The organism is Pseudomonas sp. LP_7_YM (genome assembly GCF_004364435.1).
GTDB lineage: Bacteria > Pseudomonadota > Gammaproteobacteria > Pseudomonadales > Pseudomonadaceae > Aquipseudomonas.
Genome location: NZ_SOCT01000001.1, coordinates 57672 through 515417 on the forward strand (window position 1 = coordinate 57672; position 457746 = coordinate 515417).

413 protein-coding genes, 7 tRNA genes and 13 pseudogenes (2 of these 433 running past the window's edge) are annotated in these 457746 nt (G+C 59.3%); 252 read left to right on the top strand and 181 right to left on the bottom strand.

The window, feature by feature from the left end:
- The 4 genes and pseudogenes from EC915_RS00285 to EC915_RS25505 all read left to right on the top strand — a co-directional run.
- Window positions 1–380, top strand: partial view of an SDR family oxidoreductase gene (locus tag EC915_RS00285; protein ID WP_133748535.1) — the end only. The gene continues 382 nt to the left of window position 1, outside the view; 380 of the gene's 762 nt are visible here — the last part of the coding sequence; its start codon lies off the left edge, out of view; it ends in the stop codon at window positions 378–380.
- Window positions 381–505: 125 nt separating this feature from the next.
- Entirely contained in the window at window positions 506–1435 is a 930-nt protein-coding gene (locus tag EC915_RS00290) for an LD-carboxypeptidase (protein ID WP_133748536.1), read from the top strand.
- 1240 nt (window positions 1436–2675) lie between these two features.
- Window positions 2676–2849: pseudogene (locus EC915_RS25500) on the top strand (HAMP domain-containing protein); the annotation flags it as partial.
- Window positions 2847–3710 (top strand): methyl-accepting chemotaxis protein, encoded by an 864-nt coding sequence (locus EC915_RS25505; protein WP_372237844.1) that lies wholly within the window; start codon window positions 2847–2849, stop codon window positions 3708–3710. The pseudogene EC915_RS25500 and the gene EC915_RS25505, both read left to right, overlap by 3 nt.
- 65 nt (window positions 3711–3775) lie before the next feature.
- On the opposite strand, the gene EC915_RS00300 is transcribed toward EC915_RS25505, so the two are convergent.
- Entirely contained in the window at window positions 3776–4966 is a 1191-nt protein-coding gene (locus tag EC915_RS00300; protein WP_133748538.1) for a benzoate/H(+) symporter BenE family transporter, read from the bottom strand.
- A 218-nt stretch (window positions 4967–5184) separates the two neighbouring features.
- Complete coding sequence (locus tag EC915_RS00305) at window positions 5185–5628, bottom strand: MarR family transcriptional regulator (RefSeq protein WP_133748539.1); 444 nt, start codon at window positions 5626–5628, stop codon at window positions 5185–5187.
- A gap of 81 nt (window positions 5629–5709) precedes the next feature.
- Here EC915_RS00305 and EC915_RS00310 point away from each other — a divergent pair, with 81 nt between their 5' ends.
- The 3 genes from EC915_RS00310 to EC915_RS00320 all read left to right on the top strand — a co-directional run bounded on the left by EC915_RS00310 (window position 5710) and on the right by EC915_RS00320 (window position 8057).
- Window positions 5710–6876 carry a PLP-dependent aminotransferase family protein gene (locus EC915_RS00310; RefSeq protein ID WP_133748540.1) on the top strand — a complete coding sequence of 389 codons (1167 nt, stop codon included), beginning with the start codon at window positions 5710–5712 and terminating at the stop codon, window positions 6874–6876.
- Between the two features lie 44 nt (window positions 6877–6920).
- Window positions 6921–7523 (top strand): glutathione S-transferase family protein, encoded by a 603-nt coding sequence (locus tag EC915_RS00315; protein ID WP_133748541.1) that lies wholly within the window; start codon window positions 6921–6923, stop codon window positions 7521–7523.
- A 147-nt stretch (window positions 7524–7670) separates the two neighbouring features.
- A complete protein-coding gene (locus EC915_RS00320; RefSeq protein ID WP_133748542.1) occupies window positions 7671–8057 on the top strand; it encodes a lysozyme inhibitor LprI family protein in 387 nt (128 codons plus the stop codon).
- A 178-nt stretch (window positions 8058–8235) separates the two neighbouring features.
- Here the strand turns inward: EC915_RS00320 and EC915_RS00325 are convergent, their stop codons facing one another.
- Window positions 8236–8607 (bottom strand): glutathione S-transferase N-terminal domain-containing protein, encoded by a 372-nt coding sequence (locus EC915_RS00325; protein ID WP_166650888.1) that lies wholly within the window; start codon window positions 8605–8607, stop codon window positions 8236–8238.
- Between the two features lie 52 nt (window positions 8608–8659).
- The gene (folE, locus tag EC915_RS00330) at window positions 8660–9205 is read right to left on the bottom strand and encodes a GTP cyclohydrolase I FolE (RefSeq protein WP_166594933.1); all 546 of its coding nucleotides are present in this window, start codon (window positions 9203–9205) and stop codon (window positions 8660–8662) included.
- A 398-nt stretch (window positions 9206–9603) separates the two neighbouring features.
- Between folE and EC915_RS00335 the strand changes: the two genes are divergently transcribed.
- Both EC915_RS00335 and EC915_RS24730 read left to right on the top strand, forming a co-directional pair.
- A complete protein-coding gene (locus EC915_RS00335) occupies window positions 9604–9822 on the top strand; it encodes a hypothetical protein (protein ID WP_133748543.1) in 219 nt (72 codons plus the stop codon).
- 199 nt (window positions 9823–10021) lie between these two features.
- Complete coding sequence (locus tag EC915_RS24730) at window positions 10022–10195, top strand: hypothetical protein (protein ID WP_166650889.1); 174 nt, start codon at window positions 10022–10024, stop codon at window positions 10193–10195.
- An 89-nt stretch (window positions 10196–10284) separates the two neighbouring features.
- Here the strand turns inward: EC915_RS24730 and EC915_RS00345 are convergent, their stop codons facing one another.
- The 3 genes from EC915_RS00345 to EC915_RS00355 form a co-directional block, all read right to left on the bottom strand.
- Window positions 10285–10845, bottom strand: a complete 561-nt coding sequence (locus EC915_RS00345) for a Smr/MutS family protein (protein ID WP_133748544.1) — start codon at window positions 10843–10845, stop codon at window positions 10285–10287.
- A gap of 92 nt (window positions 10846–10937) precedes the next feature.
- Window positions 10938–11258 (bottom strand): hypothetical protein, encoded by a 321-nt coding sequence (locus EC915_RS00350; RefSeq protein WP_133748545.1) that lies wholly within the window; start codon window positions 11256–11258, stop codon window positions 10938–10940.
- A 236-nt stretch (window positions 11259–11494) separates the two neighbouring features.
- Window positions 11495–12121, bottom strand: a complete 627-nt coding sequence (locus tag EC915_RS00355; RefSeq protein ID WP_133748546.1) for a cysteine hydrolase family protein — start codon at window positions 12119–12121, stop codon at window positions 11495–11497.
- A 252-nt stretch (window positions 12122–12373) separates the two neighbouring features.
- Between EC915_RS00355 and prmB the strand changes: the two genes are divergently transcribed.
- Window positions 12374–13282, top strand: a complete 909-nt coding sequence (prmB, locus tag EC915_RS00360; RefSeq protein WP_133748547.1) for a 50S ribosomal protein L3 N(5)-glutamine methyltransferase — start codon at window positions 12374–12376, stop codon at window positions 13280–13282.
- A 140-nt stretch (window positions 13283–13422) separates the two neighbouring features.
- On the opposite strand, the gene EC915_RS00365 is transcribed toward prmB, so the two are convergent.
- Window positions 13423–14223, bottom strand: coding sequence for a hypothetical protein (locus EC915_RS00365; RefSeq protein ID WP_133748548.1), 801 nt, complete (start codon window positions 14221–14223; stop codon window positions 13423–13425).
- Window positions 14224–14421: 198 nt separating this feature from the next.
- A complete protein-coding gene (locus EC915_RS00370) occupies window positions 14422–15417 on the bottom strand; it encodes an alpha/beta hydrolase (RefSeq protein WP_133748549.1) in 996 nt (331 codons plus the stop codon).
- Window positions 15418–15548: 131 nt separating this feature from the next.
- On the opposite strand from EC915_RS00370, the gene aroC reads away from it, so the two are divergent.
- The 4 genes from aroC (at window position 15549) to EC915_RS00390 (ending at window position 19526) form a co-directional block, all read left to right on the top strand.
- Window positions 15549–16640, top strand: coding sequence for a chorismate synthase (gene aroC / locus EC915_RS00375; protein WP_133748550.1), 1092 nt, complete (start codon window positions 15549–15551; stop codon window positions 16638–16640).
- Between the two features lie 37 nt (window positions 16641–16677).
- Window positions 16678–17826 (top strand): MFS transporter, encoded by a 1149-nt coding sequence (locus EC915_RS00380; protein WP_133748551.1) that lies wholly within the window; start codon window positions 16678–16680, stop codon window positions 17824–17826.
- A 109-nt stretch (window positions 17827–17935) separates the two neighbouring features.
- Window positions 17936–18481, top strand: a complete 546-nt coding sequence (locus EC915_RS00385; protein ID WP_133748552.1) for an acireductone dioxygenase — start codon at window positions 17936–17938, stop codon at window positions 18479–18481.
- 328 nt (window positions 18482–18809) lie between these two features.
- Window positions 18810–19526, top strand: a complete 717-nt coding sequence (locus tag EC915_RS00390) for a LuxR family transcriptional regulator (RefSeq protein WP_133748553.1) — start codon at window positions 18810–18812, stop codon at window positions 19524–19526.
- 132 nt (window positions 19527–19658) lie between these two features.
- On the opposite strand, the gene EC915_RS00395 is transcribed toward EC915_RS00390, so the two are convergent.
- On the bottom strand, window positions 19659–19937 hold the full coding sequence (locus EC915_RS00395; RefSeq protein ID WP_133748554.1) for a DUF3509 domain-containing protein: 279 nt from the start codon (window positions 19935–19937) through the stop codon (window positions 19659–19661).
- 448 nt (window positions 19938–20385) lie between these two features.
- On the opposite strand from EC915_RS00395, the gene EC915_RS00400 reads away from it, so the two are divergent.
- The 6 genes from EC915_RS00400 (at window position 20386) to EC915_RS00430 (ending at window position 24419) form a co-directional block, all read left to right on the top strand.
- Window positions 20386–20922: an ankyrin repeat domain-containing protein gene (locus EC915_RS00400; RefSeq protein WP_133748555.1), complete on the top strand. Its 537-nt coding sequence runs from the start codon at window positions 20386–20388 to the stop codon at window positions 20920–20922.
- Window positions 20923–21024: 102 nt separating this feature from the next.
- Entirely contained in the window at window positions 21025–21549 is a 525-nt protein-coding gene (locus tag EC915_RS00405; protein WP_133748556.1) for a hypothetical protein, read from the top strand.
- A 135-nt stretch (window positions 21550–21684) separates the two neighbouring features.
- On the top strand, window positions 21685–21876 hold the full coding sequence (locus tag EC915_RS00410; RefSeq protein ID WP_133748557.1) for a PLDc N-terminal domain-containing protein: 192 nt from the start codon (window positions 21685–21687) through the stop codon (window positions 21874–21876).
- A 224-nt stretch (window positions 21877–22100) separates the two neighbouring features.
- Window positions 22101–22421 (top strand): transposase, encoded by a 321-nt coding sequence (locus EC915_RS00420; protein ID WP_133748558.1) that lies wholly within the window; start codon window positions 22101–22103, stop codon window positions 22419–22421.
- Window positions 22418–22753: an IS66 family insertion sequence element accessory protein TnpB gene (gene tnpB, locus EC915_RS25065; protein WP_133748559.1), complete on the top strand. Its 336-nt coding sequence runs from the start codon at window positions 22418–22420 to the stop codon at window positions 22751–22753. The genes EC915_RS00420 and tnpB overlap by 4 nt, the downstream gene beginning before the upstream one ends.
- A gap of 61 nt (window positions 22754–22814) precedes the next feature.
- Window positions 22815–24419 carry an IS66 family transposase gene (locus tag EC915_RS00430; protein ID WP_133748560.1) on the top strand — a complete coding sequence of 535 codons (1605 nt, stop codon included), beginning with the start codon at window positions 22815–22817 and terminating at the stop codon, window positions 24417–24419.
- Here the strand turns inward: EC915_RS00430 and EC915_RS00435 are convergent.
- Entirely contained in the window at window positions 24403–24834 is a 432-nt protein-coding gene (locus tag EC915_RS00435; RefSeq protein ID WP_133748561.1) for a hypothetical protein, read from the bottom strand. The genes EC915_RS00430 and EC915_RS00435 overlap by 17 nt on opposite strands.
- 368 nt (window positions 24835–25202) lie before the next feature.
- On the opposite strand from EC915_RS00435, the gene EC915_RS00440 reads away from it, so the two are divergent.
- The 6 genes from EC915_RS00440 (at window position 25203) to EC915_RS00465 (ending at window position 32249) form a co-directional block, all read left to right on the top strand.
- Window positions 25203–27272 carry an LTA synthase family protein gene (locus EC915_RS00440; protein ID WP_133748562.1) on the top strand — a complete coding sequence of 690 codons (2070 nt, stop codon included), beginning with the start codon at window positions 25203–25205 and terminating at the stop codon, window positions 27270–27272.
- Between the two features lie 382 nt (window positions 27273–27654).
- Window positions 27655–27891: a hypothetical protein gene (locus EC915_RS00445; RefSeq protein WP_133748563.1), complete on the top strand. Its 237-nt coding sequence runs from the start codon at window positions 27655–27657 to the stop codon at window positions 27889–27891.
- A 251-nt stretch (window positions 27892–28142) separates the two neighbouring features.
- A complete protein-coding gene (locus tag EC915_RS00450; RefSeq protein WP_133748564.1) occupies window positions 28143–28481 on the top strand; it encodes a ribonuclease E inhibitor RraB in 339 nt (112 codons plus the stop codon).
- Between the two features lie 562 nt (window positions 28482–29043).
- Window positions 29044–30453 carry a circularly permuted type 2 ATP-grasp protein gene (locus EC915_RS00455; RefSeq protein WP_133748565.1) on the top strand — a complete coding sequence of 470 codons (1410 nt, stop codon included), beginning with the start codon at window positions 29044–29046 and terminating at the stop codon, window positions 30451–30453.
- 12 nt (window positions 30454–30465) lie between these two features.
- Window positions 30466–31425: an alpha-E domain-containing protein gene (locus EC915_RS00460; RefSeq protein ID WP_133748566.1), complete on the top strand. Its 960-nt coding sequence runs from the start codon at window positions 30466–30468 to the stop codon at window positions 31423–31425.
- Window positions 31422–32249 (top strand): transglutaminase family protein, encoded by an 828-nt coding sequence (locus EC915_RS00465; RefSeq protein WP_133748567.1) that lies wholly within the window; start codon window positions 31422–31424, stop codon window positions 32247–32249. Before EC915_RS00460 ends, EC915_RS00465 begins: the two co-directional genes overlap by 4 nt.
- 165 nt (window positions 32250–32414) lie before the next feature.
- Here the strand turns inward: EC915_RS00465 and EC915_RS00470 are convergent, their stop codons facing one another.
- Window positions 32415–32786, bottom strand: coding sequence for a rhodanese-like domain-containing protein (locus tag EC915_RS00470; protein ID WP_133748568.1), 372 nt, complete (start codon window positions 32784–32786; stop codon window positions 32415–32417).
- A 706-nt stretch (window positions 32787–33492) separates the two neighbouring features.
- On the opposite strand from EC915_RS00470, the gene EC915_RS00475 reads away from it, so the two are divergent.
- Window positions 33493–34215: an amidotransferase gene (locus EC915_RS00475; protein ID WP_133748569.1), complete on the top strand. Its 723-nt coding sequence runs from the start codon at window positions 33493–33495 to the stop codon at window positions 34213–34215.
- 50 nt (window positions 34216–34265) lie between these two features.
- On the opposite strand, the gene EC915_RS00480 is transcribed toward EC915_RS00475, so the two are convergent.
- The 9 genes from EC915_RS00480 to pseH form a co-directional block, all read right to left on the bottom strand.
- Window positions 34266–35237: a magnesium and cobalt transport protein CorA gene (locus tag EC915_RS00480; RefSeq protein WP_133748570.1), complete on the bottom strand. Its 972-nt coding sequence runs from the start codon at window positions 35235–35237 to the stop codon at window positions 34266–34268.
- Window positions 35238–35310: 73 nt separating this feature from the next.
- Window positions 35311–36087 carry a 1-acyl-sn-glycerol-3-phosphate acyltransferase gene (locus EC915_RS00485; RefSeq protein WP_133748571.1) on the bottom strand — a complete coding sequence of 259 codons (777 nt, stop codon included), beginning with the start codon at window positions 36085–36087 and terminating at the stop codon, window positions 35311–35313.
- 266 nt (window positions 36088–36353) lie between these two features.
- Window positions 36354–37043: a crotonase/enoyl-CoA hydratase family protein gene (locus EC915_RS00490; RefSeq protein ID WP_133748572.1), complete on the bottom strand. Its 690-nt coding sequence runs from the start codon at window positions 37041–37043 to the stop codon at window positions 36354–36356.
- A gap of 146 nt (window positions 37044–37189) precedes the next feature.
- Window positions 37190–37483 carry a DUF6388 family protein gene (locus tag EC915_RS00495; protein WP_133748573.1) on the bottom strand — a complete coding sequence of 98 codons (294 nt, stop codon included), beginning with the start codon at window positions 37481–37483 and terminating at the stop codon, window positions 37190–37192.
- Window positions 37484–37668: 185 nt separating this feature from the next.
- Window positions 37669–39171 carry a cytosine permease gene (locus tag EC915_RS00500; protein ID WP_133748574.1) on the bottom strand — a complete coding sequence of 501 codons (1503 nt, stop codon included), beginning with the start codon at window positions 39169–39171 and terminating at the stop codon, window positions 37669–37671.
- A gap of 198 nt (window positions 39172–39369) precedes the next feature.
- Window positions 39370–39768: a nuclear transport factor 2 family protein gene (locus EC915_RS00505; protein ID WP_133748575.1), complete on the bottom strand. Its 399-nt coding sequence runs from the start codon at window positions 39766–39768 to the stop codon at window positions 39370–39372.
- Between the two features lie 270 nt (window positions 39769–40038).
- Entirely contained in the window at window positions 40039–40464 is a 426-nt protein-coding gene (locus EC915_RS24735) for a DUF4124 domain-containing protein (RefSeq protein WP_166650890.1), read from the bottom strand.
- Window positions 40465–40529: 65 nt separating this feature from the next.
- Window positions 40530–41009, bottom strand: coding sequence for a helix-turn-helix domain-containing protein (locus tag EC915_RS00510; RefSeq protein WP_133748576.1), 480 nt, complete (start codon window positions 41007–41009; stop codon window positions 40530–40532).
- A gap of 305 nt (window positions 41010–41314) precedes the next feature.
- Window positions 41315–41908: a UDP-4-amino-4,6-dideoxy-N-acetyl-beta-L-altrosamine N-acetyltransferase gene (gene pseH, locus EC915_RS00515; protein ID WP_133748577.1), complete on the bottom strand. Its 594-nt coding sequence runs from the start codon at window positions 41906–41908 to the stop codon at window positions 41315–41317.
- A gap of 258 nt (window positions 41909–42166) precedes the next feature.
- Between pseH and EC915_RS25510 the strand changes: the two genes are divergently transcribed.
- A complete protein-coding gene (locus tag EC915_RS25510) occupies window positions 42167–42529 on the top strand; it encodes a DUF6538 domain-containing protein (protein ID WP_372237826.1) in 363 nt (120 codons plus the stop codon).
- On the opposite strand, the gene EC915_RS00520 is transcribed toward EC915_RS25510, so the two are convergent.
- Window positions 42471–42962, bottom strand: a complete 492-nt coding sequence (locus tag EC915_RS00520; RefSeq protein ID WP_133748578.1) for a hypothetical protein — start codon at window positions 42960–42962, stop codon at window positions 42471–42473. The genes EC915_RS25510 and EC915_RS00520 overlap by 59 nt on opposite strands.
- 510 nt (window positions 42963–43472) lie before the next feature.
- Between EC915_RS00520 and EC915_RS00525 the strand changes: the two genes are divergently transcribed.
- The 4 genes and pseudogenes from EC915_RS00525 to EC915_RS00540 all read left to right on the top strand — a co-directional run bounded on the left by EC915_RS00525 (window position 43473) and on the right by EC915_RS00540 (window position 45542).
- Window positions 43473–44042 (top strand): hypothetical protein, encoded by a 570-nt coding sequence (locus EC915_RS00525; RefSeq protein WP_133748579.1) that lies wholly within the window; start codon window positions 43473–43475, stop codon window positions 44040–44042.
- A gap of 144 nt (window positions 44043–44186) precedes the next feature.
- Window positions 44187–44720 (top strand): annotated as a pseudogene (locus EC915_RS00530) (Hcp family type VI secretion system effector).
- Complete coding sequence (locus EC915_RS00535; RefSeq protein WP_133748580.1) at window positions 44717–45112, top strand: polymorphic toxin type 44 domain-containing protein; 396 nt, start codon at window positions 44717–44719, stop codon at window positions 45110–45112. The pseudogene EC915_RS00530 and the gene EC915_RS00535 overlap by 4 nt, the downstream one beginning before the upstream one ends.
- Entirely contained in the window at window positions 45090–45542 is a 453-nt protein-coding gene (locus EC915_RS00540) for a hypothetical protein (protein WP_133748581.1), read from the top strand. The genes EC915_RS00535 and EC915_RS00540 overlap by 23 nt, the downstream gene beginning before the upstream one ends.
- Window positions 45543–45659: 117 nt before the next feature.
- Here EC915_RS00540 and EC915_RS00545 read toward each other — a convergent pair whose 3' ends face one another.
- Together EC915_RS00545 and EC915_RS00550 are read right to left on the bottom strand one after the other, a co-directional pair.
- The gene (locus EC915_RS00545; RefSeq protein ID WP_133749383.1) at window positions 45660–46064 is read right to left on the bottom strand and encodes a hypothetical protein; all 405 of its coding nucleotides are present in this window, start codon (window positions 46062–46064) and stop codon (window positions 45660–45662) included.
- Window positions 46065–46307: 243 nt separating this feature from the next.
- Window positions 46308–46397, bottom strand: a tRNA-Ser gene (locus tag EC915_RS00550).
- Between the two features lie 266 nt (window positions 46398–46663).
- Here EC915_RS00550 and EC915_RS00555 point away from each other — a divergent pair.
- Window positions 46664–47224 carry a cysteine hydrolase family protein gene (locus EC915_RS00555; RefSeq protein WP_133748582.1) on the top strand — a complete coding sequence of 187 codons (561 nt, stop codon included), beginning with the start codon at window positions 46664–46666 and terminating at the stop codon, window positions 47222–47224.
- Window positions 47225–47399: 175 nt separating this feature from the next.
- Here the strand turns inward: EC915_RS00555 and EC915_RS25515 are convergent, their stop codons facing one another.
- The 3 genes and pseudogenes from EC915_RS25515 to EC915_RS00565 all read right to left on the bottom strand — a co-directional run bounded on the left by EC915_RS25515 (window position 47400) and on the right by EC915_RS00565 (window position 50926).
- Window positions 47400–48137, bottom strand: coding sequence for a methyl-accepting chemotaxis protein (locus tag EC915_RS25515; RefSeq protein WP_372237845.1), 738 nt, complete (start codon window positions 48135–48137; stop codon window positions 47400–47402).
- Window positions 48138–48257: 120 nt separating this feature from the next.
- Window positions 48258–49337, bottom strand: a pseudogene (locus EC915_RS25520) (cache and HAMP domain-containing protein); the annotation flags it as partial.
- A 143-nt stretch (window positions 49338–49480) separates the two neighbouring features.
- The gene (locus tag EC915_RS00565; RefSeq protein ID WP_133748584.1) at window positions 49481–50926 is read right to left on the bottom strand and encodes a SulP family inorganic anion transporter; all 1446 of its coding nucleotides are present in this window, start codon (window positions 50924–50926) and stop codon (window positions 49481–49483) included.
- A gap of 357 nt (window positions 50927–51283) precedes the next feature.
- On the opposite strand from EC915_RS00565, the gene EC915_RS00570 reads away from it, so the two are divergent.
- Both EC915_RS00570 and zapE read left to right on the top strand, forming a co-directional pair.
- Window positions 51284–52486, top strand: a complete 1203-nt coding sequence (locus tag EC915_RS00570; protein ID WP_133748585.1) for an MFS transporter — start codon at window positions 51284–51286, stop codon at window positions 52484–52486.
- Window positions 52483–53604, top strand: a complete 1122-nt coding sequence (gene zapE, locus EC915_RS00575) for a cell division protein ZapE (RefSeq protein ID WP_133748586.1) — start codon at window positions 52483–52485, stop codon at window positions 53602–53604. Before EC915_RS00570 ends, zapE begins: the two co-directional genes overlap by 4 nt.
- A 181-nt stretch (window positions 53605–53785) precedes the next feature.
- Here zapE and rarD read toward each other — a convergent pair whose 3' ends face one another.
- Window positions 53786–54670, bottom strand: coding sequence for an EamA family transporter RarD (gene rarD / locus EC915_RS00580; RefSeq protein WP_133748587.1), 885 nt, complete (start codon window positions 54668–54670; stop codon window positions 53786–53788).
- A 330-nt stretch (window positions 54671–55000) separates the two neighbouring features.
- On the opposite strand from rarD, the gene EC915_RS00585 reads away from it, so the two are divergent.
- The gene (locus tag EC915_RS00585) at window positions 55001–56152 is read left to right on the top strand and encodes an MFS transporter (protein WP_133748588.1); all 1152 of its coding nucleotides are present in this window, start codon (window positions 55001–55003) and stop codon (window positions 56150–56152) included.
- A 3-nt stretch (window positions 56153–56155) separates the two neighbouring features.
- Here the strand turns inward: EC915_RS00585 and EC915_RS00590 are convergent, their stop codons facing one another.
- Both EC915_RS00590 and EC915_RS00595 read right to left on the bottom strand, forming a co-directional pair.
- Complete coding sequence (locus tag EC915_RS00590; protein WP_133748589.1) at window positions 56156–56989, bottom strand: PhzF family phenazine biosynthesis protein; 834 nt, start codon at window positions 56987–56989, stop codon at window positions 56156–56158.
- A 155-nt stretch (window positions 56990–57144) separates the two neighbouring features.
- Entirely contained in the window at window positions 57145–57579 is a 435-nt protein-coding gene (locus EC915_RS00595) for a carboxymuconolactone decarboxylase family protein (RefSeq protein ID WP_133748590.1), read from the bottom strand.
- Window positions 57580–57840: 261 nt separating this feature from the next.
- Between EC915_RS00595 and EC915_RS00600 the strand changes: the two genes are divergently transcribed.
- Window positions 57841–58716, top strand: a complete 876-nt coding sequence (locus tag EC915_RS00600) for an alpha/beta fold hydrolase (protein ID WP_133748591.1) — start codon at window positions 57841–57843, stop codon at window positions 58714–58716.
- An 89-nt stretch (window positions 58717–58805) separates the two neighbouring features.
- On the opposite strand, the gene EC915_RS00605 is transcribed toward EC915_RS00600, so the two are convergent.
- Window positions 58806–59051, bottom strand: a complete 246-nt coding sequence (locus EC915_RS00605; RefSeq protein ID WP_166650891.1) for a hypothetical protein — start codon at window positions 59049–59051, stop codon at window positions 58806–58808.
- Window positions 59052–59388: 337 nt separating this feature from the next.
- On the opposite strand from EC915_RS00605, the gene rbsK reads away from it, so the two are divergent.
- The 3 genes from rbsK to EC915_RS00620 all read left to right on the top strand — a co-directional run bounded on the left by rbsK (window position 59389) and on the right by EC915_RS00620 (window position 62800).
- A complete protein-coding gene (gene rbsK / locus EC915_RS00610; RefSeq protein WP_133748592.1) occupies window positions 59389–60309 on the top strand; it encodes a ribokinase in 921 nt (306 codons plus the stop codon).
- 77 nt (window positions 60310–60386) lie between these two features.
- Window positions 60387–61718 (top strand): L-fucose:H+ symporter permease, encoded by a 1332-nt coding sequence (fucP, locus tag EC915_RS00615; RefSeq protein ID WP_133748593.1) that lies wholly within the window; start codon window positions 60387–60389, stop codon window positions 61716–61718.
- Entirely contained in the window at window positions 61715–62800 is a 1086-nt protein-coding gene (locus EC915_RS00620; protein ID WP_133748594.1) for an aldose 1-epimerase family protein, read from the top strand. Before fucP ends, EC915_RS00620 begins: the two co-directional genes overlap by 4 nt.
- Window positions 62801–62918: 118 nt before the next feature.
- Here EC915_RS00620 and deoR read toward each other — a convergent pair whose 3' ends face one another.
- Window positions 62919–63725, bottom strand: coding sequence for a DNA-binding transcriptional repressor DeoR (gene deoR, locus EC915_RS00625; RefSeq protein ID WP_166650892.1), 807 nt, complete (start codon window positions 63723–63725; stop codon window positions 62919–62921).
- A 104-nt stretch (window positions 63726–63829) separates the two neighbouring features.
- Between deoR and deoC the strand changes: the two genes are divergently transcribed.
- From deoC to EC915_RS00645, 4 genes and pseudogenes are all read left to right on the top strand, one after another.
- Complete coding sequence (gene deoC / locus EC915_RS00630) at window positions 63830–64513, top strand: deoxyribose-phosphate aldolase (RefSeq protein ID WP_133749384.1); 684 nt, start codon at window positions 63830–63832, stop codon at window positions 64511–64513.
- A gap of 195 nt (window positions 64514–64708) precedes the next feature.
- On the top strand, window positions 64709–65662 hold the full coding sequence (locus EC915_RS00635; RefSeq protein ID WP_133748596.1) for an alpha/beta hydrolase: 954 nt from the start codon (window positions 64709–64711) through the stop codon (window positions 65660–65662).
- A 38-nt stretch (window positions 65663–65700) separates the two neighbouring features.
- A pseudogene (locus EC915_RS00640) lies at window positions 65701–65928 on the top strand (AraC family ligand binding domain-containing protein); the annotation flags it as partial.
- A 276-nt stretch (window positions 65929–66204) separates the two neighbouring features.
- Window positions 66205–66585, top strand: coding sequence for a cupin domain-containing protein (locus tag EC915_RS00645; protein ID WP_133748598.1), 381 nt, complete (start codon window positions 66205–66207; stop codon window positions 66583–66585).
- 6 nt (window positions 66586–66591) lie between these two features.
- Here the strand turns inward: EC915_RS00645 and EC915_RS00650 are convergent, their stop codons facing one another.
- The gene (locus tag EC915_RS00650; RefSeq protein WP_133748599.1) at window positions 66592–67497 is read right to left on the bottom strand and encodes a LysR substrate-binding domain-containing protein; all 906 of its coding nucleotides are present in this window, start codon (window positions 67495–67497) and stop codon (window positions 66592–66594) included.
- Window positions 67498–67625: 128 nt separating this feature from the next.
- On the opposite strand from EC915_RS00650, the gene EC915_RS00655 reads away from it, so the two are divergent.
- The 8 genes from EC915_RS00655 to dctM all read left to right on the top strand — a co-directional run bounded on the left by EC915_RS00655 (window position 67626) and on the right by dctM (window position 76636).
- Complete coding sequence (locus EC915_RS00655; protein WP_133748600.1) at window positions 67626–68465, top strand: MaoC family dehydratase N-terminal domain-containing protein; 840 nt, start codon at window positions 67626–67628, stop codon at window positions 68463–68465.
- A gap of 82 nt (window positions 68466–68547) precedes the next feature.
- The gene (locus EC915_RS00660) at window positions 68548–69711 is read left to right on the top strand and encodes an acyl-CoA dehydrogenase family protein (RefSeq protein ID WP_133748601.1); all 1164 of its coding nucleotides are present in this window, start codon (window positions 68548–68550) and stop codon (window positions 69709–69711) included.
- Window positions 69712–69721: 10 nt separating this feature from the next.
- Window positions 69722–71071 (top strand): MmgE/PrpD family protein, encoded by a 1350-nt coding sequence (locus EC915_RS00665; RefSeq protein ID WP_133748602.1) that lies wholly within the window; start codon window positions 69722–69724, stop codon window positions 71069–71071.
- Window positions 71072–71141: 70 nt separating this feature from the next.
- Window positions 71142–72341: a CaiB/BaiF CoA-transferase family protein gene (locus EC915_RS00670; RefSeq protein WP_133748603.1), complete on the top strand. Its 1200-nt coding sequence runs from the start codon at window positions 71142–71144 to the stop codon at window positions 72339–72341.
- Between the two features lie 156 nt (window positions 72342–72497).
- Entirely contained in the window at window positions 72498–73322 is an 825-nt protein-coding gene (locus EC915_RS00675) for a CoA ester lyase (RefSeq protein ID WP_133748604.1), read from the top strand.
- Between the two features lie 297 nt (window positions 73323–73619).
- Complete coding sequence (locus tag EC915_RS00680; RefSeq protein ID WP_133748605.1) at window positions 73620–74615, top strand: TRAP transporter substrate-binding protein; 996 nt, start codon at window positions 73620–73622, stop codon at window positions 74613–74615.
- 105 nt (window positions 74616–74720) lie between these two features.
- Window positions 74721–75353, top strand: a complete 633-nt coding sequence (locus EC915_RS00685) for a TRAP transporter small permease (RefSeq protein ID WP_133748606.1) — start codon at window positions 74721–74723, stop codon at window positions 75351–75353.
- On the top strand, window positions 75353–76636 hold the full coding sequence (gene dctM / locus EC915_RS00690; protein WP_133748607.1) for a C4-dicarboxylate TRAP transporter large permease protein DctM: 1284 nt from the start codon (window positions 75353–75355) through the stop codon (window positions 76634–76636). Before EC915_RS00685 ends, dctM begins: the two co-directional genes overlap by 1 nt.
- A 271-nt stretch (window positions 76637–76907) precedes the next feature.
- Here dctM and efeO (EC915_RS00695) read toward each other — a convergent pair whose 3' ends face one another.
- The 5 genes from efeO (EC915_RS00695) to EC915_RS00715 form a co-directional block, all read right to left on the bottom strand.
- Entirely contained in the window at window positions 76908–77729 is an 822-nt protein-coding gene (gene efeO, locus EC915_RS00695; RefSeq protein ID WP_133748608.1) for an iron uptake system protein EfeO, read from the bottom strand.
- 27 nt (window positions 77730–77756) lie between these two features.
- Entirely contained in the window at window positions 77757–79079 is a 1323-nt protein-coding gene (gene efeB / locus EC915_RS00700) for an iron uptake transporter deferrochelatase/peroxidase subunit (protein ID WP_133748609.1), read from the bottom strand.
- Between the two features lie 63 nt (window positions 79080–79142).
- Entirely contained in the window at window positions 79143–80354 is a 1212-nt protein-coding gene (efeO, locus tag EC915_RS00705) for an iron uptake system protein EfeO (protein ID WP_133748610.1), read from the bottom strand.
- 8 nt (window positions 80355–80362) lie between these two features.
- Entirely contained in the window at window positions 80363–81232 is an 870-nt protein-coding gene (efeU, locus tag EC915_RS00710) for an iron uptake transporter permease EfeU (protein WP_133748611.1), read from the bottom strand.
- Between the two features lie 212 nt (window positions 81233–81444).
- Window positions 81445–82326, bottom strand: coding sequence for a LysR family transcriptional regulator (locus tag EC915_RS00715; RefSeq protein WP_133748612.1), 882 nt, complete (start codon window positions 82324–82326; stop codon window positions 81445–81447).
- Between the two features lie 146 nt (window positions 82327–82472).
- Between EC915_RS00715 and EC915_RS00720 the strand changes: the two genes are divergently transcribed.
- The 7 genes from EC915_RS00720 to EC915_RS00750 all read left to right on the top strand — a co-directional run bounded on the left by EC915_RS00720 (window position 82473) and on the right by EC915_RS00750 (window position 92309).
- Window positions 82473–83777 carry a CitMHS family transporter gene (locus tag EC915_RS00720; protein ID WP_133748613.1) on the top strand — a complete coding sequence of 435 codons (1305 nt, stop codon included), beginning with the start codon at window positions 82473–82475 and terminating at the stop codon, window positions 83775–83777.
- Window positions 83778–85136 (top strand): acyclic terpene utilization AtuA family protein, encoded by a 1359-nt coding sequence (locus tag EC915_RS00725; protein WP_133748614.1) that lies wholly within the window; start codon window positions 83778–83780, stop codon window positions 85134–85136.
- On the top strand, window positions 85133–85456 hold the full coding sequence (locus EC915_RS00730; RefSeq protein WP_133748615.1) for a hypothetical protein: 324 nt from the start codon (window positions 85133–85135) through the stop codon (window positions 85454–85456). The genes EC915_RS00725 and EC915_RS00730 overlap by 4 nt, the downstream gene beginning before the upstream one ends.
- Window positions 85457–85883: 427 nt before the next feature.
- Complete coding sequence (locus EC915_RS00735) at window positions 85884–88010, top strand: TonB-dependent siderophore receptor (protein WP_133749385.1); 2127 nt, start codon at window positions 85884–85886, stop codon at window positions 88008–88010.
- Window positions 88011–88120: 110 nt separating this feature from the next.
- The gene (locus EC915_RS00740; RefSeq protein WP_133748616.1) at window positions 88121–89170 is read left to right on the top strand and encodes a PstS family phosphate ABC transporter substrate-binding protein; all 1050 of its coding nucleotides are present in this window, start codon (window positions 88121–88123) and stop codon (window positions 89168–89170) included.
- Window positions 89167–90177, top strand: a complete 1011-nt coding sequence (locus EC915_RS00745) for a PstS family phosphate ABC transporter substrate-binding protein (RefSeq protein ID WP_133748617.1) — start codon at window positions 89167–89169, stop codon at window positions 90175–90177. Before EC915_RS00740 ends, EC915_RS00745 begins: the two co-directional genes overlap by 4 nt.
- 176 nt (window positions 90178–90353) lie before the next feature.
- Entirely contained in the window at window positions 90354–92309 is a 1956-nt protein-coding gene (locus EC915_RS00750) for a hypothetical protein (RefSeq protein ID WP_133748618.1), read from the top strand.
- Window positions 92310–92424: 115 nt separating this feature from the next.
- On the opposite strand, the gene EC915_RS00755 is transcribed toward EC915_RS00750, so the two are convergent.
- A complete protein-coding gene (locus EC915_RS00755) occupies window positions 92425–93495 on the bottom strand; it encodes an AraC family transcriptional regulator (RefSeq protein WP_133748619.1) in 1071 nt (356 codons plus the stop codon).
- Between the two features lie 491 nt (window positions 93496–93986).
- On the opposite strand from EC915_RS00755, the gene eat reads away from it, so the two are divergent.
- The 3 genes from eat to eutC are packed head-to-tail and all read left to right on the top strand — an operon-like array spanning window position 93987 to window position 97592.
- Complete coding sequence (gene eat, locus EC915_RS00760; RefSeq protein WP_133748620.1) at window positions 93987–95339, top strand: ethanolamine permease; 1353 nt, start codon at window positions 93987–93989, stop codon at window positions 95337–95339.
- Between the two features lie 30 nt (window positions 95340–95369).
- On the top strand, window positions 95370–96761 hold the full coding sequence (locus EC915_RS00765; RefSeq protein ID WP_133748621.1) for an ethanolamine ammonia-lyase subunit EutB: 1392 nt from the start codon (window positions 95370–95372) through the stop codon (window positions 96759–96761).
- Window positions 96762–96770: 9 nt separating this feature from the next.
- On the top strand, window positions 96771–97592 hold the full coding sequence (gene eutC / locus EC915_RS00770) for an ethanolamine ammonia-lyase subunit EutC (RefSeq protein WP_133748622.1): 822 nt from the start codon (window positions 96771–96773) through the stop codon (window positions 97590–97592).
- 45 nt (window positions 97593–97637) lie between these two features.
- Here eutC and EC915_RS00775 read toward each other — a convergent pair whose 3' ends face one another.
- Entirely contained in the window at window positions 97638–98888 is a 1251-nt protein-coding gene (locus EC915_RS00775) for an MFS transporter (protein WP_133748623.1), read from the bottom strand.
- Window positions 98889–98961: 73 nt separating this feature from the next.
- Here EC915_RS00775 and EC915_RS00780 point away from each other — a divergent pair, with 73 nt between their 5' ends.
- The 10 genes from EC915_RS00780 (at window position 98962) to EC915_RS00825 (ending at window position 109144) form a co-directional block, all read left to right on the top strand.
- A complete protein-coding gene (locus EC915_RS00780) occupies window positions 98962–99672 on the top strand; it encodes a helix-turn-helix transcriptional regulator (RefSeq protein WP_133748624.1) in 711 nt (236 codons plus the stop codon).
- A 169-nt stretch (window positions 99673–99841) separates the two neighbouring features.
- Window positions 99842–100792, top strand: a complete 951-nt coding sequence (locus tag EC915_RS00785; protein WP_133748625.1) for a LysR family transcriptional regulator — start codon at window positions 99842–99844, stop codon at window positions 100790–100792.
- Window positions 100793–100998: 206 nt separating this feature from the next.
- Entirely contained in the window at window positions 100999–102459 is a 1461-nt protein-coding gene (locus EC915_RS00790; RefSeq protein ID WP_133748626.1) for an NAD(P)-binding domain-containing protein, read from the top strand.
- On the top strand, window positions 102456–103430 hold the full coding sequence (locus tag EC915_RS00795; protein ID WP_133748627.1) for an ABC transporter permease: 975 nt from the start codon (window positions 102456–102458) through the stop codon (window positions 103428–103430). The genes EC915_RS00790 and EC915_RS00795 overlap by 4 nt, the downstream gene beginning before the upstream one ends.
- On the top strand, window positions 103427–104347 hold the full coding sequence (locus EC915_RS00800; protein WP_133748628.1) for an ABC transporter permease: 921 nt from the start codon (window positions 103427–103429) through the stop codon (window positions 104345–104347). The genes EC915_RS00795 and EC915_RS00800 overlap by 4 nt, the downstream gene beginning before the upstream one ends.
- The gene (locus EC915_RS00805) at window positions 104344–105345 is read left to right on the top strand and encodes an ABC transporter ATP-binding protein (RefSeq protein ID WP_133748629.1); all 1002 of its coding nucleotides are present in this window, start codon (window positions 104344–104346) and stop codon (window positions 105343–105345) included. The genes EC915_RS00800 and EC915_RS00805 overlap by 4 nt, the downstream gene beginning before the upstream one ends.
- Window positions 105335–106348 (top strand): ABC transporter ATP-binding protein, encoded by a 1014-nt coding sequence (locus EC915_RS00810; protein WP_133748630.1) that lies wholly within the window; start codon window positions 105335–105337, stop codon window positions 106346–106348. The genes EC915_RS00805 and EC915_RS00810 overlap by 11 nt, the downstream gene beginning before the upstream one ends.
- Before the next feature lie 54 nt (window positions 106349–106402).
- The gene (locus EC915_RS00815) at window positions 106403–107968 is read left to right on the top strand and encodes an ABC transporter substrate-binding protein (protein WP_133748631.1); all 1566 of its coding nucleotides are present in this window, start codon (window positions 106403–106405) and stop codon (window positions 107966–107968) included.
- 61 nt (window positions 107969–108029) lie between these two features.
- Window positions 108030–108560, top strand: a complete 531-nt coding sequence (locus tag EC915_RS00820) for a CMD domain-containing protein (RefSeq protein WP_133748632.1) — start codon at window positions 108030–108032, stop codon at window positions 108558–108560.
- Window positions 108557–109144, top strand: a complete 588-nt coding sequence (locus EC915_RS00825) for a peroxidase-related enzyme (protein ID WP_133748633.1) — start codon at window positions 108557–108559, stop codon at window positions 109142–109144. Before EC915_RS00820 ends, EC915_RS00825 begins: the two co-directional genes overlap by 4 nt.
- Before the next feature lie 48 nt (window positions 109145–109192).
- Here the strand turns inward: EC915_RS00825 and EC915_RS00830 are convergent, their stop codons facing one another.
- Entirely contained in the window at window positions 109193–110164 is a 972-nt protein-coding gene (locus tag EC915_RS00830; protein WP_133748634.1) for a DMT family transporter, read from the bottom strand.
- Between the two features lie 220 nt (window positions 110165–110384).
- On the opposite strand from EC915_RS00830, the gene EC915_RS00835 reads away from it, so the two are divergent.
- Window positions 110385–111284 (top strand): LysR family transcriptional regulator, encoded by a 900-nt coding sequence (locus EC915_RS00835; RefSeq protein WP_133748635.1) that lies wholly within the window; start codon window positions 110385–110387, stop codon window positions 111282–111284.
- A 63-nt stretch (window positions 111285–111347) separates the two neighbouring features.
- Here the strand turns inward: EC915_RS00835 and EC915_RS00840 are convergent, their stop codons facing one another.
- Entirely contained in the window at window positions 111348–112202 is an 855-nt protein-coding gene (locus EC915_RS00840) for a LysR family transcriptional regulator (protein WP_133748636.1), read from the bottom strand.
- 74 nt (window positions 112203–112276) lie between these two features.
- On the opposite strand from EC915_RS00840, the gene EC915_RS00845 reads away from it, so the two are divergent.
- From EC915_RS00845 to EC915_RS00875, 7 genes are all read left to right on the top strand, one after another.
- On the top strand, window positions 112277–113260 hold the full coding sequence (locus tag EC915_RS00845; protein WP_133748637.1) for a DMT family transporter: 984 nt from the start codon (window positions 112277–112279) through the stop codon (window positions 113258–113260).
- 513 nt (window positions 113261–113773) lie between these two features.
- Window positions 113774–115063, top strand: a complete 1290-nt coding sequence (locus EC915_RS00850; RefSeq protein WP_372237846.1) for a CoA transferase — start codon at window positions 113774–113776, stop codon at window positions 115061–115063.
- A gap of 858 nt (window positions 115064–115921) precedes the next feature.
- Window positions 115922–117154, top strand: a complete 1233-nt coding sequence (gene wecB, locus EC915_RS00855) for a non-hydrolyzing UDP-N-acetylglucosamine 2-epimerase (RefSeq protein ID WP_133748639.1) — start codon at window positions 115922–115924, stop codon at window positions 117152–117154.
- A 172-nt stretch (window positions 117155–117326) separates the two neighbouring features.
- Window positions 117327–119543 carry a cellulose biosynthesis cyclic di-GMP-binding regulatory protein BcsB gene (locus EC915_RS00860; RefSeq protein WP_133748640.1) on the top strand — a complete coding sequence of 739 codons (2217 nt, stop codon included), beginning with the start codon at window positions 117327–117329 and terminating at the stop codon, window positions 119541–119543.
- An 11-nt stretch (window positions 119544–119554) separates the two neighbouring features.
- Complete coding sequence (locus EC915_RS00865) at window positions 119555–121675, top strand: glycosyl transferase family protein (RefSeq protein WP_133748641.1); 2121 nt, start codon at window positions 119555–119557, stop codon at window positions 121673–121675.
- A complete protein-coding gene (locus EC915_RS00870) occupies window positions 121672–123687 on the top strand; it encodes a tetratricopeptide repeat protein (protein ID WP_133748642.1) in 2016 nt (671 codons plus the stop codon). The genes EC915_RS00865 and EC915_RS00870 overlap by 4 nt, the downstream gene beginning before the upstream one ends.
- A 113-nt stretch (window positions 123688–123800) precedes the next feature.
- Entirely contained in the window at window positions 123801–124556 is a 756-nt protein-coding gene (locus tag EC915_RS00875) for a hypothetical protein (protein ID WP_256658620.1), read from the top strand.
- Between the two features lie 87 nt (window positions 124557–124643).
- Here EC915_RS00875 and EC915_RS00880 read toward each other — a convergent pair whose 3' ends face one another.
- Window positions 124644–125771: an alkene reductase gene (locus tag EC915_RS00880; RefSeq protein ID WP_133748643.1), complete on the bottom strand. Its 1128-nt coding sequence runs from the start codon at window positions 125769–125771 to the stop codon at window positions 124644–124646.
- A 161-nt stretch (window positions 125772–125932) separates the two neighbouring features.
- Between EC915_RS00880 and EC915_RS00885 the strand changes: the two genes are divergently transcribed.
- Window positions 125933–126862, top strand: coding sequence for a LysR family transcriptional regulator (locus EC915_RS00885; RefSeq protein WP_133748644.1), 930 nt, complete (start codon window positions 125933–125935; stop codon window positions 126860–126862).
- A 230-nt stretch (window positions 126863–127092) separates the two neighbouring features.
- Here EC915_RS00885 and EC915_RS00890 read toward each other — a convergent pair whose 3' ends face one another.
- Window positions 127093–128106 carry an NAD(P)-dependent oxidoreductase gene (locus tag EC915_RS00890; protein ID WP_133748645.1) on the bottom strand — a complete coding sequence of 338 codons (1014 nt, stop codon included), beginning with the start codon at window positions 128104–128106 and terminating at the stop codon, window positions 127093–127095.
- Window positions 128107–128276: 170 nt separating this feature from the next.
- On the opposite strand from EC915_RS00890, the gene EC915_RS00895 reads away from it, so the two are divergent.
- The 9 genes from EC915_RS00895 to EC915_RS00935 all read left to right on the top strand — a co-directional run bounded on the left by EC915_RS00895 (window position 128277) and on the right by EC915_RS00935 (window position 133703).
- The gene (locus EC915_RS00895) at window positions 128277–129110 is read left to right on the top strand and encodes an EamA family transporter (RefSeq protein ID WP_133748646.1); all 834 of its coding nucleotides are present in this window, start codon (window positions 128277–128279) and stop codon (window positions 129108–129110) included.
- 145 nt (window positions 129111–129255) lie between these two features.
- A complete protein-coding gene (gltX, locus tag EC915_RS00900) occupies window positions 129256–130737 on the top strand; it encodes a glutamate--tRNA ligase (RefSeq protein ID WP_133748647.1) in 1482 nt (493 codons plus the stop codon).
- Window positions 130738–130980: 243 nt separating this feature from the next.
- Window positions 130981–131056: transfer RNA gene (locus tag EC915_RS00905), tRNA-Ala, on the top strand.
- Window positions 131057–131140: 84 nt separating this feature from the next.
- Window positions 131141–131216: transfer RNA gene (locus EC915_RS00910), tRNA-Glu, on the top strand.
- Between the two features lie 51 nt (window positions 131217–131267).
- Window positions 131268–131343: transfer RNA gene (locus EC915_RS00915), tRNA-Ala, on the top strand.
- Between the two features lie 52 nt (window positions 131344–131395).
- Window positions 131396–131471: transfer RNA gene (locus tag EC915_RS00920), tRNA-Glu, on the top strand.
- A gap of 209 nt (window positions 131472–131680) precedes the next feature.
- Window positions 131681–132121 (top strand): thioesterase family protein, encoded by a 441-nt coding sequence (locus tag EC915_RS00925; protein ID WP_133748648.1) that lies wholly within the window; start codon window positions 131681–131683, stop codon window positions 132119–132121.
- 65 nt (window positions 132122–132186) lie between these two features.
- On the top strand, window positions 132187–133146 hold the full coding sequence (locus EC915_RS00930) for a tRNA-dihydrouridine synthase (protein ID WP_133748649.1): 960 nt from the start codon (window positions 132187–132189) through the stop codon (window positions 133144–133146).
- A 113-nt stretch (window positions 133147–133259) separates the two neighbouring features.
- On the top strand, window positions 133260–133703 hold the full coding sequence (locus EC915_RS00935) for an Hsp20 family protein (RefSeq protein ID WP_133748650.1): 444 nt from the start codon (window positions 133260–133262) through the stop codon (window positions 133701–133703).
- 76 nt (window positions 133704–133779) lie between these two features.
- On the opposite strand, the gene EC915_RS00940 is transcribed toward EC915_RS00935, so the two are convergent.
- Window positions 133780–134664, bottom strand: a complete 885-nt coding sequence (locus tag EC915_RS00940) for a LysR family transcriptional regulator (RefSeq protein ID WP_133748651.1) — start codon at window positions 134662–134664, stop codon at window positions 133780–133782.
- Window positions 134665–134984: 320 nt separating this feature from the next.
- Here EC915_RS00940 and leuC point away from each other — a divergent pair, with 320 nt between their 5' ends.
- From leuC to EC915_RS00985, 9 genes are all read left to right on the top strand, one after another.
- Window positions 134985–136409: a 3-isopropylmalate dehydratase large subunit gene (leuC, locus tag EC915_RS00945; RefSeq protein ID WP_133748652.1), complete on the top strand. Its 1425-nt coding sequence runs from the start codon at window positions 134985–134987 to the stop codon at window positions 136407–136409.
- A 10-nt stretch (window positions 136410–136419) separates the two neighbouring features.
- On the top strand, window positions 136420–137070 hold the full coding sequence (gene leuD, locus EC915_RS00950; protein ID WP_133748653.1) for a 3-isopropylmalate dehydratase small subunit: 651 nt from the start codon (window positions 136420–136422) through the stop codon (window positions 137068–137070).
- A 119-nt stretch (window positions 137071–137189) separates the two neighbouring features.
- The gene (leuB, locus tag EC915_RS00955) at window positions 137190–138272 is read left to right on the top strand and encodes a 3-isopropylmalate dehydrogenase (RefSeq protein ID WP_133748654.1); all 1083 of its coding nucleotides are present in this window, start codon (window positions 137190–137192) and stop codon (window positions 138270–138272) included.
- Window positions 138273–138353: 81 nt separating this feature from the next.
- On the top strand, window positions 138354–139466 hold the full coding sequence (gene asd / locus EC915_RS00960; protein WP_133748655.1) for an aspartate-semialdehyde dehydrogenase: 1113 nt from the start codon (window positions 138354–138356) through the stop codon (window positions 139464–139466).
- A gap of 569 nt (window positions 139467–140035) precedes the next feature.
- A complete protein-coding gene (locus EC915_RS00965) occupies window positions 140036–141052 on the top strand; it encodes a 2-dehydro-3-deoxygalactonokinase (protein WP_133748656.1) in 1017 nt (338 codons plus the stop codon).
- A gap of 1 nt (window position 141053) precedes the next feature.
- A complete protein-coding gene (locus EC915_RS00970) occupies window positions 141054–141686 on the top strand; it encodes a 2-dehydro-3-deoxy-6-phosphogalactonate aldolase (protein ID WP_133748657.1) in 633 nt (210 codons plus the stop codon).
- Window positions 141687–141774: 88 nt separating this feature from the next.
- The gene (gene dgoD, locus EC915_RS00975; RefSeq protein ID WP_133748658.1) at window positions 141775–142923 is read left to right on the top strand and encodes a galactonate dehydratase; all 1149 of its coding nucleotides are present in this window, start codon (window positions 141775–141777) and stop codon (window positions 142921–142923) included.
- A gap of 189 nt (window positions 142924–143112) precedes the next feature.
- A complete protein-coding gene (locus tag EC915_RS00980) occupies window positions 143113–144426 on the top strand; it encodes an MFS transporter (RefSeq protein WP_133748659.1) in 1314 nt (437 codons plus the stop codon).
- A 64-nt stretch (window positions 144427–144490) separates the two neighbouring features.
- Window positions 144491–145297: an IclR family transcriptional regulator gene (locus EC915_RS00985; RefSeq protein ID WP_133748660.1), complete on the top strand. Its 807-nt coding sequence runs from the start codon at window positions 144491–144493 to the stop codon at window positions 145295–145297.
- 104 nt (window positions 145298–145401) lie between these two features.
- On the opposite strand, the gene EC915_RS00990 is transcribed toward EC915_RS00985, so the two are convergent.
- Window positions 145402–146454: an NAD(P)-dependent alcohol dehydrogenase gene (locus EC915_RS00990; protein ID WP_133748661.1), complete on the bottom strand. Its 1053-nt coding sequence runs from the start codon at window positions 146452–146454 to the stop codon at window positions 145402–145404.
- A gap of 177 nt (window positions 146455–146631) precedes the next feature.
- On the opposite strand from EC915_RS00990, the gene EC915_RS00995 reads away from it, so the two are divergent.
- Window positions 146632–147537: an AraC family transcriptional regulator gene (locus EC915_RS00995; RefSeq protein WP_133748662.1), complete on the top strand. Its 906-nt coding sequence runs from the start codon at window positions 146632–146634 to the stop codon at window positions 147535–147537.
- Between the two features lie 220 nt (window positions 147538–147757).
- Here EC915_RS00995 and EC915_RS01000 read toward each other — a convergent pair whose 3' ends face one another.
- Window positions 147758–149422: an electron transfer flavoprotein-ubiquinone oxidoreductase gene (locus tag EC915_RS01000; RefSeq protein WP_133748663.1), complete on the bottom strand. Its 1665-nt coding sequence runs from the start codon at window positions 149420–149422 to the stop codon at window positions 147758–147760.
- A gap of 527 nt (window positions 149423–149949) precedes the next feature.
- On the opposite strand from EC915_RS01000, the gene EC915_RS01005 reads away from it, so the two are divergent.
- From EC915_RS01005 to EC915_RS01045, 9 genes are all read left to right on the top strand, one after another.
- Complete coding sequence (locus EC915_RS01005) at window positions 149950–150699, top strand: electron transfer flavoprotein subunit beta/FixA family protein (protein ID WP_133748664.1); 750 nt, start codon at window positions 149950–149952, stop codon at window positions 150697–150699.
- Window positions 150699–151628 carry an electron transfer flavoprotein subunit alpha/FixB family protein gene (locus EC915_RS01010; RefSeq protein ID WP_133748665.1) on the top strand — a complete coding sequence of 310 codons (930 nt, stop codon included), beginning with the start codon at window positions 150699–150701 and terminating at the stop codon, window positions 151626–151628. The genes EC915_RS01005 and EC915_RS01010 overlap by 1 nt, the downstream gene beginning before the upstream one ends.
- 130 nt (window positions 151629–151758) lie before the next feature.
- Window positions 151759–152586, top strand: coding sequence for an ABC transporter substrate-binding protein (locus EC915_RS01015; RefSeq protein ID WP_133748666.1), 828 nt, complete (start codon window positions 151759–151761; stop codon window positions 152584–152586).
- Between the two features lie 22 nt (window positions 152587–152608).
- Complete coding sequence (locus EC915_RS01020) at window positions 152609–152962, top strand: DUF4398 domain-containing protein (protein ID WP_372237847.1); 354 nt, start codon at window positions 152609–152611, stop codon at window positions 152960–152962.
- Window positions 152959–153774 (top strand): OmpA family protein, encoded by an 816-nt coding sequence (locus tag EC915_RS01025; RefSeq protein WP_133748668.1) that lies wholly within the window; start codon window positions 152959–152961, stop codon window positions 153772–153774. The genes EC915_RS01020 and EC915_RS01025 overlap by 4 nt, the downstream gene beginning before the upstream one ends.
- A 225-nt stretch (window positions 153775–153999) precedes the next feature.
- Window positions 154000–155439 (top strand): PLP-dependent aminotransferase family protein, encoded by a 1440-nt coding sequence (locus EC915_RS01030; RefSeq protein ID WP_133748669.1) that lies wholly within the window; start codon window positions 154000–154002, stop codon window positions 155437–155439.
- 148 nt (window positions 155440–155587) lie between these two features.
- Window positions 155588–156220, top strand: a complete 633-nt coding sequence (locus EC915_RS01035) for a translation initiation factor 2 (RefSeq protein ID WP_305955373.1) — start codon at window positions 155588–155590, stop codon at window positions 156218–156220.
- 96 nt (window positions 156221–156316) lie between these two features.
- Window positions 156317–156577, top strand: a complete 261-nt coding sequence (locus tag EC915_RS01040) for a YkgJ family cysteine cluster protein (protein WP_133748671.1) — start codon at window positions 156317–156319, stop codon at window positions 156575–156577.
- A gap of 74 nt (window positions 156578–156651) precedes the next feature.
- The gene (locus tag EC915_RS01045) at window positions 156652–157257 is read left to right on the top strand and encodes an START domain-containing protein (protein ID WP_133748672.1); all 606 of its coding nucleotides are present in this window, start codon (window positions 156652–156654) and stop codon (window positions 157255–157257) included.
- 87 nt (window positions 157258–157344) lie between these two features.
- Here the strand turns inward: EC915_RS01045 and gltA are convergent, their stop codons facing one another.
- Window positions 157345–158634: a citrate synthase gene (gltA, locus tag EC915_RS01050; RefSeq protein WP_133748673.1), complete on the bottom strand. Its 1290-nt coding sequence runs from the start codon at window positions 158632–158634 to the stop codon at window positions 157345–157347.
- A 362-nt stretch (window positions 158635–158996) separates the two neighbouring features.
- Between gltA and sdhC the strand changes: the two genes are divergently transcribed.
- From sdhC to brnQ, 10 genes are all read left to right on the top strand, one after another.
- On the top strand, window positions 158997–159371 hold the full coding sequence (gene sdhC / locus EC915_RS01055; RefSeq protein WP_133748674.1) for a succinate dehydrogenase, cytochrome b556 subunit: 375 nt from the start codon (window positions 158997–158999) through the stop codon (window positions 159369–159371).
- Window positions 159365–159733 (top strand): succinate dehydrogenase, hydrophobic membrane anchor protein, encoded by a 369-nt coding sequence (sdhD, locus tag EC915_RS01060; protein ID WP_133748675.1) that lies wholly within the window; start codon window positions 159365–159367, stop codon window positions 159731–159733. Before sdhC ends, sdhD begins: the two co-directional genes overlap by 7 nt.
- A 3-nt stretch (window positions 159734–159736) precedes the next feature.
- On the top strand, window positions 159737–161509 hold the full coding sequence (gene sdhA, locus EC915_RS01065) for a succinate dehydrogenase flavoprotein subunit (RefSeq protein ID WP_133748676.1): 1773 nt from the start codon (window positions 159737–159739) through the stop codon (window positions 161507–161509).
- An 11-nt stretch (window positions 161510–161520) separates the two neighbouring features.
- Window positions 161521–162225 carry a succinate dehydrogenase iron-sulfur subunit gene (locus EC915_RS01070; RefSeq protein ID WP_133748677.1) on the top strand — a complete coding sequence of 235 codons (705 nt, stop codon included), beginning with the start codon at window positions 161521–161523 and terminating at the stop codon, window positions 162223–162225.
- 296 nt (window positions 162226–162521) lie between these two features.
- Window positions 162522–165353, top strand: a complete 2832-nt coding sequence (locus EC915_RS01075; RefSeq protein WP_133748678.1) for a 2-oxoglutarate dehydrogenase E1 component — start codon at window positions 162522–162524, stop codon at window positions 165351–165353.
- Between the two features lie 41 nt (window positions 165354–165394).
- Window positions 165395–166627 (top strand): 2-oxoglutarate dehydrogenase complex dihydrolipoyllysine-residue succinyltransferase, encoded by a 1233-nt coding sequence (gene odhB / locus EC915_RS01080; RefSeq protein WP_133748679.1) that lies wholly within the window; start codon window positions 165395–165397, stop codon window positions 166625–166627.
- Window positions 166628–166800: 173 nt separating this feature from the next.
- On the top strand, window positions 166801–168237 hold the full coding sequence (lpdA, locus tag EC915_RS01085) for a dihydrolipoyl dehydrogenase (RefSeq protein WP_133748680.1): 1437 nt from the start codon (window positions 166801–166803) through the stop codon (window positions 168235–168237).
- 204 nt (window positions 168238–168441) lie between these two features.
- Window positions 168442–169608 carry an ADP-forming succinate--CoA ligase subunit beta gene (gene sucC, locus EC915_RS01090; protein WP_133748681.1) on the top strand — a complete coding sequence of 389 codons (1167 nt, stop codon included), beginning with the start codon at window positions 168442–168444 and terminating at the stop codon, window positions 169606–169608.
- Entirely contained in the window at window positions 169608–170495 is an 888-nt protein-coding gene (sucD, locus tag EC915_RS01095) for a succinate--CoA ligase subunit alpha (RefSeq protein WP_133748682.1), read from the top strand. Before sucC ends, sucD begins: the two co-directional genes overlap by 1 nt.
- Before the next feature lie 450 nt (window positions 170496–170945).
- Entirely contained in the window at window positions 170946–172259 is a 1314-nt protein-coding gene (brnQ, locus tag EC915_RS01100) for a branched-chain amino acid transport system II carrier protein (protein WP_133748683.1), read from the top strand.
- Window positions 172260–172364: 105 nt separating this feature from the next.
- On the opposite strand, the gene EC915_RS01105 is transcribed toward brnQ, so the two are convergent.
- The gene (locus tag EC915_RS01105) at window positions 172365–172619 is read right to left on the bottom strand and encodes a hypothetical protein (protein ID WP_133748684.1); all 255 of its coding nucleotides are present in this window, start codon (window positions 172617–172619) and stop codon (window positions 172365–172367) included.
- Between the two features lie 333 nt (window positions 172620–172952).
- On the opposite strand from EC915_RS01105, the gene htpG reads away from it, so the two are divergent.
- Together htpG and EC915_RS01115 are read left to right on the top strand one after the other, a co-directional pair.
- On the top strand, window positions 172953–174857 hold the full coding sequence (htpG, locus tag EC915_RS01110; protein WP_133748685.1) for a molecular chaperone HtpG: 1905 nt from the start codon (window positions 172953–172955) through the stop codon (window positions 174855–174857).
- Between the two features lie 78 nt (window positions 174858–174935).
- Window positions 174936–175661, top strand: a complete 726-nt coding sequence (locus tag EC915_RS01115) for a dienelactone hydrolase family protein (protein ID WP_133748686.1) — start codon at window positions 174936–174938, stop codon at window positions 175659–175661.
- Window positions 175662–175748: 87 nt separating this feature from the next.
- On the opposite strand, the gene fabB is transcribed toward EC915_RS01115, so the two are convergent.
- From fabB to EC915_RS01130, 3 genes are all read right to left on the bottom strand, one after another.
- Window positions 175749–176969, bottom strand: a complete 1221-nt coding sequence (fabB, locus tag EC915_RS01120) for a beta-ketoacyl-ACP synthase I (RefSeq protein WP_133748687.1) — start codon at window positions 176967–176969, stop codon at window positions 175749–175751.
- 10 nt (window positions 176970–176979) lie between these two features.
- Window positions 176980–177495 carry a 3-hydroxyacyl-[acyl-carrier-protein] dehydratase FabA gene (gene fabA / locus EC915_RS01125; RefSeq protein ID WP_133748688.1) on the bottom strand — a complete coding sequence of 172 codons (516 nt, stop codon included), beginning with the start codon at window positions 177493–177495 and terminating at the stop codon, window positions 176980–176982.
- A 210-nt stretch (window positions 177496–177705) separates the two neighbouring features.
- Window positions 177706–179628: a response regulator gene (locus EC915_RS01130; RefSeq protein ID WP_133748689.1), complete on the bottom strand. Its 1923-nt coding sequence runs from the start codon at window positions 179626–179628 to the stop codon at window positions 177706–177708.
- 297 nt (window positions 179629–179925) lie between these two features.
- Between EC915_RS01130 and EC915_RS01135 the strand changes: the two genes are divergently transcribed.
- The 10 genes from EC915_RS01135 (at window position 179926) to EC915_RS01175 (ending at window position 186803) form a co-directional block, all read left to right on the top strand.
- Window positions 179926–180951, top strand: coding sequence for an NAD(P)H-dependent glycerol-3-phosphate dehydrogenase (locus EC915_RS01135; RefSeq protein ID WP_133748690.1), 1026 nt, complete (start codon window positions 179926–179928; stop codon window positions 180949–180951).
- 48 nt (window positions 180952–180999) lie between these two features.
- Window positions 181000–181344: a DUF4389 domain-containing protein gene (locus EC915_RS01140; RefSeq protein WP_133748691.1), complete on the top strand. Its 345-nt coding sequence runs from the start codon at window positions 181000–181002 to the stop codon at window positions 181342–181344.
- Window positions 181341–181799, top strand: coding sequence for a phosphohistidine phosphatase SixA (gene sixA / locus EC915_RS01145; protein ID WP_133748692.1), 459 nt, complete (start codon window positions 181341–181343; stop codon window positions 181797–181799). Before EC915_RS01140 ends, sixA begins: the two co-directional genes overlap by 4 nt.
- Window positions 181800–181885: 86 nt before the next feature.
- Window positions 181886–182329: a hotdog fold thioesterase gene (locus tag EC915_RS01150; protein ID WP_133748693.1), complete on the top strand. Its 444-nt coding sequence runs from the start codon at window positions 181886–181888 to the stop codon at window positions 182327–182329.
- Between the two features lie 120 nt (window positions 182330–182449).
- Window positions 182450–182737, top strand: coding sequence for a hypothetical protein (locus EC915_RS24950; RefSeq protein ID WP_177413338.1), 288 nt, complete (start codon window positions 182450–182452; stop codon window positions 182735–182737).
- On the top strand, window positions 182737–182868 hold the full coding sequence (locus EC915_RS25070) for a hypothetical protein (protein WP_256658621.1): 132 nt from the start codon (window positions 182737–182739) through the stop codon (window positions 182866–182868). The genes EC915_RS24950 and EC915_RS25070 overlap by 1 nt, the downstream gene beginning before the upstream one ends.
- A gap of 120 nt (window positions 182869–182988) precedes the next feature.
- Window positions 182989–183822 (top strand): alpha/beta fold hydrolase, encoded by an 834-nt coding sequence (locus EC915_RS01160; RefSeq protein WP_133748694.1) that lies wholly within the window; start codon window positions 182989–182991, stop codon window positions 183820–183822.
- The gene (locus tag EC915_RS01165; protein ID WP_133748695.1) at window positions 183819–184673 is read left to right on the top strand and encodes an alpha/beta hydrolase; all 855 of its coding nucleotides are present in this window, start codon (window positions 183819–183821) and stop codon (window positions 184671–184673) included. The genes EC915_RS01160 and EC915_RS01165 overlap by 4 nt, the downstream gene beginning before the upstream one ends.
- Before the next feature lie 138 nt (window positions 184674–184811).
- Entirely contained in the window at window positions 184812–185651 is an 840-nt protein-coding gene (locus EC915_RS01170) for a DUF4892 domain-containing protein (RefSeq protein ID WP_133748696.1), read from the top strand.
- A 99-nt stretch (window positions 185652–185750) separates the two neighbouring features.
- Window positions 185751–186803, top strand: coding sequence for an AI-2E family transporter (locus EC915_RS01175; RefSeq protein ID WP_133748697.1), 1053 nt, complete (start codon window positions 185751–185753; stop codon window positions 186801–186803).
- Window positions 186804–186863: 60 nt separating this feature from the next.
- On the opposite strand, the gene xopAW is transcribed toward EC915_RS01175, so the two are convergent.
- The 5 genes from xopAW to mobA form a co-directional block, all read right to left on the bottom strand.
- Window positions 186864–187760 carry a XopAW family type III secretion system calcium-binding effector gene (gene xopAW / locus EC915_RS01180; RefSeq protein ID WP_133748698.1) on the bottom strand — a complete coding sequence of 299 codons (897 nt, stop codon included), beginning with the start codon at window positions 187758–187760 and terminating at the stop codon, window positions 186864–186866.
- A gap of 295 nt (window positions 187761–188055) precedes the next feature.
- Complete coding sequence (locus EC915_RS01185; RefSeq protein WP_133748699.1) at window positions 188056–189129, bottom strand: HAMP domain-containing sensor histidine kinase; 1074 nt, start codon at window positions 189127–189129, stop codon at window positions 188056–188058.
- Entirely contained in the window at window positions 189126–189878 is a 753-nt protein-coding gene (locus tag EC915_RS01190) for a response regulator (RefSeq protein WP_133748700.1), read from the bottom strand. The genes EC915_RS01185 and EC915_RS01190 overlap by 4 nt, the downstream gene beginning before the upstream one ends.
- Window positions 189879–190115: 237 nt before the next feature.
- On the bottom strand, window positions 190116–190340 hold the full coding sequence (locus EC915_RS01195) for a YgdI/YgdR family lipoprotein (RefSeq protein WP_133748701.1): 225 nt from the start codon (window positions 190338–190340) through the stop codon (window positions 190116–190118).
- 118 nt (window positions 190341–190458) lie between these two features.
- Window positions 190459–191052 (bottom strand): molybdenum cofactor guanylyltransferase MobA, encoded by a 594-nt coding sequence (gene mobA / locus EC915_RS01200; RefSeq protein WP_133748702.1) that lies wholly within the window; start codon window positions 191050–191052, stop codon window positions 190459–190461.
- Between the two features lie 78 nt (window positions 191053–191130).
- Here mobA and moaB point away from each other — a divergent pair, with 78 nt between their 5' ends.
- The 3 genes from moaB (at window position 191131) to EC915_RS01215 (ending at window position 193927) form a co-directional block, all read left to right on the top strand.
- Window positions 191131–191670, top strand: a complete 540-nt coding sequence (gene moaB / locus EC915_RS01205; protein WP_133748703.1) for a molybdenum cofactor biosynthesis protein B — start codon at window positions 191131–191133, stop codon at window positions 191668–191670.
- Window positions 191671–191676: 6 nt separating this feature from the next.
- Complete coding sequence (gene glp, locus EC915_RS01210; RefSeq protein WP_133748704.1) at window positions 191677–192891, top strand: gephyrin-like molybdotransferase Glp; 1215 nt, start codon at window positions 191677–191679, stop codon at window positions 192889–192891.
- An 88-nt stretch (window positions 192892–192979) separates the two neighbouring features.
- Window positions 192980–193927: a glycosyltransferase family 2 protein gene (locus tag EC915_RS01215; RefSeq protein WP_133748705.1), complete on the top strand. Its 948-nt coding sequence runs from the start codon at window positions 192980–192982 to the stop codon at window positions 193925–193927.
- Between the two features lie 258 nt (window positions 193928–194185).
- Here the strand turns inward: EC915_RS01215 and EC915_RS01220 are convergent, their stop codons facing one another.
- From EC915_RS01220 to EC915_RS01275, 12 genes are all read right to left on the bottom strand, one after another.
- Entirely contained in the window at window positions 194186–194491 is a 306-nt protein-coding gene (locus EC915_RS01220) for a hypothetical protein (protein ID WP_305955370.1), read from the bottom strand.
- 67 nt (window positions 194492–194558) lie between these two features.
- Complete coding sequence (locus tag EC915_RS01225; protein ID WP_133748707.1) at window positions 194559–195968, bottom strand: lipid II flippase MurJ; 1410 nt, start codon at window positions 195966–195968, stop codon at window positions 194559–194561.
- A 9-nt stretch (window positions 195969–195977) separates the two neighbouring features.
- Entirely contained in the window at window positions 195978–196799 is an 822-nt protein-coding gene (locus EC915_RS01230; RefSeq protein WP_133748708.1) for an acyltransferase, read from the bottom strand.
- Entirely contained in the window at window positions 196796–198193 is a 1398-nt protein-coding gene (locus EC915_RS01235) for an O-antigen ligase (RefSeq protein ID WP_133748709.1), read from the bottom strand. Before EC915_RS01235 ends, EC915_RS01230 begins: the two co-directional genes overlap by 4 nt.
- Window positions 198193–199290: a glycosyltransferase family 1 protein gene (locus EC915_RS01240; RefSeq protein ID WP_133748710.1), complete on the bottom strand. Its 1098-nt coding sequence runs from the start codon at window positions 199288–199290 to the stop codon at window positions 198193–198195. Before EC915_RS01240 ends, EC915_RS01235 begins: the two co-directional genes overlap by 1 nt.
- Window positions 199281–200495, bottom strand: a complete 1215-nt coding sequence (locus EC915_RS01245) for a glycosyltransferase family 4 protein (RefSeq protein ID WP_133748711.1) — start codon at window positions 200493–200495, stop codon at window positions 199281–199283. Before EC915_RS01245 ends, EC915_RS01240 begins: the two co-directional genes overlap by 10 nt.
- A 2-nt stretch (window positions 200496–200497) precedes the next feature.
- Window positions 200498–201811, bottom strand: coding sequence for a cellulase family glycosylhydrolase (locus EC915_RS01250; RefSeq protein WP_133748712.1), 1314 nt, complete (start codon window positions 201809–201811; stop codon window positions 200498–200500).
- The gene (locus EC915_RS01255) at window positions 201812–202990 is read right to left on the bottom strand and encodes a glycosyltransferase (protein ID WP_133748713.1); all 1179 of its coding nucleotides are present in this window, start codon (window positions 202988–202990) and stop codon (window positions 201812–201814) included.
- Window position 202991: 1 nt separating this feature from the next.
- On the bottom strand, window positions 202992–204986 hold the full coding sequence (locus EC915_RS01260; RefSeq protein ID WP_133748714.1) for an exopolysaccharide transport family protein: 1995 nt from the start codon (window positions 204984–204986) through the stop codon (window positions 202992–202994).
- An 18-nt stretch (window positions 204987–205004) separates the two neighbouring features.
- Window positions 205005–205778 carry a polysaccharide biosynthesis/export family protein gene (locus EC915_RS01265; RefSeq protein ID WP_133748715.1) on the bottom strand — a complete coding sequence of 258 codons (774 nt, stop codon included), beginning with the start codon at window positions 205776–205778 and terminating at the stop codon, window positions 205005–205007.
- Window positions 205779–205952: 174 nt separating this feature from the next.
- Window positions 205953–207407 carry a mannose-1-phosphate guanylyltransferase/mannose-6-phosphate isomerase gene (locus tag EC915_RS01270; protein ID WP_133748716.1) on the bottom strand — a complete coding sequence of 485 codons (1455 nt, stop codon included), beginning with the start codon at window positions 207405–207407 and terminating at the stop codon, window positions 205953–205955.
- Window positions 207407–208843 (bottom strand): undecaprenyl-phosphate glucose phosphotransferase, encoded by a 1437-nt coding sequence (locus tag EC915_RS01275; protein ID WP_133748717.1) that lies wholly within the window; start codon window positions 208841–208843, stop codon window positions 207407–207409. The genes EC915_RS01270 and EC915_RS01275 overlap by 1 nt, the downstream gene beginning before the upstream one ends.
- 205 nt (window positions 208844–209048) lie before the next feature.
- Between EC915_RS01275 and EC915_RS01280 the strand changes: the two genes are divergently transcribed.
- Together EC915_RS01280 and yegS are read left to right on the top strand one after the other, a co-directional pair.
- On the top strand, window positions 209049–209267 hold the full coding sequence (locus EC915_RS01280) for a hypothetical protein (protein ID WP_133748718.1): 219 nt from the start codon (window positions 209049–209051) through the stop codon (window positions 209265–209267).
- A gap of 44 nt (window positions 209268–209311) precedes the next feature.
- A complete protein-coding gene (gene yegS, locus EC915_RS01285) occupies window positions 209312–210220 on the top strand; it encodes a lipid kinase YegS (RefSeq protein WP_133748719.1) in 909 nt (302 codons plus the stop codon).
- A gap of 48 nt (window positions 210221–210268) precedes the next feature.
- Here the strand turns inward: yegS and EC915_RS01290 are convergent, their stop codons facing one another.
- From EC915_RS01290 to EC915_RS01300, 3 genes are all read right to left on the bottom strand, one after another.
- Window positions 210269–210928: a response regulator transcription factor gene (locus EC915_RS01290; RefSeq protein WP_133748720.1), complete on the bottom strand. Its 660-nt coding sequence runs from the start codon at window positions 210926–210928 to the stop codon at window positions 210269–210271.
- A complete protein-coding gene (locus EC915_RS01295; protein ID WP_372237827.1) occupies window positions 210925–211782 on the bottom strand; it encodes a sensor histidine kinase in 858 nt (285 codons plus the stop codon). Before EC915_RS01295 ends, EC915_RS01290 begins: the two co-directional genes overlap by 4 nt.
- A gap of 425 nt (window positions 211783–212207) precedes the next feature.
- Window positions 212208–212696, bottom strand: coding sequence for a hypothetical protein (locus EC915_RS01300; protein WP_256658622.1), 489 nt, complete (start codon window positions 212694–212696; stop codon window positions 212208–212210).
- Window positions 212697–213214: 518 nt separating this feature from the next.
- On the opposite strand from EC915_RS01300, the gene EC915_RS01305 reads away from it, so the two are divergent.
- Entirely contained in the window at window positions 213215–214141 is a 927-nt protein-coding gene (locus EC915_RS01305; protein ID WP_133748722.1) for a chemotaxis protein CheV, read from the top strand.
- 123 nt (window positions 214142–214264) lie between these two features.
- Entirely contained in the window at window positions 214265–215074 is an 810-nt protein-coding gene (locus EC915_RS01310) for an MOSC domain-containing protein (protein WP_133748723.1), read from the top strand.
- Between the two features lie 93 nt (window positions 215075–215167).
- On the opposite strand, the gene EC915_RS01315 is transcribed toward EC915_RS01310, so the two are convergent.
- A complete protein-coding gene (locus tag EC915_RS01315) occupies window positions 215168–217096 on the bottom strand; it encodes a transglycosylase SLT domain-containing protein (RefSeq protein WP_133748724.1) in 1929 nt (642 codons plus the stop codon).
- 274 nt (window positions 217097–217370) lie between these two features.
- On the opposite strand from EC915_RS01315, the gene EC915_RS01320 reads away from it, so the two are divergent.
- Window positions 217371–219290 (top strand): ATP-binding cassette domain-containing protein, encoded by a 1920-nt coding sequence (locus tag EC915_RS01320; RefSeq protein ID WP_133748725.1) that lies wholly within the window; start codon window positions 217371–217373, stop codon window positions 219288–219290.
- 69 nt (window positions 219291–219359) lie between these two features.
- On the opposite strand, the gene EC915_RS01325 is transcribed toward EC915_RS01320, so the two are convergent.
- Complete coding sequence (locus EC915_RS01325; RefSeq protein ID WP_133748726.1) at window positions 219360–219803, bottom strand: universal stress protein; 444 nt, start codon at window positions 219801–219803, stop codon at window positions 219360–219362.
- 110 nt (window positions 219804–219913) lie between these two features.
- Here EC915_RS01325 and EC915_RS01330 point away from each other — a divergent pair, with 110 nt between their 5' ends.
- The 7 genes from EC915_RS01330 (at window position 219914) to EC915_RS01360 (ending at window position 228295) form a co-directional block, all read left to right on the top strand.
- The gene (locus EC915_RS01330) at window positions 219914–220351 is read left to right on the top strand and encodes a hypothetical protein (RefSeq protein ID WP_133748727.1); all 438 of its coding nucleotides are present in this window, start codon (window positions 219914–219916) and stop codon (window positions 220349–220351) included.
- A gap of 576 nt (window positions 220352–220927) precedes the next feature.
- Window positions 220928–223075, top strand: a complete 2148-nt coding sequence (fadB, locus tag EC915_RS01335; protein WP_133748728.1) for a fatty acid oxidation complex subunit alpha FadB — start codon at window positions 220928–220930, stop codon at window positions 223073–223075.
- Window positions 223076–223098: 23 nt separating this feature from the next.
- Entirely contained in the window at window positions 223099–224274 is a 1176-nt protein-coding gene (gene fadA / locus EC915_RS01340) for an acetyl-CoA C-acyltransferase FadA (RefSeq protein ID WP_133748729.1), read from the top strand.
- Between the two features lie 97 nt (window positions 224275–224371).
- Window positions 224372–224608: a DUF1653 domain-containing protein gene (locus tag EC915_RS01345; RefSeq protein WP_133748730.1), complete on the top strand. Its 237-nt coding sequence runs from the start codon at window positions 224372–224374 to the stop codon at window positions 224606–224608.
- Between the two features lie 110 nt (window positions 224609–224718).
- Complete coding sequence (gene topA / locus EC915_RS01350) at window positions 224719–227322, top strand: type I DNA topoisomerase (RefSeq protein ID WP_133748731.1); 2604 nt, start codon at window positions 224719–224721, stop codon at window positions 227320–227322.
- Between the two features lie 139 nt (window positions 227323–227461).
- Window positions 227462–227983 carry a DUF6586 family protein gene (locus EC915_RS01355; protein ID WP_133748732.1) on the top strand — a complete coding sequence of 174 codons (522 nt, stop codon included), beginning with the start codon at window positions 227462–227464 and terminating at the stop codon, window positions 227981–227983.
- 75 nt (window positions 227984–228058) lie between these two features.
- On the top strand, window positions 228059–228295 hold the full coding sequence (locus EC915_RS01360; protein ID WP_133748733.1) for a hypothetical protein: 237 nt from the start codon (window positions 228059–228061) through the stop codon (window positions 228293–228295).
- A gap of 132 nt (window positions 228296–228427) precedes the next feature.
- Here EC915_RS01360 and sulA read toward each other — a convergent pair whose 3' ends face one another.
- Window positions 228428–228931 carry an SOS-induced cell division inhibitor SulA gene (gene sulA / locus EC915_RS01365; protein ID WP_133748734.1) on the bottom strand — a complete coding sequence of 168 codons (504 nt, stop codon included), beginning with the start codon at window positions 228929–228931 and terminating at the stop codon, window positions 228428–228430.
- A gap of 10 nt (window positions 228932–228941) precedes the next feature.
- Complete coding sequence (gene lexA / locus EC915_RS01370; RefSeq protein ID WP_133748735.1) at window positions 228942–229550, bottom strand: transcriptional repressor LexA; 609 nt, start codon at window positions 229548–229550, stop codon at window positions 228942–228944.
- A gap of 248 nt (window positions 229551–229798) precedes the next feature.
- On the opposite strand from lexA, the gene EC915_RS01375 reads away from it, so the two are divergent.
- The 5 genes from EC915_RS01375 (at window position 229799) to EC915_RS01395 (ending at window position 234615) form a co-directional block, all read left to right on the top strand.
- Window positions 229799–230509, top strand: coding sequence for a TetR/AcrR family transcriptional regulator (locus EC915_RS01375; protein WP_133748736.1), 711 nt, complete (start codon window positions 229799–229801; stop codon window positions 230507–230509).
- 103 nt (window positions 230510–230612) lie between these two features.
- Window positions 230613–231611, top strand: a complete 999-nt coding sequence (nagZ, locus tag EC915_RS01380) for a beta-N-acetylhexosaminidase (RefSeq protein WP_177413352.1) — start codon at window positions 230613–230615, stop codon at window positions 231609–231611.
- Window positions 231612–231620: 9 nt separating this feature from the next.
- Window positions 231621–232361 carry an S-methyl-5'-thioinosine phosphorylase gene (locus EC915_RS01385; protein ID WP_133748738.1) on the top strand — a complete coding sequence of 247 codons (741 nt, stop codon included), beginning with the start codon at window positions 231621–231623 and terminating at the stop codon, window positions 232359–232361.
- Between the two features lie 465 nt (window positions 232362–232826).
- Window positions 232827–233546, top strand: coding sequence for a tellurite resistance TerB family protein (locus EC915_RS01390; RefSeq protein WP_133748739.1), 720 nt, complete (start codon window positions 232827–232829; stop codon window positions 233544–233546).
- 256 nt (window positions 233547–233802) lie between these two features.
- Entirely contained in the window at window positions 233803–234615 is an 813-nt protein-coding gene (locus EC915_RS01395; RefSeq protein WP_133748740.1) for a sugar phosphate isomerase/epimerase, read from the top strand.
- Between the two features lie 551 nt (window positions 234616–235166).
- Here the strand turns inward: EC915_RS01395 and EC915_RS01400 are convergent.
- Together EC915_RS01400 and EC915_RS01405 are read right to left on the bottom strand one after the other, a co-directional pair.
- Window positions 235167–235391 (bottom strand): DUF6555 family protein, encoded by a 225-nt coding sequence (locus EC915_RS01400; protein ID WP_133748741.1) that lies wholly within the window; start codon window positions 235389–235391, stop codon window positions 235167–235169.
- 247 nt (window positions 235392–235638) lie between these two features.
- Complete coding sequence (locus EC915_RS01405; protein WP_133748742.1) at window positions 235639–236784, bottom strand: aldose epimerase family protein; 1146 nt, start codon at window positions 236782–236784, stop codon at window positions 235639–235641.
- Between the two features lie 317 nt (window positions 236785–237101).
- Here EC915_RS01405 and EC915_RS01410 point away from each other — a divergent pair, with 317 nt between their 5' ends.
- The 5 genes from EC915_RS01410 to araH all read left to right on the top strand — a co-directional run bounded on the left by EC915_RS01410 (window position 237102) and on the right by araH (window position 242562).
- Window positions 237102–237797, top strand: a complete 696-nt coding sequence (locus EC915_RS01410) for a FadR/GntR family transcriptional regulator (protein ID WP_133748743.1) — start codon at window positions 237102–237104, stop codon at window positions 237795–237797.
- Window positions 237798–237884: 87 nt separating this feature from the next.
- Window positions 237885–238763, top strand: a complete 879-nt coding sequence (locus EC915_RS01415; protein ID WP_133748744.1) for an SMP-30/gluconolactonase/LRE family protein — start codon at window positions 237885–237887, stop codon at window positions 238761–238763.
- 171 nt (window positions 238764–238934) lie between these two features.
- Window positions 238935–239939, top strand: a complete 1005-nt coding sequence (locus EC915_RS01420) for a substrate-binding domain-containing protein (protein ID WP_133748745.1) — start codon at window positions 238935–238937, stop codon at window positions 239937–239939.
- 92 nt (window positions 239940–240031) lie between these two features.
- On the top strand, window positions 240032–241558 hold the full coding sequence (araG, locus tag EC915_RS01425; protein ID WP_133748746.1) for an L-arabinose ABC transporter ATP-binding protein AraG: 1527 nt from the start codon (window positions 240032–240034) through the stop codon (window positions 241556–241558).
- A gap of 38 nt (window positions 241559–241596) precedes the next feature.
- Window positions 241597–242562, top strand: coding sequence for an L-arabinose ABC transporter permease AraH (gene araH, locus EC915_RS01430; protein ID WP_166650893.1), 966 nt, complete (start codon window positions 241597–241599; stop codon window positions 242560–242562).
- A 126-nt stretch (window positions 242563–242688) separates the two neighbouring features.
- Here araH and EC915_RS01435 read toward each other — a convergent pair whose 3' ends face one another.
- The 5 genes from EC915_RS01435 to EC915_RS01455 all read right to left on the bottom strand — a co-directional run bounded on the left by EC915_RS01435 (window position 242689) and on the right by EC915_RS01455 (window position 246999).
- On the bottom strand, window positions 242689–243153 hold the full coding sequence (locus EC915_RS01435) for a helix-turn-helix domain-containing protein (protein WP_133749387.1): 465 nt from the start codon (window positions 243151–243153) through the stop codon (window positions 242689–242691).
- A 334-nt stretch (window positions 243154–243487) separates the two neighbouring features.
- Entirely contained in the window at window positions 243488–244105 is a 618-nt protein-coding gene (locus EC915_RS01440) for a membrane integrity-associated transporter subunit PqiC (protein WP_133748748.1), read from the bottom strand.
- Window positions 244102–245784: an intermembrane transport protein PqiB gene (locus EC915_RS01445; RefSeq protein WP_133748749.1), complete on the bottom strand. Its 1683-nt coding sequence runs from the start codon at window positions 245782–245784 to the stop codon at window positions 244102–244104. Before EC915_RS01445 ends, EC915_RS01440 begins: the two co-directional genes overlap by 4 nt.
- Window positions 245777–246391, bottom strand: a complete 615-nt coding sequence (locus EC915_RS01450) for a paraquat-inducible protein A (protein WP_133748750.1) — start codon at window positions 246389–246391, stop codon at window positions 245777–245779. The genes EC915_RS01445 and EC915_RS01450 overlap by 8 nt, the downstream gene beginning before the upstream one ends.
- The gene (locus EC915_RS01455; protein ID WP_166650914.1) at window positions 246388–246999 is read right to left on the bottom strand and encodes a paraquat-inducible protein A; all 612 of its coding nucleotides are present in this window, start codon (window positions 246997–246999) and stop codon (window positions 246388–246390) included. Before EC915_RS01455 ends, EC915_RS01450 begins: the two co-directional genes overlap by 4 nt.
- Before the next feature lie 430 nt (window positions 247000–247429).
- Here EC915_RS01455 and EC915_RS01460 point away from each other — a divergent pair, with 430 nt between their 5' ends.
- A complete protein-coding gene (locus EC915_RS01460) occupies window positions 247430–247783 on the top strand; it encodes a hypothetical protein (RefSeq protein WP_133748752.1) in 354 nt (117 codons plus the stop codon).
- 98 nt (window positions 247784–247881) lie between these two features.
- Window positions 247882–248376 (top strand): hypothetical protein, encoded by a 495-nt coding sequence (locus tag EC915_RS01465; protein WP_133748753.1) that lies wholly within the window; start codon window positions 247882–247884, stop codon window positions 248374–248376.
- 167 nt (window positions 248377–248543) lie between these two features.
- Here EC915_RS01465 and EC915_RS01470 read toward each other — a convergent pair whose 3' ends face one another.
- Window positions 248544–248861, bottom strand: coding sequence for a YqjD family protein (locus EC915_RS01470; protein ID WP_133748754.1), 318 nt, complete (start codon window positions 248859–248861; stop codon window positions 248544–248546).
- Between the two features lie 202 nt (window positions 248862–249063).
- On the opposite strand from EC915_RS01470, the gene EC915_RS01475 reads away from it, so the two are divergent.
- Window positions 249064–249321 carry a hypothetical protein gene (locus EC915_RS01475; protein ID WP_133748755.1) on the top strand — a complete coding sequence of 86 codons (258 nt, stop codon included), beginning with the start codon at window positions 249064–249066 and terminating at the stop codon, window positions 249319–249321.
- Between the two features lie 131 nt (window positions 249322–249452).
- Here EC915_RS01475 and EC915_RS01480 read toward each other — a convergent pair whose 3' ends face one another.
- From EC915_RS01480 to EC915_RS01490, 3 genes are all read right to left on the bottom strand, one after another.
- Window positions 249453–252077: a response regulator gene (locus EC915_RS01480; RefSeq protein ID WP_133748756.1), complete on the bottom strand. Its 2625-nt coding sequence runs from the start codon at window positions 252075–252077 to the stop codon at window positions 249453–249455.
- A 254-nt stretch (window positions 252078–252331) separates the two neighbouring features.
- Complete coding sequence (locus EC915_RS01485; protein ID WP_133748757.1) at window positions 252332–252811, bottom strand: LEA type 2 family protein; 480 nt, start codon at window positions 252809–252811, stop codon at window positions 252332–252334.
- 107 nt (window positions 252812–252918) lie between these two features.
- A complete protein-coding gene (locus EC915_RS01490) occupies window positions 252919–254349 on the bottom strand; it encodes a nucleobase:cation symporter-2 family protein (protein ID WP_133748758.1) in 1431 nt (476 codons plus the stop codon).
- A 430-nt stretch (window positions 254350–254779) separates the two neighbouring features.
- On the opposite strand from EC915_RS01490, the gene EC915_RS01495 reads away from it, so the two are divergent.
- From EC915_RS01495 to EC915_RS01510, 4 genes are all read left to right on the top strand, one after another.
- Complete coding sequence (locus EC915_RS01495; RefSeq protein WP_133748759.1) at window positions 254780–256213, top strand: NAD-dependent succinate-semialdehyde dehydrogenase; 1434 nt, start codon at window positions 254780–254782, stop codon at window positions 256211–256213.
- 265 nt (window positions 256214–256478) lie between these two features.
- On the top strand, window positions 256479–257279 hold the full coding sequence (locus EC915_RS01500; protein ID WP_133748760.1) for a glucose 1-dehydrogenase: 801 nt from the start codon (window positions 256479–256481) through the stop codon (window positions 257277–257279).
- On the top strand, window positions 257272–259137 hold the full coding sequence (locus EC915_RS01505; RefSeq protein WP_372237834.1) for a glycoside hydrolase family 15 protein: 1866 nt from the start codon (window positions 257272–257274) through the stop codon (window positions 259135–259137). The genes EC915_RS01500 and EC915_RS01505 overlap by 8 nt, the downstream gene beginning before the upstream one ends.
- Window positions 259138–259151: 14 nt before the next feature.
- Window positions 259152–259361, top strand: coding sequence for a DUF2945 domain-containing protein (locus EC915_RS01510; RefSeq protein WP_133748761.1), 210 nt, complete (start codon window positions 259152–259154; stop codon window positions 259359–259361).
- 26 nt (window positions 259362–259387) lie between these two features.
- Here EC915_RS01510 and EC915_RS01515 read toward each other — a convergent pair whose 3' ends face one another.
- Window positions 259388–260275 (bottom strand): LysR family transcriptional regulator, encoded by an 888-nt coding sequence (locus EC915_RS01515; protein ID WP_133748762.1) that lies wholly within the window; start codon window positions 260273–260275, stop codon window positions 259388–259390.
- Between the two features lie 155 nt (window positions 260276–260430).
- Between EC915_RS01515 and EC915_RS01520 the strand changes: the two genes are divergently transcribed.
- The 4 genes from EC915_RS01520 to EC915_RS01535 all read left to right on the top strand — a co-directional run bounded on the left by EC915_RS01520 (window position 260431) and on the right by EC915_RS01535 (window position 265439).
- Window positions 260431–261615, top strand: coding sequence for an enolase C-terminal domain-like protein (locus tag EC915_RS01520; RefSeq protein ID WP_218568067.1), 1185 nt, complete (start codon window positions 260431–260433; stop codon window positions 261613–261615).
- Between the two features lie 38 nt (window positions 261616–261653).
- On the top strand, window positions 261654–262553 hold the full coding sequence (locus EC915_RS01525) for a dihydrodipicolinate synthase family protein (protein WP_133748764.1): 900 nt from the start codon (window positions 261654–261656) through the stop codon (window positions 262551–262553).
- A 46-nt stretch (window positions 262554–262599) separates the two neighbouring features.
- Entirely contained in the window at window positions 262600–263937 is a 1338-nt protein-coding gene (locus tag EC915_RS01530; RefSeq protein ID WP_133748765.1) for an MFS transporter, read from the top strand.
- A gap of 92 nt (window positions 263938–264029) precedes the next feature.
- Window positions 264030–265439: an aldehyde dehydrogenase (NADP(+)) gene (locus EC915_RS01535; RefSeq protein ID WP_133748766.1), complete on the top strand. Its 1410-nt coding sequence runs from the start codon at window positions 264030–264032 to the stop codon at window positions 265437–265439.
- 188 nt (window positions 265440–265627) lie between these two features.
- On the opposite strand, the gene EC915_RS01540 is transcribed toward EC915_RS01535, so the two are convergent.
- From EC915_RS01540 to EC915_RS01560, 5 genes are all read right to left on the bottom strand, one after another.
- The gene (locus EC915_RS01540; protein ID WP_133748767.1) at window positions 265628–267055 is read right to left on the bottom strand and encodes a DUF2723 domain-containing protein; all 1428 of its coding nucleotides are present in this window, start codon (window positions 267053–267055) and stop codon (window positions 265628–265630) included.
- A gap of 75 nt (window positions 267056–267130) precedes the next feature.
- On the bottom strand, window positions 267131–268117 hold the full coding sequence (locus tag EC915_RS01545) for a lysylphosphatidylglycerol synthase transmembrane domain-containing protein (protein WP_133748768.1): 987 nt from the start codon (window positions 268115–268117) through the stop codon (window positions 267131–267133).
- The gene (locus tag EC915_RS01550) at window positions 268114–268854 is read right to left on the bottom strand and encodes an SDR family oxidoreductase (RefSeq protein ID WP_133749389.1); all 741 of its coding nucleotides are present in this window, start codon (window positions 268852–268854) and stop codon (window positions 268114–268116) included. The genes EC915_RS01545 and EC915_RS01550 overlap by 4 nt, the downstream gene beginning before the upstream one ends.
- An 11-nt stretch (window positions 268855–268865) precedes the next feature.
- Window positions 268866–270182, bottom strand: coding sequence for an FAD-binding oxidoreductase (locus EC915_RS01555; RefSeq protein ID WP_133748769.1), 1317 nt, complete (start codon window positions 270180–270182; stop codon window positions 268866–268868).
- Window positions 270179–271645, bottom strand: a complete 1467-nt coding sequence (locus EC915_RS01560; RefSeq protein ID WP_133748770.1) for a UbiA family prenyltransferase — start codon at window positions 271643–271645, stop codon at window positions 270179–270181. Before EC915_RS01560 ends, EC915_RS01555 begins: the two co-directional genes overlap by 4 nt.
- 307 nt (window positions 271646–271952) lie before the next feature.
- Between EC915_RS01560 and norR the strand changes: the two genes are divergently transcribed.
- Entirely contained in the window at window positions 271953–273512 is a 1560-nt protein-coding gene (gene norR, locus EC915_RS01565; RefSeq protein ID WP_133748771.1) for a nitric oxide reductase transcriptional regulator NorR, read from the top strand.
- Between the two features lie 130 nt (window positions 273513–273642).
- On the opposite strand, the gene EC915_RS01570 is transcribed toward norR, so the two are convergent.
- A complete protein-coding gene (locus tag EC915_RS01570) occupies window positions 273643–275094 on the bottom strand; it encodes an MFS transporter (protein WP_133748772.1) in 1452 nt (483 codons plus the stop codon).
- 115 nt (window positions 275095–275209) lie between these two features.
- Between EC915_RS01570 and EC915_RS01575 the strand changes: the two genes are divergently transcribed.
- Entirely contained in the window at window positions 275210–276529 is a 1320-nt protein-coding gene (locus EC915_RS01575) for an Nramp family divalent metal transporter (protein WP_133748773.1), read from the top strand.
- A 33-nt stretch (window positions 276530–276562) separates the two neighbouring features.
- On the opposite strand, the gene EC915_RS01580 is transcribed toward EC915_RS01575, so the two are convergent.
- On the bottom strand, window positions 276563–277021 hold the full coding sequence (locus EC915_RS01580) for a DUF2214 family protein (protein ID WP_133748774.1): 459 nt from the start codon (window positions 277019–277021) through the stop codon (window positions 276563–276565).
- A gap of 182 nt (window positions 277022–277203) precedes the next feature.
- On the bottom strand, window positions 277204–278145 hold the full coding sequence (gene pbpG, locus EC915_RS01585; protein WP_133748775.1) for a D-alanyl-D-alanine endopeptidase: 942 nt from the start codon (window positions 278143–278145) through the stop codon (window positions 277204–277206).
- 277 nt (window positions 278146–278422) lie between these two features.
- Between pbpG and EC915_RS01590 the strand changes: the two genes are divergently transcribed.
- Entirely contained in the window at window positions 278423–278983 is a 561-nt protein-coding gene (locus tag EC915_RS01590; protein ID WP_133748776.1) for a hypothetical protein, read from the top strand.
- 17 nt (window positions 278984–279000) lie between these two features.
- On the opposite strand, the gene EC915_RS01595 is transcribed toward EC915_RS01590, so the two are convergent.
- Window positions 279001–279183, bottom strand: coding sequence for a hypothetical protein (locus EC915_RS01595; protein WP_133748777.1), 183 nt, complete (start codon window positions 279181–279183; stop codon window positions 279001–279003).
- Between the two features lie 384 nt (window positions 279184–279567).
- Window positions 279568–279918 carry a hypothetical protein gene (locus EC915_RS01600; protein WP_133748778.1) on the bottom strand — a complete coding sequence of 117 codons (351 nt, stop codon included), beginning with the start codon at window positions 279916–279918 and terminating at the stop codon, window positions 279568–279570.
- Window positions 279919–280144: 226 nt separating this feature from the next.
- On the opposite strand from EC915_RS01600, the gene EC915_RS01605 reads away from it, so the two are divergent.
- Complete coding sequence (locus tag EC915_RS01605; RefSeq protein WP_133748779.1) at window positions 280145–280957, top strand: shikimate 5-dehydrogenase; 813 nt, start codon at window positions 280145–280147, stop codon at window positions 280955–280957.
- An 87-nt stretch (window positions 280958–281044) separates the two neighbouring features.
- Here EC915_RS01605 and EC915_RS01610 read toward each other — a convergent pair whose 3' ends face one another.
- On the bottom strand, window positions 281045–281731 hold the full coding sequence (locus EC915_RS01610) for a YceH family protein (RefSeq protein ID WP_133748780.1): 687 nt from the start codon (window positions 281729–281731) through the stop codon (window positions 281045–281047).
- Between the two features lie 118 nt (window positions 281732–281849).
- Here EC915_RS01610 and EC915_RS01615 point away from each other — a divergent pair, with 118 nt between their 5' ends.
- Window positions 281850–282359, top strand: a complete 510-nt coding sequence (locus tag EC915_RS01615; RefSeq protein WP_133748781.1) for a DUF1993 family protein — start codon at window positions 281850–281852, stop codon at window positions 282357–282359.
- 183 nt (window positions 282360–282542) lie between these two features.
- On the top strand, window positions 282543–283700 hold the full coding sequence (locus EC915_RS01620; RefSeq protein ID WP_133748782.1) for an MFS transporter: 1158 nt from the start codon (window positions 282543–282545) through the stop codon (window positions 283698–283700).
- On the opposite strand, the gene nhaR is transcribed toward EC915_RS01620, so the two are convergent.
- Window positions 283697–284593 carry a transcriptional activator NhaR gene (nhaR, locus tag EC915_RS01625; RefSeq protein ID WP_133748783.1) on the bottom strand — a complete coding sequence of 299 codons (897 nt, stop codon included), beginning with the start codon at window positions 284591–284593 and terminating at the stop codon, window positions 283697–283699. The genes EC915_RS01620 and nhaR overlap by 4 nt on opposite strands.
- Before the next feature lie 129 nt (window positions 284594–284722).
- Between nhaR and EC915_RS01630 the strand changes: the two genes are divergently transcribed.
- The gene (locus EC915_RS01630) at window positions 284723–285487 is read left to right on the top strand and encodes a TerC family protein (protein ID WP_133748784.1); all 765 of its coding nucleotides are present in this window, start codon (window positions 284723–284725) and stop codon (window positions 285485–285487) included.
- Window positions 285488–285578: 91 nt separating this feature from the next.
- On the opposite strand, the gene EC915_RS24740 is transcribed toward EC915_RS01630, so the two are convergent.
- Window positions 285579–285755: a hypothetical protein gene (locus EC915_RS24740; RefSeq protein ID WP_166650895.1), complete on the bottom strand. Its 177-nt coding sequence runs from the start codon at window positions 285753–285755 to the stop codon at window positions 285579–285581.
- Between the two features lie 219 nt (window positions 285756–285974).
- Between EC915_RS24740 and EC915_RS01635 the strand changes: the two genes are divergently transcribed.
- The gene (locus EC915_RS01635) at window positions 285975–286670 is read left to right on the top strand and encodes a cysteine peptidase family C39 domain-containing protein (RefSeq protein WP_133748785.1); all 696 of its coding nucleotides are present in this window, start codon (window positions 285975–285977) and stop codon (window positions 286668–286670) included.
- A gap of 59 nt (window positions 286671–286729) precedes the next feature.
- On the opposite strand, the gene EC915_RS01640 is transcribed toward EC915_RS01635, so the two are convergent.
- A complete protein-coding gene (locus tag EC915_RS01640) occupies window positions 286730–288013 on the bottom strand; it encodes an FAD-binding oxidoreductase (RefSeq protein ID WP_133748786.1) in 1284 nt (427 codons plus the stop codon).
- A 203-nt stretch (window positions 288014–288216) separates the two neighbouring features.
- Between EC915_RS01640 and EC915_RS01645 the strand changes: the two genes are divergently transcribed.
- Window positions 288217–288293: transfer RNA gene (locus EC915_RS01645), tRNA-Val, on the top strand.
- Window positions 288294–288389: 96 nt separating this feature from the next.
- On the opposite strand, the gene EC915_RS01650 is transcribed toward EC915_RS01645, so the two are convergent.
- Both EC915_RS01650 and EC915_RS01655 read right to left on the bottom strand, forming a co-directional pair.
- Window positions 288390–288617, bottom strand: a complete 228-nt coding sequence (locus EC915_RS01650; RefSeq protein WP_133748787.1) for a hypothetical protein — start codon at window positions 288615–288617, stop codon at window positions 288390–288392.
- 159 nt (window positions 288618–288776) lie between these two features.
- Window positions 288777–288962 (bottom strand): hypothetical protein, encoded by a 186-nt coding sequence (locus tag EC915_RS01655; protein ID WP_133748788.1) that lies wholly within the window; start codon window positions 288960–288962, stop codon window positions 288777–288779.
- 365 nt (window positions 288963–289327) lie between these two features.
- On the opposite strand from EC915_RS01655, the gene EC915_RS01660 reads away from it, so the two are divergent.
- From EC915_RS01660 to EC915_RS01670, 3 genes are all read left to right on the top strand, one after another.
- Window positions 289328–289404 (top strand) — tRNA-Val (locus EC915_RS01660).
- A gap of 240 nt (window positions 289405–289644) precedes the next feature.
- Window positions 289645–290208 (top strand): DUF4174 domain-containing protein, encoded by a 564-nt coding sequence (locus EC915_RS01665; RefSeq protein WP_133748789.1) that lies wholly within the window; start codon window positions 289645–289647, stop codon window positions 290206–290208.
- 113 nt (window positions 290209–290321) lie between these two features.
- Window positions 290322–290666: a 2-oxoacid ferredoxin oxidoreductase gene (locus EC915_RS01670; protein ID WP_133748790.1), complete on the top strand. Its 345-nt coding sequence runs from the start codon at window positions 290322–290324 to the stop codon at window positions 290664–290666.
- A gap of 96 nt (window positions 290667–290762) precedes the next feature.
- On the opposite strand, the gene EC915_RS01675 is transcribed toward EC915_RS01670, so the two are convergent.
- The 10 genes from EC915_RS01675 to EC915_RS01720 all read right to left on the bottom strand — a co-directional run bounded on the left by EC915_RS01675 (window position 290763) and on the right by EC915_RS01720 (window position 301989).
- Window positions 290763–291395 carry a DUF5666 domain-containing protein gene (locus EC915_RS01675; RefSeq protein ID WP_372237835.1) on the bottom strand — a complete coding sequence of 211 codons (633 nt, stop codon included), beginning with the start codon at window positions 291393–291395 and terminating at the stop codon, window positions 290763–290765.
- A 149-nt stretch (window positions 291396–291544) separates the two neighbouring features.
- Window positions 291545–293014 carry a D-alanyl-D-alanine carboxypeptidase/D-alanyl-D-alanine-endopeptidase gene (dacB, locus tag EC915_RS01680; protein WP_133748791.1) on the bottom strand — a complete coding sequence of 490 codons (1470 nt, stop codon included), beginning with the start codon at window positions 293012–293014 and terminating at the stop codon, window positions 291545–291547.
- Window positions 293015–293441: 427 nt separating this feature from the next.
- Window positions 293442–293786 (bottom strand): YggL family protein, encoded by a 345-nt coding sequence (locus EC915_RS01685; protein WP_133748792.1) that lies wholly within the window; start codon window positions 293784–293786, stop codon window positions 293442–293444.
- 190 nt (window positions 293787–293976) lie between these two features.
- Window positions 293977–297600, bottom strand: coding sequence for a transporter substrate-binding domain-containing protein (locus tag EC915_RS01690; protein WP_133748793.1), 3624 nt, complete (start codon window positions 297598–297600; stop codon window positions 293977–293979).
- Window positions 297601–297608: 8 nt separating this feature from the next.
- Window positions 297609–298232 carry a response regulator transcription factor gene (locus tag EC915_RS01695; protein ID WP_133748794.1) on the bottom strand — a complete coding sequence of 208 codons (624 nt, stop codon included), beginning with the start codon at window positions 298230–298232 and terminating at the stop codon, window positions 297609–297611.
- 381 nt (window positions 298233–298613) lie between these two features.
- On the bottom strand, window positions 298614–299012 hold the full coding sequence (locus EC915_RS01700) for a response regulator (protein WP_133748795.1): 399 nt from the start codon (window positions 299010–299012) through the stop codon (window positions 298614–298616).
- Window positions 299013–299290: 278 nt separating this feature from the next.
- A complete protein-coding gene (locus tag EC915_RS01705) occupies window positions 299291–300625 on the bottom strand; it encodes a deoxyguanosinetriphosphate triphosphohydrolase (protein WP_133748796.1) in 1335 nt (444 codons plus the stop codon).
- 319 nt (window positions 300626–300944) lie between these two features.
- Window positions 300945–301286: a hypothetical protein gene (locus EC915_RS01710; protein ID WP_133748797.1), complete on the bottom strand. Its 342-nt coding sequence runs from the start codon at window positions 301284–301286 to the stop codon at window positions 300945–300947.
- Complete coding sequence (locus EC915_RS01715) at window positions 301283–301669, bottom strand: phage holin family protein (RefSeq protein WP_133748798.1); 387 nt, start codon at window positions 301667–301669, stop codon at window positions 301283–301285. Before EC915_RS01715 ends, EC915_RS01710 begins: the two co-directional genes overlap by 4 nt.
- 5 nt (window positions 301670–301674) lie before the next feature.
- Window positions 301675–301989, bottom strand: coding sequence for a YqjD family protein (locus tag EC915_RS01720; RefSeq protein ID WP_133748799.1), 315 nt, complete (start codon window positions 301987–301989; stop codon window positions 301675–301677).
- Between the two features lie 357 nt (window positions 301990–302346).
- On the opposite strand from EC915_RS01720, the gene EC915_RS01725 reads away from it, so the two are divergent.
- The 3 genes from EC915_RS01725 to EC915_RS01735 all read left to right on the top strand — a co-directional run bounded on the left by EC915_RS01725 (window position 302347) and on the right by EC915_RS01735 (window position 305056).
- On the top strand, window positions 302347–303555 hold the full coding sequence (locus EC915_RS01725; protein WP_133748800.1) for an ammonium transporter: 1209 nt from the start codon (window positions 302347–302349) through the stop codon (window positions 303553–303555).
- 120 nt (window positions 303556–303675) lie between these two features.
- Window positions 303676–304761 (top strand): acyltransferase, encoded by a 1086-nt coding sequence (locus EC915_RS01730; RefSeq protein WP_133748801.1) that lies wholly within the window; start codon window positions 303676–303678, stop codon window positions 304759–304761.
- Between the two features lie 49 nt (window positions 304762–304810).
- Entirely contained in the window at window positions 304811–305056 is a 246-nt protein-coding gene (locus EC915_RS01735; protein ID WP_133748802.1) for a glutaredoxin family protein, read from the top strand.
- 58 nt (window positions 305057–305114) lie between these two features.
- Here EC915_RS01735 and EC915_RS01740 read toward each other — a convergent pair whose 3' ends face one another.
- The gene (locus EC915_RS01740) at window positions 305115–305381 is read right to left on the bottom strand and encodes a hypothetical protein (RefSeq protein WP_133748803.1); all 267 of its coding nucleotides are present in this window, start codon (window positions 305379–305381) and stop codon (window positions 305115–305117) included.
- A gap of 434 nt (window positions 305382–305815) precedes the next feature.
- On the opposite strand from EC915_RS01740, the gene EC915_RS01745 reads away from it, so the two are divergent.
- From EC915_RS01745 to EC915_RS01760, 4 genes are all read left to right on the top strand, one after another.
- Complete coding sequence (locus tag EC915_RS01745) at window positions 305816–306706, top strand: pseudouridine synthase (protein WP_133748804.1); 891 nt, start codon at window positions 305816–305818, stop codon at window positions 306704–306706.
- A gap of 109 nt (window positions 306707–306815) precedes the next feature.
- A complete protein-coding gene (locus tag EC915_RS01750) occupies window positions 306816–308006 on the top strand; it encodes a GAF domain-containing sensor histidine kinase (protein WP_256658624.1) in 1191 nt (396 codons plus the stop codon).
- A 261-nt stretch (window positions 308007–308267) separates the two neighbouring features.
- Window positions 308268–308834: a manganese efflux pump MntP gene (gene mntP, locus EC915_RS01755; protein ID WP_133748805.1), complete on the top strand. Its 567-nt coding sequence runs from the start codon at window positions 308268–308270 to the stop codon at window positions 308832–308834.
- Window positions 308835–308837: 3 nt separating this feature from the next.
- Window positions 308838–309731, top strand: coding sequence for a hypothetical protein (locus EC915_RS01760; protein WP_256658625.1), 894 nt, complete (start codon window positions 308838–308840; stop codon window positions 309729–309731).
- 100 nt (window positions 309732–309831) lie between these two features.
- On the opposite strand, the pseudogene EC915_RS01765 reads toward EC915_RS01760, so the two are convergent.
- Window positions 309832–310764: pseudogene (locus EC915_RS01765) on the bottom strand (DMT family transporter); the annotation flags it as partial.
- 74 nt (window positions 310765–310838) lie between these two features.
- Between EC915_RS01765 and EC915_RS01770 the strand changes: the two are divergent.
- Window positions 310839–311693, top strand: a complete 855-nt coding sequence (locus EC915_RS01770; protein ID WP_133748807.1) for a LysR family transcriptional regulator — start codon at window positions 310839–310841, stop codon at window positions 311691–311693.
- A gap of 47 nt (window positions 311694–311740) precedes the next feature.
- Here EC915_RS01770 and EC915_RS01775 read toward each other — a convergent pair whose 3' ends face one another.
- From EC915_RS01775 to EC915_RS01790, 4 genes are all read right to left on the bottom strand, one after another.
- Window positions 311741–312052 carry a cupin domain-containing protein gene (locus EC915_RS01775; RefSeq protein ID WP_133748808.1) on the bottom strand — a complete coding sequence of 104 codons (312 nt, stop codon included), beginning with the start codon at window positions 312050–312052 and terminating at the stop codon, window positions 311741–311743.
- Window positions 312053–312068: 16 nt separating this feature from the next.
- Entirely contained in the window at window positions 312069–312839 is a 771-nt protein-coding gene (locus EC915_RS01780; protein WP_133748809.1) for a class I SAM-dependent methyltransferase, read from the bottom strand.
- A gap of 142 nt (window positions 312840–312981) precedes the next feature.
- A complete protein-coding gene (locus tag EC915_RS01785; protein ID WP_133748810.1) occupies window positions 312982–313653 on the bottom strand; it encodes an MFS transporter in 672 nt (223 codons plus the stop codon).
- 2 nt (window positions 313654–313655) lie between these two features.
- Complete coding sequence (locus EC915_RS01790) at window positions 313656–314552, bottom strand: LysR family transcriptional regulator (protein ID WP_133748811.1); 897 nt, start codon at window positions 314550–314552, stop codon at window positions 313656–313658.
- A 113-nt stretch (window positions 314553–314665) separates the two neighbouring features.
- Between EC915_RS01790 and EC915_RS01795 the strand changes: the two genes are divergently transcribed.
- Window positions 314666–315529, top strand: a complete 864-nt coding sequence (locus EC915_RS01795; protein ID WP_133748812.1) for an aldo/keto reductase family oxidoreductase — start codon at window positions 314666–314668, stop codon at window positions 315527–315529.
- On the opposite strand, the gene EC915_RS01800 is transcribed toward EC915_RS01795, so the two are convergent.
- The 3 genes from EC915_RS01800 to EC915_RS01810 all read right to left on the bottom strand — a co-directional run bounded on the left by EC915_RS01800 (window position 315526) and on the right by EC915_RS01810 (window position 318922).
- On the bottom strand, window positions 315526–316290 hold the full coding sequence (locus EC915_RS01800) for a creatininase family protein (RefSeq protein WP_133748813.1): 765 nt from the start codon (window positions 316288–316290) through the stop codon (window positions 315526–315528). The two genes, EC915_RS01795 and EC915_RS01800, sit on opposite strands and share 4 nt — an antisense overlap.
- A gap of 13 nt (window positions 316291–316303) precedes the next feature.
- Entirely contained in the window at window positions 316304–318025 is a 1722-nt protein-coding gene (locus tag EC915_RS01805) for an amidase (RefSeq protein ID WP_133748814.1), read from the bottom strand.
- Window positions 318026–318325: 300 nt separating this feature from the next.
- Complete coding sequence (locus EC915_RS01810) at window positions 318326–318922, bottom strand: cupin (RefSeq protein ID WP_133748815.1); 597 nt, start codon at window positions 318920–318922, stop codon at window positions 318326–318328.
- Between the two features lie 332 nt (window positions 318923–319254).
- On the opposite strand from EC915_RS01810, the gene EC915_RS01815 reads away from it, so the two are divergent.
- Window positions 319255–320592, top strand: a complete 1338-nt coding sequence (locus EC915_RS01815) for a sorbosone dehydrogenase family protein (protein ID WP_133748816.1) — start codon at window positions 319255–319257, stop codon at window positions 320590–320592.
- Between the two features lie 193 nt (window positions 320593–320785).
- On the opposite strand, the pseudogene EC915_RS01820 reads toward EC915_RS01815, so the two are convergent.
- Window positions 320786–321407: pseudogene (locus EC915_RS01820) on the bottom strand (DMT family transporter).
- Between EC915_RS01820 and EC915_RS01825 the strand changes: the two are divergent.
- The 4 genes and pseudogenes from EC915_RS01825 to yghU form a co-directional block, all read left to right on the top strand.
- Window positions 321397–321963, top strand: a pseudogene (locus EC915_RS01825) (aminotransferase class I/II-fold pyridoxal phosphate-dependent enzyme); the annotation flags it as partial. The pseudogenes EC915_RS01820 and EC915_RS01825 sit on opposite strands and share 11 nt — an antisense overlap.
- Window positions 321964–322137: 174 nt before the next feature.
- Entirely contained in the window at window positions 322138–322833 is a 696-nt protein-coding gene (locus EC915_RS01830; RefSeq protein WP_133748818.1) for an ATPase, read from the top strand.
- 113 nt (window positions 322834–322946) lie between these two features.
- Window positions 322947–323357, top strand: a complete 411-nt coding sequence (locus EC915_RS01835) for an ester cyclase (protein ID WP_133748819.1) — start codon at window positions 322947–322949, stop codon at window positions 323355–323357.
- A gap of 250 nt (window positions 323358–323607) precedes the next feature.
- Complete coding sequence (yghU, locus tag EC915_RS01840; protein WP_133748820.1) at window positions 323608–324447, top strand: glutathione-dependent disulfide-bond oxidoreductase; 840 nt, start codon at window positions 323608–323610, stop codon at window positions 324445–324447.
- 250 nt (window positions 324448–324697) lie between these two features.
- Here yghU and EC915_RS01845 read toward each other — a convergent pair whose 3' ends face one another.
- Window positions 324698–326746, bottom strand: coding sequence for a TonB-dependent siderophore receptor (locus EC915_RS01845; protein WP_133749393.1), 2049 nt, complete (start codon window positions 326744–326746; stop codon window positions 324698–324700).
- Window positions 326747–327114: 368 nt separating this feature from the next.
- Here EC915_RS01845 and EC915_RS01850 point away from each other — a divergent pair, with 368 nt between their 5' ends.
- From EC915_RS01850 to EC915_RS01860, 4 genes are all read left to right on the top strand, one after another.
- Window positions 327115–327378 (top strand): hypothetical protein, encoded by a 264-nt coding sequence (locus EC915_RS01850; protein ID WP_133748821.1) that lies wholly within the window; start codon window positions 327115–327117, stop codon window positions 327376–327378.
- 50 nt (window positions 327379–327428) lie between these two features.
- Window positions 327429–327668, top strand: a complete 240-nt coding sequence (locus EC915_RS01855) for a hypothetical protein (protein ID WP_133748822.1) — start codon at window positions 327429–327431, stop codon at window positions 327666–327668.
- Window positions 327669–327690: 22 nt separating this feature from the next.
- On the top strand, window positions 327691–327831 hold the full coding sequence (locus EC915_RS24745; RefSeq protein ID WP_166650896.1) for a hypothetical protein: 141 nt from the start codon (window positions 327691–327693) through the stop codon (window positions 327829–327831).
- A 160-nt stretch (window positions 327832–327991) separates the two neighbouring features.
- Window positions 327992–330214 (top strand): OsmC domain/YcaO domain-containing protein, encoded by a 2223-nt coding sequence (locus tag EC915_RS01860; protein ID WP_133748823.1) that lies wholly within the window; start codon window positions 327992–327994, stop codon window positions 330212–330214.
- Window positions 330215–330318: 104 nt separating this feature from the next.
- Here EC915_RS01860 and EC915_RS01865 read toward each other — a convergent pair whose 3' ends face one another.
- The 4 genes from EC915_RS01865 to EC915_RS01880 all read right to left on the bottom strand — a co-directional run bounded on the left by EC915_RS01865 (window position 330319) and on the right by EC915_RS01880 (window position 332471).
- Window positions 330319–330840, bottom strand: a complete 522-nt coding sequence (locus EC915_RS01865) for a GNAT family N-acetyltransferase (protein WP_256658626.1) — start codon at window positions 330838–330840, stop codon at window positions 330319–330321.
- Window positions 330841–331001: 161 nt separating this feature from the next.
- Window positions 331002–331361: a hypothetical protein gene (locus EC915_RS01870; RefSeq protein ID WP_133748825.1), complete on the bottom strand. Its 360-nt coding sequence runs from the start codon at window positions 331359–331361 to the stop codon at window positions 331002–331004.
- A 119-nt stretch (window positions 331362–331480) separates the two neighbouring features.
- Window positions 331481–331996: a thioredoxin family protein gene (locus EC915_RS01875; protein ID WP_133748826.1), complete on the bottom strand. Its 516-nt coding sequence runs from the start codon at window positions 331994–331996 to the stop codon at window positions 331481–331483.
- 226 nt (window positions 331997–332222) lie between these two features.
- A complete protein-coding gene (locus tag EC915_RS01880) occupies window positions 332223–332471 on the bottom strand; it encodes a LysR substrate-binding domain-containing protein (RefSeq protein WP_305955371.1) in 249 nt (82 codons plus the stop codon).
- 34 nt (window positions 332472–332505) lie between these two features.
- On the opposite strand from EC915_RS01880, the pseudogene EC915_RS01885 reads away from it, so the two are divergent.
- Both EC915_RS01885 and yfcF read left to right on the top strand, forming a co-directional pair.
- Window positions 332506–332742: pseudogene (locus tag EC915_RS01885) on the top strand (catalase-peroxidase); the annotation flags it as partial.
- Window positions 332743–332903: 161 nt separating this feature from the next.
- Window positions 332904–333536: a glutathione transferase gene (gene yfcF / locus EC915_RS01890; protein WP_133748827.1), complete on the top strand. Its 633-nt coding sequence runs from the start codon at window positions 332904–332906 to the stop codon at window positions 333534–333536.
- Window positions 333537–333618: 82 nt separating this feature from the next.
- Here yfcF and EC915_RS01895 read toward each other — a convergent pair whose 3' ends face one another.
- The 3 genes from EC915_RS01895 to EC915_RS01905 form a co-directional block, all read right to left on the bottom strand.
- Window positions 333619–334680, bottom strand: coding sequence for an SDR family oxidoreductase (locus EC915_RS01895; protein ID WP_133748828.1), 1062 nt, complete (start codon window positions 334678–334680; stop codon window positions 333619–333621).
- Window positions 334681–334782: 102 nt separating this feature from the next.
- On the bottom strand, window positions 334783–335265 hold the full coding sequence (locus EC915_RS01900; protein WP_133748829.1) for a DUF2938 domain-containing protein: 483 nt from the start codon (window positions 335263–335265) through the stop codon (window positions 334783–334785).
- Window positions 335266–335332: 67 nt separating this feature from the next.
- A complete protein-coding gene (locus tag EC915_RS01905) occupies window positions 335333–335557 on the bottom strand; it encodes a DUF6555 family protein (RefSeq protein ID WP_133748830.1) in 225 nt (74 codons plus the stop codon).
- A gap of 208 nt (window positions 335558–335765) precedes the next feature.
- Here EC915_RS01905 and EC915_RS01910 point away from each other — a divergent pair, with 208 nt between their 5' ends.
- The 3 genes from EC915_RS01910 (at window position 335766) to EC915_RS01920 (ending at window position 338521) form a co-directional block, all read left to right on the top strand.
- Entirely contained in the window at window positions 335766–336950 is a 1185-nt protein-coding gene (locus EC915_RS01910; protein WP_133748831.1) for a DUF2252 domain-containing protein, read from the top strand.
- A 383-nt stretch (window positions 336951–337333) separates the two neighbouring features.
- Entirely contained in the window at window positions 337334–338236 is a 903-nt protein-coding gene (locus EC915_RS01915) for a manganese catalase family protein (RefSeq protein ID WP_133748832.1), read from the top strand.
- Window positions 338237–338305: 69 nt separating this feature from the next.
- The gene (locus EC915_RS01920) at window positions 338306–338521 is read left to right on the top strand and encodes a hypothetical protein (protein ID WP_133748833.1); all 216 of its coding nucleotides are present in this window, start codon (window positions 338306–338308) and stop codon (window positions 338519–338521) included.
- A 182-nt stretch (window positions 338522–338703) separates the two neighbouring features.
- On the opposite strand, the gene EC915_RS01925 is transcribed toward EC915_RS01920, so the two are convergent.
- On the bottom strand, window positions 338704–339687 hold the full coding sequence (locus tag EC915_RS01925; RefSeq protein WP_133748834.1) for a class I SAM-dependent methyltransferase: 984 nt from the start codon (window positions 339685–339687) through the stop codon (window positions 338704–338706).
- Window positions 339684–341051, bottom strand: coding sequence for an iron-containing redox enzyme family protein (locus tag EC915_RS01930; protein WP_133748835.1), 1368 nt, complete (start codon window positions 341049–341051; stop codon window positions 339684–339686). Before EC915_RS01930 ends, EC915_RS01925 begins: the two co-directional genes overlap by 4 nt.
- A gap of 316 nt (window positions 341052–341367) precedes the next feature.
- On the opposite strand from EC915_RS01930, the gene EC915_RS01935 reads away from it, so the two are divergent.
- The gene (locus EC915_RS01935) at window positions 341368–342483 is read left to right on the top strand and encodes a catalase family protein (RefSeq protein ID WP_133748836.1); all 1116 of its coding nucleotides are present in this window, start codon (window positions 341368–341370) and stop codon (window positions 342481–342483) included.
- Between the two features lie 26 nt (window positions 342484–342509).
- The gene (locus tag EC915_RS01940; protein ID WP_133748837.1) at window positions 342510–344852 is read left to right on the top strand and encodes an FdhF/YdeP family oxidoreductase; all 2343 of its coding nucleotides are present in this window, start codon (window positions 342510–342512) and stop codon (window positions 344850–344852) included.
- A 265-nt stretch (window positions 344853–345117) separates the two neighbouring features.
- Here EC915_RS01940 and EC915_RS01945 read toward each other — a convergent pair whose 3' ends face one another.
- Window positions 345118–346002: a LysR substrate-binding domain-containing protein gene (locus EC915_RS01945; RefSeq protein WP_133748838.1), complete on the bottom strand. Its 885-nt coding sequence runs from the start codon at window positions 346000–346002 to the stop codon at window positions 345118–345120.
- 159 nt (window positions 346003–346161) lie between these two features.
- On the opposite strand from EC915_RS01945, the gene EC915_RS01950 reads away from it, so the two are divergent.
- Window positions 346162–349188, top strand: coding sequence for an FAD-binding and (Fe-S)-binding domain-containing protein (locus EC915_RS01950; RefSeq protein WP_133748839.1), 3027 nt, complete (start codon window positions 346162–346164; stop codon window positions 349186–349188).
- Between the two features lie 168 nt (window positions 349189–349356).
- Here EC915_RS01950 and EC915_RS25525 read toward each other — a convergent pair.
- Together EC915_RS25525 and EC915_RS01955 are read right to left on the bottom strand one after the other, a co-directional pair.
- Window positions 349357–349533: pseudogene (locus tag EC915_RS25525) on the bottom strand (transposase); the annotation flags it as partial.
- A 45-nt stretch (window positions 349534–349578) separates the two neighbouring features.
- Entirely contained in the window at window positions 349579–350442 is an 864-nt protein-coding gene (locus EC915_RS01955) for a LysR family transcriptional regulator (RefSeq protein WP_133748840.1), read from the bottom strand.
- A 137-nt stretch (window positions 350443–350579) separates the two neighbouring features.
- Here EC915_RS01955 and EC915_RS01960 point away from each other — a divergent pair, with 137 nt between their 5' ends.
- Together EC915_RS01960 and EC915_RS25080 are read left to right on the top strand one after the other, a co-directional pair.
- On the top strand, window positions 350580–351581 hold the full coding sequence (locus EC915_RS01960; protein ID WP_133748841.1) for a quinone oxidoreductase: 1002 nt from the start codon (window positions 350580–350582) through the stop codon (window positions 351579–351581).
- Between the two features lie 54 nt (window positions 351582–351635).
- Window positions 351636–351836: a hypothetical protein gene (locus EC915_RS25080; protein ID WP_133748842.1), complete on the top strand. Its 201-nt coding sequence runs from the start codon at window positions 351636–351638 to the stop codon at window positions 351834–351836.
- A 181-nt stretch (window positions 351837–352017) separates the two neighbouring features.
- Here the strand turns inward: EC915_RS25080 and EC915_RS01970 are convergent, their stop codons facing one another.
- The gene (locus EC915_RS01970) at window positions 352018–352998 is read right to left on the bottom strand and encodes an aldo/keto reductase (RefSeq protein WP_133748843.1); all 981 of its coding nucleotides are present in this window, start codon (window positions 352996–352998) and stop codon (window positions 352018–352020) included.
- A 252-nt stretch (window positions 352999–353250) separates the two neighbouring features.
- Between EC915_RS01970 and EC915_RS01975 the strand changes: the two genes are divergently transcribed.
- Together EC915_RS01975 and EC915_RS01980 are read left to right on the top strand one after the other, a co-directional pair.
- A complete protein-coding gene (locus EC915_RS01975) occupies window positions 353251–354108 on the top strand; it encodes an SDR family oxidoreductase (protein ID WP_133748844.1) in 858 nt (285 codons plus the stop codon).
- Between the two features lie 115 nt (window positions 354109–354223).
- Window positions 354224–354721: a DUF1543 domain-containing protein gene (locus EC915_RS01980; RefSeq protein WP_133748845.1), complete on the top strand. Its 498-nt coding sequence runs from the start codon at window positions 354224–354226 to the stop codon at window positions 354719–354721.
- Window positions 354722–354797: 76 nt separating this feature from the next.
- Here the strand turns inward: EC915_RS01980 and EC915_RS01985 are convergent, their stop codons facing one another.
- Window positions 354798–355316, bottom strand: a complete 519-nt coding sequence (locus tag EC915_RS01985) for a DUF4142 domain-containing protein (RefSeq protein WP_133748846.1) — start codon at window positions 355314–355316, stop codon at window positions 354798–354800.
- Window positions 355317–356002: 686 nt separating this feature from the next.
- On the opposite strand from EC915_RS01985, the gene EC915_RS01995 reads away from it, so the two are divergent.
- The 5 genes from EC915_RS01995 (at window position 356003) to EC915_RS02015 (ending at window position 360014) form a co-directional block, all read left to right on the top strand.
- Window positions 356003–357142: a glutathione-independent formaldehyde dehydrogenase gene (locus EC915_RS01995; RefSeq protein WP_133748848.1), complete on the top strand. Its 1140-nt coding sequence runs from the start codon at window positions 356003–356005 to the stop codon at window positions 357140–357142.
- A 193-nt stretch (window positions 357143–357335) separates the two neighbouring features.
- Entirely contained in the window at window positions 357336–358376 is a 1041-nt protein-coding gene (locus EC915_RS02000) for an alpha/beta hydrolase (protein ID WP_133748849.1), read from the top strand.
- A gap of 92 nt (window positions 358377–358468) precedes the next feature.
- Window positions 358469–358900, top strand: coding sequence for a DNA methylase (locus EC915_RS02005; protein ID WP_133748850.1), 432 nt, complete (start codon window positions 358469–358471; stop codon window positions 358898–358900).
- Window positions 358897–359643 (top strand): DUF72 domain-containing protein, encoded by a 747-nt coding sequence (locus EC915_RS02010; RefSeq protein ID WP_133748851.1) that lies wholly within the window; start codon window positions 358897–358899, stop codon window positions 359641–359643. The genes EC915_RS02005 and EC915_RS02010 overlap by 4 nt, the downstream gene beginning before the upstream one ends.
- Window positions 359644–359756: 113 nt before the next feature.
- A complete protein-coding gene (locus EC915_RS02015; RefSeq protein ID WP_133748852.1) occupies window positions 359757–360014 on the top strand; it encodes a DUF1652 domain-containing protein in 258 nt (85 codons plus the stop codon).
- Between the two features lie 43 nt (window positions 360015–360057).
- Here EC915_RS02015 and EC915_RS02020 read toward each other — a convergent pair whose 3' ends face one another.
- Together EC915_RS02020 and EC915_RS02025 are read right to left on the bottom strand one after the other, a co-directional pair.
- A complete protein-coding gene (locus EC915_RS02020) occupies window positions 360058–361851 on the bottom strand; it encodes a glycoside hydrolase family 15 protein (RefSeq protein WP_166650897.1) in 1794 nt (597 codons plus the stop codon).
- Entirely contained in the window at window positions 361848–362747 is a 900-nt protein-coding gene (locus tag EC915_RS02025) for an SDR family oxidoreductase (RefSeq protein ID WP_133748853.1), read from the bottom strand. Before EC915_RS02025 ends, EC915_RS02020 begins: the two co-directional genes overlap by 4 nt.
- Window positions 362748–363272: 525 nt before the next feature.
- Between EC915_RS02025 and EC915_RS02030 the strand changes: the two genes are divergently transcribed.
- The 4 genes from EC915_RS02030 to arsH are packed head-to-tail and all read left to right on the top strand — an operon-like array spanning window position 363273 to window position 366172.
- The gene (locus tag EC915_RS02030) at window positions 363273–363617 is read left to right on the top strand and encodes a metalloregulator ArsR/SmtB family transcription factor (protein WP_177413340.1); all 345 of its coding nucleotides are present in this window, start codon (window positions 363273–363275) and stop codon (window positions 363615–363617) included.
- 25 nt (window positions 363618–363642) lie between these two features.
- Complete coding sequence (locus EC915_RS02035; RefSeq protein ID WP_133748855.1) at window positions 363643–364926, top strand: arsenic transporter; 1284 nt, start codon at window positions 363643–363645, stop codon at window positions 364924–364926.
- A gap of 16 nt (window positions 364927–364942) precedes the next feature.
- Complete coding sequence (locus EC915_RS02040) at window positions 364943–365413, top strand: arsenate reductase ArsC (RefSeq protein WP_133748856.1); 471 nt, start codon at window positions 364943–364945, stop codon at window positions 365411–365413.
- Between the two features lie 45 nt (window positions 365414–365458).
- The gene (gene arsH / locus EC915_RS02045; RefSeq protein WP_133748857.1) at window positions 365459–366172 is read left to right on the top strand and encodes an arsenical resistance protein ArsH; all 714 of its coding nucleotides are present in this window, start codon (window positions 365459–365461) and stop codon (window positions 366170–366172) included.
- 12 nt (window positions 366173–366184) lie between these two features.
- Here the strand turns inward: arsH and EC915_RS02050 are convergent, their stop codons facing one another.
- Window positions 366185–367072 carry an alpha/beta fold hydrolase gene (locus tag EC915_RS02050; RefSeq protein ID WP_133748858.1) on the bottom strand — a complete coding sequence of 296 codons (888 nt, stop codon included), beginning with the start codon at window positions 367070–367072 and terminating at the stop codon, window positions 366185–366187.
- A 276-nt stretch (window positions 367073–367348) separates the two neighbouring features.
- Window positions 367349–367622: pseudogene (locus EC915_RS02055) on the bottom strand (isochorismatase family protein); the annotation flags it as partial.
- A 4-nt stretch (window positions 367623–367626) separates the two neighbouring features.
- Between EC915_RS02055 and EC915_RS02060 the strand changes: the two are divergent.
- Window positions 367627–368022 (top strand): annotated as a pseudogene (locus EC915_RS02060) (kinase); the annotation flags it as partial.
- Between the two features lie 196 nt (window positions 368023–368218).
- On the opposite strand, the gene EC915_RS02065 reads toward EC915_RS02060, so the two are convergent.
- Together EC915_RS02065 and EC915_RS25085 are read right to left on the bottom strand one after the other, a co-directional pair.
- Window positions 368219–368674, bottom strand: a complete 456-nt coding sequence (locus EC915_RS02065) for a GNAT family N-acetyltransferase (RefSeq protein ID WP_133748859.1) — start codon at window positions 368672–368674, stop codon at window positions 368219–368221.
- Window positions 368675–368710: 36 nt separating this feature from the next.
- Window positions 368711–368836, bottom strand: a complete 126-nt coding sequence (locus EC915_RS25085; RefSeq protein WP_256658627.1) for a hypothetical protein — start codon at window positions 368834–368836, stop codon at window positions 368711–368713.
- Between the two features lie 348 nt (window positions 368837–369184).
- Here EC915_RS25085 and EC915_RS02070 point away from each other — a divergent pair, with 348 nt between their 5' ends.
- Complete coding sequence (locus tag EC915_RS02070) at window positions 369185–369622, top strand: PACE efflux transporter (protein ID WP_133748860.1); 438 nt, start codon at window positions 369185–369187, stop codon at window positions 369620–369622.
- Window positions 369623–369730: 108 nt separating this feature from the next.
- Window positions 369731–372130 (top strand): DUF3772 domain-containing protein, encoded by a 2400-nt coding sequence (locus EC915_RS02075; protein ID WP_133748861.1) that lies wholly within the window; start codon window positions 369731–369733, stop codon window positions 372128–372130.
- A gap of 303 nt (window positions 372131–372433) precedes the next feature.
- Here the strand turns inward: EC915_RS02075 and EC915_RS02080 are convergent, their stop codons facing one another.
- Entirely contained in the window at window positions 372434–373183 is a 750-nt protein-coding gene (locus tag EC915_RS02080) for an SDR family NAD(P)-dependent oxidoreductase (RefSeq protein WP_133748862.1), read from the bottom strand.
- Between the two features lie 185 nt (window positions 373184–373368).
- Here EC915_RS02080 and EC915_RS02085 point away from each other — a divergent pair, with 185 nt between their 5' ends.
- The gene (locus EC915_RS02085; protein ID WP_256658628.1) at window positions 373369–374298 is read left to right on the top strand and encodes an AraC family transcriptional regulator; all 930 of its coding nucleotides are present in this window, start codon (window positions 373369–373371) and stop codon (window positions 374296–374298) included.
- 242 nt (window positions 374299–374540) lie between these two features.
- On the top strand, window positions 374541–375422 hold the full coding sequence (locus EC915_RS02090) for an alpha/beta fold hydrolase (protein ID WP_133748863.1): 882 nt from the start codon (window positions 374541–374543) through the stop codon (window positions 375420–375422).
- A gap of 79 nt (window positions 375423–375501) precedes the next feature.
- On the opposite strand, the gene EC915_RS02095 is transcribed toward EC915_RS02090, so the two are convergent.
- From EC915_RS02095 to EC915_RS02125, 7 genes are all read right to left on the bottom strand, one after another.
- The gene (locus EC915_RS02095; RefSeq protein ID WP_133748864.1) at window positions 375502–375894 is read right to left on the bottom strand and encodes a Rid family hydrolase; all 393 of its coding nucleotides are present in this window, start codon (window positions 375892–375894) and stop codon (window positions 375502–375504) included.
- 8 nt (window positions 375895–375902) lie between these two features.
- Window positions 375903–377252, bottom strand: coding sequence for an MFS transporter (locus tag EC915_RS02100; RefSeq protein WP_133748865.1), 1350 nt, complete (start codon window positions 377250–377252; stop codon window positions 375903–375905).
- Window positions 377253–377341: 89 nt separating this feature from the next.
- The gene (locus tag EC915_RS02105) at window positions 377342–378055 is read right to left on the bottom strand and encodes an SDR family NAD(P)-dependent oxidoreductase (protein WP_133748866.1); all 714 of its coding nucleotides are present in this window, start codon (window positions 378053–378055) and stop codon (window positions 377342–377344) included.
- Window positions 378056–378068: 13 nt separating this feature from the next.
- Window positions 378069–379358: an NAD(P)/FAD-dependent oxidoreductase gene (locus tag EC915_RS02110; RefSeq protein ID WP_133748867.1), complete on the bottom strand. Its 1290-nt coding sequence runs from the start codon at window positions 379356–379358 to the stop codon at window positions 378069–378071.
- Between the two features lie 121 nt (window positions 379359–379479).
- Window positions 379480–380406 (bottom strand): LysR family transcriptional regulator, encoded by a 927-nt coding sequence (locus EC915_RS02115; RefSeq protein WP_133748868.1) that lies wholly within the window; start codon window positions 380404–380406, stop codon window positions 379480–379482.
- Between the two features lie 204 nt (window positions 380407–380610).
- On the bottom strand, window positions 380611–381462 hold the full coding sequence (locus tag EC915_RS02120; protein ID WP_133748869.1) for an oxidoreductase: 852 nt from the start codon (window positions 381460–381462) through the stop codon (window positions 380611–380613).
- A 251-nt stretch (window positions 381463–381713) separates the two neighbouring features.
- On the bottom strand, window positions 381714–381890 hold the full coding sequence (locus tag EC915_RS02125) for a DUF2986 domain-containing protein (protein WP_133748870.1): 177 nt from the start codon (window positions 381888–381890) through the stop codon (window positions 381714–381716).
- 177 nt (window positions 381891–382067) lie between these two features.
- Between EC915_RS02125 and EC915_RS02130 the strand changes: the two genes are divergently transcribed.
- Window positions 382068–383177, top strand: coding sequence for a saccharopine dehydrogenase family protein (locus tag EC915_RS02130; protein ID WP_133748871.1), 1110 nt, complete (start codon window positions 382068–382070; stop codon window positions 383175–383177).
- A gap of 118 nt (window positions 383178–383295) precedes the next feature.
- On the opposite strand, the gene EC915_RS02135 is transcribed toward EC915_RS02130, so the two are convergent.
- From EC915_RS02135 to proP, 11 genes and pseudogenes are all read right to left on the bottom strand, one after another.
- Window positions 383296–385014: an ATP-binding protein gene (locus EC915_RS02135; protein ID WP_166650898.1), complete on the bottom strand. Its 1719-nt coding sequence runs from the start codon at window positions 385012–385014 to the stop codon at window positions 383296–383298.
- 211 nt (window positions 385015–385225) lie between these two features.
- Window positions 385226–387646, bottom strand: coding sequence for a TonB-dependent receptor (locus EC915_RS02140; RefSeq protein ID WP_133748873.1), 2421 nt, complete (start codon window positions 387644–387646; stop codon window positions 385226–385228).
- A 146-nt stretch (window positions 387647–387792) separates the two neighbouring features.
- Window positions 387793–388758 (bottom strand): FecR domain-containing protein, encoded by a 966-nt coding sequence (locus EC915_RS02145; RefSeq protein ID WP_133748874.1) that lies wholly within the window; start codon window positions 388756–388758, stop codon window positions 387793–387795.
- Window positions 388759–388858: 100 nt separating this feature from the next.
- Complete coding sequence (locus EC915_RS02150) at window positions 388859–389356, bottom strand: RNA polymerase sigma factor (RefSeq protein ID WP_133748875.1); 498 nt, start codon at window positions 389354–389356, stop codon at window positions 388859–388861.
- A 206-nt stretch (window positions 389357–389562) separates the two neighbouring features.
- Window positions 389563–389904, bottom strand: a complete 342-nt coding sequence (locus EC915_RS02155) for a hypothetical protein (RefSeq protein WP_133748876.1) — start codon at window positions 389902–389904, stop codon at window positions 389563–389565.
- Window positions 389905–390003: 99 nt separating this feature from the next.
- Window positions 390004–390468 (bottom strand): GNAT family N-acetyltransferase, encoded by a 465-nt coding sequence (locus tag EC915_RS02160; protein ID WP_133748877.1) that lies wholly within the window; start codon window positions 390466–390468, stop codon window positions 390004–390006.
- Window positions 390469–390516: 48 nt separating this feature from the next.
- A pseudogene (locus EC915_RS02165) lies at window positions 390517–392583 on the bottom strand (ATP-binding protein); the annotation flags it as partial.
- A 235-nt stretch (window positions 392584–392818) separates the two neighbouring features.
- On the bottom strand, window positions 392819–393544 hold the full coding sequence (locus EC915_RS02170) for a Crp/Fnr family transcriptional regulator (protein WP_133748878.1): 726 nt from the start codon (window positions 393542–393544) through the stop codon (window positions 392819–392821).
- Window positions 393545–393617: 73 nt separating this feature from the next.
- The gene (locus EC915_RS02175; RefSeq protein WP_133748879.1) at window positions 393618–402278 is read right to left on the bottom strand and encodes a GH36-type glycosyl hydrolase domain-containing protein; all 8661 of its coding nucleotides are present in this window, start codon (window positions 402276–402278) and stop codon (window positions 393618–393620) included.
- A gap of 446 nt (window positions 402279–402724) precedes the next feature.
- Entirely contained in the window at window positions 402725–404464 is a 1740-nt protein-coding gene (locus EC915_RS02180) for a dipeptidase (RefSeq protein WP_133748880.1), read from the bottom strand.
- A gap of 210 nt (window positions 404465–404674) precedes the next feature.
- The gene (proP, locus tag EC915_RS02185; RefSeq protein WP_133748881.1) at window positions 404675–406180 is read right to left on the bottom strand and encodes a glycine betaine/L-proline transporter ProP; all 1506 of its coding nucleotides are present in this window, start codon (window positions 406178–406180) and stop codon (window positions 404675–404677) included.
- Window positions 406181–406530: 350 nt separating this feature from the next.
- Between proP and greB the strand changes: the two genes are divergently transcribed.
- Window positions 406531–407022, top strand: a complete 492-nt coding sequence (greB, locus tag EC915_RS02190; RefSeq protein WP_133748882.1) for a transcription elongation factor GreB — start codon at window positions 406531–406533, stop codon at window positions 407020–407022.
- Window positions 407023–407066: 44 nt separating this feature from the next.
- On the opposite strand, the gene EC915_RS02195 is transcribed toward greB, so the two are convergent.
- On the bottom strand, window positions 407067–409577 hold the full coding sequence (locus EC915_RS02195; RefSeq protein WP_133748883.1) for an ABC transporter permease: 2511 nt from the start codon (window positions 409575–409577) through the stop codon (window positions 407067–407069).
- On the bottom strand, window positions 409577–410260 hold the full coding sequence (locus EC915_RS02200) for an ABC transporter ATP-binding protein (protein ID WP_133748884.1): 684 nt from the start codon (window positions 410258–410260) through the stop codon (window positions 409577–409579). The genes EC915_RS02195 and EC915_RS02200 overlap by 1 nt, the downstream gene beginning before the upstream one ends.
- A 10-nt stretch (window positions 410261–410270) precedes the next feature.
- On the opposite strand from EC915_RS02200, the gene EC915_RS02205 reads away from it, so the two are divergent.
- The 3 genes from EC915_RS02205 to EC915_RS02215 all read left to right on the top strand — a co-directional run bounded on the left by EC915_RS02205 (window position 410271) and on the right by EC915_RS02215 (window position 412533).
- Window positions 410271–410876, top strand: coding sequence for an arylesterase (locus tag EC915_RS02205; RefSeq protein ID WP_133748885.1), 606 nt, complete (start codon window positions 410271–410273; stop codon window positions 410874–410876).
- 292 nt (window positions 410877–411168) lie between these two features.
- On the top strand, window positions 411169–411462 hold the full coding sequence (locus tag EC915_RS02210; RefSeq protein WP_133748886.1) for a hypothetical protein: 294 nt from the start codon (window positions 411169–411171) through the stop codon (window positions 411460–411462).
- A 102-nt stretch (window positions 411463–411564) separates the two neighbouring features.
- The gene (locus EC915_RS02215) at window positions 411565–412533 is read left to right on the top strand and encodes a L,D-transpeptidase family protein (protein WP_133748887.1); all 969 of its coding nucleotides are present in this window, start codon (window positions 411565–411567) and stop codon (window positions 412531–412533) included.
- A 172-nt stretch (window positions 412534–412705) separates the two neighbouring features.
- Here the strand turns inward: EC915_RS02215 and oprI are convergent, their stop codons facing one another.
- Window positions 412706–412957 carry an outer membrane lipoprotei OprI gene (gene oprI / locus EC915_RS02220; protein ID WP_003199355.1) on the bottom strand — a complete coding sequence of 84 codons (252 nt, stop codon included), beginning with the start codon at window positions 412955–412957 and terminating at the stop codon, window positions 412706–412708.
- Window positions 412958–413526: 569 nt separating this feature from the next.
- On the opposite strand from oprI, the gene EC915_RS02225 reads away from it, so the two are divergent.
- Complete coding sequence (locus EC915_RS02225; protein WP_133748888.1) at window positions 413527–413808, top strand: GNAT family N-acetyltransferase; 282 nt, start codon at window positions 413527–413529, stop codon at window positions 413806–413808.
- 86 nt (window positions 413809–413894) lie between these two features.
- Here the strand turns inward: EC915_RS02225 and EC915_RS02230 are convergent, their stop codons facing one another.
- Entirely contained in the window at window positions 413895–414971 is a 1077-nt protein-coding gene (locus EC915_RS02230) for a 3-deoxy-7-phosphoheptulonate synthase (RefSeq protein WP_166650899.1), read from the bottom strand.
- Between the two features lie 308 nt (window positions 414972–415279).
- Between EC915_RS02230 and EC915_RS02235 the strand changes: the two genes are divergently transcribed.
- From EC915_RS02235 to cysB, 4 genes are all read left to right on the top strand, one after another.
- The gene (locus EC915_RS02235) at window positions 415280–415615 is read left to right on the top strand and encodes a co-chaperone YbbN (protein WP_133748890.1); all 336 of its coding nucleotides are present in this window, start codon (window positions 415280–415282) and stop codon (window positions 415613–415615) included.
- A gap of 237 nt (window positions 415616–415852) precedes the next feature.
- Window positions 415853–416755, top strand: a complete 903-nt coding sequence (locus EC915_RS02240) for a 5'-nucleotidase (RefSeq protein ID WP_133749397.1) — start codon at window positions 415853–415855, stop codon at window positions 416753–416755.
- Window positions 416756–416851: 96 nt separating this feature from the next.
- Window positions 416852–417358, top strand: a complete 507-nt coding sequence (locus EC915_RS02245; RefSeq protein ID WP_133748891.1) for a universal stress protein — start codon at window positions 416852–416854, stop codon at window positions 417356–417358.
- 138 nt (window positions 417359–417496) lie between these two features.
- Window positions 417497–418471 carry an HTH-type transcriptional regulator CysB gene (cysB, locus tag EC915_RS02250; protein ID WP_133748892.1) on the top strand — a complete coding sequence of 325 codons (975 nt, stop codon included), beginning with the start codon at window positions 417497–417499 and terminating at the stop codon, window positions 418469–418471.
- Between the two features lie 97 nt (window positions 418472–418568).
- Here the strand turns inward: cysB and EC915_RS02255 are convergent, their stop codons facing one another.
- Window positions 418569–419303 carry a phosphoadenylyl-sulfate reductase gene (locus EC915_RS02255; protein ID WP_133748893.1) on the bottom strand — a complete coding sequence of 245 codons (735 nt, stop codon included), beginning with the start codon at window positions 419301–419303 and terminating at the stop codon, window positions 418569–418571.
- Between the two features lie 162 nt (window positions 419304–419465).
- Between EC915_RS02255 and thrH the strand changes: the two genes are divergently transcribed.
- Entirely contained in the window at window positions 419466–420083 is a 618-nt protein-coding gene (gene thrH / locus EC915_RS02260; RefSeq protein ID WP_133748894.1) for a bifunctional phosphoserine phosphatase/homoserine phosphotransferase ThrH, read from the top strand.
- Window positions 420084–420142: 59 nt separating this feature from the next.
- On the opposite strand, the gene pabB is transcribed toward thrH, so the two are convergent.
- The 4 genes from pabB to EC915_RS02280 form a co-directional block, all read right to left on the bottom strand.
- Window positions 420143–421486, bottom strand: a complete 1344-nt coding sequence (pabB, locus tag EC915_RS02265) for an aminodeoxychorismate synthase component I (RefSeq protein ID WP_133748895.1) — start codon at window positions 421484–421486, stop codon at window positions 420143–420145.
- A 148-nt stretch (window positions 421487–421634) separates the two neighbouring features.
- Window positions 421635–422603, bottom strand: a complete 969-nt coding sequence (locus EC915_RS02270; RefSeq protein ID WP_166650917.1) for an alpha-L-glutamate ligase-like protein — start codon at window positions 422601–422603, stop codon at window positions 421635–421637.
- Complete coding sequence (locus tag EC915_RS02275) at window positions 422603–424153, bottom strand: inactive transglutaminase family protein (RefSeq protein ID WP_133748897.1); 1551 nt, start codon at window positions 424151–424153, stop codon at window positions 422603–422605. Before EC915_RS02275 ends, EC915_RS02270 begins: the two co-directional genes overlap by 1 nt.
- A gap of 4 nt (window positions 424154–424157) precedes the next feature.
- Window positions 424158–424706: an ATP-dependent zinc protease gene (locus EC915_RS02280; RefSeq protein WP_133748898.1), complete on the bottom strand. Its 549-nt coding sequence runs from the start codon at window positions 424704–424706 to the stop codon at window positions 424158–424160.
- Between the two features lie 285 nt (window positions 424707–424991).
- On the opposite strand from EC915_RS02280, the gene EC915_RS02285 reads away from it, so the two are divergent.
- The 5 genes from EC915_RS02285 to prpF all read left to right on the top strand — a co-directional run bounded on the left by EC915_RS02285 (window position 424992) and on the right by prpF (window position 431852).
- Window positions 424992–425699 carry a GntR family transcriptional regulator gene (locus tag EC915_RS02285; RefSeq protein ID WP_133748899.1) on the top strand — a complete coding sequence of 236 codons (708 nt, stop codon included), beginning with the start codon at window positions 424992–424994 and terminating at the stop codon, window positions 425697–425699.
- A complete protein-coding gene (gene prpB, locus EC915_RS02290) occupies window positions 425696–426586 on the top strand; it encodes a methylisocitrate lyase (protein ID WP_133748900.1) in 891 nt (296 codons plus the stop codon). Before EC915_RS02285 ends, prpB begins: the two co-directional genes overlap by 4 nt.
- A gap of 205 nt (window positions 426587–426791) precedes the next feature.
- The gene (prpC, locus tag EC915_RS02295) at window positions 426792–427919 is read left to right on the top strand and encodes a 2-methylcitrate synthase (protein WP_133748901.1); all 1128 of its coding nucleotides are present in this window, start codon (window positions 426792–426794) and stop codon (window positions 427917–427919) included.
- Window positions 427920–428000: 81 nt separating this feature from the next.
- Window positions 428001–430595: a Fe/S-dependent 2-methylisocitrate dehydratase AcnD gene (gene acnD, locus EC915_RS02300; RefSeq protein WP_133748902.1), complete on the top strand. Its 2595-nt coding sequence runs from the start codon at window positions 428001–428003 to the stop codon at window positions 430593–430595.
- 66 nt (window positions 430596–430661) lie between these two features.
- Window positions 430662–431852 carry a 2-methylaconitate cis-trans isomerase PrpF gene (gene prpF, locus EC915_RS02305; RefSeq protein WP_133748903.1) on the top strand — a complete coding sequence of 397 codons (1191 nt, stop codon included), beginning with the start codon at window positions 430662–430664 and terminating at the stop codon, window positions 431850–431852.
- 64 nt (window positions 431853–431916) lie between these two features.
- Here prpF and EC915_RS02310 read toward each other — a convergent pair whose 3' ends face one another.
- Window positions 431917–432735: a pyruvate, water dikinase regulatory protein gene (locus EC915_RS02310; RefSeq protein WP_133748904.1), complete on the bottom strand. Its 819-nt coding sequence runs from the start codon at window positions 432733–432735 to the stop codon at window positions 431917–431919.
- Between the two features lie 185 nt (window positions 432736–432920).
- On the opposite strand from EC915_RS02310, the gene ppsA reads away from it, so the two are divergent.
- The 9 genes from ppsA (at window position 432921) to EC915_RS02355 (ending at window position 442473) form a co-directional block, all read left to right on the top strand.
- On the top strand, window positions 432921–435296 hold the full coding sequence (gene ppsA, locus EC915_RS02315; RefSeq protein ID WP_133748905.1) for a phosphoenolpyruvate synthase: 2376 nt from the start codon (window positions 432921–432923) through the stop codon (window positions 435294–435296).
- 162 nt (window positions 435297–435458) lie between these two features.
- Window positions 435459–436451, top strand: a complete 993-nt coding sequence (locus EC915_RS02320; RefSeq protein WP_133748906.1) for an alpha/beta fold hydrolase — start codon at window positions 435459–435461, stop codon at window positions 436449–436451.
- Between the two features lie 227 nt (window positions 436452–436678).
- Window positions 436679–437167 (top strand): ribonuclease E activity regulator RraA, encoded by a 489-nt coding sequence (gene rraA / locus EC915_RS02325; protein ID WP_133748907.1) that lies wholly within the window; start codon window positions 436679–436681, stop codon window positions 437165–437167.
- Between the two features lie 48 nt (window positions 437168–437215).
- The gene (locus EC915_RS02330) at window positions 437216–438211 is read left to right on the top strand and encodes a zinc transporter ZntB (RefSeq protein ID WP_133748908.1); all 996 of its coding nucleotides are present in this window, start codon (window positions 437216–437218) and stop codon (window positions 438209–438211) included.
- Window positions 438212–438297: 86 nt separating this feature from the next.
- On the top strand, window positions 438298–438561 hold the full coding sequence (locus tag EC915_RS02335; RefSeq protein ID WP_133749398.1) for a CrfX protein: 264 nt from the start codon (window positions 438298–438300) through the stop codon (window positions 438559–438561).
- A gap of 2 nt (window positions 438562–438563) precedes the next feature.
- Window positions 438564–439388, top strand: coding sequence for a mechanosensitive ion channel domain-containing protein (locus tag EC915_RS02340; protein WP_133749399.1), 825 nt, complete (start codon window positions 438564–438566; stop codon window positions 439386–439388).
- Between the two features lie 89 nt (window positions 439389–439477).
- The gene (gene sigX / locus EC915_RS02345; protein ID WP_133748909.1) at window positions 439478–440068 is read left to right on the top strand and encodes an RNA polymerase sigma factor SigX; all 591 of its coding nucleotides are present in this window, start codon (window positions 439478–439480) and stop codon (window positions 440066–440068) included.
- A 106-nt stretch (window positions 440069–440174) separates the two neighbouring features.
- The gene (locus EC915_RS02350; protein ID WP_133748910.1) at window positions 440175–441212 is read left to right on the top strand and encodes an OmpA family protein; all 1038 of its coding nucleotides are present in this window, start codon (window positions 440175–440177) and stop codon (window positions 441210–441212) included.
- Window positions 441213–441450: 238 nt separating this feature from the next.
- Entirely contained in the window at window positions 441451–442473 is a 1023-nt protein-coding gene (locus EC915_RS02355) for a quinone-dependent dihydroorotate dehydrogenase (protein ID WP_133748911.1), read from the top strand.
- Between the two features lie 171 nt (window positions 442474–442644).
- Here the strand turns inward: EC915_RS02355 and rmf are convergent, their stop codons facing one another.
- The gene (gene rmf, locus EC915_RS02360) at window positions 442645–442860 is read right to left on the bottom strand and encodes a ribosome modulation factor (protein ID WP_133748912.1); all 216 of its coding nucleotides are present in this window, start codon (window positions 442858–442860) and stop codon (window positions 442645–442647) included.
- A 579-nt stretch (window positions 442861–443439) separates the two neighbouring features.
- On the opposite strand from rmf, the gene rlmKL reads away from it, so the two are divergent.
- Complete coding sequence (gene rlmKL / locus EC915_RS02365; protein ID WP_133748913.1) at window positions 443440–445710, top strand: bifunctional 23S rRNA (guanine(2069)-N(7))-methyltransferase RlmK/23S rRNA (guanine(2445)-N(2))-methyltransferase RlmL; 2271 nt, start codon at window positions 443440–443442, stop codon at window positions 445708–445710.
- Between the two features lie 79 nt (window positions 445711–445789).
- Here the strand turns inward: rlmKL and EC915_RS02370 are convergent, their stop codons facing one another.
- From EC915_RS02370 to EC915_RS02385, 4 genes are all read right to left on the bottom strand, one after another.
- Window positions 445790–448024 (bottom strand): xanthine dehydrogenase family protein molybdopterin-binding subunit, encoded by a 2235-nt coding sequence (locus EC915_RS02370; protein WP_133748914.1) that lies wholly within the window; start codon window positions 448022–448024, stop codon window positions 445790–445792.
- Window positions 448025–448039: 15 nt separating this feature from the next.
- Window positions 448040–449023 carry a xanthine dehydrogenase family protein subunit M gene (locus tag EC915_RS02375; RefSeq protein WP_133748915.1) on the bottom strand — a complete coding sequence of 328 codons (984 nt, stop codon included), beginning with the start codon at window positions 449021–449023 and terminating at the stop codon, window positions 448040–448042.
- Complete coding sequence (locus tag EC915_RS02380) at window positions 449023–449685, bottom strand: (2Fe-2S)-binding protein (RefSeq protein WP_133748916.1); 663 nt, start codon at window positions 449683–449685, stop codon at window positions 449023–449025. Before EC915_RS02380 ends, EC915_RS02375 begins: the two co-directional genes overlap by 1 nt.
- 383 nt (window positions 449686–450068) lie before the next feature.
- Window positions 450069–451133, bottom strand: a complete 1065-nt coding sequence (locus EC915_RS02385; RefSeq protein ID WP_133748917.1) for an NAD(P)-dependent alcohol dehydrogenase — start codon at window positions 451131–451133, stop codon at window positions 450069–450071.
- Between the two features lie 292 nt (window positions 451134–451425).
- Between EC915_RS02385 and EC915_RS02390 the strand changes: the two genes are divergently transcribed.
- From EC915_RS02390 to EC915_RS02400, 3 genes and pseudogenes are all read left to right on the top strand, one after another.
- A complete protein-coding gene (locus EC915_RS02390) occupies window positions 451426–454311 on the top strand; it encodes an EAL domain-containing protein (protein WP_133748918.1) in 2886 nt (961 codons plus the stop codon).
- A gap of 230 nt (window positions 454312–454541) precedes the next feature.
- Window positions 454542–455153 (top strand): hypothetical protein, encoded by a 612-nt coding sequence (locus EC915_RS02395; protein WP_133748919.1) that lies wholly within the window; start codon window positions 454542–454544, stop codon window positions 455151–455153.
- 133 nt (window positions 455154–455286) lie between these two features.
- Window positions 455287–455485, top strand: a pseudogene (locus EC915_RS02400) (IS630 family transposase); the annotation flags it as partial.
- A 30-nt stretch (window positions 455486–455515) separates the two neighbouring features.
- Here EC915_RS02400 and EC915_RS02405 read toward each other — a convergent pair.
- Window positions 455516–456451 carry a carbohydrate kinase gene (locus EC915_RS02405; protein ID WP_133748920.1) on the bottom strand — a complete coding sequence of 312 codons (936 nt, stop codon included), beginning with the start codon at window positions 456449–456451 and terminating at the stop codon, window positions 455516–455518.
- 32 nt (window positions 456452–456483) lie between these two features.
- Window positions 456484–457746, bottom strand: the 3' portion of a protein-coding gene (xylB, locus tag EC915_RS02410; RefSeq protein WP_133748921.1) for a xylulokinase. It continues 219 nt past the right edge of the window; the window shows 1263 of its 1482 coding nt (coding positions 220–1482); its start codon lies beyond the right edge, outside the window; its stop codon occupies window positions 456484–456486.

A 457746-nucleotide genomic window follows, 5' to 3' on the forward strand; every position in this document is an offset into this window, starting at 1 on the left:
TGCCGGTGATGCTGGCGCAGGGCGGCGGCGCGATCGTCAACACTGCGTCGGTGGCGGGACTGGGTGCCGCGCCGAAGATGAGCATTTACGCAGCCTCCAAGCATGCGGTGATCGGCCTGACCAAATCCGCCGCCATCGAATACGCCAAGAAACACATCCGGGTCAACGCGGTGTGCCCTGCGGTGATCGACACCGATATGTTCCGCCGCGCCCATGAAGCCGACCCGCGTAAAGCCGAGTTTGCCACGACCATGCACCCGGTGGGTCGCATCGGCAAGGTTGAGGAAGTCGCCAGTGCCGTTTTGTACCTGTGCAGCGATGGCGCCGCGTTCACCACGGGCCATTCGCTGGCCGTCGATGGTGGCGTGACGGCGTTCTGACTGGATGAGACTGCCTGCACAGGCTCAGCAAGGGCCGCCCGATATGCATCGCGGCCCGACGCTGGATTCAGGGCTGCGAGTGCTCTACATTGGACATTCATTTGAAAACCAGCCGAGTCGTAGAAATGTCTGTGTCCCGTCCGATCCTCAACCCCTGTGCCCTGCGTGCCGGCGATGCCGTTGCTCTGGTATCGCCTGCCGGCCCCGTGGCCGCAGCGAGAGTTGAAGCGGCGGTGCGCGAGCTATCTTCCTGGGGAGTGCGCCCCAAGGTCTATCCCCACGCCCTTGATGTCGAACACTTTCTGGCCGGCAGCGACGCCAACCGCGCTGCGGATTTGAACGATGCGCTGGCCGATTCCGACATTCGCGCAGTGCTGTGTACCCGCGGCGGGTACGGCGTGCAGAGAATCCTCGAACATCTCGACTACGCTGCCGTGCGCCGTGACCCGAAGCTGGTAGTAGGGTTTTCTGACATCACTGCCTTGCACGCTGCGTTGTGGGTCAATGCCGGGCTGGTCACGGTGCATGGCCCGGTCGCCGCACAACTGGAGCGCGGCGGCCTGTTCGCCAGCACCCTCAGGCATGCGCTGATGAGCACTGAAACGCTGGTGCTGGAGGCTGATCCTGACGAACCTACCTTCAGCGTACGCACGGGCGGCGTCGCTCACGGCACCTTGCTCGGCGGCAATCTCAGCATCCTCAGCACCTGTGTTGGCACGCCATTCATGCCCGACCTCAATGGCGCGATTCTACTGATCGAAGATGTGGGCGAAATGGCCTATCGCGTCGACCGTTTGCTGACCCATCTGGGCAACTGCGGTTTGCTCCGCTGCCTGGCGGGCGTTGCCATCGGGCAATTCAGCGAGCCCGGGCATGGCAATAACCCTATCAAACCCCCTGCGGTGTTGACCGAACGTCTTGGTCATCTGGGCATACCGGTATTGGGTGGGCTATCGATCGGGCATGGCGATCGCAATCTGGCGGTGGCACTGGGTAGCCGCGCGACTCTCGATGCCAATACCGGCACGCTCACGGTAAGCGCTGCAGCCCGTTGATGGCCTCAAGCTACGAGCGTTACCGGCGCACTGGCTGCCTGGTTTCGCTCCGTCATGGCGCGTTACTTTCCGTCCCATCGCCCCTTTGATCAGCGCTTGGCTTGCGTCTGTTTGCAGAATGAATGTTCCAGTTTTGCTGGCGAGTGTTCTGAAAACGACGCTGGCGTAGCTATTTGCCATCACTGCCGCGTCAAACGCTTGTTTTGTCCCTGATCCCTCGTAAATCTGCACGAAAATTGAATGGCCATTCTGAACATGGCCTCTTTATGTGTGCCTTCGAGTTGTGCATTGGGGACTGAACATCATGATTTCGGCCGTACAAGCGCGTTTTGCCAATCTCGGGATGGCAAAGAAACTGGGTATCGGGTTCGTCCTCGTTCTGCTGCTCACGGCGCTGGTTGCTGTGATCGGCGTCTGGTCGCTGCGTTTGATCAGCGCGCATTTCGACAGCCTGAAAGAAATGACCGCTCTCAATACCGGCCTCAATCGCGTACGTCTGCTGGAGCAGGATTATGCATTGCACGGCGATCCCAAGATCGTCGACCCATTGCATGCCGGTCTCGACCGGTTGAGCGCTCAGGCTGAACAACTCAAGGCCAGTTCCGCCGTCAACCTGAACCTCATGAGCCAGGTCCAGCACGCGCTGGCTGCCTACCGCAAATCTTTCGATGAGTTCGTCAGCATCAGCCAGAGTAAGGATCTGGCCCTGGAAATGGCCAGTTGGTCGGTGTCCAGCGTGGCCAACAACCTCGATGTGTTGCAAGCCGGGCTCGCCGACGACGGTGCCTACACCCTCAAGGACTCCCAAGGTCAGCAAGGATCGGAATTCATTGAGCAATCGGGCCAGGTCAGTCAGGTCTCCAGGTTGATGATGCAGGCCATGGACGAGGCGCGTGAGCGTCTGGACAAAAGCCGCAAGCCGGGCTCGGGTGAGGAGCCGAAGACCGGCAAGATCGAGCAGGCCGTGCAGGCGCAGGAGCTGGCCGAGCAGATCAAGGGCGTGATCAAGGATCCCGGCTATCTCACCGTGCTGACCGAGGTCATCGGGCACATCACCCATTTCGGCGACAAGCTCAATGAATACACCGGGCTGCTGGCGGATGAGGCCAGGGTCTCCCAACAGTTGGCGAACAACGCGAAAACGGTGGTGGAGCAGGTCAACCAGGCTTACGACGCCGAAGATCAGTCGATGCTCGATGAGCTGAACGCCAACTCGCTGAAGATCATCGGCTCTTCGGTTATGGCCCTGCTCGTTGGCTTGATCGCTTCGTTCCTGATCACGCGGATCATCGTGGCGCCCTTGCGCAGTGTGATCGCCGTCGCCCAGCGCATTGCTTCGGGCGACTTGAGCAGCCATGTGCATGTCACGCGCAAGGATGAGATCGGTCAACTGATGCAGGCCATGCAGCAGATGGGGGCCGGACTGAGCGGTATCGTCAGCGGCTTGCAAGCGGGTATAGAACAATTGGCGACGTCTGCGCATTCGTTGTCGTCTGTTACCGAACAGACCAACCTGGAAGTCAGCAGCCAGCGCGAAGAAACCGAGCAGGTGGCCACGGCGATGAACCAGATGACCGCCACCGTGCACGATGTTGCGCGCAATGCCGAGGAAGCGGCACTGGCCGCACAGACCGCCGACACCAAGGTCGATTCCGGGCAAGCTGTGGTGCGTCAGAGCATGCAGCGTATCGAGCAGCTGGCCACGTCTGCCAACTCGGCCAGCCACAGCATCGAAAACCTCAGCGCCGAAATCCACAACATTGGCAAGGTGCTGGGTGTGATCAAGAGCGTTGCCGAACAGACCAATCTGCTGGCGCTCAATGCGGCCATTGAAGCGGCGCGTGCGGGCGAGCAGGGCAGGGGCTTTGCGGTGGTGGCCGACGAGGTACGGGCGCTGGCCAAGCGCACGCAGCAGTCGACCGAAGAGATCGAGCGTCTGGTCTCGCGTCTGCAAAGTGGCGCGCAGGCATCCGTGGCGCAGATTCAAAGCAGCGGCGAGCTGGTCAGACTGGCCGTCAGCGACGCGCTGCTGACCGAGAGCGCGTTGGGCAGCATTGCTGCGGCAGTCTCGGTGATCCAGCAGATGAATCAACAGATTGCCGCAGCGGCCGAAGAGCAGAGTTCGGTGGCCGAGGAGATCAACCGCAGTGTCACCAGCATCCGCGCCAGTGCCGATCAATCAGCGCTGGCGATGCAGGGGAATGCGGCTTCGAGCATCGAGCTGGCATCGCTGGGGATGGAGCTGAAAGGCATGGTGGGGCATTTCAGGCTTTAGGCCGTCAATTCGGCAGCCACCCGGCGCCTGCAACTCACGGCGCCCTTGCGAATGTGCAAGCGCTGTCAGCCTTTACGGCAGTTGAGGATCACCAGGGTCAACACACCCGCCACGATCCCCCAGAATGCCGAGCCAATGGAAAACAGCGTCAGCCCAGACGCCGTGACCATAAAGGTAATCAACGCCGCTTCGCGCTCCCTGGGTTGACTCATGGCAACCGTCAGGCCGTTCATGATCGAACCGAACAGCGCCAGGGCTGCGATCGACAGCACCAACTCCTTCGGAAAAGCTGCGAACAGTGCCGCCAGGGTCGCACCGAACACGCCCGCAATGGCATAGAAAATCCCGCACCATATCGCCGCCGTGTAACGCTTGGCGGGATTTTCATGGGCGTGGGGGCCGGTGCAGATCGCCGCACTGATGGCCGCCATCGTGATGCCGTGAGCGCCGAACGGGGCGGTGATCAGCGAGATCAGCCCGGTGGCGGTGATCAGTGGCGAAGCGGGCGTCTGATAACCATCGGCGCGTAGGACTGCGATACCGGGCATGTTCTGTGAGGTCATGGCGACGACGAACAGGGGAATACCGATGCTTATGGTGGCGCCCAGCGAAAACGAAGGCCTGGTCCAGACCGGAACCGCCACTTCCAGATTGAAACCGCTGAAGTTGAGCATGCCGAGCATCGCCGACAGCGCTACTCCCAGCAACAGTGTGACCAGCACTGCGTAGCGCGGCGAATAGCGTTTGACGATCAGGTAAGTGAAAAACATGCCCAGCACCAGCCCGGTGCGTTGCTGCGCCGCGATGAAAATTTCGCTGCCGATCTTGAACAGAATGCCAGCCAGCAGGGCTGCCGCCAGCGAGGTAGGCAGGCGCTTGACCCATTTTTCGAAACTACCGGTCACGCCGCAGATGAACACCAGAATCGCGCTGGTGATGTAGGCCCCGATCGCCTCGGGATAGGCCACTTGCCCCAGGCTGGTGATCAGCAGCGCAGCCCCCGGGGTCGACCAGGCCACCGTGATCGGTGTGCGATAGCGCAACGACAGGCCGATGCTGCACACCGCCATGCCCATGAACAGCGCCCAGATCCACGAGGACATCTGCCCCGAGGTCAGCCCGGCTGCTTGCCCGGCTTGAAAGATCAGCACCAGCGAACTGGTCACGCCGGTCATCATCGCAATAAACCCGGCCACAATGGCCGAGGGCGAGGAATCGGCCAGTGGGCGCAGGCGGGTGTAGGTCGCGTCAGTCATGCGGTCGTTCCCTGAAACGGCGATGTGAAGAACTGCAAGCCTATACGCACTAGCGACAGTGCGTTGCGATACAGCCAGCGACGCAATAATCGGCACAGTTGCGCACCGAGCTTTGCATATTCTGCAGCCCGATTTGCGGGCGGTGGTGCGTGAGGTCGCTCACCAGGCAGGGCGTTACACGGCCACTGGATGTTGCCTTCCTTTCGATCATGCTGCCTTCAACCGCGATTGAGCGTATTGCCCAGCGCCTGATTCACTGCCAGCCAGCCATCCACGGCCTCACGCCCGGCCTCGGCAAACACCCGTTGCAGCAATTTCACCTGCTCGCGCCGCAATGACTCCTCGAACTTCGCACCCTCGACCGTCAGCTGCAGCAGACGTTTGCGTTTGTCATCCTCGGGCGCAAGGCTCAGGACCAGTTCCATCTCAATCAACTGGCGCAGCGGAGTGTTCAACGCTTGTTTGCTAACACCGAGCACGCCGAGCAATTGCTTCACACTCAGGCCGGGGTAGCGGGCAATGAAAAACACAATGCGCTGATGCACGCGGCTCAGCCCACGTCGGTCGAGCATCTCGTCAGCCTTGGCCGTGAAGGCCTGATAGCCGAAGAAAAACGCTTCCATGGCAATTTGCTGAGTCATCGATTTTTTAAGGTCAATCATGTTGACGTATCCGGGTGTGACATCGTAATTTCGGTCAAGCAGTTTGACGTAATTCAATTCATGTCCGCCAGTGGTGATCTCATGGCTTTTTCTGAGCGCGTTACCCGTTTGAAGAGTTCTCTGATTCGCGAAATCCTCGCCGCTGCCCAGCGTCCCGAGATGATGTCCTTCGCCGGCGGCCTTCCTGCCGAGGCGATGTTGCCGCACAGTCAATGGTCCGGCATGCCGCGCAGCATCGGCCAGTACGGCATGAGCGAGGGCGAGCCGCAACTGCGTGAGGCTCTCGCTGCCCAGGCGCGGGCGCTGGGAATTGCATGCGACGCCAGCCAGGTGATGATCGTCAGTGGCTCGCAACAGACGCTGGACCTGGCGGCCAAGCTGTACATCGACAAAGGCACTGAAATCCTGCTGGAAGGCCCGACGTATCTGGCCGCATTGCAGATTTTCCAGTTGTTCGGCGCCGATTGCCTGACCGTGCCGTTACTCGCCGAAGGTCCGGATCTGGAAGTGTTGCGTCAGCGTCTGGAACAGCATCGGCCCTCTTTCGCCTATCTGATTCCGACGTTTCAGAACCCGTCGGCTGTGCGTTACAGCGAAACGGCGCGCGATGCTGTGGCGGCGTTGCTGGATGAGTTCGGTGTGACGCTGATCGAAGACGAGCCCTACCGTGAATTGACCTTTGACGGGGGCAGTGCCCGACCTATCGCCGCGCGGCTGAAGAAAGCCAGCTGGATCTACACCGCAACCGTGTCCAAGACACTGATGCCAGGCTTGCGTGTGGGTTACCTGATCGCGACGCCCGACCTGTTCCCGCATCTGCTGAAACTCAAGCAGGCGGCGGATCTGCACACCAACCGCGTTGGCCAGTGGCAGGCGTTGCAATGGATCGGCAGCGAACAGTATCAGCAGCATTTACTGGCGCTGCGTGAGTTTTACCGCACGCGGCGCGATCAGTTCGAAGCCGGGTTGCAGCGCCATTTCAGCGATCTGGCCGAGTGGAACAGCCCTCAGGGCGGACTGTTCTTCTGGCTCACGTTAAAAGACAAACTTGACACCCGTTTACTGCTCGATACTGCGCTGACGCAAAACGTGGCGTTCATGCCGGGCGAGCCGTTTTTTACCGACCCGGATGCCAATCCTGGTTATTTGCGTCTGAACTTCAGCCATATCGATCCGCAGCGCCTCGATGAAGGCCTCAAACGATTGGCAGCGGTTATCAGAGACGCACAGCAGGCCCTTGCGGCCTGATACATTAGCCGCACGCATCATCGCTGGAACGGGGAGAGCAACAGATGTACAAGGTTTACGGCGATTACAACTCAGGCAACTGCTACAAGATCAAACTGATGCTCCATTTGCTCGGCGCGCAGTACGAATGGGTGCCGGTGAACATTCTCAATGGCGAGACCGAAACCGAAGCGTTTCTGGCGAAGAACCCCAACGGCAAGATTCCTGTGCTGGAACTCGAGGACGGGACGTACCTGTGGGAGTCCAACGCGATCCTTAACTTCCTGGCCGAAGGTACGCCGTATCTATTGGCCGAACCGCGTTTGCGCACGCAGATGCTGCAGTGGCAGTTCTTCGAGCAATACAGCCATGAGCCGAGCCTCGCGGTGGCGCGCTTCATCCAGTTTTATCTGGGGCTGCCGCAAGAGCGTCTGGAAGAATACCGCTCGCTGCACAAGCGTGGTTACAAGGCATTGAAAGTCATGGAGCAGCAATTGCAGCGAACACCTTTTCTGGTGGGCGAGCAGTTTTCCATTGCCGACATCGCACTCTACGCCTACACCCATGTTGCGCCTCAGGGCGGTTTCGACCTGACGCTGTTCCCCGCCATTGAGGCGTGGCTGGAGCGGGTCAAACAGCAACCAGGCTATGTCGGCATGCTGGATTGATCCGATGGAAAATAAAAACCGGTGTTGGCAACAGTGACCGGTTTTTTTCATGTCTGGACGCTGTACCGGCGTATTCGTACCTGCGGCGTTGAGCTGCACGCGGTCTGGATCGCCCGGGCAACCATAGGAACAAACAAGGAGAATTCAATGCGCTACATGATGATCGGGCTGGGTATGTTAATGGCCTTGGGCATTGGCTGTTCAGCTCAGGCCGAGGACTGCGATGCCAATCAGGCTGCGATGAACAAGTGCGCGAGTAAGGAGTACGCGGCGGTGGATGCCGAATTGAACAAGGCGTACAAGGCGCAGCTGTCGTACCTGACCACGGCCGAGCGCAAGAAAGCGCTGCAGGATGCGCAGAAGAAGTGGATCGCCTTTCGTGATGCCGATTGCCAGTACCAGGTCGGTAAACGCCAGGACGGCGGCAGTATGTGGCCGCTGTCCCAAGCGCAGTGTCTGGCGGAGCAGACCAGGGTGCGGGTTAAGCAATTGAAGGCGTACACAGCGTGCCGAGAAGAGGGCTGCCCGAGGTAATGAGCGGCACCGCTGACATCGACAGCGTCGGCTTCAATGCAACACCTGCGCAAGTGAATTCATTCGCGAAAAGGCTTGTACAGTCGATGGACTTTCATCGTCTGCAACCGAATCCCTAATGAATTCGCTCCCCAGGCGGTTGCTGTCGATCTTCAAGTCGGCGAGGTTCAGCCGCCTCTCAAATCGTCGAAAAGCGCTGATTCAGGTAATCGATGATTACCTTGGAGTCGTACATCCACACCGTTTCGCCAGCTTCTTCGATGCGCAGGCACGGCACTTTGATCTTGCCGCCCTCAGCCAGAAGGGTCTGACGGTCCAGCTCATTGTGCCTGGCGTCGCGTAGCGCCACCGGAACGTTCAAACGACGCAACGTTCGGCGGGTCTTGACGCAGAATGGGCAGGCGTTGAACTGGTACAGGGTAAGGTCTTTTGCTGAAGCTTCGACCGCTGCCTGGTCTTGCGGCGTGCGTTTCTTCTTGCCGGGGCGCGTCAGGAAATCGACCAGAATGACCACCTGGCCCAGGCCGACCCTCAATGCCTTCATCAACATGTTTGAACCTCGCGGCCGCAACCCGGGTTGCGGCGCATTCTGAATGCCCCGATCACTTGATCAGGCTGAGAAACTCGGTGCGAGTGGCGGCGTTTTCGCGGAACTCGCCCAGCATCACCGAGGTGATCATCGACGAGTTCTGTTTCTCGACACCGCGCATCATCATGCACATGTGCTTGGCTTCGATCACGACCGCCACGCCCAGGGCCCCGGTCACCTGCTGAACGGCTTCGGCAATCTGTCGGCTGAGGTTTTCCTGAATCTGCAGACGACGAGCAAACATGTCGACGATGCGCGCCACCTTAGACAGGCCCAGGACCTTGCCACTCGGGATATAGGCGACGTGCGCCTTGCCAATGAAGGGCAGCAGGTGATGTTCGCACAGCGAATACAGCTCGATGTCCTTGACCAGCACCATCTCGCTGTTGTCCGAGCTGAACAGCGCGCCGTTGGTGACTTCTTCCAGCGTTTGCTGATAGCCGCGGCAAAGGTACTGCATGGCTTTGGCCGCACGTTTCGGGGTGTCGAGCAGGCCTTCGCGGGAGACGTCCTCGCCGAGTTGACCAAGAATCGCCGTGTAGTTCTGTTCCAATGTCACAGGGGCTTGTTCCGTGTGGGTTGCAGAGGGGTACTGTTGGAAGCTGTACCGAATGAGTATCAATCAGGCTGGTTTCCAGTTTCTCAAGTTCATCACTGCCGGTGCTTGTGTTGATGTCACTGGCGCTTATGGGGCAGTAGTGCTTGCCGCTGGACGCTGGCTGATTGGCGAAAGAGGTGCATGGTAGCGTACGTGTGACGTCAGTTGTACTGCCGTCTCGCCTCACCCCGATTCTTCGATGATTTCCCGGAGTAAGCGAGTCAAACACACGAGTCCATAGCACATCTCGCCATTTTTCCCAGGCGTGGGTAGGGGGTGTCAACTAGCCATCGGTCGGAGGTTTGGCACATTTCGCTCTTTTTGCAGTCCCACTTGCACTTAACAAGAGCCGGAGTCCTATGCGTCCTTACAAGAAAGATATGGTGAATGCGCCCGATTTGTTGTGTGAGTTGAATCACGCAACGGCATGGATGATGGCCCTACCTATCGAATTGCTGGGCAGCGAGGAATGGAACGAAGCTGTCGTGCGTCAACAGAAAGCTTTTCTGAAATGGCGAAAATATATTTATGGCCAAGCGTATGGAAGCCGGTCAAAACAACTGCCGCGGTTTGCATAAAGGCTGCATGGGGCAGTCACGGGTTTTTGTAAAAAACCGGATAAGGGATTCATCGTCTTAACTGCTCGTGCCTGGAGGTACGTATCAGCCCTGATACATGGCGGGTACGAAGTCACGACGCGGTTTGCGTCTCTGCCGATGTCAGATGTTGCAGGTGGTTAACGCCTGTCGTGAACCCGTTTTGAAGAGAGTAATCAGCATGTTGAATCGTATATCGAAAGTCGCGGTACTGATCGCAGTGATGTCCGCCATGTCGGGCTGCTGGCCTTTCTGGGGGCCAGGTGGTGGGGGACATGGAGGTGGCGGCGGTGGCGGCGGGGGTCACTATGAAGGTGGCGGTCCTGGCGGCGGTGGCGGTGGCGGTCCGCGTTAACTGCAAGCCTGTTTAATACGCGTTGGGAGCGAGTTGCTCGCTTCCAACGCGGCAGCTCATAGCGTTGCCTGAAATAGCTCGATCACTGTTTACTCGTCCCGGCCTTCCATCATGGTGCGTTTGAGCATTACGTACACTGCACCCGCACCGCCATGTTTGGCCAGGCACGAGGTGAAACCCAGTACCTGCTGATGCTGACGCAGCCAGGTATTGACGTGGCTTTTGATCATGGGCCGCTTGCCGTCAAGGCGCACAGCCTTGCCATGAGTGATGCGTACGCAGCGAACTTCCAGCCTGGTTGCCTCAGTCAGAAATGCCCACATGGTCTCCCGCGCCAACTCCACGCTCATGCCGTGTAGATCAAGGCTGCCTTCGAAACTGATCTGCCCAAGCTTAAGCTTGCGCATCTGACCTTCCTGAACGCCATCGCGCGCCCAGGACAGCGTGTCCTCCGGCCCTACGTCGATCACGAATTGATCGGACAGGCCATCCACAGTGATCGTCGCGTCTGAGCGCACACTGGCAGCCTGCCGTAGCTCGGCCAAGTTCTTACGGTCGGGTTTGGGTTTGCCTACATCGGCGTGCTCAGTCTTTATCGGCTTTACGCCGCGAATCTCACTTCTGAACAGGGAAAAATCGTCGTCTTGCATGCTGGTCTCCGCGAAGGGCGCCAGTTTAACCACGTCACGCCGTGATCGGCGCGACTAATCATCAAATGGCTGCGCAAGACGCCAGGGAGGGGTCAATCGTGCTTCTTCATCAGATGCGGAGACATGTTCAGCTCGCTGGCACGACGGCGGCGCCGACGGCTGCGGCGCCAGAGCCAGACGCCGATGTAGAGCAGGAACAAGCCAGCGACAATGATCACTACCGCTCCTGCGAGGCTGGTGTTGAGTTCGCCCAATGCTGCCGGGTGACCGATCAGACTGGCCGCGCCGGCCATGGCCAGCAGGACACCGGCGGTTGCGAGAATTGCGGACAGTGCAGCGCCGAAGCGCATCCGCCAGTTGCTCTGGCCTTTGGGGCGCAGGCGACGGGCATCGAAACCATCGGATATCTTCATCCCGATTTCCTCTATGGGTATCGGCGCTCTGACCCGCTTACGCCTGGGTGGTTCCCGTACGGCCAGCGCTCGAAGGCAAACACGAGTGTTTAACGGATAGGTGGTTATGTACGACGGTTCATACAAACAAATGACTGTATTTGTACGCGTTTTCTTCAGGAACTGCCGGGATTGGAGTGCCAAGCGCGGTCAAGGCTTAGCGGTTCATGGGGGCAGTTCCTTGCTGAGTCGGTCGGTTAGATCAGGTCTTTGGTCAGGGCGAGTTTAGCGAAGTTGTCGTTCATGATCGCCATCTCTGCCTGCTGCACGAGTTCGGCCTTGATCACGCCGTGAGGGGCCGGCAGGTCCCGAGTGGCGCAGGCGTCTTCGACCAGGGTGCAACGGAAGCCGTAGTCCTTGGCCGCGCGCACGGTGGTGCTGACACTGGAGTGACTCATGAAACCGCAGACCACCAGATCCAGGCGTCCCAGGTCTTCGAGCAGCAGTTTGTGCAGGGGCTTGCGATCGTCCGTGGCGAGAGTGCCGTTCAACGCATTGGGCAGGCGCTTTTCGATGATGATCTCATCGCCCTGGGGCTCCAGCTCCGGCACGAATTTGCCGCGCTCGCCCTGCGGGTCGAACATGCCGCCGACGGTGCCCAGATGACGGACGTGAATGATCGGCGATTTGGCGAGGCGAGCGGCGTCGACCAGTTTTACGATGTTGTCGATCGCTTCCTGAACCCCGGTCAGGGCCAGCGGGCCACTGAGGTATTCCTTCTGAGCGTCGATGATGATCAGTGTGGCATTACTCAACGTGGCCGCTGCGTATTCACGGCCACTGAGTTGAAACATGGTCTTCGGACCGTTGTTTGGAACAGACATCTGGGGCTCCTTCGAGTGGGGCTTTTGCCACATTGTCCACGGGATGAGCGATTCTGTGAATCTCAATGCTCACAGGCGTCGCTTTTTATCGGGCGTCAAGCCGTCGAGCAGGTCGCGGGTGCCGCCATATTGCCTGCAAAACGGATCAAAGGTTGTGGAAAGTTTCTACGGCCCGGCCACTGTCAGGTCCAGGCATCGTTTGTTGGGTGAATGGCTGCTAGAATCGCCCGTCGTTTTTTCCAGGAGTCTGCCGTGATCACTTCTCGCCTGCGCACGCTGCGCGATCATATCCGTTGGGCTGTCAGCCGCTTTCACGGAGAAGACTTGTTCTACGGGCACGGTACCGATAACGCCTGGGACGAAGCCCGCCAGTTGGTGTTGGGCGCTCTGCACCTGCCTTGGGAAATCTCCGACAACTACCTGGATTGCAACCTTGAAGATGACGAACTGGTCAAGGTGCAGCGCCTGATCAAACGCCGCATCGAGGAGCGCATCCCGACGGCTTATTTGCTCGGCGAGACCTGGTTTTGCGGCATGTCATTTATCGTCGACGACCGTGTGCTGATCCCGCGATCCCCTATCGGAGAGCTGATCGAGCAGCGTTTCGAGCCCTGGCTGGCAAACGAACCAGCGCGAATTCTTGATTTGTGTACCGGCTCAGGCTGCATCGGCATTGCCTGCGCCGACGTGTTTGCGGATGCCGAAGTGGCGCTGGCGGACCTGTCGTTCGAGGCGCTGGAAGTGGCCAATCAGAATATCGAACGGCATGGTCTGGACGAACGCGTCTACACCGTTCAGGGCGACGGCTTCGACGGACTGCCGGGGCAGCGTTTCGACTTGATCATTTCCAACCCGCCCTATGTCGATGCCGAAGATTTCGCCGACATGCCCGACGAGTACCAGCACGAGCCCGAACTGGCGCTGGCATGTGGCGATGATGGTTTGAATCTGGTGCGCAGGATGCTGGCCGAGGCGGCCGATCATCTGAGCGAGAAAGGCTTGCTGATCGTTGAAGTGGGCAACAGCCAAGTGCATGTCCAAGCGCTGTATCCGGAAGTGGACTTTGCCTGGCTCGAGTTCCAGCGTGGTGGGCACGGGGTGTTCATGTTGACGGCCGAGCAGTGCCGCACTCATCAGGCGGTGTTTGCCGCCCGGGTTTAATTCTTGCCCCATCCCTTGCGGCGATCCCTCGCGTGCGCGTCGCAAAACCATGGGTGACGGCGTTCGCTACCGCGTACAGCTTCAGAAGCTCCCCCCAGGTCTTGCGGTATGCCTGGGGTTCGCGTGTATGCGCCAATAGGCTAGCGGTGCGTCGCAATCCAGATCAACAACCCTGCCTGAAACACTGCGAAGGTCACCAGGCAGGCTATGGTAAAGCGTAGTCCGCTGTCGTCGCGGCGGTACTTGTTGACCTTGTCTTCGGTCTTCTTGATCGTGATTTCCTGTTCTTGAATCTTTTGTTCTGCGTGCTGCAACATCTGCGCGGCTTCGATAATTTCGACGATTTGCACCTTGTCGGTGTTCCAGGTGTTGTTCAGATTACCGACTTTGGCCCCTTTGACAGTGCCTTTGAGGTGTTGGGCGTCGGCGTAGACCACTTCCAGACCTTGAGTCTTGAGGAAGTGATCGCGGCGCATGCGGGTGTCTTCGTTGAGCGCGTCCTTGTTGGCAAGGGCGATGCCCTCGATACGGTACTCGGACCAGCGTTTCTGCGCCCAATGAATACCCTGAGCCAGCATGAAGCGGCCCAGGCCCCGGTTCCATGGTTCGATCTGCAAGCCGGCTTCGGGCCCGATGCGGACCGCGCGATTGGCATGGTCGACCCAGACATCCAGATTATTCTGCTCTTTGCGGGTTTTTTGCCCCGGCAGGTGGTAGCTCATGCGCAGAAGGCTGAACTCCTTATTGTTGCGCTCCGCCCGACCAAACTCGACAAAACGCAGGGGTCGTCCACCCGTAGCGCGGTCCGTCGGCAGAGGCGAAAGACGCAGCATCGAAAAATGCTCGGCCTGGACCTCTTCCCACAATACCGGCGCTGCGACCTCACCCTCTTTGGCGTCGGCCGTGGCGACCGCTTCGGTTTGCATACTGGCTTCTGTCATCACGGCGATCCTGTTATCCACATTGCTCGGCAAACACAATGCCGGCAACCCGTTATCGACCGTTAACGACGAATCTGAAGGGAGGAAGCGTGGGTGCAAAGACAACTTGAAGGGAGTGGGTTTTTCCAGATACGCAGGCGGCAGACTGCCCTGTGTCCTCTGCGAGAGTGAGTGGCCCACTCCCGCAAAGGGATGGGTTCAGGCCGCAGGCACCGAACCGATGAACTTGAGGATCCGGTCGGACAGCTCACTGGCCAGCGGCAGTTGCGGATCCTTATAGGAGGCCAACTGGCGCTTGATGTCCATCGGCACGATACGCAGCACGTGATTCATGCCATCAATGATCGCCAATTGCGAATCCGGTTTTGCCTGATGCAGCAACTCGGCATCACCCACCCCGACCTGCATGTCATTGCGCCCCTGCAGGATCAGGGTCGGAATTTTCAACTTGCCAAACGCAGCCGCCGGATTCTGTCGGAACAGCGAGATCAGGTAGGGCTGCACACTGGGGCGAAAGACCACCTGCAACGGCTCGGGCACGTTGTCATCGGTTTTACCGGCCTTGATCTCTTCGATCAATTGCTCGCTGCGGGCCAGAAGAGCCGGCGGGAGGCGGTCTTGCAATTGTCCGCGCACGACCTGATCCACCGGACGCCCGGTGCCGGCGACGGAGATCAGCGCTACAGCCCCTGCGCGTTCGGCGGCCAGGGAAGCCACCAATGCACCCTCGCTGTGGCCCATGAGAATCAACTGGCCCAGCCGCGGGTCAGCCTTGAGCTGTTCGCTCCAGGCCACGGCATCATCCACGTACTTTTCGATGCTCAGGTTGCGTTCATCCGGCGTTGCCGGCCGGCTGGCCGCTACGCCGCGCTTGTCGTAGCGCACGCTGGCGATGTTGTGCCTGGCCAGAATCAGCGCCAGACGCTTCATGCTGTCATTACGCCCGCCATCCGGGTTATTGCCGTCACGATCAGTGGGGCCGGAGCCGGCAATGATCAGCACCACAGGCACCGGATTCTTCGATTTGGGCAGCAGCAAAGTGCCGAACAACTCCCCTGTCCCGGTATCCAGGGAGATAGGGCGCTGAAGCACGACCGGTGTACCCGCATTCGCGAGTGAGGAGAGCAGAGTGAGGGTCAAAGCGATTACTCGCAGCGGCATCAAGCCGCAAATCAGGGACATACCACGTAGCATCGCAAGGCCATCATCAATAAAGTGTGAAATTGGACGCAGCCAATCGAATAAGGTTCGCGCGTGATATAGGCGTTCACCCTGCGTATACTGGCGCCCTCGTGTTTTTTGGTCGATTTCTCGGAGCCTCCCGCATGTCCGGCAATACCTTAGGCAAGCTGTTCTCTGTCACCACCGCCGGCGAAAGCCATGGGCCAGCGCTGGTCGCCATTGTCGATGGCTGCCCGCCGGGTGTCGAGCTGTCTGTGGCAGACCTGCAGCGTGACCTGGACCGCCGCAAGCCCGGTACCAGCCGTCACACTACCCAGCGGCAGGAGGCCGATGAAGTCGAAATCCTCTCCGGCGTATTTGAAGGCAAGACCACGGGTGCTTCCATTGGCCTGCTGATCCGCAACACCGACCAGAAATCCAAGGACTACTCGCAGATCAAGGATCTGTTTCGTCCGGCCCACGCCGACTACACCTATCACCATAAATACGGTATCCGCGACTACCGTGGTGGTGGTCGCAGTTCGGCGCGTGAAACCGCCATGCGGGTCGCGGCGGGCGCCATCGCCAAGAAATACTTGCTCAGCCAGGGCATTACCGTGCGCGGCTACATGAGCCAGCTTGGGCCGATACAGATCCCGTTCAAGACCTGGGAGTCGGTGGAGCAGAACGCTTTTTTCAGCCCCGACCCCGACAAGGTGCCCGAGCTGGAAGGCTACATGGATCAGTTGCGTCGTGATCAGGACTCGGTGGGTGCGAAGATTACTGTCGTCGCTGACGGCGTAATGCCCGGCCTGGGTGAGCCGATCTTCGATCGTCTGGATGCCGAGCTGGCCCATGCGCTGATGAGCATCAACGCAGTCAAGGGCATCGAGATCGGCGCCGGCTTCGCCAGCGTCGCTCAGCGCGGTACCGAGCATCGCGACGAAATGACCCCCGAAGGTTTTGTCTCGAATAACGCTGGCGGCATTCTCGGCGGGATTTCGTCGGGCCAGCCTATCGTCGCGCATCTGGCGTTGAAAGCCACTTCGAGCATCACCACGCCGGGCCGCTCCATCGACATCAATGGCAATCCGGCCGAGGTGATCACCAAGGGACGTCACGACCCGTGCGTAGGCATTCGCGCCACTCCGATCGCAGAAGCCATGATGGCTATCGTGCTGCTCGACCACTTGCTGCGTCATCGCGGACAAAACCTGGACGTGCGGGTCACTACGCCGGTTCTGGGCCAGCTGTAATGCTGCAATCGGGCAACGCTGCCACGGACATTTGAGCGTGGCGGCGCTACCGTACTGGCGATTGTCCAGCTTCTACGTTTTCTATTTCGCCCTGCTCGGCTCGACGGCGCCTTTTCTGGCGCTTTACTTCAATCACCTGGGGTTCGCCAGTGCCCGGATCGGGGAGTTAGTGGCCATCCCCATGCTGATGCGTTGCGTGGCCCCGAACATCTGGGGCTGGCTGGGTGACTACACCGGCCGCCGTCTTACCATTGTTCGCGTTGGTGCCGTCTGCACCCTGGCGTGCTTCGCGCTGATTCTCGTCGATAAGTCCTACGCCTGGCTGGCCATGGTCATGGCGCTGCACGCCTTTTTCTGGCACGCGGTGTTGCCACAGTTCGAGATCATCACCCTCGCGCATTTGCAAGGACAGACCGCGCGTTACAGTCAGATTCGCCTGTGGGGCTCCATCGGTTTCATCCTGACGGTGGTGGGATTGGGCCGTCTGTTCGAGTGGTTCAGCCTCGATCTGTACCCGCAGGCATTGCTGGTGATCATGGCCGGCATCGTTGCCAGTAGCTGGTGGGTGCCTAATGCGCAGCCTTTGTCGACGACGAGGCATGTGGCAGGCGAGGGCTTTTTGAAGCAATTGTCCAGCCCCGGGGTATTGGTTTTTTACCTCTGTGTGGCGTTGATGCAGCTAAGTCACGGTCCTTATTACACCTTCCTCACCTTGCACCTTGAGCACCTTGGCTACAGCCGCGCGATCATTGGTCTGCTCTGGGCAGTGGGCGTGTCCGCCGAAGTACTGATGTTCATGGCCATGAGCCGCATCCTGCAGCGATTCAGCGTGCGTCACGTGCTCATCGCCAGCTTCGTCCTGGCGTCGCTGCGCTGGTTGCTGCTGGGTTGCTTCGCCGATCATCTGCCAGTGCTGATCTTCGCCCAACTGCTACATGCAGCGACATTCGGCAGTTTCCATGCGGCCGCCATCCATTTTCTGCAACGTAGCTTCGGCCCGCGCCAGCAAGGCCAGGGGCAGGCCTTGTATGCCGCTTTGTCCGGGACAGGCGGCGCGGTTGGTGCCCTGTATTCCGGTTACAGCTGGAACGGACTGGGATCGGGATGGACCTTCGCTATCGCCAGCGTCGCTGCATTGACGGCTGCGATTCTGGCGACCCTGTGCCTGAAAGAGGAGCGCCCGTAATCCCACACGCTGGCGGTAAACCGTCGAAAATTCACCTTGTCGATGCCCGAATGAACCCGCTCTCGGCCCAGCGCCGCGTTATTGAGCGATTGAACCGAGGAACCCCGCAATGAGCATTCTTTACGTCTATCCTGTGGCCTCGCCGGAATTGCCGAGCAAGGTATTGACCCATTTCGAAGACATCGCTTCGACGCTTGCCGAGCAAGGCATCGGCTTCGAACGCCTTCCAGCAGCCAGTCCGATCGTGGCCGGTGCGGGGCAGGATGATGTCATCGGTGCCTATCGCCAGCAAATCGATAAATTGATGACCCGGCACGGTCATGTGGCAGCCGACGTCATCAGCGTCGACGGCCATAACCCGGAGCAAAACTCGCTGGTCGCGGGCTTTCTCGATGAGCACCGCCACGATGCGCACGAGTCACGTTTTTTCGTCGCCGGGCGTGGACTTTACTCCTTGCGCATCGGCGATTTCGTATATGCCGTGTTGTGTGAAAAAAACGATCTGATCTTCGTGCCTGCACAAACGCGTCGGTGGTTCGACGTGGGTGAAAATCCGCGCGTGGTTGCGATTCGCTTGTTCAGTCACTCGAGCGGCCAAGTGGCGAAAGCGACCGGGGAGCAAATCGCCAGTCGGTTTGCGCGCATGGATGACTGATTCGGCAAGGGGGCTCGCCAACGTTCTGCCCACGGCGGCAGTCACTGACAGCGGCCGTTTTGTTTCCAAATCATCAAAAATGTAAGCAGGTTTTGGTTCTTTTGTGGGAAGAGGCCTGTTTACAGGTCAGGCATGCCTGTTTGTTTTCACCGTTATGTTTAACCCCTCTGGACTGTGTAACCCTTAGCCCGTCGGAGCCTGACGGCGATCGGCCGCGCGTTGCCCTTCAATTTTAATGCAGGACTTTGCGCGCCCGGTGGCCGTAATCAACATAAAACTCTAAAGAGCACCAGGGACGACGCAGGACGTTTTTTGAACGGAGGGGAAGATGAAAAACGTACAAACAGGGACGCTGAGCCCGTTGATTGAGCAAATGATCAGCAGCATTACCGAGCAAGACGCAAGTGCGGCGATCATCAATGCACTCGACTGGCTCAGAGCGGAGTGTGGCTGCGCCCGCGCCATGCTTTATCAATACCGCGAAGGCATGTTGCTCAGTTGCATCACGTCCAATGTCGACAGTTATTGGAAGGACCTCTATGGGCAGGGGCGCCTGATGATCGAGGACCCGGTGATTCGCTGTTTCCGCCACAACCTGGGTTTTCTCGATTGGGAGGAGGCATTTAATACCTACCCTCCCTCTGCCGCCTATATGGCCGCTGTTGCAGACTGCCAGTTGCTGCCCGCTCTTTCATATGGCTATACCAGCGAGACCCGCGCCAACCGTGGCGTTGTCACCGTCTGTTCTCTCAATGAAATGCAACGGCCGCTCAGCCATAACGATCGTTACCTGCTGACCAGCCTGGTGCCGATGCTGCATGTCGCCGGAAAGGGCAGGCAGTTTCAGACCCGCGCCTTGACCGGCAAGGAGCTGGAAATTCTCAAATGGGCCAGAGAGGGCAAGACCGCCTGGGAGATTGCTGTGATCAAGGATGTTTCGGAAGCCACGGTCAAACACCATTTCAAAAGCATTTACGCCAAGCTTGGCGTGACCAACCGCGCCCAGGCAGTAGGAGAGGCGCTCTGCCGGGGCATCATTCAATAATCAGACCGTGATCGCCGGTCGCCGACGACGCGGCCCCCATGCGTGGGCAACTGTGTACAAAGAAACGCGACGGTGCAAGGCACTGTCGCGGTCTCAAATCAGGGGATGCTTGGGTGGTGCACAGAACTGAAATTACCGAGTGTGGTAGGTCGGCAAGTCGAATCGGTGCTGACTTTGCAACATCGAGATCGCGGGCAGCTCACTGGCTTGTGCTGCCAAGTCACGGCGGATCGCGCTGATGACCCACTCAAGTTGTACAGGTGTGTGCAACTGAGCGTAGGAAATTGAACGACGCATCTGTTTGCCTTCACCGTTACGCAACGACAGCAGCACGCCACCATCTGGACGAGGCTGGGTGTTGACTTCGAAATCGGAAAATACGGACGCGAATTTTTCTTGGATGAAAGTCATGTCTAGCGGCTCCATTGCTCAGTGATTACAAGCTTGGTAGGACTAGTGCAGTGACTGTGCCAGTAATGAATTTCTAAAAAAATGCTTAAAAATCAAAGAGTTATATTTTTGAAGCGATTTTTGTTTCGTGCAATTTGCAAGAATGCCCCGCAGGTGTCCTGCATTTTGCCGGAGTAGGAAGAGGAAGGAGGTTTAGCCAGGGGGAGGGTGCTGAAATCTCAGACAGCGACAGGCTGGATAATCTCCTGCAGTGGCGGTGATTTTTTCGGGGTCTAGCAAGCGGCTGCTGCTGTGAGGGTTCTCAAAAATCGTTTCTGACAAGACGAAACTGCTGATTGCCATTGTTTGCGGGATCAGGGGAACTTGCCCCTCTGTGCGAGCCTCTGAGATTTTCCGCAGCAAATGATTGTTCACGTGTGCCTATGTGCGGCGCTACAGGAGAGATTGAATGTCCGATATACCGAAAACCCCTGGGACTGCGACCCGCATGTCGGACGAGGAAGCGCTGGAGTTTGCCGAGCAAGTATTTGACCGCGCCAGGGCAGGCGACGCCTCGATGCTGGATCGTCTGCTGGAAAACGGCTTGACCCCCAACCTGCGCAATCACAAGGGCGACACCTTGCTGATGCTGGCCAGTTATCACGGTCATCAGGAGGCAGTTAACGTCTTGCTCAAGCACAAGGCGGACCCCGAGATTCGTAACGATAACGGCCAGAGCCCGATCGCCGGTGCCGCTTTCAAAGGGGATCTGGAAGTGGTGAAACTTCTGGTAGACGCCGGGGCAGAGGTCGAAGGCGCATCAGCCGACGGACGCACAGCGCTGATGATGGCGGCAATGTTCAACCGTACTGCAATCGTCGACTACCTCATTTCAAAAGGTGCTAACCCGCATATTCAGGATGCCAAGGGTGTGACGCCGCTGATGGCTGCACAGACCATGGGCGCTATTGAAACCGCCGAGCAACTCACCCGTCTGGGCGTTTGAATCCGGATAGCGAGAGTGGTTGCACTGTAAGGTGAATCCGTGGAGGCGCGCAGGATTTCCGGCTATCCTTCGCGCTTGTTTTTTTCGCCGGATTACAACGCCATGAAAGCCTCACTCATCGAATTCATCAGCAAGATCAGCTCCGGTTGCATGAGCGACGGTGAAATCGAAAGGATTGCCGACGAAGCAGCACAGGCTTATGCCGACCCGGATGCTTTTCTGACTGCCAATCCCGACGTCAATTACGACGACACCTTCCCGATCCCGCTGGGCGAGTGGGTGGTGGTGGGTAGCCTTCCGGAAACAGTATTGTTCCAGGCCGATACCTATATGGACCTGCTTAGCGCAATTACTGCGTCGTTCGGGCCGGGCGTGGCTTTCAATATCAAGCCCAAGCAACTGGCCAAGGTCGAAGCCTTGACTGCGTTGAACCGGATCCAGATTCAGCTCGCAAGCATGAACAAGGAAATGGGCGGCTACATGTTGATGGGTTTGAGCGAGCCTCTGGATGACGAGTTGCAGGCAGTGCTGGTGTACGGCAATGCCCAACAGAGGGTGATGGAACTGGGCATTGAATTGGGCATTTTCATCATGCCCGCGCTGGAGGCGCTGAAGGCGCAGTCCTGAATTTTGTCCCGCCAGTGGCGATTACAGAGAGTGCGATGGCCGATTCAGCCCCTGCAAATATCCCATCCGACCCACGGAACCCTCGCCAAGCGTCACCACTCCTAACTGGGCAAGCCTTCAATAAGGAGCGACACCATGGGTTCCACCTTCAATGGTCTGGTTGGACTGATCATTCTGGCCCTCGACATCTGGGCCATCATTAACGTCTTGAAGAGCAGTGCCGAAACCGGGATGAAGATCCTTTGGGTATTGCTCATCGTACTGCTGCCGGTGCTCGGCCTGATCATCTGGGCCATCGCAGGTCCACGAGGCAACGTTCGAATCTAGACCGTCGCTTGGGCTTCAGAACATCAGCGCCTGATCGGCTTGCCAGCGATCAGGCGTTTTTTTGTCCGCCACAGTGCATTAAGGGTTTTGTAAGAAAATATTAGAGGCGGGTTCAAACAACGTATGCGTCCGGCCAAGTCATCTACCCAATCCCGACAAGTCAGGACATGGTGTGCACTTAAATTTAGGTGGGCACCAGTTCTAGCCTTTTAAGCGGGTATTTCATGAAGCCGACACGCCGTTCGTATTCCAAATCCTTCAAAGCCCAGGTCATTCAAGAGTGCGCCCAGCCCGGAGCCTCGATTGCCAGCGTCGCCCTCAGTCATAGCCTCAACGCAAACCTGGTCCACAAGTGGATCCGGATGAAAACGCAGAACAGCATGGCGCTTCAACCTGCATTTGTCCCGGTGCCTATGCAATCGGTGGCGCAAGGATCTGCGAATATCAGCGTTGAAATTCTGCACCCGCACGGCACCGTCAAAGTGAACTGGCCGACTGAAAGTGCTACTGCCTGCGCCGCATTCCTTAAAGAGCTGTTGCGATGATCCGCATCGATGCCATCTGGCTCGCCACCGAACCCATGGATATGCGCGCTGGCACTGAAGCCGCGCTGGCCAGGGTGGTCGCGGTGTTCGGTGCGGCGAAGCCGCACTGCGCCTATCTATTCGCCAATCGCCGCGCCACTCGGATGAAAGTGCTGGTACACGATGGGATTGGCGTCTGGTTGGCGGCACGTCGATTGAACCAGGGAAAGTTCCACTGGGCAGGCGTTCGACAAGGCAGCGAAGTGCAGTTGGATACCGAGCAGCTCCAGGCCTTGGTACTCGGCCTGCCTTGGCAGCGTGTTGGCGTTAGCGCTGCAATTACGTTGCTTTAAAAACCGTAATTAATGGCTCGGTTTGCTGTAGAGGATGGCGTGCTTTGGTAAAATCCGCGCCATGACTCCCTCGCCCGATCTCGCTCAAATGACCCCCGACCAACTGCGTGCATTCGCTGCGCAATTGCTGTCCCAAGTCGAGACCATGGGTCATACGGTTGAGACCATGAGCAAGACGGTTGAAACGATGGGCAAGAAGATCAATCGGGATCAAACACTGATCGAAAAGCTGACCCACGAGATCGCACAGCTCAAGCGTTTGAAGTTTGCCAAGCGCAGCGAGCAAATGAACCCTGAGCAGGCGAGCCTGCTGGATGACCTGATCGATACCGATATCGCAGCGATTGAGGCCGAGCTTCACGCCTTACAAATAGCGCCCGTTGCGACCGAGAAAAAGCAAAAACCCAAGCGCACGGCCTTACCGACGGAGTTTCCACGCACGTTTATCCATCACGAACCGGACAACACCCACTGCCCATGCGGCTGCGCCCTCAAGCGCATCGGTGAAGATGTCAGCGAGAAACTGGACTACACGCCGGGCTTGTTTACCGTCGAGCGCCATATTCGTGGCAAGTGGGTGTGCGATGACTGCGAAACACTGATCCAGGCGCCGGTACCTGCGCAAGTTATCGACAAGGGCATCCCGACTGCCGGGTTGCTTGCCCACGTTATGGTCGCGAAGTTTGCTGATCATCTGCCGCTTTACCGTCAGGAATCGATTTTCGGTCGAGCAGGCTTGGCGATTCCCCGTTCGACACTGGCTCAGTGGGTTGGCATGACAGGCGTACAGTTGCAGCCCCTGGTCGATGCCCTGCGTGACGTGGTGATCGGACAACAGGTCGTGCACGCGGACGAAACACCGGTACAAATGCTCGCTCCGGGCTCGAAGAAAACCCACCGTTCTTATGTTTGGGCGTACGCCACCAGCCAGTTCTGCGAAACAGCTGCTGTTGTCTACGACTTCAGCCCGAGCCGCGCTGGTGAGCATGCTCGTAACTTCCTGCACGGCTGGAAAGGCAAGCTGGTCTGCGACGATTTTGGCGGTTACAAGGCGAGTTTCGAACTCGGCGTGACCGAAATCGGCTGCATGGCCCATGCCAGGCGCAAATTCTTCGAATTGCACGCCACCAACAAGAGCATGCTCGCCGAGCAAGCCCTACGCTACATCCAGTTGCTTTACGAAATCGAAAGTGAAGTGCGCGACCTGGAGCCGGATTTACGGTGCCGAATACGGCAAGAAAAAGCCGTGCCGGTGATGACTAGGTTGCATGGGTGGATGATCGCCCAGCGTGCTGCTGTGCCCGAAGGTTCGGCTATCAGTAGGGCACTCGATTACAGCTTGAAACGCTGGGCAGCGCTGTCGCGCTACCTTGATGACGGCGCCGTTCCCATTGACAACAACTGGGCCGAGAACCAGATTCGACCGTGGGCTCTTGGGCGTAAGAACTGGCTCTTCGCCGGATCGCTGCGCAGCGGAAAACGGGCTGCGGCGATCATGAGTTTGATCGAGTCAGCGCGGCTGAATGGTCATGATCCGTACGCCTATCTAAAAGATGTGCTCACGCGCCTGCCGACGCAGCGGTTAAGTGAAATCGAGCAACTGCTACCGCACAAGTGGGTATCCGCCTACCCACGCGAAAGTATGTTAGTCACAGAGAGGCCCTGAGCAAATGAACCGCCGAAAGCTGTTTTTCTGCTTCGCCAGCGGTAAGAGGTCTTTCACAGTATTCTCGACTTAGAAAAACAATTGCGTCATTACCGTCAGGATTGTCGGAATAACCGGGATGTTTTGATATCTCTGCGAGCAGGTCTTCGGAGACTGGAGCGACATGAAAATGTGCGCTGAAACCAGGAGAAAATCCCAATTTGTAGAACATTACTTTGTAGGGGGAATACACCTTTGCCAGCAGACGCTCCGAGGTTTTCATCACCAAACCGAGAGATGACATTGCTTCGTCGCTCAAATCGCTGAGACCTGAAGCAGTCTCTTCAGATGAAATTATCAAATACCCGTCGTAACGTGAGTCTCGCCGATGAGTCACTATCCAGTGAGTGTTGCTGAAAACTCTTAGCTCGTCCATGTAGCTCCTGCTAAACGACGTGTTTGTGTGAATGTTAGGCCGACTGGTACAACCTACATTTCTTGCCCGAAGATATGCAACCCTTTATCGCAGCGCCCCAAAGTCATCTGGTCAAGACGGGTTTGCCATACGCTTACCAAACAACGGAATTTTCACTGCTTTTTCGGGAAAATCCGCATCGTTTCAGGCTTGCCTTCAGGGCAGGCTTCGCATCATCAGTCCGGGTGCTCATGAAGAATGAGCCGCCTTGGTGGTAAACACCCGGCGATCACGTAATATTTGCCACCCGCGCCCGCACTGTCGTTTCGACGTGAGCGGTCGCACACGCTTTTCGAACTTAACCCTGAATCCAACGGACTCCACAACACATGGCCAAACCGGACGCCCCGGCGCGCGCGCCGCAACCCACCGTCAAATCGCATCTGGCGTATACGCTGCTGAGCGGACTGGCACTGATGGTTCTGTACACCCTGCTGCGCGTGGCGCTGCTGGTTTACAACCGTGAAGGGATCGGCGCGACGCCGGCCTCAACGTTCATCGAGGCATTGGGCAACGGTCTGCGTTTTGACTTGCGCCTGGTGGTGTACATCCTGATTCCGTTGCTGCTGGCATTGTTTAGCGCCCGGTTGATGGCCGCTCGCGGCGTATTTCGGGTCTGGTTGACGTTGGTCGCCAGCCTGACCACGTTCTTCGGTCTGATGGAAATGGATTTCTACCGGGAATTTCACCAGCGCCTGAACGGCCTGGTCTTCCAGTACGTCAAGGAAGATCCGAAAACCGTATTGAGCATGATCTGGTACGGCTACCCTGTAGTGCGTTACCTGCTGGCGTGGGCACTGCTTACCTGGGTGCTGAGTCTGGTCTTCAAGGGTATCGATCGTTTGACCCGTCCCCGTGGCGGTTTCAACGTCGGCAGTGCCAGCAATCGTGCCATCGCGCCCTGGTACACCCGTATCGCTGTGTTCGTGCTGTGTCTGGCGGTGGCAGTCATTGCTGCGCGTGGCACCTTGCGTCAGGGCCCGCCGCTGCGTTGGGGTGATGCGTACACCACTGAATCAAACTTTGCCAATACCCTGGGCCTCAATGGCACGTTGACGCTCATCGCTGCTGCCAAGAGCCGGCTGTCCGAAGACCGTGACAACATCTGGAAGGCCACCCTGCCGCAGCCCGAAGCGCAGCAGACCGTGCGTGACATGCTGTTGACTGCCAACGAAAAGCTGGTTGATCCGACTACCGCAGCCGTGCGCCGCGAGTTCACGCCGCCTGAGAGCAACACCCTGCCGATCAAAAACGTCGTCGTGATCCTGATGGAGAGCTTCGCCGGTCACTCGGTCGGCGCGCTGGGCGATGAGTCAAACATCACCCCGTACTTCGACAAGCTGTCGGAAGAGGGCCTGTTGTTCGACCACTTCTTCTCCAACGGCACGCACACCCATCAGGGTATGTTCGCCACCATGGCCTGCTTCCCGAACCTGCCCGGTTTCGAATACCTGATGCAGACCCCAGAGGGCAGCCATAAGCTGTCCGGCCTGCCGCAGTTGTTGAGTGCGCGCAAGTACGACGACGTGTATGTCTATAACGGCGACTTCGCCTGGGACAACCAGTCCGGTTTCTTCAGCAACCAGGGCATGACCAATTTCATCGGCCGTAACGACTTCGTTAACCCGGTATTCTCCGACCCGACCTGGGGTGTCTCCGACCAGGACATGTTCGACCGCGGCGCCCAAGAACTCAAAGCCCGGGAAGGCAAGGGCAAGCCGTTCTATGCCTTGCTCCAGACCTTGTCCAACCACACGCCGTACGCGCTGCCGGCCAATCTTCCGGTAGAACGCGTAACCGGCCACGGCACGCTGGACGAGCACCTGACGGCGATGCGCTATTCCGACTGGGCATTGGGCCAGTTCTTCGAAAAGGCCAAGAAGGAGCCGTATTACAAGGACACACTGTTCGTGGTGGTCGGTGACCACGGCTTCGGTAACAACGAGCAAATCACGGAAATGGACCTGGGCCGTTTCAACGTGCCGATGCTGATGATTGCGCCTGGCCTGCAGGATAAGTTCGGCAAACGCAGCAGTATCGTCGGCACGCAGATCGACATCGTGCCGACCATCATGGGGCGTCTGGGCGGTGACACCGTGCATCAGTGCTGGGGTCGCGACTTGCTGAACCTGCCCGCGGGAGACTTGGGCTTTGGCGTGATCAAGCCTTCGGGCAGCGAACAGACCGTTGCACTGGTCACCGGCAATCGCATCCTGATCGAGCCAAAGGAGATGGAGCCTAAGGTCTACAGCTACGAGCTGGGCACCAAACCCCACGCTGAAGTTATGCCGAACGCTGCGGACACAGCCCAATTGCGCAAGAAGCTCGACAGCTTCCTGCAAACCGCAACCAAGAGCCTTTTGGACAATACTGCGGGAGTCAAGGACGCCAAGCCGTAAGGCGTCCGGTAAATGATAAGAGGCCCTTCGGGGTAATGCCGATCAGTTAAGCCTACCGCTTGACCTTGGCAGCAAGAAATCAAAATCCGATGCTTTTACTGGCATCGGATTTTTTTATGCGTCTGGCTCTGGCCCTGGAACTGACCCACAACCACATCGGCGTAAGGAGCGCATTTATCCTCGGGCCACCGGGGTCAAATCACCCAAATATCCGATCAGACATAAAAATGCCAGTCAGCTCAACTGACTGGCATCAGGCCTTCGGGGCCTCTTTTTTTGCTCGCAAACAACCTTTGCCTCACGACAAAAACGTTGAACGAATGACGAAAAAGCACAGTCCGATTTCGGTAGGCCCGCGTGTGGCCTGACTGAGGAGACATTGATGAAAGTCTGGACTATTTCGTTTCAGGATAAAGATGGTGTGCAGCAGACCCACAATCTTGAATCCGATCATCGTCCCAGCGATGAGGAGGCCGCACAGCGCCTGCGTCACGTCTTGTTTCCTGTCACCGAAGACCTTGATCTCAATGATCTGGAAGGCCGGACACAGGAGCCTACGGTCAAGACACTCAAGGAACAGAATGCAGTGCAGATTATTTCCATTGTTCAGGCTCCCTGAAAATCACCTGCGATCACCGCTATTTGCTAATTGGCAACGTGCCATTAATGGAGGTAATCTCCAAGCCAAGGCGGTGACGCATCCATCCGAATCCTATTCGCGTAGATGCCTGATTTGTAATAGCAGCACCGACCTTGTCAGCGACATGCTTGAGTCCCGGGCGGCAGATGACCTGTCGTTTCACTCCTCTGGGCGAGAGGCTGTTTCGGGATAGTTGAAACTCTATCTATCGTTGCATAGGAGGACGTTTCATGAGCACGGCCTATCAAGAAGACATCAGCACTTACGTACTGCGCCGCATGAAAGAAGGCGGTTTTGACTTCGCACGTATCCATCCCATCGAATTCTACGCAGTCTTCCCGGACGAGGAACGGGCGCGCCAGGCCGCGGGGAAATTTCGCGGTGAATCTCTCAATACCCAAATCAATGCCCGCGAGGACGGCGCATGGCACCTGCAACTGAGCAAACTGATGTACGCCACCTACGACGGCATTGGTGACTTCGAACACGATTTCCAATCCGCGATTCTGGGGTTCGATGGCGAGGTCGAAGGTTGGGGAGTGAAGCAGGAGATCAAGCGGCTTCATTAATCCTCATGCAACCCGGCGCGGCAGCATCGGATACAGATGTCCTCTCTGGTATTGCGCGGCTGAGCTTGCGAGGGCGACTTGCTCACCCATGCCCCTTTACGATGATTAAAGCCGAGCATACGAGCATGTATGAGACTTCCCTGAGCGGACCCACTTGCACATTGACCTGCTTCGTTCATCAAATTCGCGAATGCTTGAACGCCTGAAATAAAAGACAGGGCAAAAAAAGGCCGCTTCATTTGAGCGGCCCAAAGGGAATTTCGAGAAGAAGTCCGGTGACACATCAAGTTCGCTCCGAAAGTTTGCAGCGAGATTTCTGTGTCGATGGATCGATTATGTGTGAGTGAGGGTCAGTCGGGAAATCAACGCTGACTATGCCGTTGATAGATTTAACGATACTCAGCGCTTCTGTATGAAGCGTAGACGAATTGACTGGGTGCTTCCTGCACTGCACTGGTGCGAAGCTTCCGGGGTATCTGATTAACCCGTTGATTCTCAAGAGGTATGCCGATGGCACGGGCCTTGCGAAGGTCCTTGCGTCCAGGGTGACAAGGAGTACGGCATGATCCGCACCTTTTATGATGAGATGTACGAGGCGGGAGGGGCTGTGCGCCCGCACTACAGGGGATTCGCCCGCTGGTTGGGCGACGCGCCACCTGAGTTGCTGGCTCAGCGTCGGCGTGAGGCCGATCTGCTGTTTCATCGTGCCGGGATCACCTTCACGCTGTACGGTGACGAGCAGGGGACTGAGCGTCTGATCCCTTTCGATACGATTCCGCGCAGCATCCCGGCCAGTGAGTGGCGCGTGGTCGAGCGTGGCTGCATCCAGCGCGTCAAGGCGCTGAACATGTTTCTAGCCGACCTTTATCACGACCAGCGCATCATCAAGGCCGGGATCATCCCTGCCGAGCAGGTGCTGGCCAACGAACAATACCAGTTGGCCATGCAGGGCCTGACGCTTCATCGGGATCTGTACTCGCACATTTCCGGGGTCGATCTGGTGCGCGACGGCGATGGAACCTATTACGTCCTTGAGGACAATCTTCGCACCCCTAGCGGCGTCAGCTACATGCTTGAAGACCGCAAGATGATGATGCGCCTGTTCCCGGAACTGTTCGCTGCGCAACGGATTGCGCCGGTCGACCATTACCCGAATCTGTTGCTCGATACCCTGAAATGCTCCAGCCCGCTGGACAACCCCAGCGTCGTGGTACTCACGCCCGGTCGCTTCAACAGTGCATTCTTCGAACACGCGTTTCTGGCCAGGGAAATGGGGGTCGAGCTGGTTGAAGGCGCTGATCTGTTCGTGCGCGACGATCGGGTGTTCATGCGCACCACCGATGGCCCCAAAGCGGTGGATGTGATTTATCGTCGTCTCGATGACGCTTTCCTTGATCCCCTGGCGTTCAACCCCGAATCGATGCTGGGCGTGCCGGGACTTCTCGCAGCCTATCGCTTGGGTAACGTGGTGCTGGCCAATGCCATTGGTACGGGTGTCGCCGACGACAAATCCGTATATCCGTTTGTGACCGACATGATCCGCTTCTACCTCGACGAGGAGCCGATCCTGAAGAACGTACCGACCTGGCAATGCCGCAAGCCAGAGGAGCTGTCTCACGTTCTGGCTAACCTCAGCGATCTGGTGGTCAAGGAAACCCAAGGCTGCGGCGGCTACGGCATGCTGGTCGGCCCGGCCGCGACTGCGGCTGAAATCGAGACTTTTCGTGCTCGCTTGAAAGCCAAGCCACATGCGTACATCGCTCAGCCCACCTTGTCCCTGTCGACCTGTCCGACCTTCGTCGAGAACGGCATTGCCCCACGGCACATCGACCTGCGCCCGTTCGTTTTGTCTGGGCGCGAAACCCGCGTGGTTCCCGGCGGCCTGACCCGCGTCGCACTGCGCGAAGGATCGCTGGTGGTCAACTCGTCTCAGGGCGGCGGAACCAAGGACACCTGGGTGGTCGAGGATTAAGGATGCCTGCCAATGCTAAGTAGAACTGCCTCGGATTTATATTGGATGTCGCGGTACCTGGAGCGGGCGGAAAACCTCGCGCGGATGCTGGACGTCAGTTACTCGCTGTCACTGATGCCGCAGGACGGACGCGGGGATGGCCTCAATGAAATCGCCATGCCCCTGCTGATTACCGGAACCCTGGACGATTATGTGGAACGCCATGGTGAGCTGCACGCTGAGCGTTTGCTGCATTTCTTCGCTCTGGACGATGCCAATCCGACCAGCATTTTCAGCTGTCTGGCCGCTGCCCGGGCCAGTGCCCATGCGGTGCGTGGGCGCATCACGGCGGACATGTGGGAGAACATCAACGCCACGTATCTGGAAATTCGCGGCATCGCCGAACAGGGCCTCGGCCGCTACGGCATGAGCCGCTTCTGCGAGTGGGTCAAGGAGCGCTCACACCTGTTCCGTGGCGCGACCTACGGCACCATCATGCGCAACGATGCTTTCCGTTTCATTCGTCTGGGGACCTTCATCGAACGTGCCGACAATACCCTGCGGATGCTCGATGCGCGTTACGAAATGCTGGAATTACGCGGGCCTTCAGCCAACGCGGCAGCGGACAGTTCGGCAGCCGGTTACTACCAATGGAGCGCCTTGCTGCGCGCGCTGTCGTCGTTCGAGGCGTACACCGAGGTCTATCGCGATGCGCCGGGCGCGCGTCAGGTCGCTGAGCTGCTGCTGTTGCGCGCCGATATTCCGCGCTCGCTACGGGCCTGTCTTGAAGAGCTGGACATGATTCTGGCCAGTCTGCCTGGCGCTAACGGACGTCCGGCGCAGCGACTGGCCGCCGAACTCGACGCGCGCCTGCGCTACACCGGCATCGACGAAATCCTCGCCGAAGGGCTGCATGAGTGGTTGAACGAATTCATTCCGTTTCTGGCCCAGTTGGGTAACGTCATTCACACTTCTTACCTGGAGGCTGCATGAGACTCTCAATTAGCCACGAGACCACCTATCACTACGACGATCAGGTCCGCGCCAGCATCCAGTATTTGCGTCTGACACCCCATGACAGCGAGCGCCAGCAGGTGCTCAGCTGGCAGTTATCGCTGCCACGCCCGGTGCGCGCACAGGTCGATCCGTTCGGGAATATCCTGCACGTGTTGACGCTGGACGAGCCCCACGAGGCCATCGTCATTGGTGCTCGCGGCCAGGTGGAAATCGATGAAAAGCGCGAGGCGGAACATGAGTCCCAATCGTCGCTACCGTTTCTGCGTTTTACGCGCCTGACCGAAGCTGACGAGGCGATCCGAGCTTTCGCGGCTGGACAGACGAAGAAACGCGCCGATCGCCATGCATTGATCGACCTGATGCAGGCATTGAATCAGCGCATCGTTTACACGCCGGGTTCGACCGCTGTCGATACCAGCGCTGCTCAGGCTTTCGCCAATGGGGCAGGGGTCTGCCAGGACCACACCCATGCATTTCTGGCCTGCGCCCGCAGTATCGGCGTGCCGGCGCGGTACGTGTCGGGTTACCTGTACAGCGACAGCAGCGAGCATCTGGCCAGTCATGCCTGGGCCGAGGCGTGGATCGACGACGCCTGGTACAGCTTCGACGTGACCAATCAACTGTCGATCCCCGAACGTCATTTGAAACTGGCGGTGGGGCTTGATTATCTCGATGCCTGCCCGGTGCGTGGCATGCGACGTGGAGGAGGCTGCGAGCACATGCATGCCAAGGTCGTAGTGATGCCATCGGCGCCCGTGGCGAGGCCCGTGACTCAAGTGCAAGTGCAGCGCCAGTCGTAGATTCTGCCTTTGATGGTGATCCCCTGCGGCAGAGGGCGGTGGGATCAACAGGCGGTCAGGCAAACCGCCCGCGAATGGCTCGCCGCTTTCGGCAGCAGCGCAGGGTCCTGCACATCCTTTACTGCTCTGTGCAGGTCGACATGCCCGTCGCATTGCCCTCAGCCATCACTCCGCGGGATCATCGCTAATCTCGTACAGTGCATTGTGCAACTCGTCGTAGGTGCCGCCGTTAATGATGCTGTTGTAGCCCGCCTTGATCAGCTTGTCCTGCGCACTACCGGCGCGGCTATCACTTGAGCTGAACACCACCATCACCAGATTCCGGTCGGTCATCACCTGCTTAAGTTGCGGCACCAGGCGCCTGTCATCGACGCGCACGGCATTGAGTACCGTACCGGCTTCATATTCACTTTGGCTGCGAACGTCTATTGCAAGCTTGCCATCCCTGATGGCAGCCACGGCCTCAGCCTGTTCTACCGGTCCTGCCTGCGCAACGACACCCCAACCCAGCGTGAGGACTGCCAACCACCGATGCATGCGCTCAACTCCTTACTTCCTGATGGAGAAGAGGTTGGCACAAATATGCCGCGAGGCAAGCGCGCAAGACTGAATCAACCAAACAGACGGGACAGGTTCGGTAATATCAGCAGGAGGGTGGTAGCGAAGACGATCAAACCGGCTTGGCGTACTTTCGACTGTTTGAACATAGCGTATGGCCTTTTCTTGTTATTCCTGAGCAACAAAAACTGACTGCTTCCTGAAAAAGGAAGCGGCGGCTGGCAGGGGTCAAAACCCGAGAGCAGGAGTCGCGATAAGACTTAACCTTAGAGGCCAGTTGAGCGGTGTCTTAGATCGGTTTGATATGAGCAAGCCGGTTTTGTTAGGAACAACAGTCATAAGCCAATGCGATGGCGCCAGATAATCGCCTGCTAGACACGTTCAGCCCCAATCTTTGCGCATTCAACAGCCCCTGACCGTTCGTCCGAGTGAGCAAGTGCCTACCCAAGGCTACGTCTTTATAAACATCTAGGGCTGTCGATAGCGGAGCAATGCATCCGCTGTCATGCAGAGGGGTCCAATGGCGAACGGGCGGAATCGTAGGGGCTGGCGCGGACGACTTTATAGCGATAGGAGGCAGTTCAGACATCCCGACACTGCCGGGCAAACGCGCCCCTTGCCTTGCCAAGGGCTTCAAGGCAGGCTTGGGCGTGTGCATTTTCGCCTTTTCGCTTCAGGTATTTTTATGTCGTTACGCATCTGCATTCTGGAAACCGACGTGCTTCGCCCGGAACTGGTTGATCAATACACAGGTTATGGCCGGATGTTCGAATCGCTGTTCTCCCGCCAGCCGATTCCGGCCGAATTCGTGGTCCACAACGTGATGCAGGGCGACTACCCGCCCGACGACGAGCGTTTCGATGCTTACCTGATCACAGGCTCCAAGGCCGACTCTTTTGGCACCGACCCTTGGATTGCAACCCTGAAGACCTACCTGCTGGCACGCTATGAGCGAGGCGACAAACTGCTGGGCGTCTGCTTTGGTCACCAGTTACTGGCGCTGTTGCTTGGCGGTAAAACCGAGCGAGCTGCACAGGGATGGGGTGTGGGCGTTCACCACTACAACCTCGCTCCCGCAAAACCGTGGATGACCCCGGCGGTGGACACACTGAAGCTACTGATCAGTCACCAGGATCAGGTTACCGCCTTGCCTGAGGGTGCCACGGTGATTGCGTCCAGCGAGTTCTGTCAGTTTGCCGCCTATCACATCAACGATCAGGTGCTGTGCTTCCAGGGCCACCCCGAGTTTATCCATGATTACTCGCGTACCTTGCTCGATATTCGTCAGGACTCGTTGGGAGAGCAGGTCTACAGCAAAGGCATTGCCAGCCTGGAAGAGGATCACCACGGCACCGCAGTGGCCGAGTGGATGATGCGCTTTGTCGCCAACAGGCCGCAGGTGGCCTGAGGCAACCCCTTAGGGGCGCGATGGCCCGCGTGCCTGCAGGTCAGGTCTGCTCAGAGCCATCCCGAGCGCTTAAAGCTGGCGAACAGAATCCCGCATCCACTCAGAATCACCCCCAGCACGGCATAGTAGCCGTAGTGCCAGCTCAGCTCCGGCATGTTCTGGAAGTTCATCCCGTAGATCCCGGCAATGGCTGTAGGGAACGCCAGAATCGCGGCCCACGCAGCGAATTTGCGTTGGGTCAGGCTCTGGCGCGAAGACTCCAGCAGCAGGCTGATCTCGATCGTCTGGCTGGCGATGTCGCGCAGGTTCGCCAGGTCTTCCATCTGTCGCTTCACGTGGATTTCCACATCACGGAAGTAAGGGCGCATGTTTTTGTCGATGAAGGGAAAGCTGAGCTTCTGCAACTCTTCACCGATTTCCACCATCGGCGCTACGTAACGGCGCAGGCGCAGCAAATCGCGGCGCAGGCTATGAATGCGGTGGATGTCGGCTTCATTGAGGTCCTTCCTTAGAACGTTGTGTTCCAGCTCTTCAAGCTCGCCGTGAATGGCCTCGGTAACAGGCTGGTAGTTTTCGGTGACGAAATCCAGCAAGGCGTAGAGCACGAAATCTTCACCGTGCTCCAGCAGCAAGGGACGCGCTTCGCAGCGCTGACGGACAAGCCCATAGGACTTTGAATGCCCGTTGCGCGACGTGATGACGTAGCCGTTGCCGGCGAAGATATGCGTTTCGATGAACACCAGCTTGCCGTTCTCTCGGACCGGTGCGTAGGTCACGATGAACAGGGCGTCGCCGAATGTTTCGAGCTTGGGACGGCTGTGAGTTTCCTGGGCATCTTCAATTGCCAGCTCATGCAATCCGAACTGCTTCTGCAGCGAGGCCAGTTCCTCAGCGCTGGGCTGTTCCAGGCCTATCCAGACGAAGTGTCCTGGCTTTGCGGCCCAGGCAGCGCCTTCGTCAAGCGTGATATCGGCAACTTTCTTCCCGGCACTGTAAACGGCAGCGGCGACAACTCGACCCATGATGGTGTGCTTCTTCTGTCAGGAGGGACTGACGCGCAGCGTGGCGCGGTGTTCTCTTCAGAGTGGGTGCAACTCAACGAGTTCGAGGGTTTTGTGCGAGTTGTTCAGGTGTGGTTTGACCTGACGCTGTCGCAGCGTGCAATTGGCTGTCCATCTGCTCGATGCAGCCTTGCATCTGTTCATGGCAGAGGGCAATGAGCTCGGGAATGTCGCTGCTGGTCATGCCGGTGGTGGAGATGGCCGGCAGTGAGCGGATCATGAGTTGGCCACTGTTCCAGATACTCAGCTGCATGTCGCGGACATAGGTGCTCACGCACACTGGCACGATTGGCACGCCAGCCTCGATGGCCATCTGGAAAGCCCCGCGTTTGAACGGTAGCAAGCCTTCGCCCAGATTGCGCGTGCCTTCGGGAAAGACCCAGATCGAGGTGTCCTTGCGTTGCAGCGTCTCTGTGGTTTGTCGAATCGCGCGGCGAGCCCGTAGTGGATTGCCACGGTCGATCAATATGTTCCCCGCCAGCCAGAACAGCTGACCGAAAAAGGGTACCCATTTCAGGCTCTTCTTGCCGATGCAGACCGTACGCGGTGGCACGATGTTGCCCAAGATGAACAAGTCGTAGTTTGACTGATGGTTGGCAATGATCACGCAGGGGCGCGTGCTGTTGAAGTGCTCGCCCATCTCGGCCTCCACGCGCAACCGCAGGATCCACATGGCGGGCAATGCATAAAGTCGCGCGCACAAACGGCTGTTGTCCGGGTTGAACGGTCGACAGATGCCGAGCAAAAGTCCCAGCACTCCGGCAACCACGAAATGAAGCCCCATCAGCAACATACGAATGACAAACAGCATGCAGACCACTCTGGTAACGAAAGGTCGCGCAGTGTACGGATGTGCACTCAAATCGGCAAATACGACACAGACAGACGGCATTAGCGAGTTTAAGCGAATATTTCAGAGTAGAGGGCTGACCCAAAGAGTGGTTCTGTAGGAGCGAGCTTGCTGGCAAAGACCTGACGGCAGTGAACTCAATACCGATTGAACGATTGCATTCGCGAGCAAGCTGACTCCCACCGCTTTACGCTGAGCTGTCAGAACACAGACAGCCTGGAAGACAATTAAAATTGATGCTGCCGATCCAGTTCGATGGCCTTGTCCAGCGTTTCCAGAAATGCTTTGCGCACTTTGAGCTTGGTCTGCGCGTGCGCCTTCATGTTGATCTTCTTCAATTGCAGGGCCACGGTGCGGGCTGCGTCGGCAAGTTCGTCCGGGGGCACGATCTTGTCGAGGAAGCCGGCTTGCAGTGCACTCTTGGGATCGTACATCTGGCCATTGATCACCGAGCGGCCAAACGCGCTCTTGCTCAGGCGATCACGGGCCAGTTCGATGCCGGCATTGTGCATGGTCATGCCGATCTGTACTTCATTCAGACCAATGCTGAATGGGCCATCCACACCGATGCGGTAGTCCGCCGACAGCAGCAGGAATGCACCTTTGGCCACGGCGTGACCGCCGCACGCAACGACGATGGGGAAGGGGTGCGCCAGCATGCGCCGCGCCAGCGTGGAGCCTGCCGCGACCAGGTCCATCGCAGCCTGGGGACCGGAGGTCATGATTTTCAGGTCGTAGCCGCCAGAAAGAATGCCCGGTTGACCGGTGATGATCACCACCGCTCGGTCTTTTTCGGCCTGATCCAGCGCGGCATTAAAGGCTGCGACCACATCGTTGCTGATGGCGTTGACCTTGCCATTGCTCAGCGTCAGCGTGGCGACGCCATCGTCCAGCTGATACGCGACCAAATCACTCATGGGACAAGTCCTTATTGTTTTGAGAGGGCGCAGACGTTACCCACCCCAAGGGGCCAGGTAAAGCACAAAGGGTGACCGATGGGTCAAGGTTTCGGGCCACGTGCAGGGCAGTAAAGGGCGCGGCCCGAAAGGAGGCGGGGCGGGTGTTATTCCATGACCGCGTTGAGTTCGCAGTATTCTTCCCAATCCATGTCCAGCGCCTCGGCGGCTTCCTTGTGGACGGCCATGCGCAAGGACTTGATTTCCTCTTCGGATCTGCCGCTGAACCTTAAGGCCAGCTCCCAGGTTTCAATACTCAGCGCGTCGGCTTCATCTTCGAATGCCCAGCGGGTCTGGTCCTGCTGATCTTTAGGGCTGAGGTCCTGAATCTCTTCCTGCAACGTCGGGTTGGTCACGATGTACTTCGGCAGGGCAGCTTCGATCCATTCTTCTTTATTCATGTGAGGTAGATCTCCTGTGGCTCGAGCTGACATGTGTATGAGGGAACGTTACGTGAGGCTCGATTGTGCGGGATGTATGCCGCTCATGCCAGACGCAGAGGGTCCGTCCGTCGCGCTGAACGGATCGCTTGCGCAAATGAAAAGGGCCCACCTGCGGCGAGCCCTTCCTTATAACGCAAGCTTGATCAACCAATGACCATCGGTTTCTTGAGGTTGCGATGAGCGCTTTGGCCCAACAAGGGGTGCGGGCCGTGATCACCATAAACCCCGACTGGCTCAGGGAATGTGCGCAGCAGCGTGATGTACAGCAGCGCTGCCAGCCCCAGAGTGATTGGCAGGCTGATGTCGATCCCGCCCGCCAGATTTCCCAGCGGCCCGACGAACTGGCCAGGCAGATTGACGAAGCACAGGCCCACGGCCGCGCTCGGAATCCAGGCGCCCAGACCGCGCCAGTTCCAGCCGTGCTCGAACCAGTAATGGCCGCCACTTTGGCCACGGGTGAACACCTGCAAGTCCGCTGGGTGGTAAAAACCACGGCGGATGATCAGGCCCAGCACCATGATCACGATCCATGGCGAGGTGCAGGTGACGATCAGAACTGCGAAAGTCGACACGCTCTGCACCAGATTGAAGGCGAAACGGCCGATGAAGATGAAGGCAATCGCTGCCAGGCCGATCAGGATGGTCGCCTGCGCACGGTTGAGAAAGCGCGGGAACATGCTCGACATATCCAGGCCGGTACCGTACAGCGACGTGGTGCCGGTGGACATGCCCCCGATGATCGCGATCAGGCAGACCGGCAGGAAGAACCAGCCCGGCGACACTGCCAGCAAACCTCCTACATAGTTGTTGTCAGTGATGTACTGCGGTGCCTGGGTCGCGACGATCGTGGCGGTACACAAGCCGAAGAGGAAGGGAATCAGCGTGCAGACCTGCGCGAGAAACACCGAGGCCATGATGCGTTTTTTCGAGGTCTGGCGCGGGATGTAGCGTGACCAGTCACCCAAAAACGCACCGAACGAAACCGGGTTGCTCATCGCCAGTAACGCAGCGCCGATGAACGCTGCCCAAAAACCTTCACTGCCCTGATTGAGCGTCCCGGCAAAACCGGCATCGAAACTGCCGCTGAACGCGAAGATGCCCAACAGGAACAGCAGGCTGGAGGCAAACACCGCTATCTTGTTGACCCACAGCATGAAACGAAAGCCGTAGATGCACACGGCAAGGACCAGTACCGCAAACACGCCGTAGGCCAGCGCCAGGGTCAGGTCGTTTTCCGGCAGGCCGACCATGCGTTTGGCCCCACCGATCAGGGCGTCACCCGAACTCCATACCGACAGCGAAAAGAATGCCACGGCGGTCAACAGGGAAAGGAACGAGCCGACGATCCGACCATGAACGCCGAAATGCGCGCCGGAAGAGACTGCATTGTTGGTGCCGTTGAGTGCGCCGAACAGCCCCATCGGCGCGAGAATGATCGAGCCCAGCAGGATACCCAGCAGGATCGACCAGACGCCCGCCTGGAACGACAGCCCGAACAGCACCGGAAAGCTGCCGAGCACCGCGGTGGCAAACGTGTTGGCGCCGCCGAATGTCAGGCGAAACAGGTCAAGGGGTGAGGCATCGCGTTGATCGTCTGGAATCTGTTCGACACCGAAACTTTCGATACGGGTAGCGGGATGTGACATGAGAGTTTCCTGCGCGCTGTCGTGTTGTTATGAGGCCTGCATCGGAGCGCGGGCCTGTATTGTTCGGCCGGAGCAAGTCCGGCCGTGGCGTTGGCAGTGGTCGATAGGCCGACCGGAAGTGTTTGACGTTTCAGTTGTTGTAAGTGAAGCGGTTCGGCGGCGGGCTCTAAAGGCTCGCTCGGCCGGGAGCGCGATGTTTTACACAGGCTGCGCCGACAAATGTTCGTGACAGGCCAGCCATCGGCCACCTGCATTGCGAAAGACGATGGTTTCACGCTCGCGGAACTGATTCTCTTCGGTGCCGAAACGCACGCGTGTTGCGACGTCATGCATGAACACCGCGACCTCCCCCTGGAGGGTTATATGGACGTTACTTGACTGGCAGTCGAGCACTGCAAAACCGTCTGCCTGCCACTCGGTCCACACTTCACGATAGGCTGCGCGCGATAGCAGCGCAGTGGGCAGGGTGTAAAACAGGAAAGTGGCGTCTTCGCTGAAAGCTGCGAAATAGGTGTCGGTATCGTTGCTGGCGAATGCAGCAACCAGTTCATTGGCGGCTTGCAGGACATGTTCTTTGAAGTGTGGAGTGGGAGTCATGGCCGTCTCGTTGTGGTGATTCTGGCGATGGGGCACGACTTTAAGCAGCTCTCGCAATCGGTAACATCGTTGCCGGTAAATACTTAGTTCAGGAATTTCGCAAGTAACGGCAAGGCGTTGCAGCGAGCTGGAACTGTACGCATCTGGCTGTTTACTGTGGCTTGCTGGCGAGGGTGGTGAGCAGTGATGTTCATTTTGCCTGTTCTGTTACACCGCTTTCGCTGCCGTCGTAGCCTGCGACGTCTCCATGGCTGAGGCATTCAGCGCGTATTAGAACCCGACTGGAACAGGCTGCCCTTTACCGGCTGGTGGACCCTGCCTCCAGAGGGCGAAGCATGCACTGTCATAATGTGGCGCGACGCATCGGGATGACACGCCGGGGGGAGCAGGGCGGAGGCTCTGCAGGTGGTCGCAGATGTCTTTTTCATTGGTGATAATGATCTTTTGACGCCGACTGATCTGCAGAATATCGGTGGCGTTCTTATTCGGTCGATGGGGATAGTCCCGCTCTTCCCAATCGCTGGAAAGACGTGGCTGTCCCGGACGCTGTAGCATTGCCTGCCCAATGTAATCGGGGCAGGGCGTGGCCGCGAAGCCGACCTTGCCATCGCGACCGATGCACCTGAAGGCCTCGGCACTGGCCGTATTGACCAAACCTGCCGCAAACACCGCTAACGCGATCAGACACCCTTTCATGAAACCCTCCCTTAATGGTGCAAGGCTACCATCAGCAGGGGGGCTGTCAGCGGTGAACGACGGATTCAATGGGTTTCGTGGCTGGCTTTCTGCACCTTCGCCAAGGCCAGCGCCACGAACAGATCGGCATCGCCCTGGAGGACTCGCAGATGGTCTTCTACATGGTCAGCGTTGTTCTGCTGTTCCTTGGAGTCGATCAAGCGCGTGACTTCGCACAGCGCGTTGGCAGTGACCCAAAGACTCTGACGCAACTGGCCGATGATCTTCACCACGCTCTCGGCGCTGTCGTGATCATCCTCCAGCTGGGCCATCGACGGCAGTGCGGGCATTTCCATTCGTTTGCTCGCGTCGATACCTGTTACCACGTGACCGATATCCACACCGACCGCTGCCACTCGATGTAAATAGTCTGCTCGGGGCAAGCGCTGCCCGCTTTCATAATGACCTTGAGCGTTAGCCTCGACCCCTCCTATGGCACCGAGGGCACTTTGGGTAAGCTTCAAGCGTTTTCTTTCTTGCTTCAGGCGTTTGCCAATACCATTCATCAACCTACTCCTGCGGAATTCGCGACCTCGTTTTCTGAACCGGACGCGCAATGGGGGCTGGAATACGGGCTGGGTGATCCACTGTAAAACGAGCCTCGTACGGAGTTGCCACATCGAATGACTTGGCAACGGGTAGACAGTAGCTGTTCATTTGACTGTATGGGCAGGTTTCCGATGGCCTGTGTCAGATAAATGCAAAGAAGCAGGTATGAGTGGAATAAATCAATCTTGCCGAATGGTTTTAAAATTAATAATTATTCATTTGGCACTATCGGATGGGCGCTTTCCTGGACCCAGGCGATCGCCTACCCACCCGTCCGGATGTTCGACGCACGACTCATGCCGGAACTGAGAACGCTGGCGCGTATTATCGCCGGCTCAATGAGCGGTCGTCGTTCGAGCCATTCTTCCCGAGTGATGCCAAGCAGTACGACATCTACACGTACTCCATCCTTAATGACGTTTTTCCGCCGAACGCCTTCAATGCTGAAGCCAAACTTCTGGTGCATCTTGACCACCGCCGGATTGGTTTCAAGCACTTCGCAATTGAGCTTCTCCAGTCCCGCTTCATTAAACGCATGGTCAAGCAGCCAGAATTCCACCCTGCCGCCCAGGCCTTTGCCTTGTTGCCGGGCGTCGAGGTAGAACGCCCAGTCAGCGGTCTTCTGGGTGGCGTTGATGGCGCTCAGCGACACAACGCCGGCGAGCTCTGAGTCGAACATCGCCACGAAAATCGACTGCCGGGGATTGCCCGCCAGCGAACTTATCCAGGCCTCATGTTCCTGAGGGCTGATTTCGTGGGAGGTGTACATGAATTTGCGCACGTCCTCCTGGTTGCGGAGCGCGCGCACTGCTGACTGAATGGCCGGGGAAGCTTCGGTAAGGGGGACGAACCGCATGACATGACTTCCTTGCATGGGGGATTCTGGCAGATGATAACCCGATGCCAGCGGTGTGTTCACGGCGTGGTTTGAGCCCGGAAACGAAAAACCCCCGGATTCTCAAGGAGATCCGGGGGTTCGTTTACATCGAATTTGGCGGTGAAGGAGAGATTCGAACTCAACGCTCCTCCAAGCCGTTGATCCCCGTATTTACCGCCCTAATCCCGATTTTACGTACAATCGTTGCGTACAATTGACGTTTCGAGGGCGCAAGGAATGGCTGGTAATTTGCAGCTAGAAGGTGGTACTTGGCACGTCCGCCGGGCCATACCCGAGGCAGTGCTAAAAGCGTTTGGGGGACGCAAGATTCTGTCGCAGTCCTTGAAGACAGGTTCTCGCTGTGAGGCCATGGCTTTGAGGATGCCAATCCTTGTTCGCTGGCAGGCAGAAATTCGTACCTGCCGCGCTCCCACCCGTGCTATCGGTTATGCGTGCCTCCTTGGAAAGTTTTTAGCAGCGAGGCCCAACCAAGGCACTATCAGCGCCACGCACGCAACAGTCTATAACCGCTGCCAACCGTTCAAACTCGACCTTGCCATGCCACACCCGTTCCATTATGAGCTGCTGCCGTTTCCATGAGCTGGTTAAATCTACGTTCCGCTTCGCCCTGATTGCGCCTCAGCTTTTCGAGGCTGACTTCAACCGCAGTAAGTCGATCCCGACATTCCTTCTCGGCATAGCGCTCACGATTCATACGTGCATGCTCAGCAAAATCAGATGCGTCAGCAATACATTGGCGAAAGAACTCTTGCCGATCTCGCAGGAAGTTAGAAGTGATCTCTCGAAGCTCAGGATTCAAGTCGTAGTAAAGGGATAGACGATGGGCCAACGTATCGGTTTCCCGATCCAACTTGTACCACTCTGAACGTGCAGCCTCGGCTTTGAGTAAGAGGTTTTGCCATAGTAGGTAGAGTTCGTTTGCCCTCGACCTGTTTTGCACGCGTTCTGTACGCCATAGGGCGAATAAGGAGACGGCCAGTGCGAGCATTGATGGAATTGATTGAAAGTCCACAGGGCGTTTCTTTCAGATGGTAGTCATCATTATGGTGGGGCTTCACGTCTTGGGACAACGTGTGCAGGTAATTCGATTTAATCCCTTTAAATAGGATCAAAACCCTGTTTACGGCGGGAATGTCCGAGGGTTGGAAAAGTGGTAATGGGCTACAGCCGGGCTGTGCACTCTACCTTGAGTGCAGACCATGTAGCTAAGCATCGCTGGATGCAGTGTTGCCACTATCTACCGTGTCAAGCGTGAACTGAAAGTCTAGTCGTTATGCATGTCATCAGAGCCCGCATTGCGGGCTTTGTCGTTTCTGTTCCTGGCGGAACGTGTGACCAAACCTCAGTAATCGCCACACCGCCAGCACGGCCAGCAGAGCCGTCAGGACTTATTTTCGCTTTAAGGCGAGCTAGCCTTCGAGGTGGTGCGCTGTGTTTCACACCTATCACACAGACACCTCTACAAAATCGATGAGTATTGCTCTGATACCATGCATCGATAATGAATAGATGGAGTGAGTCAATGTCTGGAGTCGCCAAGGGAAAAGCCCGCTGGTGGTCGAAGCTGGGGCTAGGCGCGGCGGTCGGAACAATCGTGGTCGAGAAATCCGCCGAATGGTTTTTCGATACATCTTTACTGTCGAAGATTTGGAGCGGATTCAAAGGGCTTTGGTTTTGGCTGCTTAGCGATATCCCCATGCCGGCAGGGCTCGTAATCGGCCCTCTTGTCCTTTGCCTGTTCCTGATGGCGTCGGTGGGGTACTACGCCGCTTTATACAGCAGGGCGTTCGACGAACTGGAGGTGTTGCGTAATCCTCCACGACCACGACTCAGCAACGTCGAGCATGATGTTGTCATGACCGTGGCGGGATTTTGGGATAACGAGCGCTCACCAGAAGAGCGAGACGTACGTCTTCATTTGAACCTGACGCCTATCGCTGTTCACGCAGCCCTAGACGGCCTTGTGTCGTGGAAACTAATTGAGCCCGTAGGAAACCGCTGGGACGGTTTTGCCATTGGGCTGACACCGAATGGCCGGGCCTATGTACAGCACCCCGATAGCATTGCCAGACGAAACCGGAAGCTTGGGTGAGAGACCTCAATGCAATCGCCGTCGAATGTAGCGCGAGCAGGCAGCATGGGAATTGGAAAACAGGGAAAACGACCTCACTGTACCGTCAGCGCGGGAATCTTAGTATCATTCTCACCCTTGCGAAAACCTTAAAAGGAATTAAGTATGTCATTTGAAGCCTACCTACACATCGAAGGTATCCCCGGAGAAACGCTCTCCGAAGGTTACGAAAACTGGATTGAGCTACAAGATTTCGACCTCTCGGCCAGTCAGACAGCGTCCGCTACAGCTACGTCCGCTGGCGGTGCAACTTCTGGTCGCGCTTACTTAAGTGATTTACTTGTCCGCAAGCCTGTAGATAACGCTACGCCCAAACTTCATGAGGCTTGCTGTAGTGGCAAGCATTTTAAGCAGGTGTCGGTTCATATATTTAGGGCTGGCGATCCGAAAGTTAAATACCTTTAGATAGTGCTTGAGGAAGTTATAGTTAGCTCTTTCGCTTTAACGGGCAATGGCGATCAGTCTAATGCGTTTCCGAGTGAGCTGATTGCGTTAAATTATGGCCGCATCAAATTAATCTACTCCAAACAAAGTCGGAAGACTGGGCAAAGCGCAGGGCAAATTGCGGGCGGCTGGGATGCCATCAGCAATAAAATTTACGCCTGGTCCTGTGCGCGTTTGGAAGAGAGCAAGCCATGAACTATGAAATGCCAGAAGCGATACCTCCCGGCGTTAGTGTCGATGTACATATGAAATTTGCGAACGATCAGTGGAAGAAGGACCCCGCTATCGGTGCATTCATGAGTTGGTTTTATTACAAAGTACGTAATCATGGTCCACGGGACTATAAGCAGCAGAATCATGCGTGGGAAGATTTCGGCAATTTTCACTACGGCGCCGTGGGCAGAGCTGGTCAGCTGCCTGATCAGATTCTGCTGAGGGCTGCGGGGTTTGCTCAGAAGCGTTCAGGCACGCAGAGCACCAAGGTGGATTGGGGGAAGTGGTACTGGCGTGCGCCGTATGGCGATGATCCTACTGACCAATATTGGATAGAACAAGGTATTGAATATGCAAAGTCAAAAGGATACTAAGTCGCGTAATGTGTACAAGATTCTGTTCTGGTGCCTGTTAGGTCTTTTGGTTATTGATTACTTTCTTGATTCGGTGGTCGGTGGCATTGCAGATGCTGATGAGCTTGCTATTAAGCAGGAGGTTAAGGGCGGGGCGTGGGTATACGTAACTCGCTACGGTGCACCTGCTACTGATTTGGATACTCTGAGATTCTATATCGACAATCAGATTCAAGGAACCGATCAGGAGATTTTAAAGCAGCTAAACAAGCAGTCTTCTTTTATGATTACGGACAGTAATGTGCAAGATGTCGTAATTCGCGATACTCAGAATGGAGTGGGTATTGATGTAAAAGGCGCTGTTTACAATTATTACAGCAAGCAGTACACCGACGGCGAAAAATTTAAAAGTTACCGCGTCAGCTTGAACCAGCAAGATGAGCGACGCTGAGTGCAAACCCTCTAATGCTTTTGTCTTTCTACATCTGTCTTATTGAATGTCGGTCTTACTACTGGGCGAATTCCGACTACGCCGGATAGACGATTTCCGACCATGGCGTGGTCGAATTTAGGCTACGTCTCTCATCCATTCCGGCTGATCATCAAAGTCTTCGTTGTATACCACTACACCCGGTGCCGACGTTGGTGCCGTTTCAGTCAACCGTGGCAACGCGACTGGGGCGTACTCAGGTACACGTTCGCGTCCTGGTTCTGGCGTGATAGTTACCGGCTTACGAATCGCCTCCAGCGGCGACACGGGCACCAGAATAAGGTCGCAGGTGATCGTCATCGAGTTGGAGAATGCACAGCCATGAATACGGCGCTTTTCGACGGTCAGGTAACCATGCTGACGAAGCTTCGCAATGAAGGCTTTCGCCGCTGTGAGGCTACAGCCACGCGCGCTGACGATGACGGTCTGATTGTCGAACCACAGCTTGCCTTCGCCGATGAAGTTGTCGTGCCGATCTTTCATGAACACCAACAGAAGCTTGTCCTGTGCAGAAAGTGCTACGGGTTGGCGAGTAGTCAGACTGAGAAGCTGGTGGGCTTGGAGAAGGGTGTGCGGGCGTCGAGAATGTATGCACATCCCCAGCCATCGGAGGAGGGGAAGCGCTGACCGGCGAGAACTTGCAGCACTGTGAGTAGTACAAATGAGTAGTACAAACAAAAAACCCCGTGAACTCTAAGGAACTGAATTCACAGGGTTTTCTTAATATGGCGGTGAAGGAGAGATTCGAACTCTCGATACAGTTTCCTGTATACACACTTTCCAGGCGTGCTCCTTAAGCCACTCGGACACTTCACCGTATCTCTTCAGATGTTCAGTCTGTCGAGGCGCGCTAATGTAGTCGAAAGCGCTTACGAAGGCAAAACTTTTTTTGAGAATTTTCATGCGGTTAAGCAAAAAGCGTGGAGCGTCAGCAGCGCAAGGAAAGTCCGGCATTTACCATGGCGATCAGCGGCTGAAGTCAAGCCGCCCAAGGCAACGAAGATGGTCAGCACAGCGGCGGTGACGTAGCCTGCTTCAGGTTCGTGCGCCACTCAGGCCTGAAGCTTCTTAAGAGATACAAAATGCACATACACGGCAAAGCTGCGCTGGTAATCGTTGATATGCAGCAGGGCATCAATCATCCACAGCTGGGACGGCGTAACAATCCCGAGGCTGAGCAGCGCATGCTCGCGTTGCTCAATGCCTGGCGTGAGACCGGGCGCACGGTGATTCATGTCCGGCATTTCTCTCGCTCGCCTGATTCGGTTTTTTGGCCCAAGCAGTCGGGAGTCGAGTTCCAACCCGCGTTTTTGCCATGGGACGGGGAAGGGGAGTTACACAAGCAGGTCCCGGACGCCTTTTGCCACTCGGCGCTTGAAGGCTGGCTGCGGGCGGACGGCATCAATCAGCTTGTGATCGTCGGCGTGATCACCAACAACTCGGTCGAGTCCACGGCCCGTACGGGTGGCAATCTGGGGTTTGAAGTCATCGTCCCCCACGATGCCTGTTACACCTTCGACGGCGCCGACTTTTTCGGGCATCCGCGCAGCGCAGAGCAGATTCATGCGATGTCCCTGGCCAACCTGCACGGGGAATACGCGCAGGTGCTGGCGACTGAGGAGATTTTGCAGGCCGTCACATGAACAGCCACTCAGGCTAGGAGGGTCCACTGACTTGCTGACCGTGCGCAAATCGTGAAGCCATTCATTCATTGGCGAGGCGTTCGAACATTCGCTATCAGGTGGTCGGATGTAAACCGTATCGCCAATGAATTCGCTGGTTGAGTATTCCTGCAGGGGAAAAGCGCTATTGCTGCCCTTACAACCTGAACCGCGCCATCTGCGCCGCGAGGTGTTCGGCTTGTTCCGAGAGTTTCTGGCAGTCTTCGCGGCAGGCTTTGACGTCGCTGACGGTGGACTGCGCCAGATCGGCGATCCCCTGTACGTTGCGGTTGATCTCCTCGGTCACCGTGCTCTGTTCTTCAGTGGCCGCAGCAACCTGATGATTGCGATCGGTGAGTTCTTCGACATGTCTGGCAATTGCATCCAGTGAATTGCCCGTCCGACGGCTGGCTTGCACACCGGTGCCCGTCGCGGCTTGTCCGACACGCATCGAGGCCACGGCCTGATCGGCACCACTTTTCAGCTCGCCCATCATTTGCTGGATCTCTGAGGTGGCGCTCTGGGTGCGACCGGCCAGGGTACGCACCTCATCGGCCACCACCGCAAAGCCGCGTCCTAGCTCACCGGCACGCGCCGCTTCGATGGCGGCGTTCAAGGCCAGCAGGTTGGTCTGTTCGGAGATGCTGCGAATCACGCTGAGCACTTGGTCGATGGTGGAAATCTGCGCGGCAAGATTTTCCACCGCGCCCGCTGCCGAGCCGACGCTATCGGACATGCTCTGAATGTGGCCAATGGATTCGCCCACAACCTTTTTGGCTGACAGCGCTTCCTGATGGGTATTACGCGACACGTCGGCGGCTGCACCGGCGTTGCGGGCGATTTCCTGCACCGTGAGGCCCATCTCGTGAACGGCTGTGGCGACCATATCGGTCATGTGCTGTTGCTCAAGCGCACGGCTCGACGTGCTGTCTACGACGCGCGCAACATCCACCACGCTGTGGCGCAATTGCTCGCTGGTCTTGAGAGCATCACCGATCAGCACGCGCAGGCTCTCGATGAAGCGGTTGAAGCCGCGCGCCAAATCACCCAATTCATTGGCGCGGCTGTCATCCAGACGGCGCGTCAGGTCGCCCTGGCCACCTCCGATGTCCACCAGTGCCGTGGTCACTTGCTGGATCGGCCGTACGATGCCCCGGGCGATCCAGGCCACGAAGCCCAGGAAGCACAGCACCACCGCCAGACTGATCGCCGAGATGGTGGCCAACGCCTCTTTCGCCGGGCCATAGACCTCAGCCAGCGGTACTTCGCTGACCAGTGTCCAGCCCAACGACGCCACCGGCTTGGCCACAGCCACATACGCCTGACCGTTGCGCTCGAACGCCAGTGCTTGCCCGTCACCGCTCTGACTCAAGAGCGCGCTAGCCGTGGCGTCGCCCACCAGTCCGGTCAGTGATTGGCGATCATTGAACTCGGCATTCGGATGAACCTTGACCTTGCCATCTGGGCTGACCAGGTACACCTGTCCATGCTTGCCGAAATGGAACTCGCGGACCATCTGCGACAGCGCGCTCATGCTGAAGCCCAGGCCGGCCACGCCAACCAGGGTGCCGTTGTGCTCGATGCGCTCGTTAATGAACAGCGTCGGCTCTTTGGTCGTGGGATCGATGTCGATGTCCAGCGCACGCTGTTTATTGCTGTCGACAAAACCGTAGAACCAGTTGTTCTCCGCCGGGCCACGCTGCAGGGTACGGTCCGCACCTTTATTGGTGATGTAATGACCGCTGTCTTTGGTCACGATAAAGGTGGTCAGCGCATGGTGCTGCTCCTTGACTCTGTCCAGATACCGAATGAAGGACGGCTGTTGCGCCGGATCTTCGCCATTAACCAGCCAGTCGGAGACCAGCGTGTTGTCGGCAATGTCGCCGGCGGCTGTCAGCGGCGCGGCTAGCAGCCGTTCGAGGTCGTTGCGGATCGCTTCGACGCTGGCCGGCATGGCTTGCTGCAACAGGTAGCGATCGGTGAGTTTGTTGAGCGCAAAGGCGTAGATACCGATGACGATCAGGCTGCTGATCACCAGCGCAGCACCCATGCTCAGGGTCAGTTGCCACTGAATACTTTTTCGCCAGATAGGCATAGGAAAAAACTCCACAGATGCGAGCGCACCACCACACTGGAACAGTGCCGCTCGCAGGATTTGAGCAATAAATGGGCCATTAGCCTGACGTCAGCACTCATGGACTTGCTCCCTCAGAGGGAGCTTGCGTGACCGCCGACAGCTTATGCGTGTTGCACGCCAGCGCGTTTGAGCAGCTTCTTGCAGCGTTCGGACAGATGAATCACTCGCAGGCGCTTGCCAGCTTTTTGATAACGCTCGCGCAGGGTTTTCAGCGCGGCAATCGCCGAGTAGTCGACCAAGCGCAGGTGCTGGCAGTCGAGCGTCACGTGCTCGGGGTCGGCCTGATAATCGAATTGGTCGAGAAAGGGTGTGGTCGAGGCGAAGAACAAGGTGCCGTGCAGTTGATACAGTTTGCTGCCGTCGGCTGCGATACGGCTGTCCGCATACAGCTCGCGTGCCTGCTGCCAGGCAAAGTTGAGGGCTGCGATAAGGATGCCGAACAGCACCGCAGTCGCCAGGTCGGTGAGTACCGTCACCACGGTCACTGCGATGATCGCCACTACGTCGTTGAACGGCACCTTGCGCAGGACCCGCAGCGAAGCCCAGGCGAAGGTCTGCTGTGACACCACGAACATCACCCCGACCAGCGCCGCCAGCGGGATACGCTCGATCAGTGGCGACAGAAACAACACGAACATCAGGATCATGACGCCGGCCACGGTCCCCGACAGACGCCCGCGACCGCCGGAACTGAGGTTGATCACGGTCTGGCCGATCATCGCGCAGCCACCCATGCCGCCGCACACGCCCGAAGCAATGTTCGCCATGCCCAGCGCCACGCATTCGCGATCGGGAAAGCCGCGGCTTTCGGTGATCTCGTCCGTGAGGTTGAGGGTCAGCAACGTTTCCAGCAGGCCGACCAAGGCCATCAATAGAGCGTAGGGGGCAATGACGCGCAGCGTGTCCAGATTCCATGGCACGTCGGGCAGCGCGGCGCTCGGCAGGCCACCGGCGATGTGGGCCATGTCACCGAGGGTGCGGGTCGGCAGGTCGAAGCAGTACACCAGCGCACCGACCCCAAGGATGGCGACCAGCGCGGGTGGTACCGAACGGGTCAGGCGTGGCAGCAGATAGACCACCGCCATGGTCAGCGCGACCAGGCCCAACATCAGAAACAGCGGCGTGCCGGACAGCCAGGTTTCGCCACGCTTGAAGTGTTCCAGCTGGGCCATGGCGATGACAATGGCCAGCCCGTTGACGAAGCCGAGCATCACCGGGTACGGCACCATGCGCACCAGCTTGCCCAGGCGCAACAGGCCGAACGCGATCATCACCAGCCCGCCCAGCAGTACCGTCGCCAGCAGGTATTGCACGCCGTGTTGCACCACCAGCGCAACGATGACCACGGCCATCGATCCCGCCGCCCCGGAAACCATACCCGGCCGACCGCCGAACAGTGCCGTCAGGGTACAAATGATGAACGCGCCATACAGGCCCATCAGCGGATTGAGGTGGGCAACGAGGGCGAAGGCGATGCACTCGGGCACCAGGGCGAAAGAGGTGGTGAGTCCGGCAAGGACATCGGCGCGCAGACGAGCGGGTTTCATGGAGTACCTGAGAAAGGGGAACGCAAAGGGGGAGATGTTACGGAATGTAAGGCGTGAGGTCGATATCAAGGACGTTCGCGAGTGTGCTTTTGGCCGCAGGGCGCAAAGCTGCCGGGGTGCCAACTCACGCCAGCTCGCGAGCAAGCTTGCGCCCACGCCCTGCGGGCAGAATCGAAAGCGTCCCTGGCAAGTCATCCGCCGGGAAAAACCAAGGCGCTTGTGGCCCGCCAACGCTTGCGGCTCAGAAGCACCGCGACGCTTGTACAAATGAGGTCTATCTCAGTGTCCAGTCAGCCTGGATTGTGTAACGATGTCTGGCTTTAAAAACCTCGGCCTACTCCCAAGGACAGAACACGGATGCTCGCCGCTCTCAGACATTACCCTGCCTCAGTCAACCTCCTGCTGGCCTCGTCGCTGTTTCTGACGTTGGGCAGGGCTATCACCTTGCCGTATCTGGTGATCTACCTTTCGTCCAGCTTCACACTGGGCATCAGCGATATTGGCATGCTGGTCGGCAGCGCCTTGTTCCTCGGCTCGCTGCTGAGCCTATATGGCGGTTACCTCACCGACAGGCTGTCCAGCTACAAACTGATTCTTTGTTTTACCGGCTTCTTCGTCGCAGGCTTCGTCGGCATGTGCCTGACCGGCAAGCTCTGGCTGTTCTTCCTGTTTCTGGTGTCGTTCAATTTCGCCTATTCGGTGATCGATATCGTGGTCAAGGCCGCCTTCGGCAAACTGTTGCCAGTGGCCGAGCAGAGCAAGGTGTTCTCGGTGCGTTACACCCTGATCAACATCGGTTATGCGGTTGGGCCGTTCATTGGTGCAGGGCTGGCGCACTGGAACATGAAGCTGCCATTCCTTATGTCGGCGGCACTGGGCCTGGGCTTTTTCGTGGTCTACGCGATGCATGGCGACCGCAAGCTGAGCTCTGCCGACCCGGCCAACGCGCCTGTGTCGTTTCTTGCGGTGGGCCGTATCTTGCTTAAGGACTACCGGTTGGTGTGCTTTACGGTCGGTGGAATGCTCAGCGCGGTGGTGTTTGGTCAATTCACGGCCTACATCTCGCAGTATCTGGTGACCACCAGCACCGCGGAATTTACCTACCAGGTGATTAGCTCGGTTGTGGCCGTCAATGCTGCGGTGGTGATCTGCCTGCAGTATTTCGTCGGCAAGCACATCAGCCATCAGTATCTGAATCAATGGCTCACGGTGGGGTTCAGTCTGTTTCTGATGGGCGTGGTCGGGTTTGCACTGTCGAGCACGGTGCTGCATTGGGCGTTGGCGGTAGCGATCTTTACCTTGGGCGAGATCATTGTGTTTCCTGCCGAATACATGTTCATCGACCGCATTGCCCCGACCCACCTGCGTGGCATGTATTACGGCGCGCAGAACCTGTCCAACCTCGGTGGCGCATTGGGTCCGGTGCTGTGCGGTTTTGCCCTGGCGACACAGCAAGCGCACTTCATGTTTTATATGCTGGCGGCCTTCATCATCGGCGGCGGCTGTTTTTACTTGCTGGGAGCTTCCTACTCCAAGCGCCACGAAGGCATGCCGCAATGAATGCTCTGTCTCCTCGGGATGCCTGGCAGCAGGCGATCGACACACAGGGTTTTCAGCCGGACGAGGCCCAGCGTCAGGCCGTGCAGAAATTACAGGCGTGCTGGCGGGCGCTGAGTGACGGCAGCCCCCGAAGCGAGTTCAAAGGGGTGTATCTGTGGGGGCCGGTCGGGCGTGGCAAGACCTGGCTCATGGACCGTTTCTTCGAAGCGCTGCAGGTGCCTGCACGGCGCCAGCACTTCCATCACTTCATGCGCTGGGTGCACCAGCGTCTGTTTCAGCTGACTGGCGTAGCCAAGCCGCTTGAAGTGCTGGCCCATGAACTGGGGCAGGAAGTCCGCGTGCTGTGTTTCGATGAGCTGTTCGTCAACGATATCGGTGATGCAGTGATTCTCGGCGGGTTGCTGCGGGCCATGTTCGAGGAGGGCGTGGTGCTCGTCTGCACCTCCAATCAGCTGCCCGAGCAGCTGTATGCCAAAGGTCACAATCGCGAGCGCTTCGCGCCAGCGATTACGGCGATCAATCACTACATGACGGTGGTGTCGGTGGACGGCGGTGAGGACCATCGTCTGCATCCCGGCCAGGCGCAGCAACGTTATTGGGTCACGGGCGAGCACGGGCCGAGCGCGCTGCTTGAGGTATTCGAGACCCTGAGCAGCGGCGAGTCGGTGTCCGTTCAGCCGGTGCCGTTGGGGCGCCGTCATCTGCCGGTGGTGCGTTGCGGCAAGACCGTGGTCTGGTGTCGGTATGCCGATCTGTGCGAACAGCCGTTGGCGGCCATGGACTTCATCGAGCTGTGCGACCGCTACACGGCCGTGTTGTTGAGCGACGTCCCGGCCTTGAGCGCACCGCAGCGCGAAGGCCGAATCGCCCGTGGTACGGAAGATGGCGTTGAGCAGGTAGTCGCGGGAGATCGCGAACTGCCGCAGTTGTCGGCCTACGACGATGGCGTGCGGCGGTTCATTGCGCTGGTGGACGAGTGTTATGACCGCAAGGTGCCGCTGTATGTGGAAGCTGCGATGCCGATGCAAGATCTGTACACGGAGGGCTATCTGGCGTTCGCCTTTCGCCGGACCCTGAGCCGCTTGCAGGAGATGCAGCTGGCGCGATTCGGGCACTGAAAATTTTTGAGGTTTTTAATCCATGGCGAACGCCACGCTGTAGCGCAGCCACGCGATTCACTGTGGAGGCGATTTCATTCGCGAGGCGTCGGGACAACCGAAAATTATCTGTCGGATGTACTTTCCTTCGCGAATGAATTCGCTCACAGCGCGCTGAGCCGGTGTGTGAACAGTCTGGCTATCAGGCCCTGTTTCGCCTTCTTTGGGCCATTACATGCTTGGCTCCTTCGCCGACCAATACCATGACCCCGAGCCAGATAGGCAGATAGGTCATCCACTCATCGCGGCCGATGGTTTCGCCCAGCAGCAAGGCCACGCCTACCAGCAGCACCGGCTCGACGTAGCTCAGCAGGCCGAACACACTGAACGCCAACAGGCGGCTGGCGAGGATGTAGCTCACCAGCGCCGAAGCGCTGATCATGCCCAGAATCGGTATCAACAGATAAAGCCGTGGGAACTGCTCGACCACCGACGGATGGCCCTTGCAGACGAACAACACCGCCACCGGCAGGATCAGCAGCATGTCCCACCACAGCCCGCCCAGGTGGTCGGTCTTGAGCTTGCGCCGCAGGACGAAATAGAGCGGGTAGCCTACGCACACCACCAGTGTCTCCCAGGAAAAACTCCCCAGCCGTAGCAACTCGTTACCCACGCCGACCAACGCAAAGCAGGCGGCGATCATCTGCAGCCGCGACAGTTGCTCGCCATAGACCACACGGCCGGCGAGGATCATCGTCAGCGGCAGCAGAAAGTAGCCCAGCGACACCTCCAGACTGCGCCCGTGCAAGGGGGCCCACAGAAACAGCCACAGTTGCACGCCTATCAGTGATGCCGACAACGCCAGCGCTCCCAGTAGCGCCGGACGCTGACGGATACGCTGTGCGAGGCCGCGAGCCAGCTTCCAGTCACCGCTGGAAAGCATGAAGATCGTCACGCAGGGCAGGGTCAGCAGCATGCGCCAGCCGAATATTTCTTCTCCACTCAATGGTTTCAGCAATGAGGTGTAGTAGTACATGACCGCGAAGAGGCAGGAGGCCATGACCGATAACGCAACACCCTTGTACACAGGGGCTCCCTTTTTCTGGTATGAGGTTTCGATTCGCTTGGAATGCAGCGGATGCATCCGGTGCAGATTCTGACGACCCGCTGCAGGAAGCGGCGCGAAGTTTAGCTGAACACACCCCGGCGTTCGCCCGCATTCTGGTAAACACCACTTCGGCGGCCAGTAAACGATGCCTGGCTCGCTGACGGGCTTGTTGCGCTAAAGCGCTTGAGGCATTCCTGCGCCCAGTCAATCCCAATCCCTTGTTCGGCATTGCTGCATCCTTTGTTAGGCTGGCTGCTTGTCGTGGCAGGGGCCGCGCATGTTTCACCTATCACCAGCAAGGGAGCGGCAATGACCTCCATCGACACCGCGGCACCGGTTGTGCCTGGGCGGCTCGAACAGTTCTCCACGCGCGTAGCGTTCTTCATTACCGGTTTCAGTATTTCTGCGTGGGCGCCGCTGGTGCCCTACGCCAAGAGCCGTCTGGCGCTGGATGATGCCAGCCTCGGTCTGCTGTTGTTGTGCCTGGGTATCGGTTCCATCCTGTCCATGCCGATGGCTGGCGCCATGACCGTGCGCTATGGCTGTCGGCGCATGATCGTTGCGGTCGGTAGCATCGCCTGCCTGTGTCTGCCTTTTCTGGCCACCCTCACGGATATGCCGCTGATGGTGGCGACGCTTTTCGTCTACGGTGCCAGCATGGGCGCACTGGGGTGCGTCACCAATATTCAGGCGATTATTGTCGAACGGGCCAGTGGCAAAACCATGATGTCGGGTTTTCACGGCCTGTTCAGCTGTGGCGGCATTCTCGGTGCGGCGGGCGTTTCGGCATTGCTGAGCGCAGGTGTATGGCCGTGGCTGACGATGAGTCTGGTTGCACTGTTTATTGCTATTGCCTTGTACAAGGCTGGCCCACACCTGCTGGCTTATGGCAGCGAAGCGGGCGGGCCTGCCTTCGCAATCCCCCACGGTGTAGTGCTGTTCATCGGTCTGATGTGCTTCACCGTATTCCTGACCGAAGGTGCGATGCTGGACTGGAGCGCGGTGTTTCTCAGTGCCCAGCGCGGTGTCGAACCGTCCTATGCCGGCTTCGGTTATGCAGTGTTTGCCCTGGCGATGGCCGTTGGGCGTCTGTGCGGCGACCCGATAGTACGGCGGCTGGGTGTGCACAAAATCATTCTGTTCGGCGGTTTGTGCGCGGCAATCGGCATGGCTGTCGCCACGCTGATTCCCTACTGGCAGGCAGCACTGTGCGGCTACGCACTGGTAGGAATCGGTTGTTCCAACATCGTGCCGGTGTTCTACAGCGCGGTCGGGCGGCAGAAGACCATGCCGGAAAACGTCGCGGTTCCTGCCATCACCACCCTGGGTTACATCGGCATCCTCCTGGGCCCGGCGGGCATTGGTCTGGTCGCTCACCTCAGCAGCCTGGGGATCGCTTTCCTGATCATCGCGGTGCTGCTGCTGGGGGTCGCACTGAGCGGGCGCTTTCTGAAGGTCTGAGGCTCAAAGCGCGCGCACCGTGCCCGAAATCCGGATCGAGCTGCCGGGCACGTCGCTCAATTGGGCACGAATCCGCGAACGGCTGCCCATGTCCTCGCCTTGCACGATGTCGATGGCGCCGCCATGGCTCCAGCCGATATCGCGCAGGTATCCGGCAAAGGCCGCACTGGCAGCGCCGGTGGCCGGATCCTCATACACCCCGCCGTAGGCAAACGGGTTGCGGGTATGAAACAGGCGAGGGGATTCGGCAAACACCAGCAGCACAGTCACCAGCCCCTCGCGTACCATCAATTGGCGACCTGCATCGAAGTCGTATCGCATGTTCTTCAAGGTATCCCGCCGATTCAGCGCCAGCACCAGATGCTGCGCGCCACCATTGATCAGCGCGGGCGCAATGCGCAGGTCGATGTCTTGTGGCTGAAGATCGAACAGCGCCATCACCTGGCCGAGCAACTCGCGGCTGACCGGCTCGCTGTGGGTAGGCGGTGATTGCAACGCGGCCGCCACCAGTGCGCCGTATTGATGACCCTCGACACTGATTTGCGCCTGGTTCAACTGCAGCCTGTATTCACCTTCGCCAAAGCGCTCAACCAAGGCAGCGCCCAAGGCGATAGTGGCGTGCCCGCAGAACGGCACCTCGGCTTCAGGGGAAAAGTAACGCACGCGCCAGCCATCGTTGTGTGGAATGGCAAAGGCGGTCTCCGAATAGCCCACCTCTAAGGCCACGGCCTGCAGGGTCGTATCGTCGGGAAATATCTCGCCCAGCCACACGCCAGCGGGATTGCCGCCTTGCTCTGCGTCGGAAAAAGCCGAAAGTCTGAGGATGTCCATTGCCATGTTGAATGCTCTTGCGCCTGGGTAAAAGGTGCAATTGTGGTCGAGGCAGGGCAGGGGACACCAACCAAAAGTGCTGATGGATGGGATTCAGCGTGTTGATGGTTCAACGCAGCAGCAGCCCGCAAGCTCGCCCTCACTCGCAGCCTGTCACTGCGCTAGGGCACCATCGCAAAGCCGACGCCAAAGCGATTCCACGCATTGATGGTCGCGACAGCCAGGGTGATGTTGACCACCTCGACTTCGCTACAGTGTTCCAGCAACGCGTCGTATTGATGCTGTGGCGCGCGATGGCCCGGCAGCAGGGTCAGGCTTTCCACCCACGCCAGCACGGCCTTTTCCCTGTCGCTGAAAAAGCGGGTGTCGTCCCAGACGCTCAAGGTCTGTAAGCGCGCTTCGGTTTCCCCGGTCTTGCGCGCATCGTTGGCGTGCTTGTTGACGCAGTACGCGCAGCCGTTGAGCTGCGAAGCACGCAGCCGAATCAGTTCCAGCAGCGCGTTGTCCAGCCCGGATTCCATCACTGCGGTTTCCAGCGCGACCCTGGCCTTATAGGCATCCGGCGACTTTTGCGCCGAGGCGATTCTTTTGTGCATGTGTGCAGACTCCAATGCAGAGATAGGCAATTGGTTGAGTAAAGCGCGACGTTACGTTGCCGCGCGCAGGAGGCGAATAGCCAATGGGTCGGAATTTGCGTAGACCCATTGCACTCGTAGCCCATGAAGCTTTCTCCTATGAACACGCTTCATGAACCGCGTTGCTACGGTTTGAGCCTTGCTGCCTGAGCTCAGCGATCCAGCATTGGCACCCATCCACCCATCCACCCATCATTCACCCACCCAGCCAAGGAGTCATTCATGTTTGCCGGATTCCAGAAACACCAGCGTCAGGTCAATGGCGTGCAGATCGCTTATCGAATCGGCGGCAGCGGACCAGGCCTTTTACTGCTGCACGGACACCCACAGACCCACGTCATCTGGCACAAGATCGCCGAACGCCTGAGCCAGCATTTCACGGTGGTCGCCGCCGACTTGCGCGGCTATGGCGACAGCGGCAAACCTGCGGCCAGCGAGGACCATGCCAGTTATTCCAAGCGGGAAATGGGCCGTGACATGGTGGCGCTGATGCGTGAGTTGGGCATGCCGATGTTTTCGATTCTGGCCCATGACCGCGGCGCTCGGGTCGCCCATCGGCTGGCGCTGGATCATCCCCGCACGGTTGTGCGCATGGCCCTGCTCGATATCGCACCGACCCTGGCAATGTACCGCCAGACCGATGAAGCCTTCGCCCGTGCGTACTGGCACTGGTTTTTCCTGATTCGCCCGGCGCCGTTGCCGGAGACCTTGCTGGAGGCCAATCCCGAGCAATATCTGCACAGCGTTATGGGCAGTGGCAGCGCGAGCCTGACGCCTTTCACCGAAGAGGCATTCGCCGAGTACCTGCGCTGCGCCAGCCTGCCGGGTGCTGCGCGGGGCGTGTGCGAAGACTACCGCGCCAGCGCCGGCATCGATCTGGAGCATGACCGCGCCAACATCGCTGCGGGTAATCATCTGCAATTGCCGTTACTTGTGCTGTGGGGCGCGGAAGGCACGGTGGGTCACTGTTTCGACCCACTCAAAGAGTGGCAGCAGGTGGCGACCGATGTTCGCGGCAAAGCGCTGCCGAGCGGGCACTACCTGGCAGAAGAAATTCCCGGGGAGTTGTTGGCAGAGGTGGTGCCGTTTCTGACCTGAGGCCGTCGTCGCTGCGGTGCGGGTCCTGTGGCAGCTAATTCGCTGGCCTCAGGTTGGAACCGTCGAAGACTGCAGCACATCCAGCGATATCAGCAGTCACCGGTCTCGGCTGAAGCTGTAGTACTATCTGTGCCCTTCACCGAAGCGCCGCGCTCATGCCGGGACTGCTTCATCTGCCAGCCGGTGGCAAAAGTCAGCGACAGACAGACCAGCGGGATGAAGCCTATCAGCGCCCGCTGAAGGGGTGAGCCTTGTGGACAGAAAAGAAAGAGGCTGCATGGGTTCGTCATCAAATTGGCGGTGCATTCATGGATGCAGTTTTTCGCTGCGTTCATCCCCTCCAATCTCCGGGAGCGGGCCCCGAGCGTAGGATCAAAAAGCATCGTAAAAACCCTCAAATCAATAGGCGATGTGCGCCCGACCTGACGCTTGCCCACCTAAATGACGCCGCTCGCAAACGATTGCGACCATTGGTTGTCTGTATTTTTCGCCGACCTCAACCGCTCTGCAACAAGGGCCTGAACCTATGCGGCCGCCTCATCCGGCCTGATTTGGAAAGGGCTTATTGACGCTCCCGCAAAATAGAGGTTGAAAAGTAACAACAAATGTTATTTAAATAACAAAAATAATGACGCGCAGGCCTGCTGTGGCGTAGACAAGGTAATGACACACATGAACAAGATCGCAGTCATCGGCAGCAATATGGTGGATTTGATCACCTACATCGACCGGATGCCGGCCCAGGGTGAAACCCTCGAAGCGCCTAACTTCGCCATGGGCTGCGGCGGTAAGGGTGCCAACCAAGCCATCGCAGCAGCCAAGCTGGGCGCCGAGGTGCTGATGCTGAGCAAGGTCGGAGACGACATGTTCGCTGACAACACCCTGGACAACTTCGAACGTTTCGGCATCGACGCGCAATTCGTGCAGCGCGTGCCTGGGGTGTCCAGCGGTGTGGCGCCGATCTTCGTGCAAAGCGACTCGCACAACAGCATCCTCATCGTCAAAGGCGCCAACGCTCATCTCAAACCCTGCGATATCGACGCTGCCCAGGCCGCCTTGCGCGACTGCAAGCTGATCGTCCTGCAACTGGAGATCGAGCTGGAAACCGTTTACTACGCCATCGAGTTCGCCAAGGCCAACGGTATCCCGGTGCTGCTCAATCCGGCGCCAGCGGTCAAAGGCCTGAGCCGCGACCATCTGCTTCAGCTGGATTTCTTCATCCCTAACGAAAGTGAACTTGCACTGATTACCGGACGTGTCGTCGATTCTCTGGAGTCCGCCCGCGCGGCCGCCTTGCAACTGGCGCAGGACGGCATTCGCCACGTCATCGTCACCCTGGGTGAAAAGGGGGCGCTGTATGTCGGTGAAGAAGGCGAGTTCCGCGTCGAGGGCATCAAGGTCAACGCCCGTGACACCACAGGTGCGGGCGATGCCTTCATCGGCTGTTTCGCTTATCACTGGAGCCAGGACGGCGACATGCGCCGCGCCATGACCCAGGCAGTCGCCTATTCCGCCTGCTCGGTCACTGGCCTGGGTACCCAGAGTTCCTATCCGGACGCTGCCACGTTCGGGCAATTCCTCGACACGTTGTAAGTCCATCAAGCGCCGCCGCGCCTCCCCGGTCGCAAGGCCGGCAGCGCGGGTATCCCTGAGATCCACGGAGAACAACAATGACAACGCCCGCGCTCCAACAGTCCCCGGACGGGTTCTACCTGAATCGCACCCCCTGGTTCGCCTTCCTGCTGCTGTGCTGCTGCTTTGCCCTGTGGGCGGCGGCTGCGAGCATGAACGACGTGCTCATCGCGCACTTCAAGAAAGCCTTTCTGCTCAGCGATTTCCAGACCGCTTTTGTGCAGTCGGCGTTCTACCTTGGCTACTTCTTCGTGGCGATTCCGGCGGCCATGGTGGTCCGACATTTCAGCTACAAGACCACTATCCTCATCGGCCTGTTGCTGTACATGGTGGGTTGCTCGCTGTTCTTCCCGGCGGCGTCCATGGCCAAGTACGGCATGTTCCTGATGGCGCTGTTCGTCATTGCTGCCGGCCTGTCGTTTCTGGAGACCGCCTGCAACACCTACTCGACCTTGATGGGCCCGCGTGAAACCGGTACCCGTCGCCTGAATATCTCGCAGACCTTCCACCCGTTCGGCGCCATGACCGGGGTTTACGTCGGCAGCTTCGTGATGTTCAAGGACACCGACGCCACGCGCGAACAATTGACCCAGATGAGCGCGTCCGATGCGGCGGTTCAGCAGCTGGAAATGATCCAGTCCACCCTGCTGCCGTACAAGTGGATGATCGCGGTGCTGATCCTGATGTTCGTGCTGATTGCGTTCACCAAATTTCCGGCGTGCAAGGGCAACGTTCAGGACAGCGTGAAAAAGAGCAGCATCGGCCAGAGCCTCTCGCGGCTGTGGCGCAACCCGCGGTTCACCTTCGGTGTGCTGGCGCAATTCCTGTATGTCGGCGCGCAGGTCGGTGTGTGGAGTTTCACCATTCGCCTGGCCATGCAGATGGGCGGAATGAACGAGCGCAGTGCTTCCTGGTTTCTACTGACAACATTCGCTGCTTACTTCGTCGGCAAGCTGATCGCCAACCTGCTGATGCGCAAACTGCACCCGGCCAAGGTTCTGGCCATCTACGGCGTGCTGACCATCGTGCTGCTGGCTTACACCATCCTGGTGCCGAACATCAGCGCGGTGTACGCGGCGGTAGGCGTCAGCATTTTCCTCGGTCCATGCTGGCCGACCATTTATGGCCTGACCATCGACGGTCTGGGCGAAGACACCGGTGTCGGTGGCTCGCTGCTGGTCATGAGCATCGTTGGCGGCGGCGTGATGCCGATCTTCCAGGGCCTGTTGTCCGATGCCACCCACGGCAATATGCAGATCGCCTACGTGGTGCCGCTGCTGTGCTTCGTGGTCATTGTGGCCTATGCGATCAAATGCATGCGTAACCCGCGCATCGAAACGGCGCCAGTGGGCGCGGTGACTGCCTCATGAGTGCGTTCGAAAAAAGCTGCCGTATCTCGCTGTATCCCGAATTGTTCAGTGGTGACGAAAAGACCCTCCTTGAGTCCGCTGATTTTCGGGTGTTGGCCTGGACCTATCCCAGCGGTGTGAAGGCGTTGGCGCTGGAGAACGGCCGTGGTCGCGTGGTTGTGCTGCCGTATCAAGGGCAAATGGTCTGGTCGGCGGTGTTCGATGGCTGCGACCTGACCATGCGCAACATGTTCGAACAACCGCGCCCGAGCCCCACAGTGATCGGTACTTATGGCTGCTTCATGTTCCACAGCGGCATCCTGCGCAATGGCTGCCCGACGCCCGAAGACGATCACGCCTTGCATGGCGAAATGCCCTGTGCGCCGATGGACCGCGCCTGGCTGGAAGTCGGCGAGGACCGCACCGGCACCTTCCTGCGGGTAGGCGGCGAGTACGAATACGTGATGGGGTTTGGCGATCATTACCGCGCCAGGCCCAGCGTCACCCTGCGCCCTGGCTCGGCACTGTTCGACATCGGGATGGACGTGCGCAATATGGCCGGCAAACCCATGGAGCTGATGTACATGGCCCACATGAACTACGCCTACGTGGCTGACGGTCGTTTCGTCGAGCCTTTGGGCGTGGCGCGCACGCGGGTGCGCAGCAGTGTTCCGGCCCATGTAAAGCCAACGCCGGCGTGGTCGGCGTACATCGCGCAGTTGAGCGAAGATGCGTCGCGGCTGCAGACACTGGACGCTCCTGAGTTATATGACCCGGAAATCGTCTGCTTTTTCGATGGTGCCAAAACCGACGCGCGCGGCGATGCGCACTTTCTGCTCAAGCATACCGATGGCCCCGCGTTCTATACCCGCTACAAGCCCGCGCAGTTCGACCATGCCGCGCGCTGGATTTTGCATAACGCCGATCAGCAAGTGGCTGCGTTCGTCCTGCCCGCAACCTGCGAGCCCGAGGGGTATCTGGCAGAGAAGGCCAAGGGCAATGTGCGCAGTCTCGGCGCAGGGGAGAGTGCTTCGTTCAGTGTGAGGACGGGGTATCTGACGGCTGAAGAAGTGCGGCAACTGGAAGGCGATCTGAAACGCTGAAACCGCATCGCGAATAAGTTCGTCTGCAGGTGGCCGCTTTCCACGCGTTGGAGAGCGCTTCCTGGGGGAGCACTTCATTCGCGATTGCGAGCTGTCAGGCATTGTGGGCCCCTACGGATCACATTACCAACTGCGCCCCATACCCCTGAATCACATCGCGATACGGCTTGGGCAGTTTCTTGTCGGTTACCACCACGTGGAATTGCTCAAGGGTTGCGAAGTGCGCAGTACGCACCGAGTCGAATTTGGAGTGATCAGCCAGCAGCATGCAGTGGCGCGCCTGGCGCAGGACCTTCTGCTTGACCTCGATCTCATTGAAGTTGAAGCAGGTCACGCCCAACTCGTCGCTGACACCGGCCGCCGATACGAACGCCCAACTCAGGCGAATGCCATCCAGAATGCTGGCTTCGCTGTGATGTTCGAACACTTGATTCTTGCGATGGAAAGTGCCGCCGCACAGCACGATCTGGCAGTTGGGTTTCTGCTGCAACTTGAGCAAGACGTTGAGCGAGTTGCACACGGCGGTGAACTCCAGCTCCTCGGGAATGAAATCGATGACGAAAGGGATGGTCGTGCCGCAATCGAAAAACACCGTATCACCGGGCTTGATGAACGCAGCGGCCAGTTTGCCGATGCGACGCTTCTCTTCGACGTGGCGAGCGCCTTGCTCGGTCACTTTGTAATCGCTGGCCTCGGAGGGATCGAACGCCAGGGTGATATGCCCGCCCAGCAGGTGAAATTTTTCCGGATGCCGACCCAGATCACGACGCAGGGTCATCTCCGAGACCTCCAGCAGCGCCGCCATTTCACGCAGGTGGATGGCTTTCTGGTCCTGAAGGGCTTGCTGAATCATTTTGATGCGATCGGATTTTTTATTGTCCACAGGCGTTCCGGCTATCGATTGAATATGGTAAAAAAATAACATTTAGTGTTATATAAACAACACAAAAATACGTTGCACAGGATCGCAGCATAAAGCTTGTGGCCTGCCACTGCTCCCTTACCCGCTACCTACTGAAAAGAAGGCCCCTGATGAAAATCGAACCCGCAGCACTCGCGCAGTATATCGACCATACCTTGCTCGCAGCGGATGCCTCCCGCGAGCAGATCGCGACCTTGTGCCGCGAAGCTCAGGCTCATGGGTTCTATTCGGTGTGCGTGAACTCCGGTCAAGTGCCTTATGCAGCCTCGCTGCTCGCAGGTCACGCGGTAAAAGTCTGTGCCGTGGTCGGTTTTCCCCTGGGCGCCGGTCTGAGCGATACCAAAGCGTTCGAAGCAAAGCAGGCGATTGCTGCCGGTGCGGGTGAGATTGACATGGTGCTCAACATCGGCGCGCTGAAAGACGGGCTGCTGGAAGGGGTGCGTGACGACATCGCGGCGGTCAAACAGGCGTGTGGCGAGGTGCCGCTGAAAGTGATCCTGGAAACCTGCTTGCTGGACGATGCGCAGAAAACCGCTGCCTGCGAGATCTGCCGTGAGCTGAACGTTGCCTTCGTCAAGACCTCAACCGGTTTCAGTCGCAGCGGTGCAACCCTCGACGATGTTGCGCTGATGCGCAAAGTGGTCGGCGCAGGTGTGGGTGTCAAAGCCTCTGGCGGCGTGCGCGACTATGCCACCGCCGTGGCGATGATCGAAGCAGGCGCCACGCGTCTGGGAACCAGTTCCGGTATCGCCATCGTCAGCGGCGCAGCGGCGTCGGGTTCGGGGTACTGAGTCGCCCGCGATGGGCCAGTACAGGCAAGATGCATCGCCTGTACTGGCCCATCGCGAATGAATCCGCTCCCACCGTCGGGCTGTGTCGGCCGAAGCACCGGCGCACTGCGCAATCCTTCCGGCAGACAGCACTGACCTCTCTGCGCAATGAATGGCAAACTCACGGTGTATTCCCTCCACACCGGATTGCCCCTCATGCCACAACGCTTCCTTACCCACTTCAAGGCCCGCTGGTTTTTCTGGCTGTGCCTGTTGTTGATCATCGTTGGCCTGCCAGTCGGCTGCGCGGCGTTGCAGCACAAGGAGCGCGAGCTGGTGTTCATGATCGAGCCAGGCACTGCGAGCTGGTATCACGGGATTCCCGCGGATGTGCAGGAGCTGGAACTGAAGGCGCCATCGTTCGGCGTTGCACAGAACATCCACGCCTGGTGGTGGCAGGCGCAAAACAAGGACGCGCCCGCTATCCTGTATCTGCACGGTGCGCGCTGGAACCTCACAGGGCAGTTTTTCCGCATAGAACAGCTGCACGGGCTGGGCTTTTCCATACTGGCCATCGACTACCGTGGTTTCGGTGAGAGCAAAGGGCAACTGCCGTCCGAAGCTTCGGTTTACGAAGATGCCCGGGTTGCCTGGGCCAGACTGAAACAGCTCCAGCCTGATCCGCACAAGCGCTTGATCTACGGCCACTCGCTCGGTGGCGCGGTGGCAGTGGACCTGGCGGCAGAGCTGGGGCAGAACGCACAGAAGGGCAATGAGCCCATCCAGGCGCGGGGGCTGATCATCGAGTCGACCTTCACCAATCTCGCTGACGCTGCGTCGTCGGTTGCCCGCACTCGCACTTCACTGCCGGTGCGTTGGCTGGTCTCGCAGAAATTCGATTCCATCGACAAGATCGCCGACATTCACATGCCGCTGCTGATCGTGCACGGCACCGCTGATCAGTACATCTCCCCGCGTTTCAGTGAAGCGCTGTTTCAGGCTGCGCAACAGCCCAAGAACCTTCTGATGGTGCCGGGCGGTAATCACAACAACAGCATGAGCCTGGGGCGAGAGGCATACAGCCGTGCAATTGAGACCCTGCTCAACGAAAAGGCACCCTCGGTACACGCGGCCAACGACGCGCCGATGGGCACCCGGCAATCCGGTTAGGAGCAATCCCTGTAGCAGCCCGGCTTGCCCGCGGGACTAACGACACTTACGCCATCGGCCATACCCTCTCGGGCGTGCAGAGCTTTCAGTACGACAGGCAAGTGGTCAACAACCTGCCGGGCCAGACCATGGTTCTTCACCCCGACGAACCCCACGGCGGTCATGCAGGCACCGAAGACGGCTTTCGCTACCGGATGTTCTATCTCAAGCCCGCGTTGATCCAGCAGGTGCCTGGCGGCAAATCACTGCCCTTGCGGGACGGTGGTTGAGAATGTTGGGCCGTGCCGAAAAACGGGCGACTTGCTCGGTTAGGCCTTCCTTCTCATCTGAACGGCTCACACTGTTGAGTCATCCAGATAATTCGTGCAACTCGTAATGAATCACTCGACATCGACCCCACCAAAACCTCCGTATTGACGCCGTTCTCGGCGGCACGACCCTGCGCGCTTCCAGTGTCTTCGGCCTGGAAACTATGCGATGAGACCTACCCTCCTGACACGCGCTAAATTGCACGCTTCATCGACCCCGTTGGAGCCCATCGAATGTCAACCTCACAAGCAACTCGCACCCCTATCAACTTTGCCCAGAAATACAGCCTGTTCACCGAACAATGGCAACCCAAGGTCGTCGCTCAGATGAACGATTACCAGTTCAAGCTCGCGCGGCTGGAGGGGGATTTTGTCTGGCACACCCATGCTGATACCGACGAGACCTTCATCGTCATCGAAGGCTGCCTGCGCATCGATTTCCGGGACGGTTTCGTCAAACTCAACGCCGGAGAATTGTACGTCGTGCCCAAGGGCGTCGAGCACAAGCCCTACGCCGAGAAGGAGGTGAAGGTGATGCTGATTGAGCCAATCGGGGTGATCAATACCGGCGACGATACCAACGAGCGGACTGCGCAGAATGATGTGTGGATCTGAGCCGACTCAGGCTTGAGCTATGCCCCCTGAACCGGGCATCAACACCGCAATCAACGCCCTGACCACCCCCGGCAGGGCGTCCAGCTCCCTTACCAGAATGCTGCGCTCGCGCACCGCCCACGGCTCGTCCAGTTCGATGGTCATCAACTTCATGGTGCGACTGTGCCGCAGTGCGGCGGACTCGGGAATGATACCGATGCCAACACCTGCTTCAACCATTCGGCAGATCGCCTCGAAGCTCGACACTTGAATACGCAGTGACAGGTTTTTGCCGAGTTTTTCCACGTGATCCCTGAGGAAACTCAGCAATGTGCTGCCTTCGTGCAAACCGATGTGCTGGTAAGCGAGTGTCTGCTTTAGCGTGACTTTCGTTTGTGTGGCCAGCTCGTGGCCTTCAGGCACGGTGAGCACCAGGCGGTCGGTGCTGAAATGAATGGCCTGCAAACCCGCTGCTTCCACGGGGCCGGCAATGATACCCATGTCGGAACTGCCGTCGAGCACGCCGCGCACGATGTCTCGCGATAACCGCTCCTGCAAGTCCACCGTCACGCCGGGGCGTTGGGCCAGAAAACCTGCCAGCACTTCGGGCAGAAACTCGGTCACCGCCGTGGTGTTGGCGAAAATGCGGATGTGTCCGGCTGAGTCCGCCCCGTAACGGGTGAACTCACTTTTCAGATAATCGACCTGGCGCATGATCAGCCGCGCATGTTTGAGGAGGCGCTGTCCGGCGGGGGTCAGTTCAACCCCTCGGCTGTCGCGGTACAGCAGGCGCGTGTCGAACTGGCTCTCCAGGGCCTTGATGCGAGCGCTGGCGGCGGCAGGGGAAAGGAAGGCGCGGCGGGCACCCTGAGTCAGGCTTGGGGATTCCCCGATATGAATGAAGAGGCGCAAGTCAGCCAGGTCGAAGTGCATGGTTGTGTCCGGACATTGCAAAGAGCGTTCAGCATACATGAACGCCGGTATATGCAATTGCAAATTCACAGAATGCCCGCGTGCTCCCATGATCTGCTCATAACAACAAATGCAGAGGGTTCGCGTTTATGAGTGCTTCAGATTCGCCTGTGGATTTCAGTGCCTGGGTCGGACGGACCGAAGAGGCTCAGGACCACTTGAGCCACAACCTGATCAAGCGTATTGCCGCCACCTTTGGCCAGCCCGTGCCGGCGGCGGGCGACGCACTGCCCCCGCTCTGGCAGTGGTGTTTTTTCCAGGACCCGGTGTTCCAAGCCCAATTGGGCACCGACGGTCATCCAGCCCGCGGGGGCTTTTTGCCGCCTGCCGACAATCGCAATCGCATGTGGGCCGGGGGACGCGTTGAGTTCATCCAGCCGCTGAAAGTCGGGGCCGACGCCCACCGCTTGTCGACCATCGTCAACATCGAAGAAAAGTATGGCCGCACCGGTTCGCTGCTGTTCGTCACGCTGCGCCATGACTATTCGCAAAACGGTGAACTGTGCGTGCGTGAAGAGCAGGACATCGTCTACCGCGAGCCCAATCCGCCGAAGCTCACCAGTGGCGATGCGCCTGAGCAGGGCGACTGGAGCGAAACCATCGAGCCGACCCCGACGCTGCTGTTTCGCTACTCGGCCGTGACCTTCAACGGCCACCGCATCCACTACGACTATCCGTATGTCACCGAAGTCGAAGGCTATCCGGGATTGGTCGTCCACGGCCCGATGATCGCCACCTTCAACCTGCACGCGTTCATCCACGCCAACCCCGAGAAGCGCGTGCGCCACTTCGCCTATCGCGGCGTGCGTCCGCTGAACGTGCCGACGCCCTTTCGGGTCGGCGGTCGCATCCTCGGAGCGGGCAAAGCGCAGTTGTGGGCAGGCAACGAAGCGGGCATCGCGCAGAGCGCCGAAATCACTTTCGAATGAGCCCGCTTCGACTGAACTCCCATTCCTTTATAGAGCGAGCCCGGCCATTGCGCCGGGCCTTTGCCAGAGGTGAGCAACGACCATGAGCCCATACGACAACGAAGACCTCAATGCCATTCGTAAAGGCGTGCGCGCCCTGTGCGCCGAGTTCCCGGCTGAATACTGGCGCAAGATCGATGAACAGAAGGGCTTCCCGGAAGCCTTTGTCAAGGCGCTGACCGACGCTGGCTGGCTGTCGGCGATGATCCCCACCGAATACGGCGGTTCAGGTCTGGGACTGGCCGAAGCTTCGGTGATTCTCGAAGAGGTCAACGCTTGCGGCGGCAACTCCGGCACCGTGCACGGCCAGATGTACAACATGTTCACCTTGCTGCGTCACGGCAGCGATGCGCAGAAAAGCTACTACCTGCCCAAGCTCGCCAGCGGCGAATTGCGCCTGCAATCGATGGGTGTCACCGAGCCGACTACGGGCACCGACACGACCAAGATCAAGACCACTGCCGTCAAGCAGGGCGACAAGTATGTAATCAACGGGCAGAAGGTGTGGATCTCGCGGGTTCAGCATTCGGACCTGATGATCCTGCTGGCGCGCACCACGCCGCTGGCCGAGGTGAAGAAAAAATCCGAAGGCATGTCGATTTTTCTGGTCGATTTGCGTGCGGCCATTGGCAAGGGCCTGACGGTTCAGCCCATCGCCAACATGGTCAATCACGAAACCAACGAGCTGTTCTTCGACAACCTCGAACTGCCTGCCGACAGCCTGATCGGCGAAGAAGGCAAGGGTTTCAAATACATCCTCGACGGCCTGAATGCCGAGCGTACGTTGATCGCTGCCGAGTGCATCGGCGATGGTCGCTGGTTCACCGAAAAATCGGCTGCCTATGCCCGTGATCGCGTGGTGTTCGGGCGCCCGATCGGGCAGAACCAGGGGGTGCAATTCCCGATTGCCGAGGCCTATATCGAAATCGAAGCGGCTGACCTGATGCGCTGGCGTGCCTGCGAGGAGTACGACAGCGGCAAGAACGCGGGGGCTGCGGCGAACATGGCCAAGTACCTGGCGGCCAAGGCGTCCTGGGAAGCGGCTAACGCCTGCTTGCAGACCCACGGCGGTTTTGGCTTTGCCAATGAATACGACGTGGAGCGCAAATTCCGCGAAACCCGTCTGTATCAGGTCGCGCCCATCTCCACCAACCTGATTCTTTCCTACGTCGCCGAGCACCTGCTCGAACTGCCGCGCAGCTTCTGAGGACACCGACATGAGTCATACCCAGGCCCTGGCGGGCTTCCTCGCCGAGCTGACATACGAGCAGATACCCAGCGCAGTCCTGGACCGCACCGAAGACCTGTTCCTGGACTGGATCGGCTCGGCGCTGGCGAGCAAAGGCGCGCGGCCAATCCCGATATTCGAGCGTTATGCCGAGCGCATGGGCCCGGCCAGCGGCAAATCGAAGATTCTGGTCAACGGCAGAGAAACCTCGGCGTACTTCGCCGCGCTGGTCAACGGCGCGGCTTCGCATCTGGTCGAGCAGGACGATCTGCACAACAGCTCAGTGCTGCATCCGGCCACGGTGGTGTTTTCCGCGGTGCTGGCGGCGGCGCAGGATCTGGGTAAGTCCGGCCAGGACTTGTTGCTGGCTTCGGTGGCCGGGTATGAGGCCGGAATTCGCATTGGCGAATTCATGGGCCGCTCGCATTACCGCATCTTCCACACCACGGCCACGGTCGGCACGCTGGCGGCGGCAGTGGCGGTCGGCAAACTGCTGAATTTCAGTCAGGAGCAGTTCATCAACTTGCTGGGCACCGCCGGTACTCAAGCCGCGGGGTTGTGGGAATTTTTGCGTGATGCTGCCGATTCGAAACAACTGCACACCGCCAAGGCTGCTGCCGATGGTCTGCTTGCGGCTTACCTGACCGAAGACGGCCTGACCGGTGCCCGCAATATTCTGGAAGGCGATCAGGGGCTCGCGGCAGGCATGTCCACCGACAGTGATCCGAGCAAACTCTCTGATCGTCTTGGGTCGCGCTGGGCCCTGGTGGAAACCTCGTTCAAGTTCCACGCCTCATGCCGTCACACCCACCCGGCGGCTGATGCGCTCTTGCATCTGATGCAACGCGAGGGCTTGCGCCATGACCAGATCGCCAAGGTCGTCACTCGTGTTCACCAGGGCGCGATTGACGTGCTGGGACGGGTCGATGTGCCGCAGACCGTGCATCAGGCGAAGTTTTCCATGGGTGCCGTGCTCGGCCTGATCGCGGTGCATGGCAGCGCGCAGTTGATCGAGTTCCGCGACCTGGCGCTGACCGACGCCGACGTCGCGGCCTTTCGCGGGAAGGTGACGATGGAGCTGGACCCCGAAGTGGACGGCGCCTATCCGGCGCGCTGGCTGGGGCGGGTGATCGTGACCACTACCGATGGCCGCACCTTGAATGCGGCCATCGATGAACCCAAAGGCGATCCGGGCAACACGCTGTCGCGGCCCGAACTGGAAGACAAGGTTCAACGCCTGCTGGCGTTCTCCGGCGCACGCACGGTGGAGCAGGGCAAGGCGCTGATCGAGCGGGTCTGGCAATTGCGCGATACGCGGGATCTGGCGGACCTGGTTTAACAGCGAATACGTTCATCGTGATGCTTCCCACGCCGAGCGTGGGAACGATCAGTGTGGAGAGACTACCTACATGACTCAACAAAACCCTCGTCCTCTGGACGGCGTCACCGTGGTCAGTCTGGAGCACGCCATCGCGGCGCCGTTCTGCACCCGGCAGTTGGCGGACCTTGGTGCCCGCGTGATCAAGGTCGAACGCCCTGGCGTCGGCGATTTTGCCCGCGGCTACGATCAGCGCGTCGATGGTCTGGCGTCGCATTTCGTCTGGACCAACCGTTCCAAGGAAAGCCTGACCCTGGACCTGAAGCAGGATGAGGCGGGCGACATTCTCGAATCGCTGCTGGGCAAGGCCGATGTCTTGGTGCAGAACCTGGCGCCGGGTGCTGCGGCGCGCATGGGCCTTTCGTTTGATGCACTGCATGAGCGATTTCCTCGGTTGATCGTCTGTGATATTTCCGGTTACGGCGAAGGCGGCCCGTATGAAAAGAAGAAGGCCTATGACTTGCTGATCCAGAGCGAGGGCGGTTTTCTCTCGGTGACCGGCGGGCCGGGTGAGAACGAGATGGCCAAGGCCGGTTGTTCCATCGCCGACATCGCTGCGGGGATGTACGCCTACACCGGCATCCTCTCGGCGCTGATGCTGCGGGACAAGACCGGGGAGGGCAGTCGTATCGACGTCAGCATGCTGGAAAGCCTGGTGGAGTGGATGGGCTATCCGATGTATTACGCCTACAACGGTGCGCCACAACCGCCGCGAGCCGGAGCCTCGCACTCGACGATCTATCCGTATGGGCCGTTTCCTACAGGCGGTGGCGGCACCGTCATGCTCGGTCTGCAGAACGAGCGCGAATGGGCGCTGTTTTGCGAAAAGGTGCTGCTGGACAAGGCGCTGGCCACCGATGAGCGTTTCGCGGCGAACTTCAAACGCTCGGAAAATCGTGAGGTGTTGCGCCAGATCATTGTCGACGGCTTCGCGGCGTTAAGCGTGGACGATGTCGTGGCGCGGCTTGAAGAGGCGAAGATCGCCAATGCCCGGGTCAACGACATGCATGGCGTCTGGGAGCACCCGCAACTCAGGGCCCGCGACAGCTGGCGTCAGGTCGACAGCCCGTCCGGGCCACTGCCATCGTTATTGCCTCCTGGGCGCAATGCCGCCTTCACCCCGCGCATGGACGGCGTCCCGGGGTTGGGGCAGCACACGCAGAGCATTCTCGCGGAGCTGGGAATTTCAGCTCAGGAGCAGGCGCGAATGGCGGCGGTGGGGGTGGTTTAGATCGTTGCCTGGCTGCGATCCCTTGCGGAGCACCATTGCACTGTGGGCGCGAATTGATTCGCGATGGGTATTCACAGCCGATGAATCTAAGTTGGCCGCACCTGCGACGCGCAAATGAATTCGCTCCCCCGAAAACTTTTCTCAAGGATATAAACCATGCCCCCGTCCATCGTCCGCTCCGCATTGTTCGTGCCCGGTAGCCGGCCCGAGCGTTTCGCCAAGGCGCTGGCTGCTGGCGCCGATGCGGTGATCGTCGATTTCGAAGACGCCGTCGAGGAGCCGCTCAAACGTCAGGCCAGAGACAATCTCGCTGCATTTGTGCAGGACAATCCCTCGGCTGCGCTATGGGTGCGGGTCAATGCTCCCGATCACGCTGAGCACGCCGCGGATCTGGTTTTCTGCAAACAACACTCAGGTGTTGTTGGTGTGTTGCTGCCCAAAGTTGAAACCCCTGCCCATGTGGCTGCTGTCTGGGAAACCGGCAAACCCGTTCTGCCCATCATCGAGAGTGCCAAGGGGCTGTTGGCGCTGGCGTCTATCGCACACGCGCCGGGGGTCGAGCGTCTGTCGTTCGGCGGGCTGGACCTGGCGCTGGACCTGAATCTGAACAGCGGCACCCAGGCTGCACAGATGTTTCTCGATCAGGCGCGCATGTCGGTGCAGTTGCACTCCAGAGGCGCTGACCTGCTGCCGCCGCTGGATGGCGTGCACCCGGCCATTGGCGATCCGGAAGGTCTACACCGCGCGATTCGGCATGCCTATGACATGGGCTACGGTGGCGCGCTGTGCATCCATCCCGGGCAAGTGCCGGTGATCCATGCCGCGCTGGCGCCGAGTGCCGATGACTTGAGTTGGGCGAAGCGAGTAGTGGACGCCAGTACCGCCGCCAATGGCGCCGGGGCGTTTCAGCTCGACGGGCAAATGGTCGATGCGCCGGTGTTGTTACGTGCCAAGCGTTTACTGGCGCTGGCCGCAAAGTGAATCAGCGCCTTATGACAATGCCGCTGAACCTGTGCAGCTGCGCGCCAATGGCGAAAGCGGTGGTTCAGGCGACTTTGAGTTGCCTGATTGATCGCCCTCGCTGCCGTCGTAACCTCCGACTTCCCACGTGAATGGCTTTTGACGAAAAACAGCGTTCAGCCCTACCGAACGCGGTCTTACATAAAAGCAGATTCTCTAAACACCCCCCATTAGGCATCGTTAGCAGGCACGGCGCTCAAGATCCACCGACGGCTCCAATAAAAACAAAGCTCCTACAACAATAAAAAGGTGATATCGATGTTGAAGCTGACCAAGGCGCTTTTCTGCGCCGCTGCAGTGTCCATGGCCGGTATGGCCTGCGCTGATCCCATCGTCATCAAGTTTGCCCACGTGGTCGCGGAAAACACGCCGAAAGGCCAGGGCGCCTTGATGTTCCAGAAAAGGGTGGCCGCTGATCCGGCGCTCAAGGACAAGGTCAAGGTCGAGGTTTATCCGAACTCTTCGCTTTTCGGCGATGGCAAGGAAATGGAAGCCCTGTTGCTCGGTGACGTACAAATGCTTGCACCCTCCCTGGCCAAGTTCGAGCAGTACACCAAGAAAACCCAGATCTACGACCTGCCGTTTCTGTTCAACGACCTGGCAGCGGTCGATCGCTTCCAGCAGGGTCCGCAAGGCAAGGCGTTGCTGACCTCGATGGACGACAAGGGCATTCATGGCCTGGCCTACTGGCATAACGGCCTGAAACAGCTGTCGGCGAACAAGAAGATGGTCGAGCCCAAGGACGCTCGTGGTCTGAAATTCCGCGTGCAGGCGTCCAGCGTGCTGGAAGCGCAGTTCGTGGCGCTGCATGCCAACCCGCGCAAGATGAGCTTCGCCGAGGTCTATCAAGGCCTGCAGACCGGCACGGTCAACGGGACCGAGAACACCTGGTCGAACTATGAAAGCCAGAAGGTCAACGAAGTCCAGCCGTTCTTCACCGAGTCCAACCACGGCCTGATCGACTACATGGTGATCACCAACTCCAAATTCTGGAACGGTCTGCCCGCTGACGTGCGCGACGAGCTACAGAAGATCATGGATCAGGTGACGGTCGAGGTGAACAAACAGGCCGAAGCGCTGAACCAGGCCGCCAGGCAGAAGATCATCGATTCCAAGACCAGCGAAATCGTCACCCTGACCCCGGAGCAGCGCGCCAAATGGCGTGAGGTGATGAAGCCGGTCTGGGACAAGTTCTCCGAAGAAATCGGTGCTGACCTGATCAAGGCAGCGGACGAGTCCAACACCGCGCCCTGATTCCGCGAAAGGCGGCTCGATCAATACAGGCAGTGATACCTGCGTGGCCACCGGCTTCTCTTTGGCGAGGGGGGTGGCCGCTCTCTCTATGTTCGGAGAATGCTTATGCAATCGCTGACGCGACTCTGGGAGCACCTGGAGGAGGGCGTGATCGCCTTCCTGCTGGCTGCCATGACGCTGGTGACTTTTGTCTACGTGGCGCTCAACAACATCTACACCCTGTTTTATGCCCTGAGTGATAAATGGACGTTCAGCAGCGAGTTCTTCTCGTTTCTGGGCGATCACACGATGGCGTACGCCCAGAACATGACCTGGAGCGTGGCGCTGACCAAAGCGCTGTTCGGCTGGCTGATCTTTTTCGGCGTGTCCTATGGCGTGCGCACGGCCGGTCATCTGGGCGTCGACGCGCTGGTGAAAATGACCAGTAAACCCGTCCAGCGTCTGCTAGCAATGGTCGCGTGCCTGTGCTGCATGGCCTACGCCGGTCTGTTCCTGGCGGCCAGTTACAAATGGGTCAGTGCCCTGTTTGTCGCCGGTATCGGCGCCGAGGACCTGGATCGCTACGGCGTGAAGGTGGCGTACATCGCCGTCATCGTGCCGATCGGCTTTACCCTGGTCTTGCTGCGTTACCTGGAAATCCTCTACCGCATTTATACCCACCGTCAGCTCGGACTCGGCCTGGCCGATGAAGCAGCGCAAGCGAGCAAACTGGCCAACCCTGACGAGGAGCAACGCTGATGACGGTCATCTGTCTGTTCCTGCTGCTGTTCGTGTTCATGTTTCTCGGGGTGCCCATTTCCATCGCGCTGGGCCTGTCCGGCGCGGTATCGATTCTGCTGTTCAGCCCGGACTCACTGAGTTCGCTGGCGATCAAACTGTTCGAAACCTCCGACAGCTACACCTTTCTGGCGATCCCGTTTTTCCTGCTGTCCGGGGCGTTCATGACCACCGGTGGCGTGGCGCAGCGGTTGATCGACTTCGCCAACGCCTGTGTCGGGCACATTCGTGGCGGCCTTGCTATCGCGGCGGTGCTGGCTTGCATGCTGTTCGCCGCGCTGTCGGGTTCTTCACCTGCGACCGTGGCTGCCGTGGGATCGATTGCCGTAGCCGGGATGGTGCGTTCGGGTTATCCGAAGGAATTCGGCGCGGGAATCATCTGTAACGCAGGGACCCTGGGGATTCTCATTCCGCCGTCGATTGTGATGGTGGTCTACTCGGCGGCGACGGAAACCTCGGTGGGCAAGCTGTTCATCGCCGGTATCGTGCCGGGCATCCTGTTGGGCGTGGCCTTGATGGTGGCGATCTACATCGTTGCGCGCGTCAAGAAACTGCCTGCCCAGCCTCGTGTCAGTTTGCGTCAGTGGTTGCACACTGCGCGTCGCGCCTTCTGGGGCCTGCTGTTGCTGGTGATCATCCTCGGCGGCATCTACAGCGGCATGTTCACCCCGACCGAAGCGGCGGCGGTGGCAGCGGTGTACTCGGCGTTCGTGGCGCTGTTCATTTACAAGGACATGCGCTTTCGCGACTGCCCGAAAGTCCTGCTGGAGTCCGGGCGTCTGGCGATCATGCTGATGTTCATCATTTGCAACGCGATCCTGTTCGCCCACGTACTGACCACGGAGCAGATCCCGCAGGAAATCACCAACTGGGTGATCTCCGAAGGGCTGACCCCGATCGGCTTCCTGATCATGGTCAATATCGTCTTGCTGGTGGCAGGCAGCTTCATGGAGCCGTCAGCAATCACCCTGATTCTGGCGCCGATCTTTTTCCCGATCGCCATGAAGCTGGGTATCGACCCGATTCACTTGGGCATCGTGATGGTGGTGAACATGGAAATCGGCCTGGTACACCCACCGGTCGGGCTGAACCTGTTCGTCACCTCGGCAGTGACCGGCCTTACACTGGGGCAGACCATCCGTGCCGCCTTACCGTGGCTGTCTATCCTGTTGTTGTTCCTGATTCTGGTGACTTACGTGCCGTTCATCTCGCTGGCACTGCCCAACTGGCTGGGCATGCCGTAGGGGCGCTGAAGCCTGAAACCTAACTGTGAGCGCAATGCCTTGGCCCTCATCGACGTCAGTCTTCGAGGGCCTTTTTATGGAGAAGGGTTTGCCCACGCCCTTCGGCAGAGCAAAAAACGCGTCGGATAACCAGCTCACTCCTAAAAGAGCAGGGAAAGGGTCTGTGCGGGGTGGCTGGCAAGGGACTTTGGGTTTGCGCTTCGCTGATGCCATGACACAAAAAGCCCGGCTGCCGAAGGATCGGCAGCCGGGCTTTTTATCGGGCGTCGACTCAGTTCAGACCGAGTTTGCCACGCAGTTGCGACAGGTCTTCAGCCAGGGTATTAACCGGGCCGGCCAGTGCCTTGCGATCATTTTCCTTGACCTTGTCGTAGGTCTCGTAGCCACCGTCCTTGGTTTTGTACTTGGCCAGAATCTTGTCTACGGTGGCGAAGTTCTTGTCCAGTTTAGCCACGAAGGCCTTATCGGATTTCTCCAGTTGCGGCTTGAACAGGTCGACGATTTTCTTCGAGCCGTCTACGTTGCCTTGGAAGTCATACAGGTCGGTATGGCTGTAGCGGTCTTCTTCGCCGGACAATTTGGTAGCTGCCACTTCTTCCATCAGGGCGGCAGCGCCGCCCACCACTTTTTCTGGTGGGAAGGTCATGCCGTCGATGCGCGATTGCAACTCCTTGACGTCGGCCAGCAGCTTGTCGGCGAACTTGTCTTGATCTTTGGTGGTGTTCTGCGAGAACAGCGCATATTCCAGGCGGTGGAAACCGGTGAAATCGTCAGCCTTGACGCCGTTCTCGTGGTCGTCTTCACGGGAGTCGATGGAGCCGTCCAGGTCGCTGAACAGCTCAGCGATCGGCTCGATGGACTCATAGGAAATACGCGTGGTCGGGAACAGCTTCTTGGCCGTTGCCACGTCGCCTTTCTTGACGGCGTCGGTGAATTTTGTGGTGTCGGTAACCAGTTGGTCGACCTTTTCGGAGACGTAGATTTTGTAGTCCGAAATCGGTTGTACCAGATCCAGCGGGGCCGTCGCCGCGAACACGGACGGGGTCTGCAACAAGCCAAGGGTAACCAACAGCGCGAGAGGCGACTTCTTCATGGAGCTCTTCCTGTGAGGTAAGGGTTGTCAGGCAGTTTTTGTTGTTACAGCGGAGGCAGCAGCCAGCAGTGAGCGGCCGATGAAATCGTTGTTGTCCACCACACCCGGCAGGGTGAAGAAGTAGCCGCCGCCGACCGGTTTCAGGTACTCCTCCAGTGGCTCGCCGTTAAGGCGGGTCTGCACGGTAATGAAGCCTTTTTCCAGGTCCGACTGGTAGCAGATGAACAGCAGCCCCATGTCCAGCTGGCCGTTCTTGTTCACCCCGTTGGAGTAGTTGAACGGCCGGCGCAGGATCAGGTTGCGCTGGCTTTCTGGAGTGCGCGGGTTGGCCAGGCGGATGTGCGAATCAAGCTTGGTGATCTTGCCTTGCGGGTCCTTGTGGTAGTCCGGTACGTCGGTTTCGGTCTTACCGTCCATGGGTGCGCCAGTGGCCTTGACCCGACCGAAGATCGCTTCCTGCTCCTGCAACGGGGTGCGGTCCCAGCGCTCGACGAAGTTACGGATGATCCGCACGGCCTGATAGCTGCCATTGGCGGCCCAGGCCGGCTCATCGCTGCCGGGCTGGACCCAGACCAGTTCGTTCATGGTCTTCTGGTTGTTTGAGTCGGGGTTGGCAGAACCGTCGCGGAAACCCAGGAAGTTGCGCGCGCTTTCCGGCGGCTGGCCCGGCTTGAGCGGTGCCTGTGCCGGCACCGTGCCTTCCTGCTTCCAGCGCACCAGCAGCAAATCCGGCAGGTTCTTGACGATGTCGCGCAGGGCGTGAATGTTGCTGTCCGGGGCGTTGGAGCAGAACTGGATGCTCAGGTCGCCGTGGCAGCACGCGGCCTCCAGCGCGTCGTTGGGGAAGCCGACCATGCGCTGCAGACGTTTGGGTTTGACCTGCTCCAGACCGAAACGCTCGTCGAACAGCGAGTCGCCCACCGACACCGTGATGGTCAGGTTGTCCGGGGTGACCACCGGGCCAAGAATGCCGGAGTCCAGTGGCGGCAGTTTCGGATCGACCTGCGGCACTGCGCCGCCGGTCATCAGAAACGCGATGCGTTCGTCAAGCGTGCGGAACAGACGCTCCAGGTCTTCATTGTCCTGGGCGAGCACGTCGAAGGCCACCATCATCCCGGCGGTGGGCCGCGGGTTGACGATGCCGCTCTGATGCACACCGTGGAACGGGTTGTGATCCTGGGTCTTTTCGCTTTTCGGCGCTTCGGTCACTTGCGCAGGTGCGCTGGTCGCTGCGAGGGCATTGCCGCTCAGGCTCGCACCGGCTATGGCAGCACCCGCTGCGCCAAGGCCCATCAGAACACGGCGGCGTTCGGCGCAAAGGGGGGCGTTGGATGAATCTGAATCTTTCATGTGGATACGTTCTTCGCTCGGGTTTCAGGGCCGGGCGGGCGCAGCGCACCCGCCTGGGCACGCTTACAGGCCTGTGAGGCCAAGGGCCGGATCGATTCCTTCGAGTGCATCGGCCAAAGCCTTGGCCTTGTCTGCGATTTGTTTTCTTTGTTCGTTGGTGACCTGGTCGTACGGCGTGAAGCCGTCGCCGGTCTTGAGTGTCAGCAGTTGGTCATCCAGCGCGGTGGCCGCCTCGTCGATCTTCTTCAACACATCGCCGGAAGTCTTGGCCAGCAGCGGACGCAGCAGGTCGATGACCTTGCGTGTGCCTTGCAGGTTGGCGGCGAAACCTGTGAGGTCGATGTGGCTATAGCGTTCTTCTTCGCCATTGCTGCGGATTTCGGCCAGGCTGCGGATGTTGCGCACCACCATGCTCGCCAGTTGCTCCGGGGCGATGCTCTGCGCCAGCAGTTGGGTTTTCAATGCGGCGAGGTCGCTTTGCAGCTTCTGCACCACCGGCGTCAGGCCTTCGACCGACTTTTGTGAGAACAGGCCGAACTCGATGCGGTGGAAGCCGCTGAAGCCTGAATCCTGTTCACGTTTTTCAAAGTAGTCGGCGCGGGCATTGATCGCGTTATCCAGCTCGGCCAGACGCTGCGCGGCCGGGGCAATGCGCTGATACGCGGCACGGGCCGGGGCATAGGCCTGTTGCGCTGCGTTCAGGTCGCCGCTTGCGATGGCTTGCTGCAGATCGTTCACGGCACGGATCAGCGCGCTGCTCTGGGTGCTGAGGTACACCCGGTATTCGGACAGCGGGCCGATGAACGCGACCATCGAAGGGCGAGCCTTGGCGGCGGCATCGGATTCTGCGGTCGGTGTCACGTGCAGGGTGCCGCGCGGGTTGCTCAGCAGGCCGCAGGTGATCGCGTAGTCGCCCGGTTGCAGGTTGGCGTTGATGATCTGGCTGAGGCCCGGTGCGATGTTTTCACGTTCCTCGATCACCAGCACGCCGTCGAGGATTTCCCATTCAACGGCGCGTTTGGAGGCGTTAACGATGCGGAAGGCGTTCTTGCCGGCCGGCACTGTGAGCGCGTTGGGCTCGCAGTTCTTGGCGTGGATGGTGACCACGGTTTCGTTGCCGCCATTGGCGATGCGCTTTTTCTGCGCAGCCTGGGAGGCGAAATAAAACATGGCGCCTGCCGCGATCATCAGAATCACAGAGCCTGCAACGGCAAATTGCAGCGCGCGGGAAGGCTTGGCTTTCTTGGGAGGAAGGCCCGAAGGACTGCTGGTCATGGTTGCCCTTATTTGTTCGTAACTGAAGAGGTACGGCCGTGTTCATGCGCCGGGCGAGTGGGAAGACTCACCACCCGCGGCTGCGGCAGGAAGAACAGCACCAGTGCGAAAACCAGATAAGCCAGGTACACGGCCAGCACGCTGACGGTCGGCGCATCCTGATAGCCGAACATGCCCGCAAGCACCGAACCGGTCGGGCCATCCATGGGCAGCGTCGCGCTGATGTCGAAGACCACGGTCTGGAAGTGGTTCCACAGGCCAGCCTCATGCAGTGCCTGAACCGAATTGGCGAGAATGCCCGCTGCCACCACCAGAATGAACAGCCCGGTCCAGCGGAAGAAGCGGCTCAGGTTCAGGCGCATGCTGCCGCTGTAGATCGCAAAGCCGATAGCCACGGCGATGATCAGGCCGAGCAGGGCGCCCAGGGGCGCACTGGCACCTTCACTCTGCTGGAAGATCGCCAGCAGGAAAAATACGGTTTCCAGGCCTTCGCGGGCCACGGCGAAGAACACCATGCCGATCAGCGCGTAGGTCTGGTTTTTCGAGCCGGCCAGGGCCGCGTCCAGCGAGGCATGCAGTTCATGCTTGATGGAGCGCGCGACCTTGCGCATCCAGAACACCATGGAACTGAGAATGATCACCGCAACCAGGCCCACCAGGCCCTCGAACAGTTCCTGTTGCTTCTGCGGAAACTCGGCGCTGACCAATTCCAGTCCGCCACCGACGAACAGCGCCAGGGCACAGGCCAGGAAAACGCCGATCCATACCGCTGGCATCCACTCGCCGCGGCCAGTCTGCTTAAGGTAACTGGCAATGATGCCAACGATAAGCGCGGCTTCAATCCCTTCGCGCAACATGATCAAAAAAGGAACGAGCATTTATCACCGGTGTAAATCTGATAAGGTGTGCGGCGTGAACGCGGTCGCAAGCCATTCGCATTCAGCCAGTGTGTAACATAATGATACTCATTATTGAATGCGCGTACCGGTTTTTTTGCTTTTCCCAGGGTTTGTGCATCAGACGCAGCGCAGAGTGTTGAGTGATCGACTGCACATGCGAGCGGCGCCTTTCTGGCTTGCCGCGCTGGCTCCTAACCTATCGCTGCTCGCAGGGTTCCCGCGAACTGCTCTGCTGCAGGGCTCAACCCGAATCCGGTTCGGGTAATCAATCCGATCTCCCGATTGACCCCCGCATGTTCAATCTGCACCTGCACCAGATCGCCTCGCCCCTCGTCGGCCGATTCTGGTAGCAGTGTCATCCCCAAACCCTGACGCACCAGCGCCATGACCGTCGACATGTAGTTCGCTTCAAGTCCCGGGGTCAGCGCCAGGCCTTCTTGCGCGAACAGTTGCTCGACTCGCTCCCGCACGCTGCTGTCGCGGCCAGTGAGGATGATCGGTTCCCCGGCCAGCGCCGCCAGAGGAATCGTCAGGCGTTTGGCCAGCGGATGATTTTTCGGCACGAACAAGCTCAGGCGGTCGACCATGACCACCTGGAAATCCAGCCCGTGGCGGGTCCGCGCCCGTACGCCCAGGCCAAAATCCACTTCGCCTTCGCGCACCATTGCATCGATGCGTTGCGCAACCACGTCGCGCAGACGCACTTCGACGCCGGGGAATTGCTCGCGGAAGCGTTTAAGGATTGGCGGCAGGGCGCCCGAGCACAGTGAGGGCAGGGCCGCGAGGGTGACAACGCCTCTGCGCAAGGCCGCCAGATCCCGTGAGCCGTTGACGATGTTGTCCAGATCCAGCAACAGCTTCTCCATTGGCCCGCGGTTGTTCTGCCCGGCGGCGGTCAGGCTGACCTGACGCGGGCTGCGTTCCAGGAGGGTAACGCCCAGCCATTCTTCCAGTTGCTGGATCTGCACGGTCAGGGCCGAGGGTGAAAGGTTCAGCTCGACGGCCGCTTTGGCGAAGCTTGCACTGTTGGCCACCGCCAGGAACGCACGAATGTGCTGGATCGAATTTTTCATCGGCTTCATCCTTTCGATAATTCGGTTTTTCCGAACATAAGGCTGTGAACATTTCAATTTACAAAGCTTACCCTCGTTTCGATACTCGCTGAAAACAACAACCGCTCGTTCCGCCGCCCGCCGGACAGGAATGACAAGGACCGCCCATGCTCGCCACCCTCGGTGTTATCACCATTCTCTGTTTGCTTGCGGCTGTCATGAGCAAGCGCCTTTCGCCTCTGGTTGCCCTGATCGCCTTGCCGATCATCGCTGCGCTGCTCGGTGGTTTCGGGCTGCAAACCAGCGGATTCATCATCACCGGCATCAAGAACGTCGCCCCCGTGGTCGGCATGTTTGTGTTCGCCATCCTGTTTTTCGGGGTGATGACCGACGCCGGCATGCTTGACCCGATCATCGACCGCATTCTGCGCACCGTCGGCACGCGTCCCACGCGCATTGTCGTGGGTACTGCGCTGTTAGCCCTGCTGGTGCATCTGGACGGTTCGGGTGCCGTGACCTTTCTGGTGACCATCCCTGCGATGTTGCCGCTGTACACGCGGCTGGGCATTGATCGACGCATTCTGGCCTGCGTGGCCGCCATGGCCGCAGGGGTGAATTTCCTGCCATGGACCGGTCCGGTGCTGCGCTCCTCGGCGGCATTGCATGTGCCAGTGGCCGAGCTGTTCCAGCCGCTGATTCCGGTGCAGATCGTGGGTCTGGCCTTTGTCTTCATCAGCGCCTGGTTGCTGGGACGTCGCGAAGAGAAACGCCTGGGGCTGGGCCGCCATCAGGGGGCAGGGGCCAAGGTTGATGTGGTGCCGGAGCGAGTGTTGAGCGAGCAGGAGCAAGTGCTGCGCCGCCCGCGGCTGTTCTGGCTCAATCTGCTGCTGACGATTGTGGTCATGGCCGTGATGATCGCCGGCTGGGTCGATCCGGTGGTGATGTTCATGGTCGGCACGGTGCTGGCGCTGTGCATCAATTATCCGAATGTCGACGCGCAGCGTGCCCGCATCGACGCCCACGCCAAGACCGCGCTGACCATGGCCAGCATTCTGCTTGCCGCTGGCGTGTTTACCGGGATCATGCAGGGCACCGGGATGCTCAAGGCCATGGCGGAAGTGGCGGTGGCGCAGATTCCTGCCGGCCACGGCAAGCTGATTCCGATGGTGGTGGGCTTGCTGTCCATGCCGCTGAGCATGCTGTTTGACCCCGATTCCTTCTATTTCGGCGTCATGCCGGTGATCGCCGAAGTCGGCCGTTCGCTGGGTGTCGACCCGTTGCAGGTCGCTCAGGCCTCACTGTTGGGGGTGCACACCACCGGTTTCCCGGTCAGCCCGCTGACGCCCGCGACATTCCTGTTGGTGGGGCTGTGCAAGGTCGAGCTGGCCGATCATCAACGCTTCACCATCCCGTTTCTGTTTGGCGCATCGGTGTTGATGACCCTCACCGCACTGCTGTTGGGAGTGTTTTGAATGAAGACTTTACGCATTGGCGCCGGCGCCGGTTATTCGGGCGACCGCATCGAACCTGCTGTGGAGCTGGCCGACAAGGGCGCGCTGGACTACCTGGTGTTTGAATGCCTGGCCGAACGTACGATTGCCTTGGCGCAACAGGCGCGGCTGGCCAATCCCGAGGCCGGTTACGACCCTTTGTTGAGCGAGCGCATGCGCCGCGTGCTGCCGTTTGTGGCCCGTGGCCGTGAAACCGGGCAAAAGCGCCTGCGGGTGATCAGTAACATGGGCGCGGCCAATCCCTTATCAGCGGCCCGGGAGGTACGGCGAATAGCGGCAGAGCTTGGGCTGCACGGATTGAAAGTCGCGGCGCTGACCGGGGATGACGTGCTCTCACAGATGACTCCCGAGCAACGGCTGGATAACGGCGAAACCGTCGGGTCGCTGGGGGAACGACTGATCTCGGCCAATGCGTATCTGGGGGCCGAAGGTATTGTCCAGGCGTTACGGGCCGATGCCGACGTGGTGATCACGGGACGTGTGGCCGACCCTTCATTGTTTCTGGCGCCGCAGCTGTATGAGTTCGGTTGGGCGCAGGACGACTGGACACGCCTGGGGCGCGGCACGTTAATCGGTCATCTGCTGGAGTGCGCGGGACAGATCACCGGTGGCTATTTTGCCGATCCCGGCGTGAAGGATGTCCCGGATCTGGCGCGTCTGGGCTTCCCGCTGGCTGAGGTGGATGCCGAGGGCAGGGGGGTGATCAGTAAGGTGAAGGGTTCCGGCGGACGCATCGACACCGCCACCTGCACCGAACAGATGATTTATGAAGTGCATGATCCCAAGGCTTATCTCACGCCGGACGTGACGGCGGATTTTTCCGGCGTGTCGTTCAGCGTAGTGGCGCCCAATGAGGTGCGTGCCGAGGGTGCCAACGGTCGCGCTCGCCCACAGACGCTGAAAGTCTCGGTGGGTTATCTCGACGGCTGGATTGGCGAGGGGCAGATTTCTTATGGCGGACCAGGGGCGTTGGCCCGTGCCCGATTGGCGCGAGAGGTGGTGCTGGAGCGCCTGAAGATCATCGGAGTCGTGTTTGACGACGTGCGCGCCGAACTCATCGGTGTCGATTCGTTGCACGGTGCTGAACTGGGCTCGCGTACGTCGGGCGAGCCTTGGGAGGTGCGTTTGCGGGTGGCGGGTCGTTGCGCTGACAAAGCCCAGGCGTTGCGCATCGGTAATGAAGTGGAAACCCTCTATACCAATGGCCCGTATGGCGGCGGCGGAGCGACCAAGAACGTGCGTCAGGTGGTGGCGGTGGCTTCGCTGCTGTTGCCCCGGGATGCTGTTACACAACGGGTTCATCTGGAGGATGCATCGTGAGTGCAGTCAAATTGCGAGAATTGGCCCATTCGCGGACCGGCGACAAGGGCGATACGTCGAACATTTCGGTGATTGCGTTCAAGGCCGAGGATTATCCGCGTTTGCTCGGGCAACTGACCGCCGAGCGTGTGGCGGCGCACTTCGCTGAGTTGTTGGGCCCGCAGGCGGGTGCTGTGCGGCGGTATGAGTTGCCCAATGTGCGGGCGCTGAATTTTGTCCTGCCGGGGATACTGAAAGGTGGGGTGACGAGGTCATTGGCGCTGGACGCGCACGGCAAGGCGCTGGGGGCGGCGTTGCTGGATATTGAAATCGAGCAGTGAGGGCCGTCCTGGCGTGCGGACTGTTTCGCTTTGGCGAGTACTTTTCAAGAGCCAAAAGTAACCAAAGAACCTGCCTGCTGGGTGGTCCTGCTTCGTCGGGCTCCTGGCTGCTGGAAGAACGAAAAAGTCTGCATGACGCGGAGCGTCGGCGAATGTGTTCCCACGCAGAGCGTGAGAACGATCAAAATACAGGGTGTTTCAAAAAATCGGATTAATGGCCCTTTGGTCTTCAATACTATCGATTCCAGGCAGCTGCGAATTATTTTCAAAAAACATGTGAGGTAAATCCTGTCGGCATCCGTGTAGTGAGAATCAGATTCGTTTCGCAACGAACGCTCTTCACTACTCGACACCTCAGGTTTACCCGTTCATGACAGCTCAATCCGGTTCTCGTGTGTCTGCTTTTTCCGCTCTTCGACCTGCCGCGCTGCTGGGGATGTGCTCGGCGACGGCATTGCTGTGTTCGCTTGGCATGAGTTCCCTGGCCAGTGCCGAAGAGATGCAGCTGGATGCAGTCAACATCGATGCCGATTCGCAGACCGAGGTCAGCGAAACCGAGCACAGCCGCACCAGCTACCAGGCGCGCAAGGCGTCGGTCGCCACACGCACCGAGACCCCGCTGGTGGAGGTGCCGCAGACCGTCAACGTGGTCACCAACCGGGTCATCGAGGACCGTCAGCCGAACAGCCTGGACGAGGCAATCAATGCGGTCAGCGGGGTCAAGCAGGGCAACACGCTGGGGGGGACCCAGGACGCTATCCAGAAGCGCGGCTTCGGCACCAATCGTGACAATTCGATCATGCGCGACGGCATGCAATCGGTGCAGGCGCGCAACTTCACGCCCACCACCGAGCGCATAGAGGTGTTAAAGGGCCCTTCGTCGATGCTCTACGGCGTTCAGGATCCGGGCGGCGTGATCAACGTCGTCACCAAGAAACCGCAACTGGTCGACGCCCATTCGATCTCCGCGTTCGGCACCAGCTTTGGGGGCGGCGGCGAACAGATCGATCTCACCGGCCCGATCGGCACCAACGGCCTGGCCTATCGGCTCATCGCCGACAAGCAGAACTACGATTACTGGCGCAACTTCGGCAGCATCGACCAATCGGTGATCGCGCCGTCGCTGGCCTGGTACGGCGATGACACCACGGTTTCGGTGGCCTACGAGCACATGGAGTATTCGGTGCCATTCGACCGCGGCACGCAGATCAACACCAAGACCGGCAAAGTCCTGGACATCCCGCGCACCCGTCGTCTGGACGAGCCGTTCAACGTCACCACCGGCCGCTCCGATTCCCTCGATCTGCGCATGGATCACCGCCTGAACGATACCTGGACCCTGCGTACCGGCTACGCCTACAGTCGCAATTACTACAACGACTACCAATCGCGTTTCATCTCGGCCAACTACACCACAGGTGCAGTGACCCGTCGCGGCGATGCCACCCGCGATGCCGTGCAGTTCGCTCACACCGCCACGGTCAACATGCTGGGCGACCTGTACTGGGGCGATATGCGGCATGAAGTGCTGTTCGGTGCCGATTACATGAAAAACGATCGTGAGTTGGGCGATCTGTACCGCAGCGCCAACAAGGTGGATTTCAACTACAACTCGCCGGTTTACGGCGCCACGGCCCAGCCGAGCGCGGTGAGTGCGGCCAACAGCGACCAGAGCGATCACCTGCGCACCCACGCGTTCTTTGTGCAGGATGCGATTCACCTGAACGACCAATGGATTTTCCAGGCGGGCCTGCGCTACGACGCGTTCGACGAATTGACGGGCAAGGGGCGACCCTTTGTGGTCGGCGCCGATGTCAAGGACAGCAAAGTGGTGCCTCGCGTCGGCCTGGTTTACCTGATTCAGCCGGACTGGTCGGTGTACGGCAGCTACACCGAGTCGTTCCGCCCGAACACGTCGATCGCCACCCCGATTGGCGATCTGCCGCCGGAGGAGGGCAAGTCCTACGAGATCGGCACCAAATTCCAGAATGATGCGATCACCGCCACCGTGGCGCTGTTCAATATCAACAAGAAGAACGTGCAGACCAGCGAAGCCTGTGGCACCGAGACCTGCACCCGGGTCTCCGGCGAAGTGCGATCTCGCGGGCTTGAAGCGGACATCACCGGGCAACTCAACGAGTTCTGGAGCATCACCGGCAGCTATGCCTACACCGACACCAAGGTTCTGGAAGATCCGATTCTCAAAGGCCAGCCACTGGACGGCGTGTCCAAGCACACCGGTGCCGTTTACCTGACGCGAGACTTCGGGCATGTCGGTGTCGGCGACCTGCGCGCCGGTGCCGGTGCGCGCTTTGCCAGCCGCTGGGGCGTCAACGATGGGACCGGGACCGAGTACTACCTGCCGTCCTCGAAGGTCGCCGATGCTTTTGTCTCCTACAAGATGAAGCTGGACGAGCGCGACCTGACCCTGCAACTGAACCTGAAAAACATGTTCGACGAGACGTACTACACCTCGTCCAGCGGCCTGGGTTCGCCGGCGATTGCCATTGGCGAGCCGCGTCAGTTGGTGGCGCGGGTCAAGCTGGATTTTTAACCACTGGTGATGCCGCGTCCCGAACCGGGTCGCGGCAGCGACGAACTGACACTGAACATGCTGGCCCACAGTGGATCACCACCTGCCACCGCTATTCATAAGGAATCAATATGACTGCCTGCTTGCCCACCCTCCGCGTGCTGTCGTTCGCTGCGGGGTTGTCGCTGGGATCGGTCGCACTCGCCGCGCCCCCCATCGATCCGGCCCTACCGGATTACACGCCGCAACCGGCACGCCCGTTCGCCGATGCCCGTTTCGTCGACAAGGACGGCGCATTTCGCATTGCGGGCGCCGACCATGTGGATTTCATCGTCAAGCGCTTCAACGACGCACTGATGAAGATGCACCCCGACTGGCGCTTCCGTATCGAGTCCAAGGGCACCACCAGTGCGGTGCCATTGCTGACCCACGGTGTGACCCTGTTCGGCGCCATGGGCCGGGCGATCAATCCGCTGGAAACCAGCGCCTACAGCAAGATCGTCGGCAGCGCACCACTGGAAATCCGCGTTGCCTACGCCAGCGATGACACCTCGCAGCATCTGGCGACGTCTTTGGCGGCCTACGTCAATCGCGCCAATCCCATCGACACCCTGAGCATCGAGCAGATCAACCGCACCCTGACCATTGGCCATCCCGGCGGGGATTTTTCCCGCTGGGGGCAATTAGGCCTCAAGGGCGAATGGGCCGCGCGGATGATTCATCCCTACGGGACGCCCGAGTTCACCGGTTTCGGGACTTACATGCAGAAGGACCAGTTAAATGGTTTGCCGTTGGCGCCTAACTACGAGGCCTATGGCAAGACCGAGCTGATTCTCGAACGTCTGGCGGCTGACCCGGCAGGCATCGGCATCGCCGCAATTGGCTTGGCAAACAAGCAGATCAAGCAGCTCGGTATCCTCGACCCTAAAACCGGCAAGATCACCACCGGCACCCCCGCGCAGGTGGCCGACGGCAGTTACCCCTATGGCCGGTATCTGTATTTCTACCTGCGGCGCGAGCCGGGCAAAACCATCGACCCGCTGGTGCGCGAATACCTGCGATTCGTCCTGTCGCGTCAGGGGCAAACGCTGATGGCCAGCCAACCCAAGGGTTATCTGCCCCTGAGCGCCGAGGATGCGCGTACGGAAATCGCCAAACTTGATGAGGCAGCGCCGCAATGAAGACAGTTCTGAAACACACGCTCAGCACGCTGACCCTGTTGGCCTCCAGTCTATCTGTGGCTGCGCAAAGCCTGACGCCGCCGACCGATGCGCCGTACCTGACCCGCGAGGGCGCTATCGCCATCATCGGCAACGACGGCATGCACGACCTGATGAACAACTTCAACACGCTGTTCACGCAGCAGCATCCGGGGTTCAGGTTTGCATTGACCGCCAAGGGGTCTTCAGTGGGTATTCCGGCCCTTACTGCCGATGCCACGGCCATCGCGCCGCTGTCCCGCGAGGCGTGGCTGGGCGATATGCATGGCTTTGAGCAGGTCAAGGGCTACGTGCCGCTGGACATTCGCATCGGTTATTCGGGTTTCGGCCCGCGTGCACCGCACAAAACGCCGCCTGCGGTCTACGTCAACGCCGCCAACCCGCTGCCTGGCCTGACCTTGCAGGATCTGGCGCGCATCATCACCGCCGGCCAGCCTGAGGGCGACCTGAATACCTGGGGCCAAGTGGGGATCGAACATCATGCGGCGCGGCGCATTCACGTTTACGGCCTGCGCGACGACGGCGGATTCGCCACCAATCTGCGCATGGACAAGCTCGGCGGCAAACCTTTCAGCGCCCAATACGAAGCGCTGAACAGCCGCGAAGCGGTCATCGATGCCGTGGCTAACGACCCTTATGGCATCGGCCTGACGGGATGGGTCGACGCCAGCAAGACCGCCAAAAACGTGCGCGTGCTGCCGCTGGCTGCCAAGGCAGGCGAGCCGTTCAGATCACCGGACTACGAGACCGTCGCGGCGGGAGCTTATCCGCTGTCGGCCTTTCTTCATCTGTATGTCGACAACCCGCCGGGCCGGAAGCTGCCGCCCTTCATCAAGGAATACCTGCGCCTGGCCTTGTCCGACGAAGGCCAGAAAGCGGTGCGTGAACAGCGCGACAGCGAGCAAGGGTATGTGCCGTTGAGCGCGGCGGATCTGCAGGCAGAACGTCACAAGCTGGAGGGGCTGTAGGCCTGCCGCTGCTGTTGATTGCGCCGAAGGCATGGAGGCCTCCGGGCAGAACAAGCAGCGCCGGTGGCGCAGGCTGAGGGCATCAACGACTGCGGCAGAATCGATTGAGGAGTAAGCTGTCGGTCTCTTTCGCTTTCGTGCCCCACGCCCGCGTGCATCAGGACAATTCCCCCGCAATGAGTTCTTCAGCTCCGTTCGCTCCACCGCCCTCACTGTTTCTACCCTTGACCGAAGAGGATGCGCGGGCGCTGGCGGCGGGCGGGTCGCTGGACGATTTTCTGCAGACAGCGACACGCGCTCAGCTTGCCGCACTGATGCTGCTGCTCAACCTCAAATCACTGGTCCTGCACAACACCCCCATCGAGAAGCTGGAGCGCATGCTCGACGACGTGATGCGCACGGCGAAGTCGATGGAAGAGGCCGGGGGCACGTTGGCCGATCTGTTGCGGCTACGCTTTGATCCCGCGCATCTGGCCGACGCCCTGCAAGTGCTGGAGATCGCCGGCATCAGTCTGTTGGAAGAGCACCAGGTCCAGGATCGCCACTACCTCGATGAAGAGGGGCATTGGGATTTCGGCTTTGGCAAACGCCACCGTCAGACCCTCGAACCGCTGACCCGCGAGATCGTTTTGACCACGGGCGACGTGTTGCACCTGAGCGATCAGCAAAGCCGGATCTTCGATGAATTTCGTAGCTGTCAGGATGAGTCTTTCCACCTGCAGGCCTATGCCGGGGTGGGCAAGACGTTTCTGCTGGCCAAGTTCTTCGAAACCCTGCCGACCGACACGACTCTGCTGATGGCCACCTACCCGCAACAGGTCACGGCGCTGAAAGACCGCATCCGGCAAAGCGACCCCGGTCGCAAGTTGCACGCTTGTACCTTTGGCCATATGGCCAACCTGTTGCTTAACCGGGACCAGACGTCGGCCGGCTGGCGCAACACGGGCAGGCAGCGCACTGGGGCCGATTCGCTGGTCTGCGATCAGCAAATCGTCGAGTGGCTGCAGCTGCAAAACGTCGGCAGCCTGCCACCTCGCCAGGTGGCCTGGGTCTGCCGCACTGCGGTCTACAGCTTCTGCCTCTCGCCTCTGCCGACCCTCGAAGCGCGGCATTTGCCGTCACTGGGCTATGCCGCCAGCCAGGCCGACATTGCCATGTTGCTGGAGTACAGCCGCCTGCTGTGGCGCGAAACGGTCCGGCCTTCGGCGCCGCAGATTCGTTTGCCGGTACGCAACAGTCATCGCATCAAGTTCCTGTCGCTGACCCGCGACGTGGTGTTTGAAAACTTCACCCACATCATCATCGACGAAAGCCATGAACTGACGGCTCCCATGGTGCAGATCCTGGATCGCAGTCCACAGGCGGTGATCACCCTGGGCGATGAGTTCCAGCAGCTCAGTGGCAAGGCTCCGCGGCACGGTGGCAGCATCCGTCAGCGCTTCATGACCCAGTCCATTCGCGCCGGACGGCAAATGGCCGAAGTGCTGAACCCTTTGATCCAGTTGCACCCCAGCGATATCAAGGAGGGTTTCGTCGGCCGAGCACCTCACCCGACGCGCATCATCGGCCACAGCGTCATGCCCATCCCAGAGCGGCCGACCACCATTCTTGTTGCCAACGAATGGGGCCTTTTTGCCTGGTTCAAGCGTCTGACCGAAGCGGGTGCACGCTTCCAGTTGCCGCCCGCCACCGCTCAGAACCTGTCGTTGTTCGTCAAGGGACTGGTGCTGCTGTATCGCGAGGATTTGCGTCCTCAACACCGGCTGATCTTCCGCTACACCCACTGGGACGCGCTGGCCTCGGCCATGGGTGGCAGTCATGAATTCAAGGCTGTGCATGAGTGGCTGGGGCAGGGCAACACCGAGCAGGACTTCAGCGAGGCTTTGCAGCGCTTTTGTGGTGAGCCGGGCGCGATCATCAAGCTGGCGAAGGTCGAAGATGTGAAAAATCAGGAGTTCGATACCGTCCTGCTGTCCCGCGACCTGATGCGCCCGCCGCGTAGCGGTTCACCCCATTCCCTGGCCAGCGTCTGCTCACTGCTCTATACCGCCAGCTCCCGTGCGCGGCATGAGTTGCTGCTGCCGGGAAATTTGAATGACTGGCTGCAGGACATCGGGCGCAAGGAGGGGTAACCGGCATAAATGTGTAGGCGCTGGCTTGCTGCGGGTTCGGGTTGCACGGGTGCGAGCGTGGCAGGCGACTTATCCAGCTGACCCGACGCCTTCGCTGCGGTCGTAACCTCCGGATTTATTGAGTGACGACAGCCGCGCTGCGCCACTGCTTCGGACTGACCCCGAACCAGCGCTTGAAGGCACGGGAGAAGGCGCTGGTTTCCGAGTAGCCCAGCATCGAGGCCAGTTGGGTGATGCTCAATCTCTGTCGCTTTAAGTGGGCAAGGGCCGATTCCTGTCGAATCTGGTCGACCAGTTGCGTGAAGCTCAAGCCATGGTCGCGCAGCTTGCGTTGCAGGGCCCATTCGGACAGGCCCAGATGATGAGCAATCTGCTCCAGCACCGGTTCGCCCAGAGGGAGGCTGGCGACGATGATCTGGCGGGCGCGGTCGAGCAGGCCGGTTTCACTGCCAAGGCCGCTGCCGTTCTCGCCCAACTGGCGGATCGCGTCCTTGATCAGCATCAGCAGGATCGGGTCGCTGCCGGGCATGACCTTGTCGACCAGATCGCATTTGGGGATCAGCAGGTAATTGCAGCCTTGCGCGAATTGCACATCGGCCCGAAAGGCATCGCGGTGCTCGTGCCAGTCCTGTGGCTTTGCATGGTCGAAGGCGACCTGCCGAGGCGCCCAGTCGTGGCCGAGTACGTGGCGCACCAGATTTAACGCCATGCCCAAGGTCAACTCGGCATCCTGACGGCACTCGTTGATTGCGCCGTGCCGCACCTGATAGTCGAAGCGGTAACACTCTCCCATATCCACCAGTTCGATCAGCGTGCTGTGCTGGTGGAAGGGGAATGCGGCGCAGAAGTTGATCAGCGCGGCTTCCAGCGTCGGCGAGCACAGGCCGATGTAGCCCAGCAAACCCAGGGCCTGAGGCTGAAACTGTTGCCCGTAGCGCAGGCCGAAATTATCGCAGCCCGTCTGCCGTGCCGCCTCTTCCAGGACCTTGCAGTAATTGGTCAGCGGCAGGCTCAGGGTTGGGTGCAGCAACTGCTCGGGGTCGATGCCGGAGCGCCCGAAGACGTGGTCCAGGTCGCCGCCGTGTTGCACGATGAAGCCGTCCAGACCGTTGGCGGCAGCCGACAATACACCGCGATTACTGGCGGCGTTGCTGGGAACAGCGTTGGGGATGAGGGTCTGAAGCATCGGGGTAAACGGCCTTAACGGTCTGTATGAATTTTATTCAAGCAAATGTCATACCTTTTTCCGGCGAAAACTCCTCGGTGATCGGCCGTGGCGCCACTGGTTGCCCGAACCTGTGGGCGCGAGCTTGCGCGCGAATGCTCTGGCGCAGGCCTAATGAGGTGTCGGATGTACGGACCTCTTCGTGAGCAGGCTTACCTGCACAGATGATTCGCTGTCGAAAAGGGCGGCAGAGCGCGCAACGTATCTGCTACTCAACGACCCACTCGGCCAGCGCAGCGTTTGATGCCGGGATGGCAAGCGGCCTCAATCATGACCTGTAATAACGCAAGTCTTCCGATCCGTGCGCCAGCATCGCGCACCACGTGCCAACGCCCGCAAAACTTGACCGCACAGGACAAAACACGCTTCGCACGGTCAAGCCTTGGTCGTACAGCGGTGGCTATGCTCGGCGTCAGGCAAATACCGTCGCTTGGCTACCGGGGTGCACAGACATGACTGTTTCACAACTCAAACCGACATTGGGAACCCTGCACCTGTGGGGGCTGGCCGTGGGCCTGGTGATTTCCGGCGAGTACTTCGGCTGGAGTTACGGCTGGGGCACCGCAGGTACCCTGGGCTTTCTGGTGACCACGCTGATGGTGGCGGTGATGTACACCTGCTTCATCTTCAGCTTTACCGAACTGACCACTGCCATCCCCAATGCAGGAGGGCCGTTCGCCTATAGCCTGCGTGCTTTCGGTGTCAGGGGCGGGATGATCGCCGGCCTTGCGACGTTGATCGAATTCGTCTTCGCGCCACCGGCGATCGCCATGGCCATCGGCGCCTACCTCAACGTGCAATTCCCGTCACTGGACCCGCGCATCGCAGCCATCGGCGCGTACATCGTGTTTATGACCCTGAACATCCTCGGTGTCAGCATTGCCGCGACATTCGAGCTGGTGGTCACGGTGCTGGCGGTGGCCGAACTGCTGGTGTTCATGGGCGTGGTGGCGCCGGGCTTTAGCTTCAGCAACTTCGTGCTGGGCGGCTGGGCCGGTTCCGACACCTTTAGCCTGCCGGCGATCAGCGGCATCTTCGCGGCGATTCCGTTCGCGATCTGGTTTTTTCTCGCCATCGAAGGCGCCGCCATGGCCGCCGAAGAAGCCAAGGACCCGAAACGCACCATTCCCCGCGCCTACGTGGCGGGCATTCTGACCCTGGTGGTGCTGGCGATTGGCGTGATGATCTTTGCCGGTGGTGTCGGCGATTGGCGCACCCTTTCAAACATCAACGACCCGCTGCCACAAGCAATGAAAGCCGTCGTGGGCAACAACTCCAACTGGATGCACATGCTGGTGTGGATCGGCCTGTTCGGGCTGGTAGCAAGTTTCCATGGCATCATCCTCGGCTACTCCCGTCAGTTCTTCGCCCTGGCGCGGGCGGGTTTCCTGCCGCCGAGCCTGGCCAAACTGTCGCGCTTCCAGACCCCGCACCGCGCGATCATCGCCGGTGGAGTGATCGGTATCGCGGCGATCCTCAGTGATGGCCTGATCAATCTGCAGGGCATGACCCTGACCGCTGCGATGATCACCATGTCGGTATTCGGGGCTATCGTGATGTACATCATCAGCATGCTCAGTCTGTTCAAACTGCGCCGCAGCGAGCCGAACCTTGAGCGCAGCTTCCGCGCCCCGGGCTATCCAATCGTGCCGGGCATCGCGCTGGTGCTGGCGGTGGTCTGTCTGGTAGCGATGGTCTGGTTCAATCTGCTGATCTGCGGCATCTTTGTTTGCCTGATGGCGGTGGGTGCACTGTTCTGCAAGGTGGTACGCAGTCGTGGTCCGGTGTTCGCAGTCGCCGGTTAATCAACGGGATCGAGAGAAGGAAGGTTGCCCATGAGCTTCGCCCACAGCATCGGTGGCATGGTCTGGCGGTTCGACAGCCTGCGCGAACTCATGGCCAAGGCCAGTCCTGCACGCTCTGGCGATTTCCTGGCCGAGGTCGCCGCCAGCAGTGATGCCGAGCGTGCGGCGGCGCAAATGGCCCTGGCCGACGTGCCGCTCAAGCGCTTTCTCAACGAAATGCTGATCCCCTACGAAGAGGACGAGGTCACGCGCCTTATCGTCGATAGCCATGATCGTGCGGCGTTCAGCACGGTCAGCCACCTGACTGTCGGCGGGTTCCGCGACTGGCTGCTGGGCGACGATGCCACCGGGGCCAGCCTCAAGGCCCTGGCGCCGGGGCTGACACCGGAAATGGCCGCCGCAGTGTCGAAAATCATGCGCGTGCAGGATCTGGTGCTGGTGTCGCAGAAGATTCGCGTGGTGACGCGTTTTCGCAACACCGTGGGCCTGCGCGGACGGATGTCGACCCGCCTGCAACCCAACCACCCCACCGATGATCCCGCGGGCATTGCCGCCAGCGTCCTCGACGGTCTGCTCTACGGCAATGGCGACGCGATGATCGGCATCAACCCGGCCACCGACAGCGTCAGCGCTATCAGCGAATTGCTGAAGATGCTCGACGGGGTCATCCGTCACTACGACATTCCCACCCAGGCCTGCGTGCTGACCCATGTCACCTCGTCGGTGACGGCCATCGAAAAAGGTGTGCCGGTTGACCTGGTGTTTCAGTCCATCACCGGCACCGAGCAGGCCAATAGCAGCTTCGGCATCAGCCTGGAGATTCTGCGCGAAGGGTATGAGGCGGGCCTGAGCCTGAATCGCGGGCCGCTGGGCAACAACCTGATGTACTTCGAAACGGGGCAGGGCAGTGCGCTCTCGGCCAACGCCCATCATGGCGTCGATCAGCAAACCTGCGAAGCCCGCGCCTATGCGGTCGCGCGGCATTTCAACCCGTTTTTGGTCAACACGGTGGTCGGCTTCATTGGCCCGGAATACCTGTACAACGGCAAGCAGATCATCCGCGCGGGCCTGGAAGACCATTTTTGCGGCAAGCTGCTGGGCGTGCCCATGGGTTGCGACATCTGTTACACCAACCACGCCGAAGCCGATCAGGACGACATGGACGTGTTGCTGACCCTGCTCGGGGTGGCGGGAATCAATTTCATCATGGGCATTCCCGGTTCTGACGACGTGATGCTCAACTACCAGACCACTTCGTTTCACGACGCCCTCTACGCGCGCAAGACCCTTGGGCTGCGTCCGGCCCCGGAGTTCGAAGCGTGGCTGACACGCATGGACATTCTGCGCCAGGATGACGGCGGCGTGCGGTTGGGGCAGGGAGTGCCGCCGCTCTTCCGCCAGGCACTGGCGCAGTTGAAATGAGGATGGGCGATGAGTGACGACCACAGCAAAACACCCGCTCAGGTCGATGCCTGGCGCCAGTTGCGTTCGCTGACCTCGGCGCGCATCGCGTTGGGTCATGCCGGGACCAGCCTGCCGACCAGCGCGCAGCTGGATTTCCAGTTTGCCCATGCGCAGGCCCGGGACGCGGTGCATCTGCCCTTCGATCACGCGGCGTTGAGTGAGCAACTGGCGGGCCGCCAGCGCGAAACCCTCACCGTCCACAGCTCGGCGCCTGATCGCAATACCTACCTGCAACGGCCTGATCTGGGGCGGCGCTTGTCACAGGATTCGGTCGCGCATTTGCGCGATTACGCCCAGGCCCATCCCGAGGGTTTCGATCTGGCTGTGGTGGTCGCCGACGGTTTGTCTTCACTGGCAGTACAGCGTCACAGCCCGGCGATGCTTGAGCGCATCGATCAGTTGGCAGCGGCCGAAGGCTGGAGCGTGGCACCGGTGGTGCTGGTGGAGCAGGGCCGGGTTGCGGTGGCCGATGAAGTCGCCGCGCTGCTCAAATGCCGCATGGTGGTGATCCTCATCGGCGAGCGCCCCGGCCTCAGCTCGCCGGACAGCCTGGGCCTGTACTTCACCTTCGCTCCCCGCGTGGGCTTGAACGACGCGGCACGTAACTGCATCTCCAATGTACGGCTTGAAGGCATGAGTTATGCGATGGCCGCGCACACGTTGCTGTACCTGATGCGCGAGGCCTGGCGTCGACAATTGTCAGGCGTAAGCCTCAAGGACGAAGCGCATGTGCCCGTGCTGGAAGCGGGTGAAGAAGCACGGCCCGGGAATTTCCTCCTCGGCGGGTGACGAATCTGATCGCAACTGTCCACTGCGCTGCCAGACGGGTGAGCATCAGGCGCGCCGGGTCATACCCGCTGCCCGGACCAAAGATTGGCGTCCCAGGTGCAGGGCAATTATTGCCAGTCCCTGAAGCCCTCCTGCTATCGCCAGTACCCATAACTCACCGTGCGCACCCTCAACCAGCGTTTCAACGCTGCCGAAGAATGCCGGGGCGAACGCGTAGCAGCCCTGAGCGATGGCGACGATCAAGGTCACCACGCCAATGACCTGCTGGCGCGGAAACTCCGACTGGACAATGAGCGGCGGCAACGATGTGGCGTTGCCGATGCCCAGGCCGAACAGCATCATGCCGGGCCACAGAAACACCGGGCTCAAGCTGATCCCCATCAGTGTCAGGCAACCCAGCCATTGGCAGCCATAGCTGACGCAGGCAGCGGTGCGACGGTCGGTGGTCGGCGACATCAACCGGCCGGACAACAGCCTGCCGGCGATAGCGCTCGCGGTTGCCAGGCCCATCGCCAGCCCGGCCTGCGCTTGCGTGATGTGACCCACCAGCAACACGAACAACTGGCTGATCAGGCCGATCTGCGCGAACAGCCCCAGAGACATCGCCAACGACAACGTCAGGAGCTGCCGATTACCCCGCAACGGTATCGCTGAACCGGTCGGCGCTTGTACCGTTTGCGGCAATACTTGAGCGTTACCGTCGGGGTACTGACCCAACTGCTGCGGCTGAACGCGAAATACCTTCCAGCACAGCGTCGCAATGACCGTGATGCTCACAATCCCCACGCCGATGGCCGACCGTTGAAAGCCGAACTGGTTGATCATCCACACCCAGGCCGACGAAAAAACCACACCGCCGATGCTTGCGCCGTTATAGGCCATTGCCAACGCGGCTGGACGCTTGTTCACGAACCATGGGGCGATGATCGCATTGACCGCCGCGGCGCCCATCGTCACCCAGCCGAACCCGCTGAGTAAGGCGGCCACGAACAGCTGATAAGGCTGCTCGGCAACTGACCAGCCATAAACGCCCAAAGCCAGCACGATGGCTCCGGTGACGGTGGTCCGAGGCAGACCGACACGTCGATAGAGGGCCGGCAAGTTCACTACGATCACGGTGCCGGCCAGAAAATGCACCGTCACCGCAGCCGAGCACATCGCCAAAGACCAGCCGGTCCGTTGCATCACCGCGTACAGGAAAATCGGCGGGCCATAGAAGCCGATGCCCCAGCCGAAGGCCGCCATCACAAACGTTGCAGCCACCACGTTGCGGCCAAAAAAACTCGGTTGACTCATGGGTATTTCTCTTTGGAGGGTTTGGCCGCAGTATGGCGAGCCTGTACGCGGACACTTCGGGATTGGCTGAACCATGGATGCAGACATTGCGGATCTTTCACTGGCGGCGGTGGCCGGGGCGATTGCCGACCCGGCGCGTTCGCGCATGCTCTGCGCGCTGCTGGACGGCTGTGCGCGCACGGCCACCGAGCTGGCCGCGTTGGCCGACATAGGTGCCTCGACCGCCAGCGGCCACTTCGCGCGTTTGCGCGAGCAAGGTTTGGTGGAGAGGCACGTGCAAGGACGCCATCGTTACTACCGGCTGGCCAATGCCCAAGTAGCACGTGCGCTGGAAGCGTTGCTGTCGATCAGCGACCACAGCGCGGCGCCGTTCAGGCCCAGCACCCCCTCTGCGCTGAAACACGCCCGGACCTGTTACGACCATTGCGCCGGCGAAATTGCCGTGCGCCTGCATGACGCGCTGCTGGGCGGCGGCGCCATTGAGCTCAGCGGCAAGGATTACAGGCTGACCGACCAAGGGGCGGATCTGCTGAACAGTCTGGGGATCGACGTTGACGCCGTAGCCCAGCAGCGACGGCGTCTGGCCTACCCCTGCATGGATTGGAGCGAGCGCGCGCCGCACATCGGCGGTGCGGTGGGCGCGGCGTTGCTTGAGCTGATGCTCAAACGCGGCTGGGTCACGCGCCATCTGTATTCCAGAGCGCTCAGCGTGACTGCCAAAGGTACAGCGAGCCTTGCGAAAACCTTCGGGCTGCAGCGCTCGATCACGGTGGCCGCGCAGTGAGAGGCGGCCCTGCAGGTGTCGCAGGTGTGGGGCGTCACCGAACCCACGCGCAGAGTCAGCCCGCGGATTGCCGCGAGCGCCAGGTCCAAGACTGCGTGTAGACTTTCGCCCGACCCTCGGGACCGCTCAGCGCTGGTCCCTTCGTTTCTGATTTGTGTAAGGCGTACTTATGGATCTGCGTCAGCTGGAAGCTTTTGCTGCTGTGATGTCGGCGGGCAGCGTAACTGCTGCGGGGAAAATGCTTGGCCGCTCTCAACCGTCGGTGACGCGGGTCATTCAAGAGCTGGAGCAGGAACTGGGTTTTGCGTTGTTCGAGCGCAGCGGGCCGAAGGTCACCCCGACGCACAAGGCTTTCATGATGTATGGCGAGGTCGAAAGCGCGCTGCTGGGGGTTCGCAATATCCGTCAGCGTGCGCAGCACATCGCTCAGGAGGAAAACCATCAGATCAAGCTGGTGGCGATCTCCGCGCTGGCGTTAGGCCTGTTACCCAGCGCTCTGTCGCGCCTGCCGGACAACCTGCGCCCGCAGCAGATCCAACTGCAGAGCATGTCGCCGGAAAACGTGGTGCAGGCGGTGCTGACCAAGACCATGGACCTGGGCGCCGTCAGCCTGCCGCTGGAACATCGCGGTCTGGACATCCACTGGATCGGTGAGGCGCCCTGTGTTGCGGTCTTGCCCGCTGACTCGGCGCTGGCTGCCCATCCGATATTGTCCATGGAGCAACTGGTGGAGCAGACCCTGATCACCATGGCCAATCCCTACCGTTTCCGGCGGCGCATCGACAAGGCCTTTCACGATGCGGGCGGCAAGGCGCCGCGCATGCTGGACACCAACACCTCATTGATCGCCATGCAGATGGCCAGGGTCGGGCTGGGCGTCGCGCTGGTCGATCCGTTCACGGCCATCGGGGTGCCGCTGGAGGGTGTCGTGGTCCGGCCAATCGCCTGCAATGTCCCGTTTTTCTTTGGTCTGATTTCGGCGTTCGCCAGCCCGTTATCAGACGTCGCGCGGGCGCTGATCGATGAGATCGCAAGCTCAGCCAAGCGCTTGCTGCCGGAGATGGTGATGCATGAAGCCGGTGCTCACGATGCGCTGTTGCAGAGCATCTACGCCGAATAGTTTGATGGCATTTCCGTCTCACTAATTCCCTTAAGGAATATCAATATGCTTTTTTGCGCGTTGCGAGAATAAAAAGCGCCTTTTAGTATTCGGTTTCAGCATTCAAAGCCTTTATGAATTCAATTTTTGAAATTCTGGAACGCTTTTTGAAGTGATTAGAGTCAAGCGTCGAGCACTTCCCTCGACCGCCACGCCGAGTACCCACTATGTCCGATGTAACTCCACCTGCTGGCCTCGAGGCTCTGGAGGCGCGCTTGCGCCAGGATCTGGCCTGGCTCGACCTGCCTGCCAACCCGTGGGTCAAGCAGCGTGTCAGCGAAGGCACTCCGGTGCTGGACGTGGCGATTATTGGCGGGGGCATGGCCGGTCTGGCGCTGGCGGCAGAGCTGCGTCATCTTGGGGTGGCTGCGGTGATTTTCGATCAGGCCGCTACCGGTTTTGAAGGCCCTTGGGCGACCACCGCTCGCATGCAAACCCTGCGCTCGCCCAAACAGCTCACCGGCCCGGCCCTGGGCTTGCCTGCGCTGACCTTTCGCGCCTGGTTCGAGGCGCAGTTCGGCGCTGACGGCTGGGCCGCGCTGGACAAGATCCCTCGTCTGCAATGGGCCGAATACCTGCGCTGGTATCGCAGGGTGCTGGCGCTGGATGTGCGCAACGAGCACCGTGTGGCCCGTGTTGCTCCGCGAGCGGACGGAATCGTCGAGCTGGACGTGGAAACGGCACGGCAGCCGCTCCATCTGCTCGCCAGGCATGTGGTCCTCGCCACGGGGCGCGATGGTCTAGGTGGCCCCTGGGTCCCGGCGTTCGCGCAGCAAGTGCCGCGTCATCTGTGGGCGCATTCGGCGGACGGTCTGCAGGACGGCTGGTTCGCAGGCAAGCGGGTTGCCGTGATTGGCGGCGGGGCATCGGCAATGGACAGCGCTGCCACCGCACTGGAGGCCGGTGCAACGCGCGTCGACCTGCTGATTCGCCGCGCCGAGCTGCCACGCATCAACAAAGGCAAGGGCGCGGGAAACCCCGGCATGACCCACGGCTACTGGCGCCTGCCCGATGCGTGGAAATGGCGCATTCGCAACTACCTCAATACCCAGCAAGTGCCGCCGCCCAGGGGCAGCACGCTGCGCGTCTCGCGTTCGGGCAAAGCACGCTTTCTGCTGAATTCCCCGGTGCTGTCGTTGCAAGAAAATCCAGCCGGCGGGGTGTACCTGCAAACGCCCAGCGCACGCATCGAGGCAGACTTTGTGGTGTTCGCCACCGGCTTTCGTACCGACTTTGCGCTGCGTCCGGAGTTTGCCCCGTTCTCGTCGCAGATTCGTGTCTGGCGGGATCGTTTTCAGGCGCCTGCCGACGAAGCGGACGCCGAACTGGCTGAGCTTCCGGACCTGGGCAACGGCTTTGAGTTTCAGGAGAAGACGCCCGGCGCCTGCCCGGGCCTGAACCATATCCACTGTTTCAGTTATCCCGCTGCGTTGAGCTATGGCGCGGTGTCCGGGGACATTCCAGCGATCAGCGAAGGCTCCAAACGGCTCGCTCACGCATTGGCCGGGCAGCTGTTCAACGAAGACATCGAACAGCATTTCGAGGCCATGCAGCAGTACGCCGAACCCGAACTGCTGGGTGATGAGTGGGTGGCCAGCCAACCGGGCGCCGACGAGTTGCGTACATGATCGGCTGGACAGTACGACGGCTGGCCCAGTCGCTGCTGGTCATTCTGTTGATGACGCTGGTGGTGTTCATCGGCCTGAACGCCATCGGCAATCCGATGGACATTCTGGTGGGCGAGGACCTGAACCAGGCCGAACGCTTGCAGGCCATCGCTCACCTGGGGCTGGATAAACCTTTGTGGCAGCAGTATCTGCTGTTTCTTCAGGGGGCTGTTCACGGCAACCTCGGCCAGAGCTTCGTTTATCACGAAGACGCCATGCGCCTGATTCTGCAGCGCCTGCCGGCGACGTTCGAGCTGGCGTTCAGCGCCCTGTTTCTGGCGGTGGTGATCGGCGTACCGCTGGGCATGTTCGCCGGGACCTACCCCGATCACCCATTGTCGCGCTTGATGATGGCCAGCAGCATCGTGGGCTTTTCCCTGCCGGCGTTCTGGGTCGCCCTGATGATGATCATGCTGTTTTCAATCAAGCTCGGCTGGCTGCCGGCAAGCGGTCGCGGCGCTACGCGTGAACTGCTCGGCGTGCAGTGGTCGTGGCTGACGCTCGATGGCTTGCAGCACTTATTGCTGCCTGCGCTGAATCTGGCGCTGTTCAAGATTTCCCTGGTGCTGCGCCTGACCCGAGCCGGTGTGCGTGAGGTGCTGCCCCAGGAGTTCGTCAAGTTCGCACGGGCCAAGGGCCTGTCGCCGATGCGGGTGATGTGCATGCACGTCATGCGCAACACCATGATTCCGGTGGTCACCGTGCTAGCCATGGAATTGGGCTCGACCATCGCCTATGCGGTGGTCACCGAAAGCATCTTTTCCTGGCCGGGCGCGGGCAAACTGATTCTGGACAGCATCAACACCCTGGATCGTCCGGTGGTCGTCGCTTATCTGATGGTGGTCGTGGTGATTTTCGTAGTTCTGAACCTGATCGTCGATGGCCTGTATTACCTGCTCGATCCCCGTGTACGTGTCGAGGCCAGCCGATGAATAGCGTTTCCAAAGCCGTGCCGGACGTTGTACGTCTGCAGGCGCAGTCGCCCTGGCGTCGGGTCGCGGTCGAGTTCATGGGCTCGCCCACGGCGGTGGTCGCTCTGCTGGTGCTGTCGGTCATCGTGCTGATCGCCTTGTTGGCGCCGTGGATCGTGGTGCAGAACCCCTACGACCTGATGCAACTTAACGTGCTGGACGCTCGGCTCGCACCAGGCAGCGTCAACATGGACAGCGGCTACACCTACTGGCTCGGCACTGACGGCCAGGGTCGCGATCTGGTCTCGGCCATTATGTACGGCCTGCGCATCAGCCTGTGGGTGGGTATCGGCTCGGCGCTGATCGCGGCGGTCATCGGCACGCTGCTGGGGCTGGTCTCGGCCTACGTCGGCGGCTGGCTCGACGCATTGCTCATGCGTCTTGTGGACCTGCTGCTGTCCTTTCCCGTGATTCTCATGGCGCTGATGATCCTCGCCTGGCTGGGCAAGGGCGTGGGCAATGTCATGCTCACCCTGATCCTGCTGGAGTGGGCCTATTACGCCCGCACCGCGCGCGGTCAGGCGCTGACCGAAAGCCGCCGCGAATACGTCGATGCCGCGCGCGGTCAGGGCATCGGTCCATGGCGCATCGTGGTCGGCCACATCCTGCCCAATTGCTTGCCGCCGCTGATCGTCATCGGCGCACTGCAGATCGCCCGCGCCATTACTCTGGAGGCGACGCTGTCGTTCCTCGGCCTGGGGGTGCCGGTCACCGAACCCTCGCTGGGGCTGCTGATCGCCAACGGCTTTCAGTACATGCTCAGCAACGAATACTGGATCAGCCTGTTTCCGGGGCTGGCGCTGCTGATCACCATCGTCGCGATCAATCTGGTCGGCGACCGTCTGCGTGACGTACTGAATCCGAGGTTGCAGCGATGAACCTGCCTGAAGCGTCCGTGGCGACGATTCCGACGCTCGACGTGCGCAATCTGTGCACCTCGTTTTACACCCGCGCCGGCGTGTTGCCTGCGGTGCGCGACGTTTCATTGCGCGTTGAACCGGGGCGGGTGCTGGGGCTGGTGGGCGAATCCGGGTCCGGCAAGTCGGTAACCGGCTTCTCGATTCTGGGACTGGTCGACGCGCCGGGGCGCATCAGCGGCGGGCAGGTGCTGTTCAAGGGCCGCGACCTCACCGGGCTCTCGCCTGCGCAGCTGCGCGACTTGCAGGGCAACCGCATCGCGATGATCTTTCAAGACCCGATGATGACCCTTAACCCGGTGCTGCGGGTCGACACGCAGATGATCGAAGCGGTGCGCGCCCATCGTCCGCTGAGCAAGCGCCAAGCCCGGGAGCATGCCGGGCGCACCCTGGCGTTGATGGGTATTCCCAGCCCGGAGGAACGCCTGAGTGCCTATCCGCATCAGTTATCCGGTGGCATGCGCCAGCGCGTGGCCATCGCCATCGCCATGCTGCACTCGCCAGACCTGATCATCGCTGACGAGCCAACCACGGCCCTGGATGTGACCATTCAGGCGCAGATCCTCAGTGAAGTGCAGAAGCTGGTACGCGAGCACGGCACTTCGTTGATCTGGATCACCCACGACCTGTCGGTGGTGGCGGGCCTGGCCGATGATGTGGCGGTGATGTACGCCGGACGCATCGTCGAGCAGGGCTCGGTGGCCGATGTGCTGGACCGCCCGCAGCACCCTTACACGCAAGGCTTGATCGACAGCCTGCCCAGCCGCAATCGCAGGGGCGAGCGCCTGCGGCAGATCCCCGGCATGGCGCCCGATCTGCTGTCGATGCCGGTCGGTTGCGCGTTTGCGCCGCGTTGTTCGCGGGCCTCTGCACGTTGCGCCGAAGCGCCACCGATGCGCGAGGTCGCACCCGGTCAGACCGTTCGATGCTTTCACCCCGGAGCCGCCGATGCACAGTGAACAGATCCCGCTGATCGAGTTGGATCAGGTCAGCAAGACGTTCGGCAAGGTGCCGGCCGAGCACTCGGTGCAGCATCTGCTGCAACGCCTGCGACTGAGCAAACCCAAGCCTGTGACCCACGCGGTGGACCGGGTGGACCTGCGCATTCATCGCGGCGAAGTGGTGGGGCTGGTGGGGGAGTCGGGCTGCGGCAAGTCCACCCTCGGACGCATGGTGGCCGGGCTGCTGCCGGTTTCATCCGGTACCGCATCAGTGGACGGCAAGCCTCTCGATACCCTGACCGCACAGCAACGCCATGCGGTGCGCCTGAAAGTGCAGATGATCTTTCAGGACCCGTCGTCGAGCCTCAATCCACGGCTGCGGGTCGATCGCATCGTCGGCGAAGGCGCGCTGTTGCATGGCCTGACCGACAAGCGTGGCTTGGACGATTACGTCAGTGCCCAGTTGCAACGCGCCGGGCTGAGCCCGCAGTTGCGCCAGCGTTATCCGCATCAGTTCAGCGGCGGTCAGCGCCAGCGCATCGGCATCGCCCGCGCCCTGGCAGTGCAGCCTGAACTGCTGGTGTGTGATGAGTCGGTCGCCGCGCTGGACGTGTCGATTCAGGCGCAGATCCTTAACCTGTTCATGGACCTGCGCGATGAACTGGGCCTGACCTATTTGTTCATCAGCCACGACCTGGGCGTGGTCGAGCACCTGTGCGACCGGGTGGTGGTGATGTACCTGGGCCGGGTGGTGGAAAGCGCCTCGGTCGATGACCTGTTTGCCCGCGCCAATCATCCCTACACCCAGGCGCTGCTGGCGCAGATTCCGCGTTTCGATATTCGCAGTACCCGATATGACGCGATCAAAGGGGAAATCCCCAGTCCGCTGAACCCGCCCGCCGGGTGTCATTTTCACCCTCGCTGTCCGCACGCCACTGTGCGCTGCCGCGAAGAAGTCCCGGCGCTGAGGGAGGTTTCGCCCAACCACCTCAGTGCCTGTCACCTCAACGACTACCGATGAGCGAGCGCATCGACGCTCGCCGCGCCCACTGCCTTTGCGTACAAGGAAATCTCCATGCAACCACGTGTTCGTTCATTGATCGCTTCGGCGCTGATTCTTGCGGCTGGCAGCGTTTCGGCGCAGACCCTGCGCATTGGTTACGCCGACCCGGTTTCCTCCCTCGACCCGCAGTTGAACAACTATGCCGGTGACCGTTCGGTGGCGCTGCACGCTTTCGAATCGCTGGTCAATCGTCACGACGACAAAACCCTGCCGGGTCTGGCCAAAAGCTGGAAAGTGCTGGATGACACCACCTGGCAGTTCGACCTGCGCGACGACGTCAAATGGCAGGACGGCACGCCGTTGACCGCCGACGATTTCGTGTTTTCCTTCGAGCGTGCGCGCAACGTACCGGGCAGCGTGGCTTCCTATGCAGGCGCCACGCGCACGGTCGAATCGGTGAAGGCCCAGGATGATCACACGCTGATCATCAAGACCCGCACGCCGAACGCCAACCTGCTGCCGGACGTGGATTCGATCTACATCGTCAGCCGCCACACGGGCGCCACTGCTAGCAGCGCCGATTACAACTCGGGCAAGGCCATGGTTGGCACCGGGCCTTATCGCTTTGTTTCGTATGTGCCGGGCGATCGCACCCTGTTCGAACGCAACGACAGCTACTGGGGCGCGAAACCGACCTGGGATCAAGTGGATTTCCGCTTCATCGCCAACGCCGCCAACCGCACTGCCGCGTTGCTGGCCGGCGATGTCGATGTGATCGATAAGGTCTCGCCGACCGATGTCGAGCGGCTGCGCAAGACACCCTCGGTGAACGTATTCGCCTATCAGGGCTTGCGCGCGCTGATCATCCAGCCGAGTTTCCGCCAAGGGCCGAACGCGTTCATTCGCGACAACGCCGGCAAGCCGCTGGCCGAGAACCCGTTGCGTGACGTGCGCGTGCGCAAGGCGCTGTCGCTGGCGATCAATCGTCAGGCCATCGACGAGCGCATCATGCAGGGCACTGTGACCGAGGCCAACCAGTGGATGCCGGCCAACACCTTCGGCTACAACCCGCAAGTCAAAAACATTCCGTACGACCCGAAACAGGCCAAGGAGCTGCTGGCGCAAGCAGGCTTTCCCGACGGTTTCCAGCTGACCGTCCATGTGCCGGGCGATCGTTACCCGCAAGCGCCCGAAGCCATGCAGGCGGTGGCGCAGTTCTGGTCGCGAATCGGCGTCAAGGTCCAGCTTGAAGTGCTGCCGTGGGCGGTGTACGCAGGCAAGGCCAACAAGAACGAACTGGCAATCAGCGTGATCGCCTGGGGCAATGGCACCGGCGAAGCGGCCTACGCGCTGACCAACATCCTGACCACCGTCGACAGCAATAAAGGGCAGGGCGCCTCCAACTGGGGCCATTACAGCAACCCGTTGGTGGACAAGGCGCTGATCGATGCCACAGCCGAGTTCGACGAAGCCAAGCGTCGCACCCTCCTTCAGGACTCGGTCAAGGTCGTCAGCGACGACGTCGGCATCATCCCGCTGTTCCACTACCAGAACATCTGGGCCGCGCGCAAAGGCTTGAAAGTCGAGCCACTGGTCAGCGACCGCACCGCTGCAACCATGGTCACCGAGCAACCTTGAACCCGTCTCGCTGCTGCCCGGCACGTTGCCGTGGCACTCCCGACACTTTGCAGGAGTCATCATGACCTCGACCACTCCCACCGCTGTCGCCACCGACCTGCTCGACAGCTTGCTGGATATCCAGCCCGGCGCGCCGCTGCACGCGGTTCGCCATGCGCGTGACAAGGTCGCCTCGGCGACCCAGGCCAGCCAGGCGCTGTTCTTCGCCCCGGCGCTGGAAAACAATCTGTCGCTGACCGAGCGTCTGTGGGTGGGTTACTACGCCGCCTACCTGACGCCACAGCCATTGCTTGCCGCTCATTACCTCGACCAACTGCAGGCGCAGGGCATCGACAAGGTGCTGCGTTCCGACATCGAGTCCGGCGTGCTCGATGCTCTGGCCGATGCGCGGCTGGCGGCGATCCTGCGTTTTACCCGCACCCTGATCGAATCACCGGTTCACGGTGACCAGCAGGCTCTGCAGGCGTTGCAGCAGCAAGGTCTGAGCACCGAGGAAATCGTCGTGCTCGCGCAGTTGATTGCGTTTTTGTCTTATCAGGTACGTTTGGCCGCCGGGCTCGGGGCCTTGCGCGCAGCGGGAGAGGCACAATGAGCGACGTTATTCGCGATAACGGATTCACCAATCAGGTGCTGGGCTGGAAAGCCTGGTTACCCACCGTCGATCTGGCAAGTGCCTCTGCCGAGCAACTGGCCGTGCTGGAGGAAAGCCACCCTCAGGCCAAGACCTCGGACTACTACCTGACCCTGGCGCACCACCCGGGCATCCTCCGGCAGCGCTCGCAAGCCTTTAACGCGATCATGTACGCGCCCGGCGGCCTTTCCCGCGCCGAGCGCGAACTGGCGAGCACTGTGGTTTCGCGCATCAACCGTTGCGTCTACTGCGCGTCGGTGCATGCGCAGCGCTTCGAACAACTGGCCAAGCGCAACGACGTGATCCGCGAAATCTTCGCTGATCCCGCCACTGCCGGCACCACCGAGCGCGAGAAAGCGATCGTTCAGTTTTCCATCGAGCTGACCCTGGAGCCGGCCTCGTTGAACGCCGGTCACATTCAGGCACTGCGCGAGCATGGCCTGGACGATGGACAGGTGCTCGACCTGATTCACGCGATCTCGATTTTCGCCTGGGCCAATCGCCTGATGCTTAATCTGGGCGAACCGGTGTTCCCCCAGGCTTGACCCCAGAACGCGGAATCCGAAGGGCCAAAACCGGCTGCCGCACCTGCCTCACCGGCCCGCGGATTGTTGGCAGACGTTTGGCGTGGGGGCGAGGATGATCCGCACCGCATAAGCCGTTCCGAACAGGAGCAATGCCAGACCGACGGCCTCAGCGGCGCTCGGCCACCGGCCGTGAAAGGCCAGTCCGAGCACCGTGGCGAAGAATGACTCCAGTGCGATCAATTGCCCGGACAGCACCATCGGCAGGCGTTGCGAGGCGAAATTCCAGGCCCAGGCGCCGACCACCGACGAGCACAGCGCAATCAACAAGGCCCAGCCGTAAAAGTGCAGCGCGTCTGGCGTTGCCATCCCCGGAGCAGGCAAGTGCAACCGATTCGTGGCCCAGGCCGCGGACGTCAGCAGTGAGGCGGCAAGGCCTGCACCGATCATCATCAAGCAGGTCCAGGCAGCGGTGGCCCGGCTGGGCAGATGCTCCATCGTCGCTTGATTGATGACGCTGAACGACAGCCATAACAGCACTGCACTGAGGGAAAACGCCAAGCCGGCCCATACCTGCAAAGCCGCACCGCTCGAAGGATTTAGCAGCGCCAGATTGATCAGCAGCAGACCCAGGCCCAGCGCACCAATGGGCATCACCAGTTGGCTCCAGCGCAGCGAGCGGTGTTGCGCGTTGCCGAGCAACGCTTGCAAAACGGGCACGGCACCGATAAACGCAGCGATTAGCAACGGCCCACCGTAGATCACGCCGCCTGCGATGCAACTGCTATATGCCAGGTAACCCAGCACGCCGAGCCCCATGCCGGTGAGCCATTGTCGCGGGCTCAGGCCATGCAGTTGAGTACGGTAAAACGGCAGCAGCACAGCACCGAGCACGCCGGCCATGATGAACCGCACCAGCATGAAATCGGCAACGCCGTAGCCCTGCAACACGTAAGGCGCGATGAAGTTACAGGCCCAGCACAGCGTTGCCAGCGCGGCACAGGCCACGCCTTGCAGGAGGGTCGAGCGCGATGAGGTCATGATTGAATCCTGCGTAAACCCGATCCAGGGAGCGATTGATACCGGTGGGGGCGGATCCTTCGCGAGAAAACCTTGGGCGAAAGAGACGTATCCAATGAACCTCAGTCTCGCGAATGAATTCGCTCCACACAAAGGCAGTCACCAGCGTATGAGTTCATCTTGCCGATCGGCAGCGCTGTGCTACAAATGATGTCTTCGTTGCCATGCATTACTGGAGATTATGAATAAGCTCGGCAAATCCCTTCCGCCGCTGGCCAGTCTGCTGCCGTTCGAGGCAGCCGCCCGGTTACTGAGCTTTTCCCGCGCGGCCGAGGAGCTTAACCTCACCCAGGCGGCGGTCAGCCGGCAGATTCGGGCGTTGGAACAAGACCTTGGCATCAGCCTGTTCGAACGCCGCAATCGGGCGGTATTTCTTACCGATGCGGGGCGTGAGTTGAGCGTCAGCCTGAGTCATGCATTGCGCGAGGTCGCCAGCACGGCGGATCGCCTTCGAGGGGTTTTGCGCAAGAGTGAAGTGGTGCTGCTGTGTCAGCCTTGTGAAGCATTCCACTGGTTGATGCCCCGGCTTTCGAGTTTTCACCAGCAGTATTCGTCAATCGACCTGAAGGTGGTGACCAGCATCAGTCCGCTGACCGAGTTTCAGGGCTATTTCGACGTCGCGATGCAGAGCAGCAATCGTGATCATGGCTTGCATCCATTGCTGTTCACGGCGCCCGACGAGGTGTTCCCGGTCGCCAGCCCGCTTTATCTGCAAGGGCGCACCTGCATTGGCCTTGATGAGTTGGCCAGCCACACCTTGCTGCATCACGACTCGCTGCCTGCTTATCAACTGGAATGGGACACCTGGCTGGCGACGTTCGGTCATCAGTTGCCCGCCGAGGCTGGCGGGCTGGTGTTCGACCACTATTCCTTGATGCTGCACGCAGCGGTCGAAGGTCACGGCCTGGCAATGGGTTGGCGACGCACCTCACAGCGCATGCTGGACAGTGGCGTGCTGATAGCACCGTTCGGCCAGAGCGTTCACCTGGCCGAAGCGTTGTCGGTGTACCGCCGTCATGGCCCGACACCACGCGAGCAGGTGAACCTGTTGATCGAGTGGTTGTGCAGCGAACTGACATGACGCAGACATCGTTTAGCTGAATGATGCCGACTGTTAGCTGCTTGCAAGCAAGCAGCCGCCTCCCTACAACCGAAAAGAGCGCTGCATTGCGCGCGCCAGCAATTCCACGGCCTCATCCCCACGCGATGCAGCGCTGCGCACCAGCACAATGTCATGGTCCGCAATCACTGGCATGCCTTCGAGGATCTGCATGCGCGTGGTGACCTTGCCACGGTCGATCAGGCTGACGGCCAATCCTGCCTCCACACACGCTTTGACCGCCTGACTGGAGTGGCTTTCGAGCACGATGCGCGAACGCCGACCTGACATCCTGAGCGACTCGGTCATGGCCTCGCGGTAACAGCACTGCACGGCGTGGACGGCCAAAGGCAATGGGTCATCGAGCGCCACAGTGGTGCTCCTCGGACCGACCCAGACCGGCGTGGTCGACATCAACACCTGGCTGTCCGGGCCAGCGTCCCCCTTTTGCTGGGCCACCACGGCCAACTGTAATTCGTCGCGCTGGACCCATTCTCTGAGTGCAGGACTGGGCCCCGTCTTGAGCTCCAGCACCACGTTCGGCCAGGCGGCGGCGAACGTCGGCAGAATTTCCCGGATGACATGGGTTGCGTATTCGTCAGGGACCCCCAATGTGATGCGTCCGGCGAGGTCAGTGCCATGCAGATCAGCCAAGGCCTGATCGTGTGTGCGTAACAGCTCTGCGGTCGAGATCAGCAGGCGTTTGCCCAGTTCAGTGAGGGAAATCGACTGGTTATCGCGATTTAACAGCCGCCCGCCCGCCACACTTTCGAGACGCTGAATATGAACGCTCACCGCTGCCGGGCTTTTATGCAGGTGCTCGGCTGCTGCTCTGAATTTTCCGATGCGCACCACTGCATGAAAGGTGCGTAACAGATCGATTTCTAGAATGGCGGACATAATTCAATCCTGATGAACGAGTGCTCAACTATATTTTGATTTATTAGATTACGCCCGTTCCGTAGGCTTTGGGAATGAGCCAATCTTCTCCGATTCAACACGACGAAATAACGCGCCGCTCTTGGCATCAGACCCTCCCGCTGCCCTTGCTTGAGGCCGGTCTGTTGCTGATGTGGAGTTCGGGATTCATTGGCGCACGCTTGTCCATCGATTACGCCCCGGCATTGCTGGTGGCGTTCTGGCGCTGCGTGGTGATCTGTCTTCTGCTGTTGCCCCTCGTCGGTAAACCGCTGCTCAAGACGCCTTGTCGCGTCCTGCTCACACACGCAGGGATCGGACTGCTGGCGATGGCAGGGTATCTGACCGGGTTGACCCAAGGCATCACGCTCGGGGTCCCGGCCGGGCTCGCGGCCCTGTGCGCGGATCTGCTGCCGCTGGGCATGGCGCTGCTGGCGGCGGTGTTTCTTGGTGAGCGGTTGGTGCGTCAGGTCTGGCTGGGGCTGATCGTAGGGTTGATCGGCGTGTTGTGGGTCAGCCATAGTGCGCTGGGGCTGGGCAAAGCGCCGCCGTGGGCCTACGCCTTGCCAGCAGCGGGCATGTTGTCGCTTGCGGTGGCGACGTTGTGGCAGAGACGCACCGGCACTTCACAATCGATGAGCCTTGTGCCCAACCTCTGGCTGCAATGCCTTGTCTCGAGTTTCGCCTTTGCTGCCATCGAGGGCAGCCAAGGCAGTCTGGCACCGATTCCCACTGCGGGCTTCGCTCTGAGCGTGCTGTGGACAGGCCTGTCGACCCTCGGCGGCTACGGGCTGTATTGGCTCTGCCTGCGCCGAACTACCGAGACCCGCGTGACCAGCGTGCTGTACCTGAGCCCGCCGATTACCTTGCTCTGGGCCTGGGCAATGTTCGATGAACCCCTGTCCTGGCAGATGGGGGCCGGGATGGCGGTTTCCGCAATCGGCATCTGGCTGATCAGGCGTACCGAAGCCCGACAAACCTTCGCCGCGTCACGCGACTCGGTTTCGACGACTCCCTCTACCGGTTCAGCCGGCCATTGAGATGTCGCCGTCAGCCCACCTCGATGGTTAGAGATCGGTGACTTCAGCGAACGTCCGATCGGACGCCATATCCAGACCCCAAGCCCTTTCCGCCAGCAGGTAGATGCCACGAGCGGTCTGCACCATGGTTTGCCGTGGCATCAGAACAAAGGGAATGACGCGCAACAGCTTTGAGGAGAGATCACAGCAAACACGTTATCGTAGTGTCGCGTGGGGTCCTGCAAGGGCTGCTTCAAGTCGCTTGCAGCCGGCCGAACCGCCACCGCTGACCTGACGCAAGAGGTCTGGTGCTATTAACGGTTGGTATCACTCAGATCTTAATTGCAGCAGGCTGATTGGCGCAGGGCGTGATCTGGCAGAACCTGCTGCCCGCAAGATCCGCTATCAAGGTGTATTACGACGAGAGGCAACGCCATGAGCAAGGGTAAGGAAGCAGTGAGCACCTTCGACGATTTCCTCCGGGCATTCTGGCTGGCTGCAGGTGGCGATGCCGACTATCTGTCGCTCGTGCGCATGACGGGCAAGGGTGACCTGCCGTCCTGCTTTGCGGTCTCGGATTTCGCCACAGCAGCACTGGGCGCTGCACATCTGGCAATCGGCGAACTGCTTCACGGCACCTCAAACGCTGCGCCACGAGTGGTGGTGGATCGGCGGCTCGCGTCGTTCTGGTTTGGCACCTCGTTGCGCGCCCAAGGCTGGTCTCTGCCGGCGCCATGGGATGCGGTGGCGGGAGATTACCGCGCGGCCGACGGCTGGATCAGATTGCACACCAACGCTCCCCATCACTGGCAGGCCGCCCTGGCGGTTCTGGGTACCTCCGCTGATCGCGAGGCCGTGGCCCAGGCAGTCTCGCGTTGGGATGCCGCAGCGCTGGAAAGCGCTGTCATTGAGCGTCAAGGTTGCGCGGCCATGATGCGAACCGCACAGCAATGGGCCGCGCACCCGCAAGGCTGGAGCGTTGGCAACGAGCCCTTGCTGCATCGAACCCTCACGGCGCCCGTGGATAAACCCTCCTGGGCAGCCAGCCCTGAGCATCCGTTGCGAGGCCTGCGCGTGCTGGACCTGACGCGCATTCTCGCGGGACCGGTGGCTACGCGTTTTCTGGCCGGGTTCGGTGCCCAGGTCCTGCGTATTGATCCCCATGGCTGGGAGGAGCCGGGAACGGTGCCGGAAGTGGTGCTCGGCAAGCGCTGCGCCAGGTTGAACCTGCGCGAGGCGCTAGAGCGCGGGGTGTTCGAGCGTTTGCTCAGCGAAGCCGATGTACTGGTGCATGGTTATCGAGCCGATGCGTTAGCGCATCTTGGGCTCGATGCCGACTACCGTCGTGCGCTCAATCCGGGGCTGGTCGATGTTTCCCTCAATGCCTACGGTTGGACCGGCCCATGGCGCGAGCGGCGCGGCTTCGACAGTCTGGTGCAGATGAGTACCGGGATTGCCGACGCCGGCATGCACGCCCAGGGCAGTGATAAACCTGTACCGCTGCCGGTGCAGGCCCTCGATCACGCCGCCGGGTACTTGATGGCCACTGCCGCCGTGCGCGGTCTGAGCCAGCGTCTGGCGACGGGGGAGGGGTGCCAGGTTCAAGCGTCGCTGGCCCGGACCGCCAGGCTGCTGATGGAATACCCGGCCGGTGCGCAGACGCCCCTTGCGCCCGTCGCCGCCGAGGATTTCGCCATTGGCGTCGAACACACATTCTGGGGGCCGGCGCAGCGGCTCAAGCCCGCCGCGTACGTCGAGGGTTCGCCTACGCGCTGGGAGTTACCCGGACGTGCCTTGGGGGCCGACGAGGCAAAATGGCTGTGAAGCGACACCTCAGGCGCCGGTGAGCCTCAGTCCAGAAATCTGCACGACACCCCCCCGCAATGAGTTTGCTCGCGACGGTGCCGGTCGTGGGCAGCATTTTTCCGTTTGAAAGTCAGTCTCGCGAGCAAATGAACGCCTGCACGGGAAACTGTGTTGGCTGTTCGACGACGCCGCTCACGATAAGCTCTTTGCAATGGAGGGACCTATCTGGACTGCGCCGAGCCAAAATGCAATATTCCTGACGCCAGACAACTAACGTTTTATTCTTCAGTACACAATACAATCATTCGCATTCCTGTTTTTCAAAAGTGCAGCCTCTTGAATTTCAACTTTTTCATTCTCTGGATACAACGGATCCGTCACAAATGTGACGTCAATAAGTTGAGTAATCTTTAACCGGTCATCAACCTTTGGATCCTTTTCTGTCAAAGACTACTACAGTCATATTTTAACTAGCGTGCTCAACTGCATAGGGCGTGGTGCGACAATGCCACTATGCATTAAGTTCAACCCTTACATGCTTTCTTTAGCTCGTCCACGTTTCCAGTAGCGCCTCAGGCCAGAGGCCACGGGCCCTGCGCTGTGTGAAGCCCGTCGCTGACTCCCGTCTTTTCCGAAAGTTGTAAAACAGCTAACTTAGTAAAGTTGTTATAAAATGTTTTGCAATGTTTTTTTTATCTGCTAATAATCTCCCCCGTTTCGGGCACTAAGGGTCAGCGACTTTCACAGTGAAGTGAAAATCGAACTGATCTCCGATCTCTGCCGTCCGACCATTACTGAAAACTTTCGAGCGAGTTTGGCACTTTCGTTTGCAAGTACGCTGCTGTGCGCGCATGTCTATGCGCGGGAGGAATTTGAATGGATCGTGCTCAACCAAAACTTAAAGTGCTGTCGATTTTCGGCACGCGCCCGGAGGCCATCAAGATGGCCCCGCTGGTCAAGGCGCTGGCCGCCGAACCCGGCATAGATTCACGGATCTGCATCACCGGTCAGCATCAGAGCATGCTGCAGCAGGTGCTGGACATGTTCGAACTCAAGGCTGACTACACCCTTGACGTGATGACACCCGGGCAGACCCTGAACACCCTGACCGCAGCACTCTATGCGGCCATTGATCCGGTACTCGAACACGTGCAGCCCGACAAGGTGCTGGTGCATGGCGATACCACCTCGGCGATGGTCGCGGCCATGTCGGCGTTCCACCGCCGCATTCCGGTGGCGCATATCGAAGCGGGCCTGCGCACCGGCGATATCCACCAGCCGTGGCCGGAGGAAATGAACCGCCGCTGCATCGATCTGATTTCCGATTACATGTTCGCGCCCACCGAGCAATCGCGGCGCAACGTGCTGGGCGAGCGTTTGCAGGGCGTGTCCTTCGTCACTGGCAACACTGTGATCGACGCGTTGAAAATCACCGCTGAGCGCATCGACAGCAATCCTCAGTTGCGAGCCTCTCTGGACAGTCAGTTCAGCTTTATCGATCCGAGCCGCAAGCTGCTGCTGGTCACCGGCCACCGCCGGGAGAACTTCGGCGATGGATTCATCGATATCTGCAAGGCGCTGCGCACCCTGGCCAGTCGCGACGATATCCAGATCGTCTACCCGGTTCACCTGAACCCGAATGTCCTGGGACCGGTGACTGAGCATCTGGGCGATTTGCCGAACGTGCATCTGATCAAACCACTGGACTACCTGTCTTTCATCCGTCTGATGCAGTTGGCCCACGTGGTGCTGACCGATTCGGGCGGTGTGCAGGAAGAAGCGCCGTCGCTGGGTAAACCGGTGCTGGTGATGCGCGATGTCACCGAGCGCCCGGAAGCCGTGGCCGCCGGCACCGTGCGTCTGGTCGGCACTGACCCTGACAACATCGTGCGCGGTGTGTGTGCGTTGTTCGATGACGAGCACCTGTGGCGCATGGCTTCGCAATCGGCCAACCCCTACGGCGACGGCCATGCCTGCGCCCGCATCGTTGATGCCTTGATGGGTCGCCCGGTGGATGAATTCGTGGTCGAGACACTCAACCGTCGGCCAGAAACCAGCGAGGCGCAACGCCCGCCAGTCACCCAACGTTCGGTTTCCAGCGTGTATTAGCGATGCCTGTGTGGCCGGCCTGCCATTGTGGTGGCAGCGTCGGTCGAAATTCCGTGGGAACCCGGCTTGCAGTGAGGATCGGTCCGTGAAGACGCCAGGGCTGACGCTGTCAGCCGGGCCATCCGTTTGTCGGCCTCCCACCCCTTAACCGTATTGAGCGAGATCTGCCTGAATGAAGTCTTCCGTTACCGTTCACACGGGGGCGTTGCACGCCCTTGCTTGCGGCATGAGCCTGCTGGCTGTCACTCCCGTCTTCGCCGTCGCCGCCGAGAGCCCTCTGAGCCAGGCGATCAGTCGCCTCAATGCCGACACTCGGCAGCAGCGGGTCATCGAGTTGCGGGATCTGGGCATTGATCGCCCGATTATCCTCAACGCCACCGACGCGCGCCGTGAACTGTATCTGCCAGTACCTGCAGGCGTTCCGCTGACCGATGCGACCCTGAACTTCGACGCCAGTTACCTGAATGGCGAAGCCGGACGCAACACGTTGCTGCTGTCGCTGGACGGTTATCCGGTCCGCTCGCTCGGCCTCAACGAAGGGGAGGGTGATGCCAGCGCCGTGCTGGGCGTGGACAAGGCTGCACGTGACAGCGGTTCGGTTCGCCTGGGTGTCGCCTGGTCGTCGATCATTTCCCGTGTGCAGTGCGAAGACGAACGCGCCATCGGCAACGTGTTGCGCATCGACCCCCACAGCCGCCTGAGCTACAGCTTCGATGCCGCACAGTTGCAGGATGTCGGCGCAGCCTGGAACGCCCTGCCAGGCAAACCAGGGATTCTGGTGGCGCCGGGTGCATTGTCCAGCGCCAGCTATGACGCGGCCTGGCGGCTGGGCGTGGCACTGGAGCGCATCGGCAAACAAGCGCGCATCGTGCCGTTCCCTTCGGTCAAGGACAGCATCGAGCTGGGTGATCTGAACATTCCGGCAGAACTCAAGCAGATCCCGGCGTTCGCTAGCCTCGATGGCAAAGGCCTGCACACGCTCGACGATGCGGCACAGATCGGTGCGTTGCTGATGTTGGGCCAGACTCCAGCGTTCAATGCTGATCTGGCGGTCAACGATCCGCAATTGCTCAAGGCGGTCAAGGACTCGCTGGATGCGTTGCAGGCTCAGGTGCAGGCTCAGGACGCGTCGGCAATCAACGCATTCGAGCAATGGCGCGAGCGTCATGTCAATGACGCCCTCAAGGGGTCGGGCACGGACAATGTGCGTCTGGCCATGCTCGGCGCGCATCCGCTGCTGTTGATCAACCAGGACGCTGCGGGCAAGGCCATTGGCCTGTTCACCGCTGCCTGGAACAAGCTGGCCCGTACTCGCCAGCTGACCGTTGGCGAAGAGGCGAACATGCCGCTGAGCGAAGACGGCCGCGTGGCGCTGACCCGTCTGGGCGGCAAGCCTGGCAGCATCGACGTGCTGGCCAAATCCGACTGGAGCACCAGCTTCCCGTTGGGCAGCGTCGCCTATGACGGTCGCGTGCCGGTCAGCGCTTCTATAGATGTTTCCGCCGCGCCAGGCGCTTCGGGCACACCGCCCGTGGTCAGCCTGTTCTACAACGATTACCTGATCGGCGCCAGGCAGCTGGATGCCGACGGCCAGAAAGAGCGTATCGAAGCGCGCATTCCGCGTTACGCGCTGGCGTCGCAGAACACCCTGCGCGTGTCGTTCCAGCGTCAACCTGTAAGCGATCTGTGTGAGGAAACGCCGCAGGCGTTCCCGGTTTCGGTCCTGCCCAGCAGCCACGTAACCCTGGAAAAAATCGCACTGGACAGCGACTTCTCGGGCATGGCCGCGCGCTTTGCCTCAGGCACTCAGGTTCTGGTGCCGCAGAGCTACCTCGATCGGCCGGCCAGCAGCCTGCCGCAAGTGATCCGTATCGCCAGTGCCAGCGGTGTATCGCCGTTGCACGCTGACTTCAAGGTCAGTAGCGATACGACCACGGTCGTGACGCCTGACAAATCCTTCCTGGCGTTCGAGATGCCGATCAAGGACAGCACCGAGTCTGTGCAGGTCAATGGCGAAGGTCATCTGCTGATCAACCACAAGGAGCAGACCCTGCTCGACCTCAAGTCCCTGAACCATCTGGCGGCACTGCAAGTGGTCGATTCGGGCAGCCAGCATGGCTTGATCTATCGCACCCTTGGCGGTCAGGCACCGAACTTTGCCCGGCCGGTGCTGCTGGAGCGCGGTAACGTGACCATTCTGGGTGACAGCGGCTCGCTGACCACCTTCGATGCGAAGGATCCGACCGGCAGCCAGATGATCGATGATCAGGAGCCCAAAGGCCTGGATGCCTGGCGTAAACCCTCGGCGCTGTGGCTGATTCCGGCTGCCGTGATCGCATTCCTCGTGTTGTTGCTGGCCGGCCGTCGTGCCCGTCGCAACCGCCAGTAACGGGAGCTGCGATGACCTCGCTTTATTGGCCTTATTGGCTGGCCCACTACTACAGCGCGCTGGAGGTCGCGACCATTGTGGTCGCGGCCATCATCCTGATTTCGAGTGTGGACGATCTTTTCATCGATCTGTGGTACTGGACGCGGCGCATCTATCGCAAGTTCACGGTCGACCGACGCTATCGTCCGCTGACCGCCGAGCAGTTGATCGCCCGCGATGAACAACCTCTGGCGATCATGGTGCCGGCGTGGCTGGAATACGACGTCATCGCGCCGATGATCGAGAACATGGTGTCAACCCTGGACTACAAGAACTATGTAGTCTTTGTCGGCGCCTACATCAACGATCAACGCACCATCGACGAAGTCGAGCGCATGCGCCGCCGCTACAAGCAACTGCATCGGGTAGAAGTGCCCCACGCAGGCCCGACCTGCAAGGCGGACTGTCTGAACTGGGTGATCCAGGCGATCTTTCTGTACGAGCAGACCCACGGTGTCAACTTCGCCGGCGTGGTACTGCACGACAGTGAAGACGTGCTCCACCCGTTGGAATTGCGCCTGTTCAACTACCTGTTGCCGCGCAAGGACATGATTCAGCTGCCGGTGGTGTCGCTGGAGCGCAACTGGTACGAGTGGGTTGCAGGCACGTACATGGACGAATTCGCCGAATGGCACGGCAAGGATCTGGTGGTGCGCGAAAGCATGACCGACAGCGTGCCGTCCGCCGGTGTCGGGACCTGTTTCTCGCGACGCGCCTTGCAGGTGCTGGCCGATGAAAACAGTAATCAGCCGTTCAACACCGACAGCTTGACCGAAGACTACGACGTCGGCGCAAGGCTGGCCGGTTACGGCATGAGTTCTATATTCGTGCGTTTTCCGGTGAAGTACCGCGTGCTGCGCAAGTCCTGGTTTCGCCCGCAGTACGAGTCAACGCTTGAAATGCCGCTGTGCGTACGCGAGTTCTTCCCGGACACCTTCCGTACTGCATTTCGACAGAAGGCTCGCTGGACGCTGGGTATCGGTCTGCAGGGTTGGGAACAGATGGGCTGGACCGGCTCACTGGCAAACCGTTACCTGCTGTTCCGCGACCGCAAGGGGGTGATCACCTCCTTCGTCAACATCGTTGCCTACCTGATCCTCGCCCAACTGGTGGCATTGATCATCCTTCGCGCCAGCGGCTTGTGGAATACCAGTTTCCCTACGCCGTTCGAGGCTCGCGGTCTGGTCGGGGTTCTGCTGGCGGCCAACGGTGTGGCGCTGCTCTGGCGTATCGCGCACCGCTGTTACTTCACCACCATCCTTTACGGCTGGCAGCACGGGTTGTTGTCGATACCGCGCATGGTGATCGGCAACTTCGTCAACTTCATGGCCGCAGCGCGGGCCTGGCGTATGTTCCTGGTCGGCAAGGTGCTTAACCGCAAGCTGGTCTGGGACAAGACCATGCACGACTTCCCGTCTACAGACCTGGTCGCGCAGGCACCGCGCAAACTCGGCAGCGTGTTGCTGTCGTGGCAAGCGATCAACGACGAAAGGCTGCAGAGTGCGCTGGACGAACAGCACACCCGGAAAATGCCGCTGGGTCGGATTCTGCTCAGCCACGGCTGGCTCGACGACGAAACGCTGGCCGAAGCCATCGCCTTCCAGAACGACTTGCCGCGGGTGTTCGATCTCGCCGCCAAGGTCCAGCCACACCCTGCGCTGGCCGATGAATTCTGCCTGCGCTGGCGGGTAGTGCCCCTGGCGCTGGATGCCCAAGGGCGTCCGGAAGTTGCAGTGGCCAGCCCGCTACCGGAGGAGGGGCTGCAACAGATCACTGAGCAGATGGGTCGCGAACCGGTGCAATTGATTGCCCGGGAAAGCGAGATCCTCGAACAGCTGCGTTTACTGCAAGCCGTTGCCGGTCAGCCTCTGCCGACGGCCACGCCGCTGTTGGGCGATCTGCTCATCGAACAGGGACTTATCGATCGCCAGACATTCAATCAAGCGATGCTGCAGTACCGTCCGCACATTCATGGTCGGATTGGCGACTATCTGGTCGACACCGGCGTGTTGTCGCGGGAGACCATCGAGCAGGCTGTGGCCGGGCAACAGCGTCAATCTTCATCGCACCAGCCAACGGAGCAACCGTCATGAAGCTCCCTCTGTTCTTTCATCACAGGCTCGGCCTGAACCTGGGCCTTACACTGAGCATACTGCCGGTGTTGTGCCAGGCTCAGGGCGAGCCGGGTACGCAGGTGCTGCCGCTGCCGTTGTCGGGCCCGGCATTCACCGTCGCCAACGAAGCCTATAGCGCTTATGACCGCAAGGACTACGACCTGGCGATTGCCAAGGCTCATGAAGCGCTGCGTCAGCGCGCTGACGCGGTGCAATTGCGCAAACTGATCAGCCTGGCTGAGCGCGACAAGTACCAGCGCGACCATCCTCAGCGTTACCCACAAGGCCCGCAGGGCCCAAAGGCACGTCCAAAACCTGGGTATATAGAGGGTAACCGAGCCCTGAAAGCCTATGCCGCTGGCGACTTTGACCACTCTGCAGCGTCTGCCCGCAAGGCCGTCGCCCAAGCGCCAAAGAATCTGGACTATCGCATGATGCTGATCGAGGCGTTGCAACGTGAGCAGCGCCTCGAAGAGGCTGAAGTCGCGACCAACCAGGCCATTCAGGTCGTGGGTCCTGAACCAGTGCTGACCCGCCGTCTGGATGCGATTCACCAGCAGATGGCTGTGGCCGGTGCGGCCCAGGGGTATAAGGCACTGGCGCGGGGCGACAACGATGCGGCGGCCACCCATGCCCGCGATTCGATACGACGTTTCCCCAACGAAATCGCTTATCGCCGGTTGCTGGTCAGCGCGCTGATCGCTCAACAGAACGACTCCGAAGCGCGTTCGGCAGCCACCGAGGCGTTGGCGTTGAAAGGCAACGACGCCACCTTGCTCGTTCAGCGTGGGCAAATACGTCAGCGCCTGGGCGATCAGAGCGGGGCGCAGCAGGACTTCGCCCAAGCCTTGGCGGTGGGCAACCTGCCGCTGCGCGAACAGGCTTCGCTGTATGCCGCCATGGGCAAGCCCAAAGAGTCGCTTGAGCGGTTGAATCAGGCGCGCGATGCGGGTGAGCTGCTGCCTGGCGACGAAGTGCAGATGGCCTATCTGCTGAGTCAGTCGGGTGATGATCGCGGTGCGCTTGCAGTGTTCAAGCGCGCTGATCGGCAGAACGGCCTCAAGCCTACCGAAGTGCAGGATGCAGCGTACACGGCCATGCGTACGCCTGACGACGTGCAGGCCATCGCCTACTTTCGCCGTGTGCTCGGCTCCCAACAGGCGGGCGATCTGCCGATGTCCGCTCAACAGGTCTTCGATACCCGCCGTGCGGTCTCCGACCTGTCGCGGGTGTGGGGCTTGACCAACACCACCACCTATCGCGGTTCAAGCACCTCCAATGGCTTGAGCGGCGCCCCGAGCCGCAACAATGACAGCGTGCAAAACAGCACCGAAGTGTTCTGGCGTCCTGCGGGCTATCGTGATGCGCGCTTTGTCGAATTGTACGGACGAGTCACCGACACGCTGTGGAACAAGAAAAGCGGCAACGATAAAGGGCTGGACGCGCTGCAGGGTGCAGTCGGCGTGCGGGTCAAACCCTTCACCGACTACAACGTCATGGCGGCTTTCGAGCGCACCTTTCCGCTGGGTGATTCCAATGTGAACGGCGACTGGCTGGTGCGCCTGGGCTACGGTTCGAGCATCGGCACCGATTTGCGTGTGGACGTGCCGAGCTGGTGGACATCGCAGTTATATGCCGAAGGTGGACGTTACCTGCAGGACAAGCGCAATTATTTCAACAGTGAATGGCAACTGGGGCGCAGCTATCGCATCGATAGCATCAGCCCGCGGCTGGTGGTCTTTCCGCATGTGGTGGCCGCCGTGGACTACGACTCCAAGATGCACAGCGAGGTGGATGCGCTGGGGCACGAGAGCACATCGTCCGACAATGCGGGTGGTTTGGGGGTGGGTGTTGGTACGCGTTACTGGTTTCATGAAACTCGCTACAAGGCTCCGCAGTCCTACGTAGACTTCTCCTTGCAATACCGGGAGAAGGTTTTTGGTGATGACAGTGCGCAAGGTGTCTTTGCGCGCATGACCTTTTCGTGGTGAGGCGTGTCTTGAACAAAGCGGGCATTCCACGGTTGGGAATTATCCTCCTGTCAGCGCTCCTGGTGTGCGCGCTGTGCGTGGCAGCCAGTGCGTTGCGCCCACTTTGGCAGACTATGAAACCGAATATCGCTGGGATTGTATGGCAACCGGACAACGCTACCGTCGGCATTGAAGGCGACTGGCAAAAGCTCGGTGTGCATGAGTTGCTGGTGCAATGGACTGCCGTGGATGGCGAGGCATTCGTCCCCGGGGCGGGCATGACAGAAGCACCGGTGTTACCTGACTGGGCTCGTATAGCCAAAGAGCCCTGGGCGCAGGATGTGATCGTCGGGCTGGCCGGCTTTTATAGCGAGACCAAGTCGCGTGACAACATCGAGGAATTGGCCACATTGTCTGCGCGTCTGGCCAAGGTGCAAGTCCCGCTGAACGTCACCGGCTGGTATTTTCCAGCGGAAGTCGACCCCAGCTGGAGTCGCGCGACAGAGCTGCCGGCGTTGCTTGCGACGCTGCCAAGGCCCTTGTGGATCAGCGTTTACGATGGTGCCAACATTGGGCCCGACGCGACTGCGGCATGGCTCAAAACCTGGCTGCCGGATGACATAGGTGTGTTCTTTCAGGATGGCGTCGGCGTTTACGCCCGCACCGCCCCGGTAGCGCGCACCTATATCGATGCGTTGCGCAAGAAGTTTGGCAAGAACCGGGTGAAAGTCATCGTCGAGGCGTTTCGTCCGCAGGTCGGCGGCGGTTTCCGTCCGGCGACGGTCGACGAACTCAAACCGCAGATCGCCGCCTACTCCGGCTATTCGCTGTACCTGTTCGACGGCCCGCACTATGTGACGCCGGAACTGGTTGATGAATTGTTGCAGTAGCGGGCGCGGACTTGACTCAGGCTGGGGCCTTTTGACCCCGGCCTGAGGGCGCCTTGCAACACCGATAGCGCAAATCTGCGTGATCGGTCAGGCCGGTTGGTAAGGGGTGTAGTCGATGTAACCTTTGCCATCGCCGCCATAATAGGAGTCGCGGTCCGGCGTGGTCAGAGGCCAGCCATTCTTCAGGCGGGCTACCAGGTCAGGGTTGGCGATGAAAGGCTGACCGAAGGCGGCCAGATCAATCAGCCCGGCATTGACCAGATCCTGAGCGCGTTCCAGCGTCATGTCTCCGGCAAGAATCAGCGCGGTTTCACCCAATTGTGCCTTGCAGTGCTTGAGCAGCGAACGCAATGCTTGTTCTTGAGCATCCGAGCCTTCGGCAGCCAGGAAGAAGTGTGTCTGGTCCATGACGTGGACATAAGCGATGCCTCGTTGGCTCATACCCGCGCACAGCGCCGAGTAGGTTTCGTCGATTTCAGGGTAGATCGGCATGTCGAACAGCTGCCCGTAAGGCGAAACGCGAATCCCCACTTTGTCGGCGCCGATCTTCGCTGTCACTGCATCGACCACCTCAAAGACGAAGCGCAGTCGGTCCTGCAGGTTCTGCGCCGAATAGCGGTCATCCCGGTCGTTGACCAGCGGGTTGAGAAACTGTTCGATCAGGTACCCGTTGGCACCGTGGATTTCAACGCCGTCGAATCCGGCAGCAATAGCGTTCTCGGCTGCCTGAGCAAAATCGGCCACCACCCGGCCGACTTCTTCGGTGGTTAGCCGACGTGGCGTCGACGTCGGGACGAAACCGGGCTCGCCGCTTTCCTCGTAGCCAAAGGCAATGGCGCCCTGAGCCGGTTTGTCGGTAGCGCTGACTGGCGCCTTGCCATCAATCTGGATCGAGGTGTGGGACACGCGGCCCACATGCCACAGCTGGGCGAACATCCTGCCACCGACGCTGTGCACCGAATCCGTCACCAGCTTCCAGCCTTTGATCTGCTCTGAGGTGAAGACTCCGGGGTTGAACAGGTAGCCTTGACCTTCGCGGGAAATCGGCGTGCCTTCGGAAACGATCAGGCCGGCAGTGCCGCGCTGGGTGTAATGCAGGGCGATCTGTTCAGTTGCGATGTCCTGGGGTGCGCGGGATCGGGTCATGGGTGCCATGACGAAGCGGTTGCTCAGCGGCAGACCCCTGAGCTCGTAACGTGCAAATAGATCGGTCATCAAAGATTCTCGTGTGCAGAAGGCGATTCAGGCTGCGCGGGTGTGGGGCAGTGAAAGCCTGGGTGAAAGATAAAGCGATGGTATGTAATTGCTGAAAGAGCCACAATTGCACGCCTTGGCAAAAGACTATTGCGATTCAAGCAATTAGAGGGACGCTTTCGATGCACCTCAAAGCTCACAGGTTCTTCGCAATGGTCGCGGTGACCGGCAGTTTTTCCGCGACAGCCCGGCATTTTCAGGTGCCGGCGTCGTCGGTTTCGCGTTTTGTCGCAGCGCTCGAGCGCGAGGTTGGCCAGCAGCTGCTCTATCGCAATACGCGCGCGGTCAAGCTTACGGAAGCGGGGGAGCGTTACTACCTGCAGATCCGCGAAGTGCTGGAGCTGCTGGATGCGGCGGACGAGGAGATCACCGGCAAAGGCGCGGAGATCCGAGGGTTGGTGCGGATCAACGCGCCGGTGGCGTTGGGGCATCTGCACATCGTCCATTTGCTCAACGGGCTCTATGAAAAATACCCGCAGTTGAGTGTCGAGCTGACCGTCACTGATGCCTTCATCGATCCGGTTCAGGAGGGCGCCGACATCACGTTTCGGGTCGGGCATATGGAGGATTCAGGGCTGATCGGGCGCAGGATCTGTGATCAGCAGCATGTGCTGTGCGCAAGCCCAGGCTACCTGGAAAAACACGGAACGCCGACTACCCCGGAAGCGCTGCGCAAGCATTGCTGTCTGGTCTACAAAGGCTCGGGCGGCGCTCAACGTTGGCATTTCCGGCAGCCAAAGACTGGCACGCTGCAAATCATCGACGTCAACGGTCCGTTGCGCAGCAATAACGCCCAGGTGCTGGTGGAGGCAACGCTGGCCGGTCGAGGGATTGTGTTGTTCCCGTCGTGGCTGTTCAGCAAGGAGAGCTTCACTCGCGACAAGCTGGTCAGGCTGCTGCCGGAGTGGGGCGGTTCGGTGGAGCAGATGCAAACCCAGATCTACCTGCTTTCCCCGGAAAACCGTCTGCGCTCGAAGAAAATCAGGGCGGTGTGGGATTACTTCGTCGAGGCGATTGGTTCGCCGCCGTATTGGGACGATCTGCAGGGGTAAAGAAGGCGTGACGCAACGGGGGGTGCCCATGTCGCTGCAGGCATGCTGGCACAGGCGGTGACCCGTGTGTCGTCGAGTTTCAGAGCCCGCCTTCGCTGCCGTCGTGCAGCGCTGGCGTCCCCCCTGGGATTTGCATCGAGCATGAAGATGCGCGAACGCGGCTTTTTTGCCCTGAGGGAGCTGCTGGAGCTGTGCGACGGCCGCTAAGGCGGCATATCAGGCCACGCCGATCATCGTGGATTGCGCCGCTCTTCAACTTCGGCCAATACCGCAAGGTCCATTTCACCCTGCCCGTGGTCGACCGCGTCCTGCAGGTTGGCCCTGACGTTCTCTGCCGTCGGCATTTGTACTGACACCTGGCGGGCAGCGGCGAGGACCAGCTCGACATCCTTAAGACCCAGCACCGCCTTGAAGGCTGCAGGTTCATAGCTTCGTTCGCCGATCAAGCCGCCGTAACCGGCATAGACCGGACCGGGGAAGAGGGTGTTCGACATCAGGTCCACCAGGTCACTGGATGCCAGCCCGTGGCGGGTCACCAGCACCGCCGCTTCGCTCACGGCCTGCACTGCCGACACGATGAGGAAGTTCGCCGCCAGTTTCATCGCGTTCGCCGCCGAGGCCTTGGCGCCCAATGGCCAGGTCTTGCGACCGATCAGATCGAACAGTGGCTGAACCTTACCCAGCGCCTGCTCGGGTCCGGCCGCCAGAATGTTCAACTGAGCCGCAGCCGCGACATTTGGCCGACCCAATACCGGTGCCGCGATGTAAGCCACACCCTGGGCGCTGTGCAGTTCGGCCAGCTCATCGGCGAAGGCCACCGAAATCGTTGCCATGTTGACGTGGATCAGCGGGGCCTCGAGCTGCTTCAGCAGCCCGGAATCGAGCAGCACCGAGCGCAGCGCCTTGTCATCGGCGAGCATGCTGAAGACCACGTCGGCGGCAAAGGCTTCTGCAGGCACTGTCGCCGCGTTGGCGCCAAGCTCTACCAATGGCTGGGTCGCTTCAGGCGAGCGGTTCCAGACCCACAGTTGGTGTCCGCCTTTCAACAGATTGGCCGCGATGGCCTGTCCCATGTTGCCCAGGCCCAGGAAACCGATTTTCATCCGATATATCTCCGGTAAGCAGCGTAATGAAGGTGAGGTGCGCAGTGATCGCACTCTAGCATCCTCCTTGGTGCCTTCCGTAGTCTCGGTCAATGCGAACCCGCGTCGAGGCGAGTCGGGTTTATCCCTGACAGCCGGCATCCAACTGTCCGATACCGATCTGTTCAGTGGTTTTGTACTCTCGATCCAGTTGCCTGGTCCCAGCCCTTGCGCTTCACGCTCAAGTGGTGATTGTATTGCGGCCCTTGATCGCGGGGCGCTCGAGACTCTTGCAGCGCTGTTCTACCTTCGTTTAGCGCAAAGCCATTCTCATGACTCTGGAAGTATTCGCGGTCATCATGCTGGGCGCGGTCCTGCATGCGTCCTGGAACGCTGTGGTCAAGGGGGGCGAGGACAAGCTCCTCACTACCTGCATGATCACCTCCGTAGCGACAGCCGTTGCCTTGCTCGTCGTCCCTTTTCTGCAGTTGCCGGCGCCGCAAAGCTGGCCGTTTCTGGGGCTGTCGGTGCTTCTTCAAGTCCTTTACTTCGTGCTCGTGGCGACCACTTATCGAATGGCTGACATGAGTCAGACCTACCCGATCATGCGCGGCACCGCGCCGTTGCTGGTTGCGCTGGTGAGTCTGATGCTGTTCCCGGACACCCTTTCTTTCTTCGCCTGGGCCGGCATTGCGATCATTTGTGTCGGTATCCTGTGCATGGCCGGCAGACCCTCAGCGGAACAGCGAAAGGGCGTGGTACTGGCCCTGATCAACGCCTGTGTCATCGCCGCTTATACCTTGATCGACGGCCTGGGCGTGCGTCGATCCGGTGCGCCTGTGGCCTATACCCTGTGGATATTCCTGCTGACCGGAATGCCTCTCGCCGCGTGGGCTCTGGCCAGGCAGCGGGTGGCCTTCGGCAGCTATGTCATGCGCAATTGGCGGCTCGGCGTGGTTGGCGGCGTTGGAACCGTTGCTTCATACGGGCTAGCGTTGTGGGCCATGACGGTGGCGCCTGTCGCCGTGGTTTCTGCACTCAGGGAAACGTCGATCCTGTTCGGTGTCACCATCTCGGCGCTGGTACTCAAAGAGCATCTGCCGCGTATTCGCATTGCCGCTGCCTGCATCATTGCCGCCGGGGCGATTGTGCTGCGCCTCGGGTAAGCCCTGTCACCTGACGCCTTTACCTGCGTCGTTGGCCTTGGGTGGATTCCCCCGCGAATCTGCTCCTGTCCCGGTTGCGATGCTGGAGCCGCGAGGGCTGCGCCTGTTAAGATTCGCGGCTTGTTCGACCTATTCGGAATTTTCCATGACCACCGTTCGTACCCGCATCGCGCCATCGCCCACCGGCGACCCTCACGTTGGCACGGCTTACATCGCGCTCTTCAACTACTGCTTCGCCAAGCAGCATGGTGGCGAATTCATCCTGCGCATTGAAGACACCGATCAGTTGCGCTCGACCCGCGAGTCCGAACAACAGATTTTCGACTCGCTGCGCTGGCTTGGCATCGAGTGGAGCGAGGGGCCGGACGTCGGTGGTCCGCATGGTCCGTATCGTCAGAGCGAGCGCGGCGACATCTATAAGAAGTACACCCGGCAACTGGTCGACGCCGGGCATGCCTTCCCTTGCTTCTGCACCGCCGAAGAACTGGACCAGATGCGTGCCGAGCAGATGGCCCGTGGCGAAACCCCACGTTATGACGGTCGTGCGCTGCTGCTTTCCAAGGAAGAAGTCGAGCGTCGCCTTGCCGCTGGCGAGCCCCATGTGATCCGCATGAAGGTGCCAAGCGAAGGCGTGTGCGTGGTGCCTGACATTCTGCGTGGCGAAGTCGAAATCCCATGGGACCGCATGGACATGCAGGTGCTGATGAAGACTGACGGCCTGCCGACCTACTTTCTGGCCAACGTTGTCGACGACCATCTGATGGGCATCACCCACGTGCTGCGCGGCGAAGAATGGCTGCCGTCGGCACCGAAACTGATCCTGCTCTACGAATACTTCGGCTGGGAAAAACCGGCCCTGTGCTACATGCCGCTGTTGCGCAACCCGGACAAGAGCAAGCTGTCCAAGCGCAAGAACCCGACCTCGGTGACGTTCTACGAACGCATGGGCTTCATGCCCGAAGCGATGCTCAACTACCTGGGTCGCATGGGTTGGTCGATGCCGGACGAGCGCGAGAAGTTCTCGCTGCAGGAAATGGTCGATAACTTCGACCTGACCCGCGTTTCTCTTGGCGGGCCGATTTTCGACATCGAGAAACTCTCCTGGCTCAACGGCCAGTGGCTGCGTGAGCTGCCGGTCGACGAATTTGCCTCGCGGTTGCAGACGTGGGCGTTCAACCGTGACTACATGATGAAGATCGCGCCGCATGTGCAAGGGCGCGTCGAAACCTTCAGTCAGGTCGCACCGCTGGGCGGGTTCTTCTTCGCCGGGGGCGTGAACCCGGACGTGAAATTGTTCGAGCACAAGAAGCTTTCGCCGGAACAGGTGCGTCAGGTCATGCAACTGATTCTGTGGAAGCTCGAATCGCTGCGTCAGTGGGAAAAGGACACCATTACCGGTTGTATTCAGGCGGTGGTCGAGCATTTGCAGCTCAAGCTGCGGGACGCAATGCCGCTGATGTTCGCTGCTATCACCGGTCATGCGAACTCTGTTTCGGTAACCGACGCGATGGAAATTCTCGGCCCCGACCTGACCCGCTATCGTCTGCGCCAAGCGCTGGAGCTGCTCGGTGGCGTGTCGAAGAAGGAAAACAAGGAATGGGAGAAGCTGCTCGGAGCCATTGGCTGAGCAGTGGCCGGTCGTTTTGCATCCTGTGAGGGGGTGCATGACGATCAATGAACTTCCGTTGTTTTTCAGTGCAGGCGGCCAAGTGCTGGGGAAGGGCGGTAAGTGATTGTTATCCCGGAAAATTCTTTTGAAATATGTTTAAAAAGAGTTTGACAGGTATTCGGGTCGCACTTAATATGCGCCCCGTCCACACGGCAACACAGTAGCGCGGCGGCAACGCAGTGTGATGTGTAAGTGTAATGTGGGGCTATAGCTCAGCTGGGAGAGCGCCTGCATGGCATGCAGGAGGTCAGCGGTTCGATCCCGCTTAGCTCCACCAATTAGAAGCTTCAAGGTTGGCTACACCGCCTTTAAGTTTGTACCGTAAATCGGAACCAGCACCGATCAGGTACGCAAGGGTTACGTCCCCTTCGTCTAGTGGCCTAGGACACCGCCCTTTCACGGCGGTAACAGGGGTTCGAGTCCCCTAGGGGACGCCAGCTTTACCGAGAGATACCGCAAGGCTGATCTCCGCCGAGAGGCGATAAATCGGGGCTATAGCTCAGCTGGGAGAGCGCCTGCATGGCATGCAGGAGGTCAGCGGTTCGATCCCGCTTAGCTCCACCAAATTTGCCAGGATTCGTCGTGAAGTCATGACGGATCCGATTGAAGGTTTTGCGTCCCCTTCGTCTAGTGGCCTAGGACACCGCCCTTTCACGGCGGTAACAGGGGTTCGAGTCCCCTAGGGGACGCCACGATTTCTCGCTCTGCGAGACCAAGGGTCATTCGATTATTGAATGGCCCTTTTGTTTTTTCAGGGTTTTGTTTTTGCCCTTCAGCTGTCCATCCAAGCGGCGCCCGATGTACTCGGCTGTCCAGTCAGGTGTTCAAGTCAGACCGAGCCATCGCGCCACGCTTTTGGTTAAACTGCCTCGCGAATGCATTCATCAAGGCAGGAACGAGCATGATCTGGGATCGGGCAACGCCATTCGTCATTGATCTGCGGGTTGGCGAGGACGACATCGATGGCCTGGGTCACGCCAATAACGCTGTGTACGTCAGCTGGCTTGAGCGTTGCGCCTGGCGCCATTCCCAGACCCTGGGCCTGGACCTGACTGAGTACCGACGTCTGGACCGGGCGATGGCGGTGGTCCGCCACGAGATTGATTATCTGGCCAGTGCCTATCAGGACGACGAGTTGCAGCTGGCGACCTGGATCGTCGATTGGGATCAGCGCCTGAAAATGACCCGACGCTTCCAGCTGAAACGCCCCGGCGATGGCATGACCCTGCTGCGAGCACAAACCACCTTCGTCTGCATCGAGCTGTCCACCGGCAAGCCGAAACGCATGCCAACCGAGTTCATCGAAGGTTATGCCCCGGCTTTGCAACCGGCGGCGTCCTGAACCCGGCCCGTTTCCAATCCGCGCATCACTGCGTAAACTGCCCGACTTTTTCCCGAGTGTGACCCATGCAAATTGCTCTGGCGCCCATGGAAGGCCTGGTCGACGACATACTGCGCGATGTACTGACTCAGGTCGGCGGCATCGATTGGTGCGTGACCGAATTCATTCGGGTGACCGAGCGGCTGTTGCCGGCGCATTATTTTCACAAGTTCGCCTCTGAGCTGCTCAACGGTTCGAAAACCCGTGCGGGCGTACCGTTGCGCGTACAGCTGCTGGGCTCCGACCCGGTGTGTCTGGCCGAGAATGCTGCATTCGCTGCTGAGCTGGGTGCGCCAGTCATCGACCTGAATTTCGGCTGCCCTGCCAAGACCGTGAACAAGTCACGCGGCGGTGCCGTGTTGCTCAAGGAGCCGGAACTGCTGCACTCGATTCTCAGCCACGTCCGGCGAGCAGTGCCCGCGCACATTCCGGTGACTGCTAAAATGCGTCTGGGCTACGACAGCACTGAACCTGCACTGGATTGCGCTCGTGCGCTACAGGCGGGCGGTGCCGAGCACATCGTGGTCCACGCAAGGACCAAGGTCGACGGCTACAAACCGCCGGCACACTGGGAGTGGATCGGCAAGATCCAGGACGTGGTGAAGATTCCGGTCATTGCCAACGGCGAGATCTGGACGGTCGAGGACTGGCGCCGTTGCCGCGAAATTTGCGGCGCCCGGGATATCATGATCGGACGCGGGCTGGTAGCGCGTCCGGATCTGGCGCGGCAAATCGCTGCAGCCCAGGCGGGGCAGGAGGTGGTGGCAATGAGCTGGCAGGCACTGCAACCGTTGCTCAGGGACTTCTGGCTGCAGGCGATGGCCAAAATGACGCGTGTTCAGGCACCGGGCCGGCTCAAACAGTGGGTCGTGCTGTTGACCAAGAGCTACCCTGAAGCCACCGTGCTGTTCGATGCCCTGCGTCGTGAAACCGACTGTGAACGGATCAGCCAAATGCTCGGTGTAGAGCAACCGCAAGCCGCCTGAAAAAATTTATAGAGCGACTCTTGAAACACAAGTGGCTGTCCTTATCTTGGGATTACGCGATGCCGAAGTCGGGTCGCGGAGACAAACACTTGCTGATTTATCAGGAGATTCACATGACTACTGCATTTTCCCTGGCTCCACTTTTTCGCTCTTCCGTAGGCTTCGACCGCTTCAACGATCTGTTCGAATCGGCAGCCCGTAACGAGTCGGCCAGCAGCTACCCTCCCTATAACGTCGAGAAACACGCAGATGACCAATATCGCATTGTCATCGCGGCTGCGGGTTTTCAGGAGGAAGACCTTGAGTTGCAGGTTGAGAAGGGTGTGTTGACCGTCACCGGCAGCAAGCGCGAAAACGCCGCCGAAGGCGTGACCTTCCTGCATCAGGGTATTGCCCAGCGTGCGTTCAAACTGTCGTTCCGCCTGGCCGACCATATCGAAGTGCGAAATGCAGCACTGGCCAATGGTTTGTTGAACATCGATCTATTGCGTCTAGTGCCTGAAGAGGCCAAGCCAAAACGCATCCAGATCAACGGGCAGAAAACCCTGGCTCATTGATACCTGGCCAGTAAATGAAAGAAGGCGCCTCTGGAGGCGCCTTCTTTGTTTACTGTTACTCCAATGGCTTGGGCCATCACCGCTCGGCCACCTCTGTCTGGGCATCCAGCAGCGCCATGAAGGCCTTTGCGGCGTTCGACAGTGTGCGCTCGGTATGGACTATGTAGCCCAGCTGGCGACGCAACTGAATACCCGGCAGCGGAATGCGTTTGACTTGCTCATCGAGCATGGTCCTGGGCAATACGCTCCAGGCCAGTCCGATGGAGACCATCATCTTGATGGTTTCCATGTAATTGGTGCTCATGGCGATATTGGGCTTGAGCCCCTGAGCCTCGCACAAGCCACTGACGATGTGATGGGTGAAGGTATTACCGCCAGGGAATACGGCCGGGTAGCCGACGATATCGGCCAGCCTGACGTTCGGGGTATTGGCCAGCGGGTGTTCGGGGGCGGCGACGAAATCCAGTGGATCGTCCCAGACCTGCACTGCCTTGACCAAAGAGTGCGGCTCGGGCGCCAGGGTGATGACTGCCAGCTCCGCACGTCCATGGAGAATTTCTTCATAGGCCACTTCCGAATCCAGAAACTCGATGTCCAGCGCAACGTCGGGATAGGTTCGGGTGAACGTCCTTAATAAGGAGGGCAGACGGTGCAGGCCTATGTGGTGGCTGGTCGCCAGGCTCAGACGCCCGCTGACTTCTCCGGTCAGGTTAGTCAGCGCTCGGCGCGTATCATCCAGCACGTTAAGGATCTGATAGGCGCGTGGCAGCAATGCGCGTCCGGCCTCCGTCAGGCTCACTTCGCGTCCCAGGCGATCAAACAGGCGTACGTTGAGTTGCTGCTCCAGCCCTGCAATGCGTTTGCTGACGGCAGGCTGGGTAAGGTGCAGATGTTCGCCAGCGGCCGAAAAGCTGCCGGTCTCGGCAATGGCTATGAAGGCATTGAGGTTCGCCAGGTCCATCTCGAATTCCTGTTAGTTATCCAAAGCATGAAAAATATGAATTTGAGTTATTTAAACATATTCCATAGCATCTCCCTCACAAGCGAAAGGGTTATTGCCTGACGGCTACTGTCAAGCGTCCCCGAAGCATAGAAACACGCTGATGCAGATGCTCCCCTGGCTCGAGGGCTGCAGAGCTTCAAGGTCACATTTGGTGAAACCTTGGGTTTGAGCGCTTGGGCTCGGGCTCGTAGCATCTGCCCACAAGCCAAGGGTCTTTGAAGCGTCGCCGTGACGTGGATGACCCGGGTATAGAAACACGCTGATGAGGAAACCGTCTGATGACCGGCAAAACGCTCTACGACAAGCTTTGGGATTCGCATTTGGTCAAACAGCGCGACGATGGTTCGGCGCTGCTTTACATCGATCGTCATATCATCCATGAAGTGACCTCGCCGCAGGCGTTCGAAGGCCTGCGTCTGGCGGGTCGAAAGCCATGGCGCATCGACGCCAACGTTGCCACAGCGGACCACAACGTGCCGACCACCCCGGATCGCAAGGACGGCGTAGACGCCATCGTCGATCAGGTGTCGCGCCTGCAAGTCAAAACCCTGGATGACAACTGCGACGAGTACGGCATTACCGAATTCAAGATGAACGATGTGCGTCAAGGCATCGTGCACGTGATCGGGCCGGAGCAGGGCGCCACCCTGCCAGGCATGACCGTGGTTTGCGGCGACTCGCACACCTCGACCCACGGCGCATTCGGCGCCTTGGCTCACGGCATCGGCACTTCCGAGGTGGAGCATGTACTCGCCACTCAGTGCCTGGTCGCCAAGAAAATGAAGAACATGCGGGTGCTGGTCGAAGGCCAGCTGCCATTCGGCGTCACCGCCAAAGACATCGTGCTGGCGATCATCGGCAAGATCGGCACCGCAGGCGGTAACGGTCATGCGATCGAATTCGCCGGCAGCGCCATTCGTGACCTGTCCGTCGAAGGCCGCATGACCATCTGCAACATGTCCATCGAGGCGGGTGCCCGGGTCGGTCTGGTGGCCACGGATGAGAAGACCGTCGCCTACGTCAAGGGGCGTCCATTCGCACCGACCGCCGCACAGTGGGACGCAGCCGTCGAGGCATGGAAGGATCTGGTTTCCGATGACGACGCGGTGTTCGACACCGTGGTCGAGCTCGACGCCGCGCAGATCAAGCCACAGGTGAGCTGGGGTACTTCGCCGGAGATGGTCGTGGCCGTGGATCAGAACGTGCCGGATCCGGCGCAGGAAGCTGATCTGGTCAAGCGTGGTTCCATCGAGCGTGCTTTGAAGTACATGGGCCTGAAGGCCAACCAGGCGATTACCGATATTCAGCTTGATCGTGTCTTCATCGGCTCCTGCACCAACTCGCGGATCGAAGACCTGCGCGCTGCGGCGGACATCGCCAAAGGCCGCAAGGTGGCATCGACCATCAAACAGGCGATCGTGGTGCCCGGCTCAGGTCTGGTGAAAGAGCAGGCAGAAAGGGAGGGGCTGGACAAGGTCTTTCTCGAAGCCGGTTTCGAATGGCGCGAGCCGGGTTGTTCCATGTGCCTGGCAATGAACCCGGACCGCCTGGAAAGTGGCGAGCACTGCGCGTCCACGTCCAACCGCAACTTCGAGGGCCGTCAGGGCGCCGGTGGTCGCACCCACTTGGTCAGCCCGGCGATGGCCGCAGCGGCGGCGGTCAATGGCCGCTTTGTCGACGTACGTACCATGAGCCAGCAATAAGGAGCCTGACATGAAGCCTTTTACTCAACACTCAGGTCTGGTGGCCCCGCTCGATCGCGCCAACGTCGACACCGACCAGATCATTCCCAAACAATTTCTGAAGTCGATTCGTCGTACCGGTTTCGGTCCGAACCTGTTCGACGAGTGGCGTTATCTGGATGTGGGCCAGCCGTATCAGGACAACTCCAACCGTCCACTGAACCCCGACTTCGTCCTCAACCACGCGCGTTATCAAGGCGCCAGCGTCTTGCTGGCCCGGGAAAACTTCGGTTGCGGCTCGAGCCGTGAGCATGCGCCGTGGGCGCTGGAAGAATACGGTTTTCGCAGCATCATCGCGCCGAGCTATGCCGATATCTTCTTCAACAACAGCTTCAAGAATGGCCTGCTGCCGATCATCCTCAGCGAAAGCGAAGTCGACGAGCTGTTCAAGGCCGTGGAAGCCAGGCCGGGCTATGAGCTGAAGGTCGACCTCGAAGCCCAGACCGTGACGGCAGAAAGTGGCAAGGTGTACAGCTTTGAAATCGACGCCTTCCGCAAGCATTGCTTGCTTAACGGTCTGGATGACATCGGCCTGACGCTGGTGGACGGCGAGGCGATCGCAACGTTCGAGAGCAAGCACCGCGCCAGTCAGCCGTGGCTGTTCCGTGAAGAGCAGCTTTAAGCTATAAGCGGCAAACGATGTGCGGCGCGACTGCTTTGTTGCAGTTTGCAGCCGCAGACTCGCCGCTCCCGAGTCGGCCCTGTTCTGCGGGCCGATCTTTGTTTTGAACGAGGACCCTTATGAGCAAGCAGATTCTGATTCTCCCTGGCGATGGCATCGGTCCGGAAATCATGACCGAAGCGGTCAAAGTGCTGAAAATGGCCAACGACAAGTTTCAGCTCGATTTCGAGTTGAGCCACGACGTCATCGGCGGTGCGGCCATCGACACGCACGGCGTGCCACTGGCGGATGAAACCCTGGACCGTGCCCGTGCGGCCGACGCAGTATTGCTGGGCGCCGTGGGCGGCCCGAAATGGGACACCATCGAGCGTGACATTCGTCCTGAACGCGGTCTATTGAAAATCCGTTCGCAACTGGGCCTGTTTGCCAACCTGCGTCCGGCGATTCTCTATCCGCAACTGGCCGATGCCTCCAGCCTCAAACCCGAGATCGTCGCGGGTCTGGACATCCTCATTGTTCGTGAGCTGACCGGTGGTATTTACTTCGGCGCGCCGCGTGGCACGCGCCAGATGGAAAACGGCGAGCGTCAGTCCTACGATACCTTGCCGTACAGCGAGAGCGAGATCCGCCGCATTGCCCGCGTCGGTTTCGACATGGCGCGTGTGCGCGACAAAAAACTGTGCTCGGTGGACAAGGCCAACGTGCTGGCCTCCAGTCAGTTGTGGCGCGAAGTGGTCGAGCAAGTCGCCAAGGATTATCCGGACGTCGAGCTGAGCCACATGTACGTCGACAACGCTGCCATGCAGCTGGTCCGTGCGCCGAAGCAGTTCGACGTCATAGTCACGGACAACATGTTTGGCGACATCCTGTCCGACGAAGCGTCAATGCTTACCGGCTCCATCGGCATGTTGCCGTCGGCGTCGCTGGATTCGAACAACAAGGGCATGTACGAGCCTTGTCATGGGTCGGCTCCGGACATTGCCGGCAAAGGCGTCGCTAACCCGCTGGCGACCATTTTGTCGGTGTCGATGATGCTGCGTTACAGCTTCAATCAACACACGGCGGCGGACGCTATCGAGAAGGCCGTAAGCCTGGTGCTGGACCAGGGCCTGCGCACCGGTGACATCTGGTCCGACGGCAATGTCAGAGTCGGGACTCAAGAAATGGGTGATGCCGTAGTCGCCGCGCTGAGCAATCTGTAATATCTCGGGCCCACTGCTGCAAGATCGAGTCGAAAGACTCTCTGCGCGAAGGGCCCCACTTTTAATTAAGGTGTAGTTGCGATGAAACGTGTAGGTCTGGTCGGTTGGCGCGGTATGGTTGGTTCCGTGCTCATGCAGCGCATGCTGCAAGAGCAGGATTTCGATCTCATTGAGCCGGTTTTTTTCACCACTTCCAACGTCGGCGGACAAGGTCCGTCGGTGGGCAAGGACATTGCGCCGCTGAAGGATGCGTACAGCATCGATGAGCTCAAGACCCTGGACGTGGTGCTGACCTGCCAGGGCGGCGACTACACCAGAGAGGTGTTCCCGAAACTGCGTGAAGCGGGCTGGCAGGGCTACTGGATCGACGCGGCGTCTTCGCTGCGCATGCAGGACGACGCGGTGATCGTTCTCGATCCGGTCAACCGCAAGGTCATTGACCAGCAACTGGACGCCGGCACCAAAAACTTCATCGGCGGCAACTGCACCGTCAGCCTGATGCTGATGGGCCTGGGCGGGCTGTTCGAGGCCGGTCTGGTGGAGTGGATGAACGTCATGACGTATCAGGCAGCCTCCGGGGCCGGCGCGCAGAACATGCGTGAGTTGATCAAGCAGATGGGCGCTATCAACGCGTCGGTCGCCGACGAGTTGGCCAACCCGGCCAGCGCCATTCTGGACATCGATCGCAAAGTGGCCGAAGCCATGCGCGGCGAAAGCTTTCCGACCGAAAACTTCGGTGTGCCACTGGCTGGCAGCCTGATTCCCTGGATTGACAAGGAACTGCCCAACGGTCAGAGCCGCGAGGAATGGAAAGGGCAGGCGGAGACCAACAAGATTCTGGGTCGCTTCCACCGTCCGATTCCGGTGGACGGCATCTGTGTGCGCATCGGCGCCATGCGGTGCCACAGCCAGGCGCTGACCATCAAATTGAACAAGGATGTGCCGATTGCCGACATCGAAGGCATGATCAGTCAGCACAACCCTTGGGTGAAGCTGGTACCGAACAATCGTGAGGCCAGTATCAAAGAGCTGAGCCCGACTGCGGTCACCGGTACGCTGAATGTTCCGGTGGGTCGTCTGCGCAAGCTGAACATGGGGTCGCAGTACCTGGGCGCATTCACTGTGGGTGACCAGCTGTTGTGGGGCGCGGCCGAACCGTTGCGCCGTATGTTGCGGATTTTGCTGGAGCGCTGATCCAGCGTTGTCGCCAGAAATAAGAAAACCGCCTCAAGAGGCGGTTTTTTTATGGAAGTATTGGAGTGTTCCGGAGGCGCTGATATGGAATCTGCCCGACGGAGAAGCGTCTCGCTTGCCGCGGATTGACGCCTGCATCCACGTCGTGTTCGGCGGCGCCTGGGCTGGCATGGCAAACCTCAAAAGCGAGATGAAAAGCTGCGCAATTTAAAAGGTTCGTCGCACTCCCTGTGGGAGACGCCGGAGGTTACGACGGCAGCGAACGCGGTGTATCCGGCATCCATCCGTAGCTGACCCACCGCTTTGGCTTTCGCTGGCGCCGCTGTGCCCCTGCAGATTCGACGGTGCATCGGATTTGGCATCCATGCCCGCACACGCTCAACCCCATCCCGGCCCGCTTCCAACGCCGAGTGCATGACCAATGGCCGGAGACTGTTAACCATGAGTACGTCCATTACAAATCACCTAAATCCCAATATATGAACATGAAAATTACATATTGAGATGTCGGAGCGTTCAGGTTTATAGTTCGCCTTGCATTCACTCCTCAACAACAATCAGGTGAAGCCATGCAGGCGCAATTGATCGCGCTCGACTGGGGAACGACGTCCCTTCGCGCGTATCGACTCGGTGACCAGGGCCGGGTACTGGAACACCGCTCGCTCGACGCGGGCATCATGCAGTTGCCTACGACGCCGCGATCCATTGCCGGACAGCGGTGTTGCGACGGCTTCGAACTGGCTTTCGACGAAGCCTGTGGCGATTGGCTCGACGCCGAACCTGAACTTCCGGTCATTGCCTGTGGCATGGTGGGCAGCGCGCAAGGCTGGCGTGAGGCTGTGTATCAGGAAACGCCCGCCAGCGTTGGCGCGCTCAGCAGCGCGCTGGTGACGGTACGTAGCCTGCGTGGGATTGATGTGCATATTGTCCCGGGTGTACTGCAACGTTCCGAGCTGCCCAACGTCATGCGCGGCGAAGAAACACAAGTCCTCGGTATCCTCAGTTCCTTGCCCGCCAGCGAAACCCGTAAACCCCTGCTGATTGGTCTGCCTGGCAGCCATTCGAAGTGGGTGAGGGCGCAGGACGGCCGTATCGTGCATTTCGACACCTTCATGACAGGCGAGGTCTACGCCGCGTTGTCCAGCCACACCATCCTCGGTCGTACGCTGCAACGCGGTGATGCATTCGATTCGGCGGCGTTTGATCGCGGCGTCGGCGTTGCCCGCTTGCCTCAGGGGGCGGCGGGCCCGCTGTCGACCATCTTCAGCACCCGGACGCTGGGCCTGACCGGCGTGCTGTCCGGTGCTGCACAGGCCGATTATCTGTCCGGCCTGCTGATCGGCCACGAAATCGCGGCGCTTGTCCAATTGCTCAAACAGACCGAAACCGCTTTGCCTGCGGTGATCCTGATCGGTAGCGGCCCATTGCTCGAGCGTTATCAGCGTGCACTGGATGCCAGCGGCTTCCCGCAGATCACTATCGCCGAGCAAGCCACCGAGCGTGGCCTGTGGCAGGTCGCGGTGCAGGCCGGTCTGATCTCATCCTCCTCTACGGCCGATTCACGGCCCCTTCATGTCGAGAACTGAAATGCTCAAACAAGCCCTCGCGCAAAACGGCCTGGTCGCCATCCTGCGTGGCCTGCGCCCCGAAGAAGCGCCTGCAATTGGCGACGTTCTGTACACCGCAGGTTTTCGCGTCATCGAAGTGCCGCTCAACTCTCCACAGCCGTACGACAGTATCCGTCTGCTGCGTCAGAGCTTGCCTGCTGATTGTCTGATCGGTGCCGGCACCGTGCTGACCACAGAGCAGGTGCGTCACGTGAAGGAGGCGGGCGGGCAGGTCATCGTCATGCCCCACAGCGATCCTGAAGTATTGCGTGCCGCCAAGGCCGAGGGCTTGCTGCTTTCACCGGGGGTAGCGACGCCAACAGAAGCCTTTGCGGCGCTGGCCAATGGCGCCGATGTGCTGAAGATGTTCCCTGCTGAGCAAATGGGGCCTGCCGTGGTCAAGGCCTGGCTGGCGGTGTTGCCGACAGGCACGGCGCTGCTGCCCGTCGGAGGCATCACCCCGGACAACATGAAGGTGTTCCTTGATGCGGGCGTACGCGGCTTCGGTCTGGGCTCGGGCCTGTTCAAGCCTGGCATGAGCGCCGACGATGTGGCTGAGCGGGCCAAGGCCTATGTGGCTGCCTGGAATCAGTACCGCCCTGCGAGTGCATAGTCCGAGTGAGATCTTTAGAGCCGTCCACGACGCGCCGTTATTGAAAAACCGTCTTCGAACAAGCGTCTTCGAACAAGAGAGATATGAGATGAAAATCACCAAACTCACGACCTTCATCGTGCCGCCGCGCTGGTGCTTTCTGAAGGTGGAAACCGATCAGGGCGTCACCGGCTGGGGCGAGCCTGTGGTCGAGGGCCGCGCGCACACGGTCGCCGCTGCCGTGGAAGAGCTGTCCGACTACCTGATCGGAAAAGACCCGCGCAACATCGAAGACATCTGGACCGTGCTCTATCGCGGCGGTTTCTACCGCGGCGGTGCGATCCACATGAGCGCATTGGCCGGCATCGACCAGGCCCTGTGGGACATCAAAGGCAAGGCGCTGGGGGTTTCGGTCAGCGACCTGCTGGGCGGGCAGGTGCGTGACAAGATTCGTGTGTACTCGTGGATCGGCGGCGACCGCCCGGCCGACACTGCACGGGCCGCCCAGGAGGCGGTCTCCCGTGGTTTTACCGCCGTGAAGATGAACGGCACCGAAGAACTGCAGTTCCTCGACACCTTTGAAAAAGTCGATCTGGCCTTGGCCAACGTCGCGGCTGTGCGTGACGCGGTCGGCCCCAACGTCGGCATCGGCGTTGACTTCCATGGCCGGGTGCATAAACCCATGGCCAAGGTGCTGATGAAGGAGCTGGACCCGTACAAGCTGATGTTCATCGAAGAACCGGTGCTCAGCGAGAATTACGAAGCGCTCAAGGAGCTGGCGCCGTTGACCAGCACGCCGATTGCGCTGGGCGAACGCCTGTTCTCGCGCTGGGATTTCAAGCGTGTATTGAGTGAAGGCTACGTCGACATCATCCAGCCCGACGCCTCTCACGCGGGCGGCATCACCGAAACGCGCAAGATCGCCAACATGGCCGAAGCCTACGACGTGGCGCTGGCCCTGCATTGCCCGCTGGGGCCGATCGCCCTCGCCGCGTGCCTGCAACTGGATGCGGTCTGTTACAACGCCTTCATTCAGGAGCAGAGCCTGGGCATTCACTACAACGAGAGCAACGACCTGCTCGACTACATCAAAAATCCCGAAGTTTTCGACTATGACAAAGGCATGGTGAAGATCCCTAACGGTCCTGGCCTGGGGATCGAGATCAACGAGGAGTACGTCAAGGAGCGCGCGGCCATCGGGCATCGCTGGCGTAACCCGATCTGGCGGCATGCCGATGGCAGTTTCGCCGAGTGGTGATTTGAACCCCGGGCCAGTTCGACAATGATCGTTTCCATGCTCCGCGTGGGAACGCATCCACCGACGCTCGGCGTCGTCTATGTCGGAGGCAGAGCGTGCGGGACGGCATTCCCACGCGCAGCGGGGGAATGATCAAGAAAAAAGACACACGACCTTAGACCTCAGACAACCATAAAAAGAGGCACTCCCATGCGCACACAGACCTTGCCGGAGGCGCGAGCGATCACGGCCACGCCGACCCGCAAACGCTTTTTTATCATGGTGCTGCTGTTCATCACCGTGGTCATCAACTACCTGGACCGCAGTAACCTTTCCATCGCCGCCCCTGCGCTGACCAGCGAGCTGGGTATTGATCCGGTGCATGTCGGCCTGGTGTTCTCGGCATTCGGCTGGACCTACGCCGCCATGCAATTGCCGGGTGGCTGGCTGGTGGATCGCGTGCCACCGCGCATTCTTTACACCGTGGCGCTGGCACTGTGGTCAGTGGCGACCATCTTTCTCGGCTTCGTCGGCAGCTTCATCGGCTTGTTCCTTCTGCGCATGGCCGTGGGCGCGTTAGAGGCGCCGGCCTATCCCATCAACAGCCGAGTGGTCACGGCCTGGTTCCCTGAAAAGGAGCGAGCCACTGCGGTCGGTTTCTACACCTCCGGGCAGTTTGTCGGGCTGGCCTTTCTCACACCTGTGCTGGCCTGGCTGCAGGCTTCGTTCGGCTGGCACATGGTCTTTGTTGCCACCGGTGGCGTGGGTGTCATCTGGGCGGCGATCTGGTACATGGTTTATCGCGAACCGCGGGATTTCAAAGGCGTGAATCAGGGCGAAATCGACCTGATCAAGGAGGGCGGCGGCCTGGTCGACATTCAGAGCGACACGGTCAAACAGAAGGGCGGATTCAGCTGGCAGGACCTGGGCATCGTGCTGAGCAAGCGCAAACTGTGGGGTATCTACCTGGGCCAGTTTTGCCTGAACTCGACCCTGTGGTTTTTCCTTACCTGGTTCCCGACCTATCTGGTGAAGTACCGCGGTATGGATTTCATCAAATCCGGCCTGCTGGCCTCGTTACCCTTTTTGGCGGCCTTTGTTGGCGTGCTGTGCTCAGGCTTCTTCTCGGACTGGCTGATTCGTCGCGGCCATACGATAGGCTTTGCGCGCAAACTGCCGATCATTGCCGGGCTGTTGATTTCGACCTCGATCATTGGCGCCAACTACGTCGAGTCCACCCCGCTGGTCATTGCGTTTCTGGCTTTGGCATTCTTTGGCAACGGTCTGGCGTCGATTACCTGGTCGCTGGTTTCAACGCTGGCTCCCGCGCGTTTGCTGGGCCTGACGGGGGGCACTTTCAACCTGATCGGTAACCTGGCTGCCATCGCTACGCCCATCGTCATCGGCTTGCTTGCATCCGGGGAGTCCTTCGCTCCGGCGATCACCTACATCGCCGTGCTGGCGTTACTCGGCGCGCTGTCCTACATCCTGTTGGTGGGCAAGGTCGAGCGGATCGAACTGTAACCCTTGGCCTGCAAAGAGCTGGCGACGATAATGCCGCCAGCTTTCTGATTCGATAAGGCGTGATATGCAAGACACTACCGACACCCCAGGCGTGACGGGCAAACACGCCGCGCCCACCGGCACACAAACCCTGTTGCGCGGCCTGGGCGTGGTGCAGGCAGTGGCCAGCGGCGCTCGCGATCTCAAGGCAATCGCGCGGTTGATCGGCACCACTCGCAGCACGACCCATCGGCTCGCCAGTTGCCTGGTGGAAGAGCGTTACCTGCGTATTTTGCCGCAGGTCGGCTATCTGTTGGGCCCCAAGCTGATCGAACTGGGATTTCAAGCCAGGGAAGAGTTGCCGCTGGCGATGCTGGCCCGGCCGTTTCTCGACGAGTTGTCAGCGCTCACCGGCGATACCGTGCATCTGGCCGTGCGTGACGGCGATGAGGTGCTGTACCTGCACAAGAACCCGGGCCGCAACGGTCCGGAAATGCGTTCGCGAGTGGGCCATCGCATGCCACTGGCGCGCACCGGAATCGGCAAAGCGCTGTTACTGGACAGCCCGGAGAGCGAATGGCGGCGGCTGTATGACCTCAGCGTGCCGGACGTTGCGAGACACCCGCTCTGGCCCGCCCATCAGGAGCAGACCTGGGAGCAGGTGCGTGAGCGTATGCACGAGTACGTGAAGGGCGGCCATGCCTTCGATCTGGAGGACAACGAGCCTTCGATCCGTTGCGTGGCGGCGCCGATTCGCGATGCCAGCAAACGCATCGTCGCCGGGATCAGCATCGCCAGTACCGTGCCTTATATGCCGCTGGAAAAGATGGCCGAGCTGGTGCCTGTGATCAAGGAGACCGCGGCGCGGTTGTCGGCAGAGCTTGGGGGATAGGGCGAACGTTTGCGGCGCGGATCGGCTCCGTACCGCACAGCCTGTGGGATAGAATCAATTCGGCCCCACAGAAATCGCCCCGCAATAAGCGGGGCGGTCCGCAATCAGGCCTTGAGCGTCGCCATATCGATCACGAAACGGTATTTCACGTCTCCGGCGATCATGCGGGTGTAGGCTTCGTTGATGTTCTTGATATCGAGCATCTCGATGTCGCAGCTGATGTCGTGCTCGGCGCAGAAATCCAGCACTTCCTGGGTTTCTGCGATGCCGCCAATCAACGAACCGGCCAGCACGCGGCGCTTCATGACCAGGTTAGCGGCGTGCAGTGCCGGATCCACCGGTTCGATCAGACCCACCAGAATGTGTACGCCGTCGAAACGCAGGGTTTCCAGGTAGGGATTCAGGTCATGCTGCACCGGAATGGTGTCCAGCAGGAAGTCAAAGCGACCGGCTGCGGCTTTCATCTGCGCGGCATCGGTGGATACGACCACATGATCGGCACCTTGACGGCGAGCCTCTTCGGCCTTACTCGCCGAACGGGTGAACAGGGTGACTTCTGCGCCCATTGCTTTGGCGAACTTGATGCCCATGTGGCCCAGGCCGCCCATGCCCAGTACACCCACCTTGTGCCCGGCCTTGACGCCAAAATGCTTCAGAGGGGAGTAGGTGGTGATGCCGGCGCAGAGAATCGGCGCAGCGGCGGCCAGATTCAGCTTCTCGGGAATGCGCACCACGAAATGCTCGCTGACCACGATGCTGTTGGAGTAGCCGCCCATGGTATTGGTACCGTCGACACGGTCCGGCGTGGCATAGGTCATGGTCGGACCTTCCAGGCAGTACTGTTCAAGGTCTGCAGCGCAGGCTTCGCAATGACGGCAGGAGTCGACCATGCAGCCGACACCGACCAGATCACCGACTGTGTGCCGGGTAACATTGGCGCCGACTTCGGTGACCTTACCAACGATTTCGTGGCCAGGCATCAACGGGTAGACGGCGATACCCCATTCGTTGCGTGCCTGGTGAATGTCGGAGTGGCAAACGCCGCAGTAAAGGATATCGATGGCCACATCGTCCGGACGCGGAGTGCGACGATTGAACGTCATGGGGGCGAGGGGGGCAGTGGCCGATTGAGCGGCATAACCGATGGCTGTGTACATATGAAACCTCGCAAAGACGATACAGGTGAGGCGGAGCATTCTGCGCAGCAAGTTCGTTTCCGGCCATGACCATTCCTCCGTGTGTCATGCCTAATCCTCCGAAAAATCTTCATCGGCTACTGCAGCGTGCCTTGGATCTGCGATGATTGCGGTGTCTAATCCTCTGTCCGGTTGCCCATGTCTCTGACCTTTCACTGCGACACCAATGCCACGCTGGTGTCCCTGATCAAGCCGCTCGCCTCGCGCCCGGGTTTCGTCGACACCCTTGTCCCCGGTGTGCAGGCGATGTCCTGGGCGCACTACGTGGCCAGCAGTCCACAGATCTACGAGCCGAGCCTGGTGATCCTCGCCCAGGGCAGCAAGCTCGCGCGTTTGGGATCCCGGACCCTGGAGTACGGCGCCGGCCATTATCTGGTGCAGGCGCTGTCGGTGCCCTTCATGTGCGAGACCTTCGCCACCCCAGAGGAGCCCATGTACGGCGTGGCGGTAATGATCGATCGCACGGTGCTCAGTGAGTTGGTGCAGGCCATGGGGCAGGCGCCGGATGTTACGGTGCGGGCGCAGACGCCGGAATCCATGAGTTCGGCGCTGCTGGATGCATCGATGCGCGAAAGTGTCGAGCGTCTGTTGCGTTGCCTGCACGATCCTCTGGACGCGCAGGTGATGGGGCCGGCGCGGGTGAGAGAGGTTCTTTATGCAGCGCTGCGCGGACCCCAGGCCGGTGTGCTGCGGGCGCTGGTCGAGCAGCAGGGGCATTTCGCGCGTATCGCCGCAGCCTTGCAGCATCTGCGCGATCACTACAGCGAAGCGCTTGGCGTAGAGGAGCTGGCCCGCTGCGCGAACATGAGTGCTTCGACCTTTCATGAGCATTTCAAGCGCAGCACCCTGCTTTCGCCCGTGCAATATCTCAAGCGCCTGCGGCTGATCAAGGCTCAGCAGATGCTGATCGGCGAAGGCATGGGCGTGGCGCAGGTGGCGCACAGCGTTGGGTATCAGAGTACGTCGCAGTTCAGCCGCGAATACAAACGTTACTTCGAACGCAGTCCGGGGGAAGAGGGCGAGCGGTTGAAGATTTCGGCCTAAAGATCCCGAGAGTGAAAACATTTCCCCTGTGGGAGCAACTTCATTCGCAAAGAGCGGGTACGTTCAATACAGGTGTGGCGAAACGACGATGGCATCGCGAATGAATTCGCTCCACCGTTACAGGGATGGGTCGTTATGCCGGCTCAGCCCTGGTCAGCAAAAAGGCGCCCTGATCGGCGCCGTTCTCTTGTAGCTTGGAGCTTAAACTCGCTGCTGCTTTTTACATGTTCGGGTAAGTCGGTCCGCCCGCACCTTCAGGGGCCACCCAGGTAATGTTCTGCGACGGGTCCTTGATGTCGCAGGTCTTGCAGTGCACGCAGTTCTGCGCATTGATCTGGAAGCGCTTGGCGCCATCCTCCTGTGTCACCACCTCGTACACACCCGCAGGGCAATAGCGCTGCGCAGGTTCGTCGTACTTCGGCAGGTTCACGCTGATCGGAATGCTCGGATCCTTCAGCTTCAGGTGGCAAGGCTGCTCTTCTTCGTGGTTGGTGCCGGAGATGAACACCGAACTCAATTTGTCGAAGCTCAGCTTGCCGTCCGGTTTCGGATAATCAATGCGCCTGGAGTCGGCCGCCAACTTCATGCATGCGTAGTCAGGCTTGTTGTCATGCAGCGTGAACGGGATCTTGCCGCCGAACAGGTTCTGGTCGATGAAGTTGAACGCGCCGCCCAGAATCGGACCGAATTTGTGGATCGCTGCGCCGAAATTGCGGCTGGCGAACAGTTCTTCATGCAGCCAGCTGCCCTTGAATGCCTCGACGTATGCGTCCAGCGCGTCGCCGCCTTCACTGCCCGCGATCAGCGCATCAGCCACCGACTCGGCAGCCAGCATGCCGGACTTCATCGCGGTGTGGCTGCCTTTTATCTTGGCGAAGTTCAGAGTGCCCAGATCGCAACCGATCAGCGCGCCGCCAGGGAAAACCATCTTCGGCAACGAGTTCAGGCCACCTTTGCAGATCGCCCGCGCTCCGTAGCTGATGCGCTTGCCACCTTCCAGGTACTGTTTGAGGATAGGGTGATGCTTGATTCGCTGGAACTCGTCGAACGGCGACAGGAACGGGTTGGCGTAGGACAGATCGACGATCAGACCCACCACTACCTGATTGTTCTCCAGGTGATACAGAAACGAGCCTCCGGTGTTCTCGGTGCCCATTACGTCCAGAGGCCAGCCGGCGGTATGCACCACCAGCCCCTGTTGATGTTTGGCCGGGTCGATTTCCCAGATTTCCTTGAGACCGATGCCGTAATGCTGGGCGTCGGCGTCGCTGTCCAGGTTGAAACGCTTGATCAGTTGTTTGCCGATGTGGCCGCGGCAGCCCTCGGCGAAGAGGGTATATTTGCCGCGTAGCTCCATGCCGGGGGTGTACAGGCCATCTTTTGGATTGCCTTCACGGTCGACACCCAGGTCACCGGTGAGAATCCCGCGAACCACGCCGTGTTCGTCGATCAGCGCCTCTTGAGCGGCGAACCCCGGATAGATCTCTACGCCCAGGTTCTCGGCCTGTTGCGCCAGCCAGCGGCACAGGTTACCGAGGGAAATAATATAGTTGCCTTCATTGTGCATGGTCTTGGGCACGAGGGCACCGGGCACCTTGGTGCTGGCTTCGGCGCTGGTCAGCACGTAAATATCGTCGCCTTTGACTGGCGTGTTCAGCGGTGCACCGAGTTCTTTCCAGTCGGGGAACAGTTCGTTGAGCGCACGAGGCTCGAACACGGCGCCGGAAAGAATGTGAGCGCCGACTTCGGAGCCTTTTTCCACCACGCAGACACTGATTTCCTGGCCAGCTTCGGCGGCCTTCTGTTTCAGACGGCACGCGGCTGAGAGCCCTGCGGGGCCGGCTCCGACGATGACGACGTCGAATTCCATAAATTCGCGTTCCACTGGCTATCTCCTGATCAAGGCTCAACGGTATTTTTTTATAAGTCGCTAAAAACCGACACACGCAAGTGGTGCGATCCGGTGTCATCTCAAAGGGGCGCATTATATCTACACCACCTTGCAGGTCCAATACAAACGTTTGTTTGAATCAGCTGAAACCCTGATAAAACATAGGGAGACGGCTGGTGACTGGCGTTTTTGTCGTATTGACCGCAATAGGCGTTCCGGTCAAGATACGGGCGGTTTTGCGCTCGCCGTAAGCTGACCGTTACCAGGAGAACCCCTCTGAAAACGACGCGAGTGCTGTGCTGCAACTGCTTCTTCATCCGCAGAGCCGGCAAGCGGGGAGCAGTTTACACGCGCGGCCTGCGAATGACTTGGCCTGGAACGCGAGCGCGGTTGTCTTTTGCTGAACTCACCGTTAGGCAACAACGAATACGCTGTTTTCAAAGGTGTTCTTTACACTGACGTGTACCCATCGCCGGGTTGAGCCTGGCGACTTCTTTTCACCGGAGAGTAACGAGGAATCCATGAAGGTTCTTGTAGCTATCAAACGAGTGGTCGACTACAACGTCAAGGTTCGCGTCAAGGCGGACAACTCCGGCGTCGATCTCGCTAACGTAAAAATGTCGATGAATCCCTTCTGCGAAATCGCCGTGGAAGAAGCCGTACGCTTGAAAGAGAAGGGTGTTGCGACCGAGATCGTCGTCGTTTCCATTGGCCCGACCACCGCCCAGGAGCAACTGCGTACCGCTCTGGCGCTCGGCGCCGATCGCGCCATCCTCGTTGAATCCGCTGAAGAGTTAACCTCGCTGGCCGTGGCCAAGTTGCTCAAGGCCGTTGTCGATAAAGAGCAGCCTCAGTTGGTCATCCTCGGCAAGCAGGCAATCGACAGCGACAATAACCAGACCGGCCAGATGCTGGCTGCGTTGAGCGGTTACGCCCAGGGCACGTTCGCCTCCAAGGTTGAAGTCTCTGGCGACAGCGTCAACGTAACCCGTGAAATCGATGCCGGCGCGCAAACCGTTTCGTTGAAACTGCCAGCAATCGTGACCACCGACCTGCGTCTTAACGAGCCACGTTATGCATCGCTGCCGAACATCATGAAAGCCAAGAAGAAGCCGCTTGAAGTGCTGACCCCTGACGCTTTGGGTGTTTCGACTTCTTCGACCAACAAGACCCTCAAGGTCGAAGCGCCCGCTGCTCGTAGCGCTGGCATCAAGGTCAAGTCGGTTGCAGAACTGGTCGAGAAACTGAAAAACGAAGCGAAGGTGATCTGATGACTATCCTGGTACTCGCTGAGCACGAAAACGGCGCAATCGCTCCCGCCACCCTGAACACCGTCGCCGCTGCCACCAAGATCGGTGGTGACATTCATGTGCTGGTCGCTGGCCAGAACGTGGGCGCCGTCGGCGAAGCCGCGGCGAAAATCGCGGGCGTGGCCAAAGTCCTGGTCGCTGACAATGCGGCCTACGCTCACCAGTTGCCTGAAAACGTCGCGCCGCTGCTGGCTGAGCTTGCCTGCGGTTACAGCCATGTGCTGGCCGCTGCCACCTCCAACGGCAAGAACATCCTGCCACGCGTGGCCGCGCAACTGGACGTCGATCAGATCTCCGAAATCATCTCGGTGGAGAGCGCTGATACCTTCAAGCGTCCTATCTATGCCGGTAACGCCATCGCTACCGTGCAGTCGTCGGCGGCTATCAAGGTCATCACCGTTCGCGCCACCGGTTTCGACGCCGGTGCCGCAGAGGGTGGCTCTGCTGCTATAGAAGTGGTAAGCGCTGCTCACGACGCGGGCAAGTCTTCCTTCGTCAACGAAGAGCTGGCCAAGTCTGATCGCCCTGAGCTGACGGCTGCCAAGATTGTCGTTTCAGGTGGTCGCGGGATGCAGAACGGCGATAACTTCAAGCACCTGTATGCACTGGCCGACAAGCTGGGCGCTGCTGTCGGCGCTTCCCGCGCAGCCGTCGACGCAGGTTTTGTACCCAACGACATGCAGGTCGGCCAGACCGGCAAGATCGTTGCGCCACAGCTGTACATCGCTGTCGGTATTTCCGGCGCGATTCAGCACCTGGCGGGCATGAAAGACTCCAAGGTGATCGTTGCGATCAACAAGGATGAAGAAGCGCCGATCTTCCAGGTGGCCGATTACGGTCTGGTCGCGGATCTGTTCGAAGCCATTCCCGAGTTGGAGAAGCTGGTCTAATCCAGCCACCTGACTTATAAAGACAACCCGTTCATTTCGGGGCTGCTTCAAAGCGTTGATGTCGAATGACTTGCGCTTTGCAAAGCCCCGAATGAACGGGTTTTTTATTGGATCGAATAAGGATGTTGCCATGTCATCGCCAAGGCTCAAGCTGGCATTGCTGGTTACAGGCTGTTTGCTTATGCAGTCGATGAGCGCATTTGCAGCAGGCAGCTGCGACCGGCTGGTGGTGACCGGTAGTCCGGACGCGCCGCCGTATCTGTGGCGCGATCCGCAGGATCCCAGGCACCTGATGGGCGCCAATGCTGACCTGCTCAAGGAAGCGGCGACACAAATCGGTGTCAAGGTCGAGCTGCTTTACGCAGGTAAGCGGGGTCAGGCCCTTGAGGAGGTGCGTACCGGGCGGATGGATCTGCTGGCCGATACGCCCTTGAACGGCACTGAACTGGAATCGCTGGATTTCATCCACCCGCCGATCACCCGGAACGAAATCATGGTCTGGACGCGTTCGGGCCAGACTCAGCCGTTCAATTCCCTTATGGATCTGCACGGGCATCCGGGCGCGATCTCCGAAAAGGTGCGGGTTACTCCGGTCTTCGACGCTGCACTCAAGGAGCAGCTCTCGCTCGACAGGTTGCCTAATCTCACTCAGGCTTTTCAGAAGCTGATGCTGGGGCAGGTCGAGTACGTCCTGGCGGGCCGCTACACAGGCGGTGCGCTGCTCCAGACCTTGGGCATGTCTAAGGACTTGTTAGCGCAACCCTTGCCCCTGGACAGACCGGGGCTGTATTTGGCGCTGTCGTTTAACTCGGCGTGTAACGATTCGTGGTTACGCGGACAGCTGGCGAAAAAAATGACAGAATTGGCGGCTTCGGGCCGTTCCAGTGATGCCGTTACGCGCAATCTGGAGTTGTGGAAGGCGCAGTTGCAGCAGCCGACCGGCGCCACAAATCAGTAGGAATGTTGTCTTGAGCGTTTTTTTGAAAGCACGATGTTTACTCGCGGCCATGGCAATCACTTCGCTGCTGGGCTGCGCAAATGACCCTGCACCGACCGCGCAATTGAAACTCACTGAGCAGGCCGTTGCCCAGGCAACTGCCGTTGGGGCTGTCGACGACCAGCCCGACATGGCCGCCGCTCAGTCGAAGTTGGCCCAGGCACAGGCAGACATGGCTGACGAAGCCTACAAGCATGCACGCATGCAAGCCGAACAGGCTGAGCTGGACGCGCGGCTGGCCGAAGCCCGCGTGCTGACCGAGAAGAGTGCAGAGCAACTCGCCCAGGTCAACCTGCGACTGGAGCGTCTGCGTAAACAACTGGGGGCTGCGCAATGAATCGCATCCCCAGCATCTTCAGCGCTGGCCTGCTGCTATGCAGCATCGGCCTGCACGGTTGTGCGGTTCATCAAAGCAGTGAAAAGGCTTTGCAGGACGCCAACGCCGATTTCCAGAAGGTAAAGGACAACACCAATGTCTTGCGCAGTGCACCAAGGGACGTGATTCGCGCCGGTGAGCTCCTGGCTCGGGCCGAGCGTATGTCCGGCTACGTCGGCAGTTCGGAGGACGTCAGTCATTACGCCTACCTAAGCAGTCGCTACAGCGCCATCGCGGCTGAGCACAGCCAATTACTTCTCAATCAGGAAAAGCTCGCGCGTCTGGAGCTGGAGCGCCAACGGCTGCAATTGGCCTTGCGCGAGGCCAAGCTCGCCAGTGCACAACAGCAAGGCAAGTGGGCCGAAGACCAGGTGATCAGCCTGTCGACCCAGCAGAGCGAACGGGGTCTGGTGATGACATTGGGTGACATGCTGTTCGATACAGGCCGGGCGGAGCTGAAAAGCTCGGCCAATCGTACGGTGCTGAAGGTCGTACAGTTCCTGCAGTTTAATCCCAAACGCGTGATCCGAATCGAAGGCTACACCGACAGCACCGGCGACAGTCAGGAAAATCTGAAATTGTCCCGTGATCGTGCCCAGGCTGTGGCGGACGTGCTGGCTGATCTGGGGATCGAGGATGAGCGGATTCAGGTCGAAGGCTATGGAGATCAGTTTCCTGTCGATGGCAATACGTCTGAACGTGGCCGCGCGCAAAATCGGCGGGTGGAGATAGTGTTTTCGGATGAGAAGGGCAGGCTAAGCCCCGCACGCTGAAAAATGTTTTCCTGATAGCCTGGTTTTCGAATACCGGGCTTTTTTGTGAAAAAAAAAGCCGGACACTGGCCTGTATAGCTTCTGAAGTTTTTTAGCAGAACGAGAACCACTGGCCGATGCAGTAACTGTCCCAGTACACTTGCAAACTGTTCTGGTGATCTCTTCAGCGCGATAATCGCGCACATTTCAGATTGCCTTCGCCTATGCGCAATGGAGGGGACGCCGATGACCAGTCTTCTGCTGTACCAACGTATCGCCCAGCAGTTGGCCGAAGACATTCGTCGCGGTGTTTATCAGCCTGGCGAACGCGTCCCTTCCGTACGAAAAATGAGTTCCCAGCTCAACGTAAGCCATGCAACGGTGCTTCAGGCTTACGCCAATCTTGAAGATCAGGGCCTGATTCGCGCACGTCCCCAGTCCGGTTATTACGTTCACCAGACGCCAGCGCTGACTGCGCCCACGCCTGACATAGCGCGGGTCGAACGGCCTGGGCTTGTCACGCGCGCCAGCATTATTCAACAAGTGCTGGTAGAGGCGCGGCGTGAGGGAGTTTTCGCGTTCGGTGCCGCGGTGCCTCACATCGATTATTTGCCGCTGCGGGCGTTGCACCAGCAGTTGGCCAAGGTTACGCGATTCCAGAGCCCTCGCGCTTTCAACTATATGTTCAGCCCTGGCTTTGAGCCATTGCGGCGCCAGGTAGCGATCCGCATGCGTGACGCTGGCGTCGTGGTGGATCCGTCGGAAGTGGTGATCACCCACGGATGCGTCGATGCGCTGCAGATGTCCCTGCGCGTGCTTACCCGTCCTGGCGACCTGATCGCTGCCGAATCGCCGACCTATTATGGGTTGCTGCAACTGGCGGACCTGCTGGGCTTGAAGGTCATTGAGATTCCCAGCGATCCGAATACCGGGATCAGCCTTGAGGCGTTGCAGCTGGCGGCGAACCAGTGGTCGATCAAGGCGCTGGTCATGACCTCGCGCTTGAGCAATCCGCTGGGCAGTACCATGCCTGAGGAGCGGCAGAAGCACTTGCTGCGGCTGGCGTCGGATTTCGACATTCAAGTCATCGAAGACGACATCTACGGCGAATTGATGTACGAGCAAAACAAGACCAAAGCGCTGAAGGCGTTCGACCGCCTGGGGCGGGTGATCTACTGTTCGAGCTTTTCCAAGACGCTCTCTCCGGGTGTACGGATCGGCTGGATGATCGCCGGTAAATACCAGGCGGAGATTCAGCGGTTGCAGACGTTCAGCACTCACTCGGCGTGCAGCGTGACGCAGATGGGGGTAGCGTCCTACCTCGAAAATGGCGGCTATGATCGGCACTTGCGCTATATCCGTCAGGAGCATCGCAAGAATCTCAGTGCCTTTCAGCTGGCCGTGCAGCAGATGTTTCCCGAAGGTACGCAAATCAGCCGGCCCGCTGGCGGGTTCATCCTCTGGATCAGTTTGCCTGGGCGGGTCAATACGCAAGAGTTGCACGTGCGCGCACTAGAGCAGGGGATCAGCATTGCGCCGGGGCTGATATTCAGCAATACCGAGCAATTCAATCATTGCATACGCCTTAACTGCGGGTTGCCATGGAATCGGGAGGCGGAAAGGGCCTTGATGACGCTTGGGATGCTCGCCAAGCAACTCTGCCAGGACACCGGTCAGGCATGGTGAACTCCGTGCGAGGGATGTTTTCTATCAGTTGAGGGGGTCGCTGCAGGCATTTACTTGTCAGCGGCCATGCAAAGAGCCAGCATATGGCTTCTGCCTATTATTCTGCCGTTCGATTATGAAATCACTTCGTAGGATCAGTTTGCTTCTGATGGTGTTGCTGAGCGCTTGCGATGCTGGCAAGGACCCGGCTCCGCCTTCAAAAGTAGCGGCGCAATTATCTGTCGAAACGTCGGTGACCAAGCCGGCTCAAACAGCTACGCCTGTTGAGCCGTCGTCTGAAAAGGCGTCCCAGGCTGCTGCGCAGGTGCATGCGTTAAAACCTAATATGTCGGTGGTGCCGGTGGTTGCTGCAAGCAGGTCAGATCCTCCTCATGCAGCAGCTAGCGAGCAAAAGACTGCAAGCGCCAACGCTAAATCAGCCAAGGTCAAAGCGGATAATGCCGAGATCGCGCACCGCGCACCGGTCGCGAGCAAGAGCAAAGCTGCATCCAAAGTCGTAAGGGACACTCACCTGCCCAAGGCTGCCTTGGACTTGAGCCTGCCGCCGGAAATGGTCAAGCAATTGGCCCCGCCACCAGGCGTCATCACTGCGGCCTCAAAACCCAGGAGCCCGGCAGCCGGGGCCAAACCCCTATTGCCAAAGATGTTCCCTGACGCTGAAAGCGATTCGGACTTCCAGCTTCAAGGGCGTTTGTTGAGCAACGAAATGCAGCTCCAATTGCGTAACGATTCGCGCAAGGACGTCGAGGGCGCCGCCCTTGATTTCAAGTTCAAGCAGTAATAACCGTTCCTTCCCGCCCAAAGCAGTCGTTTTCAAACGTGCGTTTAAGCGGGTAAGATCCGGTCACCTCCCACCATCTCCTGTGAGAATGTTTCCATGGAATGCCGTCCGGGCTGTGGCGCTTGCTGCATTGCACCTTCGATTTCCTCGCCGATTCCAGGCATGCCGCAGGGCAAGTCTGCAGGCGAGCGCTGCGTGCAGCTTTCCGTCGACTTGCTGTGCCTGATCTTCGGCGAGCCTGATCGACCGGCGGTATGCAGCAGCTTTTCGGCGGATCGCGAAGTCTGTGGTGAAAGTTCCGAGGAAGCCGTTCGCTTGATTGGCTGGTGGGAGCAGGCCACCTGCGTCGCTTGTTGAATGATAGGGCGGCCTGAATCTGCACTGCACGGCATCTGTTCTGCCTCTGAACTTCAGACAATAAGGAATAAGATATGGGTTCGCTGTACCGAATTGCATTTGGAATGGGCATGGCTGTACTTGTTGCTGGCGCTGTCCAGGCCGATGACTGGAAAGTCGCCAAAGACGAAGACGGTATCAAGGTCTCGCTTAGTGAAGTCGCAGGCTCTCAGTACAAAGCCTATCAAGGCGTGACAACGGTCAAGGCCAGCATCGCCACGTTGCGGAAATTGCAGGAGGACGTTGCGGGCGCATGTACATGGATTCACGAGTGCAAATCGCAGAAGATCCTTAAGCATGAGGGCGACAAGACCTGGACTTACACCCAGTTCAACACGCCATGGCCCGTCACGCCGCGCGATTCGGTCCTGCAGATCACTACGGTTGAAGGGGCAGACGGTAGTCTGACTCGCACACTTCTCGGCCAGCCCCGCTACATACCGGAAGAGAAAGGCTTTGTGCGAGTCGCGCAGGTCGAAGGCTTCTGGAAGCTTATCCCGAAAGGCCCGAACCTTACTGAGATCACCTATCAGGTGCATACCGAACCGGGCGGCAGCGTGCCGTCTTGGGTCGCCAACAAGTTCGTCGTGGACGCACCCTTCAATACCTTGAAAACGCTTAGGGAAAGAGCGGAAAAGTGATCGGGTGACCGATACAGTTCTTAGGAGAATGAAAAAAGGCTGCCACTGGCAGCCTTTTGTTTTCGGTGTCGCTCGCGGTGCAGTTACTTACTTACGCTGTGCAAGCGGAACGATGTCCCGAGACACTTCGCCGGTGTACAGCTGGCGTGGGCGACCGATCTTGTACGGGCTGGAGAGCATTTCTTTCCAGTGCGAGATCCAGCCGACGGTACGCGCCAGTGCGAAAATCACGGTGAACATGCTGGTCGGAATGCCGATCGCCTTGAGAATGATGCCCGAGTAGAAGTCGACGTTCGGGTACAGCGAGCGCTCGATGAAGTACGGATCGGTCAGCGCGATCTCTTCCAGGCGCATTGCCAGCTCCAATTGCGGATCATTGGTGATACCCAGCTCGCGCAACACTTCGTCACAGGTCTGTTTCATCACGGTGGCGCGTGGGTCACGGTTCTTGTAGACCCGGTGACCGAAGCCCATCAGCTTGAACGGATCGTTCTTGTCCTTGGCCTTGGCGATGAACGTGTCGATGTTCGAAACATCGCCTATTTCATCGAGCATGGTCAGTACGGCTTCGTTGGCGCCGCCGTGGGCAGGGCCCCAAAGCGCAGCGATACCGGCGGCGATACAGGCGAACGGGTTGGCGCCCGAAGAGCCGGCCATACGCACGGTGGAAGTCGACGCGTTCTGTTCGTGGTCGGCGTGCAGGATGAAGATCCGGTCCATCGCCTTGGCCAGCGTCGGACTGATCGGTTTTATCTCGCATGGCGTGTTGAACATCATGTGCAGGAAGTTTTCCGCATAACTGAGGTCGTTGCGCGGATACATCATGGGCTGGCCCATGGAGTATTTGTAAACCATCGCGGCGAGGGTCGGCATCTTGGCGACCAGACGGATCGCGGAGATTTCCCGGTGCTGCGGGTTATTGATGTCCAGCGAGTCGTGGTAGAACGCCGACAGGGCACCGACAACGCCGCACATGACGGCCATCGGGTGGGCGTCGCGACGGAAACCGTTGAAGAACGTCTTGAGCTGTTCGTGCACCATGGTGTGATTCTTCACGGTGACGACGAATTGGGCTTTCTGCTCGGCGGTCGGCAGTTCGCCGTTGAGCAGCAGGTAGCAGGTTTCCAGGTAGTCCGATTGCTCGGCCAGCTGTTCGATCGGGTAGCCGCGGTGCAGCAGAATGCCATTGTCACCGTCGATGTAGGTGATCTTGGATTCGCATGAGGCGGTCGACATGAAGCCTGGGTCGAATGTGAAGCGTCCGGTGGCGGTCAGGCCGCGTACATCGATTACATCGGGACCAACTGTGCCGGTCAGTATGGGCAGCTCGACGGGGGCTGCGCCCTCGATGATCAACTGCGCTTTTTTGTCAGCCATGTGGCCTCCTAATTATGCTTCAAATCATCAGACAGGCCCCCCACGCAGGGCCCGCATCACTATAGTGAGATAAATTCTAAAGTCAATTTGCCAAAAGTGTTGTGGAAGAGGGGTTTAACCAGCGGTTTCCTCGAAATTCCCTGCCGTTTACGCCTTTTATTCCGCTTGCACAATCCGCCATTAGGGAAGGGTGGGTGCGTTGTCATTAGTTGGCTAACTGTCTATACTCGGCGTCCGACCGCCAAGGGCTTTCAGGCCTGCTTTTCTGGGGGTCGTCACTTCGTGGGTAGTGGGTACCTGACCAGTGCACTTCCCAACAACTTTGCCCTGATTGTTAGGGCTCTTCAGTGTGAAAAAAAGCCGTGAAAAGCCAACGACCTGTAAACCTAGACCTAAGGACCATCAAACTCCCTGTCACTGCTTACACGTCCATTCTTCATCGCATCTCCGGTGTCATCCTCTTTGTCGGCATTGCCATCATGCTCTACGCATTGGACAAGTCGCTAAGTTCCGAGGAAGGCTTCGCCGCGGTGAAAGCGTGTATGACCAGTCCTCTGGCCAAGCTTGTGATCTGGGGTCTCCTGTCCGCCCTGCTTTATCACCTGGTGGCGGGCATCCGTCATCTGATCATGGATGCGGGTATCGGCGAGACGCTGGAAGGCGGCAAGCTAGGCTCGAAAATCGTTATCGTCATCTCGGTGGTGATAATTGTTCTGGCAGGAGTATGGATATGGTAACCAACGTCACAAACCTGTCTCGTTCGGGCCTCTACGACTGGATGGCGCAACGCGTCTCTGCTGTCGTGCTCGCGGCTTATTTCATTTTCCTGATCGGATACCTGATCGCGCACCCTGGCATTGATTTCGCCGCGTGGCACGCTCTCTTCTCCCATACCGGAATGCGCATCTTCAGCCTGCTGGCACTTGTTGCCCTGAGCGCTCACGCCTGGGTTGGCATGTGGACCATCGCGACCGACTACCTGACGCCGATGGCGCTGGGCAAGTCTGCACTGGCTGTGCGTTTCCTTTTCCAGGCGGTTTGCGGCATTGCGATGTTCGCGTACTTCGTCTGGGGTGTGCAGATTCTTTGGGGTATCTGATTCATGGCTAACATTAATACACTCTCATTCGATGCCATTATCATCGGTGGCGGCGGTGCAGGCATGCGTGCTGCATTGCAGCTGGCCGAGGGCGGCCACAAGACCGCTGTCGTCACCAAGGTCTTCCCGACCCGTTCGCACACTGTGTCCGCACAGGGCGGCATTACCTGCGCCATTGCTTCGGCCGACCCGAACGATGATTGGCGCTGGCACATGTACGACACCGTCAAGGGTTCCGACTACATCGGTGACCAGGACGCTATCGAGTACATGTGTCAGGAAGGCCCGGCTGCGGTCTTCGAACTGGACCACATGGGGCTGCCGTTCTCGCGTACCGAGACCGGCCGTATCTACCAGCGTCCGTTCGGTGGCCAGTCCAAGGACTTCGGCAAGGGCGGTCAGGCTGCACGTACGTGTGCCGCGTCCGACCGTACCGGTCACGCTCTGCTGCATACGCTTTATCAGGGTAACCTGAAAGCAGGCACCACCTTCCTGAATGAGTATTACGCTGTTGACCTGGTGAAGAACCAGGATGGCGCGTTCGTGGGCGTGATTGCCATCTGCATCGAAACCGGCGAAACCATGTACATTCGCGCCAAGGCGACTGTGCTGGCCACAGGCGGCGCTGGCCGCATCTATGCCTCCACCACCAATGCGTTGATCAATACCGGGGACGGTATCGGCATGGCGCTGCGTGCAGGCGTACCGGTTCAGGACATCGAAATGTGGCAGTTCCACCCAACCGGCATTGCCGGCGCAGGTGTACTGGTCACTGAAGGTTGCCGCGGCGAAGGCGGTTACCTGATCAACAAGCATGGCGAGCGTTTCATGGAGCGTTATGCTCCGAATGCCAAGGACCTCGCGGGTCGTGATGTCGTGGCGCGTTCCATGGTCAAGGAAATCATCGCGGGTAACGGTTGCGGTCCTAACGGCGACCACGTGATGCTGAAACTCGATCACCTGGGCGAAGAGGTGCTGCACAGCCGTCTGCCAGGTATCTGTGAGCTGTCCAAGACGTTCGCTCACGTCGATCCAGTCATTGCGCCAGTGCCTGTGGTTCCGACCTGTCACTATATGATGGGTGGTGTAGCCACCAATATTCATGGCCAGGCCATGACCCAAAACGCTGAAGGCAAGGATCAGATCATTCCTGGCCTGTTCGCGGTAGGCGAAGTGGCGTGCGTATCGGTTCACGGTGCCAACCGCCTGGGTGGCAACTCGTTGCTCGACCTGGTGGTGTTCGGTCGCGCGGCCGGTCTGCATCTGGAAAAAGCGCTCACTGACGGTATCGAGTACGCCGAAGCCAGCAACACGGATATCGACGTCGCCATGAGTCGCCTGAACAGCCTCAATGAGCGCACCGATGGCGAAGACGTCGCCACCTTGCGTCGTGAGCTGCAAAACTGCATGCAAAACTATTTCGGCGTGTTCCGCACCGGCGAATACATGCAGAAAGGCATCGAGCAATTGGCTGACCTGCGTGGTCGTATCGCCAACGTCAAGATCAACGACAAGTCTCAGGGCTTCAATACCGCGCGTATTGAAGCGCTGGAGCTGCAGAACCTGCTGGAAGTTGCCGAGGCCACTGCAGTCGCTGCTGAAGTGCGTAAAGAGTCCCGCGGCGCTCACGCCCGTGAGGACTTCGAAGATCGCGACGATGAAAACTGGCTGTGCCACACCCTGTATTTCCCGGGTGAAAAGCGCGTAGCCAAGCGTGCCGTGAACTTCTCACCAAAGACTGTTCCGACTTTTGAACCAAAGATTCGGACTTATTAAGGGTGGCTGCCATGTTGAAAGTTGAAGTTTATCGCTACAACCCTGATATCGACACAGCGCCCAAGACCCAGGTGTTCGACGTCGACACCGGTGGCAAGGACCTGATGGTTCTGGACGTGCTGGCGCTGATCAAGGAGCAGGACGAAGGCTTCTCGTATCGCCGCTCTTGCCGTGAAGGCGTTTGCGGTTCCGACGGCATGAACATCAACGGCAAGAACGGCCTGGCGTGTATCACGCCGCTGTCTGCTGTCGTGAAGAACAACAAGCTGGTGGTGCGTCCGCTGCCTGGCTTGCCGGTCATTCGTGACCTGGTCGTCGATATGAGCATCTTCTACAAGCAGTACGAGAAGGTGAAGCCTTTCCTGCAGAACGATACGCCGGCTCCGGCCATCGAGCGTCTGCAGTCGCCTGAAGAGCGCGAGAAGCTGGATGGTCTGTATGAGTGCATCCTGTGCGCTTGCTGCTCGACTTCCTGCCCTTCGTTCTGGTGGAACCCTGACAAGTTCCTCGGTCCGGCTGCGCTGCTGCAAGCCTACCGCTTCCTGGCCGACAGCCGTGACACCAAGACCCAGGAACGCCTGGCATCGCTCGATGACCCGTTCAGTGTGTTCCGTTGCCGCGGAATCATGAACTGCGTGAGTGTCTGCCCCAAAGGCCTGAATCCCACCAAGGCTATCGGTCACGTTCGCAGCATGCTTCTCACCAGCGGTGTCTGATATTCGTTGCACCCGTAGCATTGATGCATAGCGGTATTTGAAACTGTTGTACCCGCAAACGCTGCGGCGCAGGCTTCAACCGGCGCCGTAGTTTTAACCTGAGCAGCGGTCATGTGGCTGCGGCTCTTATTTTGAAGAAATGAGACCAGCAGGGGCATCCGGGCTGGTACCCGGACTATCTGCGTGATCCTCGGCGACTGGGTGCAGTCAGCGACTTGATACAGTCGCTGCATGGACTTTCAAATGTTGCTTGAGTGTCGACGCCGGTGGTGTCCCCTAACCGAGGGTGACCAAGCATGCAAGAAAGCGTGATGCAGCGCATGTGGAACAGCGCCCACCTTTCCGGTGGTAACGCTGCCTATGTGGAAGAGCTCTACGAGCTCTACCTGCACGACCCTAACGCTGTGCCAGAAGAGTGGCGCACCTACTTTCAGACGTTGCCGGCTGACGGCAGCACTGCCACCGATGTATCGCACTCTACGGTTCGCGATCATTTCGTGTTGCTGGGAAAAAACCAGCGCCGCGCTCAGCCGGTCTCCGCCGGTAGCGTGAGCAGCGAACACGAGAAGAAGCAAGTCGAGGTGCTGCGACTGATCCAGGCGTTCCGTATGCGCGGCCATCAGGGTGCGCAACTCGACCCTCTGGGTTTGTGGAAGCGTACTGCGCCAGCTGACCTGTCGATCAACCATTACGGCCTGACCGACGCTGACCTCGATACCACTTTCCGTGCCGGCGACCTGTTCATCGGCAAGGAGGAGGCGAGCCTACGCGAAATCGTTGACGCGTTGCAGAAGACATATTGCCGCACCATCGGCGCCGAGTTCACGCACATCGTCGATTCCAATCAGCGCAACTGGTTCATGCAGCGCCTTGAAAGCGTGCGCGGCCGTCCAGCTTATCCCGCCGACATTCAGAGCCATCTGCTTGAGCGCGTCACTGCGGCCGAGGGTCTGGAAAAGTACCTGGGGACCAAATACCCGGGCACCAAGCGTTTTGGTCTGGAAGGCGGCGAAAGCCTGATCCCGATGCTGGACGAGCTGATCCAGCGTTCCGGTTCCTACGGCACCAAGGAAGTCGTCATCGGCATGGCCCACCGCGGTCGTCTGAACGTGCTGGTCAACACTTTTGGCAAGAACCCTCGCGAGTTGTTCGACGAGTTCGAGGGCAAGAAGAAGGTCGAACTGGGCTCCGGTGACGTCAAATACCACCAGGGCTTCTCATCCAACGTGATGACCACAGGTGGCGAAGTTCACCTGGCGATGGCGTTCAACCCGTCCCACCTGGAGATTGTGTCTCCTGTGGTGGAAGGTTCCGTGCGCGCCCGTCAGGACCGCCGCAACGATGCCACTGGCGAAAAAGTGCTGCCGATCTCCATCCACGGTGATGCTGCATTCGCAGGTCAGGGTGTGGTGCTCGAAACCTTCCAGATGTCGCAGACCCGCGGCTTCAAGACTGGCGGCACGATCCATATCGTGATCAACAACCAGGTGGGTTTCACCATCAGCAATCCGCTGGATGCGCGCTCGACCGAGTACGCGACCGACGTTGCCAAGATGATCCAGGCGCCGATTCTCCATGTGAATGGTGATGACCCGGAAGCCGTCATGTTCGTGACCCAGCTGGCTATCGACTACCGCATGCAGTTCAAGCGAGACGTGGTGATCGATCTGGTCTGCTACCGTCGTCGTGGCCATAACGAGGCTGACGAACCGAGCGGTACTCAACCGTTGATGTATCAGCAGATCTCCAAGCAGCGCACGACCCGTGAGCTGTATGCCGATTCTCTGGCTGCTTCCGGTATCCTCGATGCCGCCGCCGCTCAGGCGAAGGTCGACGAGTACCGCAACGCGCTGGACAACGGCATGCACGTGGTAAAAAGCCTGGTCAAAGAGCCGAACAAGGAACTGTTCGTCGACTGGCGCCCGTATCTGGGCCATGCCTGGACTGCCCGTCATGATACCCGATTCGACCTCAAGACCCTGCAGGAACTGTCAGCCAAGTTGATGGAGCTGCCGGAAGGCTTCGTGGTTCAGCGTCAGGTCCAGAAGATCTACGAGGACCGCCAGAAGATGCAAGTCGGTGGCCTGCCGATCAACTGGGGTTACGCCGAAACCATGGCCTACGCCACTTTGGCGTTCGAGGGTCACCAGGTGCGTATCACCGGGCAGGACGTGGGTCGCGGTACGTTCTCGCATCGCCATGCCGTGCTGCACAACCAGAAAGACGCCGCCACCTACGTGCCGTTGCAGAATCTGTATGCCGGTCAGCCTCGCTTTGACCTGTATGATTCGTTCCTGTCGGAAGAAGCGGTGCTGGCATTCGAATACGGCTACTCGACCACTCAGCCAAATGCGCTGGTGATCTGGGAAGCCCAGTTCGGTGACTTCGCCAACGGTGCGCAGGTCGTGATCGACCAGTTCATCACCAGCGGCGAGCACAAGTGGGGCCGTCTGTGCGGTCTGACCATGCTGCTGCCACATGGCTACGAAGGTCAGGGCCCCGAACACTCGTCAGCACGTCTCGAGCGTTACCTGCAGCTGTGCGCTGAGCACAACATTCAGGTGTGTGTACCGACCACCCCGGCTCAGATCTACCACCTGCTGCGCCGTCAGGTGATTCGTCCGTTGCGCAAGCCGCTGATCGTGCTCACGCCGAAGTCGTTGTTACGCCACAAACTGGCGATCTCAACCTTGGAAGATCTGGCCGAAGGCTCGTTTCAAACTGTCATTCCGGAAATCGAAACCCTCGATCCGGCCAAGGTGACGCGTCTGGTGCTCTGCAGTGGCAAGGTCTACTACGACCTGCTGGAAAAACGCCGTGCCGAAGGCCGCGAAGATATCGCTATCGTGCGTATTGAGCAGCTTTACCCGTTCCCGGAAGATGACCTGATGGACGCCATTGCGTCGTACACCAATCTGACCAACGTGGCCTGGTGTCAGGAAGAGCCGATGAACCAGGGCGCCTGGTACAGCAGCCAGCATCACTTGCGCCGTAGCATCGGCAATCACAACCGCAATCTCGTTCTCGAGTACGCCGGCCGTGATGCTTCTGCGGCTCCTGCATGTGGTTACGCTTCGATGCACGCCGAACAGCAGGAAAAACTGCTGAAAGACGCGTTCACTGTTTAACGCCTTCGCGCATTAGAAACCGAATTAAGGAATTACAGACAATGGCTATTGAGATCAAAGCCCCCTCTTTCCCGGAATCCGTTGCCGACGGCACCATTTCCAAATGGCACAAACAGCCGGGCGAGGCGGTGAAGCGTGACGAGCTGCTGGTTGATATCGAGACCGACAAGGTGGTCCTCGAAGTATTGGCCGAAGCAGATGGCGTGCTGGCATCCATCGTCAAGGGCGAGGGCGACACCGTCCTGTCCAACGAACTGATCGCGACCCTGGACGCCGGCGCTACCGCGTCGGCCGCCCCTGCGGCTGCGCCAGCGCCTTCTACTGCTCCGGCTGCCGCAGCTGCTGCCGCTCCCGCTGCAGGCGACGAGGACGCCATCGGTGCTCCGGCTGCTCGCAAGCTGGCAGAAGAAAACGGCATTGCCCTGTCCAGCATCAAGGGCACTGGTAAAGACGGTCGCGTGACCAAGGAAGACGTAGTTGCTGCCATCGAGGCGAAGAAATCCGCTCCGGCCGCACCTGCTGCCAAGCCTGCTGCTCCGGCCCCTGCCGCGCCTGTATTCGCTGCTGGCGACCGCACCGAGAAGCGCGTTCCAATGACCCGTCTGCGTGCCAAGGTTGCCGAGCGTCTGGTCGAAGCTCAGTCGACGATGGCCATGCTCACCACTTTCAACGAAGTCGACATGACTGAAGTCATGGCGCTGCGTTCGAAGTACAAGGACCTGTTCGAGAAGAGCCATAACGGCGTGCGTCTGGGCTTCATGTCGTTCTTCGTCAGGGCGGCCACCGAAGCGCTGAAACGTTTCCCTGCGGTCAACGCTTCGATCGACGGTTCCGATATCGTTTACCACGGTTATGCCGACGTCGGCGTTGCAGTGTCCAGCGACCGTGGTCTGGTGGTGCCTGTTCTGCGTAACGCCGAGCAGATGAGCCTGGCTGAAATCGAAGGCGGCATTGCCACCTTCGGCAAAAAGGCCCGAGACGGCAAACTGTCCATCGACGAGATGACCGGTGGCACCTTCACCATCACCAATGGTGGTACGTTCGGTTCGATGATGTCGACCCCGATCGTCAACCCGCCACAAGCGGCCATCCTGGGCATGCACAACATTGTTCAGCGCCCGATGGCAATCAACGGGCAGGTTGTCATCCGTCCCATGATGTACCTGGCTCTGTCCTATGATCACCGCTTGATCGACGGCAAAGAAGCTGTGACATTCCTGGTCACTATCAAGAACCTGCTGGAAGATCCCGCTCGTCTGTTGCTGGATATCTGATGAGGCAGCTGCAGGCTGCAAGCCCCAAGCTTCAAGATAGAAGCAGGTCGGCGTGCAGCTTGCGGTCCGTAATTCGCATCCAATGAATAAGTCGCAAGCCGAATCAGCAGGTCATCGCAGATAAGCTTGTAGCTTGCAGCTCGAAGCTCGCAGCTATAGAGGAACTCTTTTTTATGTCTCAGAAATTCGATTTGGTAGTGATTGGTGCAGGACCTGGCGGTTATGTTGCCGCCATCAAGGCCGCGCAACTTGGTCTTACGACTGCCTGCATCGAGAAATATCAGGATAAAGAGGGCAAGCTCGCTCTCGGCGGCACCTGCCTGAACGTCGGTTGCATACCGTCCAAGGCGCTGCTGGACAGCTCCTGGAAGTTCTACGAAGCCAAGAACCAGTTCAACGTTCATGGCATTTCGGTATCCGACGTGAAAATGGACGTGGCGGCCATGGTTGGCCGCAAGTCGCAGATCGTCAAAGGCCTGACCGGTGGCGTTGCCAGCCTGTTCAAAGCCAACGGCGTTACTTCTCTACAAGGCCACGGCAAACTGCTGGCCGGCAAGAAAGTCGAACTGACCAAGCCGGACGGCACCACCGAAGTCATCGAAGCCGACAACATCATTCTGGCTTCCGGCTCGCGTCCGATCGATATTCCTCCGGCTCCGGTCGACCAGAACGTCATCGTTGACTCCACCGGCGCTCTGGAATTCCAGACTGTGCCTGAACGCCTTGGCGTAATCGGTGCCGGCGTCATCGGCCTGGAACTGGGTTCGGTATGGTCGCGTCTGGGCTCCAAGGTCACTGTTCTGGAGGCACTGGAGAAGTTCCTGCCCGCCGCTGACGAAGCCGTTTCCAGGGAAGCGCAGAAGACCTTCACCAAGCAGGGTCTGGACATCAAGCTGGGCGCACGTGTGACCGGCTCGAAAGTCAACGGCAACGAAGTGGTCGTCAACTACACCGACAAAGACGGTGAGCAGAACATCACATTCGACCGTCTGATCGTTGCTGTAGGCCGCCGCCCTGTGACGACTGATCTGCTGGCTTCCGACAGCGGTGTCGATATCGACGAGCGCGGCTTCATTTTCGTCAACGATCAGTGCGAAACCAGCGTTCCTGGTGTCTATGCCATTGGTGACGTGGTTAGGGGCCTGATGCTGGCGCACAAAGCCTCGGAAGAGGGCATCATGGTTGTCGAGCGCATCAAGGGTCACAAGACCCAGATGAACTACGACCTGATCCCTTCGGTTATCTACACCCACCCGGAAATCGCATGGGTCGGCAAGACCGAGCAGACCCTGAAGGCCGAAGGCGTCGAAGTCAACGTCGGCAGCTTCCCCTTCGCGGCAAGCGGTCGTGCCATGGCAGCCAACGACACTGGCGGTTTCGTCAAGGTTATTGCTGATGCCAAGACCGACCGCGTACTGGGCGTACACGTCATTGGTCCTGGCGCGGCAGAACTGGTTCAGCAGGGCGCGATCGGTATGGAGTTCGGCACCAGTGCCGAAGACATCGGCATGATGGTCTTCTCCCACCCGACGCTGTCTGAAGCACTGCACGAAGCTGCTCTGGCTGTGAATGGCGGCGCCATCCACATCCAGAACAAGAAGAAACGCTAAGAAAAACCACGACGGAGCGCCCGTCGCGGGTCTTGTTCGCAAGACCTGCCGCGGAAGGTCCGTTGGACTCGAACTCCCGGCGGATTTCGAACCGGCACCTGAGGTGCAGGCAAGGGATCTGCCGGGAGAAGCGGTCACAGGTGGTGCGGCCCGCTTAGACGAGCAGCACCGAATGCGCAGTACCTAACGAAGACGGTAATAAGCATGAATCTTCACGAGTATCAGGGTAAGCAGCTGTTCGCTGAGTACGGCCTGCCAGTATCCAAAGGCTACGCAGTAGACACCCCCGAAGCAGCAGCGGAAGCCTGCGACAAGATCGGCGGAACCGAGTGGGTCGTCAAAGCCCAGGTTCACGCAGGGGGTCGTGGTAAAGCGGGCGGCGTCAAGCTGGTTCGCAGCAAGGAAGACGCAGCTGCGTTCGCCCAACAGTGGTTGGGCAAGCGTCTGGTCACTTACCAGACTGATGCCAATGGTCAGCCAGTCACCAAGATCCTGGTTGAATCCTGCACTGACATCGCCAAAGAGCTGTACCTGGGCGCTGTAGTCGATCGTTCGAGCCGTCGTATCGTATTCATGGCGTCCACCGAAGGTGGCGTCGACATCGAGAAAATCGCTCACGACACGCCTGAGAAGATTCTCAAGGCCACTATCGACCCACTGGTTGGCGCACAGCCATTCCAGGGTCGCGATCTGGCATTCCAGCTGGGTCTGGAAGGCAAGCAAGTTGCTCAGTTCGCCAAGATCTTCGTGGGCCTGGCCAAGCTGTTCCAGGACCACGACCTGGCGCTGCTGGAAGTGAACCCGCTGGTGATCAAGGCTGACGGCGATCTGCACTGCCTGGATGCCAAGATCAATATCGACGCCAACGCCATGTACCGTCAGCCAAAGCTGAAGGCTTTCCACGACCCATCGCAAGATGACCCACGTGAAGCCCACGCTGCCAAGTTCGAACTGAACTACGTGGCACTGGAAGGCAACATCGGTTGCATGGTCAACGGTGCTGGCCTGGCCATGGGTACCATGGATATCGTCAACCTGCACGGTGGCAAGCCAGCCAACTTCCTCGACGTAGGTGGTGGTGCTACCAAAGAGCGCGTGACCGAAGCCTTCAAGATCATCCTGTCCGACACCAACGTCGCTGCAGTGCTGGTCAACATCTTCGGCGGCATCGTTCGTTGCGACATGATTGCCGAAGGCATCATCGGCGCGGTGAAAGAAGTCGGCGTGAAAATCCCGGTCGTTGTCCGCCTTGAAGGCAACAACGCTGACCTGGGCGCTAAAGTACTGGCAGAAAGCGGTTTGAACATCATCGCTGCTACCAGCTTGACCGACGCTGCTCAACAAGTCGTCAAAGCTGCGGAGGGCAAATAATGAGCGTCCTGATCAATAAAGACACCAAAGTTATCTGCCAGGGCTTCACCGGCTCGCAAGGTACTTTCCACTCCGAGCAAGCCATTGCCTACGGCACCAAAATGGTTGGCGGCGTGACCCCAGGCAAAGGTGGCACCACTCACCTGAACCTGCCGGTGTTCAACACTGTTGCTGAAGCTGTTGCAAAAACTGGCGCTACCGCTTCGGTCATCTACGTTCCGGCTCCTTTCTGCAAGGATTCGATCCTGGAAGCTGCTTTCGGCGGCATCAAGCTGATCATCTGCATCACCGAGGGTATTCCTACCCTCGACATGCTGGATGCCAAGGTCAAGTGCGACGAACTGGGTGTTACCCTGATCGGGCCTAACTGCCCAGGCGTCATCACGCCAGGCGAGTGCAAGATCGGCATCATGCCAGGTCACATTCACTTGCCAGGCAAAGTCGGTATCGTGTCGCGTTCGGGCACCCTGACTTATGAAGCTGTGAAACAGACCACTGACGCCGGTTTCGGGCAGTCCACCTGCGTCGGTATTGGCGGTGACCCGATCCCGGGCTCCAACTTCATCGACATCCTGAAGCTGTTCCAGGAAGACCCGAAGACCGAAGCGATCGTCATGATCGGTGAGATCGGCGGTTCGGCTGAAGAAGAAGCGGCTGCCTACATCAAGGCACACGTGACCAAGCCCGTCGTTTCCTACATCGCCGGTGTGACTGCTCCTCCAGGCAAGCGCATGGGCCATGCAGGTGCAATTATTTCCGGCGGCAAAGGTACTGCAGACGAGAAATTCGCTGCGCTGCAGGACGCAGGCGTTAAAACCGTGCGTTCTCTGGCAGACATCGGCAAGGCCCTGGCTGAGCTGACGGGTTGGGAAGTGAAGAAGGCTTGATCGCCGTCTGATCATTGCTTGAGTGACAAAAGCCACCTTAGGGTGGCTTTTGTGTTTTTACGGTTCTGTGATCCTGAAAAATAATCGAAAGTTTGTGGTTCGGCCCGAACGCATCGGGGCGGTCGGACATGAAGACGGCAGCGAGCGCAGTGTGTCGGCCAACGCATTCTTATGTGATCCGCCGCTATTGTCGTTTTGGCGAACCAGTACCCCTTCAGGCTCGGGCTATGTTTGTAGGACCTTTCCGAAATGCGACAGTAACGTGCGTTACCGGTCGAGCCGCCCTGTATTAGTGCGGGAAATAGGGTAGGCTAGCCGCCATTTTGCGTGGTCGGCCCTCACAAGGAGCCTTCGCACCTAACGGGCCTGTTTTAAAAGAACGGGTAGCATTTCCCTCGACCCTTCGGGAAATCCTCTTCTTAATTCCGATTCAGCAGTGTGGTTTCCTTGATGAAAGTGTTGAAAGGCCAAGACATTCTGGCGCTGGGTTTCATGACGTTCGCGTTATTCGTAGGCGCAGGCAATATCATTTTCCCCCCCATCGTTGGCTTGCAGGCCGGTCCGCATGTGTGGATGGCGGCGCTTGGCTTTCTGGTGACGGCGGTAGGCTTGCCTGTGGTGACTGTTATCGCGCTGGCCAAGGTCGGTGGCGCCATGGATGCCCTGAGCAGTCCGATCGGCAAGGTTGCCGGAACCGTGCTTGCTGCGGTGTGTTATCTGTCCGTCGGCCCGCTGTTCGCGACACCGCGCACCGCTACCGTCTCGTTCGAAGTCGGCCTTGCGCCGCTCACCGGTGAAAGCCCGCTGGCATTGTTTCTCTACAGCCTTGTGTATTTTCTGCTGGTGTTCTGGATTTCGCTGTATCCGGGCCGCTTGCTGGACACGGTCGGGCGCTTTCTGGCACCTCTGAAAATCGTTGCGTTGGCCATATTGGGTATTGCCGCCTTCGTGCTGCCCGTTGGTGAGGTCGGTACTGCAGAGCCCGCTTACGCGGCTGCGCCGTTCTCCCAAGGGTTCATCAACGGCTACCTGACAATGGATACCTTAGGTGCGCTGGTCTTTGGCATCGTGATCGTAAACGCCATTCGCTCCCGGGGAATCGATTCGCCGCGTTTGATCACGCGATACGCCATCATTGCCGGTCTGATCGCTGGGGTGGGCCTGGCGCTGGTCTACATCAGCCTGTTCCGGTTGGGTTCTGGCAGCAGCTCGGTGGCGGCCGGGGCTGGCAACGGCGCCATCGTGCTCCATGCTTATGTCCAGCACACGTTCGGAACCATGGGCAGCGCCTTCCTTGCCGTTTTGATCTCGCTGGCTTGCCTGGTAACAGCGGTGGGGTTGACCTGCGCCTGTGCCGAGTATTTCAGCCGTCTGTTGCCGCTGTCCTACAAGGTGCTGGTGGTCCTGCTGGCTGGTTTCTCATTGCTGGTGTCCAACCTGGGGCTCACCAATCTGATCCACTTTTCGATCCCGGTGCTTACTGCGATCTACCCACCTTGCATTGCGCTGGTGGCGCTGAGTTTCTGCAAGGGCTTCTGGCATGTTCAGGGTCGTATCGTTGCGCCGGTGATGTTGATGTCATTGTTGGTCGGCATCATTGACGCGACGAAAGCTGCTGGATACTCTGAAAACCTGCCTCGAATCCTGACCGATCTGCCCTTGAGCGAGCAGGGGCTTGCCTGGCTAATCCCTTCATTACTTACCCTCTTTGCCGCCTTTTTGGTGGATCAAGTGCTGCATCAACGCAGCAAAGCTATCGCCTGAGGGACAATGGTGGCGTTGGCGGGGTGAATTTCTCGTCGTCGCTTACTTGCGCAGAAAAAAACAAAGCCCGCTTTAAGCGGGCTTTGTTTTCGGAAACTTTGGAACTTACTGCTTAGTTGTTGCAGGCGCTTGGTCGTTTGCCTCTTTGGCGCGCTCTTGAGCGGCTTCGGCATTCTTCTGGGCAGCTTCCTGACTTTCCTTGGCGGCGTCGTTCACTTTGTCTTGAGCCTTTTGCATCGACTCTTGTGACTGCTGAGCAGCCTTGTTGGCATCTTGCTGTTTATCCTCGGATTTTTTGTCGCAGGCAGCGAGGCCCAAAGTGGCAGAAAGCATGAGGGCAATGGCTAAAGTCTTACGCATGGGGTGTTTCTCCTTATTGAATATCTACGAGCCTTCGAACGCGTCCTTATAACGTTAGTTCCATGTTTGCCTGCGATAAATAAACATCTGTTTCATGCTTGTTACGCTGAGCGCCCGCTTTCTGTGATTAATCGATTTTGCTCGGGCAGTGGCGCGTACCCAAGAGCCGGCATGAGCGGTTGGTCACTGAAGATTGATCCCTGCTATCTGGCGCGCTCTTGAAATCTCCAGTCCAGCCCCCACCTTGATGACAACCCGCCGTCCAGCCTCCGTTACAGCCGGGTGTCTGGGCGGCTACCCCTATTTGTGTGGACTGATTGGAGTTTGATAACCATGAGTGTGGAAACTCAAAAGGAAACCCTGGGCTTCCAGACCGAGGTGAAGCAACTGCTGCACCTCATGATCCATTCGTTGTACTCGAACAAGGAGATTTTTCTCCGCGAGCTTATTTCCAACGCGTCCGACGCGGTGGACAAGCTGCGCTTCGAGGCCTTGTCAAAGCCTGATCTGCTGGAAGGCGGCGCTGAGCTGAAGATACGTGTGAGCTTCGACAAGGACGCGCAGACCGTCACCCTCGAAGACAACGGTATCGGCATGAACCGTGACGACGTGATCACCCATCTGGGTACCATCGCCAAGTCTGGTACTGCTGATTTCATGAAAAACCTGACAGGCGACCAGAAGAAGGATTCTCACCTGATCGGTCAGTTTGGTGTGGGCTTCTACTCCGCATTCATCGTCGCTGACAAGGTCGATGTGTACAGCCGTCGTGCAGGCACTCCTGCCGGTGAAGGTGTTCATTGGTCTTCTAAAGGCGAAGGCGATTTCGAAGTTGCGACTGTCGATAAGGCCGAGCGCGGTACACGTATCGTGTTGCATTTGAAGGCCGCCGAAAACGAATTCGCCGACGGCTACCGTTTGCGCAACATCATCAAGAAATACTCCGACCACATCGCGCTGCCAATCGAGCTGCCCAAAGAGCAGGCCGCCGCCGAAGGCGAAGCGGCACCTGAGCCAGAGTGGGAAACCGTCAACCGCGCCAGTGCCCTGTGGACGCGTCCTCGCACCGAGGTGAAGGATGAGGAATACCAGGAATTCTACAAACACATCGCCCATGACTTCGAGAACCCGCTGAGCTGGAGCCATAACAAGGTCGAAGGCAAGCTGGAATACAGCTCACTGCTCTACGTGCCAGCCCGCGCACCGTTCGACCTGTATCAGCGTGAAGCGCCGCGCGGCCTGAAGTTGTACGTGCAGCGCGTGTTTGTCATGGACCAGGCTGAGTCGTTCCTGCCGCTGTATCTGCGCTTCATCAAGGGTGTGGTCGACTCTAATGATCTGTCGTTAAACGTTTCCCGCGAAATCCTGCAGAAAGATCCGATTATCGACTCGATGAAGTCGGCGCTGACCAAGCGCGTGCTGGACATGCTGGAAAAACTGGCGAAGAACCAACCGGAAGAATACAAGGGCTTCTGGAAAAACTTCGGTCAGGTCATGAAAGAAGGCCCGGCGGAAGATTTTGCCAACAAGGAAAAAATCGCGGGTCTGCTGCGTTTTGCGTCGACCTCTGACGAGAGCGGCGATCAGAGCGTTGCACTGACCGACTACCTGGCTCGCGCCAAGGAAGGTCAGGACAAGATTTACTACCTCACTGGCGAGAGCTACGCACAGGTCAAGAACAGCCCGCACCTGGAAGTCTTCCGCAAGAAGGGCATCGAAGTGCTGTTGCTGACTGACCGCATCGACGAGTGGTTGATGAGCTACCTGAGCGACTTCGACGGCAAGGGCTTTGTCGATGTGGCGCGGGGCGATCTGGACTTGGGCAAGCTGGACTCCGAAGAAGACAAGAAAGCCCAGGAAGAAGTCGCCAAAGATAAAGAAGGGCTGATCGAGCGTCTGAAAGCTGCGCTGGGCGATGCCGTCAGCGAAGTGCGGGTCTCTCATCGCCTGACCGACTCGCCTGCGATTCTGGCCATCGGTGAGCAGGATCTGGGTCTGCAGATGCGTCAGATTCTGGAAGCCAGCGGTCAGAAAGTTCCGGATTCCAAGCCTATCTTCGAATTCAATCCGGCCCATCCACTGATCGGCAAGCTGGACAACGAGCAGAGTGAAGATCGCTTTGGCGAGCTGTCACATATTCTGTTTGACCAGGCTGCGTTGGCTGCGGGCGACAGCTTGAAGGATCCCGCTGCTTATGTGCGCCGATTGAACAAGTTACTGGTCGAACTCTCGGCTTAACTGTCGATAAACGCCAAAACCCGCTTCGGCGGGTTTTGTCATTGGACATCCCTAATTTCCCGGAAGCAGGAGTCAGCAATGAGTAACGTCAGTGTGCAGTCCGTCGTATATCAAATCGACGGCCAGAGCTACGAGAGTCGTCTGGCCTTCACGGAGGGAGCGAAAGCCGTTCCCGGGCTGGTCATGGCGCCGAATTGGATGGGCGTAAGCCAGGACGCCGAGCAGATTGCCAGGGAAGTGGCCGCCAAGGGCTACGTGGTGCTGCTGGTCGATCTTTATGGCCAGAACGTTCGCCCGGAAGATGGCAACGAAGCGGCTGCGGCGATGATGCCGTTGAAAAACGATCGCCAATTGCTGAACAAGCGCATGCAGGCCGCGCTTGAGCAACTGACCGGACAGTCCATTGCGGCGGTGGATACAGATCGCCTGGCGGCGTTCGGGTTCTGTTTTGGTGGGTGTTGTGCGCTTGAGCTGGCACGTACCGGCGCGCCGCTGAAGGCTGCGGTATCGTTTCACGGTACTCTGGATACCACCAACCCGGACGGTGCGAAGAACATCCAGGGCAAAGTGCTGGTGTTGCACGGAGCGTCCGACCCCTTGGTGCCCAAAGCGCAATTACCTGCGTTTGAAGCAGAGATGGATGCGGCCGATGTCGATTGGCAACTGCTGAGCTACGGCGGCGCGTTCCACTCGTTCACGGACGTACACGCCAACAACCCGGGCAAGCAGATGTATAACCCGACCGTGTCCAGGCGTGCGTTCACGGCTATGCATGATTTGCTGGACGAAGTATTCGTTGAATAATGCACAGTTGCCGAAGCGATGCACGCTTCGTGACGCATGAAAAAGGCGCCTTAAGAGGCGCCTTTTTGTATCTCGCGACTGGTCTGATTACTGACCGGTCCAGCGTTTCATCACCAGTGTGGCGTTGGTACCACCGAAGCCAAAGCTGTTGCTCATGACCAGATTGATCTCGGCGTTCTCGCGAGTCTTGGTCAGGATCGGCATATCAGCAACCTGGGGGTCCAGCTCATCAATGTTGGCGGAGCCAGCCATGAAGTTACCTTCCATCATCAGCATGCAGTAAATCGCTTCGTGTACGCCAGCAGCGCCCAAGGAGTGGCCCGACAGGCTCTTGGTGGAACTGATGGCCGGCGCATTTTCGCCGAACACTTCGCGCACACCTTTCATTTCCGCGACATCGCCGACCGGAGTCGAGGTGCCGTGGGTGTTCAGGTAGTCGATCTTGCCGTCAACGGTAGACAGCGCTTGCTGCATGCAGCGGATAGCGCCTTCGCCGCTTGGCGCGACCATGTCGTAGCCATCGGAGGTGGCGCCGTAGCCGACCAGCTCGGCGTAGATTTTGGCGCCGCGTGCCAGAGCGTGTTCCAGCTCTTCAACCACAACCATGCCACCACCACCGGCGATCACGAAACCGTCACGGTCTGCGTCGTAGGCGCGGGAGGCCTTTTCCGGGGTATCGTTGCGCTTGCTGGACAATGCGCCCATGGCGTCGAACAGGAAGGACTGGCTCCAATGTTCTTCTTCACCGCCACCGGCGAACACGATGTCCTGCTTGCCCATCTGGATCTGTTCCATGGCAGTACCAATGCAGTGAGCACTGGTGGCGCAGGCAGAGGCGATGGAATAGTTCAGGCCTTTGATCTTGAACGGCGTCGCAAGGCAGGCTGACACGGTGCTGCTCATGGTGCGGGTCACACGGTATGGACCGACGCGCTTGACGCCTTTTTCACGCAGGATATCCAGCGCTTCCATCTGGTTCAGGGTCGATGCACCGCCGGAACCGGCAATCAAACCGGTGCGCGGGTTGGAAACCTGCTCTTCGGTCAGGCCCGAGTCCTTGACCGCGTCCTGCATCGCCAGATAGGCATAGGCCGCAGCGTGACCCACGAAACGATAGGTCTTGCGGTCGATGAACTCTTCGAGGTTGAGGTCGATCGAGCCGGAAACCTGGCTACGCAGACCCATTTCGGCATATTCCGGGTTGAAACGGATGCCGGGGCGGCTTTCACGCAGGCTGGCGGAAACGGTGTCTTTGTCATTGCCCAAGCAGGAAACAATGCCCAGACCAGTGATAACGACGCGGCGCATGCGAATACCCTTAGAAATTGTCAGTGGAGGTGAACACGCCGACGCGGAGGCCTTCGGCGGTATAGATTTCTCGGCCGTCCACGGTTACCGAACCGTCGGCGATGGCCAGGTTCAGCTTGCCCTTGAGGACGCGCTTGATTTGAATGTTGTAGGTCACTTTTTTCGCGGTGGGCAGAACCTGGCCGAAGAACTTGACTTCGCCCGAACCCAGTGCACGACCACGGCCCGGCAGACCTTGCCAGCCCAGGAAGAAGCCGACCAGTTGCCACATGGCATCCAGGCCCAGGCAGCCCGGCATCACCGGGTCGCCTTCGAAGTGACAGCCGAAGAACCACAGGTCCGGGGAGATATCCAGTTCGGCGACCAATTCACCTTTGCCGTACTTGCCGCCTTCTTCGCTGATGTGGGTGACCCGATCGATCATCAGCATGTTAGGGGCGGGCAGTTGCGCGTTACCTGGGCCGAACAGCTCGCCGCGACTGCAGCGCAACAGGTCTTCCCGGGTAAAGGCGTTTTGTCTGGTCATGCGAGCTCCTCGATAATCCTGTGCGGCAGGGTGTGGCAGTACTTACCCAATCTGACCAGCGAGAATGCCTCTGCTGGCAGCCTACTCATAGACTATTGCGTTGTAATGAAAGTCACAGCACGGGCGAAATGAATGTACACCTGTGCACTGAAATTTTGCGTCCGCGCGTGGGCGCGAGTCGATCACGGCCCACAAGACTGCCGCAATTTATCATTTATCGCCAGTCGCAGGTGGCTTAAAGGTCAGCCAGCGCTGCAAAACCTGCTGTAAATCAGTGCGTTTGAACGGCTTGGCGAGGTAATCGTTCATTCCTGCCTGTAAACAGACGTCCCGATCGCCGTGTCGGGCGTTGGCGGTCAGCGCGATAATCGGCAGCGTTTCGAGGCCCGGGAGCTGGCGGATCCTGCGGGTCGCCTCGTAGCCGTCCATGACGGGCAGCCGGCAGTCCATCAGGACCAAGGCGAATTTTTCCGCACTGGCCATGCTCACCGCCTGCACGCCGTCGTCCGCCACGCTGACCTGCAGACCCATGCTGCGCAGCATGGCTTGCACCACCGTGCGATTGACCGGGTTATCCTCGACCAGCAGCACGCAGCTATCGCGGCCATGAGCCAGATTGCCTGATGGATGATGCGTGGGCAGTGCGACTTCTTGTTGCACTCGGTGCAACGGAATCCGCAAGGTAAATACCGAACCTATTCCTTCGCTGCTCTGCGCCTGCAGTGATCCCCCCATGCGTTCGGCAAGATTTCTGGCAATAGGCAAACCCAGCCCCGTACCGCCGTAACGTCTGGAAATCGAATTGTCGGCCTGCTGAAACGCATCGAACATCGATTCCAGCAACTGCGCCGAGATGCCTATGCCGCTGTCACGCACGGCGCAGGTAAAGAAGATGCGCTGGGATTCTCGCTGTTGCCAGGACGTTTCCACCCGCACGCTGCCAAACTCCGTGAATTTCAGTGCGTTGCCAATCAGGTTGACGAGGATCTGCCGGATTCGGGTCGGGTCTCCCAGGACCCGCAGCTGATCCAGCCCCGGTTGCAGGTCCAGTTCCAGCGCCAGGCCTCGCTGCTGAGCGTTGTGAGCAAACGCCTGTACCGAGGTCACGATAAGGTCGGCAAGGTTGAAGGAAATGTTCTCCAATTCCAGGGCATCGCGTTCGAAACGAGAGAAATCGAGAATGTCATTGATCACCCGTAACAGGTGCTCTGTGGACTCGGTCGCCAAGGCCGCATATTCAGCCTGCTCCTCGGTCATTTGGGTGGTTTCCATCAACTGCAGCATGCCTAGCACGCCATTCATGGGCGTGCGCAGTTCATGGCTCATCATCGCCAGAAACTCTGATTTGGCGCTGTTGGCCCGTTCCGCCTCCTCGCGGGTTCTGATCAACTCATCCATCGCTTTTTTCTGTTCGCGACTGGCTTTTTCCAGCCCCAGCGCCAGATTGTTGATATGTCGCGCCAGATCGCCCAGTTCGGCATCGTCCGCCACCGGCAGGGGAACGGTGTAATCACCGTGCTGGATGGCTTTGACGGCATCGCTCATGGCGCTGATTGGCTGGGACAGGCTCAGGGACAGACGCCGAGCCAGAATGTAGGTAAACAGCAGTGCGAACAGCGCGAGGATGCCTGCCTTGAGCAGGATTTGCTGTTCGCGCAGGTTGAAAGCATCGCTGGACATGCCCACCAGCACGCGTCCCAGATAGTCCTCGACCGGTACGCTGGTGGAGTCATCTGCATGCTGCTGGCTGCTGTCGGCCTTGATCTGCTGCAGCCGGATGGGCGCCTGAAAGATCTCCATTTGCCGGGACTGACCCCTTTCTGCCGCCTGCTCAACGTGTACCAGCACCTTGCCCGTGGTGTCCTGAACTTCGAGGAAGCGCACGTGGGGCGTGCTCATGGTGGCCCTCATCAGGCTTTCCAGCACCTCATCGTTGCCGACGATCACGCCGTATTCGGAAGCCGGGGCCAGTTGGTTGGCAATCAATTGTCCGGTATGGGTCAGTTCCTGACGCAGGTCCTGGATGCGCACTACGGTGAAAAAGCTGATCAGCAACAGGGTCAGCAACAAGGCCGGGCCAAGGCTCAGGATTTGTGTGCGGGTACTGATGTTCCAGCCGCGTCGGGCGCTCATGGCCAGATTTCCTTTGTCATGGACGCCACATTCGCCATTGCATGGACTGCTCCATGCCACGGAAGGAGGCCGGGTTGTTGACTGGTCTCATCGAAAATGCTCGGGCAATAGCTGATCGGCGGCGCGGTGGAATTTTCATCCGATGCGCGCATCTTAACCGAGCCGTAGGCATTTTCCTTGTGAAGAGTCAGAGGATGGCCAATGAGCCGCGCTGCCGCATTTTGCCGCTGGTGGCGGGCCCGGTGCTCCGTATAATGCTGCCATCGCCAGATCCGATGGCTCTAAATGGATTGTTTTATGACCCAACAGCAACCGATCGCAGTTCTGGGTGGCGGCAGCTTCGGTACGGCCGTGGCCAACCTGCTGGCCCAGAACGGCCACCGGGTCTTGCAGTGGATGCGTGACCCCGAGCAGGCCGAAGCGATTCGCGTCAATCGTGAAAACCCGCGCTACCTCAAAGGCATCAAGGTGCTTGAGGCGGTGGAGCCGGTCACCGATTTGCAGAGCGTCCTGAGCAGTAGCCAACTGGTCTTCGTTGCCTTGCCCTCCAGCGCGCTGCGCAGTGTGCTGACGCCCCATGTCCAGTTGCTGGCCGGCAAAATGCTGGTCAGTCTGACCAAAGGCATCGAGGCGCAGACCTTCAAGCTGATGAGTGGAATCCTTGAAGACATCGCCCCCGAGGCCCGCATCGGGGTGCTGTCCGGGCCGAACCTTGCGCGTGAGATTGCCGAACATGCGCTGACCGCCACCGTGGTCGCCAGCGAAGATGAAGATCTCTGCCAGCAGGTGCAGGCCGCCTTGCACGGTCGTACGTTCCGGGTATACGCCAGCGCCGACCGGTTTGGCGTGGAGCTGGGCGGGGCATTGAAAAACGTTTACGCCATCATCGCCGGGATGGCCGTGGCGTTGAGCATGGGCGAAAACACCAAAAGCATGTTGATCACCCGGGCCCTGGCGGAAATGACCCGGTTTGCCGTCAGCCAAGGCGCCAACCCGATGACGTTTCTCGGTCTCGCCGGGGTGGGCGACCTGATCGTGACCTGTTCCTCGCCCAAAAGCCGTAATTATCAGGTGGGGTTTGCGCTGGGGCAGGGCCTTAGCCTGGACGAAGCCGTGACCCGGCTGGGCGAGGTGGCCGAGGGGGTTAACACGCTCAAGGTGCTCAAGGCCAAGGCGCAGGAGGTCCAGGTGTATATGCCGCTGGTCGCTGGCCTGCATGCGATTCTCTTCGAGGGGCGCACGCTGGAACAGGTCATCGAATTGCTCATGCGCGCCGAACCCAAGACAGACGTCGACTTTATTTCGACCAGCGGCTTCAACTGATTTCGCGGCATTGTTATTCGTCCATCTTAAGCTCCGTGGAGAAGCTCTATGAACGAGTCAAAACTCAAGCAACACGAATCGATCCTGCTGCGCATCCTGTGGATGGTGGTGTTTGTTGTGGTCTGGCAGGTCGCGGAAATCGTTCTGGCAGTTGTTGTGCTGGTGCAATTGGCCTATCGCCTTTTTTACGGCGCGCCGAGCCTGAGCCTGATGTCATTCGGCGACAGTCTGAGCCTGTTTCTGGCACAGATCGGTCGCTTCGGTACCTTCCATACCGACCAGAAGCCTTGGCCATTTTCCGACTGGCCTGCGCCACGCGCGCCGGAAGGGGAGGCGCCGCACAGCGTACCCGCCGCCCGGAATCCGGTTCGGGATGAGGAACCGAAGTCATGAAATTGTGGATTCTGCGTCACGGCGAGGCCCAGTATCGGGCGCGTACGGACGCCGAACGGGAGTTGACCGCCCCTGGGCGCGAAGAGGTGCTGATCAGTGCCGCGCATTTGTTGGGCCAGCCACCGCGCTGGATCCTCGTCAGCCCCTATGTGCGCGCTCAGCAAAGCGCCGAACTGGTTCGCCAGGCCTTGGATTTCGCCGATTCGTTGGTCACCGTACCGTGGCTGACCCCTGACAGCGATCCGCGCAAGGTGCTGGAAAATCTGGATGGCTATGCATCGGATGATGTATTGCTGGTGACGCACCAGCCATTGGCGGGTGCACTGATCGGGCTGGCCGTACATGGCAACCTGCAGCAGGCCGAACCCATGAACACCGCCAGCCTCGCCCACCTCGAAGCGGACTTTCCGTTGCAAGGGGCAATGAGTCTGCTAGGGGTACGGCATCCAGGGTGATGCTCCTATCCTTTGGGTGATGCTGGCTCCTGCAATATTCACAGGCACTCTTAGATGACGCCTATATTCAATAACAAGGAAGAACAATGAGCCTATGGCGTGAAACCCCGGACCTTGATGCCCTGAATGCCAAGCAGAAGAACACCATCGGCGAGGCGCTGGACATTCGCTTCGAGGATTTCGACGATCAATCGCTGACAGCCAGCATGCCAGTCGACCATCGCACCCACCAGCCTTATGGGCTGCTGCATGGCGGTGCTTCGGTAGTGCTGGCGGAAACTGTCGGTTCCTCTGCCAGCTATCTGATCATCGACACGTGCAAATATTTCTGTGTCGGCCTGGAAGTCAATGCCAACCACTTGCGCGGCCTGCGCAGTGGGCGGGTCACTGCGGTGGCGCATCCTGTCCACATCGGCCGCACCACGCATGTTTGGGATATTCGCCTGACCAGCGATGAAGGCAAGACCAGTTGCATCTCACGGCTGACCGTTGCAATTGTTCCGCTGGGTGAACAGCCTCCCGAACGCTGACTCAAACTCGCGTTTCTTCCAGCCGACAACTGTCAGAAGTGACAGTTGTCGATGCAAGTGCAGAGGATTAGCCTTGCACTGTTTCAAGATGAAACATCACTGCATCAAGGAGGCATCACCATGAGCCAGGACTTTCAGGCATTAAGTAAAGCAATCCATGATAAAGCCATTGAACTGGCCAAGCTGAGCAGCGATCTGGTCGAACTGCAAACCAACAAGTCAGCGGCTGCCAATAACGACTTGGATGAATGGCTGGCGCGTATTTACGATGACCAGTTACTGACCAATACCGAGTTTCAGGCGCTGAGGGACGAAGCCGATCGCAGGGTTAATGATGTTAAATCCCAATATCCCCAAAGCGATGATCTGGCCAAATTCAGCAAGCGGCGGACGATGCAGTGCAATTGATGCAGACCGGTCTTCTCGGGTTCAAGAAACAGAAGCTCTCGGTTGAAGCCAAGGCTGCGGTCCATGAGACCTATGCCTTCCAAGTGGCGTACATCAAAGCGTGCCTGGACCGTTTCACACAAGCTTTTTGAGGCAGGCCTTTTCAAGGCAGTGACCGGAGTGTCATTTCCGATGGCCGTTCCGGTCATTGCCGCTGGGGGACGCTGGCGCGCACAATCGCACCCTGATCAGAGCCCACTGGAAACGCCGGCATGACTCAACCCGTCTTCTTCGCTCACGCCAACGGCTTTCCTTCCGCGACTTACGGCAAGTTGTTCGCAGCAATGGGGGAGGCATTTGACGTCACTCATCTGGCGCAGCATGCTCACGACCCGCGTTTTCCGGTCACCGACAATTGGCCGAATCTTGTTGACGAACTGATTCATCACTTGCAGCAACAATCGCAACCGGTCTGGGGTGTCGGGCATTCCCTCGGGGGCGTGCTGCATTACCATGCAGCCTTGCGTCATCCCGAGTTGTATCGCGGGGTGGTCATGCTCGATTCGCCGCTGCTTACACGATTCGATCAGTGGATAATTCGGGCGGCCAAGCGCTTTGGCTTCATTGACCGCATCACTCCGGCTGGACGCACAGTGGGCCGTCGTGAAATGTTCAGTGACCTGGCCGCTGCCCGCCGTTACTTCTCTGGCAAGACCTTGTTCCGACGTTTTGATCCCGAATGTTTCGAGGCCTATTTGCTGCACGGGCTGCAAGCTGATGGAGGGCAGTTGCGTTTGCGATTCGATCCGGCAACCGAGATCAGTATCTACCGCAGCGTGCCCCACACCAGCCCCGGTATCGCCCGTCATCTGCAAGTGCCGCTGGCCATGGTCCGCGGTGAGCAAAGCGATGTGGTGCGTCGCCATCACGCGATGTCGGTGAGAAGCATGCGCGAAGGCGAATACCTTTCGGTCCCTGGCGGGCATATGTTTCCGCTGGAGCACCCCGAGGACACCGCGCAAATGCTCAAGCGCCTGTTCGCTCGCTGGGATGCTCGTGCTCGGTTCGCTATTGATACTGCAACCCTTCAGCGGGCCAGCGCATGACTTGTTGCGTCGAAGAAATCCGTTTGAGCCTGCCGCATATCGAACTGGCCGCACACCTGTTCGGGCCGCAGGACGGCCAGCCGGTGATTGCGTTGCACGGTTGGCTGGACAACGCCAACAGCTTTGCCCGACTGGCACCGAAACTCGATGGCTTGCGCATTCTGGCCCTGGACATGGCAGGCCACGGTCATTCCGACCATCGTCCGCCCGGCGCGAGCTACGCGTTGGCGGATTACGCCCATGACGTGTTGCAGGTAGCGCAGCAAATGGGCTGGCAGACGTTTTCGCTGTTAGGCCATTCGCTGGGCGCCATTGTTTCGGTGATCCTTGCCGGCGCCTTGCCCGACCGGATCAGTCGCCTGGCGCTGATCGACGGGCTGATTCCGCCCCTGGGCGAGGCCGAAGGCGCTGCGCAGCGCATGGGTGCGGCGTTACACGCGCAACTGGCGGTGTCGAGCAAGCGCAAGCCGGTGTATGCCGACATGGATCGCGCTGTCCAGGCGCGTATGAAAGGGTTGGTTGCAGTGAGTCGCGACGCCGCCGAGCTGTTGGCTCAACGCGCACTGATGCCGGTGCCCGGTGGATACACCTGGCGCAGCGACAGCCGTCTGACGCTGCCCTCGCCGAGCCGCCTGACCCAGGCGCAAGCGCTGTCCTTCGTGGATGCCGTGCGCTGTCCCGCGCAGTTGGTGGTCGCCGAGGAGGGCATGCTGGTGCAGAACAAGGCGCTGCTCGACAACGTGCCGTTTGCGGTCACCGTGCTGGGCGGCGGGCATCATCTGCACCTTAATGACGAGGCAGGCGCGAACGCTGTTGCAGACTGTTTCAATCGGTTCTTCGCCGTTTCTTGACTTGCGCTGTGCAACTGTCGAGGCTGGGTGGGTTGAAACAGGAGACGACACGATGGACCAGCGCCCATGTTCGATGAGTTCACCTAGCCCCATGCCGCACACCCGTGCGGTATTTATTTGCCCCTCGATTGCCCGGGAATGAGAGCCTCTATGCGTTTACCACGAGCCTCACTTGCTGTGGCGTTGCTGCTGTGCCTGAGCGGTAACGCCAGCTTCAGTCATGCAGCCGATATTGCGGGCAGTCAGAATTTCGAAAATCTGCCACGCCCCATTGACTCGGAAATCGTCGATTACCGGCCCGCCGTCGAACTTGAGCGAATATACCCGCTCGGAGCGGTTCGCAAGATCAGCGGCCAGCTGCGTTTCGATGGTCAGGTATCGGCCCGCGGCAGCGCTTCTTCCGTGACCTATCAGTTGCCGGCCGAACGATCGGCCGATGAGGCGTTCACAGCTGCACGCCAGGCTTTGCACAAGCAGGGTGCGCAACTGTTGTTTTGGTGTCAGGCGCGGGACTGTGGAGAGAGCAGCCTGTGGGCCAATGAGATCTTTGGCAATTCCAGACTGTACGGCACTGATAGCGGCCAGGCTTATCTGCTGGTGCGTTTGGCGGCGCCTGAAAACGACAAGCTGATGGCGCTGTACAGCATCACTCGAGGCAATCGCCGGGCCTACCTGCACGTCGAACAATTTCAGGCCAGTGCGCCGCTGGGTGTGCTGATGCCGACTTCCGCGACCTTGCTGCGTGAGCTGAAGGATTCTGGAGACCTGGAGCTGCCGATGCTTACCGGTGCCCCCGCAGAGCCCTGGATTACGCTTCTGTCCCGAGGCCTGAATATGGACAGCAACTTGCGCGTGACGATTTCCGGTCCGCAGGGCGAGGCCTGGCGTCAAGCACTGGTCGGCGGCGGCGTGCGTGCGGCGCGCCTGGAGGCCGGTAACCAGCAAACCCAAGGGCTGATCCTCGAACTCATTCGTTGAAGCGCATCCGGCCCCTTATGGCTAAAGCCGGGCTGGCGGCAAGCCGTTCGGTTGGTCGTTATGTTGCAAGTCTGCGCAATTTTTTTAAGGGCCGAACTCATGCTTAATAACGATCGCCTGTTGGTGCAGATTCTACTGCTGGCGTTATTCGGTGCCTGCCTATGGGTCATGGCGCCGTTCTGGTCGGCGCTGTTCTGGGGCGCGGTTTTGGCCTTCGCCAGCTGGCCGTTGATGCGCCTGCTGACCCGAGCGCTCAACGGCCGTGAGTCGCTGGCGGCGGCCATCCTGACGCTAGTCTGGATGTTGCTGGTGGCGGCGCCGTTGGTGTGGCTGGGCTTCAACTTGGCTGATCATGTGCGCGACGCGACGATTTTCATAAAGGACGTTCAGGTCGACGGGCTGCCTGATCCGCCTACATGGCTGGGGGGTATTCCACTAGTGGGCGAACGGCTGGTGGGTTACTGGACCACGATCGATCAGCAGGGCGCTGCCTTGCTGGCCAGCATCAAACCCTACCTGGGGCAGGTCGGCAACTGGCTGCTGGCGCGCAGCGCTCAGATCGGCGGCGGCATTGTTGAACTGACCCTGAGTATCGTTTTCGTTTTCTTTTTTTACCGTGACGGTCCGCGTCTGGCGGCATTTGTACTCAGGTTGCTGGAGCGTTTGATCGGCGACCGGGCGCAGTATTACGTCGATCTGGTGGCGGGCACTGTCCAGCGGGTGGTCAACGGCGTTATCGGCACTGCGGCGGCCCAAGCGGTGCTGGCCCTGATCGGTTTTCTGATCGCAGGCATTCCCGGAGCGCTGGTCCTGGGTATCGGCACGTTTCTGCTGAGCCTGGTGCCCATGGGGCCACCGCTGATCTGGATCCCGGCCACGGCCTGGCTGGCCTGGAGAGGCGAATACGGAATGGCGATTTTTCTTGGGCTTTGGGGCACATTCATCGTCAGTGGCGTGGATAACGTACTCAAGCCCTATCTGATCAGCCGTGGCGGTAACCTGCCGCTGGTGATCGTGTTGCTGGGCGTGTTCGGCGGCTTGCTGGCATTCGGCTTCATCGGACTGTTCATCGGGCCGACGCTGTTAGCGGTGGCTTATAGCCTGTTGCTGGATTGGGTCGCCGGAAGCCGGGTGCGGCAGTTATCCGAATAAAAACGCCAGTGTGCTATCAACGCCGCCGCAGGACGCAAGTCATGCGGCGGTTTTCATTCATCAGGCAGAAGTGCTGACGTGCTTGCCCGCTGTCGCATCGCTGTTCAGGTTGTAGCGGTCGCTCAGGGCCGCAACCATGCGATTGAGCGCCTCGCTGGCTTTGGTGGCGGCGGTTTGCTGCTCAGTGCTGCTGTCAGGCTTGAGGGCGGCGCTCAGTTCGTCGGAGCTAACGCCACCACTGCTGTCGGCATCCAGCGCGCTGAGCAGCGAGTTGATCGCGTCGGTGCTGGTCGAGGCGTTGCTGGTGGTGGAGGCAGTGCTACCGGCCGAGTTGGCGCTTTGCAAGGCGCTGGTCAGCTCGGTGGCGCTAATGCTGCCGTCACCGTCACTGTCTAGGCTGCTGAACAGGTCGCTGGCGTTTTCGGACCGGGGAGGCGGCGGTGGCGCTTGCTGGGTTTGCAGGCTGGCGGTCAGCTCATCAAGGCTGACGGTGCCATCCTTGTTGGTGTCCAGAGCGTCGAAGACCTGACTGCTGTCGGTGCTGCTGTCCGAGCTCTTCAGGGCTGCAGTCAGTTCATCGCTGCTGATACTGCCATCGCCGTCGGTATCCAGAGCACTGAGCAGATCTTGCGCTTGATCGGCGCTTGAGCCTGCATCCATCTGCATCGGCGGGGGTGGCGCAGGGGTCAGGGCGGCCAGTTCATCGGCATCCAGACTGTCATCGTCATTGCTGTCCAGATCGGTAAAAGCCTTGCTCAGGCTGACGGTAATGCCGTCCTTTGAGTCCGATGACAGCGCCGAGCTCAGCTCGTCCTTATCAATGCTGCCGTCGCCATTGGTGTCGAGTTTCTTCAGCAACTCGTCGGCGAATTTCTTGCTGCTGGATGTAGCGCTGGCGCTGGTGCTCGAGCTGACGTAACCGGAATAACTGCTGCTGCCGCTGATGCCTGTGACCATCGGACTGACTCCCCATCAGATGAATGAAAACCGGCACGGTGCACCGGCTTATGCAGCGTCCAGGGTGAAGGTGTCGCGGGTATGTTGATTGTGTAACGGCGGGCTTACCGTCGTTCAGAGGGCGTCTTCATGGATGACCACTTAAGTCCCTGATTCATCGAGCGGCTCAAACCCGTGGCGGTGAGCTTGCTTAAAAAGACTGAGGGACTGCGGACAGCCCTTGGGTGACCGGATCGGCATCTTCGCGAGCGCTCGCCTCCGAGTTGCGCGGTCAGCTTGGAAGGGAAACGGGTCTTCAGACTCTCGGCAAATCCAGCACAGCGGTCAGGCCACCGCCCGGCGTTTCTTCAAGTCGCAGATCACCGCCCATGCGCCGTGCGGCTTCGCGGGCGATGGTCATGCCGATGCCGACCCCGCCGGAATTGCGATTGCGTGAACCCTCAACCCGGTAAAATGGCTCAAACACCGCTTCGCGCATGTGCGCCGGGATACCGGGGCCTGAATCGACCACCCTGACCAACAGCCGATCGCTGGAATCTTCAATGACCACCCGCGCATGCCCGGCATAGCGCAGGGCGTTGTCGATCAGGTTGTGCAGGCACGAACGCAGGGCCATGGGCTGGGATTTGAGTGGGCGGCAACTGCCGCTGGACTCGACGTCATCACCGTTATCCTGCGCGTTCTCGGTCAGGGATTCGATCAAGGCCTGTACGTCGAAATACTGCAGGACCTCGCTGGTCCGCTGCTCGTTGAGATAGGTCAGCGTCGCGTCGAGCATGGCGATCATGTCGTTCAGGTCCTGCGACATCTGTCCGTGCAGCTTGGGCTCTTCGATCTGTTCGACCCGCAACTTCAAGCGGGCCAGGGGCGTGCGCAGGTCGTGAGACACCGCAGCGAGCATGCGTCCGCGTTGCTGGACCTGCTCGCGGATTCTTTGCTGCATCAAATTGAATGTGGTTGCAGCCTGGCGTGCCTCTCGCGGTCCGGTGATGGCCAGGGGGGGGCTGTCCAGGTTTTCACTCAAGCGCTCGGCGGCATCGCTGATCCGTTGCACCGGTCGGCTCAAGACTTTGGCGCCGAACCAGGCGGCGATGACCAGCGTCACCAGTTGGAAAAACAGCGGAATCAGTGGAATCCCAAAGAAAGGCGCACGCCCTGGGGGCGGCGGTGGCGGCCGCAGTGCGTCCATGGCCGTGGAAGATCGGCCGTGGGGCGCGCCGGGTGCCTCGCGGTGATCGCCCTGTTGCATGGGCGGTGGCGGCGGGCCGTAATGATGAAACCACATGAAGGCCAACAGGTGCGCCAGAAAGATGGCCAGCAGCGCGCCGCCGAACAGTCGGGCAAAAAGCGTATCGGCAGAGCGGATCAACCAATCTCCTTGGCGTCGAACATATAGCCTTCGCCCCGAACAGTCTTGATCAATTGCGGTGATTTAGGGTCATCGCCCAGCTTCTGGCGCAAGCGCGAGACCAGCAGGTCGATGCTGCGGTCGAAAGCCTCGATGGAACGACCGCGGGCGGCATCCAGCAGTTGCTCGCGATTGAGCACCCGGCGCGGGCGTTCCAGGAAGACGCGCAGCAGACGGAATTCGGCGTTGGACAGCGGCACGACCAACCCGTCGGGGGCGGTCAGCTGACGCAGGACGCTGTTCAGGCGCCAGTTGTCGAATCGAAGGGTGGTGCGTTCTTCGGTGCGATCGTCACGGACCCGGCGCAGGATGGTCTGGATACGGGCCACCAGCTCACGAGGTTCGAAGGGTTTGGCCATGTAATCGTCGGCGCCCAGTTCCAGGCCGATGATACGGTCGGTGGGCTCGCAGCGGGCGGTCAGCATCAGGATAGGGATGTCCGACGAACTGCGCAGCCAGCGGCACAGTGACAAGCCGTCTTCACCGGGCAGCATCAGGTCCAGCACCACGACGTCGTAGGTTTCCTCTGCGAGCGCCTGGCGCATGGCGTTGCCGTCGGTGACGCCGGTACTCTGGATGTTGAACCGGGCCAGATAGTCGCAGAGCAATTCACGGATCGGTACGTCGTCGTCGACGATCAGCGCGCGGGTGTTCCAGCGCCGCTCTTCGGTCGGTGGACTGGCGGTATTGCTGTCGGGGATTGTCTGCATGTTGCTGCCGCCATGTGATGCTGCCTGAATGGGCCGCGAATGAGGAACGACACTGCCATGCTACTTCGCTGGCGAGCCGGGCGGAAGGGTGATGGTGGCAGGTGTCAGGCGCTTGTCTTGAATGTATCAGGAAAGCTACAGGCAGCAAGTTGCCAGGAAAGGGAATCAGACAGGCGCCGGATCCGGAACGAAAAAAACCCGCCGAAACCAGGCGGGTCTTTTGTATTCAATCGCAGATCACAGTTCTTTGACGGTACGAACCTGATCCTTGTTGATGCGGGTCTCTTTGCCGTCGAGTTGTTTGAACTCGTAGAAACCGGAATCTTCGTCATACTTCGGCTTGTCGGTCGCCTGGATCTCACGACCGTCGTTCAGAGTGATCACAGTGGGCGAAGAGCAGCCGGCAAGGGAAGCCAGGCTAAGAGCAAGCAGGAAGGCTGCGGGAATAGTCCGTTGTTTCATTACTGTGTCTCCGAGGGTGATTCTTTATGTAGTCATGGGTCTGACGCAGCGATCGTCAGCAAAGTTCCATGAAATCTTGCTCTATCGCAGGTTCTTCCATGAAACACGGCTGACAGGATCACTGCCTGATGTCGATCAATAAATCCGGTGTATTGAGATTCGCCAGTCGCGGATCGTTCGCTTCGCATTGCAATGCCACAGCGCCCAGTTCTGCCATGGTGCGGCGTGGGCTGCGCTGACCTTGCAGCCAGTGTTGCTCGAAAACCTGCCGGTGAATCACCGGAATGCAGCACAGCAAAGGCTCCCACTGCTCGCCCTGGCGCACCATCGCCGGTTTGCCGAGGTCGTTGGCAGCCGTCTGGCGCAGGCCTTGCAACAGCTCCACATCCAGCAGTGGGGTGTCGCAGGGCATCACCAGCAGGAAATCATGGCGAGCCACGGCCAATCCTGCACGAATACCTGCGTAAGGGCCAGGAAAGTCGCACTGGTCATCGTGCACCAGTTGATCGGCCAACAGCCTGTACTGCTCGTGATTACGGTTGCAGGAAATGATCAGGTCGTCAGTCAGTGGCCGCGTCAGGCGCTGCAGATGCTTGATCAGCGGTTCCCCGCGCCAGAGGATCAATCCTTTGTCCCGGCCGCCCATGCGCTGGCCCTGGCCGCCGGCCAGCATCAGGATCGAACAGGGTGCAAGGGTGTCGGATGCAGTCATGGCAAACTCGTTCAGCGCAGAAAAAAGGGGTGCTGTGATATAACACCGCACTGTTTCCCCGACAACTGGACCTAGCCGATGAAAGCCAAGGCTGACACACCTTTCGTGCCGCTGAACATTGCCGTGCTCACCGTCAGCGACACGCGTACCTTTGATAACGACACCTCCGGACAGATGTTCGTCGATCGCCTGACCATTGCCGGCCATGGCTTGATCGAGCGCGTGTTGCTTAAAGATGACCTCTACAAGATTCGCGCTCAGGTCGCCACCTGGATTGCCGACGATGACGTCCAGGTGGTGTTGATCACCGGTGGCACAGGCTTTACCGGTCGTGACAGCACCCCCGAAGCCGTGGCATGCCTGCTGGACAAACAGGTCGACGGGTTTGGTGAGCTGTTTCGCCAGATATCCGTGCCGGACATTGGCAGTTCAACCATTCAATCCCGTGCGCTGGCTGGCCTGGCCAACGGCACGCTGGTGTGCTGCCTGCCGGGCTCGACCAACGCAGTGCGTACTGGTTGGGACGGGATTCTTGCCGACCAGTTGAACAACAGCTTCCGTCCCTGCAATTTCGTGCCGCACCTGAAAAAGGCCGAACCGTGCGCAACCCGTGGGTGAGAGCCAATGAGCAAGCCTGAACCGCGCGGCCTGATTCCGGTGGAGGAGGCCATGGAACGCTTGATGAGCCTGGCCGAGGGCGCGCCGATTACCGAACGTGAAACGGTGGGCCTGGCTGACGCGCAGGGTCGAATTCTCGCCGAAGATCTGGTCTCGACACTGGACCTTCCGCCGTGGCCCAACAGCGCCATGGACGGCTATGCCCTGCGTGTCGCGGACTGGAAGGGCGAGCCGTTGCCAGTCAGTCAGCGCATCTTCGCCGGTCAGGCGCCGTTGCCATTGCAGCCCGGCACCTGCGCGCGGATCTTCACTGGCGCTCCTGTGCCTGAAGGCGCCGATTGCGTCGAAATGCAGGAAAATGCCGAGGTTCTGGCAGACGAGCGTGTGCGTATCCTTGAGCCGCTAAGAGGGAAGCAGAACATCCGGCCCAGAGGCCAGGAAACCACGGTCGGCGACAAGGTGCTGGACGCAGGAACCCTAATGACACCCATTGAGCTGGGGCTAGCCGCGACCATGGGTCTGGCCCGGTTGTCAGTAGTGCGACGCGCGCGCGTAGCGGTGCTGTCCACGGGCGACGAGCTGATCGAACCAGGGCTGCCGTTGGGGCCGGGGCAGATCTACAACAGCAATCGCGTATTGCTGTGCAGCTGGCTAAAGCGCTTGGGTTGCGAGGTGGTGGACGCGGGCATCCTCCCGGATGATCTGGCAAAAACCCGCGCGGCGTTGGGTGCGTTGGGCGATGTCGACCTGATTCTGTCAACCGGTGGTGTGTCCGTGGGCGAGGCCGATTTTCTCGGGCATGCCTTGCGTGAAGAGGGTGAAATCTCACTGTGGAAACTGGCGATCAAGCCGGGCAAGCCGCTGACCTTTGGGCATTTTCGCGGGGTGCCGGTGATCGGCCTGCCGGGTAACCCGGCGTCTACGCTGGTGACCTTCGCGTTGCTGGCCAGACCCTATCTGTTGCGGCGTCTGGGCGTGCGCCTGGTCAAGCCGTTGCAATTCAAGGTGCCTGCCGGTTTCGTCTGGGACAAGCCCGGCAACCGTCGCGAATACCTGCGTGGACGTCTGGAACAGGGCCGTCTGGTCGCCTATCGCAATCAAAGCTCCGGAGTGCTGCGCAGCGCCGCCTGGGCAGATGGTTTGATCGAGGTCATTGAAGGCACCACCGTGGCCGAAGGTGATCTGCTGGGCTTTATCCCATTGAGCGAGGTGATGGGCTGACCGACGGCGGGATCCAATCGCGGTGCTGAGCTACGCTTCAAGTGCGTCATGACAAGTGGGTATCCAGTCGTTGCCCCGGAGTATTGTTATGCAGTCCTTGCGCGTAGCCTGTGTGATCCCGACGTATAACGGGCGCCGGGAGCTTGAGCGGCTGCTCGACTCCCTGTCTGCCCAGACCGCCACCTTTGCCACGCTGATCGTGGACTCCAGCTCCACTGATGGCACATGGGAGGTGGCACGAGCGCGTTGCAACGATGTCATCCAGATTGCCGGTAAGGACTTCAATCACGGTGGCACGCGGCAAATGATGGCTGAAACTCACCCAGGCTACGACGTCTTCGTTTATCTGACTCAGGACGCGTACCTCCAAGATCCTCGCGCCGTGGAGAACATCCTCCAGCCTTTCGAAGACCCTTTGGTTGGGGCGGTCTGTGGCCGTCAGCTGCCACATCTGGATGCCACCGTCCTTTCCCAGCACGCCCGCTGGTTCAATTACCCGCCGGTGTCGCGTATCAAGACCCTCTCGGACATCCCAGAGCTCGGCATCAAGGTGCCGTTCATGTCCAACTCTTTTGCAGCCTACCGCAGGAACGCGTTGCGCGCGGTCGGCGGCTTTCCACGGCATGTGATTCTTTCCGAAGACATGTACGTCGCCGCAAAAATGCTCCTGTCCCATTGGAAGGTGGCCTATCAAGGCTCGGCTGTGTGCAGGCACTCCCACAATTACACCCTGCGCGAGGAGTTTCGCCGCTATTTCGACATTGGTGTCTTTCAGGCGCGAGAGTCGTGGATTCACGCCAGCTTCGGCGGTGCCCGGCGCGAGGGATGGCGCTACGTGAAATCCGAGCTGGACTTCCTCGGTGTTCGTCGTTGGTATTTGTGGCCGTCCTCGCTGATACGCAATGGGTTGAAGCTGCTGGCATTCAAGCTGGGCAAGCAGGAGGCGCGGTTATCCCGGCCATTGAAGCGGCGCTTGGGCATGTACAAGCGTTTCTGGGACAGCGAACCTGCGCAGCAGGACCACGACATTGCATGAGGCGTCAGCATTGCGCTGATGATTCGTGCGTCTGGTGCACTCATACACTGTCCGAATGCCAGTTTTTTCACCTTGCTGGCTTTTAAACGAACGAAAACAACCCCTGCTTCCGTAACGCCCATCTTCAACCAACCGATTACACCAAGCACTTCGCCCGCTACGAACACGCCTGCATCTCTCGTCGCGGCCTCGCACTCGGGCCGATCAATGCTGCTCTGGAGTCACTGGGGTTGTCGCGCCGCGTTACCTTGACCCGGTTCACTGGACTGCTGAATCTGCTTGTTCCGATGATGCGTAGCCACTGGTTCCGGCAGCGAGATGAGTCCAGACGATGTCCCGATGGCGTATCTCAAGGTGTTCCTGTATCACTTCATCACCCTGCAAAACACAATGGGGGCTGTCCACCGTAAGTCTTGAGATCACCAGTCTTGAGATCACCGCTCCCCTCAGCTTCACGCGATAGTGCTTCTCCTGGATGCCCGACGCAGAGCCCCCTGTTCCCGATGGAGACATCAGTCGAACACCCGCCGAGATCAGACCTTGGGCGTTGCCGGTGATAGCCATATAACCCGGGTCATTCATCTATTCCGGATGCACTGAAACCCAAGCGTATTTTGAACGTTCAAACATGTCATGCCCGCCGCCACGGCCTGAGCCATAGCGCCAGCCCCACCAGCACTACCGCGCCATACACGCAGCTCAACCCCAATTGCAGCCATATACTGCTTAGCGGATGTAGCACTGTCGCGGCCAGGAGCATGATTGCCGCGCCAGATAGCCATTGCTGACGCCATGGCAGTGGGTTGAGCAACTGCTGACGGCGCATCAGCAGCACGCCAGTCAGGATCGCGCCACACACAGCGGCCATGGCGATACCGATAAGCCCCAGGAACAACGGCAGAATCATTAGCAGCGCAGCGTTGAGCAGGCTGCCGGTCAGTTCGCATTTGAGCGGCAGCCGCGTATCGCCCGCCGCATAGGCGTAACGGGCCAGCAAGGCGTTCCAGGCGCCGAACATCAGAGGCACGGCAAACCAGCCCAGCAGTTCCGGCAACGGCCCAGCAACTGCCTGATTCGGCAGCAGCAGCGTGACCAGTGCGCCCGATGCGCCAATCAGCCCGGCCACGGCGGGTACGGTGAGCAAGGTCGCGCTGCTAAGACCCTTGCGCAGCAGCGCCATGCGTTGATCGCCTTGGGTGCCGCTCATCAAACCCAGTAGCACCTGATTCAGGCTCATCAGCGCAATCAACGGCAGATTGATCAGCTTGCGCGCCAGGTTGACCCAGGTTACCGCGCCTTCGCCCAATAGCGACGCCACCATGCGCTCCATCAGCGCCAGGCCTTGGCTCGCCAGATTGCTGCTGAGCAATGGCCCTATGCGCTGCAGCAACTCGCGACCTGCGCCTGGCGCCTGTGTCCGGCGCCAAGGTTGCCAGCCGTCCCGCAGCAGCGCTGGCAGCAGGACACCGGGCATCAGCACGCTGCCCAGCAGGCAGGCACCGGCCAGACCCGTGGGCGACGCGTCGTGGCGCATCATGGCCAGATAGATCACCGGCGGCAGATTGAACAGCAACGATCCAAGGCCCGCCAGGGCAAAGCGCGAACGGGCCTGCAAAGGGACGCAGAGCAGGGCATGCAGCAGAAACCCTGGCGCTGACCACGCCAGCCAGTGCAGCGAGCTGGCTGCCACAGCGTAACCTTCATCGTCCAGTCCCGGCCCGATCAGGCGCACCCAGAGTGGCGAGGCCACGCTGAGCAAAACGCCCAGCCCCAAGCCGCACAACAGCACCTGTGGCGCCAAGGCTGCGAGCCAGTTGCGCTGTTCCTGCGTTGAACGTTGCTGATAAAGCGGCAGCGCTGCGGCACTCAACAGGCCTGCGGCCAGCGCCATGCGCAATGCTTCGGGCAGAAACAGCGACACCAGAAACGCATCGCTGCGCCCGCCAGCGCCCCATGCCGCGACCAGCAGCCACTCGCGGGCAAAGCCTGCTGCAAGCCCTGTGAGAGTGGCCAGGGTCAGCCATAAGGTCGAACCGAACACGGAGCGAACTCAGTGGAACAAAGTGAACAGGCCTTTGCCGCCCACTTTGTAATTGAGGCCACGGGCACGTTCACCTTTGATCTCGGCGTTCGGGCCGCTGACGATGGCATAGGGCGCGATGGCCTTGGACACCACTGAACCGCCCCCGACCACCGCACCTTCGCCGATGTCGGCGCCGAATGACAACAAGGCCCGACTGGCGATCCAGGCATAGTCACGGATATAGACCGGGCCGCCCACTGCCCAGAATTCCGGAGCCTTGAGGTCATGCCCGCCGGCGATGATCAGCACATGGGACGCGATGGTGACGTGGTTGCCGATGATCAGGCCGCCCCGTGCGTCGAGCTGGCAATGCCAGCCGACGGTGCTGTCCTCACCGATGCGCAGGCCATCGACTCCGAGGATTTCCGTATTGCGCCATACCGTCGAGCCTTTGCCGATTTTCGCCCCACCCACACGCAGCCAGAACAGGCGCAGGGTGTGGCTGGGTATCTTGCAGATGAGGATGTTGTAGGCCTGCTCCCAAGTGCGCAGCATGCGATCCCGCAAGGTCGGCCAGTTGATCCCGTAGAGCGGGATCAGGGCGCCGGCGGTTTCCCGAGTCAGCAACCGATAAAAGCGCCGGGCCAGCGGCGGCTCGATGCGCGACTGAATATCCAGATAGCTGATGAAGCACAGGGTCTGGTCTTTGATCCGGGTTTCGAAACACACTTCGTTTTCCAGCATCCAGTCATAGGTGCTCTCCAGCTCCCCGGCGCTGACACCCATTTTGCGCGCGTATTCGGGCAGGGCCTGACGCAGATTGTGCGAGTGCATCATGCGGTGCTTCATGGTCTTTCCCTCAAATCGGATGCAGTGCGCTGCGCTGTTTGTTGCAGGCGCCGGGCTTCATGCAGGTTCAAGCCCAGCAGCAGCCAGAACACTGCAATCAGCACCATGGTGAAGCTGAAATAGTGGTCAAAGAGGCCGCTGACCAAGGCCGCCATGACGCCAACCCGCGTGCCCAGCCAGATCGCGGTATCCCGGTTCAACGCCACTGCGTTGCGCGGCAGCCTGGCCTCGCGCCACCAACTGACCGTGACCGCGACGAACAGCAACATGCCGGGCACGCCAAGCTTGTAAATGTAGTTCAGCCACAGGTTCGAGATGCCCCACAGGCGAGTCCCGGGGATCGGCGGATCGACCTTGAAACCGATACCCAGCGGGAACATGCTCATGGCCTCCGGGAAGTGTGAATATTCTGCGAAGCGCACCGTGGTACTCGCGTCGTCGGCGGTGAAAAGCCCCATCAGACGCTCTTGCAGGGGCGGATAAAGCATCATCAACAAAAAACCTATGAAGACTCCGCCCATCAGCATGCGGCCAACATAAGGCACCCGTTTACGCGCCATCCAGCACATGACTGCGATCAGGCTGACCAGGGCTCCGCGGGAACCGGTGAACAGCAGGCCGGCCAACGCCAGCAAGGCCACGGCCAATCCCAGAACACGTACCGCCCCTTGACGGGTAGCACCGATGCAGAATGCCAGTGGCAGCAGCATCGCCATCGCGCCGCCGGCGATGTTCGGGTGAGTCCACGGGGTGCCCATGCGGGTCGAAAAGCCGCTGAGGCCTTGGTTGAGCGTATCCAGATTGCTGTAGCCCAAACCACCGATGATGGCAATGATCGCTGTCGAATTGCCGCTCTTGAGGTACACCGGGATCGACAGCAGCAACAGGCACAGCGTCCCGATCAACAACGCGACAATCATCTGTTCGCGCGAATGTTCATCGCTGAGCAGGCGTGGCACCAGAAACAATGGTGAAAGGTTGAACAGCCAGCGGACCCAATTGATCGGTCCGTTGCCTTCAACGTGAACCGTCAGTTGCCCGACCACGAACGGCAGGGCGCTGAACAGCATCAGTGCGATCATCCAGCGTTCGGTGCGCAGCAGATTCAGCGGCGGGGTATAGAGCGTGAACAGACGGTGCGCCAACAGGCTTGCCCAGACCAGCATCAGCAACGCCTCTGACACGGTGGTGCGGATGCCGATCTGCACCGTTGCATACGGCAAAAATGTCGACAGCACGCCGAACAGCAGCAGCCCGCGCAGCGGACGGCGGATGATCGTGAGGGCCGCCGCCACACCGATCAGAGCCGCCGTCACCTGGATTGGCGACAATAGACAGACCAGCACACCAAACACCAGTGCAATCAGTACGCCCACGGGCGTCGCGAGCGGCATCAGCGCAATTCCTCGACCATTTCGTTGAAGCGGCGACGGAAAGCGGCGACGCTATAGTTGTCCGCCCAGGCTTTGAGCGGGGCGCAATGCTCAGGTTCTGCCGTAGACAACACGCCCATCAGTCGCACCAGCGCGGCAAGGTCTGTGGGCGAAAACCGGGGGCTGTCGTGCGGCGTCACCTCATCCAGTGACGAGCCGGTGGCCACGGCTACCGGAGTGCCAGCGCTCAGGGCTTCGACCACTGGCAAGCCGAAGCCTTCGCCATACGAGGGTTGCCACAGCCGTAGTGCCTGTTGATAGACATGGTGCAGCTGGCCGTCGCTGATACCACTGATGGCGTGCAGTCCCGGGGTCTCGCGCTGTGCTGGCTGGAGGCAATCGCTGCCGCCGATCAGTACCAGGTCCGGGGTCCTGGGGAATTGTCGGCGGGCGATCTGCCAGGCGTCGAAGAAGAACGGGATGTTCTTGCGCGGCTCACGGGTGCCGACGCACAACCAAAAGCGCTCTGGCAGCGGCGTATCGAGTTCGACGGGCGCCGCCCTGAAGCCTTCCACGACATGGGGCATGACCCTGATTTTGCTGCGGGCATGGGGAAACAGGCGCACGGTTTCGTCGGCGGTGAATTGCGAGGGTGCCCAGATACGATCGGCGGCTCTGACCGAGTGACCGATGGAGAGTCGATCGGTCAGGCCATAGATCATTGCCTTCAGTGTCGAGCCATGGTTGTTCTTAATGGTCAGTTGAAACAGGTCATGCAATTGCAGGACGTAGCGCATGCCCGTGGGCTTGTGGCCAATGGGCAAGCCCATGTTCATGTTCGCCACGTAGACCTCGATCTCGGCCTCGCGCAGCGCGCCAGGCAAAAACTGCGCCTCGAAACGCAGGCGCTCGGGCAGACGATGAATGCCGTTGAGCGGCGTGGCCCACGCGGGGCAGTGTGCGATGCGCCGGATAGCATGGTCATAAGGCCCCACGCTAAACAGCTGCAACTGCACATCGGAGTGCGCGCGAAAGGCCTCTTCCAGAGCGATGTTCTGCCGCCCGATGCCGCTGTTGGGGAAGCCCGTCGCGGGCCGGTAATCCAGTCCTACGCGCATACGTGCGTGTCCTCCTGCTTGTGTAGCTGTGAGTAGATACTTTCCAGCTGTGCGGCGGACACCGACCAGTCGTGGTATTGACGCACATAGGCCCGGCCGGCCTCGCCGATTCCGGCCAGCCGCGCAGGCTGTTCAATGGCTTCAGCCAGCATCCGGGCCAAGCCCTGGGCATCGTCACAGCCCAGATAATGGGTGCCGTTGATGACCTGCAGCCCTGAACTTCCCTGCTCGGTAGTCACGACCGTAAGGCCTGCGGCCATGGCTTCCAGGACCTTGAGTTTCGAGCCGCCGCCTTCGCGCAGGGGTGCAAAGAAGATTGCCGCTTCTTTTTGTACCGTGCGCAAGTCCGGGATGTAGCCAAGCCAGTCGATGCGCGGATCTGCCCAGCGCTGTGGCCAACTGTGGGGCAAGGCATATCCGCCGATGGTCAGGCGTACCATCGGGTCGATCTGCCAGACCTTGGGCATAATCTGTTCCAGCGCCCATTGCACGGCGTCGACATTTGGCCCGTACTCGTAATTGCCAATGAACAACAGGCGGCGACTGTAGCGGTCCGGGTTGACCTGGGCGTAGTAGTCGCAATCCACGCCATTGACCACCAGACGGGTCGCACGCGAGGTCATGCGGGTCAGGCCCTTGGCATCATCTTCAGTCACGGCGACCAATTGGCGGGTCTGCGGGAAAATACGCTTTTCCCACTGCCGATAACGCCATTGATCGAAACGCACGAACGGCCGCGCCCAGCCGGGAAAGCCCAGGTAACTTGCCGCCCCCAGGCCCGACTCGATGTTGTGCTCGACCAGAATAAAAGGTTTGCCGGATTGCCTGAGCGGCGCTTCGAACGGCTGGAAGGCATAGCTGTGCTGAATCTGGATCACGTCCCAGGGTTCTTGCAGCAGGGTCTCGAACTGATCCTGCAGTGTTGGCGAAAAGCCATTGACGCTGGCCAGCATCGGCGGGTGTGCGAAGACCACCGCCAGCAACGTGCGCAGACTGCGTAACGGCCGTCGCGGCACCACGATCAGCCGCTCCAGCCACGGTTCCAGCGCATCGCGCGCAGCGTCGTCGAGTGCGGCTTTGGACTGCACCAGTAAAGTGATGCGATGTCCGCGGGCTGCGAGGTTATGCAGCAGGTGATATTCCCGTGTCTTGCCGCCGCTGGTGGTGGGCCAGGGTAAGTAGGGCAGTGTCCAGAGAATTCGCATGACTAGGGTTTCCAGGCCAGGACTTGCAGAGTGGCGGCCAACGGCATTGTCACGCCTTTGGCATCGGCCAGGTCGCGCCGGTTGCCGGTCAGAGGGTCGTACAAGGTGGCAGTGGTGATGCCGGGCAAATTCAATGGCGCGCTGCTGGCACTCCATGCCATCAGCAGGTGCGTGCCGTCGGGCTTGTCCCAGGCAATAGCGAACAGATCCGCCGGCATCGACGTGGCCGGTGGTGGATCGGCCGGTTGCAGGGTCGGCCCGGTGACATCGAGAAAGTTTTTCAGCGCGGTGTAGACAGGCTTGGGTTCGCCGTCCAGATCCAGCAGCCCGTAACTGCGGTCGCGGACGCTGGCGCGCTGATCCAGATCGCTAAGGTTGAACAGGAAGATGCGCTGATAATCCATGGTGCTCATCATCGCCAGACGACGCAGGGTGTAATCGGCCTGGCCGTCGACGCCGACCAGGTGCTGCATCTCCACCGGTCCGCTGTAGCTCGACCAGCCCCATTCGGTCGCCCACACCTGGCTGACACCTGCATCATGCAGGCTTTTGTTCAGGGTGTTGGCGAGTGTCAGAAAATCACGATCGGTCACCGAGTCCCCTTCCGGGTATTCGGAATACGGATGGTAGGCGGCGATGATGTCCTGACTGGCCAGGCCCTGATCGACCATCGACTGCAGCATCGAGCGAGTCGAGCCGCGTACCTGACCGTAATACGCAACGCCTGCGGTGACGATCGGCTTGCCTGGGAGTGCGCTGCGAATGGCACTGGCCGTGGTGGTGAGCAATTGGTAATAGGCCACCGGATCCGCCTGGGGCAGCCAGACAATGTTCGGTTCGTTCCACACCTGCCAGTGACTGACTTGCGGGTAATGCCCGGCAAGCGCGGTCATGCGTTGGGCGAAGAGGCTGTTATCCCGGGGCGGGTATTGACCCGGATTGGTGGCGCCTTGCGGCGCGCTGCTGGCAAACGTTGGTGAGCCGACCATGTAGGCCACAGTGTTGTAATTATGGAGGCGGGCGGCGCTCATCGCGGCATCCAGGTCCGTGAGGTTGTACTGCCCCAACACCGGTTCCAGCACGGGCCAATGCAGGGTCCAGCGAATCCAGTTCAGGCCCAGTTCGTCGAGCCGGGTCATTTGTTTGTCGTAGACCTGCGAGGCGAAGTACTGGAACTGTACGTTGACCCCCAGAAAATCCTTCCAGGTCACGGCGCGTTGCCCGCGCAACAGGACTTCAGCCTCCGCTGGCGGGGTAACGCAGGTCAACACACTGGCGCTGAGAACCGCCATCGCCAATAACGCTTTGCTCTTCATTCAGCGTACCTCGCAAGCATGTTGGAAGATTTCGCGAAAGCGCTCGGCCGTCAGGCTCCACACCCGCTCCCGACCCAGGACCGCGGCCCGATCAGCCCACACCTGAGCCATTTGCGGCTGTTCGCACAGGCGCGACAGGGCATCGGTCAGCGCTTGAACATTGCCCTGCGGATAGATGTCGCCGTTGCCGTGGGACACTTCCTCGGCGAACGAGCGGGCGTCCGAGGTGATCACCCCACGCCCGCAGGCTGTGGCCCACGACAACGCGCCGCTGGTGCCCCGCAGCGTGCCGAGAATCTTCAGTTTGCTCGACTCCCGGTAGGGCAGAACCATGACGTGGTGGGCCTGGATCACCTGAGGGATCTGCGCCGCGGGTAGATCCAGGTGCCAGCTGGTCAAATCCGTGAGCCCCAACTCGCGGATACGTTGGCGCAATTGCTCCAGATAGCTGCCGGAAGGGCCGAATGCCATTTCCGGTTCACTACCGCCTGCCAGGGTCAGCCGTACTTGAGGGCGCAAAGCGGGTTTTGCCACGAACAGCCGGGCGAGGGCCTCCAGCAGATCCTCGATGCCTTTGCCACGGTAGATGAAGCCGAAGTAGAGCAGTTTCAGGGGTTGCAGCGGCGGCAGCGGCACGGGTGCGATGGACAGGTTGCCGTGGGGAACCACCGCCATTTGCGCTTGCCGCAGCCTCATGCGTTGTTTGAGGCTGCGGTTGCCAGCCTGGGTCAGGGTAATCAGACGCGTCAGTTGTCGCGCCAGCTGACGCTCCTCGTGCAGACACAGCGGGTCTGCCAGGACGGTAGCGACTTCCGGCAAGGGCGAGCGCAGCGATGCCATCATCGACAGTGGCCACGGCAGGTGTTGCCTGCGCCAGACCAGCCGCTCCGGGTCGTGCACCGTCGCAGTCAGGGGCAGATGCGGAAAACGCTGGCGCAACGCTAGCAAGGCATGGAATTCGGCGAGGCGTCCGCCACCGATTTCAGCGTGCACCAGATCGAAATCGTGCCAGTCGACCTCATTCACCCGCTGTCGGGCGGCCTGGGGATCGTTGCCGACACCTTGCAGCGGGGTTCTGACACGCACGCCCAGATCCTCAAGCGCCTGCTTCAGATGACCGGCGTAGTCGGCGATGCCATTCTGCTCGGGCGGCAGCGGGGCGAGGAGGGCGATCTGCATCTCAGGATTGACTCCGATAGCGGCCAAGCCAGGTCAACACTTTCTGCGGGATCTGGAAATGCCGACGATTAAGGATGACGCCGTCAACGCGGCCAAAGGCTGTGGACAGGGTAGCGAGAGCATTCTGCAGCTTCGGCACTGTGGATTTATCGGCTTCCAGCACCAGCACGATCAGGTCGGCGTCGCGCAGGTGGATGAACGTTTCCTGGCGCGTGAAAAAGGCCGACGCGTCGATGAGCTGGATTTCACCTGGTTCTACTGGTCGGTCATCACCAACACGAACGCGGTGACCCAACTCCTGCAATAGATCGCGCAGATGTTCGACGATGAACGTCACCCCTTCGCCGGAATGGGCCGAAGTCATGCCGATGCTCAGGCCTCGCTGCGGCACCTGCTTGAGCGGCAGCACACTGTAAAGGCGATAGAGGCTGGCGGTGAACGCACTACGGTGCTGTGGCCCCTGCGTACCCAGGTCCTGCAGCGTTGTCCAGACTGGCACGCCGAATTGGGGCTCGATCTTGTCGGCATCGTGAATACGTTGATCCAGCAGGTAGAACAGGTACATCGCCAAGGCGCCGACGCCCAGGCTCAAGGGAATCGCCACTAACAACAGCATCAGGCTTTTCGGAAAGACCTTGCTGGGGTTAAACGTCGCAGGTTCGATGACTGCAATGTTGCTGATGCGTTTGTTGTCCAGCTCCTGATCGATGCGGGCTTTCTCCAGGCTGTCGGTATAGAGCGTGTAGTTCTTGGCTTCGGCTTCCAGTTCGCTCTGCAGGTGTGAGAACTGCGGTTCGAGATCCAGCGCCCGTTGCCGGTCTTTTTCCAGCTGCGCCAGTTGCCCGTCCAGTTGTTGCAACTGGACCAGCAACCGGGCATAGCTGGCCTGCTGGTCGTTCAGGATGTTCTGCAAACGGGTGAATAACGGGTTGGGCGCAATGTTTTCGGTTCTCTGCACCGTGGTGCTCTGGCTCGACCACAGGGCCTTGAGGGCCTTGATTTCGTTGTCCAGGGCCTGGACCGGTGGTGCACTTTCCTTGAATGAGCGCAGCAGCTCCTGCCGCTCGACTTCCTTGCTGTTGATCCGGTTCTGCAGGTCCTGGCGAGTGGGGTTGAGCGCCAGCTCCTTGCCGGAACTGATCAATCGAGTCTGCTTGTTGATCTGTTCCTGAATCTTGCCGATCCCGGCCTTGGTCGCGGCGAGGGAGCGCAGGGTGTTGTTGCGCTCGGTGCGCAAATCGTTGAGCCCCTGAGCGACATCGGCCAGGCGCTGGGTAATGCTGATGGCTCCCAATTGGTTGAGCAGGGTCTGAATCTGATGCTTGTGAGAAAGAATATTGGCCTGGGTGTCTTTGACCGCCTGCTCATAAAAGGCATACAGGCTGACGCGTCCGAGGGTGCGGGTTCGCTCTTCCTGATAGCGCTCGACCCAGTTGGTCAACACTGCCTGGGCAATCTGCGGGTCGTTCCAGGTCAGCGTCAGCTCCATGACGGAAGATCCCGGATCATGGCTCACCTTGAAGTTTTTCTGCATCTCTTCTGTCAGACGGTCTTCGGGCGTGCGCTGCGCCAGCAGTCCCATGACCTCCAACATCCTGCGCATGGCATTGGCCAGCCAGTCGAAGGCGATATTGGGGGCATTCTTCAGGGTCGCCATGAACCCGGAAGGCTGTGAAGCATGTGCCAGCGTTTCCATGTATTGCTGCGCCACCAGACCCGTAATCGGGCGGCCGGTGATCATGCGTTCCTCATCCAGCAGCGGATCGCGCAGAGCGCTGGGCGTGGCGATGGACTGGCGGTCGGCCAGCTCGATCGGCACGGTGCTGGTGTCGCGTCCCGGCTTGATCAGCAGCAACGCAGTCGATTCATAGCGGCTGGGCAATAGAAAAGCACCCAGCACGATGATGGTGAAGGTCGCGATGACGGTGATGCGTATCTCGCGGCGAAAAATGAAAAACAGGCGTAACAGGTCGCGGAATGAGCGAATGGTGATCATGTCGGCAATCCCTTCCGATTAATTGCTGTCACGCAAGTTGTAATTCACCCCGAAGCCCAGCGATTTCGAGAAGGGAATCAATTGGTTGAAATACATGTTCACGCCATCAACCTTGTTGCCGACCGTGGACTTGGGGACGAACACAATATCACCGCGCTGTAGCAGCACCGGGGCGCTCGGGCCACCGCTGCCTGCATAGAGCAACTTGCTGTAATCGAAGAAATAGGTCTTGTAGAGGCCATCGTCGCCCTGGCGCAGTAAGGCCACCTTGCTGGCATCGGCATCGGCGTTGATTCCACCAACGCCCACCAGCGCCTGTTCCAGGTTGGTGGCCACTGGAACCGGCAGATTGGATGGATTGCGCACGGCCCCGCCGACGAACACCACATTGCTGGGCGCCTGACTGATGTTGATGGTCAGGGCGGTTTCCCGATAGACCGGCGCCAGCTTGCCTTCCAGCTCGGTGATCAACTGCGGGATGGTCAACCCGGCGGCCTTCACTGAACCGATGTAGGGGTAGGAAAAGGTGCCGTCGTTGAGCACCGGGAACAGCGTCAGCTCATAGATCGAGTTCGCGGTAAACGCCGAGATCGACGGCGCTTCACCGGTGTTGCGCACGATACGCAAGGTATCGCCGGCATGGATACGCTCGGGCGGCAATGGTTTGCCCGCCAAGGCACGGCCCGCGTCCTGCGCCGCCTTGATCTCGGGTGAATCGGGCAGCCCGATCCGTGCGGGCGTGTTGCATGCGCACAGCAGCACGGCGCTGGCAAGCAGCAGCGTGTACTTCATTGGTCCAAAACTCCTGTCATCCATGAATAAGGCTCCCTTACGGGTAAAACGATCATGTTGGCGAGACTGCCAAGCCCAATGTTTTTGATGTCGCGGTGTGAAGTATCCGGTGTTGCCGTTGCCTCGCACGGTTCAAGGCCGCGACGCGCGCGACCTTGGTCGTGATGCTGTCGATCAGGTTTTCGGTGCGTCCGGAACCCGACCGTAGACGTCGGTAAAACGCACGATGTCGTCCTCGCCCAGGTACTCGCCGCTCTGGACTTCGATCATCACCAGATCGATCACCCCCGGATTGACCAGACGGTGGCTATGACCGGGCTTGATGAAAGTCGATTCGTTGGTGTCGAGCATGAATTGGCGCTCGTTATTGGTCACTCGGGCCATGCCGCTGACCACGATCCAGTGCTCGCTGCGGTGATGGTGCATCTGCAACGACAACGACGCCTGCGGTTTGACCACGATGCGCTTGATCTTGAAGCGTTTGCCTTCCTCCAGCACCGTATAAGTGCCCCACGGACGCGTCACGGTGTTGTGCAACAGGTACGCCGGATGACCTTGGCGCTTGAGTTCCTGGGCGATCAGTTTGACCTCCTGAGTGCGCTCGGCATCGGCGATCAGCAGCGCATCCGGGGTATCAATGATGATCAGGTTGTCCAGGCCTACGGCGCCGACCAAGCGTTTCTTTGAGTCGATGTAACAGTTGGTGACATCGTGCAACACCACCTGACCGTTGCACTGGTTGCCATTCTCGTCGGCGGGTGCCAGTTCACGAATGGCCTGCCACGAACCGATATCGCTCCAGCCGAGTTCGCAAGGCACGACGGCGACTTTTTGCGAGCGCTCCAGCAGCGCATAGTCGATGGAAATGTTCGGTACCTCGGTGAAGGTGGCGGCGTCCAGTTCGGTCTGCGATTCGTGGTCGCCTACCTTGCTGAGACTCTGCGCGAGGCATTGCCGTACCGCATCCAGCACGTCGGGGGCATGGGTTTCCAGTTCCCGCAACAACACGTCGACGCGCATGCAGAACATCCCGGCGTTCCATAGGTGCAGACCGTTCTTTAGGTATTCGCTGGCGGCGGCGGCATCGGGTTTCTCGACGAAACGCGCGACCTGGTAGCCTTTCTCATTCAGGGCCTGGCCTTTTTCGATGTAGCCAAACCCGGTTTCGGCACGGGTCGGAACCAGGCCGAAAGTCACCAGCCAACCCTCTTCGCAAAGGGCCTGCGCCGTAGCGACCGCCCCAGCGAATGCGTCGAAATCGCTGATCAACTGGTCGGCGGGGAGGATCAGCAGTTGCGCGTCATGACCGTGCAGGGCTTGCACATGTAAAGCGGCGGCAGCGATCGCCGGCGCCGTGTTGCGGCCAAAGGGTTCCAGCAAAAAGTCCAGCTGGATCTTGTGTGCATTCAACAATCGATACTCATCGACAGTGCGAAAATACACTTCGCGGTTGGTCACCGTCAGCAGGTGGTGCACACCCGGCAGGCCGCTGGCACGTTTGAAGGTTTTCTGCAGCAGACTTTCGTCATCTGGCAATCGCATGAACGGTTTGGGCATTGCTTCACGGGAGACTGGCCACAAACGGGTGCCGGCGCCGCCGGCGATAATGCAGGGAATCAGGGTGCCCATCAGTAGGCCTCTCGAGAGAAAAGCACTGCCGGAACAGTGCGCAGAAGGATGTAGAGATCGAACCACACGGACCAGTTTTCGATGTATTCAAGATCGAACTCGATGCGCTTTTCGATTTTTTCCACGGTATCTGTCTCACCACGAAAGCCGTTGATCTGCGCCAGTCCGGTGATGCCCGGCTTGACCCGATGACGCGAGGTGTACTCCTTGACAGCTTGCTCGAACAAAATGCCGGCGGCCTTGGTGGCCGTGGCATGTGGGCGCGGCCCCACCATCGACATACTGCCCGCGAACACGTTGAACAACTGCGGCAACTCATCCAGGCTGGTCTTGCGAATGAAGCGCCCGACCCGCGTGATCCTGGCATCACCCTTGACGGTCTGTTGCTCGGCGGTTGCATCAGCCTGATGGCTGTACATCGAGCGGAATTTGCACACAGTGATCAAGCGGTTGTTGTAGCCATAACGCTTTTGCCAGAACAGCACCGGCCCTCTGGAGTCCAGCTTGATCGCCAATGCGATCACCAGCAGGATCGGGGACAACAGCAGGATAGCAAGGCTCGAGAGCAGCATGTCCTCGGTGCGCTTGAACAACGGCGACCAACCGCGCAAGGGCACTTCCGAGGCATTGAACATCGGCAGGCTGGCCACTTCGGTGATGCGGTTATGGGCGTGCCGGAAGGCCACCATGTCCGGAACCAGCAACACGTTCACAGGCAGACGTCGCAGCTCGCGAATGATGTAATTCATGCGGTTTTCGGCCGACCAGGGCAGGGCGACCAGCACCTGAGTGACCTTCTCTTGGCGAATCAGGACTTCCAGGTCGCGGATGTTGCCCAGCAGGGGCAGGTTGACCATGGTTTTTGGCAAACGGCCGATGCGGTCGTCAATGAAACCCAGAACCCCCGAGCGGATATCCTGGTTCTGCAGCAGGTATTCGGCCAGCCGTTGGCCATTTTCGGTGGCGCCGAGGATCACTGCGTTCTGGAGGAAGAATCCGCGGGCCATCAGATGCTTGAAGATCAACAGCAACAGCAGGCGCTCTACGCAGAACATCACCAGGCTGGCGAGGAACCAGGCCATCAGTTGTCCGCGGGTGACGTAACCGAACAGCGCCATGGCATGTTGCATGAAGAGCAGGACACAGAATGCCGAGGACCAGATGAACAGGATCATCTTGAAGCGAGAGCGATTGCTGAAGATGCTTTCGGAATACACCCCGAGTGCCTGGAACATGAGCACGCAGACCACTGCGAACAGCACCTGCAACATCAGATAGCTTTGCGGGACTTCGGAAAGTCCGTCTTGCCAGAAGCAAAGGATCAAGAGGCCGGGCAGAATGCAGGTCACTCCATGGACCAGCCTGACGGCGAACAGGAAATACTCGATCAGACTCGTGCGGCTGAGCAGAAGACTGTCGACCGGTTGCAGTCGCATGGGGGCATCCTCATATCTTCGATCCGTGAATCCATGACTGACCTATCCGCTGAATCGGCAGAAAATGTCAATATAGTGACGTTTTTTCTATCTTTTCCAGAAAAAGCCAATATTTTGTCGATTAAGCGCTCTGTCGAAAGGCATTTCAATCCCAGCAATGAGAAGAAGCTTCGTTGTTCTCATTTCTGATGCAGGACTACTTCCAATGCGGATCGGTTATTCCCTCAAACGAGTGCTGGGGGTGAGTAAAGCCCATGAAACAGGCACTGTCATGGTGGCCGATAGCATAGAGCCAGCTGAACCTGCGTGTTTTGAGCAGGTGTCAGGCAGCGCGATAGGGATAGGATCCAATATCTGCGGGCGTCCGGGATGGGCGGTGGAGATAAAAAATATTTTTGCGGTGGGCTTTTTCGTCAGGGCGTGAGGTCAATATTTGACGCAGTGAATCGTATAACGGAGTGAAGGCATATGACGGAGCGCAGGGCAGTATTGATTCTCCATGGCAAGCAGGCGCTCAACGAGGACGTTCGCAATGCTGTGCAGCGCAAGCGCAACCATGGTTGGGAGCTTGACGTGCGGGTGACATGGGAAGGGGGTGATGCTCAGCGGCTGGTTGCCGACGCGTTGCAGGCCGGCCATCGCCGGATCATCGCCGGTGGAGGCGATGGCACGCTGCGGGAAGTCGCCGAGGCGCTGGCGCTGGCCGATACCGAAGCCAGTCTGGTTATCCTGCCGCTGGGCACGGCCAACGATTTCGCACGGTCTGCGGGCGTTCCCCTGGACATCGAGCGGGCTCTGGATTTGCTGGATGTGCCCGCACGCGCGGTGGACATGGGATCTGTAGACGGTCAGCTGTTTCTCAACATGGCCACGGGCGGATTTGGCAGCCAGGTGACCGCCAGCACTTCTGAAGATTTGAAGAAAGTGCTGGGTGGTGCTGCCTATCTGTTCACCGGGCTTTCGCGCTTCAGCGAGTTGAAATCTGCCTACGGCGAATTGAGTGGTCCGGACTTCCACTGGCGCGGTGACTTGCTCGCCCTGGGCATCGGCAATGGCCGGCAGGCGGGCGGCGGTCATCCATTGTGCCCCACCGCGTTGGCCGATGATGGCTTGCTCGATATCAGTATCCTGCCCGCGCCGCAGGAAGTGGTCGGCACCCTCAAGAGCCTGCTCGAGGGCGGTTTGGGGATCGACAATTTGTTCGTACGTGCGCGCTTGCCCTGGGTCGAGCTGAAATCTACCCGGGGGCTGGATATCAATCTGGACGGCGAGCCCCTTCGCGGTGAACAGCTGCGCTTTGAGGCCCGGCCGGCCGCCCTGCGCATTCATCTGCCCGCGCATTCACCGCTGCTGGGTGGCGCCAGGCGAATCGAGTGAAGGGCGGTCTGGCAGACGGGTGCAGATGTCCATTGGGGGGCGACTGTGTCAGTCATCCAGGCTAATGATCTGCTCTTTGACACAAAACAGCACCAGCCCTGCCACGTCGAAAATCTGCAAGCGTTTCATGATCTGCGAGCGATGGGTTTCGACGGTCTTGACGCTCAGGCCCAGGCCTTTAGCGATTTCCCGGGTGGATTTGCCGCGAACGATCAGGCGCAGGATCTCCAGTTGCCGCGCGGTCAGGTTATGGTTCTCGACCCCTTCGGCCTTGCCCGACTGACCACTCATCAGCGCTTGATTGATAACGGTGTGGGCGATGGCCGGACTCAGGTAGCGCTCGTCATTGCGTAATGCATCCAAAGCCTGCTCGATCTCGGTGGCGGTGGCGTCCTTGAGCAGGTAGCCGTGGGCTCCGCCCTCCAGGGCGCGCATGATCAACCGAGGTTCGGCGTGCATGGACAGAATCAGGACCTTGCTGCTGGGCAGCGCACGGTGCAGCCGTTCCAGGGCGTCCAGCCCGTCGCTGTCCTTCATGGAGATGTCCAGCAGGATGATGTCTGGCTTGAGGTCCAGGGTCATCTCCAGCAACTGCTCGCCATCGTCCGCCTCACCAATGACCTCATAGCCTGGTATGTCGGACAACAGCGACCGAACACCGGCACGAATCAGGGCGTGGTCATCGACCAGAAGAAGATTGCAGGTCATGAGTGCTTACTTGTCTCAGCGCTCTTGGCGCGCTCGCGGGTACGCGGGGGCCAGGGGAACAGCGCTTGAATGCGGGTGCCACAACCAGGTTTGCTATCAACCGTCAGATGCCCGCCGAGTAGCGTGGCTCGTTCCTCCATGCCCGCCATCCCTCGTTGACCCTGCGCGCCGGGATTGTGTGCCGGTGAGAAACCAAGGCCGTCATCGCAGATGCTCAACGCCAGCCCTTCGGCAAGCCGCTGAATACGCACCCGCAGATTCTTCGCCTGGGCATGGCGCAGCATATTGGTAACTGCCTCCTGAGTAATGCGAAAGGCTGCGATCGCCATTTCTTCCGGAATTCCGGCCAGTCGCTGCTGACATTCAAGGCTCCAGAGTATTGGCGTCTGAGCCAGCGTTTGCAGCAAATGCGCACGCAGACTGGCCTCAAGGCCCAAGCTGGCCAGTTGTCGAGGATTGAGGCTCGCCGACACATCCCGAACCTTGCTCAGGGTTTCATCAAGGATACTGTCAAGCATCGTGCAATGCAGGTGCAGGTCTTGAGGGGCGCGCCGCTGCAGCCATCCACATTGCAGCTTGGCGGCCGTCAGCATCTGTCCGATGTCGTCATGCAGCTCCCTGCTTAGACGGTGACGCTCGGCTTCCTGGACGTTCAGCATGTGGTCTGCCAATTCCTGAGGCTGAAACTGGATTGTGTGGTTGGCACGGCTCAGGCCGTACCAGCAGGTCAATAACGCCAGAATATTAAGCAGCGCCCACAGCAGGCTGCTGTCGTAGAGCCAGGCGACGGCGTTACACGCAGTAGTCGCCAGAATGACCGCCATTATCCAGCCAGATACTTTGTTGGAATTCATGGGCCGTAACTTCAAAGTCTTGTTGCTGCCATGCATAGCGATGAAGCCATCGGATAATCGTTGCGGATGCCTGAACGTTCATTGTCAGTTCCGTTAAGAGGGACAACGTAGCGCGCCTGCTCTCGAGTATGTGTGTGCACAAAGCGCTCTTGGACTTTCAACAGGTGTTCAAACAATGACAAAGGCACTGTAATCGCGGCCGCCGATCTTACCTTAAATGCCGGTGCAATCAGCGCCGAGTATAAATAAGCCTGTCCGTTAACAGTCGGGCAATCTGTACTGCTTGCGCACCGATACTGCTGATGAACGCCGAGAGACGACCTGTATTTGCGCGAAAAGTGTGTGCAGTGTTTCGTCCTGGCACCCTGTCGTCGGGGCGGTAAGCGCTTTGGGCTGCGGTTTCAACGCCTGGATCAGCGGTCGGCTCACCGGCTAATGCCGAAACCCTGATGAGGGGCGGGCCCAGGCACCGGCAACACCACTGAACCGGCTTGGTTGCTCTGCATCTGGCTGATTGCGCAAAAACAACGCAAGTGCTCAAGCAGTTCCTTTTGCTCGCTGTCGTCCAGCGGCAGCAGACCCGTAAGCGGGTCGACCAGTTCGACCTGCCAGGACAGCAGGCAAAGGCATTGTCGCAGACACACCAGCGTGTTTGGCAAAAGAGGTCCGGCGACGCTGGCGCCATGCAGCAAATGACGAATCTGTCGAGCAAAACTGGCAATGGACGGCACCGCGGCGACGTCCGCCTTGCCGGCGATCTGCCGCAGTGTATCGAGCAGGCAATCGATTGCGTCCCTGTCGTCGCGGATCAGTTCCAGATGGCTCAGGCATTCGTCGGCGCGGCTAACAAGCGGGTACGCCTCGCTGAGAAAATCGCCGGGCGTTTGCTGCCATTCGTCGTTGCCATTCAGCATCTGAGGTCTTCACTCTTCATGGATAGCGATCCAGGATCACGCGGGGCGAGTGGGCCAAAGTTAATGCCGAAGGCGAATGAAAGTCTGTAGGGCGTTTCTGAATATCGTGAATCGTTTGCAGTCAATGGAAAACGATCGCGTGCAATACCGTCCCTGGTGTTCCGGTTTCTCGGCTCCGTGATAACGGGTTTCGGGGGATCGAGAGATTCCACAAGCACGACCACGTACCTGACTCCATTCATTCAGTGAGAATGACGTCACAATAATGGCTATTAGAAACCACGAATATCAGGTTTGCCCTGATGACGAATAAGGAATACCCCTAGAAGCCATGCGGCAAGCCTGTCCCGGGCCACGCTGAAGGCATGTATATCCGGGTGTTCTACTGTCCGACAGTCAAGCATGATGTTAATGTGATATCAACTATGGCGCAGGGGATTTTTCTACATTAAGGTCTGCCCCGGCGCTGCCGATAAAAGATAGGCGGACTTACTTGAACCCTGCTCCAGGAGCAACAGATGGCTGGCATTCTCGACACGGTAGACCAACGTACACAGCTGGTAGGTGAGAACCGCCTGGAAATTCTCATGTTCCGCCTGGCCGGTCGACAGCTGTTCGCGATCAACGTGTTCAAGGTGCAGGAAGTGCTGCAATTGCCCAAGTTGACCCTGATGCCGCAGCGCCATCCGTTCGTCTGCGGCGTGGTCAACCTGCGCGGGCAGACATTGCCGGTCATTGACCTGTCTCAGGCAATCGGCATGCGTCCGCTGGTGCCAGGCGCATCGAGTACCATCATTGTCACTGAATACAACCGCTCCGTTCAGGCCTTTCTGGTAGGCGGTGTTGATCGTATCGTCAACATGAACTGGGAAGCCATTCTGCCGCCACCGACCAGCGCAGGACGTCAACATTACCTGACCGCCATCAGCAAGGTCGACGATCAACTGGTTGAAATCATCGATGTCGAGAAAGTACTTGCCGAGATCGTGCCCTACAACGCCAAGGTCTCCCGCGATAAACTCGAAGACCCGGTGCTGGCGCTCGCCCGCGGGCGTGAAGTGCTGCTGGTGGATGACTCCAACGTAGCGCTCTCGCAGCTGCGTGACACGCTGGGCCAGCTTGGCGTGAAGATGCACGTTGCCAGCGACGGGCTCAAGGGGTTGAACATGCTCAAGGCCTGGGCTGACAGCGGGGAGGTGATGACTGACAAGTTGCTGATGGTGTTCACCGACGCCGAGATGCCGGAAATGGATGGCTATCGATTGACTACCGAGATACGCAACGATCCTCGCCTGCGCGGTCTTTACGTGGTGCTTCATACCTCTCTGTCGGGCAGCTTCAACGAATCGATGGTCAAAAAGGTCGGCTGTGACAATTTTCTGTCCAAATTTCAGCCGGACAAACTGGTGGACGTGGTGCGTGAGCGCTTGATGCTCGACAACTGAGACGCCTCCAGGCTTTCTTTGAGCCCCTTGCTGTATGGAGGGGCTTTTTTACACCTGTACCGTTCGCTGACGCAAAGGCTCCTATAAAGTATGGGTTTTGTGCCCAGCCATAAGGACGCGTCCATGCTGCACCTCAGCGCGCTATACCGCTATCCCCTGAAATCCTGCAAGGCGGAGCCACTGCAACAGGCCGCCTTCGATGACTTGGGGCTGACTGGTGATCGACGCTGGATGCTGGTAGACGAAAGCAGCGGCCGCTTTTTCACTCAGCGCGCTTTGCCTGGCATGTCACAGCTTTCGGTGCAGTGGAACGAGCACGGCGGCATTACGCTTTCGGCGCCGGGACTCACTGCGCTGGATGTCGCGCTCCCCGAGAATGTCGAGGACAACCTGCGGGGTGTCACCGTCTGGCGCGATACGTTGCGAGTGCCTGACGCTGGCGATGAAGCGGCACAGTGGGTCAGCGACTTCATCGGCAAAACTGCGCGCGTCGTGCACATACCCAAGGATCGCGCCCGCGGCCTGCCGCCGGGCTACGGTTGCGTCGATGACAAGGTCGGATTCGCAGATGGCTTCCCGCTGCTGTTGATTGGTCAGGCATCACTGGACGATCTGTCGACCCGGATTGGCCGTCCTCAGGAGATGCTGCGTTTTCGCCCGAACCTGGTCGTGGAGGGCGCTGAAGCCTTCGCCGAAGACGGATGGAAGCGCATTCGCATCGGAAAATTGGAATTCCGACTGCTCGGCGGTTGCGCGCGTTGCATCCTTACCACGCTTGATCCCGCTACGGGTGAACGCAGCGATGATCGCGAGCCGTTGACTACGCTCAAGACCTATCGGGAGGAAGAAGGCCAGATCTGGTTCGGCCAGAACATGGTCAGCGATGGAGCGGGTGTCGTGGAGCTTGGAATGAAAGTGGAAGTATTGGAATGAGTGTTTGTTAATCCGCGTTAATCGGTGGGCTGACCGGCGGTGGCGAATCCTGGAACGCCCCCGCTGGCAGTCAGCTCTACTGAATCCGCATATTCACAAGTCATCGAAGAAGCGTTCGTGCCAGTCCACCAGCGGCTGTGGCGCATTGAGCTTTTGACCATAGATCACTGCGTAAGACAGCACGTTCTGCACGTACTGACGTGTCTCGTCGAACGGGATGCTTTCGACCCACACATCGAACGCCAGATGGTTTGCGCCTCTGAGCCACTGCTTCACGCGGCCGGGGCCAGCGTTATAGGCTGCCGAAGCCAATACCCGATTCCCGTTGAACATGGTGTGGACCTGACTCAGGTAGGCCGCTCCCAACTGAATGTTCTTGTCCGGGTCCAGCACCTGTGCGGGTGAGGCCAGCGGAATGCTGAATTTGCGCGCCGTTTCCTTGGCCGTTGCCGGCATCAGTTGCATCAGGCCACTGGCGCCGACGCCCGAGCGGGCATCGTCCATGAAGGCGCTTTCCTGGCGGGTGATAGCGAACACCCAGCTGGAGTGCAGACCGCGAATCTGTGCCTCGCGCACCAGCGTATCGCGGTGGGCCATGGGGAAGCGGATGTCCAGATCGTCCCAATACTGGGCCTGGCTGATAGTGCGAATGGCCGGGAAGTACCAGCGCATGTCATAGGCCAGTTTGGCCTGGGCGACCATTTCGTCACGGTTGAAATGGCGAGTCACGTGATACCACTCGCGGCGACCGTTCACCACTTCGCCGCGATCGTAGAATTCCAGCGCACGCCGCACACCCGCAGTGTTACGCACCTTGTTGATGGTGGCCTGGGTGAGCGGCAATGGCCTGTTGTTGAGCATATAAGGCGTCTGCGTGCGATCTGCGGCCAGGAAACCGTAGAAGTCACGCTCCTTGGCCACAGCCTTGTACATCGCCGGCAGCAACGGACTGTTGGGTTGCGACAGTTCCAGAGAACGGGCCTGCCAATAACGCCAGCGGTTGGTGGTCGCCAGATCCTGGGGCAGACGTCGGGTCAGTTCATAGGCGTCGTTCCAGCGGCCAAGACGCAGCAACAGCCGCAGACGCCACTCGGTCACGGTGTCGTCACGCAGGTCCGGGTCGTACCGGGTCATCAGCCCCAGGGCGCGGTCATCATAGCTGCGCGCTAGGGTCAGGCCGATTTCCTTGGCGATCTGCACCTGTTCTTCATGGGAAAAATGCAACATCGGTGCATAGCTGTCGAGCAACTCCATTGCCCGTTGCGGATCCTGCTTGGCCAGCCGGCGCAAACCCAGACCGACCACATCGGACATGGCCTCATCGGCGGGCATGAATTGCCCTTGGCTGTTGACCATTTCAGGCTTCTGAGCCACGGCGATCAGCAGACGACCTTGAGGGGCGAGGGTGGTCATGCTGTTGACCAACTGGTTGGCCAGCGCATAGTTGCGCGCCTGTGCCGCCAGCTTGGCGCGCTGCCAGCGCTTCTGTTCGGTCAGTTGGCCTTCCACCGCCCATTGGGTAAAGAAGGCGTCACAGGCAGTTGGCAGGGTTTTGCCGGTCATCCACAGTTTTTCCGCGTTGGCGTAGCCTTCCGAACGCAGGTTGTGACTTAACTGATAGGAGCCATAAAGGCAGTCCAGCTCGGTGAAGTTGAGTTTGGGATCGTAATATTTGACGAACGGCTGCCAGTCCCCGCGCGAAGCCAGCAGGCGCAACCAGCGCAGCTTCATAAAGTTGGCCTGCGGCAGATCGCCGTGCTCGGCAAGGAAGCGCTCGACTTCATCGTCACTGGCGCTGTTCAGCCGAGCGGTCAGCTCGTCGTACGCCAGATAGGGCTCCAGTGGATAATCGGCCAGTGCCGAGCCGTACAGGCGATACGGGCCAGCATCGCCCTTGGCCAGGGCTCGCTTGGCTTGATCGTAATACTGACGTTGGGTGGCGAGGTCGACCGCTTGGACGGACTGAGCTGCGGTGGCCGACAGAAGCAGGCAGGACAAAAGGCTGAACAAACGACTGCGCATGAGACTTCCGTGCAGATGGACCGTTAAAAGTGTCGCTAGCTTAGCCTGTTGCCAGCGCCGGTTGAAGCGCTCACTTGTCGGTAGTCATAGATGGAAACAAACGTCCGGTTCAGAGGCGCAGTACGCGCGTTGACAATGGGGCCGAACACAGCCTGGCGCTACTCTAAATTGCAGATCCCTGCCCATGCTTTACACAACCGCGAGCCTCCGACATCCAATCCCCCACCTACCGGGTATCTCAGGTAGAATGCGCCCCCGGTTTTTGGAGAAGCTCATGACCCTGCTCAAATTCACCGATGTGTCCCTTGCGTTCGGCGCCATGCCGTTGTTGGACAAGGTGTCCTGGCAGATCGCCCGTGGAGAGCGGGTCTGCATCATCGGTCGCAACGGCACCGGCAAATCCAGCATGCTGAAGCTGGTCAAGGGCATTCAACTGCCCGATGACGGCAGTGTCTGGCGTTCGCCGGGCCTTAAGATCGGCGAGTTGCCTCAGGAATTGCCCGTGGCCGATGGCCGCACCGTGTTCGATGTCGTAGCCGAAGGCCTGGATGGCGTAGGCGCTCTGCTCGCCGAATATCATCACTTGAGCCAGAACATCGTCACCGCCGAAGACCTCGACAAGCTCATGCATGTGCAGTCGGATCTGGAAGCCCGTGACGGCTGGCGCCTGCAGCAATTGGTCGACAGCACGCTCAGCCGCCTGCAACTGCCGGCCGACAAGACTCTGGCTGAACTGTCCGGGGGCTGGCGTCGCCGTGTGCTGCTGGCCCAGGCGCTGGTTTCCGAGCCAGATCTGCTGCTGCTCGACGAACCGACCAACCACCTGGATATCGGTGCGATCGCCTGGCTCGAAGAAGCCCTGAAAGAGTTCCAGGGCGCCGTCCTGTTCATCACCCACGACCGCTCCTTCCTGCAAAACCTCGCCACCCGCATTCTCGAGCTGGACCGTGGCGGTCTTATCGACTGGAATGGCGACTACGCCAGCTTCCTGGTGCACAAGGAGGCCATGCTCTCCGCCGAAGAAACCGCGAACGCGCTCTTCGACAAGCGTCTGGCGCAGGAAGAAGTCTGGATTCGCCAGGGTATCAAAGCGCGTCGTACCCGTAACGAAGGCCGTGTGCGCGCACTCAAGGCCTTGCGCGTCGAGCGTGGCGAACGTCGCGAGCGCACCGGCAAGGCCAACATTCAGCTGGACACCGCTGATAAGTCCGGCAAGCAGGTCATGGTGCTGGACAACGTCAGTTTCGCTCACCCGGGCGGCCCGATGCTGATCAAGGATTTTTCCATGGTCCTGCAGCGCCAAGACCGCATTGGTCTGCTGGGTGCCAACGGCACCGGCAAGACTACGCTGCTCAAGCTGATGCTCGACAACCTCAAGCCCACCGGCGGCTCGGTTGAGGTGGGGACGCGGCTGGATGTCGCGTATTTCGACCAGTTGCGGCACCAGCTCGATCTCGAAAAAACCGTGATTGACAACGTCGCCGAAGGGCGGGACTTCATCGATATCGACGGCCAGAGCCGCCATGTGCTGAGCTACCTGGGCGATTTCCTGTTCAGCCCCCAGCGTGCGCGCACGCCGGTCAAGGCGCTGTCGGGTGGCGAGCGTGCGCGTTTGCTGCTGGCCAAGTTGTTCAGCAAGCCGGCCAACCTGCTGGTGCTCGACGAACCGACCAACGACCTGGACGTTGAAACCCTCGAGCTGCTTGAAGAAGTGCTATTGACCTTCAAAGGCACCGTACTGATGGTCAGCCACGACCGGGCATTTCTCGATAACGTGGTCACCAGCACTCTGGTGTTCGAAGGTGAGGGCAAGGTGCGTGAGTTCGTCGGTGGCTATCAGGACTGGCTGCGTCAGGGCGGTTCGCCGCGTTTGCTGGGCGTGACGGAAAGCAAATCCGGCAAGGCTGACTTGAACTCGGCGATCGTCACGCCTGAGGCAACTCCCGCGTCGGTTCAGGAAGCTGCGCCTTCAGTCAAGAAAAAGCTCAGCTACAAACTCCAGCGCGAGCTTGAAGCTCTGCCGGGTGAAATCGATGCCAAGGAGAAGCAGATCGCTGTTGTAGAAGCTCAGATCGCCGATCCGGCCTTCTACCAGCGTCCGGCGGCTGAGACTGCCAAGGCCCTGGCTTCGCTTGAGCAGTTGAATAAGGAGCTGGACGTGTTGGTTGAGCGTTGGGCCGAGCTGGACGAATAATCCGCTAACGCGCTGCAACAAAAAGCCCGAGGCCTTTCAAGGATTCGGGCTTTTTGTTTAACCGCTCGATTACTGGGGCGTCTTGACCAGACGTACTGCCAGAACGTCGCAAGGCGCTCCGTGAAGCACATCATTGGCCGTGGAGCCCAGAAGCAGAGCCAGGCCATGACGGCCATGAGTGCCGACGACGATCAGGTCGACATGATGTTCCTTCGCCAGTTGATGGATTTCATGACGAGGCTGGCCATAGGTCAGATGACTGTCGCCGGTCTTCACTTCCGGGTATTTGTTTTTCAGTCTGTTGAGCTTTTCCTTCGCCTGGTCGAACTGTTGTTGCTGAAGTTGCGAGAGATCCATCGGCACATCGCCGCCAAAGGCCATCGCCATCGGTTCGACAATGTGCACCAACGACAGCTTGGCGTTGCTGGCAAGGGCGAGGTTCATTGCGCGCTTGATCACCGGGTCGCACTCTTCAGTGAGGTCCACGGCTACCAGAATATGTTCATAGGACATGGGATGTTCCTTCTGAGGTTTGCGATGTTTGGGATTATGGCTTTTTTCACGCGCATCTGGGCACGCCTTTGTGTTTTGCCCGCCGCTTGCCGCGACGGGGGCATACAGATATGACGGCGTGGATAGTGCTGTCAATCATTGCTGTGGTTTTAAGTCCTCTGGTATGGCTTCGGCCGTCGCGTTCACAGAGTGGCCGCATGGCCATGCGCATGGAGGCCCGGCGGATGGGTCTTGCCATGCAATTGATCCCGCAGGAGTGGCCTCACTGGCTGCCCGTGGAGCCGCCAGGCACGTGCGCACAATATCACCGGCCGCGCGCCTCTCGCGAGCCGGAAACATGGGTGTACTGGCAGATGGCACCCGGAGTCTGGGTTAACCAGTGGCGCGAGGCCTGCGACGATTGGCGCCTGCTTTCGCAGCTTCAGACACTGCCGGCCGATGTGTACAAGGTCGAAGCGGGCAAGCAGTTGATCGCGCTGTACTGGGCCGAAAGGGGTGATGTGCAAGTATTGCAACGTATTGCCTCGGTGCTCAAGGCGTTGGCGTAGGAAGAAACACCTGGGGAGACAAATTGCAGGCAATAAAAAGCCCGATAGCAACATCGGGCCGGGGTTGGCCAGGCAGGCCGTAATTTTGGGTGTTTTGCGGTGCAAGACTGCAAAGACGTACTGATTCGTTTCACCGCTTTTCTGAAAAGCGACCCGTCTTGATGCGCAGTGAGCTGAATGTAGACCTCATTGGTGCGTTTGTCTGCCATGGATGCCGTTATCTTCCCGGATCCACCTACCGGTCGTCGTTTCCGGTGACGACCTGTGCTCCTCCATTAGGTGCACTCATCGATCTGACTGCTGACTTATCCTGTGTGCTTTTTACCTGCGATTTGCCGGTTTTGCCCGCTGTCTGGCGAATTGACAATTACTGGAATATGGCCGAAGGTAGGCGCACCCAAATCAAACGGGCGTATGAATTGAGCGTTTGCCACAGCAATGCTTCGACAAACGCCCGAATCGTGTCGACGGGGTGCCTGGCGTTTGGTGTTCGCATTGACGGTAACGTCGGTGCCTGCCGCCGGACTTCAGCGTCTGATGCGCATTGTTCAGCTTCCATATCGTGGAGATCAGTTGATGATTTACGAAGGTAAAGCCATCACGGTTAAGGCTCTTGAAAGTGGCATCGTCGAATTGCAATTCGACCTCAAGGGTGAGTCCGTCAACAAGTTCAACCGCCTCACCCTCAATGAATTGCGTCAGGCTATCGAAACCATCAAGCTCGACAGTTCAATCAAGGGCGTCATCGTCACCAGCGGCAAAGACGTTTTCATCGTTGGCGCCGACATCACAGAATTCGTCGATAACTTCAAGCTGCCGGATGCCGAACTGGTCGCCGGTAACCTTGACGCGAACAAAATCTTCAGTGATTTCGAAGACCTCAACGTGCCCACGCTGGCCGTGATCAACGGTATCGCCTTGGGTGGTGGACTGGAGATGTGTCTGGCCGCCGACTTCCGTGTGATGTCCGCGACGGCCAAGATTGGCCTGCCAGAAGTCAAGTTGGGCCTCTACCCCGGTTTCGGCGGCACCGTTCGCCTGCCACGTCTGATCGGCGTTGATAATGCGGTCGAGTGGATCGCTTCCGGCAAGGACAACCGCGCCGAAGACGCCCTGAAAGTGGGCGCAGTGGATGCGGTCGTTGCGCCTGAGAAGTTACAGGAAGCTGCCCTGGACCTGATCACACGCGCCATTTCCGGTGAGTTCGACTTCAAGGCCAAGCGCCAGCCGAAGCTGGACAAGCTGAAACTCAATGCCATTGAGCAGATGATGGCGTTTGAAACCGCCAAGGGTTTCGTTGCCGGTCAGGCCGGTCCTCACTATCCGGCCCCGGTCGAAGCGATCAAGACCATCCAGAAAGCCGCAAACTTCGGCCGCGACAAGGCGCTGGAAGTAGAAGCCGCAGGCTTTGTGAAAATGGCCAAGACCTCGGCCGCCGAGAGTCTGATCGGCCTGTTCCTGAATGATCAGGAACTGAAGAAGAAAGCCAGGATTTACGACGAAGTTGCCAAAGATGTGAAGCAGGCTGCGGTATTGGGTGCCGGCATCATGGGTGGCGGTATCGCCTATCAGTCGGCTGTCAAGGGCACGCCGATCCTGATGAAAGACATTCGCGAAGAGGCCATTGAGCTGGGCTTGAACGAGGCTTCCAAGCTGCTGGACAAGCGCGTCGAAAAAGGCCGCCTGACCCCGGCGAAGATGGCTGAAGCCTTGAACGCGATTCGGCCGACCTTGTCCTACGGCGATTTCGGTCACGTCGATCTGGTGGTAGAGGCGGTCGTCGAGAATCCGAAGGTCAAGCAGGCCGTGCTTTCGGAAGTGGAAGGGCAGGTGCGGGAAGACACTATCCTGGCATCCAACACTTCGACCATTTCCATCAGTCTGCTGGCCAAAGCGCTCAAGCGGCCCGAGAATTTTGTCGGCATGCACTTCTTCAACCCGGTGCACATGATGCCGCTGGTCGAAGTCATCCGCGGCGAGAAGTCCAGCGAGGTCGCGGTCGCGACCACCGTGGCCTACGCCAAGAAAATGGGCAAGAATCCGATCGTGGTCAACGACTGCCCGGGCTTTCTGGTCAACCGCATTCTGTTCCCTTACTTCGGAGGTTTCGCCAGACTGGTCAGCGCTGGCATCGACTTCGTGCGCATCGACAGGGTCATGGAAAAGTTCGGCTGGCCAATGGGCCCGGCCTACCTGATGGACGTGGTCGGCATCGACACCGGCCACCACGGTCGCGATGTAATGGCCGAGGGCTTCCCGGACCGCATGAAGGACGATCGTCGCTCTGCCATTGACGCCCTGTATGACGCCAAGCGCCTGGGCCAGAAAAATGGCAAAGGTTTCTACGTCTACGAGACCGACAAGAAGGGCAAGCCGAAGAAGGTCGTCGATGCTTCCGTTCTGGAAGTGCTCAAGCCGGTGATTTACGAACAGCGCGAGGTCAGCGATGAAGACATCATCAACTGGATGATGATACCGCTGTGCCTGGAAACCGTGCGTTGCCTGGAAGACGGCGTCGTCGACAGCGCAGCCGAAGCCGACATGGGCCTGATCTATGGCATCGGTTTCCCTCCGTTCCGGGGCGGCGCGCTGCGCTACATCGATTCGATCGGTGTCGCTGAGTTCGTTGCCTTGGCTGACAAATACGCTGATCTGGGCGCTTTGTACCACCCCACTGCGAAGCTGCGCGAAATGGCCAGGACCGGCCAGCGCTTCTTCGGTTAAGTGCCCAACGAACAGGTGAAAATATGAGCTTGAATCCGAGAGACGTCGTGATTGTCGACTTCGGTCGTACGCCGATGGGCCGCTCCAAGGGTGGCATGCACCGTAACACTCGCGCCGAAGACATGTCGGCGCACCTGATCAGCAAACTGCTCGAACGCAACAGCAAGGTCGACCCGGCGGAAGTCGAGGACGTGATCTGGGGCTGCGTCAACCAGACCTTGGAGCAGGGCTGGAACATTGCGCGCATGGCGTCGCTGATGACTCAGATCCCCCACACGTCGGCTGCGCAAACGGTCAGTCGCCTGTGTGGCTCATCAATGAGCGCGCTGCACACTGCCGCTCAGGCGATCATGAGCAACAACGGTGATGTGTTCGTCATTGGCGGTGTCGAGCACATGGGACACGTCGGCATGATGCACGGCGTGGACCCGAACCCGCACTTGTCGCTGTACGCAGCCAAAGCCTCGGGGATGATGGGGCTGACGGCTGAAATGCTCGGCAAGATGCACGGGATCACCCGTGAGGCACAGGACGCGTTCGGCGTGCGTTCGCACCGTCTTGCGCAACAGGCGACCGTGGAAGGCAACTTCAAGGACGAAATCATCCCCATGCAGGGGTATGACGAGCATGGCTTCCTTAAGATGTTCGACTTCGACGAGACCATCCGTCCTGAAACCACGCTGGAGAGTCTGGCTGCGCTCAAACCTGCTTTCAATCCAAAAGGTGGTACCGTGACCGCCGGCACTTCGTCGCAGATCACTGATGGCGCTTCCTGCATGATCGTGATGTCGGGTCAGCGCGCGATGGATCTGGGCATTCAGCCTATGGCAGTCATTCGTTCCATGGCGGTGGCGGGTGTCGATCCTGCAATCATGGGTTACGGCCCGGTTCCGGCGACGCAGAAAGCGCTCAAGCGCGCGGGTCTTGGCATTGCCGATATCGACTACTTCGAGCTCAATGAAGCCTTCGCTGCACAGGCGCTGCCTGTGTTGAAAGATTTAAAAGTCCTCGACAAGATGGAACAGAAGGTTAACCTGCACGGCGGCGCTATCGCTCTGGGTCACCCGTTTGGTTGCTCGGGAGCGCGTATTTCCGGCACCTTGCTCAATGTCATGAAGCAGAAGGGCGGCACTTTGGGTGTTGCCACGATGTGCATCGGCCTGGGCCAGGGCATCACCACCGTGTTCGAACGCGTTTAATCGGTGTGAGTGTGCAAGCCGGGGCCAGGTGCCCCGGCTTTTGCTTTTCTCGGGAAATGTTTTTGAATTTTTTGCGTCAATCCATAAGGTCAGCAGCATGCAGTTGAAGCCAGGTCTGTATCGACACTATAAGGGCCCCGAGTACCGCGTATTCGGTGTCGCGAAGCATTCCGAGACCGAAGAGGAAGTGGTGTTCTATCAGGCCCTATATGGCGAATACGGGCTATGGGTGCGTCCTTTGACCCTGTTTCTGGAGTCAGTAGAGGTTGACGGCGAGCAAGTGCCGCGCTTTGCTTTGGTCCAGGCCGAACCTGAGCTTTTTTCAAGGTCGTAAAGCGAGACCTTGCAGTAGCCGGTGCTTGACCTCACCTTGCAGCCACTATATATAGCGGGGCCTCGACGGCTCCAACGTCTTTTTTTCTTGCATTAGGAATTTTCCGATCCATGGGCAAATCGCTGGTCATTGTGGAATCCCCGGCTAAGGCCAAGACCATCAACAAGTATCTGGGTAGCCAGTACGTGGTGAAGTCGAGTATCGGCCATATCCGAGACCTGCCCACCAGCGGTTCGGCGAGTGCCGCCAAAGAGCCTGCTGCCAAGCGCGGCAAGACCGCGGCTGAAGCGCCTGTGCTGTCGCCCAAGGAAAAGGCCAAGCGCCAGCTCGTTGCGCGCATGGGCGTCGACCCCGACCACGGCTGGAAAGCCAAGTACGAAATCCTTCCCGGCAAAGAGAAGGTGATCGACGAGCTGCGCCGTTTGGCCAAGGATGCCGACACCATCTACCTCGCGACGGACTTGGACCGCGAAGGGGAAGCCATTGCCTGGCACCTGCGCGAAGCCATTGGTGGAGACGACCAGCGCTACAAGCGCGTGGTGTTCAACGAAATCACCAAGAAGGCGATTCAGGAAGCCTTCTCCAAACCCGGCGAGCTGGACATCGACCGTGTTAACGCACAGCAGGCGCGTCGCTTCCTCGACCGGGTTGTGGGTTACATGGTCTCGCCGCTGCTGTGGCAGAAGATCGCCCGTGGCCTGTCCGCAGGTCGGGTGCAATCGGTCGCCGTGAAGCTGGTGGTGGAGCGCGAGCGCGAGATTCGTGCGTTCATCCCGGAAGAATACTGGGAAGTCCACGCTGATCTGGGGTCTGCCAAAGGTGCCAATGTGCGCTTTGAAGTGGCCAGAGAGAAGGGAGAAGCCTTCAAGCCGCTGAACGAAGCCCATGCCATGGCGGCGCTGGAGAAACTCAAGGTTTCGTCCTATACCATCGCCAAGCGCGAAGACAAACCGACCAGCAGCAAGCCCTCCGCGCCATTCATCACGTCCACCCTGCAACAGGCGGCGAGCAATCGTCTGGGTTATGGCGTGAAGAAAACCATGATGATGGCCCAGCGCTTATATGAAGCCGGCTACATCACCTACATGCGTACCGACTCGACCAATCTGTCGGCGGACGCAGTGGCCATGGCGCGCACTTACATCGAGACCGAGTTCGGCAAGAAATACCTCCCGGATTCGCCGAACGTCTATAGCAGCAAAGAAGGCGCGCAAGAGGCTCACGAAGCGATTCGTCCCTCCGATGTCAATACTCATCCGAGCAAGCTTTCAGGTATGGAGCGTGATGCCGAGCGCCTGTACGAACTGATTTGGCGTCAGTTCGTAGCCTGTCAGATGCCGCCTGCACAATACCTCTCGACCACCGTCAGCGTGGCGGCGGGCGACTTCGAACTGCGTGCCAAGGGCCGTATCCTCAAGTTTGACGGTTATACCCGCGTGTTGCCGCAAATGAGCAAACCTGGCGACGACGACGTTCTGCCCGACATGGCTCAGGGCGATAGCATGAAGCTGATCAAGCTCGATCCGAGCCAGCACTTCACCAAGCCGCCGGCGCGCTACTCGGAAGCCAGTCTGGTAAAGGAGATGGAGAAGCGTGGTATCGGTCGTCCTTCGACTTACGCAGCGATCATCTCGACTATCCAGGACCGAGGTTATGTGGCGTTGCACAACCGTCGCTTCTACTCGGAAAAAATGGGCGACATCGTCACTGAGCGACTCTCCGAAAGTTTCTCCAACCTGATGGACTACGGCTTCACGGCCGGCATGGAAGAGAACCTCGATGACGTGGCCCAAGGCGGACGCGACTGGAAAAGCGTACTCGACGAATTCTACGGCGACTTCAAGAAGAAGCTGGAAGTGGCCGAAGCCACCGGCAGTGGCATGCGGGCCAACGAGCCGGTCATGACTGATATCCCGTGCAAGGTCTGCGGACGGCCGATGCAGATCCGTACGGCGTCCACGGGGGTGTTCCTGGGGTGCTCTGGATACAGTCTGCCGCCCAAGGAGCGCTGCAAGGCCACCGTCAACCTCACGCCAGGTGACGAGATCGCCGAGGACGATGAGGGAGAATCCGAATCCCGCGTATTGCGCGGCAAGCATCGATGCCCGATCTGTAGCACGGCGATGGATGCGTACCTGCTCGACGAGAAACACAAGCTTCACATCTGCGGTAACAACCCGGATTGTGCGGGTTACGAGGTCGAAGAGGGCACGTATCGCATCAAAGGGTATGAAGGCCCCAGCGTAGAGTGTGACAAGTGTGGCGGCGAAATGCAGCTCAAGACCGGCCGTTTCGGCAAGTTTTTCGGCTGTACCAACTGCAAGAATACCCGCAAGCTGCTGAAGAGTGGCGAGGCGGCACCGCCGAAGATGGACCCGGTGAAGATGCCCGAACTCAAGTGCGACAAGGTCGATGATACTTACATCTTGCGCGACGGCGCCTCGGGTCTTTTCCTGGCCGCGAGCCAGTTTCCGAAAAACCGCGAGACCCGTGCTCCGCTGGTGCTCGAAATCGTGCCGCACAAGTCGGAAATCGATCCGAAGTATCACTTCCTGTGCGAAGCGCCACAGAAAGACCCTGATGGCCGAGCGTCCGTGATTCGTTACAGCCGTAAATCCAAGGAGCAGTATGTGCAGACCGAGGTGGAGGGCAAGCCTACTGGCTGGCGCGCGTTCTACGACGGCGGCACCTGGAAGGTCGAAGACAAGCGCTGACGCCTTGATGTCAGCTTGAAAGCGACTGGCGAGTATCCACGCTTTGCGTTAAAAGAATCCCTTGATGCCCTGGTGTGCATCGGGGGATTTTTTTCACGGGTTGGCTCGCTTGAATTTCATTGATGTGGAGGCCGCTGTCATGGCTCATGAACTCTATACCCGCACCAATCAAAAGATTTTCTTCGCTGGCCTGGCGCTTGAGGCGATGGCCAAAGCCAGGGAAAGCAGGGTGATGAACGCGCAGGGGCTGGAGCAGGCCGAACGCGAGTCGGCAATTTTTCATCTTTATGGCGCTCTGCTGGGGCTGTGCCACGAAATCGCTGGTTTCTACCGCCTGCCGCAAGCAAATACGCCACGCGCCGAGGATTTGCTGACCCCCCAGGTGCTGGAAGCCATTGCTATCCCTGAGATGGGGGAGCTGGTGGAGCTGGCACAACAGCGGGAAACCTGGCTGGCGCAGTTGCTGGTTTCATACAGCGCGCTATTTCAACCGCCCAGGGCACCGAAAAAGCCAAAGGGTGATGTAACGCAGCCGCTGATAATTGCAGTACCTGTTGAGGGCGAGATTGAGCCAGAGCTGACTTGTGAAGAAATGGAAAGCTGGCGTCAGCAGCTCAAGGGGCTGGCGATTCGCTTTCGGGAAGGACTGAGCGAGTGTTAACGCAGAATGATAGGTGGGCTAGGGCGTGAGTCCTCAGGCTGTTACAATGCGCGCATTTCGTGGAGACCTGTCCTGATGCCAACCTCTTTTCTGGAAATTGTCGAACTGCCTGACGGTCGCATTGAGTTGCGCCGTGCCGAAGATGAAGGATCGCTTGTGACCCTGAACTTCTCTGAGGATGCCAAGGCATTTCTGCATGGCCAACACGTTGAAGTCGCCAAGGCGATGCTTAGCGTGGGTGTCCAAATGGCCGGTCGCCTGGCTGAAGGCGAACTTACCAAGGAAGAAGAGGGGCCGCGGATTCTGCATTGATTCTGCGCGGATCTCTTCGTAGTGGGTCGGCATTCGCAATATCCTGTCCGCTGTCCTGTTTCCGGCCCGAGAAAGCAGCTACTTCCCCGCCTGCGGACCAACCTGTTTCCGGGAGTCGACTGCCGCAGACTTTCAGCCTAACCGGATATTCAAGCTCTGCGCGTCCCCGATACGTGCCGCACTGATCAATTGCTGCCGCGCACTGGCGGGAAGGGGATTAATCCAGCTTACGACGGTGTGGCTGCGCCCCAGGCGCAAGGCTTCGCGAGTGAGTTCGAGTGCGCTTTGAGCACCTCTTGGCTGCATCAGGATAATACGTTCACGGTTCAGACCCGCATCCCTCAGCCAGGACTGGGTCACACTGGTTGGCGGGGCGATCAGTGTGAGCCATCGGTCGTTTCGGTCCTGGCTCAGGTCGCGCAAAACAGGTGCAAGCAGGCTCAGGCAATTCCCCGCAGCACCGCGCAATGACAACTCACTAAAGACTTCTGGTTCGCTGTTCCAGGGGGCTTCGACGATCTCTTCGAGTGCCGTGACCGCCAGCAGCGGAGCGTCAAGCCCAGGCAACGCAGGGGCCATGAATGCTTCGAACAGCGGCAGTTGTGTGTATTGCTGCGATGTCTGTGGGAACTGCATAAACGTCTCCTTAACGGCGAATCACGCCGACGCTCAGCCCTTCGATAACCAGATCCTGATCTTTCAGGTTGACTTCAATGGGGGCGAATTCAGGGTTTTCGGCCAGCAGCCAGACCTTGCTGCCTTCCCGCTTGAAGCGCTTGACCGTGACCTCGTCGCCGATTCGGGCGACGACGATCTGGCCGTTGCGCGCCTCGCGAGTGGTGTGAACGGCCAGCAGGTCGCCATCGAGGATGCCAACGTCTTTCATACTCATGCCGTGGACCCGCAACAAGTAATCGGCGCTTGGATGAAAGAAGGCTGGATTGATCGTCAGCGACTCTTCAATGTGTTGCTGGGCGAGGATAGGCGCACCGGCTGCGACTCGACCGATGATGGGCAAGCTGCTGTCGTCGGTCTTGGGCTCGAAACCGGGAATACGTATGCCCCGGGAGGCGCCCGGAGTCATTTCAATGGCGCCCTTGCGTGCGAGGGCTTTCAAATGCTCCTCGGCAGCATTGGGGGACTTGAACCCCAGTTCCTGAGCGATTTCCGCACGGGTCGGCGGGAAGCCGTTGTCTTCCAGACAGCGTTTGATGAAGTCCAGTATTTCAGCTTGGCGTGACGTCAGTTTGATCATGTGCATCGCTCTGTCTTTTTATACAGTGACTGGGATTATATACAGTGATCGCGTCTTGGCAATCATCCTTTTGCACATGCAGCTCCAAAGTCTTCATCTCATGGACAAAGCTATGATCGAGAGTGGCAAAATGCCGCGTTTTTTATGATTAAATGGCGACACCTACCCCTCATAGAGCGCACGGCCAGGGTTGACAGTCGATGGGCTGAAACGTATGTTTCAAACAAGTGTTTGTCAGGCGAGTAATCATGGCCCAGTCGGAAACAGTTGAACGCATTCTTGATGCTGCAGAGCAGTTGTTCGCGGAGAAGGGCTTTGCCGAAACTTCGCTGCGGCTGATCACCAGCAAGGCTTCGGTCAACCTTGCAGCGGTGAATTATCACTTCGGTTCGAAGAAGGCGCTGATCCAGGCGGTATTCTCGCGCTTCCTCGGTCCGTTCTGCGCCAGTCTGGACAAAGAGCTGGAGCGCCGTCAGGCGAAGCCGGAACATAAGCCCACGCTCGAAGACCTGCTGGAAATGCTCGTCGAGCAGGCCCTGGTCGTCCAGCCACGAAGCGGCAATGATCTGTCGATCTTCATGCGCCTCCTCGGGCTGGCCTTCAGTCAGAGCCAAGGGCACTTGCGGCGTTACCTGGAAGATATGTACGGCAAGGTCTTTCGCCGCTATATGTTGCTGGTCAACGAAGCTGCCCCGCGTATTCCCCCGATCGAACTGTTCTGGCGCGTACACTTCATGCTCGGCGCCGCGGCATTCAGCATGTCCGGCATCAAGGCCTTGCGCGCCATCGCGGAAACCGATTTCGGCGTCAACACCTCCATCGAAGAGGTCATGCGCCTGATGGTGCCTTTTCTGGCGGCCGGTATGCGTGCCGAAACCGGTGTCACCGATGCCGCCATGATCAGCGCCCAGCTCAAGCCACGCAGTAAAAGTACCGCGCCATCTCCCGCCAAAGTCTGACTGTCCCGCTCAGGGGTGCCGTGCATTTGCATCGCACCCGACGATCCCGCACCATGCCGCATTAGGCAATGATTGTTGAAGGATCTTTCATATGAGTTCTGGCCTGAATGGCTCCCTGATGGTGGATATTGCCGGTACCTGGCTAACCTCCGAAGACCGTCAGTTTCTGCGTCAGCCCGAGGTGGGCGGCCTGATCATTTTTGCACGCAATATTGAAAGCGCTCGCCAGGTTCGCGAGCTGAGTGCTTCCATTCGCGCCATTCGTCCCGACCTGCTGCTGGCGGTCGATCAGGAGGGAGGGCGGGTTCAGCGGCTGCGCCACGGCTTCGTGCGGCTGCCAGCCATGCGATCGATCGCTGATGCTCCGAACGCTGAATTTCTTGCCGAGCAGTGCGGCTGGCTGATGGCGACCGAAGTCCTGTCAGTCGGACTGGATCTGAGCTTTGCTCCGGTGCTGGATCTGGATTATCAACGCAGCGCCGTCGTGGGCAGTCGTTCGTTCGATGGCGACCCGGAGTGCGCAGCGTTGCTTGCCGGCGCCTTTATACGCGGGATGAACGCAGCCGGCATGGTCGCCACCGGCAAACACTTTCCGGGGCATGGCTGGGCCGAAGCGGATTCCCATGTGGCGATCCCGACAGATGAACGCAGTCTGGAAAGCATTCGTGCCAACGATCTGGTGCCGTTCAAACGGCTGAGCAAGCAACTGGCGGCAGTGATGCCCGCCCACGTGATTTATCCGCAGGTTGATTCGCAACCGGCAGGATTTTCACGGCGCTGGCTACAGGAAATCCTGCGCGGCGAGCTCGGCTTCGACGGCGTTATTTTCAGCGATGATCTTTCCATGGCCGGTGCCCATGTGGCAGGCGATGCTGCCAGCCGTATTGAGGCCGCATTGACCGCAGGTTGCGACATGGGCCTGGTATGTAACGACCGTGGCGCCGCCGAGCTGGCCCTGAGCGCCGTTCAGCGAATGAAAGTCACTCCTCATCAGCGCATCACAAGTATGCGCGGCAAGGGACTTGTGACTACTGAGTATCGGCAACATCCACGCTGGCTGACGGCCCTGAATGCATTACGTACTGCGCAACTGATCGATTGAGGATTAGCGATGACTGTCTATGCAATTATCGGCGGCACTGGATTGACCCAGCTTGACGGTTTGACGATTCGTCAGTCACTGCCAGTAAATACGCCGTATGGGGCACCGTCAGGGGAAATTCAGCTCGGTGAACTGGCCGGGCGGGAAGTGATGTTCCTTGCGCGCCACGGTCATCCACACCGTTTGCCGCCACACAGGATCAACTACCGGGCCAACATCTGGGCTCTGAAACAGGCGGGCGCGCAAGCAGTCCTTGCGGTAAACGCTGTAGGCGGAATCCATTCAGGCATGGACGCCGGTCATTTCTGCGTGCCCCACAATTTGGTGGATTACACCAGCGGTCGTGATCACACCTTTTTCTGCGATGATCTGGAGCAGGTGACTCATATCGACTTTACCCATCCCTACAGCCAACCCTTGCGTGCTCGGCTGATTGCAGCGTTGACCGCGCAGGGGTGTGCTTTCAGTGATTTTGGGGTCTATGGCTGTACTCAAGGTCCTCGGCTTGAGAGCGCCGCCGAGATTGTTCGCCTGGAGCGCGATGGCTGCGACATCGTGGGTATGACGGGCATGCCCGAGGCAAGCCTCGCCCGGGAGCTGGAACTGGAATATGCCTGTCTGGCGTTGGTGGTCAACCCAGCAGCAGGTAAGTCGTCTGCGGTGATCAGCATGGCCGAGATTGATCATGCGCTGCAAGGCGGTATCGGCCAGGTCAAGGCGATTTTAGCCGGTGTCCTGAGCGCTGCTTGAGGAAGGACGACTGCGACTGAATCGCAATCGTGCCGCAATGTCTCATTGTCAGCGCAGTTGCAGCCCGCCTTGATCATTGATCGGGACAGTGCAGGTGTCGTGGCTGTTCAAGCTCGAGTGCAAGGTTTGCATCGCGTGCTGATGGGGGGCGGTAACGACCATCTTGGCCCCGGCGGCCTCGGTAGCTGCAATTCTGGCCGGAGCATTCTCGAACGCCAGGCAGTCCCAGGCTTCACGCCCAGCTTTTTGGCGGCCAGCAGAAAACAGTCAGGCTCGGGTTTGCCGCGCTCTACATCCCCGACCGTGACCTCAATAGGTGTTCGCGATGTTAGCACACGGGTTTTCACGCCATCCGTGGTCGAATAGATCTTCGTAAAACTCGCTGCTCGGCTGGACGGTGGTGACGCCCCGACGTTTGAGGGCTATCGTTGTATGAAATTATGTATCCGGGATAAGGGGAAGGTTATGAATACCAGCGATGTGCTGGAAAAGCTGTTGCGCGCCACTCAGGGGGCGGCCACCCGACAAAATGGCGACGCTACGGGGCAAGGGGGCCTGGGGGGGTTGCTCGGCGGGCTGCTGGGAGCGGGTTCCGGTACTTCATCCAGCAGTGGGGGGCTAGGTGGCCTTTTGGGTGGATTGCTCGGCGGCAGCCAAGCGGGCGGAGTCGGGGAAACTGCGCAGACGCGTTCCGGGGGTAACAACTACGCGATGCTGGCCTCTCTGGGCATGATGGCTTTTCGGGCCTACCAAGCATGGCAACAACAACAGCAATCCGCTTCGCAGCAGGCGCCGCGTACTGTGGATCAATTGGTAGGGTCGGAAGCCAATGATCACAGTCATGGCATCCTCTGCGCGTTGATCGCCGCTGCCAAGGCTGATGGCAAAATCGATGAGCGGGAACAGGAGATCATTCGCAATGAATTTGCCCGGCATGCCGATGATCCGCAATTGCAGCAATGGCTGGACGCTGAAGTGGCCAAGTCACTGAGCGCTGCGGACGTCGCAAAGCAAGCGGAGGGAGAGCCGGGCATGGCCGCGGAGATGTATTTGGCGAGCGTTCTTGTCGTCGATGACCAACAGGGTGCCGGGCGTAGTTATCTTGATCAGCTTGCGGCTGCGCTCAAAATCGATCCTCAATTGCAGGGGCACCTGGAGCAGCAGGCCAAGGGCGCTGCCGTCTGACCGAACAGCCTGCTCATCCCTTCGGGTCGTGGCCACATCTTCTTCGGTCGCGGCCCGCCACTATGCCGCGCGCTCCTTTGTATGGGCATGCCAGTACCTGCGCAATTCAACGTCCCGCAGCTGTTTCCCGTTATGGACGAAATCCGTCAATCCGGCCCGGTCGACCCAGCGATGGAACCCTCGCGCTTTCGTTTCCTCGAACCTTTGAAGGCTCTAGATCAGGAGTCTACACCGGCGTGAATGAATTGGAGGAAATATGGGCATCAGCGTAGTGACGTGGACTTTGGGGATGACTGCTGCTCAAGAAGTGACGTCAAGGGCGATTGGGCTTGGGCTCGAAGGGATTCAGTACGCGGGCGATCATCGTGACGTTGACCCTTCAGAACTCAAAAGCCGCGCGGAGCAGTCAGGTTTGCGGATCATCGCGGTTGATCCTGTCAACGCGGCGCCTGCAGATCCACAAGCAGCCACGGAGGCAGATGCAATTGCTTACTACCGAAATGTCGTAGATTTCGCGGCAGCCTTGGGTTCAGTGCCGGTTACATTGCACGGACTTTCGCTTTGGACGGGCAACTGCGCAGACAAAGGCGCTGCTCGGGAAAGGTTGGTCAGGTGCTGCAGAGCGGTGGATGGCTACGCCCGGACTCGCGGCGTGAGGACCCTGTATGAGGTCTGCAATCACTACGAAGTGCCCTTGATTCATACTGCCTGCGAGTTCCGTGAGCTAAGGCGCGAGGTCGGCGGAAGCAACATGGGGCTCATTCTGGACAGTTTCCATATGAACATTGATGAGCCTGACCCCAGCCAGGCCCTGCGGGATAATCTGGATCTTCTGGCTATTTATCACATATCGGATTCCGGTCGGGGTGGCATTGGCAGTGGCCACATCGACTTCCGGGCTCAACACCGGATTCTGGTCAGCGGAGGATTCGAGGGCGACATTGCGGTTGAGCCTGTCCTTGCCCAGCTAACACCTGGCACCCCACCCAGCAATGGGGCCGAGCATGCCGCGCTCGATAAGGAGATCCGTCGGAGCTTGGAGTGTTGGCAGGCATATTCAGCAGGCTAACCAGGTACAGCGAAAGATCAAAATCCAGGGTGCAGATAACGGGCCGCCTGCACCCGTTTTGATAAAGCTGCGCAGCGCTGGTTAGGCACGGTTTAGGCGTGACTGTCCTGATTTTCGAGGCACACCTGCATGATGCGGGGCCTGAGCGTTACGCTCGGAAGCCCCTGAAAGTCAACGCTATTTCGTACAGAAAGTTGTCCACGGAAAGCGTGAATATCTCTGTGGATAACTGGCTGAAAGCCCTTGATTATAAGGGCTCAATCGCAATGGTCGTTTAATGATCAGTTTCTTCAAGGGTGAGAAAACCGACGAACAAGGGCCATCGCGCGAGCGCTTTGAAGACGGGTCGTCACGTTGAAAGGCAGGGTGAGTCGATGGGCTTTGGCAGTCACAAAGAGGACACCTGCATCTTCGATGTCACAGATGAGCTTCACGGAAAGACAGTTGCGCAGGGAAGGGAGGTAACAACCTGGTAAAGATCAATCTCGAAAGCCCGCTGGCACCGGAATACCGGCGGGATGCATCAGGCTCGTCCTTAAGCGTTGGGCTGCTCAGGATTCGGCCCACTCGACATCTGTCAGCCCCAGTTGTTCGGCCTTGGGTTTGGTAACTTTCGGAACCTTGTCCGAACGATATTTGGGTATCTGACCAAATCCTGCGTCCACAGACGCCCAATGCCAGGCAGATGCGTTATCCATGGTCTCGGCACTGATGTAGAAGCTTTTGTATTTCCCATGAAGCAGATAATCGATTCTGAAATGCTTGTACTGTGCCACTCTCGCAAACCTCCCTATCAAATCGCTTACAGTTCGTTGAGTCGGAACCAAGAGGAAAATTCAGTCGAATTATCACTTTGATCCACAATTTGTAATAGGTGGTACAGAAGGGTGGCACGCAGCGTACAGACATATACAAATGAATAGGTTTGTCCCCGGCGAGTGTGTGAATCCATCCTTACGGATTTTTCTGAGTGCTCTCCGGTGATTCAATCTGTCAACCTTGCGGTGACCCGCTAGCTGGCCGTTATTGGTTCAGAAACCTGAACACGGTGGTCTGGCTATAGACCTTGCCTGGGTCCAGGCGGGTAGAGGGAAAACCTTTCTGGTTGGGTGAGTCCGGGTAGTGCTGGGTCTCGAGGGTGAATGCTCCCCAGTGCGGGTAGATCTTGCCAGCCTTGCCCTTGACGGTGCCATCCAGGAAGTTGGCGGTGTAAAGCTGCACCCCAGGCTCGGTAGTAAACAGTTGCAGGCGGCGCCCGGACTTCGGATCAACTACATCCGCTGCCAGATTCGACACCTTGCCTTGGGTATCGAGCACCCAGTTATGGTCATAGCCACCCTGCGTGCGTTCGGCAAACTTTAACTGTTGATTGAGTTCGCGAATGCGTTTGCCGAACGCGACCGGTTTAAGGAAATCGCAGGGAGTGCCAGCGACCGATGGCAGTTCTCCAGTGGGAATCAGCTTTTTAGTGATCGGCGTGTAACGACTGGCATGGACAATCGCGACTTGATCGAGGATATCGCCATTGCCAGCGCCCGCAAGGTTGAAATAGCTGTGGTTGGTCAGGTTAACCACAGTGGGCTTGTCGGTGGTGGCGTGGTACTGAATGCGCAGCTCGTTCTTATCGTTGAGGCTGTAGGTCACTTCGGCCTTCAGTGCGCCCGGAAAACCCATCTCGCCGTCAACTGAAACATAGGTCAATTTCACCCCGACCCAGCCCTTGTCCTTGACCTGCTCAGCCTTCCACACCTGTTTGTCAAAGCCTGTGGTACCGCCGTGCAGCGAGTTGGGATGGTCGTTCTGAGGGACCTGATAGTTTTTGCCATCGAGGCTGAATTTACCCTCGGCCAGGCGATTGCCGAATCGACCGATCGTGGCGCCGAAGTACGCCTTACCGTGGAGGTAACCGTCCAGATCATCAAAACCCAGTACCACATCCTCGGTCTTGCCATTCTTGTCTGGCACTAGCAGCGACTGGAGGGTGCCGCCATAGGTAATGACGGTCGCCTGCATGCCCTGGCTGTTGCGCAGAATGTACTTTTCCACGGGTGTGCCGTCAGCTAGCTTGCCGAAAGCAGAATGTTCAGTGGACAGCCCGGAGCCGGCATGCGTCTGCAGTGCACATGTGAGCATGGTCAGTCCGATAGCGGGGATAAGTGTCTTTCTCATTGCATTCTTCCTTTTGTTGTTTTGAGTGCTGCGATAGGGTTCGTGCCCAGGTTGCCCGCATTGACAACGACGCGTAGGCAGCGCCGCTGCTGGCTTCTGGTATTACTAATTTCATGAAAAGTTGTGAAAATCCGGTTTTTAAGGCCGAAACCTCTCGATTTAAAATTTAATTGTAATACTATTTAGGAAACCCTAAGCGACTGACAGAATCCAGTGAGGTTTGGTCCAGATTGCAGTAGGTGTACAGTGGTTTGACAGTCAATCATGTGATGATTAGCCTCGTTTTGCGGAAACTTCCGTACCAAAGGGGCGCAGCGATGAGCAACAATTTTCACGCACTGACTGTAGACCGTCTGGGTGCCTGGATTGCTCGAGGCAGTGTTGAACCGGGGCAGTCACTGAAAGTCGAGGCAGCGTTGGGAGAAGAGTTCGGGGTCAGCCGAACGGTGATTCGTGAGGCAATCAAGACATTGGTCGCCAAGGGGATGCTGGAAGTCGGCCCCAAGGTGGGCACACGGGTTTTACCGGTGCGCAGCTGGAATTTGTTCGATCCGCAGGTGGTGGGTTGGCTGGCGGCCAATGGACTGCCGGAGAGCTTTGTGATGGACCTGCTGGATTTGCGTCGTGCCATTGAGCCGATGGCGGTCAGGTGGGCGTGTGAGCGGGCTACCCCGGCGCAGATTGTCGAGATCCAGGCGGCCTATCGGCAACTGGCGGCTTGCGTTGCCGACAAGGGTGATTACAACCAGGCTGACCAGCGTTTCCATGAAGTGGTGCTGGCGGCCAGCCATAATCAGTTCATCGAACAGATGCTGCCAGCACTGAGTGCATTGCTGGCTATTTCGTTCGAGGTGTCCTCCGGTGTTCCGGGGGAGCTTGGCAGAACGCTGCCGCTGCACAAGGAGCTGGCGGACGCCATTGCAGGGCGTGATGCGGCGCGTGGTGTCTGGGCCTGCATGAGCTTGATCGAGAACGCCTGCGACGTCATTTCTCGTTCAATGAACAAGCCATAGGCGGGCAATGAACGCTTAACAAAGATGTCGAGGCTCTCAACGAAGCGCCCAGCTAGAACCTGACAAAAATAACTACAGGATTTCGCTATGAAGTGGCAGCCGGTCTGTGACCCGCGATTCAAATTGGCTGAAGGGCCTTTTTGGGACGACATTCAGCAAAGCCTTTATTGGGTGGACATTGCCAGATTTCGCGCGCTGCGCTTGCATCAGGGGCAGTTGCATCATTGGCAGCTTCACGAACCCGTCTCTGCTTTCATTCCCACTGTTCGCGGCGATGCACTGGTCACGTTAGCCAGTGGCGTCTATCGCTTGAACCTCGATTCCCCCGCTGATTATCCCGACGTATCGCTGTTCTGTGTGGCCGACCCTGTGGAGGGCAATCGTGCCAATGAAGCTCGATGTGACAGTGCCGGTCGCTTGTGGCTTGGCACCATGCAGAACAATCTAGATGCAGAAGGTGGCGACCTGCCCCTGGAGCGTAGGTCGGGCGGAATCTTCCGGGTGGACGCCGACGCACAGGTCAGACCATTGCTTGGAGGTCAGGGCATCGTCAATACCCTGCTTTGGGCCGATGACAACAGCACATTGCTGAGTGCTGACAGCCTTGATGGCGTTATCTATCGCTATCCAATCCGGGCCAATGGTTCCTTGGGCGAGCGCTGCATCTGGGCGGGCCCTCATGAGCGCGGTGTACCCGACGGGTCGGCGATGGATGCACAGGGTTACGTCTGGAATTGCCGCTGGGGCGGCCAGTGCATCATTCGCTTCTCGCCCGACGGCAGTGTCGACCGCATCATCGAATTGCCGCTGAGCCATCCTACCAGCTGTGCTTTTGGCGGACCTGGGATGACCACGCTGTTCGTCACCAGTGCCAGGCCCGACAGCCATGCCATGGAACTGGATGGTGCTGTATTGCAACTGGAAACAGGCATCAGGGGCTTGCCCTCGCAGCGTTTCGCTGGATGAGAAATAAAGCCCTCAAGCAAGGTTAGGAGGGTGTGACACTCGGTTACATAGACGTCATTGATAATATGATATGACTGTTTTCAGTCGGTCAGCCTTTGGTGATACACCGCTGGTTGAAACGACACTCACTGCTGGATGCTGTAGCTAGTCAATAAAAATAAGGAGTTAGCTATGTTGAGTCGCCACGGGATTCGTTCCCTGTGCTGTGCCGCTGTTGCCACTGCCATTGTCGGTATGAGTAGCGGCGTATTGGCTGCTGACAAGGTCAAGATCGGGTTTCTCGTCAAACAAGCCGAAGAGCCGTGGTTCCAGACCGAATGGGCCTTCGCTGAAAAAGCTGGCAAGGATCACGGTTTCGAAGTGATCAAGATCGCCGTGCCCGACGGCGAAAAAACCCTCTCTGCTATCGACAGCCTGGCCGCCAATGGCGCCAAGGGTTTTGTCATCTGTCCTCCTGACGTGTCGCTTGGTCCGTCGATCGTCGCCAAAGCCAAGGCCAATGACATGAAGGTCATGGCGGTGGACGATCGCTTCGTCGATGCCAAGGGCAAGTTTATGGAAGACGTGCCTTATCTGGGCATGGCGGCGTTTGAAGTCGGCCAGAAGCAGGGCAAGGCGATGGCGGACGAGGCAAAGAAGCGCGATTGGGACTGGAAAGAAACCTACGCGATCATTAACACCTACAACGAACTGGACACCGGAAAGAAGCGCACTGATGGTTCGGTTGACGCGCTGAAGAAGGCGGGACTGCCGCAAGACCACATACTCTTCACTCCGCAGAAAACCCTCGACGTGCCCGGCAGCATGGACGCCACCAACGCGGCCCTGCCCAAATTGCCAAGCGACGCGAAAAACCTGATTGTCGGCGGCATGAACGACAACACCGTGCTCGGTGGTGTACGCGCCACCGCTGGCGCTGGGTTTGCTCCGGCCAACGTCATCGGCATCGGAATCAACGGCACCGATGCCATCGACGAGCTGAAAAAGAAAGAAAGCGGTTTCTTTGGCTCGATGCTGCCCAGTCCGGACAAAGAGGGCTACAACACAGCCCTGCAAATGTACGAGTGGGTCAGCACTGGCAAAGAACCACCCAAGTACACCGCGATGGACGATGTGACCCTGATTACCCGCGAGAACTTCAAGGACGTGCTGACCAGGATCGGTCTGTACAAGTAATCCGCAGCGTACATCGGCAGGCCTGCCCGTCAGGCTGACATCAGCAAGGCCTCGCTCCATACCGTTCGGGTGGGGCGAGGAGGAGGTGGTTCATGCAACAGGCACCGGTTCAGCTACAGCAGTCCAGCGGCAGCCTGCGCTTCAATGGGATCGGCAAGACTTTTCCCGGCGTGAAGGCGCTCTCGGACATCAATTTTGAAGCTCGGCCAGGCAGCGTTCATGCGCTGATGGGCGAGAACGGCGCGGGCAAATCGACGCTGTTGAAGATTCTCGGCGGTTCGTATCAGCCCAACAGTGGCGACCTGCAAATCGGCGACCAACATCTGGCGTTCAAATCCACCGCCGACAGCATCGCTGCGGGTATCGCGGTGATTCACCAGGAACTGCATCTGGTGCCGGAAATGTCGGTGGCGGAAAACCTGCTCCTCGGACACATGCCCAATCGCTGGGGAATGGTCAACCGGCGCGCTTTGGTTCGCCATGCCCGAGAGCTGCTCAAGGGGCTAGCGGACGAAATCGACCCCACGACTCGCCTGGGCGACCTGTCGCTAGGGCAGCGGCAACTGGTGGAAATTGCCAAGGCCATGTCTCGCAACGCCCACGTGATCGCTTTCGACGAACCGACCAGCAGCCTGTCGGCACGGGAAATCGATCGTTTGATGGAGATTATCGTCAAACTGCGCGATGAGGGGCGGGTGATCCTGTATGTATCCCATCGCATGGAAGAAATCTTCCGCGTGTGCGATGCCGTGACCGTGTTCAAGGATGGACGCTTCGTGCGCACCTTCGACGACATGAACGAGCTGGATCATGACCGGCTGGTGACCTGCATGGTCGGTCGCGACATCCAGGACATTTACAACTACCGACCACGCCAGCATCAGGGCCCGAGCCTGCGCGTGACCGGGCTATTGGGCCCGGGGCTACAGGAACCTGTGAGTTTTGCGGTAGAGAAGGGCGAGGTGCTGGGTTTTTTCGGGCTGGTCGGCGCCGGTCGTACCGAGCTGTTCCGTATTCTCTCGGGCCTGACTCGCAGCCAGGCCGGCACCCTGCAACTGGACGGCAATCCGCTGAATTTGCGCTCCCCGCGAGATGCGATTTGCGCCGGCATTCTGTTGTGTCCGGAGGACCGCAAGAAGGAAGGTATTGTGCCGTTGTCCAGCGTCGCCGAGAACATCAACATCGGTGCCCGTCCCCGGCATGTTCATTTCGGTTGCCTGATTCAGGGTCGCTGGGAGCGTGACAACGCCCGACGGCAGATTCGCGCGATGAACGTCAAAACACCATCGCCTGACCAGCAAATGCTGTTTCTGTCCGGCGGTAATCAGCAAAAGGCCATTCTGGGTCGTTGGCTGTCCATGCCGATGAAGGTGTTGTTGCTCGACGAGCCGACCCGAGGTATCGACATCGGCGCCAAATCCGAGATCTATCAGATCATTCATAACCTGGCAGCCGATGGCATTGCGGTGATTGTGGTGTCCAGCGATCTGATGGAAGTCATGGGTATTGCCGACCGGATTCTGGTCATGAGTGAGGGCGCCATTACCGGCGAACTTTCTCGTGATGAGGCCAACGAACAGAAACTGCTGCAATTGGCATTGCCGCGTACCCGCGGCTGAAGCGGATCACCACAGTGAAAAATAAAAACGAGGTGCGTATGTCTACCGAAACCAGCCTGACGGCTCCCCACCAAGGCATGAACATGCGTCGATTTTTTGACGAGTGGGCGATGCTTCTGGCTGCATTGGGCATCTTCGTGCTCTGTGCCTTACTGATCGACAACTTCATGTCACCCCTCAACATGCGTGGCTTGGGCCTGGCGATTTCCACCGTCGGCATCGCGGCCTGCACCATGCTGTTCTGTCTGGCGTCAGGGCATTTCGACTTATCCGTGGGCTCGGTTCTGGCCTGCTCCGGGGTGATCGCGGCCATCGTCATTCGTGATACCGAAAGCGTGTTTCTCGGCGTTTGCGCTGCACTGGGCATGGGCCTGCTGGTCGGCTTGATCAACGGTATCGTTATCGCGAAGTTGCGTATCAACGCGTTGATCACGACGCTGGCGACCATGCAGATCGTACGGGGCCTGGCGTACATCTTTTCCAACGGCAAGGCCGTCGGTGTGGGTGATGAAGCGTTTTTCGTATTCGGTAACGGCCAGTTGTTCGGCGTTCCCGTGCCGATCCTGATTACTGTGGTCTGTTTCGTATTCTTTGGGTGGCTGCTGAACTACACCACCTACGGTCGAAACTCCCTGGCCATTGGCGGCAACCAGGAGGCCGCATTGCTGGCAGGTGTGCATGTTGATCGGACCAAGATCATCATCTTTGCCGTGCATGGCCTCATCGGTGCCCTGGCCGGTGTGGTACTGGCCTCACGCATGACGTCGGGCCAGCCGATGATCGGCCAGGGGTTCGAACTGACCGTGATCTCCGCGTGTGTCCTGGGCGGTGTTTCGCTGAGCGGCGGCATCGGCATGATTCGTCATGTGATCGCCGGCGTGTTGATTCTGGCAATCATCGAAAACGCCATGAACCTCAAGAACATCGACACCTTTTATCAATACGTCATACGGGGCACGATTCTGCTGTTGGCGGTGATCATCGACCGGCTCAAGCGGCGCTGATTGACCAGTCAGTTGGAGTGAAACCTCTTGACTCCGGGGTCGGGTTTTATCTGGCGAATAGATCAACCTTGCCTCGAATCATCGCGTATGTATCCTCAGACGAAGGGATTCGCAGCCCGGCGTGGGTCAGGCGAGTCTGGAAGTCACAAATATCAGGCGCACCGATGCCTCGGCCAAGTCTTGGGCGTCGCTCCTGATGGTATCCAGCTCCTTCTTGGCCACTTCGTCATGAGTGTCGTGGGCGCGCAGTTCAATCAACAAGGTCATTTGGTACAGCGCGTCGATGAGCCCGTGAAGATTGCGATGGAGTTGATGAGTGGCTTTATCCAGATGCTCATTCTGCGCCGACTCAGCTTCAGGTGGGGGCGACAGTACGCTGCCAGGTTCATGCTGGCGGGCGCCGGTCAGAACGTAGTTAAGGTCAACACCTGCTTCGGCGATACGTAACAGATAGTCAGCTTTAGGCGAGCGCGCTCCGCTCTCGTAGTTACCTTGAGCATTGGTTTCAACACCGCCGATAGCGCCCAATCCACTTTGTGAGAGTTTGAGCCGGGTGCGTTCTTCCCTGAGTCTTGGACCAATCTCGGTCATACGTTTTTCCATTGGTGCCTCTGGTCGCCAAATGGTTGAGCCCGCGGATGACTCACACACAAACGCCCTGACTTCATGTGGGTGATCACTCTCTCTGATCGGAATGGATGCCGCACGCGGGCGAGCCGACGGCTTCTTATGACAATAGCGAATATCCGAATGGAGCAGGAAGGGATCCAATCGATTGGAATGACTTATTATCAAACGCTTGTATGACTGGCAAATGAAATTTTAGACCAATTTCCGGACTTAAGATGATTAGCATCATCCATTTGCAGTGCTGCGCCGGAGCACGGACGCCAGATGCTGGCGTCCGCGAAGGAGAGTGGGGGATTCAGGAAGGGCAGCGAGAGTTGGTCTGGCGCGTCCAGCCATTGGCCGCTTTGGCGATGGTGTCTGCGAGTTTGGAGACTGCTTGTTGATGAGCCAGCACCAGATTTTCCATCCCGATGCCAGCCTGTTGCCGGATGACACTGCTGCAGGTGATGTTCTGCCGCGGACCGCCGCTGCCACCACTGCGCAGGTTGAGGTTCCAGACCACGTCGATCAGCGCGTAATGATCGAGCACCGATTCAAAACGTCGTACATCCGCCCGGATGGAAAGCACAGGGGAGTCGCTCTGCTTGGGCAGGCCAGCCATATCGCGCGAGCCAAGACGGCGCTCGAGTTCTGCTGTCAGCGCGTCGTGGAATTCATCGCCCAGAGGTGCCCCCCAGCGCTCGTTCTCCAGAATCGCCAGACTGCCGTTGCCCTGACGCACCACCAACTGAGGCTGATCAACCTGAACGGCCATCAGCACCGGCTGCATCTCGAACTGAAATGATGGCTGGGCTACATGGGCTGGGGTTTGAGTCGCTGGTGCAATCAGCGTGTAGTAATGCGTTGGTGTCGACGAACAGGCGGTCAGGCCCAGCGCGCAGGCCAACACCAGCAGATGAGTACGCACAGTCATTGCACAGGCTCCGGAGCAATTTCACGGGAAGAGGAAGACCCTTTATACGAGCCCGGCGCTGCGTCGCCGGAGCGGCCGCGGATCAGTGACTCAGGGTGTCGGCTGAGGAAATCAGTCAGCACGCGTACCGAACGTGCGGTGCGCTGTACCTCGTCAAGCGCCTGACCCAGTTGCTGACGAGCTGGCGAATCATCCGAAAGGGTGTCATTGGCAGTGCCAAGGGTTTTCTGCGCCTGCTTCAAGGTACCCGCCATCTGCGGCAATACCTGGCTGTTGACGTTCTTCATGGTCTTCTGCAGCTCAACCAGACTGCCATTGAGGTTTTTCGCCAGTTCATCTATCGGGATTTTCCCGAGCTTGTCCACAAACGCCTGCAGCTGCTCCTGCAACTTGTCGAAACTGCCGCCTGTAGTTGGAATTTCCAACGGGCGCGCCTTGGCGTTGTAGACGACCTTGGTCGCTTTGGGATCGAAATCCATTGCCACGTATAGCTGTCCGGTTAACAGATTGCCGGTGCGTATCTGAGCCCGCAGGCCTCGTTCGACGAAGCGTCCCAGAATACGTGACGTCTGTTCTTCTTCGCTCCCCGTGCCTGCCTGGTCCTTGAGTTTGTCGTTGGCCAGGCCCAGGCGTTGAGGGTAAATCACAGCGCCCACCACGCCGGGAAACGTGCCGGTCGCTGCGTCGTAATCCAGATCCACCGACACAATGCGGCCAATGTTCACACCCAGGAAGTCCACCGGCGCGTTGACAACCAGACCACGCAAGGACTGATTGAAGCGCATCTTGATGTATTTAGGCTCGCCATCCGGTGGCGCCAGCGCCGTGGTCTGATCCTCGAACAGCTTGAATTCGGCACTGGCATCAGCAGGCTTGGCGTCCGGACTGTATTTGGGTTCACGGAAGGCGATGCCTCCGGAAACAATGGACGTCAGCGACTGGGTGGAGACTTTCAGGCCCGCCGCGCCAAGGCTGACATCGACGCCACTGGCGTTCCAGAAGCGCGAATCGGTCAGCACGTACTGGTCGTTGGGGGAAGTGATGAAGATTTCGATGTCCACCCCCTTGCCGTCTTTGGCCAGGTCGTAGGCCACTACCTGACCGACCTGAATGCGGCGGAAGTAGACCGGCGAACCGATGTCCAGCGAGCCGAGATCGTCGGTATGCAGCATGAAACGTTTGCCTTTTTCGCCAAAAGTCACCGCTGGCGGGTTTTCCAGGCCCTTGAAGTTTTTCTCGGTCTTCTCCGAGCTGCCGGCGTCGGCGCTGATGAAGGCCCCGGACAGCAAGGTGTCGACCCCGGAAACGCCACGTGCGCCGATACGTGGGCGCACCACCCAGTATTGCGAGTCGGCGCGGGTGAACGGCGCGGCGGACTGATTCAGCTCGATTGTCGCCAGTACGTGCGTACGATCGTCGCTCAGCTCGATGTCGGTCACCGTACCGATCACCACATTCTTGTATTTCACTTGGGTCTTTTTGGCTTCCAGGCCTTCGGCTGTCAGGAAGCTGACCACCACCTTGGGGCCGACATTGAGGAAGTCGTGGATGACCATCGACAGGCCGATCACACCGGCAACGATAGGGACCAGCCAGACCAGCGAAATGCGTGCCTTGCGCGCTTTGACCTGCGCACGTGCAGGCTCCGGTGCCGACGGGGGTAGAGCGTTATCAGACATCTTCAACCTCTGCGTCCCAGATCAACCGGGGATCGAAACTCATGGCGGCGAGCATCGTCATTACCACCACCAAACCAAAGAACAGAATACCCAGCCGCGGCTCGATGGTGCTGAGCCCGCGAAACTGGACCAGGGCAGCCACCAGGGCAACCACAAGAACGTCGAGCATCGACCAGTAGCCGATGAGTTCGATGAAGCGATAAAGCCGCGACCGCTCGCGCATGGCCCATTGACTACGGCGCTGACAGGTCACCAGCAACATTCCCAGCACGAGGAATTTGATGCAGGGCACCAGAACGCTGGCGATGAAAATCAGAATGGCGATGTCCCAGGAGCCGCTTTCGGCAAACTCGATGACTCCGCTCATGATGGTGTTTTCGCTGGCACTGCCCAGCAGTGTCGTGAACATCACAGGCAAGAGGTTGGCCGGAATATAGAAAATCAGCGCGGCAATCAGGAATGCCCAGGTGCGCACCAGACTGTTGGGTTTGCGCCGGTGCACCGCAGAGTCACAGCGCGGACAGTCGTGGGCGTCTTCCGGGCAGACATATCCGCAGACATGGCAGAGGGTTACCTGCCGCTCGTGGGCGAAAGGGATGCCGTTCATTCGGGCTCGACTCCCAGGTCGTCCCATAGCCGGCGAATATCCTTGCCCGCAATCAGCACGATCAGCACCATCAACATGCTCATGGCCCACAAACCGACACCCGGGTGCACGTCGAGCATGCCACCCAGCTTGATGATCGCCACTAGAATGCCCAGCAGGCAGACTTCGAGCATGCTCCAGGGACGCAGGTGTTCCAGGGTGCGCATGCAGATTTTGAAGCCGGGCGCGATCTCGTTGCGTTGAGCATGGACCAGCACCCAGAAAAGCAGGGCGATCTGCAACGCGGGTGCGAAGATGATCGCCAGCCCCGCCACTAACGCGATCAGGGTGATTTGCCCCTGAGCCAGCGCCTCGACCGAGCCCCACAATGTCACTTGGTTATGCAGGCCCTTCATGCTGATGCTGATCACTGGAAACACATTGGCAAAAACGAACATGATGCCCGCCGCAATGCTCAATGCCAGCATCTGCTCGATGGTCATGCGCTGCCCGCGGCTGAGCACGCCTGCACAGCGCAGGCAGTACGCTGTTTCACCCTTGTTCAAAGGTTCGGCCTGATAGAGCGAATCGCAGTGTTCGCAGATGATCCATTGCTCAGGGGCGCTCAGCTGTGTGGAGCTTTCAGGCGCGGGTGTCGCAGTTGAAGAGAGAGAGGGTGTGCTCACGATAGTTGGGCTTCAAGAGGCAGCGGACTCAACGGACGCGTCGCAAGACAGGCTCCGGCGCGATACGTATTCATGTTACGGGAAGCAAGTGTCATAAATGGCACATTAATTGTTTTAATTGAGAGATTGACCACAATGCCAGCATCGGGTTCGGTACCGATCACGGAGTATGGGGAAAGATCCGGATGAAAGCACTTTTCCGCTCGCGTCGGCAGGAAAGCTGTTGCCAATTGTATAGCCGTAAGGCGGTGGAGAGTAGCGCGGTAAAGGATACATTTGCTCGCGGGTCGTCAGCCACCGGGTCCACAGTGGTTGCAACTCAGGAGCCTGGGCGATGGTAGACTCTCGCCACTTCAGACGAGGAGCGACAGACGTGCGCAAGATGGCAATGATGGTGGCGGTATTGATGCTGGCAGGGTGTGATGGCGGTAAACCGGCACCGACGACCAAGGAATCCCCCGCTGATGCGGTTGCAGAAGCGCCGACTCCGGCATCGTCGCAGTGGACCATCCGCGTTCACTTGAAAGAGGCCCTGAGCGACATGACCTACTGGTTGGTCGAGCACCATTACCCGTCTTATGTTGTCAAGGTCCAGGGCGAAGAAGTGGTCATGATCGGCCCATTCGACGCTCAGGAAGCGGCCGAAAAGGCCAAGATCGATATCGATGCGGCCCTGGTCAAGGGGCATCGCCTGTCGCAACTGGAAGTCGTCCCGCCCAAGCTCTGATCCAGGCCAGACACGATGCAGGGCGACACCCCGACCTGGCTGTGCCACCCTGACTCACGTGCCCGAATACTCGGGCGTATGAACCGGGAATCGCCGTTATGGACGAGATTCATCGCCTCAGCGAGTTGCTGATAGCCAATCAGCGCTACGAAGAGCAGAAGCACCAGCGTTTTCACGATGATCTGGCGCAGTGGAATGCCAGCATCGATGCCCTCTACGAACAGGTAGAAATCTGGCTCAAGCCGTTGGTCGACGCTGGGCAGACGGCGTTCGAATACGAGCCGCATCTGGCCCAGAGCAAAGGCTACCCCGATGAGAACTCACCCTTCAGGACGCGACGAATGGGGTTCTACGTAGGCGCCCACACGGTGTCATTCGTGCCCGATGCGATGGGCGCGAAAGGGCAGGTGAGTATTTCGGTGAGCGGATTGAGTCTGCACGGGCAAGAGAAATACAGTCTGCACCTCGATGCAGGATCCCGTGACTGGATGTTGAAAAAGACAGTGGGTGTGAAGGACGCCGAACCGCTGGCGTTTACCGCAGACTATTTTGGCAAGTTGTTACAAGGCGTGGTGCCACAACGGCAAGTGTGACCCGACAGCGGCCTCGTTTATGTCGGCTTTATGGGAGCGAGCCTGTCTGCGAATAATGGAAACACAGCGGCCATGTGTTAAGCGGCTGGGTTCGGTTTTCATGAGCAGGTTCGCTCCCACGGTGTCTGCTGATCAAGTCTTGTAGACAGGGCCTGTGGATCAGAAGATCAACGACGGCCCAGCAGCAGACCGACCACCAGGCCGAACCCGGCCGAGACCGCTACGGTCTGCCATGGGTGGCCGCCAATGTAGGTTTCGGTGGCTTCAACGGCCGGCTTGGTTTTGTCACGCACGCTGCCCAGGGAATCGACGGCTTGCTTGAGCTTCTGGCTCAGCTGTGCACGCACGGTGTCAGCTTCTTCCCCGACCAGCGAGGCGCTGTCTTTGAGCAGTTTGTCGGACTCTTCGATAAGGGCCGCCAGTTCGCTGAATGCTTGATCCTGGATCTGTTCGGCGGCGTTTTGGGCAGCTTGTTTACGAGCCATGGCAAATTTCCTTTCAGTTAATAATGCAGTGAGCAATGGAGTCGCGCGGGCCGCAAAAAGTTGCAGGACAATTCCGCTGCACGGCAAAAAGTGTAACGAATGTAATCGGTCCTTGCGGGTGGCGGGTGTAAGATGCCCACGCTTTTAAGCCGATGTTGGGCTGCCATCAAGCGTCAAGTTTTTGCAGAAAGAGGTATACGTCATGAGTTTCAATCTGGCCAACAGGTCCCTTACCGAGCGCGCCGAGATCGAGGACGAGAAATCCCGTTTGTTCGATCTTTGGCAAAGCAATCTGGGCAAAGCCAAGGGCGAAGCTGCCCGCCTGATGGGCGAGCGAGGCAAGCGCAAAGGCAAGTGGTCGGAATGGGTACGGGCTGAGCTCGACGCCCTGTCGCCGCCTGAGTACGCCAACATGGTGCGCGCTGAAGTGAATCGCTTGGTGGCCGCTGCACGCGGCTGAGAGTTCTTTCTGACTGCAGATGTGATGAATGGTCAACACCCCTCTGTGGCTCGGCCGGTTCAGGCCTGGCCGGGATGCGGTCATCGCCTCTCCTTTTCGTTGCCACGGGCCCTGAACTTGCACGTGAGCGGTCACTGACACTGCGCAGAAGCATCCGATGGGCGTGCAACCTCATTCACCATTTCCATGAGCTGTGCCTGAGAGAAGGGCTTGGCCAGACGAGGGACTTCGACGGTCTGCCCCGGAACGGCCTCGGCATAGCCTGATACCAGGATCACCGGCATGTCCGGATGTTGCTCGCGGACACGGGTCACCAGCTGTGCGCCGGTCATGTGGGGCATGGCGTGATCGGTAATGATCAGGTCAAAGTGCTGCTGTTCCAGATAGTCCAGGGCTGCACGGGCGGAATTGGCGGGACGAACCCGGTGGCCCATGTCCTTGAGCATTTCCACAGTACTGGTCAGTACCAGTGCGTCGTCGTCTACCGTGAGGATGTCCAGACATGGATGGCCGACTTTGCTCTGTGGTGTTTGTTCAACGCTGTCGCCGAGCGATGGCTCTGGCGCCGAAGTGACCGGCAGCCACATCTCGGCGGTGGTGCCAACGCCCCGGATGCTGTGCAGCTGCAAGGTCCCGCCGCATTGCTCGACCAGCCCATGAACCATGGACAGTCCGAGCCCCGTGCCTTGGCCGACACCCTTGGTGGTAAAGAACGGCTCCGTCGCGCGCTTGAGTGTTTCCTCGTCCATCCCTTCGCCGGTGTCGGTCACGCTCAGACACCAGTAGTCTCCAGGGCCGGGACGAAGGTTCGACGCGGTCACGTTGCGCAAACCTGCCTTGATCACGATCAATCCCTGACCGCCCATCGCGTCACGCGCGTTGACCGCAAGATTCAGCAACGCAGCTTCAAGTTGATTGGGGTCGGTGCTCACCCAGGCAGGCACAGGCGCCGTAACGATCTGCAATTCGATAGTGGGGCCAAGCGAGCGCTGCAGCAGTTCGCTCATACCCGCGACCAGTTGGCCGAGCTCGACCGCCTCGGCTCTTAGCTCCTGGCGGCGGGCGAAGGCGAGCATCCGCGCAATCAGCGTGGCGCCGCGTTCAGCTCCACTGCGGGCGTTATCGACCAATTTCAGAAGTTGCGGGCTGTCCGGCAGGCGTCGGCGTAGCAGATCGAGGCTGCCGAGTACCGCCATGAGCAAGTTGTTGAAGTCGTGAGCAATGCCGCCTGTGAGATTACCCAGCGCTTCCATTTTCTGCGCCTGCTGCAGCGCTTGCTCTGTGCGACGGATATTGGCCTCGCTCTCGCGCAGCGCCTCGGTGCGCTCGGCAACCCGAGCTTCCAGATCACGGCGAAAGCGTTCCTCGCTTTCGCGCCTTCTGACTTCGGCGCGAACGCGTTCGATATGCGCCCAGGAACGTTCGGTCACTTCGGCCAGCAAGGACAGTTCGCGTGAGGTCCAGCGCCGCGCAACCCGATCATGAATCGACATCAAAGCCGTCAGGCGACCGTCCTTGACCAGTGGCATGCAGATGGTCGACGCCAGACCGATGCTCAGAAAAGCCTCGGCCTCTTCCGGGGCAAGCTGTTCGGCGGTTTCATCCAGGATCAACGGCAAGCCTGCATGCAGGCGTTTGAGCGCCAGCTTACCAAAGGTGGCCAGGCTGTAACGGCCCACGATGCCCAGCGAGCCCGACGCATGCCAGTCCCCGCGGATGGTGAAGCCGTCCTGGTCCGGCTCCATGTCGGCATAGGCACAGACTGCAACTTCCAGATGTTCGCCCAGCATTTGCGTGGTAATCGCCATGATCACATTGGCATCGATGCTGCGCGCAGTCTCCTTGTTCAGGGCGTCAAGAAACTGCAATCGGCGCTCGTTTGCGCGCAGGGTTTCCTGCGCCTCCCTGCGTGCAGTGATGTCCGTAGCGGTGCCAAACCATTCGACGATATCGCCACGCTCGTCGAACAAAGGCACGGCCCGTGACAGCGCCCAGCCTGTGCTGCCGTCGGACCGTATGATCGGATGCTCCAGCGTAAAGCTGGCTTTGTCGCGGATTGCCTGTTCTATGTCGGCGCTGACCCGAGGCTGGTGTGCCGGCTGAATATAGGTCTGCAACCAACTGTCTCCAGCGCCCGTGCCTGGGTGACGAACGCCCAGTCCGTCCTGATGCTGCAGAATATGCCAGTTCTGCGAAAGCCGGTAAGTGGCGTCGGCGGTTGCGTTGACCAAGGCCCGGAAGCGCTGTTCGCTATGCAGAAGGTTGCGACCGCCAAGCACGCGTTCGGTGGTTTCCACGACAATGGCAATGACGCCTGCGGGGTTTCCGCTTTCGTCCGGTACGGGCGAGTAATCCAGGTCCATCCAGACCTGTTCAGGGTGCCCGTGGCGATGAAGCGTCAACTCCTGATCTTTATAAGCCAGGGTTTTGCCGGCCAGGCCCACACGCATGACGTGATCGTTGAAGTCGGCGACTTCCGCCCAACCCTTGCGCACTTCCGAACCGAGCAAGCGGGGATGGCGATCACCTGCGAATCCGGAATAAGCATCGTTATAGATCATGATGCCTTTCTCACCCCACAGCAGCACGATGGGCACGGGGGAGGCGAGCAACATGGCGGTGATGGTTTTGAGGCTCTGCGGCCATTTTTCCGGCGCGCCCAGACCGCTGGAAGTCCAGTCGTGGCGACGTATGAGCTCGCCAAGTTCACCGCCATGATGAAATTGCAGATTGTCCGCGCAGACTTGCTGGGTCATATGGACCGCTGTTCCGTAAGGCCGTGATGGGTCAAGTGAAGGCGCCCTGAAACCTGATAATTCAGGAGCCGGAATCGGTTGGACATTGCGCCCCCGGTTACCGTTCCGATCACGTCTCGGTATGCCGGCTTCCAAAAGCAGGGCGCGAATGTACCGACGTATGACGGGTTTCACAACCAATGTCAGATCTCTTCATTCATGAGGCAACAAGGCCCGCCCGAAGCCAGGGTGACAAGTGAAAGCCAGGCGCAGTCTTACCAGTTGCCGTTGGCCGGCTGCGGCAAGCTCAGCGTCCCGCTGTCGTAAAAGCGCATGGTGCCGAAGAGCCCTCCCGCCAGCTTGCCGCGCAGTTCGTACGGCAGATTGTCCAGGCTTTGTTGTTCGCTAAGCCCCACTGCCTGACGCAGCGCTGCAAAGGCCGAAACTGTTACCGGCACCGTCAGTACACCCTCGGAGAAACGGGTTATCGTGCCTTTCTGGTCGCTGACGCCCGAGGCCAGCAGCCTGCCGTTGACGTCCAGATTCAACGCCACTCCATCGTAGGGAATGTCGACATCATTAGGGTTTTGCAGGCGCAGTTTCACGGCCAAGCGTATTTCCAGGTCCTGCCCCGGCAACGGTTCGATGCCCACCACGTTGATGTTCAAGGGATCGCGGTTTGGAAACAGCGCGCAGGCACTCAGGGCCAGCATGAACGCGCATGCAAGCAGGTAACGGAACGGGCGTAGCGGCATCGTGATGCTCCAGTTGCGAGGGCGGGCGGGAGAATGCTCCCGCCTGTTCACACCTTGCGATTCAACTGTGCGACCACGAGCCTGGAGAGAGGTTCTGCCTCGGGCCTTTACACGGGGTCCTGCAGCACCTTGACGGTCGAGGCCTGCGGATCGAAATCAGTGATTTCTTCTTCTACATATTCTTCGGGAAGGAAAATATTGAGGATGATCGCGCAGAACGCGCCGACGGTAATTGGCGATTCGAAGATGTTGTGCAGCGCTTTGGGCAGTTCGCGCAGCACTTCCGGAACCGCTGCCACCCCCAGGCCCATACCCAGGGAAATCGCGACGATCAGCATGTTACGACGATGCAGGCCGGCTTCGGAGAGAATCTTGATCCCGGCCACTGCCACTGTGCCGAACATGATCAACGTGGCGCCGCCGAGCACCGGCTTGGGCATCAATTGCAGCACCGCGCCAATGATCGGGAACAGCCCCAGCAGCACCAGAATGCCGGCAATGAAGAACGCCACGAAGCGGCTGGCCACACCGGTCAACTGAATCACCCCGTTGTTCTGGGCGAAGGTCACCATCGGCAGGCTGTTGAAGGTAGCGGCTATCGCGGAATTGAGACCGTCAGCCAACAGGCCCGACTTGATCCTGCGCAGGTAGATCGGGCCGCTCACCGGCTGTTGGGAAATCATCGAATTGGCGGTCAGATCGCCTGCCGCTTCCAGAGGCGAGACCAGGAAGATCACGGCAATCGGGATGAAGGCCAACAGGTCGAACGAGAAGCCGTATTTAAAAGGCACCGGAATGCTCATCAGCGGCACGTGTGGCATGTGTGTGAAGTCCACGCGGCCCAGGTACCAGGCCACCCCAAAGCCCAGGGTCAAGCCGATGATGATCGCGCTCAGGCGCAGCAAGGGAATATTGAAACGATTGAGCACCACGATCGTGCCCAGCACCAATCCCGCCAGCCCGAGATTGGTCGCTGAGCCCATGTCAGGTGCGCCGAACCCGCCTGCCATATCGGTCATCGCCACTTTGAGCAGCGACAGTCCCATCAAGGTGATGATGGTACCGGTCACCACGGGGGTGATGAGCTTGCGCAATTTGCCGATGAACTGGCTCAGCACCACCTCTACGAATGCGGCACAGAAGCAGACGCCGAAAATGGTCGAGAGAATCTCGTCAGTGCCGCCACCGCGACTCTTCACTATAAAACCGGCGCTGAGGATCACGCTGAGAAAGGAAAAACTGGTGCCCTGCAGACACAAAAGCCCGGAGCCGATGGGGCCGATGCGCTTGGCCTGGATGAAAGTGCCAATACCGGACACGAACAGCGCCATGCTGATCAGGTACGGCACTTCGCTGGCAAGGCCCAATACGTTACCAACGATCAGGGTCGGGGTGATGATGCCCACGAAACTGGCGAGCACGTGCTGCAACGCAGCGAAGATCGCGGCGGTGAAATGCGGTCGGTCATTGAGCCCGTAGATCAGCTCGGTTTTTTTTGCGGCCGGGCGAGACGGGGGAGGGCTGAGGGGTGGGGTCATGGTTAGCCTGCCAATTGTTGTTATTCGGTCATGGGCTTTGCGATGGGCGCTGATTCGGCCTGTATACAAAAGTTGTCTGTCCGGTCAGGTTTATCGAATCTACAACATGTCGACGTACTTAAAAACAATTTGTTTGAAAATTGTGTACAAGAAAATGGCATGGCGAGGAAATGGATCGTAGGAAAAAGGGCGCGCAGGATGCCAGAAAATGCTCCGCCGGTCTGCGTTAGCCGCTTTATTGGCTACCTGCCGAACTTCGCGCCTGGACCCGGCATTCAAACTTCAGCGCCCGGTTCGGGTCGTAAACGGGATTGTTGCGTGCGCATCGGGCATCCGCGCAGCGACCTTGATCCTTGGAAGTCCGGCCCTGTAGATTGGCCGCACTGCCTTTTCCATTCTCCCGCCTATGCAGGCCTATCCGGAGTTGCTCATGTACGCAGACGTTCAGTTGTATATCGATGGCCAGTGGCGCGCCAGTGAAGACGGCCGCACCCTCGACGTTGTTAACCCGGCAACCGGGGACACCCTCGGTACCGTGGCCCATGCCGATATCGCCGATCTGGATCTGGCTTTGGCCGCTGCCGAACGCGGTTTCCAGACCTGGCGCAACACCCCGGCCTACGACCGCTACAAAATCATGCAGAAGGCAGCGAACTTGCTGCGTGATCGGGTCGATCACATCGCCAGCGTCATGACCCAGGAGCAGGGCAAACCCTTGGCCGAAGCGCACATGGAAACCCTTTCCGCCGCCGACATCATCGATTGGCTGGCCGAAGAGGGCCGTCGCGCTTATGGCCGTCTAGTGCCATCGCGTAACGTGTCGGTAGAGCAGAAGGTCATCAAGGAACCGGTCGGTCCGGTCGCGGCTTTCACCCCTTGGAATTTCCCGATCAACCAGATCGTGCGCAAGCTCTCCTCGGCGCTGGCGGCCGGATGCTCGATCATCGTCAAGGCTCCGGAAGAGACGCCGGGATCGCCTGCCGAGTTGATCCGAGCGTTCATCGACGCCGGCGTACCGGCTGGCGTCATCGGTCTGGTGTATGGCGACCCGGCACAGATCTCCAGCTACCTGATCGCTCATCCTGTCATCAGGAAAGTCACCTTCACCGGCTCCACGCCTGTCGGCAAACAGCTGGCTGCGCTGGCTGGACAGCACATGAAACGCGCGACCATGGAGCTGGGTGGGCATGCACCGGCGTTGGTGTTCGACGATGCCGATCTCGATCTGGCAGCGCGGACCTTGGCGGGCGCCAAATTCCGCAACGCCGGGCAGGTCTGTGTGTCACCGACCCGCATTCTCGTGCAGCGCGGCGTCTACGAGAAATTCATCGAGAAATTCGTCGGCCTGACCCATGAAGTCAAGGTGGGCAATGGTCTGGAGCAGGGCGTGACCATGGGCCCGCTGGCCAACGAACGCCGGGCTCCGGCGCTCACGGCGCTGGTCAAGGATGCTGTCGATCATGGTGCCAAACTGCACACAGGCGGCAAGGCTGTCGAAGGCCCGGGGTATTTCTTCGAGCCGACCGTACTCAGCGGCCTGACCCCGCAAATGCGCATCATGAATGAAGAACCCTTTGGTCCGGTGGCACTGATCGTGCCGTTCGACACGGTGGAGGACGCGGTCAAAGAGTCCAATCGAGTGCCGTTCGGGTTGGCCTCGTATGCGTTTACCACTTCGATGAAAACCGCGCATATTCTGAGTACCCGCATCGAAGCGGGCATGCTCTCGATCAACCATCAGGGCATCGGTCTGGTCGAGGTGCCGTTCGGCGGGGTCAAGGATTCCGGTTACGGCTCGGAGGGCGGTACCGAGGCCGTCGAGGCGTATCTGAATACCAAGCTGGTGACGGTATTCAATGGGTAACGCCCCTCCGAGCAAGGAGCCCCACCCCGTCGTGGGGCTTTTTTTGCCTTGTTTTTTTGCCTTGACGGCACGGCCCTGTGCTCAGGGATGTGCCCACCTTCTTCCGTTTTCATCCGCATCACCAGGCTCAGTCGGCTACCAAGATCCCCAAGCAAGCGCGCATCAGGCTTTTATGTTGCTACCACGGTGGCGGTGCAGAACCACTGAACTTCCTGCAAACCCCGTCAGTCAGCATTAAAACGCTGACCATGAGGCTCGACATTCCATGCTGATTTCCTTGAAAGGCCAGGTTGCGCTGGTGACCGGAGCCAGTTCCGGACTGGGCGCAGGTGCGGCCAGGGGGCTTGCTGCTTGCGGGGCCGCAGTGGTGGTCAACTACCATTCACAGCCTGAACCTGCACAGAATCTGGTCGATGAGATCCGCGCTGCAGGCGGCCAGGCGATTGCAGTGGGCGCCGACGTCTCGAAGGAAGATGAAGTCGATAAACTATTGGCCGCAACACTCAAGGCTTTCGGCCGACTGGATATTCTCATCGCCAACTCCGGGCTGCAAAAAGACGCGCCTATCACCGAACTGAGTCTTGAAGACTGGAATACCGTCATCAACGTCAACCTCACGGGCCAGTTTCTCTGCGCACGTGCGGCGCTGCGTCAGTTCGCCAAACAGGAAATACGCCCGGATATCTCACGGGCGCTGGGCAAGATCATCCACATGAGTTCGGTGCATCAGGTCATTCCGTGGGCCGGCCATGTCAATTACGCGGCCTCCAAAGGCGGGGTGGACCTGCTCATGCGCAGCATCGCCCAGGAAGTCGGCGAGCAGCGCATCCGGGTCAACAGCATTGCCCCGGGCGCGATTCGCACCGCGATCAACACCAAAGCCACCTCCGGGGACGCTGAGAAGGACCTGCTCAAGCTGATCCCCTACGGACGGGTCGGTGAGGCGCAAGACGTGGCCAACGCCGTGGTCTGGCTGGCTTCCGACGCCTCCGATTATGTGCACGGTGCAACCTTGTTCATTGACGGCGGCATGAGCCTTTACCCGGAGTTTCGAAACAATGGCTAAAGGGACAATGCCTGAACGCACGCAAAACACGCAGCCGGATCCGCGCGACGAAGCGCAGAACCCCATTGAAAATCACGGCATCATCGGCGACATGCGCAGTGCCGCGCTGGTAGCAGACACCGGCAGTATCGATTTCTGCTGCTGGCCCGACTTCGATAGCCCGAGCGTCTTCAGCGCATTGCTCGACACTCCGGATGCCGGGATCTTCCAGCTCGCGCCGCTGCTGCCGGATGCCCGCCGCCAGCAGCTGTACCTGCCCGAAACCAACGTGCTGATGACGCGCTGGATTGCCAGGGACGCGGTAGTGGAGGTTACTGACTTCATGCCCATCGCCGACGACATCGAGGACTTGCCACGTCTGGTGCGTCGTATTCACGTGCGTCACGGCACCACCCGGGTACGCATGCTGTGCCGGGTCCGGCATGACTACAGTCGCGCCAAAACCACGGCGCAAATGGATGGCCAGGACGTACGCTTCGAGGCTCGCGGACAGCCGGCAATGCGCTTATGCGCGACGGTTGACATGCGGCTTGACGGCCAGGCTGCGGTGGCCGAATTCGACATGCAGCAAGGCGACATCGTGGAATTCATGCTCGGCGGCGCAGACGACGAGCACGTCAAAGCCATTCAATGCGATTGCGACCTGAAGAACACGGTGCACTATTGGCAGCACTGGAGCCGTCACTCCAACTACCAAGGCCGCTGGCGCGAAGTGGTCAATCGCTCGGCGCTGGCCCTCAAGCTTCTCACCTCACGCAAACACGGCGGCATCGTCGCTGCCGCGACGTTCGGGCTGCCTGAGGAAGAGGGCGGCGCGCGCAACTGGGACTATCGCTACACTTGGATCCGCGACGCCTCGTTTACTGTCTATGCCTTCATGCGCCTGGGTTATACCGAAGAAGCCAATGCCTTCATGAAGTGGGTGCGCGAGCGCATGGGCGATTGCTCTGACGAATCGACCAAGCTCGGCATCCTGTATTCGCTGGCTGGCCGTGAAGAGTTGCCGGAAGAGGAACTCACGCACCTGTCAGGCTACGGCGGCGCGACCCCGGTACGCATCGGCAATGAAGCCTATAAACAGACCCAACTGGACATCTATGGCGAGTTGCTGGATGCGGTGTACCTGGCCAACAAATACGGTGAGGCGATCTCTCACGAAGGCTGGAAAAACACCACGCGGCTGGTGAACGAACTGTGTGACAAATGGCGCAGCAAGGATGTGGGCATCTGGGAGATGCGCGGCGATGACAAGCATTTCCTGCACTCACGTCTGATGTGCTGGGTCGCCCTGGATCGAGCCTTGCGCCTGTCATTCAAGCGTTCGCTGCCCGCACCGTTCGAGCGCTGGACCAAGGAACGTCAGGCCATCCACGACGATATCTGGGAAAACTTCTGGGATCAGGGCCTCGGCCACTTCGTGCAGTACAAAGGCAGCAAGAACCTCGACGCGTCCATGCTGCTGATGCCGCTGGTGCGGTTTGTCGGCGCCAGCGATCCCCAGTGGCTGCAGACGCTGGAGGCCATCGAACGCACGCTGGTGCGCGATGGCATGGTCTTCCGCTATCGCAATGACGATGAATCCGGCGACGGCCTGGAAGGTGAGGAAGGCGCGTTCGTCGCCTGCTCGTTCTGGTATGTCGAATGCTTGGCCCGTGCAGGGCGCGTGGAGCAGGCGCATCTTGAGTTCGAACAATTGCTGCGCTACGCCAACCCGGTGGGCTTGTATGCCGAAGAGTTCGACACCCATGGACATCATCTGGGTAACACCCCGCAGGCGTTGAGTCACTTGGCGCTCATCAGCGCGGCAAGCTTTCTCGACCGCAAACTCGAAGGCGGTCAGACCCTCTGGCAGCCCTGAACAGGAGAACGAACATGGCCCATGCATTCAAGAAAGGCGATTACGTACGCTGGAATTCGGATGTCGGCCATGTCGTCGGTGTCGTGACTCAGGTGCACACCCAGGACGTCGAGTTCATGGGCCGCCATCGCCCTGCCTCTAAAGAAGCACCTCAGTACGAAGTCAAAAGTGACAAGACCGGGCATTTGGCGCTGCATAAGGAAGGGGCGCTGGAAAAGGCCTGACCTCTGCGTTGCGGCCAGCGCAAGACCTAGCTGGAAACGCGTTGGCGGAGAATAAGTTCGCGTACGGCCCCAATGGCAGGATCATCATCTCCCGCTCTCCAGATTGCGTGCAATTCATATTGCACGTGAGTCTGGAGCGCCTTGAATATGACGTTCTCGAAGCACGCGTTGCGGGCATCCTCTGGTACGATCGCCACCCCCATACCGGCACTGACCAACGAAAGAATGGCATGCGTCTGATCCATGAACTGAATATGGCGAGGTCTGATGTTTGCCCGTTCGAACATCGCTGCCAACAGTTCGTGAAAATACCATCCCACTTTGCTGTACATAATGAAAGGGACATCGTCGAGTTGTTTTAGCGTTACGACCTGCCGACGTGATGCCCACGGATGGTTACGCGATACCGCCACCGCAAGCTCGCCTTTTCCTATGCAGGCCGACTCGACACCTTCCTGCATCGCAGTCGGCCGAATGATGCCCAGGTCAATACGGCCGAAAGACAATGCCTCCAACTGGCCAAGCGTGGTTACTTCGCGGAAAACCACTTCGATGTTCGGCAACTCTTTCTGAACCCGCTCGGCCAGTTTGGGGATGTACCCATAGGTCGCAGACCCCATGAACCCAACCGTCACAGATCCGCTCAGGACATTGGCCGCACGCCTTGCGATCTGCACGGCCCGTTCGTTTTGCTCCATCAGCTTGCGCGCTTCGGCCAGGAACGCCGACCCCGCCGGGGTAAGTGACACAGAGCGGGACGTCCGTTCAATCAACACTACGCCCAAATACTGCTCCAGCAGCTGGATCTGTCTGCTCAACGGCGGTTGCGTCATATGCAGAAGTTGAGCGGCCCGACCGAAATGCAGTTCTGTGGCCACAGCGACGAAACACCGAAGTTGGGTAGCCCCAATCATTGATTCACCTTTTATATTGTTTTAATCCAAAACATGGCTTGGACATGAATTGATAGGCTGCATATTCTGACTTCCAGCGAGACATGACAAGCCTGCATTCCGGACTTAAGCGTCTCGACTCAATGGTGACAACAACAAAAACTGGAGGCAGTAACGTGTCCTACATTACTCGCGTAGAAATCTTTGACTTTACCTACGACGTTCACAATCTTGCCGCGGCAGGTGAGCACACCCACAACCACGTGGCTTACAAAAAAGGCGCCAAGATGACTTTGGCCAAGTACGCGATTGTGATCGAAACCAATGAGGGTGTGCGCGGTGAATACGTCGCGATGTGGGGCGGCACACGGCCTGCGCTGGCTCAGTCGCTGATGCTGGCGCCTGACCTGCTGGGGCGTAATCCCGATGACCGTGAGGCGATCTACGACGAGTTCAAGCGCAAGCTTCACCACTTTGACCACATGGGCCATGGCCCTATCGACATCGCCTTGTGGGACTTGACCGGCAAAGAACTCAATTGCTCCATTCAGAAATTACTGGGGAGCTACCGCGGCCGCCTCAAAGCGTATGCCAGCACCTTCCATGGTGACCGCAACGGAGGGTTGGACAGTCCGCAAGCCTACGGTGAGTTCGCATTGCGCTGTCAGGAAATGGGCTACACCGGTTTCAAGATTCACGGCTGGTTCGACGGCAATCCCCGTGAAGAAGCCGCAGCCATACTGGCGACGCGCAAGGCCGTAGGTCGAGACATGGAACTGATGTATGACGGCGCCTGCGACCTCAAGACCTTCGCCGACGCTCTGTACGTGGGTAAGGCCTGCGACGAAGCCGAGTACTTCTGGTTCGAAGATCCCTACCGTGATGCAGGTCTGTCAGCTTTCTCTCATAAGAAACTGCGCGAAATGCTCAAGACGCCATTACTGATTGGCGAGCATGTGCGTGGGCTGGAGCCTAAGGCGGATTTCCTGATAGCTGGCGGCACCGACTTCATGCGCGTCGATCCAGAGTACGACATGGGCATCACGGGTGCGATCAAGACGGCGCGACTGGCAGAAGCCTTTGGGCTGGACGTAGAGATTCACGCCGTTGGCCCGGCACACCGTCATGTGATGGGTGCCATCCGCAACTCCAACTTCTATGAAATTGCCCTCGTCGGGCCTGACTGCGCGAATAACATTCCACAGGTTTACACCTGCGGGTATTCCGACCAGATCGATTGCATTGATGCTGCCGGTACTGTGCCAGTGCCTACCGGCCCAGGCCTGGGTGTGACTTACGACTGGGACTATATCAAGCGCCATACCACAGCTCACCACGTGTTCGATCTCAACAAGCGTTGAGTGCCGTCAGCCACTTTTCGAAATACTCAGGAGGCAACATGCTCGATTCTACAAAGGGCGTCTATATCGTGGCGCAAACTCCTTTCGACGAACGCGGCGCCGTCGATCTGGACAGCATCGACACGCTGGTTGATTTCTATCGCGGGCACGGCGCGAACGGTTTTACCGTGCTGGGCGTCAGTGGTGAGGCCGGCAAGCTCAACGCTGAAGAAGCGCGACAAGTCGCTCAGCGTTACATCAAGGCCGCTGGCGACCTGCCGGTGGTGATTGGCGTCAGCAACCCAAGTCTGGCGCAACTGACCCAGTTCAGCCGCGAGGCGATGGACCTGGGGGCGGTTGGCGTGATGATTGCGCCGCCAACCGGCTTGCAGGCCGATGAGGATCTGCTGGGCTATTTTGCCGAAGTGTTTCGCCGCATCGAGGGTACGCCGACGGTGCTGCAGGATTTTCCGTTCGCCTCAAAAGTGACGATGTCCGTGCCGCTGATGCATCAACTGATAGAACGGCATCGCGAGATTCAGTTGATCAAGGAGGAAGATCTGCCTTGCCTGAACAAGATATCCCGTTTGCGCGAGGGAAGTGGCCGGCGAGTCGCTATTCTGACCGGTAATAATGCGATGTACCTGCCACTGGAACTCCAGCGTGGCGCTGACGGCCCGATGGCGGGTTTCTCTTACCCGGAAATGCTGAGCCAGGTTTATCACCTGCATCAAGCCTGCAGGTTCGACGAAGCGGACGATCTTTTCGACATCTACCTGCCTCTGCTGCGCTACGAAGCCATGGGCTTCTGGGGCGTGTGTGCGAGGAAGGAAGTGATGCGCAGACGCGGCGCGATTCGCCATGCAACGCTGCGCGCCCCTGGGCCTCGCTTGTCTGGCAACGATCTGGCTGAAATCGATCGGTTGGTTGCACGGCTGGAGACGCGCCTGGGCCGCTGACTCCCTTTTTTGCCTTCTCCTACAAGAACAATCGAGGCAGATTCTGATGAAAGCACACACCATGGGCCAAGTCGCGGCCCAGACCCGTTCGCGGGCGAGATACACGACGCTGACGATGCTCGTCATTGCGAGTGCCGTGGCACTTGCCGATCGGGCAAACCTGTCCATCGCGGGGTCGGCCATGTCGGCGGAGTTGGGCATCACCGCGCTGCAGTTGGGCTACCTTTTCTCGGCGTTTTCCTGGGCGTACGTGATAGCTCAATTGCCCGCTGGATGGTTGCTTGATCGTTTCGGCGCGATCCGCGTATATGGGGTGGCTCTGTGCCTGTGGTCAGTGGTTACTCTGGCTCAAGGCTTTGTAGGGTTTGGACCGACCGGCTGGGTCATCGTCACATTGTTTGCCCTGAGGTTCTTGATGGGGTTGGTGGAGGCGCCTCTGTCTCCTGGCAACAGCAGCATTACGGCCAGTTGGTTTCCGGTCGCCGAGCGTGGTACGGCCACTTCGATCTACAACTCCGCGCAATATGTTGCGGTGCTGGTATTCGTACCGTTCATGGGCTTGCTGGTCGGCCATGTCAGTTGGGAGTCTGTATTTTGGGTCATGGGCGCGCTTGGCGTCGTGTTGGCGGCGATGTGGGCCAAACTCATGTACGTGCCGACCGAGCATCCCGGGATCAATGACCTTGAACTCAATCATTTGCGTGAAGGTGGGGCCAATGTCGAAGGCACAACGGCCCCTGGCGCACATCAGAAAGTCCGGTTGTCGGACCTCAAGTTGTTCTTGAGCAGCCGGCAGATGTGGGGCATTTACGTGGGTCAATATTGTCTGACGTCGATGCAGTACTTCTTCCTGACCTGGTTCCCTATCTATCTCGTCAAGGGATGCGGGATGAATATCGTGGACGTCGGCATTGTCGCAGCGATTCCGGCCATTGCCGGTTTCATTGGCGGCATTCTCGGTGGGCTGCTTTCCGACTGGCTTACTCGACGGGGCTACAGCCTGTCCGTCGCCCGTAAAGCTCCCTTTGTGACCGGTATGTTGCTGTCATCCTGCGTGGTGCTCTGCAACTACGTGGATTCGACCTGTGCAGTAGTCGCGCTGATGACCCTGGCGTTGTTTGGCAAGGGCCTTGGTGCCGTCAATTTTGCGCTCATTGCAGACACATCGCCGCGCCATCTGGTGGGCTTCGCGGGCGGCTTGTTCAATCTCTTCGGTAGCGTTTCGGGCATCGTTACTCCGATCGTCATTGGCTATGCGTTGCAGACCACCGGTTCCTTTACTCAAGCACTCTGGTTTGTGGCGCTCCATGGCGTGGTTGCAGCGATTTCCTACGTGCTGGTGGTGGGGAAAATCAAACCGCTTCAACCCAACATTGGCACCTAAACCGAGAAGCAGGTAGCCACTGTTTGAAAGTGATGGTTTGCTTTTCACGGGCGGCACCGCGCTACCTATTCAAATTACGATTGGAATGCTCCATGGCTACCCATCAAGAACTTTCTTTGTCCACCATTGACCAGGCGGTCGCCAAGGCCAGTGCTGCAGCGCTCGTTTGGGGTGAGTCAAAAGCAGCGGCTCGCGCTGCCTTGTTACGCGGGCTGGCGGCTGCTCTTGAGCAACACCAGGCAGAGCTCGTCGTTCTCGCGGATCGTGAGAGCGGCCTCGGTGCAGCGCGCTTGAGTGGCGAGGTGGCTCGCACCGCTTTTCAGCTGCGTGGCTTTGCCGATGCTGTGGAGGCGGGTCTGCCTTATCAGCGAGTCAACGATGCCGCCGTCGTCGGTGCACCTCCCGTCGGCCGTCCGCAGCTGATCCGCGTTAAGCGGGCTCTGGGCCCGGTGGCGATGTTCTCCGCCAGCAATTTCCCTTTCGCTTTCTCCGTACTTGGCGGTGATACCGCATCGGCGCTTGCGGCCGGTTGTCCTGTGGTGGTGAAAGCCCACCCTGGCCACCCTGAACTTTCCCTTGCGGTGTACGAACTGGCACGCCGCGTAGTGGCACGGCAAAAACTGCCGGAGGGCGTTCTAACTATCATCGAAGGGGCATCTCGCGCAGCCGCTGGCTATCTGGTACAGCATCCGCAGATCGCCGCCGTTGCGTTCACCGGCTCTTTTCAGGGCGGCACGGCATTATGGAAACTGGTCAATGAGCGTCCGCGTCCGATTCCATTCTATGGGGAGCTGGGCTCGATTAACCCCCTGGTCGCGTTGCCTGCTGCCCTTGAAGGCAATAGTCAGAAGCTGGCAGCGTTGCTGGCAGGTTCGATCACTCAGGGATGTGGACAGTTCTGTACCAGCCCAGGGGTTATCGTGGTGCTGGATCATCCGGCCAGCGAGCGATTCATCGCTGAACTCGCCGAAGCGATTCGCCCAGTCAAGACCCACCGCATGCTCACCCCGAGCATGAAAAAAGGCTTCGACGGCGCCTCGGACACGGTGGCGAGCTATGCCACGCGGGTGTTCCAGCCAGAAGTCGATGGTGTCGGGCCAGCGCCGCGTTTGTTCAGTGTCGGTGCCAAGGATTTCACCATCAACGCGGACCTTCGCGAAGAGATGTTCGGGCCGGCGGCGTTGATCGTGAAAGCGACCTCGATCGAACAGGTAGAAGACGTGCTCGGTGCAATCAGCGGAACGCTGACCACCACTCTGTGGGGGGTAAACGAGGACAGCGAAAGCAACCGGGCGCTGGTGCACGCTGCCGAAGCAATCTCCGGGCGAGTGCTGTTCGCTGGCGTGCCGACCGGGGTGGCTGTCTGCGCGGCGCAGCAGCATGGGGGGCCGTGGCCGTCGTCGACGGCAGCACAGACAACCTCCGTAGGTTACGCCGCTATCGAACGTTTTCTGCGACCTGTAGCGCTGCAGGATGCACCAGCGTGGGTTCTGGCCATGTAGCGAAAACTGACGCTCTACACAGGCTTCTGCCGGCAAACGCTGGGAGCGAATTTGTTCGCCAGGCGATGGGCAACCGGTACACCTATACCGAATGTACCTGCCTGGCGTTCGAGTGCCGCCCACGAGAACTTCGCTTCTGGAGCATCTTGCATTGCCCCTTTGAGCGTTCGCAGAAGCTCTCGTTGGCTTTACTTCGCCCTTAACTCATACCCCACCGGCAACGTCTCCAGCGTGAACCGGTCGGCGATCATCGCGCAGTAGCTGGTGCGGGCGAGGAAGGCGCCGGGCCCCTGGAGGTAGTGATCGATGTTCTTGACCTCGTCACAGGACTCGAATACGCGCCCCTTGAGCAGGCCGCTGGCCTGGGCCGAGCGCAAGGCGCCGTTGGGGGTCCAGTCGGCGATGATCAGTGCGCCTGGCGGAACGGCTTTTTCGTAGCTGCGTGCGAACTCTTCGGCGGAGCGGTCGCTCAGGTAAGGGGCCATGAAGTAGTGAATGTCATCGCGAAATGGTAATGGCTCCTTGTGCATCGGCAATTGGAGGGTGCCGCTGGCGTAGACCGCGAACACCGCCAGGATCAGCACCGGCGCGGTAAGGGGCGATGCATTGACCAGCCCTGAAGCATTGCGGGGCAGCAACGCTTGCAGCTGCATCACGCCAATGATGCTCAGAAGCACCGCGCCGGGCAAAAAGAAGGTGAAGCGGTCGGTGACGTTATAGGACACCGCGAAGATGAAGTTCATCATTGCTGCGGCCCAGAGCACGCGCAGGGTCGGGGTTTTCGGAAACAGCAGCAGGCCCACCAGTTGCGGCCCTATCAGCGACAGCAACAACAACACTACCGAGTTTTTCTCGTGCCAGATCTCGTCGAAGCGAAACAGTGAACCCTGCCAGCTTTGTTCGGTAGTGCGGTCAGGGATGCCGATCAGGTAGCGGTGGCCGATGTCGAGCAGCCCCAGGCCGTTTTGCATCTCGTTGAGGATACCGGGAATGGCCACCGCGAAACCGAGGACAAAGCCGGGAATAGTGACCAGAATCCGCGCCTTGTGCTGCCACAGCAATTGCAGGTAGAGCGGGAACAGCACGATGAAGGTCAGTTGATGAATCGCCGCAGCGAGCCCCGTCAGCAAGCCGATCAGTAACAGCGCCGGGATCACCCCCAGACGCGGCTTGTCGCGGAACTGGACCATGTAGGCCAGCGTCACCAGCACGGAGTGCAGCACGTAGACTTCAGCCTTGGTCGAGACCCAGAACACGCAATGACACAGCACGGCAGCGGCGATTGACAGCAGGGCCTGCCGGGTCGTCGCCCCCGCGCCTTTAGCGAGTCGATACACCGCCCAGCCCAAGGGAATCAGCAGCAGTGAGTTCATGAAGCTCAGCACGTAAGGCCCCAAGCCTGCAAACAATGCGGTACTGAGGAACCGGTAAAGCGGGTGGTCGAGCGGGCCCAGGGCCTGGCTGAAATACTGGCCCTGGGAGGCGTCGGCGAGAAACATGCCGTTGTCCATCCACTGGATGGGGCCGCTGGAAGCGAGAAAACTGCCAACGATCGCTCCGATTGCCAACAGCAAGGGAATCAAAATCGATGCCCGGTTACGTACCACTGCCACCATCAACTGCACTCCTGTCTCTGTTCTGCGAATGACGCGGTGCGCTCACGTTGGCGCACGCCAAGCTTGCTTGTGAAGTTACTGCGCCGTTTGCCCGTGGGGTACGGCTTCGCCCTTGAGCCTGAACAGCATCACCGCGCCAATGGCCACGGCAAACCACAGCGTGGCTAAGCGAATCAGTACCGTCGCTGCGATAGCATCTGCACTGCTCATGCCTTTCCAGACCAGCAGCCCGACCATCACTGCCTCCGCGCCGCCCAAGCCGCCGGGCATGAAACTCACCGCGCCCGCTAACATCGCCAGGGCGTAGACGAACACCGCGAAAGTCAGGGGGATGTCGGCCCCCATCCACTGCAGAATCCAGTCGAAGGCCAGCGCTTCGGCACTCCACGCCACCACGCTGAGCGCGGTCAGGCCCAGCATCAGGCGCAAACGATGACACTGCTGGGCATGCACCAGCACGTGCAGCAGATGGCGCAGCAACCCGATGAGCTTGCCGCCCTCGCCAGGCACCATCGCCGTCAAACGCTCCAGCAGCCGACGTTGCGACAGCACCAGCAGACCGGCCAGCACCAGGCTGATGCCGACCACGATCATCGGCATCGCCTCGGGGTACAGCGACAGGCCGAACAAGGTCAGCAGCACCACGGCAAGCAGGTCCGAGAGCCGCTCGCTGAAAAAGGCCGCGAAGCTCTGCGGGTAAGGCACGCCCCAGCGTTTGAGCAGCACGCCGCGCAGGGCTTCGCCTGCCTTGCCGGGTGTGGTGGTCAGGGCGAAACCAGCCAGATAAATGCTCAGATTAGGGCGCCAGGGCATCGGGTGGCCCAGCACCTTGAGGTAGGTCTGCCAACGGATGAAGCGCAGGCCGTAGTTCACCGACGACATGAACAGCGCAATGAGGATCCCGACCACGCCGACTTCGCTCACCGCTGCGCCCACCGCGTGCCAGCCACCCCACAGGGAAAACCCCAGATACCCCAGCGCCGAAGCCACCACCGACAGCACGACCGCCCGGTAACGCCAGCCAGTGAGGGGATCCTGCGCGTTGGAAACCGTCGGGTTCACAGATTCAACCTCTTGAACAACGGCTGCGGGATCGAGCGAATGATCAGCATGATCAATGCCCAAAACCCCGGCGCGTAGAGGGTCGGCACCTTGTTGGCGATGCCCTTGACGATGCGCTGGGCGACCTGTGCCGGTTGGGCCAGCAAAGCGGTGGGCAGCGACAGGCCTTGGGTCATCGGCGTGTCGACGAAGCCCGGCTTGATCGTGGTCACGTGCACGCCAACCTTGAACAAGCGCGCCTGCAAGCCTTCGCAATAGGTCGAAACCGCGGCCTTGGCGCTGCCGTACAGGTAATTGGAAGGGCGTCCACGATCGGCCGCCACCGAGGAGATGATCGCCAGGCTGCCACAGCGCTGGGTCTCGAATTGCATCGCCAGCACGGTCAGCAGGGCGATCACCGAGGTGCAGTTGTTAGCGAACTCGCGCAGGGCGAGGTTGACGTCGCGCTCGCAGGCTTTCTGGTCCGGCAGGGTGCCATGGGCAATCAACGCGATATCGATCTGGCCCAATGCGGTGAGGCAGCGGCCGAGCATCAGGGGGTGAGCATCGATGTCATTGGCGTCCATTTCGTGCAGGGTGACGTTGTGCGCGCCGCGGGCTTTCAGGTCGGCCGCGGTCTGCTGCAGTTTGTCGACGTTACGCGCAACGAGGAAAAAATCACTCCCTTGGCTCGCCCACAAGCGAGCGCAGGCGGTGGCGATGGCCGATGTGGCGCCAATGATCAGCACTCTTTTCATAGCGGTTGTGGTCATAGCAGCACGCGGCTCCAGAAACGGGACATCAGAGAGGGATCGCGCAGCGCTTCCAGTCGCTCCCAGGCGGGGTAGGCCTGGCGAAAGTCCGCGCCGCTCATATGGGCATCCTTGGCTGGATACAAGCGGCCCCCTGCGGCACGGACTATGTCGTCCAGTCGCGGGAATACTACGTTCTGCAGGTCTTCGCTCTGCGAGAAGTCCAGGGCCAGCGACGTCCCCGGCATCGGAAACGACAGCAGGCCCGGCGAGCGCACATCGCCGCAGCGCTTGAGCACCGCCAGAAACGAGCCTTGCCCGGCATCGGCAATGGCCCGCAATAACTCAACCATTGCCGTTTCGGCATTGGCGTTTGGAATCACGCACTGATACTGCTGAAAGCCGCGGCGACCATAGATGCGATTCCAGTGCAGGATGCGATCCAGCGGGTAGAAAAACGGTTCATAGGCGCTGCGAGCGGTCTTGCGCTGGCTCGGGTGAACCCACCAATACAGGCCGTTGAAAGCAGTGAGCGAGAGTTTGTTGATCAACGAAACCGGTGGTGTGAGCGGGACGCTCAGCTTCGCCCGCGCTTGCACGTCCAGCGAACCATATTGAGCGTGGTCACCCACGATGAAGACCCCACGCCCGGTCTCGGCGCCCTTGGCCAGACAGTCGACCCAGGCCACGCTGTACTCGTGTTGATGGTCGAGCTCATCGGCGAGGGCAAAAAATTCTGCCAGATTGTTGAAACGCACGGTCATGGTGTCGATCTGGCTGGCGCGGATCGGCATCAGTTGCAGTTCGGCCCAGTGGATCACTCCGGTCAGGCCAAGCCCGCCGATGCTCGCCGCAAACATCGAGGTATTGACGTCGGGGGAGCAGACAATCTCTGGCTGACCGTGGCGCAACAGACCAAAACTGCGTACATGTCGGCCAAAAGTGCCACGCAGGTGATGATTCTTGCCGTGCACGTCATTGGCAATAGCGCCACCCACCGTGGCGAACTGGGTGCCCGGCGTCACCGGCAGAAACCAGCCTTGGGCAATGGTGACGTTCAGGACCTCGGCCAGGGTAATGCCGGCTTCGACCTTGAGCACACCCGATGTCCAGTCGGCCTCGATCAGCCGATCCAGCGAGCGCATGTGCAGCACCTGATCGCTGGCCGCCAGACAGCTGTCGCCATAGCTGCGCCCGTTACCGTAGGGCAGGCTGCTGCCGTGGTGCTCAATCACGCGTTCAAGACGGGCAGGCAGTTCATCGCGCCAAACACAGCTGTGGCCGTGCTGCGGCGTTTGGGGAAAGCGGCCCCACGAATACAGGGGGGGACTCATGCGGCGATCCAGAACATCAGCAGGAACACGGCACCGATCAGCTGGCTGGTGCGGTCACGAATAGCGAACACTACGGGGTCTTCGTTCATCTGCCCGCGGTGGGTGAGCATCCATACGCGGGTGACCCAGAACAGCAGCAGCGGGCAGGCCAGCCAGATCACGTGCGGTGTGACGTAAAGCGAGGTGGTGTTCGCGTCCTGGATATACAGCGCCAGCACCATCACCGCCAGGTAACCGGACGAGGCGCCAAGGGAGGCGATCATGTCCAGGTCTCCGGGGTAATAGCCGCGACCGCGGGCCACTGTGTTTACCTCGCGGGTACGCGCATCGCGCAGTTCGGCGTAGCGTTTGACCATCGCCAGGCTGAGGAAAATGAACATCGAGAACGCCAGGATCCAGAAGGTCAGGGTCAGGTTGAACGCTGCTACCCCAGCGATGATGCGCGCGGTGTAGAGCATCGCCAGCACGATCACATCCCAGGCCATCAGGCGCTTGAGTTTCAGCGAGTACGCCAGTGTTAGCCCGTAATAAGCGGCCATGACTGCCGAGAACTGCCAGGGCAGCAATAACAGGGCCGAGCCGAAAGCCGTTAGCAACAAGGCAGGGACCAGAATCAACCCGGCCTTGATGGACAACTGACCGCTGGCGAACGGCCGGTCGCGCTTGCTTTTGTGGTGTCGGTCATCGCCAAGATCCAACAGATCATTGAGGATATAGACGCTGGAGGCACACACGCCAAAGCACAGGAATGCGAAAACCCCGTCGCGCATCAGCTCCAGCTGGGCGAGCCGGTGAGAGGCCAGCAGTGGCACGAAGATCAGCGCGTTTTTCAGCCACTGATGCATGCGCATCGCCTTACGCCAGTCGCGCAGGCTGGCGGTGTGGGTACGCAGGGTGGGCTCGACCCGGGCCATGGCCTGCACCCGCGATTCAACCCCGGGGTCCGGGTTGACCACATAGGCCTGACGCGACACTTTCCAGATGGGCAAATCATCTTTCGAATTACCGATATAGTCGAAGCCACCTTCCCCGTAATGAGCAACTAACAGATCGCGCTTGTGATTACCGGACAAGTTGCGGTGGGTATTTGAGGCTAATACCAGGTCGAACAGTCGCAAGTGTTCGGCGATCCGCTCGGCCAGACTTATATGGCTGGCAGTGGCCAGTACGATCATGCGTCCTGTGGCTTTTTCCGCCAGGATCAACTCGATAATCTGCGAGTCGTACGGCAATACCGAAACGTCGATCTCGGTCGCCAGCGCCAAGCCTTCCTTGAGCGCAGCCTTGCCCTTGAAGAGCCAGCCGAGCACGTTGAGCACCTGCAGGGGCTTGCTTCTGACGAAGGCCATGGCCGTTTCCATCAACAGGTCGGAACGCAGCAGCGTGCCGTCCAGATCGATAACCAAAGGTGGGTAAGTCAAGGGTGGGACAGTTTCTTGAACTCGTCCCTGAATTCTAGCCATGGCGGGTGCTCCACTTAAGACCGGCCTGACTATAAACAAAAATAAGTTTTTACAACTTTATATAAATTAAAGACTATTGCTATTGTCGACAAAGGCTTGGCGCCAGAATAAAACAACGCTCTGGTGGCAGGTATTAGTATGTGGTGAGTTTCAATATTGAAACAGTAACCGTCGCTTTATCGGCGACTGACCAATGACTGTTATGAGTGGGTGAGGGGCAGTCTCTAACGTGCCAGGTGTTGTGGTTCTGACCGGAGCCGATGTCATAATGACCGCGTTTTCGTGTCTGAGTGTGCCCTGGAGCCCCATGACCCATCCTTTACTGCTTGCGCTTGAGCCTCTGGTGGCGGACCTCTCCCGCGACCTGCCGGACGAGGAGCGTTATCGGCGTCTGTTGCGGTCGCTGCGCCAGTTGCTGCCTTGTGATGCCGTGGCCTTGCTCAAGCTTCAGGGCGATGTGCTGGTGCCGTTGTCGGTGGAGGGTCTGAGCCCTGACACCTTGGGCCGTCGGTTCAGACTGGGGGAACATCCACGGCTGGACATCATCATGCAGAACCGCGAACCGACGCGCTTCTCCACCGATTGCGAGCTGCCGGACCCCTACGACGGGCTGGTGGACGGCCTTCACGGTCAGCTGCAAGTTCATGATTGTCTTGGCTGCCCACTGTTCGTTCAGGACCAGCTCTGGGGCTTGATCACCCTGGACTCGCTGGACGCTGCACGCTTCGGCAGTGTTGATCTGGGCAATTTGCAGGCGTTCGCCAGTCTTGCCGCAGCCACGGTCATGGCCAGCGAGCGGATCGATCTGTTGGCGCGCCGCTTCGAAGACCAGCGGCAACTGGCTGAAATCTACAAGCGCGCCGCTGGCAGTCGCGGGCCTCGGGAACTGATCGGACAAAGTACGATGCATCGCCGCCTGCAACAGGAAATCCAATTAGTGGGCAACAGTCCGCTGAGCGTGCTCATCACCGGAGAAACCGGGGTCGGCAAAGAGCTGGTGGCCGAAGCCATTCACCTACAATCGCCGCGCGCGCACAAGCCGTTGATCAGCCTCAATTGCGCGGCACTGCCTGAGCTATTAGTGGAAAGCGAGTTGTTCGGCCATGTCAAAGGCGCGTTTTCGGGGGCGATCAGCGGGCGCAGCGGCAAATTCGAACTGGCCGATGGCGGCACGATTTTTCTCGATGAAGTCGGCGAGTTGCCATTGGCGGTGCAGGCCAAGTTGCTGCGGGTGCTGCAGAGTGGGCAGATTCAGCGAGTCGGCTCTGATTTGGAACACCGGGTGGACGTGCGGATCATTGCCGCCACTAATCGTGATCTGGTTGAAGAAGTACGCGCCGGACGCTTTCGCGCCGACCTCTATCACCGGCTGAGCGTATACCCGCTGCTGGTACCGCCGTTGCGTGAGCGCGGGCGCGATGTGTTGCTGCTGGCGGGGTATTTCCTTGAGGAAAACCGTGTGCGCATGGGCTTGCGAGGCCTGCGCATGAGTCCCGAGGCACAGAAGCTTCTGCTCGGATATTCATGGCCGGGTAACGTGCGTGAGCTTGAACACCTGATCAGCCGCGCAGTGCTCAAAGCGTTGTCCAGGCACCGTGAACGGCCGCGTATTCTCACCATTGAACCCCAGGCTTTGGGGTTGAACGAAGAGGTTCAGCCCGGTGCCAAAACCGCCTCACCGACGGCGCATGCATTGCCAGCGACCAAACCGAGCGCAGGGCTTAAAGAAGCGGTCGATGGATTCCAGACGCAGTTGATCAACGATGCCTTGAGTCGCCATCAAGGCAAATGGGCCGACGTTGCCCGCGAACTCAACCTCGACCGCGCCAACCTCAGTCGGCTGGCCAAGCGGTTGGGGATTCGTTAGAAACCCCGGCAAAAACTGTAAGAACCGGTTGCGCAAGGGCTGCGGCTATTCAGTCCCCTGTCGGTGTCCGCCCGAGCGCTTTCGCCGCCATCGTAACCTCTGACGCCTTCTGCAGCGATCGCCTCAGGCCTCACCGATGGGCGATATCCTCCAGCGCCAGGTTGCGCGTTTTCGGCCCGAACCCACCAATGGTGATCATCACGATCAGCATGCTGATAACGATGAAGGTGAGTACACCCGGCGTGCCGAAGTGATCGAGGAACAGGCCGATCAACAGACTGCTGAACACGGTCGACAAGCGACTGAACGAATAACAGAAGCCCACCGCGCGGGCACGGATGTTGGTGGGGAACAGTTCGCTCTGGTACGAGTGGTAGCTGAAGCTGAGCCAGGCATTGCAGAAGGTGATCATCACCCCGCAAACGATGAGCCCTGCCGCCGTATTCTGCTGCGCGAACAGCGTGCCGAAGATCATCGCGCCCAGGGCCGAGCCGACGATCTGCCATTTGTTCTCGAAGCGGTTGGCGAACTTGACGAACAGCAGAGGTCCCAGCGGGTAGGCGAGGGTGATGATGAAGGCGTACCCCAGGCTGTGAGTCACGCTGACGCCCTGACCGGAAAGCAGTGCAGGCAGCCAGTTGCCGAAACCGAAGAAGCCGATGGCCTGAAACACATGGAACACGATCAGCATCAGTGCACGACGACGATAAGGCGGCTGCCAGATGTCGGCAAAACGGCCTGTGCCTTCGATGGTCACCTTGTGGGTTTGCGGCTCGTCCAGCGCCTGGCCGTGGTCTTTCACGCAGCGCGCTTCCAGGTCATCCATGATCCTCTCGGCTTCGGCGAACCGGCCATGTTGGGCCAGCCAGCGCGGTGATTCCGGCAGGCGGGAGCGCAGCCACCAGATCAACAGTGCGAATACCGCACTGGCGATCACCACCCAGCGCCAGCCCGCGATGCCGAACGGATCCTGCGGTACCAGCCACCAGGACATCAGTGCTACCGACGGCACCGACAGAAATTGCACGAAAAACGCAAAAGCGAACGCCGAACTGCGCATGCGCTTGGGCACCAGTTCCGACAGGTAAGCGTCGATGGTCACCAGCTCGATGCCCAGCCCGATGCCCACCAGAAAGCGCATGCCGATAATGCCCAGCGCCGACGTCTGCATCCCCATCAGCAATGTGGCGACGGTGTACCAGATCAGAGCGAAGGTGAAGATGGCCCGCCGACCGAAGCGGTCGGCGATCGGGCTGAGCAGGCTGGCGCCGAGAAACAGTCCAAGGAAGGTTGCCGAGGCGAAAGCGGCCTGGTCGGAAAAGCCGAACACACCCTGTGCACCCGTGGCGAACAGGCCGTCGCGAATCAGACCGGGGCTGATATAGGCCGTCTGGAACAGATCATAGAGCTCGAAAAAGCCGCCGATGGACAGCAACGCCACCAGTTTCCAGATCGTGGCAACGGCGGGCAGGCGATCAATGCGTGCGGAGATAAGGGAGGCCCGGACCGGGTCGATGCCATCGCCCTGTGGGCCGCTGCCCTTTGAATCAGAGCTGTCAGAAGTAGGGGAAAGCGCAGACATTATTGTTTTCCAGTTGCATGAGACGACGCATGTTAGAGCTTTTGCAGAGATTCAAGACAAAATATTTCCCTGCGTTTAAGCTCTAGGATTGATCGCCATCAGCCATCGGATTCCCGTGAAATACAAACTTCCGACTACCGCCACCGCTCCGTTCTGTCCCTCTGCCGTGACCGACAGCGTCGCCATTCCAGCCAATGCGTCTTTTCTGCGCAAACTGTTGTTGTTCGTCGGTCCCGGGCTTTTGATCTCAATTGGCTACATGGATCCAGGCAACTGGGCGACCGCGATCGAGGCCGGCTCCCGGTTCGGCTATGCGCTGTTGTTCGTGGTGGTGCTGGCCAGTCTCTCAGGCATGGTTCTGCAGAACCTTTGCTCGCGTTTGGGCATTGCCACAGGACGTGACCTGGCGCAGTTGTCCGCCGAGCGCTACAGCCGCCGTGTCGGCATGGGGCAATGGATTCTGGCCGAGCTGTCGATTCTGGCGACCGACCTTGCAGAAGTGCTGGGTGCTGCGCTGGCGTTTCATTTGCTGCTGGGCGTTTCGATCACCACAGGTGTGGCCTTGACCGCATTCGATACGGTGATCGTGCTGGCGTTGCAGGGCGCTAATTTTCGGCGTCTGGAAGCTATCGTACTGGGCCTGATCGTCACCATTGCCACCTGTTTTTTCATTGAGCTGGTGCTGATCAAACCGTTTTGGCCGGATGTGTTCGCCGGGCTCAAACCCTCATGGGACGTACTGAGCAATCAGGAGCCGTTGTACATCGCCATCGGTATTCTCGGCGCCACGGTCATGCCCCATAACCTGTACCTGCACTCTTCGGTGGTACAGACGCGGGTCAATGGCACGTCCTTGCAGAGCAAAGCCAGTGCGATTCGCTATGCCAGAGTCGACACCATCGGCTCGTTGAGCATGGCGCTGGTGATCAACGCCGCCATTCTGATTCTGGCCGCAGCGGCATTTCATGGCACCGGCCATGCCGACGTGGTGGAGATTCAGGACGCCTACCACCTGCTTGACCCCTTGGTGGGCGGAACACTGGCCAGCGTGCTGTTCGGTATCGCGCTGCTGGCGGCAGGGCAGAGCTCGACGTTCACTGGCACCATAGCCGGCCAGGTGGTACTGGAAGGTTTTCTCAACGCCAAGATTCCGTGCTGGCAACGTCGGCTGATCACCCGCGCACTGGCGTTGATTCCGGCGCTGATCGGGGTGATCTGGTTCGGTGACGGCGCTGTCGGCAAGATGCTGGTGCTCAGTCAGGTCGTGCTCAGCCTGCAACTGCCTTTTGCCCTGTGGCCGTTGATTCGCTTCACCAGCGACAGGCAACTGATGGGGCCGTTTGCCAACAATGCCGTGACCAAGGTTCTGGCGTGGGGCCTGTTCGGGCTTATCTCGGCGGCCAACCTGATGCTGATGTATTTCTGGGTGAGCTGATCGGGCGCCGATTGCAGGCGTTGATTCTGCTCGTCAGCTGAGCAGAATTCCCCGGGCCATGCCGGTGGCGGCGATCACGATGATCACCATCAACGCTGCTTCCATATGGCTGATGCGGGCGAAGCGTCGTGAGCGGGAGGTATCGATAGGCAGCTGTTTCTTGAACGCTATGCGCCATTTGATCAGAGCGAACATCGGCACTACTTCCAGCGCAAGAATTGCGACGAAAGCCGTGATCTTCAGGTGAAACAGCGGTTGATGCAGGTAATAGTAGGAGCCTTTTTCCAGCCCCCCGAACGCCCGGAAGGCGCCGGTGATCAGCAGCACACCTGCCGAAACACCCCAGATGTTGTCGACCACGAACACATCGCGAAAAGAGCGCGGATCGTCGGTGCGCAACCTGCGCAGTGCCCGTCCCCGAGCCAGAACCGCCGCCAGTGCAAAGCCGAACGCCAACACATGCAATGCAGCCAATACCCATTTAACGACCATGTCCAACTCCCCCGAGTGGTTTCTGAAGCGAGCAGCAACAGAGCAAGCTTAGCGGGTCGGCAGGGTTCTGCGTGGCGGCGTGGATGAAACTGTTGTCAGCGGTGAGCGTGCCGCCGGTGACGCGCCGTGGCCGGTACCTGCAAGGTGACCAGCCCGGCACAAACGCCCAAACACGATGCGTTTCAGTCCGACGCTTGCAGACCTTTCTGCTTCATCACCAGGTTCTTTTCCTTTTTGTACTGCAACGCCACTTCCGGCGCCGGGCCGCTCTTGCCGGTCTCCATCCACAGACGCATGCGGCTCGCATCAGCGAAGTGGGTGTACTTGCCGAAGGCGTCCAGGATCACCACCGACACCGGACGGTTGGCCATGCTGGTCAGTAGCACCAGGCAGTGGCCTGCCTGATTGGTGAAGCCGGTCTTGGTCAGCTTGATGTCCCAGTTGGATTTGCGCACCAGATGGTCGGTATTGCTGAAACCCAGGGTGTAATTGGGTTTGCGGAAGGTCACGGTTTTTTCCTGGGTGGTGCTCAGCTCGCGCAGCATCGGGTAGTTGCGCGCCGCCAGCGCCAGCTTGGTGAGGTCGCGAGCGGTGGAGACGTTGAAGACCGAAAGGCCGGTCGGTTCCATGTACACCGTGTGGCTCATGCCCAAGGCCCTGGCCTTGGCGTTCATCGCCTTGATGAATGCCGGATAGCCGCCCGGATAACTATGCGCGAGGCTGGCTGCCGCACGGTTTTCCGACGACATCAGGGTAATCAGTAGCATGTCATGACGATTCAGCTCGCTGCCCAGTTTCACCCGGGAAAATACCCCCTTCATCTCCGCAGTCTGGGAGATGTCGACCTTGATCATCTCGTCCATCGGCAGCTTGGCGTCCAGAGTCACCATGGCCGTCATGAGTTTGGTCACCGATGCGATGGGAACAATCACGTCCGGGTTGCTGGAATACAACACCTGGCCCGATTGCAGGTCAGTGATCATGGCGCTGCCGGAAGCCAGGTGGAGGTTGGCAGGGTCGCGGTTGAAAGCGGCGGGTTCGTTCGCAATGGCAGCGGTGGAGAGTGCCGAGACTGTAAATACAACTAATAGGCCGATAAGGGATGCGCGAATTTTCAAGAGCAAAGCTCACTCAAATAATGGATACGATGTGAAAGGCCGGACTTTCTTCAAGAACGACAACAAGATCGGCGCATTTTATGAGCATGTTTCTAACCCTGTCGATGGGCTGCGCAGGGCGTTTCAGTAATAAAAGCAGGCTGTATGGCATTTGTTCAGATTAACCCTGGCAAAACCCTGTATTTGAACGGGCGGCTTCGATATTCATGGCACTGTGACCACTCACCCATTAGCATTCCACGGCATCGATGCTTATCACTCATATTGACCGGGGAGTACTGCAATGCCGAAGGGATTTATCAGCAAGGATTATGCGGCGTTGGCAGTGTGTGCCGCGTTGGTTGCGGTGCTCTTGCTGGTCACCGGGCTGTTTTCGAGGCAGGCGGACTGGGCTGGCTGGATTCAGGCCATCGGGCTGATTGTCGGGTTGATGATTGCCATTGCGGTGCCCGCGATTCAAAAGCGCCAGGACCTTGCGTTGCAGCATAAACAGCTGCGTGATCGCCAAACCGGTTACGCGCGGCGCATCCAGTACCTCTGTGGGGAATTGAATGAGTTGTTGGCCCGGATCACTGTCAATCTTGCGCATCTGCGCGCTGCGGATCGGCATCGGTTGCAGCGCACGCTGGAGGATTACCTGCATCGTCTGTTCGAGTCGCACAAGCTCGATCAAAACGATGATCGCGTGGTTATCGCCCATGAACTGCGTCTGGTGGCTAACGAGCTGATCGAAGAACTGGAGAGTGGCAGGTCGGATCGGGTGGTGCTGGGTACGCTGGAGAAGCGCTTGCAGAAACTGGCGCATCGCTGTCAGGTCAACGCGACGCTGGCCGAGCGGGTCTGATGAGGTTCGGCAGGGCCTCAGCTGTCGAGCCTGGGCGGTTGCATCTGTTTCGACAATGCCTGTGCCGCAGGCAGCGATAACAGCGGCCCGCTGACCGGCACGCCCTCGTGCATCAGGTACCAGCACGCCAGCAGACCGCGTTCGCGTAACTGCGCCGGAACTGCGCTTCCCACTACCGACATGATTTGAACCTTGGTCATAAGTGCCTCTACTCCACGATGGCGGCCACTTTACGGCGCTGTCGCACTCAGTAGAAATCACTGTTCTCAATAGTTGTCATTGATGAGCGACAGGTTAGTGTTCGCAGGGGAAGGCTGAACGAACTGTCGTGGCACATTTTTGCGCGGCACAGGCATTCAGAATGCTTAGCGATGGAGTCGCAGTCGGTGGGCAGTACTCCCAGCGTCGCTCGGTTGAACATTGTCCGCCGTCGAGCAACTGACAACACTTTCATTCCACGGGCCAGCGCCAGCTGACGCCTACCAAACCGACTTCCAAAAAACGAAGACCCCGCCTGTTGAGCGGGGTCGATTGGTTCAGACTGCCGATCCGTGACCGGCGCTGTCAATGCTACAAGCCAGCTGTTACCAGCGGCCGCCATCGTGGTAGTAACCAGGGCCAGGTGGTGGCCCGTAGTAACGTGGTGGGCCGTAGTAGCGAGGGCCGTACACCACCGGACGTTCAACGACATAAGCCGGTTGGTAGTAAACCGGTGGCGGAGGTGGAGCGTAGTAGACAGGCGCTGGGGCCGCGTATACCGGCGCCGGTGCCGCATAGACAGGCCCGGAAGCCACGGCCGCGCCAACCACGCCGCCTACGACAGCGCCGATTACCGCCGCTCCACCCCAGCCTGGACCGCCACCATGGGCTTCAGCCTGGCCTGCAAGGGCGAGGGCACCTAACAACAAGGCAACCTTGGGGATATGACGAATCATGACTGTTCCTCGGTGTTCAGTCCCGTTGTCGCGAGCCTGCGTTACGCTCAGGCACTGCCACGGGATAACTGATCAGACAACGAATTTCGGAATATCTGCGAAGCCGTTGCGTAAATTTTGTGTAAGGTATTCGACAACTTTGATGACAATCGCTGCGGTTGATGCCGCAAGCAACTGAATTCTACGCCTTTGCAAGGGTGTTAACGAATACCGTTCAGGAGATTTCATGTCCGTTACCGCAAGCAAGGAAACGCTGTTGTGCATGTCCTTGGCCGGACGTCCCGGTAACTTCGGGGTGCGTTTCCATAACTACTTGTATCAACTGCTGGAACTGAACTTCTATTACAAAGCCTTCTCCCCCAACGACCTTCCCGCAGCCATTGGTGGCATGCGCTCTTTGGGTATTCGAGGGTGTGGCGTATCGATGCCGTTCAAGGAGGCGAGCATTGCGCTGGTCGACCAGATGGACCCGTCAGCCGCGGCGATCCAGTCGATCAACACCATCGTCAACACGCACGGACATTTGAAGGCTTACAACACCGATTACATTGCCGTGGCGCAACTGCTCGACACCCATGCCGTGCCGCGCACGCGTTTCGCCTTGCGTGGCAGCGGCGGGATGGCCAAGGCCGTGGCCTGCGCCATGCGCGATGTGGGGTTCGGTGAGGGTTTGGTCGTCGCCCGCAACGAGCAGGCGGGCAGGGCACTGGCCGAAACATGCGGCTTCGAATGGCAGGCAGAACTTGGTGGCGAGCGTCCACCGCTGCTGGTCAATGTCACGCCTTTGGGCATGGCGGGGGATCAGGCCGACACACTGGCGTTCGAAGCAGCGGCCATCGAGGCTGCCGACACCGCGTTCGATGTAGTCGCCACCCCGGCGCGCACGCCGTTTATCATTCACGCCGGGAAGCTCGGCAAGCGTTTGATCACCGGGGATCAGGTCGCGGCAATTCAGGCGCTGGAGCAATTCATTCTTTACACCGGTGTGACGCCGACCCAGGAGCAGTATCTGGCGGCTGCGGCGTTTGCCCGGCGGTAACGGCCGGGTGCGTGAGCGGGTCTGATGCCGAACTTGTGTGAGAGGTGAGCTGGCTCACGCCCACACAAGCCTGACGCACAGATTGCTTCATGAGTCGGCCCCCTCCAGCTTTGCCAGTCGTTCTTCCAGCGCCACGATCCGAGCTTCCAGCGCTTGGACCTGTTCTGTCAGCGCCGGACTGCCAACAGTCGCACGTTCAATCGGGTTCTGCCGCGCCGCGAGGAGCGCTTCCCGGTCTGCTGGATCACCCAGAGCATGCATGTAGCGGTCTTCGCGTTGGCCCGCCTGTTTCGGGATCAGCAAAGCCAGGCCACGGCCGATCAGGCGTTCGAGTTGGTGAATCACCGCGTCGCTGTCCTCGAAATCATGCGTGCGGCTACTGCGGGTCAACAGTTCGTTGACCGTCTGCGGCCCGCGCAACAGCAGCAGGCCGGCAAGGATGACTTGCGCAGGCACCAGTTCCAGTGTCTTGTCGATCCGGTGTTCCCAGCGGTCTGCGCGGCTGCCCATGACCAGGCGAGCCAACTGCAGGCTTTCCAATGCACGCAGACTTTGTCCTACCTGACCGGCGGTGAGGTTCATGACCGGGTCGCGGCTGGTCTTCTGATTGCAGGCCAGGACCAGCGAGTTGAGGGTCAGAGGATAGGTTTCAGGGTTGGTGGCCTGTTTTTCGATCAGACAGCCCAGGATGCGTACTTCGGTGGTGTTGAGCTTCAGTGCGTCTGCGCTGTCGGCGCTGTTATCAGAATCATCAGAACCCGGCTCGGCGGACATGGCCCTTCCCCTAACTGTTGAAAAGTCTATGAGGGTAGGGTCGGGATGAGGTAAAAGACAAGCCGCGTTCGCATACGCAGCGCGCCATCCATGCGACTCATCGCCTCCAGGAACTGCCATGACTATCTCCCTGTACGCCGCATCGATTCCTGTTTTCAAACAGCTGCTCAACGCATTGAGCGGTGTTCTGGCCAAGGGCGAAGCCCACGCCACCAGCAAGAATATCCAGCCTGATGCCCTGCTTCAGGCGCGGTTGTTCCCGGACATGTTCCAACTGGTGCGTCAGGTGCAGATTGCCGTCGATTTCGCCAAGGGTGCAGGTGCGCGCCTGGCCGGGATCGAACCACCGAAATACGAAGACACCGAAACCACCTTTGGCGACTTGCAGGCACTGCTGACCAAGGTGCTGTCGTTCCTTGACACCCTCACTCCCGAGCAGGTCAACGGTAACGAAGAGCGTGAAATCGTTCTGCGTCCGGGCACCGACAAGGAAAAACGTCTGAGCACCCAGACCTACCTGCTGCATTACTCGCTGCCGCAGTTCTTTTTCCACGTCACTACCGCGTATGACCTGCTGCGCCACAACGGCGTGGAAGTCGGCAAGCGTGATTACATGGGCAACTACTGATTGGTTTTCGACTGAGCGCCTGATCGGAAGTCACCGTCTGTTTGTCTTCAGACGGTGATCCTGACTTTAAAGCGCCTGAAGAGCTCTCCAGGTGTCTTTGTCTGTTACCATTCGCGCTTCGCTCTATGTCATCCCGAATGACCGCTCCGAAAGGACCGGTCATTTCGTCGTTTTGGAGATTTCATGTTCTTCCCTATTTACCTGTTGTCGGCTGCCGGTTTCACGGTACTGACCACAGAGTTCGTGATTGTCGGGCTGTTGCCTGCCATCGCTCGTGATCTGACGATCAGCGTCTCGCAAGCCGGTCTGCTGGTGACCCTGTTCGCCTTCACGGTCGCTTGCTTTGGTCCGTTTCTGACTGCGTACTTTTCACGATTCGAACGCAAGCGTCTGTTCATCTCGGTACTGATCATGTTCGGCGTGGCCAACGCGATTGCGGCCATGGCACCGAATATCTGGGTCATGGCCTTCGCCCGACTGATTCCGGCGCTGGGCCTCCCTGTGTTCTGGGCGCTGGCCAGTGAGACCGCAGTGGACATCGTCGGACCGAACCACGCCGGTCGGGCGATTGCCAAGATTGGCTTCGGCATCGTCTGTGCCTCGGTGTTCGGGATTCCGGTGGGCACGCTGATTTCCGACGGATACGGCTGGCGCAGTGCGTTCGTGATTCTCTCGGTGGTGGCATTTGCCAAGGCGTTGCTGCTGTTCATCTACCTGCCCAAGAGCATGCACAAGGACCAGGCCTCCTTCAGCAGCCAGTTCCGCTTGCTGCGCAGCCCGGTGATGCAGGGTCATGTACTGCTGTCGGTGCTGGTGTTCAGCGGCATGTTCACGGCCTACACCTATCTGGCGGACATGCTCGAGCGCCTGGCCGGGTTCAATGGCACGGTAGTGGGCTGGTGCCTGATGGGCTTCGGTGCCGTAGGGCTGCTGGGCAACTCGTTGGGCGGACGCCTGGTGGATCGTCACCCGCTGATCGCCAGCCTGACGTTCTGCACCTTCATGATCGGCGGGCTGCTGATGGTGGTGCCCAGCATGCAGTCCTGGCCAGCGCTGGCCCTTGCGTTGGCGGTATGGGGGGTGGCGCAGGCGGCGTTGTTTCTGGTCAGCCATGTGCGGCTGATGAAAACCGCGCCCCAGGCTCCGGCATTTGCCGCTTCACTCAACATTGCGGGCGGCAACCTTGGGATTGGCATTGGCGCGATCGTCGGTGGTCGCGTGATCGACCATCTGGGGCTGAGCAATCTGGGCTTCGCCGCTGCGGCAATCATCCTGCTGTCGGTGTTGCTCGCCTTGCTGCTGATCACCGTCGAGCGCAGCCCTGCGAGCTGCAATGCCTAATCGGTGAACAGCTGGCGTCGCGCGCCTTCAGTGATGGCGACGATGCCGGGATGTTTGACCTTGCGCTCGACCGAGATCGCATAAAACGATTCGGTCACCGCATCGGTCTGGCCGATCAGCTCGACGTCATACTGCTCAACGACCTCATCGGCGATCACACTCGGGGCGATAAAGACTCCGCTGCCTGACTTGCCAAACGCTTTCATCAAGGCGCTGTCATCGAACTCGCCAACGATCTTCGGCTGCACGTTCTGCTCGGCGAACCAGCGCATCAGGCGGCTGCGCACGACAGTCTGCTGGCCGGGTATCAGCAATGGCGCACCTTGCATGCCATGGGGGAAGTTCTGGCCGAACGTCGCGGCCAGCGCCGCAGTGGCGAAAAAACTGACGCCACATTCGCCCAGCTTCTGGCTGTAGCCCTTGATGTCCAGGTGCGGCGGCATAGGGCTGTCGGAAATCACCAGGTCCAGGCGCTGAATGGCAAGGTCAGCCAACAAGCGTTCCAGCTGGCCTTCGCGGCAGGTAATCCGGATCGGTTCGCTCAATGCCATGGTCGGCGCGATGAGGCGATAAACGATGGATTTGGGCACTACATCCGCCACCCCGACCCGAAACAGGATTTGCTGTTCATCCGGTTGCGCGCGCAGCAGCGCTTCCAGGTCGCCCCCCAGTTGAAACATCTGTTCGGCGTAGGGCAGGGCGATACGGCCCGTTTCGGTCAGCTCCAGCTGCCGCCCGACACGCTTGAACAGCTCTACGCCATAGGTCTGCTCCAGCAGACTGAGCTGACCACTGATGGTCTGAGGGGTAAGGTTCAATTGCTCGCAGGCGCGCACGATGCTGCCGGTCTTGGCCACTACCCAAAAATAATGCAGCTGACGGTAATTGAGCATGGCGTTGACCTTGATAGGGATACTTCGTTAAAAGCGAAGTATAGACCTGATAAATACGAATTTTCCTGATGTGTTTGCATCCCTAGAATGCCGCCTTATCTCCTGGAACGACTGATTGGATACCGCCACATGGAATATCTTTTAGAACTGGCTGCAAGTCCCACCGCGTGGATTGCCCTGGCTACCCTGGTGGTCATGGAAATCGTGCTGGGTATTGATAACCTGATCTTCATTTCGATCCTGACCAATAAACTGCCGGTGCATCAACGCACCAAGGCACGTCGCACCGGTATCAGCATGGCCCTGGTCCTGCGCCTCGGCCTGCTCAGCACCGTGGCCTGGATTGTCCAACTGACCGAGCCTGTGATTGACGTCTTCGGTCAGGGCTTTTCCTGGAAGGACATGATCCTCATCGCAGGCGGCCTGTTCCTGGTGTGGAAGGCCACCACCGAGATCCATCACAGCATGGCCGTCAAGACCGAACAGGAAGCGGCGCTTTCCAATACGGTCGTGCTGGGCATGGCCGCTGCGATCGGTCAGATCCTGATGCTGGACCTGGTGTTCTCGATTGACAGCATCGTCACTGCAGTAGGCATGACAGAGCATCTGCCGATCATGGTCATCGCTGTGATCGCAGCCGTCATCGTGATGCTGGTAGCGTCTGAACCGCTGGCGAAATTCATCAATGACAATCCCACGGTGGTCATGCTGGCCTTGGGTTTCCTGATCATGATTGGCATGACCCTGATCGCCGAAGGCTTCGGAACCCAGGTACCGAAAGGTTATGTCTACACTGCGATGGCCTTTTCGGCGTTGATTGAAGTGCTGAACATGCTGGCGCGTCGGGCCAGACAGCGAAAGCTCGAAGCCACTGCACTGGAGCAAAAACGTTGACGGGAGCGCTCACATGAAAACGGTCGGGGATGGGGGCTCCATCACCGACCGTTTTGCTGTTTACCTATCGCTCGTGTTTGAAAAGTTTGCATCAATGCGCAGTGGCATGACGGTGTAGGCGCTCGGCACGCGGTGCAGGATTGGCTGCGTCGGTGCTGCGATAGTGCGGATGATGACGACGCGAAATTCGCATCACTCCCCACAACATGGCGGCGGCAACTGCCAGCCAGGCAGCGATCAACATTACAAGGGTCATTCCGAGGCTCATGTCTTCCTCCGGCTCTCTGCTTTTCGTTCTCTTAGTAACCGACAGTCTAGTACGCCGGTGGTTGCCGAAAATTTGACCGATGGTAGAAATCCAGTGACCGATTTCATCTATTCAGTGCCCTGGACTGTGCGTTGAAGCTATACCGCGCTTGTTTACCGCTCTATGATCGGCGTCCAGCCCGGGCGGCAGATTGCTCGGCAACCGACAAGTGAGTGAAGAATGTCTGGACCGGAAGTCTCTGCAAGGAAAAGGGCGTGGTTGGCCTTGGCTATGGCGGTGGCGCTGGCCGGGTGCGCAGACCCGCATGCTTATAAGCCTGGTTACCCCGCCGAATACAAGCGCCTGCCGGATCGGGTGGAGATCAACTCGGTACCTTTCTTCCGTGGTAAGGCTTACCAGAGCGGGCCTTACGCGCTGGCCAGCATGTTGACCGTTCATGGCGTTCAGACCACGCCCGGGCTGCTGGAAAAGCCGCTGAAACTGCCGGATGCTGAACACAGGCTGGATCAGAGCATGGCTGAGGTGGCCCGAGAATACGGCTTTGTGGTGTACCCGGTCGACCACCAGTTTTCTGACTTGTTGGCGCAGGTTGCCGCCGGTTATCCGGTACTGGTGCGCTTCAATGAAGGCTCGCTGTGGTGGAAAGAGCAGCGGTATGGCGTGCTTGTAGGCTTCAATCAGAACAAGCGCAGCGTGCTGATCTACACCGGACTTGGTCGATTGACCGTGAGCTTCGAAGAGTTCACCTCGGATTGGGAAAGCGCGGGCAATTGGGCAATTCTGGTACAGGGTCCGCGGCAGCTTCCCTCGCCGATCGACCGTGAGCGCTGGCTCAAAGCGGCCAGCGAGCTTGCTCAGGCGGGGCAGGAGCAAGCGGCAGGCGAGGCGGTTAAGGCGCTCAATGCCGCGCATTGATGCCATTGCTACGAGCGGCTGCGATCGAGGCAATACATCGGCAGCGCCCGCAGGTTGGATCAAAACCCGAATTTATCCCGCAAGCTGTAATACCACGCACCCATCGCTGTCAGCGGGGTGCGTAACAGTTGCCCTCCAGGAAACGGGTAATGCGCAAGTCCGGCGAACGCATCGAAGCGCTCTGCCTGTCCCCGCAGCGCTTGTGCCAGTACCTTGCCCGCAAGGTGGGTATAGGTCACGCCATGGCCGCTGCAACCCTGGGAGTAGTAGATGTTGTCGCCCAGGCGGCCAACTTGTGGCAGCCGTGAAAGCGTCAGCAAGAAATTGCCAGTCCAGGCGTAATCGATCTTTACGTCTTTGAGTTGCGGGAAAGCCTTGAGTATCTTCGGGCGGATGATCGTTTCAATGTTCGCCGGATCGCGGGCGCCGTACACCACGCCGCCGCCGAAGATCAGGCGTTTTTCGGCAGAGAGGCGGTAGTAATCCAGCAGGTAGTTGCAGTCCTCAACGCAGTAATCCTGCGGCAGCAAAGTATTGGCAAGCGCTTGGCCAAGCGGTTGCGTGGCAACGACCTGTGTGCCGCATGGCATCGATTTGGCCGCCAGTTCCGGCACCAGGTTGCCCAGATAAGCGTTGCCCGCCACGATGATGAACTTCGCCCGGACCTTGCCTTGCGCCGTATGCACTGCCGGGTTGGCGCCGCGCTCGATCTTGATGGCAGCAGATTGCTCGTGGATGACGCCTCCCAGCGATTCCACGGCCGCCGCTTCACCCAACGCAAGATTCAGTGGGTGAATATGCCCGCCACTCATGTCCAGCACGCCGCCAATGTACTGATCGCACGCCACTACCTCACGCATGCGGCGCTGATCCAGCAGTTCCAGTTGAGGGTGGCCATAACGCTCCCAGAGGTTTTTCTGTGCCTCCAGATGGGCCATCTGCTTGGGCGTCAACGCAGCAAAAACACCGCCATCCTTCAGGTCGCACTGAATCTGATACTTGCTTACGCGCTCGCGGATGATACGCGCGCCCTCGAATGCCATCTCGCCCATCAACCGCGCCTGTTCAGGGCCAACGGTGCGCTCTATGACGTCGATGTCGCGGCTGTAGCTATTGACGATCTGGCCGCCATTACGTCCGGATGCACCAAAACCGACTTTAGCGGCCTCCAGAACCGTGACCCTGAAGCCGCTTTCCAACAGAAACAGGGCGCTCGACAAGCCGGTGTATCCAGCGCCGATGATGCATACATCGGTTTCGATCTCGGTTTGCAGCGCAGGACGTAGCGGAGCGCAATTGGCAGAGGCAGCATAATAAGACTGTGGGTAGAGAGTGTTGGTCATTCAGCTTGCCCTGTTTAATATCTTGTACGAGTGAGCCGATCGTACCCGAGGTAAAAAGCCGTCACCAGTCGCAATCAGGGATGAAGTGTCTTAAATATGTGCCACTTGGCAATGCCCTTGGTGAAAAGGCCCATATATTCAGTTGGTTATAAAATACTGCCGTTGACAGGCCGTTGAATATAAGTAGAATGCCGACCCACGGCAGGCACGTAGCTCAGTTGGTTAGAGCACCACCTTGACATGGTGGGGGTCGTTGGTTCGAGTCCAATCGTGCCTACCAAACAAATCCGCTCTGCTGGGCGGTAACAAAAAGGGCGACCCGGGAGGGCCGCCCTTTTTGCATCCGGTGCCTCTGGCCAGTGGAGGCCGCTTCGGGCTACTCAGGCTTTGCTCGACTGATCCGGCCAGCCTTGATCTCGTCGGCATAAGCGCGCAACCGGTCAGCATCCTTGTACTGCTGATTCATCAGATGCAGCACTGCCACCACGTCGACGTCCTTGATGCGCTCAGCCAGGCGGCTGATTTCGCCAGCGGTGCGTTCCAGATTTCCGGCAATTGTATTGAGCTCACGTTTGAGCTCCAATGCTGATTTTTTTATTCCCACGTCCAGGTTCCTCGATACCGACAAGGCAGGAGTGTCACCCTCCTGCCTTAATGAGCCATGCTGCGTAACAGCAGCGCGATGATACGACAGCCCTGAGGATTTCGCGGTCATAAAAAAAGCGCTCGTTGAGCGCCTTATGTATTGGCGGGCTAGTTTGAATCAGCCCCCGGCACCGCCCGAGCTAGATGTACTGCCTGAGGAGCCAGTGGAGCCGCTGCCAGTCGAACCGCTGCCGGTGGATGTGCCGCCGGGCAAGTCGGTGTCATTGCTTGCACCTGTGCCGTTGCTCATCGCGCCGGTGTTCATTCCGTGGCGAATGCCGGTAGCCGGATCACCTTTGTCCATTTCTGTGCCTTGTCTTTGAACATCGCTGTTTCGCAGTCTTGGGTCTTGGCCTTCCTGGGACGGGGGGATAGCAGGAGATGCCGCGCCGGCGAACGCTGCAACCGAACTACACGCCAAGGCACATCCCAACGCCAGGGCTGCAAGTGATTTGTTCATCTGGTGATCTCCATGTCTGGGTTCTAGTACTGAATTTGGCTGCCTGCTTCCTGACATAGTGCCATTACGCCGACCAGCGGTAGATCCTTCAAAATACAACTGCGCAGGTTGCGCCGTCTGCCTGCGCAAAAAATTCGCGTATTCATAGGGTTAGTGCGAAAAAAGACGTTGACACGCAATTCAATATAAGTAGAATGCCGACCCACAGCAGGCACGTAGCTCAGTTGGTTAGAGCACCACCTTGACATGGTGGGGGTCGTTGGTTCGAGTCCAATCGCGCCTACCAAACAAATCCGCTCTGCTGGGCGGTAACAGAAAGGGCGAGTCGAAAGACTCGCCCTTTTTATTGCCTGCAATTTCTTCGCTCCCCAAGCAGAAGCGTCAGGCCAAATATCAGGGGCAACCCTCCGCCGTTCTGCGGTTCCGGAGCACCACACTCTGAAAAATGACAATTTTCCAGCCCATCGCCTGGACCTTTTGCCATGATGCGCGATCATGAGTGCATAAACACCGAAAGGAGGTGCGTATGTTTAGTCGGTCACTGACCCTTGCCGCTCTGTTGGCTGTTGCCAGTCCCTTGCTGGCAGCCGATGGAGACACCCCACTCACACAGGAGCGCGGCAAGTCGCGGCCGTTGATCGTCATCGCCTCCAGTTCCGTGGATCCGACGCTGGTGGCACTGAAAAAAAGCCTTGATGAGCCTGCGAACAAAGAGGCCTTCGCCAAGCGCGACATGGTGCTTTACACCATCGTAAACACCATAGGGCAGCGTAGTGGCAAGGATATCGATCCCCAATCGACCATGGCATTGATTCGAGAGTTGAAGCCAGGTATGCAAAAAGAAGGTCAGGCCAAGATCATTCTGATTGGCAAGGATGGCGAGACAAAGATGACCCATGACGGGCCAATCGATCTAAAGGACGTATTCAGCACCATTGACCAGATGCCGATGGCTGAGAAGGAAGCCGCCGCTGCGCCTGTCGCGCCTGCGACCGATTCCAGGTCCGCTGGACAGGGCGCCAAGCCCGGTAAATCAGGCAAAGCAGGCAAGAACCCATCGCCAGAGCCGCCCGCAGCGCTGGATGACTGACCGGACCTGACCTGCGCCGGGCGCTGCACCCCGGTTCGACACCCGGCTTGAACAGGGTAGGGCTTGGCTGGGTCTTGCTGTTAAGATCGCTCCTTTTTATCGAAAGGACTGTCATGAAACACTGGGTGGGAGCTGTAGCGCTGGCGACGCTGGCCGGTTGCATGAGTCTGGATCAGACGCGTTCGGCAGGGCCTGAGCATGTCTATACCAGTCAGAAGCCGGCTGCTGCGGTTGCCGAGTGCATCAAGGTGAGCTGGGCCAACATCCAGCTGTTCGGTGATGTCGCCGACGTATTCATGGCACAGGGCAAGCCTGGCGAATTCACCGTTTACACCACCGAAGGCGAATATTTCGCGGACGTGACAGGCAAGGGCGGCGCTACCGCCATCAGTTTTTACGCCAAGCCAGGTACTAAGGCAGTCGATCAGCGTGGGGCAATGGTTGCCACGTGTCTGTGAATCTCTGCGCTCGCATCTGAACAGGGCCAGGGGCGCTGGAGATGGACTGCCGTTCATCTCCGTCCTCACTATCACCAGGTCGTACGTATTTTCCGATTACATCGGCGGAGTGACTCCGTTTTCCCCTGCAGAGATCGACACAGCGCTCAGCGATCCGTCTGCGGCCGGCAGGGCCTGGAGGACTATCTTCACTCCGGGCTTGAGCAGGCTGCGATCACCCGGCACCAGATTGACGATAGGCACGTCATCCGGAATCAAGATCTGCTTCTGGCCGCCCTTGTAGTTCACCGTGATGGTGCGCCCGTTACTGGTGACCAGATCGCCTACCGATCCATTGGTCATGGTGCTGTCCCTGCCCAGGTCGAACGGACGATGACCATCTCCCGTACCCGCCAGCTCGGGGGGAAACACGTGAACCTCCAGCGCTTTGAGCGTGCCGTTGGCCTGCGGAACGGCGGCTGAACCTATGTAGCTGCCCGGCTTGATTTCCGACACCTGCGCCAGCGTCACGCCGCGTATCTGAGTGGCGTCGGTCAGGCTGACCTGCACATCCTCGTTGCGACTGCTGTGCACCTTGAGTACATCGCCCTCGATTGCAGTGATCGCGCCACGCACGCGGGTCGGCTTTGCGTCCTCAGCCTGCGCGGTTCCAGCCATTATCAGCGCCGAAGCCAGCAGACTGGAAGCCAGCAGCGTGCAACGCCATTGCTTGCCTGTGATGACTTTCATGAGGGGTGCATCCTGTGTGAGGGGCGAACCGCAAGCTTAGCGCCACCCGCACAGAAAGGTGATGACATCCCTGTCAGAAAGGCTTCCGGGATGCAGTATGCAAGATCCTGCGCGCATGTCGCTCTGACGACAGCGCGCGCCGGGATGACCTATGGCTGTTGCAGAGAGAGGGTCGTGCCGGCCAGTTTTGGTTGATTGAACATGCTGACCAGTACTTCATCGAGAATCGACGAAGCACCCCATGGGCGAGCATCGTTGAGGATGGCGACAACCACCCAGGTGTTGCCGTTGCTGTCCCGACTGAAGCCGGCAATGGCGCGCACCGTGTTCAAGGTGCCGGTCTTGATATGCGCTTCGCCGCGCAGCGGCGTTCGTTTCAGGCGCTTGCGCATGGTCCCGTCCATGCCCGCCAGCGGCAATGAGCTGATGAACTCGGCCTGGTACGGGCTGTGCCAGGCGGCCTGAAGCAGCTGCGCCATTTCCCGCGCACTCACGCGTTCGGCACGCGAGAGACCAGAGCCGTTTTCCATGACCAGATGCGGAGCGGTAATACCTTTTTTCGCCAGCCATTGACGGATCACCCGTTGCGCGGCTTTGGCATCGTCGCCGTCGGCTTCGTTGCGGAATTGCGAACCCAGACTCAGGAACAACTGCTGAGCCATCGTGTTGTTACTGAATTTGTTGATGTCGCGGATGATTTCCGCCAGATCGGGCGAATAGGATTTGGCCAGCAGCTTGGCGCTGCCGGGGACGACGTCCAGGCGGTCCTTGCCAAGAATGGTGCCACCCAGTTCCTGCCATATGGCGCGAACAGCGCCGGCGGTGTAAGTCGGATGGTCGAGCAGCGACAGATAGGTCTGCGAATTGCAGCCGTCACCCAACTGCCCGGATACCGTAACGGTGATACCGCCGTCGACATCGGGGACCGGGTTGTAAAGTACGTCGCCCGTGCACTTGTTCGATGACAAGGCTTTAACCTGGTTGTTGATGTGAATCGCAGCAATCGGCGGCTCTACGGAAACGAGGATTTTACCCCCGTCATTGCGGGTCACGAAGCGCAGGGCCTTGAGATTCACCATTAGCGAGTCGGGGCGCACCAGAAATGGTTTGTTCTTGTCATTGCCATCATCATCGAAAACAGGCAGTTGAGGCTGGACAAAGTGGCTGCGGTCCAGCACCAGATCGCCAGTGATTTGCTGGACGCCATTTGCACGCAGATCACGCATCAGCAACCAGAGTTTTTCCATGTTCAGCTTCGGATCGCCGCCACCCTTGAGGTAAAGGTTGCCCCGCAAGACACCGTTGCTCAGCGTACCGTCGGTGTAGAACTCGGTCTTCCACTGATGGGTTGGGCCGAGCATTTCCAGGGCTGCGTAGGTGGTCACCAGCTTCATGGTGGAGGCGGGATTGACCGAGACATCGGCGTTGTAGACGGTGGGCGTGCCAGGACCAGTCAACGGAAGCATGACCAGCGACAGAGCGCTGTTGTCCAGTTTGCCCGCCTTGAGCGCTTCCTGAACCTTGGGTGGCAACCCGGTATTGATCGGTGCGGCAGTGACAGAGAGAGAGAACGGCAAAAGCAGGGTGGCGAAAAACAGCGGACGCAACGACTTGATCATTCAATAAACCCTACTGCAGAAAGATGGAAACAAGAGGGGATGGCTTCCCTCGTGACCTGATAATGACAATGACCGGGACGAAAAATGTCTCAGCCGGCGGGCGGAAAAAAATAGCCCTGTGACGATTCGGCATTATGCCCCAAGCATTCGTGACTTGCGCCGGGGAGCAACCGTCAAATGGCGCTATTTTTTCAATTGGCAGCGGATTGTCACGTGAAGGTGTGGCTTTCTTTCTATGTCAGGGGCCAGCGGCATTGATTCAGCCACTTGAGGCTGCAGGTCAGCCGTTGCCAGTGTCGTAAACCGGGGAACACTTGAAGCGCCCGAGACCCGCACTCAACCGGGCACGCACAAAAAAGCCACCGCGAAGGGTGGCTATTTCGTTACGCCGTTGCAAACCGGGTTGTGCCGGTTTGCACGCCTGCAATCAGGCAGCCGGATTGATCTGCTTTTCCGGGTACCAGGCGTCCAGCAGCGAGCTGACTTCGACCTTGGTCAACTCGCCGCGACTTTTGAGCCATGCTTCAACGGTGGCACGCTGCACTTCGGTAACCGAGCCGCGATCCGCCAGGCAGACCAGACCGTAGTCATCGCCGCCCACGTAATCCAGGCCGTTACCGTCCATTGCATCGGTCAGAAACGCATCGAGGAAAGAGTCGATCGCCTCGTCATCCAGACCTTCCTTGAATTCCAGATTCAGCTCGAAGCCCAATTCCTGGAACTCGTCAACACAGAGCTTTTTGCGCAGACGACGGGAGCGGTTAGTGGCCATGAAGCGATCCTCTTAGGTAAATTCGGGGCGCAGTCTACCAGTTAACGGTCACTTGCGGGTCCGCCCCGTCAGAAATCCGGTACGTGGCGCGCCCGATGTCTGGCGGTGTCTCACCTGGCCGGTCTGCACAACCACAAGGAGAACGCAAGCCTGGAGCCATGTGGCTACATTCGATACGACGCTGCGGCTTTCAATGTCCAAGAAGCCCCTGTTCAAGAACGGCCATCGCTACCTTCAGGGCGTGCGCATGCCCGATCAACGCCGTCATCGACCCGTCCTCATCGCACGCGTTTTCCAGGCGTTCACACAGGTCGATGACCTCACTGGCACTGATAATCCTTGCCGCGCCTTTGATTTTGTGGGCGACTTCACGAAGTCCCCGCTTATCGCCCCGGGTACTGGCCTCAGTCAACTCCAGCGCATCCTCTCGACAGCTGCTGATCAGTTGGCTGATCAACTGCTCTATCATCTCCGGTCTATCGCCTGTCAATGCCACGATGCTGGCCATGTCGAAAGGCTGCTCATGTGTCGGCTTGCCCCGGTATCTTCGTCCCAATCCAACCCGCGACAGCTGCTCGTGCAGCGCCGTCAGGCTGATCGGTTTGAACAGGCAGTCGTCCATTCCCGCATCCCGGCAGCGCAGCAGTTCTTCAGGCTGGGCGTTGGCGGTAAAGCCCAGCACCGTGCATGGGTCTTGCCCATCCTCGCGCTCATGGGAGCGTATTGCCCGCGTCAGATCGTAGCCATTCATGACCGGCATATTGCAATCGACCATCACCAGATCGAAATGGTGTGCCAGCCATTGTTTGAGCCCCTGAGCACCTTGTTCCGCGACTTCGCAGCGATGGCCCAGAAATTCGAGTTGCTGACACAGCAACAGGCGGTTGGCGGGATGATCGTCCACCACGAGAATATCCAGGCTGGCCGCGCTTTGCCCGTTGCTGTCTCGCAGGGCCGGCAGATTCGCCAACGGGTCCAGTGAGGTCAGCCTGAAGAACATCTGCACCCGGGTACCCTCGCCAGGCACGCTGTCCAGACTCAGGGTTGCCCCCATCATTTCGCACAGGCTGCGGCAAATGAACAGACCCAGACCGGCACCGGTTCGCGCCAGCTGGCCGCTATTGTCAGCCTGGGCGAAAGGTGCAAACAGGCGTGCCTGATCGTCGGGCGTGATACCGATGCCGCTGTCCTGAATGCTGACCTGCAGGCCGATCTGCTGTTCGTTGATCGGCTCCTCGATCAGCAGGCTGATACGCACATGCCCTTGCTGAGTGAACTTGATGGCGTTGCTGATCAGGTTCGAAAGAATCTGCTTGAAACGCAGTGGGTCGATCAGTACCTCGATGTCGATTCGGCTGTCCTGGTCCATTTGCAGGCTCAGGCCCTTCTGACGGGCGAGTCCGTCGAACACCTTCACGACCGACTCCACCAACTGACGCAGGTTGGCCCGTTCCGGGCTGAGTGTCAGGCGACCTGATTCGATGCGGGCGATATCGAGAATATCCCCGATCAGCTCCAGCAGGTCCTTGGCCGAGCTGTACGCGACCTCAATGGCCGGGCGATCGAGGTGGCCCTGGTCCGCTCGCTTGAGGGCCAGTTCCAGCATGCCGATCACTGCGTTCATCGGCGTGCGTATTTCATGGCTCATGGTTGCCAGGAAGGTACTTTTGGCACGATTGGCGTCATCGGCCTGCTGCTTGGCAGCCTGCAGATCTTCAATCAATTGCCGCCGTTCGCTGATGTCGATCCAGCCTCCGATGATGCCCTGAACTTTGCCCAGCGAATCCCGGAAAGGAAGGATCCAGTGATAGATAGTCAGGGATTGTTCACCGATATGCAGAGAGCGGTCGAGGATCAGCGGCGCATCCTCAGTCATCACCTGCTGATAGTCAGCAAAGTATTGTTGGGCTTCCTGGACGTCGCTGAGCGTTCCGTCAAGGATGCTCTTGCCCAGTACCTCTTCGCGTTTGGCCGAGAACGCGGTGAGATAGCTCTCGTTGCACATCTGCAGCAATCCGTCCCGGTCGCGCACGTAGATCGGGTGAGGGGTACCGTTGACCAGTGCGCTCATGAATTCGAACTGATCGCTGAGGGCGCGCTCGGCGCGTTCCCGTTGTTTGATCTGGCGTCGCATCCAGGCATTCCAGGCAAGAGAGCCCAGCAACAGCAAGCTGGCGCCAATCACGATCTGGTACACCAGAAGTTGATAGTCCTTCCACGCCCCACGTCCAGGGGGTACGTAGCTGCGCCAGCGGTCATTGATGACCGCAAGCTCTTCGGGGGCGATGCTCGATAACGCCTTGTCGATGATTGCGCTCAGCTCGGTGGCATTGCGCGAAGTAGCCATCGCGATGCGGGCGGGTTCACGTCCCACTGTGACGCGCATTTGCAGAGCGTCGTTCAGTCCGCGGGAGGAGATGAAGTAACTGGCGCTGAACAGCGATGTAACGGCACCTTCCACCCGACCGTGGGCCAGCATGTCCAGAGCCTGCGCAGGGTTGTCGACCTCCACTGGATAGATACGCGGATTGACCTGCTGCAGGTATTCCAACACCGGGCTGCCCAGGGTGAGGGCCACGCGCTTGCCCTCAAGCTGATCGAGATTGGAAGGGCTGGACGTTTCCTTGCGCGTCACCAGCACGAATGCGTTGTCCACGTAGGGACGGCTGAAGCTGAAGCGGTTTTCGCGCTCGTCGCTTGGCACCATGGCGCCAATCAGGTCGGCCTGGCCCTGCGCCAGCCGGTTCATCATGTCGCGCATACTCGGGGCGTGACTGACTTCGAATCGCAGGCCGGTCCGCAGCTTGATCAGATCCAGCAAATCCGCGGTGACCCCGCGGAAGTTGTCTTGGGCATCGAAGAAAGTCAGTGGTGCATAAGCGTCGTTGATCACTACCCGCACTGTGGGATGTTGCGCGATCCAGCGTTCTTCGCGTTGGGTTAATTGCAGTTTCTGATCGGTCAGCAGTAGATCGGCACCTGCGCCCCAGCGTTTCGAAATGGCCATGCGCTCCTCAATCGGAATGCTCTTGAGGGTAAGGTTGATCACATCCAGCAATGCGGTGTTGTCAGCCTTTACGGCAAAGCTGAAACCGTTGGGTTCGTGCTCGCCGAAGTTGGCCATCTGTACGTTATTCAGGTAACCCTTGCTGATGACGTAATGGGTTGAAATGGCGTCGCCCAGAAACACATCCGCCTGATTGAAGGCAACGGCATTGATTGCACTCTGGAATGACGGAAAGGTCTGCAGGCGGGCCTTGGGATACAGGGCGCTGATTTCTTCAGGAGGGAGGTAGTGATAGACCATGCTCAGGCGCAGGCCGTTAAGGCCTTCATTCAGGGCGCGATTCTCACCCGTGCGGGTCACCAGTACCGGCTGGTCCACTGCATACGGCGTCGAAAGTCTGATGTCGGAGGTGACCGCCTCGTATCCGTTGGCACTGCCAAGCAGATCGATCTCGCCGCTGAGCAGCGCTTCGACCGCCTCGTCTCTTGTGGCATAGCGAAGTACCCGCACGGGCAGGTCCAGGGCTCTGGCCAGAATGCCTGCGTAGTCGGCTGTAAAGCCTTCATAGTCGTGACCTGTCAGGGTCATGTCAAAAGGTGGGTAGTCCGGGGCGGAGGTGCCGAGAATCAATTCGCGTTTGTCGCGTATCCATTGCCATTGGGCCCGGTCCAGCGTCACGTCCATGTGCGCCGGATTGGCACGGCTCAGCAGGGTGTAACGTTCGGCCGATGCCGACTCGGCCTGGGCACTGATGCTCAGACACGCAAATATGATTGCTATCCAATAGTCCTTTAACCCCGTCGGCATCCTGTCTCTCACACTAGGGAATTGCGTTTTGCCATCTCGATAAGTTCTACCAGAGTCTTGGCTTTGAGTTTCTGCATCAAGCGTGTTTTATAAGTGCTGACGGTTTTGTTACTGAGAAACATGCCCTTGGCGATTTCCTTGTTTGTTCGCCCCTGAGCAAATAACTGAAGTACCATCAATTCGCGATCATTGACCAGTTTGAAGCGTTCCAGTTCATTTGGATCGCCGTCGCCGGCCGACACTCCAAGCGCCTGACTTGGAAAATAATTGTAGCCTGAGAGTACCGCTTTCACCGAACTGACAAGTTCACTCAGATCTTCCTGCTTGCATACATAACCGGCGGCTCCGGATTGCATGCAACGGATGGCAAACAAACTCGGCGCCTGTGCGGTCAATACCAGAATCTTGGATGGAAGGTTCATTGCATTGAAACGGGCAAGCACCTCGAGACCGTCCAGCTTGGGGATGCTGATATCGAGGATAATCAGGTCCGGCATGCATTCGCGGACCATTTGCATAGCGTCCACACCGTTGTCGGTTTCACCGACGATCTCGTAATTTTCATTCTCCAGCAGCATCCGGATGGCGAGGCGAATGACAGGATGATCATCGATGATAAAAACTGTGTTCATAATTCAATCCATAACGAGCGGCGAAGAAAGCGCGCACCTTATCTCAGATGCTGGAAGGCGCGCATGAAGAGAACGGGCTTATAGCTATATATAGGAAACATCCTACAAAAATTAGCGTATTGCCGTACGACTATCCTCGGGAAGAGGTGGAAATGTTTAAAGAAGTCGAAAGCTCCTGATACGTGAAAAGTTATCAGAAGACGAGTGTTTATTTCGAATCGGAATGGTCCTACGTTAAGGTCAGGAACCGGCTACATAATTAAACCTGTTATGTTTTTGAAACAGTGTTGCCAGCCTCTGAACAAGTCGCGCTTAACATCTGGATATGCAGTTTTTATCTAGTTAACGGCAACGTTATGCCAGCTCGATGATTCGATGGCATCACCGCTTGCCCGGCGCAGATGAAACAAGACGCAATAACTCAAGCGTATTCAAGGGTTTGATCAAAAAACCGAGTAGTGGAAGGCCATTCCTGATTGCCTCATCCTCGATGTCGAGCAATTGCGCAGACTCCAGACCGCTGAGCAGCACGGCATGCCGGATGAGCCCCCTTTGATCGGCAACGCCGATCAGTTCGACGCCGCTCATGTCTGGCAGGCGCTGATCGCAGAGCAGCAAATCATAAGGTTCACTGCTGCGCTCCAGCGCTGCGATTGCTTCAGCGGCATTCAAAGCAGGCGTGACCCGATAGAGCCCATGATTGTTGAGCAGGATTTGCAGCGAGAAGAGCTGAAACGGATGATCCTCTACCAGCAGAATTCGAAGACTGTGTCTGGACATCGGGCTTTCCTGATGGAGCGATGGGCCCGGCGAGAAGCTCGCACCGGGGCGCGGCGCTCGACGGCAGCATGCGTGGCTAAGGCTCGGGCTGGTATGGGATAGAGTTGCCAGCGTTCATGGCTGCCGGATTATTCGGCAGAGGTTTGAGAGCGGCGATAGGCTCTTTCCTGTCGGCGTGTAGGAAATTTCCGAAGATTTGTTTTTCTTTTCTTGGCGTACGAAAAGAAAAGCCCGATTTCCCATGAGGATTTCGGGCTTCAGCTAGCCGTGGCGCTGGTTTACTGGAGAGGACTGGTGTGCCCGGTCATTTCTCGGGCCATCTCTGTTGCGTAGCTGTCGGTCATGCCCGCGATAAAGTCGATGACTCGCAAGAACGAAGTGTGCAACGGCCATTTGGGGTCGGGAGCATTGTTGCCCAGGAGGTCAAGAATGCGCCGGCTTTTGAATGAGGGGGTATGCCCGCCATATTGCTCCAGTGCTGCGCCACAGAATGCATTCAGCAAAATCTCAAGGGTGGTGTAGGCACCGATCTCATGCAGCGTCTTGCGTTTGTCCTGGAAGATCTTCTTGCGGGCCATGTCCTTGGCGTTGAGTACGCAGCGTTTGGCCGGGCCGTGCATGTGTTCCACCAGATCGCCTTGCAGCGTTCCGGCCAGCAAGGCGTCCTGCTGCTCGACAAAGGCGCGGGCGGCGGCATTGGTCAGATGTTCGATGGCCTTGCCGCGCAGGATGGCCAGTTTGCGGCGACGCGAATCGTTCGGACCGAGCTGGCGATAGGTCTCCGGCAGGTCATCGCCCACCAAGCCCAGCAGCAGGGACTCGACCTCCGTGTAGCTGAGCAACTCCATTTCCAGGCCGTCTTCGAGGTCGATCAGCGCGTAGCAAATGTCGTCAGCAGCCTCCATCAGGTACACCAGCGGGTGCCGCGCCCAGCGTTGCTCTTCCAGCTGTGGCAGGCCGAGTTTATTGGCGATCTGTTCCAGGATCGGCAGCTCGCTCTGGTAGCAGCCGAACTTGTGTTTTTTGTACCCAAGCGAATCGGCGTGCCGGGCCGTCCACGGGTACTTCAGGTAGGTTCCGAGCGTGGCGTAGGTCAGGCGGGTACCACCTTCGAACTGGTGATATTCCAGTTGCGTCAGCACACGGAAGCCTTGGGCGTTGCCCTCGAAGTTGAGAAAGTCATTGCGTTCGACTTCGCTCATTGCATCGAGCCAGCCACGTCCGGCGGCTTGCTTGAACCAGCTACGAATCGCGTCTTCTCCTGAGTGGCCGAAGGGCGGGTTGCCAATGTCATGGGCCAGGCAGGCTGATTGCACGACCATGCCCAGGTCGCTGGGTTCGCACCAGTCGGGCAGGGCGCTGCGCAGTGTTTCGCCAACCCGCATCCCCAGCGAGCGTCCGACACAGCTGACTTCCAGTGAGTGGGTCAGGCGGGTATGGATGTGGTCGTTGCTGGTGACCGGGTGGACTTGGGTCTTGCGTCCGAGGCGGCGGAATGCCCCGGAAAATATGATGCGGTCATGATCCTTGTGGAAAGGACTTCGCCCCGGTTCTTGAGGGCTGTGCAAGCTCTTGCCGAGGCGCTCGCGGGTGAGCAGGGTCTGCCAATCCAAGGCGGTTACTCCGTCGGGTGATTATCCGACTAGCTTCCCGGTTAGGCCTCCGGGCTGCAAGCGGAAGATAGTGACAACGACCAATCAAAGCTGACTGCGTCGACGTCAGTCAGCAAACGACGGCCACCGAGGAACCGCCCTGGGTTAGGCAGCATCGATTGCCCGTCGTATTCGATAGGAGCTAAACGGGAGGGCCACGCCACGCCAGGAGAGGCTCAGGCGAAAGCCGCACACTTGCCGATATAAACATGGCAGGTGTGCGGGGGGCGTTGAATGAACAGCCCTGGAATCAAAGAGCGCAGCCAAATGGCCGGCTCATTCAGGGACGCCGGCGCGAATTCTGAATGACCAGTCTGATAATCGGCATAAGGCTTGCGCTGAGCTTGATAAGACGACCGACGCTGCCAGTGCGTTTGCTGCGCGTACCTTTGCCCGTCAGAAAACCCAGCAGCGATACGGCTCCAACACCCCATAGCGGCGCATGCTTGATGCCCAGCGAACCGGGCAGGTCATTGGCCATTCCGCGCATGCGATGCAGTGGTCGCATCAGCTGCGTGGATTCGTGGCGGATCTCCTGACGATGCATTTCCATGCGCAGGCGAATTAACGCTTTGCGCAACTCCCGGCGATTATGAGTCTGGGGCGAATCGGGAGTGCTCATGGCATCAGTCGCTCGCGGTCATTGGCCAGTTCTTCCAACGTGGAATGAAAGGGCGAGGATTCATCGAAAACCGCAGCTTTGAGACGCATCGCACAAAACAGCGCAGCCAGTGTGTAAAAAACGCAGAGCCCTATAATTCCGGCCAGACGATAGGTGTCCCAGACCAGAACCAGCAGCAGCGCCGAAAGACCGATCAGTAGCAAAAGGGCAAATACCAGCGCCAGACCCGCGAACAGCAGCACGCTGACGGTACGCGCTTTCTGCTCCTGCAATTCGATGCCGAACAACTCGACATGACTGTGCAGCAGTCCCAAGAACGCTGCGCCCAAGCGGCGGGGCGAAGAAGTGTTGTCGGTCTCGGTTGGACCTGTTCCCGGCATCATATCGATCAGCGCCTGGTGGCCAGCAGGCCGATCAGGAAGCCTGCACCTGCGGCAATGCCTACTGACTGCCAAGGATTGGCCTGTACGTATTCTTCTGTCGCGACCACTGCCTCCTGACTGCGCTCGCGCAGGGCGGCTTGTGCCACGGAAAGGGTTTCCCTGGCGCGCACAAGGCTTTCATTGATCTGGTCACGCAGCTCGTCTGCCTGTTCACCTGCAAGGGACGCGGTGTGGGCCAGCAACTTTTCCGTGTCTGCAACAAGCGTCTGGAAATCTGACATCAGAATGTCCTGGGCTTTCTCTGCTGTTGGGCGAGCCATAATTTTCTCCGTAGGGGTGGCGATATTGGCTTTCGAGTATGGCCCATAAGTGAAGGTTCATTCCAATTGGCACAAGTTGCGAAGTTAGCCACTGGTACAGCTTTTGCTACTCCATGGTGCGCCAGGGAGGCCGGTCGCTCTAATGCAGAGCGCCTTTCTCGGCACAGCGCCGAAACATTGATCCTAAATTCTAAAACATCGAAAAGCGCATTAGCGATCGATCCTGTTTGCCTGCCGGCTGCGCCAAATTGGTCCGCAGCAAGGGTTGAAGGCTCCATTTTGGTGCTCTTCGATCACAGGGTGAAAAAATGGTGGTCCGCTTTGGCGCTTTTTCATCACTTGCAGGCCTGTCTCTCGATGGAAAATATGCAAAGTGCGGTGGATACGCTGATCCACAGCTCAAATACCCTGTTCATCCTGATCGGCGCAGTCATGGTCCTGGCCATGCATGCGGGTTTTGCCTTCCTGGAGGTCGGCACGGTCCGGCAGAAAAACCAGGTCAATGCCTTATCGAAAATTCTCAGCGATTTTGCTGTGTCGACCCTGGCCTATTTCTTCATTGGATACTGGATCTCCTACGGCGTCAGCTTCCTGCAACCTGCCAGCGTGCTGGCGACCGATCACGGCTATGGCTTGGTGAAGTTCTTTTTTCTGCTGACATTCGCAGCCGCCATCCCCGCAATCATTTCCGGGGGTATTGCCGAGCGCGCGCGGTTCGCACCGCAGTTATGCGCAACGGTGCTGATCGTGGCGTTCATCTACCCGTTCTTCGAGGGCATGGTCTGGAACGGCAACTTCGGGCTGCAAGCGTGGCTGCTAAAGACCTTTGGTGCCAGCTTCCACGACTTCGCCGGTTCGGTGGTGGTCCACGCCATGGGTGGCTGGCTGGCGCTGGCGGCAGTGTTATTGCTGGGCGCACGTAACGGCCGTTATCGCGACGGGAAGCTGGTGGCTTATCCGCCTTCGAGCATTCCGTTCCTGGCTCTGGGGTCGTGGATTCTTATCGTCGGCTGGTTTGGGTTCAACGTGATGAGCGCGCAGACCCTGAACGGCGTCAGTGGGCTGGTGGCTGTCAATTCGTTGATGGCGATGGTCGGCGGTACGGTCGCGGCGCTGATCATCGGTCGCAACGATCCGGGATTTTTGCACAACGGCCCGCTTGCCGGGCTGGTAGCGGTATGCGCCGGCTCCGACCTCATGCATCCGGTGGGCGCGTTGGTCACGGGCATCATCGCCGGTGCGCTGTTCGTCTGGTGCTTCACCGCGGCCCAGGTGCGCTGGAAGATCGACGACGTCCTCGGTGTCTGGCCGTTGCATGGCCTGTGCGGCGTCTGGGGGGGCATCGCCTGTGGCCTCTTCGGCCAGACCGCCTTGGGCGGCATCGGCGGCGTCAGCCTGATCAGCCAGTTGATTGGCAGTGCACTGGGTGTATTGATTGCGCTGGCTGGCGGTTTTCTGGTCTACGGCGTGATCAGGCTGTGCCTGGGGCTGCGGCTCAGCCAGGAGCAGGAGTATTACGGCGCCGACCTATCGATTCACAGGATCGGTGCCGTCAGTCACGACTGATGCAGGACGCAGGCAGGTGGCTATGCTTACCCCCGAGCGGGTGGGCCTGGCCGGTAGCTGCCCCTCGAGATTCCTGACTTTTCGCAGTCTTGTGGATTGCGCCTGCGGTAGGAGCCGTCGATGGAGCGTTTGTATTCCCTTCAGGGGTTCAGGGGTGTGGCGGTAATGGGCGTGGTCCTGTTCCACATGGCTGCCGTGGAGCACAAATACTCGGGCGGCGATATTTTCCTGCCGCCGTTTCTGGACTTCTTTCAACTGGGCGTTGACCTGTTCTTTATCATCAGCGGGTTCGTGATGGTGATCGTGAGCCGCGGCCGGTTTCAGAAGATTGCTGAGTCCAAGCGTTTCCTCTTCAATCGCGTCTCGCGGATATACCCCACGTACTGGTTGTATTACTTCCTCACCCTGGCCGTGGTGCTGGTGCAACCGGCGATGGTCAACAGCAGTCATGGGTCCTCCAATCTGCTGCTGTCGTTCCTTTTGCTACCCAATGACAGTGTCCTGCTGGTGATGGTCGCCTGGTCCCTATTGTTCGAGCTGTGGTTCTATCTGGTGTTTACCGGGCTCATGTGCTTTCGCGAACGCTGGTTGCCAGCGTTGATCGCTGGCTGGGCGCTGATTCTGGTGGTGTTCAACAGTGCACAGAACTGGCAGGACTATAACGCTGCGTTGAAGATCATCCTTCATCCCTATGCGCTGGAATTCATCATCGGCGTCGCCCTTGCACTGTTGTTCTACGGTGGTTACGGCGTACATATCCCGACGGTCGCAGTCTGTGTTGCGCTGGCCGGCGCCTTGCTGCCGGGCATTGGGCTGATTGCCTATTACCGACTCTTTGATGACCAAGGCTTGTTGCGAATGTTTTCGGTAGGGGTTGTATTCGGCACGCTGATTTTCGGGCTGGCGTTGCTGGAGCGGCGTCGGCACATCCGGGTGCCGAGGTTGCTGATTGCGGTCGGGGACATGTCCTACACCCTGTATCTCTCCCATCTGCTGGTGCTGGGCGTCGTCGGGCGCTGCTGGCAAATGATGGGTAACTCGCCCGACAGCCTGCTGGATAATGCACTGTTCGCCGCCCTGACGATGTCCGCAGTGCTGTGTTACGGCTGGGTAGGCTATCGCTGGTTCGAGAAGCCGGTACTTGACCGGGCGAACGATTTTTCCAGACGGCGCTTCCATCTCGACGGTATTTCAGGCCGGGCCTAAACTGGTCATCCCGTTCTGAAGTGTTGCGCGTGGAGGATCAGGACATGCCATCGCATGCCAGCTGTTGGGAACACCGGGGTGTCATTTGTGTGAGGTCGCCGAGGCGGAACTGATGCCCCTGGTGGAACATGGTCTGCTGGTCGAACGGGTGGATATCGCTGAGAGCGCAGCCATGAATGACATATACGGTCTGCGTATTCCGGTGCTGCGGCGTGCTGACTCCGGTGTTGAACTGGACTGGCCGTTCGACACCGGGCAGGTGGTGGCGTTTTTGCGCGATCAGCTCGAAAGCTGAGCTTTATGCGCCATCAAACACTTTCCGGTTTGACAGCGGCCGACTCAGCCTGACCCGCTTACAGATACTGCGTGTCAACGACCATTGCTTTGGCAACCGCTTCTTTCTGCGCTTCGCTCATGTCGTCCCAGACGTGGACCTTGGCGTAATAGCCAAGGCCTGCGACGACGTACAGGCTGAGGGTGAAGACGATGAACACCGACATGAAGGTCCAGCGACCCACGTCATTTTCTTCGTCGCAGAAGGATTTCGAGTAACGCTCTTCGCTTTCGGCAGGCGTGCCAGTGGAAAGGCGTTTGATCCATTGAAACAATTGAGCCAGCATTTTTATAACCTCAAAGTTGAAAAACAGAATCGGTCGTGGGCAGTGCAAGAGATCGGATCTCTCCTGTATTCGGCCACGTTGCAAGTCGCACGGCGCATCTGGGGGGCCGCACACATGCTGAAAACGAAAAAAGCCCGTCGAGGACGGGCTTTCTTTTTATGAGTTCAGGTCAGGCAAGCGTTTTCAACTTCGATCACGACCAAGGTCGCGCCGGTTCGGTTTCGCGCTTGCTTGCCGAGTTAGCAACATTTTAGAACAAATAATTTTGTGCTTCTACAGCAGTCATGTAGATGTCTGACAACTGGTAGGGTCTGAGGCTGCGACAAATCGTCACGCATCATCGGCGGGCGCATAAGGCCTTGCTCGCATAGGCGTCAGTGCTCGGCGATAATGCCGGGCTTGTGGTTTCTGCCATCCCCGATTACGAGTCGCTCATGTCCAAATCCGCGTTCATGCCTGCCACGCTTCAGGCCAGCACCCTTTATCTGCCGCCCGGGCCTTGGCTCACTGTGCTGGATTGTCTGTGCGAGCGTTTCAGTGCGATCAGTCGGGAGCAATGGCGCGACCGCATTGCCCGGGGCCGGGTGCTCGATGCAAACGGTCAGCCTATCGCCGCGGATCTTGCGTATCGCGAGGGGCTGCGCATTCATTATTTTCGCGAGGTGCCCAACGAGACGCCTATCCCGGTGCAGGAACAGATCCTGTACGCGGACGAGCATCTGGTGGTCGCCGACAAACCGCATTTTCTGCCCGTGACACCGGGGGGGGAATACGTCGAACAGACCTTGCTGCGACGACTCATTCGTACCCTGGACAATAGCGATCTGGTGCCCCTGCATCGCATCGACCGCCACACTGCAGGCCTGGTGCTGTTCTCGGCGAACAAGCAGAGCCGCTCGGCGTATCAGGCGTTGTTTCCGACCCGGCAGATCGACAAGCGTTACCAGGCCATTGCCCGGGCCTTGCCTGAGCTCGATTTCCCCAGGCTGCATAAAAGCCGGCTGGTAGAGGGCGAGCCGTTTTTTCGCATGCGTGAAGGGCAGGGGCAGAACAATACCGAGACCCGAATCGAGGTGGCCGAGCGCAACGGCGATCTGTGGCGCTATGCGTTGTACCCGGTGACCGGCAAGAAGCACCAGTTGCGTGTGCACATGGCGGCGTTGGGCGCAGGTATCTGCAACGACCCGTTTTACCCCGATATCATCAAAGACGCTGTGGACGACTACGACAGGCCGCTGAAGCTGCTTGCCCAGGGGTTACGCTTTGTCGATCCGGTAAAAGGTGAAACGCGGGTCTTCGAGAGCCGGATCAGGCTGGATTGGTGAACGAATTGGGCGATTATCCCACACTGCAGTTGGGTTACTATCTGTCCACGGCACACCCTGCCGGTAGCGACGAACCTGTTGCTCATTTCTCTTCCATGCGGCGACCGTTATGCCTGACTCTTCTCTGATTACTCAAGACATCGCTGCTGTGGCGAAGATCGATGCCATTCCGGTCATCTTGAGCATGGTCAAGCATGTAACCGGAATGCGCTTCGCTGCAGTTGCCCGTGTTACAGACCGGCGCTGGGTGGCGTGCGCCGTCGATGACTCGATCAACTTCGGGCTCAAACCCGGCGGCGAGCTGGTGCTGGAGTCGACCATCTGCCATGAAATACGGCAGAAAAATCAGCCCGTGCTGTTCACCCATGCCAGTGAACACCCGGTGTATTCACTGCACCAAACGCCCAAAACCTATCAACTGGAAAGCTACGCCTCGATCCCTATCGTCAAAGCCGATGGCGAATTTTTCGGCACCCTGTGCGCCATCGACACCTTGCCTTCGCATTTCGACGAAAACGCTGTACTCAAGACCCTCACTCTGTTTGCCCAGTTGATCGCGATGCATCTGGACATGCGTCAGGACCTGGAAAAAACCGAAAACGCGTTGGCCGATGCCAATGAAACGGGACGTCTGCGCGAGCAATTCATCGCAGTGCTGGGGCATGATCTGCGTACGCCGCTCAGCGCCATCCGCATGAGTGCCGATCTACTTGAAACCCGCCTTGATGACAAACGCAACCGCAGCCTCGCCACCGCCATTCGAAAAAGCTCGCAGCGCATGGGAACGCTTATCGAAGACGTGCTGGATTTCGCCCGTGGCAAGCTGGGCGGAGGTATCCCGGTGCGGCGTACGCTGGTGGATGACCTGCAAGGTGTCTTCGCCGCTGTGGTAGCCGAGATCTGCGCATCCGAGCCGGATATTCAGATTCATCAGAATATCGCCATTCCATCGGGTATTTATTGTGACCCGGCACGTATTGGGCAGTTGTTGTCCAATTTGCTGGGCAACGCGGTAAAGCACGGCTCGCGGGACCACCCCGTTGAGGTGACGGCCCATATGGAAGGCAGTGAGTTCGTACTGTCGGTTACCAACCACGGCATCTGTATCCCCGAAGCATCGATGCCGTTGCTGTTTCAGCCGTTCAAACGCTCTCAAGGGGGGTCCAGAGAGGAGGGGCTGGGCCTTGGCCTATACATCGCCGCGCAGATCATGAATGGCCATCGCGGGACGCTGTCTGTCACTTCATCATCCGAGCGGGGCACGTGCTTCGTCGCGCGCTTTGCGGCCAGGTATCAGTGAGTCCGGTTCACAGGCTCTCGTTTCTGGATGCAGGGACCAACCCCGTACATTCATTCTTTTTTCACATGAATGTGCTTATAGTGGCGGCCCTTGTTGGGGAGTAGCCTGCTCTTGTGCCCCGGTTCAGAGCGTTCGCGTCAACATCCTCGGCTGCATGCCGTGGCGTGAACACCTTCGGGTTGGCGAGACCAACGATGCCTCCATGCCTAAAGTCGGGCGTGTGGTTGCGTCGTTGACTCATAGCCCGACTGGACGTACACCGTGAACCCGATTTCCCTCATCTTTCTTGCGCTGGCCATGTCCACGGATGCTTTCGCAGCAGCGATTGGCAAAGGCTCAAGCCTGCATAAGCCACGTCTTAGCGAAGCGTTGCGCACCGGTCTGATCTTCGGTGTCATCGAAGCCATCACCCCTCTCGTCGGCTGGGGCATCGGTCAGGTCGCTACTCGATTCGTGCAAAGCTGGGATCACTGGATCGCTTTCGTGTTGCTGCTGGTGCTCGGGCTGCACATGATCTACAACGGCTTCAAACACGATGATGAGGCTCAAGAAAAGCCTGCACATCACTCGTTTCTGATCCTCGCCATCACGGCCTTTGCCACCAGTATTGACGCGTTGGCGGTGGGTGTCGGGCTTGCGTTCGTCGACGTGAACATCCTTGTTGCCGCCGGCGCGATCGGCATAGCTACCACGGTCATGGTCACCCTTGGCGTAATGCTGGGTCGGGTGTTGGGGACCGTGGTCGGCAAACGCGCCGAGATTGTTGGAGGGATTGTGTTGATAATGGTCGGCGCAACCATCCTCTACGAGCACCTATCGGCAGGCTGATTTATGAACGACGCACCCGAAACGCCAACCTCCATCCCAACGACCCGGCGACGATACGCACTGATACTGGCTGTGCCGGGTCTGCTTGTGTTAGCCGCGGCGGGCTTTTTCACTTGGCAAAACTTCTACCCGGTGCAGGCCAGCCAAGGCTGGCGGTATCAGGTCTTGCACGTGGATGTGCCCAAGGCGGCATCGTTGGTGCCCGCAAGTGACGGCTCGCTGGTGGTCAGTCAGGAGCTCAGGGACGGCAAGGGCAGCATCGTGCGCATTCTGGCCAACGGTCGCCGTGAGACGGTGGTCGAAGGTTTATCCAAGCCCGACGGGATGATTTCGGCACGCGGTGGCTGGGTGTTCAGTCAGGAGATCGAAGGCGCGATGGTCAACTTCTTCAAGGATGGGAAGGTGACCGCATTGTTCAAGGGCGCGGACGTACAGGGACTGTGGAACGAGGGCGATGACCTGTACGCCATCGAGGATCGCAAGGGCGATGGCCGCCTGCTGCGTTATCACTGGGGCGATGGCAAGCTGACGGTATTGCGTGAGGGTCTGTCTGAAACCGAGTCCATCACCCGTTGCACCGATGGCCGCATGCTCTACACCGAGAAGGAAAAGGGCGTGGTGCATCAGTTGACCGAGGACGGCCGTGATCCCGTGGTGCTGAGCAATCTCAATCAGCCGACGTTCCTGATGTGCGACCAGCGTGGCCTGTGGATTAGCGAAGATGCCACCCACCGTGCGCGACTGCTGTTGATCGATCCTCAGGGCAAGCGCCAGACCATCCTCTCATTCCTCAAGGCGCCACAGTCCATCGTGCCCACTGCCCATGGCACTTACCTTCTGGCTGAGGGTGGACGCGATCGCATTCTGGAGCTTTTACCGGCGCAAGAGGATCACTGAGGCAGGCGGACCAAAGCCGTCAGCGGTTTTCAGGCAGCGCGTCCGGGGTGGTGACATCGCTGCCCGCCAACCGGCCAGGATGAGCACCACCCTTCGACGCGCTGTTTGCCTGCCGGGCTTCGGCACGCACCACCAGGCAGATTCCCACGGTGGAAATGCCCATCCCTGTCACCATTTGCCAGGACAGCGGCTCGTCGAACATGGCCCACGCCCAAAGCATCGTGAGTGGCGGGCTGAGGTACAACACGCTGGCGACGCGAGTAGCGGTAGCGCGACGCAGGCACACCCAGTAGAGCCCGTATCCGCCCATGGTCGACAGACCTGCAGTCCATAGCACACTGAGCGCAAAGCCTGTACTCGGAATTGGCATCAGGCTGCCGTGCATACCCTCGATGGCCGCGAAGGCAAAGCTTGAAACGAAGCACTGCAGCCAAAGGTTAGGCAACAGGCCCAGTGCCTGTGAACTGTTCGTGCGTTTTTGCCAAAGTGTCGCAACCGCCAGCGACAGCATGCCGGCCAGTGGCAAGCCGTAAGCCCACAACGGAGCATCACCCCACGCCAATGCGCCGTGGGTGACCCACACCACACCGAGCAGTCCGATCAACAGCCCCGCCCAGACTTTGCGCACCAGTCTTTCACCGAGCGCCACTGCTGCGAGCAACGCCATTCCCAGTGGCAGCAGGTCCGCAATCAGCGCTGCGAGCCCGGCCGGAACGCCCAGTGCGATGCCTTGAGTGACACCGGCGAGATAGCCGCCCATGGCCAGAACTCCGATCCCGGCATTTCTCAGCAAGACCATGATCGGCGTTCGCCACAGTGGCCTGGCAACGAAGGGGAACAGAATGAGGCTGACGATGACGCAGCGCCAGAATACCACCAGCAGCGCCGGGGCATAGTCGATGGAGAAGCGTGCGCCAATGAAGCCAGAACTCCATGTCAGCACCAAGGCAGCCTCCAGCAACGGCAAGGGAAACCCACGGTGGCGCGTGGTGCGACTGCGGTTTTTTTCCTGGATCAATTTGTATGCGTTCATTCCCAAAGCGTACGGAATAAGCGTAATCTCATAAATCAAAATAAAGTGCAGCACTTATTCAGAAAGGCTGAAGTATGTCGGCAATCCTTGATATTGATTTGATTCGGACATTTCATGCCGTCGCGCGAATCGGCAAGTTCAGCGCAGCGGCAGAGCAACTGCATAAGAGCCCGGCGGCGGTGAGCATGCATATTCAACGTCTTGAGGCGGTGGCAGGTGACCGGCTGCTCAAACGCGATAACCAATCGGTGTCCTTGACCGGGTTGGGCAAGCGTTTTCTGGTGTCGACCGCCGAGCTGCTGCGTGTTCACGACCAGACGCTGGCCGAACTGCACGGCACTGAACTTGCCGGGCGCATTACCCTGGGCGTGCCTGACGAATATGCGCTTCATGTCATCAAGGACATATTGCCGACCTTTCACGCGGCCTGGCCAAACGTCGTACTGGAGCTCACTACAGCGCCGAGCTACGCGCTAAAAGAGCAGGTGCAACGAGGAACACTGCAGACCGCGGTGATTGCCCAGGGCAAAGGCGAGTCGGGATGCGAGACTCAGCTGCTGGTGGCCACTACGCCAGTCTGGGTAGGACCTGCCAGTGCCACCCTGGCGTCGATGGATCCGCTGCCGCTAGCGGTCCACGCGCCACGATGCCCTTATCGACACGCCATGATCGATTCGCTCAAGGCAGTCGGTCGCCGCACACGCATCGTGCTCGAAAGCCCCTCCAATCAGGCGGTCAAGGCGTGTGTGGAAGCGGGGCTGGCGATCAGCGTGATCGACCGCGCCAAGGTCACCGAGCAGATGCAGATTCTCCACGAACTCCCGGCCATTGCCGAGCATGAGGTGGTGTTTCTGCGCAGCCAGGCTTCCCGGGGAGACGAAGCGGTGGACCGGCTGTCCGGCGCCATTCGGCAATATTTTCGGCTGTAGCTCCCGTGGTGCCGCAGGCCGGGCGGCCAAGCGCTTGCATCAAGGGATCAGACGCTCCCTTCACTCTCCACCACCAGAATGCGCGCCACGCCGAGCGGATGGGCAACATGGGCAGTGCCGACCGAGGCGTAAAACACATCGCCGGTTTCCAGAATCGTAGACTCTTCGGTGTCGTCCACCTTGAAGCGCATCTCCACGCGGCCATCCAGCACGGCGAAGACTTCCTCCCCATCGTTGACGTGCCATTTATACGGCTGGTCGGTCCAGTGCAGGCGAGTGGTGATGCCCTTCATATTGGCGATATCCAGCGCGGCCCAAGGGCGATCGCCAGTGAACGATTTACTGCGGATGATTTTCACAGGTGCTTACCTTTGATCAATCCAGCCGACGGCACAGGTAGGCCTGGGTCTGATAGGGAAATTCGACGGTCTGGCGGTCACGTAGGGCAGGGTGGGTCTGAATCAGATCACGCAGTTGCTTGGTGACAACGGCTTTTTCGGCTTGCGGCAGGGCAGCGATGAAGCTCACCGATAGGAAGCGGTTCATGATCACGGTTTCGGCATCGCCTGAATGGGTGTAGTTCAAGCAGGTGAGTTCAGGTTGGGCAAAGTAGCGCCCGTCGAAAGGTAAACGCCAGTCACCGGTGTGAAAACGCGGGGTGTCGCCTTCGTACGGCGTGATGATCCGCGTGATCTGGGCGACCCAGTCCACCGATTCATCGCGCACGTTCCAGATCAGACCGAGGCGACCGCCCGGTTTAAGCACGCGATGGATTTCGGCCACGGCGGCGTCATTGGCAAACCAGTGAAACGCCTGGGCGCACACCAGCACGTCGGCAGTGGCGTCTTCCAGGGGCAGGGATTCGGCAGTGCCACAGACAATCGGTGTGTCGGGGAAACGCTTGGCAAACTCCTGACGCATCGGCTCGACCGGTTCGACAGCGGTCAGGTGAGCGGTCAGCGGGGTGAGCAATCGGGTGAATTTGCCGGTGCCAGCTCCCAGATCCACCACCGACGATTGCGCGTCGATGCCTAGCGTGTGCTGTAACCAGGTGCCCAACTCATCCGGATAATCCGGCCGCCCCTGAGAGTAAGCGCCCGCTTGCGTTGAAAATCCTAACTGTGCAGCTTTGTGAATGACTGACATGGTCGGCGATCCTCTTTGTGGAGAAGTGGCTGGCGCATTATGCGGCAAATCCAGACGCCGATCAGTTGTTCTCAAGGCTGCCGCCCACCCGAACGTGCGGATGTATCGATGCGCTGGGTAGCCGGGGTCTGCTCGCGTCGGTTCACGCGGGGGGCTGTGCGCTGTAAATTTGCCGCACCACCGTCCAGCCAATGGCGCTCAAGCCCACGAATCCCGATGCCAGGGCGTATTCGAAATTTGCAACGGTCACACTCGCCAGCGCACTGATAACCCCGCCAGTGACAAACACCGTGGTATTGAGCATCGACGCTGCGGCGCCGGCATTACCGAGAAAAAGATCCATGGCCCGCGACACGGCTGCAGGACGGGTTATGGTCGTACCGGTGGTGCAGAGCATCATGGGCAACAGAATGGTCAGCAAACTGCGCTCGGTTGTGAGGTGCAGTGCGATCAGCGCCACGCCAGCCAGACTGATCAGCCCAAGGCCGACCTTCAGCTGTTGTTGATGATTGATGACTTTTTGCAAGCGACTGGCGATCACGCCCCCAATGACGTAAGCCGCGCCGTAGATAAGCAGGACCACCGAGAACTGCAGTTGAGTCAGCCCGAAGTCATCGAGAAAGATCACCGGTGAAATGGCAATAAATGAGAAGTGGCAGGTAAACGCGATGGCGGCGATCAGCGAAAAACCCATGAACCGTCCATTGGAAACAATGGCGCCGCAGGCGCTCCAGAAACCAAGGTTCGAGGCCGGAGCGAAGGAGGACGGCAGTGCCCATACCGCGTGAGCCTGACCCTGCGGTGAGCGTCTCATGTTCAACTTCTTTTTATAAAGTCCACGAACGCCCGCAGCGGCGATGGCACGTACCGGCGGCCCGGGTAATAGAGCAGTGGTCCGGTAAACGTCTGCCACCAGTCTTCCAGCACCGGTTCCAGCGCGCCGCTTTCCAGGTGTGGGCGCAGCCAGTCTTCGAAGAGAAAGACCACGCCAAGGCCGTCGATCGCACTCTGCACTGCCAGATCGACTGCGCCAGCGATGTTCACCACCAATGGGCCGGTCGGGTCGACGCGGACGGTTTCGCTGTCTTTCTCATACTCCCACAAAGGCATCGCGCCGCTGGGGAACTTGCCCCGCAGGCAGGCGTGTTCGAGCAGATCGCGCGGGTGTTGCGGGCGGCCTCTGGCATCGAGATAAGCGGGGGAAGCGGCCGTCGCAAAACGCTGAAATCGAGGGCCGATGGGCACGGCGATCATGTCCTGCTCCAGGCGTTCATCGTATCGGATGCCCGCGTCGCAACCCGCCGCGAGCATATCCACGAAGCTTTCCTCGACGATAATTTCCAGACGGATATCGGGATGCGCTTGCAGGAAGGGCGTGATGATCGCGGGCAGCACCAGCCGTGCAGCGCTGGCGGGCACGTTGAGCTTCAGGGTGCCGGCAGGTCGGTCACGAAAATCGTTGACCACGTCCAGTGCCGATTCAACCTCGGCAAGCGCCGGTACGATGCGCTCCATCAGCCGCGCCCCCGCTTCGGTGGGCAGCACGCTGCGGGTCGTCCGGTTGAGCAGTCGCACGCCCATTCCGGACTCCATGCGCCTCACCGCATCACTCAGGCTCGACGCCGATTTGCCGCTCGCCCGCGCGCCTTCGCGAAAACCGCCGGCCTTGACCACGGCGACGAAGGCCATCAAATCCTGAATATCTGCTGCCATTGGCTGCCACCATTGTTCGCTGAGCCGTACAACCTGTGCCGATTGCAGCTGATTATCGACCGACGGGTCAACATCTATAGTGGCCTCACATCACTCGATTGAGGCACAACGACATGAGCGACGCCAGCAAAGCAGGGACCTTCCGGCTCGGCGACCGGACCGTGAACCGCATGGGCTATGGTGCGATGCAACTGGCCGGGCCGGGCGTGTTCGGCCCGCCGAAAGACCCAAAGGCCGCACTTGCGGTTTTGCGTGAAGCCTTGGCATTGGGCGTAAACCACATCGACACTTCGGACTTCTACGGGCCTCATGTCACCAATCAACTGATTCGCGAAGCGCTGCACCCTTATGCCGATAATCTGACCCTGGTGACCAAAGTCGGCGCCAGCCGCGGTGATGACGCATCGTGGAACCCCGCGCTGAGCCCTGCCGAACTGACGCAGGCTGTGCACGACAATTTGCGCAATCTGGGACTGGATGTGCTGGATGTGGTGAACCTGCGGGCGTGGGGCACGATGCATGCGCCGGGAGAAGAGTCCATCGAGCAGGCATTCACCACGCTTGCCGAGCTGCAACGGCAAGGGCTGATCCGCCACTTGGGCCTGAGCAACGTCAGCGCGGCGCAGGTGAAAGAGGCACAAGGCATTGCCGAAGTGATCTGCGTGCAAAACCATTACAACCTGTCTCATCGTAGAGATGAGCCACTGATCGCGGAATTGGGCAAGCAGGGCATCGCCTACGTGCCGTTCTTTCCGTTGGGCGGCTTTACCCCGTTGCAGTCGGATGCATTGGCCAGCGTGGCCCAGCGTCTGAAGGCATCACAGCTGAAGGTGGCCCTGGCCTGGCTGCTGCAACGTGCGCCGAATATCCTGCTGATCCCGGGCACCTCGTCAGTGGCGCATTTGCGGGAGAACCTCACTGCCAGCGTGCTGAAGATCGCGCCTGGGTTGTTGGCCGAGCTGGACGCCGTGGCTTAGTGACTCGCACTTGAGCCGGGAGCCGCTTCCCGGCTGAACGCCTCCACTTCCCGCAGCAGGCTTTTAGCGGCGAGCGTTACCAGTTCGGCGCCTTTTTCCGGGGTTGCCAGGGCCGGGTCCGACCCCATGCGCCCGTCCGGGAAGCGGATGCGAAAGTCGCGGGCTTCCCGAATCGGACCGGTCGGGGCGATTTGCGGCGAGTAGGACGCCGATTTGATCGCCGCGGGATAGGCCCATTGAGTCACTGCGATTTCCGAGGGCGTGGCATGGGAACCGTGCCCGACGGGAAATTGCGCATACGCCCGTGGGCCCACGCTGTCCAGATCCCACCAGTTGCGCAGCTTCAACGCGAAACCGGCAGGGCGCCGGGCAAAGCTTGCTTCGGCGTACAGCTCCGAGAAGGCTGCTTCGATGGAGGCGACGTTGCCGCCATGGCCGTTAAGGAACAGGATTTTTTCGAAACCGTGACCAGCCAGTGAGCGCACCCAATCACCGATCGCGGCGATGAAGGTCGATGGACGCAAGGAAATGGTCCCGGGAAAGCCCAGGTGGTGTTGCGCCATGCCGATATTGAAGGTCGGTGCGACCAGAATGTCAGCACTCTGCTGAGCCTGGTGCGCGATGATTTCCGGGCACATCCAGTCGGTGCCCAGCAGACCGGTAGGACCATGCTGTTCGTTCGAGCCGATCGGCACGATGATGGTACGGCTGCGGGTCAGAAAATCTTCGATCTCGCACCATGTAGACAGGTGTAAAAGCATGCGATGTCCTCTCTCAGGCTGGCTTGGTTTGGGCAGACAGCGGCGGGGTGCGCGGCGGAACCATTCGCTTGTTCCCGGTTGATTCAAACGCCGACGCCAGACGCAGCAATGTCGAGTCGTCATAGGCGCGACCGGCGAAAGTCAGTCCCACTGGCATGCCGATGTCTGCCATCACACCCATTGGTACGGTCACTGTCGGCACGCCCAGATGGCGAATGGCGAGGTTGCCGTTGGCGACCCACACGCCGTTGCTCCAGGCGATGTCTGCTGCTTGAGGGTCGACATCCGAGTTGGCGGGTGCAACATCCGCGACGGTTGGGAAGAGCACCGCATCCAGCCCCAATTCATCCATCCAGTCTTCCAGATCGATACGTCGGGTTTTTTCCAGCCCGCGCAGGCCGTCGGCCAGCGTGTCTATCTCGTTCCAGGGCGTAATGCCACGCTCGGCCATTCGCACGTACTCGTCCATGCCCGCCGCCAGGTCGCCTTCGCGGTTCGGCAGGGTGCCGGGGTCGTGGGGGAAGATTTTCGCACCGTCGACGTCGACCAGTCGGTTCAGCTTCGGGTCGCCATTGGCGCGCAGGAAATCATCGAATGCCCAGGCGGTCAGGTCCCACAGCTCGTGGTGCAGGAATTCCCTGGAAACGATGCCGCGATTGAACACCGTCGGTGCGCCGGGTCGGTCCCCTTCGCAGTTGGACACCAGCGGGAAATCCACCTCTATGACTTCAGCGCCCGCCGCTTCAAGAGCTTTACGCGCCTCCTGCCACAGGTTGATCGCTGACGGACGTGTGTTGATGCGTTGCCCGGTCGGGCCGCCGATCCCGGGTGCATCACTGGTGCCTGCTTGAGGGTCGGCATTGATGTACATGCGTGGTACGCCCAGACGTTTGCCTGCCAGCGCGTCGGCCTTGACCGCCAGTTGCGCGTAGGACGCAGGACGTACGGAAGCGACGCTGGGGATCGCTACCCAAGGTTGCAGGCGCCAGAGGTCGCCTCGGGGATCGGGGTCTTCGGCGACCACCACGTCGAGCACTTCGAGCAGGTCGGCCATGGTCCGGGCAAACGGTACGACGACATCCATGGTCGGAGTCAGCGGCCAGTTGCCGCGCACTGAAATGACCCCGCGCGAAGGCGTGTATGCGCAGAGGCCATTGTTGGACGCCGGGCCACGGCCGCTGGACCAGGTTTCTTCCGCCAGGCCAAACGCCGCAAAACTGGCAGCGGTGGCCGTGCCTGCTCCGTTGGACGAGCCGGAGGCAAAGGGCGCGGTGAGGAAGTCAGCGTTGTACGGACTTTCCGCGCGGCCATATACGCCGCGCTGCATACCGCCATTGGCCATCGGCGGCATATTGGTTTTGCCCAGGCAGATGGCACCGGCGGCACGCAGGCGTTCGACGGTAAAGGCGTCGCGGTAGGCGATCAGGTCGGCGAAGGCCGGGCTGCCCGACGCGGCGGTGAGGCCCTTGACCAGATAACTGTCCTTGGCGGTGTAGGGAATGCCGTCCAGCGGACCGAGCACCTGACCGGTTGCACGCCGCTGGTCCGCGGCTTCAGCCTCTTTCAGAGCCTCGGGGTTATGCACCACCATGGCGTTGAGTGCGGTGTTGGTTTGCGCGCCGTCGTAGGCGTCGATCCGTGCCAGATACGCCTGCACCAGTTCCACCGAGGTGGTCTGGCCCGACTCAAGTGCCGCTCGCAGTTGGGCAATGGAGACTTCCGTGACGTCGATCATGCTGTCACCGTCGGTGGCCGGGAGTGCAGAACGTAGGATGTTTGAAGTGGATTTTTCATCGTGCTTTCCGTTTCGCTGCGTGCTCTCAGGGAAGCCGGAGCAGGCTGGACGTGTAATGCGGGTGGTGTATTTAACACCATGTGAGTAGCGGAGTCAGGGTCGGTTTCTGATCTTAACGCCCAGCCGGCACTGGTTCTTCTACAGAGGCGAGCAGCCACCGGCTTGCTAGCGCTCGCACCCCAGCGTTGCGCCCGTGAAGCAGAAGTGCCTGTCAGTGAGCGACGGGCGAAGAGGGCAGGCTCAGGCCTGAGGCCAGTATGTGTTCAAAGGCGGCGCCTTTCCTGTTACCGGGTCGGTTTCCGGGAACGCCAGACTCGCCATGCGTTGCTGCATCGCCTCGGTTGGCGCTTCACGGCAGATGTCCCAGTTCTGACCGGGCGGGTAGCCGCCGACCACCAGAAAATCGTCGCTGGCCCAGAGCCGGCAATGACCCGTCCCGGTGGGCAGTAACACGACATCGCCTTGGTTGACCGTGACCTCGAGGCCATTCGGTCCGCCCAGCATCAACCGCGCCCTGCCTGCAGCAAAGCCCAGCACCTCATGGGCGGTGGAGTGGTAATGGTGATAATCGAACACGCCGTCGCGCCAGGCAGGTGTCCAGCCGTTGCGCGCGAACAGCGCTTCCATTGTCGAAGCCACATCGCCCTCGGTGATCACGTCGGTGTAATGCAGAACCGGCAGGCGCGAGTGGTTGGGAACCCAGTCGTTGCGTTGCAGTAAAAGTGTTTTCGGTACTTGCATGGTATTTGCCCAGGCAAAGGCAGTCGGCAGCGCCAGCGTACTCGCACCGATGAGCAGAGCCCCTTTAATGAAATTGCGTCGGTCGAAGGTCGTCATGAATTATCCCCTCCGATTCAGCTGACCCGACCGGACCTCTCTGCGTTCCCTGAAGATCCCGCTCTCGTGGAGCGAAATTCGCCATCGCTACCGGCCTTTTCACCGGCGGTCGCTATTTGCACAATGCCAGCATGAGCAAACTCGGGCATCCACTGGCATGGGGCGATTATGGGACGGAACCCTTGGGCGAACGGCGTGGTCGTCTGCTTCATGCTGAAGGTCCTGTGCATTTGCGCTTGTTGAGCCGTTTGCCATCGGGCGACAGGGTGATGCTTCACCAGACGTTGTAAATCCACAACTGGCCCATGGATGGCCGTCACGAGGTTCCAACAATGATTGCAATGCAACGCTTTGCACTGCTGATGACCGCCGCAACGCTCCTCAGCGCCTGTGGAGACTCCTCCAGGCTGCCATTTCAGGCGGGGGTTGGCCCCAAGCCGCAATTACCCGAACCGAGCAGCTCACTGATCCCGACGCTGAACGTTTCCAAGGCCGTGGGCTGGAGTGGCGCTGACACGCCCAAGGCGCCCGATGGCTTCAAAGTACAGGCGCTGGCGGACGACCTTCAGCATCCACGCTGGCTGTACAAGCTGCCCAACGGCGACGTGCTGGTCGCCGAGAGCAATACACCGCCCAAGCCTGAAGGCTCGACAGATGGCGGCACCGGGCCGATGGCGTGGGCCAAGCGAACGGCCACAGGGATCGTCATGGGGCGTGCGGGGGCTGAAGTACCCAGTGCCAATCGCATCACGCTGCTGCGTGACGCCGATGGTGATGGCAAAGCCGAAATGCACAAGGTATTCATCAGCGGCCTGACCTCGCCATACGGCATGGTGCTGGTGGGTAACGAGCTGTTCATCGCCAACGCCGACGCGGTGGTCAAGGTTCCATACACCGAGGGTCAGACTGAAATCACTGCGACTCCAGTGAAAGTCACCGATCTGCCCTCCGGCATCAATCACCACTGGACCAAAAACATCGTTGCCAACAGCGACGGCAGCAAGCTCTACGTGACGGTGGGCTCCAACAGCAACGTTGGCGAGAATGGGCTGGAAGCAGAAAAGGGCCGGGCGGCAATCTGGGAAGTCGATGCTAAGAGCGGCGAGAAACGTCTGTTCGCCAGCGGCCTGCGCAATCCCAATGGCCTGATATGGAAACCGGGCAGTACCGAGTTGTGGACCGTGGTCAACGAGCGTGACGAAATCGGCAGCGACTTGGTGCCCGACTATCTGACCTCGGTGAAAGAGGGCGCTTTCTATGGCTGGCCGTGGAGCTATTACGGCAATCACATTGATAACCGAGTGCAGCCGCCACGCCCGGATATGGTGGCCAAAGCCATTGCCCCGGATTATGCGCTGGGCACCCACGTCGCACCGTTGGGCCTGACTTACTCCGCCGCCCGCGGGATGCCGGACAGTTTCGCCAACGGTGTTTTCGTCGGCGAACATGGCTCATGGAACCGCAACCCGCAAGCAGGCTATAAAGTGGTGTTCATCAAATTCGAGAATGGCCAGCCGTCAGGGATGCCGACCGATTTCCTCACCGGTTTCCTCAATGCCGACGGCGAAGCGCAAGGGCGTCCGGTCGGGGTGATTCTCGATCAGCAGGGTTCATTGCTGGTGGCCGATGATGTGGGCAACAAGGTCTGGCGAGTTAGTCGAACCAAGTAAAAAAGTATCTGGGGAGCCGCGCCACTGACGTGGCAGTTGCAACAACCTGTGTGAGCGAATTCATCCATGAGAGGCCGGTGCAGGCGACCTGTTCTTGTCGCCTCTAACGCCGCATCGCGAATGAGTTCGCTCCCACAGGTCGTCGGTCCAGTTAACGCGCAGAGCGCTATACCACGCGGTCCTCAGTGGTCGATCACAGTGAGAATTTGCGTACTCCCGCCACGCACAGGATGACTGCAACGGTGACAACGAGCATGCCAGCGCTGACCTCTTCGTGCAGCAACATCGCCGCCAGGGCCAAGCCGAAAAACGGTTGTAAGAGTTGAAGCTGACCCACTGCTGCGATACCGCCCTGAACCAGCCCGCGATACCAGAACACAAAGCCGATCAACATGCTGAACAGCGAGACGTAGCCCAGACTGATCCAGGCCGCAAGGCTGATGGTATGAACAGTGGGCGGTGCGATGAGCCAGGTCAGCGGCAACGTGACCGGCAGCGACAGCACCAGCGCCCAGCAGATGACCTGCCAACCGCCCAGCGTTTTGGAAATCCTGGCGCCTTCGGCGTAGCCCAGGCCGCACACCACAATCGCCAGCAACATCAACAGATCGCCGGTGCGGGAAACCCATCACCACCCCCAGCGCGACAATGCCCAACGGCAGCAGTTGATGCCAGGCCGGACGCGATTGCCTGAGCAGCAACAGCATGCACAGCGCCACAGTACCGGCAACGCAAGCGGGGGCCAGCGTTAGAAATACCGGAGCGAACTCCTGCACTGCGATGCGGGTTGCGGGCAGAGAGCCATTGCTGATCAAAGAAGCGGCCTATGCCTTTCTGGCAGAAGAGCCCGCTGTTTCATTGCGCGCGCTGGCGCCGGAGTTGACCGTCTATGTGTCTGGCTTCTCAAAGAATGTCGCGACAGGGCTGAGGGTCGGCTTCGTGGTCGCGCCCTTGCAGTGGGTGCCTGCGATTGAACGCACGATCAGGGCCTCCACCTGGAACACCCCAGGCGTGATGACCGCGCTTGTGTGTGGCTGGATCGAAGATGACACCGTCGCAAGGCTTGAAGCGGAAAAACGGCAGGAGGCGATGGTGCGCCAGACATTGGCGAAAAAGACGCTGGCTGGGCTGAAAGTCATCGGCCATCCGGCGTCTTATTTTCTTTGGATGCCTCTGCCCGAAGAGGTGCGGGCCGATCAGGCTGCCGCGGCATTGCTGGCGATGAATGTTGCTGTTGCAACCGCCCAGGCATTTGCGATTTCGAGCCCTGCGCCTCATGCGATTCGACTGGCGTTGGGCTCGGTCGAGCTGGAAGCGCTGCAGCACGCGCCGCATAAAGTCAGCCAGGTCATCCGCCGCTTTGCCTACTGAGTTAGTGCGGATACGACTATTGGAAACCTCGCTTATTCAGAAAAGGTAATAGACTTTTTCATCGTGCATACCATTGCTGAAATCGATAGTTAACATCACCGATTGCGAGTTCTTTTTCTCAACGAAAGGAGCAGGATAGAGCCAGACCGAACGGGCTTTAAGAAGGACACCGCGATGAGAATTTCAACCCTGCTGACGCTTGTCGCTGTCCTGACCGGTAGTGTCATCTCCACTGCGCCTGCCTCTGCTGCAGCTTCGGTTGCCACGGCCGTCACCAATGAGCAGTCCTGCCATCTTATGCCGCTCGCTGACAGCGGCATCGGCCTCAGACACTCACAGTCGGTGGGCGTGCTCTATAGCGAAAATACCGTCGCGACACTTCAGTACCTTGAGCAATACCATTCGGTTGCGTTGAAGGGTGTGGAAAACGGCGCGCTGGACGCCCGGATCCGCAATGCGTTCATCAACAGCTCCGATCCAGAACTGGCCATCGACTGGCTCAAGGCCTCGATATCAAGGGAGTTCGCCTCGGTCACCGTCTACCACAACCTGGACGCGCTGATGCAGGCGCGTCCGGACGTCGTGGTCATGCTCGACACCTACAACCAGCTGGTCACGCAGCGCAACAGTAATGTCCAGGCGCGCTTCATCGCCAAGTTCTACGACTCGAACCTGCAATACATCGGCAAGGCCGAAGGCGTGGATGCGAAAGAGTTGACCTCTGTCTGGGTCCACGACAAGGCCGCTGCGGAAATCGCTGCGCAGATCGATCAGCAGCGGGAGTTGCAAATCCATGCACTGAAGCAGTTCGATGCGTCGCTCAAGGCGCTCGTGACGACTGGAGAAGTGGCGCAGGTCGCCGGCAATTGAAAAGAGACCCCAAGTGCGCGCCTGATTCCAGCCGCAGGCACCCGGAACTCCCTTGCCGATGCGCGTCCTAATTCCTTAACGCTGCAGCCGCAGCGCTAATCTGGCGTTTTCTCATGACCCAAACACAAATCCGAGACCTGTATCGCGCTTACATCGACTGTTTGAACCGTCAGGACTGGCCCGAGCTGGGCCGCTTCGTCGATCAGAACGTTCACTACAACGATCAGCGCATCGGCCTTTGCGGCTACCAGCAAATGCTGGAGAACGACTTTCGTGCGATTCCCGATCTACGTTTCGTCATAGATCAACTGATTGCCGAGCCACCGCATATCGCGGCCCGGTTGTGTTTTGACTGTACGCCGGTGGGGGAGTTGTTCGGGCTGCCGGTTAATGGTCAGCGTGTCAGTTTCACCGAAAACGTTTTCTATGAGGTCAGCGCCGGACGTATTCGCAACGTACATTCCGTCATCGATAAGGCTGCCGTTGAAGCGCAGCTCAATCGCCCCTTGCCGCAGCGCCGCTAGCCTGGCAGGACCGACAGGATCGCTGATTCCACCGCTGCCCGTCTGGTCGATCGCCAGCCTCTGGCTGGCAGGCAGCGTTGGTTGGGTGAACGCGCTTCGCTGCAAAGCGCCTTGATTGAAAATTTCGACAGGCGCCCCAACGTAATTTCGACCCCAACCGCTCCCCATCACTCGGTTTGCTCATGGCTCGCGTTTTTGTGCTGCGGCGCCATTGATTCACCCTAAGTGGTTCACTCTAGAGGTTTGTTTGATGACTAACCAAGCGTACGTTCCTCCCAAGGTATGGAAAGACCAAGCCGGATCCGGCGGTCAGTTCTCCAAGACCAATCGCCCCATCGCAGGTCCGACCCATGAGAAAACGCTGCCGGTCGGCAAACATCCGCTTCAGCTCTACTCACTGGCCACGCCCAACGGTGTGAAGATCACCATCATGCTTGAAGAGCTGCTGGCGCTGGGCAAGTCCGAAGCCGAATACGACGCCTGGCTGATCCGCATCGGCGAGGGCGATCAGTTCTCCAGCGGTTTCGTCGACATCAACCCCAACTCCAAGATCCCGGCCTTGCTGGACCGTAGTGTTGAGCCACCGCTGCGCGTATTCGAATCCGGTTCGATCCTGCTGTACCTGGCCGAAAAATTCGGGGCGTTGTTGCCGACAGATCCAGCAGGTCGTACTGAAACCCTCAACTGGCTGTTCTGGCAAATGGGGGCGGCGCCGTATCTGGGCGGCGGGTTCGGGCATTTCTATGTCTATGCTCCTGAAAAGATCGAATACGCGATCAACCGCTTCACCATGGAAGCCAAGCGTCAGCTGGATGTGCTCGACCGGCGCCTGGCCGAAAGTCCTTATCTGGCAGGCAACGAGTACAGCATCGCCGACATCGCGGTGTGGTCGTGGTACGGCCAACTGGTGCGCGGCACTGTGTATTCGGCCGCTGAATTCCTCTGCGCACACGAGTACACCCACGTACAGCGCTGGGCCGAAGAAATTGCCAAGCGTCCTGCAGTCCTGCGTGGCTTGAGGGTCAACCGCACCTGGGGTGAGGAGAGCGAACAGGTGCCAGAACGGCACTCAGCATCGGACCTCGACTGACCTTACGATGAGTTCCCGACTTATGCGCAAGGAGTGATCGACCGCTAGCGGCAGCGATCATTTTTTGCGTCGAGTGCTTTTTCCCTGTAGGAGCGAATTCATTCGCGAGAGGCCGGTGCAGGCGACCTGTCTCTATCGCCTTGAACACCGCCATCGGGCACATTCACTCCCACAGGACTTTGAGTTCGGCGTTGAATCTCAGAATGGTCGAGGGCCTGGCGCGATTGCGCCGGCCCTGAATCAGGCTGCGTCAGTAGGTCCAGGTCACCGAGGCGGTCAGGTTACGGGGCGCGCCATAGTTGGCACTGGTGGCGCTGTTGTACAGCGACATCAGGTATTTGCGATCGGTGACGTTGTTCAGGTTGAGCGACGTGCTCCAGTGATCATCGATGTCATAGCGGGTCATCAAATCCACCAAGGCATAGGCATTTTGGCGGATAGCGCCGTTGTCGTCGTTTTCAACCGGTCCCTGCCAGCTCACACGCGTACCGACCCTGGCCTTGGGCATACCCGGCAGGCGATAAGTCGCCATGCCGCGCAAGCTGTGCGTTGGCACGTATTTTCGAGCGCGATCACCGTTATCGTCATCGATACGCACGTAGGTGTAGCCAGCGAGTATCTCCAGACCGGGCATGGCCTCACCTGAAGCTTGCAGTTCGACCCCATGGCTCTTGTAGTCCAATGCGTCGTACACGCTGCGACTGCCAACGTAACCTGCATACTCGGCGACGTTTTCCTGCTTGGTCTTGAACACCGCCGCCGTTAGATTGAGGCCGTTGTCCAGGCTGCCCTTCAGACCGATCTCTTCGCTTGTGCCTTCCAGCGGATCCAGCAACCTGCCATCCAGATCCACCTTGTATTGCGGGCTGAATATCTGCGTCCAGCTGCCGTACACACTCCACTGATCGTTGAGGTCATAGACCAGGCCGGTATAAGGCGTGACTTTACCGTGCTCGCGGGTATCGTGATCCACACCATAGTCCAGCCCGCTACCATCGGCGCTGAGCATTCTCGCACCGACGACCCAGTGCAGATCATCCATCAGGCTGAAGCGGGCACCGGCGTAGACGCTCTTTTGCGTATCGCGATAGTTCTGGTTATTGGTGTCGAATGTGTAACTCAGTGACGGCTGCGCGATGGCCCCTGCGAGTGTGCCGCAGAAGCTAACGTCGTAATAACCATCGGCATTGATGTCATGCTCGTTGGCCTTGAGCTGCGTGCGGCCATAACTGGCACCCACGGTCAGCTCGTGATCGCGGCCAAACAGGCTGAACGGGCCAGACAGCTGGGCCTCGCCGATCATCTGGTCGGTTTTGCTGGTGATATGAGTCGGGTACGCCGATGCGTCGTCGCCTGTGACGCTGGCGATGTAGAACATGTCCGTGTCCTGGTACTGGCGAATGCCGGTCACCGACAACTTGCTGTTCCAGCCATTGCCGAAGTCATGCTTGAGCTCGGCGAACGTGCGCTGGGTGTGCACGTTCCAGTAAGTCCACGGCTGGCCGACGTTGGAGCTGCGGCTGCTGTAGTGGATCGGATTGCCGGCTGAATCGGCAAGCGGCAAATTGCCCCAAGTGCTGGCGTTGGAGTCGCTGTCGTGCTGGGAGAAGCCGATGGTGAGGGTGTCGGCATCGGACAGGTCGAAATCCAGCAGGCCTGCGGCTACGTTGATCTCGTGGCTGTAGCGATCCAGATAGGAATTGCCTTTGTCGTGGGTATAGATGAAGCGTGCGCGGATATTGCCGCTGTCGGTCAGTGGGCCGGACACGTCAACGTCCACCCGGCGGTTGTCCCAGGAGCCGACGCTGGTGCCGATTTTGGCCTGCAAATCCCTGGTCGGACGTTTACGCACGAAGTTGACTGTCGCAGAAGGGTTGCCCGTCCCACTCATCAAACCGTTGGCACCGTGCAGAATATCGATCTGCTCATACTCGGCCAGGTCCTGATCGCCCACCAGCAGGTCGCCCGTAAAGGGCATGCCCATGCCGTCGTATTCGAAAGTGGTGATGTCGAAGCCGCGCGAAGTGAACTGCGTGCGATCAGTCTCGGTCTGCTCGACCGTGACCGACGGGGCCGCGCGCAGTGCTTGCTTGATGCTGTTCATCCTGAAATCGTCGATCTGATCGCGCGTCAGGGTGGTGACGGCCTGTGGCGTTTCCTTGTCTGTCAATCCCAATCGGGTAGTGCTGTTGGCCGCTCTTCCCTGATAGCCCTGACTGAGTTCGTCGGCTTGTGCGCCGCTGCTCTGAATCCGGGTAGAGGGCAAAGTCATTTCATCAGCCGCGTGAGCAATGGGCATGGCGCTGCAGGCGCCAGCGAGGAGCAGGCTGGCAGGGAGGCGGGCTTTCAAGGTGCGTTTCCTGAGTCTAAGAGTCAGAGGGGATGCTAATGAGAATGTAAATGAGAACTATACACAAACGGTAATGAAGTTTTTACAGATTTTTCACATTCAGGAAGGAGGTCATAGTTTGAGCGGTTCCTCGTGGAAGGCATCAGGTGCGTAGGAAGGTCGCTGCAACCAGTAGGACTGTTCGCTACAGCGGTGCGAAAAGCGCCGTGTAAAGCATCGGAATTTTTCCGACAGACTGCGTGCAGACTTCAGTATTGCGTCTACGCTGCGGTTTGATGGGTACACGAAGACCCAGTAGTTCACTCAGGAGTTTCACTATGCATAAGTTGGTTTCCTCGATTGCCGTCGCTCTTTTGCTCACCGGTTCACTGGCACCGCTGGCATTGGCCGAGGGCGATGTCGCCGAGGGCGTACGGCACGACAACGAAGAACTGGACAACGGCGTGGACCATGACGCCAAGGAAGTCGACAAGGGTGTCAAGCACGATGCCAGCGAAGTCGATAAAGGCGTGAAGCACGATGACGAAGAGCGTCACAAGGCCGACAAGCATGTCGATAAGGAAGTCAAAAAACATCTCTGATATTCGCCAGATAATGCGTCAGGTTGTGATCAATCTATAAGGAACTGGATATGCGCTTTTTTTCTTTGTGTCTTCTGACCGCTCTTGCAATGAGTAACCCGGCTTTCGCCAAGGACGATCATCACGAATGTGAAGAGGCCCTCGGCAAACTCAAAGCCACCACGGATGCTGACTACAGCGCCTCCGGGCATCACGAACATCAACAGGCCAAGGCCGCTCATGAGTCCGGCGACTACAAGAAGTGCGCCGATCAGGCGAACAAGGCGCTCACTCATCTGAAGCAAAAGTGAACGAGCAGATGACGGTGAACCCATGAAAAAACTCACATTGGTCCTTCTGTTTCTGATGTGCGCCGGCTGCCAATACTTCGGCTATCAGGACGACAACTGCACCAACGAACCGGATCAGCCTGCCTGTGACGGTACTCATCCGGTTGAAGGTCATCGCAAGTAAATCCCTCTGACCCTCTGCAGGGTATCCACCTGCTGTCAGTCAACGGCGATGTTCACAGATATACCGTTGACTGGCGGCGCCCGACACCGGAAAGCGCAAGACTTCCGCCGTGAAACCCGGATAATGGCCGCCATTCGTTTTTCGCTTCTGGTACTGCCGCATGGAAATCAAGGTCAACTTTCTCGACAATCTTCGACTTCAAGCCAGGTTCGATGACTTCACGGTGATTGCCGATCAGCCCATTCGTTACAAAGGCGATGGATCGGCGCCGGGGCCGTTCGATTATTTTCTGGCGTCATCGGCCTTGTGTGCCGCTTATTTCGTAAAGTTGTACTGCCAGACGCGCAACATCCCTACCGAGAACATCCGTCTTTCGCAAAACAACATCGTTGACCCGGAAAACCGCTACAACCAGATCTTCAAGATTCAGGTCGAGTTGCCCGCCGATATCTCCGACAAGGACCGCTTGGGCATCCTGCGCTCTATCGATCGCTGCACAGTGAAGAAGGTGGTGCAGGCCGGCCCCGAGTTCGTGATCGAAGAAGTCGAGAATCTGGACGCCGACGCCCAGGCGTTGCTGATGCCAACTTCCAGTGTCGAGGGTGCAAGCACCTACATTGCGGGAAAGGATCTGCCGCTGGAGCAGACCATTGCCACTATGTCGGGCATCCTCGCGCGGCTGGGCATGAAGATCGAAATCGCCTCATGGCGAAATATCGTGCCTAACGTGTGGTCATTGCATATCCGCGACGCCAGTTCGCCGATGTGCTTCACCAACGGCAAAGGTGCCTCCAAAGAGGGCGCACTGGCGTCAGCGCTGGGCGAGTTCATCGAGCGCCTGAACTGCAACTTCTTCTATAACGATCAGTTCTGGGGCGAAGACATCGCCAGTGCCCAATTCGTGCATTACCCCGACGAGCGCTGGTTCCAGCCGGGGCCCGACGACGCGCTGCCGAGGGAGATCCTCGACCCCTATTGCCTGAAGATTTACAACCGCGATGGCGAACTGCGTGGATCGCACCTGTATGACACCAACTCCGGCAATACGCAGCGAGGTATCGTTTCCCTGCCGTTCGTGCGCCAGTCGGATGGCCAGACCGTGTATTTCCCGTCCAACCTGATCGAAAACCTGTACCTGAGCAATGGCATGAGTGCTGGCAACACGCTGGCCGAGGCTCAGGTCCAGTGCTTGTCGGAGATCTTCGAGCGCGCCGTCAAACGCGAAATTATCGAGGGCGAAATCGCTTTGCCTGACGTCCCGCAGCAAGTGCTCGACAAATACCCTGGCATTCTCGCCGGCATTCAAGGGCTGGAAGAGCAGGGCTTCCCGGTGCTGGTCAAGGATGCATCGCTGGGCGGGGAATTCCCGGTCATGTGCGTCACCCTGATGAACCCGCGCACCGGCGGAGTGTTCGCCTCTTTCGGCGCACACCCACGCTTTGAGGTGGCGCTTGAACGCAGCCTCACCGAATTGCTGCAAGGTCGCAGTTTCGAAGGCCTGAACGATCTGCCGCAACCGACGTTCGAAGGCCACGCAGTTACCGAGCCGAACAACTTCGTCGAGCACTTCATCGATTCGAGCGGCGTGGTGTCGTGGCGCTTCTTCAGCGCCCGGGCCGATTACGAATTCGTCGAATGGGACTTCTCAAGTGCGGGCCGCGCCAGTGGAAAAGAAACGGCCAATGCTGACGAGGCCGCGACGCTGTTCGGCATTCTCGAAGACATGGGCAAGCAAGTCTACATGGCAGTCTACGAAGATCTTGGTGCCACTGCCTGCCGCATCCTGGTCCCTGACTACTCGGAGATATACCCGGTCGAGGATCTGATCTGGGATAACACCAACAAGGCGCTGGCCTATCGCGCCGATATCCTCAATCTGCACACCCTCAGCAAAGTCGGCCTGAGAACCCTGGCCCAAGGCCTGGAAGACAGCGGGCTGGACGATTACACCGACATCACCACCCTGATCGGCATCGAGTTCGACGACAACACTGCCTGGGGCCAGCTGACCATCCTGGAGCTGAAACTGCTGATCTACCTGGCCTTGCAGAAGTACGAAAAGGCCAAGGATCTGGTGGAGGCGTTTTTGCAGTACAACGACAACACCGTTGAGCGTGGCCTGTTCTACCAGGCGGTGAATGTGGTGCTGGAAATGCAACTGGACGAGGATCTGGAGCTGGCGGATTACGAGGTCAATTTGCGCAGGATGTTTGGTCACCAGCGTATGGACGCTGCCATTGGCTCGGTCAACGGCAGCGTGCGTTTCTACGGATTGACGCCTACCAGCATGAAGCTTGAAGGGCTGGACCGGCACCTGCGCCTGATCGACAGCTATAAAAAGCTGCACCAGGCACGGGCCCACACTGCGGGCCAGTCGCAGTAAGCGCAGAATGAAGCCTCTCTCAAAAGCACCTTCGGGTGCTTTTTAATCTTGGCTGGAGTCGAACCTTTGCAGGTCGTGAGGTGGGTGAGGCCGACACAGCCCGGTCAGATCGAGTAGGTGAATCGACGTTCGTTTTCCGGTGTGCTGGTGTCCGGTAACGCGAGCAAAAAACCACAGCGCGCCAGCACTTTCGCTGATCCCGCATTATCTTCGTAGACATAAGCAACTAACTGCCCCAGTCCCCAGCGTTCGCGTGCCTGTTCAATCAGATGCCTGAGCGCCATGGTTGCCAGTCCTTGGCCCGCCATGTCTTCAGCTACGCGGTAACCCACCTCGGCAGTGTTCAGGGTTGTGTTGATGCTCTTCAGGTTGGCTCTGCCTACGATTTTTCCATGGGCATCTTCAATGATAAAGGGATGCCAGGTGCCTGCCGCGAAGTCCTGTAGATAGCTTTGGATATGATCGGCGACGCCTTGCAGCGAGTAGAACGAGGAGGGGCGAGCCTCGATGTGCGATTCGAACCAGAAACGATTGCCGGTCTCGAACGCCAGTAAAGCTTCGTTGTCGGTCTCTCTCAGCTCACGAATTTTGAAGCAGGTTTCAACATGAGACGGCGGCGTGGGCACGGCATAAGTCCTTGTGATAGACCGCTGATGATGCCGTTTGCACGCACGTGGATCCATCGACGCCTCTCTGAGGCCTTGGCACAGCGGGCTGCCCGAAAGGGGATGGGCAGTGGCAGCCCTCAATAATCAACTGCCACTCGAAGGTAGAGCTGATAAGCACTTCAGCTTCTCAGATCAGTATTTTTCTCATCGGAAGAGACTTTGGGTTTCTCGACAGGAGCGAATTCACCCTTCAATTTCAGCTCTTCGAAATGCTTGCCCAGTACCTGCTCGATTTTACGGACGTAACTGTCATCCAGGCTTTTCACCACCAGCCACAGGCGCGGCAAGTTCTGAAAATGGGCCTCTTCGATCTTTACATCCTGGGTCAGTTCGCGGTCCGAACGCCAGAGGCATTCGCGTTCAGTGGTCTTTGGATCCTGTGGCCAGGCTTCGGAAGTGGTGATCCAGATTTCATAGAAGTGCGCAACCTCTTCTCTTTCCATCTCTTGCAGTTTTTCCATTGGAACGAAAGTATTCACGGCGTCACCTGTCAAGCGAGTGGATTTCAAGGCGCGGGTGTCTTTCCGCGCCTACCCCTGTTCCAGCACTGCTGCAGAGGCGTACCTCTATAGGGCCAGCAAGTGCTGGGGGAGTTCCATCAACCGAGGGGTGATGTCTGCAAAGACATGATGGTGAGGATATCCTGCACTGTGCTCTCCAGATACTTGCCCGCCCGATAGTCCGGTTTCACCGCATCCCCGCCGGCCACAACCTGTTGTGGACGCTCGACAAAGCGGCCAATCACCTGAAACCGATTATCGAGCACCAGCACCAAGGGTATCGAGATGCGCTCCAGCCCCAGACGCGCCTTCAATTCGTTTTCGGCGCGTCCTTTGCTGATGATCGCCACATCGATGTTCGGTTGGGCGCGTTGCAGGTAATCCAGGGCCGTGACATTGATCTGACAGTCCGGGCACCACATCTCGCCCGCGACCAGCAGATGAAAAGCGCCCTCGACGGCGTGCATGCGTTGCTGCGTAGCGGGGCTGATGGCATCAGCTTCGGTCAGTTTTCGCTGGATGTCGCGAACGGCGCTGATTTGCGCAGGCAGGCCATGGCGAACGAAGGATTCAAAATCCTCGCCGACGCTGAAGAGTTCTTCGTATGAGGTCATGCTGGTTTCTCGGTTTGCAAGCCGGTAAGGCATTCCGGTAGAAGCCACAGGGCGGGCGCATTATCAATAAGCCCGTCAGGGCAGGGGAGTGGCCCGATCATAACTGGCGGATGGGACGAATGCCCGAAGATCGTCGGGCCAGCGTCCACCGTTTTCGCTGCCGTCGTAACCTTCGACGTTCCCTGCAGGTGTTTCGGTGCGGCGCAATTGGCGTGTGAGCGACAAGTCACGTTTGCACGTGATCCACAGGCCTCTGCGCATTCACCCGGAACGCCCGCACATGATCGATCAGCGCTCGCAGTTTGGGGGCCAGGTTGTGGCGGTTCGGGTAGTACAGGTAGAAGCCGGGGAATGGCGCCAGGTATTCGCCCAGCACACTGACCAGTTCACCGCGATCAAGATAAGGCCTGAAGGTGTCTTCGGTGCCGAAGGTGATGCCACCGCCTGCCAGCGCCGTGCGAACCATCAGCAGCATGTCGTTGGTGGTGATCTGCGGCGCGACCGCCACGTTGAACGTGAAATGGAAAGCCTCATCAGCCGACAACGATTGCTTTGAGGCGCCTGATCGCAAGACCGGGGAGGTGAAGTGGACCGCAAGCCGGGTCGATCTGGTGTTCGGCTCCCATGCGCAACTGCGGGCGATTGCCGAGGTTTACGGCAGCGCCGATGCCCATGAGAAGTTCGTGCGGGACTTTGTGGCGGCCTGGACAAAAGTAACGCATCTGGATCGCTTCGATCTGGCTTGATCTATCTGCTCCAGTCACAACGACGCCTCCCTCGTGGAGGCGTCTTCTTGTGTGAGATTCGTCGCATTCCCCAAGGGAATGCGCCTATGAAAATCCTGAATTTCCTTTTGGCGTTCAGTCCTCGTAGCGTGTGCTTTTCCCGAGTATGGAGATCACCCCCTGTGAACGATGCCCGCTTGTGCCTGTACGTCGACGCTCAATTTACCAGCCCCTACGCCATGTCCGTTTTTGTGGTGCTTCGTGAAAAGGGCGTCGAATTCGACCTGATCCCGGTGGATCTTGACGCCGGGGAAAACCACACCCTGGAATACGCCCATTTGTCGTTGACCCAACGGGTGCCGACGCTGCAGCAGGATGATTTTGCCCTGTCCGAATCCTCGGCCATTACCGAATACCTGGAGGACAGCTTCCCCGACATTCCTGTTTATCCCGAAGGCCTGCGGCAACGAGCCAAGGCTCGTCAGATTCAAGCCTGGCTGCGCAGCGATCTGGGACAACTGCGCCAGGAGCGTTCAACGTTGGTGGTGTTTTATGGACACAAAGCCCCGCAGTTGACAGACCTTGCGCAGGAGGCGACGCGCAAATTGATCCATGCCGCCCGGACGCTGCTCGCCGATGGCCGCGAATATGTATTCGGTGAGTGGTCAATAGCCGATGTAGACCTGGCGCTGATGCTCAACCGTCTGGTTCTTAACGGCGACGCCGTACCTGCTCTGTTGGTGCAGTACGCTCAGCGCCAGTGGCAGCGGCCGAGCGTACAGTCATGGGTGAATCTGCAGCGACCGCCCCTGTAGTTGCTGCTGGGACTGGCCGCCTGATGCGTCTGTCAGATCACTGACACGCAGTTGCCTGACGCAACTGCATCAGCCAGCGTTTTTACGGAATCAACTTGCGCGCCCGGAGCTCGTCGAATACGTCGAAAAAAGCCTGATCACTGGCCTGAAATTCTTTGAAGCCCAGGGTGCGGCTTTTCGACATGTCCGTGACCACCTCGATAGGACGGCCAAGGTCGGCGTCGGTGTGCCAGGGCGAAATCAAGCGATTGATATCCGGCTCGTTCAGTCCCTGTTCACGCACGATGTCGCTCCATGCCTTCTGGTCATCGGTCATTTGCGTTTCCAGGGGCGACGGGCTTGGCGGATAGGCCGCAGGATGAAGTCCGAAATACTCAGCGATCCGGCCCCACATCCATTTCCAGCGGAATACGTCGCCGTTGGTAATGTTGAATGCCTGATTCGCCGCCGCCGGGGTCGTGGCGGCCCACAGTTGCTGCTTGGCCAATTGGCGTGCATCGGTCATGTCGGTGAGGCTGTCCCATTGCACCTGAGAGCCGGGGAAGACGAATGGACGACCTGTGGCTTTGCAGATCGAAGCGTACACCGCGAGGGTGGTCGCCATGTTCATCGCGTTGCCAACGGCCACGCCGGTGACGGTGTGCGGGCGGTGCACGCTCCAGGTAAAGCCGTCGCGCTTAGCGGCCGCAAATACTTCGTCTTCCTGAGCGTAATAGAAGTTCTCGATGTCCAGACGACCTTGCTCCTCGCGGAACGGGGTCTGCGGCAGCGAACCCTTGCCGTAGGCTTCGAACGGACCCAGGTAATGCTTGAGGCCTGTGACCAGCGCCACATGCTGTACGCATTTCGCCGGCCTCAGCGCATCCAGCACATTGCGCACCATGGCCGAGTTAACCTTGATGTTTTCAGCCTCGGTGGCCTGCCGGGACCAGGTCGTGATGAAGACGTGTGTCGGTTTCAGGCCATCAAGTGCCTGTTTCACCGAGGCGGGGTCCTGCAGGTTCGCCGCGACCGGAATGACACCGGGGGCCGCTGAAGGATTGCGGGACAGGGCAGCCACCTGCCAGCCCTTGTCCAGCAGCAGTTCAGTGGTGGCGCTGCCAACGATGCCGCTGGCGCCAACGACCAATGCGGTCTGGGTCATGAGAGTCTCCTTTTAGAATGTTCAGCCATCAAGGCCCTGAACAGTCAGAGCCGATGGGTCTTGAAGAGGTTCAGCGTAACAACTAGCCGATGCACAAACGGTTCAGCCTACCAGCAGCGCGGTGCCGTACATGCCGAGGGCGAACACCACATGACCGATAACATTTTGCAAGCGTGCGAGGGGTGGATTCGGCGCTTTATTGCAGGCAATACCCGCGCCCATCCCGGGCTGCAGAATGAACCAGCCCGCGCCCACAGTGACCAGGCCCACCACCAGTGCGGGAACGAAGGTCGCAAAGTGCGCCCACTGCACGCCCCAGACCAGCAATAACACAGCAGCAAACAGGATGCCGACCGCGTAATGCATGGCCCAGCCGATCTTCAGTTCGTTGCGTACTTCGGGGGATTGGTCGATGCCATTTGGGTGAACGAACTGGCCGTGGCGCATGCCGGCGAACCAGCGGCCCACCAGATGCCAGGATGGTGTGGGCAGACCGAGAGCCGCCTTGAGTAATTGCGCCCAGAGGTCGAGCAGGGCCGTACCGCCCATGCCGATGAGCACAGCGAGCAAGAGAAGTTCGAACATGGCTTTCCTTGTGAGTGGGCGGTGACTGATGCCTGCGCAGTGGCGACGATCTGAACGCCTGCCGGTGTCAGGCGGCGTTCCACTCCACGTGAGTGAGGCCCAGCGCCTGGGCCTGACGTTGGGTCAGGCGCGGTACTTTATCAGAGCGGTACTTGGGAATCTGACCGATGCCCGCATCCACAGTCGCCCAGTGCCAGGCCTCATTCTTGTCCATGGCAGCAGAGTGAATGTAGAACGTCTTATAGCTGCCGTGAATCAGGTAGTCGATCCGGAAGTGGTTACTGTTGGGCATGGCGGTTCTCTCTGAAGAAGGCGTGCGTAATGACCCGCAAAAGCACGTACTTTTAAAGTTGCTTGAAAAGCAGATCATCGGGCATGGAGATAATTCAGCCATTCTGCCGGCGAGGCTCTCGAACGGGCACGCAAGCTGCTTCGCAATATGTTGAAACATACACCTGAGGGGCAAGGTCAACAGTGCCTCTCCCTTCAAAGACAAACCCATGAAGACCCCTCGCCCTGCCGCACGTCTGGAACCTCTCGACCAGCTTCGCAACTTGAAAATGGCCCGCTCTGCCCATGCTTACGTGCGCGGCAGTACTGTCCAGTTTTATGAGTGGCTTCATTCCCAATCCGGTCGCCGCCTGCCCAGTGGCCCGCCGGTATGGATCTGTGGGGACTGCCACGCTGGCAATTTGGGGCCCACCGGCGATCTGAAGGGGCGAATCGACATCCACATCCGTGACCTGGACCAGACCGTGATCGGCAACCCGGTACACGACCTGGTTCGGCTGGCGTTGTCGCTGGCGACCGCTGCCAGAGGCTCGGATCTGCCGGGCGTCGCCACGGCGCGGATGCTCGAGGAAATGATGATCGGCTATGAGCAGGCGTTCGAGGGTCACAGCGACGAAGAGCCGCAGCGCCCCGCGCAGGTCAAGGCGGGCATGCGCAGCGCCGTGCAGCGGACCTGGAAGCATTTGGCGCAGGAACGTATCGAGGACCTGCGCCCGACCATTCCGCTGGGCAAACATTTCTGGTCGCTGTCCAAGGCCGAACTCAGCGCACTCAAATCGCTGTGTGCCTGCGACGAGATTCACGCGTTGGTGACCTCGCTCAAAGGCCGTTCCAAGGGCGACAGCGTCGAGCTGCTGGACTGCGCTTATTGGGTCAAGGGTTGCAGTTCGCTGGGCCTGCTCCGGTATGCAGTGCTGCTGGGGGTTGGCAATGACGACGATCAGGAGTTCTGCCTGCTGGACATCAAGGAGGCCGTCGCTGCAGCGGCACCTCGCACCGCCAGGGCCGGTATGCCTCGAGACAACGCCAGGCGGGTAGTGGAAGGCGCGCGGCACCTTTCGCCGAGCCTGGGCGATCGCATGCTAGCCACGCGAATGCTCGATCACGGCTTCTTCATCCGCGAATTGCTGCCTCAGGACATGAAGCTGGAGCTCGATCAATTGAGCCAGCCTGAGGCGATGCGGGCCGCAGGCTATCTGGCCAAAGTGGTGGGTATTGCCCATGCGCGGCAGATGGATCTGGCCACCCGTGCCTCCTGGATACGTGAGCTGCAGGCTAACCGGTCGCAGACCCTGGATGCGCCGTCCTGGCTGTGGTCCAGTGTGGTCCAACTGGTAGGCAGTCACGAACAGGGGTATCTGGAGCACTGCCGGCGGTATGCGTTACAGAGTTGAGGCACGCGGGTTGCCTGTGGCGCCAGGCGTGTCGTTTCAAAGCTGCTCTTGTCAGGCGACCGCCGCTGTTCCCGGAGACGGATGGCTGACGTACTGGCTATTCGGTTGATTCATATTTTGCGGGTGCTGTTTGAATAAAAACGCGTTGGGTTGGCTTTTTTTATTTTTTGACTGCCGTTGGTCGGTTAGTACGCATTTCTTGTAAGAAGCGAGTTCGGCTCCGTCCGTCGCAAGCCTTCATGTTGCGCCGAATTAGCCCGCTGTATCTGCATCCCATGTTGTGAGCGAAACAGCTCGGATGGCGAACCTAAAAGTCGGCGGTTATTCGTTTAGCACGCCGATGATTCGTCAAACAGCCTCATAGCCTGATTGGGAGATTCACCATGTTTCTTCACAATAAACGACTTCAATATACCGTTCGTGTAGCTGAGCCTAATCCGGGTCTGGCTAATTTGCTGCTTGAGCAGTTCGGTGGCGCCCAGGGTGAGCTGGCTGCAGCGACGCGCTATTTCACCCAAGCGCTGGCCGAGGAAGATCCAGGGCGCAAGGATCTGCTGCTCGACATCGCTACGGAGGAGTTGAGCCACCTGGAGATCATAGGCTCGATCATCGTCATGTTGAACAAGGGCGGCAAGGGCAAGCTGGCAGAGGGCGTGCAGGAGGAGGGCGAACTTTACCGGGACATCAACGGCGCGGGCAATGACTCGCATATCACCAGCCTGCTGTACGGGGGCGGTGCGCCGTTGTGCAACTCGGCAGGGGTTCCATGGACCGCCGCTTACATCGACACCATCGGCGAGCCCACTGCGGACTTTCGTTCCAATATTGCCGCTGAAGCCAGAGCGAAGATCGTCTACGAGCGCCTGATCAATGTCACCACGGATCCGGGCATCAAGGACGCACTGGGTTTTCTGATGACCCGCGAGATAGCCCACCAACTCTCTTTCGAAAAAGCCCTGCATTCCATTCAACCAAACTTTCCTCAAGGCAAACTTCCGGGTATGCCGGAGTTCTCCCGCACGTACTTCAGCATGTCCAACGGCGAACCTAACGTACGCGGGCCGTGGAACAATGACCACGATTTCCAATACGTGGAAAACCCGCATCCGGCCGTGGACGGCGGAGACGGTACGGCATCGGTCACCTTGAGCGATGCTGAGTTGGACGCGCTGGCGATGCTTACAGAGCGCACCAAATCCGACCTGTCTATTGATCCGATGACGGGGGCTGATCTTGGCTCCGGGTTGGCGCAGGGTGATACCCCACCGAGTGAGCGCACGCGCTGATCAAAAACACAGGCCGCGCTGGTTGGACAGCGCGGCCCCTTATTTTTTATTTTTATCGAGGGCTGGCTCATGGCTTCTTCGTTCAAGCGCAGGCAGGCACAGGGGCATATCCAGGAAGAACAGGTAGAGGGTGTGGGGGAATTTGCTGGAAACGTAGTGGGTACGTTTGGTCGTACGGCGCAAAGTTATGAAGTCCAGGCGGCGATCCTGGCGCGGGGGATGCAAGCGGCGTTATTCGTCGAGCGGTTCAAGAAAGGTTTATTGAAGGTTCCCGGACGAGAGTAGCCATTCGTGTCGCTAATCGTCCATCTTGCTCGTCCTCGCTATGCGCGGGTATTTAGCTTAGGGGCATCGGCTAAGGGTGCCGCTATCTATTGTTCAAGCGTCGCTGGGGTTTGCCGATTGCCAGACCCCAGCAGCGCTTCCAAGACAATCTGCCCCCCATACAAAGCCCGGGACTGCCTGGATCACCGGCTCCGTGTCACCGTCAACACCACCGCCGCGATTCGATCCGCTTGCTGATACGGGGCAGTGTCCAGCTCCTCACCAAACACATCAGGGTCCATCTCCCGATACGTCCACGCAAGTTCTGTCCTGTCGACCACTGCCCGAGCCTGCTCCAGAAACAGATCAACCCCGTCAACTGACGGCGCGCCGGTATACAGCACCAGACTCCCGCCAACCGTCAGGCGCGCAACGGCCTGTGACAGAATGCGCACGGACAGCGCCGAGCCCAGATGATCGCCACCGTGGCGATAGGCACGTTCCTGGGTATCTTGCATATAGGGAGGATTGGCAACGATCAGGTCGAATTCGCCTGAGGTGCCCTCAAGAATATCGCTGTGATAGGCCGAAACGTTGTCGGTCCCGGCCAGCGCAGCGTTCACTGCTGTGAATCTCAGTGCGGTGGGGTTGATATCCACGGCCAGTACCTGCGCATCGCGGCGGGCCCTGGCGATCAGAATGGCGCCCGCGCCACTGCCGCAACCAATGTCTACCGCCGTGCGGACAGGGTGGCTTGAGCTGCGCAGGTGTTCCTCGATCGCCTGAGCGAAGCGATAAGTGTCGGGGCCGAAAAATACTGAGTCGTTAGCGACAGTGGGAAAGCTGGAATGCACGAACAACAGATCATCCAGGCAGGACCAACGCACATCGCTCACCCACATTCCCGCGTGAGCACGCAGCACGCCGCTGTCCAGCAGCGCTTCCAACTCCGCTTCGGGAAGCAGGTCGCTTTCGAACGGCCGGCTCCAGCCAAAAATGTCCCTGAGGCTTCGCGCCTGGCGATTCCCTTCCCGCGCATTGACGCGCTGATGCGTCAGTGGGGTGACGGTCACGAAGCGGTAGTTTTCCGCATTCAGATGCTGGCCAAGGCGCAGCAGCGCGAGATCGTGACTTTCATCGGCCGATTCGTCAGCAAGGGGCGCAACCAGAGGTTCAAGGTGATTCATCGTGTCAGGCATCCTGGAGAAAGTCGCTGTGCGTAGGCTTGGGTGGCAATCAGGCCTTCGGGCGTTGAATGAGAATCAGGCGCCATCAGCGCAATCAGTTCTTCAACCGGGCAGTTACGGCGTCCAAGCGATGGCGCTGCTTCGATGACGGTTTGAACAGGCCTGCGATGAAACTTCGCACGAAACGGATCCGCCTCGCGGCCGGATTCGGACGGCTTCCAGTCACCGGCTATCCATTCACTGAGCAGCTGCATCTCGTACCCACTGAAAACGCCGAACATAACCGCGCCTGCACCGTTGATCAGTTGCCAGAACCGGCTATGCGCCGGATCCTGATTGCGCTTGATCCAGCCCCGGTTTTCCAGAGCCGTGAGCAATTGTCGGCTTTGCCCCGGCGTCGCCAGCCACTCATTGATGGTGCGCCCTTCAAGGCGGCAGTAGTCGGAGTGCATGTGCTGACCGAAGGTGCTTTTCTTCTCCAGCATGGCGACCACCTCCTGCTCGAGATCAAAAGCGGCAATGACATCGATGGAGCCCAGGCCCAGGTCATTGAGCAGATAGCCGGCGCGCAGACGTTGCAGAAAGACACTTCTGGAGTCACCGCTCGGCAACATGTCCAACACTGTGGCGACGGCTTTCTGAGCGTGGCCGGTGCTGGCATTGTCGACTGTCACGTGGAGCGTGAAATAGTAGGGGTCGATGTCCAGTTCGCGGAGTTCGAATGCGGTGATTAGCAGGTGAAGCGGCAGTTGCTCGTACCCCAGGTTGTAACCGATGACCTCGGGCAGGAAATCATCCGACAGGTGGCCCAGCGCAAGCTGGATGGCACCTTGCAGATACAACTCATCTTGGAGCGGGGCGTTCGGCGCGCAGTCATGCTCAGTCAGCAGGTTTCGATACAGCAGCACATGATTGAGCGCCGGGTCGCCGTCGCCCAATTCTTCCAGATAAGTGCGGATCAGGCCTTGATAGCGCCAATCATCGGCATGCCGAATCGAGCCGTACAACCAGGCCCCGTCTACCAGTTTGCTCGGCGCCACATGCTGGAGAAAATACAGCGCGTGGGCCTTGTTGGTAAAAAAGCGTCGCTCACCGCCTGCATGGCGTTCTTTCAGGTAGCTGCGGTAGCGCTGCGCTACGGACAGGCTGTTACCGGCCACCCATTCGGCCAGATCGGCAACGTCTTCGGGAAGGTTTGACGGCAGCGCGCTGGCATTTTCCAGTTGTTGCTGGAGAAAGTGGCGGGCGTTCTGAGGGTCGCTCTCGCCTGGCGTATGCAGCAATGCGTTGTAGAGCGAGTAGCTCTCACCTGGGGTCGTCTGTTTTACGGCAGATGGCTGGGACAGCAGCTGTAAGGATGTCATGGTCAAGCCTGCTAACGTTCTTGGTATGTATATAGGTCAGAAAGGAGCCTGCGAGGATAATTCAATAGAGTTGCGCAGCATCGGATGATCGACATGTTCGGGATGATTCGGCTGCCTCTTCGATGGCGCCGCAGTGAGCTCCAGGCCGCTTCGCTCAAGGGCCCCGCTACCATCTGTCGTTGAGTCGTATGAGTAGGCTGAACGATGGCAAATCGTCAGCAGTCACTAGCATCAGGTCCGGTTGAAATGCGCGGAACAGCGCGGCCGACGGACATATTGACCCGTGCCCTAGACTGATCCAAGCGGAGATACCCCGATGACTGATTTACCTGTAGCGCACCTGGCGGTTGTGCCATTGCCGTTCGAGCCATCGTTTGAGGTGATTCCCGAGGACGAAGCCGAGACCAGCAAAGAGTTGGCCGAAACGTTGCACTCGATCCTGGAAACCACTTTCAAGGATGAAGGGCACGCCAATCGTAGTGTGCATGCAAAGTCTCATGGGTTGCTGCGCGGTCGGATCACGGTGCTTGACAGTCTCGCGCCACAGCTTGCGCAGGGAGCCTTCGCTAAACCCGGCACCTTGCCGGTGGTCATGCGGTTTTCGACCAACCCCGGCGATATCCTTGACGACAAGGTCTCCACGCCAAGGGGGCTGGCACTGAAGATCGTGGGTGTCGAAGGCCCGCGTCTGCCGGGTTCCGACGGCGACCTCACGCAGGATTTCGTGATGCAGAACGCCAAGGCCTTTACTGCGGCCAACCCCAAGGCGTTCCTGCGAACCCTGAAGCTGCTGGCGAAAACCACCGACAAAGCGCCCGGCATGAAGAAAGCCTTTTCGGCGCTGTTGCGGGGCGTCGAGTCGACCATTGAGGCGATGGGCGGTGAAAGCGGTACTTTGAAAAGCCTCGGTGGGCATCCGCAAACCCACATTCTTGGCGAGTCATTCAACACGGTCGTGCCGTTTCTCTATGGTCCATATTTCGCCAAGCTGTCAATCGTCCCGGTGGCCGAATCGCTGACCGTACTGACTGACAAGCATGTTGACTTCGAAGGCAATCCCGACGGCCTGCGCAAGGCAGTCAGTGATTACTTCGCCCGGCAGGGTGGTGCGTGGGACGTGCGAATTCAGCTGGCCACCGACCTGGACAGGATGCCAATCGAGGATGCCTCGGTCGTGTGGCCTGAGGACCTCAGCCCCTACGTCACCGTGGCGCGCATCGAGGTCGAGCCACAAACGTCATGGAGCGAGCAGAGCGTTCGTGAAATCGACGACGGCATGGCGTTCAGCCCGTGGCATGGCTTGCAGGCGCATCGTCCGCTGGGTGGCGTGATGCGGGTGCGTAAGCCTTCGTATGAAATGTCGTCGGGTTTCCGTGCCGAGCACAATGGCTGCCCCATGCACGAACCACTTCCCGTCCCGGAATCGCGTTAAGCAAGGCCTTCGGGCGAGGTCACTCCATGCAGCTTCTTCACCCCGTCGCACATTACCGACCTTATACCTGCGCCTCTGGCGGATGGGGCTCGGCCTATTCAGTCATGAACATACTTTGGCGCGAGCAGGCTTATCGCAAAGCGCCAATGGCCCTGTTCCGGCAAAACAAACCCAAGGGATTTGCCTGTGTCAGCTGTGCCTGGGCCAAGCCTGGCAATCCTCACGCGCTGGAGTTCTGCGAGAACGGCGCCAAGGCCACTGCCTGGGAGCTGACCTCGCTGCGCACCGGGCCGGACTTTTTCGATAAGCACTCGCTTGCCGAACTGAGAGACTGGGACGATTACGATCTTGAGCAGCATGGACGCCTGACGCATCCGTTGCGTTACGACCCCGCGACCGATCGCTACCAGACCACCACCTGGGATGAGGCGTACAGGGAAATCGGCGCGCAGCTGCGTCGGTTCAAACCTGATGAGACCGTGTTCTATGCCTCGGGACGCGCCTCGCTGGAAGCGTCGTTCATGTATCAATTGCTGGCTCGCGCCTATGGCACCAACAATTTGCCCGACAGCTCGAACATGTGCCACGAGAGCACCTCTGTCGGGCTGCAGGAAAGTATCGGCGTGCCGGTAGGCACTGTCACTCTGGCCGACTTCGAGCATACCGACTGCATCTTTTTCTTCGGTCAAAACGTCGGCAGCAACAGCCCGCGGATGCTGCATCCATTGCAGGACGCGCGCAAACGGGATGTGCCGATCATCACCTTCAATCCGATTCGCGAGCGCGGGCTGGAGCGCTTCGTCAATCCGCAATCGCCGCTTGAAATGCTCGGGCCAAAGTCTACGGTCATCAGCACCCAATACCATCAGGTGTCCATTGGTGGTGATACCGCTGCCGTGATGGGCATTGCCAAGGCGTTGCTGGAAATGGACCGTGCCAGTGGCGGTACTGTGCTCGACCGCGAGTTTATTGCCGAGCATACCGACGGCTTCGACACCTTCATCGCTGAAGTGGAGCGTCATACCTGGCCGGCGCTTGAGAAGCGCTCGGGGCTGGATCGCAGCGCGCTGGAAGCGGCGGCAACGGTGTACGCCCGCAGCCAACGGGTGATGGTGATCTACGGGATGGGCATGACTCAGCATCGGCATGGCGTGGAAAACGTGCAGATGCTGGTCAACCTGTTGCTGCTGCGCGGCAACATCGGCAAATCTGGCGCAGGTATCTGCCCGGTGCGCGGCCACTCGAACGTGCAGGGTCAGCGCACTGTGGGGATCACCGAAGACCCGTCGAAGGTGCCCAAGGACAAGATCGAATCGCTGTTCAGCTTCAAGGTGCCCGAGCGCAAGGGGCTGGCGACGGTCGATGCGTGCGGCGGCATTGTTGATGGCAGCGTCAAAGCCTTCATCGGGCTGGGCGGGAATTTTCTGCGTGCCGTGCCTGATACCGACCTTATGGAGCCGGCCTGGTCGCGGCTCGAACTCAATGTTCAGATTGCGACCAAACTCAACCGCACTCATCTTGTTCCTGGCCAGCGTGCATGGTTGCTGCCGTGCCTGGGGCGTATCGAGATGGATGTACAGGACGGCGTCGAGCAGGTGTACAGCACCGAAGACAGCACCGGATGCATCCGCGCATGGCAGGGCAGGAGCGAGCCGGGCGGTGAGCAGTTGCGGGCGGAGGTGGCGATCATTGCCGGTCTGGCCCAAGAGACGCTCGATGGCTCTCAGCAGATTCCCTGGGAAGAGTGGCGCCGGGATTACGCAAAGATCCGTGAGGCCATTGCTCAGGTCTACCCGGAAATCTTTCATGACATGGAGTCGCGGATGTGGGAACACGGTGGCTTTCATCGGCCTATCCCGGCTGCGCAACGGCAGTGGAAGACCGAAACCGGCAAGGCGCGCTTCGTCTCGCCGCGCAGTCTTGATGAAAACAGTGACGTTTCTTCAGGCTTTGGGGCGCGTGACGTCATTCAGTTGATGACCTTGCGCAGCAATGATCAATTCAACACCACGATCTACGGTTATGACGACCGTTTTCGCGGTGTAAACGGGACGCGGCGGGTGGTGTTCATGAACCGTAATGACGTAGTGCGTCTGGGATTTGCGCCCGGCGATTGGGTCACGCTGCGCACGGCCATCGAGCCTGAAGTGCTCAGGGAGGTCGGGCCCATGCAGATCATCGCCTACGACATTCCCGTCGGTTGTGCGGCGGCGTATTACCCGGAGTGCAACCCCCTGGTTCCCTTGTGGCATTACGCAGAGCGCAGCAAGGTGCCCGCAGCCAAATCCGTGCCCGTTACGCTGCACCAGGCCCAGCCTGATGCTCGTGCGCAAAAGCGCGCGCTGCCGAGGAAGGATCAGGTGTTGTAGTCAAATAATGGCGGCTTTCAGCGTCGATTTCACTCTCTGCGGCGGTGATGCGCTTAAGACCAACCAGGACCTGTGGGGCTGTGCGACAGTGGCGAAGGCGGTGGGCCTGCTGCAGATGTATTGGCTGACAAGCCGCCTACGCTGCCGTCGTAACCTGCGGCGTCTCGCATTCAGCATTCGCGGGCACTCGGAGATCTGCGTCGTTGATGCAACCTGAGGGTCTTCCCGGGGTTCTGCCTGCATCGCTCTGCTGTGAAAGCCGGAATCAAATCTGCTCCAGCAACCACGCCCGAAACGCCTGCAAGGAGGGAAGAATTTCATTGCGCGGTGGATAGCTCAGGAAGTAGCTGCGCTGGCTGGCGAAGGGCAGGTCGAGACTGATCAGTTCGGCGTTGGCCAGTTCGTCTGCCACCAGGATGCGCGGCACCAGGCCGATGCCGATGCCGGCTTTGACCGCCTGTATCAGATGCGAAGTCAGTTCGAAGCTCGGCCCCAGGCGCATCATGCGGTGCGGCAGGTGATGGTGGCTGAACCAGTCGCCCCATACGTTGGGGTTGTTGGCGACGTTGAGCAGCATCTGTTCAGCGATGTGTTCCGGGTTCCAGCGCTGGTGGTCCTCGGCTGCTTGCGGCGAAATGATCACCACCAATTCTTCGGCGTGCAGGCGATGGCTGATCAGGCCCGGCAATCCTGCATGACCGACAACTATTGCTGCGTCGATCCCGCTGGTTTCAAAATCCACGGCATCGATGCGCGAGTTGATGTGCACCAGCATGCCGGGATGAGTCTTGTAAAAATCATGCAGGCGCGGCAGCAGCCACTTGGAGCCAAATGTCGGCAGCGTCGCCAGGCGCAGGCTGCCGCCGCCGGATTGATAGGCCATGGCCTGCAATGTCGCGCTGCGGATACGTCCCAGCGCTTCGCTCATCTCCCGTTGGTAGAGGCGCCCGACATCGGTCAACTGCACCTGTCGACCTTCCCGGCGAAACAACGTCAACCCCAGTTGCTGTTCCAGCGCCTGCACCTGACGACTCACCGCACTTTGGGTCAGCGACAGTTCCACGGCGGCGCGGGTGTAGCTTTCATGCCGCGCGGCGGCCTCGAAAGCCAGCAGCAGGGACATCGACGGAGTGAGATGGCGGTAATTCATTCAGAAAAGTCATCGATAGCGGCAGGAATATCCATTTGTATCGCGCCGGAACCTGCAGGATCATTGGCGCAAACAAAGACCCGAGGCTGACCGATTAATGCCCGGGCGACAAGTATTTTGCTGTTTCCCGTGATCAGACCGACAAGAGGCCATCCCACGATGATCGCCCAACTGCCTACCGCAGCACCCGCGGCCCAGTACCCAGACTTTCTTGACGCCCTGCGTGCCAGCGGTTTTCGCGGCCAGCTCAGCGCCGATTACGCCACCCGCACGGTGCTGGCGACCGACAATTCGATCTATCAGCGCCTGCCGCAAGCGGCGGTCTTTCCCCAGGACACTGACGACGTTGCACGCATTGCGGCGCTGATGGCCGAGCCGCGCTTTGGGCAGATCAAGCTCACGCCACGGGGCGGCGGCACCGGGACCAATGGCCAGTCGTTGACCGACGGCATCGTGGTCGACCTGTCGCGGCATATGAACCATATCCTCGAAATCAACGTTCAAGAGCGCTGGGTGCGGGTTCAGGCGGGGGTGGTCAAGGATCAGCTCAATGCGGCGCTCAAGCCCCATGGGCTGTTCTTCGCCCCTGAATTGTCGACCTCCAACCGCGCCACGGTCGGTGGCATGATCAATACCGATGCCAGCGGGCAGGGCAGTTGCACCTATGGCAAGACCCGCGACCATGTGCTGGCACTGCACACCGTGCTGCTCGGTGGCGAACGCCTGCATACCCAGGCACTGTCCGATGAGCAATTGGAGTCGGCCTGCGCGCAGCCCGGTCGCATAGGCGAGGTCTATCGCACCGCACGGCAGATCCAGGAAACCCAGGCCGACTTGATCGAGTCGGTGTTCCCCAAACTCAATCGCTGCCTGACCGGCTATGACCTGGCGCACCTGCGCGACGAGCAGGGGCGCTTCAACCTCAACAGCGTGCTCTGCGGTGCGGAAGGCTCGCTGGGTTATATGGTCGAAGCCAAGCTCAACGTGCTGCCGATTCCGAAATATTCGGTGCTGGTGAACGTGCGCTACAGCAGCTTCATGGACGCTCTGCGCGACGCCAACGCTTTGCTTGCGCACAAGCCGTTGTCCATCGAAACCGTGGATTCCAAGGTGCTGATGCTGGCGATGAAAGACATCGTCTGGCACAGCGTCGCCGAATATTTTCCCGCCGATGCCGAGCGCCCGACGCTGGGCATCAACCTGGTGGAATTCAGCGGCGATGAAGCGACCGAGGTCAACGCCCGGGTGGCGGCGTTCGTCAATCACCTGCAGGCAGACACACGCATCGAACGGCTCGGGCACACCTTGGCCGAAGGCGCTGAAGCCGTCACTCGTGTCTACACCATGCGCAAGCGTTCGGTGGGCCTGCTGGGCAACGTCGAAGGCGAGATTCGTCCGCAGCCCTTCGTCGAAGACACCGCCGTGCCGCCCGAGCGACTGGCCGATTACATCGCTGAATTTCGTGCGTTGCTGGACAGCCATGGTCTGGCCTACGGCATGTTCGGTCACGTCGATGCCGGCGTGCTGCATGTACGTCCGGCGCTGGACATGAAAGACCCGGCCCAGGCCGCGCTGGTCAAACCGATTTCCGATGCTGTCGCCGAGTTGACCCAGCGCTACGGCGGTCTGTTATGGGGTGAGCACGGCAAGGGCCTGCGCTCGGAATACGTGCCCGCGTTCTTCGGCGAACTGTACCCGGCGCTGCAAGCGCTCAAGGGCGCGTTCGACCCGCACAACCAGCTCAACCCGGGCAAGATCTGCACTCCGCCGGACGCCACCGAAGGGCTGCTCAAGGTCAACGAAGTCACATTGCGCGGCGACCTGGATCGGCAGATCGACGAGCGCGTCTGGCAAAGCTTCGGCACCGCCGTGCACTGTAATGGCAACGGCGCCTGCTACAACTTCGACCCGAACGATGCGATGTGCCCGTCGTGGAAGGCCACTCGCGAACGCCAGCATTCGCCCAAAGGTCGCGCATCGTTGATTCGCGAGTGGTTGCGCCTGCAAGGTGCGGCCAACATTGACGTGCTGGAGGCGGCCAAAGGCAAGGCAGCGTGGATCACAGGCCTGCCGACGCGACTGCGCAATAACCTGGCGCGCTCCCGCGGGCAGGCGGACTTTTCCCATGAGGTCTACGACGCTATGGCCAGTTGCCTGGCCTGCAAGTCCTGCGCGGGGCAATGCCCGATCAAGGTCAACGTGCCGGAATTTCGCTCGCGTTTTCTCGAGCTGTACCACGGTCGTTATCAGCGTCCGCTGCGCGATTACCTGATCGGCTCGCTCGAGTTTTCCATTCCCTACATGGCCTATGCGCCCGGTCTGTACAACGCCGTGATGGGGTCGAAGTGGGTCAGTGGCCTGCTCGAACGCCACGTCGGCATGCTCGACAGCCCGCTGCTTCATCGCTACAACCTGCAAAGCACGCTGTCGCGCTGCAATGTGGCAGTCGCCAGTGTTCCGGCCCTGCGTGAACTGTGCGATGAGCAGCGTCAGCGCAGTGTGGTGCTGGTGCAGGACGCTTTTACCCGTTACTTCGAAACGCCGTTGCTGGCGGCGCTGATTCAGCTCGTGCATCAGTTGGGTTACCGGGTGTTCCTGGCGCCGTATAGCGCCAATGGCAAGCCGCTGCAGGTGCAAGGTTTTCTCGGCGCATTCGCCAAAGCCGCAGTGCGCAATGCCACTCAACTCAAGGCGCTGGCCGACTGTGGTGTGCCGCTGGTGGGGCTGGACCCGGCAATGACCCTGGTCTATCGCCAGGAGTACCAAAAGGTGCCGGGGCTGGAAGGCAGCCCGAGCGTCCTGTTGCCTCAGGAATGGCTGATTGACACGCTGCCTGAAACGACAGGTGCGATGCAGACCGCATCATTCCGCCTGATGGCCCACTGCACCGAGAAGACCAACGTTCCGGCCAGCACCTCGCAGTGGGAAAAAGTCTTCGCCCGCATGGGGCTCAAACTGGTCACCGAAGCCACTGGTTGCTGCGGCATGTCCGGCACTTATGGTCACGAAACGCGCAACCAGCAGACCTCGCGGACCATCTTCGAGCAGTCATGGGCGACCAAGCTGGACAAGCCGGGCGAGGCATTGGCAACTGGCTATTCCTGCCGCAGTCAGGTCAAGCGACAGGCTGACAAGCAACTGCGTCATCCGCTGGAAGTGGTGCTGGAGCGGTTGTTGGCGCGGTGAGGGGCGAGGTGGCAGCGAAGTCAGAGGGTCATTCGTTTCATAGGGCTGCAGACCCACCGCACTCGATGCCGTCGTAACCTTTGATTTCTCCCATGATTAGCTGGAAGACGTTACTGGCGTCGCTGGGTGCCACGATCGCGGCGCTAACGGAAGACTTTGTATCGACCCTCAAAACCAGATCGCATCCCATAGCGGATTATCCTGTACTCGCTCTACCAGCCCTGCGCGTATAGGGTTGGCGATGATGTAGCGGGTGGCGGGTTTTATGTCTTGTTCATGGCCGATAGCGCGGTCATGAAAGCTTCTTTGCCAAAACTGGCCGGACCTGCCCAGGTACGCGTTCACCACCGCAGGCCCTGTGGGAGACGCCAGAGGTCACAACGGCAGCGACTACCTCCGCAGCCGAGGTTCTCGCTCAACGCAATCCACCAGAAAATCCATCACCGCCTTCACCGAAGGCGAGCGTCGCAAGTCGGGATACACCGTCAGCCACAGGTCGCGGGCAGGGGGTTCGCTGTCAACGGGCAAGCGCTGGAGCGCCGGATCGTTGTCACCCACAGTGGTCGGCAGCACGACCGCGCCGACGCCAGACCGGGCCGCCATTTGCTGGGACATCAGGTCGCTGGCGGCGAACACCACGCAGCGATGCCGACGAATCTGGTGCAACCAGGCCTGTTGCGGCAGATGATCGCGACTGTCGTCGTAAGCGACAAACGTCCATTGCTCGACCGGGCGCCCGGAGAATTCAGTGTTGCCGTACAAGGCGAAATGCACCACACCGATTTTTCTGCGCACCAGCGCGTCTTCTTCCGGGCGGACCGTGCGCAGGGCGATGTCCGCTTCGCCTTTATCCAGCGCCGCCATCGAAAGTGACGGCAGCAGCACGACATTGAGCCCGGGGTGCTGCTTTCGCAATTCGGCGATGCGTGGGGCCAGGGTGTGAATCGCCAGCGAGGGCGGTGCGCTGACCCTGACGGTTCCGGCTATTTCAATACTGGCCAGGCGTGACAACTGCTGTATTTCACTGGACATCTTCGGCATGGCGCTGAGGATACGGTTCAATGCGCGCCCGTCTTCGGTCAATGGCCGGCTTCTCGGCAGCCGATCCACCAGCCGCAGCCCCAGCGCCTTTTCCAGCGCGTCGAGGCGACGGCCCACGGTGGCGTGTTCGACCTGCAATTCGCGGGCCGCGGCCGAGAGCGACTGAGTACGCGCCAACACGCTGAAGAAATAAAGATCCTGCCAATCGAACATCGGGTTATTTCCGAACGGATGGTGTGAAGGATTTGGGAATTATCGATCCGAGTACCGAGTTCTATCATGGATGCCACCATTGAGTGACGTGGTATCTGCCACGGCGTCATGAATATTCGCGCAAGGAGTTCCCCCCCATGAAAGGCGTCATGATCGAAAACTACGGCGGTTGCGAGGTGGTGCAGTTGCGCACCGACCTACCCAAACCTTGCGCCACGCCCGGTCAGGTGTTGGTCAAGGTCGCCTGTGCCGGAATCAATTTCATGGACGTGCACACCCGTCAGGGCAAGTACGCGACGTCTGTCACCTACCCGGTACGGTTGCCGTGCACGCTGGGCATGGAAGGATCCGGGGTCATCGTCGAGGTGGGCGAGGGCGTGCATAACCTCTGTGTCGGTGACCGCGTGGCCTGGTGCATCGCGTGGGGCAGTTATGCCGAGTACATCGCTGTGCCCGCGCAACGGATCGCAAAGATCCCCGACGGGATTGGTTTTGATATGGCCGCAGCGGCTTTTTTTCAGGGCGCCACCGCGCACTATCTGGTGGACGACATTGCGCGACTGGATTCGGGCAGTACCTGCCTGATTCACGCGGCGTCCGGCAGCATTGGTCAGCTGTTGGTGCAGATGGCCAAGGCGCGAGGGGCGCAGGTGTTCGCCACCGCCAGTACCGAGCACAAATGTGCGATTGCCCTCGAACGGGGGGCCAATCACGCCATGCTCTACGACCAGGGCCGTTTCGCTGACCGCATTCGCGAAGCAACCTACGGCCAGGGTGTTGATGTGGTGTTCGATTCAGTGGGCAAAAGCACCTTGCGCGACAGTTTCAGAGCCTGCCGTACTCGTGGTTTGATCGTTAATTACGGCAACGTTTCAGGCTCGATCACTGACCTTGACCCCATTGAACTGGGTGAGGCTGGCTCGCTGTTCCTGACCCGCCCGCGACTGGCCGATCACATGGCCGATGGCGTAACGGTCCAGCGCCGCGCCGATGCGGTGTTCGCGGCAATCCTCGAGGGATCGCTGAACATCGAGATCGAAGGGCGCTACCGGATGGAAGAGGTGCAGGCGATTCACGCCCGTATCGAGGCCCGTGAGCAGATCGGCAAGTCAGTGATGTGCATTGACGAAATCCATTGAGTCGCGGTTGAAGCCTCAGTCCCTGCCGTCACCTTGATCGAAACCAATCAGTGCATGAGCCGCGTCGTTCAGTGCAACGGATTCACCTTTCTTGGTGGTCAGACCGCTAACGACCGGACGCTGGATATCAAGGAGCAGACTGCGCAGATGCAGGAAAAAATCGACAACTGGCTGGCCAATGCCGGACGGGACAAGACCCGCATTTTCAGTGTGCAGGTCTGCTGTCGGCCATTCAGGCGAACTGCGCCCGGATGAACGAAGTGTGGGGACGCCTGGGCCCCGAAAGGCCACGCGCCGGCACGTGCCACGGTTGAATCACGCCTGGCCGCGCCGGATCTGCTGGTGGAAATCACGGTTGTTGCCGCAGGTCGAGTCGTGAATGCGGGGACAGAAAACGTGTCTGCCTCCGCGTGCAGGAAGCGCTGCAAAGTGGAGGTCAGGAAAACCCGACCACGGCGTGAGGAACGTACGACGCCTCCAGCTCCGCACGTTCGGCGTCACTGAGCTCCAGCTCAACTGCCGCCAGCGCATCGTCCAGGTGACCGGGGCGCGAGGCGCCGACAATCGGTGCGCTGATGCCTGGATGCGAGAGCACCCATGCCAAAGCAATCTGTGCCGGCGCGACATTCCGCGCCTTGGCCACGCTGGCCACGGCTTCCACCACCTTGCGATCCGCATCTGCGGTATGGGCGTACAGCGACTTGCCGAACTCGTCGGAGTTGGCCCGCTCACTGCTTTCATTCCATCGGCGCGTCAGGCGGCCGCGGGCGAGGGGGCTCCAGGGCATCACGCCGATGCCTTGGGCTTGACACAGTGGCAGCATTTCGCGCTCTTCTTCGCGGTACAGCAGGTTCACGTAATTCTGCATGGTCGAAAAGCGCGTCCAGCCATTGGCGCTGGCGGTGTGCAGCATCGTTGCGAACTGCCAGGCAAACATGGATGAGGCGCCGATGTAGCGCACCTTCCCGGCCTTGACCAGATCGTGCAACGCCTCGAGGGTTTCCTCGATCGGCGTGTCGTAGTCGAAGCGGTGAATCTGGTACAGGTCGATATAGTCAGTGCCCAATCGGCGAAGCGAATTATCCGCCTCCTGCAGGATTGCCTTGCGGCTCAAACCGGCGCCGTTGGGGCCCGCATGCATGCGGCCGTGAACCTTGGTGGCAATGACGATTTCGTCCCGGCGGGCAAAATCCCTGAGCGCCCGGCCGACGATTTCTTCCGAGGTGCCGTCCGAATAAACGTTGGCGGTGTCGAAAAAGTTGATCCCGGCTTCGATTGCCTGACGGATCAGCGGGCGGCTTTGATCCTCGTTCAGCGTCCAGGGATGCGTTCCGCGCTCTGGCACGCCATAGGTCATGCACCCCAGGCAGAGGGGTGAGACTTCAAGTCCGGTCTTTCCCAGCTTCGAGTACTTCATGTGCATACCTTCTGAAAGTGTCAGTGGGGTATTGATCGGGTATGTCCAGCATTCGTTCCGCGCGTCTGACCCAGCGGTGCGGGAGCTTCTGGCTCCACTCATCAAACAGGGTTGCGCAACCGCCTGATCTCTCAGGGCCGCGACGGTGGTCCGCTCGCAGGCGTGTTCATAAAAACTCCGAACTCCCCGGCTCGAATCAAAGTCCACCCTTCATGCGCACAAGGTGCGTGCGCACCCGTCGAGGAGAATGTCATGACCGATTACCCTAAACCGCCTTTCAAACCTCAACAGCAACCGGTGCCTGGCGATCAAAGCCGGATGGAGCCGTACCCGGACTGCGGCGAGAAAAGCTACAAAGGCTCAGGAAGGCTGGTCAACAAGATTGCGCTGATTACCGGTGGCGACAGCGGCATTGGTCGCGCTGTCGCCATTGCCTTCGCCCGGGAGGGCGCAGACGTTGCCATCTCGTACCTGGACGAGCATGAAGATGCCAAGGAAACCGCGCGCTGGGTCGAGGAGGCGGGCCGCCAATGTCTGCTGCTGCCGGGAGACCTGGCGAAGAAAGAAAACTGCTCGGCCATCGTCGATGACACCGTTGCCAAATTCGGACGCATCGACGTGCTGGTCAATAACGCCGCGTTTCAGATGAGCCACAACACTCTCGAAGAAATTTCCGATGAAGAGTGGGTTAAAACATTCGATATCAACATCACCGCCATGTTTCGGATCTGCAAGGCTGCACTGCCTTCGATGGCTGCCGGCAGCTCTATCATCAATACCAGTTCGGTGAATTCGGACACGCCCAAACCAACGTTGCTGCCTTATGCAACGACCAAGGGTGCCATCGCCAACTTCACTGCGGGTCTTGCGCAAATGCTCGGCCCTCGCGGCATTCGGGTCAACAGCGTAGCGCCGGGACCGATCTGGACGCCGTTGATCGTGGCAACGATGACCGACGATGACGTCAAGAGCTTCGGTGAAGAAACGCCGTTGGGCAGGCCGGGGCAGCCCGTTGAAGTGGCGCCGATCTATGTCCTGCTTGCCTCGGACGAGGGCAGCTACATCTCCGGGACTCGCTATGGCGTGACGGGCGGCAAGCCGATACTGTGACGCAACATCGTTGTGCGTCACTGCGCGATGGGTGACGCGCTACGCTCCCTGCATCAAGGGCTCCTGCAACGGGGCCCTTTTCATTGACACCGACGGCGTGGAGGCCGGTATTTCAATGCTTTTCGTCGTCATGCTGGGTGGCAATCACCCCCGTGCCAGGATCGAAGTGCACGATGTCGCATTTGTCGTCGCAGACAGCCTGGAGGCAGCCTATCCACAGTTGCGACAGGATTGGTTCGGCAGTCCCAAGGGGCTGCATATCGATTCATGGATGGCAGTGGAGGGTGTGGAAAAATGGCGTGTCGAACTAAGCCCGCTGGCGCCAGCGGCAGAGGCGAATCGGTTGTACTTCATCAATCTGGGGGGATACGAATCGCAGGTGTTTGGTGAATCCCACCATTACTTACTGGTGGTGGCGCGCGACAAGCGTGAAGCCATTTCCAAAGGCAAGCGGCACATGTTGGGCCACTGGACTCAGGCGCATACGGACGGGGTGCTGGATATTGATGACTGCTTGCCCATCGACGCGGTGAGTGGTCGATTCGTGCATTTGGTCGAAGGACCGCACAACGGGATTGTTCAGCGAAACGACTATATCGTCATTTCCATCTGAGGAAGAGAAGGTAACAGGAACGGGGAAGGCGCACTGTACAAGCTGCGCCGGGCGTTATCGCCGGACCCGTAAAGACTTACTCTTTGGCAGCGTCGCCGCCATGAGCCTTGGCAAGGGCCTTGGCCTGCACCAAGTGAGCTTCCAGCGTAGGCAAGGTCTTCTGTGCAAAAGCTTTCAGCTCAGCATCTTTGCCGTTGGCTGCTTCGTCTTTGAAGATTTCAATGGTCGCTTCGTGAGCCTTGACCTGGTTGTTGGCATAAGCCTGATCGAAAGACTTAGAACTGCGCAGTTCAAGGATTAGCGCTTTGGTTTTGTCCAGCAGTTGCTGATTGGTGGAAACTTCAAGCTTTTTGCTGTCGGCAATGGCCTTGAGTTTTTCGTTCGCGGCAGTGTGGTCTTTAACCATCATGTCTGCGAAGGATTTGACGTCGGCAGCGCTGCCTTTTTCCTGGGCCAGCTTGCCAGCCTCTACCTCAGCAACGCCTTTTGCCGAAGCATCTTCGACGAAATCATCGTTGTCCGGAGCTGCGAAGGCGCCTTGGCAGGCCAGGGAAATAACTGCTGCAAGTGTCACTGTGCGAAATGTGTGAGCCATCTCATCGATCCTTGTTGTTTAGGTTATGTAGAAGCACTACGACTCTCGTGTGCCTGTGGTTAATCAGATAGGCCGGTGAGTGGAACGTTCAGCTTTTTTTAACGCTTGCGACCATGGAGGCTTATAACCGAGACGCCAGGCCTCGGTATTTGCATGCAGAAGACACGCATGGAATTGCCGGACGTTTTAAGAGTCCACTCTCAATCACAAAGCCACTAATGACAATAAGAAGGGATGTCTTATGAGTTGTTTGATATGCGCAGGGCCAGCGGAACAGTTCCCCTCCGTGGCCGACTGGGAAGAGCGCAAGTGCCCGAAATGCGGGCACTACAGGGTTTCCCAGGCATTGGTTCTGGCGCTAATGGATCAAGGTCAGATCTTCGATGTCCCCAAAGCCCGCGCCTGGCTCGCTTCACGACGGATGAATGCGTCAATCCCGCATATTCAGACTGCGCAAGGACTTCTGGTCAGCGAGTAGAAGGGGTGCGCCGTTGAACTGGCTGATGAACGCAGAATGGAGCGGGTGTTTGCTATCACTGTTTTTATCAGCTGGCCTTGGAACGTGGCGCACTAAAATACCGCTCGTCGGTCAAGCGCCTAAAACTTTGAGCGTATGCCATCTGACGTCGGACTTATAACTCGTGAGCAGACGAAAATTACTTCATCGTCTTGAACGGGAGAACCCAATGAAAGCCATCGTTTACAACGGACCACGCGACGTCAGCGTGCAAAATGTCCCCGATGCCAGAATTGAAAAGCCGACCGATGCAGTCGTTCGCGTCACGACCACCAACATCTGCGGTTCTGATCTGCACATGTACGAAGGCCGCACCTCGATGGAAACCGGCCGTGTTTTAGGTCATGAGAACCTTGGCGAGGTCATCGAAGTGGGTGCCGGCGTCGACCGCATCAAGGTAGGTGATCGTGTGTGCCTACCGTTTAATATCGGCTGCGGGTTCTGCGAGAACTGTGAGAAGGGCCTGACGGGATTCTGTCTGACCGCCAACCCGGGCAGTGCCGGAGCCGCCTACGGCTTCGCCGACATGGGGCCATATCAGGGTGGGCAGGCTGAGTTGCTGCGTGTTCCCTACGCCGATTTCAACTGCCTGGTGCTGCCAGAAGATGCCCAGGAGAAAGAAAACGATTACGTGATGCTTTCCGATATCTTTCCTACCGGCTGGCACGCCACTGAACTGGCGGGCCTGTTGCCCGGCGAGAGTATCGCGATATACGGAGCCGGCCCGGTTGGTCTCATGGCTGCGCATGCGGCGATGATCAAAGGCGCTTCGCAGGTATTCGTGGTCGATAATCACCCGGATCGTTTGAAACTCGCGGCACAGATGGGCGCAACGCCAGTCAACTCGCTGGAGAAGGAAGCGGTCGATCAGATTCTCAACCTCACCAACGGAAAGGGCACTGATCGCGGCTGTGAATGTGTCGGCTACCAGTGTTGCGACAAGCATGGGCATGAGGCGAACCATCTGACCATGAACAACCTGGTGGCGTCGACCAAGGCTACCGGGGGTATCGGTGTGGTGGGCGTGTTTGTCCCGCAGGACCCCGGTGCAAAAAACGAGTTGGCGAAGGAAGGCAAAATGGCTTTCGATTTTGGCACTTTCTGGTTCAAGGGCCAGCAGATTCGCACCGGGCAAGCCAACGTCAAGGCTTACAACCGTCGCCTGGCGGAGCTGATTCATCATGACCGGGCCAAGCCCTCGCAGATCATCTCCCACAGCCTGAAACTCGACGAGGGACCGGATGCCTACAAGCATTTCGATGCTCGTGACGAGGGCTGGACCAAGGTGATCCTTAAGCCTGCGGCGTAACGTATCACGCAAATCCTGCGCTTGGCCCAAAGGTCGAGGGCGTCAGGGCGACGATCATAGAAGTCAGGAATCAGGACCTGCGCACATCAGGTGAGGGGTACGCAGGTCCGTCAATGCGTCTGAGGATTAAACAATGATAACGATCCATCGTAATAAATTGGCATGGGCAATTTCTGCGTTAGGTGTTGTGGCAATGCTCCACGGCTGCGCCCGCGACCCGGAAAAGCATTCTGTCTCGGAACTGGCAGTCAGTGGCACCAAGAGCATGTTGCGCACCGATGCAGATATGCAGAAAGTGCTGAACAAGTACGCCAGCTTTGACGCCAAGGCCGTGGAAAAAACCACACCGGCCGAAGCTCGTATGCAACCAACCATTGCGGACGCTGTGAAGGGTGTATTGGCTGACGAGAAACGCGACAGCACCCCGACCGTGCTAGTGCCGGGCATCACCACGCGAGATATCACGGTTCCAGGCGCGGCGGGCTCGCTGCCAGCCACTGTGTTCACCCCGAACGGCGCCGGGCCGTTCCCGGTCGTCTTGTATTTCCACGGCGGCGGGTGGGTGTTCGCTGACCGCAAAGTGTATGACGGCGGTGCCCGTGGACTGTCGAAACAGGCCAACGCCGTGGTGATCTCGGTTGATTACCGCCTGGCCCCGGAGAACAAGTTTCCTGCGGCCCATGACGATGCTCTGGCGGTCTATCGCTGGTTGACCACCAATGCATCGTCCGTCAACGGCGATCCGAAGCGCCTGGCATTGGCCGGTGAAAGCGCAGGCGGTAACCTCGCTGTAGCGACCGCTGTGGCGGCTCACAAAGCGGGTCTTACCGCGCCAAGGCATGTGCTGTCGGTGTATCCGGTTGCGCAGTCGAGCACCGACACTGAGTCGTACCTGAAGTACGCCGATGCGATGCCGCTTAATCGTCCGATGATGCTGTGGTTCATCTCGCAAGTGACCAACACCCCGGCCGATGCCAAGGATCCGCGCATCGATCTGGTCCACGCCAATCTGCAAGGTCTACCGCCGGTGACTGTGATCAATGCCGAGATCGACCCGCTGCGTGATGATGGCGCCCAACTGGAAACGGCCCTTCGTAGTGCAGGTGTCAGCGTCGAACGCAAGGTCTATCCAGGCGTGACCCACGAGTTTTTCGGCACCGCTGCCGTTGTGCAAAAAGCGCAGCAGGCGCAGGAGTATGCCGGTGAGCGACTAAAAGCCGACCTCGCGAAATAAACGGCCAATCGCGTTGCCATGCGCCGGTTCAATGAACCGGCGTTTTTGCATTCAACGCGGCGAACAGCGTAATGGGATATGCAAACATGACGATGAACACGCCTATCAGCGCGACTGATCTCAATATTCACCTTGGCGCTGGCGATGACCCGTCGTTGTTCAAGTGGTTGATTGCCAGCTTTCTGATGGGCAAACGCATACAAGGCGATATCGCCGCCGAGGCGTACCGGGTCATCGTGGAAAAGCATGAGCGCGATACTTCCCGCAAACTGGCTGGCTGCACTCATCGGGAATTGGTGAGGATGCTGGGAGAGGCGCGCTATACCCGCTATGACGAGTCCACCGCCGAACGCCTGCTGAAACTGAGTACCAAGCTCAACGCCGAATACGCAGGCAAGGTCACGGACATCCGCAAGCTCTGTGAAAACAGGGCCGAGTTCGCGGCCCGTCTGCAAGACTTCGAGGGCATAGGGCCAAAAACCATCGAGATATTCATGCGCGATGCAGAGGGAGTGCTTTTTTGAGTAATGATTTTCTCTATATCGGCTGCGCGGGCTGGAGCCTTGGCCGCGACTACTGGCCTGAGTTCCAAGCGCACGGCACGCATCTGCAACGTTACGCTTCACGGCTTGCAGGGGTTGAAATCAACAGCTCGTTCTACCGCCCGCACCGGCCGTCCACCTACGCTCGATGGGCGGAGTCCGTTAATGGCCCATTCCGCTTCTCGGTAAAAATGCCGAAGTCGATCACCCACCAACATCACCTGCAGGAATGTTCGGTGTTGCTGGACACCTTCCTTGCTGAGTGCGCTGCGTTGGGTGACAGGCTCGGCTGCCTGTTGATTCAGTTGCCGCCCTCCCTGCAGTTCGATGCACGTAGCGCCGGGGATTTCTTTGAAAACCTCAGGGCTCGTTACTCCGGCTATGTTGTGCTCGAACCGCGCCATCACTCCTGGACTCAGGCGCAATCCTTGCTGGTCGATCAGCACATTGCGCAGGCAGCGGTCGATCCGGGCCGCACCGGCAACGATGATGCGCCGAGCGGATGGCCGGGATTTCGCTATTGGCGCCTGCACGGATCGCCGAAGATCTACTACAGTGCTTACGACACAGGCTGGTTGGAGCGCCTTGCCCGGAAAATCGAGGCCTTCAGGAATGATGGAGTGCCCACCTGGTGCATCTTCGATAACACCGCGCAAGGTGCTGCGTTGGGTAATGCGCTTTATATGCAGAGGTTGTTGAGGTCGCGATTCCAGCCCGGGGAATAAAGCCCGTGCGATCGAGCTGCACTCTCTGCGCTGTATGCAAAATAGCTGGAATGACCTCAGGCAGGCCGAGGCCAACCCTGCCTAACAAGGACAACCTTACAAGGACGACCCACATGGCAATCTCTGCTCTCGAACTGCGTCATATCATCGAATCCGGCCTTCTCCCGCTGCGCTGCACGTGTTCGGTTTCAGGCAACGGTGAACTCTCCATCGAAGTCGTCGACCCCGAGACCGGGTCGAACGTCGCGATGGACGGGATCCCTACGTCCAGGCTTGGCACCAGTCGCGCCATTTCCGATCTGATTGCCGAGCTTCGAGCTCAGGTACGCGCGCCGGTCACCCGTCGCAACCAGCGCCAGGCACCTCGCTAACGCCTGGGCCTGAAGGGCAGCCATGAGCTAAGGGGGGGCTGCGCTATTCGCCCCGGCACGCGAGCGCGGCGTGAATCAAGGTCAGGTGGCTTAAGCCCTGAGGGAAATTTCCCAGGGGCAGCCCGGTGCCCGGGTCGAGCATTTCGGCCATCACGCCGTTATTACGCATGGTCTTTTCCAGCAGCGCGTCCATGGTCTGGCGCCCCTTTGCCGGCTCACCCAGCAGCGCATAAGCTTCGACCAGCCAGAACGAGCAGGCGAGGAAACAACCCTCTTCACCCTGCGCCCCGCCATAGCGATACAGCAAAGGCCCCGCAGCCAGCTCGCGGGCCACTGCTTCGCGGGTCAGGATGAGGCGATCCCGGCGTTCGAAGCCAAAGCGTGCCGCCAGCAACAGTGAGGCGTCCAGACGATCGGTGCCCGGGTACAGGGTGTACGACTGCAGTTGCTCCGACCAGCAATGCTCGTCGATCCAGTCGCGGATCCGGTCGCGCTCTCTGGCCCAACGCTGCGCCTTGCCATCCGGAATCTGTCCAGCCTCGGCCAGCTTGCTGGCACGGTCCAGGGCCATCCAGCATCCGATTTTGGAAATGGTGTAGTGCTGTTGTTGCGGCAGCTCCCAGATTCCGGCGTCTGGCGAGTTCCATTCGTCCGCGCATTGGTCAGCCAGGTTATGCAGCAACTGCGCAGTGGACTCATCCAGCAGATGCCCCTGTGCAACGAACAGCGTTGCGGTCTCGAGAATGTCGCCGTACAGGCTCAGTTGCAGTTGATCGAAAGCGCAATTGCCGATCACTACCGGTTGGCTGTCCTGATAGCCGGACAGCGGTATTTCCTGCACATCATCGACCCGATCACCATCCAGCGTGTAGCACACGTGCATGCGCGGCCCGTGTTTGCGAATGGCTGCGATCAACCAAGCGAAAGCTGCCTTGGCTTCCTGCAATGCGCCGATCCGAAGCAACGCCTTGATGGTGTACGCCGCATCGCGCACCCAGGCATAACGGTAGTCATAGTTGCGGTCCGAACCGATTTTCTCTGGTAACGAGCTGGTGGCTGCAGCCGCTATCGCGCCGCTTGGCGAGTACAGCAGTAGCTTGAGCGCCAGCGCCGAACGCCGTACCTCTTTGGCGTAGGCTCCGGTGAACCCGAGCGTGGCAGTCCAGTCGCGCCACGCCCCATCACTTAACTCGATGCGCGCATCGATTTGCTCAAGCGTGGGCACAGCGAATGGCTCGTCGTCGGAGGTGAGGAGGGCGACGAGGACCCTTTGTCCGGCGCGGACTGTGCAGCGTGCACGCACCAGGCGATCGGTGTATTCAGTCACCACCACCTCAGGGCTCATCCTTAGCATGACCATGAGTGTGGTGATGTGAAAGACCTTGCCGTGAGCAGTGTCCTGAACCCAAGGGCTGACGCTGTCGGCGCGAGTACCGGGTTTGAACACGATGTCGAACTCGACTTCACCTTCGACGCCATCGAGGCGTCGGGCCAGCTCGCTCCACGGCAGGCGTCCTGCGTTGCCACTGTTGAGTGACTCGGTCAGACGTACAGCGCCGGTAAGGGTCTGGAATGTGGTGCAGGCGACATTGCTGTCAGGCAAATAGCCGCGCTCGACCGTGAAGGGTTCGCGGGGCGTCAGGCTGAAGTAACCGCCCTTGTCGGCACTGAGGATCCGATCGAACAGCGGCGGCGAATCCATGTTGGGCGCGCACCACCAGTCGATGGAACCATCAGTTGCCGATAGGGCGACGGAGCGACCGTCGCCCAGGGCAATGTACTGATCCAGCTCTGCGTAGCCGTCCTTGTGGCATGAGGTGGACCGTCGTTCACTCACGGTAGCGGGTTACCACCGGTCACGCCAAACACCTCGCCGGTGATGTAGCTGGACTCCTGATTTGCCAGCAATACATAGATCGGCGCGCATTCGGCAGGCTGTCCAGGACGGCCCATCGGCGTTTCCGAACCGAACTCGGGGATTTTCTCCTGTGGCTGACCACCGCTGGGCTGCAGCGGCGTCCAGAACGGGCCGGGTGCCACGGCGTTGACGCGAATGCCCTTGCTGATGACCTGTTTGGCCAGCGCTTTGGTGAATGCCACGATGGCTGATTTGGTAGGCGCGTAATCGAGCAGGGTCTCGGATGGCTGATAAGCCTGAATCGACGCGGTGTTGATGATGGTCGCCCCCGCCGGCAACAGCGGCAGAGCGGCCTTGCATACCCAGAACAGCGCATAGACGTTGGTCTTGAACGTCTCATCGAACTGCTCGGTGGTCAGGTCGGCAATCGACTTTTGCGCGATCTGTTTACCAGCGACGTTGACCAGCACATCGAGGCCACCCAAGCCTTCAGCTGCCTTGCTGACCAGCTCCTTGCAGAAGGCCTCGCTTTTGAGGTCGCCCGGAATGCACACAGCCTTGCGGCCCTCGGCTTCGATCAACGCAACCACTTCCCTGGCGTCGGCTTCTTCTTCGGGCAGGTAATTGAGCGCAATGTCAGCGCCTTCGCGAGCGTAGGCAATCGCAGCGGCACGACCGATCCCGGAGTCTGCACCGGTGATCAACGCCTTGCGGCCTGCCAGTCGACCGAAACCTTTGTAACTGGTTTCACCGTGGTCGGCAGCCGGCTGCATCTTGTGCACAGTGCCGGGCGGGGTCTGCGGCTGTTTCGGAAATTCCGGTTGCGGATACTGCGTCAGAGGGTTCTGCATCGCATACTGATTTTCGGTCGTCATGTTCGCTTCTCCTGAGAGTAGTGGTGAGGGTGTGATGGCGCTTGCGCCAACTAAAGTCCTTATGTCGGAGGGCATCGCGAAAGCATTCGTTCAGTCTTTTTCACGTTGGCGAATATTTTTTGAGCGCCGATCAGCGAGAGTGCGGAATCGTTACAGCAGCAGTGATGCAGGGCGCACCGGGGCCGATGTGCCTGTTGGGGATAGTTCAAAGGAAGGCGTGCGGGGACATATCCTGAAATAGCACTGGTTTGGACCGTTCGTTCCGAGGCTGCGACAGAGCGATCTGGCGAGGTTCATTGATAAGTCTTTATGAAAGCTCAGCCGTTCTTTCTTGCATGGGTGATGCCAGTTTCAGTCACCACCCCTGCAGATATATCTGCTTTACCGTATATTTGGTTTTGCGTATATTTGGCTGCCGATATGTTGCGCAGCTTACGCTGGATGACACATGCCCCCGACTGCATACGCACACCGAGGGCTGTTTTCGGTAAAGACCGGACCCTTGGAGAATATGTGACAGAACCCATGACCCCCACCGCCTTGTTCAAGTGCCTGGCGGATGACACCCGTAGCAAAATCACCTTGCTCGTCGTCAGTGAAGGCGAGCTTTGCGTCTGTGAACTCACCGCTGCCCTGGATCTGACCCAACCGAAGATTTCACGACATCTGGCACTGCTGCGCTCGGCAGGTCTGCTGATGGATCGGCGCCAAGGGCAGTGGGTTTATTACCGCCTGCATCCCGATCTCCCTGTTTGGGTGACGGCGATCCTGAAAGACATCGTGGATGCGAACCAGCCGTGGCTGGAAGCCGAAGCCACACGCTTGTGGGGCATGAATGGCCGCCCGGTCAATCGTACGCTGTGCACATGATCTCCCCCCGAATCGAGTGGCTCAAATGCTGATTGCCTTACTGATCTTTATCACCACTATCACTCTGGTCATATGGCAACCGAGGGGGCTGGGGGTGGGGTGGAGTGCCTCTTTCGGCGCGGTGCTCGCGTTGTTGACCGGAGTGGTCACGCCTGCAGATATACCTCAGGTGTGGCACATCGTCTGGAATGCCACGGCAACGTTCATCGCTGTGATCATGATCAGTCTGCTGCTTGATGAGGCCGGCTTCTTTGAGTGGGCCGCGTTGCATGTCGCTCGCTGGGGCGCAGGCAGCACACGCAGGCTCTTCGCGTTCATCATCCTGTTGGGCGCCGCGGTGTCAGCACTGTTCGCCAATGACGGAGCGGCGCTGATCCTGACGCCGGTGGTAATCGCGATGTTGCTGGCGCTACGATTTTCGCCCGCCGCGACCCTGGCGTTCGTCATGGCCGCAGGCTTCATAGCGGACACCGCCAGCCTTCCGTTGGTAGTGTCGAATCTGGTGAATATCGTCTCGGCCGACTATTTCCACATAGGTTTCAGCGCATACGCCTGGGTGATGGTGCCGGTGAACATTGTCAGCGTCGCGGTCACACTGGCCATGTTGCTGTGGTTCTTTCGCAAAGAGCTGCCGGGAACTTACGACCTGGGCCAACTGCGCCACCCCGACGAGGCGATTCGTGATCGTCCAACCTTCATCGCCGGGTGGTGGGTACTGGCGCTTCTACTGCTCGGTTTCTTTCTGGTCGAGCCGCTGGGCGTGCCCATCAGCGTCATTGCGGCAGCCTGCGCGCTGGTCCTGTACGTCGTCGCGGCACGTGGTCGGGCCATCGACACCGGCAAGGTTCTCAAGGGTGCGCCCTGGCAAGTGGTGGTTTTTTCCCTGGGCATGTATCTGGTGGTCTACGGCCTGAAAAACGCCGGGTTGACCAACTACATTGCGCAGTTGCTCAGCGTGTTTGCGCAGCATGGGATCTGGGGCGCCGCACTCGGTACGGGCCTGCTGACCGCTGCGCTGTCTTCGATCATGAACAACATGCCAACCGTGCTGGTTGGCGCTCTGGCCATTCATGCCAGCGAACCTGAGGGTGTCATTGCGCAGGCGATGGTTTACGCCAACGTCATTGGCTGCGACCTCGGCCCCAAGATCACCCCGATCGGCAGCCTGGCGACGCTGCTGTGGCTGCACGTACTGGCCAAAAAGGACATTACCATCACGTGGGGTTATTACTTCAAGACCGGCGTGATCCTGACCTTGCCGATCCTCATTGCCACCCTTTGTGCATTGGCACTGCGCCTCAGTTTTTAAATCCGGGAATCCTTCGATGAAAGTGCTGTTCATGTGTACCCACAACAGCTGCCGCAGCATCCTCTGCGAGGCGCTGTTCAATCATCTGGCTCCGGCAGGTTGGCAGGCGGTCAGCGCCGGGAGTTTCCCAAGCGGCCAGGTCAACCCGCGCGCGTTGCACGCTCTGAAGGAGGCAGGCGTGTCCACGGCCGGCTTGAGCAGCAAGGCTTCGGACGCGTTCGAAGATTCACCCCCTGACATCGTGATCACAGTGTGCGATCGAGCGGCAGGGGAGGCTTGTCCGGTATTTTTCGGCCCGTCCCTGAAAGCGCATTGGGGACTGGCGGACCCCTCGGAGGTGATAGGGTCCGAGGCAGAAATGACTGCGGCTTTCGAGGCCACCCTGGCGAGGATCCATCACCGGGTGAGCGCCTTTCTTGCGCTGCCTCTGGAGACCCTGGAAGGGAGCGCGCTAAAACATGAACTCAGCCGTATCGGCTCGATTTAACGAGAAAAGCAGACGGCGCCGGTCCGGGCTGCCGAAGGAGTAGGTATGCAAGACTCGCTACTGAACGTGCGTCCTGAATTGATTGAAATCCCGTCACTTGAGCGGCTGACTCCGCGCACCCCGTCGGCTCACAAGCCGCGTATGCTTCTGCTGTATGGGTCGACCCGCGAGCGCTCGTTCAGCCGGCTGGTCACGCAGGAGGCCGCTCGCCTGCTTGACGAAATGGGTGCAGAAACACGAATCTTCGACCCTTCAGGTTTACCGCTGCCAGATGATGCGCCCGACACTCATCCCAAGGTCACCGAACTGCGCGAGTGGATGCAGTGGTCTGAAGGGCAGGTCTGGTGCTCGCCCGAACGACACGGGTCGATGACGGCCGTGTTCAAGGCGCAGATCGATTGGGTGCCGCTGGCCATGGGTGCCGTTCGACCGACACAGGGCAAGACGCTTGCGGTCATGCAGGTCTGCGGCGGCTCGCAGTCGTTCAATGTGGTCAATCAACTGCGCGTACTGGGCCGATGGATGAGGATGTTCACCATCCCTAACCAGTCATCTGTCCCCAAAGCATTTGCCGAGTTCGATGAACTTGGCCGTATGAAACCCTCGGCGTACTACGATCGCCTGGTCGATGTCATGGAAGAGTTGATGAAATTCACGCTGTTGTTGAGAGACCGTCAGGATTATCTGGTTGATCGCTATTCCGAGCGCAAGGAGTCCGCCACGGAGCTTTCAGGGCGCGTCAACCAGCGCTCCATTTGAAGCGCCGACGCTTCACTTATCGAGCAGATCAAGCACCGCCCGGGTGAACTCGACCGGCGCCTCTTGCGAGATGTTGTGGCCTACGCCAGCCAGCACCTGCCTGCGCACCGGCCCGCTGAAACCGCTGATAGCTGCGGCGTCATCACGTTTGGACGAGACGCCGTCGTCGGCGCCGCTCAAGATAACCGTCGGCACGGAGATGGGCGGGCTTTGCGCCAGCTTCTGCTCGATGGCGGCATAGCGAGGATCGCCCTCGACGAGGCCGAAGCGGTGGCGGTACGAATGTGTCACGACGTCGACGAAATCAGGGTTGATAAACGACGGTGCCGTCGCCGCGTAGGTGGCGTCGCTGAATGTCCAGCTGGGCGACCACAGCTCCCAGAGCAGCCGGCAGAAGTCATTGCGGGTAGCGCTCAATCCTGCGTAGCCGCGTTCGCCATGCAGGTAGTACTGATACCAGAGGCGGCGCTCGGCCTCGGGGGCGGACGGTGCGTTGGCGCTGGCAATGTGCTGGATGTTATAGCCGGGGTCGCCACTCACCAGGCCGATCACCCGTTCCGGCCACAGGGCTGCCACCACGCAAGCGGCACGTCCGCCCCAATCGTAGCCTGCCAACACTGCACGCTGAATGTTCAGGGCATCCAGCAGCGCCAGCAGGTCCGCACCGAGTGCTGCCTGTTGGCCGGACCGAAGGGTCGTCGGGTCAATGAACCGGGTCGGTCCATACCCACGCAGATACGGAACGATGCATCGGCATCCTTCATCGGCCAGCCGTCTGGATACTTCGTCGAAAGCGTGGATGTCGTAGGGAAATCCGTGCAGCAGCACGACCACCGGTCCAGCCGCAGGCCCGGTTTCCAGGTAGGTAGTCTGAAGTACGCCCGCCAGAATCTGTTTCATGCATCGCTCCGTTTTTCAGGTCGTGACTGTGTGCGACTGGCCGTCCGGGTGCAAACAACAGAGGCGGCTCGTGGATCTCAGACCTCAGTTGAACTACAGAGGTTTAACCATTTTGTCAGCAAGGCACGCATTCAGAATCGTCGCAGTGAAACGCCAGCGAACGGGACGGGGTCGCACTGGCTGCTCGGGTTACTCCGATAGCTCCAGGGCGCGCCCGGCAGTTGTCGCTCGCAGGCAAGATGATCGACCCACAAGCGGGTCGATCAAATGAGGCCATCAGAATGCCCAATCCTGCGCTCGAACCACCCTGCAGAAGGCCCGCCAAGGTCGCATTGTGATGGGCAATTATTTCCTCAGCCTTCGATACCGGCGTGTCGGAGCAGCTATGGGCGTCGGCGATCAGCACCGCATCGAAACCCGCGTCACGGGCAGCGCGAACCGTGCTGTCAACGCAGTACTGAGTTTTCATGCCGGTGATCACCAGCCCGTCACAGCCGTGATCACGTAACCGATCCGCCAACCCGGTCATGGCGAACGCGTTGGGCCGGTTCTAGCAGGCCATCAGAAACTCCGGCGTGCTGGCACACGACGTGGGACGTAGTGGGTACATGGCAGCCAATGAACTTGCCCTGAGTAATCTTCGCTTGGGTAGCACGGTGATCGTTGACTGCGTGAACCCGGTAAGCGAAAGCCGAAGGGCGTGGAGCGATATCTCGGCGCGCTCCGGTGTTGCGTTAGTGAATATCCAGATCATTTGCTCCGACGAGCACGAGCATCGGCGCCGGGTCGACACCCGACAGATTGATATCCCTGGCCTGAATCCACCCACCTGGCAGTCCGTACTGAACCATGAATATGAAGAATGGGATAACGTCCCGTTCAGCATCGATACGGCCCTGACGTCCTCGGGGCAGGCTGTTGCGACGATTATTGAGCGATTTTTTGTTTAACGAGTCGGTCGATTCCGTCAGAACGCAGGAGGTCGATCATGACTGCAGAGGTCGCCATGCCGGGGCTGTCATTCGCTGTCAGAGTTCTGTTTGTTTGTTTGCTGCCTGCTCATCGGCACGGTTAACCACATACGCGCAGACTTATTGTTTTGATGTCTCTTCCCATCGCGCTGGCGCCAGCACGCGGACAGTCAGGCTAATCGCCTAACTGCTTTTCCATAACGACGGTGCGCTCAGACCCATGGTGTTCGTCGCGGATCTTCAGATAACCCAACCTGGCATAAAAGCCCTGTGCCGTGATGGAGGACGGCACCCGCACTGCGTTGATCTGGGCATTCGCCGCTGCAACGTGAATGACTTCCATCAATTGCCTGCCGGTGCCGCTGCCCTGATGCGCGGGGTCAACGAACACGCTTCTGACGACGTGCCCGTCAAGACTGGCCGTCGCGATCAGGCTTCCCTGTAGTACGGCTACGAAAACCGTACGTTTGACAAGTAACGCGCTGACCGCTTCAGGCGTGAAGTTTTCCTCGACCTGTGCAATGACGTCGGGTGGGTAATCCCGGGAATTGGACTCTCGCAAAGCGGCGATGATCACGCGGCTGATCGCTGCTGCATCGTCGCTTGTTGCCGGACGAACCTGACTCTCCATGCTGTAAACCTCTGTTGATGACGGTCACAGCGTAGATCATTCGACCAGCGCATTGGCCCCCATCACCACCCCAAAGGCTATTAACACAAGCCCGGTGAGCCGTTTGCCCCAGCGCGCCGCACCGGGTCTGGCCAGCCTGTCGGCCATGGTTTTAGCGGTCACGGCATAAGTCCCCGATACCAGAAACTTGATCAGTACGAAGATCAGAATCAGGCTGGACAGAACTCTCGAACCGGCTTTTGTGCTGGGTTTCGCGGCACTGAGCCGCGTTGAGGCCAGGCATGCGGCTCGTCAACTTGCTCGGCTGCTCCGCGGTTGAGAGCGCATCGAGAGTTGCAGAGGCTGGTTGGAATGCCTGTCCTAGTGTGAGACAACCGCGGGCATCATGGGCCGCGAGCATCGGCCGTTAACGCCGATAGATGGAGAAACCATCGCTTCATTACTGGCCGAACGGTCAGTTTTTGGCCATAGTGGGCGGCCATTCAAAAGTCGCTTCATGAGGCATTGGCAATGCAAGGCGTCAAACGCAAGCTGGTTTTCGTTACATCTTTCGAGCTGATCGCAGTTGCATTCAACACCCTCATTCTGACGGCCCTGGGCCACGATACCAGCCTTTCCGGTGGGCTGGCGGTTGCCTGCTCGACTGTTGCCATGCTGTGGAACCTTTGCTGGAACAGTGCGTTTGAATACTGGGAAGCGCGCCGTGCCGACCGCACCCGTACTCTGTTTCGCAGGGCGTTGCATGCCATCGGGTTTGAAACCGGGCTGCTCGGGGTGCTGGTTCCGTTGTTTGCCTATGCGCTGCATGTTCCGCTGCTGGACGCTCTGGTGTTGAACGTGGGTCTGGTGATGTTCTTCCTGGTCTACACCTTCACGTTCAACCTGATCTTCGACAAGGTCTTCGGCTTGCCCTTGTCGGCGCAGCAGACTCAGGCTCAGGCTTCCTGAGCGACGGGTCTACTTACCGCCGGCAAATTTCACTAGACTGGCGTTCGAGTCAACACGCATCCAGAAGCAGGCTGGCATCGCCCAGCCGCCCCCAGACAGGTGACAGGAATGCAGCACGTCATGCTCAAACGCTTTTTTGCCGGATTGCTGGTGCTAATGGCACTGTGCATCACGTTGCCGGCGACTGCCGAATCGAGCCCAGCGGCGAGTGCCGATCCCGTGACGCTGGACGCGCCAGTCGATGGCCCGACTCTTGAAGACCTCACCGAACAACTCGATCAGATCCGGCAGAAGGTCACGGTAAAAGCCAATGATGACCTATTATCGGATTTGCGCCAGGCAGCGCTGCAGGTGCAGAAACAGGCGGATGTCCTCGCTGCCCAGCAAGCCGTCACCATTGAACACCTGAACGATCAACTGAATATTCTTGGCCCGGTTCAGCCTGACGAATCACAAGGCATCAGCAGCCAGCGCAAGGCGATGACAACGCAGAAGAACGCGCTGGCCGACGCTGCACGCCAGACCAACACACTCAGTCAATCGGCACGTGATCTGGCCACGCAGATCTTCAGTTTGCGCCGCAGTCTGTTCGATTCGCAGATCACCACCCGCTCGGCCAGCCCGCTCAGTTCGGTGTTCTGGTCTACGATGATCCGTCCGACCGACGATGATCTGGGGCGTCTGCACGGCCTGTTCAACGATGTGAAGAGTGCCGTCCTGACGGTCCTGGCACCGGGCAAGCGCTTTTTCTTCTTTTGCGTCGTCGTCGGGGCGGTATTCATCTGGGTGGTGGGTCGGCGCCTGCTGGAGCAGTTGCTGATCTGGCTGACGGTTCGCTGGCTGCCCGAAGGCCGTCTTCGTCGAAGCGCACTGGCGCTGACCGTCGGGCTGTCGACCGTCCTCACCATCGGCGCAGCCACTTCCTTGCTGCGGTGGAGCATCGAGAGCAATGCCGCGCTAAGTACAGATGTGCTCAACCTGCTCGACCAGATGCAGACGCTGATTATCTTCTGCGCCTTTATCGTCGGCCTCGGGCGTGCGCTATTGATGCGTTCTCACCCGTCCTGGCGTTTACCGCAGATCCCTGACCAGATCGCCGAAGCCATCGGTCATTTCCCCGTGGCGCTGGCGCTGGCGCTGGTGGTCATCGGGACTCAGGAGCGAATCAACAGCGTCATTGCCAGCAGTCTGGCGCTGACGGTTGCCGTGAACGGCCTGACAGCGTTGGCCGTTTCACTGGTGTTCCTGTTCGCCTTGCTGCGTTACCGCCGAACCCGACGCCGTCATCGTCTGGAACGCCTGCCCGGATCCGCAGGGCTCATTCCCTTCGTGGTCGCCGCTTGGGTGGGGCTGAGTTTGCTGGCGCTGCTGAGTGGATACCTCACGCTGGCTTATTTCCTCACGGTCAAGCTGCTCTGGATGAGCGTGGTGGCGGCCACGACCTATCTGCTGATCGCCTTCTTTGGCGATATCTGCGAGGGCCTTCTATCGCCCAAACAACCGGGCGGAATGGCGCTGGGCGCTGCGCTTGGCCTTTCCGCACGCCACCAGGCGCAGGCCAGCACCATCCTGGCGGGGATTGGCCGGACCGTGCTGTTGTTCACTGCGATCCTGCTTGCCTTCATGCCGTCCGGTTCCAGTCCGGGCGAATTGCTCGAAGGCTTCACGCAACTGGATTTTGGCAGCAAGCCTTTGGGCGGGTTGAACATCGTACCCGGCGATATTCTTCTGGCCGTCGCGCTTCTCATCGTCGGGATGCTGGGCATTCGGGTGTTGAAGGATTGGCTTGGCGAACGTCTGCTGCCGGAAACCAACATGGATGCCGGGATGCGCGCATCGCTGGTGACGTTGGTCGGTTACATCGGCGTAGTCCTGCTCGCTATCGTGGTGATGTCGACGCTGCACATCAGCCTGACCAACCTGACCTGGGTCGTCAGTGCGCTATCGGTGGGGATTGGTTTCGGCCTGCAAGCCATCGTTCAGAACTTCATTTCCGGCCTTATTCTGCTCACCGAGCGGCCGGTGAAGGTAGGCGACTGGGTCAGCCTGGCCGGTGTGGAGGGGGATATCCGCCGCATCAATGTACGCGCCACGGAAATCCAGATGTCCGACCGCTCCACAGTGATCGTCCCTAACTCGCAATTCATTACCCAAAACGTACGTAACGTGACCATGGGCAACGCCCTGGGTGTGGTCGGCATTACCCTGACCTTGCCGCTGGACACCGACGTATTGCGGATACGCGATCTGCTGTTGAAAGCCTTCACCGAGCATGACGCCATCCTCGACACGCCGGCACCCTCGGTGTCGTTCAAGGACCTGACCACCACCGGCGTCATCATCAGCGTCAGCGGCTTCGTCAACAGCCCGCGTTCGGTAGGCGGAGCCCGCAGTGATCTGCTGTTCACCGTGCTCGGACGCCTGCGCGAGTTGGGCATCGCCTTGTCGTCACCGCAAAGCATGCTGTTGGTCAGCGAAGTCGCGGAGAAAGGGCCTGTCGTTGAGTGATTGGGCAGGACCAGATGCGCTGCGGGAAATACAGATTTTGACGGCCCCCAAGGCCCATCGCGCCAAGCCACCGGAAGACGTCACGGCGGAATGAGCAATGCCGGGTTGTCGCATGTATTGCAGCGTGCACAGTATATCGGCCACCCCCGTGCCGGGCTCCACCTGGATCAAGGTCGATGTTGAATCGAGCGCCGCGACACTTGTGTTCGCGGCGCAACGTGTGCGGCCCTTTCGTTCAAGGTGGCAAGGGCAACGCAGACAGCCGTTTGGGACGGCCACCGAAATGTGCGGCCCGCCGGGGCATCAACCGGCGGTGACGCTCATCCCGCCATCTGCCATGACCACCGAGCCCACCAGATAAGAAGCCCGGCTCGATGCCAGGAACGCTACCACTTCGGCTATTTCATTGGGCTGGGCCGCGCGTTTGATCGGTGTGCTCCTGCCATGGTCGGCGAGGAAGGCGGGGCCGTCATCGACGACATCATTGAGAATATTGGTCACGGCATCTCCTGAGCCCACCGCGTTGACCCGAATGCCGTAGTCAATCGCCTCCAGCGCCAATGTACGTGTCAGTTGGGCTAGAGCGCCCTTTGAAGCCGCATACGCAGCGATCGTCGGGAATGCCTGATACGCCGCGTAGGACGCGATGTTGACGATGGCACCTGAGCGGTTGGGTATCATCGCCTTTACGGCTTCGCGAGCGTGCAGAAACGCTGCGGTAACGTTGACGTTTTGCACCCGCTCCCACTCCTCTCGTGTCATGTCAATGACCGGTTTGTTGATGATGATCCCGGCATTGTTGACCAGAATATCCAGTCGGCCGAAATGCTCGATGGCTGTAGCAACGGCCCGTTCGGCTGCGCCGTCCTCGGTGATGTCGGCGACCAGCGGCACAAGACCCGGACGAGCCAGCTCCTCGACCGTCAGGCTTTTGTCCTCGGCGACTATGTGCGCACCTCTTGAATGCATGAGCAGTGCGACTGCTCGGCCAATGCCGCTCGCCGCACCGGTGATCAGAACCACTTTTCCAGCGAATTCCTGGGGAGAAGGCATGCTTGTATTCCTCGTGTTGAAGCAGGGAAGGGCGCTTGTGCGCCTGAGCGAGTGCCTACTGTGCACTCTGCGATTTTCAGAGGCTGGCGTGCGCTTGCTGTACTGTCGTGTTCTTGCCTTTTTTTGATACTGAGCGCCAAATTCGCTACCGATGCGGATGTTGCTTAGCGGATATCAACCTACCCATGAAGACACCCGAGCCGATTGAAAAAGCTCAGCCCCTGCAGCGGATCTCCGCTCAGCAGATGCCTGACCATCTGCCCGAGGAGTCCTATGAATGCGCGGCTCGCCTGATGCATCCGGATGTGCAGATGCAGGTCTACACCCATCGCAGTGCGTCAAGCAGCCTGTTGGTACCAGCGGTCGCGGAGCCGATGCTTGTTCTGGTGTTGTCAGGCGGTGCCCGGGTGCAGGAACGTGCGCTCGGACAGGCCTGGAGCGGGACTGACGTAGTGGCCGACGACTTTTTTCTCACCATGACCCATGAGCCTTATGAGATGCAGTGGCAGACACGTGAAGGCGCCGAATTCCGCGTGGTGCACCTGTACTTGAGCCAGCGTCTGCTGGACGTGGCGGCACACAGTGTCTGGGCGGGTGTGGCAAAGGGACTGCGTTTGCTCGATGTATCGGGGGCTAAGGATCGGCATGTGGCACAGCTTGTGCGTTTTCTCCACAAGGAACTCGTCGAGGGCCGGGAGCCCAATACGCTGTATGTCGATGGCATTGCTCAGGCGCTGGCCGTCTATCTGGTTCGCCATTACCGTGATGACCGCACAGGTCTTAAACACCGTAACGCGCTGCCAGCCTACCGACTGCATCGCGTGCTGGAGCGGATGAATGGGTTGCTGGGCAGCCACTTCAGTCTCTCGGCGCTAGCGGCGGAAGCGGGGCTGAGTGATTTCTACTTCAGCCGCCTGTTCCGTCAGTCGACGGGGTACTCGCCTTCGCAGTATTTCATTCAGCTGAGGCTGGCCAAGGCTCGTCAGCTGTTGTCGACGACCAGGCTGAGCATCATCGAAATTTCCCTTGAGGTGGGATACGACAGCCCCGGGCATTTTGCCCAGGTGTTCCGGCGACACACGGGCATGACGCCTCGCCAATACCGCCAGCAATAGCGTTGCCGTGTGCCGCGAGCATGAACGATTCACTGTTTAACCTGATGCATCTTGATGGCCATCGATGAACTCATCCAATTCCCTGCGTCGACGGCAGGTAGGGCAACCACGTAGTCGCTCTCCTGAGCGGCGAGGAATATCGCCATGCCGGGGAGTTGACGGAATGCTCACCCATGGCGCCTGGTGCAACTCTCCCGGCGGCGGGAGACCTTATGCTTTCAGGGCCTGGCGGAGGAAGGGATATGTTCGAAGGTTTTCGGCTGGAAATGATCGCGTTGCCCGAAGCCACATTGCGGGTACGCTACGGTGGTTCAGGCCCTCCATTGCTGCTGCTTCATGGACATCCCCGAACGCATACGACCTGGCACAAGGTGGCGCCGTTGCTGGCACGCTCGTTCACGGTAATATGCCCCGACCTGAGGGGGTTCGGCCAGTCCAGCAAACCGCTGGATGCTCCTGATCACGAAGGGTCATCGAAGAGGGCCAAAGGGCGTGATTGCATAGCGCTCATGGACCACTTCGGGTTCGACAGGTTTTATCTGGCGGGCCACGACCGCGGTAGCTACACGGCATTTCGTACCGCTATGGATCATCCATTGCGGGTATTGAAACTGGCGATCATGGACGGCGTGCCTATTCTGGAGGCGCTTGAACGCTGTGACGTGCAATTCGCTTCGCTCTGGTGGCACTGGTTTTTCTATGCCCAGCCCGACAAGCCAGAGCGTGCCATCCTCGCTGATCCCCAAGCATGGTATCAAGGACGCGAAGAGGACCTGGGCTCAGGCAACTACGAGGATTTCCAGGCCGCGATCCATGATCCCGAGACCGTCAAAGGGATGCTCGGCGACTACCGTGCCGGCCTGCTGCTGGACCCTGTGCATGGTCGCGACGACAGGCAGGCCGGACGCAAACTGCAATGCCCGGTGCACGTTATCTGGTCGCTAAGGGATGACCTGGAAAAACTCTATGGCGATGTCCTCGCCGTGTGGCAACCCTGGGCCGGGCAGCCCGTCACCGGTGCAGGGATCGACAGCGGGCACCATATGGCTGAGCAAGCCCCGGCTGAAGTGGCCAATGCGTTGTGTGCATTCTTTGCTGAAGGCAACGTGCGGTGTGAGGGCTAAACGAAGTTGCTGATTAAAGGGGTAGTTACAAAAGCACCGCGACAGTGTCGCGGCTTTTTTTTGTGGCCTCACGAGCGTTTCAGTCATCAACGATGGCATAGGCCTCGATTTCGACTTTCTGCCATGGGCGCAGCATCGAGTCCACCTGGATCAGGCTGCTGGCCGGGCGAATGCCGTCGAACACTTCGCTATGGGCCTGGGCAACCAGCGTTGCATCGTTGATATCGCGTAGGTAAACCACCGTACGTACCACGTCTTCCACGCTCATGTGCGCTTCAGCCAGAACCTTGTTGACGGTGACGAGGATAGCCTGCGCCTGCTCATAGGCATTGCTGTGTTCATAATCGGGGGAAGCGCATGTACCGGAAATGTGCAAGTGATTGCCCACGCGCACTGCGCGCGAGTAACCGAACACTGACTCGTACTGGCCGCCTGAAGAGATGTTTTGCCGGGATGCAGTTTTGCTGTTCATGTCGTGTCTCATTTTGGGAGGGGTTTGCCGGTGGAATCCTTAATGAACAGGATCGATATCAGGCCGACCACGGCGCCGGCGATCAGGTACCAGGCCGGAATCATCTGATTGCCGGTCGCCGAGATCAGCCACGTATTGATCAGCGGCGCGGTGCCGCCGAACAGTGATACTGCGATGTTGTAGCTGATGGCCAAGGCGCTGTAGCGCACGCGGGCGCTGAACAGCGAGGTCAGCGTCGCGGGCATCGCACCTTCGAAAAATAACTGAGCCAGGGTCAGTGTCAGCAGCGCGACGAACAGAAAACCGACCTTGCCGGTGTGCAGCAGCATGAAGCAGGGAAATGCCATCACGATCAGTAATACGCAGCCACAGAGGATCATGCGTTTGCGCCCGAGATGATCGGCCAGATGGCCCGACACGGGAATCAGTACCAGCATGAACAACGTGGCTGCCAGCCCCATGGAGAGGGCGAAACTGTTGCTGTAGCCCAGCACGTTTTCCAGGTAGCCGGGGATGTAGCCGAGAACGATGTAGTAGGTAACGTTGAAAACGGTCACCAGGCCCATGCACTTGAGCATCTGGGGCCACTCGCTGACCATCAGACGGAACAGGCGGTTTTTTTCGCCTGCTGAAGATGTGTGCAGGGCTTCGTTGTTGCGGATCTCTTTGAACACCGGGGTCTCTTCCAGGCCCAGTCGCAGGTAAAGGGCAATGAGCCCTAGCAGGCCGCCGAGGGCGAACGGTACACGCCAGCCCCACTCGGCCATTGCCTGATCGCCGAGGGCGAGGGTAAACATGCTGACGATGGCCCCGCCGAGCAGGAACCCCGAGATGTTGCCGAACTCAAGCCAGCTGGTGAAAAAACTGCGACGTTTGTCTGGCGCATGTTCAGCAATGAAGGTGCAGGAGCCTCCGTATTCGCCACCTGTCGACAGGCCTTGGAGCAACCTCATCAGGATCAGCAGGATCGGCGCCGCCACACCGATGCTGGCGTAGCCGGGGATCAATGCGATGGCGAAGGTCGCGACGGCCATCAGCGAAATGCTCAGCGACAATGCCGTGCGCCTGCCGTATTTGTCACCGATGGGACCAAAGATCAGACTTCCCAGCGGCCTGATCAGAAACCCCGCGGCAAAGGTGGCGTAGATCGCCATCAACTGAGCGGTGGGGTTGTCGTCATGGAAAAAGGTTTTGCCGATGATACCGGCCAGCGATGAATACAGCGCGAAGTCGAACCATTCGACCATGTTGCCCAGGGTCACGCCGATGACGGCTTTTGACAGCGGTCTGCGTGTTGGCTCGGCTGGCGTACAGTCGCTGGAAAATTCAGGAACAGCGGTAGCGTGGAGTTCGCCCATGATATTGCCCTCTGTAGTAGTTGTAGTAAGGCAGCAGTCAAAGGAGCGGGAAACAGGCCCACGTCTGGCGCGTGGGGCCTGTTTGGAGGTCAGCGCATAAACACACCACCAGCGATACACAGCGATTCGCCAGTGACGTAAGACGGCTTGCTGCTCAATTGCCATACCCAGTCGGCAATCTCTTCAACGCGCGCTGCCCGTTTGAGTGGAATGGACTCAATGGCTGCATCGATACGCCCGCCGGCCCGGGTACCTGCCGTGTCGACCCAGCCGGGTGCTACGGCATTGACCACGATGTTGTGCTCGGCCAGTTCAATGGCCAGCGAGCGTGTCATGGACACCACGGCCGCTTTTGAAGCGCTGTACAGCAGTTGATTCCTGGACACGGTGAATGCATCGACTGAGGCAAAAAATACAATGGAGCCGCCCCCGGACGCTTTCAGATGGCGGGTGCCGATGCGCGCGATGTTCAATGAGCCCAGCACGTTGATATTGAAGATTTTTCGGTACAACGCTTCGCTGTAGCTTTCCAGGGATGAGGTTGGAAAAACCCCAGCAGCGTTAACGATGGAACGCAGCGGCGCTTTGCCGCTCAGAGCGGCATCAATGGCGCTGCCCAATGTTTGCTCGCATGTGATATCGCCCGTCACAGGGGACAACAGGGGGCTGGCGGCTTGCTGATCGGGCGTTATGTCGACGGCCACGACATGCCAGCCTTCTTCCTGAAAACGTTGCGCGACGGCTTGACCCATACCCGACGACGTGCCGGTGACGATGACGCTGGAGTGCGGTGCAGTATTCATAGGGAGTGTCCGATCAAGCCAGTTGAGGGAGAGGGTTACCGGGCACCAGGGCCAGTTCCATGACGTCCAGTTGGCGTAGGGTGTCCTGATGATTGGCCAGCCATTCGCGTTTGACGATGTCGATGCGCGACTCGGCTGGCTGCAACCTGGCGAACTTGGCCGCAAGGCCTTTCATGCCACTGGCTCGCAGTTTGAGAAAGCGCATGACCAGTCTGGTTTGCTCGCAATAAACCGGCCATTGCGGACCCCGCGGCGCACCGAGACCGATGAAAAACAGGCCTTCCAGATTGGTCGGCAGGGTCATGGCCGCAGTGCGCAGCGGTGCGCCATCGCGCCACTGCAGCCAGTTTTCGTCGAGGAACGGCAGGCGGGTATTGAAACCGGTGGCCCAGACGATGGTGTCGTAATCGGCCTGGCTGCCGTCGCTGAACGTAACGGTTTTACCTTCGATGGTGTCGATGCCTGGAGCGACCTTGATGCGTCCGTGCTGAATCCAGTACAGCAGCAAGGTATTGACTACCGGTGGCTGTGCATCCAGATCGTAGGTTTCCGGTGCCGGCAATCCAGGGTAGTTTTTGTGGGTGCCAACGCTGGCCATGATCAGCATGTTCATGACCATGTTCTGCTGTTCTGGCGGCAGTTGCCCCAGCAACGGTAACTCCCCGCGAGGCAGGCCGAAGAGCGTCTTGGGCTGGAACAGCTGGCCACGGCGGATGGCGATGGTGGTGTCAAGGCGTGCCTGCGCGGCATCCACCGCCAAGTCGCAACCGGAGTTACCGAAGCCGACCACCAGCACCTTACCTTCGACCTGCTGCACGTTGCGGTACTCGCCGGAATGAATCGATACGCCGGTAAAATGCCGACCCACTGGCGGAACCTTGCAGTCCCACAAATGGCCGTTGGCGACCAGTACACCGGCATAGCGCTGGCTGCTGCCATCGGCCAAGATCACCTGCCAGCCCGCTTCGCCGTTTTCACCGAGCGGGGTGAGGTGGCGCACCTCGGTATTGAAGGTGATCCTCTCGCGCAGTCCAAACGCATCGGCGTAGGCGTTCATGTACGCCTTGACTTGATCCCGGCTCGGATAGACCGGGTAGTGCGCAGGCATCGGAAAGCCGTCGAAGCAGGAGCTGCTTTTGGGGGTGATCAGGTGCAACGCGTCGTAGTCGGTGTTCCAGTGGCCGCCGATGTTCGGGGACTTTTCAAAGCAGTCCACGCTCAACCCGGCGTCGGTCATGGTTTTCAACGCAGCCAGTCCGGCCGCTCCGGCACCAATGATGCAGTAGTGCAAGTGGTTGGACATTCTGACTCCCCTTCCTCGAACGTTGGACGCCCCGTGTCGGCGTCCGTAGCTTGAGTATCCTTGGGCCATACGCCTGGATGAATGGGCAAAGCCTTGTGTTTCCCATAGGTATCACCTATGGCTAGAGCATCTCCAGATGAGCGTATTGGTTCTGGATCCGCGACAGGTGGCTGCGCATCAGACTCATCAGTACCCGGGTCGGCGGTGAAATGGGCGTGTCGTGGCGGTGGATGAAGCCGAACACCTCGAAGATGGCAGGGGAGATTGGCACCCAGCCCAGGCGATCGTTGAAGCCCAACTGGTGCAGGATCGGCCGGGTAGCGATGACATCGCCCAGTCCACGGGCTGCCAGCTCGAACCCTGTGATCTGGTGCTCTACCTCGATGATCGGGTCCAGCACTTCGCCGCCCTTGGCTGCCAGTTGCGCCAGCAGCCGGCGGATGGGATCCCCGGTGCTCCAGCGCGCCTCTGTCAGAATCAGCGGGGCCACGGCCAGGTCACTGATCGATTTCGGCCCTTTCAAGCGCTCCGGGTCAGCGCTGATATAGCCGACCTGGGCTGACCACACTGGCTCGGTGATGGTGAGGTTCTGCTGCTTGATCGGCAGCATCACCAAGCCGGCCTCGATTTCGCCCTGGCTGACCAGCTCGGCGATCTCTGAGGAGTTGTAACCGACGATTTTGATCCGCATGTCCGGGTGCAGAGTGCGGAACTGCTCGATCAGGTCAGTCAGGAAATAATGGTGTGCTGTGCCGAACGTGCCAAAGCTGGCAACACCACCGGACAGCTCGCGCACCGCCTGCACCGCTTCGTAGCCCTGCCGGGCAGACGTCACCATGCCTTGAGCGAAGGGTTGCAACCGACGTCCGGCCTCGGTCAACATCAGCCGCCGATTGGTGCGGATAAAGAGGTGCGTACCAAGGTGTTCTTCCAGGCGCAGAATCTGCTCGGACAGCGACGGTTGCGAAATATGCAGGCTCTCCGCCGCCCTGGAGAATGTGCCGTGCTCGATGGCGGCGAGGAAGTAATGAAGCTGTTGCAGAGTCATGGTGCAGTCCCGTCATCGGTGTGACGTCAACATGACACAGCTCCGGGCTATCGCGAAGCCGCAGGCCTCCCGGGCAGGTGTTACATGAACACGTGGGCTGGGCCGGGCGCACCCATCAATTCACCCGCCAAGCCCATGGCCTTGCGGCGGGTGAACTGAGGCCCGCTCAGCGTGAAGCCTCAATCACTCGCCTGCTGTAGCCGGTCAACTCGGGAAGTCAGCCCCGACGCTTATCTCGCGCACGCCTTCGATTTGCTCCAGCCGCTTACGACGATCAGCCACCACGTTGTCATGCCCCCATTTGCCCAGCGGCAGGTGGCGCGGCGGCTTTTCCATTTGGGTAACGGCAATCATGGCCTCACCGGCACGCACCGGATCACCGGCCTGGCTGCCGCTGTTTTTCTTCGTCGACTCCAGCCGCGCGCCTGCGGTTTCCTTGTAGTCGGCAATTTTCGTGGTGGTTTGGCGCAACGAACGACCTGCCCAGTCGGTACGAAACGGCCCCGGCTCGACGCAGGTAACGGAAATGCCGAGCGGTTCCACTTCTGCGATAAGCGCGTCGGACCAGCCTTCAATCGCATGCTTAGACGCCGCGTAGTAGCCAGACCCCGGAAAACCAATCAGCCCGGCAACCGAGGTGATGTTGAGAATGTGGCCACTTTTTTGCGCGCGCATGATCGGCAGCACGGCGCGGGTGATGGCGAACAGGCCGAAGACATTGGCGTCGAACTGAGCGCGAATTTCGGACTCCACGCCTTCTTCAACGGTGCTTTGATAGCCATACCCGGCGTTGTTGACCAGCACATCGATCCGGCCGAATTTCGCCTTGGCCGCCGCAACGACTGCTTCGATCTGATCAGCCTTGGTCACGTCGAGATCCAGCGCCAGCACGCGGTCTTCGGCGCCTGCAGTCAGGTCAGCAACCCGCGATTTGTCTCGGGCGGTCGCGATAAGGCGCCAGCCGCGGTCGATGATCAGTTTGGCCAGCTCCCGGCCGAATCCGGTCGAGCAGCCAGTGACGAGCCAGACAGGGGTGTCGGTTTTAGCGGTTGTCATGATTCAGCTCTCCGTACAGTCAAAAAAGCGTGCTGCCTCAGGCGACCATTCCGGTGGCTCCGGTCTGACCCACGGCACGATGTGCCGCTCAGCGTGGTTTTCAAAAGCAGAGCGGCGGCGGTATGCACTTGGACCGGCGAGGGATGGCGTTCGTTTCCACTGATTGTGGTGCAGCGCACTGCCCTTTTTGGCAGGCGTGCTGAGTGCGCGAGCGAGAATGCTTGGGCCTGGTGCGACCGGGGACTGTGCTATCAGGGCTGAGCAGGAGAGCCTTCGGCAGCGGTGACCGATTCGCCACCGGCGTCAACCGCCAGTTTCGCCCGCTCGGCTTTGCTGATGTACCGGGGTTTGTTTCGTGGTGCCTTTTTAGCACTGGCCTTCTTGGCGTGGGCCTCCAGCAACTGCTTGATCTTTTTACGGCGGTTCATGGCTTTCACTCATCTGATCAACGTGCGGATGATATCAGCTCCAGGCCTCAACCGAAGGCGCGACGATCAGGTGAGCCGCAGTCCATGGTGCACGTTTCGCTGTGCACGTTAATGGCCATTGAGCTGCGCCATGCAGCCTTATACCCTGCCCGTCGGAGCATCTGCCAGGGAAACGCCATGCGCGTCATTGTTATCGGTGGTTTGGGTAATTTCGGAGCGCGGATCTGCAAGCGTCTCGCGGGCGTAGCCGGTCTGACGGTGGTCGCCGCCAGTCGCAGGCCGCAGGGAAGTGTTCATACGTTCGACGACGGCAAGGCGGTCGCCACTGTCGCGCTGGATATCAACTCAAGCGATTTTGAAACGCGCCTCATCGACGCGTCGCCTGGTCTGGTGATTCACTGCGCCGGTCCGTTTCAGGGCCAGGACTATCGTGTGGCCAAGGCTGCATGCGCTGCCGGCGCGCACTATCTGGACATCGCCGATGGCCGGGACTTTGTCGCAGATTTCCCTGCCAGCATGAATGCGCAGGCAAAGGCCGTCGGGGTGCTGGCCGTGTCGGGCGCCAGCAGCGTGCCCGGCCTTTCTTCGGCAGTGGTCGATCATCTCGGCAAGTCCTTCAGTCGCCTGGACGCTATCAGGACCGTGATCGCGCCCGGACAACAGGCCGCCCGAGGCGTCGCGACCATTCAAGGGGTATTTGGCTACGCAGGCCTGGGGTTCCGCCGCTGGAACGAGGGTGTCTGGCACACGCAATACGGCTGGCAGGACATCCAGAGCTTTACGCTCAAAGGCATGTCCTCGCGTTGGGGGGCCGCGTGCGACGTGCCGGACCTTGCACTCTTTCCCGACCGCTACCCCGGTGTACGCGATGTCGAGTTCCATGCCGCACTGGAACTGCGTATCCAGCACATCGCCCTCTGGTTGGCTGCCGCCTTGAGACGGCTGGGAGTGCCGCTGCCGATCAACGCCTGGGCAGCCCGGCTGGACACGGCTTCCAACCTGATGCTTGATCGCTTTGGCAGCGACCTGGGGGCGATGAAGGTTCAGGTGTGCGGGGTACTCAAGGATGGCAGAGAGGCCTGCTTGAACTGGCAGATCACGGCGCCCGATGGGCACGGCCCGCAGATCCCTTGCATGGCGTCTGTGTTGCTCGCCCAGAAGCTGGCTCGTAACCAGTTGCAGCAGACCGGCGCGTTCTCGTGCATGGGGCTGTTGAAGCTGGAGGATTTCGACGCCGAGTTCCAGCGTTGGAACATTACGTCTGATACGACCGAGCAGGGACGGTGATGCAGCGGCGGATTGCTCTGGTGACCCGCAACCTTGAACCGTTTCCCAGACGGCGAGCCGTTAACAAGGGACGCGTCCAGCCCGCCCACCCGAGCGAAACGGGGTAGGGCGAGGGCGTTCAGCTTTCTATGGCGCTCTTGATCCGGCTGGCCAGATCTTCCATGGAAAATGGCTTGGTCAACAAGTGCATGCCGGGATCGAGTTCTTCTCCCCAAAGAAGCGCGTTGTGCGCGTAACCCGTGATGAACAGGACCTTCAGATCGGGCCGCAGACTGCGCCCGGCATCTGCCACCTGACGACCGTTTAGCCCACCGGGCAGCCCGACATCGGTCACCAGCAGGTCGATCCGTCGGTTCGATTGCAGCAGCTGCAGCCCACCGGCGCCGTCCGCTGCTTTGAGGATGGTATAGCCAAGATCCTCCAGCACCTCGGAAATCAACATGCGCACCGTTGGCTCGTCGTCGATCACCAGCACCGTTTCGCCGCGCCCGGCCAGTGCCTCGGGTCGGGCTGCTTGCGTTTCATCGGTGACGATGTGCAACGTCGATCTAGGCAGGTACAGGGTCATGGTGGTGCCCACGTCCATGCGCGACTGAATATGGATACTGCCACCTGACTGGCGCACGAAACCGTAAATCATCGACAGGCCAAGACCTGTGCCTTTGCCGGTGGGTTTGGTGGTAAAGAACGGGTCGAAGGCATGGGCGATCACATCGCCGCTCATGCCGCTGCCGGTGTCGCTGACACTCAGGGTCAGGTATTGGCCGGGCGGTACTTCAAGCTCGTCTGCTGCTTTGGCCGACAGGCTGCAGTTGCCGGTGCGAATGGTCAGCGTGCCGCCGAGCACCATCGCGTCGCGAGCGTTGATGCACAGGTTGAGCAGGGCGTTTTCCAGTTGATTGGGATCGACCTGGGTCAGCCACAGATCGGCTTCGTTCTGGATGTCGATATTGATCTCCGGGCCGATGGTGCTGCGGATCAGCTCCAACATGCCGCTGACCAACTGCCTGGCATCGGTGGCGACGGGTTCCAGGGCCTGGCGTCGAGAAAACGCCAGCAGGCGGTGAGTCAGCGCGGCGGCGCGTCGAGAAGCTGCCTGGGCGGCCTCGAAGTAGCGCTCGATCTGATCCAGCCGGCCTTGACCGACGCGCAATCTGAGCATCTCCAGGCTGCCCATGATGCCGGTCAGCAAATTATTGAAGTCGTGAGCCAGGCCTCCAGTGAGTTGCCCGACCGCTTCCATTTTCTGACTTTGCCGCAGTTGCTGTTCCAGTAGCCGCTGGGCGGTCATCTCCACGCCGACGCCGGTACGTCGCACAGGATCGCCCGCGCTGTTGAAGTAGGTGTGGCCTCGCGACAGGACCCAGCGCACTGCGCCACCGGGATGAACAATGCGGTATTCCAGCTCCAGGTCGCCGCTGTTCACCAGTCCACCGGCCATGGTTTTGCGCAGGCTCACCAGATCGTCGGGATGCACATTGGCTAGAAAGTCCGGGCGTTTGATGCCCGCTGCGCCCTGGACAGGATCGATGCCGTACAGCTCGCTGATCCCCTCGTCGCAATAGAAACAGTCGTTGGACACCTGGTACGTCCATACACCCACCCCGCGCACTGCCGACAAGGCCAGCCGGGTGAAGTCCATCGAATCGTATAACGCAGTTTCGTCCTGTTCTTCGGCTACGACATCGCGCTGGCTTGTCTCATGAGACTGCATGACCCGCAACGCCGCATACCGGGCTTCCTCAGCGCTGGAGTAATGGCCTGCGCTGACCTGCGCGTCGAGGACGGCGGAAAGCGCGAGGCTGAGGGCCAGGTCCTGAGGTGCCCGGTACGACATTGAAATTCTCTGCATGACAAATTAAGCGAGCGAGTAGATATCACACAATGTGCGGCAGGAACAGTCTGTAGCGTCGGATCGCTGGCCTTTGATCAGCTGGTTTTTAACCCTCCCCGCACGATCAGTGCCAAGCCCAGAATTCGTTGATCGGTGCCTGAACGGCAAGGGGAGGTAAGCGCCGACCGTACAGGACCGGCGTATTTTTTTCAGATCAATAGGTCCAGCTCACCGAGGCCATGAGATTACGTGGCGCCCCGTAGTTGGTGGAGCCTGCGGCCTGGTACAGCGACAGCAGGTATTTGCGATCGGTGACATTGTTCAGGTTCAGCGACGTACTCCAGTGCTCGTCGATCTCGTAGCGGGTCATCAGGTCGACCAGTGCGTAGGCGTTTTGCCGCACTTGACTGTTGGTGTCCCGCTGGGTCCCGCTTTGCCACTGCACCCGGGTGCCGATGCGCGCCTTGGGCAGCCCGGGCAGGCGATAGGTCGCGCTGCCGCGCAGGCTGTGGGTCGGCACATACTGTCTGGCCTTGTCGCCGTTGTCGTCTTCGATTTTCACGTAGGTGTATCCGGCACCCATTTCAAGCCCGGGGAGTGCCTGGCCGGAGGCTTCGAGCTCCATGCCGTGGCTCTTGTAATTCATCCCTTGATAGACGTATTGGCCACCGACGATCTGCCCGGTCGCTTCCGCCACGTTCTGCTGCTCGGTCTTGAACAGCGCCGCTGTCATGGTCAGGCGCTCGTCGAGCAAACCGCCCTTGATCCCGACCTCCATACTTTTGCCTTGCAGCGGTTCGATCACACCGCCTGCGGTGCTGCGAAAATACTGGGGTTTGAAAATCTCGGTCCAGCTGCCATACAGGCTCCATTGCGAGTTGAGGTCGTAGACCAGCCCGGTATAAGGCGTGACCTTGCCGTGCTCGCGGGTGTCGTGGGGCGAGCCGTAGCCCAATCCCTTGCCATCGGCGCTGAGCATGCGCGCCCCGGCGATCCAGTGCAGGTCGTCGGTCAGGCTGAAACGCGCACCGGCGAACACGCTTTTCTGGCGGTCGGTGAGCAGCTGGGTGTTGAGGCTGTCGGTGTAGTCGAACGCCGGTTGCGGCACGGTGCCGGCCAGCGCGTCGGCCAGACTCACCAGTTGATAGCCGGAGGCGTCCTTGTAATGGCCCCGTTCGGTGTGGCGACTGCGCCCGTAGTTGGCGCCTACGGTGATTTCATGCTCGCGGCCAAACAGCTGGAAAGGCCCGGACAATTGCGCCTCGCCGGTCATTTCGTGCTCAACACTGGTGGTGCGGTTCATGTAGGCGAAGACATCGTCGGCAGTGGCCGGGATCGCATACAGCATCTGCGTATCCTGATGTTGGTTGACGCCGGTGAGGGTGATTTTGCCGCTCCAGCCGTTGCCCAAATCGTGTGCCAGTTCGGCGAACGCGCGCTGGGTGTGGATATTCCAGTAGGTCCAGGGCTGGCCGATGCTGGAACTGCGACTGCTGTAGTGAATGCGATTGCCGTTGTAGTCGGCGATGGGCAGGGCGCCCCAGGTGCTGCCGTTGGAGTCATTGCGTTGCTCAGAGAAGCCCACGGTCAGGGTATCGGCGTCGGACAGGTCGAAGGCCAGCAGCCCGGAGGCCAGATTCAGCTCATGGCTGTAGCGATCAAGATAGGCGTTGCCCTTGTCGTGGGCGTAGATGAAGCGTCCGCGCACGTTGCCGCTGTCGGTCAGTGGGCCGGACACGTCGAGCTCCACTCGACGTTTATCCCAGGAGCCGATGCTGCTGTCGATTTTCGCCTGGAACGTGTCGGTCGGCCGTTTGCGCACGAAATTGACCGTGGCCGAGGGATTGCCCGTGCCGCTCATCAATCCGTTGGCACCGTGCAGAACGTCGATTTGTTCGAACTCGGCCAGGTCCTGATCCCCCAGCAAGACGCCGGAAGAGAAGGGCATGCCCATGCCGTCATATTCGAAGTTGTCGATGTTGAACCCACGTGAGGTGAAGGCGGTGCGGTCGGTCTCGAACTGTTCGACGGTCACGGAGGGCGCGCTGCGCAACGCCTCTTTCACACTATTGAGCTTGAAGTCGTCGATTTGCTGGCGAGTCACCGTGGTAATGGCCTGCGGTGTTTCCCGGTTGCTCAGCCCCAGACGTGTGGTACTGGAGGCCGGTTTACCGCGATAGGTCTGCCCGGGAGCATCGTCTGACAGTGAGTGGTACTGGATCTGCGTAGCCGCGAGATTGACCGGGGCGCCTCGGGCATTTGCAGCGACCGGGACCAGATAAAACGTAGCCGCGTCGGTGCGTGCAAAGCTGTAACCACTGCCTTGCAACAGTCTCGCCAATGCATCCTCTGCGGAGTAATTGCCAACCACCGTATTGCTGCGTAACGCTGCGTCCAGATTGCCATCCAGCAACACGTTCTGCCCGGATTGCTGACTGAACATCAGCAACGCCTGGCGCAGTTGCTGCGCCGGGATATTCAGCGACAGCTTCTGCGCAGCAGTGGGTGCAACCGGGGACGATGCCCCGTAAGCCTGAACAGTGCCGATCAGCAATGTGCAGGCCAATGTCGCGCTCAATGCGCTGCGCTGCCAACGGGAGTCGCATGGGGTTGCGCGTTGCTGTTGCCTTGCCATTCAGAACGTTCCTATCAAAATGCACGAATATGCGAATACCTATCAGTCCGCTTAAGACGCACGAGCAATGGAAATTCCTGACAGCGTTATGAAATATTTCTGCGAATTTCGAAAAAAAGAGCAGACGTGCAGCGTTTGAAGGGCATTCAGGCGGGATAGATGAGCGTCACCAGGTCGGTGTAGCGCTGGGTACGCACCGACAGCGCTTTGCTCAGCACGTCGAGCATTTGTTCAGGTCGGTCAAGACTGAGGATCAGGCTGACTCGTCGTGCCGCCAGTTGCTTGTCCATGATGAACATTCGCCCCTCACGCCAGCGCTGCAGTTCATCGACCACCGTCAGCAGCGGCGTGTCGAAGAACACCAGACGCCCGTTGCGCCAGGCAAGTATTTGCTCAAGGTCTGCGTGCTGGATGGCGCCCGCCCGGTTGGCGGTGAGGTCAAGCGACAGGCCCTCTTCGAGATCGGTCTGCTGGCTGGCCGTTGTCACGCGAACAGCCTTGCGATTGACCGCCACCCGGGCTGAGTCACCAGTGCAAGAGAGGCAGAACCCGGCATCGGCCGACATCACTTGCCCAGCCTGGGTGCTGACCTTTAACTCCCCGGCCGCGCTCGGCACGACGTTGAAAAACGCCTCGCCCTGAAGCAACTCCACCGAGCGCCGTGTCGGAGAAAAATCCAGGTTCAGGGCAGTGTTGCCTGCCATATCGACACTGGACCCGTCCGGCAGGTGCACCAGACGCCGCTCGCCCACTGCTGTCCGTACATCGGCAAAAGGTGAGCTCATGCCGCTGAGCCAGAAGCGGGTCGCGCCTGCGGTGACGGCCACGGCGCTGGCCGCAATGCCCAGACCGACGAAGCGTCGACGCGAAAGTTGCGGGCGAACCACCGGTGCACGAGGGCGCAGCAACTGCGCCGAGGCCGCCCAGAGCGTTTCCAGTTCGGCGTAGGCTTGCGCATGCCGAGGGTCAGCTGCCATCCAGGCGGCCAACTCTTCACGCTGCGCCTGTGTTGGCGCGCCGGCCTGCATCAAGGCAAACCAGGCGCTTGCCTGATGAGTCACTTCATCAGCCTGTGAGGCGCAGGAATCGGGAAAGGGCGGTTCGGAGCTCATCAGGCAACCCGTTCAGTTGGCAATGCAGCGAGCCGCCGATTGTAATCCACCTTGCTTGAGCAAGTCGGCTGCTTCAAAACCGTGACAGGGCTAATGGCGTTCACTTGGCCATACCCAGCTTCAACAGCTCAAGGGCCCTGACCATGCGGCTGTAGGCGGTTTTAGGCGAGATGCCGAGGCGTTCGCCGATCTCGGCATAGGTCAGCCCCTCGACCCGTACCAGCACAAACACTTCGCGACAGGGCATGGGCATGTTCTGAATCACCTCGTCGAGTCTTGCCAACTGCTGGTTGGCAATCGCCGCTTGCTCAAGGGTCGGCGTGTCGCGCCCGACATTGCCTGTGTCCTGGATGTCCAGCGGCTCGCTTTTACGATGCTCCTGGCGTCGGGTGTGGTCGATGAACAGGTTGCGTGCGGCCGAAAAGAGGTAAGCGCGGAAGTTGTCGATGCGCGTGCGACCCATTTGTTCGGACAGGCGAATGAAGGTGTCCTGCGTCAGATCGGCAGCGGTTTCCTTGCAGCGCAGGCGGCGGTCGAGATAATCCTGAATTTCTTCACGATGGGCGAGATAAAGCGCCTTGAGATCTGAACCGGACATAGAGCCACCTGGGCGGGCATGCAAGCGAGCGAGCGGCGGAAGATATCACAAACGAGAATCGTTAGTGTTAATGGTTGGTGTGTGCCGTGCGCGCCGAAGCGAGACCTTAGCTGGCGCCACATCGGACTTAGGGAGCAGGCCGTCAGGCCAGGACAAAAAACCGCCCTCGGTCATGAGGGCGGTCAGGGTGGCTTACGCGAGAGCTGTTACCAGCGGCCGTCACCACGGCCCTGATCAAAGTGTCGACCGTAACCGCGGTCATCATAACCACGAGGCGGTGGCGGGGCGTAGCGGCGGTATTCCACGCGCTGCACAGGGACATAGGCTACCGGTTGGTACACCGGCTGATAACGCGGCTGTGGCCGATAATCCTGATAGTCGGCACGGTGATGATCGTGGCCGGAACCGCTGATCACGGTGGCCAGCACTGCACCGACTGCCGCCCCGGCGATGACTGGCACGACCATATCGCGTTCACCGGCTGACGCTGCGCCTGCAGCGACCAGGCAACCGGACAGGATCAAGGCTTGGGTCATCTTCGAAATCATGGTGTCTCCTCTGGCGAGATGTTTGGGTTCGCCATGGATCTATGAAACACCGGTTCGGTGTAAACGAACGTCCAGACTCCGTAAAAGTTGAGTAAAGGGTCAACACATTTGCAGCGACTTGCGCATGAAGACTCGAGCAAAGCCATCTTCCACGGCGCGATGAGTTTCCTGATAGCCCAGCTTGCAATAGATCGCCAGGTTTTCGCTCATCAGTTCATGGGTGTACAGCCGGATCCCGTCGCATCCCTGACTACGGGCGTAGTCCTCGCAGAACGCCATCAGCTGCTTGCCAAGCCCCCGGCCCTTGTACAGAGGCGCGACGGCAACATTGAGCAGCAGCATCTCGCTGTCTTGCAGGCTCATCACCAGTACGCCTGTGATTTCGGTGTCGTGTGTGTGCACGAACACCACCGACTCTGCGATCACCTGCGAATAATCTTCGAGCATGGGCCCCGGCTTCTGGCCGATTCTGGCAACGTAAGGCGCGTACGCTTGATCGACCAGCGCGGCGACAGATTTCACATCGTCTGGCTGCGCCCGGCGCAGTGTGGTAGTCGGCTTCATCGGGTGCTCCTTTGGATGTCCACAGGTCAGTCACGAACAGGGCGCTGCTCAGTTGCTCATCATTTCCCGAATGCGTGATGTCAGCGCATCCACCGCGAAGGGCTTGGTCAACACCCACATTCCCGCCCCGAGATTGCCATTGCCCACGACAGCGGTTTCCGCATAGCCGGTGATGAACAGCGTCTTCAGCTCGGGTCGGACTTCGCGTCCGGCATCAGCCATTTGCCGACCGTTCATGCCGCCGGGCAGGCCGACATCGGTGATCAGCAGGTCGATGTGGACATCGGAGCGCAGGACGGTCAGCCCGGCCACGCTGTCGGCGGCCTCCAGAACGGTGTAGCCCAGGTCAGCGAGGACATCCATCAGCAGCATGCGCACGGTCGGCTCATCATCCACCACAAGAATCGTCTCGCTGGCTGTGGTCACCGGCCTGTGAGACGGGCCGAACTGGCTCTCTTCGGCGATCGCCTCGCCGTCGTAGCGAGGTAGATAAATGCACATGGTGGTGCCTTCGCCCACCTGCGAGTGAGCCCGAACCTGCCCGCCGGATTGCTTGGCGAAACCGTAGATCATGGACAGGCCCAGGCCGGTGCCCTGACCGATGGGTTTGGTGGTGAAGAAGGGGTCGAACGCCTTGGAAACAATCTCCGGCGACATGCCTGTACCGGTATCGGTGACCGAAAGGGCAACGTAGGCGCCTTCCGGTATGTCGTGCGCATCTGCCATTTCGCGATCCATCCATTGGTTCGCGGTCTCGATGGTGATACTGCCGCCTTCGGGCATGGCATCGCGGGCGTTGATGCACAGATTCAGCAGCGCGTTTTCGAGTTGACCGGCGTCGACCAGCGTTGCCCAGAGACCGGATGCACCCAGGGTATGGACGCGAATGGCCGGGCCCACGGTGCGCTGGATCATCTCGGTGATGCCCAGCATCAGCGCGTTCACATCCGTCGGCCTGGGGTCCAGGGTCTGTCGACGGGAAAACGCCAGGAGACGGTGAGTGAGCGCAGCGGCGCGGCGTGTGGCTGCCTGCGCGGCAACGATGTACTTGTCGACATCGTTGAACCGGCCCTGAAAGATCCGGTTATTCATCAATTCCAGCGCCCCGGAGATGCCGGCGAGCAAGTTGTTGAAGTCATGGGCGATGCCGCCGGTCAACTGGCCGACAGCTTCCATTTTCTGCGACTGGCGCAGCTTTTCTTCGACCTGCATGAGGTCGGCGGTACGTTCCACGACTCGTTGTTCCAGCGTGTCGTTCAACGCCCGCAAGGCGGCAGTGGCCCTATCCCGTTCATCTTCGACCGAGCGGCGCTCTTCGACGTCGATCAGTACACCGGGAAAGCGTAATGGTTTGCCATCCTCGTCCAGCTCCACCCGGCCATTGGCCTCCAGCCAATAATAGGCGCCATCAGTACGCTGGACGCGGTATTGATGCGCGTAAGCGCCGCCGCGATTGACGGCAGCGGTAATGGCGGTCTTGAGGCCCTCACGGTCCTCGGGATGAACCGTGGCCATGACCTGTTCAAGGCTCAGCCCCTCGCGCCCCAGCGTCGGGTTCAGACCAAATGCCCGGGCGAATGCGTCGTCCACGGCAAACCGATCGCTGGGCAGATGCCAGTGCCAGGTGCCGATGATTGCCCCGGCTGCGAGGGCCAGTTGCACCCGTTCGACGTTTTCCCGGGCAATCGCTTCGCTGACCCGCAGACGCTCCTGAGCGCGTCGTCGTTCGCTGACATCGCTGAAGAAAATGGCGATCTGCCGGTCCGCCGGATTGCCGACACGGATAGCCCGGACGTCGAACCAGCGCTCGAAGGCTTTCGCGTAGTTTTCGAAGTTGGCGGGCTCACCGGTCTTCGCCACGTGGCCATAGGTTTCGAACCAGAACTTTTCCAGGTCCGGGGCAAATTCGGTGATCCATTTTCCGCGCAGGTTGACGCCGGTCTGTCTTTCGAACGCAGGGTTGGCTTCGACGAAGCGGTAGTCCACGGGGCGGTCATCAGCGTCGAATTTCACTTCAACAATGGCAAAGGCCGCTTCGATGGTTTCCAGGATCATGCCGGAGCGCTCATTGCTCTGGTGCAAAGCGGCTTCGGCGGAGCGCATACCCGCCAGTTCCCTACGCAAGCGCGCGACTTCGGCCTCCAGCTCTTCGCAAATCAGGGTGTTCAGAGCGGCCCCCAATGACACATGTTAATTTCCCGTGATGCTGCTGACAGCGGAATGTCGATGCGCCATCAAATCAGAAATGGCCCAAAGATGCACTAGGCGGGGCTGGCTTGTTTTTTGAAGATAAACAGTTACATCGGTGTATAGGCGGCAGAATCAAAGGCCTCGGCAACCCATCCCGCGGTCAATCAGCCTGCCTGCGGGTGTAATGCAACAGCCGGTCGGTTTCGTTCTTGACCACCACATAGCATTCGCAGCTGAGCCTTTCCAGGCGAGGGCGGTCGAGGATGGTGATCTGGCCGCGGCTGTATTCGATGACCCCTTGGCGCTGGAGTTTGCCAGCGGCTTCGGTGACGCCTTCGCGGCGCACGCCGAGCATGTTGGCGATCAGTTCCTGGGTCATGTTCAGGCGATTGCCTGACAGGCGATCCAGCGATAACAGCAGCCAGCGGCACAGCTGCTGATCGATGGAGTGGTGGCGGTTGCACAGGGCGGTCTGGGACATCTGAGTGATCAGCGCCTGGGTATAGCGCAGCATCAACAGCAGCAGATCACCGTGGCGATTGAACTCTGCCTTGAGCTTTTCGCCCGGCAAGCGCAACGCCGTCCCGGCGCTCTGTACCACGGCGCGGCTGGAGGTGCTTTCGCCGCCCATGAACAGTGCGATGCCGATCAACCCCTCATTACCGACAATGGCGATTTCCGCCGAGGAACCGTTTTCCGTGACGTGCAACAGTGAAACGATGGCATCGACCGGAAAGTACACGTGGCGCAAGGTGTCGCCCGGCTCGTACAGGACATCGCCCAGCGCCAGGGTGACATGCTCAAGATGCGGCGCCAGACGCTGCAGGTCGGCGGCTGGCAAGGCTGCGAGCAGGTGATTGTGGCCGGGCTGGAGAGAAGCATTCATGGCGGGGCACCGAGGCGGAAGGGGACTGCAGTTGCAGGGTACTCCTCTGTCCGCCAAGGCTGGGGTTTGTTGTTTATTTAACGACGGCGTGCAGGGCCTCCACTGACGGTTGCCGGGAGGCGGCGCGGCAATGGACCACGACGCTATGTTGCACGCTGTCATCCTGCAGAACCAGGCCGCTGTCGCCGAGCGGTTCACCGTCGAGGATCATGACGGTCACCGCTCCCTCACCCCGACGCACATCGAAGTGATAAGGCGTGGTGCCGAAACGGTACTGCAGTTTGAAACCGGGCCAGTCGTCGGGGATCAACGGCTCGATGCGCAGCGACAGACCGTTGCGTAGCACCCCCAGCAGTGACTCTACGATCAAGCGGTACATCCAGCCCGCTGAACCTGTGTACCAGGTCCAGCCGCCGCGACCTGCATGGGGGGCAGCGCCGTAGACGTCGGCTGCCATGACGTAGGGTTCGACCTTATAGGTGTCGACGCGCGGCATGTTCGCCGGGTGGGCGGGGTTGATCAGGTTCAGCACTTCCCACGCCTTGCCAGCGTCCCCGAGTTGCGCAAAGGCCATACCTGCCCAGACCGCTGCGTGGGTGTATTGACCGCCGTTTTCCCGCACGCCAGTCACGTAGCCCTTGATATAGCCGGGGTCCAGAACACCGTTATCGAAAGGCGGATCGAGCAGCAGCACAGCGCGAATGTCAGGTTTGATCAGATGCTCCTCCAACGAGTGCATGGCCTGACGCTGCCGGCTTATCGAACCTGCGCCGGACAGTACCGACCAGCTTTGCGCGATGGAGTCGATGCGGCACTCGACGTTGCCCGCCGAGCCCAGCACCTGACCATCGTCGAACCAGGCGCGGCGATACCAGGCGCCGTCCCAGGCGCTCTGCTCGAGGTTGCGTCCAAGCAGGGACGCATTGTCGCTGCAGAGCTGGGCGAACGGCGCATCGCCATGCAGACGCGCGGTCAAGGCGAACTGTTCAAGTACCTGATGGCTGAAGAAGCCCAGCCACACGCTCTCACCAATGCCATGCTGGCCGACGCGATTCATCCCGTCGTTCCAGTCGCCGCAGCCCATCAGCGGCAGCCCGCGCTGACCCCGGCGCAAGCTGTGCTCGATGGCACGAACACAATGTTGGTAAAGCGTTTCACGGGTTGGTGAGAGCCCCGGCAGGTCATAATAGGATTCCTCACCCGCTGACAGTGCGCGGCCTTCCAGATAACCGGCAGATTCTTCCAGCACGCTGACATCACCCGTCAGCTCGATGTAACGGCTGGTCGCGGCGACCAGCCACAGGAAGTCATCGGAGCATGCGGTGCGTACGCCACGATTCATCGGCGGATGCCACCAGTGCTGCACGTCGCCTTCAAGGTATTGGTGGCTGGCACACAACAGCAAATGCGCGCGGACCGCAGCCGGGTCGGCATGGATCATCGCCATGCTGTCCTGCAACTGGTCGCGGAAACCGATGGCACCGCCTGACTGGTAATAGCCGCTGCGCGCCTGGAAGCGGCAGGCAATGACCTGATACATCAGCCAGCCGTTGACCATGACATCGACCGCCGCAGAGCCGGTTTCGACCCGAATGACGCCCAGCACGGACTGCCAGTGATCACGCACTTTCTGCAGTTCTGTGGCCGCCACCTGGGTACCCCTGAATTGCTGAACCCGCGTTGTGGCGGCCTGGCTCGAGCTCTCGGCCCCCAGACGCAGAATGACCTCCCGGGTTTCACCGGCCCCTAGCTCGACCGCGACTTGCAGCGCGGCGCAGGGATCCAGGCCACCCCCCATACGCCCGGACAACCCGGCATGGCGCATGGCTGCCGGGGCTGCGAGTGTGCCGCCGCGACCCAGAAACTCGGTACGGTCGCCACTGACGCCGTGATCGACTGTGTCGGTATCGAAGAACGCCACACGTTCGGAAAACTCGACCGAGTAGGCATTGCGGGCGAAGAGCGCGCCGCTGGCCGGGTCCGCTTGGGTCACCACATGCATCGCCGATTTGCTGCGCAGGTCACCCAGCACCCACTCCACGTAGCCGGTGACGCTCAGTGAGCGATTGCGACCGGAGCGGTTGCTCAATAGCAGGCGCGAGAACTTGATCGGCGCATCCAGGGCCACGTAGATCCACAGTTCGCTGTGAATGCCGTCTTCTTCATGCTCGAACACGCTGTAGCCAAAGCCGTGGCGTGTTCGATAGGGGCCGCTGCCGGGGCAGGGTTGTGGTGTCGGGGACCAGAAGTGCCCGGTCTCTTCGTCACGCAGGTAAATGGCTTCGCCGCTGCGGTCGGTCACCGGGTCGTTGTGCCAGGGCGTCAGGCGGAACTCATGGGCGTTTTCGGCCCAGGTATAAGCGCTGCCGGCCTGGGACAGCACCGTGCCAAGGTACGGGTTGGCCAGCACGTTGACCCACGGCGCCGGCGTCGGCTGCGAAGCCAGGCCGGTGATGACGTATTCGCTGCCATCGGCACTGAAGCCGCCGTAAGCGTTGCCCAGCAGCAGTGCGCAAGGGGTCGACTGCGGCGCCCGAGGGTTTGCTTGATAAGGCCGGGTCGCCACGAAGGGGGCATACACTGGCACCAGTCGACGGCGATGCAGCTGTTCGCTCAGCGTGCCCAGCTCTTCACTGAACACCAGCCTGGCCACCGACAGCACCAGGGTTCGATCTTCACTGGACATCTGCTGGGTCTGGCGCACGAATATTCCGCCCGGACGATCCACCAGGGTCGCTTCACTGCCTGAGGTAACCAACCCCATGATCGCGTCCTGCAGCTGCTGACGATAGCCAGCCTGGTCTTCGTTCCAGATCACCAGATCGACCACCAGACCCTTTTGCCGCCAGTAAGCGTGGGCCTGAACCAACTGCTGCACCAGCTCTATGTTTTCCACGCTGCGGATCTGCAACAGCACGATCGGCAGATCGCCGGAAATGGCCTGGCCCCACAGCGCCGACTGGTTACGCCGGTTGGCGGTCAGTACAGCGCCGCCCGCACGCATCGCCGCGTTGGCATAGAGCAACGAGGCAGCCATCTGCTCGAACAGCCGGGCATCCCTCAGTGAGGCATTGAGCTGGCGCAGCAGTACCTGGCTGTGAGTCCACGACAGATCGAAAACCCGATCCGCCAGATGACGGTCGCGGTATTTGTTGATCAGGAACAGGCAGCCGTCGCGGCTCTCGGCGACGCCGGTCACCAGGTCGATGGTGCCTTGCTGGCCGGGTTCCAGGGTCACTCGGCAGCGAATAGCCACGACAGGGTCCAGTACCGGTCCGGCGGTGCCGGACAGCAGCGTGCAGTCGGAATCCAGAGCGGCAGGGCTGACCAGGCTGCGATCACGACCGATGAATCGGGCGCGATCGGTTTCATACGAGATGGCATCCAGATCGACGCCATGGGCCGCCAGCAAGTGGCACATCCACGGCGTGGATTCGTCGCTGGCCCGGGGCCGTCGGCTGCAAACGATAGCCTGCAACTGCGGCAGCAACTCGGTCTGCACGAACAGCTTGCTGAACGCCGGATGCATGGCGTCGTTGCTTGGCGGGGTCAGCACCACTTCGGCGTAGGTGGTGATCTCCAGGGTTTTGGCAACCGAGGCTCGGTTGGTGATGTGCAGGCGGCGCAGCTCGATGTCGTCCTCGGGCGAGACGACGATCTCCATGTGGGTATCGAAATCCAGATTGCGCGCACGGAACTCGGCCCTTGAGTCGCTGAAAATCGCCTCATGACTTTCGGGGCGCTGCAGCGTGGGTTGATGCGCTGCCGACCAGAAGGTGCCGGTCTCGACATCGCGCAGGTAACAGAACATGCCCCAATTGTCCTGCGAGCCGTCTTCTTGCCAGCGCGTCAACGCCATGTCGTGGCGACGGCTGTAGCCACCGCCGGCACTGGTGAGCATGACGTGATAGCGACCGTTGGACAGCAGTTGCACCGCAGGGCGTTTGCGTCCGGGGTCGACGAATACCCGCAGCCCGGTGTCCTGGCCTTGGGCGCCATCGTCGGCGATAGGCGACTGCGCGGCCTGCAGATACGGTGCGGCAGCGCTGGGGATGCGTTCCTGCAACAGCAACAGGGTCGATTGCAGCGCCGGGTCAGCCTCGAACCGCCGTTGCATCGGCTGGTCGAGCAAAACGCTGGTCAAGGCCAACAGGCTCATGCCCTGATGGTGCGCCATGAAGGATTGGACGACGGCAAAGCGCTGGCCGCGAGGCAATCGGGCTTCGGTATAGTCGACGGCCTCGTAGAGGCCAAAACGCCCTGCAGAGCCTTGCTGGGCGAGGCGTTGCAGGTTCTTGCAGGCGGCATCGGCATCCACCATCAGTGCCAGTGCGCTGGCGTAGGGTGCGATCACGATGTCGTCGCTCAGGCCACGCTTGAGTCCTAGGCCCTGAACGCCGAAGGCGCGATATTGGTAATTGAAATTTGCATCGAGGGTGTAATAACCCGATTCCGAGACCCCCCAGGGAATGCCCAGATTATTGCCATGCTCGATTTGCACTGCGACCGCCGAGCGGCACGTCTGATCCAGCAGACTGCCATCGTAATTGGGCATCACCAGCATCGGCATCAGGTACTCGAACATCGAGCCCGACCAGGACAGCAACGTGGGTATGCCGGCATTTTCACCCAGCAGCCGACCCAGGGTGAACCAGGCGCGCTGAGGGATCTGCCCTTGGGCAATGACGACGAAGTTGGTCAAGCGTACTTCGGAGGCCAGAAGGTCGTAATGACCGGTATCCAGTCGGCGCTCGTCAGCGTTGTAGCCAATGACGAACAGGTCCCGGGGGCTGTCGTAGAGCAGCGAGAAATCCATTTGCGCCAGCGATGTGGCCAGTGAGGCGAGGCGGTCAAGGTTTTCCAGACGTTGCGTTGCAGCGGCGCGTACTGGCTCGACGGCCGAGCGGTGTTCATCTGCCCAGTGCGCCAGATCCAGGGAGGCCAGCTGACGCAGGCTATACGGGGTAGACGGTATGGCTGAATGAGCCGTGGCGAGCGGCGCCGGCAGCCGATAGCGCTGCAACTCTTCGCTCCAGTCCAGGCACTGGCGGGTGAATGCGTCCCGCCAGTATTGGCTTTCATCGTCGCTTTGGGATGGTGCCTCGGCGATCAGGGTGCTCGCGGCGTGCAGCATCTCGGTGAGGTCATCGATGTCCAGAGCCTGGGAAAGCTGCTCAAGGCGCTTTCGCAGTTCGTTGAGTGCTTCATTCTCGATGCCTGCTGCCTGCTGTGCCTCGGCAAGGGTATCGAGAGTGTCTTGCAGGCCTTTGGCCATGGCCGGGCCGAACAGTGGCGCATCGGCCAATTGCACCAGGCCGGTGCGCAGGGTCAACAGCAGACCGACGAGGTTGCCGCTGTCGACGGTGGAGATGTAAAGCGGGCGCAGCGGTTCGCAGGTTTGGGTGTCGTACCAGTTATAAAAGTGCTGCTGATGACGTTCCAGCCCGTTCATGCTGTCCAGTGACGCTGCCAGCCGGGTCAGCAAGCGCTCGGTGCTCAGGTAACCAAAATCGTGAGCCGCCAGATGGGCGAGCAGCGCCATGCCCATGTTGGTCGGCGAGGTGCGATGCGCGATCGCCGGTTTCGGGTCTTCCTGCACGTTGTCCGGTGGCAACCAGTTGTCCTGCGGGCCGACATAGTGGTCGAAGAACGCCCAGGTCTTGCGGCTCAATACGCGCAGAAAGCGCAGCTCTTCGTTTGAGGGGGTGAACACCGATGGTCGAGGAGATGCACTGAGTCGCCATGCCAGCCAGGGGCCGGCCAGCCACGCCAGCAAAACCGGGCTTGCGATGGCCAGCGCCAGCGGGTGGATGATCAGAATGCCTGCGCAAACCAGGGCTGCGAAGGGCCCCAGCCACATCTGCCGATACAGACCGCAGAGACTGTTGCCCAAGGTGCGCTCGACTTCACGAGAAGGCTGCCATTGCAACAGCAGGCGACGGCTGAAGCCGATACGCCACAACGAGCGCAGGATTGCATCGGCACTGTAATACATCTCGAAGGGCAGCCAGGCGATGGTCAGGCAGGCGCAGGCCAGGTCGTGGGCCAGATGCCGTGACACAGCCCCAAGATGTGGGCGGTAGGGTACGTCGGGGGGGACATACAGCAGGTCGGTCAGCGCTCGAAGCATGGGCTGAATGATCAGCAGCCCGGCCACCGTCACGGTCCACTCCAATGGCGCGCTGCTGGCGAACCAGCCCCAGGTCAGCATCAACAATAGCGCCAGCGGCTCCAGACTCCGACGCAGGTTGTCGAGGATCTTCCAGCGCGCCATGAGGCTGAGGCGATTGGGCGCCCATACGCCATCGGCATTGCGTGCGCGGGGCAGCGTCCAGGGCAGCAACTGCCAGTCACCGCGAATCCAGCGATGTCGGCGCTTGACGTCCACCGCGTAGCGCGATGGATATTGCTCGTAAAGCTGCACGTCACTGAGCAGCCCTGCGCGGGCGTAACACCCCTCGATCAGGTCGTGGCTGAGAATCTGGTTATCCGGCAGGCAGCCTTCCAGGGCCTGAGTGAATGCGTCGACGTCATAAATGCCTTTGCCGATGAATGAGCCTTGCTGAAACATGTCCTGATACACGTCCGACACTGCCCGGGTGTACGGGTCCACACCCGCATCGCTGCCGAACAGGCGGGCATAGATCGAGCGTGTGGCGCTGGTCAGGCTGATACCCACGCGTGGCTGCAGGACCGCATAGCCGGACACGATCTGTTGATTGGCGTCGTTGAAAACCGGTCGGTTCAGCGGATGCATCATCGCTGCCACGCACTGGCGGGCAGTATCGCGCGGCAGCAGCGTGTCGGTGTCCAGAGTAATGACGTAACGCACGCTCTGTAATGGCTCGATATCCCCGACGATCGACTGGAATCGCTCCCGTCCTTGGCCACGTAACAGGGTATTGAGTTCGACCAGCTTGCCGCGCTTGCGCTCGTGGCCCATCCAGACCTGCTCGCTTGGGTTCCAGAGACGCGGGCGATGCAGCAGGAAAAAACGGTCGCCGTGCTCATCGGCGTATTTTTCATTGAGCGAGGTAATCGCCTGGTTGCCTTTGGCGAGCAGCTCGGCGTCCAGCGGTTCGGACGCTTGAGCCGCGTCAAGAAAGTCGCTGAGCAGGGCGAAATAGAGGTTGCGGTCGCGGTTGGCCAGAAAGCGCACTTCCAGACCTTCCACCAGTTCGTCGACATCCGCCAGCGTGGCGATCAGCGTCGGAATGACCACCAGGGTGCGGGCGCTGTCGGGAATGCCGCTGGCGTAATCCATTTTCGGCAGTACGGCAGGCGGCATGCTGAACGTCACCAGCCAGTTGATCAGGCTGATGGCCAGTCGGCTGGTCATGATCAGACACGGAATGGCCAGCAGCAGTGCGCTGGCCCACGCCCGGTCGCCAGCGGCGGAAGCGAGCAGGGGCCAGGCGAATACCAGCGTCAGGAACGCGATGGGCGCCAGGTAGAACATGATCGGTGACAGCAGCACCAGACGCTTCCAGTGCTCATGAATCGGCACCCTGGCAGCGAGTTGTCGTTCAAGGGTCCAAAGCCCTGCGCTGATCAGGTAATAACCGACGTGATGCGCGAGCCGGTCGCCGGGAGCGCTGTCACGTTGCTGTGAGGCCAGATCGATAGCCGCACGGGCCACCTGAATCTCCGAGTATCCAGCGCTGCGTCTGGCCAGCCGTTCAATGACATGTCGATAGCTGTCGCGCGTGCTGAAATCCATCGCCGGGTAAATCCGTGCTGGATCTTCAGCCAGGGTCTGCTCGACATGGCTCATCCTCTCCACGAACTCACGCCAGTCGGTGGCCGACAACACACGCAGGCTGCCGATGCTGTTGCCGATGGAGACCTGATCGGCCGCTTGCTGTTGCGCATCGAGTTGCACCTGACGCTCGATGCTGGAGCCGGTCTCGCTGAGCACTTGCTCGATCCAGTTCAACGGCATGGCCAGGGCTGCGCTTTGCCCCTGAAGGCGCCTTGTGAACTCGGCGACGAAGGCTGCGGTTATCGGTGGCGCCGAGCGGGCCATGTCGGCGACGGTGAGCACCACGCTCTTGCTGTCCTGCTCGGAAATTTCGATCAGGCGCTCGGCCCAGTCGTCGGCAAGGTTGCGCTCGTCGGCATTGGCCATCACCCGGGACGCGACGCGGCGCAGGTTTTCGATCAGCGCCAGGCGCAACATGATCGGGATCGCCCATAACTCGCCAAGGGCCAGCGGCATCACCGTTTGATAGGACTCAATGAAACGGCTCAGGCTCTGCTCATCAACGCGCCCGTCGCCATGGGAGATGGTTTCCAGGGCGATGTCATAGACCCGTGGCAGCCCGGCAGACGGACCATTGCTCAGGCGTGGCAACTCGCGGCTGTAGCCTTTGGGCAGATGGGTTCTGGCGGTGCGAATGTGGTCTTCGACCAGAAAGTAATTGTCCAGTAGCCATTCTGCTGCCGGCGTCACCCGGCGACTGGATTTCTGTGCCTGGGCCAACGCTGTGCAGCTGCGCACGAGCAATTGTTCGTTGTCGTCGAGTCGGCTCAGCATCGAGTCGCGTGCCGACAGGGCACTCAGGCGATGCAGCCCGGCCAGCGCTATGCCGTGGCTGGCCATCTGGTCGGCGCTGAACAGCTCTGAGCGCAGGATGGCTTCGTATTCGAATCGTGGGGAGGAGGATTGGCCGGTTCGGCAAAAATCAAGGGTGCGGACGGCTGTTTTCTGTATGCGTGTCCATATGCTGTTCATAGAATCTCAGGTCTGAATGCGCCCTGCGGATAGCGCATTTGAGAGGTGCACCAACGCATCGCGCCAGCACCGAGCAGCGCCTTTGGGACGTAGCTTTGCAGCCGTGAGTGTGGGTCGTGCCTGGTTACGCTGTCTGTGCGCTGGCGCACATAGCGGGGTGCCGTGGCAGCTCGCTATGCCCTGCGGCTAGCGCGTGATACCGATCAGTGACCCTGTGCATACGCTGATTTTGAGACGCGTTATCGAGGCCGATGACTGAGTTGCCATTCAAGATCTCACGCCAGCGGTCACAGCCCTGCCGTCCCGACAACGGCAGGCTCTGCGCGATGCCATCGCGCCGGAAAAAAATCGTGGTGAAACTCCTGCTGTGCAAGACGTCCGAGGCTGCGACGGCAGCAACAGGGGTGAGTCAGCCAATGAACTGTCCGCTGACCCACCACCTTGCTTCAGAGCTTCGGCAATTGTCCGATGCGGCTCATCATTTCGGTCACGATCTGCAAGTCCAGCAGGAACTGCTCGGTGGTCTTGAACTCGTTGTCGGTGTGTCCGGTGTATTTCACTTCGGGACGCGCAAGGCCGAACTGCACGCCGTTGGGCAACTCATGGACCGACGTGGCCCCGGCAGAGGTGCCGAAGGTGTGCGCCATGCCCAGGTTCTCGGACGCCACTGCAAGCAGCGCTTTGACCCATTCGCCTTGCGGATTGCGGTACATCGGTTCGGCAATCGAGTAATCGAAGGCAGGCGTGATGTGGGTTTTCTGCGCCCAGGCATCGAGCTTTCCAGCGATTTCAGACTTCAAAACCTGAGGTGACTTGCCTTTCGGCACCCGCAGATTAACCGCCAGTTTGAAGGCTTTGTCATCCATCGCCACGTAGGTCAATGATGCCGTCAGCGGGCCCATGAATTGATCGGAAAAGCCTACGCCCAACTTGCCACCCAGATAATCCAGGCCCCAGTTATCGGCGGCGTAGCGAGCGGCATCGGTGATCTGGTTGTGCTTGAGCGCGACCTTGCCGTCGAGGCTGTTGAGGAAGTCCAGCATCCTGGCCACCGGATTGACCCCTGACTGCGGCTCGGACGAATGCGCAGACACGCCGGCTACCGTCAGATTGACGTCCTTGCCTTCAACCTTGGCGCTCACTTCGAAATCGCCGCCATTGCGCTGGACATAGTCGGCGCCAACCTTTTGCAGGTCGGCTGCAAGTTCCTCGGGTTTGTCGGTCAACAGCATGGCGACCGATCTCGACGGAATCTGGTTGGTCGCCATGCCGCCGGTCACCGACGCTAATTCCGCACCTTCGCCGTCGGCCTTGCGACGTGTAAAGGTCGCCATGACGGTACCGTAGCCTTTTTCGGCAATCACCACCGGGTAGCCGCCGTCCAGTGCCAGGTTGTATTCAGGCACAGGGTTGCGTTCGAAGTAATAGGGAATCGCGTCACCGGCGGTTTCTTCCGTGGTGTCGATCAGGAGCTTGAAGTTGCGCGCCAGCGGCAGCTTCTCCTCCTTGATGACCTTCATCGCGTACAGCGCCACCACGATGCCGTTCTTGTCATCCTCGGTGCCGCGACCGTACATGCGGTCGCCGATCAGTGTGACCTTGAACGGATCGAGGCGGGTGCCATCCTTGAGCACCCAGTTTTCCGGTGTCACGGGCACCACGTCGGCGTGGGCATGAATCCCGACCACTTCCTTGCCCGCACCTTGGAGGGAAATTTCGTAGACCCGGTTGTCGACGTTGCGGAAGTTCAGATTGAAAGATTCGGCGAGGGCCTTGATCTTTTCGGCGATCTGGATGAACGCAGGGTTGTCATGCTGAGCGACACCTTCCTTGGCGACAGTAGGGATTTCCACCAGTTCACGCAGGGTTTGGGTCGCCGCATTGCCATATTTCACTCGCGCATACAAACCCAGAAGGCGGTGGATTTCGTTTTGCTGCGCGGCGGAAAGCGTCTTGTCGCCAAGGAATGCATTGATGGCCGGGGCCAGATTGTCGGCTTTTGCAACCTCGCTATTGGCGACATGGCCCAGAAACTGTCTGAAGTCAGTGGCCGATGCATCGCTGAACGTCTTGAGGATCGTAGCGCTCTGTTGAGCCGTCAGATTGGTGGAAGCAGAGGCGGCGAACGACGAAAGGCTCGCCAGCACCAATATGGCAGCAGCCAGGTGCTTGAGGGGGGAATTCATTGCTTGAGGCATTCCTTTGCAGGCGGGTTAAAAAGGGAATCTGATCGGTCGATCAGAAAGGTAGCAAGCTAACATCTCCACCGAATGACGGGAAAGCCCTGTCTGCAGATGTGTCGCGTCGAGGGGCGCAAGCGGCGCAGATTGCATAGGAGGAGGGGGTGTAGGGCGGGGTTCGGCAAAGCCGCCTCAGGGTGAGGCGGCTTCTCGCTGTTACTCGTTGATCCGAGGATGCTGTTGCACGAGATTTTCGCGCTTGGCTTCGAGTTCGGCAATTTGCGTGTCGATGTCTCCGATCTTCTGCTCGATATTGTCGTGATGCTCCTTGAGCAATTCTTTGGCTTCTTGCATGTCCGACGCCGCTGGGGCTGCTCCGCGCAGGGGTTTGTTGGCCGTTTCCTTCATGGTCACGCCGGTCACCAGGCCAATTACTGCCACCACCATGAGGTAGTAGGCCGGCATGTAGAGATTGTCCGTGGTCTCGACCAACCAGGCCGCCAGGGTCGGTGTGACGCCTGCGATCAGTACGGACACGTTGAAGGCACTGGCCAGGGCGCTGTAACGGATGTGGGTGGGAAACATGGCAGGAAGGGTCGAGGCCATGACGCCGATGAAAAAGTTGAGGACCACGGCAAGGATCAGCAACCCGGAGAAGATCAGTCCGGTCTTGCCGCTGATGATCAGCATGAACGCGGGTATCGCGAGGATGAACAAGGCGATGCTGCCGACAATGATGAAAGGCTTGCGACCGATCTTGTCGCTGATGAAGCCGATCAAGGGCTGAACGAACAACATGCCGACCATGATCGCGATGATGATCAGTACGCCGCGGTTTTCGCCATAGTGCAGGTTATGCGACAAGTAGCTGGGCATGTACGTCAGTAGCATGTAGTACGTAACATTGGTCGCCACCACGATACCGATACAGGTCAGCAGGCTGCGCCAGTGTTGGGTAGCCACTTCCTTGAACGAGACTTTGGGTCCATCCGAAAGACCTTCGCGGTCGCCCTGTTCGAGCTTTTCAACGTGCTGCTGGAACGCTGGGGTCTCTTCCAGCGCGTTACGCAGGTACAGGCCAAGCATGCCCAACGGCAGAGCGAGGAAGAACGGCAGACGCCAGCCCCATTCCTGAAACTTGTCCTCACCGATAACGGCGGAGATCAATACCACGATGCCTGCGCCGAGCACGAAGCCTGCGATCGAGCCGAAATCCAGCCAACTGCCGAGAAAGCCGCGTTTGCGGTCTGGCGCGTACTCGGCGACGAAAATCGAGGCGCCGGTGTATTCGCCACCGACCGAAAAGCCCTGGGCCATCTTCGCCAGCAGCAACAGGATGGGAGCCCAGATGCCAATCGAGGCGTAGGACGGGATCAGGCCGATGGCGGTGGTACTCAAAGACATGATCACAATGGTTGCGGCCAGCACCTTCTGTCGACCGTATTTATCGCCCAGTGCCCCGAAAAACAGCCCGCCCAGCGGGCGAATCAGGAAAGGCACCGAGAAGGTGGCAAGCGCTGCGACCATCTGAATGCTGGGGTCGGCACCGGGGAAGAACACCTTGCCCAGTACGTAGGCCACAAAGCCGTACACACCGAAGTCGAACCACTCCATGGCATTGCCCAATGCTGCGGCGGTGATTGCTTTGCGCATCTTCGCGTCGTCGACGATCGTGATGTCTTTAAGTCCGATCGGTTTGACTTTTTTCTTGCCTAATTTCATGCGGCTCACTCTGTTGCTGAATCGGTATCGCTGCAGACCGTTGACCTGTTCCCGCGCTCGGCCTCGCGGCTGCACAGTAAAGTTTATGACGAGGTCATTGCCATCGTTTTGCTGGCACGGCACTTTCGGATCAGATACAACAAGACACCAAATAATTCAGCCTGCGTCGATATTTTTCGTCCTTGCATGCTCTGGTGGCTGCCTGCAGACAGTCCTCGGCCAGCGTAACGATCAAGACTGCAATCTGCAGCCAGCCGGTTGCCGTCGCGACCTGCATGTAGTGTAGTAACGGCCCATGTCGCTGCGGTTCGGCCGTACGGCATTACCCGATCGTTACGTGGAAGCTGCAGATGGCCGAGCCAAGCACCAAAATCATTACCACTGAAGGCTTTGAGGCGCTGAAGAAAGAACTGGACTATCTATGGCGCGAGCACCGTCCGGACATTACGCAAAAAGTCGCCTGGGCGGCATCGCTCGGAGATCGCAGCGAGAACGCGGATTACCAATACAACAAGAAGCTGCTGCGCGAGATCGACCGGCGCATACGCTATCTGCGCAAGCGCTTGGAAGATATGCGTGTGGTGGCCTATTCGCCGGAGCAGGAAGGGCGGGTGTTCTTCGGAGCGTGGGTGGAAATCGAGGACGAAGAGGGCCAGAGCAAGCGTTTTCGCATCGTCGGTTATGACGAGATCTACGGGCGCATGGACTATATCTCCATCGATTCGCCCATGGCCCGTGCGCTGCTGAAAAAGGAAGTCGGCGATGAGCTGACGGTCCGGATTCCCGCTGGGGAAAAGCTGTGGTGGGTGACGAAGATCGAGTACCCGGTCAGCGCGCCGTGACGGGCCGGGGCCGACATGCTGTTGTCGGCCCCGGCTTACGCGTTCTACCCCTCGCGCAACACCGTTAGCGGGCTCGCGTTCAGCGCGCGGCGTGTGCCGAATACGCCGGCACCGCCCACCAGCAATGCACCGATCAGCGGCAACAGTAACAGCCAAGGGTGCGGCGCCCATGCCAGGCCGAACGCATAACGATACAGCGCAAAGCTCACCAGCTCGCAACCCAGCGCGGCCAGCACGCCACTCACGGCACCCAGCAGCCCGAACTCGATACGTCGAGACTTGATCAGCAAGGCACGGTTGGCGCCCAGCGCCCTGAGCAATGCCCCCTGACGAATGCGCTCGTCCAGCGTCGCCTGAAGCCCCGAAAAAAGCACCGCGAGCCCTGCGGCCAGCACAAACAACAACACGTACTGCACCGCCAATGTGACCTGATCGAGGATGCTGCGCAGCTGCTCCAGCAGCGCCTCCACCTGCAGGATCGTCACCGCAGGGAAAGCACGGGAGAGTTCGACGATCTGCTGATCATGACCGGGTGCAAGGTAAAAGCTGGTCAGGTAAGTGGTCGGTACGTCTTTTAATGTGCCTGGCTGGAAGATCACGAAGAAGTTGGGCTGGAAGGTGTCCCAGTTGATGTCGCGCAGGCTGGTGACCTTGACCTCATGGGCCGCACCGCCGATCACGAAGCTCAACGTATCGCCGAGCTTCATGTTCAGGCTCCTTGCCAGTTTGGCTTCGACCGACACGCCGGGGAGGCTAGAGGCGCCAGGCAGTTGATCGTTCCACCACTGACCTTCGGTGATGCTGTTGCCTTCCGGTAGATGGGCCGACCAGGTCAGGTTGAGGTCACGCTGAGTGGCGTTTTCACCACGCGAGTCCTTGGTCACGAACTTGCTCACCGGCTCGCCATTGATGCTCATCAAGCGCCCCGGAATCATCGGGTACAGCGGCGCGCTGTGTGTCGACAGCTGACTGATGCGTTCGGCGAAATGGTCGCGTTCGGAGGGCAGGATATTCAGCGCGAAGTAGTTAGGCGCCTCCTTGGGCAGCTGATTCTGCCAGGTGTCGAGCAGCTCCCCGCGCAACAGCGCGATCAACCCCATGGAGAGCAGGATCAGGCCGAACGCCAGGGATTGTCCGGCCGCTGCCATGGGGTGGCGCAGCAGTTGGCCCAACCCCAGGCGCCAGGGTAAAGATGCATTGGCCAGCAGGCGGCGCAGGCTTTGCAACGCCAGCAGCAGGACGCCACCGAGGACAATCGCCGCGATCAGCCCGCCGCCAAGCAGGGCGAACGTCAGCACCAGATCCAGGCTCAGGCGCCACATGATCAGCCCCAGCGCCAATAACGCAGCGCCGTAGACCAGCCAGGTGCTGGCGGGAATCGGCAGCATGTCGCGGCGCAAGACTCGCAGTGGCGGCACTCGGCCCAGAGCCGCCAGGGGCGGCAAGGCAAACCCGGCCAGCGCCACCAGTCCGGTGCCAATGCCCGCCAGCGCGGGCAGCCAGCCTCCCGGCGGAACCGCTGCCGGCAGAAGGTCTTCCAACAGGTAAAACAGACCCAGTTGAGCGAACCAGCCGAGCAGGGCGCCAGTGGCGCTGGCCACCACACCCAGCATCGCCAGTTGCAGGCCGAAGAGCACCAGCGCTTCGCCGCGCGACAGGCCCAGGCAGCGCAACAGCGCGCTGGCGTCGAAACGCCGAACGGCGAAGCGTGCCGCTGACAACGCCACGGCGACACCGGCCAGCAGCACGGCTACCAGGCTCGCCATGTTCAGGTAACGTTCGGCTTTGCTCAACGCGCCGCCAATCTGCTGGTTGCCGTCGCGGGCATCGTCGATTTTCTGATTCGGCGCCAACCCCGGCTCGACAGCCTTGCGATAAGTCGCCAGCTCCTGCGGCGTACCGCGCCATAGATCGCGGAAATTGACCCGGCTACCCGGTTGCACGACTTTGGTGGCTTCAAGGTCGGCCATGTTGATCATGACCCGTGGCGTCAGGCTGTAGAAATTGCCAGCGCGGTCGGGCTCGTATGTCAGGACGCGGGTCAGCTTCAAAGTGGTGGAGCCCACGTCGATGCTGTCCCCTACCTTCAGGTTTAGCGCCACCAGAATTCGCGCTTCGGCCCAGGCCTCACCGGCCTTCGGTTCGCCGCCGCTGACGTCGGGTTGGTAGGGGGCTTCAGCGCTTTTCAGCTCTCCGCGTAGTGGATAGGCGCCGTCCACCGCCTTCACGCTGGCGAGCTGAATGCCGTTGTCGGTGGCCACCACGCTGGAAAAAATGACGATCTGCGAGTGGTCGAGGCTGAGCGCCGTCCCGGCTTCAATCTGCTCTGGCTTGGCTGGGCTCGAGCCACTGAGGATCAGGTCAGCGCCGAGAAACTCGGTGGCGCGCAGCAGCATCGCGCTGTTCAGACGCGAGCCGAAATAGCCGATCGCGGTACTCGCGGCCACGGCGACCACCAGCGCGAAAAACAGCACCCGCAATTCTCCGGCGCGCGCATCGCGCATCAACTGGCGGGCGGCGAGGCTCAGTAGACGGACAAGCGGCAGGCGTGCCATCAGGGCTCCATAGGGGCGACCAGACGGCCACCTTCAAGGCGGATCAGGCGCCGGCAGCGGTGAGCCAGACGTTCATCATGGGTCACCAGCACCAGTGTGGTATTGCGCTCCTGGTTCAGTTCGAACAGCAGATCGCTGATGCGCTCGCCAGTGTGGCTGTCAAGGTTGCCGGTGGGTTCGTCGGCAAACAACACATCGGGGTCGGCGGCAAAGGCGCGCGCGATGGCGACGCGTTGCTGTTCACCGCCCGAGAGTTGTTTGGGCGTGTGAGTCAGGCGCTGCCCGAGACCCACACGCTCCAGCAAATGGCGCGCCTGCTCGCGGGCGTCCTTGCGACCCTCCAGTTCCATGGGCAGCATGACGTTTTCCAGCGCGTTCAAGCTGTCGAGCAACTGAAAGGACTGGAAGACAAAACCCACGTGTTCGGCGCGAACCCGGGCGCGCTGATCTTCATCGAGCTCGCAGAGGTTGCGCCCTGACAGGGTCACCGAGCCAGCGCTGGGCAGGTCCAGCCCGGCCAGCAGACCCAGGAGGGTGGATTTGCCGGAACCTGAAGCGCCGACGATGGCCAGCGTGTCGCCCTTGTTTAGTTCCAGGGAGAGTTCGTGCAGGATGGTCAAGTCACCTTCGGTGCTTGGGACCACTTTGCTGAGGTTCTGCGCACTGAGAATACTTTCGCTCATGGAGAATCCGATGCGTGCGTGGTTTTTAAGTGCTGGCCTGGGGTTGCTGCTGTTGTCTCAAGGAGCCATGGCGGGCACGGTTCTGATCGTTGGGGATAGTATCAGCGCGGCTTTCGGCCTGGATACCCGTTTAGGCTGGGTGAGCCTTCTGGAAAAGCGTCTGTCCGATGAGGGCTATAAAGACAAGGTAGTCAATGCATCGGTCAGCGGCGACACCAGCGCCGGTGGTCAGGCGCGGCTTGCGGCGTTGCTTGCAGAGCACAAGCCGGATCTGGTGATCCTCGAACTGGGGGGCAATGACGGTCTGAGGGGGCAGCCCCCGGCGCAAATGCAACAAAATCTTGCGTCGATGATCGACAGTTCCCGGGCGGCCGGCGCCAAGGTCTTGCTGCTGGGCATGCAGATTCCGCCCAACTATGGCGCGCGCTATACGACGGCATTCAAAGAGGTGTACAGCAACCTGGCCCGCGAGAAGAAGGTCGCGCTGGTGCCGTTCATGCTCGAAGGGGTCGGTGGGGTGCCTGAGTACACCCAGGCTGATGGGCTGCATCCGGCGGCCAATGCCCAGGGGCGATTGCTCGAAAACGTCTGGCCGCAGTTGAAGGCGCTTCTTTAGGTGAGGTTGTTGCGGGGGGATTCGGGAGTAGGTCTGTAGTCTCGGGTGGGTCTGGCTGGCTCTGTCAAATGGCAGCAAGCAAATGTTCGGCTGGCTTCAACGTTGATCCTCAGGCAGATCTCAACAAATTGCACATTGGGCGAATCCCGCCCACACCACGCAAAAAACGGATACGCACCACCTCCAATCCCATTCCTGGCAACCTGCTCCAAGCTGCAAAATTAAAGCCCTCCAGCCCTTTTCCCAACGAAGCCTTTCGGCTAATGTGGCGCCCCCTGTTCGGAGCCCCCCGATGCGCCGCCCTGCCTGGTCCCTGTTTGCCTATCAACTGATCGAGCCCGACGAGCAACTCGACCTCTTCGCGTGCCAGGAAGTTCGTGTGCATCTTGTCGCCCGGCAACTGGAACTGGCCGGTTCAGCCGACCGCACCCTCTGCGGTACGTTGCTGCCCGCCCAGCCGCGCTGGTCCGACGTCCAGCAGGCGATCTACCAGGATGAGCGGTTGTGTCCGCTGTGCCGGGCGATCATTGATGCCCAGCGAAGGGGTTGGCACCCCATCTGGCCGGAACTCGACCAGACCCTGTAACAACCCCGTACCGGGCAAGCCATCGCGCCCACTCCCAGAGGCCTCGGGGTGCGTGTACAATCGCGCTCACTCAAGCCTTCCGTTTACCCAAGGATTCTCCGGATGTTGTCGCGCATTCCAGCTTTCGCCCGCTGTCTGTCGCTTGCTGCACTGTGTGCGGCCGGCCCTGTTTCCGCTCTGGAGTTTCCGTTGCCGCCGCCAGGCGAAGACATCATCGGCCGGGTGCAGACCGTTACTGCCAAATACGAAGATACGTTCGCTGACCTGGGCACCCAGTACGATCTCGGCTATCTGGAAATGATCGCCGCCAACCCGGGCGTCGATGCCTGGCTGCCGGGCGCTGGCACCCAGGTGATCCTGCCGACCCGTTTCATCCTGCCGCCGGGCCCGCGTGAGGGCATCGTCATCAACCTGGCCGAGTACCGTCTTTATTACTACCCGAAAGGCCAGAACGTTGTGTACACCTTCCCGCTGGGTATTGGTCGGGAAGGCTGGGGCTCGCCGGTGTCCACCACCAAGGTGACCGCCAAGACCCCGAACCCGACCTGGACCCCGCCGGCGTCGGTCAAAGCAGAACATGCGGCCGATGGTGACATCCTCCCTGACGTCGTGCCTGCCGGCCCGGATAATCCGCTGGGGCCTTTCAAATTCGGCCTGGGCTTGCCCGGTTACCTGATTCACGGTTCGAACAAGAAGTTCGGCATCGGTATGCGCACCAGCCACGGCTGTTTCCGCATGTACAACAACAACGTGCTGGAAATGGCCGACATGGTGCCGGTCGGCACCACCGTGCGCATCATGAACGAGCCCTACAAGTTCGGCATCAGCGGCGGCAAGGTGTATCTGGAAGCGCATACGCCCCTGGATGAAAGCGGCAACCCTTCGGTGGTCGACAAGCACACTGCTGTGATCAACGCCTTGCTCAAACGCGAAGACCTGGCAGGCAGCCTGCGAATCAATTGGGATGAAGTGCGTGATGTGGTGGCTGCCGAAGATGGCATGCCCGTCGAGATCGCAGTGCCGGGCGTTCAGGCACCAGCGGCCAGCGATGCGCCGGTGACGTTGCAATAACTTCATATGCTGTCGATGCCCGCTCACCAAGGCCTGGAAGAAACAGGGCAGGGTGAACGGGTTTTTTATTGCCTGAAGCATCGTTCGCCGCGCGAGTGCTTTCAGTGCAAGGCAGGCAATAAAAAAAGCCGATCCGGAACCGGATCGGCTTATCAATAACCCCGAGGGATTATTACTTGCGGCTAGCCTTGTCGAGCATGCGCAGAGCGCGCTCGTTGGCTTCGTCGGCAGTTTGCTGAGCTTTCTGGGCGGCAGCCAGAGCTTCATCAGCCTTGCGATAGGCTTCATCGGCACGTGCTTGCGAACGAGCGGCTGCATCTTCAGTAGCAGTCAGACGAGCTTCGGTTTCTTTGGAGGCGCTGCTGCAACCGGTAGCCAGAACTGCGGCCAGGGCCAGAGCAGAGAATTTCAGAACGTTGTTCATCGTGTTCCCCTTAAAGGACTTCTATCGAATTAGTCATCTCTCGAAAATGAGAAAATGACCGGCGTACATACTACCCATTGTTTGTAGTAAGTAAACGGAGTATGCGCAAGAAGCGCATAAAATTCTTAGCTTTGAAAGCCTTCCGCGCAACTCCTCAGGCTTTTTCTGGAAAAGGCCTGCCGCTGTCAGGCGAGTCCGCCCAGTCAGTGCTCCACCTGCACCGCGGTCTCGCCTGCCTGCGAAGTCATCAGGCCATTTGTCGATTAGCCAGCAGGGGAAGAAGGGACACTGCCAGGTATCAACTCCCTTCACCTCCATGCCCGAAAGGAAACCTCTCAAAAAGACGTCGATTCGGCACTTTTCGACGTGACTCCAGCCCGCCATTTGCGTCTCAATGGACATTCAGCAGTGGCGTCAGGTTCAACCCGCACCGCGCTCAAATGTGCTGCAGTATGCTTTTCGAAGCCACATTGCCGGGCAGCATGGTTTTTCATATGGCCTGATAGTTTCTTCACCGCAGAAACATCGGTAAGGTAGGGGTCAAATTCCAAGACCCGCGAGGAGTAGTGATGAGCGAGGCGTTGTCCATCCACCATGACATGACCGGTCACCAGTTCGAGATCACCATCGACGGTCATCGTGCCTATCTGACATACATGGATCTGGGGAAGCAGACTCTGGATATCTATCGTACTTTCGTTCCCAACTCGCTCCGGGGGCGCGGTATAGCCGCGGCGCTGACCGAAGTCGCGCTCGATTATGCCGAGAGCAACGGCTACACCGTCATTCCGTCGTGCTCCTATGTGGAGCGCTATATGGAGCGCACCCAGCGTCAGGCAGCGAAGATCTAAGCCGACGCTTCGTACGCTGTACGGTTCAATTTACGCCATGAAAAACGCCGAGCATGTGCTCGGCGTTGTCGTCTGAGAAGCGCTGATCAGCCGCGATTGCGCGCAGGCAGCACATCCTTGAGCTTGGCGTACATGCTGCGCAAGGTTTTCTCGGTGCTTTCCCAATCGATGCAGGCGTCGGTGATCGACACGCCATATTCCAGATCGGCGAGATCCTTTGGAATCGACTGCGCGCCCCACTTCAAATGGCTTTCGACCATAAGCCCGATGATCGACTCGTTGCCTTCGAGAATCTGATTGGCCACGTTTTCCATCACCAGCGGTTGCAGGGCCGGATCTTTATTGGAGTTGGCGTGGCTGGCATCGACCATGATGTTCGGCTTGATCTTCGCTTTGTTCAGCGCCTGTTCGCACAGTGCGACGCTGACCGAGTCGTAGTTCGGTTTGCCATTGCCGCCGCGCAACACCACGTGACCGTAGGCGTTGCCTTTGGTGGTGACGATGGACACGCCACCTTCCTGATTGATGCCCAGAAAACGATGCGGGCTGGAAACGGACTGCAGTGCATTGATCGCCACGGTCAGACCGCCGTCGGTGCCGTTCTTGAAACCCACTGCCGACGACAGCCCGGAAGCCATTTCGCGGTGGGTCTGGGATTCGGTCGTACGCGCCCCGATGGCCGACCAACTGATCAGATCCTGCAGATATTGCGGGGAGATCGGGTCCAGCGCTTCGGTCGCCGTTGGCAGGCCTTTCTCGGCCAGATCCAGCAACAGCTTGCGGCCAATGTGCAGCCCGTCCTGAATTTTGAAGGAGTCGTCCAGATAAGGGTCGTTGATCAGGCCTTTCCAGCCGACGGTCGTGCGCGGCTTTTCGAAGTACACGCGCATGACCAGATAAAGGGTGTCGGACAGCTCCGCCGCCAGCGCTTTGAGGCGATTGGCGTATTCATGGGCAGCCTTGATATCGTGGATCGAGCACGGCCCGATCACGATGAACAGGCGGTGGTCCTTGCCGTCGAGAATATTGCGGATAACTTCGCGGCCCTGGCTCACGGTCGCTTGAGCGGCAGCGGTGAGGGGGATTTCGCGCTTGAGCTGATCCGGAGTGATCAGTGTCTCGTTGGAGGCAACGTTGAGGTCGTCAATCGGTAAATCAGCCATCGTGTTACTCATCAGGTCGCGGGTGCTGGTCGCATCGGACCAGAGTGTAGAAAACGCAGCATCGCCGAGCGCTGAGGTTTTCCCACACTCAGGCTCCCCGTGCGGCGGAGCCCAGCATGAATTTGAGCGCAGCGGGGAGCCGAACCTTAGCGCGTTAAGGCGTGCCTCGACAATGGGTAAACGTGGCTTTCGTCCAACGGACGCGGCATTGCGCGACACACTCGCATTACGCGCGCGCTTTGGCGCGCCTTAAGTTTGTAAACCCACCCTGTGCGGATATAGTGTGCAGCACAGCTTGGGAGGACGGTGTGGAACAACTGCAGCTGACAGATTTCGACCTGGATCAACAGTTACTGACGCTGCCGGGTATTTCGTTACTGATATTCACCAGTGTCGGCTGTTCCAGTTGCCGATGGGCACGGCAGCATTTGCCTGCGCTGGCGTTACCGGTGCAACGCCTGTGCTGGATCGATGCCGAGGAAAATGGCGGCGCCGTACAGCGTTACGGCGTTTTTCATTTGCCAACCCTGTTCGTGGTGCGCGACGGTGAGTTCTACGGCGCCATGCGCTGTCAGCTATCGGCTGCCGCCATGATCGAGGGGCTTGAACGGACGCTGGCGCAACCCTGCGACGAACTGCCTTGAACCGATCCACCTTGAAAGGCGCAGCTCTCAGGGGGGATCCTGAGCAAAAGTATCCAGAAACCGCGCATCGGCATCCTGGATACAAGTGTCCCCCGGTTTTATCGAGACCTCACGCAGCGGCGCCTGGCGACTCATCAGCCGCTGAGTCATGAGGGCCCCAGTCGCGCCTGTATATGATCAAGGGGTGGCTTCCATTCCGATGTACTTTTGGGGAAAACGATGACCAACGACCTGACCATGAAAACCGCAGGCAACAAACTGGTATTGGCAATCTCCTCGAGGGCCTTGTTTGATCTGGGGGAAAGCCATGCGATTTACATGAGCGATGGCGTGGCGGCTTACCGTCAGTACCAGATCGATCATGAGGACGAGGTCCTGGAGCCTGGCGATGCCTTTCTGCTGGTAGAAAAGCTGTTGAGCCTGAATGCCAGCCTCGCCCATTCCCGGGTAGAAGTGGTGCTGGTTTCTCGCAACAGTGCCGACACCGGATTGCGGGTGTTCAACTCCATCGAGCATTACGGCCTGGATATTTCCCGCGCGGCGTTCGTCGGCGGACGCAGCCCGTTTCCTTATCTGGCGGCGTTCGGCAGTCATCTGTTCCTTTCCACCCATGCCGAAGATGTGCGCAGCGCCCTGGGTGCCGGTTTTGCTGCGGCGACCATCCTGTCTGGCGGTGCCCGGCGTGCAGCCAGCGCGGAGCTGCGCATCGCTTTCGACGGGGATGCCGTGCTGTTTTCCGACGAATCCGAGCGCATCTATCAAACGGGAGGCTTGCAAGCTTTTCAGGCCAGTGAACGAGAAGCGGCGCGACTGCCCTTGCCAGGCGGTCCCTTCAAACCCTTTCTCGCTGCGCTCAATAAGCTGCAACGGGAGTTTCCCGAAGACTCATGCCCGATTCGTACTGCGCTGGTGACAGCACGCTCGGCGCCGGCCCACGAGCGTGTGATCCGCACGCTGCGCGAGTGGGATATTCGTCTGGATGAGTCGCTGTTTCTGGGCGGGCTGGACAAGTCGGCCTTTCTAGAAGCTTTCGCGGCGGACGTGTTCTTTGACGACCAGCCGGGGCACTGTGAAAAGGCGCGAGAGGTGGTTGCGACCGGTCACGTGCCCCATGGCATCAGCAATGAGCTCAAACAGTGAACTTTTAGACCTCAAGGCTGTATTGCGCCGTCCGTTTTGCTCCTGCGCTGCTACGCTGAGGTGTGTCCGCGGCTGTCATGCCCGCCCGGAGGTCACATGATTCGTACGATGCTCTACGCCACAGACCTTGGTCTGCATTCGCCATATGTCCTGCAGCACGCTTTAGCGCTGGCGCGCACGTTCAGTGCCGAGCTGCACGTGGTCCATGTCGTCGAACCCATGGGGCTGTTCGCAGAGTCCGTCCTGCAGATTTACCTGGCAGAGGAAGTGTTGACGGAGTTGCACAGTGAAGGGGTCAATACCGTTATCGAAGGCATCGAGTTGCGGGTTCTGGCCGGTTTTCGCGATGAGCTGGGTGAAGACAACCCGGACATGGGGCTGATTCGCAGTGTGCGGGTGGTGCAGGGGGATCCTTCCACTGTGATTATCGAGCAGACACACCAGCTCAAGGTCGATCTGTTGGTGGTCGGCAGCCACAGCCGCATCATTGAGGGCGCCATGCCGATCGGGCGCACAGCAGCGCGGGTTTTGCAGCTATCGCAAGTCCCCGTGTACATGGTGCCGATGTTGCAGAGCCACGCTGGAAAACGAGTGAGCGCGTGAAATTTTCGCGTCGGTGAAAAAGCAGCGTGCCATGACCTGATAAAAGTGATAAAAAGTTCTAGATTTGCCTTCCTGACCATTAATCCAGTTATATACCGTCGTGGATGCCCCGGCGTCTCCCGGCTTTGAGGGATACATATGAAGCTTCAACAATTGCGCTACATCTGGGAAGTGGCGCACCACGACCTCAACGTCTCAGCGACGGCGCAGAGCCTCTATACCTCGCAGCCGGGTATCAGCAAGCAGATCCGTCTGCTGGAAGACGAATTGGGGGTCGAGGTGTTTGCGCGAAGCGGCAAGCATCTGACCCGCGTGACACCTGCTGGCGAACGAATCATTACCACGGCCGGGGAAATCCTGCGCAAGGTCGAAAGCATCAAGCAGATCGCCCAGGAGTTCTCAAATGAGAAGAAGGGCACCCTGTCGATCGCGACCACTCACACACAGGCGCGGTATGCGCTGCCGCCGGTGATCAGCAATTTCATCAAGCAGTACCCCGATGTGGCACTTCACATGCACCAGGGTTCGCCCATGCAGATCGCCGAGATGGCGGCCGATGGCACCGTCGATTTCGCCATCGCCACCGAGGCCCTGGAGCTGTTTGGCGATCTGGTGATGATGCCGTGCTACACCTGGAACCGCTGCGTGGTCGTGCCGCAGGGCCATCCCCTGACCAAGCTGCCGAAGCTGACACTGGAAGTGCTCGCCGAATACCCGATCGTGACATATGTGTTCGGTTTTACCGGTCGCTCCAAGCTCGACGAAGCCTTCAGCCATCGCGGCCTGACGCCCAAAGTGGTGTTCACCGCGGCCGATGCCGACGTCATCAAGACTTACGTTCGTCTGGGGCTGGGCGTCGGCATCGTCGCCAAGATGGCCGTGGATCCCAAGCTCGACAGTGATCTGGTGGTGCTGGATGCCAGCGAGCTGTTCGAGGCCAGCGTTACCAAGATCGGTTTCCGCCGTGGCACATTCCTGCGCGGCTTCATGTGCGACTTCATTGAGAAATTCGCTCCGCACCTGACGCGCGACGTTATGGCCAAAGCGATCCAGTGCCACAACAAGCAGGAGCTGGAAGAGCTGTTCGAGGGTGTGGTGTTGCCCGAGCATTAACAGCAGCCCCGGGCTGCAGCTACGAGTGGCAAGAAAAAGCAGCCTTTGAACGGACTGCCGCTTCTTGCCGCTCAAGGCTCTCAGTCTTGCGTTGCCCTCACGCTTTGCTGATCAAATTCCCCGAATGCAGCCCGCATTCCTTTTGCGTGGCTTCTTCCCACCACCAGCGACCTTCGCGTTCGTGCTGATTCGGCAGGACGGGACGTGTGCAGGGTTCGCAACCGATGCTGATGAACCCGCGCTCGTGCAGGCTGTTGTAAGGCAACTCCAGCATGCGGATGTAGTTCCAGACGTCCGCGCTGCTCATCTGAGCCAGCGGGTTGAATTTGTACAGGGTGCGTTCCGACGTCGAGAAGGCACTGTCGAGCTCTACCACTGAAACATTATTGCGAGTGCTCGGGCTTTGGTCCCGCCGCTGGCCGGTAGCCCAGGCATTCACGCTGCTCAATTTGCGCCGCAGCGGCTCGATCTTGCGCACCCCGCAGCACTCACCATGGCCATCTCGATAGAAACTGAACAGGCCCTTTTCCTTGACCATGGGCTCCAGCTTTTCCCGGTCAGGGGAGACGACATCAATGGCGATGTTGTACTGCTCGCGAACCTGATCAATAAAACGGTAGGTTTCCGGGTGTAGGCGACCGGTGTCCAGACTGAATACCTTGACGTCCTTGTTGATTTTCCACGCCATGTCTACCAGCACCACGTCCTCAGCGCCGCTGAAGGAAATCCACAGTTCGTCACCGAAGTGCTGAAAGGCAAACTTGAGGATGTCTTGGGCGGACTTGTTGGCGAAGGTCGCGGCAATCTCGGCGACGTCGAAGGGATGGCTCATCAGGCGGCTTCCTAATCTATATGGCGCTGGGCGCTCGTAATGGCGCAGATGGTATCAAAAACCTTCGTCGATTTGCCTGAATCCTGAGTTTGCGCGGCCGGAACCCGATGGTTAGAGTGCTGCTTCTTTAACATCGGTTGCGCATAACACAAGGAGTGAATTGTGGAAATTGCCTGTCTTGACCTGGAAGGTGTGCTGGTCCCGGAAATCTGGATCGCGTTCGCCGAGAAAACCGGTATTGAATCCCTGCGCGCGACGACTCGCGATATTGCGGACTACGACGTGCTGATGAAGCAGCGCTTGCGCATTCTCGATGAGCATGGTCTGAAGCTGTCGGATATTCAGGAAGTGATTGGCGCGCTCACGCCATTGGAGGGCGCTGTGGAGTTCGTCGATTGGCTGCGCGAACGGTTTCAGGTGGTCATTCTTTCTGACACCTTCTACGAGTTCTCTCAGCCACTGATGCGCCAACTGGGGTTTCCGACCTTGCTTTGCCATCGTCTCATCACGGATGAAAGTGGACGGGTGATGGATTACCAACTGCGTCAGAAAGATCCGAAACGCCAGTCAGTGCTGGCTTTCAAGAGTCTTTACTACCGGGTGATTGCCGCAGGCGATTCGTATAACGACACCAGTATGCTCGGCGAGGCGGACGCAGGGATTCTGTTCCACGCACCGGATAACGTTATCCGTGAGTTCGCGCAGTTTCCGGCAGTGCAGACGTTTGAAGACCTGAAGCTGGCGTTCATCAAGGCGTCGAACCGGGCGTTGAGGTTATGAAGGCCGCAGCTCTGCAGGGTGGTGCTACGTTAGCTTGGCCGTGTGCTGAGGGGCGCGGATCACAAGCCCTCCAGCGTTTGCAGCAGCACCTGCACCTTGGTAATGGACTCCTGATACTCCGCCTGCCAATCCGAGTCGGCGACGATACCGCCGCCGCCCCAGCACGCAATCTGGCCGTTCTGCGCCAGAAGACTGCGGATGGCAATCGAGCTGTCCATTTCGCCGCGCACATCCAGATACAACAATGACCCGCAATACAGCGCACGGCGGGTAGGCTCCAGTTCATCGATGATCTGCATCGAGCGGATTTTCGGTGCGCCGGTAATTGAGCCACCGGGGAAGCTGCCGCCGATAAGGTCCAGCGCGTCCTTATCGGCTGCGAGTTCACCGGTGACTGCGCTGACCAGATGATGAACGTTCGGATAGCTTTCGAGGTTGAACAGCTCCGGGACTTTCACTGAACCGGTGCGGCAGGTGCGGCCCAGATCGTTGCGCAACAGATCGACGATCATCAGGTTTTCTGCGCGATCTTTTGGGCTCGCCAACAGCTCTCTGGCGAATGCCGCATCTTCGGCCTCATCTTTGCCGCGTGGTCGAGTACCCTTGATCGGGCGGGTTTCGACCTGCCGCTGGCTGACTTTGATGAAGCGTTCGGGCGACAGGCTCAAGACCGCATCGTCCTGCGCAAGGCTCAGGTATCCGGCGAACGGGGTAGGGCACACCAGGCGCAAGGCTTGATACGCCGTCCAGGGGTCGCCGCGATAACAGGTCCGGAAACGTTGGGCAAAGTTCACCTGATAGCAATCGCCTGCCTGAATATAGGCATGGATCTGCTCGATGGCACGCCGGTATTGCTCGGCGCTTGTGTCGGACGCAAAGGGGGCGGTGAGCTTGAAAGTGGCTTGTGGTGAGGGCTGCGGTTGCTCGAACAGGCTGATCACACGATCACGCTCGTGATGGGCAAGCGCAGGATGGAAAACCAGTTCAGTGGTGCGCCGCTGGTGATCGCTGATCAGCGCCCAGGCATACAGCCCCAGTTGCGCCAGGGGCAGGTGCAGGTCGTCGACGGCCCGGGCCGGCAGGGGTTCAAGCAGGCGGCCGAAGTCGTACGCCAGATAACCCAATATTCCACCGGCAAAAGGCAGTGGGCTGCTCTCAGGCAGATCCGCATGGCCCAGAACCGCCAACCTTTCGCGCAGATGTTGCAGGAATTTCGCACCGGTTTCCTGCGCGCCAGGGATGAAGGTTTCAAGTGGCCAGGCGCTAAGGATGTCGAAACGCCCACGGTCTGCCTTGGGCCGACCGCTGTCGAGCAGAACGGCGCCCGGGGCACGACGAACACGAGAAAAATACCCGGTCGGGTTAGCGTGATAGGCGAGCGGGTGTACTGAGCAGGTTGGCATGCGATGGAAGTCAGTCAGGGTGCGCGGAGGGCGATTGTAGTCTTCCGGGGATGTTGCTCCTAGGGGCAGTGCAGGAAATGGGCGACTGTGCGCCGTTGTTTTGTCTGCTCCGCTACAGGAATGCGCGGTGTTTAAGAGGGCGCTTTGATCAGACGTGCCCGAACAGGCTTTGAGCAAACCTGACCCGCTCCTGCGGGCTGTCGTGCCTGTCTTCGGCAACGAGTTCTTCCAGGCGTTTTTCAACGGCGAGCGTACGGTGTGTCAGTCCGCAGTCGTTGGCAATCTGAATGTTCAGGCCGGGGCGGGCATTGAGCTCGAGAATCAGCGGGCCACGGTCCTTATCGAGCACCATGTCCACGCCGATATAACCCAGGCCGCAGAGCTCATAGCATTCGGCGGCCAGGTGCATGAATCCGTCCCAGTTGGGCAGTTGCACGCCATCCACCGGATGGGTGGTATCGGGATGTTTGCTGATGATGTTGTTCAGCCAGGTACCGCGCAGGGTCACCCCTGTGGCCAGGTCGACGCCGACACCGATGGCGCCCTGGTGCAGATTTGCCTTCCCGCCCGACTGGCGGGTGGGCAGACGCAGCATCGCCATCACCGGATAGCCCATGAGCACGATCACCCGAATGTCCGGGACACCTTCGTAGCTGATGCTGCTGAAGATCGGGTCGGGCGTGACGCGGTATTCGATGAGCGCGCGATCACGATGGCCGCCCAGGGAATACAGGCCCGTCAGGATGCTGGAGATCTGGTGCTCGATTTCCTCATGGCTGATGATGCGCCCGGAAATTGTGCGAAAGCGTTCTTCAAAACGATCGGCAATGACCAGAATGCCGTCGCCCCCGGCGCCCTGGGCCGGTTTGATGACGAAGTCGTTGCGATCGCCAATGATCGCGTCGAGCTTTTCGATTTCCTTCTCGGTGGAAATGATGCCGTACATGGGCGGCACATGAATGCCGGCAGCGATGGCGCGTTCCTTGGTGATGATCTTGTCATCGACGATCGGGTACAGGCTGCGCTTGTTGTACTTGAGCACGTAATCGGCGTTTCGCCGGTTGATGCCCATGATCCCTTTGGCTTCGAGGGCTTTCCAGGTTTTCCACCAGCCCATCATTTGGCGTTTTCTCGTTCGGCGTCTGTCTTCAGGAAGGCCTTGAAGCGGATCAGTTCGGTCAGGCGGTAGCCGCGATAACGGCCCATCGCCAGCATGAAGCCCACCAGAATCAGCAGAATCGCCGGGAAGGTGAAGACGAAGTAGATCAGTTCCGGCACGCTCATGATGATGTGCGCCAGAGAGGCAGCGAACAGCGTACCGACAGCGACCTTCATGGCATGACTGCCGCCGCGCTCTTCCCAGGTGATCGACAGACGCTCGATGGTCATGGTCAGGATGACCATCGGGAACAGCGCCACCGACAACCCGCGCTCCAGCCCCAGTTTGTGACTGAACAGGCTGATGGCAGCGATCAACACCACCACGAACGTCAGTACCACCGAAAGCCTTGGCAGCATCTGCAGCTTAAGATGTTCCAGATAGGAACGCAGCGAGAGACCCAATGCCGTGATGATGGTGAACAGGACGATGCCGAAGCCCAGTTGGGTTTCGCGGAACGCCAAGGCAATCAGCACAGGGGTAAAGGTGCCCAGTGTCTGCAGGCCGATCAGGTTACGCAGGATCAGAATCACCAGCACCCCGATGGGGATCATCACCATGATCATGAAGGTCTGTTGGGTCTGCAGGGGAAGGCCGTAGAGCGAGTATTCGAGAAAGTCGGCATCGGTGCTTTCGTCGGTCAGCTTGGCCAGGCGGATGGCGTTCATTTCGCTGTTGTTCAGGCTGAAATTGACCGTGGCCTTTTTGCCGCCTTCGACCGAGATCAGATTGTCGTCGCCCACCCACCACAGCAAGCGATCCTGCGGCAGCCCGGCTTCGCCGGTTTCAGGATTGAAGTAGAGCCAGTCCTTGCCGTTGAAACTGCGCAACCAGAGTTCCGGCATCTGCGGTTGATCGGCGACCAGCCGGATGGTGTGGACCTTCTCTACGGGAACATGGGCGACGGACAACAGAATCTCGGTGATGCGAGCCTTGTTCTGCACCGACGTATCGCCCCCGAGCAACAGCTTGACGTTGTCGTCACTCAGATTGTTGACGCGCCGAATAGCCTCGCTGACGAAGGTTTCCACATCGGCCGAATGCTGACGGATCGGCGCGAGCAGGGCATCGGCGGCAATCTTTTCCGGGCCTTCGACGGCAATGCTGTCACGAAAGATCGGACCTTTGACCTTGCCTTTCTCGCCGCTGTAACGCTTGGTCAATACCAGCCGGTAATACAGCGTCTGATTGCCGGCGGCACGACGGGCCGACCAGGTGACCTTGCGGTTGCCATCGACCCGGTTGACGTTTACCCCGTAATTGTTGGAGATGAAGCTTTCATTGAGGCTGATGTAATCGCGTGACAGCGGCGGTACATACATCTGTACTTTGACCGAGTCTTTCGGGTTGGCAACGAATTCGACCTTGGCGTCGATGTTCCACAGGTCGTCGGTTTCGTCTTCGGTCACCGGGATGCCGAGTACCAATATCTGATAAGCCGTGATCGCGATTCCGAGGGTGACCAGGGTCGCGATCAGTATTTTCAGATGGAGGGTAAGAGAGCGCATGTCGTTACTCTGCGGTTTGAGCATCAGTGATGCAGGCGGGTTTGCCCGCTGCATATTTAAGGCTTGGGTCAACCAGTGCGTCGAAGTGCTTGAGGGCTTCGGAGCCAATCAAAAGCGGGTATTGGAAAGCACTTCGGTCGGTCAAGTTCACTTCTATGGTTCTAGAGGTGTTGCCCATGCACACGTCCAGGCTGATCACGGGCCGCGCGGTGTATTTCTTTTCGTCGTCCGGATCGACGTCGCCCGCCCGGCGCTTGATCTTGCTCACCCGTGCCAGAGGTCGTTCGATGGGGTGTTCGTGGGCATCGTCAATGGCCAGATAAAAGCGCACCCAGGATTCGCCGTCGCGCTTGAAGCGCTTGATGTCCCGTGCGCTGAGAGAGGCGGTTTTCGCGCCAGTATCCAGCTTTGCCGCAACCTGCAGGTCAATACCGGCCAGTTCCGCGTACTCGTTCAGACCGTAGACGGTCTTGCCTGCGGCCAGGCAGAGATCACTAAGCAACAGGCCCGGTAGGTACAGGCCGAAAAAAAAGAGGAGGGGATGACGGCTCATAAATCCTGGTGCGGTAGAGGGTAACGAGTAGCAGTTCTTGGGTCTGCCGCAATTGTCGTCTGACGCGGGCCGGGACCAGTCAGGTCGCCTGTTACGGCAGGCGAACGCGCTCGGCATTCTAGCATGAAGGTTTTATGGCGCCAGCGAGAGGCATCGCCGACAGCCGCTGTAGGAAACGTCCTCCATGGGGGGTCATAAGAAAGTTGTCGACAATCCTAAAATTATCTTTGACTGGTGCTAAGTTTCTTCGCTAAATTCCTTTCCATTCACTAGAAGGTGTCGACAATGTTGGATGCCACTCAACTCCTCACTGCAGCCCCGGTTGATGTGGAGACGCTCTCGGAGAACGTGTTCCGGCGTATACAGGCTGCGATCGTCAAAGGCGAAATCGCACCTGGCAGCAAGATTTCCGAGCCAGAGCTTGCGCGCACCTATGGCATCAGTCGTGGCCCATTGCGCGAGGCGATCCATCGCCTGGAAGGGCAACGTCTGCTGGTGCGCGTGCCCCATGTCGGCGCTCGCGTAGTGTCATTGAGCCACGCCGAGCTGGTCGAACTTTACGAAATTCGTGAATCGCTGGAGGGTATGGCCTGTCGGCTGGCAGCCGAGCGCATGACTGTCGAAGAAATCGACGAGTTGCGTCACGTGCTGCAAACCCATGAGCGCGATCCTGCATTTCAGGCCGGAGTCGGCTACTACCAGCAGGAGGGTGACTTCGACTTCCACTACCGGATCATTCAGGGCGCGCGCAACCGCACGTTGACCCAGATGCTTTGCGGCGAACTCTATCAACTGGTGCGCATGTACCGCATTCAGTTCTCGACCACGCCCAACCGGCCGCGGATGGCGTTTACCGAACACCATCGCATTCTCGACGCCATCGCCGACCGTGATGGCGAACTGGCCGAGCTCTTGATGCGTCGCCATATCGGCGCGTCGAAACGCAACATCGAACAGCACTACCCTGCTGCAACTGCCCGAGGTGAACAATGACTTCAAAAACAACTCCCGGCCAACGCTTCCGCGATGCCGTCGCCAGTGAACAGCCGCTTCAGGTGGTCGGTACGATCAACGCAAATCATGCGCTCCTGGCGCAACGTGCCGGCTTCAAAGCTATCTATTTGTCCGGCGGCGGTGTCGCCGCGGGCTCTCTGGGCGTGCCGGATCTGGGCATTACCGGGCTCGATGATGTGTTGACTGATGTGCGTCGCATCACCGATGTGTGCGATTTGCCACTGCTGGTGGACGTGGACACCGGTTTCGGCGCCTCGGCCTTTAACGTCGCGCGGACCGTGAAGTCGATGATCAAGTTCGGTGCTGCGGCCATGCATATCGAGGATCAGGTCGGCGCCAAGCGTTGCGGCCATCGTCCGGGTAAGGAAATCGTTTCGCAGCAGGAAATGGTCGACCGCATCAAGTCTGCCGTGGATGCGCGCACCGACGACAGTTTCGTAATCATGGCGCGTACCGATGCGCTGGCGGTGGAAGGGCTGGAATCGGCACTGGACCGCGCAGCGGCATGCATCGAGGCGGGCGCGGACATGGTATTCCCGGAAGCCATCACCGAACTGCAGATGTACAAATTGTTCGCATCCCGTGTGAAAGCGCCGATTCTGGCCAATATCACCGAGTTTGGTTCGACGCCTTTGTTCACCACTGATGAGTTGAAGGCCGCCGAGGTGGCACTGGTGCTGTATCCGCTGTCAGCCTTTCGGGCGATGAACAAGGCTGCGGAAAACGTTTATAACGCGATCCGCCGCGATGGCACGCAAAAGAATGTGCTCGATACCATGCAGACGCGCACCGAGTTGTATGAGCGTATTGACTACCACGCTTTCGAGCAGAAGCTCGATGCGTTGTTTGCGCAGAGGAAGGGCTGAGGCCCTGCGTCGGATTGCGGATGAACGCTGAACCCTGCGGAACGAATTTCATTCGCGAGAAGCCGGCACCTCCGACAGGGGTTGTGCGGATTACTACCCCATCGCGAATGACTTCGCTCCCACGGCCATATCGTCATTCTGATACTCGTGCGAACAGATCAATGAATTGCCGATTCCCCGAACAACTACAAGACTGGAGACAGCAATGGCTGAAGGAAAAGTATTGAGTGGCGCAGGCCTGCGCGGACAGGTCGCCGGACAGACTGCCTTGTCGACCGTTGGCCAGGCAGGTGCCGGTCTGACGTACCGTGGCTATGACGTACGCGAGCTGGCCGCCGATGCCCGTTTCGAAGAAGTGGCTTACCTGCTGCTCTACGGTGAGCTGCCGACCCGAACGCAGCTGGACGGCTACCTGAGGAAGCTGCAGGGCCTGCGTGATTTACCGCAAGCCTTGAAAGAGGTGCTGGAACGCATTCCCGCTGATGCTCACCCGATGGACGTGATGCGTACCGGCTGCTCGATGTTGGGCAATCTGGAGCCGGAAACCGGCTTTGAGCAGCAACGCGATTCCACCGACCGTCTGCTGGCGGCGTTCCCTGCGATCATGTGCTACTGGTATCGCTTCAGTCATGATGGCAAGCGCATTGACTGTGTGACCGATGAGGTGTCCATTGGCGGCCATTTCCTCAAACTGCTGCTGGACAAGACGCCGAGCGAGCTGCATCGCAAGGTCATGGATGTCTCGCAGATCCTGTACGCAGAACATGAATTCAACGCCTCGACCTTCACTGCGCGGGTGTGCGCATCGACCCTGTCGGACCTGTTCTCATGCATTACCGCTGCGATCGGTACCCTGCGCGGCCCGCTGCACGGCGGCGCCAACGAAGCGGCGATGGACATGATCGAAAAATTCGCGTCTGCCGAAGATGCGGTCAAAGGCACGCTGGGCATGCTGGAGCGCAAGGACAAGATCATGGGCTTTGGCCACGCGATCTATAAGGACAACGATCCGCGCAACGAGGTGATCAAGGGCTGGTCGAAAAAGCTCGCCGAGGAAGTGGGCGACAAGGTGTTGTTCCCGGTTTCCGAAGCCATCGACAAGACCATGTGGGAGCAGAAGAAGCTGTTCCCCAACGCCGATTTTTACCATGCCTCGGCGTATCACTTCATGGGCATCCCGACCCCGCTGTTCACACCGATCTTTGTCTGCTCGCGCTTGACTGGCTGGGCGTCCCACGTGTTCGAGCAACGCGCCAACAATCGCATCATCCGTCCGAGTGCCGATTACATCGGCGTCGAACAGCGCAAGTTCGTGCCAATCGAACAGCGCTGAATGGGTGGGGTGCCTGCACCGCGTTCAGTTCAGGCCGATGCAGGCCCCACCTTATGAACCTACCGTGATCGAGTCCTGACGATGAACACTGAATATCGCAAACCGTTGCCCGGTACTTCGCTGGATTATTTTGACGCCCGCGCGGCTGTCGAAGGGATCAAGCCGGGGGCCTATGCAACGCTGCCATACACCTCGCGCGTGCTGGCGGAAAACCTGGTGCGTCGCTGCAATCCGGCGACCCTCAAGGCATCGCTGACGCAACTGATCGAACGCAAGCGCGACCTGGATTTCCCCTGGTTCCCAGCCCGCGTCGTATGCCATGACATTCTCGGCCAGACTGCCCTGGTGGACCTGGCCGGTCTGCGCGACGCGATTGCCGACATGGGCGGCGACCCGGCGCAGGTCAATCCTGTGGTGCCAGTGCAACTGATCGTCGACCATTCGCTGGCGGTGGAATGCGGGGGCTATGACCCTGACGCGTTCAACAAGAACCGCGCCATCGAAGACCGCCGCAACGAAGACCGTTTTCATTTCATCAACTGGACCAAGCAGGCCTTCAAGAACGTCGAAGTGATTCCACCGGGCAACGGCATCATGCACCAGATCAATCTGGAGCGAATGTCGCCGGTGATCCAGAGCCTAGATGGCGTGGCGTTTCCGGATACCCTGGTCGGCACTGACAGCCACACGCCCCATGTCGACGCACTGGGTGTGATCGCCATCGGCGTCGGCGGCCTGGAAGCGGAAAACGTCATGCTTGGCCGCGCCTCGTGGATGCGCCTGCCGGACATCATCGGCGTTGAGCTGAGTGGGCGCCCGCAGCCAGGCATTACCGCCACGGACGTCGTGCTGGCGCTGACCGAGTTCCTGCGCAAGCAGAAAGTTGTCGGCGCATGGCTTGAGTTCTATGGCGCAGGTGCGAGTGCGCTGACCCTCGGCGACCGCGCCACCATTTCCAACATGGCCCCGGAATACGGTGCCACGGCGGCGATGTTTTCCATCGATCAGCAGACCATCGACTACCTGACGCTCACCGGTCGTGACGATCAGCAGGTCAAGCTGGTCGAGACGTTTGCCAGACACACCGGCCTGTGGAGCGACAGCCTGTCCACTGCGCAATACGAGCGGGTGCTGAGTTTCGATTTGTCGAGCGTCGTGCGCAACATGGCAGGCCCGTCCAATCCCCATGCTCGGGTCGCAACTGCTGACCTGACGGCCAAAGGCATCGCCAGTGCCTGGGAACAAATCCCAGGCCTGATGCCCGACGGCGCGGTGATTATCGCTGCGATTACCAGTTGCACCAATACGAGTAACCCGCGCAACGTCATCGCTGCCGGTTTGCTCGCCCGCAATGCCAACAAGCTGGGTTTGACCCGCAAGCCGTGGGTCAAGTCCTCCTTGGCACCGGGTTCCAAGACCGTGGCCTTATACCTGGATGAAGCGGGGCTTACCGACGAGCTGGAGCAACTGGGTTTTGGCATAGTGGCGTTTGCCTGTACCACGTGCAACGGCATGTCGGGTGCGTTGGACCCGGTGATCCAACAGGAAATCATCGACCGCGATCTGTACTCAACGGCGGTGTTGTCCGGCAATCGCAACTTTGACGGACGTATTCACCCCTACGCCAAACAGGCGTTTCTCGCCTCACCGCCGCTGGTGGTGGCCTACGCCATTGCGGGCACGATCCGCTTCGACATCGAGAAAGATGTACTGGGCATCGGCCCCAGCGGTGAAGAAATTCGTTTGAAAGACATCTGGCCCAGCGATAAAGAGATTGATGCGGTCGTCAAAGCCTCGGTCAAGCCGGAGCAGTTCCGCAAGGTGTACATCCCGATGTTTGCCATCCATGAGGACACCGGCCCGAAAGTCGAGCCGCTGTACAACTGGCGTCCGGCGAGCACCTATATTCGTCGTCCGCCCTATTGGGAAGGCGCATTGGCTGGCGAGCGCACCCTCAAGGGCATGCGCCCGCTGGCGGTGCTCCCGGATAACATCACCACCGATCACCTGTCGCCGTCCAACGCGATCATGCTCGACAGCGCAGCGGGTGAATACCTGGCGCGCATGGGTCTGCCGGAAGAAGACTTCAACTCCTACGCCACACACCGGGGCGACCACCTGACTGCGCAGCGCGCAACATTTGCCAACCCGAAACTGTTCAACGAGATGGTTCAGGAGAACGGCAAGGTCAAGCAGGGTTCGTTGGCGCGGATCGAGCCGGAAGGGCAGGTCACACGTATGTGGGAAGCCATCGAGACGTACATGGACCGTAAACAGCCGCTGATCATCGTGGCAGGTGCCGATTATGGCCAGGGTTCCTCTCGTGACTGGGCGGCCAAAGGTGTGCGTCTGGCGGGCGTGGAAGCCATCGTGGCCGAAGGGTTCGAACGTATCCACCGCACCAATCTGGTGGGTATGGGCGTGTTGCCGCTGGAGTTCAAGCCGGGCACTGATCGCACCACTCTGGGCATTGACGGCAGCGAAACCTTCGATGTGATCGGCGAGCGTAGGCCGCGGGCGACCCTGACCCTGGTGATCCAGCGCAAGAACGGCGAGCGCGTGGAAGTGCCGGTCACCTGCCGTCTGGACACTGGCGAGGAAGTCTCGATCTACGAAGCGGGCGGCGTGTTGCAGCGCTTTGCTCAGGATTTCCTTGAGTCGTCCGCCGTCGCTTGAGGCGCCAGTAGACTAGGCGCCACTTAACGGTGGCGCTTGCTTCTTATATAGAAGGAAAACGATTTCATGGCTCATACAGCGCAGATCAAGATTCCCGCGACTTACATGCGCGGCGGCACCAGCAAAGGCGTGTTCTTTCGCTTGCAGGATCTGCCCGAGGCAGCACAGGTGCCCGGCCAGGCCCGTGATTCCCTGCTGTTAAGGGTCATCGGCAGCCCGGATCCTTATGCCAAACAGATTGATGGGATGGGCGGCGCGACGTCGAGTACGAGCAAGACGGTGATCCTGTCCAAAAGCAGCAAGGCCGATCATGACGTCGATTACCTGTTCGGGCAGGTGTCCATCGATAAGCCGTTCGTCGATTGGAGCGGCAATTGCGGCAACCTGTCTGCGGCGGTCGGACCGTTCGCCATCAGCAACGGGCTGATCGACACCGGTCGTGTTCCCCATAACGGTGTGGCAGTGATCAGGATCTGGCAGGCGAACATCGGCAAGACCATCATCGCCCATGTCCCCATCACCGAAGGTGCGGTTCAGGAGACGGGCGACTTCGAGCTGGACGGTGTGACCTTTCCAGCCGCTGAGGTGCAACTGGAGTTCATGAGCCCGGCAGCGGAAGAAGAGGGCGCCGGTGGTTCTATGTTCCCCACCGGCAACCTGGTGGATGATCTGGAAGTGCCGGGTGTGGGCACTTTCAAGGCAACATTGATCAATGCAGGCATTGCGACGATCTTCGTCAACGCCCGCGATATCGGTTATACCGGCACCGAGCTGCAGGATGCGATCAACAGCGATTCGAAAGCCTTGAGCATGTTCGAGGCCATTCGTGCGTACGGCGCCTTGCGCATGGGGTTGATCAACCATGTGGACGAAGCCGGCACGCGCCAGCACACGCCGAAAGTCGCATTCGTCGCCGGGCCTGCTGACTACGTGTCTTCGAGCGGCAAGCGGGTGACCGTACAGGACGCTGATCTGCTGGTGCGTGCCATGTCCATGGGCAAGTTGCACCACGCCATGATGGGCACCGCAGCCGTGGCCATTGGTACGGCTGCGGCAATTCCGGGCACCCTGGTGAATCTGGCGGCCGGTGGCGGCGAGCGCAGTGCCGTGCGGTTCGGCCATCCCTCCGGCACCCTGCGCGTCGGGGCAGAAGCGGTTTCAGTGAATGGCGAGTGGGAAGTGAAAAAAGCCATCATGAGCCGTAGCGCGCGAGTGCTGATGGAGGGGTCGGTCAGGGTGCCGGGGGATAGTTTCTAAGTGTGGATCAATGGTTTGGGCGCCAGTCTCGCAGCAGTACGGCCTGCTACGAGAAGGTGACTGACTATTTAAAGCGCCGCTCGACACCTTTCTCCACCAGCACCTTTGCCGAGATTTCTTCGACCGAAAAGTGCGTGGAGTTGATGTTGGGAATGTTCTCGCGACGGAACAGACCCTCGACTTCGCGCACTTCGAACTCGCATTGGGCGTAGCTCGAATAGCGGCTGTTGGGTTTACGCTCGTGGCGAATGGCGGTTAGCCGATCCGGGTCGATGGTCAGCCCGAACAGTTTATTGCGATGTTGTTTGAGCGCAGCCGGCAGTTGCAGGCGCTCCATGTCATCTTCGGTCAGCGGGTAATTGGCTGCGCGAATACCGAACTGCATGGCCATGTAAAGGCAGGTAGGCGTCTTGCCGCAGCGCGAGACGCCCACCAGAATGATGTCGGCCTTGTCGTAATAGTGGGTTCGTGCGCCGTCATCATTGTCCAGGGCGAAGTTCACCGCCTCGATCCGCTCCATGTAGTTGGAGTTGTGACTGATGGAATGGGATTTACCCACGGAATAGGAGGAGTGTGAACTAAGCTCCTGCTCGAGCGGCGCCAGAAAGGTCGAAAAGATGTCGATCATGAAGCCGTCGGACGTCGCCAGAATCTCGCGGATGTCCTGATTGACGATGGTGTCGAAGATGATCGGCCGCACCTCATCCTTCTCGGCTGCTTTGTTGATTTGCTGCACCATGGCCCGTGCCTTCTCGACGCTGTCGATATAGGGCCTTGTGAACTTGTTGAACGTTATGTTTTCAAATTGCGCTAGCAGGCTCTGGCCAAGGGTTTCGGCAGTGATGCCGGTGCCGTCGGAGATGAAGAAAGCGGATCGTTTCATTTGCGCCCTGGGCCTTAAGCTGGTGACGATTCTTGGATATCATAGGCGAGCTTGCGTGCCTGACTGGTCGCATTCTAACGAGTTTTACGCCTCAGACTTCAAGATCCGGACCCCCCGTGCGCAGAATCCGTTTTCCCAGCGCCAAAGCTTTTCCCAACAACAAATCGGTTAGTGGAGAGATCACCTTGGTAGAGTACGTAGTTTCCCTCGATAAGCTCGGCAAACATGATGTTGAGCATGTGGGGGGCAAGAACGCATCCCTCGGCGAGATGATCAGCAACCTGGCGGGCGCAGGCGTTTCCGTCCCCGGTGGCTTCGCCACTACCGCTCAGGCCTATCGTGATTTTCTTGAGCAGAGTGGTCTGAACGATCAGATTCACAAGGCACTCGATGAGCTGGATGTCGACGACGTCAATGCGCTGGCCAGAACCGGCGCGCAGATTCGTCAGTGGATCATGAAAGCTGAGTTCCCCGAGAAGCTCAACGCTGAAATTCGTACCGCTTTCGCCGAACTGTCGGCGGGCAACCCGGACATCGCCGTTGCCGTGCGTTCTTCCGCTACCGCAGAAGACCTTCCTGACGCATCCTTTGCCGGTCAACAGGAGACCTTCCTTAATATCCGTGGCGTGGAAAACGTGATCCGGGCCGCCAAGGAAGTATTTGCCTCGCTGTTCAACGACCGCGCTATCTCGTACCGCGTGCACCAGGGTTTCGATCACAAGCTGGTGGCATTGTCCGCTGGCGTGCAGCGCATGGTGCGCTCCGAAACCGGCACGGCCGGGGTGATGTTCACCCTGGACACCGAATCCGGCTTCCGTGACGTGGTATTCATCACCGGCGCTTACGGCCTGGGCGAAACCGTCGTCCAGGGCGCAGTCAACCCTGACGAATTCTACGTGCACAAAAATACCCTCGAAGCCGGGCGCCCGGCGATCCTGCGCAGGAATCTGGGCAGTAAGGCGATCAAGATGATCTACGGCGACGAGGCCAAGGCCGGTAAGTCGGTCAAGGTCATCGATGTCGAGGCCGCAGACCGTTCACGTTTCTGTCTGAGCGACGAAGAAGTCAGCAACCTGGCGCGCCAGGCGATAATCATCGAAAAGCACTATCAGTGTCCGATGGACATCGAGTGGGCCAAGGATGGCGACGACGGCAAGCTGTACATCGTTCAGGCCCGTCCTGAAACCGTGAAGAGCCGCAGTTCCGGCAACGTCATGGAGCGCTACTTGCTCAAAGAGAAGGGCACCGTGCTGGCCGAAGGTCGTGCCATTGGTCAACGCATCGGCGCTGGCAAGGTGCGGATCATCAAGGACGTGTCCGAGATGGACAAGGTCCAGGCAGGCGATGTACTGGTGTCCGACATGACCGACCCAGACTGGGAACCGGTCATGAAGCGCGCCAGTGCCATTGTCACCAACCGTGGTGGCCGTACCTGCCACGCCGCGATCATCGCCCGCGAGCTGGGCATTCCCGCTGTCGTCGGTTGCGGCAACGCGACCGAGCTGTTGAAGGACGGCCAGGGCGTGACGGTTTCCTGCGCCGAGGGCGACACCGGCTATATTTTCGAAGGTGAACTGGGTTTCGATATAAAGCAGAACTCCGTAGATGCCATGCCGGAGCTGCCGTTCAAGATCATGATGAACGTCGGCAACCCCGATCGCGCATTCGATTTCGCCCAGTTGCCCAACGCCGGTATCGGTCTTGCACGTCTTGAGTTCATCATCAACCGCATGATCGGCGTGCATCCCAAGGCTTTGCTGAATTACCCGAACCTGCCGTTGGACATCAAGGAAAGCGTCGACAAACGCATCGCCGGTTACAACGATCCGGTGGGCTTCTATGTCGAGAAGCTGGTGGAAGGGATCAGTACCCTGGCCGCAGCCTTTTCGCCGAAGAAAGTCATCGTGCGCCTCTCGGATTTCAAGTCCAACGAATACGCCAACCTGATCGGCGGCAAGCTGTACGAGCCCGAAGAAGAAAACCCGATGCTGGGTTTCCGCGGTGCTTCGCGTTACATCAGTGAAAACTTCCGTGACTGTTTCGAACTGGAATGCCGTGCCCTCAAGCGCGTGCGTAACGAGATGGGCCTGACCAACGTCGAGATCATGGTGCCGTTCGTCCGCACTCTGGGAGAGGCGAGTCAGGTGGTCGACCTGCTCGCTGAGAACGGCTTGGCCCGCGGCGATAATGGCCTGCGGGTCATCATGATGTGCGAACTGCCGTCAAATGCCATCCTGGCGGAAGAATTCCTGGAGTTCTTCGACGGTTTCTCCATCGGCTCCAACGACCTGACCCAATTGACCTTGGGCCTGGACCGCGATTCAGGGATCATCGCGCACCTGTTCGACGAGCGTAATCCTGCAGTCAAGAAGCTGCTGTCCAACGCCATCCAGGCTTGTAACAAGGCTGGCAAGTACATCGGTATTTGCGGTCAGGGTCCGTCCGATCACCCCGATCTGGCGCGCTGGCTGATGGAGCAGGGCATCGAAAGCGTTTCGCTGAACCCCGATTCGGTGCTGGAGACCTGGTTCTTCCTGTCCGAGGAAGACGCGCCTAAATAATGTAAGATGCGGGCCCGTTTCGGCGGGCCGGTCAGCTGAGAAGGGCGGTCTCATCGACTCCGCCCTTTTTTTGCGACTTTTTCGTCTGCAAGGTTCAGCGCCGGGACAGCGCGGACATGCTATCTCTGGCGACGCGCCATTTTTTCGAGTCAAGCAAAAGCAATGCAAAGCAGCAGCCATCTATTTCCTGTGGCCTTGATCAGCGCCGAGCGGCGTGGCGATCTGATTGAGGACGTATACCGTCTCAAACCCGGAAACAGCACGGACTTCACCGTCGAGCTGGTCGTAACCCGACTGGGCCGGGTAGCGGATCCTGACGTGCGCGGCGTTCCGGTCATCCTGCTGCACGGCAGCTTTTCCAATCGACGCCTCTGGTATTCCCCGAAAGGTATCGGCCTGGGAGCCTATCTGGCGCGTGCCGGGTTCGACGTGTGGATTGCAGAAATGCGTGGGCACGGCCTATCGGCGCGCAATCAGGCCTATCGGCACAACTGCGTGGCCGACTACGCGCGATACGATCTGCCTGCCATTGCTGCTTTCGTGACTGAACAGAGCGGCCAATCGCCGCACTGGATCGGCCATTCTCTGGGCGGCACGACCTTGGCAGCAGCCTTGGGCGGGCATTATCTCGACGCTGGCCAAGCTGCCTCGGTTGCGCTGTTCGGCAGTCAGGTCACCCGCGGCTTCTGGCCACTCAAAGTCCCGCCACTCACGTGGGGCGCTCGTTTGTTCCTCAAGCGCTTCGAGCATGTATCAGGACCGCGCCTCAAGCGCGGGCCTGAAGACGAGCCGATGGGTGTCATTCTTGAAAGCATGCGCTGGCATGGGTTGTTTGGCCGCTTCGGCGACAAAAACGACGACTGGTGGTCAGGCCTGCAAACCGTGGAAGTCCCGACCTTGTGCGTTTCGGCGGTCGGTGACCATCAGGACCCGGAATGGGCATGTCGCGAAATGTTCGAGCAGTTTGGCACCGAGGACAAGGAGTTTCTCGTTCTAGGGCGCGTGCATGGCTACACCGAAGACTTCGGTCATGTGCAGATGCTGGTCAGCAAGGCCGCCCAGGCGCAGGTCTGGCCCCGGGTGGTTGACTGGCTGAACCATCGAGCCGCTGCCGTACCACCTGAATCAATGCTGAACAGGATGGCAACTTCCTGATACCTGGCCACGGCAAAGCATTCCTATGTCGGCTGCCAGTCGTTAAGCTGCCGGCGGTCGGAAGCGGTCTGGGGCGAAGCAGCCTGTGACGGGCACTCGTCGGTCAGGTTATTGTTCTATATAAAGGAAGCTTCGAGATGGTCGATATGCTTAGGCGTGCGAGCCATCTGAACGGGCGCAAGCAGGTTCATCCCTGCAATCGATGCCTTCACTGACAGGAGTTACCCATGCGCTACAGCACCCCGGATCTGTGCGATGCTTACCCTGAACGGGTTCAGGTGGTCGAGCCGATGTTCAGCAGCTTTGGCGGCCGCGACTCGTTCGGTGGGCAGATAGTCACCCTCAAATGCTTCGAAGACAATTCGCTGGTGCGTGAGCAGTCCGAGCAGGAAGGCAAAGGCAAAGTATTGGTCATTGATGGTGGTGGTTCGCTGCGCTGCGCGTTGTTGGGAGACATGCTGGCGGAGAAGGCCGCCAGAAATGGCTGGGAAGGAATGGTCATCTATGGATGCGTGCGCGATGTCGATGTGTTGGCACAGACCGATCTCGGTGTGCAGGCATTGGCCAGCCACCCGCTCAAGACCGACAAGCGCGGCCTGGGTGATCTGAATGTCGTGGTGAGCTTTGGCGGTGTAACGTTCCGTCCGGGTCAATACGTCTATGCCGACAATAACGGCATCATTGTTTCGCCAAGCCCTTTGGAAATGCCGGATTGACCGGCCTTAAATCCGTGTATGCAAGACGGCCAGGACAGCAGCGACCGAATGTTCGATGAAAAAAACGCGCAATGGGGCTTGGTACATGCCTTGGTGCTGGATGGCAAAGGCGGAGCGCGCGCAATAGCTCGAACCGAACTGGACAGCCTTGAACTGGATGCCTCTCAGAGCCTGTGGCTCCATTGGGACCGTAGTCATCCCCAGACCCAGACATGGTTGCGCAATTCCAGCGGCCTTAGTCAGTTCGTCTGCGATCTCATGCTGGAAGAAAATACCCGGCCAAGGCTGTTGCAACTGCCGGAAAGCGAGCTGCTGCTGTTTTTGCGCGGTGTGAACCTGAATCCGGGTGCCGAACCTGAAGATATGGTCTCAGTACGTATCTTCGCTGCAGCGCAAAGGGTGATTTCGTTGCGCCTTCGCTCCCTGAAGGCAACTGACGAGCTGATTGATCTCTTCGCTCAGGGTAAAGGGCCGAAGACAGCTTCTGAATTACTGGTTTATCTGGCGCAGCTGCTGACCGACAAGGTACAGGCGGTGGTCAGTGACTTGACCGAATTGGTCGACGACATGGAAGACAGAATAGATGCCGACGAACGGTATATGCCCGAGCACGGCAACATGGTGCATATCCGCAGAAGGGCGGCGGGGATGCGGCGATTCCTCGCACCGCAGCGGGAAATCTACGCGCAATTGACCCGCAGCAAGATGCCCTGGTTTCTAGAGGATGATGCTGATTACTGGAACGAGCTGAACAATAGCCTGACGCGTTATCTGGAAGAACTGGAATTAAGCCGCGAGCGCGTTGGATTGGTGCTTGAAGCCGAAGACAGACGCCTCAATGAGCGGATGAACCGGACCATGTACCGATTTGGTATCGTCACTGGTATCTTCCTGCCGATGAGTTTCCTGACGGGGCTGTTGGGTATCAACGTCGGGGGCATCCCGGGGTCCGATAACCCTCATGGCTTTCTGATGGCGTGTGGGCTGATTATCGCCGTCGCGGTGGCACAATTGTGGTTGTTCCGGCTATTACGATGGGTGTGAAGAGGCAAAAAAAGCGTGGCGCATTACTTGAGTTGTGACTTATGCAGAACTGCCTGCGTCTTTCAGTGACGTTACGTGAGGTGCACATGCACGACCCGTTTGAAGAATCACTGAGAGACATGCTCAACTCTTCGTCCTGCAGCCGGGACGACGATGCGGCGCTGGGCCGCGTCTTGAAGACTGCCAATCGTCAGGTCGGCGCCGGGGACTTGTTCAGTTTGCTTGGTCGTTGTACGCAGGCATTGATGATCGCCGTGAATAACGGCTCGGCTCATGTTTCCCCTGTTTCCCGTCGAAAGACGATGATTGCCGGCACCGCTTTTTCCGGTGCTCAAGACAAGGCTGAATGAATATGGAACTGGATCTCTGGACACAGAGCCTGGTCACTGCAATGACTGCGTTGTGGACCAAAGTCGCTAACTTCATCCCGAATCTGTTTGGCGCTCTGGTGGTTGTTCTCCTGGGCTTCGTGGTTGCGAAACTGCTGGACACCCTGTTATCCAAGTTGTTGGCCAAAGTCGGGCTTGACCGCCTGATGGGCGGTACCGGCCTCACTAAGCTGATCAGCCGCGCAGGCGTGCAGGTGCCTATCTCGACGCTGATCGGAAAGATTGTGTATTGGTTCGTGCTCTTGATTTTCCTGGTATCGGCTGCAGAATCCCTCGGCCTTGAGCGGGTCTCCGCGACGCTGGACATGCTGGCACTGTATTTGCCGAAGGTATTTGGCGCGGCACTGGTGTTGTTGGTAGGCGTTTTACTGGCACAACTGGTCAACGGGATTGTGCGTGGCGCAGCTGAAGGTGTGGGGCTGGATTACTCGGCCGGGCTGGGACGTATCGCCCAATGGCTGGTCATTATCATCAGTATCTCAGTGGCAATCAGCCAGCTTGAGGTGAAAACCGACCTGTTGAACCACGTCATCGTTATCGGATTAATTACCGTTGGTCTGGCCGTTGCCCTAGCCATGGGCCTGGGAAGTCGTGAGATTGCGAGCCAGATCCTGGCAGGAATTTATGTTCGCGAGTTGTATCAGGTAGGGCAACAAGTGCGTGTTGGAGAGGTCGAAGGACAGATCGAAGAGATTGGCACGGTGAAAACCATCCTGCTGACCGATGAAGGAGAGCTGGTTTCGTTGTCGAACCGGATCCTTCTCGAGCAGCGAGTGTGCAGCCGCTGAACCGGCAAATCTGCTAATGTATGCCGCCGCAAATTTCCGGAATTTCTGGAATGTGGCGGACATTTACCTGACTGTCGGCACGATCTGTTTTGAATAACACCCAACCGCTCTCACTGCGTTACGACCCCCGCGAGCTCTCTGATGAGGAGCTGGTCGCGCGCTCGCATGCCGAGTTGTTTCATGTGACTCGTGCCTACGAAGAGCTGATGCGTCGCTACCAGCGGACACTTTTTAATGTCTGCGCACGCTATTTAGGGAACGATCGCGATGCTGACGATGTCTGTCAGGAAGTGATGCTTAAGGTGTTGTATGGGTTGAAAAATTTCGAAGGAAAGTCGAAATTCAAGACCTGGCTCTACAGCATTACGTACAACGAATGTATAACGCAGTACAGAAAGGAGCGTCGCAAGCGTCGGTTAATGGACGCTTTGAGTCTCGACCCACTCGAGGAAGCGTCTGAAGACAAGACGCCGACACCAGAAGAAAAGGGCGGACTCGATCGCTGGCTGGTATACGTAAATCCGATCGACAGGGAGATTCTGGTGCTACGATTCGTAGCGGAACTGGAATTTCAGGAGATCGCAGACATAATGCATATGGGCCTGAGTGCGACGAAAATGCGGTACAAACGGGCACTTGATAAATTACGTGAGAAATTTGCTGGTATTGCCGAAACTTAAATCGGAGCAAATATCTCTAACGAGCAGGCGAGTTCTGATAGACTTGCCGATGAGTTGTCCTCTGATAGGGGGACTGCTTTACAATCACCAGATGGGGATTTAACGGATGAAACTGAAAAACACCTTGGGCTTGGCCATTGGTACTATTGTTGCCGCAACTTCGTTCGGCGCTCTGGCACAAGGCCAAGGCGCAGTCGAAATCGAAGGCTTTGCCAAGAAAGAACAGTTCGACAGCGCTCGTAACTTCAAAAACAACGGCAACCTGTTCGGCGGTTCTGTTGGCTACTTCCTGACCGACGACGTTGAATTGCGTCTGGGCTACGACGAAGTGCACAACGTTCGCAGCGATGATGGCAAGAACATCAAGGGCGCCAACACTGCCCTGGACGCCCTGTACCACTTCAACAACCCGGGCGACATGCTGCGTCCGTACCTGTCGGCTGGTTTCTCTGATCAGAGCATCGGTCAGAACGGCAGCGGCGGTCGTAACCGTTCCACCTTCGCCAACATCGGCGGCGGTGCCAAGCTTTACTTCACCGACAACTTCTATGCTCGTGCTGGCGTTGAAGCTCAGTACAACATCGACCAGGGCGACACCGAGTGGGCTCCTAGCGTCGGTATCGGCGTAAACTTCGGTGGCGGTTCGCGGAAAGTTGAAGCAGCTCCAGTTCCTCCAGTAGCTGACGTGTGCTCCGACAGCGACAACGACGGCGTTTGCGACAACGTCGACAAGTGCCCAGACACCCCGGCCAACGTTACCGTTGACGCCAGCGGTTGCCCGGCTGTTGCTGAAGTTGTCCGTGTTGAGCTGGACGTGAAATTCGACTTCAACAAGTCGGTCGTCAAGCCAAGCAGCTACGGTGACATCAAAAACCTGGCTGACTTCATGAAGCAATACCCACAAACCACCACCACTGTTGAAGGTCACACTGACTCCGTCGGTCCTGACGCTTACAACCAGAAACTGTCCGAGCGTCGTGCAAACGCCGTTAAACAGGTTCTGGTTAACCAGTACGAGGTTGGCGCTAACCGCGTGAAGTCGGTTGGCTACGGCGAATCCCGCCCAGTTGCAGATAACGCAACCGAGGCTGGCCGCGCTGTAAACCGTCGCGTAGAAGCACAAGTCGAAGCTCAGTCTAAGTAATTAGCTGCTGCTTTGCAGAAGAACCCGGCTTCGGCCGGGTTTTTCTTTTCCCGTATTTGATTTACCTCCCCGCAACGCGAGTCGCTTATGGCTCATGAATTCGACAGGTTTTCGACCCGGTCTGGATTTCCCAACGCCATAAATGGCCACGCGAAGTTGCCGACATATCTCGCGCTCCTCCCTCTTGCACGTCTATAATCCGCGGCTGAATTCAGCCCCAAACGAGCCGCGCCCGCCCATGTATAATCTGGCCCGCCAGTTACTGTTCAAACTCTCACCGGAGAGCTCTCACGATCTGTCCATCGACCTGATCGGCGCAGGCGGTCGCCTCGGAATAAATGGCCTGTTCAACAAGGCGCCTGCGCGGCTGCCAGTGACGGTCATGGGTTTGCAGTTTCCCAATCCGGTCGGGCTGGCTGCCGGTCTGGACAAGAACGGCGCAGCTATCAATGGGTTTGCCCAGTTGGGTTTCGGTTTCGTTGAAATCGGCACTGTGACTCCGCGTCCGCAGCCGGGCAATCCAAAACCGCGAATTTTCCGATTGCCTCAGGCCGAGGGCATTATCAACCGCATGGGCTTCAACAACCTGGGTGTCGATAATCTCGTCAACCGTGTGCAGGCCGCCAGTTACAATGGCGTGCTGGGCATCAATATCGGCAAAAACTTCGATACCCCGGTGGAGCGTGCCGTAGACGATTACCTGATCTGTCTGGACAAGGTCTATGCCCATGCCAGCTACATCACGGTCAATGTCAGCTCTCCGAACACGCCGGGGCTTCGCAGCCTGCAGTTCGGTGATTCGCTCAAGCAGCTGCTCCAAGCCCTGCGGGCGCGTCAGGAGTCGCTCACTCTTGCACACGGCAAGCGTGTCCCATTGGCAATCAAGATTGCCCCGGACATGAGTGATGAAGAGACCGTGCTGGTGGCCAGTGCGCTGCTGGAGTCAGGAATGGATGCGGTGATCGCGACCAACACCACCCTCAGCCGCCAAGGCGTTGAAGGCCTTCCCCATGCCGATGAAGCTGGCGGGCTGTCGGGCGCTCCGGTCCGCGAACAGAGTACGCATATCGTCAAGGTGCTGGCGGGTGAGCTGCGTGGGAAACTGCCGATCATTGCCGCAGGGGGTATTACTGAGGGCAGGCACGCTGCCGAGAAGATCGCTGCGGGTGCGAGTCTGGTGCAGATCTATTCGGGCTTCATTTATAAGGGGCCGACGCTGATCGGTGAAGCAGTGGACGCCATCGCCGCCATGGGTCATTAACGCATTGCAGAAATCGCTGACGCAAAAAGAGGGGTTCCGTGGTGGAACCCCTCTTGGGCGTCTGGCCCGCCGCCCGGGTGGGGCGTGCATGTTTAACTAATTACAGCGCAGATTGTCGATTGAAGCCTGAGTATCCAATGAGTCGAAAAAGTACCTTTGGTAATAGGAGTGTCATCCGACCGCGTGAAGTTCGTTGAGCCTGTGTATACCCGCAGTGCCGGTCATACCGTCCCAGTTGTCGCCGCGTCCTTCTCGCCAGCCATTAATCCAGGCCTGGCGCACCGACGGTAGAGTAAAGGGGCAAAGCTCACGGGATTTACCAGTTACGCCGTATTTATATCCGCGCGAAAATGCTCTTTCCAACGGATCACGCTTAAGTCTTCTCATAGGGTGTTGCCCTCGTTTGTTGACTGTTTTTCCCTGGAGACCCCATGTTGAGGTCGGGCAGAATCGTCTGCCTTTGGATACCCGCTGCCGGCGTCGCGGGTGCTGGTGCCATCGTCATTGCGACGATGGCCTGAGGTGATTTCTAACCAATGCATCAGGCGCTGTGAATGACCGTTTTGTCATAAGAAAGTAACTGTTGAGAGCTTGAAACCATAAGCTGTGTTGCGTTTCGAGTGATGTTTCGCTGTAAGGGCCCCTGTTCTGAGGGGGTTGATAACATCTGCGACTCATTCTCAAAGACCGATGGTAGCTGTTTGACCCCAGCTGGAAATCGACGAAGGGTCATCTCCGTGACTATTTACCGCTACCGCTACCGTTGTCGGGCTGAATACTGGTTTTTTAAGATCTGCACGCCCACCGGATATACCCGGCAGGCATAACTGCCGCATTCGAAATGTATCGTTGCGGTAGCCGGCACAACCTGTGTGCCACGCAGGCGTTCTCCATGAAAGGCGTCTGTTGCAATCGGGTCGGACGATGCGTTGTCCCGCCACTCAAGCCCAAGGCTCTGGAATACTCATGTCGGACCGTTACGAACTCTTCCTCACTTGTCCCAAAGGCCTTGAAGGGCTGCTCGCTGAGGAGGCTACCGCGCTTGGCCTTCAGGAAACCCGCGAACACACCTCGACCATTCGTGGCAGCGCCGACATGGAAACCGCCTATCGGCTATGCCTGTGGTCGCGCCTGGCGAACCGCGTGCTGCTGGTGCTCAAACGTTTCCCCATGAAGGATGCCGAGGACCTGTACCACGGCGTACACGATATCGAGTGGGCCGATCATCTGGAGGCGGATGGCACCCTGGCGGTCGAGTTCAGCGGTCACGGCTCGGGCATCGATAACACTCACTTCGGCGCCTTGAAGGTGAAAGACGCTATCGTCGACCGGCTGCGCACTGCTGATGGCTCGCGCCCGTCGATCGACAAGCTCAACCCCGACCTGCGGGTGCACCTGCGCCTTGACCGTGGTGAAGCCATTCTGTCCCTGGACCTGTCCGGCCATAGCCTGCACCAGCGCGGTTATCGCCTGCAGCAAGGTGCGGCACCGCTGAAAGAAAACCTCGCTGCGGCGATTCTCATCCGTTCGGGCTGGCCACGTATCGCTGCCGAGGGCGGCGCACTGGCCGACCCCATGTGCGGCGTGGGTACCTTCCTGGTCGAAGCCGCCATGATCGCTGCCGATATGGCACCCAACCTCAAGCGCGAGCGCTGGGGCTTTTCTGCATGGCTGGGTCACGTCCCGACGCTGTGGCGCAAGCTGCACGACGAAGCCCTGGCGCGTGCCGAGGCAGGTCTTGCCAAAACGCCCTCGTGGATTCGCGGCTATGAAGCCGACCCGCGATTGATTCAACCGGGCCGCAACAACGTCGAACGCGCTGGTCTTTCGGACTGGATCAAGATCTACCAGGGCGAAGTCGCCACCTTCGAGCCACGCCCGGACCAGAACCAGAAAGGCCTGGTGATCTGCAACCCTCCCTATGGCGAGCGCCTGGGCGACGAAGCGAGCCTGTTGTACCTCTATCAGAATCTTGGTGAGCGTCTGCGTCAGGCCTGTCTGAACTGGGAAGCGGCGGTGTTCACCGGCGCTCCTGAACTGGGCAAGCGCATGGGTATTCGCAGTCACAAGCAATATGCGTTTTGGAACGGTGCCTTGCCGTGCAAGCTGCTGCTGATCAAGGTGCAACCGGATCAGTTCGTTACTGGCGAGCGTCGCACGCCCGAGCAGCGTCAGGCCGAGCGCGAGCAAGCGGCGTACGATCAGACCCCGGATGAGCCTCAGGAACGCAAGTTCAACAAGAACGGAAACCCGATCAAGCCAGTGCCAGCCCCGGCGCCGGTGATCGAGCAGCCACGCTTGAGCGAAGGCGGGCAGATGTTCGCCAATCGGCTGCAAAAGAACCTCAAGGCGCTGGGCAAGTGGGTCAAGCGCGAAGGCATCGATTGCTACCGCGTGTACGATGCCGACATGCCTGAATACGCAATGGCCATCGACCTGTACCACGACTGGGTTCACGTCCAGGAGTACGCTGCGCCGAAGTCCATTGACCCGGAAAAGGCCTCGATCCGCATGTTCGATGCGTTGGCAGCCATTCCGCAGGCATTGAACATCGACAAGAGTCGTGTAGTGGTCAAACGCCGCGAACGCCAGAGCGGTACCAGACAGTACGAACGCCAGAGCGCTCAGGGCACGTTCAATGAGGTCAACGAAGGTGGCGTCAAGCTGTTGGTCAACCTGACCGACTATCTGGACACCGGCCTGTTCCTCGATCACCGCCCAATGCGTATGCGCATCCAGCGTGAGGCGGCGGGCAAGCGTTTCCTCAACCTGTTCTGCTACACCGCGACCGCCAGCGTGCATGCAGCCAAGGGCGGGGCGCGCAGCACCACCAGTGTCGACTTGTCGAAAACCTACCTGGACTGGGCGCGTCGCAACCTCTCGCTCAACGGATTCTCCGACAAGAACCGGCTGGAGCAGGGCGATGTGATGGCTTGGCTGGAAGCCAGTCGCGATGAATACGACCTGATCTTCATTGACCCCCCGACTTTCTCGAATTCCAAGCGTATGGAAGGCGTGTTCGATGTACAGCGCGATCAGGTGCAACTGATCGACTTGGCCATGGCGCGTCTGGCCAGCGGCGGAGTGCTGTACTTCTCCAACAACTTCCGCAAATTCCAGCTGGAAGAAAACCTTGCCCAGCGCTACACCGTCGAAGAGATCACGTCGCAGACGGTCGATCCGGATTTCGTCCGAAACGGCAAGATTCACCGTGCCTGGAAAATCACGTCCCGTTAAGCCGGGACCGCATAGCCCATGACGCCGATCCGCAAAGGAGCGTCATGGGCCTGTGTACAAGGCGCACTGTTGAGTGGATTCAGGCACTCATCGTCGGTGGCAGGTCCATCAGTTTGTCGAGGGTAATCGGCAAGTCGCGAATCCGTTTGCCTGTGGCATGCGACACGGCATTCGCCACCGCCGCTGCCAGCCCAGTGATGCCAATTTCACCGATCCCCCGCGCACCGAACTCATTGAGTGCATAGTCGGGGTAGTCCAGCAGGATCACGTCGATCTCCGGCTGATCGGCGTGCACCGGGACCACGTATTCGGCGTAATTGTTATTCACCGGCATGCCGTTGCGTTCATCGAAGTCAGTGGCCTCGAACAAGGCCATGCCCACGCCCATGACGATCGCGCCCTCGACCTGATTGAGCGCAGTCTTTTGATTGATCACCTTGCCCACATCGATGGCACTGACCACTCGCGCCACCCGCAGCCTGGAAATACCCGGATCCCAGCGGACTTCGACGAAGTGCACCCCGAACGAGCGGAACGAGTGCTTGCTGGTGTCGTTCATCCCGGTCCTGGCTTCACCGAAGGCGCTGGCCTGCTTCTGAGCGTTGAGCACCTCGGTAATGGCGAAGTTTTTTCCGCCTCTTTTCAGCTGTCCTTGTTCAAAACTGACCTGATCGACGCTGGTCCCGGCGAACACGCCCTTTGGCGCCGTGGAGAAGGCCTTCAATTGCTCGATCGCCTGACGCGTTGCCTCGGCAATCGCCGGCAATACGCTGGCTGTTGCCCATGAACCGCCAGATACCGGGGCAGGCGGGAATGACGAGTTGCCCAGCTCCACTTCGATCTTGTCCAATGCGATCCCGGTGATGCTGCTGACCACCTGAGCAACGATGGTGTATGTCCCGGTGCCGATGTCCTGAACGCCGCAGATCGCATAAGCTGTGCCATCAGCGCGCAGTGAGACCTGCGCCTCGGCTGGCGTGCGGTAGGCATCCCAGTTACAGGCGGCCATGCCGTAACCGATGATTTCATTGCCATCTTTCATGGAGCCCGGTCTGGAATCTCGCTTGCTCCAGCCAAAGCGCTCCGCCGCTTGATCGATGCATTCCTGCAGGTGGTTGCTCGACCACGGCAGGTTCTGGCTTTCGTCACGCTCGGACACATTGAGTTTGCGCAGTGCCAGCGGATCCATGCCAATCTCGCTAGCCATTTCATCCATGGCCGACTCGAGCGCGAACAGCCCCGGTGCCGCGCCGGGCGCGCGCATGGAGGTGGGCGTACCGCGATTGACTTCGATGGTCTTGTGAGTCACCAGGACATTGGCGCAGCTGTAGAGACTCTTGGTCGAGGTGCCGCAGTTCTCCTTGTACGGATCGGTAAAGGAGGTGCTATTGATCGACTCATGTCGCAGTGACACCAGCTTGCCCTTGTCATCCGTCGCCAGGCGCATGCGCTGGCGGGTTTCTGGACGATGACCGGTGGTGGTGAACATCTGCTGACGGGGTACCACCAGTTGTACCGGTCGGTTGAGGGCTCTGGCAGCGCCGCAGGCAGCGACCGAGTGCGGCCAGATCCACAGTTTGCTGCCGAACCCCGAGCCGATGAACGGCGCGCGAACTTCGACCTTTTCCGGGATCAGGCCGAAAATCTTCGCCAGCGAGTTGCGATGCGCGACAACGCCCTGAGTGGCTTCGTAGACGATCAATCGACCGTCCTCCCAGTTGGCAACCGTGGCGTGCATCTCCATAGGGTTGTGGGTTTCCACCGGCGTGGTATAGGTCACGTCAATGCTGTGAGTGGCCTTGTCGAACGCCGCACTGGCGTCGCCACGACTGTGATTGGGGCTGCCGTCCTGGGGTTTGCCGGCCTTCATGCCCTGATCCAGATTGGCCACCGCAGCGGTCTTGTCGTAGCTGACCTTAATCTTGTAAGCCGCTGCCCGCGCGTGTTCAAAGGTGTCAGCCACTACCAGTGCGACGAACTGCCCGGCGTAGTACACGGTTTCGTCCTCGAACGGCAGTCGGCTCTCATCGGACTTGGCAGCCTTGAGGATTTGCGCCATGGACATCGGCAGCGCCGAGTTGTGATACAGCTGCACAAAGTTGCCGTGGTGGAAGATTTCCAGCACCCCAGGCGACGTGCGCGCAGCATCCAGCGCCAGCGCGGTGATCGTGCCGCTGGCGACGCTGCTGAAAACGCCATACCCGTAGGCCATGTTCTGCAGATGATGATCCGAAGCGTACATCGCGGTGCCGGTGATTTTCTGTCGACCGTCGATCCGGCGCGGCGCTGAGCCGATCATGCTTGAGTCCGTCATTTTTCATCCTCCCGATCAGGCCGTCAGAGTGCTCAGGTTGCGCACGATGGCCTGCTGCCCGAGGGCAATCTTGTAGGCGTTATGGCGATAAGGTTTAGCGCCTTGCAGGGCGATGGCCGCGGCCTTCTCCATGTTGTGTGGTGTGAGGGTCACGCCCTTGAGCGCGTGCTCTGCCTCCAGAGCCCTCCATGGCCGGGTGCCCACGCCGCCCATGGCGATGCGCACCTCGCCAACCGTAGTGCCGTGCATTACCAGAATCACCGCGCTGGAGGCCAGGGCGAACTGGTAGGAGGCCCGGTCGCGCAGTTTCAGGTAGCCGGATTTGCTGTTTGCCAGGGGCGCATCGAGCAACACGTGGGTGATCAGCTCGTCGTCTTGCAAGGCGTGTTCTTTCCATGGCGTGGAGCCGGGCAGCAAATGGAAATCCAGAAAATCGATGCTGCGCTTGCCTTTGGCCCCCTGAACTTCAATCCTGGCGCCAATCGCTGACAGGGCCACACACATGTCCGACGGGTGCGTGGCGATGCATTGATCACTGGTGCCAAGCACGGCGTGCACGCCGCGGTTATGACCCTCGATGGCCGCGCAGCCGGAGCCGGGCTCACGCTTGTTGCAGGGCGAATAACCGTCCCGGAAATAGTTGCAACGCACCCGCTGCATCACGTTACCGGCGGTAGTCGCCTTGTTGCGCAACTGCGTCGTCGCGCCTGATAGCAACGCCTGCGACAGCACCGGGTAATGCTCGACGATGTAGGGGTGGTGGGCGAGGGCAGTGTTGGTCACCAAGGCGCCGATCCGCACGCTGCCATCCTTCTGCACCTCAATCTGCTTAAGGGACAGGCGGTTGACGTCGATGACCTGATCAGCCTGCATGACGTCGAGCTTCACCAGATCCAGCAGCGTAGTGCCGCCGGCGAGAAAAAACGCTGTCTGGCTCTTCGAATGGGTGTTGACGGCCTGCTCGATGCTGCCGGCGCGAATATAATCCAGGGCTCTCATCAGCTCACCTCCTGCAGCTTGATTCTCGCGCTCTGGATCGCCGCCAGAATGTTCTTGTAGGCGCCGCAGCGGCAGATATTGCCGCTCATGGCCTCGCGCACGCTGTGATCGTCACTGCCGATGTTCTGATCCTGCAGCATGGCCACGGCGCTCATGATCTGACCGCTGGTGCAGTAACCGCACTGGTAGGCGTCGTGCTCCCAGAACGCTTCCTGCACAGGATGCAGCTTGCCGTTTTGCGCCAGGCCTTCGACAGTAGTGATCTCATCGCCTTCCTGCATGGCTGCCAGCGAGAGACACGAATTGATGGCGCTGCCGTTGACATGCACAGTGCAGGCGCCGCACTGGCCGTGGTCGCAGCCCTTCTTGGTGCCAGTCAGTTGCAGGCGGTCGCGCAGGACATCCAGCAGGGCCGCATTGCCCGGCAGGTTCAGTGTGTGGGCCTGGCCGTTTACCCTGAGCGTCATGCGCCGCTCATCCCTTGCCGGGGCGTCAGCGTCGTCAGGGACGGCAGCCTGGGCTTGCAGAGCCTGGGCCCACATCGGGGCCGTGGCGGCGGCCAGTCCGGAGACTCCCATGGATTTGAGGAAGTGGCGTCGCGAGGGCACGGCGAAGGCCGAAAGATCGGGCGCAGGTTCTTGTTTATCAGGCTGATCGGTCATGAAGGGTTCCTCGTCAGCATTGGGTCATGCCGGCGCCGACGGTGGGCGGTGCGCAGGCGTGTGCGGCGGTGCGAGATTCAGGCTGTCTAAGATAATCAATGTGCATGCGGCGTATTGCTTCGAATAACTGCATACACTTTTGAGCGTTTCTCTCTAATCCACGGCGCAGCTTGAGTGAGAAGCATTGGTGTCGGGGCCGAAGGGTACTGGCTTCTGACGGAGCGAAAGAAAAGGCGGGGCTGCGTACGCTGGGGGCAGTGGCACAAGGATTGAGACCGGTGGCCGTGCAGTTGGTTGCGGATTTTTCGAGGAGGAACAAGGTGTGTTCAGAGAACGGGCCGGGTCAGGCGGAGCGCGTCCGCCTGACCCGGTGAGCTACAGACTCAAGCCGCCGAGGCTTGCCCCTTGAGCGTCGCCATGTCGATGACGAAGCGATACTTCACGTCGCCCTTGATCATGCGCTCATAGGCTTCGTTGATGTCCTTCATGTGGATCATCTCGATGTCGGAAACGATGCCATGCTTGGCACAGAAATCCAGCATTTCCTGGGTTTCCTGAATCCCGCCTATCAGCGAACCCGCCAGGCTGCGACGTTTGAAGATCAGGTTGAACACGCTTGGAGAAGGATGCGGGCTGTCTGGCGCACCGACCAGGGTCATGGTGCCGTCGCGTTTGAGCAGGTTGAGGAACGCATCCAGGTCGTGTGGCGCAGCCACGGTGTTAAGGATGAAATCCAGCTTGTTGACCTGGGTGGCCATTTCGTCAGGATTCTTCGACACGATGACTTCGTCGGCGCCCAGACGCAGACCGTCTTCGCGCTTGTTCGGCGAGGTGGTGAACAGCACCACATGCGCACCCATCGCGTGGGCAATCTTCACCGCCATGTGACCCAGACCGCCGAGGCCGACGACACCGACTTTCTTGCCGGGGCCGACCTTCCAGTGATGCAGCGGCGAGTAAGTGGTGATCCCTGCGCAGAGCAACGGAGCGACCGCTGCCAGGTTGTCGGTGTGGGAGATCTTCAGCACGAATTTCTCTTTCACCACGATCTTGTCGGAATAACCGCCGTAAGTGTTTTCCCCGCCGAAAACCGGCCCGTTATAGGTGCCGGTAAAGCCGTTTTCGCAGTATTGCTCGTCACCTTCTGCACAGGATGCACAGTGCTGGCAGCTGTCGACCATGCAGCCGACACCAGCCAGATCGCCGACCTTGAAGTTTTTGACGTTGGCGCCTACTGCCGTGACCTTGCCAACGATTTCATGGCCGGGCACCGATGGGTACAGGGTGTTGTTCCATTCGTTACGGGCGGTATGCAGGTCCGAGTGGCACACGCCGCAGAACAGGATGTCAATCTGCACGTCGTCGGCACCCGGGTCGCGGCGCTCGATCTGGAAGGGAGCCAGTTTGTCCGTCGATTTTTGCGCGGCATAGCTGTAAGTCTTGATCATTTAGGATCATCTCCAGTGGGCAAAATTTATCGGTCACAGCATTCAGAGACAGGCAAGATCATTCAAAGGTCAATGATTGATCGCCATTCTTCGAGGACGCCGGTTCTGCCCGGCATTCCGGAAAACCTTTCATTTCACCGGCGGTTGGCCGATAAAGAACCGAGACTCAAGTGAAATGACGTGAAATTTCGTTTTTCTGTCGTTAACAGACAGCAATGACGCATATGGCGCTTGCAACACTCTGTCAGACCCCATGAAGATAGCCCAGTCCCACGCTGGCAATGGAGCGCCTATGAATTCTCATGTCATAAACCCCATTCAGCGTTCGCAAGATGCCGAGGAAAAGGCGTTGAATCACACACGTGACGGATCGGACAACGTCTCATCCACAGCTGACGAACACTCCCTGGAAGCGTTGCTCAAGGCAGCGGCGCTCGCCGCACCCGACCTGACCTGGGCTGCCTATCGTGCCAATCAGCGTATGCATTTGTTGGGGCAGGGCGATGCCTCCACCGACTGGCCACGGCACATTCCCCGGGAAGACTTTGACGACTTCTGTCGCGATCATGGCTTGCAGCGCTGGGTTACAGGCCAGGGCGAGGCGCCGCTGGGGTGGCTGCTCGCCCCTGAGCGTGAATCAGGCAATCCGTTTCTGGTGGCGTTGGCAGGCAGACTGGGGTTGCGTTTGCAAAGCGATGCGCTGGCCCGCGCCCAGGCCACGCAGCGAGTGTTGTACCAGATCACCTATCTGGCCAGTTCGACCCGCGACCGCTCTGCGTTTCTGCACGGCGTGCATCAACAGCTGGCGACGCTGATAGATGCCGAAAACTTCTATATGGCGCTGTACGAGAGCCAAAGCGGTAGGGTCACTTACCCTTATTACATCGACATCACCGACGTGGAGGCCCTCGAAGCCGAGACCCACGAGTTTCTCGACCCGCAGCGGCTGTCGATGACTGGCTACGTGCTGACCACCGAGCAACCATTGTTCGTTGATGCCGCGGCTATCGAGCGCGCCCAGGAGGCAGAGCGCTTTCATTGTCTGGGCCACCGCCCCGAGTTCTGGATGGGCGCGCCGCTGAGAAATGCCTCGGACGATGTGTTCGGAATGCTCGCGATGCAGGTCTACGACGTATCGCGGGTGTATAGCGTCGAAGATCAGGAGTTGTTTCTGGTGGTCGCTCGCCATGTGGCCATGGCTCTGGACCGTATCCTGCATCGTGCTCAGCTGGAAGAAACCGTGGCGCGCCGCACCCTTGAATTGTCGCGCCTCAACGACGCCCTGAGGAGCGAGGTCGCCGACCGAGAGCGCGCCGAGCATTTGCAAAGCGCGCTGTTCCAGATTGCCGAATTGTCCAGCCAGCCCGGGGACATGACCGACCTGTTCAAGAGCCTGCATGGCATCGTCGGTGAGTTGCTGTTCGCGCTGAACTTCTATATCGCATTGTTCGATGACGCGACCGGTGAGGTGACCTTTCCCTACTATGTCGACGAGCGTCTGACCCGGCGCCCGGACCCGCGACGGGGCGAGCGTGGATTCACCGAATACGTCATCCGCCAGCGGCGTCCCTGTCTGATCGACAGTGTCGAGGCCCGGCGCCTGGAAAGCATTGGCGAGATTACCATCCAGAACGAGATCAACCGCTCATGCTCGTGGCTGGGCATCCCCATGTTCGACGACGATGGGGTGCGCGGCGTATTGGCGGTGCAGAGTTATTCACCTCACGTCAGTTACTCGCTACGCGATCAGGACCTGCTGACGTTTGTCTCGCGGCACATTGATACCGCGCTGTCGCGGCGCAGTGCCGCCGAGGCCATTCATATGGCCAACGTGCGCCTTGAGGCCCGGGTGCAGGACCGGACCCGCGAGCTGGACTACGCCAACGCCAAGCTCCAGCACGAGAATGCTCACGATTCGCTGACCGGCCTGCCCAATCGCAGCCATTTGCAACAGCGCCTGCGCATGGCATGGGAGGATGTCTGTACCCACGGCCAGGAACTGGTAGTGATGTTCATCGACCTGGACCGCTTCAAAATGGTCAACGACAGCCTGGGTCACCACTCCGGTGATCTGCTGCTGATTCAGGCCGCTGAGCGTCTGCGCAGTTGCATGCGCGAAAGCGATCTGCTGGCCCGGTTGGGCGGAGACGAGTTTGCGGTGCTGGCTTACGCGGCGCCACCGGACATCACGGTGGCCATCGCCGAGCGCATCCTGCTGGCGTTCGATGTGCCTTTCTACATCGACGGTCATGCGGTGTTTTCCTCGTGCAGCATCGGCGTCGTCGGCGCTGATCTGCAGTTTCATAAGGAACCTGCCGACCTGCTGCGTGATGCCGACACGGCGATGTACCGTGTCAAGAACGCCGGGCGTGACAGTTATGCGGTATTCAATCAGGAAGTCCGTCGCGAGGTCTCCGACCAGATGGAGCAGGAGGGTGCGTTGCGTAACGCCCTCAAGCGTACCAACGAATTGCTGCCGTACTTCCAGCCGATCATCGATGTGACCACCGGCAGGATACTGGCCCTGGAAGCGCTGATTCGCTGGCATCAGCCCGACGGTCGGGTCATTGCCCCCGGGCTCTTTCTGCCAGCGTTAGAGGGCCTGCGCCTGATCGGCCGGTTGGACTTTTATATGCTGCAGCGGGTGGTGTCGATGTTGTCCGAGCCCCGTCATGCCCACTGGCCCACCGTGCATGTGAACTGTTCGAGCTACAGCATCAGCCGGCCGGAGTTCGCCGGTGAGGTGCTGAGCCTGCTCGCCCAGCACGGCGTGGCGCCGTCGCGCATTTGCCTTGAATTGACCGAAGGTGCACTGGTGGCCGAACCGGAACTGGCGCGTCAGGCGATGAAGCATCTGGCGGACAATGGGGTCTCAACGGTCCTCGACGATTTTGGTGCAGGCTTTTCGTCACTCAGCTACGTGCATCAGTACCATTTCAGCGGCCTGAAGATCGACAAGTCCTTCATTCTGGAGCTGACCAGCAGTTCGCGAAGCCGCGCGATCGTCCGGGCTATCGTGCGCATGGCCGAGTCGCTGGGGCTGACGGTGGTGGCCGAGGGTGTGGAGGACGCCGAGACGTTGCAGTTGCTCAGGGAGATGGGCGCGGGGCAGGCGCAGGGGTATTACTTCTCGATGCCGGTGCCTCAGGACCAGCTGGATCTGAGGGGACTGCTTTAATCTCGGACTGACGCGCATGGCTCGAAGGTGTCTGTCGCACCGACGCAATCTGCGGGCAGTGTGGCGACTGTCTGCCGCTTTCGGCTAATTCAGGCCGGTATTGCCGCGCGCCAGGACCTGTTGAATATCCGCGAAAGCTCTGGAACGTGGCTGGCCGTTGGTGTAGCGAAATGTGGCACTGCTTTTGCTGTTATCTGTATTGCATCGATAACCTGATAAGGAGGTGAAAGATGATCATCGGTAACAGTGCCATCCAGCAGTTAGTGTCGAAGGCCGTGGCTCACACGCAATTCGACACGACGGACAAGGATGCGTACACCAGTGCAATGGCTGGCGCTTCGCCGCCTGTTGCAGCGATCACGGACAGCACCGACAGTTCGAGCCAAAGCAGCACCGGTCAAGGCTATAACGAGTCTTTCGCGAAAATGATGGTGAACCTCAAGGCCGCCCTCGCCAACACCACCGCGTCGATTTCGGATAACGACAAAGCTGCTGCAGCGGCTGCGTTCTCGTCCAGCACCGACAAGCAAATTGCGGCGTCGGACAGCGTGAGCAAAACCGTCGACAGTGATATCGCTGCCGTCAACAGCAGTGACACCAGCTCTTCGGCAGGTTCATCGGTCAAAGAGCAGTTCCTGGCGTACATGAACCAGAGCGATGCCGAGAAGGTGCGTCAGCAGCTCACCGGCGTGAGCAAGGACCAGTACGACAGCATGACGCCGGAGCAGCAGGCCGCCGTCGACAAGAAAGTGGGTGAGTTGCAGAAAACCAGGCAAGATCAGCAGGTCGCTGAGCAAGAGGTCAAAACCAAGATCGCCATGGCGAAGGCGCAAATGGCTTGATGCATCGGTGGGACGGGTTTACGGGTGGATGAAGGGCAACGGTTTCGGCCGGTTGCCCCTTTTTATGGTCGGTTAACTGTCGGCGTTCAGACGCGTGCCAGTTTTCCAACGCTGCATCAGCCAAAAACGACAACTGAATTTGGTCGAGCGCTTTTTCTCAACGTTGAGCGAGAAGTGGGTCAAGCGACAGGCACACGTCAGCGTCAAAGATCTCGAGACTTGAGCGGTACCTGGACACCTACAACCAGAACCCGAAACCGTTTCGGTGGCACAAAAAAGCGGAAGACATTCTCGCCTCGGTCGCTCGAGCAGCACGAGCGTTAAGTGCGTGATTTTTTAACTGGTATTGCTGAAACACCACACTAGCTCACCTCACCCCGATACGGCAGATCCGGCCCCACCCGAGTGCAGGTCACGGCCGCCGCAGCCACCGCGAACTCGAGCATCTCAGTCAGGGTTTCGCGGCGGAGCGTTGTCAGACCGGAAGGATGATCGAGTTCGCGTTCCGTGAGAAAGGTGATCAGCGCGGCCTGAAAGGTATCGCCTGCGCCCACGGTGTCGGCTGTTTTGACTTCGCGAGCGGGCACCGACCATTGGTCAAGCTCACGGGTGAAGACGGTAGCGCCGCCGCGGCCACGGGTCATGATCACTAACTGGCAGTTATGCATGAGCCAGCCTTTGGCTACGGTCTCGGCCTCGATGTCGGGGTACAGCAAGTGCAGGTCTTCGTCGCTTACCTTGATGATGTGCGCATGCTCGGCAAATTTCGCCACTTGGGTGCGCCACAGATCAATGTCTGGGGCGGGGTTGAGGCGCACGTTCGGGTCGAAGGTGATCAGGCGCTTGCCGCTTTCGCGCTGTACCAGCGTCAGCAACGCGTCGGCCACAGGCTGTACGACCAGGGAAAATGAACCGACATGCAGACCGCGAATGTTGTCGTCCAGCGTCGGCAATTGTTCCACGGTCAGCAAGCGGTCGGCGCAGCCTTCGCCGCGAAAACTGTATTGCGGTGAACCGTCAGCGCCCACGGCGACCATCGACAGGGTAGTCGGCGCGTCGAAGTGGATCAGGAAGTCACCACACACGCCTTCCTTTTCCAGCACCGTGGTCAGGCGCCTGCCCAGAAAGTCGCTGGAAATCCCGGCGAACAAACCCGCGTTCACGCCCAGACGTCTCAGGCCTACGGCGACGTTGAACGGCGAACCGCCAGCAATGGCCTGATAACCGATGGTGTTGCCTTGTCCGCTGTCCGGCTGACTGAAAAAGTCGAACAACGCTTCGCCACAGACCAGATACATAGGTGCTCCGTTAAGGGCTGACGGCCTGCCCGTCAAATGCCCTGCAATTGATTGCGATAGTGCTGATAGACCGCATGATAAGCCGCAACGTGCTCGGCCACCGGTTGCGTTTCACTGCTGGCATCGAGGCTGACGCAGCGCTCGCACAACCCCTTAAGCGACTCGCCGTCGCCCTGGGCATGAGAATGACACCAGGCCGCCTGAATCGCCGCGCCCAGGGCTGCGGCTTCGCTGCCGGTGGTGCAGATGACCGGGGTGTCCATGATGTCGGCGACGATCTGGCGCCAGACCGCGCTTTTCGCACCGCCGCCGATCAAACGAATATCGGCACTCTTGATGCCGCTGTCGCGCAGCAGGTCCAGGCCGTAACGCAGACCAAAAGTAGTACCCTCGACCACCGCTCGACACAGGTTGGCCTGATTCAGGTTGGTGCTGTCCAGCCCCAGAATGCTGCCGGTGGCATGGGGCAGGGCGGGCACCCGTTCGCCATTGAGGAATGGCAACATCAGCACGCCCTGCGCGCCAATGGGCGATGAGGCGACGGCGGCGTTGAAGGCCCCGATGTCCAGCGCCAACAGTTCGCGGATGGCACTGGTGGCATTGGTCAGGTTCATCGTGCAGATCAGCGGCAACCAACCGCCCGAGGAAGAACAGAAGGTCGCCACCGAGGGGTGCGCGCTGACATTGCCCGCGTCGGCGAAGGCATAGACAGTGCCGGATGAACCCAGGCTCATGGTAATCGAACCCGGCGCAATGTTGCCGGTGCCGATGGCCCCCATCATGTTGTCGCCACCACCGCTGGAAACCAGCGCCTCGGGATTGAGGCCCAGACGCTGCGCAATCGCCGGAAGAATTTTACCGACCGCTTCATGTGCTTCCAGCAGCTGCGGCAATGCCCTGACCAGCCGACTGCTCGGGTCGATGTGTTGCAGGATCTCGACGTCCCACTGACGGGTGCGAACGTTGAAATAGCCGGTGCCGGACGCGTCGCCGAACTCACTGCAGCAACGTCCGGTCAGCCAGTAGTTGAGGAAGTCGTGGGGCAGCAGAATCTTGTCGATTCGGGCGAACAGCTCGGGGAATTGCTCTTTGGTCCAGAGCAACTTGGAGACGGTGTAGCCTGGCGCGATTGCAACGCCCAGACGCTGCAGCGAACCGGCTTCGCCGCCCAGATAGTCAAGCAAACGACCGTTCTGGGCAGCCGATTCGGTGTCGCACCACAACTTGGCCGGACGCAGCACATGGCCCATTTCATCAAGCATCACCAGACCGTGTTGCTGGCCGGATACGCCGAT

Excerpts from the sequence above, each read along its gene's own strand:
- EC915_RS01805 (WP_133748814.1), bottom strand. The coding sequence starts at position 318,025 with ATGATCGACGTCACGGAAGTCTCCATTGCCCAACTGCGAGCGGCACTT.
- prpB (WP_133748900.1), top strand. The coding sequence starts at position 425,696 with ATGACTTCAAAAACAACTCCCGGCCAACGCTTCCGCGATGCCGTCGCC.
- EC915_RS01860 (WP_133748823.1), top strand. The coding sequence starts at position 327,992 with ATGGAAATCAAGGTCAACTTTCTCGACAATCTTCGACTTCAAGCCAGG.
- EC915_RS02085 (WP_256658628.1), top strand. The coding sequence starts at position 373,369 with ATGAAGACACCCGAGCCGATTGAAAAAGCTCAGCCCCTGCAGCGGATC.
- araG (WP_133748746.1), top strand. The coding sequence starts at position 240,032 with ATGCAACAGGCACCGGTTCAGCTACAGCAGTCCAGCGGCAGCCTGCGC.
- EC915_RS01845 (WP_133749393.1), bottom strand. The coding sequence starts at position 326,746 with ATGCCCATTGCTCACGCGGCTGATGAAATGACTTTGCCCTCTACCCGG.
- EC915_RS00545 (WP_133749383.1), bottom strand. The coding sequence starts at position 46,064 with ATGAAAGATCGGCACGACAACTTCATCGGCGAAGGCAAGCTGTGGTTC.
- EC915_RS02390 (WP_133748918.1), top strand. The coding sequence starts at position 451,426 with ATGAATTCTCATGTCATAAACCCCATTCAGCGTTCGCAAGATGCCGAG.
- EC915_RS02245 (WP_133748891.1), top strand. The coding sequence starts at position 416,852 with ATGATTCGTACGATGCTCTACGCCACAGACCTTGGTCTGCATTCGCCA.
- EC915_RS02340 (WP_133749399.1), top strand. The coding sequence starts at position 438,564 with ATGGAACTGGATCTCTGGACACAGAGCCTGGTCACTGCAATGACTGCG.
- EC915_RS01345 (WP_133748730.1), top strand. The coding sequence starts at position 224,372 with ATGCAGTTGAAGCCAGGTCTGTATCGACACTATAAGGGCCCCGAGTAC.
- EC915_RS01605 (WP_133748779.1), top strand. The coding sequence starts at position 280,145 with ATGTCCGTTACCGCAAGCAAGGAAACGCTGTTGTGCATGTCCTTGGCC.
- EC915_RS01310 (WP_133748723.1), top strand. The coding sequence starts at position 214,265 with ATGCTGCACCTCAGCGCGCTATACCGCTATCCCCTGAAATCCTGCAAG.
- EC915_RS01630 (WP_133748784.1), top strand. The coding sequence starts at position 284,723 with ATGGAATATCTTTTAGAACTGGCTGCAAGTCCCACCGCGTGGATTGCC.
- EC915_RS02230 (WP_166650899.1), bottom strand. The coding sequence starts at position 414,971 with ATGGCTGATTTACCGATTGACGACCTCAACGTTGCCTCCAACGAGACA.
- EC915_RS00670 (WP_133748603.1), top strand. The coding sequence starts at position 71,142 with ATGACTCAACAAAACCCTCGTCCTCTGGACGGCGTCACCGTGGTCAGT.
- EC915_RS01740 (WP_133748803.1), bottom strand. The coding sequence starts at position 305,381 with ATGCTGGCTCAATTGTTTCAATGGATCAAACGCCTTTCCACTGGCACG.
- fabA (WP_133748688.1), bottom strand. The coding sequence starts at position 177,495 with ATGACCAGACAAAACGCCTTTACCCGGGAAGACCTGTTGCGCTGCAGT.
- EC915_RS01265 (WP_133748715.1), bottom strand. The coding sequence starts at position 205,778 with ATGAAGTACACGCTGCTGCTTGCCAGCGCCGTGCTGCTGTGCGCATGC.
- EC915_RS00870 (WP_133748642.1), top strand. The coding sequence starts at position 121,672 with ATGAAGCTCCCTCTGTTCTTTCATCACAGGCTCGGCCTGAACCTGGGC.
- EC915_RS01955 (WP_133748840.1), bottom strand. The coding sequence starts at position 350,442 with ATGTTCGATTGGCAGGATCTTTATTTCTTCAGCGTGTTGGCGCGTACT.
- EC915_RS02040 (WP_133748856.1), top strand. The coding sequence starts at position 364,943 with ATGAAAGTGCTGTTCATGTGTACCCACAACAGCTGCCGCAGCATCCTC.
- EC915_RS00620 (WP_133748594.1), top strand. The coding sequence starts at position 61,715 with ATGAGTGCGTTCGAAAAAAGCTGCCGTATCTCGCTGTATCCCGAATTG.
- EC915_RS00635 (WP_133748596.1), top strand. The coding sequence starts at position 64,709 with ATGCCACAACGCTTCCTTACCCACTTCAAGGCCCGCTGGTTTTTCTGG.
- EC915_RS01075 (WP_133748678.1), top strand. The coding sequence starts at position 162,522 with ATGCAAGAAAGCGTGATGCAGCGCATGTGGAACAGCGCCCACCTTTCC.
- leuC (WP_133748652.1), top strand. The coding sequence starts at position 134,985 with ATGACCGGCAAAACGCTCTACGACAAGCTTTGGGATTCGCATTTGGTC.
- EC915_RS01485 (WP_133748757.1), bottom strand. The coding sequence starts at position 252,811 with ATGCCGCTACGCCCGTTCCGTTACCTGCTTGCATGCGCGTTCATGCTG.
- EC915_RS01245 (WP_133748711.1), bottom strand. The coding sequence starts at position 200,495 with ATGCGAATTCTCTGGACACTGCCCTACTTACCCTGGCCCACCACCAGC.
- EC915_RS00785 (WP_133748625.1), top strand. The coding sequence starts at position 99,842 with ATGGATCTGCGTCAGCTGGAAGCTTTTGCTGCTGTGATGTCGGCGGGC.
- EC915_RS02210 (WP_133748886.1), top strand. The coding sequence starts at position 411,169 with ATGCGCCGCCCTGCCTGGTCCCTGTTTGCCTATCAACTGATCGAGCCC.
- EC915_RS02240 (WP_133749397.1), top strand. The coding sequence starts at position 415,853 with ATGAAAACCGCAGGCAACAAACTGGTATTGGCAATCTCCTCGAGGGCC.
- EC915_RS00450 (WP_133748564.1), top strand. The coding sequence starts at position 28,143 with ATGAGCACGGCCTATCAAGAAGACATCAGCACTTACGTACTGCGCCGC.
- EC915_RS02110 (WP_133748867.1), bottom strand. The coding sequence starts at position 379,358 with ATGTCCAACCACTTGCACTACTGCATCATTGGTGCCGGAGCGGCCGGA.
- EC915_RS02025 (WP_133748853.1), bottom strand. The coding sequence starts at position 362,747 with ATGACGACCGAAAATCAGTATGCGATGCAGAACCCTCTGACGCAGTAT.
- EC915_RS01910 (WP_133748831.1), top strand. The coding sequence starts at position 335,766 with ATGAAGACCCCTCGCCCTGCCGCACGTCTGGAACCTCTCGACCAGCTT.
- EC915_RS01240 (WP_133748710.1), bottom strand. The coding sequence starts at position 199,290 with ATGCGCGTAGGACTGGATTACCGGCCCGCGACGGGCTTCCCCAACAGC.
- EC915_RS01665 (WP_133748789.1), top strand. The coding sequence starts at position 289,645 with ATGTTTAGTCGGTCACTGACCCTTGCCGCTCTGTTGGCTGTTGCCAGT.
- EC915_RS00655 (WP_133748600.1), top strand. The coding sequence starts at position 67,626 with ATGAGTGCTTCAGATTCGCCTGTGGATTTCAGTGCCTGGGTCGGACGG.
- EC915_RS01525 (WP_133748764.1), top strand. The coding sequence starts at position 261,654 with ATGCTCGATTCTACAAAGGGCGTCTATATCGTGGCGCAAACTCCTTTC.
- EC915_RS02370 (WP_133748914.1), bottom strand. The coding sequence starts at position 448,024 with ATGACGGACTCAAGCATGATCGGCTCAGCGCCGCGCCGGATCGACGGT.
- EC915_RS02105 (WP_133748866.1), bottom strand. The coding sequence starts at position 378,055 with ATGAATACTGCACCGCACTCCAGCGTCATCGTCACCGGCACGTCGTCG.
- EC915_RS01500 (WP_133748760.1), top strand. The coding sequence starts at position 256,479 with ATGCTGATTTCCTTGAAAGGCCAGGTTGCGCTGGTGACCGGAGCCAGT.
- EC915_RS01360 (WP_133748733.1), top strand. The coding sequence starts at position 228,059 with ATGCCAACCTCTTTTCTGGAAATTGTCGAACTGCCTGACGGTCGCATT.
- EC915_RS00845 (WP_133748637.1), top strand. The coding sequence starts at position 112,277 with ATGAGCCAATCTTCTCCGATTCAACACGACGAAATAACGCGCCGCTCT.
- rraA (WP_133748907.1), top strand. The coding sequence starts at position 436,679 with ATGCGCTACAGCACCCCGGATCTGTGCGATGCTTACCCTGAACGGGTT.
- deoR (WP_166650892.1), bottom strand. The coding sequence starts at position 63,725 with ATGTTATTTTTTTACCATATTCAATCGATAGCCGGAACGCCTGTGGAC.
- EC915_RS02070 (WP_133748860.1), top strand. The coding sequence starts at position 369,185 with ATGCAAGGCGTCAAACGCAAGCTGGTTTTCGTTACATCTTTCGAGCTG.
- EC915_RS02050 (WP_133748858.1), bottom strand. The coding sequence starts at position 367,072 with ATGAAACAGATTCTGGCGGGCGTACTTCAGACTACCTACCTGGAAACC.
- EC915_RS00485 (WP_133748571.1), bottom strand. The coding sequence starts at position 36,087 with ATGCTGTTTGTCATTCGTATGTTGCTGATGGGGCTTCATTTCGTGGTT.
- EC915_RS00490 (WP_133748572.1), bottom strand. The coding sequence starts at position 37,043 with ATGAGTGATTTGGTCGCGTATCAGCTGGACGATGGCGTCGCCACGCTG.
- pabB (WP_133748895.1), bottom strand. The coding sequence starts at position 421,486 with ATGCCAACCTGCTCAGTACACCCGCTCGCCTATCACGCTAACCCGACC.
- EC915_RS00720 (WP_133748613.1), top strand. The coding sequence starts at position 82,473 with ATGCTCGCCACCCTCGGTGTTATCACCATTCTCTGTTTGCTTGCGGCT.
- EC915_RS01700 (WP_133748795.1), bottom strand. The coding sequence starts at position 299,012 with ATGTCCAGACACAGTCTTCGAATTCTGCTGGTAGAGGATCATCCGTTT.
- EC915_RS00605 (WP_166650891.1), bottom strand. The coding sequence starts at position 59,051 with ATGAACGCAGCGAAAAACTGCATCCATGAATGCACCGCCAATTTGATG.
- EC915_RS01315 (WP_133748724.1), bottom strand. The coding sequence starts at position 217,096 with ATGCGCAGTCGTTTGTTCAGCCTTTTGTCCTGCCTGCTTCTGTCGGCC.
- EC915_RS01160 (WP_133748694.1), top strand. The coding sequence starts at position 182,989 with ATGACTCAACCCGTCTTCTTCGCTCACGCCAACGGCTTTCCTTCCGCG.
- EC915_RS25510 (WP_372237826.1), top strand. The coding sequence starts at position 42,167 with ATGGCTGGTAATTTGCAGCTAGAAGGTGGTACTTGGCACGTCCGCCGG.
- EC915_RS01975 (WP_133748844.1), top strand. The coding sequence starts at position 353,251 with ATGACCGATTACCCTAAACCGCCTTTCAAACCTCAACAGCAACCGGTG.
- topA (WP_133748731.1), top strand. The coding sequence starts at position 224,719 with ATGGGCAAATCGCTGGTCATTGTGGAATCCCCGGCTAAGGCCAAGACC.
- EC915_RS00780 (WP_133748624.1), top strand. The coding sequence starts at position 98,962 with ATGGATGCAGACATTGCGGATCTTTCACTGGCGGCGGTGGCCGGGGCG.
- EC915_RS02115 (WP_133748868.1), bottom strand. The coding sequence starts at position 380,406 with ATGACTCTGCAACAGCTTCATTACTTCCTCGCCGCCATCGAGCACGGC.
- EC915_RS01855 (WP_133748822.1), top strand. The coding sequence starts at position 327,429 with ATGCGCTTTTTTTCTTTGTGTCTTCTGACCGCTCTTGCAATGAGTAAC.
- EC915_RS02195 (WP_133748883.1), bottom strand. The coding sequence starts at position 409,577 with ATGGCACGCCTGCCGCTTGTCCGTCTACTGAGCCTCGCCGCCCGCCAG.
- EC915_RS01405 (WP_133748742.1), bottom strand. The coding sequence starts at position 236,784 with ATGAGAAAGACACTTATCCCCGCTATCGGACTGACCATGCTCACATGT.
- proP (WP_133748881.1), bottom strand. The coding sequence starts at position 406,180 with ATGAAATTAGGCAAGAAAAAAGTCAAACCGATCGGACTTAAAGACATC.
- EC915_RS02170 (WP_133748878.1), bottom strand. The coding sequence starts at position 393,544 with ATGAATGCTTCTCTCCAGCCCGGCCACAATCACCTGCTCGCAGCCTTG.
- EC915_RS00495 (WP_133748573.1), bottom strand. The coding sequence starts at position 37,483 with ATGAATAAAGAAGAATGGATCGAAGCTGCCCTGCCGAAGTACATCGTG.
- rlmKL (WP_133748913.1), top strand. The coding sequence starts at position 443,440 with ATGTCGGACCGTTACGAACTCTTCCTCACTTGTCCCAAAGGCCTTGAA.
- efeB (WP_133748609.1), bottom strand. The coding sequence starts at position 79,079 with ATGAAAGATTCAGATTCATCCAACGCCCCCCTTTGCGCCGAACGCCGC.
- efeO (WP_133748608.1), bottom strand. The coding sequence starts at position 77,729 with ATGAAGAAGTCGCCTCTCGCGCTGTTGGTTACCCTTGGCTTGTTGCAG.
- EC915_RS01640 (WP_133748786.1), bottom strand. The coding sequence starts at position 288,013 with ATGACCAACACTCTCTACCCACAGTCTTATTATGCTGCCTCTGCCAAT.
- EC915_RS24745 (WP_166650896.1), top strand. The coding sequence starts at position 327,691 with ATGAAAAAACTCACATTGGTCCTTCTGTTTCTGATGTGCGCCGGCTGC.
- EC915_RS01540 (WP_133748767.1), bottom strand. The coding sequence starts at position 267,055 with ATGGTGGCAGTGGTACGTAACCGGGCATCGATTTTGATTCCCTTGCTG.
- EC915_RS01215 (WP_133748705.1), top strand. The coding sequence starts at position 192,980 with ATGCAGTCCTTGCGCGTAGCCTGTGTGATCCCGACGTATAACGGGCGC.
- EC915_RS00410 (WP_133748557.1), top strand. The coding sequence starts at position 21,685 with ATGGGTTCCACCTTCAATGGTCTGGTTGGACTGATCATTCTGGCCCTC.
- EC915_RS01695 (WP_133748794.1), bottom strand. The coding sequence starts at position 298,232 with ATGAACACAGTTTTTATCATCGATGATCATCCTGTCATTCGCCTCGCC.
- wecB (WP_133748639.1), top strand. The coding sequence starts at position 115,922 with ATGGATCGTGCTCAACCAAAACTTAAAGTGCTGTCGATTTTCGGCACG.
- EC915_RS01035 (WP_305955373.1), top strand. The coding sequence starts at position 155,588 with ATGGTGTTGCTGAGCGCTTGCGATGCTGGCAAGGACCCGGCTCCGCCT.
- EC915_RS01510 (WP_133748761.1), top strand. The coding sequence starts at position 259,152 with ATGGCCCATGCATTCAAGAAAGGCGATTACGTACGCTGGAATTCGGAT.
- EC915_RS02155 (WP_133748876.1), bottom strand. The coding sequence starts at position 389,904 with ATGATTTCGAAGATGACCCAAGCCTTGATCCTGTCCGGTTGCCTGGTC.
- EC915_RS00505 (WP_133748575.1), bottom strand. The coding sequence starts at position 39,768 with ATGACTCCCACTCCACACTTCAAAGAACATGTCCTGCAAGCCGCCAAT.
- EC915_RS01275 (WP_133748717.1), bottom strand. The coding sequence starts at position 208,843 with ATGCGACTGCAACCGGTCGACAGTCTTCTGCTCAGCCGCACGAGTCTG.
- rbsK (WP_133748592.1), top strand. The coding sequence starts at position 59,389 with ATGAACAAGATCGCAGTCATCGGCAGCAATATGGTGGATTTGATCACC.
- EC915_RS00370 (WP_133748549.1), bottom strand. The coding sequence starts at position 15,417 with ATGCTACGTGGTATGTCCCTGATTTGCGGCTTGATGCCGCTGCGAGTA.
- EC915_RS00400 (WP_133748555.1), top strand. The coding sequence starts at position 20,386 with ATGTCCGATATACCGAAAACCCCTGGGACTGCGACCCGCATGTCGGAC.
- EC915_RS00680 (WP_133748605.1), top strand. The coding sequence starts at position 73,620 with ATGTTGAAGCTGACCAAGGCGCTTTTCTGCGCCGCTGCAGTGTCCATG.
- EC915_RS02080 (WP_133748862.1), bottom strand. The coding sequence starts at position 373,183 with ATGCCTTCTCCCCAGGAATTCGCTGGAAAAGTGGTTCTGATCACCGGT.
- EC915_RS00875 (WP_256658620.1), top strand. The coding sequence starts at position 123,801 with ATGAAACCGAATATCGCTGGGATTGTATGGCAACCGGACAACGCTACC.
- EC915_RS02275 (WP_133748897.1), bottom strand. The coding sequence starts at position 424,153 with ATGCGCTCTCTTACCCTCCATCTGAAAATACTGATCGCGACCCTGGTC.
- EC915_RS01850 (WP_133748821.1), top strand. The coding sequence starts at position 327,115 with ATGCATAAGTTGGTTTCCTCGATTGCCGTCGCTCTTTTGCTCACCGGT.
- EC915_RS01220 (WP_305955370.1), bottom strand. The coding sequence starts at position 194,491 with ATGGCTATCACCGGCAACGCCCAAGGTCTGATCTCGGCGGGTGTTCGA.
- EC915_RS00570 (WP_133748585.1), top strand. The coding sequence starts at position 51,284 with ATGCTCGCCGCTCTCAGACATTACCCTGCCTCAGTCAACCTCCTGCTG.
- EC915_RS00335 (WP_133748543.1), top strand. The coding sequence starts at position 9,604 with ATGCGTCCTTACAAGAAAGATATGGTGAATGCGCCCGATTTGTTGTGT.
- EC915_RS01590 (WP_133748776.1), top strand. The coding sequence starts at position 278,423 with ATGCCGAAGGGATTTATCAGCAAGGATTATGCGGCGTTGGCAGTGTGT.
- EC915_RS02100 (WP_133748865.1), bottom strand. The coding sequence starts at position 377,252 with ATGGGCGAACTCCACGCTACCGCTGTTCCTGAATTTTCCAGCGACTGT.
- EC915_RS00290 (WP_133748536.1), top strand. The coding sequence starts at position 506 with ATGTCTGTGTCCCGTCCGATCCTCAACCCCTGTGCCCTGCGTGCCGGC.
- prpC (WP_133748901.1), top strand. The coding sequence starts at position 426,792 with ATGGCTGAAGGAAAAGTATTGAGTGGCGCAGGCCTGCGCGGACAGGTC.
- EC915_RS00435 (WP_133748561.1), bottom strand. The coding sequence starts at position 24,834 with ATGGACGAGCTAAGAGTTTTCAGCAACACTCACTGGATAGTGACTCAT.
- EC915_RS01635 (WP_133748785.1), top strand. The coding sequence starts at position 285,975 with ATGTCTGGACCGGAAGTCTCTGCAAGGAAAAGGGCGTGGTTGGCCTTG.
- EC915_RS02385 (WP_133748917.1), bottom strand. The coding sequence starts at position 451,133 with ATGATCAAGACTTACAGCTATGCCGCGCAAAAATCGACGGACAAACTG.
- EC915_RS00745 (WP_133748617.1), top strand. The coding sequence starts at position 89,167 with ATGAAGACAGTTCTGAAACACACGCTCAGCACGCTGACCCTGTTGGCC.
- EC915_RS02065 (WP_133748859.1), bottom strand. The coding sequence starts at position 368,674 with ATGGAGAGTCAGGTTCGTCCGGCAACAAGCGACGATGCAGCAGCGATC.
- EC915_RS24730 (WP_166650889.1), top strand. The coding sequence starts at position 10,022 with ATGTTGAATCGTATATCGAAAGTCGCGGTACTGATCGCAGTGATGTCC.
- EC915_RS02145 (WP_133748874.1), bottom strand. The coding sequence starts at position 388,758 with ATGAGCTCCGAACCGCCCTTTCCCGATTCCTGCGCCTCACAGGCTGAT.
- EC915_RS01995 (WP_133748848.1), top strand. The coding sequence starts at position 356,003 with ATGAAAGCCATCGTTTACAACGGACCACGCGACGTCAGCGTGCAAAAT.
- EC915_RS00470 (WP_133748568.1), bottom strand. The coding sequence starts at position 32,786 with ATGCATCGGTGGTTGGCAGTCCTCACGCTGGGTTGGGGTGTCGTTGCG.
- EC915_RS02120 (WP_133748869.1), bottom strand. The coding sequence starts at position 381,462 with ATGACAACCGCTAAAACCGACACCCCTGTCTGGCTCGTCACTGGCTGC.
- EC915_RS00665 (WP_133748602.1), top strand. The coding sequence starts at position 69,722 with ATGAGTCATACCCAGGCCCTGGCGGGCTTCCTCGCCGAGCTGACATAC.
- EC915_RS02380 (WP_133748916.1), bottom strand. The coding sequence starts at position 449,685 with ATGACCGATCAGCCTGATAAACAAGAACCTGCGCCCGATCTTTCGGCC.
- fadA (WP_133748729.1), top strand. The coding sequence starts at position 223,099 with ATGAGCTTGAATCCGAGAGACGTCGTGATTGTCGACTTCGGTCGTACG.
- EC915_RS00305 (WP_133748539.1), bottom strand. The coding sequence starts at position 5,628 with ATGATTGACCTTAAAAAATCGATGACTCAGCAAATTGCCATGGAAGCG.
- EC915_RS01720 (WP_133748799.1), bottom strand. The coding sequence starts at position 301,989 with ATGGCTCGCCCAACAGCAGAGAAAGCCCAGGACATTCTGATGTCAGAT.
- EC915_RS00445 (WP_133748563.1), top strand. The coding sequence starts at position 27,655 with ATGAAAGTCTGGACTATTTCGTTTCAGGATAAAGATGGTGTGCAGCAG.
- dgoD (WP_133748658.1), top strand. The coding sequence starts at position 141,775 with ATGAAAATCACCAAACTCACGACCTTCATCGTGCCGCCGCGCTGGTGC.
- EC915_RS00890 (WP_133748645.1), bottom strand. The coding sequence starts at position 128,106 with ATGCCGGCTGTCAGGGATAAACCCGACTCGCCTCGACGCGGGTTCGCA.
- fadB (WP_133748728.1), top strand. The coding sequence starts at position 220,928 with ATGATTTACGAAGGTAAAGCCATCACGGTTAAGGCTCTTGAAAGTGGC.
- EC915_RS00935 (WP_133748650.1), top strand. The coding sequence starts at position 133,260 with ATGACTACTGCATTTTCCCTGGCTCCACTTTTTCGCTCTTCCGTAGGC.
- EC915_RS00685 (WP_133748606.1), top strand. The coding sequence starts at position 74,721 with ATGCAATCGCTGACGCGACTCTGGGAGCACCTGGAGGAGGGCGTGATC.
- EC915_RS01385 (WP_133748738.1), top strand. The coding sequence starts at position 231,621 with ATGACTGTCTATGCAATTATCGGCGGCACTGGATTGACCCAGCTTGAC.
- EC915_RS01610 (WP_133748780.1), bottom strand. The coding sequence starts at position 281,731 with ATGTCCGCCGAGCCGGGTTCTGATGATTCTGATAACAGCGCCGACAGC.
- EC915_RS02200 (WP_133748884.1), bottom strand. The coding sequence starts at position 410,260 with ATGAGCGAAAGTATTCTCAGTGCGCAGAACCTCAGCAAAGTGGTCCCA.
- EC915_RS01930 (WP_133748835.1), bottom strand. The coding sequence starts at position 341,051 with ATGACATCCTTACAGCTGCTGTCCCAGCCATCTGCCGTAAAACAGACG.
- EC915_RS00440 (WP_133748562.1), top strand. The coding sequence starts at position 25,203 with ATGGCCAAACCGGACGCCCCGGCGCGCGCGCCGCAACCCACCGTCAAA.
- EC915_RS01615 (WP_133748781.1), top strand. The coding sequence starts at position 281,850 with ATGACTATCTCCCTGTACGCCGCATCGATTCCTGTTTTCAAACAGCTG.
- EC915_RS01595 (WP_133748777.1), bottom strand. The coding sequence starts at position 279,183 with ATGACCAAGGTTCAAATCATGTCGGTAGTGGGAAGCGCAGTTCCGGCG.
- lpdA (WP_133748680.1), top strand. The coding sequence starts at position 166,801 with ATGTCTCAGAAATTCGATTTGGTAGTGATTGGTGCAGGACCTGGCGGT.
- xopAW (WP_133748698.1), bottom strand. The coding sequence starts at position 187,760 with ATGGTCACAGGCATCAGCGGCAGCAGCAGTTATTCCGGTTACGTCAGC.
- EC915_RS01905 (WP_133748830.1), bottom strand. The coding sequence starts at position 335,557 with ATGCCCAACAGTAACCACTTCCGGATCGACTACCTGATTCACGGCAGC.
- sulA (WP_133748734.1), bottom strand. The coding sequence starts at position 228,931 with ATGCAGTTCCCACAGACATCGCAGCAATACACACAACTGCCGCTGTTC.
- EC915_RS24950 (WP_177413338.1), top strand. The coding sequence starts at position 182,450 with ATGAGCCAGGACTTTCAGGCATTAAGTAAAGCAATCCATGATAAAGCC.
- EC915_RS01375 (WP_133748736.1), top strand. The coding sequence starts at position 229,799 with ATGGCCCAGTCGGAAACAGTTGAACGCATTCTTGATGCTGCAGAGCAG.
- EC915_RS01300 (WP_256658622.1), bottom strand. The coding sequence starts at position 212,696 with ATGCTGAATGGCAACGACGAATGGCAGCAAACGCCCGGCGATTTTCTC.
- EC915_RS01945 (WP_133748838.1), bottom strand. The coding sequence starts at position 346,002 with ATGAATTACCGCCATCTCACTCCGTCGATGTCCCTGCTGCTGGCTTTC.
- EC915_RS01940 (WP_133748837.1), top strand. The coding sequence starts at position 342,510 with ATGCAGCTTCTTCACCCCGTCGCACATTACCGACCTTATACCTGCGCC.
- EC915_RS02015 (WP_133748852.1), top strand. The coding sequence starts at position 359,757 with ATGGCAATCTCTGCTCTCGAACTGCGTCATATCATCGAATCCGGCCTT.
- EC915_RS00940 (WP_133748651.1), bottom strand. The coding sequence starts at position 134,664 with ATGGACCTGGCGAACCTCAATGCCTTCATAGCCATTGCCGAGACCGGC.
- EC915_RS01445 (WP_133748749.1), bottom strand. The coding sequence starts at position 245,784 with ATGTCTGATAACGCTCTACCCCCGTCGGCACCGGAGCCTGCACGTGCG.
- htpG (WP_133748685.1), top strand. The coding sequence starts at position 172,953 with ATGAGTGTGGAAACTCAAAAGGAAACCCTGGGCTTCCAGACCGAGGTG.
- EC915_RS00820 (WP_133748632.1), top strand. The coding sequence starts at position 108,030 with ATGACCTCGACCACTCCCACCGCTGTCGCCACCGACCTGCTCGACAGC.
- EC915_RS00600 (WP_133748591.1), top strand. The coding sequence starts at position 57,841 with ATGTTTGCCGGATTCCAGAAACACCAGCGTCAGGTCAATGGCGTGCAG.
- EC915_RS00865 (WP_133748641.1), top strand. The coding sequence starts at position 119,555 with ATGACCTCGCTTTATTGGCCTTATTGGCTGGCCCACTACTACAGCGCG.
- EC915_RS01895 (WP_133748828.1), bottom strand. The coding sequence starts at position 334,680 with ATGACCCAGACCGCATTGGTCGTTGGCGCCAGCGGCATCGTTGGCAGC.
- EC915_RS01970 (WP_133748843.1), bottom strand. The coding sequence starts at position 352,998 with ATGAAGTACTCGAAGCTGGGAAAGACCGGACTTGAAGTCTCACCCCTC.
- EC915_RS00460 (WP_133748566.1), top strand. The coding sequence starts at position 30,466 with ATGCTAAGTAGAACTGCCTCGGATTTATATTGGATGTCGCGGTACCTG.
- EC915_RS02095 (WP_133748864.1), bottom strand. The coding sequence starts at position 375,894 with ATGAACAGCAAAACTGCATCCCGGCAAAACATCTCTTCAGGCGGCCAG.
- EC915_RS01395 (WP_133748740.1), top strand. The coding sequence starts at position 233,803 with ATGGGCATCAGCGTAGTGACGTGGACTTTGGGGATGACTGCTGCTCAA.
- EC915_RS00800 (WP_133748628.1), top strand. The coding sequence starts at position 103,427 with ATGAATAGCGTTTCCAAAGCCGTGCCGGACGTTGTACGTCTGCAGGCG.
- EC915_RS00405 (WP_133748556.1), top strand. The coding sequence starts at position 21,025 with ATGAAAGCCTCACTCATCGAATTCATCAGCAAGATCAGCTCCGGTTGC.
- EC915_RS00645 (WP_133748598.1), top strand. The coding sequence starts at position 66,205 with ATGTCAACCTCACAAGCAACTCGCACCCCTATCAACTTTGCCCAGAAA.
- lexA (WP_133748735.1), bottom strand. The coding sequence starts at position 229,550 with ATGATCAAACTGACGTCACGCCAAGCTGAAATACTGGACTTCATCAAA.
- EC915_RS01580 (WP_133748774.1), bottom strand. The coding sequence starts at position 277,021 with ATGGTCGTTAAATGGGTATTGGCTGCATTGCATGTGTTGGCGTTCGGC.
- EC915_RS01715 (WP_133748798.1), bottom strand. The coding sequence starts at position 301,669 with ATGATGCCGGGAACAGGTCCAACCGAGACCGACAACACTTCTTCGCCC.
- EC915_RS01130 (WP_133748689.1), bottom strand. The coding sequence starts at position 179,628 with ATGAGCGCCCGACGCGGCTGGAACATCAGTACCCGCACACAAATCCTG.
- EC915_RS01655 (WP_133748788.1), bottom strand. The coding sequence starts at position 288,962 with ATGGACAAAGGTGATCCGGCTACCGGCATTCGCCACGGAATGAACACC.
- EC915_RS00660 (WP_133748601.1), top strand. The coding sequence starts at position 68,548 with ATGAGCCCATACGACAACGAAGACCTCAATGCCATTCGTAAAGGCGTG.
- EC915_RS02180 (WP_133748880.1), bottom strand. The coding sequence starts at position 404,464 with ATGAATTCCCCCCTCAAGCACCTGGCTGCTGCCATATTGGTGCTGGCG.
- EC915_RS00835 (WP_133748635.1), top strand. The coding sequence starts at position 110,385 with ATGAATAAGCTCGGCAAATCCCTTCCGCCGCTGGCCAGTCTGCTGCCG.
- norR (WP_133748771.1), top strand. The coding sequence starts at position 271,953 with ATGACCCATCCTTTACTGCTTGCGCTTGAGCCTCTGGTGGCGGACCTC.
- yghU (WP_133748820.1), top strand. The coding sequence starts at position 323,608 with ATGACTAACCAAGCGTACGTTCCTCCCAAGGTATGGAAAGACCAAGCC.
- EC915_RS01415 (WP_133748744.1), top strand. The coding sequence starts at position 237,885 with ATGAAGTGGCAGCCGGTCTGTGACCCGCGATTCAAATTGGCTGAAGGG.
- EC915_RS01475 (WP_133748755.1), top strand. The coding sequence starts at position 249,064 with ATGAGTTTCAATCTGGCCAACAGGTCCCTTACCGAGCGCGCCGAGATC.
- EC915_RS02280 (WP_133748898.1), bottom strand. The coding sequence starts at position 424,706 with ATGAGCCGTCATCCCCTCCTCTTTTTTTTCGGCCTGTACCTACCGGGC.
- EC915_RS01290 (WP_133748720.1), bottom strand. The coding sequence starts at position 210,928 with ATGACCTGCAATCTTCTTCTGGTCGATGACCACGCCCTGATTCGTGCC.
- EC915_RS01330 (WP_133748727.1), top strand. The coding sequence starts at position 219,914 with ATGACGGCGTGGATAGTGCTGTCAATCATTGCTGTGGTTTTAAGTCCT.
- EC915_RS02175 (WP_133748879.1), bottom strand. The coding sequence starts at position 402,278 with ATGAACAGCATATGGACACGCATACAGAAAACAGCCGTCCGCACCCTT.
- EC915_RS02375 (WP_133748915.1), bottom strand. The coding sequence starts at position 449,023 with ATGAGAGCCCTGGATTATATTCGCGCCGGCAGCATCGAGCAGGCCGTC.
- EC915_RS00455 (WP_133748565.1), top strand. The coding sequence starts at position 29,044 with ATGATCCGCACCTTTTATGATGAGATGTACGAGGCGGGAGGGGCTGTG.
- moaB (WP_133748703.1), top strand. The coding sequence starts at position 191,131 with ATGAAAGCCAAGGCTGACACACCTTTCGTGCCGCTGAACATTGCCGTG.
- EC915_RS00595 (WP_133748590.1), bottom strand. The coding sequence starts at position 57,579 with ATGCACAAAAGAATCGCCTCGGCGCAAAAGTCGCCGGATGCCTATAAG.
- EC915_RS01770 (WP_133748807.1), top strand. The coding sequence starts at position 310,839 with ATGTCGGCAATCCTTGATATTGATTTGATTCGGACATTTCATGCCGTC.
- EC915_RS01355 (WP_133748732.1), top strand. The coding sequence starts at position 227,462 with ATGGCTCATGAACTCTATACCCGCACCAATCAAAAGATTTTCTTCGCT.
- EC915_RS01480 (WP_133748756.1), bottom strand. The coding sequence starts at position 252,077 with ATGACCCAGCAAGTCTGCGCGGACAATCTGCAATTTCATCATGGCGGT.
- EC915_RS01745 (WP_133748804.1), top strand. The coding sequence starts at position 305,816 with ATGTCCAAATCCGCGTTCATGCCTGCCACGCTTCAGGCCAGCACCCTT.
- EC915_RS01920 (WP_133748833.1), top strand. The coding sequence starts at position 338,306 with ATGGCTTCTTCGTTCAAGCGCAGGCAGGCACAGGGGCATATCCAGGAA.
- EC915_RS01535 (WP_133748766.1), top strand. The coding sequence starts at position 264,030 with ATGGCTACCCATCAAGAACTTTCTTTGTCCACCATTGACCAGGCGGTC.
- EC915_RS02270 (WP_166650917.1), bottom strand. The coding sequence starts at position 422,603 with ATGGGCTGGTGGAAAACCTGGAAAGCCCTCGAAGCCAAAGGGATCATG.
- EC915_RS02075 (WP_133748861.1), top strand. The coding sequence starts at position 369,731 with ATGCAGCACGTCATGCTCAAACGCTTTTTTGCCGGATTGCTGGTGCTA.
- yegS (WP_133748719.1), top strand. The coding sequence starts at position 209,312 with ATGACGGAGCGCAGGGCAGTATTGATTCTCCATGGCAAGCAGGCGCTC.
- EC915_RS01880 (WP_305955371.1), bottom strand. The coding sequence starts at position 332,471 with ATGCTGCTGATGGTTCGCACGGCGCTGGCAGGCGGTGGCATCACCTTC.
- EC915_RS25515 (WP_372237845.1), bottom strand. The coding sequence starts at position 48,137 with ATGACCGATATGGTCGCCACAGCCGTTCACGAGATGGGCCTCACGGTG.
- EC915_RS00675 (WP_133748604.1), top strand. The coding sequence starts at position 72,498 with ATGCCCCCGTCCATCGTCCGCTCCGCATTGTTCGTGCCCGGTAGCCGG.
- EC915_RS00420 (WP_133748558.1), top strand. The coding sequence starts at position 22,101 with ATGAAGCCGACACGCCGTTCGTATTCCAAATCCTTCAAAGCCCAGGTC.
- EC915_RS00395 (WP_133748554.1), bottom strand. The coding sequence starts at position 19,937 with ATGACTTTCATCCAAGAAAAATTCGCGTCCGTATTTTCCGATTTCGAA.
- dctM (WP_133748607.1), top strand. The coding sequence starts at position 75,353 with ATGACGGTCATCTGTCTGTTCCTGCTGCTGTTCGTGTTCATGTTTCTC.
- gltA (WP_133748673.1), bottom strand. The coding sequence starts at position 158,634 with ATGGCTGACAAAAAAGCGCAGTTGATCATCGAGGGCGCAGCCCCCGTC.
- EC915_RS01670 (WP_133748790.1), top strand. The coding sequence starts at position 290,322 with ATGAAACACTGGGTGGGAGCTGTAGCGCTGGCGACGCTGGCCGGTTGC.
- acnD (WP_133748902.1), top strand. The coding sequence starts at position 428,001 with ATGAACACTGAATATCGCAAACCGTTGCCCGGTACTTCGCTGGATTAT.
- EC915_RS01530 (WP_133748765.1), top strand. The coding sequence starts at position 262,600 with ATGAAAGCACACACCATGGGCCAAGTCGCGGCCCAGACCCGTTCGCGG.
- EC915_RS01320 (WP_133748725.1), top strand. The coding sequence starts at position 217,371 with ATGACCCTGCTCAAATTCACCGATGTGTCCCTTGCGTTCGGCGCCATG.
- EC915_RS24735 (WP_166650890.1), bottom strand. The coding sequence starts at position 40,464 with ATGAAAGGGTGTCTGATCGCGTTAGCGGTGTTTGCGGCAGGTTTGGTC.
- EC915_RS02205 (WP_133748885.1), top strand. The coding sequence starts at position 410,271 with ATGCGTGCGTGGTTTTTAAGTGCTGGCCTGGGGTTGCTGCTGTTGTCT.
- asd (WP_133748655.1), top strand. The coding sequence starts at position 138,354 with ATGAAACGTGTAGGTCTGGTCGGTTGGCGCGGTATGGTTGGTTCCGTG.
- EC915_RS01875 (WP_133748826.1), bottom strand. The coding sequence starts at position 331,996 with ATGACCTCATACGAAGAACTCTTCAGCGTCGGCGAGGATTTTGAATCC.
- EC915_RS01550 (WP_133749389.1), bottom strand. The coding sequence starts at position 268,854 with ATGAAAAGAGTGCTGATCATTGGCGCCACATCGGCCATCGCCACCGCC.
- EC915_RS01790 (WP_133748811.1), bottom strand. The coding sequence starts at position 314,552 with ATGGCAGCAGATATTCAGGATTTGATGGCCTTCGTCGCCGTGGTCAAG.
- nhaR (WP_133748783.1), bottom strand. The coding sequence starts at position 284,593 with ATGCTCAATTACCGTCAGCTGCATTATTTTTGGGTAGTGGCCAAGACC.
- EC915_RS00345 (WP_133748544.1), bottom strand. The coding sequence starts at position 10,845 with ATGCAAGACGACGATTTTTCCCTGTTCAGAAGTGAGATTCGCGGCGTA.
- EC915_RS02225 (WP_133748888.1), top strand. The coding sequence starts at position 413,527 with ATGAGCGAGGCGTTGTCCATCCACCATGACATGACCGGTCACCAGTTC.
- greB (WP_133748882.1), top strand. The coding sequence starts at position 406,531 with ATGGCCGAGCCAAGCACCAAAATCATTACCACTGAAGGCTTTGAGGCG.
- EC915_RS01600 (WP_133748778.1), bottom strand. The coding sequence starts at position 279,918 with ATGATTCGTCATATCCCCAAGGTTGCCTTGTTGTTAGGTGCCCTCGCC.
- EC915_RS02255 (WP_133748893.1), bottom strand. The coding sequence starts at position 419,303 with ATGAGCCATCCCTTCGACGTCGCCGAGATTGCCGCGACCTTCGCCAAC.
- EC915_RS01105 (WP_133748684.1), bottom strand. The coding sequence starts at position 172,619 with ATGCGTAAGACTTTAGCCATTGCCCTCATGCTTTCTGCCACTTTGGGC.
- EC915_RS01915 (WP_133748832.1), top strand. The coding sequence starts at position 337,334 with ATGTTTCTTCACAATAAACGACTTCAATATACCGTTCGTGTAGCTGAG.
- EC915_RS01800 (WP_133748813.1), bottom strand. The coding sequence starts at position 316,290 with ATGCTTTTACACCTGTCTACATGGTGCGAGATCGAAGATTTTCTGACC.
- fabB (WP_133748687.1), bottom strand. The coding sequence starts at position 176,969 with ATGCGCCGCGTCGTTATCACTGGTCTGGGCATTGTTTCCTGCTTGGGC.
- EC915_RS01440 (WP_133748748.1), bottom strand. The coding sequence starts at position 244,105 with ATGACTGTGCGTACTCATCTGCTGGTGTTGGCCTGCGCGCTGGGCCTG.
- EC915_RS01025 (WP_133748668.1), top strand. The coding sequence starts at position 152,959 with ATGAATCGCATCCCCAGCATCTTCAGCGCTGGCCTGCTGCTATGCAGC.
- EC915_RS00590 (WP_133748589.1), bottom strand. The coding sequence starts at position 56,989 with ATGGCAATGGACATCCTCAGACTTTCGGCTTTTTCCGACGCAGAGCAA.
- EC915_RS00895 (WP_133748646.1), top strand. The coding sequence starts at position 128,277 with ATGACTCTGGAAGTATTCGCGGTCATCATGCTGGGCGCGGTCCTGCAT.
- dacB (WP_133748791.1), bottom strand. The coding sequence starts at position 293,014 with ATGATCAAGTCGTTGCGTCCGCTGTTTTTCGCCACCCTGCTTTTGCCG.
- fucP (WP_133748593.1), top strand. The coding sequence starts at position 60,387 with ATGACAACGCCCGCGCTCCAACAGTCCCCGGACGGGTTCTACCTGAAT.
- EC915_RS00315 (WP_133748541.1), top strand. The coding sequence starts at position 6,921 with ATGTACAAGGTTTACGGCGATTACAACTCAGGCAACTGCTACAAGATC.
- EC915_RS02125 (WP_133748870.1), bottom strand. The coding sequence starts at position 381,890 with ATGAACCGCCGTAAAAAGATCAAGCAGTTGCTGGAGGCCCACGCCAAG.
- EC915_RS01810 (WP_133748815.1), bottom strand. The coding sequence starts at position 318,922 with ATGACGACCTTCGACCGACGCAATTTCATTAAAGGGGCTCTGCTCATC.
- EC915_RS02005 (WP_133748850.1), top strand. The coding sequence starts at position 358,469 with ATGAACACGCCTATCAGCGCGACTGATCTCAATATTCACCTTGGCGCT.
- glp (WP_133748704.1), top strand. The coding sequence starts at position 191,677 with ATGAGCAAGCCTGAACCGCGCGGCCTGATTCCGGTGGAGGAGGCCATG.
- EC915_RS25505 (WP_372237844.1), top strand. The coding sequence starts at position 2,847 with ATGGGGGCCGGACTGAGCGGTATCGTCAGCGGCTTGCAAGCGGGTATA.
- EC915_RS01005 (WP_133748664.1), top strand. The coding sequence starts at position 149,950 with ATGAAGGTTCTTGTAGCTATCAAACGAGTGGTCGACTACAACGTCAAG.
- prpF (WP_133748903.1), top strand. The coding sequence starts at position 430,662 with ATGGCTCATACAGCGCAGATCAAGATTCCCGCGACTTACATGCGCGGC.
- EC915_RS01165 (WP_133748695.1), top strand. The coding sequence starts at position 183,819 with ATGACTTGTTGCGTCGAAGAAATCCGTTTGAGCCTGCCGCATATCGAA.
- EC915_RS00535 (WP_133748580.1), top strand. The coding sequence starts at position 44,717 with ATGAACTATGAAATGCCAGAAGCGATACCTCCCGGCGTTAGTGTCGAT.
- sixA (WP_133748692.1), top strand. The coding sequence starts at position 181,341 with ATGAAATTGTGGATTCTGCGTCACGGCGAGGCCCAGTATCGGGCGCGT.
- EC915_RS01070 (WP_133748677.1), top strand. The coding sequence starts at position 161,521 with ATGTTGAAAGTTGAAGTTTATCGCTACAACCCTGATATCGACACAGCG.
- EC915_RS01490 (WP_133748758.1), bottom strand. The coding sequence starts at position 254,349 with ATGACCCCACCCCTCAGCCCTCCCCCGTCTCGCCCGGCCGCAAAAAAA.
- EC915_RS00725 (WP_133748614.1), top strand. The coding sequence starts at position 83,778 with ATGAAGACTTTACGCATTGGCGCCGGCGCCGGTTATTCGGGCGACCGC.
- sucC (WP_133748681.1), top strand. The coding sequence starts at position 168,442 with ATGAATCTTCACGAGTATCAGGGTAAGCAGCTGTTCGCTGAGTACGGC.
- EC915_RS02310 (WP_133748904.1), bottom strand. The coding sequence starts at position 432,735 with ATGAAACGATCCGCTTTCTTCATCTCCGACGGCACCGGCATCACTGCC.
- EC915_RS00980 (WP_133748659.1), top strand. The coding sequence starts at position 143,113 with ATGCGCACACAGACCTTGCCGGAGGCGCGAGCGATCACGGCCACGCCG.
- EC915_RS00350 (WP_133748545.1), bottom strand. The coding sequence starts at position 11,258 with ATGAAGATATCCGATGGTTTCGATGCCCGTCGCCTGCGCCCCAAAGGC.
- EC915_RS01515 (WP_133748762.1), bottom strand. The coding sequence starts at position 260,275 with ATGATTGGGGCTACCCAACTTCGGTGTTTCGTCGCTGTGGCCACAGAA.
- EC915_RS01935 (WP_133748836.1), top strand. The coding sequence starts at position 341,368 with ATGACTGATTTACCTGTAGCGCACCTGGCGGTTGTGCCATTGCCGTTC.
- EC915_RS00555 (WP_133748582.1), top strand. The coding sequence starts at position 46,664 with ATGCACATACACGGCAAAGCTGCGCTGGTAATCGTTGATATGCAGCAG.
- tnpB (WP_133748559.1), top strand. The coding sequence starts at position 22,418 with ATGATCCGCATCGATGCCATCTGGCTCGCCACCGAACCCATGGATATG.
- arsH (WP_133748857.1), top strand. The coding sequence starts at position 365,459 with ATGCAAGACTCGCTACTGAACGTGCGTCCTGAATTGATTGAAATCCCG.
- EC915_RS00430 (WP_133748560.1), top strand. The coding sequence starts at position 22,815 with ATGACTCCCTCGCCCGATCTCGCTCAAATGACCCCCGACCAACTGCGT.
- EC915_RS00990 (WP_133748661.1), bottom strand. The coding sequence starts at position 146,454 with ATGTACACAGCCATCGGTTATGCCGCTCAATCGGCCACTGCCCCCCTC.
- EC915_RS02405 (WP_133748920.1), bottom strand. The coding sequence starts at position 456,451 with ATGTATCTGGTCTGTGGCGAAGCGTTGTTCGACTTTTTCAGTCAGCCG.
- EC915_RS00500 (WP_133748574.1), bottom strand. The coding sequence starts at position 39,171 with ATGTCACATCCCGCTACCCGTATCGAAAGTTTCGGTGTCGAACAGATT.
- EC915_RS00840 (WP_133748636.1), bottom strand. The coding sequence starts at position 112,202 with ATGTCCGCCATTCTAGAAATCGATCTGTTACGCACCTTTCATGCAGTG.
- EC915_RS01980 (WP_133748845.1), top strand. The coding sequence starts at position 354,224 with ATGCTTTTCGTCGTCATGCTGGGTGGCAATCACCCCCGTGCCAGGATC.
- EC915_RS00985 (WP_133748660.1), top strand. The coding sequence starts at position 144,491 with ATGCAAGACACTACCGACACCCCAGGCGTGACGGGCAAACACGCCGCG.
- sucD (WP_133748682.1), top strand. The coding sequence starts at position 169,608 with ATGAGCGTCCTGATCAATAAAGACACCAAAGTTATCTGCCAGGGCTTC.
- EC915_RS00860 (WP_133748640.1), top strand. The coding sequence starts at position 117,327 with ATGAAGTCTTCCGTTACCGTTCACACGGGGGCGTTGCACGCCCTTGCT.
- EC915_RS00740 (WP_133748616.1), top strand. The coding sequence starts at position 88,121 with ATGACTGCCTGCTTGCCCACCCTCCGCGTGCTGTCGTTCGCTGCGGGG.
- EC915_RS00970 (WP_133748657.1), top strand. The coding sequence starts at position 141,054 with ATGCTCAAACAAGCCCTCGCGCAAAACGGCCTGGTCGCCATCCTGCGT.
- EC915_RS01260 (WP_133748714.1), bottom strand. The coding sequence starts at position 204,986 with ATGATCACCATTCGCTCATTCCGCGACCTGTTACGCCTGTTTTTCATT.
- EC915_RS01270 (WP_133748716.1), bottom strand. The coding sequence starts at position 207,407 with ATGGGCACCCTGATTCCCTGCATTATCGCCGGCGGCGCCGGCACCCGT.
- sdhA (WP_133748676.1), top strand. The coding sequence starts at position 159,737 with ATGGCTAACATTAATACACTCTCATTCGATGCCATTATCATCGGTGGC.
- EC915_RS02320 (WP_133748906.1), top strand. The coding sequence starts at position 435,459 with ATGCAAAGCAGCAGCCATCTATTTCCTGTGGCCTTGATCAGCGCCGAG.
- leuB (WP_133748654.1), top strand. The coding sequence starts at position 137,190 with ATGAGCAAGCAGATTCTGATTCTCCCTGGCGATGGCATCGGTCCGGAA.
- EC915_RS02395 (WP_133748919.1), top strand. The coding sequence starts at position 454,542 with ATGATCATCGGTAACAGTGCCATCCAGCAGTTAGTGTCGAAGGCCGTG.
- EC915_RS00930 (WP_133748649.1), top strand. The coding sequence starts at position 132,187 with ATGCAAATTGCTCTGGCGCCCATGGAAGGCCTGGTCGACGACATACTG.
- EC915_RS01815 (WP_133748816.1), top strand. The coding sequence starts at position 319,255 with ATGATTGCAATGCAACGCTTTGCACTGCTGATGACCGCCGCAACGCTC.
- EC915_RS00830 (WP_133748634.1), bottom strand. The coding sequence starts at position 110,164 with ATGACCTCATCGCGCTCGACCCTCCTGCAAGGCGTGGCCTGTGCCGCG.
- EC915_RS00320 (WP_133748542.1), top strand. The coding sequence starts at position 7,671 with ATGCGCTACATGATGATCGGGCTGGGTATGTTAATGGCCTTGGGCATT.
- EC915_RS01420 (WP_133748745.1), top strand. The coding sequence starts at position 238,935 with ATGTTGAGTCGCCACGGGATTCGTTCCCTGTGCTGTGCCGCTGTTGCC.
- EC915_RS01830 (WP_133748818.1), top strand. The coding sequence starts at position 322,138 with ATGAGAATTTCAACCCTGCTGACGCTTGTCGCTGTCCTGACCGGTAGT.
- EC915_RS01960 (WP_133748841.1), top strand. The coding sequence starts at position 350,580 with ATGAAAGGCGTCATGATCGAAAACTACGGCGGTTGCGAGGTGGTGCAG.
- EC915_RS02355 (WP_133748911.1), top strand. The coding sequence starts at position 441,451 with ATGTATAATCTGGCCCGCCAGTTACTGTTCAAACTCTCACCGGAGAGC.
- EC915_RS01795 (WP_133748812.1), top strand. The coding sequence starts at position 314,666 with ATGAGCGACGCCAGCAAAGCAGGGACCTTCCGGCTCGGCGACCGGACC.
- EC915_RS00850 (WP_372237846.1), top strand. The coding sequence starts at position 113,774 with ATGACGGGCAAGGGTGACCTGCCGTCCTGCTTTGCGGTCTCGGATTTC.
- EC915_RS01305 (WP_133748722.1), top strand. The coding sequence starts at position 213,215 with ATGGCTGGCATTCTCGACACGGTAGACCAACGTACACAGCTGGTAGGT.
- gltX (WP_133748647.1), top strand. The coding sequence starts at position 129,256 with ATGACCACCGTTCGTACCCGCATCGCGCCATCGCCCACCGGCGACCCT.
- EC915_RS00325 (WP_166650888.1), bottom strand. The coding sequence starts at position 8,607 with ATGTTGATGAAGGCATTGAGGGTCGGCCTGGGCCAGGTGGTCATTCTG.
- leuD (WP_133748653.1), top strand. The coding sequence starts at position 136,420 with ATGAAGCCTTTTACTCAACACTCAGGTCTGGTGGCCCCGCTCGATCGC.
- EC915_RS00750 (WP_133748618.1), top strand. The coding sequence starts at position 90,354 with ATGAGTTCTTCAGCTCCGTTCGCTCCACCGCCCTCACTGTTTCTACCC.
- EC915_RS01690 (WP_133748793.1), bottom strand. The coding sequence starts at position 297,600 with ATGCCGACGGGGTTAAAGGACTATTGGATAGCAATCATATTTGCGTGT.
- EC915_RS00480 (WP_133748570.1), bottom strand. The coding sequence starts at position 35,237 with ATGGGTCGAGTTGTCGCCGCTGCCGTTTACAGTGCCGGGAAGAAAGTT.
- EC915_RS02330 (WP_133748908.1), top strand. The coding sequence starts at position 437,216 with ATGTTCGATGAAAAAAACGCGCAATGGGGCTTGGTACATGCCTTGGTG.
- EC915_RS00715 (WP_133748612.1), bottom strand. The coding sequence starts at position 82,326 with ATGAAAAATTCGATCCAGCACATTCGTGCGTTCCTGGCGGTGGCCAAC.
- EC915_RS01900 (WP_133748829.1), bottom strand. The coding sequence starts at position 335,265 with ATGTTCGAACTTCTCTTGCTCGCTGTGCTCATCGGCATGGGCGGTACG.
- EC915_RS00810 (WP_133748630.1), top strand. The coding sequence starts at position 105,335 with ATGCACAGTGAACAGATCCCGCTGATCGAGTTGGATCAGGTCAGCAAG.
- EC915_RS02090 (WP_133748863.1), top strand. The coding sequence starts at position 374,541 with ATGTTCGAAGGTTTTCGGCTGGAAATGATCGCGTTGCCCGAAGCCACA.
- EC915_RS01470 (WP_133748754.1), bottom strand. The coding sequence starts at position 248,861 with ATGGCTCGTAAACAAGCTGCCCAAAACGCCGCCGAACAGATCCAGGAT.
- EC915_RS01710 (WP_133748797.1), bottom strand. The coding sequence starts at position 301,286 with ATGAGCACTCCCGATTCGCCCCAGACTCATAATCGCCGGGAGTTGCGC.
- EC915_RS00585 (WP_133748588.1), top strand. The coding sequence starts at position 55,001 with ATGACCTCCATCGACACCGCGGCACCGGTTGTGCCTGGGCGGCTCGAA.
- EC915_RS01190 (WP_133748700.1), bottom strand. The coding sequence starts at position 189,878 with ATGCAGACAATCCCCGACAGCAATACCGCCAGTCCACCGACCGAAGAG.
- EC915_RS01295 (WP_372237827.1), bottom strand. The coding sequence starts at position 211,782 with ATGAATTCCAACAAAGTATCTGGCTGGATAATGGCGGTCATTCTGGCG.
- odhB (WP_133748679.1), top strand. The coding sequence starts at position 165,395 with ATGGCTATTGAGATCAAAGCCCCCTCTTTCCCGGAATCCGTTGCCGAC.
- EC915_RS02135 (WP_166650898.1), bottom strand. The coding sequence starts at position 385,014 with ATGTCGTACCGGGCACCTCAGGACCTGGCCCTCAGCCTCGCGCTTTCC.
- EC915_RS01750 (WP_256658624.1), top strand. The coding sequence starts at position 306,816 with ATGCCTGACTCTTCTCTGATTACTCAAGACATCGCTGCTGTGGCGAAG.
- EC915_RS01465 (WP_133748753.1), top strand. The coding sequence starts at position 247,882 with ATGGACGAGATTCATCGCCTCAGCGAGTTGCTGATAGCCAATCAGCGC.
- EC915_RS01450 (WP_133748750.1), bottom strand. The coding sequence starts at position 246,391 with ATGAACGGCATCCCTTTCGCCCACGAGCGGCAGGTAACCCTCTGCCAT.
- EC915_RS00790 (WP_133748626.1), top strand. The coding sequence starts at position 100,999 with ATGTCCGATGTAACTCCACCTGCTGGCCTCGAGGCTCTGGAGGCGCGC.
- EC915_RS01675 (WP_372237835.1), bottom strand. The coding sequence starts at position 291,395 with ATGAAAGTCATCACAGGCAAGCAATGGCGTTGCACGCTGCTGGCTTCC.
- EC915_RS01950 (WP_133748839.1), top strand. The coding sequence starts at position 346,162 with ATGATCGCCCAACTGCCTACCGCAGCACCCGCGGCCCAGTACCCAGAC.
- EC915_RS01555 (WP_133748769.1), bottom strand. The coding sequence starts at position 270,182 with ATGAGTCCCCCCCTGTATTCGTGGGGCCGCTTTCCCCAAACGCCGCAG.
- EC915_RS00815 (WP_133748631.1), top strand. The coding sequence starts at position 106,403 with ATGCAACCACGTGTTCGTTCATTGATCGCTTCGGCGCTGATTCTTGCG.
- mobA (WP_133748702.1), bottom strand. The coding sequence starts at position 191,052 with ATGACTGCATCCGACACCCTTGCACCCTGTTCGATCCTGATGCTGGCC.
- EC915_RS00475 (WP_133748569.1), top strand. The coding sequence starts at position 33,493 with ATGTCGTTACGCATCTGCATTCTGGAAACCGACGTGCTTCGCCCGGAA.
- EC915_RS02000 (WP_133748849.1), top strand. The coding sequence starts at position 357,336 with ATGCTCCACGGCTGCGCCCGCGACCCGGAAAAGCATTCTGTCTCGGAA.
- EC915_RS00965 (WP_133748656.1), top strand. The coding sequence starts at position 140,036 with ATGCAGGCGCAATTGATCGCGCTCGACTGGGGAACGACGTCCCTTCGC.
- EC915_RS00510 (WP_133748576.1), bottom strand. The coding sequence starts at position 41,009 with ATGAATGGTATTGGCAAACGCCTGAAGCAAGAAAGAAAACGCTTGAAG.
- EC915_RS00310 (WP_133748540.1), top strand. The coding sequence starts at position 5,710 with ATGGCTTTTTCTGAGCGCGTTACCCGTTTGAAGAGTTCTCTGATTCGC.
- EC915_RS00565 (WP_133748584.1), bottom strand. The coding sequence starts at position 50,926 with ATGAAACCCGCTCGTCTGCGCGCCGATGTCCTTGCCGGACTCACCACC.
- eat (WP_133748620.1), top strand. The coding sequence starts at position 93,987 with ATGACTGTTTCACAACTCAAACCGACATTGGGAACCCTGCACCTGTGG.
- EC915_RS00540 (WP_133748581.1), top strand. The coding sequence starts at position 45,090 with ATGCAAAGTCAAAAGGATACTAAGTCGCGTAATGTGTACAAGATTCTG.
- EC915_RS02215 (WP_133748887.1), top strand. The coding sequence starts at position 411,565 with ATGTTGTCGCGCATTCCAGCTTTCGCCCGCTGTCTGTCGCTTGCTGCA.
- EC915_RS00390 (WP_133748553.1), top strand. The coding sequence starts at position 18,810 with ATGAAAAACGTACAAACAGGGACGCTGAGCCCGTTGATTGAGCAAATG.
- EC915_RS00755 (WP_133748619.1), bottom strand. The coding sequence starts at position 93,495 with ATGCTTCAGACCCTCATCCCCAACGCTGTTCCCAGCAACGCCGCCAGT.
- EC915_RS00650 (WP_133748599.1), bottom strand. The coding sequence starts at position 67,497 with ATGCACTTCGACCTGGCTGACTTGCGCCTCTTCATTCATATCGGGGAA.
- EC915_RS01015 (WP_133748666.1), top strand. The coding sequence starts at position 151,759 with ATGTCATCGCCAAGGCTCAAGCTGGCATTGCTGGTTACAGGCTGTTTG.
- EC915_RS01030 (WP_133748669.1), top strand. The coding sequence starts at position 154,000 with ATGACCAGTCTTCTGCTGTACCAACGTATCGCCCAGCAGTTGGCCGAA.
- EC915_RS01505 (WP_372237834.1), top strand. The coding sequence starts at position 257,272 with ATGGCTAAAGGGACAATGCCTGAACGCACGCAAAACACGCAGCCGGAT.
- EC915_RS00765 (WP_133748621.1), top strand. The coding sequence starts at position 95,370 with ATGAGCTTCGCCCACAGCATCGGTGGCATGGTCTGGCGGTTCGACAGC.
- EC915_RS01620 (WP_133748782.1), top strand. The coding sequence starts at position 282,543 with ATGTTCTTCCCTATTTACCTGTTGTCGGCTGCCGGTTTCACGGTACTG.
- EC915_RS01040 (WP_133748671.1), top strand. The coding sequence starts at position 156,317 with ATGGAATGCCGTCCGGGCTGTGGCGCTTGCTGCATTGCACCTTCGATT.
- EC915_RS01250 (WP_133748712.1), bottom strand. The coding sequence starts at position 201,811 with ATGAAGAGCAAAGCGTTATTGGCGATGGCGGTTCTCAGCGCCAGTGTG.
- EC915_RS01925 (WP_133748834.1), bottom strand. The coding sequence starts at position 339,687 with ATGAATCACCTTGAACCTCTGGTTGCGCCCCTTGCTGACGAATCGGCC.
- zapE (WP_133748586.1), top strand. The coding sequence starts at position 52,483 with ATGAATGCTCTGTCTCCTCGGGATGCCTGGCAGCAGGCGATCGACACA.
- oprI (WP_003199355.1), bottom strand. The coding sequence starts at position 412,957 with ATGAACAACGTTCTGAAATTCTCTGCTCTGGCCCTGGCCGCAGTTCTG.
- EC915_RS01985 (WP_133748846.1), bottom strand. The coding sequence starts at position 355,316 with ATGGCTCACACATTTCGCACAGTGACACTTGCAGCAGTTATTTCCCTG.
- EC915_RS01435 (WP_133749387.1), bottom strand. The coding sequence starts at position 243,153 with ATGACCGAGATTGGTCCAAGACTCAGGGAAGAACGCACCCGGCTCAAA.
- EC915_RS02140 (WP_133748873.1), bottom strand. The coding sequence starts at position 387,646 with ATGGCAAGGCAACAGCAACGCGCAACCCCATGCGACTCCCGTTGGCAG.
- cysB (WP_133748892.1), top strand. The coding sequence starts at position 417,497 with ATGAAGCTTCAACAATTGCGCTACATCTGGGAAGTGGCGCACCACGAC.
- EC915_RS01785 (WP_133748810.1), bottom strand. The coding sequence starts at position 313,653 with ATGAGACGCTCACCGCAGGGTCAGGCTCACGCGGTATGGGCACTGCCG.
- EC915_RS02160 (WP_133748877.1), bottom strand. The coding sequence starts at position 390,468 with ATGAAGCCGACTACCACACTGCGCCGGGCGCAGCCAGACGATGTGAAA.
- EC915_RS02030 (WP_177413340.1), top strand. The coding sequence starts at position 363,273 with ATGACCCCCACCGCCTTGTTCAAGTGCCTGGCGGATGACACCCGTAGC.
- EC915_RS01410 (WP_133748743.1), top strand. The coding sequence starts at position 237,102 with ATGAGCAACAATTTTCACGCACTGACTGTAGACCGTCTGGGTGCCTGG.
- EC915_RS01140 (WP_133748691.1), top strand. The coding sequence starts at position 181,000 with ATGAACGAGTCAAAACTCAAGCAACACGAATCGATCCTGCTGCGCATC.
- EC915_RS00775 (WP_133748623.1), bottom strand. The coding sequence starts at position 98,888 with ATGAGTCAACCGAGTTTTTTTGGCCGCAACGTGGTGGCTGCAACGTTT.
- EC915_RS01115 (WP_133748686.1), top strand. The coding sequence starts at position 174,936 with ATGAGTAACGTCAGTGTGCAGTCCGTCGTATATCAAATCGACGGCCAG.
- EC915_RS02150 (WP_133748875.1), bottom strand. The coding sequence starts at position 389,356 with ATGTCCGGTTCAGATCTCAAGGCGCTTTATCTCGCCCATCGTGAAGAA.
- rmf (WP_133748912.1), bottom strand. The coding sequence starts at position 442,860 with ATGAGAAGACTTAAGCGTGATCCGTTGGAAAGAGCATTTTCGCGCGGA.
- EC915_RS01685 (WP_133748792.1), bottom strand. The coding sequence starts at position 293,786 with ATGGCCACTAACCGCTCCCGTCGTCTGCGCAAAAAGCTCTGTGTTGAC.
- aroC (WP_133748550.1), top strand. The coding sequence starts at position 15,549 with ATGTCCGGCAATACCTTAGGCAAGCTGTTCTCTGTCACCACCGCCGGC.
- EC915_RS24740 (WP_166650895.1), bottom strand. The coding sequence starts at position 285,755 with ATGAGCCTCGGAATGACCCTTGTAATGTTGATCGCTGCCTGGCTGGCA.
- EC915_RS01560 (WP_133748770.1), bottom strand. The coding sequence starts at position 271,645 with ATGGCTAGAATTCAGGGACGAGTTCAAGAAACTGTCCCACCCTTGACT.
- EC915_RS01835 (WP_133748819.1), top strand. The coding sequence starts at position 322,947 with ATGACCCAAACACAAATCCGAGACCTGTATCGCGCTTACATCGACTGT.
- EC915_RS01175 (WP_133748697.1), top strand. The coding sequence starts at position 185,751 with ATGCTTAATAACGATCGCCTGTTGGTGCAGATTCTACTGCTGGCGTTA.
- EC915_RS01195 (WP_133748701.1), bottom strand. The coding sequence starts at position 190,340 with ATGAAACAACGGACTATTCCCGCAGCCTTCCTGCTTGCTCTTAGCCTG.
- EC915_RS25080 (WP_133748842.1), top strand. The coding sequence starts at position 351,636 with ATGAGCCGCGTCGTTCAGTGCAACGGATTCACCTTTCTTGGTGGTCAG.
- EC915_RS01495 (WP_133748759.1), top strand. The coding sequence starts at position 254,780 with ATGTACGCAGACGTTCAGTTGTATATCGATGGCCAGTGGCGCGCCAGT.
- EC915_RS01760 (WP_256658625.1), top strand. The coding sequence starts at position 308,838 with ATGAACGACGCACCCGAAACGCCAACCTCCATCCCAACGACCCGGCGA.
- EC915_RS02335 (WP_133749398.1), top strand. The coding sequence starts at position 438,298 with ATGCACGACCCGTTTGAAGAATCACTGAGAGACATGCTCAACTCTTCG.
- EC915_RS00300 (WP_133748538.1), bottom strand. The coding sequence starts at position 4,966 with ATGACTGACGCGACCTACACCCGCCTGCGCCCACTGGCCGATTCCTCG.
- araH (WP_166650893.1), top strand. The coding sequence starts at position 241,597 with ATGTCTACCGAAACCAGCCTGACGGCTCCCCACCAAGGCATGAACATG.
- EC915_RS00925 (WP_133748648.1), top strand. The coding sequence starts at position 131,681 with ATGATCTGGGATCGGGCAACGCCATTCGTCATTGATCTGCGGGTTGGC.
- sdhD (WP_133748675.1), top strand. The coding sequence starts at position 159,365 with ATGGTAACCAACGTCACAAACCTGTCTCGTTCGGGCCTCTACGACTGG.
- efeO (WP_133748610.1), bottom strand. The coding sequence starts at position 80,354 with ATGACCAGCAGTCCTTCGGGCCTTCCTCCCAAGAAAGCCAAGCCTTCC.
- EC915_RS01730 (WP_133748801.1), top strand. The coding sequence starts at position 303,676 with ATGGAGCGTTTGTATTCCCTTCAGGGGTTCAGGGGTGTGGCGGTAATG.
- EC915_RS01325 (WP_133748726.1), bottom strand. The coding sequence starts at position 219,803 with ATGTCCTATGAACATATTCTGGTAGCCGTGGACCTCACTGAAGAGTGC.
- EC915_RS01045 (WP_133748672.1), top strand. The coding sequence starts at position 156,652 with ATGGGTTCGCTGTACCGAATTGCATTTGGAATGGGCATGGCTGTACTT.
- EC915_RS01570 (WP_133748772.1), bottom strand. The coding sequence starts at position 275,094 with ATGTCTGCGCTTTCCCCTACTTCTGACAGCTCTGATTCAAAGGGCAGC.
- EC915_RS01170 (WP_133748696.1), top strand. The coding sequence starts at position 184,812 with ATGAGAGCCTCTATGCGTTTACCACGAGCCTCACTTGCTGTGGCGTTG.
- EC915_RS00385 (WP_133748552.1), top strand. The coding sequence starts at position 17,936 with ATGAGCATTCTTTACGTCTATCCTGTGGCCTCGCCGGAATTGCCGAGC.
- EC915_RS00355 (WP_133748546.1), bottom strand. The coding sequence starts at position 12,121 with ATGTCTGTTCCAAACAACGGTCCGAAGACCATGTTTCAACTCAGTGGC.
- EC915_RS01390 (WP_133748739.1), top strand. The coding sequence starts at position 232,827 with ATGAATACCAGCGATGTGCTGGAAAAGCTGTTGCGCGCCACTCAGGGG.
- efeU (WP_133748611.1), bottom strand. The coding sequence starts at position 81,232 with ATGCTCGTTCCTTTTTTGATCATGTTGCGCGAAGGGATTGAAGCCGCG.
- EC915_RS01725 (WP_133748800.1), top strand. The coding sequence starts at position 302,347 with ATGGAAAATATGCAAAGTGCGGTGGATACGCTGATCCACAGCTCAAAT.
- EC915_RS01280 (WP_133748718.1), top strand. The coding sequence starts at position 209,049 with ATGCGGATCGGTTATTCCCTCAAACGAGTGCTGGGGGTGAGTAAAGCC.
- pseH (WP_133748577.1), bottom strand. The coding sequence starts at position 41,908 with ATGCGGTTCGTCCCCCTTACCGAAGCTTCCCCGGCCATTCAGTCAGCA.
- eutC (WP_133748622.1), top strand. The coding sequence starts at position 96,771 with ATGAGTGACGACCACAGCAAAACACCCGCTCAGGTCGATGCCTGGCGC.
- EC915_RS02285 (WP_133748899.1), top strand. The coding sequence starts at position 424,992 with ATGTTGGATGCCACTCAACTCCTCACTGCAGCCCCGGTTGATGTGGAG.
- EC915_RS01780 (WP_133748809.1), bottom strand. The coding sequence starts at position 312,839 with ATGTCAGTCATTCACAAAGCTGCACAGTTAGGATTTTCAACGCAAGCG.
- EC915_RS00885 (WP_133748644.1), top strand. The coding sequence starts at position 125,933 with ATGCACCTCAAAGCTCACAGGTTCTTCGCAATGGTCGCGGTGACCGGC.
- EC915_RS00365 (WP_133748548.1), bottom strand. The coding sequence starts at position 14,223 with ATGACAGAAGCCAGTATGCAAACCGAAGCGGTCGCCACGGCCGACGCC.
- EC915_RS00795 (WP_133748627.1), top strand. The coding sequence starts at position 102,456 with ATGATCGGCTGGACAGTACGACGGCTGGCCCAGTCGCTGCTGGTCATT.
- EC915_RS01010 (WP_133748665.1), top strand. The coding sequence starts at position 150,699 with ATGACTATCCTGGTACTCGCTGAGCACGAAAACGGCGCAATCGCTCCC.
- EC915_RS02035 (WP_133748855.1), top strand. The coding sequence starts at position 363,643 with ATGCTGATTGCCTTACTGATCTTTATCACCACTATCACTCTGGTCATA.
- EC915_RS00525 (WP_133748579.1), top strand. The coding sequence starts at position 43,473 with ATGTCTGGAGTCGCCAAGGGAAAAGCCCGCTGGTGGTCGAAGCTGGGG.
- EC915_RS02350 (WP_133748910.1), top strand. The coding sequence starts at position 440,175 with ATGAAACTGAAAAACACCTTGGGCTTGGCCATTGGTACTATTGTTGCC.
- EC915_RS01255 (WP_133748713.1), bottom strand. The coding sequence starts at position 202,990 with ATGCAGATCGCCCTCCTCGCCCCGCTGCCGCCCGAGCAGAATGGCATC.
- EC915_RS02130 (WP_133748871.1), top strand. The coding sequence starts at position 382,068 with ATGCGCGTCATTGTTATCGGTGGTTTGGGTAATTTCGGAGCGCGGATC.
- EC915_RS00805 (WP_133748629.1), top strand. The coding sequence starts at position 104,344 with ATGAACCTGCCTGAAGCGTCCGTGGCGACGATTCCGACGCTCGACGTG.
- EC915_RS00465 (WP_133748567.1), top strand. The coding sequence starts at position 31,422 with ATGAGACTCTCAATTAGCCACGAGACCACCTATCACTACGACGATCAG.
- EC915_RS00880 (WP_133748643.1), bottom strand. The coding sequence starts at position 125,771 with ATGACCGATCTATTTGCACGTTACGAGCTCAGGGGTCTGCCGCTGAGC.
- EC915_RS01230 (WP_133748708.1), bottom strand. The coding sequence starts at position 196,799 with ATGAAGCACCGCATGATGCACTCGCACAATCTGCGTCAGGCCCTGCCC.
- EC915_RS01150 (WP_133748693.1), top strand. The coding sequence starts at position 181,886 with ATGAGCCTATGGCGTGAAACCCCGGACCTTGATGCCCTGAATGCCAAG.
- EC915_RS25070 (WP_256658621.1), top strand. The coding sequence starts at position 182,737 with ATGCAGACCGGTCTTCTCGGGTTCAAGAAACAGAAGCTCTCGGTTGAA.
- EC915_RS00825 (WP_133748633.1), top strand. The coding sequence starts at position 108,557 with ATGAGCGACGTTATTCGCGATAACGGATTCACCAATCAGGTGCTGGGC.
- EC915_RS00995 (WP_133748662.1), top strand. The coding sequence starts at position 146,632 with ATGTCTCTGACCTTTCACTGCGACACCAATGCCACGCTGGTGTCCCTG.
- EC915_RS01135 (WP_133748690.1), top strand. The coding sequence starts at position 179,926 with ATGACCCAACAGCAACCGATCGCAGTTCTGGGTGGCGGCAGCTTCGGT.
- brnQ (WP_133748683.1), top strand. The coding sequence starts at position 170,946 with ATGAAAGTGTTGAAAGGCCAAGACATTCTGGCGCTGGGTTTCATGACG.
- EC915_RS01235 (WP_133748709.1), bottom strand. The coding sequence starts at position 198,193 with ATGCCGCTCGCGACGCCCGTGGGCGTACTGATTGCACTGGTGTTTGGT.